Genomic DNA, 457,449 nt, shown 5'->3' on the forward strand with positions numbered 1-457,449 from the left:
CCTGCGTGTGCTGCCGGAGTTCGTCGCGCTGACACTGGCGCTCTCGACCTACACCGCCGCCTTCATCGCTGAGATCGTGCGCGCGGGCGTCCAGTCGGTGCATAAAGGACAGACCGAAGCGGGCGCATCGCTCGGGCTCAGCCGGGGTGCAACGCTGCGACTGATCGTGGTGCCGCAGGCGATGCGCGTGATCCTGCCGCCGCTGACCAACCAGTATCTTAACCTCACCAAGAATTCGTCGCTGGCTGTTGCCATCGGCTATCCCGATCTGGTCTCGGTCTTTGCCGGGACGACCATGAGCCAGACCGGGCAGGCCATCGAGATTATCGCCATCACCATGGCGGTCTATCTCGTGATTTCACTGGTCACTAGCGCCATCATGAGCGCCTATGGCTGGCGGATCTCGCGGAGCATGGGCGCATGAGCGACACCAGCTTCGTTGCAAAAGAACTGGTTACAGAGCGCGCCGCTCCAGTGCGCAGCACGGGTTTCGTCGGCTTTGTGCAGACACGGTTGCTGAATTCACCGACCAATATTCTGCTGACTGTCGTCAGCCTGTTGCTGCTGTGGTTCACCATTGCCCCCACGGTCAAATTCCTGCTGATCGACGCCGTCTGGCAGGGGCAGGACCGCACGGCGTGCCTGCCGGAAAATACTGGCCACGCCGTCGGCGCCTGCTGGCCATTCGTGCAGGCCAAATTCAAGCAGTTTATCTACGGCTTTTATCCTGAGTCGGAACGCTGGCGCGTCAATCTCACTTTCCTGCTCGGCGCGCTATTGCTGTTGCCGCTGCTGATCCCGCGTCTGCCCGCGAAGAGCGTGAATGCCGGACTGTTCTTCCTTGCCTTCCCTGTCGTGGCGTTCTTTCTGCTGTATGGCGGTGGCATCAATGGCTTCGGAATCAGTTGGGCCACGGATTTTCTGTCGACCGTCGCGGTCCACATCACGGATGTCGGTCGCCGGCTCAGGGGCATCGGCCTTCTGTCCGATATTGCTGTCATCGGTTATCCGCTTACGCTGATAGGCGACGGCGTCGTAGCATTCGGCGACGGCCTGCAACTCGTCGCGCTGCCGTTTGAGTGGTTACGCAACGAAGGCGTCACTCATGGCAAACCTGTCTGGTTCGAACTGACGACAACCGCCATCATTGTCTCGCTGCTTAAGTTCTTGTTGAACGGCCACTTCCGCAGCGGCTGGCGTGCGCTGGCCAACAGTATCTCCGTCTTCGCTGGCATCGCCGTCGTCATCGCCCTGCTGCGGCTTGATCGTGGCGGATTGCCGATCGTCGATACGCGGCTCTGGGGCGGATTGCTGGTGACGCTGGTGGTGTCGATCACAGGCATCGTCACGTCGATGCCGGTTGGCATCGCGCTGGCACTTGGCCGACGCTCGACCATTCCGTTGATCCGGCTGTTCTCGATTGCCTTCATCGAATTCTGGCGCGGCGTGCCGCTGATCACCGTATTGTTCTTTGCGACCTATATGCTGCCGCTGTTCCTGCCGGGCAATTTCACTGTTGATGGGCTGGTGCGCGCGCTGATCGGCATAGCGCTATTCGCTGGTGCCTATAATGCCGAGGTGATCCGCGGCGGGTTGCAGGCGATCCCGCGCGGTCAGGCGGAGGCGGCAAGTGCGCTAGGCCTGTCCTGGTGGAAGACCACGCGTCTGGTCGTGATGCCGCAGGCGCTGCGCCATGTTATTCCCGGCCTCGTCAATAGCTTCATCGCGCTTTTGAAGGATACGTCACTGGTGTCGATCGTGGCGCTGTTCGATTTGCTCGGCCAACTCCGCGCGGCGTTCGCAGATCCGAACTGGTCGACGCCGACGACCTTGTTCACCGGTTTTGCCTTTACCGGCATCATGTATTTCGTGATGTGCTTCGGCATCTCGCGCTATTCGCTATTCGTCGAGCACCGGCTCAATGTGCATCGACGGAGTTGAGGTGACATGTCCGTATCCGTGAATCCCATCGTCTCGGTTGCCGGCCTCAACAAATGGTTCGGCGATTTCCACGTGCTGCGCGACATCGATCTTGCGGTCGGCCGCAGCGAGCGCATCGTGATCTGCGGGCCGTCGGGCTCGGGCAAATCGACGCTGATCCGCTGCATCAATGCGCTGGAGGAGTTTCAGGAAGGCCGCATCACGGTCGACGGCATCGAACTCGGTCCCAACCTGCGCCGCGTCGACGATATCAGGCGTGATGTCGGGATGGTGTTCCAGAGCTTCAACCTGTTTCCGCATCTGACGGTGCTTGAGAACTGCACGTTGGCGCCGATCTGGGTACGGCATATGCCGAAGAAGGACGCCGATGCTGCGGCGATGAAGTATCTGGAGCGGGTGCGCATTCCAGACAAGGCCAATGCCTATCCCGGTCAGCTCTCCGGCGGCCAGCAGCAGCGTGTGGCGATCGCCCGGGCGCTGACGATGACGCCGAAGGTGATGCTGTTCGACGAGCCGACATCGGCGCTGGACCCGGAAATGGTCAAGGAAGTGCTCGACACCATGGTCGATCTTGCCGGCGAGGGCATGACCATGCTTGTGGTCACGCACGAGATGGGCTTTGCCAGGGAAGTCGCCAGCCGCGTCGTATTCATGGATGCCGGGCAAATCATCGAGGCGAATACACCGGACAAGTTCTTCGCCAATCCGCAGCATGCGCGGACGAAGCTGTTTCTGAGCCAGATTCTCCGCTGAGGCTTTGCCTCAGACTTTCTCGAACGGCACCGAGATATTGTTCTTCGTCTCCAGCCATGCCGGCACCGGCAGGTTCTTGCTGCGCATGAAGTCGGGATTGAACAGCTTCGACTGATAGCGGCCGCCGGAGTCGCAGAGAAGGGTGACGATGGTCTTGCCTGGGCCCAACTCCTTCGCGAGACGGATCGCCCCGGCGATGTTAATTCCGGTCGAGCCGCCGAGACAGAGGCCTTCGTGCTGGAGCAGGTCGTAGATGACGGCGACGGCTTCCTCGTCAGGGATCAAGAAGGCGGTATCGACCTTCGCGGTCTCGATGACCGGCGTCACGCGGCCAATCCCGATGCCTTCCGTGATGGAATCGCCGGGCGTGGACTTGGCTTCGCCATGCTTGAACCAGTTATACATCGCAAAGCCATTTGGATCGGCGCAGGCCGTAACAATGTTGTTGTTCTTTTCCTTCAGGTAGCGGGTCGTGCCGGCTAGCGTGCCGCCGGTACCGACTGCCGAAATGAAGCCGTCCACCTTGCCGGCAGTCTGCTCCCAGATCTCGGGGCCCGTCGATTCATAATGGGCTTTGGCATTGTCGAGATTGTTCCACTGGTCGGCAAACAGAACGCCGTTCGGTTCGGTCTTGCGCAGCTGATCTGCGAGCCGTCGTCCGACATGTTGATAGTTGTTCGGATTGGCGAACGGCAGCGCGGGCACTTCGATCAGCTCGGCGCCGTTGAGCCGCAGCATATCTTTCTTTTCCTGGCTCTGCGTCTCCGGGATCACGATCAGCGTGCGATAGCCGCGCGCGCTCGCCACCACGGCGAGACCGATACCGGTATTGCCCGCAGTCGACTCGACAATGAGACCGCCGGGCTTCAGATCGCCGCGCTTCTCGGCTTCAAGGATCATCCATTTGCCCGCGCGGTCCTTCACCGACTGGCCGGGATTCATGAATTCGGCCTTGCCGAGAATGGTGCAGCCGGTCAGTTCGGATGCGCGCTTCAGCTTGATCAGAGGCGTGTTGCCGATCGCCTCGACGACGTCTTTGTTGAAGGTCATGGTGCTGAAATTCTTCGCTCGGGTTGTCGATCTCGCGGCGACCCTAGTGGAGGCCGCCGGGCCAGACAAGGGAAGGGTCTGGCCTCAAGATCTGGTGCCGCAGTGCGGAAAGTCCAGAGCGCGGACTATGGGGCTTTTGCGAATACGACCTGGCGAACGTCGATATTCCCCGACAGGAAACCGGCCTCGCAATAGGCCAGGTAGTATTCCCAGAGCCGCCGGAACCGGTCGTCGAAACCGAGCGGCGTCAGGCTTGGCCAGGCCGCGCGGAAACTATCTCTCCAGGTCGCCAGCGTCTTGGCATAATCCAGTCCGAATATGCGTTCCTTGATGACAGGAACGCCGTATCTGGCCCCGAGGGATTTCAGGATTTCCGGCGACGGCAGCATGCCGCCGGGAAAGACGTAGCGCTGAATGAAGTCGACCTCGCGCCGATAGGTCTGGAAGAACTTGTCCTGGATCGTGATGGCCTGGATACCGATCAATCCGCCGGGCAGCAGCCGGTCGCGCAATTGTGAGAAATACTGCGGCCAGAACTGTTCGCCGACGGCCTCGATCATCTCGATCGAAGCGATGCGGTCATACTGTCCACGTTCGTCGCGATAGTCCTGAAACTTGATCTCGACCTTGTCGCCAAGGCCCGCGTCCTGCATCCGCTTACGTGCGAAATCGCGCTGCTCGGTCGAGATGGTGAGACCGGTGACATGCGCGCCGTAGTTTTTCGCGGCATATTCGGCAAAGCCACCCCAGCCGCAGCCGATCTCCAACACCTTCTGGCCGGGCTTCAGATCGATTGCTTCTGCAAGCCGGCGATATTTGTTGTTTTGCGCGGCCGTGAGATCCTGCGTACTGTCTTCGAAAATCGCGGACGAATAGGTCATGCTCGGATCGAGCCACGCAGAATAGAACGCGTTGCCGATGTCGTAGTGCGCGTAGATGTTCTTGCGAGCTTGCCGCTTGGTGTTGCGATTGAACCAGTGACGAACGATCTGGACGAAGCGCATCAGCGGATTGCTGCCGAGCATCACCTGAATGAGATCGTGATTGACGCAGAACAGATACAGGAATTGCGTGAGATCCGGCGTGTCCCATTCGCGGTGTAGATAGGCTTCCGCGATGCCGATATCGCCGCCATTCACAAGACGCGACGCGAACGCATAGCTGGTGATCGTCATCTCCGCGGCAGGACCAGGTTCCATGCCGCCGAGGCGGACACGCCGGCCATCGGGAAGTGTCACGTCGAGCGTGCCGCGGCGCAGACGTGAGCCGAAGCCCAATGCCAGCCGGACGATGCGCGGCAGATCGGGCAGCGCCTTGTCGACATTTTCCGGAGTGAGAACGATCAGATCAGACATGTGCAGATCCAGGGGAGTTCGTGGTTCTGTGCCCGAATTCAAGTCGCATGGAAGGATGTGGCCGCCGCTCTTTTGTCGAACAGGATCGTCTTTGTGCGCTGCGAAATTCGGTCAACGCGCGGACGATTTTGCAGGAGTATAAGCGCGGCCTTGTTTGCTCGCCAAGCGGGTATTTCTTGCATGGTTTGCTTCACGCGGCACGATTGACGTCGAACGGCGGTGGCATCCGGTCCGCATCGTCAAGCCGATCATGATCGACCAACAGCTCTTCACGCGGCAACTGAAGCGATGGCCCATGGGCTTGAGCCGCGCATACATCACATCCCGGCGGGTTTCAAAACGCTGCCGGTGCACAGGGGAACGCAATCCGGGCGTCAGCAACAAATGAACACATGAAATCTTCGTAAGCCTGACCTTCCGGCGCTTCTGTTAGGGACCAAAAAACCCCACAAAATCGGGAGAATCTGTGCAAATCCACTCATTTGCGGGCATCTAGCATTCGTGTCGCTTGCACGTTGCGACACGTAAGAACACTGTCCGCAGGATGATTGGGCCGCTAGAATGCGGGCTCGTTTCATTGACCAAGCATCACCCGGTGAACGTGTCTCAGGCTACATACTCCAACGCCTCGAACCTCGGCGCAAAGCGCGCGCGGCGGAGCCTTGTCCGGATGTCCGTGCGGTGAGTCTCCTGTTTGCGAAAAAGATCGGGCGTTCGGTCGTCGCCTTTGCCGTCGTTGCCAGTTCGGCAGGCTGCATTTTGACCAAGGATCTGCCTGATCCGGCCCTCGATATTCCCGAGGGCTATAAGGCGGCACGGCTGGCCAATCCGAACGGCGCCACGCCGACGCTGGACTGGTGGCGCGGCTTTCGCTCCAGGGAACTGACGCAGCTGATGGAGGAGGCCCAGACGGTCAACCTCGATATCGCTGCGGCAACATCGCGAATCATGCAGGCCGATGCGCAGGCACGAATCACCGGCGCAGCGCTGCTGCCCAGCGTGAGCGGCGGCGGGCAGGAGACTTATTCGCGGACCTCGGGCTCCAGTTCCAGCGGTCTGACCAACGGCGGCCGCGAGGTGGTGACCTATTCGGCCTCGCTCTCGGCCAGCTACGAGATCGATTTCTGGGGCAAGAACCGCGACGCGGCGCTGGCTGCGGAAGAAACCTCGACGGCCAATCGTTTCGACCGCGACGTGGTGGCGCTGACCACGATGGCGGCCGTCGCCAATGCCTATTTCCAGGTGCTGACATCGCAGGACCGCATTCGCACGGCGGAGCGCAACATCGCCAGCGCGCAGCGTATCCTTGATGCGATCAAACAGCGCTTCAGTGCCGGCACCGGCACCGATCTCGATGTCGCGCAGCAGGAAAGCGTGCTGGCCAATCAGCGCGCTGCGGTGCCGCCGCTGCGGACCACGCTGGCGCAGAATGTCAATGCGCTCGCGACGCTAGTGTCCCGCCCCCCTGAAAGCGTGCGCGTGGCCGGCGGGTCGCTGAACAATATCGCAGCCCCGCGCGTCACGCCCGGCCTGCCGTCAGAGCTGTTAACCCAGCGGCCGGATATCCGCCGGCAGGAGGCGCAATTGGCCTCGGCCACGGCCAATGTCGGCAGCGCCCGGGCGCAGTTCTTTCCGAGTATCCAGTTGACCGGCTCGGGCGGTTATCAGAGCGCAGCGCTGGCCTCGCTGTTCCAACCCAATGCCGCCTTCTTCAGCCTCGTCGGCGGCCTGACACAGCCGATCTTCGATGGCGGGCGCATCCAGGGCAATTTCGAGCTGACCCAGGCACGGCAGGACGAGCTGCTTCAGACCTATCGCAAGACGGTCGTGCAGTCCTTTGCCGACGTGGACAACGCGCTGGTCGCGATCCGCCAGACCACAGAGCGGCTGCGGCTGCAGCGCGAGGTGGTCCGGGCGTCAAAGCGGGCCTTCGAACTGTCCGAGCAGCAATTGCGGGCTGGAACCGCTGACATCGTAACTGTGCTAAACACCCAGCTGACGCTGTTCCAGGCGGAAGATGTCCTGTCGCAGGCGCAACTGGCGCGGCTGCAGGCTATCGTCAGCCTCTATCAGGCGCTGGGGGGCGGCTGGGAGCCGAAAATGGAAAGACCGGTCAATGCTCTTTAAGCCGGAGTTGAAAGAGGCCGCGAAAGCGACGGGCGATGGTGTCGCCAAGGTCGCCGGCAAAGCGCGCCGACGCACGGTGTCGATCGCCGTGACGCTGCTGATCCTCGGCGGGCTCGGCTATATCGGCTGGAACGCCTTCCAGCAGCGTCAGACCGCCAACCGCGGCGGTTTCCGACCGGACATGATGACGGTGCCGGTGCTTGCGGCGACGCCGAAGATCCAGGACGTGCCGGTCTATCTCGATGGCGTCGGCTCGGTGAAGGCCTTGAACAATGTCACCGTGCGCGCACAGGTCGACGGCAAACTGATCAAGGTCAATTTCAAGGAAGGTCAGGACGTCAAGGCTGGCGATGTGCTCGGCGAGATCGATCCCGTTCTCTACAAGGCGCTGTACGATCAGGCTGTTGCCAAGAAGGCGCAGGATGAGGCGACGCTGGCCAATGCGCGGCTCGACCTGATCCGCTACCAGCAGCTCGCAACGTCAAACGCCGGCTCCAAGCAGCAGGCCGACACCCAGAAGTCGCTCGTCGCCCAGCAGGAGGCGCTGGTAAATGCCGATCAGGCTGCCATCGACAATGCCGCCGCAACGCTGAGCTACACCAAAATCATCGCGCCGCTCTCTGGCCGGGCCGGCCTGCGTCAGGTCGATCAGGGCAACATCATCCACGCGTCCGATACCACGGGCCTCGTGGTGATCACGCAGCTGCAGCCCATCGCTGTGCTGTTCAGCCTGCCGCAGCAGCAGATCGTCCGCGCCAATGCCGCTGCTGCCAAGGGCACGCTGATGGTCGACGTGTTCGGCAATGATGGCGTCACCGTCATCGACACCGGTACGCTCACCGGCATCGACAATCAGGTCGATACCACCACGGGCACCGTGAAGCTGAAGGCCGAATTCCCGAACCCGAATTATCAGCTCTGGCCCGGTCAGTTCGTCAATGTGCGGCTGAAAGTCGAGACCCTGAAGGATGCGATGGTGGTGCCGACCTCGGCCGTACAACGCGGTCCCGCCGGTACGTTCAGTTACGTGATCGAGGAGGGCGACATCGTGAAGGCGGTGCCGGTCACCGTTACGCAGCAGAACGAGACCACGGCCGTTATCGCCAAGGGCCTGTCGGCGACCCAGCGTGTTGTCACCACGGGCTTTGCCAATCTCGCAGAAGGATCGAAAGTGTCAGTCGGCACCAACGATCAGGAGCCGACCGCCGATCTCGCGCCGCGCAAGCGTGGCGGGGGCAAGGGCAATGATGCCGGCGAGCGTCGCGGCAAGCGTGGCCAGAATTCAGGTGGTGCGGGTGGCCAGGGCAATCCGCAGGCGCCGATTGGCCAGACGCCGCCTCCAGCCGGTCCAAATGCCGCGCCATCGGGAGCGAAGTAGCCATGATGTTCGCACGATCGATCGCTTGAGTTGATGATTTCGATACCAAAGAGCGCACAGTCATGAGCGTCTCGGAACCCTTCATCCGCCGGCCCATCGCGACGTCGCTGCTCGGCATCGCGTTGTTGATCGGTGGCGCGCTTGGCTATTTCGGGCTTCCGGTGTCGGCGCTGCCGCAGGTCGATTTCCCGACCGTGCAGGTCTCGACGCAATTGCCGGGCGCGAGCCCCGAAGTGACAGCGTCGCTGATCACCGCGCCTCTGGAGCGTCAGCTCGGACAGATTCCGTCGCTGTCATCGATGACCTCGACGAGCTCGTTCGGCGTCAGCCAGATATCACTGCAATTCGATCTCAACCGCGATATCGATGGCGCGACCCAGGACGTGCAGGCGGCGATTAATGCCGCCGCCGGTGTGCTGCCGAAGAACCTGCCATACCCGCCGGTCTACGCGAAGGTCAATCCGGCCGACGCGCCGGTGATGACATTGGCGCTGACCTCGGACACCATCTCGCTGCGATCGATGAGCGACCTGTCCGATACATTGCTGGCGCAGCGGCTCAGCCAGATTTCGGGTGTCGGCAAGGTTGCCGTGCTTGGCGGCTTGAAGCCAGCGGTGCGGGTGCAGGCGGATCTGGCGCGGCTCGCTGCCTACGGCATCGCGATGGAAGATCTGCGCGCAGCGATCGCCGGCGCCAATGTGTCGGGTCCCAAGGGCTCGCTCGACGGAGCGCAGCAAGCTTACACCATCGCAGCGAACGACCAGATCGCGGCGGCGGATCAGTATCGGCCGATCATTATCGCTTATCGCAACGGATCCCCTGTCACCATCGGCGACATTGCGCAGATCGTCGACGGGCTGGAAAACGACCGTACTGGCGGTTGGTATCAAGGCACGCCAGCGGTGATCATCGAGATCCAGCGCCAGCCCGGCGCCAATGTTATCGAGGTCGTTCGCCAGATCCGCGAGGAAATTCCGAAGGTTCAGCGGTCCATGCCCGCCGGCGTCAAGCTAACCATTGTCAGCGATCGCACTGTGACGATCCGCGCCTCCGTGCATGACGTGCAATTCACGCTGGTCCTGTCCGTCATCTTGGTGACGCTGGTGGTGCTGCTGTTCCTCCGGTCGCTGCGTGCAACGCTGATTGCCGGCGTAGCGCTGCCGCTGTCGCTGATCACGTCCTTCGGCGTGATGTATTTCGCCGGTTTCAGTCTCGATAATCTCTCGCTGATGGCGCTGACCATCGGCACCGGCTTTGTCGTCGACGATGCCATCGTGATGATCGAAAACATCGTCCGTCACATGGAAGAGGGCGAGAGCCCGATGCAGGCAGCTTTGGCTGGCGCCAGCGAAATCGGCTTTACGGTGATCTCGCTAACGGTGTCGCTGATCGCTGTCTTCATCCCGCTGCTGTTCATGTCCGGCCTTGTAGGCCGCATGTTCCGCGAATTCGCGATGACGCTGACCATTGCCGTGGTGATGTCCGCCGTGGTCTCGCTGACGTTGACGCCGATGATGTGCTCGCGGCTTTTGAAGCACACCAAGGATGAATGGCAGGTGCCCGGTCTCGGCGCCGTCAGCCGCGGTATCGACCGGATGGTGGCGTTTTATCATCGCACGCTGCTGTGGGTGCTGCAGCATCAGCCGGCGACGCTGGTCGTCACGTTCCTGACCATCGTCGCAACGCTGGGTCTCTATGTCATCGCCCCCAAGGGCTTCCTGCCGCTGCAGGACACGGCCTCGATTACTGCGGTGACAGAAGCCGGCGCCGACGTGTCCTTCACGGAAATGCAGAGCCGGCAGGGCGCGGCAGCCGCAGCAATCCAGAGCGATCCGGATGTCACCGGCATCATCTCTGTGATCGGCGGCGGCTCAGTCAATCCGACCACCAATGTCGGCCGGCTGGTGATGACCCTGAAGCCGCGCGGCGAGCGCAAGGACGACATGAACGCCGTGATCGCGCGGCTCAAGGATCGCGTCGCCGCGATCCCTGGCATGACCGTGTATTTCCAGCCCGTCCAGGACATCCAGATCAGTACGCAGAGTAGTCGCTCGCAATATCAATATACGTTGACCGGGACTGATGCGGCCCAGGTGACCGAGTGGTCACAGAAGCTGGTTGCTGAATTGCGCCGCGATCCGATGTTTCGAGACGTATCCTCGGAAGCCCAGACCGGTGGATTGCGAGCCTCGCTCGACATCAACCGGCAGCGTGCCGGTCAGCTCGGCGTCAATCTACAGGGCGTCACCGACACGCTGAATGACGCCTTCGCGCAGCGCCAGATTTCGACCATCTACGGTCAGGCCAATCAGTACCGCGTTGTGCTGGAAGCATTGCCGTCGCAGCAGCGCGATCCCGATGTGCTGTCGAAACTGTATCTGCCCGGTGCGGCAGGCCCGCAGGTGCCGCTGTCTGCCGTAGCCACATTGACGCGTACCACGGCGCCACTGGCGATCTCGCATCAGGCGCAATTCCCCGCCATCTCGCTCAGCTTCAACCTCGGGCCTAACGAGGCGCTTGGGGATGCGGTCGACGAAGTGAAGAAGATCGAGACCCGGATCGGCATGCCGACCAGCATTGTCGGGATGTTCTCCGGCGATGCTGCGGAATTCTCCAAGTCGCTGTCAGGGCAGCCCTGGCTGATCCTCGCGGCGCTGGTGACGATCTATATTGTGCTCGGTGTGCTCTATGAGAGCTACATTCATCCGATCACCATTCTCTCGACGCTGCCGTCCGCCGGTGTCGGTGCGATCCTGGCCCTGATGCTGACCGGGCAGGACCTGTCGGTGATCGGCCTGATCGGCATCATCCTCCTGATGGGCATCGTCAAGAAGAACGCGATCATGATGATCGACTTCGCACTGGATGCCGAGCGGAATCGTGGCATGGCGCCCGAAGCCGCCATCGTGGAAGCTTGCCTGCTGCGATTCAGGCCTATCATGATGACGACGCTGGCGGCGCTGTTCGGCGCATTGCCGCTCGCGATCGAAAGTGGCACCGGCGCAGAGCTGCGCTTCCCGCTCGGTGTCTCGATCATCGGCGGTCTGCTGCTCAGCCAGATCCTGACGCTCTACACCACGCCGGTGATCTATCTGGCGCTGGATCGCATCAACCGCCGGTTCGAGAAGAGTGTGCCGCCCGTTGCGGGTGCAGCCGGAACGGCGGGAGCAGGGGGGCCGCCCTAGTGGCTTCCATCTCCATCTCAGCGCCATTCATCATGCGGCCGGTCGGCACCACGTTGCTGGCGATCGGACTGTTTCTTCTCGGCGTCGTCGCCTATCACTTCCTGCCGGTCGCCGCGACACCCAATGTCGATTTTCCGATGATCCGCGTACAGGCGTCGCGCCCGGGCGCCGATCCGTCGATCATGGCGGCGACCGTCGCAGCGCCCCTAGAACGACGTCTGGGCATCATTGCCGGCCTCGATCAGATCACCTCAACGAGTTCGCTGGGCTCGACCAGTATTCAGTTGCAGTTCGCCATCGGCCGCGATGTCGATCGCGCCGCGCGTGACGTGCAAGCCGCGATCAATGCGTCGATGGCCGATCTGCCAACCGATCTTCCGACACTGCCTACGTTCCGCAAGGCCAACCCGTCCGCCGCGCCTGTCTTCATTCTCGCTTTGACGTCGCCAACCATGTCGGCCTCCGCGATCTACGACGTCGCCGATACCGTGATCGTACAGCGGCTGTCGCAGGTGCCGGGGGTCGGCGAAGTCACTGCCAGCGGCGCCGACCAGCCCGCGGTGCGCATCCAGCTCAATCCGGTCGCGCTGTCGAATGCCGGGATTGCCACCGACGACGTGCGCACCGCCATCGTCAATGCGAATCCACTTGGCCCAGTCGGCATCTTCCAGGGATCGCGGCAGAGCGAGACGATCTCGATGAATCCGCAGATGCGTACGGCGGAAGAGTTTCGCGAGATCATCGTCAAGAGTTCGAACGGCAATTATCTGCGGCTTTCCGATGTCGCCGATGTTCAGGATGCGACGCGCAACAGCCGCTCGGTTGCCTGGTTCAACAAGCAGCCGGCGGTGCTGATCCAGATCACCAAACAGGGCGACGCCAACGTCATCGACACCGTTGATCGCGTGAAAGCGCTGATCCCCGATCTGAAACAATGGATTCCTGCCGGGATCGAGATTTCGGTTCTGACTGATCGTACCGGCACCATTCGCGCCTCGGTCGAGGACATGGAGTGGACGCTGTTTGCCACCGCCGTGCTGGTGATGGCCGTGGTGTTCCTGTTCCTGCGTCGTGGCACCCCCACCATCGCAGCCGGCGTCTCGGTGCCGCTGGCGCTGGCTGGCACCTGCGTCGGCATGTGGCTGGCCGGCTTCTCTATCAACAACCTGTCGCTGATGGCGCTGGCGATCTCCGTCGGCTTTGTGGTCGACGACGCCATCGTCATGATCGAGAACATGTACCGCAATCTCGAAGAGGGTATGGCGCCGATGCAGGCGGCGCTCGCCGGCGCCAGGCAGATCGGCTTCACGGTGCTGTCGATCAGCCTGTCGCTGATCGCCGCCTTCATCCCGCTAATCTTTATGGATGGTCTGGTCGGCCGATTGCTGCGCGAATTCTCTTTGACGCTGACATTCTCGATTGTCGTCTCGACGCTGGTATCGCTGACGGTGACACCAATGATCTGTGCGCAATATATCAAGAGCGGTCTGTCGAGCACCGAGACCCGTTTCGACCGTATCGTCGAAGGCACGCTGTCACGCGTCGTGGCCTTCTATGAACGCACGCTGCATGTGGTGCTGGGTTTTCCACTCCTGACGCTGTTGGTGTTCTTCGCCACCATCGCGCTGACGGTCACACTCTACATCAAGACGCCGAAAGGTTTTTTTCCGAACGACGACAGTGGCTTCGTGATCGGTGCAACGCGCGCATCGGCCGATGTCTCGTTTCAGGCGATGCTCGGATTGCAGCAGCATATGGCTGATCTCGTGCTGAGCGATCCCGGCGTGGCCAGTATCGGTTCGTCGCTTGGCGGCACTGGCGGGCCGGGCGGCGGCGGCGCCAACCGGGGCACCATGTTTATCGCCTTGAAACCACCAGAGGAGCGCAACGGAGCCTCGACTGAAGACGTCATCAATCGGTTGCGTCCGAAGCTCAGCGCGGTTCCGGGTATCCGTCTCTTCATGTTTGCCGCGCAGGATCTGCGCGCCGGCGGACGCCAGAGTGACTCCAACTATCAATACACGCTGACCTCGACCAATCTCGATCTCCTGCAGAAATGGGCACCGCTGGTCGGCAAACGGCTGGAGAGCGTCGAGGGCATCACCGACGTGTCGAGCGACCGCGATCCCGGCGGATTGCAATTGACGCTGACCATCGACCGCAAGATGGCATCGAGCCTCGGCGTCAAGGTGCAGGACATTGACAACGCCTTGAACAACGCGTTCTCGCAACGGCAGATCTCGACGATCTATACCCAGCGGAACCAATACAAGGTGGTGCTCGAAATCGATCCGAAATTCCAGAACGATCCGTCCGATCTCGATCGCATCTATGTTGCGGGCCTGAATGGATCACAGGTGCCGCTGTCGGCGGTTGTGCGCATGTCGCGCACGTTGTCGGCGCTGGCGGTGTTCCACTCGCAGGGGTTCCCGTCGACCACGGTGTCGTTCAACACGCTACCCGGCGTGCAGCTCGATGCCGTGACAGGCAACATCCAGCGCGCGGTCGACGAACTGCATATGCCCGAAGGAATCCGGGGAGGATTCGACGGCAATGCCGGTGACTTCAGCAAGACGACGGGGCGGCAGCCACTACTGATCCTCGGCGCGCTGATCGCGATGTATATCGTGCTGGGCGTGCTCTATGAGAGCCTGGTGCACCCTCTGACCATCATCTCGACGCTGCCCTCGGCGGGACTCGGTGCGTTGTTGGCGTTGCAGATCACCAACACGCCGCTGACCGTGATCGCCTTCGTCGGGATCATTCTCCTCATCGGCATCGTCAAGAAGAACGGAATCATGATGGTCGATTTCGCCATCGAGGCGGAGCGGCATCGCGGACTGTCGCCCGCCGAGGCGATCTTCGAGGCCTGCACCGTGCGCTTCCGCCCGATCCTGATGACCTCGCTGGCGGCGGTATTCGCGGCGATCCCGCTGGTCATCGCGACCGGGCCGGGCACGGAACTGCGCCGCCCGCTGGGCATCACCATCATCGGCGGGTTGTTCGTCTCGCAGGTACTGACGCTTTACACGACGCCGGTGATCTATCTCCTGATCGATCGGCTGCGTAACCGCTCCCGCCCGGCACCGCTGCCGGCCCCGGCCGAATAGCGAAATCCGGGCGTTACGGCGGTTGAAGCCTCGGGCCACGCGGCGTATAGCGGGCAATGTCCAAGAAATCAGATCTGCAAGCCGCTGAGGTCGCTGAAGCGATCCCGGAATGTCCGCATTGCCACAAGCCGATGCCGCTGTGCATCTGCGACAGCATTACGCCCATCGACAACAAGATCGAGCTCCTGATCCTGCAGCATCCGCAGGAGCAGGACAGGGCGCTGGGCACCGCCCGCGTCGCCGCGCTACATTTCAAGGAGGCCACGGTCAAAATCGGCTTGTCCTGGCCGAGCCTCGCCAAGGCGCTGGGCAAGCCGGTCGCCGATCCCGCCCGCTGGGCGATCCTCTACCTTGGCTCGGCCAAGGTCACCGATTACGAGACCGACCGGGATATCCTCGCCATCGACCGCAAGGGTCAGGCTGAGGAAAACCAGCGCGCACTGCTCAAGGACATCCAGGGCATCGTGCTGCTCGACGGCACCTGGAGCCAGGCTAAGGCGCTGTGGTGGCGCAATGCCTGGATGCTGAAATGCCAGCGCGTCATTCTCGGACCGGCCAAACCGTCGCTCTACGGCAAGCTGCGCCGCGAACCGCGCAAGGACGGCCTGTCGACCATCGAAGCCGCGGGGATGCTGCTGGCCAGCCTCGAACGGAAGCCGGAGATCGAGACCACGCTGAACGAGGCTTTCGAGCGGATGCTGGCAAAATATCGCGAAGCCCAGACCGTCATGCCGGAACTGGCGCCAAAGCCCAAACCCAAGCGCGACTGGCGGCGTAAGAAGCACGCCTGATCGCGTTCGGTTTTGATTGATCCCGGCCTATCGGCTGCTGGGCGGCGGACCGACGCCGGCTTCACGCTCGTCACTCGATGATGACGGCCTGACGAGCGACGGAAACGGATTGCGGAACAGTCCGCCGCGAGCTTCTTCCACGACGGGTGCGGGAGGCGGTGCCGGGGCTGCAGCCTGCGGCGGCACCACTGGAACCGGCAGCTTCTCGCACTTCAGGGAGTAGACCAACTGGCCGTCGGCGGTCCGGCCGATCGGTGCGCAGGGATCGGTGCGAACCGGAACGGGCGGTTTGGTCTGGGCCCAGCCTGGCGAAGTCATCAGCAATGTGGCGATCAAGACCCGGATGTTCATCGTGCCCCCTAGGGTTGGCAGGATGCTACGATCAATACTCCAATCGTGCCAAGCGAAGTGTTGCAGCGCACCACTCATAGCAGTCGCGCCCCGATCGCGGGTCTGGCAGGCTAAGTTATTGATTGGATTGATGGAGGCCACGTCGGGAATCGAACCCGAATAAACGGTTTTGCAGACCGGCGCGTAACCATTCCGCCACATGGCCCCATAGCGGGTTAGTTACAGACCGTTCGCCATTTAGGCAATGCCCGGCTGAAATCTTTCATGGGTCCGACATACCGACACAAGATCAGCAGGAGGCCTGCCAGCCATCCGGAAACGGAATCAGCGGCCAAGGGCCGTCATTGTCGTTCGCAGCGGTCGGAATCGGGGCGAAGAACATTTCCTGGCTGCGCAGATCGTCCCGCACATCGGCCTCGATTTCGGCCCGGACTGTCTCCAGCAGATAGTCAAATTCGGCTTCGCTCATCTTTTAGCTCCCTGTCTTGAGAGCAATCTGACGCAAAGCCTTTGTTGGGCTGTTGAATGGATCGTTCAAATTGTACCGATCCACACGTGAGGCCCGTCATGGTTACCGGGGCGTTTACCTCATTGGATCAATGGTGTGGTTCGCGAACGCCGATCACGCATCGCAGACGGTAACATTAAACTGTCTGGGCTGTGGCGGGTGTGTCTGTCTCCAGCAGAGTATCCAGCATTTTGCGGCCCCTGGTGCTGGCCTGCATCAGGGGATCCGCCTTGAAGGTCGACTTCAGGAAGCTCGATACCGCGCGGATGCGCGGCACGAATTGCAGATCGTTATGGACGTTGATCCACAGCTCTCGCGTGGTGGACAGCTTGTCGTGCAGCACTGGGATCAGGTCGGGGCGACGCGCCGTGGCAAAGCTCGGCAGCAGCACGAGCCCTACACCGCCGGCCGCAGCATTCATCTGCGCGCACATGCTGTTGGAATGGAACGAGACCGGCGGGCTCTTGATGATGTCATCGAGCCAGCGCACGGAGTCGAGCTGGATCTGGTCGTCGATATAGGTGACGAAGCTGTGCTTTGTGAGTTCGGATGGGCTCTTCGGCACGCCATGCGCGTCGAGATACTCTTGCGACGCATAGAGCCCGAGCTGAAAGCAGCCGATACGCTCCGAGACCATGCCCTGACCGGTCGGGCGGAAGAAGCTCAGAAACAGATCGGCCTCGCGACGATTCACTGAGACGCTCTGCGGTGACGTCAGCAGTTCAACAGTCAGGTCGGGATGCTGTTTGCGCAATTCGACGAAACGGTAGGCGAGGTAGAGCGAGGCGATGCCTTCCATCGTGGCAAGACGGACCCGGCCAGCCATACGGCTGCCACCGCATTGCACGTCTTCCCGCATGGCGATCACGGCGCTCTCGATCCGCTCGGCATGGCAGAGCAGGCGGTCGCCGGTCTCGTTGACCTTCAGTCCGGACGGCAATCGCTCGAACAGCGCCACACCCAGCGTGCTCTCGAGATGCGCGATGCGGCGACTGATGGTGGATTGATCGACCCGGAGGCGCTTGGCCGCACTGCCAAGGCTGCCGCCGCGCGCCGCGTGAATGAAGACCTTGAGGTCGTCCCAATCGAGCGATTTGAAATTGTCCATCTCAGGAGTAACAGCAAGAGCTGTGCCAGTGCGCGTCGCTGGGACGCCATGTCGCGGTGGAAAAGCCAGTCTGCAAGGCCCTTTGCAGGATTGTCTATACCCCGTGCGATCCGAAGCAACCTAGCCTGACGGGAACAAAGAACGATCCGTCTCTCTCGCTTTGCGGATGCAGCGCTGCCGGACTTTCGGGTTCAGCGAGTGACCATGAATGAGGCTCCTGCGATGATCTCGCAGGCACCGAGAGTTGCGACGGCATGCCGTTCCAGAAGCTCAATTTCGCCGGGGCTAATCCCCATTGCGGCTCACCAGCCAATCGCGGCGGTGATCGAACCAGAAGGGTGTGTCATGCAGTTTGACCGTCGACAGCTTTTGCTCGGAGGAGCCGGCACTGCCGCCGGCCTCATGCTTCCAGGCAGCGCCTTCGCACAATCGCCGGCCACTATCGGTACTTTCCCGGAAGGCGTCACGGCGGATTCGGTTTTCGTCGGTCTGACCATCCCGCTCACCGGCGTCTTTTCGGGTGACGGCGGCGACCTCAAACTCGGCTATGAACTGGCTATCGCGCAGATCAATGCCGGCGGTGATATCGCGCAGAAGTGGGGCCTCAAGGGCAAGGGCGTGCTCGGACGGCAGATCAAGTACAAGGTCTCCGACACCGAAGGTAAACCCAACCTCGACGTGCAGAGCGCCACCCAGTTCATCCAGCGCGACAAGGCGATCATGGTGTCGGGCTCGGTATCGAGCGCCAGCGCCATTGCACTCGAAGAACTCGGGTCGCGCGAGAAGGTGCTGTACATGGTCGGCATCGCCGGCTCCAACGACATCACCGGCAAGAACTGCCAGCGCTATGGCTTCCGCTCCCAGCAGAACGCTTACATGGCCGCGAAGGCGATGGCGCCCGTCGTCGCCAAGGCGCTCGGCAAGAACGTGAAGTCGGCCTTCCTCGTGCCTGACTACACCTATGGCCACACCGTCTATGACAGCTTCGCCAAGTTCTCGGCGGAGCAGGGCTGGAAGCAGGTCGCCAAGGAGGTCGTGCCGCTCGGCACCACCGACTATTCGTCGGCGCTCCTGAACATCGCCAATAGCGGCGCGGATGTCTTCGTCAACATCGCCTTCGGCGGCGATGCGGTTGCCTCGACCAAGCAGGCCGAGCAGTTCGGTGTACTGAAGCGCATGAAGCTCGTGGTGCCGAACCTGTCCTCGTTCCAGGACAAGGAGCTCGGCGCCGAACTGATGCAGGGCGTCTATGGCAGCTGCGATTTCTGGTGGGGCCTGCAGGACACCTATCCGCTCGCCAAGACCTTCGTTGAGAGTTTCGTGGCGCAGAACAAGTACTATCCGCGCTGGGGCGCGCATATCGGCTACATGCAGACCTATCTGTGGGCGATGTCGGTCGAACGCGCCGGTACGTTCAATCCGGTCGATGTGATCAAGGCGATGGAGAGCTCCAAGGCGCAGCCTTACGAGACGACCATCGGCAAGGTCTATTTCCGCGCCGAGGATCACCAGATGGTACGCCCGATCCCGATCCTGCGCGGCAAGAAGCCGTCAGAGATGAAGAACAAGGAAGACTTCTACGAGATCGTCGATATCGCCGACGGCGAAAGCGTAATGAATGCTCCCGACTTCTTCGGCTGCAAGCTCGGCCCCTACACCTAAGGATCACCATGCCAAGCTGGCCCGTCCTCATCTCGCAGGCCTTCAACGGCCTGGCCCTCGGCACATTGTTGGCCCTCGTCAGCAGTGGTTTGACGATCATCCTGGGCACGCTTGGGGTCCTCAATTTCGCTCACGGCGCGCTGTTCGCCGTGGGTGCCTATGCCGCTTTCGTGCTGCTGCAATACACCTCGTCCTTCGTGCTCGCGATCGTCGTCGGCTGCGGTTTCATGCTGGTGCTCGGCTTCCTGCTGGAACGCATCATCATCCGCTATTTCTACGACCGTCCGCATGAGGATCAGATCCTCGTCACCTACGGTGTCGGCATCGTGCTCGTCGAATGCGTGCGTGCAGCCTTCGGCGGCAATGCGCAGCGGGTGCCGGTGCCGTCCTGGGGGCAGGGCGCGACCCAGATGGGCTTCCTGATCTACCCAACCTATCGCCTGCAGCTGATCGCGATCATCGCGGGTCTGCTGCTCAGTCTCTATCTCGTGCTCTATCGCACCTCGATGGGCCTTGTGGTTCGCGCCGGCATCGAGAATCCCGGCATGGTCGGCATCCTCGGCATCAATGTGCGCCGCGCTTTCCTGCTGGTCTTCGCCATCGGCGTTGTCGCCGTCGGTCTCGCCGGCATGCTCTATGCGCCGGTCGTGGCCGTGACGCCGGACATGGGCGCCAATTTCATGGCGCAGTCTTTCGTGGTTATCGTGCTCGGCGGCCTCGGCTCGTTCCCGGGCGCAGTCATCGGCGGCCTGATCGCGGGCGAGATCATCAGCCTGACAAGTGCTTTCAACTCGTCCTATTCGGAAGTGATGCTCTACGCGCTGATGGCGGTGCTGCTGATCATGCGCCCGCAAGGCCTGTTCGGTTCGGAAGGCCGCGCATGATGCGTCCTCGTTCCGGCGGCTTGCGGGGCTGGCTTCCCGAACTCGCGGTGCTGTGCACGCTGATCGTGGCACCCATCGTGTTTCCGCATCTCGGTTTCTCGACCGATCTGCTGACACGTGTGTTGAACTGGGGCCTGATCGGCCTCGGCTTCGATATCCTGTTCGGCCTGACGGGCCTGCTGTCCTTTGGACAGGCCGCATTTTTCGGCGTCGGCGGCTTTGTCAGCGCCTATCTGCTGGTGTCCCACACCATCGATAGCGTCTGGCTGGCGCTGGCGATCGGCACCGTTGCAGCCGGCCTGTTCGGCCTCCTGGTCGGCTGGTTCGCCGTGCGCCGGGTTGGCATCTATTTCACGATGATCACGCTGGCCTTCGGCCAGATGGCCTATTTCATCGAGAATTCCCCGCTGTCGGACTACACCGGCGGCGAGAACGGAATCCCCGGCGTGCCGGTGCCGGTGCTCGGCTTCGGCGCCAATGCGATCCGCATCAGCGCGGGCATGCCGATGTATATCCTATTCGCGGTGATCTTCTTTCTCGGCTACGTGCTGGCGCGCCGCATCGTCGGCTCGCCGGTCGGCGCGATCCTGCTGGCGATCAAGGAGAACACCGGTCGCGTCGCAATGCTCGGCCATAACGTGCCGGCCTACAAGCTGACGGCCTTCGTCATCGCCGCGCTCTATGCGGGCCTTGCCGGCGGTCTGCTCGGTTCGTTCCAGAGCTACATGCCGCCGGATGCGTTCTCGCTGGAGACGTCGGGACAGCTCGTAGTTCAAACCATTGTCGGCGGTGCCGGCACGCTGATCGGTCCGCTGGTCGGCGCGGCCGTCTGGCTGTGGCTGCGCGACAATCTGCAGCTCATTCCGGGCTTTGCGATCCTGTGGAAGCTGGTGCTCGGCATCGCCTTCATCATTCTGGTCATAGGGCTGCGCCGCGGCATCTGCGGCGAGATCGCCCATTGGTGGAACGAACGCCGTAACCTGGCTGCCGCACGGGCGGCCGAGGCTAAAACCGAGGCCATCGAGGCGCATAATATTGATGTCGCCACCAAACCCGTCGCGCCGCCCAAGGAGGTCAGGCTGACCCTTGCCGAGCCCACGACGGGTGACAGCGACATTGCGCTCGAAGCGCGGTCTCTGGCGCGGCATTATGGCGGCCTCAAAGCCGTCGATGGCGTCTCCTTCCAGGTCCGCCGCGGCTCGATCCATGCGGTGATCGGCCCGAATGGCGCCGGCAAGAGCACACTGTTCAAGATGCTGCTTGACGAAGTCAGCCCGTCCTCCGGCGAAGTGTTGCTGTTCGGTGAGAAGGTCACAGGCGTCGGCGTCAGCCGCGCGGCGCAGCTCGGCATCGCCAAGAGCAATCAGCTCAATCAGCTGTTTCCCAATCTGACGGTGCGCAAGAACCTGCGGATCGCGGCACTGGCACGCCGTCGCGGCCCGATGCGCTTCGATCTGTTGCGCAGAGCCGGCAGCATTCCCGACGTCGAGGAGCAGATCGCCTCGATCCTCGGCCTGCTCAATCTGGTCGAACGTGCCGACACGCCGGCACATATCCTGGCTTACGGCGAGAAGCGCCGGCTTGAGATCGGCATGGCGCTGGCGACCAGCCCGAACGTATTGCTGCTCGACGAACCCTTAGCCGGCATGAGCCCGGCAGAACGCATCGCGACCTGCGCCTTCATTCGCGATATCGGGCGCTCGCGAACCGTGGTCATCGTCGAGCACGATCTCGACGCCATCTTCGAACTCGCCGAGCGCATCACCGTGCTCTATGAGGGCCGGCTGCTGGCGGACGGCACCGCCGACGAGATCCGGCGCAATCCGGCCGTGCAAGACGCCTATCTGGGAGGGCTGCACGCGCATGAGCCTGCTTGAAGTCGACAAGATCAATACGCTGTATGGCGATTCCCACGTGCTGTTCGACCTGTCGATCCGGGTCGAGCAGGGCGAGGTGGTCGCGCTGCTCGGCCGTAACGGCGCCGGCAAGACCACGACGCTGCGCTCGATCATGGGCGTGCTGTCACCGCGCAGCGGCCATATCCGTCTCGACGGCAAATCCATCGAGGGCCTGCCGCCATCGGCCATCGCCGGCATGGGCGTCCAACTGGTGCCGGAAGAGCGCGCCATCTTTGGCGGCCTGACGGTCGAGGAAAACCTGCGCATCGCGGCGCTGACGGCGCCGAATGCGTGGTCCTACGATCGAATCTACGACGTGTTTCCGCGCCTCAAGGAGCGCCGCAAATCGGCCGGACGCACACTGTCTGGCGGCGAACAGCAGATGCTGGCGATTGCACGCGCGTTGATCCGTGATGCGCGCATCATCCTGCTGGACGAGCCGTTCGAGGGCCTGGCGCCGCTGATCGTGCGTGATCTCGTCGAGGTCTCACGCAATCTCGCCGCTGAGGGCCGCACCATGATTGTGGTCGAGCAGAACGTTGCGGCTGCATTGAGCTTCGCCAACCGCGTCTACGGGCTCAATAACGGCCACGTGGTGTTCGAAGGCACGCCGGCCGACCTCAATGCCAGTCCCGATCTGATGCGGGACTTCCTCGGCGTCGGGATGTGATTCCCGGGACGTAATCCCGGAGACAATGGCCCCGGGCAACGTGATTCCCTAGATTTCGATCGGCACCGCGAGGCGCCCGATCAGGAGCGCCACCTCATCGAGGTGATCGCTGTCATGCGCCTCGACGGCTTCGGCGAGCCGGGTGACGCATTCGTCATCACTGATAAAGGGCAGGGAGTTGAGGTCGGTCGGAAGCGCGCGGTCGGTGTGCGTGGCTGGCATCGGTCACCTCGTTCGATTCGGAACTTGTTCAACGTCGCAACGGGCAGTCTTGCGGTGCAATAAGACTAAATAGCGACACGGTTGGAAAGATTATTCTTCGCCCGCATGCGACATGGGCCCGGCGAGAACGGGTCAAGCATCAAGAAAATCCCGTAACATGAGGCTTTTTCGGAGTTTTCCCCGATTGGCGGCCTCTATGGGAAGAGGTGCATTTCCTGCTTTCCAAGCGCGGATCGCTTTGTTATACGCTGCGGCCTGCGAACAAGCTTCGCACGTTCCCTGGTAGCTCAGCGGTAGAGCATTCGACTGTTAATCGAATGGTCGCTGGTTCGAATCCAGCCCGGGGAGCCAAACATCCTTCCGCAAAAATGGCTGCCAGAAACCGCGCTCGGGACCGCCTCGATAGCGCGTTGGCTGCTGTGTTTTTACGAACCTTGCATCCCGCTGTGCGCTGCCGTAATTCCTGCAAAAGGAACTTCCAGCCGTTTGCAAGGGATTGCTCATGTCCGACTTTTCGACCGCACGCCAGAAGATGGTTGATGGTCAGGTGCGTCCCAGCGACGTCACCGATTTGCGCATCATCGACGCCATGCTTGCGGTGCCGCGCGAGGAGTTCGTTCCTGCCAGCCAGCGCGCCATGGCCTATCTGGACCTCGACCTCGAAGTCGCCCCGAATCGCTTTCTGATCAAGCCGGTGGTGCTGGCGCGGATGCTGCAGGCCTCCGACGTAAAGGCGACCGACAGGGTTCTGGTGGTTGGTTGCCCCACGGGCTATGCGGCCGCCGTGATCGCCCAGTTTGCCGGGCAGGTCACCAGCGCGGCCGGCATGGCGGCTGATGGCGATGCCGCGAACGGCCCCTATGATCTGATCGTTCTGGCCGGCGCGACGGAAATCGTCCCAACGGGGCTCTACAAGCAGCTGGCGCCCGGCGGGCAACTCGTGGGCGTGTTCGCCCTGACCAAGCCCGCCCGCGCCGTTATCGTGACCCATTCCCACGAGGATTTTGGCTCCCGCCCCCTGTTCGATGCTACCGCACCGGTTCTACCGGGCATGGAAAAGCTCCCGGCATTCGTTTTCTAGGGCTGATGTCCGCCTTATCGGGCATCGGGGCACCGCTAATATCGCCAGCGGTAATTACAAGTGTGGCTTGGATGTCCCATTCGCCAAGTTTTCACTGTCAAGTTTCCACGAGAGGTTCCGTCTCGCCGATGCGCGGAATATGGTGAGTGGAGACTCGCTAACGGACATCATCTGTTCGGTCGCCATAAGTGTGCGCCCGGATCAGTGAACGGCATGAATGGATTACCAAGAATGGGCGGCGTAAAAGCTCTCACCGGTGCTGCAGCTGCGGCCCTTTTGCTGGCATTTGCCGGAGCGTCACCCGTTCTGGCTGACACGATCGAAGCGGCGTTGGTTCGCGCTTATCAGAACAATCCTCAATTGAATGCCCAGCGCGCTTCGGTGCGCGTCACTGACGAGAACGTGCCGCAGGCTTTGTCGGGTTATCGGCCGAGGGTCGCGATCACCGCAAGTGGTGGCTATCAGTACACGGACGCGGTCAACAGCATTGCAGGTACTGCGACCGCAATTCACGGCGTGCAGGTTCCCCGCGCCGTTGGCGCGACCATCACCCAGAATGTGTACAACGGCCAGCAGACTGCAAACCGTACCCGAGCTGCCGAAAGCCAGGTATCGTCCGCACGCGAAGGCCTGCGCGTGCTGGAACAGTCAGTGTTGCTTTCCGCCGCGACTATCTACATGGATTACCTGCGCGACGCGGCCACCGTCGAGGTTCAGCGCAGCAACGTGCGTGTGCTCGAGCAGACGCTGAAGCAGACCCGCGACCGGTTCAATGTCGGCGAAGTCACGCGCACCGACGTGGCGCAGTCCGAGGCGCAGCTCGCCGCCGGCCGTACGCAGTTGCTGAGCGCCGAATCGACGCTGACGACCACGCGCTCGAATTTCCGCCGCATTATCGGCAACGAGCCGGTGGCTTTGCAGGCAGGTTCGCCAGTCGACCGCTTTCTGCCCGCCACGCTACCTGCCGCTATCGAGCTCGGCCTCACTGAAAATCCGAGCGTGACCGCAGCAATGTTCGGGGTCGACATCAGTTTCCTGAACACCAAGGTCAACGAAGGCGCACTGTTTCCAACAGTGACGCTGACGGCCAACATCCAGCAGGGTTGGGAACAGTCGATCTCGCAGCCGCGCGGTCTGACGGCGTCAGGCATCGCCCAGGTGTCGGTCCCGGTTTACCAGGGCGGCGGCGAATATTCGCTGATCCGTCAGTCCAAGGAAACGCTCGCGCAGCAACGCCTCGCTCTCGACCAGACGCGCGATCAGGCGCGCGCGAGCGTCGTGCAGGCCTGGGGTCAGTTGCTGGCGGGTAGGGCGCAGGTCTCGTCCGCACAGGCACAGGTGCAGGCTTCCGAAATTGCGCTGAACGGCGTTCGCGAAGAAGCCAAGGCCGGCCAGCGCACCACGCTCGACGTGTTGAATGCCCAGCAGGCGCTGGTGAACGCGCGCGTCGCGCTTGTCACGGCGCAGCATGATCGTGTGGTGGCATCATACTCGGTGCTCAACGCAGTTGGCCGTCTGTCACCGATGGTGATGAAGCTGAACACCAATGTGTATGACCCCAGCGTGCACTATCATCAGGTGCGCGATAGCTGGGTCGGCGTGCGTACGCCCGACGGACGCTAACGCGCTCGGATATCACCTGATATCGTGTCGAAAGGGCCGCTTGTGCGGCCCTTTGCTTGCAATCAATTTGTCCGATGACGTACCGTTTGCATTGCTGGCTTAGCGATTCGGAATGCCTCTCCTAATTCCTTGGGCATTTCCCGCGCGACAGCTGGTGGTCAGGCCTCGCTTGATCTTGGGGACAAGTCAGGCTTGCGCGCTGAATCGAACGGTCGTCAAAACGACAACCCGCAAATTCAGCCTCGTCTGGTGTAAAATATTGACGAGAGCGTTGATGATGCGGAGTCGGACATGACGCAACCTGCAAAGGTCCAGGAGCCCTCGATGGAGGAGATTCTGGCGTCGATCCGACGTATCATCGCCGACGACGAAGCGAAGCCGGCCGTCGCCGAAGTTGCTCCTCCGCCGCCGCCCAAGCCAGCTCCTGCACCCAAGCCTGCTGCGATGACAGACATCCCGCCGTCGGCGATTCCTGCCGCGCAGGCTGCTGCCGCCAAAGCACCGCCTCCAGCCCCGAAGCCCGCGCCACCGCCGCCGGAGCCTGCTGCCTCCAACAGCCAGGACGACATCGACGCGATGTTGGCCAGCTTGGAAGCCGCGACCACCGAGGAAGAGGTGCGCCCGGCGCAGCCCGACGGTGATGTGTTCGAACTGACCGACGAGATGGTGGTCGCCGACCCCGAGCCGGAACCCGCATTCCAGCATGTCGAGCCGGATGACGACCTCGAATTCGCCGAAGCTGTCGCTGCCAGCAGCCAACGACCCGCACCGCGCTTCGACCCGCCGTCCTATGATCCGCCCCCGGTCGCACCGCAGCAGATCCTGTCACACAGCACCGTGTCGTCCGTGGAGTCGGCCTTCAATGCGCTGGCCAATACGGTCCTGAGCAACAACGCGCGGACCCTTGAGGATCTCGTCAAGGAGATGCTGCGTCCGATGCTGAAGTCCTGGCTGGACGACAACCTGCCGGGCCTCGTCGAGCGCATCGTCAAGGCTGAGATCGAGCGCGTCTCGCGCGGCGGCGGCCGCTAAGCCCGCGAGACAGGCAACGACGGCCTTTCAGGGCCTTCGTTTGGCCCTCCGGGGTGGTTAAACAGCCCTATATGTTGACTTGAGCCGCGCTGGCGGGTTTCTAGCGCCATCGGCTTCCTGCGTTCGCCCCAGGCCCTAAAACCGTGGCCGAAAACCCCTGATTTGATTGAATTGTCATGATCGAAAAGACCTATCAGCCTGCCGATATCGAGACCCGCATCGCCGCTGCCTGGGAAGCCGAAGGCGCGTTCAAGGCCGGCCGCGCGGACCGGGTGGATGCCGAGCCCTATACGATCGTGATCCCGCCGCCGAACGTCACCGGCTCGCTGCATATGGGCCACGCCCTCAACAACACTTTGCAGGACGTGCTCTGTCGTTTCGAGCGCATGCGCGGCCGCGACGTGCTGTGGCAGCCCGGCACTGACCATGCCGGCATCGCGACCCAGATGGTGGTCGAGCGCCAGTTGATGGAACGCCAGGAGCCCGGTCGCCGCGACATGGGCCGCGAGGCATTTCTTGAACGCGTCTGGAAGTGGAAGGCCGAGAGCGGCGGTGTGATCGTCAATCAGTTGAAGCGCCTCGGCGCCTCCTGCGACTGGTCGCGCGAGCGCTTCACCATGGACGAGGGCCTGTCCGAGGCGGTCATCAAGGTGTTCGTGCAGTTGCACCGCGAGGGCCTGATCTACAAGGACAAGCGCCTTGTGAACTGGGATCCGAAGCTGCTGACGGCGATTTCCGATCTCGAAGTGCAGCAGGTCGAGGTCAAGGGTAACCTCTGGCATCTGCGCTATCCGCTCGAAGGCAAGAATTTCGATCCGGAAGATCCGACCTCGTTCATCACCGTTGCCACCACGCGTCCCGAGACGATGCTCGGCGACAGCGGCGTCGCCGTGAATCCGGATGACGAACGCTACACCCATCTGATCGGCAAGAACGTGGTTCTGCCGCTGGTCGGCCGCCTGATCCCGATCGTCGCCGACGAATATTCCGACCCGGAGAAGGGCTCTGGCGCGGTGAAGATTACGCCGGCGCACGACTTCAACGACTTCGAAGTCGGCAACCGCCACGGCCTTGCACGCATCAGCATCCTCGATATCGAAGGCAAGCTCGCACTCGCCGATAACGAGGACTATCTGCACGGCCTGCCGGTCGCAGCGTCGGAGCTGGTCGAAGAATTGCATGGCATGGAGCGCTTCAAGGCGCGCAAGACCATCGTGCAGCGGCTGGAAGATTTCGGCTTCCTGGAGAAGATCGAGCCCAACACGCATATGGTGCCGCATGGCGATCGCTCCGGCGTCGTCATCGAGCCGTACCTCACCGACCAGTGGTATGTCGACGCCAAGACCATGGCGCAGCCGGCGATCGCCGCCGTGCGCACCGGCGCGACCGAGTTCGTGCCGAAGAACTGGGAAAAGACCTATTACGAATGGATGGAGAACATCCAGCCGTGGTGCATCTCGCGCCAGCTGTGGTGGGGCCATCAGATCCCGGCCTGGTACGGTCCGGACGGCAAGGTGTTCGTCGCCGAGACCGAGGAAGAAGCGGTCGGCAACGCGCTCGGCTATTATGTCGAGCAGGAGGTAATCACGGAAGAGCAGGGCCACGATATGGCGCTCGATCCGGCGAAGCGCGAGGGCTTCATCACGCGCGATGAAGACGTGCTCGACACCTGGTTCTCGTCGGCGCTGTGGCCGTTCTCGACGCTGGGCTGGCCGCAGAGCTCAGTTGATGTGGATCGCTACTATCCCACCAATGTGCTCGTCACCGGCTTCGACATCATCTTCTTCTGGGTCGCCCGGATGATGATGATGGGCATGCACTTCAAGAAGGACGTGCCGTTCCCGACCGTCTACATCCACGCCCTCGTCCGCGACGAGAAGGGCGCCAAGATGTCGAAGTCGAAGGGCAACGTCATCGATCCCCTGAACCTGATCGACCAGTACGGCGCCGATGCGCTGCGCTTCACGCTGGCTGCGATGGCCGCACAGGGCCGCGATATCAAGCTCGCGACCCAGCGCGTCGAGGGCTATCGCAATTTCGCGACCAAGCTCTGGAATGCCTGCCGCTTCGCCGAAATGAACGAGTGTGTGCTGCCGGCTGGCTTCGATCCGACCAAAGCCAAGGAAGTGCTCAACCGCTGGATCGCGCATGAGACCGTGAAGGCGACGCGCGAAGTCACCGAGGCCATCGAAGCCTATCGCTTCAACGATGCCGCGGGCGCGACCTATCGCTTCGTCTGGAACGTGTATTGCGACTGGTATCTCGAACTCGCCAAGCCCTTCATGATGGGCGAGGACGGTCCGGCCAAGACCGAAACCCGCGCGATGGTCGCTTGGGCCCGCGATGAGATCCTGAAGCTGCTGCACCCGTTCATGCCGTTCATCACGGAAGAACTCTGGGCCGTCACGGCGCCGCGCGACGGTCTGCTGGCACTCGCGCCGTGGTCACGCAAGGCGAGCGGCCTGACGCGCGAGCAGGAAGCGCTGATCATCGCAACCGCCGCGAGCGATCCGATCGTCGCACCGATCCTGATGGGAGATCCCGAACCGGTCACCGATTTCAAGGATGACGCCGCCGAAGCCGAAATCGGCTGGGTCATCGACCTGGTGACGGAGGTTCGTTCGGTGCGTGCCGAGATGAACATCGTGCCGGCAACATTGACGCCACTGGTGCTGGCCGGCGCTTCTACGGAAACTCAAGCCCGTGCCCAGCGCTGGAGCGATGTCGTCAAGCGCCTCGCTCGTCTCGGCGACATATCCTTCGCCGATGTCGCGCCGCAGGGCGCCGTGCAGCTCCTGATCCGCGGCGAGGTCGCAGCACTGCCGCTGAAGGGCGTGATCGATCTCGGCGCCGAGAAGACGCGTCTCGACAAGGAACTGGTGAAAGCCGAAGCCGACATCAAGCGCGCCGACGCCAAACTCTCCAACGAGAAATTCGTCGCCAACGCCGCGGAAGAGATCGTCGAGGAAGAACGCGAAAAGCGCGAGGCAGCCGAGGCCCGCAAGGCCAAGACGCTGGAAGCGCTGGAGCGGCTCAAGAACGCGGTGTGAGTTTGATCGTAGGATGGGTAGAGCGCAGCGAAACCCATCACCTCCATGTTCGCGATTGATGGGTTTCGCGAAGACGCTCTACCCATCCCACCGCTCACACCTTCGCAAACGGCTTGCTGAGATAACGCGAGCCTCTCACCCCATAACGCCACGGCAATTCCACGGCCTTGGTGATGCCGATGCGGATGCCGGCGACGATGTCCGGCATCTCCGTCCTTGCATGGATCGCGATCGGCGGCTTGTCCAGCGCCAGCCCGTTATGCGCGATGCTGATGCCGAGTGCCTGGCACACCTTGCCCGGTCCCGAACACAGCATGCGGTCATCCTGCAGCCCGCGCCGCAGCTGCATCTCGCCAATCCCGAAGGTCGGCTGCAATGCCCGGATCAGCACCGCGCTGGCCGCCCCCTCGGCCTCACAGACGAAATTCACGCACCAGTGGATGCCGTAGGAGCGGTAGACATAGGCAAAGCCGGGCGGCCCGAACATGATCTGGTTGCGCGGCGTCTGCCCGTTGAAGGAATGGGCCGCGGGCTCGGTGTGATGATAGGCCTCGACCTCGACGATCTCGCCACCGATGCCATCGACCAGGAGCGTCGCGCCGATCAGTTCGGGGGCCACATCGTGCACGCTCCGAGCGAAAAAGCTGCGTTTGAGTGCCTTGCCGAGCTTTTGGGGGATTTGGTGAGGTTTTGGAGCCATTCTGCCTGCTATGTTACGATGCAGGGCCGGGCAAGGCGAGGGCGGGTTGCAGGACAGGGCCCGGCGGATTACCTAAGGCTTCACTCAGAACGGACAGTTCATGGTCGTCGTCCTCGATACCGTTTCCACCACGCAGCTCCGCCCGCGTCACCCTGAAAAAGTGAATCGGCCGGATTCGTTCTCGCCGCCGAAGCCGGACTGGATCCGTGTCCGCGCGCCAACCAGCCGTGGCTATGGCGACACCCGCAAGATCGTCAAGGAAAACGGCCTTGTTACTGTGTGCGAGGAAGCCGGCTGCCCGAATATCGGCGAGTGCTGGCAGAAGAAGCACGCCACCTTCATGATCATGGGTGACACCTGCACCCGCGCCTGTGCGTTCTGCAACGTGAAAACGGGGATGCCCAACGCTCTCGACGGCATGGAGCCCGAGCATGTCGCCGAAGCCGTCCGCAAGCTCGGCCTGCATCACGTGGTCATCACCTCGGTGGACCGCGACGATCTCGCCGATGGCGGCGCCGAGCATTTTGCGCAAACGATTCGTGCCATTCGCGCGGCATGTCCTACGACCACGATTGAAATCCTGACGCCGGACTTCCTGCGCAAGCCGGGCGCCCTCGAAGTCGTCGTCGCAGCGAAGCCCGATGTGTTCAACCACAATCTCGAAACCGTGCCGTCGCGCTATCTGACGGTGCGGCCGGGCGCGCGCTATTTCCATTCGCTGCGGTTGCTACAGCGAGTGAAGGAGATCGATCCCACCATCTTCACCAAGTCCGGCATCATGGTCGGCCTCGGCGAGGAGCGCCACGAGGTGCTGCAGGTGATGGACGACATGCGCTCCGCCGATATCGACTTCCTCACGATCGGCCAGTATCTGCAGCCGACGCGCAAGCATCACGTGGTGTCGCGCTATGTCACCCCCGATGAATTCAGCGGCTATGAGAAAGTCGCCTACACCAAGGGCTTCCTGATGGTGTCGGCGAGCCCGCTGACACGCTCGTCGCATCATGCCGGCGAGGATTTCGCCAAGCTGCAGGCTGCGCGCGCCGCTCTCGCGCGCTGAGAACGCGACAATGCCGAGATTTGCCAACAAGCGCCGCGTGCGCCACAGCGCCTCCCAGATGTTCGATCTGGTTGCCGATGTCGAGCGTTATCCGGAATTCGTGCCGTTGTGCAAGTCGCTGAAGATTCGCCAGCGCACGCCGCAGGAGAATGGCACCGAGGTCATCGTTGCCGACATGACCGTGTCGTTCAAGCTGGTCCAGGAATCCTTCACCAGCCGCGTGACGCTGGATCGGCCGAACCTGAAGATCATGGTCGAATATCTGCGCGGTCCGTTCAGCAATCTCGAAAACCGCTGGACCTTCGAGCCGAAGGCAGATGACGGGGAATGCGACGTAGGCTTCTTCATTGCCTATGAATTCAAGAGCCGCATGCTGGCGATGCTGATGGGAACGATGTTCGACGCGGCATTCCAGCGCTTTGCCGTAGCCTTCGAGAAGCGCGCGGATGAAGTCTATCGTGTGCCGCGCGTCACGGGCGTTCCGTCTACTTCTTAGTCGTCGGCTTTTTTAGCGGCGCGGTCGGCCTGCGTCGTTTGACGGCGGTCCGTCGCGGCGACCTTGCCACCCTTGGCCGAGCGAGACTGGCGGCTTCGCGCTTCTTGGCTGGCGGCTGCGGGCCACGTGCCAATTCCATCAGCATCCGCAGAGCTTCAAGCACGGAACGCTGACGCACCGCGCTGCGGCCAATGGCGCCAAAACGGCATTCCTTGTTGACGATGCGACCGTCACGCGACGCAACGGCAAAATGCACGAGGCCGACCGGTTTGCCCGGCGTGGCACCGCCGGGACCTGCGATGCCTGTGATCGACACTGCGAGGTCAACGTCGGCTTCTTCCAAAGCGCCGACGGCCATCTGGATCGCCGTCTCTTTGCTGACCGCACCAAAGCTGTCGAGCGTCGCAGTCTTGACGCCAAGCATCGCGTGTTTGGCGGCATTGGAATAGGTGACGAAGCCGCGATCGATCACATCGGACGAGCCGGGAATTTCGGTCAGCGCGCCGGCGACAAGACCGCCGGTGCAGGACTCGGCGGTCGCGATCGTCAGCTTGCGGCTGCGGCAGAGATCGAGCAGCGCGCGGGAGAGGGCTCGTGCGTCGCTCGCTGCCATGTCAGTCCATCCAGGGAAGGCGAATGGTAGCAGCCGCAGTCGCGGCGATACCTTCTTCACGGCCGGTGAAGCCGAGACGTTCGCTGGTGGTCGCCTTCACCGCGACGCGTGACAATGCCACACCGGAGATCTCGCTGATCTTCGCGCGCATCGCATCGCGTAGCGGGCCAATCTTGGGCCGTTCGCAGATCAGCGTTACTTCGAGATTGGCGATACGGCCGCCACGTGCGGTGACGCGGTCCACGGCGTATTTCAAGAACTTGTCGGACGCCGCGCCCTTCCATTGCGGATCGGTCGGCGGGAAGTGCGAACCGATATCGCCGTCAGCCAGCGCGCCCAGGATCGCATCGACCAGCGCATGCAAGCCGACGTCGCCATCTGAGTGAGCAAGGAAGCCGCGCGTATGCGGCACACGGACGCCGCAGATCATCAGGTGATCGCCGTCGCCGAAGGCGTGCACGTCATAGCCCGTGCCCATGCGGATATCGCCGAGCGAGGCGGCGAGACGCGCTTCTTCGCGAATGAAATCTTCGGGAGTCGTGAGCTTCATATTTGCAAGATCGCCTTCAAAGGTTGCCACGGTCAATCCCGCCCATTCGGCGAGCGCGGCATCGTCGGTGAAATCATCGCGGCCTTCCTTTGCAGCACGACGATGCGCTTCAAGGATGACATCAAAACGAAATGCCTGTGGCGTTTGCGCGCTGCGCAAGCGTGCACGGTCCGGCGTCGCTTCCACGTGTCCGGCCTCGTTGACCTGTTTGATCGTATCGGTAACGGCGACACCGGGCACGGCAGCGCCAGTGATCTGCGCCGCGGCAATCGCGCGCTCGATCAAAGCAGGGGTTACGAACGGGCGGGCTGCATCGTGAATCAGCACGATGTCCGGCGCGTGATCTGCCAGTGCTTCGAGTCCGGCATGCACCGACGCCTGACGCGTCGCACCGCCATTGGCAGGAACATGATACCTTAAATCGCTGACCGCCTCGTTGAACACAGCGATATCGTCTGGATTGGTGATCGGCTGGACCGCAAAGACCTGGGGATGGTTGCAAAACGGCTCCATAGCCCGCGAAATAACGCTGCGGCCTCCGATCATGCGATATTGCTTCGGTCCACCAGCGCCGGCGCGGAGGCCGCGGCCGGCGGCAACGATAATGGCGGCTGTCTTCAAACCGGCAGGATTAGGTGATTTTGTCATCAGGGTCAGGTGATTAAGGGGTAAGCGGTGATCGCACAGCCCTTAGCACGGCCGCGAGCAAAAACAGTATGATTACATTCTCGTGGCTGCATAAGAGTGCATTGCTGCACTGCACTTGCAAAATGAGTGCATCTGTCTAATGTGTAGGCATGACGGTTGACTGCACAACAAATGTGCGCATTATGCGCCCTATGCCCGCAATGCAGCGGACGAGACAACGACGAGCAGGTCTGTGACCACCCCGGACTCAGTATACAGCAAGCCGTTACAAATCGGTGGCATCGAGATCGCCAACCGGGTCGTTCTGGCGCCGATGTCGGGCATCACCGATGCGCCGTTTCGGCGGCTCACCGCCGAACTCGGGGCCGGCCTCGTCGTGTCAGAAATGACCGCCAGCGACGATCTCGTCAATGGTCGTCCCATGTCGGTATTGCGCTGCGAAGCGACCGGGATCGGTCCGCATGTGGTCCAGCTGGCCGGCTGTGAGACCCACTGGATGGCCGAGGGGGCCCGTGTGGCCGAAGCCGCCGGCGCCGACATCATCGATATCAATATGGGCTGCCCGGCGCGGCATGTGACTGGTGGTCAGTCGGGCTCCGCGCTGATGCGCGACCTCGACCACGCATTGAAGCTGATCGAGGCGACCATCGCTGCCGTGAAAGTACCCGTGACTCTCAAAATGCGTCTGGGCTGGGACGATCGCATGCTGAACGCGCCTGAGCTTGCGCAGCGCGCAGAGCAGGCGGGCGTCCAGCTCATCACCGTGCACGGCCGCACGCGATGCCAGTTCTACAAGGGCGAAGCCGACTGGAGCGCCGTGCGCCCGGTGAAGGACGCGGTGAGCATCCCAGTGATCGTCAATGGTGACATCACCTCCTACGACAAGGCCGTGAGTGCGCTGAAGATGTCCGGCGCCGATGCCGTGATGGTGGGGCGGGGCGCGCAGGGTATGCCGTGGCTGCCCGGCCAGATCGGCCGACGTCTTGAAACCGGCATCGCGGAAGCCGTGCCGTCGCTGCAGCAGCAACTCGCTTATATCTGCGCCCTCTACGACGACGTGGTCCGACACTACGGCCTGCGCATCGGTCTGCGCCACGCGCGCAAACATCTCGGCTGGGCGCTCGATGCGGCCGCGGTTACGAGTTGCGCGCCGACCGAGACCCTGAAGACCTGGCGACAGAAGATCCTTACATCCGAAGATCCCTCCGGTGTGCAGCGATCTCTGAATGACGCTTTCGATGATTTCGCATGGAGTGCTGCCGCATGAACGCCGCAGAGCACCGTCGCCCTGTCCCGACCGACAGTGAGGCCATTCTCAACGCGCTACCTAATCCGGTGATCCTGATCGCGCCCGACGGCAAGATTGTCGACGCCAATATGGCGGCGGAATCCTTTTTCGAGATTTCTACGCAGTTCCTGCGCAGGCAGTCTCTGAAAGAACTGGTGCCATTCGGCAGTCCGCTGCTGGCGCTGATCGATCAGGTTCGCGCCGCGGGTTCGCCGGTTAACGAATACAAGGTGGATCTGGGCACACCGCGCATCGGCGGCGATCGTCAGGTCGATCTGCATGTCGCGCCGCTCACCGAGCGTCCGGGCCATATTGTGGTGATGCTCCAGGAGCGCACCATCGCCGACAAGATGGATCGACAGCTCACCCATCGCAGCGCGGCCCGATCCGTGATCGCGCTGGCGGCCATGCTGGCGCATGAGATCAAGAATCCGCTGTCGGGAATTCGCGGAGCCGCTCAGCTACTTGAGCAGTCGGCATCGTCGGAAGACCGCATGCTGACACGCCTGATCATGGACGAAGCCGATCGCATCGTGACGCTGGTCGATCGCATGGAAGTATTCGGCGACGACCGCCCGGTGGCGCGTGGCCCGGTCAACATTCACTCCGTCCTCGATCACGTGAAGCGCCTCGCGCAGTCCGGCTTCGCCCGCAACATCCGCTTCATCGAGGATTACGACCCGTCGCTGCCGCCGGTGCTGGCCAATCAGGACCAGCTCATTCAGGTGTTCCTGAATCTGGTGAAGAACGCTGCCGAAGCCATCGTCGATCTCGGCTCCGATGGCGAGATCCAGCTCACCACCGCGTTCCGGCCGGGCGTCCGCCTGTCTGTGCCGGGCAAGAAATCGCGCGTCTCGCTGCCGCTGGAGTTTTGCGTCAAGGACAACGGCCCTGGCGTTCCCGAAGATCTGCTGCCCAACCTGTTCGATCCCTTCGTCACCACCAAGCCCACCGGAAGCGGCCTGGGTCTTGCATTGGTTGCGAAGATTGTCGGCGATCACGGTGGGATCATCGAATGTGAATCTCAGCCACGAAAGACGACTTTTCGCGTGCTGTTGCCGATGTTCAACCCCGCCAAGAAATTGGACGACAAGACCCTTGATCCGAGCAGCGCCGATGCCCCCGCGGCACCGACGCACACCTCACAGACGTAAGACGAGGACTAACGATGGCTGCAGGTAGCATTCTGGTTGCGGACGATGATACGGCGATCCGCACCGTCCTCAATCAGGCGCTATCGCGCGCCGGATATGAGGTTCGCCTGACCGGGAACGCAGCCACGTTGTGGCGCTGGGTCAGCCAGGGCGAGGGCGACCTTGTGATCACCGACGTGGTGATGCCTGACGAGAACGCGTTCGATCTGCTGCCGCGTATCAAGAAGATGCGCCCCAATCTGCCGGTTATCGTGATGAGCGCGCAGAACACCTTCATGACCGCGATCCGCGCGTCGGAACGCGGCGCCTATGAGTATCTGCCGAAGCCGTTCGATCTGAAGGAATTGATCGCGATCGTCGGTCGCGCGCTGTCCGAGCCGAAGGAGCGTGTCGCCAGCCACGCCGATGACGGTGAGTTCGACTCGATCCCGCTGGTCGGCCGTTCACCGGCGATGCAGGAAATCTACCGCGTCCTCGCCCGCCTGATGCAGACCGATCTGACAGTGATGATCTCCGGCGAGTCCGGCACCGGCAAGGAACTGGTGGCCCGCGCGCTGCATGACTACGGCAAGCGCCGCAATGGCCCGTTCGTTGCGGTCAACATGGCGGCGATCCCGCGCGATCTTATCGAATCCGAATTGTTCGGCCACGAGCGCGGCGCCTTCACCGGCGCCAATGCCCGCGCCACCGGTCGCTTCGAGCAGGCTGAAGGCGGCACACTGTTCCTAGACGAAATCGGCGATATGCCGATGGAAGCCCAGACCCGTTTGCTGCGCGTGTTGCAGCAGGGCGAATACACGACGGTTGGCGGCCGCACGCCGATCAAGACCGACGTGCGTATCGTCGCCGCCTCCAACAAGGATCTACGCATCCTGATCCAGCAGGGCCTGTTCCGCGAGGATCTGTTTTTCCGCCTCAACGTCGTGCCATTGCGCCTGCCGCCGCTGCGCGAGCGCATCGAGGATCTGCCCGATCTGATCCGCCACTTCTTTGCACTCGCGGAGAAGGACGGCCTGCCGCCGAAGAAGCTCGACGCTTTGGCGCTCGAGCGCATGAAGCAGCATCGCTGGCCGGGCAATGTTCGCGAACTGGAAAACCTCGCGCGCCGTCTGGCAGCACTCTATCCGCAGGACGTCATTACCGGCTCGGTGATCGACGGCGAATTGGCGCCGCCCGCTGTGGCCTCGGGTGGTAGCGCGCCGACCGGCGTGGATAATCTCGGTGGTGCCGTCGAGGTCTATCTGTCCTCGCACTTCTCCGGCTTCCCGAACGGCGTGCCGCCGCCGGGCCTCTATCACCGCATTCTCCGCGAGATCGAGGTACCGCTGCTGACCGCAGCACTGGCCGCGACCCGTGGCAACCAGATCCGCGCTGCGGATCTGCTCGGCCTCAATCGCAATACGCTACGGAAGAAGATTCGCGACCTCGACATTCAGGTCTATCGAACCGGCGGCTGATCCCGGCAGCGGGATCGAGCAATTCCAGGGTTTGAGACGCAAAAACAAACGAAAACGCAGGGTATGCGTTTTCGTTGGCTGGTCTGCGCCGTGGATTTGTCGTAATTGGGCAACATTGTTGTATGATTGCATCAGTGCGGTCCGGGCTGTCTCCGGCAGCCGCACGGCGTCCACGCTCACCACATTGTCGGAATGACCAGCGCAGACACGTCGGCTACAGCCTATGAACCGTCGATGGCGGAGCCGCGCAGGTGGACCCTGCGGCGGCTGTTCGTGCCATTGGCCGTCGGCTTGGCACTCCTATCGTCATGCCTGACCTTCCTCGTCCTGAATGGCCTCACGCCGATCGCGCCGACCCATCAGGTCGTCGTTACCTTCCTGCTGATCAATGCCGCCAGCGTCCTCCTGCTGGTCCTGATCATTGCGCGGGAGATTTGGAAGGTTGTCCAGGCGCGTCGCAGGGGCAGGGCGGCGGCCCGGCTGCATGTCCAGATCGTCAGCCTGTTCTCGGTGATCGCTGTGCTGCCGGCGGTGCTCGTCTCGATCGTCGCCAATGTGACCCTCGACCGCGGCCTCGACCGGCTGTTCTCCGGCCCGACCAAGGCGGTCATCAACAATTCGCTCGTGATTGCCAGCGCCTATCTGCACGAGCACGGCCAATTGATTGGCGGCGATATCCTCGGCATGGCCGACGATCTCGCGCGCATCCAGCCGCTCTTCTATCAGGACCGCGGCACGTTCCGTTCGTTGATGCTGGCAAATGCAACCGCGCGCAATCTGCCGGGCGCCATGTTGATCGACAAGGATCGCAACGTCATCGAACCCGACCAACCCGGCATCAAACAGGAATTCTCACCGCCGCCGGCAGACTTCCTCGTCAATGTCAGCGCGTCCGAGCCGGCCATCGCTGTGATCCCCGAGGGAAATTACGTCGCCGCCGTGATCCGATTGCGAGCGTTCGACAACATGTTCCTCTATGTCGCCCGCAAGCTCGATCCGCGCGTGGTCGCGCAGATGAATCAGAGCCAGGCCGGCGCGGCCGAATATGCCGAACTGGAATCGCGCAGGCTCGGCATTCAGGTCGCCTTCGCGCTGATGTTCACCGTGATCGCACTGACGGTGCTGATGTCCGCTGTGCTGATCGGCCTGAATTTCGCCAACTGGCTAGTGGCGCCGATCCGCCGCCTGATGGGCGCAGCGAACATGGTCTCGACCGGTGATCTTCATGTCCAGGTACCGGTGATCCAGTCCGAGGGCGATCTCGCTCATCTCGGCGAGACGTTCAACAAGATGACGCAGGAGCTGCGCACACAGCGTGACGAACTGGTCAGCGCCAGCGACGTCATCGACAGTCGCCGCCGTTTCATCGAGGCCGTGTTGTCATCGGCCAGCGCCGGCATCATCGGTGTCGACGGCTCGAACATGATCGGCATTCTCAACCGCTCGGCCGAGAAACTGGTCGGACATTCGGAGTCCGAAACGCTGGGCCACCCGCTGCACGAGATCATTCCCGAGCTCGACGAATTGATGCAGACCGCACGCGAGGGATCGCAGCGGCTGGTGCAGGGGCAGGTGACGATCACCCGCGACGGGCAGGAGCGCAATCTGTCGGTGCGCGTCAGTGCAGAACAAACGAGCCAGTCGCGCGACAGCTACATCATCACCCTCGACGACATCACCGAACTCGTCTCGGCTCAGCGCACCTCGGCCTGGGCCGACGTGGCGCGCCGCATCGCGCATGAGATCAAGAATCCGCTGACGCCGATCCAGCTCTCGGCCGAGCGCATCAAGCGCAAATTCGGCAAGGTCATCGTCGACGACAAGGCAATCTTCGAACAGTGCACCGACACCATCGTCCGGCAGGTCGACGACATCAGGCGCATGGTCGACGAATTTTCGCGCTTTGCGCGCATGCCCAAGCCCGTGATCGAGGGTGAGGATGTCGCCGACACTGTGCGTCAGGCCGTATTCCTGATGCGGGTCGGTCACCCCGACCTCGACATCTCCGCCGAGATCAAGGAAGAGCCGATGCGCGCGCGGTTCGACCGCCGGCTGATCTCTCAGGCGCTCACCAATATCATCAAGAATGCGACAGAGGCGATCGAGGCCGTGCCGCCGGAAGAACTCGGCAAAGGTCGTATTGACGTCACAGCGTCGCGCGAGAACGACATGATCTTGATCGACGTGATCGACAACGGCATCGGTCTGCCGACCGTCAACAGGTCGCGATTGCTCGAACCCTATGTCACGACTCGCGAGAAAGGCACTGGCCTCGGCCTCGCGATCGTCGGCAAGGTGCTCGAGGATCATGGTGGAGGCATCGAACTTGGCGACGCATCGAGTGTACGTCCAGGACAGCGCGGTGCCTGGATGCGACTGCGGTTTTCTATCTCCGGTCAGAAGGCTGACGCAGACAAGAGTGAACCGGAATCCCCGCCTGATGACGAACCGAAGATCAAAGCCGCTACCGGCAACTGACAAGAATAAACGTGACCAGGATATTTTGACCCATGGCAAATGACATTCTGATCGTCGACGACGAAGCCGATATTCGCGATCTTGTTGCGGGCATTCTGGACGATGAGGGCTTCACCACCCGCACCGCACGAGACAGCGATTCCGCGCTCGCGGAAATCGCCAATCGCCGCCCCAACATGGTGTTTCTCGACATCTGGCTGCAGGGCAGCAAGCTCGATGGCCTGCAACTGCTCGAGCAGGTCAAACGCGATAATCCCGAATTACCTGTGGTGATGATCTCAGGCCACGGCAATATCGAAACCGCGGTCGCGGCGATCAAGCGCGGCGCCTATGACTTCATCGAAAAGCCGTTCAAGGCTGACCGGCTGATCCTTGTCGCGACGCGCGCGCTCGAAACCTCGCGCCTGAAACGCGAAGTCAAGGAACTGAAGCAACTCGCACCGGTCGCCAATTCGCTGACGGGGCGCTCGGCCGCCATGAACCAGCTGCGCCAGACCATCGATCGCGCGGCGAAGGCCAATAGCCGCATTCTGATCGTCGGCCCGTCGGGCGCCGGCAAGGAGCTCGCCGCGCGCACGCTGCACACGGCCTCTGCCCGCTCCACGGGGCCGTTCGTCGTGATCAACGCTGCAGCGATTACGCCGGAGCGCATGGAAGTCGAACTGTTCGGCATCGAACAGTCCAATGGCGAACAGGCGCGTAAGGCAGGAGCCCTAGAGGAGGCTCATGGTGGCACGCTATTCATCGACGAGATCGGCGATCTGCCCCGCGAGACCCAGAACAAGATCCTACGCGTGCTGGTCGACCAGACTTTCATGCGGGCAGGGGGCACCACCAAGGTCAATGTCGACGTCCGCATTATTTCGTCGACCGCACGCAATCTCGAAGAGGAAATCGCCGAAGGTCGTTTCCGTGAGGATCTCTATCATCGCCTCTCGGTAGTGCCGATCCGCGTGCCGCCGCTGTCCGAGCATCGCGAGGATATCCCGGAGCTGATCGAATATTTCATGGAGCAGATCTCCATCGCGACGGGCCTGCCGAAGCGGCAGATCGGCGAGGACGCCATGGCGGTCCTGCAATCCCACGTTTGGCCCGGCAATATCCGCCAGCTTCGCAACAACGTCGAACGCGTCATGATCCTGGCCGGCGGCGGGCCGGAAGTGATCATCACCGCCGACATGCTACCGCAGGACGTGGGCTCAATGGTGCCGTCGATGCCCACCAGCAACAATGGCGAGCACATCATGGGCCTGCCGCTGCGCGAAGCCCGCGAAGTGTTCGAACGCGATTATCTGATTGCGCAGATCAGCCGTTTTTCGGGTAACATCTCGCGCACCGCTGAATTCGTCGGCATGGAGCGCTCCGCTTTGCACCGCAAGCTCAAAGCGCTCGGCGTCGGCTAAATCACTCACCTCAAGCTTTCAACTCAAGCCTCGGAACGAACATGTCGCGCATCGCCTATGTGAATGGTCAATACGTCAACCTGCGCGATGCCGCCGTGAACGTCGAGGACCGCGGCTATCAGTTCGCTGATGGCATTTACGAGGTCTGCGAGATCATCGGCGGCAAGATGGTCGACTTTCCTCGCCATATTGCGCGCATGCAGCGCTCGTTGCGGGAATTGCGCATCGCCGAGGCCATGCCGCTGACATCACTCAAGGTGGTGATGCAGGAAGTGATCCGCCGCAATCGCATCAATTACGGCATCGTCTATCTGCAGATCAGCCGCGGCGTCGCCCATCGCGATCACGGCTTCCCTTCGCCGGACGTGAAGCCCAGCGTGGTCGTGACGGCGAAATCGCTCAACTTCGCCAAGAACCAGGCGACTGCTGCCAAGGGCGTGAAGGTCATCACCACGGCCGAGAATCGCTGGCCGCGCGTCGACATCAAGACTGTCGGCCTGCTGCCCAACGTGTTGGCGCGCCAGGAAGCGCGCGACAAGGGCGCCTATGAAGCTTGGTATGTCGACGCCGAGGGTTTCGTCACTGAGGGTGCGTCGTGCAACGCCTGGATCGTCACCAAGGACGGCAAGGTGGTGACGCGCACGGCCGCGTCAGGCATTCTCGCAGGCATCACCCGCGCCGTACTGATCGAGGTTCTGGCTTCGATGCAGCTCAAGCTGGAAGAGCGGAACTTCACACCGGCAGAGGCTTATGACGCCGCAGAAGCCTTCGTCTCGTCGGCGAGTCAGATCGTGATGCCGGTCATCAATATCGACGGCAAACCGATCGGTGACGGCAAGCCTGGTGGTATCGCGACGCGCCTGAGGCAGGAATTCCATAAATTCGCAGCGATTTCATAAAATTTGCCGCGCTTTTAGGCACCAATTCCGCGTTCCGGCTTGCCTAAAAAGCGCGCCTGCCGTCTAATCACGTCGTCGCGCTCCCGGAGGGGGATCTCAGGGGAAAGTGCGGCAGCTTGGTAAGGCCCCGGAGAGGGCTGCGCCGGGTTCAAAAAAAGCAACAAAACAGACTGCGGGATTAAGAAAAATGGCGGCAGACCGCGCACAAAATCTACAGGACACCTTCCTCAACCACGTACGCAAGACCAAGACTCCGCTCACGATCTTTCTGGTGAACGGCGTCAAATTGCAGGGCATTGTCACCTGGTTCGATAATTTCTGTCTTCTGCTCCGGCGCGACGGACACTCGCAGCTGGTGTATAAGCATGCGATCTCGACCATCATGCCGGGCGCACCGATTCAGCTTTTTGAGGGTGGCGAGGATCCGGCTTGAGCGAACTCCTGAGAGACGCTTGATTGGAATTTCGTAGCTTCGAAGGCAATGCTGCCGACCGACCCTCGGCCAGCAGCGAATCGACCGGCCGCGTTCTCGTGGTCGGTCCTTACCTGCGCGAACGGCGGGGCGACGCCGACGCGCAAGCCTATTCTCATGTCCGCGATACGGAAGCCCGGCTCGAAGAGGCGGTCGGTCTCGCACGCGCCATCGACCTCACCGTGGTCGAGGCCGTCGCCGCGCCGCTGAGCCAGATCCGCCCGGCCACCTATCTCGGCAAGGGCAAGGTCGAGGAGATCGCTGGCCTGATCGCGGCGAACGAGATCGGCATCGTGGTGATGGACTGCGCGCTGTCGCCGATCCAGCAGCGCAATCTCGAAAAGGAACTGAAGGCCAAGGTGCTCGACCGTACCGGTCTCATCCTTGAAATCTTCGGCCGCCGTGCCAAGACCAAGGAAGGCACGCTGCAGGTTGAGCTCGCGCATCTCAATTATCAGCGCAGCCGTCTCGTCCGCTCATGGACCCATCTGGAGCGCCAGCGCGGCGGCTTTGGCTTTATGGGCGGCCCCGGCGAAACCCAGATCGAGGCGGATCGCCGCATGATCGGCGACCGCATCGCGCGGCTCGAAGCCGATCTGAAGAAGGTCCAGGCGACGCGGCGCCTGCATCGCGCCGGCCGCCAGCGCGTGCCGTATCGCGTTGTTGCGCTGGTCGGTTACACCAATGCCGGCAAGTCGACGCTGTTCAACCGGCTGACGCGCGCCGACGTGCAGGCCGAGGACATGTTGTTCGCGACCCTCGATCCGACGCTGCGCGCGCTGACGCTGCCGCATGGCGGCAAGGCCATGCTGTCGGACACGGTGGGCTTCATCTCCAACCTGCCGACCCAGCTCGTAGCCGCGTTTCGCGCGACGCTGGAAGAGGTACTGGAAGCCGACATCATTCTCCATGTCCGCGACATCTCGCATGAGGATGCGGAAGCGCAGCAAAGCGATGTCGACAACGTGCTGCGCAAGCTCGGCATCGATACCGATGCAACAGCGCGCATTCTCGAAGTTTGGAACAAGATCGACCGTTTCCCTCCGGAGGAGCGCGAGAACCTCGCCAATATCGCGGCGCGGCGGCCGCTGGACAAGCCGTGCTTCATGGTCTCAGCCGAAACCGGCGAGGGCATCGACGATCTGCTCGCTGCCATCGAAACACGGCTCGCCGCCAGCCGCATCACGCTGGATCTGTCGATCGACGCTGCGGACGGTGCTGGCGTGAGCTGGCTGCATCGCAATGCGGAAGTACTGGTGAAAGAATTGCACGGCGGCCATTTCGACATGGTGGTGCGTGTCGATGAGACCAAACGCGATATCGTCATGAGCCGGTTCAGTGCAGTGCTGCATCCGGTCGCGGATCTGAGTGCCTGACGAAACTCCGTTGTTGTTCAGGTGGCAGCTTTAAACGCCATGAACACCGCCATGCCGGCGATGACAGCGATGAGTGTCATCCGCAAAGCTCTCTGACTCATGCGATTCGCCAGCCATGATCCAAGACCGGTACCGATCCACAGCCCAATGATCAGACTTGCAATCGTGAGCCACGGCAGCTCTGTGCCCTGCTGCACATAGAGCAGGGCGGCCGGTAAAGTGACGGGCAGTGCTGTGACGGCAAGGCTAAGGGCCTGGGATTGATGCTGGGACACCTTCAGCAGGCCCGTCATCAAGGCGGTGATCGCAAGCCCGCCGCCGATCCCCAGAAATCCCGACGACCAGCCCGCGACCGCGCCGATGGCAACGAGCGCTGACCCGCGTAACGGCACCTCTTTCGCTTCGTCTGCAGTGCCTTCGAGCTTGGGATGTGACGGCCGACAGATGACGATCACTTCGAGAACCAGCAGATAGCCGACAAAAGTCCATTGCAGCGCGCGAGCAGAAACGGTTGTTGCGAGCAAGGCGCCAACGCACCCGCCCACTGCAAATCCGATGGCCAGCCAGGCAAGCCAGCGCGGCGGCACGTGATGGCCGCTGCGTTGATAGTTGCGGACGCCGGAAAGACTGGTGGGCACGACCTGCACGACGAGAGAAACGCCCTGGGCGACGTGCTGATCTTTGCCAAGCAGGAGCACCAGCAGCGGGACGAGGATTCCGCCACTGGTAATACCGAGCAAGCCGGACGCCATGCCGCCGACACCGCCCGCCAGAAGACCGCCGAGGACGTCCGTCAGTGTCATCGTCGATTGTTCCTTGGCGGTTGCGAGTCATTCAATCCGCGATTTCGTTACCCTTCGCCTCGTTCCACAGCGCATCCATCTGTCCGAGCGACGCCTCCTGTAGCGAGCTTCCCTTCGCCGCGAGCGCCCGTTCGATATAGCCGAAGCGCCGTTCGAATTTCGCATTGGTGCCGCGGAGCGCCAGCTCCGGATCTGCCTTCACGTGCCGCGCGAGATTGACCAGCGCGAACATCAGATCGCCGGTCTCGGCCGCCACTTCGGACTGATCGCCGCGATCGAGTGCGGCTTCGATCTCGTCGGCTTCCTCGCGGATTTTCGCCAGCACCGCGCGTGGGTCATTCCAGTCAAAGCCGACGCTGGAGGCTTTTGTCTGCAGCTCCATGGCCTGGCTCAACGCGGGTTGCCCGGCCTTGACGCTGGCAAGGAACGAGGAGGGCGGCGCGGCCTCAACGCCGCGCCGGGCGGCGCGTTCAGCCTTTTCCTCGGCCTTGATACGCCCCCACGTCCCCTTCACATCCGTCGGTGCGATCTTGCCATCCTTGCCGGGAAACACATGCGGATGCCGGCGGATCATCTTGCGGGTGATCGCCTCCACGACGTCGCCGAACGCGAATGCGTTCTGCTCTTCGGCCATCCGGGCGTGGAACACCACCTGCAGCAAGAGATCTCCGAGTTCGTCGCAGAGGTCGTGGAGATCGTGCCTGACGATGGCATCGGCGACCTCATAGGCCTCCTCGATCGTATAGGGCGCGATACTCGCGAAGTCCTGCTCCAGATCCCATGGGCAGCCGGTCACGGGCGTGCGCAACTGGGCCATGATCTCGATCAGGCCGGCGATATCGCGGGAAGGGGTCATGAGGCACCACGGTTCACAGCAGGAGCCTTTGCTATGCCGCAGGACGGCGGCGTGGCCCAGCGGAAATGCCCGGTTTTGCCTGTCTTTCACACAGCTCTGGGGAGTGCTATCTGCAGCCGATGAGCGACACTTTCCCAGATCAAACCGCGCTGGTGCTGTTCTCCGGCGGCCAGGATTCAGCAACCTGTCTGGCCTGGGCGCTGGCGCGCTTCAAGCGCGTCGAGATGCTCGGCTTCGCTTACGGCCAGCGCCACGCCATCGAACTCGACAGCCGCGACAAGCTGCTGGCGGGCGTGAAGGCCTTGAATGCTGATTGGGCCACGAAACTCGGTGACAGCCACACGCTGGACATCCCCACGCTGAGCGACATTTCCGACACCGCGCTGACGCGTGACGTCGCCATCGAGATGGGGGCCGACGGGCTGCCCAACACCTTCGTGCCCGGCCGCAATCTGGTGTTCCTGACATTCGCCGCAGCGCTGGCCTATCGACGCGGCATCACCCACATCATCGGCGGCATGTGCGAGACGGATTACTCCGGCTATCCCGATTGTCGCGACGACACCATCAAGGCGCTGCAGCAGGCGCTCAATCTCGGCATGGCCAAGAATTTCACGCTGCACACGCCGCTGATGTGGCGCGACAAGGCGGCGACCTGGGCGCTGGCGCATGAGCTTGGCGGGCAGGGCCTCGTCGACCTGATCCGCGAACACTCGCACACCTGCTATCTCGGTGAGCGCGGCGCGTTACACGACTGGGGCTATGGCTGCGGCAAGTGCCCGGCCTGCGAACTACGCGCCAAAGGCTGGCGCGCGTTCGCAGCAACGGCTGTCTAGACGGACAGCGACTCGCGGACCTTGGCCGCTTCGGCAGCGCTGAGGCCTGTCAGCGGCGGACGCACCCGCAGCCAATTGTCATTGTTGTCGCGCTTCGCCAGCAGCACCTTCAGCGAGGGAAGCTGCGCATAGCTGGACACCGCATTGCGCGCCGCGACGATACGCTCCTGCGCAGTCGCAACTTCGGCCGCCTTGGCCGGATCCTTGTAACCATTGAACACCGTGGCGAGCTCGCGGCTCACGAGGTTGGAGGTCGCCGTGATGCAGCCGGCGCCGCCCATCGGCAGCAGCTTCAGCATCAGGGGATCGGCGCCGACCAGCACCGAGAAACCCGGGAAGCGATCGACGATGGCGCTCATATTGGCGAACTCGCCCGCGGAATCCTTGATGCCGACCACGATTTCTGGGAAGCGCTTGCGCAACCGATCGATGACGTCGAGGGAGATCGGCACCGCCGACATCTGCGGGATGTGATAGAGCACCACGCGCAGGCGCGGATCGGCAACGCGCTCGATCACTGCCGTATAGGCATCGACGATGCCATCATCGGACACGCCCTTGTAGTAGAACGGCGGCAGCATCACGACGGCCCCGACGCCACTGGCGACAGCGTGCTTTGTGAGTTCAACCGTTTCCATGATCGACGCAACACCGGTGCCCGGCAGCAGCTTCGACGGCGCGATTCCGGATTTCACCACGGCTTCCAGCAGCGCCATGCGTTCGCGTGATGACAGCGAATTGGCTTCGCCTGTCGTGCCGAGCATGGCGATGCCGGTGCAGCCGTCATCGAGCAGACGCTGGCAGTGGGAGGTGAACAGGCCCTGATCCACCGACAGGTCGGCGTTGAAGGGGGTGGTCGCGGCGCAGTAGACGCCGGTCGGGAAGGGAGCTGTCATCGTTGTGCTCTTTCGGGTGCGTGTTGCAGGAGTTCTTCTAACGAAGCGCTTTTTTTACCTCTCCCCGCAAGCAGGGAGAGGTAAATACGTTACGGCATGATCTGGCCGCCATTCACCTCGATGACCTGACCGGTGATGTAGCTGCTCATGGTCTCGTCGGCGAGGAACTGATAGGCGCCGACGCAATCCTCGGGCGTTCCGATCCGGCCGAGTGGAATGCCCTGGCGGGCGCCTTCGAGCTGCTCCGCGGTCGAATAGCGCTGGTGGAACGGCGTCATGATCACGCCCGGCGCCACCGCATTGGCGCGCACGTTGAACGGAGCCAGTTCCTTCGCCAGCACACGCGTGATGGTCGAGACAAAACCCTTGGCCGAACCATAGAGGCCAGCGCCGCCGCTGCCGCCATTGCGGGCCGCAACCGACGTCGTGTTGATGATCGAGCCTGAACGCTGCGTCTCCATGATCTTCGCTGCCTTGCGGCAGGCGAAAAACACCGAGCCGATATTGAGATCGACCACGTCGTCATACTGTTCGTCGGTGGCATTGGCGATCGAGGTGCGGCCGAACATGGCGCCGGCATTGTTGATCAGCACGTCGATGCGGCCGAGCTTGGCATGGGCTTCGTCGATCACGCGCGCAGCCTCAGCGCGCTCCGACACGTCGCCGCGGAGCAGCTCGGCCGTGCCACCACTCGCGCGGATATTCGCGACCACTTCCTCGGCGCCTTCCGGATTGCCGTTGTAGTGCACGATCAGCCTGGCACCGAGGGCGCCGAATTTCCTCGCCACGGCAGCGCCGATGCCGGAGCTTGCGCCGATGATCACGATAGCCTTGCCGTTCAGTCCGTTGGTCACGCCTGGTCCTTTCCGATTGAGCGAGCGTTCGACCACGATTTCAGCAGCCTGACAAGTTATCAGCATTTGTGCGATGCAGCACGGCATTTGATCGGATCAAGCAATTTCACTGTTATATATCAATACTATACGATCATGAGAGCTCATCCGCACGACATTGACATGTTGACAAGTTTGCCGCCGCCTCTCATGGTCGCCGAAATTTTTGGGCGAGGAAGTGTTTCCATGCGACGGCGCTTCCGGGCGATCGGACCGTCACACGAAACCTCCACCGCCATCCCTGTGAGCTGCGGTTTGACCGATCATGAAGCCGATTGATCCCTCTGAATTGCCTGAAGCGCCGCGTCCGCGCGGTGCCGCTGGTTCGCTCGTCGACAAGGTCTATGGCGAACTCGCGCAGCGCATCGCCAATGGCGACTACGCACCGGACCAGAAGCTGCCTGGCGAGCACGAACTTTCCGACATGTTCGACGTCTCCCGCCCGGTGCTGCGCGAAGCCCTCGGCCGGTTGCGCGAAGACGGCCTGATCATGTCGCGACAGGGCGCAGGCAGTTTCGTCCAGATGCGTGCGCAGCCACAGCCACTCGGCTTCGCGCGGGTGGAGACCATCGCGGACATCCAGCGTTGCTTCGAATTCCGCATCACCATGGAAGCCGATGCCGCGCATTTTGCAGCGCTCCGACGCAGCGACGACAATCTCGGCAAGATGGAAGCCGCGCTCGGCCTGCTGCGCGAGGCGACGAAGAAGCGCAAGCATCGCGAAGACGCCGACTACGCCTTCCATCTCGCTGTCTCCGAGGCGACCAACAATCATTATTTCGCGACCTCGCTGAACGCCCTCAAGGACCACGTCGCTGTCGGCATGAAGCTGCACGGCCTGTCGCTGATGGGCCCGCGGCCCGGCCTTGAACAGGTGTTCGAGGAACACAGCAGTATTTTTGAAGCGATCCGTGATCGCGACGCCGAAGCGGCGCGCACGGCCATGCGTCTCCATCTCGAAAGCTCGCGCGATCGCCTGTTCGAAGGCCGACTGCTCGACCTCTCGTTCCGGTGACGGGGAGAGTGAATTGACTGACCATACCGCATTTCTTGCAATGCTTGCCGGCATCGTCGGCGACCGACACCTGATCGGTCCCGGCGGCGATTTCGAACCTTATGTGGTCGACTGGCGCGGCCGCTATCACGGCAAGGCGCTGGCCGTGGTCAAGCCTGGCTCGACGCAGGAAGTCTCTGATGTCGTGAAGGCCTGTGCGGCTGCCGGCATCGCGATTGTCCCGCAGGGCGGCAACACCGGCATGTGCGGCGCTGCGACTCCGCTCGGCGAGCGCGACATGACCGTGTTGCGTCTTGATCGTCTCAACAAGATCCGCAGCGTCAGCCGCCTCGGCGACTCCATCGCCGTCGATGCCGGCTGCATCCTCGCCGACATCCAAAAGGCTGCCGACGATATCGACCGCCTGTTTCCGCTCAGCCTCGGCGCTGAAGGTTCGTGCCAGATCGGCGGCAATCTTTCCACCAATGCCGGCGGCACCGCCGTGTTGCGCTACGGCACCACACGCGAACTCGCGCTCGGCCTCGAAGTCGTGCTGCCCGATGGCGAGATCCTCGACGGCATGACGGCGCTGCGCAAGGACTCCACGGGCTTTGACACCAAGCAGCTCTTCATCGGCGCCGAAGGTACGCTCGGCATTATCACCGGCGCGGTGCTGAAGCTGTTTCCGAAGCCACGGGCGAGGGCGGTGTCCTTCGCCAAGCTGAACAGCATCGATGCGGTGCTCGACCTGCTCGCACAGGCACGTACCGAACTCGGTGACCGCATCGGCGCCTTCGAAGTGATGTCGCGCGGCCAGATCGAGGTGATCGCCGAGAACCTGCCGCTAGTGAACATCCCGTTCGAGCTGGATACGCCCTGGTATGTGCTGATCGAACTCGTCGACACGCTGGTGTCGGTGGATCTGAATGCAGCGCTCGAAGCGTTGCTCAGTAACGCCTATGAGCGCGAGCTGATCACCGATGCGCTGGTGGCCTCGAGCGAGACGCAGGCTGCGGCGTTCTGGAAGATCCGCCACAGCGTGTCGGAAGGCAGCAAGAAGGCCGGTTACGTCATCTCGCATGACAGCGCCGTGCCCTTGTCGCAGCAGGCAACGTTCGTCACGCAGGTGGAGAAGCGCATCGCTGCCTATCGGCCCGACGCCCGCATCGTGATGCATGGCCATATCGGCGACGGCAACATCCACATCCTCGCCATCATTCCAGGCCTCGAACAGAACCAGAAGGATCAGATCCAGGACACGATCCGCGGCATCAACACCATCGTCGATGAAGAGACCGTTGCGCTCGGCGGCAGCATCAGTGCCGAACACGGCATCGGCATCGCCAATCGCGAGCGGCTTGCGCGCGTCACCAAGCCGACCGAGCTGCGACTGCTGCGTAGCGTCAAGCAGATGCTCGATCCGAACGACATCATGAATCCCGGAAAAGTGCTGCCTGCGCAATAAGCGACGGCTGCATTCATCAGATACCCATTCGAGAAGAGGAACACGCATGAAAATCAAATCCATCCTGATGGCGGCCTGCGTCGCCGTGGGCGCCGTCGGGCAGGCGAGTGCGCAGGACGCAAAATATCCGACCAAGCCGATCACCATCGTCGTGCCCTTCGCCGCCGGCGGCACCGTGGACATCATCGCCCGCATGGTGTCGGAGAACCTGCAAAAGAAACTCGGCGCTACCGTGCTGGTCGAAAATATGGGCGGCGCCGGCGGCAATATCGGCGTCAACCGTGTCGCCAAGGCGCAGCCTGATGGCTACACGATCGGCCTCGCCAGCACCTCGCCGCTGGCGATCGCGCCCTCGCTCTATGGCAGCAAGCTTCAGTTCCAGCCGGAGAAGGATCTGGTGGCCTTCGCCCAAGTGAGCATCGTACCTAACGTGCTGGTGGTGAATCCCGATCGCATCAAGGCCCGCACGGTTCCAGAGTTGATCGAATACATGAAGGCCAATCCAGACAAAGTGACGTTCGGCTCGGCCGGACCGGGCACGTCGCAGCATCTTGCCGGCGAGCTGTTCCAGCAGATGACCGGCACCAAGATGGTTCACGTACCCTACAAGGGCTCGAGCCAGATGGTCACCGACTTGATCTCGGGTCAGATCGACATCGCTTTCGACAATGTCCCGCTGCTGCTGCCGCATGTGGCCGGCGGCAAGCTGGCGATGCTCGCCACGGCAACGCCGAAGCGCGCCGAGTTCGATGCGAATGTCCCGGCCGTCGCCGAATTCCTGCCGGGCTTCGAGGCTGTCGCCTGGCACGGTTTCATCGCACCCGCAGCGACACCGAAGCCGATCGTCGACAAGCTCTCGGCGGAAATCCGCGAATTCATGAGCCTGCCGGAAACCAAGAAAAAGATGGCTGAACTCGGCGCAGTCGCCGTGGCGATCCCGCAGGATGAGTTCACCAAATACATCGCCAGCGAGACCTTGCGCTGGAAGGGTGTGATGGAGAAGGCCAACGTTACGATGAACTAGACGACCGCGCAGGTGGTGACGACGTCACGTTCGTCACCACCCCCAATATCGAGCGTCCACCAAAGGACGCCGACGATCAAAATAGAAAAACACATGGAGGAATGTTCAATGAGACTTCGGTCAATCCTGACGGCTGCCTGCCTGATGCTTGGAACGCTCACGCAAGCGACGGCCCAGGACACGAATTACCCGAGCCGCCCGATCACCAGCATCGTTCCGTTCGCCGCCGGCGGCACGGCCGATATCTTTGCGCGCATGGTGTCGGAACATCTGCAAAAGAAGATGAGCGCGACGGTCATCATCGAGAATGTCGGCGGTGCCGGCAGCATCATCGGCGTCACCCGCGTCGCGCGCGCGGCGCCCGACGGCTACACGGTCGGCCTTGCCAGCACCTCGGCGCTGTCGATCAATCCGACGCTGTATGGCGCAAAACTCTCCTACAATCCCGAAAAGGATCTCGTGCCGATCGCGCAGATCAGCATGGTGCCGAATGTCCTGGTGGTGAACCCGACCAGGATCGCGGCGCGCACGGTGCCGGACCTGATCGCCTATATCAAAGCCAATCCCGACAAGGTGACATTCGGTTCGGCCGGCGTCGGAACAACGCAGCATCTTGCCGGCGAACTGTTCCAGCAAATGACCGGCACCAAGATGGTGCACGTGCCCTACAAGGGCTCGAGCCAGATGGTTACGGACTTGCTGAGCGGCCAGATCGATATCGCCTTCGACAACGTGCCACTGCTGCTGCCGCATGCGGCAGCCGGTAAGCTCGCGATGCTGGCGACGGCCTCGCCGAAGCGCGCCGAGTTCGATCCGAACCTGCCGGCGGTGTCCGAATTCCTGTCGGGTTTTGAGGCCGTCGCCTGGCACGGCTTCATGGCACCGGCCGGAACGCCGAAAGCCATCACCGATAAGCTGTCAGTCTCGATCCGCGAATTCATGCAGTTGCCCGAGACGAAGAAAAAGATGTCCGAACTCGGGGCCGTCGCCGTGGCGGTCCCGCCGGACGAGTTCGCCAAATACATCGCCAGCGAAACGCAGCGCTGGAAGAGTGTGATCGAGAAGGCCAACATCACGATGAACTGAGGCGTGCCGTAGGGTGGGTCAGCTTCGCTCATTCACCCTACGGCTGCGTCTCCTTCACCGATGCCAGATAGCGCGACAACCGATCCGCATCGGGCGTGTGGTGGCTATGGCGGTCGCGAAGTTCGGCCGGGGCGCTCCAGCCGGGCTCGATCCCGGACATGTCAGGCAATTCATGCGCGATGCCCTTGTGGCAATCGATACAGGTGCGCTCGCCGGTGACGAGGAACTTGGCATGGATCGCCGCCGCGCGGGGCGCCTGTTTGGTGAAATCCATTGCGATCGCCGAGTGGCAGTTGCGGCACTCCAGCGAGTCATTGGCCTTCAGGCGCGCCCATTCATGTTTGGCAAGCTCCAGACGCATGTCGAGGAACTTCTCGCGCGTCGAGATCGTGCCGAAAATCTTGCCCCACACTTCCTTCGACGCCTGCATCTTGCGCGCGATCTTGTCGGTCCAGTTATGCGGCACATGGCAATCCGGACAGGTGGCACGCACGCCGGATCGATTGGCGAAATGCGGCGTTCGCTGCAGCTCCTGATACACGTTGTCACGCATCTCATGACAGCCGGTGCAGAATTTCTCGGTATTGGTGACTTCCAGCGCCGTATTGAAACCGCCCCAGAAGATCACGCCACCGAGGAAGCCGCCCAGCGCCAGCACGCCGAGACTGATATGCGTGGCCGGTCGGCTGGCGATGCGCCAGAACCACAGAAACTTGGATATCAACCACTTCATGGCGCTCACCTGCCGGATGCCTTCATGTCGGTGAAGGTGTTCGGCACTAGCGGACGCGCGTCGGTTTGCGGCACGTGGCAGGCCGTGCAGAAATAGCGTCGCGGTGTCACATCGGCGAGCATCTGGCCATCGCGATCCATGAAATGCGTAATGCTGATCATCGGCGCACCGGAGCCTTCGGTATATTCGCGGCGATGGCATTCAAGACAGCGATTGGCCCGCAGCGTGAGCTGATAGTTTTCGATCGAATGCGGAATGACCGGTGGCTGCTCCGGATAGTTCCGCATCACGCGCTTGTCGTCGGTGACGGGCCGCGGGAAGGGCGGCGCAGGAACGTCGCCCATCGGCTGCGCTGCGCCGGTGACGCGCGGCACGATCCGTGGCGTTGTCTGGACAGACTGCGCATAGATCGCACCGGACACCAGCACCATGGTGCCGGCGATGATTGCGGCGATGACCGTCTTCATCGCACTTAAACGGAAACGATCTTGACCGCGCATTTCTTGAAGTCCGCCTGTTTGGAGATCGGGTCGGTTGCATCCAGCGTGACCTTGTTGATCAGCTGGCTGGCATCGAACCACGGCACGAACACCACGCCGCGGGGCATGCGGTTGCGTCCGGTCGTGTCAACGCGCGTGCGGATCTCACCGCGCCGCGACATCAGCCGGATTTCGGCGCCCTGATTGAGGCCGCGGGCCCGTGCGTCTTCCGCATGCATGAAGCAGCGCGCACCGGGAAACGCCTTGTAGAGCTCGGGCACGCGCATGGTCATCGAGCCGGAGTGCCAATGCTCCAGCACGCGGCCGGTCACCAGCCACAGATCGAACTCAGCATCGGGCGACTCGGCCGGCGGCTCGTAGGGCACCGCGATGATGCGCGCGCGTCCGTCCGGATTGCCGTAGAATTCGATCTTCTTGCCCGGCTTCACGTAGGGATCGAGACCTTCGCGGTAGCGCCACTTGGTCTCCTTGCCATTGACCACCGGCCAGCGAAGGCCGCGCACCTCGTGATAGACGTCCCAGGGCGCAAGGTCGTGGCCATGGCCGCGGCCGAACGTGGCATATTCCTCGAACAGCCCCTTCTGCACATAAAAACCGAAGTCCTTGGACTCGTGGTTTTCGTAGTCAGCTGGGATTTCGCCGACGGGGAATTTGTTGACCTCGCCGTTGCGATACAGCACATCGAACAGCGTCTTGCCCTTGTAGTTCGGATTGGCCTCGAGGAGGGCGGCGGGCCACACTTCGTCCGTCGTGAACCGCTTGGAGAACTCCATCAGCTGCCAGAGATCCGAGCGCGCCTGGCCGGGCGCATCGACCAGCTGGCGCCAGACATGGGTGCGTCGTTCGGCATTGCCGTAGGCGCCTTCCTTCTCGACCCACATCGCCGCTGGCAACACACAATCGGCGGACATCGCCGTCACCGTCGGATAGGCATCCGATACGACGATGAAGTTGGCGGGGTTGCGATAGCCCGGATATGTCTCACCCGAACTGTTGGGCGCCGCCTGCACATTGTTGTTCACCTGAACCCAGTAGAAGTTCAGCTTGCCGTCATGCAACATGCGGTCCTGCTCGACGGCGTGATAACCGATCTTGTCGGGCAGGAGGCCATGCGGCACGCGCCAGATTTCTTCAGCGTGCTTGCGGTGCTCCGGGTTGGTTACCACCATGTCGGCGGGGAGGCGGTGCGCGAAGGTGCCGACCTCGCGCGCCGTACCGCAGGCCGATGGCTGCCCCGTCAGCGAGAACGGCGAGTTGCCGGGCTCAGAGATTTTGCCGGTCAGCAGATGGATGTTGTAGACGAGCTGGTTGGCCCAGACGCCGCGGACGTGCTGGTTGAAACCCATGGTCCAGAGCGACATCACCTTGCGCTTCGGATCGGCGTAGAGCTCGGCGAGCTCCAGCAGAAAGCCGGGCTCGACACCGGTCAGCTTCGACACCTTCTCGAGCGAATAGTCCTTCACGAATTCGGCGTAGGCCGCGAAATCGATTGGCGTCGTCGCTGCGGCCGTGGCTGCGCCCTTGGCTTTCTTCTCCAGTGGATGTTCGGGACGCAACCCGTAGCCGATATCCGTCGTGCCCTTCACGAACGTCGTATGGTTGTTGACGAATTCGGTGTTCACGCGACCAGTCGAGATAATGTGGTTGGCGATGAAGTTGAGAATGGCAAGATCAGTGCCCGGCTTGAACACGATCGGGATGTCGGCAAGGTCAGAGCTGCGATGCGTGAAGGTCGAGAGCACCGCGACTTTCACATGCGGATGACCAAGGCGGCGATCGGTGAGGCGCGTCCACAGGATCGGATGCATCTCGGCCATGTTCGAGCCCCACAGCACGAAGGCATCGGCGGCCTCGAAGTCATCGTAGCATCCCATCGGCTCGTCCATGCCGAAGGTGCGCATGAAAGCCACGGCCGCGGACGCCATGCAATGCCGTGCATTGGGATCGAGATTGTTGGAGCGGAAACCCGCGCGCATCAGCTTGGTCGCGGCATAACCTTCGAGGATCGTCCACTGACCCGATCCGAACATGCCGATTGCAGTCGGTCCTTTTTCTTTCAGCGTCGCTTTGGCGCGCTGCGCCATGGTGTCGAATGCTTCGTCCCAGCTCACCGGTGTGAGTTCGCCGTTCTTGTCGAACACGCCGTTCTTCTTGCGGAGGAGGGGCGTGGTCAGGCGGTCGGCGCCGTACATGATCTTGGAGAGGAAGTAGCCCTTGATGCAGTTCAGGCCGCGGTTTACTTCCGCCAGCGTGTCGCCATGGGTGGCGACGACCTTGTTGTCCTTGACGCCGACCATGACGCCACAACCGGTGCCGCAGAACCGGCACGGCGCCTTCGACCATTTGATGGACAGCGACCCAACGCCGCCGGCAATCGACTGAGCGGCCGCCGGAACGTTGATGCCAGCCGCCGCTGCAGCGATGGCTGCTGCCTGAGCCTTGAGTAGATCACGCCGCGAAAGGGGCATTTCGTCGTTCTCCTAGTCGAGACGCTGTTCGAAGACCATGTTGGCCGAGAGCACGCCCGGCCACGATGAGATGTCTGCGAGCATCGCACCTAGTGCGCCGCTGCCTGGCCCTTCGAGGACCGCCACGAGTTTGGAGGCCGTGCGGTGATGTATCTCGACACCGGGAAGGCTCGACAACCGCGCAGATACCGCGTCGATATGGGCCGGAAGCACCGACACGACGGCGCTGGAGATGTGCTCATTGTCGTGCGCGGACGCGCCGGCGGTCGCGCCGGTCAACAGAGCGCGTCTGGTGAGTTTGTCTGTCATGTGAAAGTCCTAGTGAAGCAGAGGCGGGCCGGGCGGGCCGAAAATCATCTGGGTCATCCAGACCAGAAAGCCGTAACCGCCGACCACGCCCACCGCGACGACGGGCCAGATGAGAACGACGATCGTGAGAAAGACGAGCAACTCCGACATGCGGCTGTTGCGTCTTTGAGCCTCTGCAGGCTGAGCAATATTCTGGTCCGTCACCATATGCTCCCCCTTCGGTTTGCGGCCATATGCCTGGAGAAGAGGCGAGATTCGCCTAGAGCGAGGGCAATATGCCTGCTGCAGCGCCCACCTTCTTTGCGCTGGATCAAACAACAAACTCTGCGGAGGATTTATTTGATATCGTTGTTCTGATCGCGATGTCGTCGTGCAGAGCCGCTCGCATCAGAATCTTTGATGACAGTTTTATTTGATTGCGACAGCTGCTCGGCGAAATCGCTCGTTCCGGAAGGCGAGCAATGGATCGTGAGATGTGCAATTCGTTTGGTCAAACGCCGCTTTTTGCAGGCCTGGACGAGGGCGCACGCGGCATCGTCATCGAAGCTGGCAGAAAGTACGTTCTGGATTGCGGTTGTTCGCTCTGGCAACAGGGCGACCTACCGGCGATAATCGCTGTGGTCATCGATGGTCAGCTCAAGAAGACAATGATCGATGCGCATGGCGCGCAGAAAACGCTGCAATTCATGCGACGCGGCGATCTCGCCGGAGCCGCATCGATGTTCGGCAATTTTTCTCGCCCGACAACCCTGCGCGCGACAGTCGCGACCGAACTGCTGTGCTGGTCCGCCGATCGCTTCAGCGGATTGATGCATGTTGTCCCGCAGCTCGCGATAAATGTCCTCGGTATCGTCGGACGGCAAACCGATCATCTGCTGCGCCGTCTTCACGAGGCAACGAGTGAGAATGCCGATCGACGTATCGCACGGATCGTTCTGCGCCTGGTGCGGGAAGGAGATCCGGATGGTGAGTGCGTTCCGATCGAACTGAGGATCTCGCGCCAGGAACTGGCCGAACTCAGCGACACCACGCTGTTCACGGTCAGCCGCACCGTTTCGGCCTGGAACCGGATGCTGATTCTGAAAGCCGGTCGCGGCCGCTTGACGGTCATCGATCCCGCCAGACTCGCGGGCCTGGCGGGCGACGTGCGGGCGCACTGAGGCAATTACGCCGGGTCGAGATATGGCTCGAACGCCTCGACCGACACTTTCAGCGTCGGATCGCCATCGGGTCCCCACAGTTCGGCGCCGTCGAACACGACGGTGTAGAGCCATTGCGGATTTTCGCCCTGGTCGTGGGCCGCAGTGTCGGGATAGACATGCGCGCCGTGAATTCGCTCGATCACGCCGATATGGCCGCGGACATAGCGCGGCAAGCGCGTATGGGTGGTCGGATGGATGTTCTTCATCCGCACGCGATCGCCGATCGCGAATGCGGCAGGCGCCGAAGCAGGGCGCGTGAACGAGCCGCGGGTCAACACGCGCTCGACACTATCAACGGTGAAGCTGCCGCGCTTCAGCGGCTTCGGCGGCACGGATGCGTGGCCGGCCTTGATCTCATCGGCAGCGAGGAAGCCACGCTCGACCAGCATATCCTCAAGGCCGAGAAACCACTTCTTGTAGTAGCTGCTGGAGAGATAGACCTCCGGCGGCAGCGTCTCGCGGTAGAAGCGTGAGGCGTCGATGTTAAAGGCGCCTGCCGCGCCCATGGCACGCACCATGGCCAGCACGCGTGCTTCCCACTCCGCATGAAACATCGGCTCGTTCGGTTCCGGCTCGACCTTGCCGAAACCGTCCATGCCGCCCATGTCGTGGACGCCGTTCATGACGGCGCTCCCGGCGCTGTCACCAGACCTGTGCCGATCATCGAGTCGCGCGTGACCAGTTCGGCCAGTTGTTCTTCGCTCCAGCCCTCGGTGCCGGCAGGTCGCATCGGCAACACGAGAAAACGTGTCTCTGCCGTCGAATCCCAAACGCGGATCTCGGTGTCATTCGGAATCGTGAAGCCGAAGTCTGCCAGCACACCGCGCGGATCCTTGACGGCGCGGGAGCGGTAGGGCGCGGCCTTGTACCAGACCGGGGGCAGGCCGAGCATTTCCCAGGGGTAACAGGAGCACAGCGTGCACACGACCATGTTATGGCGCTCGGGCGTGTTCTCGACCACGACGAGATGATCGCCGGTGCGGCTGACATGGCCAAGCGTGCCGATTGCCGCTGAGCCGTCGGCCAGTAGCGCCGCCTTGAAGGCCGGATCGGTCCAGGCTTTCGCGACCACCAGGGCGCCGTTGTGCGGCCCGATCTTGGTCTCATAGGCCTGGATCATCGCGTCCAGCGCCGCTGGATCGATATAGCCTTTCTCGGTCAGGATGGTCTCGAGTGCACGGACGCGCAGCTCGGTGTCCGACAATTCGGAATGATCGTGATCGTGGTCATGATGGTGTTCGCTCATACCCTCAGGATAAGCGAGGCGCGATTGTTCTGTCGAGGATTTCGGGACTCAGTTAGGTCTACAGCATGGCTGCTCCTCGTTATCGCGCGCTGACGCTGTTCGGCTTCGTTCTGGTCGCGCTGCTGGTGGCTTCGGGCCATGCGGAGGCGGCCAATGGCGCCTATGCGGTCGATGCCGCGGATATCTCGGACCTCGGCTCCTGCAAGGTCGAGAGCTGGTATTCGATGGCCACCAATAGCGACTTTGCGGCGGTGGCCAATCCGTCCTGCGTGGTCGAGATCACGCGTCCGGTCGAACTCAGCGTGCTCACCAATCACAGCCGCTCCGATGGCGAGTTCAGCACCACGCTGGCGCCGAAAGCGAAGATCAATATCGAGCCGACCGGGATCGGCAAATTCGGCGTATCGGCATTGGCCAGCGGCACATTCGACGCCATGACCGGCCAGAACACCGCCGTCTTCGCCGAGATTCCGGCGACCTATCGCTTTTCCGAAACCACACGCATCAATCTCAATGCCGGCTGGCTGTGGGATCGCGTGCTCGATCGCCACTACTTCACCTATGGCGTCGGCTTCGACTGGAAATTCACCGACGTGCTGCAATACACAGTGGAACTGTACGGGCAGGCGGGCCGCGCCGAATTCGCCAGCGTGATCCAGCCGCGCGTCCAGACCGGCGTGCGCTATCGGCCCAACGACATTTTCTCGGTCGATGTGATCTATGGCCGCAACATCACCGGGGAGAATTCCAACTGGATCACTTTGGGCACCACGATCCGGTTTCCGCCGCCCGGAAGCGTGAGCAAACCCGACGCGCATTTGTGATTCACCTGGGGCCGGCAATCGCTGTAAAACCGCGATATCGGCAAATTGCGTGATTTTCTGACAAGCATCTGAAATATCTCGATGTTAACGTCCTACCGTGTTCAAGCCGGCTTGCGGAAATCCAGTGTCAATCTTGCGACGATCTTGCGACTTCCTATCCGTCCTCACCATCGCCGCAGTGCTGGTCACGCCAGCATTGGCAGGCACCAGCCTGCTGACCGACAAGCCAGATCTCAGCAGCTTTTCCCAGGACGACCTGAACCGCGTCACCGACATGCTCGACCGCGAAGTCGGCCAGGGCCATCTCGCCGGCGCGATCATGCTGATCCAGCACCGCGGCAAACCGGTCTATTACGAGGCCTTCGGCGTTCGCGATCCCGCGACCATGGCGCCGATGACGACGGATACGATCTTCCGGCTGTATTCGATGTCGAAGCCTGTGACATCGGTCGCGGCTATGATTTTGGTGGAGCAGGGTAAGCTCAGGCTCGACGATCCCATCGCCAAGTTTATTCCGTCTTTCGCCCATCCGCAGGTCGCGACCGAGCGCACGGATGCCGGCGGGAAATCCTATCTGGACTTTGCGCCGGCCGAGAAACCGATCACCGTGCTCGACCTGATGCGGCAATCGTCCGGCATCAGTTCGGCCTTCACCAATCTCGGGCTGATCACGCAGCTTTATCTCGATGCGGGCCTGTTCGACGGCGATTTCGACAATGCCGATTTCGCGGCGCGGCTTGCGAAACTGCCGCTGGCCTATCAGCCGGCCACGGTGTGGGATTACGGCCATTCGACCGATTTGCTCGGCCGCATCATCGAGATCGCCTCGGGCCAATCGCTGTACGATTTCCAGAAGCAGTATCTGTTCGATCCGCTAGGCATGACCGACACCGGCTATTACGTGCTCGATCCCGCCAAAGCGCCGCGCATTGCGCAGCCGATGCCAACCGACCGCATCATCGGCAACGAGACCATCAGCGATCCCACGGTGAAGCGAAGATGGGAGTCAGGAGGAGGCGGCCTCGTCTCCACCACGGGCGATTACGCGCGCTTCCTGCAGATGCTGATCAATGGCGGCACGCTCGGCGGCGTCCGAATCCTCAAGCCCGAGTCTGTCCAACTGATGCGCCAGAACCAGGTCGCGCCGGCCAGTGATGTGAAGCCCTGGGCCTATTATTATCCCGGTGCCGGCTTCGGCTACGGTCTTGGCTTCGGCGTCCGCACAGGACCCGGCGAGGACGGCGTGCCCGGCTTTATTGGCGAGATGGCCTGGGGCGGCGCCGCCGGAACTTACTTCTGGACCTATCCGGACCAGGACATGGTGATGATCCTGATGGTGCAGACGCCAACCCAGCGCGGCCGTATCCAGCCGATCCTGAAGACGCTGGTCTATGAGGCGATCAGGAAGTAGCGGGAGCGTGGCCGGGGTGCGGCTTTAAGAGAACTGAAACTGGGACCACACGCCAATATCTCGGATTCGCATAAGGTATATTATGGAATATATTATCCCATAGCGATCTCAGAGACTTAGCTCAAATTGTTGCGATATCCCGTTGGCCGCCCAACCATTCGAGCCAGTTTGTAGTCCCACATCATTGCATCTTCAGCCGCCGAAATATCTGACGTGATCGAGGTCCGGGATCAACCCTGACTGCGTCGGTCGCCAGCCAAGCCGCTGTTGTGTCCAGGCGCTGGACGCCGGTGCGTCCATGGCCGCGAAGCCTGCGAACCAGCCGAAGTGATCGGCGGCTTCAGCCGGCGATTTCGAGACGACTGGCAGGTTCAGGTGCCGGCCGATGACCTCGGCAATCTCACGGAATGCGACGCCTTGTTCGGCGCTCGCGTGATACCGAATGTCGGCGGAACCGTGCTCGAGGACGAGCCTGTAGAGCCGGGCGACGTCCAGCCGATGTGCGGCGGGCCAGCGGTTGAGACCGTCGCCGAAGTAGGCCGAGGCGCCCTTCTCCCGCGCGATATTGATCAGCATCGGCACGAAGCCATGGTCGCCATCGCCATGGACCGATGGCGGCAGCCGGACCGACGAACTACGCACGCCGCGTGCCGCCAGACGTTCGGCGACCTGTTCCGATACGCGCGGGCTTGGCGACGCGCTCGACGGGCCCATGTCTTCGGTGGCCACGCGTCCGGGCGCGATGAAGGCCATGCCCGAAGTTACGATCAAGGGCCGCTCGGAGCCCGCCAGCACATCGCCAAGCGTCTCGATGGCACGCGCGTCGATCGCGCAGTTTTCCTTGAATTTCGAGAAGTCGTGGATGAAGGCCGTATGGATCACGCCGTCTGAATTGGCAGCCCCGGACCGCAGGCTGTCCAGATCTTCCAGATCGCCGCGATGGATCTGCGCACCAGCGTCGGCCAGCGCCTTGGCAGATGCATCCGAGCGCGCGAGACCGAGCACCTGATGACCGGCGCCGATCAATTCCTGAACGACCGCAGGTCCGACAAAGCCCGAAGCACCGGTAACGAAGACACGCATGTGATATTCCTCTCGTGAATGCGCGGATGTATCGGCCCTGCGGTACAGTGCGTGAAGCCGTGACGTTATACGGGTATGGCGACTAACAGGCTGAGCATGACGGTCACCGAAACAACTTCCGGCGCTGGCTCCAATCCGCTGGGCGCTTATCTCAGGGATCGCCGCGCCAGGCTGGATCCCGTGGCATTCGGCTTCTCGTCCGAGCGCCGCCGCACGCCGGGCCTGCGGCGCGAGGAAGTCGCGCAGCGCGCCAATGTCAGCGCCACCTGGTACACATGGCTGGAACAAGGACGCGGCGGCGCGCCATCGGCCGATGTGCTCGACCGGATTTCACGCGCACTGGAATTATCGACAGTCGAGCGCGAGCATCTGTTTCTGCTGGCGCAGCACCGGCTGCCGGAAGTCCACTACGAGCCGTCCGATATCGTCACACCGACGCTGCAGCGCGTGCTGGATTCGATGGAGTTCAGCGCCGCCGTCGTGCGCAATGCGACCTGGGATATCGTGGCCTGGAATCGTGCCGCGCTGGCCGTGCTTGGCGACTATCCGAACATCGCGCCCGACGACCGCAACGTCCTGCGTATCCTGTTCTGTCGTCCGAATGTCCGCGCCAAGATGCCGGACTGGGAGAACGATGCACGTTTCGCCGTGGCGGCATTTCGCGCCGACATCACGCGCAGCGGCGCATCAGAACGCGCCCAGACATTGATCGATGAACTGTGCCGGATCAGCCCCGACTTCGCAGCCATGTGGCATGACAACGACGTCAGCAGCTATGGCGAAGGCAAGAAGCATGTGAATCATCCAATCGTAGGACCATTCACGATGAGCTATTCGACATTCTCGGTCGATGGCCAGCCGAATTTGGGCATGGTGGTCTATACGCCGGAGACGGCTGCAGATGCCGAGCGGATGAAGGCGCTGATCGCGGCGAAAAGCCAGGACTAGGTGCGCAGCGACAATCTCGATGTGTTTTCACGAGGTCGGGTTCGCGGGCGCGAAAGGGCGCCCACGCCCCGGAATGACGAGTTTCTTGCTACGGATATTTCGGCAGCAGTCCATGCGCGGCGAAGCCGCCATCGACATTGAGAATGTGGCCGGTGACGAAGCTCGACTTGCTGTCATCCAGCAGGAACATCGCGGCACCAGCGACCTCCTCCGGCTCGGCATAACGCCGCTGCGGCACCACCTGCATCCAGCCTTCCCGCGTTGCCACCGTGTGCATCTCCTGCACCATGGGCGTCTCGAACGGGCCCGGCGCAATGGCGTTCACACGGATCTTCAGCGGCGCCAGTTCGCAGGCCATCACCTGGGTCAGCGTGACGACGCCGCCCTTGGATGCGCCATAGGCCGAGCGCTCGATATTGCCGCGCAGCCCCGACACCGACGCCACATTCACGATGGCGCCGCCGCCATGAGCCTTCATCAGCCGCGCAGCTTCCTTGGCAACGGCAAAGGTGCCGACCAGATTGATGTCGAGGATCTCGCGAAACAGTTTTACCGAGGTCTCGAAGAACGGCACCTGACGGCCGATACCCGCAGAATTCACCAGACCGCGCACCGGGCCGAAACCGGCTTCGCAGTCCTTCAGGCCGGCAATCACGGCGTCTTCATTGGCCACATCCATGACGACGGTTTTGGTCACACCGGCTTTGATGGCGTCGACCTGGGCCTTGGCGGCATCCAGAGCAGGCTGGGTGAGGTCGGCAAGCAGCACTTTCCAGCCCTCACCCACGGCCGCCTTGGCGATCGCCAAACCGATTCCCGATGCGCCGCCGGTGATGATCGCTACGCCGTGATCCCTATTCATATGCTGTCCTTGCGTTTCCTCCACCGGTCCTGGCTGCCGGCGGCTTCAGTCGCGCGATGCTTCCCACAAATTCGCGCGGCGCAAAAGCCGTGCGCGGGCGTCCTCTATTGGGCCTTGGCCTTTGGTCGCACGGCGAAAAGGCTTGACCGGGCAGCCCGGGCATGATGACCAGACGGCAAGGGCCCTTGGGCCTCACAAAGGCAAACAAAGAAGTGGTTGGGAGAAACAAAATGACGATTTCACGCCGGACTCTGCTGAAGGCATCAGCCGCTGCGACCGCATTTGGCGGCGTCAGCATGCCGTTCATCGCGCGCGCGCAGCAGGCGGAATACGTCTACAAATACGCGAATAACCTGCCCGATACGCATCCGATGAACATCCGCGCCCGCGAGATGTCGGCGGCGATCAAGACCGAGACCAACGGCAAGGTCGACCTGCAGGTATTCCCCAACAACCAGCTCGGCTCCGACACCGACATGCTGAGCCAGATCCGCTCCGGCGGCGTCGAGTTCTTCACGCTGTCCGGCCTGATCCTGGCCACTTTGGTGCCAGCCGCATCGATCAACGGCATTGGCTTCGCCTTCCCGAATTACGACACGGTCTGGAAGGCTATGGACGGCGATCTCGGCGCCTATATCCGCAAGGAAATCACCAAGGCCAATCTCGTGGTCATGGACAAGATCTGGGACAACGGTTTTCGCGAAATCACCTCGTCCACGAAGCCGATCAAGAGCCCGGACGACCTGAAGGGCTTCAAGATCCGCGTGCCGGTGTCGCCGCTGTGGACCTCGATGTTCAAGGCGTTCGACAGTGCGCCCGCGTCGATCAATATCAGCGAAGTCTATTCGGCGATGCAGACCAAGGTCGTCGAAGGTCAGGAAAACCCGCTGGCGATCATCTCGACGGCGAAGTTCTACGAAGTGCAGAAGTTCTGCTCGCTGACCAACCACATGTGGGACGGCTACTGGTTCCTGGCCAACCGTCGTGCCTGGGAGAAGCTGCCGGCCGATCTGCGCGACATCGTTGCCAAGAACATCAATGCCGCCGGCATGAAGGAGCGCGAGGACGTTGCCAAGCTCAACGCCAATCTGCGCGGCGAACTGGAATCCAAGGGCCTCGCCTTTAATGAGCTCGAGCCCGGCCCGTTCCGCGACAAGCTGAAGTCGGCCGGCTTCTACAAGGAATGGCAGGGCAAATATGGCGACGAAGCCTGGGCCATCCTTGAGAAATCCGTCGGCAAGCTCGGCTGATCGGACAAACTATGGCCGTGCATGACATCTCCGCCCTTGAAAGCGGGGCGTCCAGCGTGGAGGGGGTGCCCCTCTCCCGCCGCGACGCCATCCTGACCTCCATCGACCGCGCGCTCGGCCATCTGGTCGAGATTCCCGCGGCGCTGCTGGTGGTGGCGGAGGTGATCATCCTGTTCATCGGCGTGGTGGCCCGTTACGGCTTCCACCGTCCGCTGATCTGGTCGGACGAGCTGTCCTCGATCCTGTTCCTGTGGCTGGCGATGCTGGGCTCCGCCGTGGCGTTCCGGCGCGGCGAGCATATGCGGATGACCGCGCTGGTAGCGTCGGCCGGTCCGCGGATGTGGGCCTTTCTCGACGTCGTCGGGACCTCTGCGGCGCTCGCGTTTCTCCTGATGATCGTCGCTCCCTCCTTCGAATACGCCTATGAGGAAAGCTACATCACGACACCGGCGCTGCAGATCGCTAACAGCTTTCGCGCGGCGGCGCTGCCGGTCGGCATCTCGCTGATGATCGTCTTCGCGCTGCTGCGGCTGGTGCGCTACGGCCAGGTTCGCACCGTGCTGACGGCGCTCGGCACCGTCGTGGCGATCATCGGCCTGTTCTGGCTCGCCGAGCCGCTGCTGCGGACCCTCGGCAATCTCAACCTGATCATCTTCTTCGTCGGCGTCGTGGCGCTGTGCGTGTTCGCCGGCGTGCCGATTGCCTTCGGTTTTGGCCTCGCGATCTTCGGCTATATGGCACTGACCACGCGCACGCCGATGATGGTGCTGGTCGGCCGCATGGACGAGGGCATGAGCCATCTCATCCTGCTGTCTGTCCCGCTGTTTGTGTTCCTGGGCTTGCTGATCGAGATGACCGGCATGGCCCGCGCCATGGTCGCGTTCCTTGCCAGCCTGCTCGGCCATGTCCGCGGCGGCCTGCATTACGTGCTGATCGGCGCCATGTACCTCGTCTCCGGCATTTCCGGCTCCAAGGCTGCCGACATGGCCGCCGTGGCGCCGGTGCTATTCCCGGAAATGAAGGCACGCGGCGCCAAGCCGGGCGATCTCGTCGCCCTGCTCTCGGCGACCGGCGCGCAGACCGAGACCATTCCGCCGAGCCTGGTGTTGATCACCATCGGCTCGGTCACCGGCGTCTCGATCTCGGCGCTGTTTACCGGCGGCTTGCTGCCGGGCGTTGTGCTGGCGATCACACTCGGCGCATTGGTGTGGTGGCGCTATCGCGGCGAGGACCTCAGTCACGTCAAACGGGCATCCGGGCGCGACATATTCAAGGCCTTCATCATCTCGGTGCCGGCCATCGCGCTGCCCTTCGTGATCCGCGCTGCCGTGGTCGAAGGCGTGGCGACCGCCACGGAGGTCTCCACCATCGGCATCGTCTATGCCGTGCTCGCGGGCCTGTTGATCTATCGCCAGTTCGACTGGAACCGGCTGAAGCCGATGCTCGTCGATACGGCCTGCCTCTCCGGCGCAATCCTGCTGATCATCGGAACCGCGACCGGCATGGCCTGGGGCCTGACCCAGTCCGGCTTCTCGCGCTCGCTGGCGGCGGCCATGACGGGCCTGCCGGGCGGCGGTGCGACCTTCATCGCGGTCTCCATCGTGGCCTTTGTGATCCTCGGCAGCGTGCTCGAAGGCATCCCCGCCATCGTGCTGTTCGGGCCGCTGCTGTTCCCGATCGCGCGGCTGGTCGGCGTCCACGAGGTCCACTATGCGATGGTCGTCATCCTCGCCATGGGCATCGGACTGTTCGCGCCGCCCTTCGGGGTGGGCTATTATGCCGCCTGCGCCATCGGCCGTGTTGATCCCGCGGAAGGCATCCGGCCGATCCTCGGCTATCTGCTGGCGCTGCTGATCGGCCTGATCATCGTGGCAATCTTCCCATGGATATCGATCGGATTCCTTTAAGATACGTTCTTTCAGAAGGTTACGGTCATCACCTCGCGTAATTTTGGAAGATCATTTCTGTGATAATCTGATAGATGAAATATCTTACATAACCTACTGAACTAAATATAGGAGTCTTAAAAATGATCCCAGATCAGGGCGCCTATAGCGTCGGCCTCGACCAGACTCCGGCCAACTTCGTGCCGCTGTCGCCGCTGAGCTTTCTCAAACGCAGCGCGGCGGTTTATCCAGACCTCACCAGCACGGTCTATGAGGGCTGCCGTTTCACCTGGGCGCAGACCTATGAACGCTGCCGGCGCTTTGCCTCGTTCCTGACGGGGCGCGGCATCGGACGGGGCGACACCGTCGCGGCGATGCTGCCGAACCTGCCGGCGATGAACGAAGCCCACTTCGCAGTCCCCATGGCCGGCGCCGTCCTCAACGCCCTGAACATCCGGCTCGACGCCACGGCCATCGCGTTTCAGCTCGACCATGGCGGCGCCAAGCTTTTGCTGGTCGATCCCGAATTCTCGGGCGTGATCACCGAGGCCCTCGGCCTCATGACCGGACCGAAGCCGTCCGTGATCGATGTCGACGACGCGTCCTTCGCCGGTGGCCAACGGATCGGGGAACTCGAATATGAAGCCGCCCTTGCCGAAGGCAGCCCCGATTTCACCAGCGCCTTCCCGCTCGACGAATGGGACGCCATCGCGCTTGGCTACACCTCGGGGACCACAGGCAATCCGAAGGGCGTCGTGACCCATCACCGCGGTGCCTATCTCAACGCAGTCTCTAATATTCTTGCCGCCGGTCTCGGTCAGCATCCGGTCTATCTCTGGACCCTGCCGATGTTCCACTGCAACGGCTGGTGCTTCCCCTGGACCGTGGCAGCGAGCGCCGGCGTCAATGTCTGCCTGCGCAAGGTCGACCCGACCAAGATCTTCGCGCTGATGCGCGAGCATGGCGTCACCCACATGTCAGGCGCGCCGATCGTCTACAACACGCTGATCAATGCGCCCGATGCGCCGGTTTATTCCGGCGGACCTCTGGTGCAAGGCTCGATCGCCGGCGCGCCGCCGCCGATGGCCGTTTTGTCAGGCGCCGAGAAGATCGGCATCAAGCTGACCCATGTTTACGGCCTGACCGAAGTCTATGGGCCCGCCTCGGTCTGCGCCGAGCAACCCGGCTGGGATGCCCTGCCCGCCGATGAGCGCGCCAACCTGAAGCGCCGCCAGGGCGTGCCCTATCACCTGCAGGAAGCCGTGACGGTGATCGATCCCGAAACGATGCAGGAAGTGCCCCGCGACGGCGAGACCATCGGCGAGGTCATGTTCCGGGGCAATATCGTGATGAAGGGCTATCTGAAGAACGAGAAGGCCACCAAGGAGGCCTTCGAAGGCGGCTGGTTCCACACCGGCGATCTCGGCGTGCTCGACGCCGCCGGCTACGTGACCATCAAGGATCGCTCCAAGGACATCATCATTTCCGGCGGCGAGAACATCTCGTCAGTGGAAGTCGAGGACGTACTCTACAAGCACCCGGCGGTGCTGTTCGCGGCCGTGGTCGCCAAGCCCGATGCGAAATGGGGCGAAGTGCCGTGCGCTTTCGTCGAGCTGAAGGCGAATGCCGCGGCGACAGAAGCCGACATCATCGCGTTCTGCCGTGGGCAGATGCCGGGCTTCAAGACTCCGAAAGCCGTGGTGTTCGGTGTGATCCCGAAGACGTCGACAGGCAAGATCCAGAAGTTCCTGCTGCGGGATCAGGTGAAGTCGACGGGATCGTTCAGCGCATAAACTCGTCGTTCCGGGGCGCGGACGCCGTTAGGCGGTAGCGAACCCGGAACCTCGACATGGGAGTCTCCGTGGAGCCAAGCGACATCGAGATTCCGGGTTCGCTCGCCGCCGGCGAGCGCCCCGGAACGACAGTTTGGCGCTACCAAGAGGTCGCATCCATGACGCAGAACTTCGCCGCAATCATTCTCGGCGGGACCGGCCAAGTCGGTGGTGCAGCCGTCGCGGAGCTGCTGGCAATTCCCGAATGCCGGGAAGTGGTGATGATCACCAGGAAGCCCATTGCCGCGCGATCACGCGTGCGCAACGTCGTGCTCGATACCGGCGCTCCAGACTTTGCCAAGCACACGGCCGTGCTTGCTCGCGACGTCCTGAGCCAGGGTCCCGTCAGCGCCGTGAGTTGTGTGGGTGTCGGTTCCGGATCGATGCGCTGGAGCGAAGAGGAGCTGAAACGCCTTGAACTCGGCGTTGTCGGCGCTTTCGCGCGCGGCTGCCGTGACGCCGGCATCGCCCAGTTCTGCCTGCTGTCAGCAGTAGGAAGCACAGCCCAAAGCCGGTTTCGCTATGTCCGCGTCATGGGTATGAAGGAAGACAATGTGCGCAACGTCGGTTTTACCCGCCTCGCGATCTTCCAGCCCGGCATTATTGCCGGCAACGCGCATACGCCGGCATGGGTGAGTTGGCTTGGACGTCTCGTGCCCGGCCCGTATGGCAATATCGATCAGCGCGAGATCGGTCGCTCAATCGCCGCAGAGATAGCTTTGCATAGTCGAGAGGCCGGCGAAGTGACCTTTGAAAATGCAGCAATGAAAAAACTCGCTGCTCAAATTACTCCACCGTCAGTCTGATCCCGTCATAGGCGGGGACCACGCCCTCCGGCAGTATCGCCTTTACCGCCTCGTAATCCACATCCGCCGTCATATTGGTGATCACCGTCCGCTTCGGCTTGAAGCGGTCGCGCCAGCGCAGCGCATCACTGATGCTGAAATGGCTGGGATGCTGCGTATAGCGCAGCCCATCGACGATCCAGAGATCGAGACCTGCGAGCGCGGGCCAGCTCTCTTCCGGGATGTCGTTGAGATCAGGCGTATAGGCGGTGTTGCCGATCCGGTAGCCCAGCGCCGGGATGTTGCCATGCTGGACCAGGAACGGCGTCAGCGTCAGATCACCGCCCTTCCCCGTGATGGTTCGGCTCTCGCCGGCCTCGATGCTGAGGCGATCGAGGATCGGCGGATAGTCGCTGCCGGGAGGTGACTGAAAGCAGTAGCCGAAGCGCAGCATGATATCCGTTGCCGTCGAGGCGTTCATATAGACCGGGATACGCTTGCGGCGCTTCAGCACCACTGAGCGGAGGTCGTCCATGCCGTGGGTCTGGTCCGCATGCTCATGCGTCAGGAAGACCGCATCGATGTCATCGACATCGGCGTCGATCAATTGCTCGCGCAGGTCCGGCGAGGTGTCGATGACAACGCGCGTGACGCCCTCGGGCCCGATCTGCTCCGCCATCATCGAACAACGACGGCGACGGTTTTTTGGATTGGCGGGATCGCAGGCGCCCCAGCCCAGCGCCGGGCGCGGCACACCCGCCGAGGATCCCGAACCGAGAATGGTGAGGACCAGCGTCATGCCGGCACGCCGGTACCAGGCGCGTTCACGGCAGGCACCTTGCTGAACAGGCGGAAGAAGTTTTCGGTGGTCTGCCGCGACAGTTCTTCGAGCGACACGCCGCGGGTTTCCGCAAGCACCTTCGCCGTCTCGACCACATAAGACGGCTCGTTGCGCTTGCCGCGCCATTTGCCGGGCGCCAGATATGGCGCGTCGGTTTCGACCATGATGCGGTCGGCGGGAAGCTCAGCCGCGAGATCGCGCAGCTCCTGCGATTTCTTGAACGTGATGATGCCCGTGAAGGAGATCGACAGGCCCATGCCGATGGCCTTCATCGCCAGCTCCCGTCCGCCGGTGTAGCAATGCAGCACCGCCTTGAACGCGCCCTTCGCCATCTCGTCTTCGAGAATGGCGCCGCATTGTTCGTCGGCCTCGCGGGTATGGATCACCAGCGGCAATCCGGTCGCGCGTGCGGCGGCGATATGGGCGCGGAAGCCGCGCTCCTGCGCGCCTGATGAGCCGTGTTCGTAGAAGTTATCAAGACCCGCTTCGCCGAGCCCGATGACCTTCGGATGCTTTGTCAATTCGATCAGCTCATCCGCGGAGATACCGTCTTCCTCGTCGGCATTGTGCGGATGGGTGCCGACCGAGCAATAGACATTCGGAAAGCGCTCCGCGATTGCCAGCAACGCCGGCAGGCGGCGCACCCGCGTCGAGATGGTCACGAGCTTGCCGACGCCGGCGGCCTCGGCACGCGCGACGATGCCGTCGAGATCGTCGGCGAAGTCGGGGAAATCCAGATGGCAGTGGCTATCGACAAGCATCTCGCAAACTCAGCTCGCAGCCGGCGGCTCGACATAGCGCGGGAACACGCCGGTCGGCGTCGGCAGTTGCGTGCCAGCCTTGATGCGGGTCGCAATTGCCGTGAAGTCGCGCTCGCTTTCGGGGATGCCGAGCACGTCGAGCAGCTTGGCGCAGGACGCGGGCATCACTGGCTGCGCCAGGATCGCGACCTGCCGCACGACTTCGGCGGTCACGTAGAGCACTGTGGCCTGCTTCTTCGGATCGGTCTTGGCCAGCGCCCACGGCGCCTCGCCCGCGAAATAGCGGTTGGCCTCGGCCACCACGGCCCAGATCGCGTTCAGCGCCTGATGGATCTGCTGCGTCGCCATCGCGGTGCGCGCGAGTTCCAGCATGCCATCGGCCTGCGCCAGGATCGCCTTGTCGTTCTCGCTGTAATCACCGGGCTCAGGCAACACGCCGCCATATTGCTTGGCGATCATCGACAGCGAACGTTGCGCGAGATTGCCGAGATCGTTGGCGAGGTCGGCATTGGTCCGATTGACGATGGCTTCGTGATTGTAGCTGCCGTCCTGCCCGAACGAGACTTCGCGCATGAAGAAATAGCGCATCTGATCGACGCCATATTGCTGGGCCATGCCGATCGGGTCGACCACGTTGCCGACCGACTTCGACATCTTCTCACCACGGTTGAGAAGAAATCCGTGACTGAAGACGCGATGCGGGACGTCGACCCCTGCAGCCATCAGGAATGCAGGCCAGTACACCGCGTGGAAGCGAACGATGTCCTTGCCGATCACATGCAGATTGGCAGGCCAGTAACGCTTGAAGTCGTCGCCATCGACATCCGGATAGCCGGCTGCCGTGATGTAGTTGGTGAGCGCGTCGATCCAGACATACATCACATGACCGGGCGCCCCCGGCACCTTGATGCCCCAGTCGAACGTGGTGCGCGAAATCGACAGATCCTGCAGGCCGCCCTTCACGAAGCTCGTCACTTCGTTCAGCCGCTCGCGCGGCAACACAAAGTCCGGAACGCGCGCATACAGATCGAGCAGCTTGTCCTGGTAGGCGGACAGACGGAAGAAATAGGTTTCCTCTTCGGTCCACTCGACCGGCGAGCCGAGCGGCTCGCGCCGCACGCCATCGTCGCCGAGCGTCGTTTCCGCTTCGTCGAAATAGGCTTCCTGGCGCACCGAGTACCAGCCGGCATATTTGTCGAGATAGATGGCGCCGGCCTTCTCGAGCGCAACCCACAGCGCCTGAACGGAGCGCTCATGGCGCTTCTCGGTGGTGCGAATGTAGTCGTCATAGGAAATGTTGAGCGCAGCATCCATCTCGCGAAAACGCGCAGAATTCCGGTCGGCCAGTTCGAGCGGCGTCAGGCCTTCCTTGACGGCGGTCTGCTGCATCTTGAGACCATGCTCATCCGTTCCGGTCAGGAAACGAACGTCATAACCGTCGAGCCTCTGGAAGCGGGCAATCGTGTCGGTCGCCATGACCGTATAGGCATGACCGATATGCGGCACGCCATTGGGATAGAAGATCGGCGTTGTCAGAAAATACGCCGGTCGGGTTGCATCGGTTGCAGATGTCATGGCTGACTTTACGGACCTTGAATAAGACGATCTTGGTGAAGCGCGGATCGGCTGAAACCAGTCTCGCAGCGATCAGCGCGTTGCTTCCGCGAGCAGTCCAAACACCGAGAAAACCAGCGGTTTTCGCTCGAGATTGTAGGATTCGGTCTCGCGCGCGGCTCGGTTGATCTTTTCCCATACCTCCGCCAGCCGCGCAAGGCGGGGCAGATTGGCGTTGGCATTGGCGTCATCGGCCCGCATGCGCTCGCCGATCCAGCGGTCGACACTGTCGACAAAGGCGCCGAGCGCGACACGGTCACTGGTCCCCAGCGCATCCCCCAGCGCATGCAGCTCGCGCGGATCGACATGGGGCAGCGTGTTCAGGAGCGAGGCGGTGCGCTGGTGCAGTTTCAGCGCACCGCCTCCGAGCAGATTCAGAGCGCGCGATACGCTGCCTTCGGAGGCTTCAGCGACCTCTTTGAGCAAGGGATCGCCGGTTTCGATCTCGGCGGCCTGCGACGTAGCGCGGGTCACATCGGCGACGGACAACGGACGCAGCGCCAGCTTGCGACAGCGCGACTGGATGGTCGGCAACACGCGCGCCTGCGCATGTGTCACCAGCAGGAACAGCGAGCGCAACGGCGGCTCTTCAAGCACCTTCAGCAGCGCGTTCGCGGCATTGGCGTTCAGCTCATCGACGGTGTCGACGATGCAGACGCGCCAGCCGTCAATAGCAGCGGTCGAGCCGAAGAACGACACGGTCTGCCGGGTCTCATCCACGGTGATCACCGTGCGCATCACGCCCTTGTCGTTGAGCGAACGTTCCAGTGTCAACAAACCGCCATGGGATTCGGCGGCGACCTGGCGCACGATCGGATGCATCGGATCGAGACCGAGCGATGTTGCGGATTGCACTTGCGGCGATGTGGGATCGCGATGCGCCAGTACGAAACGCGCCATGCGATAGGCCAAAGTCGCCTTGCCGATGCCCTGCGGACCGCCGATCAGCCAGGCATGCGGAATGCGGCCGCCGCGATAGGCGTTGAGCAGCGTGGCCTCGGCATCCTGATGACCGAACAGCGCGGTCGTCTCGCGCGGATGCGGAACCGAGATCGTTTGCTCGGATGACTTTGCGCTCATGCCGAAGTGACCTCGTGGTTCGACGGCGTCAGAAGGCGTCGGCGCAACACGCCCCAGATATTGTTCGATACGATCTTTGAATCTGCATTGGCGTCGATCAGTACGCAGCGTTGCGGTTCATCGGCTGCGATCTGCCGGAACGCGTCACGCAGCCCCTGATGAAAGGCGATGCCCTCGGCCTCGAATCTATCGGGCACATCATTGCCACGCCGCGCTGCTGCGCGTCGCATGCCGATCGAGACCGGGATATCGAGAATGACGGTGAGATCCGGTTTGAGCCGTCCGATGGTGACGCGCTCCATCGCATTGAGCAGTTCCGGCGAGACATGGCCGAGCCGGCCCTGATAGGCCCGCGTCGAATCCGAGAAGCGATCACACAGCACCCAGATGCCCTGATCCAGCGCCGGCGCAATCACCGCATGGACATGGTCGTCGCGCGCCGCGGCAAACAGCAGCGTCTCGGCTTCGGGGCCGAGCAGTTTGCCCATGCCCGACAGCACCACATGGCGGATGATCTCGGCACCGGGCGAACCGCCGGGCTCGCGGGTGACGATGACGCGCTTGCCTTCGGCCTCCAGCCGGTCGGCCAGAATCTTGATCTGGGTCGATTTGCCGGCGCCCTCGCCGCCCTCGAAACTGACGAAGCGACCGCGCGGCGGCGATGTCGTGGGCGTGTCCGTCATGTCAGAGCTTCTCGGCGCCGGCGCGGAACAGTCCGATCACCAGCTCACCGGCGCCGTCGACGGCGCGCCGCATGGTCGATCCCGTGCCGACGGCGGCCGCCGTATAGAGCGGCGTTTCGACGGCGATATTGGCGCCGCGCCAGACCTTGATCACGCCGACCGGCTGACCGGGCTCGATGGGTGCACGCACGGGGCCTTTATAGACGACGCGAGCGATCAGCTTGTCGGTGCCGTTCTTCTGCACCATCACCTTCACTGGCTCCTTGGCCGAGAGCGCGACCGAGCGGCTCTCGCCGCCAAACACCTTGGCGAAGCCGACCGTCTGGTCGGCTGCGAACAGCGTGCGAGCCTCGAAATTCTTGAAACCCCACTCCAGCAGCTTCTTCGCCTCGGTCGCACGATCGTCCGGATCGTCCAGACCGTTGATCACCACGATCAGCCGCATGCCGTCGCGGATGGCCGAGCCGACCATGCCGTAGCCACCATCCTTGGTGTAGCCGGTCTTGAAACCGTCAGCGCCGTCCAGCGTCGCCAGCAACGGATTGCGGTTCTGCTGACGGATCTTGTTCCAGGTGAATTCGCGCTCGCCGAACAGCTTGTAAAATTCCGGATAGGTGCGAACGATGTGGCGGGCGAGAACGCCGAGCTCGCGCACCGTCATCTTGTTGCCGGGATCCGGCAAACCGTTGGAATTGGCGAAGGTAGATTTCGGCATCCCGAGCGAGCGCGCCCGCGCCGTCATCTTCTCGGCAAAGGCCGCCTCGCCGCCTGCAATGCCCTCCGCCAGGATCATGCAAGAGTCGTTGCCGCTCTGGATGATGGCACCGCGCAGGAGATCAGCGACCGGCACGCGGCTGTTGATCGCAGCGAACATGGTCGACGCGCCTGCCGGCGCGCCGCCCTTGCGCCAGGAATTCTCGCTGACGCGGTATTCGTCCGTGAGCTTGATGTCGCCGCGGGTCAGCGCGTCGAACACCAGTTCGACGGTCATCAGCTTCATCATGCTGGAGGGCGCGCGGAGCTCATCCGCATTCTTCTCGAACAGCACGCTGCCGGAGCCAGCCTCGATCAGGATCGCGGTCGGTGCATCGGTGTCGTAGCCGCCGTCCTCGACGACCTTCTTGGCACCCTGAACGCTCTGGTTTGCAGCCTGCGCTGTTGGGCCGAGGGCGACGCCAAACGTCACCAGGGCAGCCAGCAGCGTTCGCCAGCTCCGCGCGGCGAATTGCGGTCGTTTCAAGGGGATAGAGCCAGATGCCATGTGCTGTCCTGAGTGCTCAGGTCTTAACAGGATCGCCGATGGCAAACAACGCGGCAAGGTGCAACGCGGATCAGGGCGCTATGCTGCGCCCGTCTGGTGTCGGTCGTGAACGACGAACCGGCTTAGTAGAGACCGCGACCGGACAGGATCGCCTGGGCGCCGCGCGCATCGACCGTGCCGTCATCCGGCTCGGCAGGCGCAGCATAAGCGGCGTTGCTCTCATAGGACACCGCACGGTGGTTCTCGCTCATCCGCGGTGCCGATGCCGTGCGCATGCGGCTCGACGCCGACATTTCCGACGTCGAACGGATTGAGGCCACATCGGCCGAGGTATTGCCGAGCGAATACGGGCGGCCCTCCGGCAGAGGAACATCGCGCGAGACAACACGACCACCCTGCATGTCGGGCACGAAAGAGCGCGCCGAGGCGACGCGCACCAGCGATGGCGACGGTGCCGGTTCACCGGTGCGCAGCGTGGCAACGAGCTGGCGATCGTCCGACCCTTCCAGCGGCGCGCGGCCGACATATTCGACGCGAACCTTGGCGGTGCCGTTGCCTTTGAATTCGAGCAGTTCGGCCGCCTTGTTCGAGACGTCGATCAGGCGGTTGCCGTGATACGGGCCGCGATCGTTGACGCGAACGATCAGCGACTTGCCGTTATAGACGTTGGTCACGCGGGCATAGCTCGGGATCGGCAGCGTCGGATGAGCCGCGGTGAGCGAGGCCATGTCGAACACTTCGCCATTGGCTGTCAGACGGCCATGGAACGCGTCGCCATACCAGGAGGCGATGCCTTCAGCGCGGTAATTGATGTTTTCTTCCGGCACATAGAGCTTGCCGGCGACGGTGTAGGGCTTGCCGATACGGTAGGTGCCGCCGCCCTTGGGAACCGGCTCGCCCATCCCGACGACCCGAGGACTGCTCGAAACGCCATATTTCGGATCGAGGCGACTGAAGCTGGTGGTGGAGGAGGAACAATTGGCCAGCGCCAGACAGGCGCTGATGGCCGCTGCTGCCTGAACAGCCTGGCCGAGTCGGTTTGACCCACGAATCCCCATACGCCCCAATACCATTCCAGCGGCCGCCTGCCCATCTCCGGGCATCCCCACGGCCAAAATCCCGATGCGGCCCACTTCCGCATCAAGTGGTGAATATATCGCAGCCGGATCGCGGCGGAAATGGGGAGAGCCCCGGTATGGTAAACAGAGGATGTGGGATTTCAGCCCGCACGCCGGGTGTCGCTCGCGCCGCACACGTCGCGCTAGAAGTTCCTCCTGCGATCGGTGAGATGGCACCGTGATTGTGTTCAACCACTTCAGAACACGCGCATTTTTTCCGGGATCGACGCTTACATATTTACCCCGGATTCAGACGAGCTTCGTAGCGTGCACCACTATGAAAAACCTCATCAAGCGATTTATCGCAGACGAAACCGGCGCCACGGCCATCGAATATGGACTGATTGCTGCCGGCATTGCCCTCGCCATCATTGCCGTCATCAACGGCATGGGCACCAAGCTCAATGGCAAGTTCACATCGATCAACTCGTCACTGAAGTGACGACCTGACGATCCATTATCACTCCCCGCGCCGCCACGGCGCGCGGAGTTCTCCCTCAAGTTACGTCTCGCGCGATCAATCGTACCACTCGCGGCGGATATACGGGCCGTACAGCACGTCCTGACGCCAGCGATAGACCTGCACCAGCAGGCCGCCGACACCGGCAACAACACTCAGCAACAACAAGGTCTCGATCACCACAAAGCCCCCGGCATTCTCGTTGGGCACAGCAATACATGGTGATTTTTAAGATCCCCGCTGCGGTTTGTTTTGAATTTGCGGCCCGCCGCTAACGGAGATTAATTTCCGCAACTCGCTCCCCGTCCGTTTCAACTATTTGTTAGTTGAACGATCGCGCATGATTTGGATTTGATAGCGGAGCGCGCTGACGCGATTCCTGGCGGGACTCTTGCGGCGGGATGTTGGGGATGGAGATGGACGTTTCAAGGACGAATTGCGGCGGGATCACCGGTGCGGGAGAGTACAGGTTTCGCGATGGCCACCTGATCGTGACGCTCTACCAGATCGCGATCTGGGTCGAACATCCCCAAGCGATCTTCACCGCCGTCACGTCGCGCTTCCAGAACAGCATGAAGCTCTATGTGCTCGGGTCATGGCGCCTGCCGAATGCTGCAGCGTCGAGTGAGCAGCCACCTGCTCCCGCTAGTGCGGAAGGAATGTCGCTGCATTGATCACGGTGACGACCGCGAAAGCCATCACCCATAGCGGCCAGACCGGCGCCTGCGCCCGCGGGCGGAACTGTCGGGGAACGCCGAAATTGCGTGCCATTGCCTGCTCCATTGCATCGACCGAACGACACTGAATGTGAGCATGCATTCTGTTAAAATTGCGTCGTGGCTTCGGCTATAATTTGTGCGTCCCCGGCAAGTATAGCCTCGGCGCACGGCGCTTCGTAATAACGCGGAGTGAGCTGGCAGCAAAGCGGGGCACCATCGCATCGTGACGATGGATGCCTACCGACGATCAGACGCACATGCTGCCGGTAAGGTTGATTGGTTAGGTTAAACCGGTAATTGCATTGACCGCACCTGCAGCCTTGCTCAATTGCCGGCATGATCGACGATGACGACAGCTATGAGTTGAATGACCAGGGCATCCGGGTGCTGATCGGGCTGACCGTGGAAGAGACTGCGGAATTCACCCGCCTCGACGGCACCATCGGTCACGGCCGCCCGCCTGGGATCTCGCTCGAACAATGGGCCCATGCCGAAGACCGGCGCTGGCTCGAACTCTATCAGAAACACGAAAATGCGCGGCAGCCGTTCCTGCAAACCGGCAAGACTAGGCACTGAGCGCACGGAAGCGCTATTCTCCGACACCGCAAACTAGAAGCCTAGGCAAATTAAAAGCCGCGCCAACCCGAAGGTTGACGCGGCCATGGCCGTTCTGTTGCAAGGTGGACCTACCCCGAACGGTTACGCCGCGAGGCGCACTTCGTTCATGCGAACGTTATCGTTTGCATTTAGGTTTTGACCCGATAACGGCGGTATCATGCCGAGCACAATTCACAACTTCTTCGCGGCCATCGATCCTGTTTCGCCCCCGCCTGAGCAGCCCGTGCATTTCACCATCCGGCGAAATCGACCTCACCTGGATGAGATCGCGAGCTGCTGAGGTGGAGGCGCCGGGTACTGCCCCCGGGTCTGCCCGCAGTCCATTGAGAGGTTCAGCGCCATCGTCTTGCGACGAACCAGATATAGGCGCGATCTCAGGCGAAATCTAGACTCGGTCCGCCCTGCATTCCGGGCGGAATGCCGCTGGCCGCTAGCCCTTCTTGGCGGAACTCTTTTTGGTAGCGGTCTTTTTGGCGGCGCCCTTAGCCGCCTCTGCCTTGGCTGGCTTTCCTTTAGGTGCCTTGATCTTTGCAGATTTGGCTTCGGCAACCGGCGCTTCGACCGGCGGCGCTTCCGCAGCCTGAGGCCCTGAACCCTGCGTCTCGACCGCCAGAACCTCGACAGCCGGCTCCCCGGCAGGCTTCGCGGCAGCCACCTTCTTCGCCGCAGGCGCAGGCTTGCTCTCCGCGGGCGCGGCGGCCTTGCCGGCCTCCTTGATCAGCCGCTGTGCGGCTTCGAATTTGGCCTCGCGCATCGCACGCAAGGCGTCGGCGCGCGGTGTCGGGTTTGCCATGTTGGTCTCCGTCCTCAGAATCGTCAGGCTTTGCTTAGCACGCCCGGCGCCCGGCACCGACCGGCCCAAGGGAATCCCCGTGCCGATGATTTCAGCCCCGGACAGCCGCCCCGGCGCAATCCTCTCTTTCCCTCGGCAGGCCGCTTTGCTAAGCGCTGTCCCACGACGGAAAGGTGGCCGAGTGGTTTAAGGCAGCGGTCTTGAAAACCGCCGTGCCTGCAAGGGTACCGTGGGTTCGAATCCCACCCTTTCCGCCATTTGCCGCATCATCCTCTGTCGGACGACATGATCGATCAATCCGAGCCAACGACGCCTGCTGAAACACTCGGCGCTCTCAAACCGCCGCGCTGCGCGATGTGCCGGGCGCGAATGACATTGTTGCGGAGCGAGCCGGATCCCGGTGGTGGCGACAAGTGCACCTTCACCTGCCCGAAATGCGAATTCGTGAAGACCAAGGTCGTCGGCGGTCCGCCCGATCTCAGCCGCCACAGGCCGCCCAAAAAAACACGACGGCCCCAGACACGTTAGGCCGCCTGAGGGATTACCGCGGCGGCTGTGTTGCTGCCGGGAGCGGAGCGCCGCCGACCGAGATGGCACCGGCGGGACGATCGGCTGGACGCTTGCGCGGCACCGTGGGTGCCGGGCGCGCGGCCACTGGCGCAGCCGGAGCTGCGGCCATGGGCGCTGGCGCCGCAGCGGCTGGAGCCGGAGCTGCGATAACGCCCCTGCCCTGCAGCGTATCGATCTTGGCGGTTAGTCCAACGACCTGGGTCGTGAGGCCCTGGATCTGATCGGACAGGCGCTTCAACTCTGTCTGCTGCGCCGTCAGCAATTCGGTAGCAGCCTGGATCGAGCTTCCGGTCTGCTGCTGGAACGCTGCGAAATCAGTCGCGCTGACGTTGCCCTCCGCCGCGCTCGCCAACACCGGGGCGCTATCTCTGGGGCCAGTGCTTCCTGTCACTGCCTGTGCCATGTCGGTCAGTGCGTCGTGGTAGTTCAGCCAGAGATATCCACCGCCGCCAGCGAGGATCAACAGCACGACGATAACTCCGAACGGGCCGAACGACCTGCGCTTGCGCAGCGGCACGGGGGGCGGCCCGACATTGATCTCGTTATTGAACGTATCGGCCACTGGAGATCCTCACTTGCGACGTCCGATCCTGCGGCTCGGGGAGCGAGACAACCGGCGCGATTCCTTGAAGCGTATGTAAGCAAAAAATCCACTGAGGTGAACTGCTGCGACTCGGTCATCCCCCATGTCGCCTCATCATGCCCGCGCAGATACGCCTTCAGCGCCCGTTAACCCTGCGCCGGGCTGGCATCGCCTCGCCGGCGCCGCATTGTCATCGCCGTTGCGCCGCGATCGCTCCGCGCAACTGCGTAAAATGTTGCAACGACGCATCACTACAGCTCCGAATGAAAAGCCGACCGCGAATCTCTTTGACTGTGCGGCCCCCCGTGCCGTCTGTAGTTCGCGGGGGAATAAGGACCACCACGATGATTGAGACCGTCACTGCACTCTTCGGATTTCTCAGCGCCGGCATTCTGGCCGCTCACGCCTATGACGGTTACCGCGCCCGCTTCTAAGCGCGCGACGATTTCGCGACACGGCCGCTCAGCCACCTCGCAACTCGGCTAGTTGGTGCGCCTGCAGCCACTGCGCTGCTCTGATCGAGACATTCGGCTTCGATGAAAGCTGTTTACGACGAAACAAGACTGAAACACGATTCTCCAGAACCGCTTTGAACGCGCCCGACGAGGGCAGCGACTGATGGGCAGGGACACAGCAAAGCGCTCGCGCGCCCACCCAATGGAGAAGATCTATGTTTCGCAAAGTAACCCTCGGACTGATCGCTGCAGCCTCGCTCGGTGCAGCCGCCCTCGCCCCCAGCGCTGCATCGGCCCATAGCTGGCATGTCGGTGGCTGGCACGGTGGATGGGGTGGCTACGGTCACCACGCCTTCTATGGCGGGCCCACCTTCTATGTCGGCGGCCTGACCGACGGCTGCCTGCAGCGCCGCGTGGTGGAAACCCGCCGCGGGCCGCGCGTCCGGACCGTCAACGTCTGCGCCTACTGATCGCATCACGTTACGGAAAGCCCGGCCGCCCAACGGCCGGGCTTTTTGCTGCCGTACTCAGGTATTGTTCTGCTTCTGTTGCCCCCCGGTGACAGCCAAGGTCAGCGTTTCCAGCTAAAGCTTGTGTCGAATTCGCTCAATATCTTCAGAGCGATGGAAGGTCCTGGATGCGAACCCTTTGGCTGGCCGCGATCATCGCAGCGTCGGGCGCGGTGAATGCCGCTGCTGCCGACCTGCAGTCGCGCGTCTGGACCAAGACGCCCGCGACGACCGAAGCAGGCTATAGCTGGGGCGGCTGGTATGTCGGCGGCAACGCCGGCGGTTCCTGGGGCCAGAGCAACGTCTCCAACGCTTTCGTCAATGGCACCGCGCCGATCGCAAACCAGCAGGCAATTGCGGCTGCCTCGCCGCGCCTCAATCCCGATGGCTTCACCGGCGGCGGTCAGGTCGGCTACAATCATCAGGTGGACCGCTGGTTGTTTGGCGTCGAGGCCGACGCGAACTATTTCGGCCTGAAGCAGTCGCGCGGTTTCACTGCGCCTTTCCCGGCCGGTGGTTCGTTCACCACCACAAACTCCGTAACGAGTGATTGGCTGGTCACGCTGCGCCCGCGCGTTGGTTACACGGTCGATCGTACGCTTTTCTACGCAACCGGCGGCCTCGCGCTCACCGAGTTGAATTTCGCCTCCTCGCTAACCGACACGACTGGCCAGAACGAAACCGCGTCACTGTCAAAGACCGTGGCAGGCTGGACCATCGGCGCCGGTATCGAACACGCGTTCACCAAAAACTGGTCGGCGAAGGTCGAATATCTCCATACCGATTTCGGCAAGCAATCGGTCTCGGCTCCGACCTTCACCGGACCAGGCGCTGCCACCGGTATCATTGCCCACGATATCGACCTGAAGACCAATACGGTACGCGGCGGACTGAACTATCATTTCGGCGGCCCGTCGGTCGCACGCTACTGATCGCTTAAAGATCTCCAAACAAAAGGCCCTCGCTAGCGAGGGCCTTTTGTTTGGAGATGCGTGCGCCGGTCAGCCGGTCATCGCCAGAACGCGGCTTTCGACCGGATACGGCTCCACGGTGATCGTCCAGCGCAGTGGCCAGCAGGTCAGATCCGGACGAACGGCGTGAACATAGCCGTTGACGAAAACGCTGTCGGCATCGTCGCTGAATCGCTCGTCGATCAACTCGCCATGAAGATGCGCCATCCGGCAACGGCGCATCTGCGCGTACTTCGTCGTTTCGTATTTGGCCAAATCGGGCCTCCCCAACGTCGCAATGTCCCCATCGGGAACTCTGGGCGACTCGCGGTTAACAAAGCCTCAAGCGGATCCGCGACGGTATCGGGCTGGAGTGCGCGTATCAAAAATGCGCAAAGCCCCCGACTTTCATCGATTCGATTCACGGCTGCTTCAAGAATGCAGAACAGTGTGGCGCCAATATTATTGGAGCGTCCCATGTTCATGATCGCGAGCATTCTGACGGTCGCTGCCGGTGTGTTTTACGCAGCGAGTATCAACAACAGCAGATGGGCGATGCAGGTGTGCCACTACGGCGACATATTCTGCATGAACCCGTCATGGCTTGTCATCGCCGCCGTCCTGTCCATCATCTGGGCATTCTTTTTGCGCGTCGATCGACTGTAGTCGTTCGATCAGCAGACGACCTGGTCCGCAACGAGTTCAGCGGGCTTGAGGTGTTGCCGGCGCGGCGCCAAACGCAGCGATTTCGACGTGGCACAATGTGGACAGCCAAAGGTGCGAATTTCACCGCCCTCTTCGTCCGTCTCGATCTTGATCAGATAAACTTGGGTCCTGCAGCCCGAACATTTCAGATGTTCGGTGCGAATGTTATCGTTCAGATGAACTCTGCGGGTGCCGGACATCTGCAGTCTCCGAAAACCGATGACAGCCTGCCCAGACTATCGCGTTTTCACGCATGCCGAGCGCCGAAATAGACAACCTGTAATTGCTTAAAAGAATCTCTGCGCCCTTAAGGAATCGCCGCCGTATTGAGCTACCTTGTTCCGGCAGGATTATCCAGATTGCGGGTTCCACGCGATACGTCTTTTCACGCAGTTTAGAGTATATCTAAATTCTTCGATTGCGGTTCATCTTCACACAACTATAGATGTTGATGGATCGATCTGCTCGACGACCCTGGAATGTCGCAATGCACAAGCGATATCAGCCGCTCAATATCCCCATCGAGATCGTTCGCACCGTGGTGGCGATTGCGGAAACCGGCAGCCTGACCAAGGCCGCCGAACGGCTGGGCCTGAGCCAACCCGCTGTCAGTTCTCAGATCAAGCGCATTCAGACCATGGTGGGAGGCAACCTCTTCACCAAAACGGTCAACGGCACGACGGCTACCCAGCTCGGCAAGCTGGTGCTGCATCAGGCCAGACGGATTCTGGAAGCCAACGACCAGATGTTGCGGATTGGCGGCGTGGCGCATCTTCCGCAACCGATCCGGTTTGGACTGAGCACCCTGTTCGTGCAGGATTTCTTCAGCCATCAGACCTCCCAAAGCCTGGCCGATCTGGTCATTCACACTGACAACTCGGTGGGCATCACCAAAGGCCTGATCGATGGCTATATCGATATCGCCTACATTCTCGAAAATCCGGAAATGAGCAGCGAGATATCGCACCTGATCGTCAACGAGGCCGATGAGGAGTTCGTGTGGGTGCGCGCAAAGGACTTCGTCCTCAGTTCGGGCGCGCCGATCCCCATTCTGACATGGCCGGGCGACGATCTGATGATCCGAACCCTGACGCGCCACGGTCTGTCCTACAAGATCGTATTCAACAGTCCCGACTATCACGCCAAGTTGGCGGCTGTGGAAAGCGGCATCGGCATCACCGCGATCCCGAAGCGGATGATTCCGCCTACACTTGTCTGGGCGCAGGAATATTATCTGCCACACCTGCCGCCCGTCAAAGCGTTGCTGTGTGCGCGCTCGAACCTGGAAACAATGCAGAGCACGGAATTGCTCAACGAGATCTCGTCGCGCTTTTTCAAACCGCCGGCCATGGTGAACCCTGTAGTTCACCCATGACCGTGAGGCCGGCCGCAATCTCCATCGGCAGTCAGCGTGGCACGAGATAGTATTCGTCCCATTCGCTACGCGGCACCTCGGTGCCGAGCTGATAGGCAAAGGATTTGACGTCGAGCCCGTCAGGGCTGGTCTCGCAGACATAGGACAGCCTGTACCACTTGCCCCCGCTGCGGATGGCACCGCCCGGCGCTTTGATCTGGTTGCCTCGAATGACCGGATCGGCAAACGCGTAGGCCACGAACTCGTCCGGCTTGTATCCCTTGTGCTCGCGGCCCACGGAGCCCATCGCACGCGCATCGCAACGCTGCTCCAGACGGGTTTCCGGCGACAGTTTGAGCATCTGATCGGTCCGGGACGACGCTGCATGTAGGGGAGATTGGGCAGCGACGCCGACAAAGGCAACAACTGTGAACATTAGTTTTCTCATTGCCTTAGGCCAATTACCTTATTTAACTTACGAGGATTTTGTGGCGCGAACCTACCATGTTCGCACGTGCAAAAAACCCCGCTCGTGTTACCGGCGGGGTTACAAATTCGCGATCGTCAGCCGATCCGTTTGAATGTCAGCAACTGATGAAATTCCGATGGCGAGAATTGGCGGCCACCGAGACCGGAGATACTGACCCGCCACCCCGCATCGTTGAGCGTCCGGGCCTGCGCGACGGCGACGTCCGGAATGATCCGATGCGTCACCATGCTCTGATCATTGCGCGTCGCGTGGATGGTGAAGATATCGCCCCGCCGTGAAGCCGCAGGGATATCGGATGCTTTAAGATCACTGTCAGAGAACACGGTCGCCAACGCCAGCCTCCATCATCAGTCAAAGCCCGATGTGATTGTGCAGCGCACGTGGTTAACTAATTATTACAGCAGCGCGCGCGCCGTCAGGATTTGAAGACGCCCGTGATCTTGTTCCAGAGCGATGAGCCGTCGTCGTTATCGTGTTTCGACCGGTCCGGCTGCGTAGCACTCACAGGATCCGAAGCCGGGAAACTGTCCTTCAGGCCGGTCTTGAGTTCCTCAGACGTTTTGCGATCAGCACGCGCCGCCTCCTTCACGCCAACAGCGTATTTGTCGTGGGGTGCGGGATCGAATTTCTCAGCCATGATCGTCTCCTTCATCTGATGAACGAAAAACGTCCCCGTGGCCAAGAGGTTCCTCTCTGCGGCGATTAGTCGAGACCGCGCTCGCGGCTGAGGCCGACCATCTCCTGGATGAACAGCGCCTTCTGCTTGTCATCCAGCGTGGCGAATAGCGGCTCCGCGGCATCGGCAACGGCGCGCTGATCGACGGCCCGGTCGTTGAGGAACTGAGCCTCGTTGCGCATCTGCTCGATGATGTCATCCGGCGGATCGCGCTTGGCGCGGGCAATGCGCAGTTTGAGACGCTCCGCGCCGTTATTGCCGAGCGTATGCATGGCGTTGCTAAAACCGGCCCAGTTCTTTTCCTGCTCCGGCGTCAGGTTGAGCGACGTCTTGATACGGCTAGTGTTGGCGTCGCTACTCGCGACGATCTGCTCGGCGGTCAGTTCCGGCTCCGCCGCGGGTTGAGCGCCCTTCTTGCCCTTCTTGGCGGCCTTGGTTTGTTTGGCGCTCGACTGCCCGCCCACGGGACCGCGAACATTGTTCGAGGGCACGCCCAGCACGCCGCCGACAACGCCCACGACGCCGCCGATCGCTCCACCGAGAACGCCCCCGATCGGCCCAGCCGCACGATTGCCGTCTCTTGCGCCTTGCTGCACGCCCTGGACCAGCCCCTGCGCGTGGACCGCTGCGGAATTTCCGAGCAGCAGAACGGCGGCGGCGCACAGCACATGGCGCAGTGGTCGATGCGTGCGCTTGGGCAAATTCATTCTGGTCATCATCGTCTCCTCACCGCAATTTCGCGGCGCAGCAAATCACTTGTGATCATCAGCAACCATAGTGGCTTCAACACGGCCAAGTCCACACGCCACGTCTCCGCCAATGGTAGACCTCATCGAGCCAAGCCTGTTAGATAACGCCCGCGCGGCCCCTGGCGGGTGCGCAACAACGTAGAATGCTTCAAGGGGTGGAAATGGCGACCAACAAGAAGAAACTTCTGATCACCGAGTCGATGTCGACCCAGGGAATGGACCTGTTCAATGCACGCGATGACATCGAAGTGGTCAAGTTCAGCAATCTGATTTCCGCTGCCGACTACATCAAGCTGATTGAGCAACACGCACCGGTGCACGGCACCGCGCTCGGCGCCACGCGGTTCGGCGAGTCCGAACTCGAAGCCTGCAAGGACATGAAGGTGGTGGCGCGCATCGGCGTCGGCTACGACGCGGTCGATGTGCCGGCGCTGTCCAAGCGCAAGGTGCCGCTGATGATTGCTGGCACCGCCAACTCGCCCTCGGTTGCGGAACAGGCGCTGTTCATGATGCTGACGCTCGCCAAGCGCGCAGTCGAACTGCATGCCATGGTCAAGGAAGGCAAATGGGCGTCGCGCTTCGGAGCGCTACCATTCGACCTGTTCGGCAAGACCGTGCTGGTGGTCGGCTTCGGCCGCATTGGCACCCGCACCGCCAAGCGCTGCCAGGCGATGGAAATGAACGTGCTGGTCTATGACCCCTATGTCTCAGCCGATACAATCAAGGCTGCCGGCTGCGAGCCTGTCAGCGATCTCGACGCGGCCCTGCCTCGTGCGGACTTTGTCAGCCTGCATTGCCCGAAGACTCCGGAGACGACCGGCCTGTTCAACGCTGCACGGATCGCCCGCATGAAGCCGTCGGCCTATCTCATCAACACCGCGCGTGGCGGCATCATCGTCGAGGCCGCGCTGCATGACGCGCTGGTCTCGGGCAAGCTCGCCGGCGCCGGCCTCGACGTGTTCGAAGCCGAACCGCCGCCGCTCGGTCACGCGCTGTTCGAACTGCCGAACGTGATCATCGCGCCGCATGTCGCCGGCGTGACGCGTGAAGCACTCGACCGCATGGGCGCGCAAACCGCGCGCAACATGCTCAGCGTGCTCGACGGCGAGCCGATCAAGCAAAATGCCGTCAACGCGGACGTGTTCGGCTGAACCGTCGATTGCTGGCGCGGATGATTGATCCGCGCTAGCACTGCCGCAGTCCTCACCAGAGTACCCCGCGATGGCATTCAAGGAATACGGCGATCACGACGCGCTCGGCCTTGCCGGGCTGGTGCGCAGCAAGCAGGTCAGCCCGCGCGAACTGCTCGATGAGGCGGTGGCGCGCACCGAGCGCGTCAATCCCCGGATCAACGCTGTCGTGGTGCGCCATGAGGACTATGCGCGGCGCCAGATCGACGAGGGGTTGCCCGACGGGCCGTTCACCGGCGTGCCATTCCTGCTGAAAGATCTCGAACTCCTCGACGGCACGCGCACGACCTTCGGGGCCAGTCTCTACAAGGACTTCGTCGCCGATCACACCGGCACCCTCGCCCAGCGCTTCCTCAAGGCCGGCCTGACGATATTCGGCAAGAGCGCGAGCCCCGAATTCGGGCTCATGCCGACGACCGAATGCCGGCTGCATGGACCGACGCGCAATCCCTGGAATACCGATTATGCATCAGGCGGCTCGTCCGGCGGCGCAGCCGCTGCCGTGGCTGCACGGATCCTGCCGGTCGCCCATGCCAGCGACGGCGGAGGTTCGATCCGTATTCCAGCCTCGGCCTGCGGCGTGTTCGGTCTGAAGCCGACCCGCGCTCGCAATCCGACAGGTCCTGACAAGGCCGAAGGCTGGGGCGGCTTTTCCTGCGGCCACGTCGTGAGCATCAGCGTGCGCGACAGCGCCGCGATGCTCGATGCTGTTCACGGGCCTGAACTGACCAGCCCCTATATGGCGCCCGCACCGGAACGTCCCTTCCTCGATGAAGTCAGCCGTGGTCCCGGCAGGCTGCGCATCTTCTTCACCGACAAGTCGCCCTATGGCGATGCAATCGATCCGAAGTCGCCGCTGCCGTCCGCGATGTCGCCAAGTTACTCGAAGCACAGGGGCATCATGTCGAAGAACGCGCGCCGGTGCTGCCGCTCGACCCTGCGCAAGTGATTGCGGCGATCGTGTCGGCCAATACAGCGGTGACCGTGCAGTTCGCGGAGAAGAAGTTCGGCCGCCCGATGACCTCGGATGATTTCGAGAAACTCACACTCGGCAGCGCGCACAATGCCCGCAAGGCAAGCGCAGTCGACTACGTAACAGCACTGCAGAACGCATTCCAGATCTCCCGCAGCGTCACCGAATTCTTTACCGGCTGCGATATCTTCCTGTCGCCGACGCTCTGCACACCGCCGATCAGGATCGGCGAGATCGATACGATGTCGGACGATCTCGGCCATGTGGCGCCTTTGCTGCGCCGCTACATGCCAGGCACCAGTATGGCCAATATGACCGGCCAGCCGTCCATGTCGGTGCCCCTGGCCTGGAGCAGCAAAGGCCTGCCGATCGGTATGATGTTCACGGCGCATTTCGGCGACGAGGCCATGCTGTTCCGTCTAGCTGGGCAACTCGAGCAGATCCGGCCCTGGAAAGACAGGCGTCCGCCGATCTCTGCCTAAAAACAGCCACAGCGATTACCAAAATGAAACCACAGCCGATTACATATCGGCCTATGTGGACGTTGCGTAATTGCGGGGAGGCGCATTTCAATGACCCAGAACGATCCGACCGATCACGCCCTCGCGGCCATTGCGAGCATTCTCGACCGCAAGGAAGCGGAATCGCAAGTGGCCGAACACGGCGACACCGAGCCCGCTTCGATCACCGTCGTCACTGAAACCGTGGTCACCGAGACTGTATCCGTCATGGTCGCCGCCGAGCCCGAAGCGCCGCTCGTCGAACACGAGTCGCCCTCCACGGTTCCAGAGGCCCTCGAGGTCGATGGCTACTCTCGTCTCGGTCCGGGTCCGCTCGATGCCATCCGCTTTCGCTGGACCGCACGCCGCGACGACGATGGCCAGTATTTCGTCGATGAAACCATCGGCAGTTCACGGCCGATTTCGTCAGGCCCGATGCCGCGTGACGAAATCATCGATTTCATCGATGGGCGCGAGCGCGCCGCCCGCGATCGTTTCGAGACGCTGAAGAGCCAGATGACCGTGGGCAGCAACGTCTCGCGCTACAGCGACTACTGACGAAAGCCAGACTTCAGTCGACGCCGCCGTCCAGTGGCGGCGTTGGGGCCTGTCAGGCTGCCTGAAACGGCATATGTCCGGCGCATGATTGAACCACTTCTTCAGTCGGCGCCACACACCAAAGCAATTGCAATTCCCCCTGAGTGACGCGGATCACAGTGTTCAGGCGCATCCGCGGCGCTGTTCAGGGGCAGGATTTCAACCGCCTTGGAGGACACATGAAGCCGCTCTTCGCCCTCGCCGCCATCCTGCTGACCAGCACCGCCGCTCAGGCTGGCGACAGCTACTCATTCGACATCGGTGGCCGCACCATTACCATCGAAGCGCCAAGCGACTGCAATTCGACGGACTGCATCTCGGTGTCCATTCCCGGCGTCTACGAATATGGCACCAAGCGCAGCAAGCGCGAGCGTGACCGCGAGACGCGCGAGCAGGCCCCCAACACTCCGCGATCCGAACAGACGGCCAAGCCTGTGGAGACGCAGAAGCCCGTTGTCGCCCCAAAGGAGGCGGCAGCTCCGGCGACTCCTGTCACGCCATCCGTCGCAGTAGCCCCGCAGCCTGCCCCGGCTCCCGCGCCTGCCGAGAAATCTGCGCCCTCTACGGTCATCGCCAACGCACCGCCCACAGATCCAGTCAACAAGCAGGATGCGCCCACACCGGTTACGCCTGCCGCGGCGGCAACGCCGCTCGGCATCTGGATGACCGAGAAGAAGGAAGGCAAGGTTCGCATCGAACAATGCGGCGCCAATCTGTGCGGCTATTCGATGAATGCCAAAACCGAGGCCAATGGGGAGAAAGTGCTGATCAACATGAAGCCCGGCAACAACAAATGGGCGGGAAAGATCTTCGATCCGAACAGCGGCAGCACCTACGAATCGACCATCGCTCTGAAGGGCAGCGACACGCTGCGTGTTCAGGGCTGTGCCTTCGGCGGCATGTTCTGCGGCGGACAGACCTGGACGCGGGTGAACTGATCCCAGCCGACGCTGCTCATCGATTGAAAGGTCCAACATCCCCTGTAAGCTGATCGTAACGCGGTGCGCCCCTGAACAGTGCGCTTCGCGATACAAACGGGGAGACGTCATGATCCGGATCACCGCCGCCTGGCTTGCGGCCTGCCTGCTGCTTGCCGCGCCCTTGCATGCACAGACGCCGGCCCCTGCGCCCTCACCGTCCCGCCTCGACGATATCATTGCCCGGGGGACGCTCCGCGTTGGATTGACCGGCGACTACATGCCGTTCAGCGCGTTCGATCCTGTCACGACATCGTTCAAGGGCTTCGACGTCGAGATGGCGGAGGCGCTCGGAAAAGCACTCGGCGTCAAGGTCGACTATGTGAAGACCAGCTGGCCAAAACTGTCAGCAGACTTTGCGGCAGACCAGTTCGATGTGGTGATGGGCGGCGTGTCGATCACCCTCGACCGGCAGAAGAAGGGCGTGTTCTCGACCCCGATCATGCGCGAGGGCAAGACGCCGATCGCGCGCTGTGCCGATACAGGGAAATTCGGCACGCTCGCGGAGATAGATCGGCCGGGTATCAAGGTGATCGTGAATCCGGGCGGCACCAATGAGCGCTTTGCACGGACGCATATCAAGTCAGCCGAGATCACCGTCTTCAACGACAATACCCGTATCTTCGACGAGATCGCACAAGGCCGTGCCGACCTGATGATGACCGATGCGTCAGAGACCCGCTATCAGCAGAAGCTGCATCACGGCGTGCTCTGCGCTGTGCACCCGGACACGCCGTTCGATTTTGCCGAGAAGGCCTATTGGCTCCAGCGCGATGTGGCGCTGAAGGCCTTCGTCGATCAGTGGCTGCACATCATGCAGGAAGACGGCAGTTTCCGTGCGACCGTCAACCGCTGGTTCGAGTGACCGGAGGCAATCGGCGCGCCGGCTGCAAAGCCGGCGCACGCGATGTGACAGCCTCTATCCATTACGGAACGCGTAGCCGTATCCATTCAGCGCCGGCGCGCCGCCGAGATGTGCATAGAGCACCTTGGATCCTTCAGGGAAGTAACCCTTCTGCACGAGGTCGATCATCCCCTGCATCGATTTCCCTTCATAGACAGGGTCGGTGATCATGCCCTCGAGGCGCGCGCAGAGACGGATGGCGTCCTTGGTCTCTTCCGACGGCACGCCGTAAACGGGATAGGCGTAGTCCTCGATCAGCACCACATCATCGTCGACGAGGTCTTTGCCTAATTTGACCAGCTTGGCGGTGTTCTGCGCGATCTCAAGTACCTGCGCCTTGGTCTGGACCGGTGTGAAAGATGCGTCGATACCAATGACCCTGCGCTGGCGGTCGTCCTTGGCGAAACCCACCAGCATGCCGGCATGGGTCGAGCCGGTCACGGTGCAGACGACAATGTAGTCGAACGCAAAGCCGAGCTCCTTCTCCTGCGCCCGGACTTCTTCGGCAAAGCCGACATAGCCGAGACCGCCGAATTTGTGCACGGAGGCACCGGCCGGAATGGCGTAGGGTTTGCCGCCCTTGGCCTTCACATCTTCGATCGCCTCTTCCCAGCTATGACGGATGCCGATGTCAAAGCCTTCGTCGACGAGCTGCACATCCGCGCCCATGATCCGGCTGAGCATGATATTGCCGACACGGTCGTAGACGGCATCCTCATGTGGCACCCAGCTCTCCTGCACCAGCCGGCACTTCATGCCGATCTTGGCCGCAACGGCCGCAACCATGCGTGTATGATTGGACTGTACGCCGCCGATCGATACCAGCGTATCGGCATTCGACGCGATGGCATCGGGGATAATGTATTCGAGCTTGCGCAGCTTGTTGCCGCCATAGGCTAGCCCGGAATTGCAGTCCTCGCGCTTGGCGTAGAGTTCGACCTTACCGCCGAGATGGGCCGAGAGCTTCTCCAGCTTCTCGATATAGGTGGGTCCAAAGGTGAGCGGATAGCGTTCGAAGCCTTCGAGCATGTGACACCTGTTGTCGTGAAAACTGGCGGTACAGCTAGCATTTTCGGTGCGGAAGGTGCTTTCAAAGATATGGCTGTATTCTGCTATATATCGTACCATATCCATCTGAACTGGAAGTAAGACGCATTAAATTCCAAAAATTCGGAAGATTCTTTCATGGCAGAAAATCTGGATAAAATCGGACTTCGCATGCTGCATTTGCTGCAGAAAGACGGGCGTCTGAGCAACGCCGATCTGGCGGCCAAGGTGAATGTCAGTCCCGCCACATGTCATCGCCGCACGCAGCAGCTGTTTGACGAGGGCTATATCAGGAATACGCGCGCCATCATTGCGCCCGAGAAGGTCAACCGCGGCGCGCTGGTTATGGTCGGTGTCGTGCTCGATCGCTCGACGCCGGAAAGCTTTGCGGTATTTGAAAAGGCGGTGGCCAAACTGAAATTTGTTCTCGATTGCCACCTGGTCGCCGGCGACTTCGACTATTTCCTAAAAATCCGCGTCGGCGACATGGCCGATTTCAATCGTATCCACGGCACGCAACTCATCGCACTGCCCGGCGTCCGTCAGACCCGGACCTTTTTCGTCATGAAAGAGGTGGTGGACAATGCGCCGCTAGACTTTTGAACCCAGCGCTCGCCCCCGTACCCGGTGATGCCTGGCCGCCCTAGCCGACCGGCTTCGCATATTGTTCGTCGCTGACCTTTTCCATCCAGTCCGCGGTCTTGCCGTCGAGCGCTTCCTGCATGGCGATATGGGTCATGCCGGTGGTCGGCGCCGCGCCGTGCCAGTGTTTCTCGCCCGGTGGAATCCAGACGGTGTCGCCCGGCTTGATCTCAACGACTGACTGACCTTCGGTCTGAAAGCGCCCGACGCCTGCGATGACATAGAGCGTCTGCCCGAACGGATGCGTGTGCCAGGCCGTGCGTGCGCCGGGCTCGAAGCTGACGCGGAATGTCACAAGCCGCGCCGGCGCTTCCGCGACAATGACCGGATCCTGCCAGACCGTGCCTGTGAAGTATTCCTCTGGCGCCCTTTTGGTCGGGCGCGAACCTGCGGGGAAAAGCTTCATGGCACGGTCTCCAATCTCTGGCCCTCATGGTGAAGAGGCGCGCAGCGCCGTCTCGAACCATGAGGGATGAACACTCCCTCGCCCTTCGAGACGCGGCCAAGCGGCCGCTCCTCAGGATGAGGGTATTGAGTTGGTTGATTACTTCTTCGACGCGGCGTAGCGCGCCTTGGTCTCGGCATTCATCGGATACAGGCCGGGTAGCGTGGCGCCGTTATTCACCTCGTTGACGATCCAGGCTTCCATGCGCTCCTGCTCGGCGCCTTCGGCGAGGATGAGATCGAGGAAGGCCTTCGGGATCACGACAGCGCCGTCCTGGTCGGCGACGATGACGTCGTCCGGGAAGATGGCAACGCCGCCGCAGCCGATCGGTTCACCCCAGCCGACAAAGGTCAGGCCGGCAACTGACGGCGGAGCGGCATAGCCGTCGCACCACACCGGCAGATTGGTGCCGAGCACGCCTTCGATATCACGCACCACACCGTCGGTGATCAGCGCAGCGACGCCACGCTTCTGCATGCGGGCGCAGAGGATGTCGCCGAAGATGCCGGCGTCGGTGATGCCCATGGCGTCGACCACGGCGATGCAGCCTTCCGGCATGGCTTCGATGGCGGTGCGGGTCGAGATCGGCGACGACCACGATTCCGGGGTCGCGAGATCCTCGCGCGCCGGCACAAAACGCAGCGTAAAGGCCGGACCGACGAGACGGGGCTGACCGGGGCGCAGCGGCTTGGCGCCGCGCAGCCAGACATTGCGCAGGCCCTTCTTCAGGAGAACGGTGGTGATGGTCGCGGTGGTGACCTTCGACAGGGTGGCAATGGCTTCGGGTGTCAGGGACATACGCAGGGCTCTTCAGGTCAGAGGGTGCAGGACGTTGGACTTACGGCGGCGCATCTTGCGGTGGAATGCCAGCGCGTCAAGGGCTGCCGTCTCAAAGCGCCATGCAATGTGATGAAACCTCTGCGATCAGTACGGCTTATCGCCAACATGCGTATTAATTTATTGAAGATGCACGGCTATTTTCAGATTGCGAATTCCACTCGCTGGTAAAACGCGCTATGCATGGTCGTCCAATACTGACGTTGTGAGGCCATGGTCGCAGCTCTCTCCCCGCCCCGCATCCTCCCCAGTGGCGATGCTGCCATCACCGTCGAATTCAGCCGCACCATCGACGAGGAAGCCAACCGCCGGGTGCTGGCGCTCGACAAACTCGTCGCGTCGGCCGGCCTTGCTGCCGTCACCGAAACCGTGCCGACCTATCGCTCCCTGCTGGTGCATTACGATCCCTTGCAGATCGGCTTCGACGCTTTGGGTGAGAAACTGACCGAACTGGCGCTGCAGCCACTCCCCGAAGCCAAGGCGGCCCGGCGCTGGCGCATCCCCGTCGCCTATGGCGGCGAGAACGGCATCGATCTCGAAGACGTCGCGAAGGCGCTCAACATCACGCCGGACGAAGTCGTCGCACGCCATGTAGGCGGCGACTACAAGGTGGCGATGATCGGCTTCACGCCGGGCTGGTCCTATCTCAGCGGGCTGCCGAGTTCGATGCAGATGTCGCGCCGGCAGAATCCCCGGCTGCTGACACCGCCCGGCACGATCTCCATCGGTGGTATTCAGACCGGCGTGCAATGCCTCGCCGGCCCCAGTGGCTGGCATCTCTTGGGGCGCACCGCCGTGCGCACCTATCAGCTCGGCCGCGATCCAACATTTCTTCTGGAACCTGGCGACGCCATCACTTTCGCCGCTGTCGACGAGAAAACCTTTGCCGAGCAGGACCGCGCGGCCGAAGCCGGCGCATTCGTCGCGGAGCTGATCGCGTCATGAGCAAGCTCATCGTCACCTCCGTAAGCCCCGGCACATCCGTGCAGGATGTCGGCCGCTTCGGCGCACAGCGCTATGGCCTGGTGCCATCGGGCGCCGTCGATCGACTGGCGATGGCCGCCGCCAATGCCCTGCTCGGCAACACGCTGTTCGCCGCCACCATTGAACTCGGCCCGCTCAATTCAGTCTTCACCGCCAAAGGCGGCGCCGTTCGTGTGTCGCTGACCGGCGCGACACGGCCGGCCGATATCGCGGGCACCCCCTTCAACGTCAATACCTCCGTCACGCTGGCCGATGGCGAGAGCCTCAATCTCGGCGTCGCCCGCGCCGGCACCTTCGGCTATCTCGCCATCGAAGGCGGCGTACGCGGCGAGCCGATGTTCGGCAGCCTGGCCGTGAACGCCCGCGCCGGTCTCGGCAGTCCCTATCCGCGCCCGCTGCAGGCCGGTGACGAATTGCTGGTGGCGGCTGCAAGCAGCGCCAACGAGAAGCGCATCGATTTGCCTGCGCCGGCCGAAGGTCCGATCCGCGTGGTGCTTGGACCACAAGACGATGAATTCGGTGACGCCAAAGAATTGTTCCTCAGCAGCGAGTGGAAGATCTCGGCGACCAGCGACCGCATGGGCTATCGCCTCGAAGGCCCCGTCATCAAACATCTGCACGGGCACAACATCGTTTCCGACGGCACCGTGAACGGCTCGATCCAGGTACCCGGCAACGGCCAGCCCATCGTGCTGATGCCTGACCGTGGCACATCAGGCGGCTATCCGAAAATCGCGACCGTGATCTCGACGGATCTCGGCCGGTTCGGCCAGACCCAGCCGGGCCGCGCTTTCCGCTTTAAAGCCATCACCATGGCCGAGGCGCAGGCGGAATATCGCGCCTTCGCCGAACTGCTGCAGAGCCTGCCCGGCCGTGTCCATGATTCCAACATCCTGATGTTGGACATCAAGGCGCTGCTGTCGTCCAATGTCGCTGGTGTCGCCGTCAGTGCAACCGATGACAATACGTGGCAGGCACCGCAAACGGCAGACGCGCAAGACTGATTCCGAATCCTACTCACGAAAGAGCACGACCATGGCGACCATCGATCTGAACTGCGACCTCGGCGAAAGCTTCGGCATGTGGGAGATGGGCAACGACGCCGCGATGATCGACCTCGCGTCCTCCGTGAACATCGCCTGCGGCTATCATGCCGGCGATGCCGATGTGATGCGCAAGACGGTGCAGCTCGCCAAGGCGCGCAACGTCAAGATCGGCGCGCATCCCGGCTATCGCGACCTGCACGGTTTCGGCCGCCGGCCTATCGTCGGTCTCACCGCACTCGAGATCGAGAACCTGATCGCGTACCAGATCGGCGCCTTGCAGGCGATCGCCGCCATGGAAGGCTACAAGGTCACCCATGTGAAAGCTCACGGCGCGATCTCCAACGTCGCTTGCGAGGACGACATGACCGCCCGCGCCATCGCCGCCAGCATCAAGGCGGTCGACCGAAATCTGACCTTCGTGGTGCTGGCGAATTCCAAGCTCGTGACCGCAGGCGAAGCCGCCGGACTCCCGTTGGCACATGAAGTGTTCGCCGACCGCGCCTACGAGGACAACGGCAATCTCGTTTCCCGCAAGAAGCCCGGCGCGGTGCTGCATGATCCGGTGATGGTTGCTGATCGTGTGGTGAAGATGGCACAGACCGGGGAAGTCATCTCGATCACTGGCAAGGTGATCAAGATGAAGATGGACACCGTGTGCATTCACGGCGACACGCCGGGAGCCGTCGAACTTGGCCGCCATGTACGAGATGGGCTGAAGGCGGCGGGGATCGATGTGGCGCCGTTCAAGACGGCGCTTTAGTTCGTAAACAAAACGCCGTCATGCCCGGCGAATGCCGGGTATCCACGCCTTGGCCACAAGCAAAGACGTGGATAGCCGGGACAAGCCCGGCCATGACGACCGAGAGGACAGGGATCATCCCCCCTATCGATCGTTCAACATCCCCTCATGTGGCAGTCCCTCGATCGGGCATTCCTCGACACCGACCGTCGGCCGCGTGAAGGCCTCGACATTCTCGCGCGCCTTGTCGGGATTGTTGACCCAGTTCGCGTAGAAATCGAACGGACAGGCTGCGACCCCCTTGTTGCTTTCGCCGGAATTGATCGTGCCGGTGTAGCCGCGATGCAGCAGCTTGAAGAGATGGTTCTCCGACTGCCCGGTGCGGCGCGCGTCGCGGATCAATGACTTCGACAGTGCCGCATATTGAATGCCGTAATCCTCTTCGCCGCATTCGCCGAGGGTACGGCCATCGAAGCCGATGATTGCCGAATGACCGAAATACGAATAGACGCCGTCGAAGCCTGAGGCATTGGCAACGGCAACATAGGTGTTGTTGGCCCAGGCCATCGCCTTGGCCATCAGCACCTGCTGGTCTTTCGCCGGATACATGTAGCCCTGGCAGCGCACGATCAGTTCCGCGCCCTTCATGGCGCAATCGCGCCAGATTTCGGGATAGTTGCCGTCGTCACAAATGATCAGCGAAATCTTCAGGCCCTTCGGCCCCTCGGAGACATAAGTGCAATTGCCGGGATACCAGCCTTCGATGGGCACCCATGGCATGATCTTGCGATATTTCTGAACGATCTCGCCCTTGTCGTTCATCAGGATCAGCGTGTTGTACGGCGCCTTGTGCGGATGCTGCTCGTGCCGCTCGCCGGTCAACGAGAACACGCCCCAGACCTTGGCCTTGCGGCAGGCTGCCGCGAAAATCTCTGTCTCGTCGCCGGGCACGATCGAGGCGGTCTCGTACATCTCCTTGGAGTCGTACATGATGCCCTGGGTCGAATATTCCGGGAACACCACCAGATCCATGCCGGGCAGACCGATCTTCATGCCGACGATCATGTCGGCGATCTTCTGCGCATTGGCCAACACCTCGGCCTTCGTGTGAAGCCGCGGCATCTTGTAATTCACGACGGCGACGCCGACCGCGTCCTTGCTGGATGAAATATCGCCGTGATGCATCTGCGCAGGTCTCCGTTGCCGGGCGATGGTGGGCCGACGGAGGGAGACCGGGAATACGTGGATTTACGGATGTGCGGGTTGTGGCTCTGGCGACAGCGAGACGTCCTCGATGCAAACACCGTCATGGCCGGACTTGTCCCGGCCATCCGCGCCTTTACTGCTTGCGGCACAGACGTGGATGCCCGGGACAAGCCCGGGCATGACAGAGTTTAAGTAGCAATTGCCGGGTCTGGATCGAGAGTCTACAGGCCCGTACCCTTCCCGATGGCATCGTTGAACGATCGATCCACGATCGCATTGGCATCGAGCTTCTGCTTGATCAGTCCGCTGCGCAGATAGAGATCGATGGTCTTCTGCTCATCCGCGGCGACGCCATCGTCGATCGGTGCGATGCGGATTTTTGCGCGTGTCAGCCAGTTCAGCGGCACCGACGGCGCCACGTTCATCAGCTTGCCCCAGGTCTGCGCGTAAGCATCCGCGTTCTTCAGCGCCCAAGCGCGCGCCGCAGTGAGGCGGCGGAGATAGTCCTCGAGTTCGGCATGCTTGTCGCGGATCGCATTCGGCGTCGCCACGACAAAGCTCAGCCCCGATGTCAGGCCCTCGGCATTCAGCAGGACACGCGACTGGAACAGCACCTCTTCCTGGCTCACATAGGGCTCCCAGGTCGACCACGCATCGACTGAGCCGCGGGTATAAGCGACCTTGGCATCCGACGGAGCGAGGAACACGATCTGCACATCGCTCGCCGTCCAGCCCTTTTGTTCCAGCGCGGCGAGAATGAGCTGATGCCCGATCGAACCGCGGCCGGTGGCGATTTTCTTGCCCTTCAGATCGTCGAAGCTCTTGATCGTCGAGTCCTTCGGTACCAGCACGGCGAGACCGTCGCCGGTCTGCCGGATCGCGCCGATTGCCTTGACCGGCACATTGGCCGCCGCGGCAAACGTAAAGGGCGCATCGCCGACCAGCCCGCTATCGAGCGCGCCGGCACCGAGCGCTTCCAGCAGCGGCGCTGCCGCGGCGAATTCCTTCCACTCGATCTTGTAGGGCACGTCTTTCAGCACGCCGGATGCTTCCATCACGGCGCGTGCATTGCCCTTCTGGTCGCCGACGATCAGCGTGGTCTCGGCGTGGGCGGTGCCGGCGAAAGCCGCGAGGATCAGGCCGGCGGCGAGGATGAGCCGTTTCATGCTGCGACAACTCCCTTGGCGGCGTCGCGCGCCGCAATCAGTTCGCGGGTGCGCGGGATCAGTTCGCGGCCGTAATCGATGGCGTCGATCAGGGGATCGAAGCCGCGGATCAGGAAATGGCTGACGCCGAGATCGTAGTAGTCGGCGAAGACTTCGGCGACCTGCTCGGGCGTGCCGACCAGCGCGGTGGTGTTGCTGTTGGCGCCGGTGAGCGCCGCCATCTCGGTCCACAGCCGCTTGTCGATGCGGGTGCCCTGCTCGGCCAGCGCCAGCAGACGCTTCGCACCGGCGGTGGCGTGGCCATCGGCCGGCTTGCGATAGCCGGTCTTGTCCTGCAGCGCGGTGGCGCGGGCGAGAATGTCGTCGGCCTTGGCCCAGGCTTTCTCCTCGGTATCGGCGATGATCGGGCGCACCGACAGGCTGAAACGCGGCGCCGAACGACCATACTTGGCAGCAGCGGCCCGCACGCGGCCGGTGACGTCGCGCACTTGGGCGTAGGATTCACCCCACAGCGCGAACGTATCGGCATGTTTGCCCGACACGTCGATGGCCGCATCTGACGCGCCGCCGACGAAGACATGGATCGGCACGGTCGGCTTCACCTGTGAAAAGCCACCCTCGACCTGGTAGTATTTGCCGTTGTAATCAAACGGCTTCTCGCTCGTCCATTCCTGCTTGATGATGTCGAGCCACTCGCCGGTGCGGGCATAACGCTCGTCCTTGTCGTCGAGCGTATTGCCGTCCTGCCGTAGCTCCTTGGCATTGCCGCCGGTGATGACATGCAGCGAGACGCGGCCATGGTGGAAATTCTCGATGGTGGCCAGTTGGCGGGCGATAACGGTTGGCGCAGTAAAGCCTGGACGCTGTGCGATCATCACTTTCAGCTTCTCGGTCACGCCGAGCGCATGCTGGGCGACCTGCAGGCCGTCCGGCGAGGTCGAATGGAAGGCGAGCAGCGCGCGGTCGAACCCGGCGAGCTCATGCGCCTTCGCGACGGTTTCGATATAGCTGGGATCGAGCACCGGGCCGGAGCGCACGCGGGTCTCGGATGCGTCATTGTTGGTGATGAAGCCGATGAATTCGACGGACATGGTTGTCTCCACTGCTGCTGTTGTTCAGATGCCGAGCGCGATGCGTCCGGCGGAAATCTTGGTGCTGTCGTCCTGCGGCGTGTGCACGCGGCCACACAGCACGTCGCGATAATGCCGCTCCAGCGGATTGGCGCGGGTCAGTCCGTGATTGCTGGTCAGCGACAGCGCATCCTCGACGGCTGCCACGGCATTGTTGGTGACGGTGAGCTTGAGGATGTTCGCCTCAACCGGCGTCAGCGTAACACCGTCATCGATATCCCGTGCGAAGGTCTCCAGCAGCCGCGCATTCACCGCGAGCTTTGCCTCGATGTTGCCGACGATCTCCTGCGCCCGCGGCAGCGTCGCCAGCGGCGCGCCGAGGCTCGATGGCGTGCGTGTCTTCAGAAAGTCGATCAGCCAGTCGCGCGCCGCCCGCGCCACGCCGTCATAGACCGCACCGACGAGCACGGCCTGGATGGTCGCCTGCGACACATCCGGCGCGCCCCATTCGCTGGGACGGCGCAGATCCACCTCGTTGTCGAGCGGAATGAGCACGTCGTCGAACACGACGTCATGGCTGCCGCTGGCGCGCAGACCGAGATGATCCCAGGTCTCGACGATCTCGGTACCCGGCAGACCCGCCGGCACCAGAAAGACGCCGACCCGCACGTCGGGCTCGTCCGTCTTCGCCCATACAGTGTACCATTTGAGGATCGGCGCACCGGTCGAATAGATCTTGCGGCCGGTAATGCGCCAGCCTTCGGCGGTGCGCTTCGCTGTGGTTTGAGGCAGACCGCCCCGCGATGGCGATCCCTGATCGGGCTCGACGCGCAATGCGTTGATCAGCGCCAGGCCATTCACGGCGTCGCGCGACACGCGCTGCGCCAGATGCGCAGGCCAATTGCCATTCCGCGTGATGACCAGATGGTGGATATAGTGCATCGCCAATACGAGCGCGGTTGCGGCATCGGCCTTGCCGACCGCGTTCACGACGCGCGCAGCCTCGCGCACCCCGGCACCCGCGCCGCCCAAGGCCTTTGGCACCGGCAGCGCCAGAAGGCCCGCCTCGGACAGTTCCTGAAAATTCTCGAATGGAAAACTTGCCGCACGATCATGCAGCGTCGCGCGCTCGGCAAAGCCCGGTGCGAGCAAATTAACCCTATCGATAATGCTGGGAACCGCGTCCATATCGTATTGCTTTCGGCTTCTCTAACCCTAGAGAATGCCGTTCGGCAGGCGTTACAAGCGGTACCCGGAAATAACGACAGCGGGACTGACGGGCCTCAGACCCACAGGTGAAAATTCTCCCCGACGACCTCAGGCGAGAATTTTATTCGCGCGATTTTGAAGCCTGATACAGGAATCTGCAGCCACGCCCCGACTGCCGGCGATATGGCTGGTGAGCTTTTGCGTCACCTCGCGCCGCAACACATTGAACTCCGGAGACGCCACATCGCGCGGGCGTGGAAGATCAACCTCGATCTCGCAATCGATGCGGCCAGGCCCTGCCGACATCACGATGACGCGATCCGCCAACATCACGGCCTCCTCGACCGAATGGGTCACGAAGATCACGGTAAGTCCTGTCGTGCGCCAGATCTCGACGAGTTCCTCCTGCAGCTTGCTGCGGGTCAGCGCATCCAGCGCGCCGAACGGCTCGTCCATCAGCAGCACGTCGGTGTCGTTGCTGAGTACGCGCGCGATCGCAACACGTTGTTTCATGCCGCCGGAGAGCTGGTGCGGATAGCGATCGGCGAAGGCGGTCAGTCCGACCATCGCCATGAACTTGTCGGTGAGTTCGTCCACGACCTTGCTCGCGACACGACGATGCTTCGGCCCGAAGCCGATATTGTCGCGCACGGTCAGCCACGGAAACAGCGCGTAATCCTGAAACACCATGCCGCGATCCGGGCCCGGCTTGTCGACCGGAAAGCCGTACATGGTGACCGAGCCCTCAGTCGCTTTCTCGAAACCGGCGACGATGCGCAGCAAGGTGGACTTGCCGCAGCCGGACGCGCCGAGCAGACAGACGAACTCGCCCTTGCGGATGGTGAGGTTGACACCGCGCAGCGCTTCGACCGGACCGTTGGAGGCCTGATAGATTTTCCTGACGGCGCTGACCTCGAGGATATCAGGCGCAATTGTGGTTGGTCGATCAAGCATGATGCTGCGGGCTCCAGCGGAGGAAGTAGTTGCTGAGCATCAGCAGGATGCGATCCGAGAGAAAGCCGGTGATGCCGATGATGATCATGCCGGTGATCACGAGATCGGTGCGCGACAGTGTGCGGCCATCCATGATGACGGCGCCGAGGCCTTCGGGCACACCGGTCATCTCGCCGACCACGATCAGGATCCATGCGAAACCTGCACCGAGACGAAGGCCGTTGAAAATGCTGGGTAGCGCTGCCGGTAAAACGACGGAGCGGAACTGCTGCGCGCCGCTGCAGCCGAGCATTTCCGCAGCCTCGAACAGCCTGATATCGACGGATCGCACCCCGAACACGGTGTTGAGCAGGATCGGAAAGAACGCGCCGAGAAACACCAGGAAGATAGCCGCGCGCGGACCTAGTCCGAAGAAGATCATCGACAGCGGCAGCCATGCCGTCACCGGGATCGGTCGCAGTAGTGACAGCGTAGGGTCGAGCAGCTTGCGCAACAGCGGCATGCGCCCGATCATCAGGCCGAGCGGAATGCCGATCGCTGCCGCGCAGAGAAAGCCGCCATAGACGCGCTGCACGCTTTTCCAGAAATGGATCGGCAGGCTGGCGCTGTACGCATCGTCATAGATTCCGCCGAAAGCGAAATCCCACATCATGATGGCGACACCGGCCGGCGACGGCACCAGCCGCGTGCCGGTCCAGCGCACCATGACGTCCCAGATCACCAACAGACACACCGGCACAATCAGCGCGAGCGCAACTGTGCGCGCCCGCTGCACACCCTGCCCGCGCTTCCCGGCCGCAGGCACCGGGGTTTCCGCTGCCGGCGCAGGCTGTACCCTGTTGGACGTATCGTCCATCATGCTTTGCAGGCTCACGACGCGCTCACGTGGCCGCTAGCGTCTTCACGAAGCTCGCATCGATGAAGGTCTTGTAGTCCGGCAACTGCCGGATCTGCTTCTTGGCCAGCATCTGGCCGCCGTAATATTCCGCCTGCTTCATGAACTGGTCGTCGATATTCCAGGTCAGCTCCACATTCGGTGCGGCCTTCTCGATCGACGGCTTCTGCTGGCCGAGCTTCTGCATGGCGATGGCGATGAAGGCCTCACGGTCCTTCATGGCATATTCGCTGGCCAGGCGGTGGGTCTTGAGCAGCGCCTTGATGAGCTCAGGATCTTTCTCGATCAGTTCGCGGCGCGTGGCCAGCACCATGTTCAGCGAACCGGTCGGCGTCGTATAGGGATATTCGACGATCTGGCCGACGCCATTGGCGAGGCTGATGCCCGGGCCGGGCTCGGCGCCCACATAGGCGTCGATGTCGCCGCGAGCGAGCGCCGGCGCCATGTCGCTGAACGACAGACGCACGGACTCGACGTCCTTCACCGTCATGCCTTCGGCGGAGAGACGATCGAGGATCACGACTTCCTGGGTCGAGCCCGGCAGGATCGCGACCTTCTTGCCCTTCAGGTCCTTGATCGTATTGATCCCGGAATCCTTCTTGGCGACGACCGCCATGCCACGATTGCAGGCAGACGCGATCACCACGATCGGCTCGCCATTGGCGCCGCCGAGCGTCGCCGCGGCAAAACCGAAGATGCCGAAATCGACAGTGCCGGTCACGACGGCGTTCTTGCCGTCGGTCGGGGTTTCGAACGGGATCACCTCGAACTTGACGCCATCAGGCGCGAATTTCTCGTAGAAATACGGCGTGACGCCGTGAATGAGCTTCAGCGTTCCGATCTTGACCACGCGGTCGGCGGCAAACGCCTTGATGCTGGTCGTGGACAGCGCCGCGGCAATGGCCGTCAGGCGGATGAAATCACGTCGGTTGGTGCTGTACATGTCGTTCCCTTGGGCTGAACCGTGTGCCAGCCCAAAAGGAATGCAATAACCATGCCTCGTATACAGCTATCGGTGGAGCGTGCCCTCGCCCGCAATGGACCATATTCGGGACGAGCTCACCACGTCGCGTCCAGCCCGAGCAGTCCCAGGATCTGCCGTCGCAGCTCGGCCAGATGCGGATCGCCGCGATGGCGCGGATAGGGCCGGTCGACCGTGATATCCGCCGTTACCCGCGCGGGACGATCGCTGAACACGATGACGCGGTTGGCGAGAAACAACGCCTCCTCCACGTCATGGGTCACCAGCAGTGCCGTGAAGCCGTTGCGTTGCCAGAGCGACACCAGCTCGGCCTGCATGGTGATGCGTGTCAGCGAATCCAGTTTGCCGAGCGGCTCGTCGAGCACGAGGATGCGCGGATCGTTCACCAGCGCCCGCGCCAATGCCACGCGCTGCGCCATGCCGCCCGAGAGCTGATGCGGATAGGCTTTCTTGAATGCGCCGAGACCGACGAGATCGATGGCTGCATCGACACGGTGACGCTGTGTCTTCAGTACCCCCTGCGCTTCCAGCCCGAGCGCGACATTGTCCCACACCGTCCGCCACGGAAACAGTGTCGGGTCCTGAAACACGACAACGCGGGATGGATACGGCCCGGTGATGGCCACGCCATCCTCATCCAGCGTGCCGGCACGCGGCGGCTCAAGACCCGCCACCAATCGCAGCAACGTGGACTTGCCGCAACCGGAGGGGCCAAGCAGCGCGACGAACTCGCCGGGCGCAACGCTGATGCTGACGTCGTCGAGCACCGGCAACACGCTGCCATCGATATCGAAGGCATGGCTGACGCCCTTGATGTCGAGCGACGCGCCGGTCGCTGCGGGCTGAAACGGCTTTGCCAGCGCTACCATTTGACGACACCTTTCTGCCAGACCAGCAGGCGGTCGCGCACCTTGAACAGCAGCGTGATGGCGCCCGAGCACAGCAGCGACATCACGATCAGCGCCGCATACATGTTGTTGTAGGACGCCCAGCCCTGCGCCCATTGCAGATAGAAGCCAAGCCCGGCCTTGACGCCGATCATCTCGGCCACAACCAGCACCGCGAAGGACGCACCGAGCCCCATGAACAAACCGACGAACACATGCGGCAGCGCCGCCGGGATTGCGACCTTGGTCACCAGGAAAGACGGCTTGGCACCGAGCGTTCGTGCGACGTCGTAATAGGCGGTGCTGACGCTGGCCACGCCCGACCAGGTCAGCACCGTCACCGGAAAGGCGGTGGCAAGCGCGATCAGGAACGTGCTGGCGCTCCAGGCGGATGGGAACGTGAAGAACGCAATGGGCAGCCAGGCCGTCGCCGGCAACGGTCCGATGAAGCGCAGGATTGGATGCACCCAGTAGCCCGCGAGCCGCGACCAGCCGATGGAGACGCCGGTGAGGAAGCCTACGACCGCGCCGATGAAGTAGCCGCCAAGCTGCAGCTTCACCGAGGCGAAGGCGCTATCGAGCAGTTTCGGCAGGTCGTCGGTATAGACCTCGACGATCGACTGCGGCGGCGGAAAGAACGGCAGCGGCAGCCAGCCGAATTTCGCCGTTGCAAGCTCCCACAGCGTCAGGAACGCTCCCAAGGCAAACAGCCAGGGCGCGCGTCGCTGCACGCCGTCGCCGAATTTGCCGAGTGCTGCCTGCGCCGTGGTCGCAATCGCGATGCCGCCAGCAATCGCGAATGCCGTATAGGCTACAGCCTCGGTGCGTGGCCAGTCGCCGATATCCGGCCATCGCAGGCACGACAGGCCGAAAGCCAGCCAGGCGAGCCCTGCCCCGATCCCCGTGATGCTGAAACGAAGCTTGTTGACGAATTGAAGTCCACCATCGCCAGCAATAAGCGCGGTCTCGCGGTCACCGCCAAGCGATGAGATCTCAGACGCGGAATACGTCGGCATAGATGCGCTCCGCGAATTTGGTGGTGTCGGTTGACGGCTTGAACACGGAAACCGTCTTGAGATCGTCAGCGTAGGATTTCAGCTCGCGCTTCAGCGCATCGCCCACGGGGTGATGATGATGGGTGTGATACTTCACCATACCCAGCAGATCTTCGACGGTGGCATTCTTCGGCGCATAGGGCTGGAACGACTTCGCAGCCTTCTCAGGATTCTGCGATGCGAACATCGCAGAATCGAGCAGCGCCTGCGTCAGACCGCGCGCGACCAGAGGATCGTCACGCAGCAGGCTGCCACGCACGCCGACGATGCAGCAGCTGATATCCTTGTAGGGGCCATCGAGATTGGAGCCGACTTCCTTCAGTTCGCCGTCCTTGAGCCAGAGATAGGCCAGCGGATCGGAGGCGAGCCCGATCTGTGCCTCGCCCTTCTCCACAGCGAGCCGCACCAGATTGCCGGGATATTGCCGCCACTCGACGTCCTTGTCCGGATTGAGTCCGGCCTTGGCGAGCTGGATCGAGAAGAAGTTCTTGTCCGGACCAGCCATATCGCCAACCGCGATCGTCTTGCCCTTGAAATCCGCAACGCTCTTCACCTCCGACTTCGCCGGCGCCAGCGCGCGCAGGCAGCCGCCATGGGTGCCGGCGACGATCTTGACGTCGAAGCCCTGCTCCAGCGGCTTCAGCCAGCGCAGCGCCATACCCAGGCCCGCATCGGATTTCCCGGTGGCAATGGCTTCGAGAAGCTGGTCCGTCGAGCCGCTGTAATTGACCAGCTCGACATCGAGGTTCTGCTTCTGGAAGAAGCCGTGATCGATGGCGACCGGCAGCGGCGCAAGGCAGACCGCGCCGGCATTCCAGGAGAGCTTCAATTTGCGCGGTGCGCCGGTGAGCGCGGGCGCCTCCGATGCGGTCCTGCAGATCGGAAATTCGGAGAAATCGATGGGTGACGCCTGCCGGAACGGAAACGCCTGCGCGCCCCATACGCCGAGTGGCGCGGCCAATGCGGCTGCAGCGCCGCCGCGCAACAGCGACCGGCGATCCATCAGCGGCTTGCGGTTGTGATCATCGTTCGACATCTGGTCTCCTTGCGATCGGCACAGCGTTGCCCATGGCCGCGACGCATGGTGTTGCGGCTCGCGCTGATGCGATGGTCAATGTGTTAAGTGGAAGCTCAGCCGTGAGAGTCCGCCGACTCCCGCCCTGTGATTTCGATGGTACGAGGATGCGCAGCGCGGCGGCTTCGGTCAATAAAATGGAATTTTGAATGTCGCGCAGGATGGAGAGATTATCTCCAATGAGAGCAGCGCCGGGAGAGAACGCAATTTATCGCTGAGGAAGCGTTCTACTGATGACGCAGTTGAAGCAAAACAGTTCTCTCGCTAACGCGCGCTCCCCTCATGGTGAGGAGGCGCGAAGCGCCGTCTCGAACCATGAGATGCCGGCGCTCAGAGTCTGCGGCCATCCTTCGAGACGCCCGCTAACGGCGGGCTCCTCAGGATGAGGGCTAGAGATATCAATATACGTCGAGCTGAAAGCGCCCCTTCTTCTTCAGTTCACTGACGAACATCACCGCTTCATCAGTCGAACGCACGCCATGCTGGGCGGCGATATCGACCAGTGCCCGCTCCACATCCTTGGCCATGCGCTTGGCATCGCCGCAGACATAGACATGAGCGCCTTCGGCGAGCCAGGTCCAGACGTCGCGGCCGACCTCGCGCATGCGATCCTGCACGTAGAACTTCTCGCCCGCGTCGCGCGACCAGGCGAGCGACAACCGTGTGAGGAAGCCTTCGGTCTTCATGCCATTGAGTTCGTCGGCATAGAAGAAATCCGAGGCGCTGCGCTGATGGCCGAAGAACAGCCAGTTCTTGCCCGGCGCCTTGGTGGCCTTGCGGTCGTGCAGGAACGCCCTGAACGGCGCGATGCCGGTGCCCGGCCCGACCATGATGATCGGCGTCTCCGGATTTTCCGGCAGCGCAAAGCCATGCGCCTTCTGGACATAGACCTTGAGCTCGTCGCCGGGCTGGATGCGATCGGCGAGGAAGCTCGAGGCCAGACCATGGCGCTTACGCTTGCCGACCATATAGCGAACGATATCGACGGTGAGCGACAACCGGCCCGGCGTCGCATTGTGCGATGACGAGATCGAGTAGAGCCGCGGCTGCAGCGGTTCCAGCGCTTCGATGAAAGCTTCCGGATGCGGACGCACGCCGGAGAATTTCTGCAGCGCAGCCATCACGTCGAGCGTCGCGGCATCGCCATCTGGGTCCTCGCCCTGTGCAAGTGCGCGTGCCTTGGCGCGCTGCGCCCCGCCGGTGAGATAGGACATCAGCTCGAACAGCGAATCCGGCGCCGGGGCCAGCGAGACGTCGTATTGCAGTACTTCACGCAGCGTCTTGCCGCGCACTTCCGTCATATGCGACGCGCCGAGCAGCGCGATGATCTGGTCGACATGACCGAGATCGTTCGACGCAAAGATGCCGAAACTGTCGCCGACGACGTAATCGAGGCCACAGCCCGATAGATCGAAATCGATATGCCAGGTCTCTTTCTCGGAGCCTTTGCCATTGAGCAGGCGGCGGCCGAGAAACACGGCGGGTGCGGGATTGTCGCGCGAGCGGCCGAGCGTCGACGGATCCGGCGCAGCAACTTCGACCGGCTCCGCAGCAGCAGGCATCGCTGCTGCCGCGGGCGCAGCACCGGCCGGTGCCTTGTCGAGCTCTTCATAGAGCGACTTCAGCATCCGCGCGGTCTCCTTGCCGCCGGGCACGCAGAGATTCAGCCGCGCTTCGGCCTTGGAGGCGATCGCGTCGGAATAATCGTTGCAGTTATAGCCGCACTGGCCGCAGTCCTGCTGCGCCATCGCCGCCATCATCTTGCGACGAACCGGCTTGCCTTCGGCGAGCTTCATGCGATCGGCGATCGGCATGGTCTGATCATGCCACGGCGCACCATCGTCCTCTTCCATGATGGCGGCGCCCTGCTCTGCAGAGAGCGGCGTCGCCGACGCATCGGACAGCAGGCCGGCGAAGAAGCCGTTCAGCCAGGAGCGTTGCGCTTCCGAGAACGGCGCAGACGCAGGAATGATCTCGAGTTTGGGCGGCGGCGTCATCTGATTCATGCGGACACCTGTTCATCAGCAAGCTTACGCAACGATGCCGCGTCGTGACGGCGCGAGAAAGTGAGGAAGGTCTCGTCCGGCGACGCGCGGTGGGCGAGATAGGCTTTCAGCAGCCGCTCGACGACGACAGGCGCGTCCTCGGACTTCACGTTCTGATAGACCTCCTGCCCGACATCGGCTTGCGGGCCGAAGCCACCGCCGGTGAAGATGTGGAAGCCGTCCAGCGTATCGTCGCTGTCATCGACGGGGATACGCGCGCCGATCATGCCGATGTCGCTGATGTAATGCTGCGCGCAGGAATGATGGCAGCCGGTGAGATGGATGTTGATCGGCGTATCGACCTCGACGCGCGTATCGCACCATTCGGCGATGTTCGTTGCCGTGCGTTTGGTATCCGCATTGCCGAATTTGCAACCGGCGCGGCCGGTGCAGGCGATCAGGCCGGCGCGAATCTCGGTGGTCTTGATGGCAAGGCCGAGGGCTTCGATGGCCGCAGTCGCCAGCGCGACATTCGCGTCTTTCACGCCGGGGATGAGCAGGTTCTGCCACACTGTCAGGCGGATATCGCCGTCGCCGAGATCGGCCGCAATCTTCGAAAGCCCCCGCATCTGATCGGTCGTCACCTTGCCCAGCGGCAACACGACGCCGATCCAGTTCAACCCGTCCTGCTTCTGTCGGTGCACTCCGATATGCGCCGTGCGGTCGAAGCTTGGGCGGGGCAGCAACGCGTCCGCCGGAACGCGGGTAAACGGCGCGCCGAGCTTCTCCTCGACGATGGTCAGGAACTTCTCCATGCCCATGCCGTCGATTACGTATTTCAGCCGCGCTTTAAGCCGGTTGGTGCGGTCGCCGAGATCGATGAAAACGCGCACGATGGCGTCGGACACCTTGGTGGAGTCCTCCGGTCTCACGATGATGCCGGTATCGGTGGCGAAATCCTTGTGACCGGTGATGCCGCCGATGCCGAGCTTGAACCAGACACCGGGTGCGACGCCGAAGCCATCTTTCACTTCGACTGCCTGGAAGGCGATGTCGTTGGTGTCCTCCAGCACGGCGATCTTGCCGGCGCCGTCGAAGGCAACGTTGAATTTGCGCGGCAGGCCGGTCAGCGTGCGGTCATTGAGGATGTGATAGTGCCACTCGCGCGCATAGGGCCGCGTGTCCAGCAGTTCCTGCGGGTCGATGCCGGCGGTCGGCGTGCCCGTAACGTTGCGGATGTTGTCGGCCCCGGAGCCGCGTGAGCACAGACCGAGATCCTGGATACCCTCGATCAGTTTCACCGCATTTTTCGGCGGAATCTCGCGCACCTGCAGATTGGCGCGCGTGGTCACATGCGAGAACGGACCGCACAACTCGTCACTGAGATCGGCAAGACCTGCAAGCTGCCAGTGCTTCATGATGCCGTTCGGGATCCGAAGCCGGCACATATAGGAGTCCTGCGTCGGACCCACATAGAAGATGCCGTAATAGCGCCAGCGAAAATTGTCGGCCGGCGATGGCCGCGCATCGATCGCGGCCTGATCGCGCAGCCGCGGATAGGCGTCAAAAGGATGTTCCTCGCGCTTCCATTTCTCCTGCTCGACCAGCTTCTTGCCCGAGGCGATGGTGCGATCCTGCGCCTTGATATGCGGCGCATCCGGTCCGGTCGGCTCCGCATTGGCCTTGGCTGACGCGCCGCCGCCGAGACCCTTGCCGACACGGCTGATCTGCAGCCCTGTCGAAAAGCCTTCAAGGTAGCGCTTCTGTTCGTCAGTAAAGTCGATGGAGAGCGTTTCAATTTTCATGCGGGACGAAGCTCCTGCGGGCCACAGCGTGGCTTCAACGGGGATAAGGATCGCGGACCGCACAGGCTCAGGTCAGCGCGTCGCGCCGGCTTGAATTCTGGAAGCGATCCGATCAGCCTCGTTGCTGCGGAAATCCATCTGAACTGGCCGGCGGGCATCAGCGAACGCCGGTTGACTAGAGACATTCAAGTCTCGTGCCAGATCGTCCTCGGAGGAAAAACGTCAAGAAATCAGGGGATTGAGGTCGAGGTCGGGCGGAACCCGCCCGTTCGGTGCCAGCGTTTGTGCACCGCACGCTCAATAATTAGACGGCGGGAACGTCAATGGCAGCTATCGTTGCGAAGGCCCCGCGCGACGAAGCCATCCAGACTGGGCTCGTGGCCTTTCGGATTGCCGCCTCGGTAAGAGGAAAGCTGGCGAACCAGCTTTCCTTGACCTCATCATGAGATGCAAGAGTGAGCGCGGGCCTAAGCCGTTAGACCGCCTCGAACGCCGCCAGATCAGCGGCTCCGTCGTCCAGCACTTGCGTCTGCCGCAGCATGTCCTCGATGCCATCTATCGCGCGCCCCACATCGACCGTCGACGTGTCGATCCGCAGCTCGACCGTCTCCGGCGCCTGATAGTCGTTGGCGATACCGGTGAAGCCCGGCAGGTCGCCGGCGCGGGCCTTGGCGTAATGCCCCTTGGGATCGCGCTGCTCGCAGATCTCTGCCGGAGTCGCGACATAGATCTCGCGAAATGCGGTATCGACCGCGCTGCGGGCCTCGGCGCGGTCGCCGCGCGAGGGCGACACAGCCGCGACGATGGCGATATGACCGTTGCGGGCGAGATGGCCGGCCATCTCCGCCAGTCGCCGGACATTCTCGCTGCGATCGGCGGCGGAGAAGCCGAGGTCGCGGTTGAGTCCGGCGCGCAGCGTGTCGCCGTCGAGCAGGATCGGCGAACCGCCTTTGGCGAACAGCCGGTGCTCCAGCGCCCGCGCCAGCGTCGACTTGCCGGATCCCGGCAATCCCGTGAACCACACAACTGCGCCTTGATGGCGATAGCGCGCTGAACGTTCCTCAGGCCGCAGTGCCGACTGCACCGGCACGATGTCCGACGACGCCGCGCGTTGGGCAGCATCAAAGGAGAGCACGAGACCGCCACCGGCGATCCGGCCACCGACCTCGATCACGAGACGTCCGGTGCGCGGATTGTCGACATAGCGATCGGCGGCGACCGGTTGCGACAGTGCGATCTCGATTTCACCGACGTGATTGCGGGCGATCTGTTTGGTCTCGACACTGGCCAGTTCGCCGGGATCAATCGCCTTTTCGATCGCGACCACACGGCCGCGCACTTCGCGCACGCCGAGCCGCACCAGGATCGACGATCCCGCTGTCAGCGGCTGATCGTGCAGCCAGAAGATCCGCGCCCGCAGTCGTCGTGTATCCGATGGCACCGCGCCCACATGCGCGATCACGTCGCCGCGCTCGACGAACAGTTCGCGGTCGAGCGTGATACCGACGGATCGCCCTGCCCCGTGCTCGCCTTCCAGCGGCGTCGCCGACCAGCGCTCCACGCTCTTGATCTTTGCTCGTTTGCCGGCGGGCATGATCACCACGTCGTCGCCGACAGCCAGATGCCCGGCCTCGATACGCCCGGCCACGATGCGCCGGTCGTCGAATTTGTAGATCGCCTGTACCGGCAGCCGCAGCGGCAATTCATCAAGCGCGAGTGCCGGCTTCAGCGCATCGAGCGCCCCCACGACGGTCGGCCCGCGATACCAGCCGATACGGTCGGTATGGGTGGCGACGCCATCGCCATCCCGCGCCGAAATCGGAATCACCGCAGCAGGCGTGACGCCGAGTTCGATGAGATGCGCCGAAATTTCGTCGCTGATCGCCTGAAAGCGCTCGGCGCTGAAATCGACGCGGTCCATCTTGTTGACGACAACGGCAACCTGCTTCACGCCCAGGAGATGCAGCAGATAGGCATGGCGCCGGGTCTGATCGCGAACGCCTTCCAGCGCATCGACGATCAGCACGGCGCCATCGGCCTGCGATGCACCGGTGATCATGTTACGCAGAAACTCGGCGTGGCCGGGCGCATCGATCAGAATGACGTCACGCAATTTGGTGCGGAAGCGAATCTGCGTGGTATCGATGGTGATGCCCTGGTCACGCTCGGTCTGCAGCGCATCGAGCAGGAATGACCATTCGAACGGCATGCCGCGCCGGGCGCTCACCGCTTTCAGCATCTCCAGCTTGCCATCCGGCAGGCCGCCGGTCTCGTGCAGCAGGCGACCGACCAGCGTCGACTTGCCATGATCCACATGGCCGACGATGACAATGCGCAGTTGCGGGCGCGTGGTGCCGTTGGGCATTCCGAGCGAAGTCGGATTGACGGGTTTGGTCATGGCATCACCTCTACAGATAGCCGGCGACGCGCAGTCGCTCGAAGGCGTCTTCGGTCTCATGATCGAGTGCGCGGCCGGCGCGCTCGGGAATCGTGGTGCCGTCGAGCTCGACCAGGATTTCGGCAATCGTGCTGGCGGTGGATGCGACGGGATTGGTGATGTCGGCATCGCCCAGCGAGCGGTAGCGCTTGCCGTCTTTGGCCAGATAGAGCGGGATGATCGGGATGTTTTCGCGCGCCGTGTAGGCCCAGATGTCGGCTTCGGTCCAATGCAGGATCGGATGAATGCGCAGATGCGCACCGGGCGGCGGCGAGGCGTTGAACTGGTCCCAGAATTCCGGTGGCTGGTCGCGCACGTCCCATCCGCCCTCGACACCGCGCGGCGAGAACACCCGCTCCTTGGCGCGGGTCGCCTCTTCGTCCCGCCGAATACCAGCGATCAATCCGTCGAAGCCGTGCTTCGCCAACGCGAGTTTGAGGCCTTCGGTCTTGCGCGCTGCGGAGCGCGCCGCTGGCGGCAGTGTCGGATCGACACTATCGATCGACGGGCAATATTCGACGGTGAGGTCGAGTCCCCACTCCTTCGAATAATGATCGCGAAAGGCGTACATCTCCGGAAACTTCTTGCCGGTATCGACATGCAGCGCGGGGAACGGCACGTGGCCGAAGAACGCCTTGCGCGCCAGCCAGATCATGACGTTGGAGTCCTTGCCGAGCGACCACAGCAAGGCCAGCTTCTTCAGCCGGGCGAAGCCCTCGCGCAGGATGTAGATGCTCTGCGCTTCCAGTTGATCGAGGTGGTCCATCGATACCACGTCCGATCGGACGCGTTCGAGATTGGTCGACGTCATACGCCTTCTCCAGGTCCTCAAAACCGCCGTGAGATTCGCCGTTGCTCACGAAGCGGATACGCTCGGAGAAAGTGCATCTCTGGAACTCGATTTATGGGGTCAAAAAATCTAAACTGCGCTTCTCAAATAGAAAGAATATTTTTCTATTAAGTGGCGACAAACAACTGATATATAGAATCTTATTCCAGTCAAGCTGGATGTGTTGAGGAGTTCGAGATGTTGTCGCCCGGAGCCGTCGTAAGTGCTGTCCAATACGATCAAGCGCTGCAATCCGCCTCGCCCGCCGAGGTGATTGCTGCGGCACTTGATGTCGTCGGCCGCGATAGACTCGCGCTGGTATCGTCGTTTGGCACGGAGTCTGCGGCGTTGCTGAAGGTGATGGCCGATGTCGATCCCGCCATCCCCGTGCTGTTTCTCGACACCGGCTGGATGTTCGAGGAGACACTCGCCTATCGCGACCAATTGATCCTGACGCTGGGCCTGCGCGACGTGCGAACGATCCGCCCCGCAGTAGATGCGCTTGCCGCTCACGACAGCGATGGGGATTTGTGGTCGTCCGATCCCGACACCTGCTGCCGGATCCGGAAGGTCGAACCATTGGCGCAGGCACTGGCGCCGTTCAGTGCATGGATCAACGGCCGCAAACGATTTCAGGGCGCATCGCGCGCGGCCATTCCTGTCGTTGAAACCGATGGCGGGAAGCTGAAATTCAATCCATTCGCCAATGTCACGCCGGACGAGATCGGGCTGATCTATGCGTCGGCGAAGCTGCCGCCACATCCGCTCATAGCCTCAGGCTTTGCGTCCGTCGGCTGCATGCCCTGCACGTCCCGCACCGCGCCTGGCGAGGACCCCCGCGCCGGCCGCTGGCGCGGCCGCGCCAAAACGGAATGCGGCATCCACACATCGGCGAACTGACGCCGCCGCTACGACTTCATATGCGCGATCTCGAACGCAGCGAGATGGGCAGCGATGTTGCTCGGATCGAATGGCGGTCCAGCGAAGGCGCCAACCGCGTCGGGCACATCAGTCAGAGCGCTCCCGGTGATACCGAGCGCGGCATCGTAGAGGTCGGGGCGGAACACACCCTGTGCGATCTTCAGCGCCTCGGGGCTGATCGCGGCCTGTCCCCAGCGCACCATCTGGGCATAGAGCCAGGCGGCCTGAACGGGATCAGGACGCCCGGCTCCTTCGCGGCCGACCAGCAGATAGCGCCCGCTCTCGCGCATGGTGCCATCCGGTGAAATCTTCAGCCGGCCATCCAGCGTCCGCAGCAGGACCTCCGGCGAGACGCCGATATATTGGGGCTTGGCGAGAATCGCGGCAATCTCATTGCGGTTCTCCGGCGCCTCAATGAAGGCAGCCGCGCTCACATGCGCCCGCGTGAGCGCCGCCACGATGTCCGGGTTCTTCTCCGCCCAGTTCTGCCTCATCGCCAGCACCTTCTCGGCAGCGCGCAGCAGGATGTCGGAGACGAAATGCAGGATATGGCCGACGCCGAGATCGACCGCGACAGAATTCCAGGGCGCGCCGACACAGAACGCATCGACGTGACCGTTGGCGAGACTGTCGACCATGTAAGGCGGCGGCAGCACCACGAGACGGACGTCCTCATCGGGATCGACGCCGCCGGCGGCCATCCAGAAACGGAGCTGGTAATTATGCGTCGAGAACGGAAACGTCATGCCGAAGGTCAAGGGATCGGCGCCGGCACGGGCGCGCGCGACGACCACGCGGCGCAGCGCCTGCGCGGTGGCCATCGGATCGGTCGGGTCACCGTCGAGTTCCGACATCAGCGCCGCATGCAGCGCCGGCGAGACGGTAATGGCATTGCCGTTGATGCCGAGATTGAACGACGCCACGATCGGCACTTTCACATGCCCGAGCCCGAGGCTGGACGCGATGGCAACGGGCGCCAGCAGATGCGCCGCTTCGAACAGGCCGATATTCAGCTTGTCGCGGACATTCGACCACGACACTTCCCGGACCAGTTCGACATTCAGCCCCTCGGCCTTCGTGAACCCCTTGTCGACCGCGACAATCAGGGCGGCGGCGTCGGCCAGCGGAATGAAGCCGATGCGAAGCGGGTGGTCGATCATTTCAGCAACTCCGCTGCGGTGATGATCGACTGCGCGATCTCGCCGATTTTCTTCTTTTCACGCATCGCCGTGGATCGCAGCAATACGTAAGCCTCTTCTTCATTGAGGCCCTTGAGCTTCATCACGATGCCCTTGGCGCGGTCGATGATCTTGCGCTCCTCCAGCGCCGACTTGGTGCGCTCCAGCTCGTCCTGCAGTTTGGAGAAGGCATTGAAACGGGAGATGCAGAGATCGAGGATCGGTTTGATCCGCTCCTTCTTCAGCCCGTCCACGATGTAAGAGGATACCCCCGCCTCGACCGACGCCCGTGCCGACTCGGCGTCGCTCTGGTCGACGAACATGGCGACTGGCCGGCGCACGGCGCGGGACACCTGGAACATTTGTTCCAGCACGTCGCGGCTGGGGTTTTCGAGGTCGATGACGATGACGTCAGGGTCCAGGGCGTAGATCCGGGCCAGCAGGTTATGCATCTCCCGGATATGCTGGACGTCCACATAGCCAGCCTCCCGCAGCCCTTCCTCAAGGATCGCGGCCCGGATCGGGCTTTCGTCGACAATGACAATTTTGGGCGACTGGTCGGCAGGCATCGGGCACTCACATGGATGCAGCATACCCATAGCACGCCCGCGCACGGCTTAAAGCCTTGTAATTATGGGCAAATGGGACTACCTGCTGCCTCTCAATCAGGCAGATCGAATATGCAACAGGCCGCCGCGCCCAAAATCTCCTTTGTCTCGCTGGGATGCCCGAAGGCCCTGGTGGATTCCGAGCGCATCATCACGCGGCTGCGGGCCGAAGGCTACGAACTCGCCCGCAAGCACGACGGCGCCGACATCGTCATCGTCAACACCTGCGGCTTCCTCGACAGCGCCAAGGCGGAGTCGCTGGGCGCCATCGGCGAAGCCATGGCGCAGAACGGCAAGGTCATCGTCACCGGCTGCATGGGCGCCGAGCCCGAGCAGATCGAGGCCGCCTATCCCAACCTGCTGTCGATCACCGGCCCGCAGCAATATGAGAGCGTGCTCGACGCTGTGCATCGCGCGCTGCCGCCGGTGCACAATCCACATATCGATCTCGTGCCGCCGCAGGGCATCAAGCTGACGCCGCGGCACTACGCCTACTTGAAAATTTCCGAAGGCTGCAACAACCGCTGCACCTTCTGCATCATCCCGAAGCTGCGTGGCGATCTGGTCTCGCGTCCGGCCAACGAGGTGCTGTTAGAGGCTGAGAAGCTGGTGAAGGCCGGCGTCAAGGAATTGCTGGTCGTGTCGCAGGACACCTCGGCTTACGGTGTCGATATCAAATATGCGACGAGCCCGTGGAAGGATCGCGAGGTCCGCGCCAAGTTCTATGATCTCGCCAAGGAGCTCGGCGAACTCGGCGCCTGGGTGCGGCTGCAATATGTTTACCCGTATCCGCATGTCGACGAAGTCATCGGCCTGATGAATGCCGGCAGCAATGTGCTGCCCTATCTCGACATCCCGTTCCAGCACGCGGCCCCGGAAGTATTGAAGGCGATGAAGCGCCCGGCCGCGCAGGACAAGACACTCGCCCGCATCAAGACGTGGCGCGAAATGTGCCCCGATCTCACACTCCGCTCGACCTTCATTGTCGGCTTCCCCGGCGAGACCGAGAGCGATTTCCAGTATCTGCTCGACTGGCTGGAAGAAGCGCAGATCGACCGCGTCGGCGCGTTCAAATACGAGTCCGTGGCAGGCGCGACCTCCAATGCCATCGCCAATGCAGTGCCCGAAGAAATCAAGCAGCAGCGCTGGAACGCACTGATGGAGCGCCAGCAGAAAATCTCGGCGCGCCGCTTGAAGCGCAAGGTCGGCACCCGCCAGCAGATCATCATCGACGAGGTCGGCCCGACTGTATCAAAGGGCCGCTCGAAGGCGGACGCGCCTGACATCGACGGATCGGTCTATATCACCGCACGCCGGCCGCTGAAGGTCGGCGAGATCGTCACGGCGAAGATCGAACGCGCGGACAATTACGATCTGCACGGGACCGTGGCGGGATTCTAAAGCGATACTGTCTCAGCCGTCATTGCGAGGAGCACTTGCGACGAAGCAATCCAGCACTTTCTCGTCGCACTGGATTGCTTCGCTGCGCTCGCAATGACGACGATCGTTTACACCTTCAAAATCACCGCGCCCGTGGTCTTGCGTGCTTCCAGGTCCACATGCGCCTTGGCCGCATCCTTCAGCGCATAAGCGTGATTGATCGGCACATGCAGCTTGCCGTCGATCACAGCCGAGAACAGCGTGTCGGCGCCCTCCAGCAATTCCGAGCGCTTGGCGACATAGTCATTCAGCTTCGGACGCGTCGCGAACAGCGAGCCGTGATTGTTGAGTTCGGCGATGGCGAATGGCGGCACAGGACCCGACGCGTTGCCGAACGACACCCACATGCCGCGTGGCTTCAGGCATGACAGCGACCCCGGATAGGTAGTCTTGCCAACGCCGTCATAGACCACGTCGCAGAGTTCGTTACGGCTGATCTGCTTCACGCGATCGACGAAGTTCTCTTCGTTGTAATAGATGACGTGATCGCAGCCATTGGCCAGCGCCAACTCGCCCTTCTCTTTCGAGCCGACGGTGCCGATCACATGCGCGCCCATGGCCTTGGCCCACTGGCAGGCGAGCAGACCGATGCCGCCCGCTGCGGCGTGGATCAGCACGCGGTGATGCGGCTCGACCTTGAAAGTCTTGTGCAGCAGATACCAGACCGTGAGGCCCTTCAGCATCAGCACGGCTCCCTGCTCGTGGGTGATACGATCGGGCAGCTTCACCAGCCGGTCGGCGGCAAATACGCGCTCGGTGGCATAGCTGCCGAGGGCCGAATAATAGGCGACGCGGTCGCCGGGATGAAAGCCGGTGACGCCCGGACCGACCTCGATCACTTCGCCGGAGGCTTCGTTACCGGCGATGAACGGCAGCTGCGGTGCCTTGTAGAGGCCGCTGCGGAAGTACGTATCGATAAAATTGACACCAATGGCATGCTGGCGGATGCGCACCTCGCCCGCAGCCGGTGCCGGGACTTGCACGTCTTCATAAGTGAGGACTTCGGGTCCACCGATCTCGTGGACGCGGACGGCTTTGGTCATCGTTCAATCTCCCTGAGTGACTTTGGTCTCAAGCGATAACCGACAGTCGCGTGATGTCAACCGGTGCCCGGCTGAGCCCGCTTCCGGCGGTTGCGCTTCGCCAGCACATTGAACAGCTCGACCGCCGCCGAGAACAGGATAGCGAAATAGATGTAACCGCGCGGGATGTGGAATTTGAATCCATCCGCCATCAGCGAGACGCCGATCAGCACCAGGAAGGCCAGCGCCAGCATCTTGGTGGTCGGATATTGCGCTACGAAGCGTGCCACTGGTCCGGACGATACATACATCACCGCACAGGCGATGATGACGGCGGCAACCATGATCTCGATGTCCTGCGCCATGCCGATCGCCGTAATGATGGAGTCGAGCGAGAAAACGAGATCAACGACGATAACCTGCAGGATCACCCACGCAAAGGCGTTCGGTGCCGGCTTCTCGTTGCCGGGTCCCTCGCGCGCCTCGACCTCGGCATGAATCTCGTGCGTTGCCTTGGCGATCAGGAATAGACCGCCACCGATCAGGATCAGATCACGCCAGGAGAATGCGAGGCCTCTCACCGTGATGACGGGTTCGGTCAGGCCGATCAGCCAGACGAGGACACTCAGCAGGATGATGCGGAACACCAGCGCCAGCGCGAGACCGATCTGGCGTGCGCGGGTGGCCTGCGGCTCCGGCAGCCGCGACACCAGCACCGACAGGAAAATCACATTGTCGATACCAAGTACGATTTCAAGCGCGGTCAGCGTCAAGAGCGCGGCCCAGGCTTCAGGGCTGGAAAACAGTTCGATCATGATTTGGAGGGCCTCATGAGGCGGATGACGGCGTCACCGCAGACAATGTAAAAAGCGATCGCGCAGAGAGCGACCGTAACAGGCCAAGCAACAGCGAAGTTCTGTATCAGCGTGATGACGGCCAGCACAGCCCAGATCGCCATCAGTGACAGGTTCAACCGGCGCAGACGCGTCACGCGAACGGGATGCAGCACATGCACCGGCACAAAGGTCAGGACGATAAGCGCTAGCATCGCAAGGCTCGCCATGACGGGCGATGGTTGCAGCAGGAACAGATAGAACGCCGCCCCGTTCCATAGCGCCGGAAAACCGCGAAAGTGGTTGTCGTCGGTCTTCATGCGTTTGTCGGCAAAATATAGTGCGCTGGTGACGACGATCCCGGCACCGAGCAGCACCGCTGTCCACGGCACCAACAGACCGGAGGCCGCGATCGCATAGGCCGGCACGAAGACGTAAGTGAGGAAGTCGACCACGAAATCGAGCGCATCGCCCGACCAATCCGGCAACACGCGGCCGACGTCGAAGTGTCGGGCGATCGGGCCATCGAGCCCGTCAATGATCAGCGCCAAACCGAGCCAGCCGAACATCACAGCCCATTCGCCGCGCACGGCGCTCATCATGGCAATGAGTGCCACGCCGGCACCGAGCGCAGTAAAGATGTGAACCGAGAACGCCGCCGCGCGCGCGGATCGTGACGACGACGGGAGTTGGTCCGGACTCGAAGCGGTCATGTGCCAGGAATTGCTAGCAGGAATCCGCCCGATTTGCACAGGCGCCGATGCGGCACTCGGCCGCCCGACACTGCGGGAACGATTCCGCGGCGCGTAACGGCTTGAAAATACCCGGCCAAAAGCCGATGGTCCGGCCATGACCGAGACCCCTGTTTCCACCTCCATCTATGATGTCGCCGTCGTCGGCGGCGGCCCTGCCGGCCTTGCTGCCGCCCTCGCGCTGGCCGAGACCGGTGCCCGTACCGCCCTCGTCGCCCACCGCGTCCCCTACGGCGACAACCGCACCACCGCGCTGCTGGGCGGCTCCATCGCGTTTCTGGAAAGCCTCGACGTCTGGCGCCGCTGCGCCGACAAGGCGGCCGCGCTGACGACCATGCGGCTGGTGGACGACACGGGCCGGCTGATCCGCGCCCCCGAAGTCAAATTCGTCTGCGGCGAGATCGGCCTCGAGACCTTCGGCTACAATATCGAGAACCGCGAATTGATGATCGCGCTCGAAGCGCGCGCCGCGGAATTGACCAATCTCATTCGCATCGATGACGAGGCCGATACGGTCTCGCCGGACGAGATGCAGGTTCAGGTCCGCACGCGACAAGGCCAGGTCCTGGTGGCGCGGCTGATCGTCGGCGCCGATGGCCGCCAGTCCCTGTGCCGCGAGACAGCGGGCATTTCAGTCAAGCGACGCGCGCTTGACCAGACCGCGCTGACCTTCAACATCGCGCATAGCCGGCCGCACAAGAACATGTCGACGGAGTTTCACACCCCCGCCGGTCCCTGCGTGTTCGTACCCCTGCCCGGCAATCGCTCCAGCGTCGTCTGGGTCAACAAGCCCCGGGATGCCGAGCGCCTGATGGCATTGAGCGACGAGGCGTTGTCGGACGCCGCCGAGAAACAATCGCATTCGATCCTCGGCCGGGTTCAGGTCGAGCCGGGTCGACACACGTTCCCGCTGGCAATCGAGCAGCCCGCACAGCTAGCAAAGAACCGCATCGTACTGGTCGGCGAAGCCGCGCATGTGGTGCCGCCGATCGGTGCGCAGGGTCTCAATCTTGGCCTGCGCGACGCCAGCGATATCGCTGACGTCGTTCGCGATGCCGGCATGAATGGCGCGGATATCGGGGCAGCGCCGGTGCTGGCGCGGTTCGAGCAGATACGCCGCAGCGATATTTCCTCGCGCACCTTTGCCATCGACATGGCCAACCGTTCGCTGCTCAGCGATCTTCTGCCGATGCAGGTGATCCGCGCGGCCGGCATGCATGCGATGGGGTCTATAGGCCCGTTGCGCCGCCTCGCGATGCGCGAGGGCCTGTCGCCATCGTGGCGGAAGAGCTGACGTAACTTGTCTTTCGTATCTTTCGTAGGATGGGTAGAGCGTCTTCGCGAAACCCATCGTTCACACGTGCGATAGGTGATGGGTTTCGCTGCGGCGCTTCGCGCCTCCGCTCTACCCATCCTACAAGCGGGTATCCTACGGAAACGCGATCTGGCCGGTCTTCAGGAAATACATCACCGACGTCAGCGTCAGCACCGACACGAAGGTGCCGAGCAGCACCGCGACCGATGCAGGCTCGATCCAGCTGTCATATTGCCGCGCGATCACGAACACGTTCAGCGCCGGCGGCAAGGAAGCGAGCAGCACGGCCGTCGCGGCCCATACCGGCGGGAACGGCCCGAGCAGCAACATCAGGCCGAACACGATTAGCGGATGGATGAGCAGCTTGATGAAGATCAGGCCAGGCACCTCCCACGGCACGCGCCCCAGCGGCCGCAAGGCAACCGTCACACCGAGCGCGAATAGTGCAACCGGCGCAGCAGAATTCTGCAGGAACAGCAGCATGCCATCGACCGCGACCGGCATCTGGATGTGAAACGCCGCGACGAAGGCGCCGAGATAGGCTGCCACGATCAAGGGATGCAGCACGATATGCTTGATGACGATGCCGATGGTCGGCAGCAGCGGACGCTTGTCGCCTGAGGTCAGCGCCATCATCAGCGGCGCGATCGAGAACAGGAAGATGCTGTCGAAACAGAACACCAGTGCGGTCGGCACCGCCGCCTTGGGGCCGAGCACCGCCAGCGCCAGCCCCGGTCCCATATAGCCGATATTGCCGTAGCCGCCGGCGAGCCCCGCCATCCCGGCCTCGCGCATGGTCAACCGGCCGAGGAATTTACCGGTGCCGACCGACAGAAAGAACGCCGTTGCAGTGGCCAGCGTGGTCCCGATCACGAAGGGCAGATTGTTGAGTTCCTCGAACGGCGTCTTCGCCATGATGCGGAAGAACAGCGCCGGCAGCGACACATAGAGGAGGAAGAAATTCATCCAGGCGAGGCCGGATTCGGGCAGGTTCTTCACCTTGCCGCAGGCGAAGCCGATGAAGATCAGCCCGAAATACGGCAGTGCGAGATTGAGGACGTCCATCATTTGATGCGTGTTTTTCTTGGTTCTTGGCCCGGCGGGCGGGATAGCGGGGAGCGGCTTCCGGCTGTCTTAATTCCGTCGTTTGCCTCTAGCATCGGCCACAATCCTGGTCTATTCGACCAGAATGATTAAAGCGCGGACCGCCAAATTCCAGATTGGACAGATCGTCCGCCACCGGATCTTTTCGTTCCGGGGGGTGGTGTTCGACATCGATCCGGAATTCAACAACACCGAAGAATGGTGGCTGTCGATCCCCGAAGACGTTCGTCCGAACAAGGACCAGCCATTTTACCATCTGCTGGCCGAGAATTCTGAGTCGGAATACGTCGCTTACGTCTCCGAGCAGAACCTGCTCCCGGATGAATCCGGCGAGCCGATCCGGCACTCCCAGGTCGCCGAAATCTTCATCAAGGACAAGTCCGGCAGCTACCGGCCGCGCAATCCGTCGCTGAACTGACGCCGGGCCGTCCGAGCTTCCATTTCCAGGTATCTGTTGCTGCGTTCAGGATCGTGGTAAGTTTATCGCTGGCGAGGAGCAGTTGTATGGCGCCCGGTAAGGCAATCAGCGTCAAACTCGGCGCGCAGCAGGAATCCCTGCAGCGCCATCTGGAGTCCGGCCGTTACGATGACGCCAGTGATGTGGTTCGCGACGCTCTCCGGGCTCTCGATCAACGCGATGCGTTAGTCGACGAAGTTTTACGCGAGGATGTGAAGGCCTCGATAGCCGACAAGCGTCCCAGCACTCCCATCGATGAGGTGTTCAAGCGGGCCCGCGCACGGATCGCCCGGAAGATAAAATCCTCCGAACGTGGCGCATAAGGTCGTTTTTCGCCGACATGCGGAGAAACAGCTGATCGAGCTGGGCGAATATATCGCCTTTCACGCAAGCCCCCAGATCGCCAACGGCTATCTCGATCGCATCTACGAGACCTGCCTAGCGCTGGAGCATTTTCCCGAGCGTGGCAGGCGCCGCGATGACATCCTGAAGGGGTTACGGACGATCGGCTTCGAGCGCCGCGTGACGATCGCATTTCGGGTTTTGAAAACCCGGGTTGAGATCGTCAGCATCGCCTACGGTGGACAGGATTTCGAAAGCGAACTCCGAAGACGCCGATAGGAGAACGCCTCCTCAACCCAACAAAAAAGGCGCTCATTTCTGAGCGCCTTTTCGTTTGTCTGTTGAACCAGCTTACTTCGCGGCCGGATTGGCCGGAGCCGCCGGTGCTGCACCAGCTGCCGGCTGCTGGGCTTCGAGCTTGGCGCGGGCTTCCGCAGCGCGCTTCTGCAGCTCTTCCTGCAGCTTCTTCTGGGTTTCTTCGAATACCTTCGGATCGGTCGGCGGGCCGTCATAGGCCTTGGCGAATTCGGCCAGCGGCAGCGGCAGCGTCAGCGGTGCGCCGTTGGAATTGATCGCCTGCACGATCAGGTTCTGGCCCTTCTTCAGATTGGCCAGCAGCTCCGGGGTGACTTCGTAATCGGACATACAGCCGTTGGCGAAGCAGATCACATAGGGGCTCTGTGCCGGGGCATTGCTGTCCACGATCACGCGGGTGCCGTGCACGAGCTGCATGCCGAGCGGCAGCGTCACGCGCAGGATCTTCTTCGGTTCGCCTTCCGGCTCGATAATGACGGCGGCGATGACGGGCTGGCCCGACTCGATGCGACCGTCCTTGCCGGTGAAGCAGACCTGCTTGGCATTAGCGTCCTGGCCCTTGAGGCAGAACTTGGTCCAGGGCGCATAAATCAGCTGAACCTGCTGATCGGCCGGGGGCGCGCCTGCGGCCGGCGCCTGGGCGGCGGGAGCGGCCGGGGCAGCAGCCTTCGGAGCGGCCTTCGGGGCAGCCTTGGGCGCAGCAGCCTTCGGCGCCGCGGCTGGCGGCGCAGCAGGCGCAGGAGCCTGCGCATGCGCAACCGGAGCGATCAACGTGGCGGTCAAGGCCGTCGCCGCCAGAAGCGCGAAGCCCCGCCCGCGCGGCAGAACCGACGCAGCCAAGAGACGGAAATTCATTTCGGAAAACCCTTTCTGAACGGAGGCGCTCATATCCCGGAGGCGGCGCTGACAGTCACCCGTTGGCGGGTGTCTCGGTGCCAATTAAGGCCGTTACGTGACAGGCCGCGCCGTCCTCGTCAATTGTCCGCTTTCAATACAGCGGCCGACGAAAAGATCAATGGCGCCAGCCCTATTTGATGCATGGCACAGGTTCGGGGCGGGCAGCCATGGTAAAGTTCCTCTGTGAAATCAACCGAATCAAATCGCACAGATGCACAGGGTCTTTCGACCCTGTCTAAGGTGATCGCGGCGCTGGCCTGCTGGACAGCTCTAGCCGCCCCAGTGGCCGATTCCGCACAGGCCGATCCCAGCCACGCGATCGCCATGCACGGCGCCCCGGCCCTGCCACCCGATTTCAGGCAGATGCCCTATGCCAATCCCGACGCGCCGAAAGGCGGCCGCATGGTGCAGGGCGTTCTAGGCACCTTCGACAGCCTCAATCCCTTCATCGTCCGGGGCATCGCGGTGCCGCAGATGCGCGGCTATGTGATCGAAAGCCTGATGGCCCGCGGCCAGGACGAGGCCTTCACGCTTTACGGCCTGCTCGCCGAGAGCGTCGAGACTGATGACGCTAGAAGCTTCGTCACCTTCCGGATCAATCCCCAGGCCCAATTCTCCGACGGCAAGCCCGTCCTCGCTGCAGACGTGTTGTTCTCCTGGCAGCTGCTGCGCGACAAGGGCCGGCCCAATCACCGGCAGTATTATTCGAAAGTCGCCAAGGCCGAGGCGCCGGATGAGCGCACCGTCCGCTTCGACTTCGGCGGCCAGGCGGATCGCGAATTGCCGCTGATCCTCGGCCTGATGCCGGTGCTGCCGAAACACGCCGTCAATCCCGACACCTTCGAGGAAACCTCGATGGCGCCGCCGCTGGGCTCCGGGCCCTATACGGTGACGGGCGTGAAACCCGGCGCGGCGGTGACCCTCACCCGCAATCCCGCTTATTGGGGCCGCGATCTGCCGATCAATCGCGGGCTGTGGAATTTCGACGAGATCCGCCTCGACTACTATCGCGAGGCCAACACCCATTTCGAAGCTTTCAAGCGCGGCCTCTACGACTTCCGCGTCGAGAACGAACCGCTGCGCTGGCACGACGGCTACACATTCCTCGCCGCCACGTCCGGCGAGGTGATCCGCGACAGCATCAAGACCGGCCTGCCGAAGCCGTCGGAATTTCTGGTGTTCAACACGCGGCGGCCGATGTTCACCGATATCCGCGTGCGACAGGCGCTGACGCTGCTGTTCGATTTCGAATGGATCAACCGCACCTATTTCTTCGGCCTCTATGCCCGCTCGGCCGGCTTCTTCGCGGGCTCGGATCTCTCCGCCTATACGCGCGCCGCGGATGATCGCGAACGGACACTGCTGCAGCCCTACGCCTCAAATATAGCCGCCAATATTCTCGATGGCAGCTACCGCCTGCCGGTCAGCGATGGTTCGGGCCGAGACCGTCCCGCGCTACGCACTGCGCTGGCGTTACTGAAGGATGCCGGCTACGTGCTCGATAACAACGTGCTGCGGCGGCAGTCGGACAAAACGCCCCTCGCCTTCGAGATCCTCGTCACCACCCGCGATCAGGAACGCATCGCGCTGGCCTATGCACGCGATCTCAAGCGCGCGGGCATATCAGCCAATATTCGCTCCATCGATGCCGTGCAGTTCGACCAGCGCCGCATCAATTTCGAATTCGACATGATCCAGAATCGCTGGGACCAGTCGCTGTCGCCGGGCAACGAACAGTCGTTCTACTGGGGTTCGGAAGCCGCCGATAATCCCGGCACCCGCAACTATATGGGCGCGAAGAATCCCGCGGTCGACGCCATGATCTCCGCCATGCTGGAGGCCCGCGACCACGGTCCCTTCGTCGATGCCGTCCGCGCCATGGACCGCGCGCTGATCGCAGGTTTCTACGCTATCCCGCTCTACTATGTCGGCGAGCAATGGATTGCGCGATGGAATCGGATAGAACGACCTTCGACCATCGCACTCTCAGGCTATTTGCCGGAGACCTGGTGGGCCAGAACGCTGCCAGCTTCGCCGCCGAACCGGAAGTGACACCGTGACATCACCCACGCCGAACGCCTCGCCCACCCTCGACGGTCTGTTTCGCCGCATTCTCAGCCGGCAGCCGCAGGCGCTGGCGCTGGTCGATCCCGCCGACAAGCTGCGCATCACGGCGACGGAACCGCAGCGGCTGACCTTTGCGGATGCCGACCGCGCGATCTCGGCGCTGACGGCGCATTTCATGGAGGCCGGCCTCCCCGCCAATTCGGTCATCGCCGTCCAATTGCCGAACACCGTGGAATTCGTGCTGACCGTGCTGGCTGCGCATCGCGCCGGCCTCGTCGTCGCGCTGCTGCCGCAGCTCTGGCGCCAGGCCGACCTGACCATGGCACTGAATCGCTGCAGTGCGCGTGCGCTGGTGACGTCGAGCAAGATCGATGGCGTCAGCCATGCCGATCTGATCATGAACGCTGCGGCTGAAGCCTTCTCGATCCGCTATGTCGGCGGCTTCGGCAGCGACCTGCCGGAAGGCATGACCCCGCTCGACGCCGTATTGACGGGCGAATTCGCCGAACCCACACCGGTGGTGCAGGACGCCCGCCGCGCGGCCATCGTCTCCTTCGATGTCACGTCCGATGGCTTCCGCGCAGTGCCGCGCACGCATCTCAACCTGATCTCGGGCGGCCTTGCTGTGTTCCTGGAAAGCGGCATGCCGCAGGGCGCCACGATCATGTCGGCGCTGGTGCCGTCGTCCTTCGCCAGCATCGCCTCGTCGCTGGTGACCTGGCTGCTCTCTGGCGGCGTACTCGCTTTGCATCATCCGTTCGACAATGCGGTGCTGGAACGTAGCATCGCCGCCAATGCCTGCGACGTGCTTGTGGCCCCGGCGCCGCTGGCGCAGCGTCTCGCCGAAGGCGGATTGCTGGATCGGTCTCCCGTGCTGCGTTATGTGCTCGGCCTCTGGCGCGCGCCTGAACAGGTCGCCGCCTCGCCTGCATGGCCGGGCTCCCAGGCATCGTTCACCGACGTCTATCTGTTCGGCGAAGCCGGCCTGTTCGGCGCCATCCGCGCAGACGACGGCTTGCCCGTCGCCATCATGCCCGGCCCGCACGGCGCTCCGCGCGCCCAGCAAGGCTCCTCCATTGCCGGCGACATCATGCTGACGCCCAGGGGCACGCTGGGCCTCCGCGGCCCGATGGTACCGGTGCTGGCCTATACGGCCCAGGCCGACGCCAGCAACGCGTTGATCCCCGCCCAGCCGCTCGATTATGTCGATACCGGCTATATGGCCCGGCTCGACCGCGCGACGGGCGCGATCAACATCACTGCGCCGCCCTCGGGCATCATGGCCGTCGGCGGCTATCGCTTCCTGGCGCAGGACCTCAATGAATGGGCCAAGCGGCTCGGCGAGAACGCGATGCTTACCGCGCTCCCCGATCGGCTCAGCGGCTACCGCCTCGCCGGCCGCGCCAGCAATAACGGCCGCGCCCGCGACGCCCTGACGGAACTCGGCCTCAATCCGCTGATGGTCGAAGCCTTCCGCGACCGTGCCGCAGCCGACTGAGCCAGCAAAAGTGATCTTGAAAATGCGAGCGATCTCATTGACTCTGCATTAAGGACGTCGGGCTAGCCTGCCGCGATCAGTTTCGCGTAGAGGTTCAGCTCAAGCATGTCCGACCAGGCCACGATCGTCGCCGTCTCCAACCAGCAGCCGGCCGCGTTTGCGACAGCCCTGGCGGAGAGCAACATCTTCCCGGTTGTCGATGCGACATGGGCCGAGGCACTGGATGCGGTGGCGCGGGTGCAGCCGGCCGCCGTGGTCGTGTCTGCTTCCGCTGACGACATGCCGACCTTCCAGGCGCTGGCGAAGCGCCTTGGCGCCAAGCAACCTTACGTGCCGCTGATTGCGATCGATCCCGCCACGGACTTGCCGGGCCATGCCATCCCGCTCACGCAAACCGACGGCAATTTCGACCGGCTCAGCGCGCGGCTGCGCAACGCGCTGCGTGTGCGCACGCTGCACGCCACGGTCATGCGACGCCTGACCGCCGAAAACCTGCATCGCATGTCCCTGCAGTCGGACCCGCTCGACGATGCGACGGTGATGCTGATCGGCCGCGGCGGGGGTTATGCCGCGCTGTCGGTTGCGCTCGGCGAACGCGTCGGCGTGGTCGGCGCGCTCAGCATCGAGGCTGCCGCCAAGCATCTCAATGCGCGCGACCTCGACGGCATCGTCATCGGCGAGGGCTTCAGCACGCGCGTCGTTGATGCGTTTCTCACTGTCCTCACCGAGGACGCACGCTTCCGCAATCTGCCCGTTGTCGTCACCGTGCCCGGCCTGACGCCGAGCTACGATCTCGCCAATCTCGAAATGGTCGCCGGAGACGCCGACACCGTCGCGGCCACGGCGCTGCCGCTGCTGCGCCAACACGCCTTCGAGGCGCGTCTCGGCCGCACCTTGAAGTCGATCGAGTCCGACGGGCTGCTCGATCCCGCTACCGGCCTGCTGACGACGGCAGCCTTCGAACGCGATATCGCGACCGCCGTCTATCACACGCAAACCCGCGGCGGCGGATTGTCGATGGCCCGGTTCTCATTCGACAATATCCCGCTGCGTGCGCAGCGCGACGCTGCGCGGATCATCAGCCGGCTGATGCGGCGGATGGATTTCGGCACACTGCAGAGTGACGGCGCCATCGTGGTCGCCTTCGCCGAAACCGACCAGCGCAACGCCCACATGATCGCCAGGCGACTCTCCAGCGTGATGAAGCACACCATGCATGGACCCAAGCGCGATGCGCGCAACGATCCCCACGTCACGGTGATCACAATGGAGCCAACGGATACCGCGAAGTCACTGCTGGCACGCCTGCATGGCGAGGACGCGCAACGCGCAGCGTCTTAGTTCCAGAAATAAAATCAGGAACGAAGTATCGAACATCGCATTGTAGGTGCATCTGCAATGGAGACAACGATAATGAAAAAGCTTGCACTGATCACCGCTTCCCTCGCCCTTCTCGCCACGCCGGTTCTCGCGCAGTCGACAGTCACGACGGGTGCTGCACCCGCCGAGGCAAAGTTCTCGACCGTCTCCAAGGAGGAGATGTTCTCGTCCAAGCTCAAGGGCCTGAACATCACCAATCAAAAGGATGAGACGATCGGCGAGATCAGCGATCTCGCAATCAAGAACAATCAGGTCGACGCGCTGATCCTGTCGGTCGGCGGCTTCCTGGGCATGGGCGAACACTACGTCGCAGTCTCGCCGGCTTCGGTGAAGGTGAGCCTGAACAAGGACAACAAGTGGGTGGCGTCGATGAACACCACCAAGGAAGCGCTGAAGGCCGCTCCGGAATTCAAGTATCCGAAGTAAGCGTCGCGTAGTTCAACAAACGGCCGTCGGCAGCGATGCCGGCGGCCGGTTGTCGTTAAGCCGCCTTCTTGCTCTCCGCGAGCCCCGCCAGCGCGCGCAGGATCTCGGTCGCACCTTCGAGGCGTTCTTCCGGCGTTCCCCAATCCTGCAAGAACACCACCTTCATGTCCGGGCGCACCTTCGCGGCCTGGCCATACTGCTTGATGAAGAATACCAGCCTGTCCGGCTGCGCGAACGAGTTGTCGCGGAACGAGATGACAACGCCCTTCGGACCGGCATCGACCTTCTCGACATTGGCGCGGCGGCAATAAGCCTTGATGGCAGCGATCTTGAACAGATAACGGACCTCGTCCGGCAGCACGCCGAAACGGTCGCGCAGTTCGGCGGCGAAGGCAGCGATCTCGTCATCGGTCTCGAGATCAGCGAGCCGACGATAGAGCGACAGACGGACCGCAAGATCGGCGACGAAGTCGTCGGGGATCATCACCGGCATGCCGAGCGTGATCGTCGGCGACCACCTGTCGGCGATCGGCTCGGAGATGCCTGACTTGAGCGCGAGGATCGCCTCTTCCAGCATCGACTGGTAGAGCTCGAAGCCGACTTCCTTGATATGACCGGACTGCTCTTCGCCGAGCAGATTGCCGGCGCCGCGGATATCCAGATCGTGCGAGGCGAGCTGGAAGCCGGCGCCTAGGTTCTCCAGCGACTGCAGCACTTTCAAACGGCGCTCCGCCTGCCCGGTGATCTTGTGGGTCGACGGCAGCGTGAACAGGGCATAGGCGCGCAGCTTGGAGCGACCGACACGGCCACGCAGCTGATAGAGCTGCGCGAGACCGAACATGTCGGCGCGGTGGATGATCAGCGTGTTGGCGTTGGGAATATCGAGGCCTGATTCCACGATCGTGGTGGACAGCAGGATGTCGTATTTGCCGTCATAGAAGGCCGACATAATGTCCTCGATGACCGTCGGCGCCATCTGGCCATGAGCCACGGCGACCTTCATCTCCGGCACGTGCTTGTCGAGGAAGTCCTTCACCTCGGCGAGGTCGTCGATCCGCGGCACCACATAGAATGCCTGCCCGCCGCGATAGCGCTCACGCAGCAGCGCCTCGCGGATCATCAAGGGATCATGCGGCGCCACGAAAGTGCGCACGGCGAGACGATCGACCGGTGCCGAAGCGATGATCGACAGATCGCGCACGCCGGTGAGTGCGAGTTGCAGCGTGCGCGGGATCGGCGTCGCGGACAGCGTCAGCACATGGACATTGGCGCGGAGCTGCTTCAGCCGCTCCTTATGCGTCACGCCAAAGTGCTGCTCCTCGTCGACCACGACGAGACCGAGGTCCTTGAACTTGATCGACTTGCCGAGCAGCGCATGGGTGCCGACGACGATGTCGATGGAGCCGTCCGCAAGGCCTTTCTTGGTCGCCGTCAGTTCTTTCGGCGCGACCAGCCTTGAGGCCTGCGCGACATTCACCGGAAAGCCCTTGAAGCGCTCCGTGAAGTTCTTGGCGTGCTGGCGCGCCAGCAGCGTGGTCGGCACCACGATGGCGACCTGCTTGCCTTCCATGGCGACGGCGAAGGTGGCGCGCATGGCCACTTCCGTTTTGCCGAAGCCGACATCGCCGCAGATCAGGCGATCCATGGGCTTGCCATGTTCGAGATCGTGCAGCGCGGCGTTGATCGCGGTCTGCTGGTCCTCGGTTTCCTCATAGGGAAAGCGCGCGCAGAACTCGTCATACTGCTCGCGCGGTACGACGATCCGCTCGGTCTCGCGCAGATGCCGTTCGGCCGCGATCTTGATGAGTTCGCCGGCAATTTCCTGGATGCGGTTCTTGAGCTTGGCCTTGCGTGCCTGCCAGCCGGAACCGCCGAGCTTGTCGAGTTCGACATTGGCCGCGTCGGAGCCATAGCGCGACAGCAGTTCGATATTCTCGACCGGCAGAAACAGCTTGGTCTCGTTGGCGTAGCGCAGCTCGAGACAGTCATGCGGCGCGCCGCCGACCTGCAGCGTCTGCAGCCCGACGAAACGGCCGATGCCGTGCTCCACATGGACCACGATGTCGCCGGCCGCGAGGCTCGTCACTTCCGAGATGAAGTTGTCGAGCTTGCGGCTCGCCTTGCGCGGCCGCACCAGACGGTCGCCGAGGATGTCCTGTTCGCTGATGACCGCGATCTGGTCGGTCTCGAAACCGGATTCCATGCCGACCACGGCCAGCATGGTCTCGTTGCGCGGCGTCGCCTGCACCACGCGCCAGGAATTCACCATCTGCTGGTTCAGCAGCTTGTGATCCTTCAACATGCTCGCCATGCGGTCGCGCGAGCCCTCGCTCCACAGCGCGACGACGACCTTCTTGCGCTCTGCTTGCAGCGCCTGAATATGCGCGACCACGCGCTCGAACACATTCACATTGGCGTCGGCGCGTTCCGGCGCGAAGTTGCGGCCTGCCCGTGCGCCCGCGTCGACCACGCCCGGCGTGCCGTCCGGCACGGCGAACGGCGACAACCGCGCCATTGCGAGATCTTCCAGCCGTTTGTGCCACTCGCCGTCGGTCAGATAGAGCCGGTCCGGCGGCAGCGGCTTGTAGATCGCACCGCCGCCCGGCGTGCCCATGACCTCGCGGCGCGCCTCGTAATAATCGCCGATCTGCTTGAAGCGTTCGGTCGCTGCATCTTCGCCCTGCGGCTCGATGGCAACCGGCGTGCCCGGCAGGTAGTCGAACAGCGTGTCCATCCGGTCCTGGAACAGCGGCAGCCAGTGCTCCATGCCGGGATGACGGCGGCCTTCGCTGACCGCTTCATAAAGCTGGTCGTCGCGCTCCGGCGCGCCGAATTGCGCGACATAGCCCATGCGGAAGCGGCGGATGGTTTCGGTGATGAGCTGGAATTCCGACACCGGCACCAGATCCAGCGCGCGCATATCCATCAGCGTGCGTTGCGTCTCGGCATCGAAGGCCCGGATCGATTCCAGACTGTCGCCGAAGAAGTCGAACCGCACGGGCTGGTCGAGGCCCGCCGGAAACAGATCGAGGATGCCGCCGCGCACGGCATATTCGCCGGGCTCCCGCACGGTGCCGGAGCGGGTGTAGCCGTTGTGTTCGAGCCAGGCGACGATGGAGTCCATCGGCACCACATGGCCGGGCGCGACCGACAGCGCCTGCGCCGCGACGATCTCGCGGGCCGGCACGCGCTGGACGACGGCGTTGACCGTCGTCAGCACGATCATCGGCTTGTCGCTGCCGGTGAGGCGCGACAGCCGCGCCAGCGTGGTCATGCGATGCGCGAGAATGCCGCCATGGGGCGAGACCCGGTCGTAAGGCTGGCAGTCCCAGGCCGGGAATTGCAGCACCGGCAAATCCGGCGCGAAGAATTCCAGCGAGCGCGCGAGCTGCTGCATGCGCGGCCCGTCACGGCAGATCACCGTGAGGCTCACCGCCGGCGGCTTCGGCTTGGCCGCAACCGCGCGTGCCAGATCGGCAACGATCAGGCCTTCGGCACCCTCGGCGACATTGGCAAAGGTCAGCGCACGGCCGGGCGCAAGCTGCGCGGCCGGCGAGGCAACGGGGGATTTCATAGAGGCTTGTCCAGATTCCGGAACAGCTTGATGCGCTCGAACAGCGGCGTGCGGTACTGCTCGTCCAATTGGGTATCACCGACAAAGGCCGGATAAAGCTCGGGGTCTTCGAGGCCGATCAGGTCTTCGAGCTGCTTGAGTTCGAGGTCCGCCAGAATGCCGATCTCGGCATCCGCAAAGCGGCCCAGAATGAGATCCATCTCGCGCGTGCCGCGGTGCCAGCAGCGGAACAGCAGCCGCTTGCGGCGGTCATCCAGGCCGTTGCTCGATCGTGTCGTTCCCGTCATCTGTCCATCCCGCCCAAAGCCCGCAAACGCAGAAAGCCCGGACGTGCCGGGCAGGCTCATATAGCCTCCGCTTCCGCCCCTGTCAGCACCTCATAACGCATTGCTTTCGCCTTGAAATGCATCCAAGTCTCGCAAATACCGTAGCTCTTTCGCCGTGCTGGCCACCTGAGTCGTCCTGATGCGCCCTGAAGTGCTCAATCCCCTGTTCGTCCCGGTCACCAGCATGTCCGGCATCGGGCCGAAGCAGGACAAGCTGCTGCGCTTCCTGCTGGACCGCGCCGAGACGCCGCGCATCGTCGATCTCTTGCTGCATCTGCCAGTCAGCGTGATCGACCGCCGCGACAGGCCGAAGATCAACGAGGCCGAGATCGGCGCCATGGTGACCCTCGAAGTCACCGTCGATCGCCATCGCGAACCGCCGCCCGGCCGCTCCCGCGCCCCGCATCTGGTCTATGCCCACGACGACACCGGCACGGTGATCCTGACCTATTTCCGCACTTATCCGGGCCAGATCGAAAAGCTGCTACCGGTCGGCGAGAAGCGCTACGTCTCCGGCACGACGCAGCTGTTCGACGGCATGCTGCAAATCACCCATCCCGACCGCGTCGTCGACGAGGAAGGCTTCGCCAAACTCACGGGCGTCGACGCGGTCTATCCGCTGACCCAGGGCCTCGCCATCACCTCACTGCGCAAGGCCATCGCGCAGGCGCTCACCAAGCTGCCGGCGCTGCCGGAATGGATCAGCCCGGAAGTGATCCGGCGCTGCAAGTTCCCGTCGCTGGCGGAGGCGTTGCAGCGCGTGCATGTCCCGGTCGAGATCACGGATGTCCTTCCGGAAGGGCCGTTCTGGTCGCGTCTCGCTTTCGACGAACTGCTCGCCGGCCAACTGGCACTGGCGCTGGTGCGCGCGCAACTCCGTCGTCCCGCCGGCGATCGCAATGCCGGCGATGGCCACATCCGCCGCAAGATCATCGACGCCCTGCCCTATGCGCTGACGCAATCGCAGCAGCAGGCGACCGCGGCCATTGCCGATGATCTCACCAAGCCGCTACGCATGCTGCGGCTGCTGCAGGGCGACGTCGGCTCGGGCAAGACCGTCGTGGCGCTGCTGGCCGCTGCAGCCGTTGCGGAAGTCGGCAAGCAGGCCGCATTGATGGCCCCCACCGAAATCCTCGCGCGCCAGCACATCAAGACCATCGCGCCGCTGGCCGAACGCGCGGGCCTGCGTGTCGCCATCCTTACCGGCCGCGAGAAAGGCCGGGAACGCAAGGATATCCTCGCGCGGCTTGCCGCCGGCGAAATCGACTTCATCGTCGGCACACATGCGCTTATTCAGGACGATGTGGAGTTCAAGGCGCTCGCATTGGCCGTGGTCGACGAGCAGCACCGTTTCGGCGTCCGTGAACGTCTCACGCTCACCAACAAGGGCAGCGCCGTCGATGTGCTGGTGCTGTCGGCAACGCCGATCCCGCGCACGCTGGTGCTGACTTACTTTGGCGACATGGACATCTCGGAACTGCGCGAGAAGCCTGCAGGCCGCCAGCCGATCGAGACGCGCACCATGTCGGCGAGCCGGCTGCAGGACGTCATCGACGGCATCGGCCGCGCGGTGGACAACGGCAAGCTGATCTACTGGATCGTGCCGCTGGTCGAAGAGTCCGAGATGGACGGCCCGAAACTCACCAATGCGGAAGAGCGCTTCGAGAGCCTGCAGCAGCGGTTCGGCGACAAGGTTGGCATCGTACATGGCCGGATGAAGGGGGCGGAGAAGGACGCGGCGATGGCGCGCTTCGCTGCCGGCGAGACACAGATCCTTGTCGCCACCACGGTGGTCGAAGTCGGCGTCGACGTACCCGCCGCAACGATCATGGTAATCGAGAATGCCGAGCGTTTCGGCCTCGCGCAACTCCATCAGCTCCGCGGCCGCATCGGTCGCGGCTCGGAGGCGTCCACATGCCTCCTGCTCTATCGCGAGCCGCTCGGCGAGATCGCCACCAAGCGCCTCAAGGTGATCAAGGACTCCACTGACGGTTTTCGCATTGCCGAGGAAGACCTCAAGCTGCGCGGCGAAGGCGACGTATTGGGAACGCGTCAGAGCGGCATGCCCGGCTTCCGCATCGCGCGGTCGGAGGTTCATGCACAGCTGATCACGCAGGCGCGCGACGAAGCGCTGCGGATCCTGCAGGACAATCCGAAACTGACAGGCGAGCGCGGCGAGGCGCTGCGGTGCTTGCTGTATCTCTATGAACGCGACGAGGCGATCCCGCTGATCGGTGCCGGATAGCCGCCGGAAATCCCAAAGTGTCCATCGTCATTCCGGGGCGCACGAAGCGGCGCAGCCGCGTAGCGCGAACCCGGAATCCCGGAGTGTTTTGCGCTGACTAGAGACTCCCATGCTCAGATTCCCCGCCACTCCACGTGGAGTGGCTGAGGTTCGCGTCCGGCAAGAGCCACCCGCGCCCCGGAATGACGAGCGAGGGGCGGCAAGACAGCGTCAAACATTTTTTCCTATCTTCCGTTGACAGCATCCCCATCAGGTTTATATTCCCTTCCGTCCTGCCCCACCGAGAGGGGCGATCGCGATCGTCACGTTCGCGGGGTGGGATGCGGTGGACGCCGGAGATGCGGCGTCACGCGGTTTGAGGGTGACGTCTGTCTTCGGGCAGGACGGATCTGCGCCAGCACTGCCACTGGCAAGGAGACGGCCAACCTTCGGATGGAAAGACCCCTGGACAGTGTGACGGACGACCAAGTCAAAACGCGTTCGGCTTACTCGCTTGAGGCTCCCTTCCCATCGCCTTGGGACTTTAATTCGCGATCGGAGCGTTCGTCGAGGCAAAGTGCAAGCAACCGAAAAAACACCGCAGGCGGAACGTCGGGCACTTGCTCGGCGCCTCCGAAAGTCCTGATGCACTCTCAATTGCGGAAGACCGCATTCGCATCAGGCCCAAGGGTGCAACGGGCACCCGGCGTTCCGCACGCCCTCTCACAAGGGGGCGGGAATGCAAGCGACGACGGCGCCCCCGCGCCGCAAACAATGGGGGCGATGACGCATGTCTGAAGAGCAGTGGCTGTTTGACAGTTGAATCTGAACTAGCGTGACGCGCGCACGCTCAAACCAAACGCCGTCATGCCCGGCGCATGCCGGGTATCCACGCCTTGGCGACATCCACAGCACGGCGTGGATGGCCGGAACAAGTCCGGCCATGACGACCGAGAGCGTTACGAGGCATCGATTGATAGGTTTCGCGAAGACGCTCATCCCATCAACAAAGCCGTGGCGCCTCAATCCACCTGTGCTGGCTGCTTCGCTGGCGGAGCGTTCGCGATACCCGCTGCCGTTGCCATCTGCGCCAATGCCGCGATCTTCTTCTGCGAATCTGAACCTGGCTGGACGACGCCTGCCGACATGATCAGCGTCGCGGCATCCTCGGCGGACATGTCGATGTCGATGATCTTGCTCTTCGGCACATAAAAGAAAAAGCCGGTGGTCGGATTCGGCGCGCAGGGCAGGAACACCGAGATGTGCTCCTCCTGCCCCGGCAGGCTCTTCGCTACTTCGGTGCTTGGCGGCTGCGAGATCAGCACGATCGACCACATGCCCGGCGACGGAAACTCGACGAGGCCTACTTTACGGAAACTCGATCCTGAACCCGAGAACAGCGTTTCGAACACCTGCTTCAGCCCGCGATAGATCGCGCGCACCACCGGCATGCGGCCGAGCAGGTTCTCGCCGAGATCGACCAGGGAGCGGCCGATCAGGTTGGCGGTGAGGAAACCCAGCAGGGTCAGCGCCACAAAAGCGACGATCAGGCCGGAACCCGGAATGCCGTAAGGCAGGTATTGTTCGGGCCGATAGGCCTCCGGTACCAGCGGCCGCACGATCGCATCGACCCAGGTGACGAACCACCAGGTCAGGTAAAAGGTAATCGCAACCGGACCGGCGACGATCAGGCCGGTGAGGAAATAGTTGCGGATCCGGGCCATGAAACCGCGCGGCGCCTCGGGCGGCGGGTCGCCAACGGGCGGGGTCAACGGCAAATCGGGGCGTTCCATCAGCGTTTCAAATCCATCTGGCGCGGCGCGCGAAACCGCGCCGTCAGTCCTTATGGGTATCCTAGCAGGATTTCGCCAGTGCGGGGGAAGCCACTTGGCGGCGCCAGGCGGCCAAACCGGCCGCCTGCGACAATCTTGCCGCTTCGCCGGCCTATTCCACCGTGACCGACTTCGCCAGATTGCGGGGCTGGTCGACGTCAGTGCCCATCACCACGGCGGTGTGATAGGCGAGCAACTGCACCGGCACGGCATAGACCAGCGGCGTGAATGCTGCGTCCATGTCCGGCATCACAATGGTCACCATGGAGTCCACGGTGGCCTCCTCGGCGCCCTTGGCATCGGTCATCAGAATGATGTTGCCGCCGCGCGCTGCGACCTCCTGCATGTTCGACACGGTCTTGTCGAACACCCGGTCATAAGGCGCGATCACGACCACCGGCATGGTCTCGTCGATCAGCGCGATCGGACCATGCTTGAGTTCGCCGGCCGCGTAACCCTCAGCGTGGATGTAGGAGATTTCCTTCAGCTTCAGCGCGCCCTCCAGTGCCAGCGGATAACTGGTGCCGCGGCCGAGATAGAGCACGTCCTTCGACTTGGCGATGTCGCGCGCCAGCTTCTCGATCGCAGCTTCGTGCGTCAGCGCGTCGGTCATCAGACGGGGGACCTTGACGAGACCGTGAACCAGTTTGGCTTCGTCGGCGTCGGACAGTTCGCCGCGGGCCTTGCCGGCTGCGATCGCAAGCGTCGCCAGCGCCATCAACTGGCAGGTGAAAGCCTTGGTAGAAGCCACGCCGATTTCCGGACCAGCCAGCGTCGGCATCACGGTCTCGCTCTCGCGCGCGATCGTCGAGGTCGTGACGTTGACGACAGCGAGCGTGTGCATGCCCTGCTCTTTGGCGTAACGCAGCGCTGCCAGCGTATCGGCCGTCTCGCCGGACTGTGAGATGAAGATCGCAAGATCGCCCTTGCGTACCGGGGCTTCGCGATAGCGGAATTCGGAGGCGACATCGACTTCGACCGGCACGCGCGCAAAGCGTTCGAACCAGTATTTAGCGATAAAACCCGCGTAGCTCGCAGTGCCGCAGGCGGTGATCGAAATGCGCTGGATGTCCTTGAAGTCGAACGGCAGCGTCATCGGCAGCGCAACGCGCTCGTTCGCCAGATCGACATAACGCGCCAGCGTGTGACCGACAACTTCCGGCTGCTCGTGAATTTCCTTGGCCATGAAGTGGCGATAGTTGGCCTTGTCGACCATAAAGGCCGACGCGCCGGATTTCAGCACGTCGCGCTTCACGACCTTGCCGGATTCATCGTGGATCTCGCAGCCCTTGCGGGTCAGCACCACCCAGTCACCGTCTTCGAGATAGCTGATGTCGTCGGTGAACGGCGCCAGCGCAATCGCGTCGGAGCCAAGATACATCTCGCCGTCACCATAGCCGACTGCAAGCGGCGAGCCTTTGCGGGCGCCGATCATCAGGTTGTCGTGATCCTTGAACACGAAAGCCAATGCGAACGCGCCTTTCAGGCGCGGCAGCGCCTGCTTCACAGCTTCGACCGGCGATGCGCCCTTCTGCAGATAGAAGCTGACGAGATGCGCAACGACTTCGGTGTCGGTCTCACTCGCGAACTTGGCGCCGCCCTTTTCGAGCTCGAGGCGCAATTCGCGGAAATTCTCGATGATGCCGTTATGCACGACCGCGACGCCTTCGGCGGCGTGCGGATGCGCATTGGCTTCGGTCGGCTTGCCATGCGTCGCCCAGCGGGTGTGACCGATGCCGATATGACCTGCGAGCGGCGACTTGCCGAGCTTGGCTTCGAGATTCTTCAGCTTGCCTTCGGCGCGGCGGCGATCGATATGCGCGCCTTCCAGCGTGGCGACGCCAGCGGAATCGTAGCCGCGATATTCGAGGCGCTTCAGCGAGTCCACGATCTGGTCAGCAACCGGACCGCGTCCCAAAATTCCGACGATGCCGCACATGCGGGGTTATCTCTCCAAGTGGTATCAAATTGCCCAGAAATACTGGAACTCTCTTAGCGAGAATCGCAAATCGACTGTTACTCAATAATTATTGCCTATTGAGACAAGTTACCGCGGTTGTAGGGGCATTTTGCGCGACGCGTTTAACAAACCATCAACGTGTTTGCGGAAGCATCCACGCCTGACCGGAGTAGACGTCCATGTGGGAGGAGCGAGACCCCAGAGCCCCCCGATCGATCGCCGGATCACGGCTGCGACATGTCGAGATGTCGCAGAGCAAACTGGCGCATTGGCCGCCGCCGCAGCGTGATATTGCGGTGAAACCGCATGTCGCCGAGCCCCATACGCCGCAGGAAGAAATTGTTGCCAAGCGCCCGATCCGCCGCGGCTGGCACCTGAAGACCCCGGTGACCTGACGTCATCGCGAACACCGCGCGCTCACTTCGGCTTCTTGTTCGCCGCGTTCTTGTCGCGGAAGCGCTTGCCCCAGCCTTCCTTCATCGACACCTCGTTGCGCTCTACCGCAAGCGCATCGTCCGGCACGTCGCGGGTGATCACTGAGCCCGAACCGATGTAAGCGCCGGCCCCGATCTTCACCGGCGCGACCAGCGACGAATTCGAACCGACAAAGGCACCGGCACCGATGATCGTCTTGCTCTTGTTGAAGCCATCGTAATTGCAGGTGATGGTGCCCGCGCCGATATTGGCGCCGGCGCCGATATGCGTATCGCCGACATAGGTCAGGTGGTTGACCTTCACGCCCGCTTCCAGAATGGCCGCCTTGGCTTCAACGAAGTTGCCGATCCGCGCACCCTCGCCGACCGACGTTCCCGGCCGGATGCGTGCGTAAGGACCGATCGAGGCCTTCTTGCCGATGGCAGCCTGCACGATGTGCGAGAAGGCGTGAATGACAGCGCCGTCAGCGATACTGACGCCGGGCCCGATCACCACATACTGCTCGATGGTGACGTCGTTGCCGAACGTCGTATCGGCCGCGAGATGCACGGTCTCCGGCGCGACGATGGTCACGCCCGCGTCGAGCGCGGCCTTGCGCAGCCTTGCCTGCATGATCGCTTCGGCTTCCGCGAGCTGCGTCTTGGTGTTGATGCCGCGGACTTCATCCTCACTCGTCTCGATCACACTCGCCCGCAAGCCCATGCTGCGCACGATCTCCACGGCATCGGTGAGATAGTATTCGCCCTTGCTGTTGGACGTGCCGATCTGCTCGATGATTGTGAGCGCGGTCTTGCCGGCGAATGCCATCACGCCGGCATTGCAGAGATCCACCTCGCGTTCGGTCGGTGTGGCATCCGCATGTTCACGGATCGCGACGAGCTGATCGCCTTCGACCAGGAGCCGGCCATAACCGGTCGGATCGGCCGCGCGAAAGCCGAGCACGGTCAGCGCGGCACCTGCCTTCAAGGGCGCACGCAGGCGCTCGAACGTCTCGGCTGAAATCAGCGGCGTGTCACCGAAGGCGATCAGCAGATCGTCCGCGCCTTTCGCAATGGCGTCCTTTGCCGCCAGCACGGCATGGGCGGTGCCAAGACGCTCGTGCTGAACGAATGTTGCGGCATCGGGCCGCACCCGCCTGGCTTCATCCGCCACGTCCTGACGATCCGGACCGACAACGACGGCCAGTGCAGAGCCTGCGCCATGAGGCGCCGCCGCGAGCACATGGCCCAGCAGCGACTGGCTGGCGACCTGATGCAGCACTTTCGGCGTCGAGGACCGCATACGCGTTCCCTCGCCGGCCGCGAGCACGATGGTGAGGCTGGTTCTGCCCGTCATCCGAATCCCCGTTGTGGCGGCGCTCATGCGCCGCGGCCGTCTTAAATGGTTTTGGGCCAATCTGGAAACCGGTTTGGCTCGCCGTGTGGCCCGACAACCTCAGGTTCCCGCCGGTTTCCTGATAATGTTGAACTGTGATTCGCAGGGGCGATGGGGCGACGCAGACGTCGAATGGCGGATAAGCACGACAAGTGGGCCGATACTCTCTCAGCCGAGCATAGCGGCTGGCTGACCGGATTTCTGGCTGAGGAAGACAAGGTCGACCGCCGCATGATGTGGCGGCTGGGTTCCTGGGGCGTTGCCGCCGTGGGCGCGGTGGTGGTTGCCATTCTGGCCAGCCAGTCGCAGGTCCAGTTGCGTCGCGATCAGGTCGCCACATCCGATACCTTTGCGCGGCAGTCGCAGCAGATCCAGCTCGTCGCCAAGGAGACCCAGACCGAGGCCCGGCGCCTGACGCTGGCTATCGAGACGCTGAACAGCGACCGTGACCGGCTCTATGCCCGCGTCACCTCCGTCGAACAGGGACTGGATTCAGTCACCGGTTCGATCAAGCGCCAGACCATTCCAACGCCGACAGCCGCCACAACCACGCCAGCACCGCAGCCATCTGCCACCGCATCCGTCGTTGCCCCGCCGGCAGCCACCGAGCCAAAGCCGGTGGCAGAGCTTCCGAGCATTCCGTCGACGCCGGTCATCGGTCCCGTGGCCGCGATCACGCCGCCTGCCGAAACGACACCCGCCAAACCGGCGCAAGCAGCGGCTTCATCGACAATCAATCCACCAGCCTCTGCGCCGCTCGTTGCATGGAAATCGATGACGGCACCGCCCGACGCTGCGGCCGCCAAATTGAGCGAACCGGCGCCGACCATCGAAGCTCCTCCGGCCGCCCCGGAGACAACGGCATCGGTCCAACCGGCCGCGCCCGAGCCCGCCCCCACAGCCGTCGAAGCCGTGGCGACGCCGGTCGCGCGCACGGAGTTCGGCGTTGATATCGGCGGCGCCAATTCGGTGGACGGCCTGCGCGCAATCTGGCGCGGCATGTCCAAGTCACGGGCGCTGAACGGACTGCGCCCAATCATGATGGTGAAGGAACGCCCGACCGGACTCGGCATGCAACTGCGCCTCGTCGCCGGTCCACTCAGTGACGCTGCAGCCGCCGCGAAGATCTGCGCCGTGCTGACCGAGAGCAGCCGGCCCTGTGAGACGTCGATCTTCGACGGTCAGCGCCTTGCTATGAAGGCCGAGACGGCGCCCGCGGAAGTTGCGCCTGCACCAGCCAGACCGGCGCTACGCAGGCGCGCCGCGCCGAAGCCACAGGAACGCACCGAACAAGCGCCGCCGCCCAAGCCCGTTGAAGAAGTTGCGCCGCCGAAGCCGCAATCGTCGCTGACCTCGTTCCTGGGTCTGCGTTAAGGATCAAAAGATCAGATTTTCAATCTCTTGGCGTGCGCGGCTAAAGTGTTATCTAGGTCCGATCTCTCACCGCGACCGCATGCCGGGTTGTTCCGCACCGCGTTTTGAACCATGGTTTCCGCATGAAAAAAGATCCGTTCAAGCTCACCGCCCGTCAGGTGCAATGGCTTCTCATCGTCGGCTTCCTGTCGGTCGGCTACGCCATCTATCTGCGTTATCTGGCCATCGAATTGTCGACGACGGCGCTCGCCTGCGACGCCGGCCTGCAGAGCACCCTGTGCAAGAGCCGGCTGGTGATGACCTATCTGTTCAAGAATTCGGTGTTCGGCATCGCCGCGGTCGTCATTGCGACGCTGAATCTGCTGCGGCCGTCGATCGTGCTGATCACCGTCGCACTGATCGCAGCCGGTTTCGGGATCGTGCTCTACAACGTTGCCCTGTCGGGCATCGCGATCGGCCTGCTTATTCTGGGCTTTGCACGGCCCGCGCCTGCCACAGCGTGATGCCGAACAGCAGATAGATCGCGCAGGTCCACAGCGACTGCCAGTTATCCGGCCCTTCGTTGAAGCCGATATACAGGGCCGACAGCACGAGCACTCCGGCAAACACCGACTCGGCGATCGGCCGCACACCTTCCTGCGGACGGTTGACAGCCATCAGTCCGGCGAACGGCACCACCGCCATGGTAAGCGCCGCGAACGGAAAGTCGCGGTAACGCGGATCGAACACGAAACCGAGCGCGGTCTCGGCGCCGATCAGCGCCGCCACAGCCAGGGTCAGCCCGAGCAGGACGGTCGACCACGAACGGGCCAGGAACCGGCTCGGTCCGACCAGTTGGAGGAAGGTCGGTAGCGAGCGGCCGGACATCGTCGCATAGGCGCACAGCAGCGGCGACGCGACACCGGCAGCCAGCAGCGCGCTCCACTGGATCCAGCGGCCGACGCCATAGCTTTCATAGATCAGCTTGTCTGCGGCAACGCCCAGCAGGATGCCGGCTACCGTGGCCGATACGGCAACGGTCAGCCAGGCCGACAGACGCGGCGACCATGGCCGTCGACGAAGCGTCAACATACCCGTCACGAAAACCAGGAAGCTCAGGCCCATGCCGAGCCCCATCTGCAGCTTCCACGACGGATAATTGGTAATCGGAACGCCCGGTGGATACTTCAATTCGCGCGGCTCATCGTAGATCAGGCCCCAATAGCCGCCGACTGTACCTTCAAGGTCGCGCTTCCACGGCTGGTCATACGCTTCGATCAGATTGACACGGAATCCCTCACGCTTGGCCAGATCGAGGATTTCGGACACGACCCGTGCCTGGTTGGTGCGCGACGGCAACGCGCCGTCGCGCATCCGCCCGGCGCTCGGCCAACCCGTTTCACCGATCAGGATTTCCTTGGATGGAAACGCCACGGCGAGACGTTTGCGGATCGAGTCCACATGGGCGGCGGCGCTCTTCGCGCGAATTGGGAAGTCCTCCCAATAGGGCAGGATGTGGATCGTGACGAAATCGACCGCGTCATAGATCTCGCGATTCTTCAGCCAGAACTCCCAGACATCGGCATAGGTCACGGGAATCTTGCCGACCTGCGCCTTCACCGAGCGGATATTGCCGACGAGATCGGCAGCCGTCATCTCGCCGCGCAACAGCACCTCGTTACCGACGACCACGCTGGTGATCACATTCGGAAAGCGCTTGGTGAGGTCCACGACGCCGGCGATCTGCGCCAGGTTCTTGAGCCGGTTGCTCCCGAGCCACACGCCCTGAATGACCTTCAGTCCGACCTTGCCGGCCAGTTCCGGCACCTGATCAAGGCCGTTATCGATGGAATAGGTCCGCACGCATTTGGTGATCCCGGCCAGTTGCGCCATGTCGGCGGCAATCTGGCTCGCCGGAATAACGGCGGTCGAGTTCAACGGCGTCTGCTCACCACGGAACGGCGCATAGGAGACGCATTCCAATTTGGCGGCGGGATCGATCGGCGCGCGCACCAGCGTGACCGGCGTGGCGAGCCACCACCAAACCGCTGCGATCGTACCAAGGGAAAGGATGAGAAGCGCCAGCGGCGTGCGGGTGGAAATTGGTTCCGTCCTCCAAAGTCGTCCGTCGATTAGCCGGTCATCGCCAATCTGCCAAGTGCATCATGCCGGCAATCACGGACTTGTCGGCCCGACCCGCCACGAAAATCAGACAAACTTCCGGCGTTGCTGGACAAAATCAAAAATGTCCGTCATGGGATTCAGCCGTGGTCGCCGCCGTATTGGGGGCCCATTTGAACGGCATCTGGCGAGGGCGTCAGAACTGCCTGGCAGCCAACTTATCGGGGACTTTATGCGTCGACTGGTGTTCGGGTTCCAATCTGCAGTTCTGCGTTGTCTCGCCGTTCCAGGCCTTGCTCTGCTGCTGGGTGTTGGCTGCGCGTTGGCCCAGAGCGGCCCGGTTCGCGCACAGGATCAGAAGCCTGCGGCAAATGCGCCCGTGACGCCTGCCGACGTTGCCCGTGAAAGCCAGAAGAAGTCTGACGAATTCGTCGAGGCGACCCAGGCGATCAATGGTCCTGCTGGCAATCCCGAATGCGTCTGGCTTGGCCGCCGCGTCGTGGTGCTGATGTGGCGCGACGATCTCGACACCGCGTTCCGTCACCTCGATCTCTACGACCGATTCGGCTGCCCCGGCGGTCATGTGCAGGCGACGTTCCGCTGTCTGGTCAAATTCGGACCGCTAATTGATCCGAAAATTGCGGACAGCCTGAACAGCCGCGTCCACGGCTGCTGGATCAATCCGAATGCGCAGCCGCAGCCTGCCGCGCTGAGCCAACCCGCTGCACCTGCAGGTGGCGGCGCAGCAGCGCCGGCGGCCGCTCCGCAGCCGGACGCCAAACCGCCTGCTGAAGCGCCGAAGTAATGTGGCGCGCTCTGTTCAGGCGGCATTCAGCTGGCGGCGCCTAATCGCATTTGAATAATGGTGCCGCCCTCAAAAGGCCACGGCAGCGTATGAGTTGTTAATTCGTGTGGCGGATATAGTCTCCGTTACCGTTGTACTGGTCGGACCTCGGGGACGGGTCCGCTTCCCGGCCACGCTCGCCCCGTTATGGTTCAGTTGCGATGCGCGCTGTCGTCGCCGTTTTATTGTTCGTGACCGCCGTTCATGCCGCCCTATGGGGCGTATTGCGCGAGAAGCAGGAAGCTCCCGATTTCAAGGGCATGATTCCCAGCCTCTCCTATGCGCCGTTCGAGGGCACGGCGCATCCCGACGTGGACAACATTCCGACCGTCGAGAAGATTCGCGCCGACCTCAAGAAGCTGTCGACCATCACCCGTGCCATCCGTCTGTATTCGTCGACCGGCGGTGTGGAAATGGTACCCGCCATCGCCAACGAGTTCGGCCTCAAGGTCACCGTCGGCGCCTGGATCGACAAGAACGCGGATCGCAACGAGCGTGAAATTGCCTCCGCCGTTGAGCTGGCGAAGAAGAACCCGAACGTCATCGGCATCGTGGTCGGCAACGAAACGCTGTATCGCGATGAACTCAAGCTCGAGGACCTCGTCGAATATATCCGCCGGGTAAAGCGCCAGGTCACGGTTCCCGTCACGACCGGTGAAATCTGGAACATCTGGCGCGACAATCCGCAGCTCGCCTCGTCGGTGGACTTCATCGCCGCGCACATCCTGCCCTATTGGGAAAATTTCACCGACACCCAGGCCGTCGACCAGGCCGTTCATCTCTACGGAGTGCTGCGCGAGACCTTTCCCGGCAAGCGTATTGTGATCGCCGAATTCGGCTGGCCGAGCGAAGGCTACAATCTGCGCAGGGCCGTGCCCGGCCCGTTCAAGCAGGCCGTCGTGCTGCGCAACTTCGTGACCCGCGCCGAAGCGATCGGCATGGACTACAACATCGTCGAAGCCATCGATCAGCCCTGGAAATTCTTCGAAGGCGGCGTCGGCCCCTATTGGGGCGTTCTCAACGCCTCGCGGGAACCGAAATTCCCATGGACCGGTCCGGTCGTGGATCCGGACCACTGGAAGAACGCCAGTATTGCGCTTCTGGTTGGCATCCTGCTGTCGCTGCCGATCCTGCAGATCGTTGGCGCGACAGCGATGCAGGCTCTCGTGCTCTCGACCGCAGCCAATGCCGTTGGCGCCTGGGCAGCAACCATCTTCGCCTATCAGCAGACCCACTATTTCGTCTGGGGATCGGCCTTCGCCCTCTCACTCGGCTGCATCCTGCTGATCCCGCTGCTCCTGATCGCATTGGCGCGCATCGAGGAGATTGCGGCCATCGCCTTCGGCCGGAAGCCATTGCGGCTGCTGACAGCCGAACGCAGCGAAAAGCTGCGTGCCGCTGCAGACGCCGAGCAGAAATACCCGAAGGTCTCGATCCACATTCCGGCCTATCGCGAACAGCCGGACATGCTGAAGCTGACGTTGGATGCGGTTGCCCGGCTCGACTATCCGAATTTCGAATGCGTGGTGATCATCAACAACACGCCGGATCCGGCCTATTGGCAGCCGATCCAGGATCATTGCCGCATGCTCGGCGAGCGTTTCATCTTCATCAATGCGGAGAAGGTCGAGGGCTTCAAGGCCGGCGCCCTGCGCATCGCCATGGACCGCACCGCGGCGGATGCCGAAGTGATCGGCATCATCGACGCCGACTATGTGGTGGAGCCGAATTGGCTGAAGGATCTCGTCCCAGCCTTCAACGATCCGCGTGTCGGCCTCGTGCAGGCGCCGCAGGACCACCGCGACGGCGACCGTTCACTGATGCACTACATCATGAACGGCGAATATGCCGGGTTCTTCGACATCGGCATGGTCCAGCGCAACGAGGCCAATGCGATCATCGTCCATGGCACCATGTGCCTCATTCGTCGCTCCGCGATGGACATGGCGGGCGGCTGGGCCGGCGACACCATCTGCGAGGACTCGGATCTCGGCCTCGCCATCATGCAGCATGGCTGGCTGACGCATTACACGAAGGAACGTTACGGCTACGGCGTGCTGCCGGACACCTATGAGGCGTTCAAGAAACAGCGTCATCGCTGGGCCTATGGCGGCTTCCAGATCATCAAGAAGCACTGGCGCCGTTTCATGCCGGGCGCGAGCCGCATGACCCAGGACCAGAAGCGCGAATTCGGCATGGGCTGGCTGAACTGGCTCGGCGCCGAAAGCCTCGGCGTCGTGGTGGCGATCCTCAACATCATCTGGGTGCCGATCATCGCCTTCGCCGATATCGCCATCCCCGACAAGATCCTGACGCTGCCGATCATCGCGTCATTCGTGGTGTCGCTGGCGCACTTCATCGTCTTGTACCGGCTGCGCGTGAAGATCGGCCTGTGGCAGATGCTGGGCGCGATGATCGCCGCCATGTCGGTGCAGTGGACCGTGTCGCGCGCCGTCGCCGATGGCCTGATCAAGGATCACCTGCCCTTCACCGTGACCTCCAAGGGCGGCAAGTCGACCATGTCGATCGAATTCCAGGCGTTCTGGGAAGCCGTGATCGGAGTGCTTCTGCTGATCAGCTGCGGCGTGCTGGTGTTCTCCAACAACTCCAAGCAGGTCACCGAGATCTACATCTTCGCCGGCGTGCTGGTGCTGCAGAGCCTGCCGTTCCTGTCGGCGGTGATGATTGCCATCCTGGAGAATTCGCGCGCCAATGACTTCCAGTGGTGGCGCAACACGACGGTTCGCACGGCCGAGCTGATCGGCCTTCGCCCGGTGGCGATGCCGCCGATCGACGTGTCCCGTCCCGAGGCCCAGCGCGAAGCAAGCTGAACCGCGCCAATGGGGCGCGGTTCATGTCCATAACATCGAGCCCTGCCCTTGACCCCGGCGGACCCGCCTTTTACACAGCCGGTCACGCGATACGCTGCATTGCGGGCGCCATCGCGGCCGTGGCTGACCGGCCTCACCGCGCCCCGCAAGGGTCGGTTTCCTCCGTTTAGCTTCGTCAATACGGCACTTTAGGGCGGGTAGCTCAGTGGTAGAGCATTCGACTTTTAATCGACTGGTCGAGGGTTCGATCCCCTCCCCGCCCACCATCGCCGCAATGAGCCACGCCGGAACTTCCGGTTTTCACACCATCCTCAGCCTCTGAACACCGGACAATCGAACATGCGGATTACCCTCGTCGGCTCCAAACACTTCGGCGTCACGACCCTCGATATGCTGAAGACCCACAACGTCGAGATCGCGTCCGTGGTGGTTGCAGATGCCGAGGACCGTCTCGCCGCAGCCGCCAAGGTTGCCGGCATCCCGGTGACAGTCCAGGCCAATCCGAAGCTCGTCGTGGCCTCCGAGATCGCCGAGGGCACCGAGCTGATCATCACGGCGCACAGCCACGCCCGCATCGGCAAGGATGCGCTCGCCGCAGCCAGCCTTGGCGGCATTGGCTACCATCCGTCACTGTTGCCCCGTCACCGTGGCATCGCTGCCGTGGAATGGACCATCAAGGAAGGCGATCCGATCGCCGGCGGCACCATCTATCACCTTGCCGATGTCATGGACGGTGGCGCCATCGCCGCGCAGGAATGGTGCTTCGTGAAAAAAGGCGAAACCGCTCGCGAACTTTGGGAGCGCGCGTTGGCGCCGCTGGGCCTCAAGCTGCTCGGCGAGGTCGTGGACTTCGCGACTGTCCACAAGCGTTTGCCCGCAACCTACCAGGACGAGCAATTCGCGACCAATGCGCCAAAACTGGCCTAGAAGCCTCCAAAACTGGTTAAAAAGGCGCCGGAACCCGCCCGAATCAACCAAATCTGTCAATAAAGGGAACCAATTCGCCCGTCGCGGCTTGCATCCCGTGAGTTGTTTTGGGTCTATGCGGCAACGCAGCAAATTTTAGACACATTACCCCCCAATAAGGTGGCCATCACAACATCGAGGATTTGATTCAATGCGTTTTGACCGCATCCGTTCCGCCTTGTCCGTTTCGCTGATTGCCAGCGCAGCGTTGATTTCGGCTCCTTCATTCGCAGCCGACAATGCCTATGACGGGCTCTGGAATGTGACCATCGTTACCAAGACCGGCAGCTGCGAGCCGACAGCTCGCTATCCGTTGACCGTCACCGAAGGCCGCATCACTGCGCCCGGCGCCGACGTCAACGGCAAGGTTGGCCGCGAAGGCACCGTGCGCGTGTCGATCGGACCTGCTTTCGCCAACGGCCAGTTGTCCGGCAACACCGGATCGGGCAAGTGGAACGGCGCCTCGGGCGGCGTCCCCTGCAGCGGTCGGTGGGAAGCTTCGCGTCAGTAATCCCCAACCAGGAATGCTCCCCATGATGCCTACCTCGACCTCTCCGCGTTCGCTCGTTCGGACCGCGGTGCTCTGCGCGGCGCTCGGTCTGACGTCCGCGTCGGCATATGCCCAGTCAGCGCCGTTCGCCGGTATGGCCGGAGTATGGTCGGGTAACGGGACGATCTCGCTCGAGGACGGCTCCAAGGAGCGCATTCGCTGCAAGGCGACCTATGCCGTGAGCGGCGACGGCGCGGGACTGAATCAGTCCCTGCTCTGCGCCAGCGACAGCTACAAGTTCGAGCTGAAGAGCGACGTGAAGGCTAAAGGCGGCGAGCTGTCTGGCAGCTGGGCTGAGACGACCCGCGGCGTGACAGGCTCGCTTGAGGGCCGCGCAACCGCCGGCAAGTTCAATGTTGACGTTTCCTCGCCAGCCTTCAGCGCGAAGCTGATCCTGACGACGACCGGCAACAAGCAGCAGGTCTCGATCACCTCCGAAGGCCAGTTCAGGGGCGCCAGCATTTCGCTCAGCCGCAGCTGATCGTTCCGCATGTTTGGAATTCGAACCCCGGTTGTTTCAAACAACCGGGGTTTTGTTTTGCTTCCATGCCTCTGCCGAAGAGCGTCCGGGACCACCCGCCCGCAACGCAGCCCCACCGGATTCGTCCGTTGCAAAGCCCGGCGATGTCGCCGATAGAGCCAGTTCGTAAGGCTGACACCGCTGCGTGAATCATTGCAGCGCAAGAAACTGGTTCCCAGGGATTATGGATCGCCCCCCGTCGAAGGCCCGCGCCGCGCTGTGGATGTCCGGCTGGCTGCTTCTGATGCTGTTCGTCGCCATCGGCGGTCGCGAGACGCTGCGCGAACTCAATGTCTTCCAGGTGATGGAGATCCGCTCCGTCTTCGGCTTCGTCATGCTGTTGCCGATCCTGTATTTCAACGGCGGCTTTCGCGCCATGAAGACCACGCGGCCGCTGGCGCATGTGTCGCGCAACCTCGTGCATTACGGCGCGCAGCTCGGCTGGTTCTATGCACTCACGCTCATTCCCCTGAGCCAGCTCGTCTCCATCGAGTTCACCATGCCGATCTGGATTGCGATCATGGCGGCGTTCTTTCTCGGCGAGCGCATGACACTCTGGAAGATCGTCGCCATCGTGCTCGGCCTGATCGGCGTGATCGTCATCGTTCGCCCGACCACGGGCGTCGTCAATCCCGGTCAGCTGATTGCGCTAGCCGCCGCATTCGGCTTCGGCATCTCGATCACATTGATCAAGTCACTGACGCGCACGGACAGCGCGCTGAAGATCATCTTCTGGATGATCGTGGTGCAGTCGGTGGCCGGCGTTTTCCCCGCGCTATACTCCTGGCAGTGGCCATCGGCCTATGTCTGGGGCTGGCTTGTCGTGGTCGCCTTCTGCGGGACGTTTTCTCACTTCTGCATGGCGCGCGCGATGCTCTATGCCGATGCGACGGTGGTCGTGCCGATGGACTTTCTGCGCGTACCACTCAGTGCCACCATCGGATGGTTACTATACTCTGAACGGCTCGACATGTTCACACTGCTCGGCGCAGCTCTCATTCTCGCCGGCAACACGCTGAACCTGCTCAGTACCGATCGACCGCCTATCCGTGCGACTGCCTGACGCATCGGGTTCCCCTTTTTCGATTTTATTCTCCGAGTGCGTGTCTCGACATTTTGGCGCACGCCCGCAATTGGTACTTTTCCCAATGTGTCTAGGGTCGAATGACCGGATTCGTGGGGGAGATCGTATCGTGCGCCATTTCGCTTTTGCCCTGTCTGCGCTGTCCATCCTGTTCAGCGCGGATGTAGCGCTTGCCGACAAGCGCGTCGCTTTCGTCGTTGGCAATGGCAGCTACAAGAATGTCGATCCGTTGCCGAACCCGCCGATCGACGCGAAGGCCATGGCCAGCGCGCTACGCAATGTCGGCTTCGACGTCATCGAAGGATCGAACCTGACGCGCGACGGCATGACCGAAAAGCTGCTCGACTTCGGCCGCAAGGCGCAGGGCGCCGATGTCGCGGTGTTCTTCTATGCCGGCCACGGTATCTCGGTGAACAACATCAACTACCTTTTGCCGATCGATGCCAATCTGAAGTCGGAGATGGACGTCAAGCTCGGCGCAGCGATCAATGTCGAGACCACCCTCGACCAGACCATGGGCGATGCCAAGGTGAAGCTGGTATTCCTCGATGCCTGCCGCGACAATCCGTTTGCCGCCAAGATCCGCTCCAGCGGATCTGCCACGCGCAGCGTCGCGGTGTCGTCCGGCCTTGCGGAGATGAAATCCGGCGAAGGCACACTGATCGCATTCGCCACCAGCCCCGGCCAGACCGCCCTCGACGGCAAGAGTGGAAGCAACAGCCCGTTTACCCGCGCGCTGCTCAACAACATCACCACGCCCGGCGCCGAGATCCAGCAGGCGATGACGAAAGTGCGCGCACAGGTGCAGGACGAAACCAACAAAGGCCAGCTGCCCTGGGGCCACACCAATCTGATCGGCGCAGTCTATCTCAATCCGGACGTGCAGGCGCAGGTCGCCGTTGCCGCGGCCAGCCCCACCGCCACCATGCCCGCGGCGGCCACCGCCGGCTCCGATGTCGAGCTTGAGTTCTGGCGCTCGATCAAGGACTCCAACCGGCCGGAGGAACTGAACGCCTACATCTCGATGTACCCGAACGGCCAGTTCAAGCCGCTCGCCCTCGCCCGTATCGCCGCGCTACAGGAAGCCGCCACCGCGCCGCGTACCGCTGCGCCGGGCGTCGACAAGGCCGTGTTTACCGAGGAAGCCAACCAGCTCACCGAGGACAAGATCGGCCTCGACAAGGTCAAGCGGCGCGACGTGCAGCGCCGCCTCAATGGCCTTGGCTTCGACACCCAGGCGACCGGCAGCTTCGATGCCGGGACCCGTGGCGTGATCACGCGGTGGCAGGCGGCACGCGGTTACCCGACGTCGGGCTATCTCAACAAGGTGCAGCATGCCGCACTGCTCACCGAGGTCGTCGCGCTGAAGGAGGAACCGGCACCCGCACCGAAGCCGGTGCGCCGCCAGGTACAACAGCAGACCTATGAGGAAGCGCCCGTGGTCCGGCGCCAGGCTGCGCCCGCCCCCGCCCCGGCCATCGATCCCGCCGGTCCCGGCCGGTTCATCGGCGGCGTGGTTGGCGGCTTCCTCAACCGCTAGGCCCGCTACCTAAAGCGGCAGCTTACTTGCCTGCCGCCTTGCGCAGCGCGTCGTTCATGCGGTCCTGCCAGCCCGGTCCGTCCTGCTGAAAATATTCCAGCACGTCCTGATCGATCCGCAGCGACACCAGTTCGCGCACGCCGGGAACGGCTGCCTTGGCGACCGGTGCCTCGACCGGTTTGGTGGTCGTCTTCTTGAACGCCGCCTCCGCCTCGGTACGGGCATCCTGGAGCGTGCGCGGGCGTCGCGGGGGCTGTGCCATCTCGGTCAGATTCCTTCCAACATTGCCATCGACAGATAGCGCCCGCTGAGCGGCTGCACAATCGCTTCCGCGGTGTCGCTAAAGATGCGGCCACACAAGGGCGCGGTATGGCGGCTACTCGCCTCTGCTGCACGACCGGCAATGTCAGCAAATTTTACAAATGTCATTCATCGTAACAGGCGCATTCTCCGTGACGCACGTGGCATTGCACAAAGGTGACCGCGCTGCGGCGCAAACATGCGCTGACTTAAAAAACTTCAAAGCAACGCATTTGTGTTGCGACACGGTCAAACAAATCGGATTAGGATCGTGTCATGTCCGATGAGACGACGAAGGAGGTCACGATGTCAGCATCAGCTGAAGTCCGTACGACCAAAACGTCCCATCCCGCGCCGCGTGGCAGCGATCTTCCGACCTGCCCCGTTTGTGCCGACTCGATGATTGCTGCCGAGGCGTCGGCCTTTCTCACCGATGACGTCGTCAGCTATCTCTGGACCTGCGATACATGCGGCTATGGTTTTGTGACCAAGCACGCCTTTCGCCGGACGGTCTGCAACTAGCGCTGTTGTGAAAAAACTCTAACTTGGCCATCCAATGACTTTTTTGGCCACGATGCACCGTCTGCGGTGACCATTGCTGGATTTGCTTCGGAAAACTTTGGAAATCAAAGCTAGCCGAGGGCGTCAGGCTTTAAGGCGTGAACTCTCAAGAATTCAGCGAAAACGCAGGCCGCCCGCTCTGTAGGCCCACCCGCTCCCGGCATCGCTCGCGCCAATGATTGGCCAGATGGTCTTCCGTCGGTGTGAGCTGATCGAGGATTCTTTCCGGGCAAAAATCGACGACCGGTCCCTCGCTCTCGGCCACGTCCTTAACGCGGTAGCGGTCGGGACCACCTTCTGGATCATGCCGGATCAAAAGAACCACGGCTTCCACGGCGCCCTCGTTGGCTACTGCAGCGTAGCCGACCGCTGCGAAGTCACCCTCGTTGATCCCGCCCACCTCGAGATCAACCACGTTGCCGTACCCTCGCACGACCCACGCTTCGAGCGCCTCTGCGATGTCTCCGGCAATCCTGATGTCTTGGTAGCTCATGTTGTCCTCCCATTGCTGACACCAACATGCTGGCAAGCCACGCATGCGACAAAGCCGACGGAGTGTGCGGCCCGATATACGCGGAGCACGTTGTAGATCCGCTCAAGCACTGAGCGGCATTTGAATCAAAAGCGCGCAAATTCATTTGGTCGTCCGTTGTTGGGATCGTCGCCCGCGGAGATGCGATGCCTTCGCAACTCCATCCTACGCTCAGGGCTTGAGGCCGCAGCTCGGCTAAGCCAGGGAGGCAACCAACAGTGAATCCGATGCGATTTTCTGACGAGACCCGGCCACCGGGATCGCCCCGACTTGCCTGGCAATAGGGATCGTCGACCGCGCTCGCGTCCGCCCTTATCGGGCACGGCCGCCGTGGCCGGTTCGCTGCTGTGCGCGCGCAAAGTAGTGACGCAGGATCTCCAGAGCCTCGCAGCCACTTTTCATATCGCTTCCCGCGGGCGGATGAACGAAAAGGTAACCTTGGCTTGTCTCAGTTCCATTTGAAACTTGATGGTGTCTAATTAAGCAGAGTAGAGCCCCAACAGTTGACCAAAAGGCGCTGGAGTTTCCGTGAAAGTTTCACTCGCCCGTTTGAATGAGGCCCGAGAGTTGCGAGATATCGCGCTGACGCTGCTCGATCGCCACGGGATGAATGTCATCCTGGTGGACAGGCACAGGCAGATTAAGACCCGTCAGCATCACGTTAACGACCTGAAGATCATGCAAAGCGCGCCAATGGGCGAGCAAATCCTGGACGTCTATCATGGCCGAAAGGTCTTCAGTGTAAACTGGAACGATGTTGATGCGCTCGACGTCGTCGCGTTCAAACCCGGCGAATGGCGTCAGGTGCTGCGCGCGTCCGGCGATCAGTCCTCGAAATTGTCCATCAACGGCGCTCCCCAGCGTGTTGTCAGCGGCGTCATCTCCGTGACGAACGACCAACTGAATTCCCTTCAGCCGGACGAATGGTTGCAACCGCTCCACACCATGACCGATGCAGCCGCAGAAGCTTCCCAACAATCGCGGCCAGGCGACGCATCCTCCGTGAACCATACTGATGCCTATGATGGGCTATCGCATCGCATCCGTCTCGAATTCGATCCCGTCTCGCGGTCATTGCGCGTCGTTAAGCTTGAACGCACTGACGTGTGATTCTGTCACAGACTTGTGCAGGCACCGGCTTCCAGCATCATGCCGGACCGGTACCGATACCAGATTCCGCAAATTCCCATTGATCTACGTTGCTGCCTAGGTTTCGGTCGCCGACCACATGGTGGCGAGTTCAGCAGCCGCGATCCAATAATGGGGATGGTGGACGCGGCGGTTTTGCCGGTTTCTCGCCGCGACAGCAACGCATCGGTACGCGTGGCAATCTAACCCGTTCCCGGCGTATGCGCTCAGCCTTGCACCCTCTGTCCCTCCCCATTAACCTCGTGTTCTCACCAGGCATAAAGTGCCGGTAGGACTTGAGAGCGTTTTTGCACATTTTCATCGACGAAACCGGAACCTTTACGGGTATTGGGCAATCGAACGCTATTTCAGCGATCGGAGCACTTATTGTACCCGACGCGCGCCTGCGAAGTTTGGAGCGTGAGTACCGGAGAGTCAGAAGATACTTTCCGCTGCACGACGGAGAGGTGAAGGGGAAATCGCTAGGCGAGGCCGACATTGTTAAGCTGATGCCAATTCTCCGGCACCACCATGTACTCTTTGAAGTCGTCGCTATCGATCTCGGACTTCACACCGAGGATGGGCTTCGCAAAAATCAAACAGCTCGCGCCGAGGCGATGACTGCCGGCCTCACGACGGAGCATCACCCAAATCTAGTCGAAACTGTGTGGAAAGCTCGTAAAGAGCTAGAAGGGTACAGCCAACAACTTAATATCCAAAGCGCCCTCATTTTCGAGCTAATGAGGACGATCCTGGAACACTCGACGCTTTACTACAGCCAGCGGAGACCTAAAGAGCTTTCAAACTTCCATTGGGTGGTAGATGCGAAAGGCGATAACGAGGTCCCTACTCCGTGGGAGAAATGGTGGTCGATGTTCATTAAGCCCGCACTTCAATCAAAATTTGCGGTTAACCCTTTGGCATCTATTAAGTGCGGCGACTACTCCCACATGGATCGCTTTCATATGCGTGAGATATCCGAATTTCATAGGCGGGTTTTGAACCCGCAGCCTGACGGACCACCTCCCTTAGACCTCGGTAAAGTTCTTTCAGAGAGCCTCCGCTTCTCGTTCCTTCCTGAACCGGGACTGGAGCTCGTCGACATCTTGACCAATGCTACGCGGCGCGCGCTCCGCGGCAACCTTCAAGCCGAAGGATGGAGGGAGATTCCATCCCTCATGGTCAACCGTAGTCCCCAAAACATACACCTCGTGTCACTAGATGACAGTGTTCCTGAAACAGCCCACCTGCCCTACGGAAAGGTGGTGCGAGCATTTGATAGGGGCGCTCGTTCGATGCTCACTGCCAAAAACGACCGAGCCGACTGGTGACATATGCGAATCTAACGCCAGCCCCTCCAAGCCAGCCATGAAGCCGCCGTAACCAGTAAAGGGGTCCATAGCGACATCACGAACAGGTACATGTAGCTTGGCCACTTCCCGTAGGCCTTCACCAGCACCGGGACGTGATCGAGCAGCTCGCCCAGGCCCGGCCTTATCAGGGGTAACTTCCGCATCGCCTTTGATCCCACAGCCCGCTTTGAAAAGGTGCAAATTCTCTTTGCCAAATAGCCAACGCGACAATCCTACCCAATGGATGCTTCCAGAAATGGCAAAGTCATCCAAATCTGATGGATACTTTGCCAGCATCCATTGTCCGACCGGGGACAAAGATCGTCCGAAAATCGCCAATCCCTACCCACACCTATTCGCTCTCTCGTCCGGATTTCCGGAAAACCCTTCCGGCCTAGCGGAAACTTACTCCGGTCTAAAAACCGACGGCGGTTTTATCTCAGACAGAAAACTGCTGGATCTCGCAAGGCACCGACAAATATTCCTATTAGATTCGGGCGGAAATATGAGGCTTATAGTCTTATCAGAAAAATGCCCACAGCGGCCACGGCAATGAGCCAAGCAGCCAGCACAGCAATCGGGGCAATCCTCAGGCGAGACGGATTAGAATTCTGCATGGGCGGAGATTACGGACACGCAGGTTCGTTTGCGCTGCACGCCTCTCAAGGAGCCGACGACCTTCATCACCTTGCCGAAGCCACAGGTGCTGCTCTGGACGTAGACCACGGCGAAAGGGTTCAGGGTGAGCGGCTCACGGGCGAGGATGGGTTGGGCGGACGCCTGCCCTGCCCACAGCAATACGATACCGAGAATGACCGTACGCATACGCAACCCCATCACCCAATAAGCGCTTATAATACGTAAATTGAGATTTAGTTGCTTTGCGAAATCGTCGCACCTATCGGCGGGCAGCACGTTCCGGAAAAGCCGGCGCATGAACTCCTCGCTGTAGACCGCACCTTCTCGGACCGGCGCCCTATGAATGTATCGAGGGCCACAGTGCTCCGGCACGGTTGAAAGCTGTTCTCTCGCACCTTCCGGCAGCACGAATGGTTTCACGTCCTCCCGCTCCTGGAGCTTGGCCCTAGCAAAAGCCCGTTCAACCTCAGTGAGAGGTTTGAACGGGTCGTTCGAGAACGCGAACATTATCGGGCGCCCTTGCCCTCTCACATCCGCTTATCGGCCCGGACGGCCGCCTGGCTGTTGAGGTAGATGCCGACCTTCTTGTAACCGGCCTTCATGCGCTTCCAGCCGGTCACGGCATTTCCTCACTGCTCGCAACATCGCTGCCATTCGTCAGGCAGAGGCAAAGGTTGAAATGCTAAAGCAGTAGCGACCGCGGCTATGTGCAGGTTTCAACGGCAATTCGGCATATAAATAGGCTCTCGTCCTTGTGGCACCCATGTCGTAGGCCGCTGAAATCGCTCGATTTACGAGAATCAATGGCAAAACTCGCCTAACTTCTGAGCAAGTGCCTGATTATGAAACGCGCACTGCACCACGATCGCATTGCGCGATTATTGGCATTGCATGACAGTGGGAATCACTCGATGTGAGTTGGAGACCCACACAATGTCTCGCGATCCGATACCAGAAATTAGATTTGAGTGGGGCCGAGCGAAGGTTCTCGCCAAGGGCTGCGACGCGATACAGGCTATCAAGTGGCCTCTCCGTGCGATCCTCTGCGCGGTTGCTTTTCTCATACTTGCCTTAAGCATCACTGGACACTTTGCGATCCCTGCCCTGGGGCGGACGTTCGCCGGTTTGTTTTAAGCGAAGAGATTTTGGTCTATCGCATAAGCCGCAGCCCACGGCATCCGCCTCATCTTCCTTCAACAGAACGCCCCAGCGAGCCTGCGCCGCTGCCTGCATGTCCGGCTTGTTGGCGTTACCCTTCCTGGTAGCGTGGTCTTTAGTCGAGCGAGATGGATCGCCGACCACGGGAGCCCCTCCAGCTCGCAGGCGAGTACGGCAGCTCCAAGCATGGGTAAGAGAGCTTTGACGCTAGAGAACTGTCCAGAAAACGGCTCCTCAATGCACACCCCGCCGCAATCCGGTCCCGCAAAGCGATTGATGATACTGGCGACACCGACCGTGCGACTGCCGATGTTGCTTTCAAGCCGAATTGTCTGGGCATCAAGATCTCCATCCGTGAATACTCTGGCAACCCCAAGAGTCGTCCCCAGATCCAAGCCGAGAATAAATTTACGGCCCAACGACGGCGGCTTCGCTTGGTTTTCCAACAACGATGAGTGGAAGCTTCCGGCCCTTGGCCGAAACTAACGCGTTGACCTTCTCAGTCAGACTCACAGGGAGTCGTAGAGGGACCGTATGCTCGCCGTAGCGACCGCTGCCAACATGACGGCCAGCGCGGCGGCGAGTTCCGCCTCTTGCCTCTGGTCGTGTGTGTCTGTCCACCATTGAGTGATTCTGCTCTGCATATCTGATCCTGGCAATACGCTCTTGATGATCGGGTGCGCATCCGCTTCGCTACGGCATGCGCGTGCTTTCAATGACGATTGCGGCGGCGACGGCTGTGGCGCTCATTGCGACCGCAGTATTTCTGATGTCCGTTGCGTGGCTCTAGGCAAGAGCAACAAGGGCAAGCCCAGCACCATCAAGAAAATGACGAGGACACCAAGTCCTAGGTTATCGTCGCCCTCTACTTCTCTTCGGGCCGTCGGTTCGACCGTCGGCATTTTTCGGCCTGACAATAAGCCAGCCACTTATCGACGAGCCATTCATCACCATCGTCATGACCCTTCTACGAGGCCGCTTGAAGCGTGCGCGCTTCGAGAGCTTCCATGTATTGAGTAATAGCTCTGTTTGAGAGCAGCAGGCGGCTCCTTACCCCCTGCCGGATCATGGTTTCAACCGAGCGGAGCAGAATGTGCGAGCAGAACTCTGCGTCCTCGATCTCGCCTGCCCGTTCCAGATAATCCCATGCAATCTGAATCGCCTCTTCCATGAGGACAGCGAGGTGAACCAGTCGGCCAAGGTTGTTTCTCATGCCTATTCAAACGGCACAAATTGGATTCGTTCCGCGCAAACGGGGAACACACGATTAAACCGGAGGTTACGAACATATAGATGAAAGGACCGACCATGAGCGCCGAGAAAACAAACCCGCCAAGCGATGACGACCGCGATAAGCAGGACTGGGGTAAGCAATCACAGAGTAACGAGCCCTGGAAACAGAACGCTCAGAATACCACTGACCCGAGCCTGCCTGATACGCCAAAGCCGGACTTGGAGAAGTGGAAAGACACCAACACTCACTGATCAACAAAAAAGCCCGCCGCACCGGAGGACTCCAATGCGACGGGCCGTTTCGAAGCCACGTTGGGGGGCAGCCTCGCTGATGGAATGTGTGGTTATTAGAAACGTTCCGCGACACGACCTTCCGCTTGTTGAGCAGCAGCGATCTTGGCGTCCCGCTCTCTCTTGGCTTCGCGCACACCCTTGAAGGTAATGCCGATCTTGCGGCCCATAACCCTGACCGACGCCGTGTTGCGGTTCAGTGCTGCCGCCACTCGTACAGGAGAAGCTCCTGCCTCTGCCATGGATTTCAATTTGGCGAGTTGGTCCTCGGACCATGCAAGCTTGTTGGTCATCTTTCGCACCTGAAATGAAAGCATAACGCCAACGCTGTCAGCGGGTTCCTAGTAGGGCGGGCGCCTCATCAGCTCAGGCAAGCGCGAGATGCCCTTAGCAATCCGCCGGGCCTCGTCACGTGACAGGGACTCGTTGGCGTATTGGTAGTTACGAGCGTGAAGGTCTTCCCTGTGCAGGACGACGCAGATCATGAAGCCGTTCGCATCCTTCACGCGGAAGCAGTCCCTATCCTCTTCCGCCACCCAAGGCGCCGGAAACCGCCGGAGGTTGTCCATCACATCCTGCGATGGTCTGGTACGCCCCGAAGGGCTTTGCCGCCGGGATAGGTCCGCTGCTTCAGCCGCTCCTCGCCGTTCAGCCGGTCGCGCTCCTGGCAAAGCCCCTCGACCTTGTCCTGCATCCGCTCCAGAAGGGCGACGGCGGACGCGGTACTGATGCCGGCCTTCTGGAGGGATGAGATATCTTTCTGTTGCCGCTTGATCTGCACGCGCACGCGCGCGATCTCGGCCTTAATGTGGTCGAGTGCCATGAGCCAATTCCGGATGATGGCGCATAGAACAAAAAGAGAACAAAAGAGTCAACCGGAATCCAGACGTGAGGGGTCGCACTGCTTGAGCGGTAAAAGTTTTGGTGGCTTGGGTATCCTGCGGGGGTGTAAATTCAGGCCGTCGTCGAGAGATAGTGATGCTGCCCAACACCGACCACATTACCCGCCCGCACTGTGCGAAATGCTCGACGCGTACCTATTTGATGCGAAGATCGCCGATGGCTGAGGGCGTTGAACTCAGGACATTTGAGTGCCCAAACTGCGGGGAGATCATCGAACAGGTAGCAAGGCCACCGTTTGAGACTCCCTCTCCATGGCCGAAGAGCTAGCCCATGTTCTCGAATGTCCGCATCGCGGCGACAATGTTCTTGCCGAGATATGGCTTGGGAATAAACAGCGCGTTGGCCGGTATACTCAGTGGCCGAACCTTGCCGGTCGTTATGATGATGTGGACGGGCGGCCAGCGGTCGCGGACAGCGGCAGCGAGCTTGATACCGTCCATTGAACCCGGCTGTCGATATCGGTGAAGACGAGATGGACGTCCTCGCGCGCTTCGAGGACCGCAATGGCCTCATCAGCAGTGCCGACCTCAATCACCTCGAAGCCCGCGTCCGCCAGCTCCTCGCAGACAACATCCCGGATGAGGACTTCGTCTTCGACTACTAACACTATCGGCATTGGCACTCCCGAAGGTGGGCGAATGACAGGCCACAACTGCCGATTTGAAGCTGTGTAGTCTAAAATCGTTCCGTCATTAATCAGGGGGATTTAGACCTGAATTCCGCCACCCCTTGGCGCGCTCTTCCGCTTCATCTTTTATCTTTTTGCTGGAGCCTTCCGACTTCCCTCCGGACTTTTCGGTGGGGCCTTTTTCGGACTGGCTGTTAAGGGCATCGTCTCGTCTTGTGGACATGACACACCTCGAGTTTTTCAGCCCAAATAATGCGGTTCCCCAGCAGGAGTTCCGCGGGCCAACTAGCCTGCCAGCCTCAGCAGTTCACGTTTGCGTTCAAGGACATGGTGCCCGCAGGCTTGTCGGACGTTGCGCAGACGCGCACGAAAAACGTGAAACCGCACAGCACAATAAACTTGTTATCCTCCGCCGGAACTCGCAACGCGTTGGTCGTATGTGGGAGGACGGCCGTTTCCCAATCTTTGATGCGATGCCTTGAGCAGAGCGCTCGACATCCTCGGTCAGATCGGATTTGCAGGTGACGCGCGCTCCGACCCATTGGCGATGCGTTGGCTGCAAAACAGCTTGTGACCTGAAAGGCTATTAGGTCCGCATCACTGACCATTTAGTGGCGCGACCAACACACCGGCGGACCGAAATGATCGTCCGAGTTGCGCGACACAATTTCGGCTACTTCCGCCAAGCAGATGATATGGCCGAGAAACGGCGAACAATGCGGGTCTATGGGCTGAAGATGCCGACGCGAGTGTAGAACACCGACAGCGTCCTGACTTGAACATGACAGCGTTCGAATGCGCCTTGAGGTGCCACGATGACGTTTGCGTGGAGGGTTCGAATTGCATCACGACGCCATGTGGCGGCGTGTTTGCTCGCGTTCGCTGCATTGATGGCAGAAGCATCTTCCGGGTCCGCGCAGGTTTGCCCAACGCCGCCGACGGCCAACGGAACGCCATGCACTGTGCCGTCTGGCACGACCCTCAATGTCACTCCCGCAGGCGCCGTAGGCCTCAGCGCTTCCAATGCGGGGCAGATAACAGCGAACGGAATCACAGAGAACCTCACTGCCGCGACGACGACAGGTGCCCTCGCCCAATCGGGCAGCCGAATTATCTTTGATGGCAGCACGCTCCGGACCACGGCGACCACGACGGCGACATCGGCCAGTGAAATTGGCCTCCGCGCCACAGGCTCCGGAAGCCGGATCGACGCGACAGGGTCGTCGATCACCATGGGACCGCCGAACGGCACCACCACTGCCAGCAACATGACTGGCGCGATCGCGGAAGCAGGCACCGCCATTACCCTCACCAACACATTCCTGCAGATGCTCGGCGGCGGGAACGGCTTGAACAATCGCGGCATCGTGGCGACCGGACTTGGTAGCACGATCGGCATATCCGGCGGCGGCGTTTCGACAGCGTCTCGCGGTGCTATCGCGGTGATGGCCGAGGGCGGCGGTATTATCAATATCGGAAACGCTGCGGCGATTTCGACGACCGGCGTTCAGAACACCGTCGGTCCGATCGGCAGTCATGGATTGTTTGCAACAGGAAGCGGAAGCCAGATGGTTGGAAGCGACATCTCCATCAGCACGTCGGGCTTATTGGCGAGCGCAGCGCGCGCGGAGAACGGCGGCTCGATTTTCTTGATGGCGACCGCAATCAACACGAGTTCGACGGCTTCGGCGGACACTGATCCATCGTCGGCAGCGCGGGTGCTGTCAGGTGGTTTCATTGAGCTTCGCAACAGCACGATCACAACCACAGGACAACGCGGTAACGGCATCTCGGTGCAGGATCAATCGCATCCGTCTTCGATACGACGATTTCCGTGTCAGGAACCCGAGCGCCTGCCGCTTTGATCTTCAATGGTGGTACGGCCCAGTTCACTAATAGTTCGCTGTTCTCCGCGAACAATACGGGCGTGCTGGTACAGGATGCGGGTTCGACCGCGACGTTCATCGACAGCACCATCAGAAGCACCGCTGCGGTCGGTTACGGCCTCCGTGTCAATGCTGGGGGAAGTGCGGAGATGAGCGGCGGATCGGTCACCACGGAAGGACGCGACGGTCCCGCATTCGCCGCCACGAACGGATCGATCGTCGCAAACAACGTCACCATCGTCACCCGCGGGCCGGACAACGCGATGGGCGCGCTTGCAGACCTTGGCGGCAACATTACCTTGAACGGCGGCTCAGTGACGACGTTTGGCGATTCCGTCAGGCTAAGCGCCTATCCTCATGGACTGGCCGCGCGTAACCCCGGTGGCATCCTCATGGCCAACGGCACCTCAGTTTTAACGCAGGGTCTAGTTGCCATGGGCGCCGTCGCTGACGACGGCGGCACGATGATCCTGAACGGCAATTCCATCCGAACGCTCGGCACCAGTAGCATTGGCCTCTACGCAACCGTCGAGCAGGCGGGTGTGCAATTCCCCGCAACTTTGAACGGATCCGGCATTTCCGTCGAGACTTTCGGAGAGTTGGCGCACGGGGCCGTATCAGTGCAGCATTTCCTGGTCGCGCCGTCCGTCATCACGCTCGACAATTCCTCGATCACGACTCATGGCAATCTCTCTGCGGGCCTGCGGGCAATTACGGCAGGCACGGTCAACGCCAATCGCACGTCCGTCCTCACCGAAGGCCTCGGATCGAACGGTCTCCATGCACGCGACCTCGGATCGTCGGTCAATATCAGTGCCACCTCGGTTCTCACGACGGGCAACGTCGGCAACGGCGGGGTCGCCGAAGGCGGCGGTCTCCTGACGGGCATCAACTCTGCGGTCCGTGCCACAGGTGCCAACGCGATGGGCCTGTATGTCGCCGGCGCACCGGGGCAAGTCTCCAACGCCAACTTCACCGGGAGCAGCATCACCAATATAGACGGCCCGACCATCGGCGTCGGCGGCAACGGCAACGTTTCACTGACGAACTCCTTCGTGTCCGGCAGCGGTCAGTGGCTGCGCGTCGGGACCATCGCCAACTTCTCGCCGCTGAGCGCGCCTGACTCCGGACCGCCCGGCATCACCGATCCGGAAGGCACGGAAATCCCGATCATCTTCCCGCCGCCCGCAGCCCTGCCCGTGGTCCCCGGTCTTGCCAATGTGACGTTGTCCAGAACGACCGTCATCGGGTCCGCCTTCACCGCGCCCGGCAGCGTCTCGAACGTCACGCTGCTCGACAACAGCACCTGGATCATGACCGGCAGTTCCAACGTCACCAATCTGGTCAACGATCCGAGCCTGATCCAGTTCACCCCGCCGACCGGCGACGCCAGTCTGCTGTCGAGCTACAAGACGCTCACGACCGTGAATTACGTCGGCATCAACGGCATCATCGGTCTGAACACCTATCTGGGCAACGATAGCGCGCCATCGGACCGCCTCGTGATCGACGGCGGCACTGCGACAGGCCTGTCACCGCTGCGCATCGCCAACACCATCGGCCGAGGCGATCTTACCCGAGGCAATGGCATCCTTGTGATCGATGCCGTCAATGGCGGCACGACCGCGCCCGGCACCTTCGTCCTTGCGGGTCCTGTCTCGGCCGGACCGTATGATTACACGCTTCACCGCAGCAGCATCGTTGACGCCAGCAACCCCGATGACTGGTATCTGCGCTCCCGCATCAATTGCGCGCTGGAGCCGACGAACCCGGCTTGCGCCCAGCCCACTCCCGATCCGGCGAATTATCGGCCGGAGACGTCGCTATATGCAGTGATCCCATCGATGGCTTTACTCTATGGGCGTTCCCTTCTCGATACGCTGCATGAACGCGTCGGCGAAGAGGAAGACCAGCGCAACCGCCCGAACCCTGAGAACGGCAAAGTCGGCTGGGCGCGCATCATCGGCGTCACCGGGCACCAGAACGGAGACCGGCTCGGCATCTTTGGCAGCGGGCCGCAGTACAGCTATTCGTTCGGCGGACTTCAGGGCGGCATGGACGTCTATCGCCACGACAAACCGGACGGCAGTCGCGACCAGGCTGGTGTCTATTTCGCCATCGGCAACGATCGCGGCCGCGTGACGCATATCAGCGGGGTGCAGGGCAACAGCAACTTCGATGCCTACAGCCTCGGCGGCTACTGGACCCACTTCGGGCCACAAGGCTGGTACACCGACACGATCCTTCAGGGGACGTTCTATGACGTCGATAGCAGCGCCCATCGGGGACTGGCGACGCTTAACACCAGCGGTCAGGGTCTGGCAGCATCGGTCGAGGCCGGGCATCCGTTCCGGTTTGCGGACGGCTATTTCATCGAGCCGCAGGTGCAAATGATCTATCAGAGCATCGCATTCGCAAATGCGAGCGATGGAGCCGCCTCCGTCCGCTTCGACAACGCCGACTCCTTGCTCGGCCGCATCGGCGCCCGCTTCGGCCGCACCTGGTCGATCGATGGCGGGCCGCGCAGCGTAACTGCATGGATTCGGCCCAATCTCTGGAACGAATTCCGAGGCAATCCGATCACCTCATTCTCATCCGAAGCGGGGTTCATCCCCTTTCGTGCCGATCTCGGCGGCCTGTTCGGGGAGATCAACATCGGTGCCAGCGGGCAACTTTCGGCGGACGTCAGCCTTTATGCCAACGCGTCCTACCAGGCCCGTTTCGACGGTGCGGGATCTGCATATGACGGCAAAGTAGGAATGCGCTTTGCTTGGTAAGCGCCTGCCATCATGCGAGATGTATCTCCCAAGACCGTTCTGACGGCGTCTTGCAGTTGCAATTTTCATAGATGCTTTGCGCGTCAATTCAGTGTTTCAGCCGCATTTCTATGACATCGATCGCAAGCAAATCGGTATATCGACGCTCGACTGTTTCGACGTAATCGTCAGCAAAGTGTGCCCCGCTTTCCTGCGACATCGCTTGCCAAGCTGCTTGTTTCTCAGCGCGGCACGACAATATTGCTAAGCGCGAGACAACGAGAGCGCTTTCCGTACTTTTTGCGTATCGGGTTGCTGTGGCGTCGGCACAGGCCCGCCATTTCTTGATCGCAGGTTTCGAGTCTTCCTCTGCTGTCGCGGCAAAAGAGGCAAGGCATAGGATAGCAGCAAGCATCGGTCTGTACATTCGTTTGCTCCTCAGGTTGCCTTCGAGATCAAGGAAAAACCATCTTCCAGTCCTGCTTCATGTCGACGACTGTCCAGCCCTTCGCGGTGCCTTCATTCAGCGCCTTGTCGAGCTTGCCGACCTTCGACTGCCGGTCATACGCGTACTCTCGCTCGGCGTCGGTATGATGCACAATCCCCATGAAACGCGCGCCTTTACCGGCCGCCGTCCATTGCAGCATCTGGAGATCACCATCGGAATTGCCGAATGCAAAGATCGGACGGCGGCCGATGAAGCGGTTGATGCCTACAGGCTTTCCTTGATTGTCGTCTACGAACTCGATTTTGGATGTCTTGCGCAGCGCCGGTTTCCCATCCGCGCCCATCTCGAATTTGACGACGCCACTGGAGCCGATCACCTGTTCGGGCGGAATGCCGTAGACCTTTTCCATCCATGGCCGCATGAACTCGACCCCGCCGCCAGAGACGACGAAGGTCTTGAAGCCGTTTGCCCGAAGGTAGGCCAAAAGCTCCAGCATAGGCTGGTACACAAGCTGCGTGTAGGGACGGCCGAAGCGCGGATGCCGCGCGGTCGAGATCCATTCGACGACCGACTTCGAAAATTCATCCGTAGTCATGCCGCTATGGGCGGCGGCGACGATCTGCAGCATGCCCCTTTGCCCCGAGGCCGCCAGCGCTTTCATATCTCCGTCGAGCAATGCCTTGAAGGGCTGTTGCTTCTTCCATTCCGGATGCTGCGGGGCCATCGCCTTGACACGGTCGACCGCGAAGGCGGCCTGGAAATAAGCGGGCTGTTCGGACCACAGCGTACCGTCATTGTCGAAGGTGGCGATACGCTCGGCGAGGGGCACGAAGTCCGGACCGCCCTCCGTCGTCACCCGCGAGACGAAATCCGTAATGGACTTCTTGACCGCACCATCGTTCCACGACTGCAGCGGATCCGTCGACGGCTGCGCGGCGGCCAGGTCAATGACCGACAACGCGAACAGGAGGGCCAACAGGCGTCGTCTGGTGGGCATCGTCAATTCCCTCCTACCGGCTTCGCCGGCGCTGCGCCTGTCTCGCGCTGCCGCCCGCGCACTTCCTCCAGATCGCGATCGAGGAAGTAATTGAGGAAGGTACGGATCAGCGCGACCGCGGCGATCCGCCCTGTCGCGTTCCAATCGGTCGTGATCGAAGTCTCGACGATGTCAGCGGCAAGCTGGAACGTCAGCCCCGCCACCAGCCAGCGTGCATAGCGCAACCAGACGTCGCGCCGCTCATGCCCGGACGGCGACCCCAGCATCGCACGCATGCCGCTGAAGAAGGCCTCCACCGTGCCCACGACGATGATGACGAGCGCCAGCGCATCAATGAGGACGATGGCGTTCTCGGTCGCATAGATCAGCCACTCTTTCATGCGTCTTCATTCCCGCTTCGGACTGAACGTCGCCCCGACCGGCTTCGAGCGGACGATGTCTATGCCGTCATCGTCCGCTGTCGCTCCACGATTGCTGCGCGCTGTTCAGTTCTTCCGGCCCCCCTCCTGCAACGCCTGCAATGCCTTCTCAATGCTGAGTGATCCGGAAGCTTGGCTTGGCGGGTAATCTTTGAAGGTAGCGAGGAACTGACCCATGATACCCATGGCGGGCATCATGACCCACAGTGCCTTCCCCCACCATTCGCCGTAGGACGTCGACTCGGTCTGGTATCGCTCCCACGGGTCAACGCGCAGGTTGGTTACGAGCGGGACATTGGTAGAGTCTTCCTTGCCCGTGAACAGGTTGCCGACGATGGTCTTGAAGGTGATCTTCCACTCGTTGTAGCGCACGGCCATGAGGTCGGCGTTGTCGCTGAAGTAGAAGAATTCCCGGCGGGGACTTTCCGCTACCTTTCCTTCGAAGAACGGCATGAAATTGTAGCCGTCGAGATGGTTCTTGAAGGTCTTCTCTCCGGCCTTGTAGCCGGTGAGCAGCTTCGCCTTCAGATCCGGATCACCGCCGGCCGCCGCGACGAGGGTCGGCATCCAGTCTTCGGCCGACACGATTTCGTTGATAATGGTGCCCGGCTTGATGACCCCAGGCCACTTGACGAGCATGGGGACCCGGAACCCCCCTTCGTAGACAGTGCCTTTCTCGCCGCGGAACGGATGATTGCCGCCATCGGGCCAACTGAAGATTTCAGCACCATTGTCGCTGGTGAACATCACGATCGTTTCGTCGGCAATGCCGAGTTCGTCCAGCTTGGCGAGCAGCTCGCCTACGACCCAGTCCAACTCGGCCATCGCATCGGCAAACAAGCCATAGCCGGTCTTGCCGTCCCATTGTTTGGACAGATGCGTCCAGGAATGGCACCGCGTGGAGTTGTGCCAGAGGAAGAACGGCTTCTCGGCCTTCACGGAGCGCTCAATGAAGTCGCATGAGCGCTTCACCAGATCGGCGTCGATGTCCTCCATGCTCACCTTTGCGGTGGGGTCCATGCCCGGATGCGGCGGAAGTGGACCGGCGTCGGTGATCTTCTGTTTGCCGACGCGGCCCCAACGCGGATCCTCCGTTGCATCGTCGACGTCTGTAGCAACGGTACTGATAATGTTGCGCGGGCCAAACTTTGTACGGAATTTCTCGTCTTTCGGATAATCCGGGTAGTAGGGTTCTTCCATTGCATTCAAGTGGTAGAGGATACCGTGGAACTCGTCGAAGCCGTGGACCGTAGGCAGATATTCGTTGCGATCGCCCAGATGGTTCTTGCCGATCTGCGCTGTCGCATAGCCGAGGGGTTTAAGGAATTCGGCGATGGTCGGATCCGAGTCCTGCAGGCCCTGTTTCGCCGCCGGCAATCCGACTTTCAATAGTCCCGTCCGGAACGGCGTCTGCCCCGTGATGAATGCCGCGCGTCCCGCAGTGCATGACTGCTGTCCGTAGTAGTCGGTGAAGAGCGCGCCCTCGCGCGCGATACGGTCTAGGTTCGGAGTGCTGCCACCCATCATGCCCCGGTGATAGGCGCTGATGTTCCAGATGCCGACGTCGTCGGCCATGATCATGATGATGTTCGGCTTGCTGCTTTTGGCCATTCGATCAACTCCCATTCCTACATCTGTCGAATTCGAGGTCGCTTCTGGTCTCAAACTGATTGTCGTCTCGACGGGACGCGTCGGCGCTCCACTTTCAACCGAACGGCCCGACCTGGAACATCATGCTGACGATGGCGGCGATGCCGATGAACAGCAGGATTACCGCGGTGATCAGTGTCAGCGACACCGGAAAGCCGCTCTGGGCGTGGATCAACCCGTCGGCAGCCATCATCTTCCGCTCTTCACGCAGTTGGACCATGAACTGCAGGTGATAAATCAATCCGCCGATCAGCATCAGGATGCCGAGCGCCACCAGCGTCACGCCGAAATTGCGCGCGGGAGCGCCGTGCGTGATCACGTTCTGGTCGCGCAGTTTCTCGAACACTTGCGAGATCGTGAAGCCGAACGAGATCAGCGACAGTGACGTCCGGATCACGGACATCAGGGTGCGATCCGCGCTCATGCGCGTCCTTTGAAACGACATCCCGGTCCGACGCGACGACAGTTCGACCGATATCTGGTCGGCGGGGGACTTGGAGGACACGCTTTCGATCATCGAACGTCCTTGTGTTACATAGCCTTGCCCGTGCCCGTTCGCGCGAACCACCAACGAGCAATCAACTCGACGATCCATCGGAAGACGAAATATGGAATGACAGCGAGCATGATCGCCATCATCAACGCTTCCACCGGGTAGAAACGGTCGAGCACTTTGAATTGGTAGATCACGTCCATGCTGATGCCGAGCAGCACGATGCGCGCGACGGATGTTACACCTTCCCGCAGCCGCCCCGTGGAGGCGTTACGGTCCCACCAAGCCGACCAGAAGAACGAGCGGTGGCCGAGCCGTGCATCCCGGATGCCGTCGGGGAGTGCCGCCAGCAGCGCCATCGTCGGCTGCAGATAGAAGCGGAACGTCATCGGTCCGTGGAGGCGCTCGAAGATATCCACCCAGAACCGACGGTGGATTTCCATCGACCACCCGTATCGGTAGGCGCCGAGCAACAGGAGGACGACGGACAGCACGATCGCGGCGGACGTCAGGAGGCGCGCGAACGCTGAAGTAGGAGCAGCCGTCATGTCATGCCCCGCACGACACAGCGAAATCCCAGATGGCTGGTTGATGTGTCCACCTGCTCCGCATGCCGCGCCGCTGGCCGGTAGCGGCGGCAATAGTTCGGCGCGCACAGATGCGACCCGCCCTTGATGACCTTGCGCGGAATCCCGATGTTAGGCTGGGCCGCGTCGTAGCTGCCCTCTTCCCGAGCGCCGCGCGGGTTTTCCGGAATACAGCAGGCCTTGGGCGCATCAGCATCATGCTTTGGCGCATACCAGTCTGTCGTCCATTCCCAAACGTTGCCGATCAGGTCGTGAACGCCATAGCCATTCGGCGGGAATGCCGTCACCGGAGAAGTGCGCTCATATCCGTCCGTGTTCACGTTCTGACGGGGGAACTCACCTTGCCAGGTGTTGGCCATATGGACCCCGTCCGGCGTGAACTCGTCGCCCCATGCGAATTCAGCACCGTCGAGACCGCCGCGCGCCGCGAATTCCCATTCGGCCTCGGTCGGCAGGTCTTTGCCCGCCCACTGCGAATAGGCCAAGGCGTCGGCGAACGACACATGCACGACCGGATGATGATCGAGGACGTTGATGTTGCTCTTCGGTCCGTACGGATGACGCCAATCGGCACCCTTCAAGAACTGCCACCATTGGCTCCAGTCGCGCAGATTGGTCACACTCTGCTGCGGCGCAAACACCAAAGACCCGGCGTACAGCATGTTCGGCAGCGCACCCGGATAGTCTTTCGGGTCCGGCGGAATTTCGGCAAACGTCTTGTAGCCCGTCGCTCTGACAAACGCCTTGAACTGGCGGTTCGTCACAGGCGTGCGGTCGATCCGGAAGCCCTCCACCTTTACTCGGTGAACGGGCGCTTCTTCCGGGTAATGGTCATCGGATCCCATTCGGAATATGCCGCCCGGAATCCGGATCATGTCCGAGACGTCGACCGGCCGTTCAATCTGTTCCGGAGGGGCGTCCGACAGTGTCATGACAGGCTGCTCCCGGCATCTACCGGCAATAGTCCCAGAAACCTTGGGTGCGCGATGGGTCCGTGTAGTACCAGCACATCCCGGGTGCCGGAGGAGTGCCTGCCCAGGCTGCAGCAGTCGCGGCGGTTACGACTCCAATCGCCGCTCCCGCCGCTATCGCGCCTCCCCTGGGCCAGCCGTAGGGACGAGCCCATCGAACCCCGCCGCCGGCATACCCGGGACGCACCACGGCTCCTCGGCGAACAACCGTTCTACTGTGATACACGCCGCCTCTTGGGCCGACCGCCGTTCTCGTACGCACCGCAACGCCTCCGCGCGCCCGCACCTGCGTTACGTCACTGTCATTGCGAATTTGCTGATGGAGGCCGGTGTCTGGGCTGAATGCAGATGCAGGTGCAGCATTCCACACAACGCAGGCGCAAAAAATCGCGACTGCGCACGTTGATCTAGTGGAAAGTTTCGGCAGACGACCGACCCGCCGGATAGAGTCCATCACGAACGAATGCATTTTCGACCCTTTCAAGATGCAGCACACTACACTTCAGGAGAGCTATCTCGGGATATCGCTTTTGTCCGCAATCGGACGCAGTCATCTTCGGATTTGCTCCAGTCTGCGCATATTATCTCGGACGTCAATCATGCAAATAACAGTTCCATTTGGCGGATGCGCTGCTTCTCAAAACGAGTGGGTGAATGCGTGGTCAGTTTTACTCAATTGGACGCGTTCCCATCTGTGATGACTGAAGCGGACCATCGTCCATTGGAAAAGTGTGCCGGTTGAAAGAGCGCAGAAGCTGTGAATACATGGTGCCACTCGATTTGCCATTGAATCGAGCGTTCTATCATACGGTAGGGGTGCCAGATGAGACGTGCGTTCGGTGCTGCGGCTCTTGCGTTTATTGCGCTCTCGTGCGCCCCACGTTCTGCGAGAGCCGCTGAAGGAGCGACAGGCGCCTATTTGCTGGGGACACGGGGGCCTGGCGCCGGCATCACTCCTCCACCAGGCGTGTACTTCCAGGACGACACATACTTCTACAGCGGAAAACTGGGTGGCGGCAGAACCTTGCCCACGGGCGGCCTGCTTGTCGCAAATGTGTCGCAGGAGACTTGGATCAACCTCCCGACAACGATCTGGGTGACGCCCGCCAAGATCTTTGGTGGCGACCTGGCATTCTCGTTGACCACGCCCTTCGGAGAGCCGCGCGTAAACGCAAATCTCTTGGTGAATTCGCCGCGCTTCGGACCGATCGGCGTCAACGCAGTAGATTCCGAACTGGCTCTCAGCGATTTCTTCATCAACTCCTTCGTCGGCTGGCATTCCGGAAATTTCCACTGGCAAGTGGGTGTCGGCGGTGTGATCCCGTCCGGGACTTACGTGCCCGGGCAGCTCTCGAACGCGTCGCTGAACCGCCCGGCCATTGACGTCTTCACGGCGCTGACGTGGCTCGATCCGACACTGGGCTGGGATCTCTCCGCAAGCGCGGGCTTCACGTTCAATCAGCCCAACACGGCTACGGACTACAAGAGCGGCGACGAATTTCATCTTGAATGGGCGGCCACGAAGTACCTGACCAAGGAATTCACACTTGGCCTGGTCGGCTATTATTATCAGCAGTTGACCGCCGATTCCGGAAGCGGCGCTCGCCTCGGGTCATTTGAAGGGCGCGTCGTCGCTCTCGGCGGATCGATCGGCTACACTTTTGAAGTTGGCAAGCTTCCCATTTCAACGCGGCTCAAGGTCTTCCGCGAATTTGCGGTGGAAAATCGGATGGAGGGCACTTCCGGCTTTCTGACAGTGTCCTTACCGATCGCGATGGACGCGAACGTTCGCGCCGGAGCGGTCAAATCGAAATAATGCTAGGCAGCCCAACTTGGGCTGCCTCACGCACATCTTGCGGTGAATTTCAGCGGCAACCAGCGCCCTTTGTGAGGCCGGTTTCTTCAATCACCACGCATGAATGTCCCGGATCTCCTTCTGGATAAGGGACACCGGTCGGGAGCAGGAACGTGACGGAATGAGCACCGTGCAAGCCGGACGGAAATCTGGTCTTCTGTTTGACGATGTACTCACCACCCTTCGCACGCACCAGCGCACCGGACGAGAGTCGAGCGATACATCGGCCATATCGTTAGGCATGATCGCCTGAGGTCCGCGATTGTCCCAATTGATGACCACACCGCTCCAGGTGTTCTCAGTAACGATGCCGACGTCGCCTGCGTCGTTCTTCCAATGGACGCGGGCGCCAATTTTCAGTTTTCTCGATTGATCGTCGGTCATGGCCTTTTCAGTGAACGTCATTCCCGCCTCCTCTTAAACGGCACTACGTCATCATTGGCGAAGGCCGCTCTGGCGCGTGGTGGAATGTAGTAAAGAACGACACGAAGTGTCCCCAAGCGTACCACAGGTCATTCTGCCAGTCGGAGACCGTGCAGCCTGGTGCCGAGCACACGAATAAGGCGCGTTGCCTAATCAGAACTGTTCGCTCACTATAGGAGACCTCAACGCGCGTCCAATAACGGAGTTTAGATGCCTAAAACTGTAACGATTGCAGCAGTCACTCATGATCTCTCGCGAAGGCGGTCCCTCGTCACTCTTGCATGGGACGATACACCTGAGAAAGCAGTGTCGTTGCCAGTCACATTCGGATGCAGCTTGGATGATATCCAAAAAGAAGCAGAGTGCGCCCTGCGGGAACTGTCGGCTGAGACCGCCAGTATAAAAGTCAATCGCCCGAACTAGTCAGACTGTGCCTCGCTTCTGACCGACGAGCGAAGAGCAAAATGGCCGTTAAGTGTATCATCGCCAACATCGTGGCGCCGCAGCCTGAAGTCGCTCGCGCCTTCTGCGGCGAGATGCGGCGCAGCGATCACAGACCAAAGCTCAGGCTATGGTGAGTCAGGATTCTGCCTCGCGTTTCGAACGCGGCCCAACCAGAGGAACAATCCCGTTAGCGATCCAAAAGGCAGAATGATCCATCCGATGGCAGCCGAGAAATCTCGACCATCAAACGTGGCGCTAAGAAAGCCCCACGCGAGCCAGAGCAGCGGCGCGGCGAAAAGGCCGGCAAGCATCTGGAACACGTTAGGATTCACCGGGACTTCCCATGCTCTTGCTCTGCTGACCAAAGAACGAGACCTTTCCGGCCGATTGTAATATTGAAAAAGCCCGACATGTCGATGAGTATTCTTAGGAGAGTTGCATTGCTGATCGCAGCAGCGGTTCTTTTCGCTATTCTCGACGTGATCTTTGCGATCATCTGTATGTTTATCCACTCTAAACTTTGGCTGGGACGGGTCGATATCGAAGCCTACCACACGGCGGCAGTTCTGGTTTGGCCAATGCTGCTGGGGGGATTAGCGTCATGCGCAGGACTCTGTTGGGTGTGGAATCGGTCTGGCGAAGATAGAGCCAGCCCGCTCCGGCAGAGCGATACAGATCCGGCACGATAGATCCGCATCGAGGCGACGCCCGGTCCAAGCAACCAAACGGCGACCGCCCCAATGAGGGCCGGTGACCAAGGTGAAGAATTCAAGATGCCTACTATCGTCGGAGCGCTTATTTTCTTGGTACCGATCGCCCTTCTAGCGGGCTACGGATCGAAGCTTGCAGCGTCACGCTTATCCGCAAGGTGGGTTTGGTTGAAGATCCTTGTTGAGGCGGTTATGCTAGCCGTTTGCTTATTTGCCTTCATCGCAGCGTTGCAATTTTACCAAGGCGGCCATGATGAGCTCGGCTTGTCGATGATATTGGTAACGCTCGCGGGACTCGGGGTTCTCGTATGCGGCAGCGCAATTGTCGGCAACCTCGTAGGAATGCAGCCGCGCCCCTGACCATCCCCGACGGTCGGCTAGCAGTCTTTTGTCTCATGTGTTTCGCCATCTTGATAGCGTACATCATGGTGGAGAAATACTGGGATTGCTCTTAGTCGGTATTAAACGAATAGGCCGCTTGCAGGAAGCCGCCATAGCGCTCGGTGCGGGCCGGCAGGGTCTGACACGGACATGGCGTGCCGAAGAAATTGGTCTTGGCATCCTCCGTGGCCCACATCGCCCAATAGCGCGCGCCTGCACCGACGGATAATGACGGCGTCACATAATATGAGAGGATCGTTTCCAGCTGCACGCCCCTGCCTTCGCCGCTCTCCGGCGAACGGGTATCATATGCGTTGCGCAACACGTGGTCGTCGACGCCCGAAAAGCGAACATAAGGCAGATAGGCCGCATCGCCGGTGAGTTTCAGCCGATCGTTCAGCATGACGACCCCGTTAAGGCCGACTCGCAACGAATGCCACGTATCGTCCTCCGTGATCGCCAGCGTCGATCCAGGGATCGCCGGCACACAAGGTGCCGCGACGGTCGCGTTGGCGATCTGCGTGCAGCCATAGGCCGATTTGTTCTCACGATAATAATTGTAGCCGATGAACGGGCCCACATTGACTCCCGGGCCGCGGATAAACGCATAGCCGACATCGGCCGTAGCATAGGCGATACTGCCCTGCACGGGGTCCGACACCGTGTTCGAATAGGGAACACCGTAGCCGGGCATCCAATCCTCGTCGTTCATCTTGCCGCTTAGCAACTTGCCGCCGCCGATGAAGCCCTTGAGGAAGAAATCGGCCAGGCCATCGACACGACCGAACACTTCGCCGGAGACCGCCGGACTCTCATAAGTGAGTCGCGAGTTCAGGATGTTCTGCTGTGCCGGATCGGTGCCTGCACCGAGATCCTTCTGAAAACGACCCGAAGAATACCAGACGCGTCCGCCGATCTCGATGTCGCCGCGCATGCTCGGATCTTCAACACTTTGCGAGCCGCGCAGATGCATGTTCTCGGCATCGTCCCACCGCGCATCGGTATCGCCGCCGAACTTCATGTTCAGCCCGACTTTGACAGTCTGGATGTTCTGCGAAACGCTGGTGCTGCCTGGTGGCGTCGTCCCATAGAGCGCAAAGGGCGGAAACGGCTGGAAATAGCTGCCGGGCGTCGACATGCCGAAGCTGTTGAAACCGGCATAGTCGTATTCCACCTTCACCGACCAAGCTGGTGCCACCGCCCGTTCGATGCCGACGCCTGCGGTCCAGCCCCATTGGCTGTTCTTTGTGCCGGTCGAGAGGTCGATCGGGTTGGTATTGATATCAATCTGCTGATTGAGCCAGGCGACGCCACCTTTGGCATAGAGCAAGGTGCGTCCGGCCTCGCCAGTCGCCAAGCCAACGCGCCCTGTTACGGTGCCCAGCGCGTTCTGCCGCACGCGGCAATTGGCCGACAGGAAATAGCCGGATGACGCAAGGCACGTATTGGTGCCGTTGGAGCTGACCGCGCTAGTATCGGCCTCGACGCCGAGCACCAGATTCCGGGTCGGCTGAAAATTAAAGCCTACCTGCGCGCCTCCCAAAGCCGTCGGCGTTCTGACATCGCCGCCATAAACGGCCGGGCCATTGCTATCTGTAAATCTGGATTGTCCCAATCCGCCGCCGATATGGACGCCGAGATAAGGTCCGGCCCATGTCCAAACCGCGAGGGGATAAGGCTGACCGTATTCCGGCAAATCCGCAGCGACCGCCTGGCTTGCGCCAAGCAGCAGAGAAGCGACGACAACAGATACTCTGGTCATGTACCCCACTCGAACACCGCATCAAGATTGGGCGCAGCTTCGGCGAGATTCGTTAAATTTCTCCTTTACGATCCGCTAACTATGTTTTTTAGCAAGACGTCAACGATGACAGACCGGCGACGCGCTTTTAAACCCGCGCAGGACCAGACGGGCCCCGTCCGGCGCACTCACGACTAATGAACGAGGAAATCGTGGTTATGAGAATGCTTGTCATCGCAACCGCTGTCTTCGCCGCAACATTGCAGCCGGCTAACGCATGCCGCGATCCGAAAAGAAACACCGACACGCTTCTTACTAGCCTTCCGCCTGATTACGATCGCCACTCCGTGGCAGCCCAGGTAGAGATCGTTGCCGTCAACGCACCTGCGCATAATATTGATACGCAATGGTCTCCTGAAGTGCCGTCCGGGTCGTGACCGCTATTAAGGGGACCAAGGTCGGAGACCAATTTATAGTCTCAACGGGTGGGACATCCTGCGACAGCTTCTTCGATCGCAAAGGTGACTACTCCACTTTGCGCCCCTTCATCGTCGGCGGCTTCGTTGAAACAACGGCTGATCGAGGTGCGGTTTTCCTTGGGAGGTGGTTGACCGACCTAACAACGGGAACGCTGCGGCCTGCCCCTTAATGCTTTACCCCAAAAGACCGGACGCTGCTCGGTTGCGACATAGCCGAAGTGTATTTGCCATTTGTGATGATTTGGGATGACGCCTTCGGATGGTGCGATCCACATACGGATTCCCTCTACAGCCCGACGCACTGGATGGAGCAGCCAGCCCCTCCGCACTCGTGAGCATGTCGTTCAGTGGTCCCGGCTGGAGCCCAAAAACGATAGGGGCCGCGAAAACGCGGCCCCTGATATGATTTACCAGCGGCGCCCGCCGCGCCAGCCCCGGTCCCACCCGCCATAGCGTGGACCGTATCCATACCGTGGACCGTATCCGTATCGGGGCGCATAACCGGGGGTGCGGAAGCAACGTCCGAAGCGGTCGCAAACTAGCCTCACCTGCTCAGTGTTATGTCCGACACCTGCGCCGGTTGCCAGTCCGAGCGGCATCGCCGATGCCGCTCCTGATACTGCCGTGCCTGCTAGAGCGAGCAGCCCGAAAATAGCCAACTTTAACTTCATCTGGTATTTCCTGTATTCAAAAGCCCCAGTCACCACTTACCTGTTCCTTCCTGAACTGGAGCTGAGCGCGCGGATCCCCCCGTCATTTTCCATGGCTTCAGCACTCTGGCGAGAACACCACGCCTCTCGCGGTGACGCCCTCCCCGCCATCGGGTAAAATGGCGGGATGCAGGACCATCTTTTCGATCTTATGACTTTGGGCATCTTTCTCTTCGGCGTAGTGCTGATCCTTCAGACGCACGAGGAGCCAAAGGACGGCTCTTACTGATGGGCGGGATGCGGAACGCCGTTGGTCGACTTAGAATGACTGTGGTGACGATGAGAAACTGGAAAGACGATATTGATCTCGACTGGACGCTTCGCGACATCTACGCCAACCGGCTAAAGATGTCGCCGATTACCGAAGATCAGCTGAGTGAACTCCTTGAGATGGGCCTGGCCGAGGTCGTCGACGATCAGGTGAAGCTCACCGAGAGAGGGTATCGGAAGATTGCTTGAGGTGTTGTCATGGCAAGACGCCCGATTAACAAGACCTGGACACCAGAAGACATTGCTCGATTGATTATTCTTGCAGATGGCGGCGCAACGGTGACGCGGGCCGCTGCCGCCCTCAGACGGCCGGCCACGGCGGTGCAAAACAAGGCACGCGAACTGGGGAAGCCTTTGGTGGGTATTCGAAAGGCCAAGGCGGCAATACGAGCCCATATCGAGGGGTAGCATGCAGGACTTCAAACAGAGGCTGGAAAAGTTGCGTGCGGACGCGGAAGATTGCCTTCTTATCAGCCAGCTTGCCACGAACCCGGTTAAAAGGAACGCATTCGCGCAGCTTGCCGACGAATACCAAAAGATGGCCCACGACCTCGAGGCGCTTATTGCATCTGGAAACGTTCCGGGCGACCTAGCGATATGACCGAGGCGCAATGACCACGTTCATCTTCACGCTCACGCCTGACGCGTCTTCGGCTGCTGTCGAACGCGCCATTGCAGAGTTGGACGCCGCCTTCCCTCAACACGAGTTTCTTGCCGGGGACCCGGACACCGGCGGTTTCGAGAACACCATCCTAGCGTTACATGCCAGCGCCGGCAGCGGTGACCTACCCGGCGAGATCGTACTGCCGAACCTAGCGCAGGTTTCGGAAGTAAAAATGGCTTTCCGGAAGATCGTCGAAGATTTGAAAGGTTGGAAGCCGTCGTAATGTATGAATGAAAAATCCCGCCGAAGCGGGATTCCAAGCAGCGTCTTCTTCGGGCCCATATAGCCTCATCGGGAATTCAGAACGAAAAGATGATGATCGCCTGTCCCGCATGACCTCTTCACGGTGTCGGGATCCGGTTCAATCTTCCTCGGTCCGCTGCCGGTCTTGATGCGCGACCAGCTGAGACCGCCAAATAGCGAACCGCCGCTCAGCTTCATCGGCTTGAGCTGTCGTCTGGGCGTCTCGAAGCAGATGAGATATTTTCCATCCCTCGATGTTTCCATGCCTACTGGTCGATGATCGTCGTAGATCGGTGGCAACGCCACTGAGCCTAATCTTTCGGTTTATGTCGATTTGATTTGAGGCATCCATCGTTCGCCGCTCCGATGTCGGCTTCCAACAACAACGTAAACGCCCGAAGGTTGCATATCTCGATTTTGCTCTACTAAAACTAGTGCCCTCCGCGCCAGCGACAGTTTCCTAGCCCGAAGTTCAACCTCAGCGGACTCGACTTTTGTTCTTCTTATGTTCTAATTGAGGGTATGACGGATAGACCTGCAAGCTGGCGGATGCCGACGCCCAAACAGATGGAAAAGCTGGCCTCCAAGCCAAGCCGCCCACCTGACCCGCCTATTCCGGCGCCCGGCCCTGGAGACGATCTGCCGGATGCGTACTGGGATTCCATCATCCGGGATCCTCGCGGCCAGATCCGCACCGGCGTTCCAGTTCAACAGCGCCGCCTCTCTGAGATTCCCCGGCACGTCCTGCGCGTGTCCTGCCGCCGCTGTGATCGGATCGTGGAGATCCAGACCGTCGATGCGGTGCGCGTCTATGGCGCCCACGCGATCTGGAAAGACGTCGGCATGAAGTTGCTCGACAACGGCTGCAAAGAACGCACAGGACGCCTCGAGGAGGACGGCTGCTGGCCCTCATTCGAGACGACATAGCATTTTCGATTTTGCATTTTGACCGTCACGCTTGGACGCCCCTATGGCTCCGAAATATCGCCCCACGCCCCTGTCAGGCGGCGACCGTAAGGCTCTCAATAAAGAGCTGACGAAGGCGCGCGGCGTGACGCTGATGCTTGCACGTCAATCAGAAGAGCTGCGCGCGAAGGGTGAAGCGCTGATCCGGGACGCCGACAAGCTTTCGTGTGAAAGCTGGAACGAGCGCATGTGGGCGGACGGTGAGCCGATCGACCCGTCACCGATCGTCGACCAGGCTCTCAACGGCGGCTTCCCCTGGCTCGAAATCGAATGCTCAAGGTGTCGGATCAAACGGGACGTCAGCCTGGCTGAACTCCCGCACGTCGGCACGACATGCATCCACGACTTGGCCAGCCGCCTCCGCTGCGAGCGATGTTCGAAAAGCGGCAAGCGCCCGCTGGCGACGTTGCTGCAGTTGGCGCCCAGCCCACGGCATGCTGTGGAGACGCCATGATGCCAGAGCTGACACGGAGACGCATCGACGAGCGCTTTGAGACATGGGAAATCTGGTACGGCGACGTGCAGGTCGGCACCATCGCTCAGCAAGACTGGGATCCGAACCCGGAAAGGTCTGGTATCTGGAAATGGTCTTGCGGCTTCTACCCCCTCAATCGCGATGAATGTTTCAGAGGTGAAGCCCGCGACTTCGAAACGGCCCGCGCCGCCTTTGACGCTGCCTGGAAGGTGTTCCTCCCCAAACGCACCGAGGCTGAATTCGATGCTTCGCGCCGGCAGCAACAGTGGACCGCCAACAAATACGCGCTATGGGATGCCGGTTATCGCAACAAGCTGGGTCGAGGCCCGATCCGGTGCGCATGCGGCGCGATGTTCAACCCGGGCATCTACGAACAGACCATGGTCCATATCAGCCACATCACTGGGCGCGAACCCGGGACATGATCGTGCCTTGATGGCAGCTCGCAAATTGAGTCACAGCAACCTATTTCTTGGGAGGGCGAAGATCGCCTGCACTGAGCCAACCGCGAACGCGGTCGTTGTGCGGTGATGGACTACATGGGCGGCAGAGAAATTTTCGCTCGCCTCCGTCAGGAGGCAGGTCAAAATTCAAGGTGCTTCCGCACTTGATGCAAACAGGTCTAGGCACGGCCGCTCCTATGCCGCGACGATGCGGAGCCGCATAGGATCAGCTGCGGCGTCTTGCGTCCAATGCGAATATTGCGGGATGAAACGACTGATTAGTTCCGCCCTTTGTGGCAATCTGCTCTTAACGGGGAAAGCACCTGCTCCAGCGCCAAAGCCCCGTACGCCTACCGACTGAGCGCAGATATATGCCACCTGCCACTCCGAAAACGTGGTACGTTGACCTATCACCGCTCGACTAGGGACAACTATTCGTGCGGAGAGTCTCGTTGCTCCCGTCTTTTAAGGCGCAGAACGATGCCTGATTATCGCGCCTATATCGTAGGAAAAGACGGACATTTCGAAAGCTTTGAAGTCATCCAGGCCGATTCCGACGAACAAGCCTTGAAGGTTGCAGAGAAGCTCGTCGATGCTCACGACGTCGAACTCTGGCACCTTGCTCGCAAGGTCGCGGTGCTTAAGCACAAATCCTAGTCCTGCATCGAACAAAACATCTCTTCGGCCGTAAATGCGACGTCGGGACGGAGATGTGGCGTGCCGGACGATCGCGGCAAAGAGGAACTCTATCGGCGGCTGGCGCAAGCGCGTCGGCTGATCGTTGAGCCGCTTGACCCGCTTACGGTAGAACGATTAGAGGCCTTAGTATTAGAGCTCGAAAAGCAACTCGACTTGGCAGAACTGAACGACACCGATGCGCCGGGGACCGGTTGACTAGACCGAGCGAGGACGTCCCGGCACTATAATCCCATGTGCAATCTATATTCGATGACGAAAAACCAGGCGGCTATCCGCAACCTGTTCAAAGTCGATCGCGACATAACGGGAAACCTCCCGCCGCTGCCGGGCATCTTCCCCGACCAGATGGCTCCGATCGTGCGCAACAGCGCCGATGGCAGAGAACTGGCGATGCTGCGCTGGGGCATGCCATCGTCGAGTGCTGCGCTGTTCAAAAAGGCGAAGACCCGCGCCGGCAAGTTGGAGGCCAAGGGCAAACCGGTCGATTTCAAGGAGCTGCTGCGCAAAGAGCCCGACAAGGGCACGACCAACATTCGACGACTAAACAGCAAGCATTGGACGCGATGGCTGGGGCTTGAACATCGCTGTATCGTGCCGCTCACGTCCTTTAGCGAATTCGACAAGGCCACTGGCCTCGACATCTGGTTCGCTCTAGACGAAAGCCGCCCCCTCGCCTGCTTCGCCGGCCTCTGGACCAAGTGGACCTCAGTGCGAAAGATCAAGGAAGGCGAAACGATCAACGATCTGTTCGGCTTCCTCACGACAGACGCCAATGCAGAGGTCTATGAAGTCCATCCCAAGGCTATGCCAGTGATCCTGACCACACCCGAAGAGGTCGACGTCTGGATGAACGCGCCATGGGCGGAAGCGAAAGCATTGCAAAGCCCGCTGCCCGATGGGACGCTCAAGATCGTCGCCCGCGGCGTCAAGAAAGATGAAGCACCAAACCCATGAAGACGACGTAGAGCCACGGCGGTCCTAAGCCGACGCCCCCCCCCCCGGAAAGTCGATGGAACTTTCTAATGTTCCAACTATTGTCGCGCGACTGTCAATGGCGACAATTGCGGGGGGGGGACGCAGCGGTGGAAGACCTACTCGTAATCTTGCTCGTTGAAGACGAAGAATTGATCCGCAACGTAGTCGAAGACACATTGGACGATGGCGGATTCAAAGTCGTTCTCGCCGAGTCTGGCGAAGAAGCGGTAAAGCTACTCGACGCCTCCGACCCAAAATACCGCGCGCTCGTCACGGATATAAAACTGGGTGGTCACGGCACCCTGACGGGCTGGGACGTGGCCAGGCACGCAAGATCGATCGATCCTGAATTGGCGGTCGTGTACATGACCGGCGATAGCGCAGCGGAATGGGCCTCCCAAGGGGTGCCGAACAGCGTATTGTTGACCAAGCCCTTTGCGCCCGCACAATTGATAACAGCGGTGGCACAGCTTCTCAACGTTGGCGGCCAGACTCCTACTTAATGGACCAGCCTGAGAGATTTTCATGACCTATGACGACCAGATTGGAGCAGCCATCACAGACCCAGACCTCGACAGGTTGATAAAATTCGCCTACGGCGATACCTGCAGATGCACGACCGTCAAAGGCGAACCAGTTTGCGTCTGCAAGATGTTCGCGGCAGCCTTGCGCTCAAAGGTTGTTCCGCGTTCACTTTTCGAAAACAGGATTGAGGGAGTTGCCTTTCCCTGAGCGAGCTACTTTCTCTTGATAGCAAGCATTTCGGGAATATTATGTAACGCAGAGAAGCTAACCGTCATGGGCTGGCCATGCCGAGGACTCGAACCCCACCCTGTCAGAATTGCGGAGCCGCCTCTCATTGGATTAGGTGCTCGCTCCCCGAAAATGGCCTCGTCGTGCATTCTTACGAGTGCCCAAAGTGCAGCTTCATCCAAACCGCTGTTGAGCCAGATCCCGCGCTCCAAGCTGCGGGTTGGTTAAAGGGCGAGCTGCGACCTCCGGAGAAATTGCCGTGACCAAGCGTCTGCTCGCAAAACCGTGGGATGCTGAAGAGGTCGCCAGGCTGAAAGCGCTCGTCGACAACGGAGCGACTGCTTTGCGAGCCGCGGCAGCACTTGTCCTATGAACTATGACGACGAACTCCGCATGCCCACCCGTCTTAATGGAGATGTCGCAGGCCCTAACGACTATGTGGTGATGTGGCGAGGCATCACCGTCGGCCGCATCCTTCAGCAGCCCGGCACGCCCGTCGGCAAACCGAACTGGTTCTGGGGCGTCAACCTGCCCGGCCAGCCGCAGCCGACCGCACACCGTGGGATTTGCAGCGACATCGAGGAATGCAAACGACGATTCAAAGTAGTCTGGTCCGGCCGCCATCAAGTTGCGCCCACATCGTTGCTGCCGCACGATGAACTGGCGTTCTCATCACCGATAAAAGCCACATCCTATCAATGAATGCGGCGGAACCGGAAGTTACTTTTCACGCTCGAAAATCGCCAATTTCTAGTTACCTTTCGCGGAATGCCCGGTTCATTTGGTCGGTAAACGGCTTCACCAAATACGACGCTGCTGTTCTCTCTTTTGTCGAGATGAACACCTCGGCAGGCATTCCGGGAACGAGCCTCATATCCTTAATCTTCGACATGGCGTCAGTCGTGAGCTGAAGATAGGCCATGTAGTGCTCTTGCCCATTTGACGCGTCCTTCACCGATGCCGGCGATACCATAGCGACGCGCGCTGTAAGCTCAGGCGTGGTTGTACGGTTAAACGAAGTCAACCGCACCCGGGCGCTCTGCCCTTCTCTGACCTGATCAATATCGGTAGGAGAGATCTTCACCTCGAACTTCAGCTCGACACCTTCAGGCACGATGGTGGCAATGCGCGCGGCCGGCGTGATGACCCCTCCAATGGTGAACACGAAGAGCTCATTTACGTATCCGGTGATCGGCGAACGAATCTCGGTACGTGATAGCCGGTCCTCGATGGCGAGCTTGCGTTCGTTCAACTCAGAAATTCGGGCATCAATTAGTCTGAGATCACGCTGCGCCTCGGTGCTGGCGTTTTGATCGACGGCAATAATCTGTACGCGAATTTCGCTAGTCCGGACCTTCGCACGGGCGATGCTAGAGATGATTTCGCCGCGTTCGCCGCGAATCCGCGCCCAATCCCGGTGAACCGAATAGACGCGGGTGTATTCGACGATCTGCTTGGCAAAAAGATCATTCAGCTTGTCCCGCTCGACGCCCACGAGCTTGATCTCTTCCTCCTTAGCTGCCAGACGCGCTTCCATTCCGTTAATTTCTTCGCCGGTTTGAGCAATGCTCAGCTCAAGCTGTTCCTTCTGGCTATCTCGACCAAGCTTGTTGCCTGCAAACAAGCGCCGTTCTCCCAGAATCACAGTATCAACTGAGGTCGAGATTGCTGGAAGTTCGGCAGGGAATTCAATGGACGGCAAGTTATCACGCTCAGCGATCAATCGCGCCTGACGCCCCAGGGACTCGCCAAGCTGCGACCGTACGATCAGGAGTTCGGCCCTAATCTGCACATCATCAAGCGTCGCGAGAATCTGCCCCTGCTTGACGAAATCACCGTGCCGGACGGCGAGAGTCTTTACGATACCTCCATCCCTATGCTGAACTTCTTTTAGGTTCTGGTCGACTTTCGCCACACCCGCCGCGACAACGGCCCCCTCCAGCATTGCCAACGCGGCCCATCCCCCGCAGCCGGCCACCAATAGTAGAACGAGTGTAAGACCTCCCACGACACGCGGCCATATACGGAAGGAACTGCCGCGAACGGGCTTCGGCGCGACAACTTCTGCCTCAAACTGTCTAGCGTCAAAATGTTTCATTATCCGAGGTCCTGCCTGCTTTAGCTTATGGCAACGGTGAACTGGAGCTGGTGATGGCCGGCGACTTCGATGGAGAAAAAGTCGTCTGAATCCGGTCGGTCATGCACATCCACCACGGTAAATTCACCTTCATCCAGATGTTCGAACCGAAAGCGAACCGGTCGGTTATCCTGATTGCCTTGCAAATAGATGTCGTCGAACATATCCGCGATCTGCTGCCCGGCGTCCGTTTCTTGCAAATAGGCGATTTCGTATGTCGCCGCAAAAATGCGATCGCCCACCGTGAAGTCGGTGATCTTGCGGATCAGGAGCGGCTCCTGGTCGTCATCGCTGCGTTGAAACTCAAAACGATCCCTGCCCGAGCCGCCGGTCATGGAAACGGATCCCGAACCGGCAATCAGGCGATCGTCCCCCCCTCCACCAATGATCTTTTCAAACGAATTGATCAGGTCGTGACCAATGTCCTGACCGTCCGCGCGTCCATTCGCAAGGTCGATGGTGACGCTGAGAGTCGCGGTGGCATAAGACAGTGTATCTGAGCCGTCGCCTCCATCGTATTGATCACTCGCAGCATCAGCGGTTGCCGAAACCTGATCATTGCCCTCCCCGGTCTGTACGACGTCCTCGTCCGCACCATCCGCGACGACATCGTCACCAATTCCTCCGATCAATCTGTCGTTGCCCGCCGCCCCATCCATTGATAGCGACCACGCTCCAGCGGTGATTGTGTCACCGCCACTTCCGCCAATCACCGCTTCAAATCGCGCTATCTGGTCGTTTCCGATGTCCGCGCCGCTCGCTGCATTATTTGCGACGTCGACTAAAACTCCGGATGTCGCAGTCGAATAATCCAAAGTGTCGATGCCCGCGCCGCCATCGTAGCTGTCCGCTTCGCCGTCTGCAGCCGCAATTAGATAGTCATCGCCCGTGCCGCCATCAACGGTGTCGCGGCCGACACCATCGAAAAGTGTATCGTTACCGTCACCGCCAGTGAGGAAATCATTGCCGGCACCGGCAATCACAATGTCCGCGCCATCGCCGCCGTCGAGACTATCGTCACCATCTCCACCGTCGAGTGTGTCGTTGCCTCGATCGCCACTAGCAAGATCTTCCCCCGCACCGGCAAGAATGATGTCATTACCTGCGCCACCGAACAGCACATCATTGCCATGTTCACCCATCAAGTTGTCGTCGCCGTCTTCGCCGTAGATCCGGTCGTTTCCTGCCCCGCCAAAGACGATGTCATCGCCAGAACCTGCAAACACAACATCATTTCCCGCACCGGCATAGACGACGTCATTGCCGGCCCCAGCGACGATGTGGTCGTCACCCCCTCCACCGATAATGACATCATTGCCTTCGCGCGCATCTATATTGTCATTGCCGTCGCCAGCGTTGATGGTATCAGCGCATTGCGTACCAAGAAGATTGTCGTCCCCGCTGGTTCCGAGAATCGGTGGCGCTGCCACGACATTAAAATAGGCTACTTGAGGTACAACGACGAACCCGTCAGTGATGAAATAAGTCAACTTGACCGGTCCGAGCATTCCCTGATCATGAACAAAAGACCAATCGCCGTCGGCGCTTTGGCTCACGCTCCCAGAGTTCGCAGACAAGCCGACAACACGAAGACTGTCGCCGTCAGCATCGCTAGCGCCTGCCAGAAGAGCGAGCATTGAAATCAAGAACGCCTGACAACCATATATGTCTTGGAGATATATCGGACCGTTGATGCGCGGCGCCCTGTTCCGCGCCGTCTCTGGATTCACGCCTCCGGGATTTGGAATGTCGATCAGGGGTGGACGCGGTCCTTGCGGCTGAGCGCCCGATCCTCTGCTGTCTCCATCTCCGCCGCCGCCGCCGCCGCCTCCGCCGCCTCCGCCGGTTCGCCCGGTGTCACCCTGCCCCGCTGGCCGGTCATCCTTCGGGCGCTCCGGATCGATCAATGATCCGGAACTTAGGTGCACAACAGGTGGCCGTTCCAGCCCATTCCCATGCGTAACGGAGCTGTTCTGTACGCCCTCTTCCGGTTTAGGCAGGACCGGAGCATCGGATCTCGACGATCCTCGCGTCCGTTCCGTGCCGCCAGTTACGTCCTCTTCTGATTCTGCTTCGCCTTCGACGCGTTGTTCGTTGTCGCGTCCGTCTTCGCTGCTCTCTTTATTAGGCTGTTCGTGCTTTTCGTCCGCGCGCGCTTCGACGCGAATCGGCAGAAAGCTGCGCAGATAGGCTACGCAACTGGCCAAAAATAAAAGAAAGACAATCGGAACAAGACTTCCCTTGTGGTTGTCGCTCTCGACAAAATCATCGCGGCTCTGCTTCGCCGGTCCGGATTCCTGCTTGGTGGCCCTGGCTGTAATCATGCTGGCCTCCTGACCATTGTTTGCTGATCTTCTGTAACCGGCTTGGCAGCTCCCTGCAGACCCGGCGTCATAATGTCGTGCTTATTGCCGAAAGCGACCATCCGGCCGTTCTGTACGATGGCGACGAGGTCCACCGCCACAAGCGCGCTTGGCCGATGCGCGATGACGATCGTGATCCCCCCGCGCTCGCGAATACCCTCGATCGCTCGCGTGAGTGCTTCTTCGCCTTCGCCGTCAAGGTTTGAATTCGGCTCGTCCATGACGACGATGAAGGGGTTGCCATAGAGGGCGCGTGCCAACGCGACGCGCTGTCGTTGACCGGCGGACAAAGCCGCGCCTTGCGGACCCAGTTGGGTCCGATATCCCGACGGCATCTTCACGATCATCTCATGAACGCCAGCCGCTTTCGCGGCGTCGACAACCTTACGAAAGTCGGGCTGCGGCTCGAACCGACAGATGTTCTCTTCGATTGTTGCATCCATCAAGCTAACTTCTTGTGGCAGGTAGCCGATGTGCTGGCCAATCTCGTCCTCGCGCCATTGGCTAAGATCGGCCCCGTCGAGCCTCACACTTCCACGCAGCACCGGCCATATGCCGGTCAGTGCACGCACCATGGTGGTCTTACCGCCCGCACTGGGGCCTATGATTCCAAGCGCCTGTCCCGCCTCGATCTCGAAGTTGATATCGCTCAAAATAATTTGGCCTGATCCCGGGGCAGCAATGGTCGCCTTGTCCACCGTTAGACGCATGCTCGGGGCTGGTAATTGCATTGGCTGGTCCGCGGCAGCAAGAGCGATCACCGTATCGCGTAGCCGCGCATAAGCCATGCGTGCTGCGATAAACGACTTCCAGTTTCCGATCGCGAGATCGACTGGCGCGAGCGCGCGCGAAGAGGCTACCGAACATGCAATGATCGCACCGGCGGACAATTCATTCTTGATTGTTAAATATGCGCCAAGGCCAAGCAGCGCCGATTGCAGGATCATGCGGAAGACCCGAGAGACAGCTGCAAATGTACCTGTGATATCGTTGGCTTTGGTCTGCAATTCCAGATGCTCGCCGTTTGCCTCGTTGAAACGACCCACAGCTCGCCCGGCAAAGCCCATGGCCTTGAGAACGTCGGCATTGCGCGCATTGCAGTCGGCAATCGTGTTTCGCGCGAGCGCCGCCTTGCGTGTTGACACGCTGAGTCGTTTTGTCAGCACTTCGCTGATAACCGTCATAACCGTCAGAAAGAGCGCGCCCGCGATCGTCAACGCACCAAGCAGCGGATGAAGGAAATAGATGAATGCGAGATAGATCGGCATCCAGGGTAGATCGAACAGTGCTGCCGGTCCCTGACTGCCCAGGAAACCACGAACCGTATCGACATCGCGACCCCGCTCAAGAGCCTCCGATGTCGAAAAGCCAAAACGCGGCATATCGATCGCGACCCGGTGCGCGAGTGGCGCAATCTTCTTGTCCATCCGGGCACCGACACGAACAAGCACTTGGGACCGGATGACGTCGAAACAGCCCTGAAACAGATACAGCCCCACAGCCAGACCTGAGAGCACGACCAGCGTCGGTATGCTTCCGCTGGTCAAGGCTCGGTCATAGATCTGCATCATATATAGCGAGCCAGTCAGAGCCAGAACGTTGATCAGCCCCGATACGATGAACAAGAAAATAACGATTCCGCGCAAGCCGCGCGTGAGTTCTGCAAGGCTCCTGCGTTTTGCGGGAGTGAGTTCTTTTGATTTTACCATTGTGATGCCGCCCGGATTTCAAACTCAAGAGGACGAGTTGGGAGCAGTGGATCAACGATCCACCGCTCCCAATCTTGCAGACTAGAGCCCGACGTTGGCCGCCGTCAGCTGCTGATGCCCAGCGATTTCGATCTTGAAATCGGCATCCGTGTTTCCATCGATGTTGCCCTGCACGATTGTGAAGTCACCGTCGTCTCGTGACACGAAGCTAACAGCCAGTTGGCCCGCGGCACTGAATGCCGCACCATTGATCAGCTCGAACGCCTGATCGCCAGTTGCAGTCATATTGGCATCGATGCCGGTGAGGTCGATCCGGTCGCCCGGCTGGAATCCGAGGATGGTGTCGCCGTTAGTGGCCGACGCGGATGTGAATGTGAACGTGTCATTACCTAGACCGCCGTTCATCACGTTGACGGCATTACTCGCAATGATGACATCGTTCCCGGATCCGGTTGTAACGTTCTCAATGCCCCAGATCGTGTCATTACCGGTCTGCGAGCTTGATACGCTTCCATTGGCAGAGGCGGCCGGGCCGGAGCCCATATTGACGGTGATGTTGGCGGTGATCGCCGACATATTGAGGGTATCTATCCCCGTCCCGCCTTCACTATCGTCACCGAAATAGACATCGTCGCCGTCAGCCACCTCCGCCACGATCAGGTCGTCGCCGGCACCGCCGAACACCGTGTCTGCTCCGGCGCCGCCATTGATCAGATCGTTGCCTGCTTCACCCAGGATACGGTCTGCTCCGGATTCGCCGTAGATAATGTCGGCCTGGTTACCCCCGAACACCTGATCGTCGCCGTTGCCGGCGAAGATCACATCCCGGCCGTCGCCGCTGTTGACGAAGTCGGCACCGTCGCCCGCCGAAATCGCATCGGCTCCAGCATTGCCGATCACGACGTCATCACCATCGAATGCAATGATGTTGTCGTCGCTTGCCGTTCCGACTAGCACGTCCATCTGCTGGGTTCCGGTTCGGACTGCGCCGGTTGACGGGACAGCATTCCCGGCTTCCTCGTTGTCTTCGTCATCGCCACCACAATCATCGTCGTGATCGCCGGAACCCACCTGAGGGCCAGCGCCGGCTGCGACGTAGCTGATGCTGTGGGCACCGTTAGTTAGGGTCGTTACGCCGTTCGTGACCGTCTCATCGTAGTCGGCGGCCGTCGTACCTGCAGGCAGTTCGATCACATCCTGCGGACGCAGAGTTCCAATGATGGTGTCGTGGCCCCCATTGGAGCGGAACACGATGCGATGCGCCGAACTCAGGGCGGTGATATCCACGGTGTCGTCGCCGACATTGCCGTCGATGGTGATGGTGCTGAAGTTGAGGCTGGTGTTCGGCAGGTTGAAGTCGCCGATCACCGTGATCGTGTCGCCGCTCGAAGCACCGCCGTTCAGGCCGCCGCCGTCATTGGCGGTGACGTTGGTGGTGTTGATCTGGATTTCCTCGATGTTGTCGAGTTCGGCAATGACCGAGGCATTGTTGGTGCCGTTACGTGTGATCACAATTTCAGTGCCAGCGGCGAGCGAGGAAAGGTTATTTCCCGCCACAGCACCCCATGCCGCTCTTGTATAGATACGGAAGGCTTCGGCAGCGGCAACACCAGTGAGCACGTAGGTGTCCGAGGATGTATCCCGGCCGGCGGTTATCGCGGTCGTGCCACCATCGATGATATCGCGGCCGTCGGCGCTGAGCTGAGTGATCGTGTCGGCGCCTGAACCGCCACGGATCGCATCGTTGGCCGCTCCGCCATTGATGGCATCGTTGCCCCCACCGCCCTCGATGGTGTCGGTACCGCCAAGACCCAGCAGGGTATTGGCATTGCCGTCGCCGGTGATCGTATCGTTACCGGCGCCGCCGGTGACGTTTTCGATGCCCGACACGAACGAGAAGCCCGATGCCGCGCCGTTGTTGAGATCCACCGTGACGGAACCCGCCGACGTATAGATCAGGGTATCGGTGCCACCGGCCAGGTCGGCCGTAACCGATTCAACGCCGGCAATGGTGCCGCCCTCGAACAGGGTAAGCGCCGTGCCGTTGAAGGACACGTCGAGCGTCTCACCACCGCCAGTCCCGGTGATTTCCAGCGCGTCGATATCAGCGCCGCCGTCCACGGTATCGGTGTCATCGCCGAATGTGTAGCGGATGGTATCGTTGCCGGCACCGCCGTTGACGATATCGTTGCCGTCGCCACCGGTCAGGGTGTCGTCGCCGATGCCGCCGTTCAGCGTGTCGGTGCCGTCCTGGCCGAGCAGCGTGTCATTGCCACCGTTGCCGTTCAGGGTGTCGTTGCCGGTTTGGCCGAATATCGTATCGTTGCCGATATTGCCGCTCAGGGTGTCGTTGCCAGCAACGCCGCCATAGATGATGTGATCGTTCGTAAGCGTTATGGCGATCGTATCGTTGGCGTTCGATCCGGTTCTGATCGTGAAGGTCTCGACACGGGTCAACCCGGTGTCGTCCGTCACACGGACATTGAGCGTGTAAGTGGCGTTCGTGCCCATGGTGCCGCCGGTGCGCGCCACCGTGCCGCCGTTGCTCACCGTAAAGCCTGCGCTGCTCCCGGCCAGCAAGGCGTAGGTGAAGGTACCTGCACCATTGGGATCGACTGCGCTCAGGGTTGCAATCGTGCCGTTCCCGGGGAGCGTTGTGTTGCCCGGCGTGACACCGTTCCACTGGATGTCAGTGGGCGGACGCGGCACGTCTATTTCCACGTCGGAGAAGCGCAGGCGCTCCATGTTGCGGAGGACATCGATGCCATCCAGACCGCCGGGTGTGAACCCACCTGCCCCATCTGGAATCAGATGCTCCACCCGGATACTGCCATCCGCATTACCCGTGATCGTGTAGTTTGCCCGGATATCGGAGAAGACGGCGGTGTCGGTATCGCCAACTCCAGTGGCCGAGACGATGTCGCGGACGATCTTGAGCTGGCCGGGATTGACTGTGCCGGACAGAACCGAAGAGACCAGCGTCGTCATCGAGTCATGGTAGCTCAGGACTGTGTTGCCGGTCGGACCATTGGCGTCGAAGCTGGACATGACCGCGATGCGGACCCTCAGCCACTGGTCGCCATCGAGGATGTCGTCGCCGCCACGGCCTTCGATGAGGTCGCTGCCGGCACCGCCGAGGAGGATGTTGCCCCCGACAAAGCTGCCCTGGGCATCGAACGAGGCTGCCCCGGCGCCAACTAGCAGCTGCTGCAGACCCTGGATAAGGGCTATGCCCTCGGCATCCAGGGCACTGCCGCGGAAGCCTTCGGTCGGCACATCCGCGGCGGTGACGTCGGTACCGCGGATCACGTCATCCTTGGTCGAGCCCGAAGCACCTTCCACCTGGGTGAATGTATCCAGTGCCACATTAGCTGGAAGGACCGGGACGCCGGGAAGTATCTGCCGGGCGAGATCGACATCCACGGCGAAGTTCATGTCGCCGTAGATCGTCCAGTCGTAGCCGGACATGCCGTCGAACTTGCCGCGGCCAAGGCTGCCGAACCAGATATCGTCGCCGCCTTCGCCGATGAACTCGTCGAAGCCGCCATCGCCATGGAACACGTCGTGACCCTTGACCGCGTCGGCCTGGAACTGGTCGTCGAAGTTATCGCCGACCGCACCGGTCCAGGCGCCGACTTCGATCCAGTCGTCGCCTTCGCCACCAAGCGTCTGCTCGGTGGTCTTGCTGCCTAGCACGAAGTCGTTGCCGACCCCGCCAAAAGCCTCGTCAAGCATATCGGCACCCAGGACGATGAAGTCCTGCCCCGCGTCGCCGACGATCAAATCGACGCCGGCGCCAGCATTGATCGCATCGTGTCCTGCGCCGGACCGGATAATGTCGTCGCCGAACAGATCGGTGATGATGTCGTCGCCGTCGCCGCCGAAGTAGGAGTCGTTTCCGGCGCCGCCTTCGAGCCGATCATTGCCGCCGTCAGCATAGAGCGTATCGTCGCCTTCGCTGCCGATTAGGATGTCGTTGCCATTGGTGCCACCGAGCAAAACGTGTTCAATGCCGGTATATTTCAGGTAGTTCGAATCCGGGCCAACCGTACCGGGGTTATTACGAATAACCAGCGGGGTAAGAATGCTACCGCCGGTCGGATCGTTACCCAGGTTGTCGGCGGATTCGTCGATCGCTGTGTTCGGATCGTCCAGTAGGATGCCGTCTTGGCCGGCAGTTTCACCGAGGCCGGGATTCCATTGCTTGGTCCGGTCGATTTCCAGAATAAGGCCGGGCGTCGAGAAGACGTCGGAGGGCAAATGGCCCGCGTCCGCGTTGAGGCTGATGATTTTGGCGAAGGTGTTGTTTTCCATTTCCGACAGGAAATGCATGCCATCCAGGCGCTGCAGATAATAGAACCGGTCGCCGTCCTGTAGTTGCTCGAGCTGGACTTCGAACACAAAGTTGAAAGTCGAGCCGAGCATGCCGCCAAACGGCAGGATCTTTTCGGCAAGACCACCAATCCACAGGTCGATGTTGTCGAGTCCGGTGGTCGTGACGCCGCTGGGCAAGCTGGCCCACGCGCCGGTGCCGTTCAAGAAATCCTCCGCGTCAGCCGGGACGCTGATCGTGCGGGCTTCATTCGCCGCAGTCGCCGGGTTATCGAGGATAGACTGTGGCGTGCCAAAGATGATGGCCATCGCCGCAGCGCGCTTACCTTCAATCGTTGCCTCGCCAGTAATCGAGCTGTGCAGGCCATAGGCGGCCATGAAGTTGATGACCGAGGCTTCATTCTTGAGATTGCCGGCAAACTCCACCCAGCTATCGTAGGGCTTGAGTTCTGGCGCGTGCGAACTTGCCTCGAAGAACTCGCGGCGAGCAGCATTTAGCGAAGGAACGCCTGCATCCCGGCCGCGCGCGAGATTGATGGTGGCCAGATCGAGCGGCAGCCCCAGCAGATTGTTGCGCAGGGCACTGGTGACGAACTCGTCGATTTCATTGCCAACCTGGCGCGTCATTCCGCGGATGATATCACCAGCGGCGATGCTGTCGGCGACGGTGTGGCCCGTATCGAACTCGATCGGGTTGAGAAAGCCTTCAATCAGGCTGATCTGATCATTGGTGAACGAAGCATCCAGCCGGTCGATCTGCTCGGTCAGCATGGAGTGGCCGAAGCGGTAAACCACATGGGCGAACTCAGCCACGATGGCCGGGTTAATGTCCGCGTGATACCCGTCCGGAACTACGAAGAAGTCGATATTGGGTTGGATTTTGCGCGCAAAGTCCTCGAACACCGTATGCTGATATTGCATTTCAGTGCCGAACTTGGCTGCCTGGAACAAGCGCTCGCCGTCCCAGGTCAAGGTAGCGGCATAGGCTGCAAGGGCGGCCGGGTTCGTCGGGATGGCATTGACCTGCGCTTGCGTCAGATCGATGTCCAGCCACTCGTTGATAAAGGCCATGTCCTTGCTGGCGAGCACGATTTCCTTGGTGTGCTCGACCAGACGGTTGTGCTCGGAGTGGAAAATGTGATGCACGGCAGTCAGGCCGATATTCTCGTTGACACGGCCGTCACCGGCGATGAAGTGCGCATCAAGCAATTCGTTGTCATAGACCGCCGGGTTGTTGCCGGGGTTCAGCAGGCCGATTTCAATGTCGCCGTCCGCAATGCCATTTGGCACCGCGTCATGGGCAATATCTGCCAGGAATGCCGCATTGATGCGGATTGCGCTGGCGAGGCCGACCGGGGCGGCAAAGGTGCCGGAGATGACGACGTCATCGGCAGTATTGGGAACGCCATCGGCGCCAACGCCGGTGATTATCTGGGCAAACCCGGCGGCATTTGGGATGAAGTTGCCGTAGGCGTCGGTGCGGAGCAGTGGCACAGCGCCAACATCCTGGTCGGTCAGAAGGATGCCAAGCATCTTGGCCTGTTCCTTGACCTCGGCCCAAGTGGCCATGCCGCCCGGCTGAGCGCCTCCGCCTTCGATGAGTTTACCAGTGGCGTGCGGCTTGCCATCCACACCCATCGCGTACTGCCGCAGGAAAACCTGATGCGAAGCGTGCGAGGTATAGGTCTGATTCTGGTCAACGAAGGGCGTTGTGGTGTTGACCGGGCGGGTGTCGTCGGCCGTTCCCATGATGCCGTCGGCACCGGGGCCTACCGTAGCGCGTGTCAGCACCATGAAATTGGTCGGGCTGCCCGCCACATAAAGCGGGTCGTCCGGCTGCAGCGGAACAAACACTGTGCCGCTGCCGCCCTTGTTCACGAGATCAAGGCCGTGATCGAAGAACTGGCCGAACAGGGTGAACCAAGAATTGAATGGAGCCGACAGGCCTGCGTCAGGTGCCACGTTGGTTACTCTGACGTTATCGCCATCCATGACGATTCCGAACGGCTCAAGCGCCGCATCGCGAACGATGCTCGCGGCTTCAAGATTGACAACCGCGACATCGTGCGCGGCAGTCGCCGCTGCCAGCGTATCTATCGCAGTCTGCTCGGCGGGTGTCGGAGGTGTGTCCGGATTGCCATCGCTGAGGGCGTTTGCCGCTGCTTTGGCATTATCCATGACAACGCGCGACTGGTATTCCGCATTGGAGACCGGCTTGTAAACGTCGTAAATGGCCTGCACCAGGGCCACGTTGGCGAGGTCCGCGGCCACGAGACCGCCAACCTGCAAACCCTTGATGATGGCTGCCGGATTGCCCAGGGTCTGGTCGACGATCAAGTTGGAGATTGTGCGCAGACTGGAGTCGAAGACCATCGAACCAGGATTGTTGGAGGGATTGTAGTTGGTCGGCACTGGGGGGCCGAAGCCGGGCGGGATGGTTTGGGCCGGCCGAAACACCGGATCGAGCAATTCTGGGAATGGCAGATCGGCCGCGCCCCAATGTTCCTGGCCCGGCAACAGGTTGTTGTATGAACCGTCGACGGTGCGCAGCCCAAGGCTCAGCGTATAGGCGGGAACCGAGCCAATCTGACCGGCATCCCCTACACCATAGAGCGGGGCAGCGTTCGGATCATCCGGGTTGGCAACATAGGCGGCGTGCTTCTCGGCGATCTTGATCTGCTCTAGAATGAATTCCAGATCGCTCTTGATATAATTGGCCATTATGCTCTCCCTATGTAAGTCGTTTCACCCTTGAGCCCGTCTGCGACTATTCCGTCCGACAAATTTCTATGTCCAAACGGAGTTCACAATGAAGCTGGTGGTCATGGCTGGCCCCTCTGGCGTCAGATCCACGCTAGGGTCGGCCTGTTCAATTGCTTAGGGGACAAGGTCCGAGCAGCACTCGGACTGAAGACCAATCACGATAGGACCTTGGTCTGACGACCTTGTGTCGGTACCGGGAGAACATTCAATGGTCTTGGGTGCAGGAAAACGCGTTTTGGATCCGTGCGTCCGCCCAATGATCTGTATTTAAATTTGTATCGGAGCCGACCATCGGCGAGCTAGCATTGCGGAATAGCTCGCGGTCCGGCGGAAGGATAGATGCGACAGTTTCAATCGTGATGCTTTCGCTTAGTTATCGCTTTCAAAAAAATGCAAAAAATCCGGCTTTATCCGGCACCACCCGTCGATTTCTCATTCTGCCTATCAGGACATCAAATGCGATTTCATTAACTCGATTATTCTCCAAAGCGGAACCTCGAAATGATCTGGCACCGACTCGATATCGGTCACAAATCAAGCCTCTTTCGACAATTCTTCATTGCCGCCACGCTGACGATCGTCATTTCCATGACGATGCTCGCTTACTTCATCTCGCGCCAGCTTGAGACGAGCATGATGGAAACGGCAGCCGAGGAAGGCGCGATTCTAGTCGACGTATTCCTTGGCCCCTCCCTACAAGAGCTGGCAACGTCCTCGACGCTAACTTCCAGCACGGCACTAACACTGGACAATCTGCTTAAGACAACCATCGGTGAGCGCACTAAGGCGCTAAAGGTCTGGTTACGAGATGGTACGTTGGCTTATGCAACCGACAAGCGGCTCATCGGGCAGAAATTTCCATCTGCCGAACGGGATGCGGCGTTTGTCGGTAAGGCTTTTGGCGGATTTGCGGATACGGACGATGCAGAACATCAGACAGAACAGCCATTCGAACGACCGTTGATCGAGATTTACGCACCAATCTATGCGACGGGAAGTCGCGACATCATTGCAGTCGGAGAAGTATACAATAGTGGAGCGCGCTTCACCGCCGAACTACAGACGATGAGGGTGACCACAGCCAGCATTGTCGGCGCCGTTACCGCCCCCATGATGATCATACTGTTTGTGACGGTATGGCGCGCCAATGCCGTTGTTTCGGGTCAGCGGCTCTCGCTTCAAAAAAGAATTGACGAGGCTCAAGCACTTGCAGCGCAGAATGATCAGTTGCGCCGCACTTCCGAAGCCGTACAACTTGCCGCCATGCACTCCAACGAACGCCTGTTAGGAGAAATCGGACAAGATCTTCACGATGGTCCCATTCAACTCGCCAGCGTTTTGGCACTTAAATTGAGCGAACTTGCTGACACAAATCCGAACGCGACACGTGTATTGTTGACGAACGTTATAGACCTCACTTCCAATATCCTCAAAGAACTGCGCGACATCTCAACCGGCCTCGTGTTGCCTGAGCTTGACGGGCTCACCTGCGCCGAGACAGTTCAGCTCGCAGTGTGGCGCCACGAACGAAACACGGCGACCAATGTGACATGCGACATCGATTCATTATCTTTCCGTCCAGAACAGTCACTTCAAGTATGCGTGTTTCGTGTGGTTCAGGAATGTCTGAACAACGCATATGCGCATGGAGACGGCCAGGACCAACATGTGACAGCGTTCCGGGATGCATCGTCTGTGACGATCATTGTGGGCAACAGCGGGATCACCGAATTCAGCACGAAACCTTCGTCTGGCAGAGGCGCGCGGCTCGGGCTGTTGGGCCTTCGCAGGAGAGTGACGGCGCTTGGCGGCAGCTTCTTCGTGGAACCGCAAGATGACCGTATGACAGTGACCGTAACGCTTCCAATATCAAAAATATCGACCCCCGCGCAACCTTAAATAGCAACGTATAATCAGCCAGCGCGGAGCTTAACGCTAAGTTAAATTTGACATTTACAACGCCTCTAAAGCGTGCACAGTTTAGCTCATTGTTCATGCACACTAGCATGCGTATTTGTACATATTAGTCTTGCTTGATTTAAAATTCCTCAGCGATTTGTGGGGCTTGTAATGAGTTTAATGTCCGTCGCTTTGGTGGATGATCATCCATTAATGATTGAGGCGATATCGTCACTGCTTCTGCGGTCCGGTAGATTTGACGTCGTTGCTACAGGCATATGTGCGAATGATGTGGTCGATATTTGCACACGAAACACGCCGCAGGTCATCGTCGTCGACCTGAATATGCCGGGCGATATTTATACTGCAATGTCGGCAGCTATTTGCGCTTCGCCTTCGACAAAGGTTATAGCCTTCACCGCGGCGACGGGTGTCGATTCAGCAATACGTGCACTCGACTCCGGCGCCACCGGCTATGTATTGAAAGGCAGTAGCTCACGCGAGCTCATCGACGCCATCACAGCTGCGCATTCCGGCGAAACCTACATCACACAACATTTTGCCAGCCGCGTCATTGCCGCCTTGCGAGATACATCATTACGGCGTCGGGCTGCCGAAGCCGTGAAACTGAGCATTCGCGAGCAGCAAATCGTTCGCCTCCTCCTTCATGGAAAAACGAACAAGGAAATCGCGCTTACGATCCGCATTAGCGAGAAGACTGTGAAACACTACATGACGCTGCTGATGCAGAAGCTTCACGTTCGAAATCGCCTAGAAGTTGTCATTGCGGCCCAAAAGCTGGATGAGCGAGGCGGGGCAGCTGTTCACTAGTGCGCATGGGGTCGAGACGATAGCCCAAAGTTGTCGACACAAGGCGCTGAAACAGCGACCATAAGCGAGGAGAAATAACACGCGAACCTCGTTGTCGAGCTCGCTAGTCAATCGGCGACTTCTGCTTCGTAACGTCCCCCGGTCCCTCGCCCGGCCGCGACGCGCCGAAAGTCAGGGAGCCGCTTAGCCGTTCTGCACGCTCCCATGTACGTCTTGACCTTCGAGACCAAACCCCTGGTCGGGAAGGAAGCGACAGCCAGCTATTATGCTCGTGCTCAGGAGCGAACGAACTGAGCACTGAGCCGATAATGAAAAGAGGTCGACGACCAGCGGAGAAAATGACGGAGGTTCGCATTGACGCGAGCCGCCCCGGCATAACAAAAAACTTCAAGAAGCCACCAAGTCCTGCTTCCCCCGTGCGCCTCCGCATCAAAAGCGGTCATGGATCGCCAAAGTCATCGCAAGACGTTCCGTGGATCACGTCTGTGACCTACCGCCCGGGTACGTCCGGAAGGGTGGTGGGCAGATTAGACGGCGCCATCTGATTGCGATAGTGCGCGAGGACCTGAAGCCGGATGGCCGACGAAAGACACTGCCCCAGCCGACGTAATTGCGCCAAAGCAGATCTCCGTTCGGGTGCTGCTCGTCGAGTACCGCAGGGCCCCCTGTGACGACACCCGCCCTCAACACAATCGTGTTGAACGAGACTAGTTCGCCCCGAGCGTCGCGTAACCAATCTTGAGCGACACCATTTTAGAACGCGAAAGCTATTGGTTGATTCGCGCAGTCTCGCATCAGCGCTTCTTCTTGTGTCTATTATTCAACCCCAAGGCTGGCTGGGGCTTGCCGGAGCCTTCTTCGCCCCGTTCGTTTGAACGCTCTGCTGAATCGATGGCTTGATCGGGGGCCGCACGTCAAGATCCGTAAAACTGATCAGGTCGTTTTTCCAAAACGGCCTCCACGCTCCTGACCGTTTTCCCGTGACGCCTCCCCGCCATCGGGTCAAATGGCTGGATTCCAGACTGCTTCCGCCACCGATTGAAAATGGGTCGAAGAGCATAGACATTGAGCCAGGCGACTATGAGGTCCTCGTAAACGAATAGCGCACTGGCGGTACCTTCCTTCAGCACGAATCCGCTTTGTCGAGCTCGACCACGTCGGCGAGCCAATTCGTGCTTCGGACGATCCGCTGCGGCGTCACTCAGCCGAACAGCGCCGCTCACAATTCGTCATCGGCATTGAACATCTGACCGATGAGGAACTTGAGGCATCCGGAACAAATGCGAAGCACGGGCCGCAGGCGAGAAGGTCGGAGCGAGTTGCCATCTCATCATTGTTGGCGCGCTTACTTCATTTCCATTAATCTTGCCGCGTTTATTGGCTTGCGATGACGAGCTTGCCGCGCTGCGGCTTAAAGATCCGGAGTCTGTATGAGCGTTGGACTGATCGCGCTGCTCGACGATATTGCCAGCCTTGCGAAAGTGGCTGCAGCTTCGGTCGACGACGTTGCCGGACAGGCCGCTAAGGCCGGCGCGAAAGCGGCGGGCGTGGTGATCGACGATGCCGCGGTTACTCCTCGTTACGTGACGGGCTTCAACGCCGCGCGCGAATTGCCGATCGTCAAGAAGATCGCGGTCGGCTCGCTGCGCAACAAGCTGTTGTTTCTACTGCCGGCGGCACTTTTGATGAGTCTTTTTGCGCCATGGGCCATCACGCCGCTGCTGATGATCGGTGGTGCCTATCTCTGCTTCGAAGGCACCGAGAAGGTGGTCGAAGCGGTCCTCCCCCACCATGCGGCTGACGCCAATCAAGTTCGGACGCCGGCAGCCGAGCCTCAAACCATGGAAGATGACAAGGTCGCCAGCGCGATCAAGACGGACTTCATCCTGTCGGCGGAAATCATGGCCATCACACTGGCGGCGATACCGCCGGGGCCTTTCGTCATTCGCGCAGTGGTGCTCGCTCTGGTGGCGATCGGCATTACGGTGATGGTCTATGGCGGCGTCGCGCTGATCGTGAAGGCTGATGATATCGGCCTAGCCCTGGCAAAGGGCGATACAGCGTCGCCGTGGGGGCGGATCAAGGCCGCTTTCGGACGCGCGCTGGTGCGCGGCATGCCGTACTTCCTGCGCGTGCTCGGCGGCGTCGGAACCGCGGCGATGATCTGGGTCGGCGGCGGCATTATCGTCCACGGCCTTGCCGAATACGGGCTGACGGGCATCGAACACCTGATCGCATCTGCCGCGGCACTGGCAGCACGTGCCCTGCCGGCGATCGCCGGCGCCGCAATCTGGACTGCGACCGCGGCTGGGTCAGGCGTGGTAGGCCTGCTGCTCGGCGCGGCACTGCTACCCGGAGCCCATTACATCATAGCGCCGCTCTGGGCCCGGCTCAGATGACCCCCTTCAGAACGGCAACGTCAGCCAACGCATCCGCACGCGCATTGAATGGTCTATTTACTCATATGAATGCCCGAAGTGTTGGTTCATCCACACAGCGGCTGAGAAAGATAGAAGGCACATCGAGTTGAACAACGGAGGGCTATCACGGACCGAGATCATTCTGATTTTGACGGGGGTGTTGGCTGCTGTTTCGGCAGTCGGGTATTGGAGTTTGAATCTCTCTCGAACAGCTCAGCAACGACAGCAAATGCGGGAGCACTATGAACTGAAGAGAGAGCTCAATCGTAATGATCCCTTAAAATATTTGCCGGACGCTAAATCGCGCTAAACCTACACGCTCTCGCGCAGAGAATGGACAATTGCCTCGCCTGACGTGTTGTTAATTCGGATAGAAATAAGGGCCAAAGTATGGGATTTCGTGCAAACTTAGATATGAAGCTCAGGCCTTGGCCCCACGTCGCATTGGCCGCCCTATTAGGCGCCTTGGGTGGCCCGATCATTCCCGCATTCAGATACGGGTCGCTCGTCGCCAACGTCGCCGCCGCTATTATGGGATCTGCTGTTCTTTCTGTCGTGGCTTGGAGTGTATTGCGACAACGCGGACTGCCTATCAGCGACTGTTCAAGACATGGTCGACGCCCGACAGCGCAAGAAGTCTTCACGGTCAGGCTCCAGATAAATTACGGTCCATGACACTGAGTTCTTGAGGACGTGATGGAAGCGCGCTCAAGTATTCGCGGAAGTGCCTTGTGACGCCTTCGCGACGTTTAGCGCCAGCAAACGACAGAGCGCCCACCCGCCGGGACACGGCGGATGGGCGCAACCCAATCGTCAGACCGCCGCGGCGTGCGTCTGAACAGAGGATTTGGCGTGCAGTTTCTTAACACCGAACGCACGTCGTACGACGACGTAAAACACCGGCGTAAACACCAAGCCAAACAGTGTCACGCCCAGCATTCCGAAGAAGACCGCGATGCCCATCGCCTGCCGCATCTCGGCACCCGGGCCGGACGACGTGACGAGCGGCAGGACGCCCAGAATGAACGCGAAGGATGTCATCAGGATCGGACGGAGGCGAAGCCTCGCGGCTTTCACAACAGCCTTCACCATGCCGTTGCCAGCATCTTCGAGCTGACGGGCGACCTCGACGATCAGGATCGCGTTCTTGGCGGCCAGGCCGACGAGGACGATGAAGCCGATCTGCGTCAGGATGTTGATGTCCCCGCCTAGCATTCGGACGCCAGCCGAACCCGACAGCAGACACATGGGCACAATCAGCAAAATCGAGAGCGGCAGGCTCCAACTTGCGTACTGCGCTGCCAGGACGAGGTACACGAACACGACGGACAGCGGGAAAATCAGGAGACCCATATTGCCTGTCGTTGTCTGCTGGTAGCTCAGGTCAGTCCACTCAAAGCCGATGCCGGACGGCAGGATTTGCTTGGCAAGCTCCTCCATCTTGGCGACACCGTATGCAGCGCCCACACCGGGCAGCGTATCTCCGTTCACTTCCGTCGCCGGATAGAGATTGTACCGCGGCACGCGATCGGCACCGAAGGTATCGACCAGGGTGGCCACGTTGCCGAGCGGCACCATGTCGCCCGCCGCATTCTTGACCTTGATCCGCGTGAGGTCTTCAGCACGCTTCCGGAACGAGAGATCGGCCTGCGCGGTGACGTGATAGGTTCGACCGTACATGTTGAAGTCGTTGATGTAGCTCGAGCCGAAATAGGTCTCGATCGCCGCATTCACGTCCTGGCTTTGGACGCCCAGCATCTCGGCGCGTTCACGATCCAGCTCAACCTTGGTTTGCGGCGTTCCTGCCGAGAACGTCGTGTAGATGCCGACGAGACCGGGGGTGGCGTTTGCAGCGGCGACAAGATCGTTGGTGGCCTTGGCGAGCACGGCTGTGCCGACCCCGGTGCGGTCCTCAAGCCTCAGCGAGAAGCCCCCTGCACTGCCGATGCCCGATACCGGGGGCGGCTGGACGATCAGGATGTTCGCACCGTCGATTGAGGCCACGCGCTTGGTCAGTTCAGCCTGGATCCAGGCTGCAGTCTGACCGTGCTTCATGCGCTCCTCGAAAGGCTTCAGCACGACATAGGCGGCCGCCGAACTTGACGAGATCGTCTGGGTGGCTCCGGAGAATCCAGCGAAGGTCGGCAGATGCGAGACTCCCGGGATCTCGAGCGCGATGCGCCCGACTTCCTTGGCGATCTCGGTCGTGCGCTCGAGCGAAGACCCAGCGGGAAGCTGCGGGATCGCGATGATGTAGCCGCGATCCTGGGCGGGAATGTAACCCTTCGGACTTTCGATCAGTAGATATACGGTCGCAGCGAGCAGCACCGCATAGACGGCAAGCATCACCTTCGAATGGCACACCAGATGGATCACCAGCGAGCCGTACGCCTTCGAAAGCTTTTCGAAGCCGATATTGAACCGGTCTGCAGCCTTCGATCCGAGACGCTGCAGGCGCCCTCCTCCGCCATGTTTCGCATGACGCTTCAGCATCATGGACGCGAGCGCGGGTGACAGGGTGAAGGAGTTGAAGAGCGAGATCACCGTGGCCACCGCGATGGTGATGCCGAACTGACGGAAGAACTGGCCGGACAGTCCCGGCACGAACGCCGTTGGCACGAAGACCGATGCCAGCACCAATGCGATGGCGACCAGCGCACCACCGACCTCGCGCATCGTCAGCAAGGTCGCTTCCCGTGCGGTTTTGCCTTCCGACAGGTGTCGCTCGACGTTTTCGACGACGACGATGGCATCATCGACCACGACGCCGACGGCCAGTACCAAGCCGAACAGGCTGAGATTGTTGATCGAGAACCCGAACGCCGCCATCACTGCCATAGTGCCGACCAACGAGACTGGAATAGCCAGGATCGGGATGATCGATGGGCGCCATCCCTGCAGGAAGATCACGACCACGATGACGACCAACACCATCGCCTCATAGATGGTCTTCACCAGTTCGTGGATGCTGTCCGCGATGAAGCCCGTCGGATTATAGCCGATATCATAGGCAATGCCCTTCGGGAAGTCTTTGGAAAGCTCGGCCATTGTCTTGGCGATCGCGTCCTGCGTCGCCAGCGCGTTCGCGCCCGGTCGCTGCAGCATGGCCAGCGCGACCGCGGGCTTCTCACCGAGGTAGCCGCCGGTGGAATAGGTCAACGCCCCGAGTTCGACCCGCGCGATATCCTTCAGGCGAACGATATGCCCGCCGTCTACAGCCTTGACGATGACGTTGCCGAACTCGGCAGGCTTCTTCATCCGGCCCTCGAAGATCAGGGTCGATTGGAAGGCCTGGTCGGTCACGGGCGGCTCCGCCACGACGCCCCCGGCAACCTGGGTGCTCTGGGCGTTGATCGCCTTGGTGATGTCGGCAGGCGTGATGCCAAACGACGCGGCGCGATCCGGATCGAGCCAGACGCGCATGGAATATTCGCGAACGCCGAAGAGCTGGATGTCACCGACACCGTCAATGCGCTTGAGCACGTCCACGACAGCGCGCAGAGCGTAATTCGAAACGTATAGCTGGTCATAGCTGCCATCGGGTGAATACAAGAACACGCCGCTCAGGATGGTCGGTGAAGACTTCTTCACCGAGATGCCGTTCCGCTGAACCGGCTGAGGCAATCTTGGCACGGCGAGTGCGACGCGGTTCTGAACGAGAACCTGAGCCTTGTCGAGGTTCGTGCCCTGTTTGAAGGTCACCGTCAGGTTCAGGCCGCCGTCGGAAGTGGCCTGGCTGTACATGTACAGCATGTCCTCGACGCCGTTGACCTCCTGCTCGATCGGCGTCGCCATGGTGTCGGCGACGGTCTGCGCGGAGGCGCCGGGATACATGGTCGAGACCACGACCGTCGGCGGGACCACGTCCGGATATTCCGTTACGGGTAGCGTGAAGTATGCAACGCCGCCGATGATGACGGTGACGATGGACAGCACGATCGCGAAGATCGGTTGCCGTACAGAGAGTTCTCCGAGGTTCACAGCACGTCTCCTTTTGATGCGAATTGTTCTGGCTTGATGGCTTCCATGCGCACGGTGACCTTGGCGCCCGCCGTCACGCGCTGCAGTCCTGACACGACGACGCGGTCGGTGGGCTCCAGCCCCCGAATGACTTCGCGCATTCTGCCGAACATGCGGCCGAGTTCGACATTCCGGACGGTCACGCGGTCGTCGCTGCCGACGACGTAAAGCGCCTGCTGCGATGAATCACTGGCAACGGCAGAGGCTGGCACCAGGACGGCTTGATGAGCGGGCTCTGCGGCGAGCGACACACGGACGAACTGACCTGGCGTGAGCACGTGGCCGGGATTTGCGATACGCGCCCGCAGGCGCAGAGTACCGGTCGAAGCGTCGAGGCGGTTCTCTGAGAAATTCAGCTTGCCACTGAAGGTCGGAGTCTTGTCGCCCGGCAACGCCATCACGACTTCGCCTCCTGATGCAAATGCGACTGTCTGGTTGCTTTCCTTGCCCGCGCGGCCGTAGCGAAGGTAGCTCTGCTCGTCGATGTCGAAATAGGCGTCGATGGTGTCGAGAGAGACGATGGTCGTCAGCAGCGTGGCATTGGCATCGCCGCCCGCGACGAGATTGCCCTCGCTGACCAGTTTTCGGCTGATGCGTCCGGCGATTGGCGCACGGACCTGCGTAAAATCAAGGTCGAGCTTCGCACGTGCCAGCGCAGCGGATGCAACGTCTACCGCAGCCTCGGCGCCCTGCTGGTTCTCCGTGCGCTGGTCCAAAACGTTCGTCGCGATCGCCTGCGTGGTGATCAGCGACCTCGCGCGAGCCAATTCCTTATTGGCCAGCGCAAGCTGAGCTTTCGCCTGAGCGAGTTGGCCTTGGGCCTGCTGCGCCGTCGCCTCATACGGGCGCTGGTCGATGACAAACAGGAGGTCGCCCTTCTGGACGTAATCGCCATCCTTGAAGGCGACACGCTCGACGTAGCCGCTCACGCGCGGGCGGACTGCAACCGTGTCCACCGCTTCCAGGCGGCCGGTGAATGTGTCCCAACCGGTCACTTCCTTCACCAGCGGCGTCGAGGCCGAGACGGATGGATCGGCAACCGGTGCTGCTACGTTGGGACTGCACGCGGCGAGCATCATTGCCACGATGCTGACCGTTGCCAGCGATGTCAGGGTGCGTCCGTAGGTCATGTTCGAAGTTCCTAAAAATGGGCGAGCAGCAGGGTTCGGCGCTTTGCAGCGTCGGCTTGTGTTCTGTCGGTTTGGATTGAGAGAGTTTCCGTTCCGGAAGCGACGACCTTCAAGGACAGGCCCGTCGGCTCATTGACCGGTGCCGTTTATGATCAGGGTCCGCGAACGAACTTGGCGGTGCATGCCTTCATGGAAGTTCTCTCTTCTCGACAGTTCTGAACCTAGCCACCGCCATGGAAAGATAAACCGCGCGAAACGCGCCAGAGTGTCTCTCGTTCGGATACAGTCGCATCAGTCAGCCAATCGGACCTGGATTCTTTTGCTCGAACGACTGCACGGCTGCGACCTCAGCCTGCAGCAATTCGAGTTCGGGATCGTGGATGCCGTGCGACCGCAATCCCTCGCATGTCCGGAACAGGTAATCTGCCGAGCTACCTAGTGCGCCAGACGCTGTTGCGAGCCTACGGACCATCTGCTCCTGGCTGAGAAGTCCGTCGTATTGGCTGCTGCCGCGATCGATCGTGAACGCGATCCCGCAGCCAAATTCCTTGCCCTCACGGTCCCGGAGGCCAAGCCAGCGCGGCACATAAGCCCCGGACACCATCTCGCGTTTCCAGAGCATCGCCAGTTCGGCATCGACAGCGGCACCGGTGATCCGGAAGGCGACGCCTTCGCAGTCGCCGCCTTCATCGAGTCCGAGCACGAGACCGGGGTTATCGGCCGAACCGCGACCGGCAGGAGTGGCCAAGCAGAAGGCGCGGTGCCACCCAGTCACCCGCGCAACGCGACGCTCTACGAAATTGACCGATGGATTCCAGATCAGGGAGCCATAACCGAATAGCCAGACGCTTTCCCGCGGCTTGGCAGCCAGCGTCAGGAGTAACGACGCCTCGCGCTCCGCCTGAGACAGGATTCGAAGCGTGGGCGCATCCTTGGCGATTATTGCATCGACGGCACCGGCCTCGATCATCTCCCGGGTGAGGTCTGGCTTCTTCACAGCGATCCCTTTCGTGTCAGGTCTCGATATGAGCGGAGGAAACACCTGAGATAAACGGTGCTCCGGGAGACAGTTTGGCTCCGCAATGGAGACAATTAGCAATTTCTCGAATTCTCTTGTGAATTGAGATAATTGCGGTCGATGGGAACAATTATCGGCCCTCGATCCTAAAAAACGAGCCTTGAATGAACAACCGCGGGATATAATATTGAGAAAACCGATCAATTATATCCATTCAGGTAACAAATGTCAGTCAACGAACTGCCGATCCACGACATCGCGACATTCGTTGCGGTCGCACAGCACGCGAGCTTCACCCGTGCCGCGGAGCAACTCGGCACCAGTAAATCCAACGTCGGCAAAGCGGTGCAGAGGTTGGAGGCGCGTCTCGGCGCCCGGCTCCTGCAGCGGACAACCCGGGCTGTCAGGCTCACCGAGGATGGAGAAATCTATCTTGAGGCGGCACGCAGCGCCCTGGATGGACTTAACGAGGCCGAGACCGCCCTTTCCGCGCGACGTGACGAGCCGGTCGGCCGTGTCCGATTGGATATTCCGATCGGCTTCGGCCGTCTGCTACTTCCAACCTTGCACCGCGTTCGCCTGCAGCATCCGAAGGTCTCCGTCGAACTGAACCTGAGCGATAGACAGTCGGACCCCGTCAAGGACGGCTGGGACATTGTCGTCCGTGCGGGCATGCTTCCTGCCGAAGGCGAGATGACCGTCAGGAAATTGTGCGATGTCAAACTCGCGCTGTACGCTTCGTCCGACTATCTTGACCGGCACGCATTGATCGCGTCGGCCGATAATTTTTCCGATCACGAAGCCATTATCTTCCGCGCCGGCAACGGAAAGACTAGGCCGTGGACGCTGAGCGATGGTACGCGCACCTTCCAGACTGCTCCGCCTGCAAGCGTCATCACCAGTGATGGGCGCGCCTTCATCGATGCAGCGATTGCAGGCATGGGCATCGCGCAAATCTTCGACCGCGTTGCCGCTCCTCACGTCGAATCCGGTGAACTGCAGCACGTGTTGCCCCAAGCAGACGTCGAGGGACCGCCGATACACGCTCTGATCCCTGCGGGTCGGCGCATGCCGCCCAAGACCCGTGTAGTGCTAGATGCGCTGGTTGAGTTCTTTAAAAAGCCGATGCCTTGATCGTCGCCGGGTGGTCGAGGCGAACCTCACCGCATGTTCCCGATCATCCTCATTCTGGGTGAACGATTATCGCTCGCGTGGACGACCAATTCAGCTCGCTATCTGACCTCGATCAATTCTTGAAATTCCAAGTGAAAAGCGGACCGCCGACTCGCATTAGCGGCCCGCTCTCTTTGACGCGAAGGCGTTATGCCGCCTTCGACGCCGAAGCACTTGGATAGTCGGGGCATCCGCGATGATCACCGCCGTGGAGCGATGACCAGTCCGACCGCAACCCCGGCGATCCGCAGTTAAGCGGCCAACTGACTGCGATGCTGGACGGCGATCTCCGCTTCGTCCTTCAGTGCCTTAACGACTGACGGGACAGCATCCATGCGGTCCTTCCAGGCCATCACATGCTGCAGATGCTCGATGTGAGCGCCGGACCGCTTGTGCCAGAAGGTCGCCCACATGTAGGCGTCCGCGACCGTCATCTTGTCGCCGGTCAGGAACGGCCGACCATCCGACAAACGGTCATCCAGGACTTTGTAGGCGCTCACGATCCTTCCACGCATCCAGGCGGTGCCCTCTTCCGTCAGCAGCTTGCGCATCAACGGAATGTGCTTCTGGGCGATCTCGGTCGCGATGAAGACGAGAAGCTGGTCGAACTGGGCGCGTTCGAACGTGCCGCGCGCCGGGATCAGGTTCGCTTCCGGATGCTGATCCGCAAGATAGGACGTGATGACGATGGTTTCGGACAGGAGGTCCTCCTTTTCGTCGTCGAGCGCCAGTACCGGCACGTACTGCATGGGATTGAGTTCGGCGAAGTTGTCGTTGTTCGACGTCGACTTGCCGAAAACATCGAAATGGATGAGTTCCGGCGCGAGCCCGAGTTCGTTGGAAATGATCTGCACTGCCTGCGAACAGGTCTGGTCTGCGATGTAGAGTTTCACTGTCGTGTCCTTTCGAGGAGTTCGTTTGCGACAGTCGAGAAATAGTCCTCCCACCTCCTTCGATAAACGCGCCTTGGCGATCCTCTCTGTCGCTTCGATGGCGACAATCGGAAAGGCCAGTAAATGCTGCGAATCTGCGGAACGTCGCCTGGGGGAGGACAGTGTGTCCATCCGCGGAGCGTTTAACGCCGGGCGCGGTGTCTTTAGTTGAGAATGACCTCAACCATTCAGGAACGTCCGATGTCCCCGACCAGCCAATCTGCCAAACATGGCGGAGCACTTTCAGTACTCTTCGCAGTGTGCCTTGCCGCCCTTACCCTGCCTCTTAGTTTCTCCGGTGGCGCGATCGCAACGCCCGCCATCGGCCGCGATCTTGCGGGTAGCGCGGCGATGGTGACCTGGATCACCAACGCATTCATGCTCACTTTCGGAAGTCTTCTGCTTACTGCAGGTACGCTCGCCGACCGCTTCGGTCGCAGGCGCATCTTCGCCGGTGGCGTCGCGCTTTTCGTCGCTGCCTCGATCGCTTCAATCTTCGCTCCGACCATCCTCGCTATCGACCTGCTTCGCGCCGTGCAGGGCGTCGGTGCTGCCGCCGCTCTCGCAGGCGGTTCAGCCGCCATCGCACAGGAATTCGAAGGCCATGCCAGAACCAAGGCATTCTCCATGCTTGGCACAACGTTCGGCATCGGCCTCGCCTTCGGACCGGTGATCATGGGCTTGCTGATCGAGCGATACGGCTGGCGTTCCATATTCGTCACGACGGCGGTGGTCGGCCTTGTTGCGATCATGCTGGGTGTGCCGCGGATGCGCGAGACGCGTGATCCGGATGCCGCACGGCTCGACTGGCCCGGCGTCATCACTTTCACCGGGGCGCTCTCCCTGTTCACCTTCGCAGTAATCGAGGGCGCGTCCATCGGATGGGGCAATCCGATCATCGTGGGTGCCTTCACAGGCTCAGTCGCCCTGCTCGCTGCGTTTGTGGCTGCTGAAAGCCGCAACGACCGGCCGATGCTCGACCTTTCTCTGTTCAAATATCCGCGCTTCGTGGGCGTGCAGCTTCTACCGATCTCGACCTGTTTCTCCTACGTAGTCCTATTGATACTTCTTCCAATCCGGTTTGTTGGTATCGAGGGCCTGTCGGAGATCGAAGCGGGCCTCATGATGCTGGCATTGTCGGCACCAATGCTTGTCGTGCCGTACGTCGCGGCAGTTATGACGCGCTGGGTATCACCTGGCGTATTATCCGCGATCGGGTTGTTGGTCGCTTCGGTGGGCATGCTTTGGCTCGGCAGCGTCGCCCCCGGCACAGGCGTGTCAACGATCTCCCCACTTCTCGCCAGTCTCGCTGCGGTACCTGCGATGATTGTCATCGGTTTCGGAGCGGCAATTCCATGGGGTTTGATGGACGGCCTGTCCGTATCGGTGGTGCCAAAAGAGCGCTCAGGTATGGCGTCTGGCATCTTCAATACCTCGAAGGTCGCTAACGAGGGCATTTCGCTCGCGATCGTCACCGCAGCACTGGGCGCGATGACTGCGGGGAACATTGAGAGAAAGGTTTCCCTGTTGCCGTCCCAAGTTCAATTGCTACCGGAAATAGCTCAGGGGATCGTAGCAGGTGATCTTTCCCGCGTCGCACGACTAATACCGGAAGTCCCGCACTCGACGCTTGTCCAAGCCTACTTCTCGGCCTTCCAAAGCGTGAGCTATGTCCTGGCGAGCATCACGTTCTTCGCGGCGATTGTCATCTTCGTGTTGCTCGGTCGGACCCGGCCGACTGAGCTCTCATCGGCAGATGAAATCCGCGTTGAAGCTCCGGCGGAATAGCCGATACAGCCTGAGGAGGGTTGGGCTTGTCGGATCGTCCACTTCGGCGAAGTCTTGTAGAACTCGAAGCCAACGGCATATGACGACTTTTTTGGCGTCGTATGCCGTTGGAGGATGCGAGCAATCCGCAACAAGTCTGGTTGTCCAGACGATCAAGGCGTTTCCACGCCGTGTTCGTCGTCCTCGACACTCAGAAGATCACCGATCAGTTCACGCCGTAATTCTGTCATGCCGATTGGCACGAGGAATAACCCGCTTACGGTAGTCGTGGACGACAGATTGACCCACCCACGCTGTCGCATGGACTCGCCTAAACGACTTCTGGAAGCGCCATTGTCTGCTCATGGCGTCGATGCCCTCTGGCGAGGTCAGAGAACGATTGGCAGCCCTCCTTGACCCGCATGACTGGGCGCCACACGACCTTTCGCACTCAAGATGAGGAGATCGGCTGAGGGACCGTAGCCTTGGCTGTTGCAGCTCCCTTTCGCTGCCGCGATAGGAAAAGGAGGGCGAGAAGCGCGGCGATGCTGAGCCCGGATGAAACGATCAAAACACCCCCACCCATGATGCCGATCAACAGGCCGAAGCCGAGTGGCGCCATCGCCTGACAAATTCGGGACGGTGCGCCTAGAAGACCGAGACGATATCCGTAATTCTCAGACCCGAAGACCGATAGGGGAAGAGTGCCGCGCGCGATTGTCAGGATGCCGTTCCCTGCTCCATGCAGCAGTGCGAATGCCGCGGCCGCGCCTCCCCCGAACAAGGCGATGACGCCCGCGCCGATAGGATGCGTGAGGCATGCCAGACTGGTTGAGAACAGGGGGTGGTAGCGGTTCAGTAGCCCTGCCTCGACGATACGCGCAGCCACTTGGGCCGGGCCGATCATCATGCCCGCGAAGACCGCTTGAGCGGGTGTTGCACCGAAACTCTCCACGATCCGCGGAAGATGAGCCGCCATCGCCGACGTTACGGTCCATGCTGCAGCGAACGCGAAAGACAGCAGTACCATCATCCTGTCCATCGGGATGTGCGGCTTTGCAACGGGGCCTTCGCTTCGGACGACAATCTCCGTCTTCGGAAGGAAGAACAGGTTAAGGGCCAATCCGATGACGATATGCGCCGCCGCCCATGCATAGCATGTGCCGCGCCAACCGATCGTATCGACGCCCAGTGAACTCAGTGGCCATCCGATCGTGCTGGCGAAGCCCGCCAGAAGCGTGATGCCGGTGATTGGACGCCTTGCCTGATCGCCGAATATCCGCCCGAGCGCACCGAATGCCGCGTCGTAAAGACCCAACCCCATGCCGATGCCGAGCAAAAGCCAAGCAAGACTCAGCATCAACAACGAAGACGTCAGCCCGAGCAGAGCAAGGCCGCCGGCGAACAGCAGGTTAGATGCACACAGAACCTGGCGACCGCCAACGCGGTCTATCTGACGGCCGACGCGCGGACCAAGCAGTCCGGAGATCACCAATGACGCCGAGAATGCGGCGAAGAACCAATTGGTCGAAATGCCGAGGTCTCGCGAAATCGGATCCGCGAGTATTGCCGGAAGATAGTAGCTGGAGGCCCATGCGAGCGTCTGCGTCGTTCCGAGAGCAAGAATGATGGGAAGTTGACGCTGTGTCATGCCTGCCTGCGCATTCAGATAACCGTTTGATTTGAAGTTTTGGGTTGCGACCACATCAGGGCGAGTGGGCCGAGCACGATGCCTGCCGCTAGAACCCCGAAGGCGGGAAGCCAGGCGGAAGCTGCATACGGTCCACCGAATGCGTCGAGTGTCGCGCCGACGCACCAGGCACCGAGAGCGCTGAAGCCGAATCCGACCGTCGAATGGACGGCCATTGTTGCACCACGGTTCTCGGGATTGGCCGACATCGCCATACCAGCAGTCAGCGCGCCGGAGTCGGCGGGGACGGTGATCGCATAGAGCAATATCAGCGGCACCAGTAGCCAGGGAGAACCGTCCGCGCAAATACCTATCAGGAGCGCAACTGCGGCCGATGCGAACATGAAGGTCGTGAGGGCGCGGCGACGACCGATGCGCAAGGCGACTTCGTTGCCCAAGACGCTGGACGGCATCGCCAATATCGAGAATGCGAAGCTGATGGCGATCGGGGTGAGCAGCGTACCGCCTCCCCCTTGGCCGCAACGAACGTCCAGAAAGCAACGAGCCACGTCCTGATGCCATAGAGCTCGAAGCAATGGGCGCCGTAGCCAAGTATGAAACCCATGGCAGACCTGTTCCGGAAGACGGGTCCGAAATTCAGTAAACGTCCTTTGCTGGGCGTCGGAGCCATCGGCTTCAGAAGCAGACAGATAAACATCATCGCCAACGGACCGGCCGCCGTAACGTAAAACGCCGCCCGCCAGCCGAAGCTTTCAGCCACTAGCTGGGAGACCAGAAAGGAAAGCCCAACGCCGAGCGAGAAGCTCGACGTGTAGAACGTCACAGCGCGGGACGAGTCGCCCGGATCCAGTCTGTCGGTCAGCGCCTTGAGGCCCGGCATGTAGGCACCCGCAAAGCCGATGCCTGCCAACGCCCAAAGCGCGGCACCCGACCACAGCCCCTCCGCGAACAATCCGAACATCAGCGTCGCGAAGGCACTTAACGCCGAACCGGCAATCAGAACGATGCGCGCATCGATCCTGTCCGTCAGCGTAGCCAGGAACGGCACCGCGAGCATGTAGCCCGCGGCATAGCTGCCCGCCAACAATCCGGCGTTCGCCCCGGTCAATCGCCACTCGGGAATCAGGAACTGCGCAAGGATGGAAGGCACTACGACGTGCGGCAGCAAACTTCCGAGTTGCCCCAGGCACATTGCGATGATGGCGGGACGCCCCCGCAAGTTGCCGAGACGGATCACTCCTTGCGATCCACAAACAATGGGCGCGTCCCGCGCGGCAGGCCGTGAACGCGCCCGATAACGATCATGAACATCCGCACCCCGATTTGCCGTCCTGCTTCGCCACGGCATCGGCGACGCAGCAAGCATTGTCTACTGTCGGTGCGGGCCCGCCGCAACACGTGGTGACGTCTGCCGACGAACGTGAACACACACCGGTTTCCGGAAGGACCAGTTCGACCCGTCCAGCGGCGTCATGGTCTCCCGCGATCTGCGCCGCGATCGAACGCACCTGTTCGTAGCCTGTAATCATCAGAAACGTCGGCGCGCGCCCGTAGCTCTTGATGCCGGCAAAATAAAAACCGGGCTCGTCTTGCGCCAACTCGCGTGCGCCGTGAGGACGAACGGTGCCGCAGCTATGTTCGTTCGGATCGATCAGTGGCGCCAAGGCGATCGGACATTCGATTGCGGGGTCGAGTTGGATGCGCAACTCGCGCACAAAAGCCAAGTCGGGACGGAAGCCTGTGGCCACGATGAGCTCGTCAGCGATAATCTTGCGTCCGCAGCACGCCGATCCGGCTGCGATCCGGAGGCGCCCGTTTTCCAAGGTCAAATGGGTCGTCTGGAAGGCTGGCTCGACCTTGATGTCACCTGCCGCGACCAAAGCCGCAAACGCGGCTCCCAACTCTCCACGGGCTGCAAGCTTATCGTTGGCGCCGCCACCAAAAGCCTTGGCGGGGTCGGTACCACGCAAGAGCCAGATAACCTCTGTGCCTGGCTCCTGGGCTTTCAGACGCGCGAGGTCCGTCAGGGTACCGATTGCGGAGTGGCCTGCCCCGAGAACAGCAACCGTTTTGCCAGCATAACGGGGTCGGTCCGCTCCGAGCACGTCGGGCATCGCATACGCGATCTTGCCGGCGGCCTCCTTCTCACCGATGGCAGCGAGACCGTTGGCACCCGCCGGGTTCGGTGAGGCCCACGTTCCGGAAGCGTCGATCACGGCGTCGGCCCGGGCGACCCGCTCTCCCAGCCCTTCCGCATACCCAGTGTTCTGATAGTGGATCTCGAATGGCGCGAGGTCGCGGCCCTTGGTCTTGAGCTTGTCGAAGCCTTGGCGGCTGATATCGGTGACTTTGCTCGATGTCAGAATGTGAGACTTCAAGGGCGTCTTCGTCGCCAAGGGCTCAAGGTACCGCTCAACCAGTTCGGATCCCGTGGGATATTGATCGGGAGCCGGCGAATTCCACCCTGTCGCCTCAAGCAGACGTCCTGCTGCGCGGTCGACGTTGTATTCCCAAGGCGAGAACAATTGCACGTGGCCCCATTGCCGGATCGCATGACCCACCTCAGCGCCTGCTTCGAACACGATAGGCGTCATGCCTCGTTCCAGTACATGGGCGGCAGCGGCAAGCCCAACCGGTCCTGCTCCGATGACCGCGACAGTCTTTGGTTCAGTCATTCATTCCTCCTATAATACCAGAATTATCGAATTAAAGATCTTTGATAGATCAAGCGGCGTCGTTTGCATCCTTGCATTCGACGGCGTCCGCGCAGCACTCGGCAACGAGGAAATCCACCAAGCCGCGCATCACGTCGTAGTTTGCATGACAAACGAGAGTCGTCGCCTCCCGGACTTGAGTGATCAGCCCGGCAGCCACCAGCGTCTTGATGTGATGCGAGAGCGTCGAAGGCGCTACCTTGAGTTTGTCCTGAAGGCGCCCCACCGGCAGGCCGACTTCACCCGCTCTGACCAGAGTACGATAGATCTTCAGCCTGGTCGGATTGCCAAGGGCTTCAAGGCGGGCCGCTGCATCGTCTATTTTCATTTCAAAAGCCTGCGCCTTTCCCGAGCCGTCGTCAACTATTATTCTAGAATTATAGAAATATCGTGAGCGCCTCCACTTCCCGGCGACGTCCCGGGTAGCCCTGCTCTTCGAGCTAGAAAGCCACTACCCGCCGCCTCCTTCGTTTCAATGCCCACGTCATGATTTAAAAACATCGCCTCGCTTCACGAATAGCTGAGGCCGGTTGACAGGCTGCCTATACTTCCATAAATCCCGATATATGAAAAAACTTGAAGCGATCGAAGCGTTAGGCGCCCTGGCGCAGGAAACACGGCTCGAGGCATTTCGTCTCTTGGTGAAGAACGAGCCCGATGGCGTTGCCGCAGGGGAACTGGCCCGAGACATCGGTGTTCCGCAGAATACGATGTCGACACACTTGGCGATCCTCACGCGCGCCGGTCTTGTCACCGGCGAGCGCCACAGTCGTTCGATCATCTACCGCGCCAATCTCGCGACCTTCCAGGCTTTGACCTTGTTCATGATTCAGGACTGCTGCGGCGGCAGTCCTGAGCTCTGTGCTCCGCTCCTCGAAAGCCTGACGCCTTGCTGCCCGCCCAAGTCCAAAAAGAGGAAGGAGACATCCCGTGTCTGACCGGATTTACAACGTATTGTTTCTCTGCACCGGCAACTCCGCCCGCTCGATCCTGGCCGAGTCGATCCTGCGCAAGGACGGCGACGGCCGCTTCCGTTCTTTCTCGGCCGGCAGCGCACCGAAAGGTCAGGTTAATCCGTTCGCACTTCGTGTGCTGGAAAGTCTCGACTACCCGACCGACGGTATGCGGTCGAAAAGCTGGACTGAATTTGCGGCGCCCGACGCGCCAGTAATGGATTTCGTTTTCACAGTCTGTGACAGCGCCGCTGGCGAGTCCTGTCCGATCTGGCCCGGGCAACCGATGACGGCCCATTGGGGCATCGAGGACCCCTCAGACGTAGAGGGGCCTGACCTTACGAAGCACACAGCATTCCTCACCGCCTTTCGGTACCTGAAAAACCGGATTGCAGCCTTCACGGCCCTCCCTATCGACAGCATCGACCAACTCTCTCTGGGGACGAAGCTCCGTGAGATTGGACGCAGTGATGGCGCTACCTCCAACCGTCCGGATGTGGCCTGATCGATGAGCATATTCGAACGCTACCTGACCCTTTGGGTCGCGCTTTGCATCGTGGTCGGCGTTGGGCTGGGCCACGTGATGCCTGGTGCGTTTGGCACCATCGCAGGCGCTGAAGTCGCGAGGGTCAATCTGCCTGTCGCCGTCCTGATCTGGTTGATGATCATCCCAATGCTGCTGAAGATCGATTTCGGCGCGCTGGGCAAGATTACCGAACACATGCGCGGCGTCGGTATCACGCTCTTTATCAATTGGGCGGTCAAACCGTTCTCGATGGCGTTACTGGGAACGTTCTTTATCGGCCATGTCTTCGCACCATTGCTGCCCAGCGATCAGGTTTCATCCTACATCGCCGGTCTCATCTTGCTCGCCGCAGCCCCCTGCACTGCTATGGTGTTCGTATGGTCCAATCTCGTCGGCGGCGAACCTCACTACACGCTGGGCCAGGTCGCCCTCAACGACGTGCTCATGATCTTCCTGTTCGCGCCTCTCGTTGGCCTGCTTCTCGGCGTAGCATCAATTACCGTCCCATGGGACACGCTGTTGTTGTCCGTCGCCCTCTACATCATCGTTCCCGTCATCATCGCACAGGTCTGGCGACGTGCACTTCTGGCGGCCGGTCTTCCAACCTTTGAACGGACCTTGAATCGGCTGCAGCCACTATCGCTCGTTGCCCTGCTGGCAACGCTGGTGTTGTTGTTCGGCTTCCAGGGTGAGCAAATCATCGCGCAGCCGACAGTAATCGCCATTCTCGCGGTGCCTATCCTCGTTCAGGTCTACTTCAATGCCGGTCTTGCCTACTGGCTCAGCCGCCGTTTCGGCGTGGCCTGGTGCGTGGCGGCCCCGGCAGCACTGATCGGTGCCAGCAACTTCTTCGAGCTGGCGGTGGCAGCAGCGATCAGCCTGTTCGGCCTGAATTCCGGAGCTGCGCTGGCGACGGTCGTCGGCGTGCTCGTCGAGGTTCCGGTCATGCTCTCCGTGGTCAAGATCGTCCAGGCGTCCCGGGGCTGGTATGAATCGGGCTCGCATCAACCAACTGCTAAAAGCGTGGAGGCCCGGTCGTGACGGTGATCATTTATCACAACCCCGACTGCGGCACGTCCCGCAATACATTGGCCATGATCCGCCAGAGCGGTGAAGACCCCGAGGTCATTGAGTATCTCAAGACGCCGCCGTCGCGAGATCGGCTGAAGGAATTGGTCGAAGCAATGGGCATCCCCATCCGATCTCTGCTGCGTGAGAAAGGAACGCCATACGGCGAACTCGCCCTGGCCGATCCGAAATGGACCGATGACGAACTGATCGATTTCATGCTGGCCCATCCTATCCTGATCAACCGGCCCATCGTGGTGACCGACAAGGGTGTGAAGCTTTGCCGCCCGTCGGAGGCCGTTCTCGATATTTTGCCGAACCCGCACATCGGCCGCTTCGTCAAGGAAGACGGCGAGATTATCGATGCTGGCTGATCTTCCGAATATCGACCCAGCGGCTTTACGGCTTCCGGACGCGACGCTTCTGCAGCGGGGCCCGGCCATCGAGCATCGGCCGCGCATCCTGCTGCTCTACGGCTCGCTGCGCGAGCGGTCGTTCAGCCGGTTTGCCGTCGAAGAAACCGCCCGCTTACTGAACGCTTTCGGCGCGGAGCCTCGCATCTTCAACCCCACGGGCCTGCCGCTTCCGGACGACGCGCCGGCGACCCATCCGAAAGTTGAGGAATTGCGTGAATCGTCCGCCTGGTCCGAAGGACAGGTGTGGTGCAGTCCGGAACGCCACGGAGCCATGACCGGCATCATGAAGGCGCAGATCGACTGGATCCCTTTGGCACTTGGTGCCGTCCGTCCGACGCAGGGTAAAACGCTGGCAGTGATGCAGGTCAGCGGCGGTTCCCAATCGTTCAATGCCGTGAACCAGCTTCGCGTGTTGGGGCGCTGGATGAGGATGATCACGATCCCCAATCAGTCTTCCGTCGCCAAGGCCTACGAGCAATTTGACGAGGCCGGGCGGATGAAACCGTCGCCCTATTATGATCGCATCGTTGATGTCGCCGAGGAGTTGGTGAAATTCACTCTGCTCACTCGGGGCATCTCGGCGCATCTGACAGACCGCTACAGCGAAAGAAAGGAAGCCGCGATTGAGGTCTCAAGACGGCTGAACCTGGAGAAAGCCGTCTGATGCTTGCCAAGCTTGACGACAGTTGACCCCACCCGTGAGCCATTCAATGTACCTGACACTGCGATTGAAATCAGCCGTGGGCCGAGTCACGGTTCGCCGCCGATAGGGGCAAAGTTTCGAGCCGACACACAGTAAGAAATCTGGAACTTCGGTCTAGGTCGTCTTCAAACAAGCTAAGAAGAGCATTTTCGCCTCACGGACAGTAGGATTCGAAGTGCGGCTGGTGCACATTCCGGAAAACAGGGATGGGGGGCGCCTTTGCATGACCAAGCAGCGATCATTAACCGATAGTGAGATCGCCCTCGTCAAAGCGATGCTACGCAAAGGTTGGCGCAACGACGCGATCCATTACTATTTCAACCGCTCTGACCGTCTGATCAGCTCCGGCCGCATTGCGCAGATCAAGGCCGAGAAATATGGCGCGAGCGTCGAAGAGGCGCTTCCTGAGGAGCTGGACGCATTTCTGGCATCCTGGGGCGACGGGAGCGCTGAAAGACCCCCCGCCCCTTCACCGGTAGATCAGCGCGTCTTGAGAGCTATGTTCGTGCGCGCGGGAGGTGGATGGAAGCTCATCGGAGGTGAAACTGATCGTGCAGAGTGCAAAGCAAGCTTTCGCCTTCGGCCCGAAGACCACTTCTCGAAAATCCTGCGCGCCGTAGCCGGCCTCGCCAATAACAGAGGCGGCTACATCTTGTTGGGCATAACAGACGGAAGCTTCCAGGCCGAAGGGTTACGGGATGCCACTTTTACGAACACCGACGTGGGGTTGATCAATAGAGCCTTGGCAAGTTCTCTCGACCCTGTCCCTCATGTCACCAAGGCGTCACTTGATCTCGGAGGTCGATTGGTCGGCGTGTTGTATGTAGAGAAGCACGCCGATGCCCCCGTTCTTGCCATCAAGAATGTTGGTCAAGATATAAAGGAAGGGGGTATTTACTTCCGATATGTCGGCGAGACCAGGCTCATCAAGCCCGGAGAACTGCGCCAGATCATTGCCGCGCGAGAGCAACGCGCGATTGCAGAGTTCGGCGCGCGCGTCAGACGCGTAGCATCAGGTAAAGACGCGACGATCGACCTCGACAGTGGCGAGGTTTCCGGCGCCAGTGGCAGATTTGTAATAGACAAGTCCCTGCTCGCCTCCATCCAATTCGTTCGAGAAGGAGACTTTACGCAGCAGAAAGGATCACCCGCGCTCAAACTTATCGGCAACGTGGAGCCCGTGTCTGAAGCCGAGAAAGAACGTACACACGTTATCAGGCAGCACGTAACTCCAGATGCCGTGGTGCGCAACTTTCTTTTAAATGAAAAAATCGCTGAGCCGCTTTCATATATCCACTTTCAAGCATTCAATCAAAGACGTTGGATGCCGATTTGGTTCTATATCAATCAAACAACGCAAACAGCGTCGAAGATCGCTGACGATCTTCGATCAAGTGTTGCAACCCATCCCTCTTCACGCGACGCAGTCGTTAGACGTATCGAGGGTAAAGACTTGGCATTTCGTTCAGCTTCTGGAAAGCCTGGAGCGCTCGCGAAACAACTGATAAGAGGCGAAATTTCCGAACCGACCACAATCGAAGAAGACGTCGTCTTTGCTGGTGCGGTTCAGTCTTTGCCGGACACCGTCAAGAAAAAAGACGTCGAAACCATTCGGAAGATCCTTACTGCATGCCTGGACCGGGCCGAAAACGATATGAAGGGCAGCCGCAGGGGGATGATCTATCGTGCCGCTTGTCGCGTCGACGAACTCTTGAATGCGGCGAAGCAAATCGCATCCGAAAGCGCCGCAACGGCAGGGCAAACCGTTGCTGCCAAGTCTTCCGCCTCCACTGCGATGGGAGAACCCTAACGAGGGGTCTGAATCCCCATACACCAAGGAACGTGGACAACGGGATAGTTGCTCGGCATACGATCAATGGATCAAATGCCGCAGAATTTGCAAGACCGTTCTTCAGAAAATTGTGGTCTCTGGCGATCGCCAGAATGCGAAGACTCACGACGTGCTGCCTTCCCTTTTGCCACGATGAGGGAATGCTGTGAACAATTCGACAATCTATGCGATCGGGGACGTTCATGGTTGCTCCGTTCTCCTCGCTCGCTTGGTCGACTTCATCGGCGATCATGCAGAACGTAATCGTCGAATTCCGATGATCTTCTTCCTCGGTGATATTGTGGATCGGGGACACCACCCGCTCGGAGCGATGATCATCGTTCAAGACTGTATCCAACGATGGCCGGGCAGCCGCCTTTTTTGCGGAAATCACGAGCAGATGTTTCTCGAGGTGCTCGATAACCCCGGCGACGAGCATTTGAAAAACAGATTCATACGCAACGGAGGTTATAACACCCTCCGTTCTTTTATAGGATACGACGATCCCCATACCGTGGAAGAGATTGCCGATGTCGCAGTTCGCCACGCGGATCATGTAAGTCTGATGAGGCGAGCGTCGCTGATTGAGATCGTGGGACGATATGCGTTCGTACATGCCGGTATTGATCCGCACGTCGCCATCGGGGAGCAGAGCGAGAAAGATTTGATGTGGATCAGAGAGAAATTTCTCGATTACGTGGGGCCGCTCTCACACATAATCGTCCACGGCCATACGATGCTTGAGCCACCACGACCCGTCGTCACCGAAAACCGTATATCATTGGACACGGGTGCTTATCATTCCGGCGTGCTTTCGATGGCCATCATCGATCCCGAAACGGACGCGGTCGAATTCTACGCGACGAATTGCGATGGTTCTGTCCAGGCGGTTGAACCGCTGCGTTTAGACCGCGGATATGGAGATGCAGTGACCGTTCATGCTCCGCGGGAAAAGTGCCAAGTGTCCGAAAAGTCGGCATGTCACTCTCCGAGCGAGGCTGCCTAAGGCGAGCTTTCGCCTTCAGGATTAAAACTGATGCCCCGGCCCACCATTCCGACGAAATGGAATCGCACTCCCGCGACCTCGAATGTGTGCCTCAGCTTTTCGAGCGTGTCGTCGTAAGGGAGTGTCCTCCCTGCTTCGTACATGGCGATGGAGCGCCGTGATACGCCTGACTTCGCAGACAGCTCATCTTGGCTCCAGTTGAGCCAAGCACGCGCAGCGCGCACCTGCTCTCGAGTAACGAGCGCCCCGTTAACCATAAGCTGCATCAGTTAGTGACGACATCGCGAGCCCGTGATAGGTTAACAATCAGTTAAGAGGCGGTAGTCCGCCGGTCTCCGCTGGATTAGTTAAACGCAGACAAATGAATCCTTTGATAGGATTCGATCGCACTCGAATGTCGCGGCGTCATTCCGTTACCGCGAATCCTTGAAGAGCATTGATCGGCAAATGAGCGTGCTCAAAATGCCGAAGGACTTAATGAGATAACGCCTGGCTTAGCCGGGTCAGCAGTGCCTATCCACTTTCCTTCATCGGCGCTTCCACCACGCGCAAATGCGTACGCGGAATCCTCATCACCTCGCCTCGCTCGCGTGATCCGTCCGCGACGCTCGATCACGTTCGCCTTCCCGTACCCGTAACCACACATCCCGGAGCTTGCGACATGCATTCGGCAATCCCGAACGGCATTTTCACGGCCAAGTTGACGAAACTTCATCCGGCCCATCTTTCGGATCGACCGGCGGACGCCGTTTCGCCGTTGATCTACTGGCGGACGAGACGACCGGATCAAATGTGCCGAAAGGATTCGGCCTCGATACGATTTGCACTGAGTGGAAGCCGGTTGGACGGTGAGAACTGTTGGCTTCGCGCAATCTTAGGCGATGGTGAAGGAGATGAAACGGTCGCAATGCACATTTGCCTCCGCCAGATCAAGAGCCACCCCATAGACGCTCCTGAAGTGGACCTGGCCGTCTCGGCAACGCTCGCCAACGCCCTGCTCGGGAAGCCCACTTCCGCGATCTTCCTCTCCTGGGTCCTACAGCGCCGCGCAAAGATCGACCCGTGCTGCGCTCTTTACAGTGATCTTTGGCTCTTTGCCGACTTCTAGACCCACGGCGCAATACCGCGCCCAACGCATGATCTCACCCCGCAAACGTTCATCAAATCCCTACCGGGAGGCAATCTCATGATCGTCGCCTTGCAGACCCACTGTCCTGTCGTCCAATCATCCCGGAAAGCATCGCTCCCATTTGTCATCGCTCACCCGGCGGGTTTCGAGCGAGACTGGGTCCTGAAATGGTGGAGGACGCACCCTCCTCTCCATTTCTGCGATGCTGACGCGGACATCCTTCGTCGAGCGGTGTCCGGCTCGGTCCGGCGAAGCGAGACGGATTGGCGGAACGGCATTACTGCTGAAATCACGACCGCGATCGGCGTTGCACTCGATCGCATGAAGCGGCGCGAAATCTCTCATCCCGATATCGACGTCGCCCTGTCGGCGGTGCTCGCATTTGCTATCGAAGGAGATGACACGGCGGGGATCATAATAGCATCCGGCTTGCGCCGTCGCGCATACCTCGATCCTTGCTGCCGCAGGCTGAGCAAGCTCTGGCTCAGCATCGAAGGCCTTACTTATTCGTAGAAGACGCCTCCAAGCCCCAGGAGCGCCGACGAACACGTTCGGATCAAACGCATCGCGATCAATTTCGCAACCGATCTAGCTTTGCGGCGCTTCATCGACGTAGAGATCGATAGTGCCATGCTCGGGCCGGACACCAGCGTGTCTTGCTTCCAGGCGTCGCTGTGCGATGTGGCCAACGAGAGCCATGCCATGTTCATCATCAAAGACAACTCCCCTAATGCAAGAATTGGTATCGAAATTGAGCGTCTGAAGTCGCTCATCCGAGCCCTCGAGCTTGCGAGAAACGGAGAGCACCCAGGCCGAAGAGCGCTCGAGCGCGCACCCGTCCTCAGGAACTGGAAACTCGCATCCCGGCCGGAGCCGTGCCTCACCGGCACCGTCACAGGTCATCCGAGCATCAAGGACGGCCGCACCAACAGGACCTCGGGGTTGTGGCTGTATTCGCCTGCCGTCGGATACGCGCGGACCCTCTCCCGCCTCTAGGTGCTCGAGGATCCGGTCGGCGACCCCGGCAATTTCCCGCAATCCTTTTGAAAATCAACCATCCTTGGAGGCTCCATGAAGCGACCGAAATACAATTCCTTGAGACGACGTTACCCTCGCAGGCAGGCACCCCAGACGAACGCAGGCACCCTGATCGCCCGCCGTTTCATCGTTCGCGCTCTTCGGAAAGAAGGGATGCAGCACGTGCTCAAAGGCAGAATGGCGACGGTCGGATTCATTGTCCCGCAATCCGTCGCTACGGCCTGGATCCACAGCGCTGCCATCGATCTGCTGAACGACCTCACTTCCAACAGGCAGACCTACCATCTTCTGTTCGATTCCAAGAAAGGCTCGAACTCGAAAGGGCATGCTCAGTCGGTTAACGCTACGCTCGTCGACAGTCACATCTTGTTCGGCTTCGCTTCTGAGAAACAGCATTTCTCGGACGCATTTCTCGCAGCTGCAGATCGCATCGTTGCGTTGGAGAGCGTCGATCACACCGCGATCCAGACCGCGTTCCGGGCAATCATGGGCGTTTCCGCTCCAACCAGTGTGGTCGAGGCCGCGGCCACCATCCAGGATGGCATGCTGAGCGCCATCGTCAAACGCGGCCGTCGATTGCCGGACGTCGTCCAAATTCTGGGACGGCAAAGGTCGTCCGTCGAAAACGCCGCGCGCATCCAGACGATCGATACTCTGTCCGGATACGGAGAAGCCGCCGACTGGGGACGGGCATTGGTGTCGGATCTCGCCGCGTACAAGGCCGGAAGCATCACCTGGGCTGACGTCGATGGAGGCGCGCTAATGAGCGGACCCAGCGGCACCGGGAAAACCTTCTTCGCGCAATGCCTGGCAGCGACCTGCGGTGTCCCTCTGTACGCCCACTCCCTGGCGCAGTGGCAGGCAAAGGGCCATCTGGGAAGTCTGCTAGCCGCCATGCGCGCCGCTTTCGATCAGGCGATCGCAAATGCTCCGTGCATCCTGTTCCTTGACGAATTCGACGCCTTCGGAAGCCGGGATCGCCTCTCACTCAATCACGAGCAATATTGCTCTGAGGTCATCAACGCACTTCTGGAATGTCTCGACGGCGTCGAGAAGCGCACCGGTGTCGTCGTCATCGGAGCGACGAACTATCCGGAACGGATCGATCACGCCCTCCTGAGACCCGGGAGGCTCGGGCGTCATTTGCAGATTTCTCTCCCGGACACGGCCGCGAGATTGGGAATTCTTCGACACCACCTTGGCGATGCGATCGCGGCAGCGGACCTGACCGGCGTCGCTGCCCGTCTCGAGGGCGCAACAGGTGCCGTTATTGAGCAGATTGTTCGCGACGCCCGCCGTCGAGCCAGAACAAACCATCGGGAGATGGCCCCTTCGGACCTGACCGCGTCTCTGCCTGCGCGCGCAAACCTCTCTGAGGAATCGTTCCTTCGCGCCTGCACTCACGAAGCCGGGCACGCACTTGTCGGCTACGTTCTGCGTGATGAAGCAGGAGCAGTGCCCGTGGAAATCAAGGTATTCCGCGAAATTAGCGAGACCAGGATGGGCCATGGGCACACCATTCACCGAAATACTCCCGGGTTCGACAGAACGCCGAAGACCTACCTGGCTATCATTACAACAATCTTGGGCGGACTCGCTGCGGAGCATGTCCTGATCGGCGAGTTTGGTGACTTCGGGGGAAGTGCACCCGGCTCTGATTTGCATCAGGCGACCATGATCGCGACAGCCATGGTCGCTTCATTCGGAATGGATGGAAGCCTCGTGTACCTGACGTCCAACAGGCACGAAGACCTTTCGCAGCGCCTTAAATGCGATGGAAGACTGCGCAGTCGGGTCGAAGTCATGTTACGGGAATGCTTCAATCAGGCAGAAGCCATTCTCTCGCGTGAGAAGGCCACCCTAAGGCGCATCGTCGAAACGCTGCAGGCTACGTGCGTTATGAATGCAGACGAACTCGCTGAGCACATCGCTCGCTCGTCGTAACTTCAATTGTACGATCGCATTCAGCCGTCAGGGGCGGACGCGTCGAACTGAAAGCTCGACGTCGCATTTGCAGGACCACCGTGTCGCCCAATCAGGTGTCGCTCGCCCTAGTCGATACGGCAGATGTGCCGATGACAGAGCACTGCGCGCATGGGGCCTTCTGCCTTCAATGATGCGCTTTAGATCAAATGACGGCCGCGATTTCCCTGATAGTTCATCGTCTTAATGGCTCCCTGAGACGCGAAGAAAACGTGTGATTGTGGGCGGATCGCGCCGACGCTTCTCGAAGTAGCGCAGAGTTTCCGATAAGTTTGCGGCAAGCGACTTAATCGAACTTAACCATCTTCGATAACCTCTCCCAGCTTTTCGATAAGATCTTTGACAACCAAAAGCAGGATCCAGTAGGTACAGGCGCACCAGACAACGACTTGTTTGGCCACGTTCGCTCTCGCGGACTTGAGTGCCCTGCGATCACCACGGTGATCCGAGAAAGAGGAGGCCGACTTTTATGACTATCGCTCGCGCTTCCCTTTACAGCACTCCCCTCACCTCCACGGCCTTCTCCAAGATATTCGGCTGATCGCACGGCGCTGCGGCGCTGTTCGTTCAATCGCTCCGTTCCAGAAGAACATCTTCTGGACGACATCATCCGACGCCTCCGGGTTCGGTTCAGGAGAACTGCAGTGATCGATTCCATCCCTCACGACCTCATAGCCCGCTGACGTCGCGGCCAAATCCGCGACTTCACGCGTCTTCGATCAACCGCCGAAAATTCGAAATCAGCACTCAAGTCAGCCGGAATCGATTCCCGGAACGCTTGAGGTCCGTCTGGAGGTCACCGTGAACTACTCTGTCCCGCCCGAAGCATCCCGCGCCTCGCGTATTCCCGCTTTGAAATCGCGCGAAATCTGCCGCGGCTTCGCCATCTATCAGAACCGCGTCGTCCATCTCGAAAGCCATCTTGAACTTATGGTCTTCTTTATGCTCGCGCTGCGCCCGCAAACTTTGACGATCGAAGAACAGCCGCCCGCTGTGACCTACTGGGATGGCGCCTCCTTTCGCCATCACACTTTCGACTTTCGCGTGATCAACCGCGACGAAAGCTGGGAATATGTCGGCGTGAAGCCCGCTGCACTCGTGGTCAGCTCCGGCATCAAGACCATTTTCCGGCAGATCGCGGAACAGCTCCCGCCGGGAACTGCCAAGGCGGTGCATTTGGTGACCGATGCCGACTTTAGCTACGCAGACCGCTACAACGCAACGATGGCGTTCGACTTCCTGCGCTTCCCTGTCGCCGAGCATGATGAGGCGATTACGCGGTTGGCGGCGGAGATGATCGGCACCGTGCGCATCGCCGATCTGGTCAAGGCAAGCGGCCTTGGTGCGATGGGCTTCCGCTCGATCATCCGCCTGATCGTTTCCCAAGTGCTTGTTCAGGTGAAGCGCGATGAACGCATCACCTACGACACCTACGTTCGCACGGGCGTCCGTCCGACCGAAGCATCCACGAACTAGGCCTCACCCGCCCCGTCACAAGAACAGGCGTCAGCAGACCATGCTGACGCATCGACCCCCTGCGCCCATTTTTTGGAAGGAAGACTGACATGACGAAGATCCTCATCTCTGAACTCGACCGCATCATCCTCAAGAACAGCGAGCGCCGCGTTGTCCGTCAGGACGACTCTGGCTACGTGCTCGCTCGCCTCGGACAGAACGTCGATCTGCACGAGCACTTCACGCATGACGAAATCGTCAAGCTGATCGACGCTGGCGAAATGAGCATCGAGAAGAACTGGCACCAGGAGTCTCGCGCTCATGCACGTTTGCTCGCTGGCGTGAACGACATCAGCGATCTGCGCGATGACGAAGCGGAGAAACTGATCCGCCGCGAATTCTACGTGACCCAATTCCTGCTCCGCGAAGCTGCCGACAAGTCGGTCAAGCGCACGGACGAGTGCATCAAGCGCGTCATGCGCGAGACTTTCCTGGCCTTGGTTGATCAGGACAACCGGTTCGACAAAAGCAAGAAGAAGGAGAAGAACAAATGCCCCGAACGTTATCCGTCGCCTCGCGCGCTTCGTCGCTGGTTGAAGGCGTACGAAAGCGGGTCCCGGGACGCCTTGTCCCTGCGCACCCGCCATCGCTTCAGCGGTAACCCGATTTCCAGCCTGGACTCCGAAATTCAGAAGTTGGTGACGAAGCACGCCGCGGTCAGCTATTGCCAGTTAAGCCGCCCCTCCGTGAGCCATGTCTATGATTTGCTCAAAGCGGATGTCGCTGAGCTTAACAAGAAGCGCGTGGCAAGCGGACTGCCGGAATTCATCTGTCCGGCCAAGGCGACGCTGCGCCGCAAGATCCTGAAGCTCAACCAGTTCGAGGTCTATGCAAGCCGCCATGGCGTGGCAAGCGCGCGGGCGAAGTTCGTGATGGTCGGTACCGGCCTTGATGTCGTGCGCCCCCTTCAGCACGTGCAGATCGACGAGTTCACGATCCCGCTTCACACGATCGCCAACGACCTCGGCTTGACCGAAGGCATCAGTGATGAGGATCTTAAGAAGCTGAAGGCCGAACGGCTCAAGCTTTGCCTCGTGCTCGACGTTGCTAGCCGCTGCGTTCTCGGATTCCGCATTTCGCGTAGGGCCGACGCGCAGAATGCCATCGCGGCGCTCGCTATGAGCGTCTCGGACAAGAGCGCTATCGCACTTGCGGCTGGCTGTAAATCCGACTGGCCCCAGCGCGGCCCGGGCAGCCTGTATTCCCCCGACGCTGGAGGGCCCTTCATCGATCAGGGCTTCCGGAAGGCGGTGACCGGACTGAAGGCTGTGTACGAAAACGCTCCTGCGGGCATCTCGTATCTCCGTGGACATATCGAGCGCATCTTCGGCTCCATCCACACGGGCCTCATGCCCTTCTTCACCGGCCGCGCGTTCAACAACGTAGTCGATAAGGGCGAGTACCAGGCCCACAAGCGTGCGTCGCTGCTCACCACGCAGTTGCCGCAGATCTTTGTTCGCTGGGTGGTCGATGTCTACCATCACACCCCGCACGAAGGTCTGATGGGCGAAACGCCGTACAATGCCTGGAAGCGCCTCACGGACCAGTACGGTATCGCTCCTTGCCCGAATGTCCATGAACGGCGGGCTATTTTTGGGGTGCCGCTCGAGCGCAAGCTGGAACGACGCGGCATTCGCGTTCAGTGCAACGACTACCAGTCGGATGAGATTCAGGAATTCCGTCGCTTGGCAGGTGACGTGAACCTGAACATCCGCTTCGACCCCGCGGATATCGGACACATCTCCGTCTGGTTCAACGATCGCTGGAATGTGGTGCCTTCTATTCGTGAATCCGTCCGCGGTGTGGACCTGAGCACGTGGCAGGACGCCATCGCAGACCTGCGGGCCAGGCATGCCGCTGGCGCTCGCATCTACGAGCACATTGTTCACGACGCTATTCGGGCCATCTCCGGCATCGCGGAGGATGCGATGCGCCGCACCGCCATCTCGGCCCCCAGGCCGAGCGCTGACGAGATCAACCGCACTGAAGACAACCTGCTGCTCGGATTCGAGATCGTCCGCGACGAACGCTCCCACGAAAAACCGAGTGGCGACATCCTCGGCAACGGGATTCCCGTGACGAGCGACAAGCCCATCATCCTGCCGATTACCTCCATCGGTGGCGAGCCTCGCAGGAAGCGCAAGCTCGAGGATTAACGCGCTCCACAACAGTCACCGCCGCGCATTCAGCGCGGCGGTCAATTTTAGAAATGGAATCCAGATGCCCGACGACGCCTTTCCCGACTTCAACGATGACCCGGTCGCCCGCCTCCACCATGAGGCCACCGCTGCCGCAGGTCAGTTTTTCTCGCTCATGGAGACCATCCGGGCGAAATTCTTGCCCAACGACAGGGATGACCGGCTTTCGCAAGAACTGACGCTACTGATCGGAAAGGCGGTTCAGCGCGAGGATGTCACCGAACCACCTTCGTTCTTCAACCGCGCTCGTGGAAGCGGCCTTGTGCTCATTGGCCCAACGGGCGTGGGCAAGTCGCGCTCCCTGGAACGGTTCTTCGACACCCATCCGGTGCTCAAGGACTATAAGAACCCGATCTCCAAATCTCCGTTGGTCAGCGTAGCAGTACCAAGCCCTTGCACTTCGATGCAGCTCGCGCGAACCCTGCTGCGCGCGACCGGGTACGGCGTCGAGCGCGACCTGCCGACGCACCGGCTGTGGGAGATGGCCTTCGAACGCCTTTATCACATGCGGAAATTCATCGTGCATTTCGATGAGATGCAGCATGTCGTCCACAACATGCCCGACAAAGACTTGCAGCAGATGGCCGACACCCTGAAGAACGCCATGTACAAGCACCGGATCACGGTGATCATTTCGGGCGTCTCCACGTTGGAAGATTTCATCCACCACGATCCTCAGCTCTTCCGGCGCACCACAATCGTTCCGTTCGCAAGTGTCGCCCTCGAGCAGCATGGCGAGTTGCTGGATATGGTCGAGACCTACGCCGAAGAAGCGAAACTGCGCCCTCCGTTCCGGGAGGCTGTCGAAGGTGATGAGACGGCAGCGCCGGAGGGTCGCCGATCCGCTCAGGTCTTCGACGGCTGGAGGGAGACGGCTGAAAAGGAAGCTGACTTCATCGCCCGCCTCTCCCACGCGAGCCTCAACGCTTATGGGTATTCGATCGTCCTGACGCACCTCGCAATCGAGGAGGCTCTTCAGTGCGGCGCCAATTGCCTGAGCGTGGATCACTATGCGACCGCCTTCGCTCGCAAAACGGCCTTCGCTGCGAACCGCAATCCGTTTATCGCGCCGAACTGGCATGGGATCGATTGTTCGAAAATCTTCGAAAAGAAGAACATCGACGTGCCGGACTCTCTCCCGAAACCCAGGAATAAGCGGTCGAAATAATGTTTAGTCCTCTCGCGCTGCGGCTGCCGATCATGCCGGACGAGCCACCGGTTTACTTCCTATCCCGCCTTGCGGCACGCAATTTTATGAAAGCGCGTCCGTTCGCCATGGATATGGGGTTCACCTTCAACGGCGTGGAACGGGGCGATCAGACCGCGATTGATACGCTGGCTGCCGTCAGCGGCGTATCGGTCGCTGATCTGAACGCTTGCGGCTCGCGAACGGTGGGCGATCGCATTATGCTGAAGGGACAGCTTCTCGATTTGAACTCAGTACGCCGGGCGCGCGTCCAGGCCTGCCCGGAGTGTCTGAGACACGACGTCGCAAGCTCGGACCTCCCATCTTCAGTGGCGATGTACGGCCGCGTGCAGTGGATGCTCAATTCCGTGGAAACATGCGAGAAGCACGGTATTGCCTTAGTCACGATTGCGGACAAATTGCCCGAATGTGAATGCCAGGATTGGTCGCCGGCTGCGGCTTCTGGTCTCGATGATATCTCCGCCTTGGTCAAGACCGCCGTTGCTCGCCGCCCATCCAGACTGGAAGGCTATCTGCTTGACCGCCTGAATGAAAAGCCAGCGGAAAGTTGGCTCGATGGACTGCCATTCTATGCGGCTGAGCAGACCGCCCGCCTGTTCGGCACGATGGCTTTATTTCGCGATTCCACCACTCCTTTCAGTCTCTACGATTCTAACAAATACTCAGCCGGAGAAATCGGTTTCGACATTGTGAACGGTGGGCCTAGCGATATTCTTTCATTTCTAACGGATCTCAAACGTGACCAATTGCAGTCGCGGCACGCTGCCGGAAAGAAGACTGCCGGACCAGCGCCGATCTATGGGCGGCTTTATTCCCGGCTGACGCTCATGGACGACCCGGCATATAATCCCGTCCGGGATATTCTCACCGAACATATCATGTCTCACTTCCCCATGGGACCGGGTGATGACATCTTCGGAACACCTGTCACGTCCCGACGCTTCCATTCCATTCTTACGCTGCAGAAGAAATACGATAAGGGCGATCGCACCGTTATCAAGATTCTAACGGATGAAGGGCTGCTGAAAGAGCACGCGGGGAATCTACGCGACATGCTTTTCGACGCGCCCACCACGGAGCGCCTGATGGATCACATGGTTAAAAGCGTCTCTCTCGCGGAGGCTCAGAAACGCATCAACGTAACCGCCAATGTGATGAACACCCTGCGGAAGGACAAGATCATCAGCCGCCAATGCACCGAGAGCGATGCCACACGTGACCGGTATAGCATCGTCGAACTCGATGATTTTGTCAGGCGCTTATTCGTGGATGCGCAGCCTGTGGATTCTGATAGCGCGAATGCTGTGTGTCTCATGGACGCTTCTGCACGCAATCGCTGCACGATTTCCGTGATTGTAAAGTTCATTTTGGACCGCAAGCTGCCTTGGGTCGGGTCCCGGAACGACGTTCGCGGGGTCGCGTCTATTCGAGTGAATCCTGGAGATGTGTCTCAGCTTCTTGCCCGGCAGGTTCCCATTGGCGTTCACGCCTTTGAAGCGGGTACGTACTTGAAAATCGCGCCGCCAGTTATTCGCCGGATCGCTGACCGCGGCCTCATTAAAGGCACCTGCTATGTCGATCCGTTGTCAGGTCGGAAAAAGATGGTACTCTCGACCGACGACATTGAGCGCTTCAACGCCGAGTATGTCACCCTTTTCAATCTGGCTCGTGCGATGCGGCGCCAGCTGTCGCAACTTCGCGCAGAACTAACCGCACAAGGGATTTTGCCAGCGAAGGAGACGATCGGAGTTGGAGCTACATTCTACCGTCGCTCCGATGTGCCCTTCGGCAACTGAACCAACGGCTCTCTCTCAACAGCTCCCTTCGGGGAGCTTTTTTTTCGAATAACTCAGATATGGCGGCCAAACTTTACGTAATCCGCCGGTCATCTGATCAAAGCGTCATCGTCTTAGTATTAATGAAATCAGATACTTACAGAGGAGCGATGGTCAAGTTTGATGGAGCTCCACAGCTGTTCGCGCCGACCCGCGTGAACCGATCTTGGATTGCTCCGCGATCCGAGAAAGCCACCGATTGTGACTATCACATTCACCGTGCCTCTGCTTGCCCGTCGAGGGCTGCCTTCCACGCAAATGGCACAACCAAAACGCCCAGTAAGGCGAACGCTGCCAGTATCGCCCATGCGTCATTGACGCTCCAAACAAAAGCAGCCGCTCGCGCCGAGGCTCAGCATATCATCTCGACCGGCGTCTACGTTGGCGCAGCATCGGCACGCGTCAAGGTCAGCAATCTGCGCAAACGATTTCTGCACCGTCACGCGTGCACCAAGTAACGACCACGCCGCAGTCACACCTTCGCCATTTCTGATGTTCCCAAGCCGTGCTAACCAGCTGTCGGGTCTACAGCGGAGAAGCCGTCTCTCGGGTCGAGGGGATACCCGCACTGGAGTCGGTCATGACCGGTCAAATTCCCTTCTTCGTGCCTAAGCGCACGATCGCTGCAAGTGAGGTCGCGGGCATCGCGGGCTTGCTTTTTGTTACAAAGGATTTCCTCATTTCGGCTGGAGCAGCGCTCGAGACAGCGCGCCGCGGCGAGCTGAGCTATATGGACAATCACAAGTATCTTGAGGCCTTGAGGCAGACGAATGCGGGCGCTTGTCTCGTCTCCCCGCGCTTCAGCGCATCCGTTCCAAAGGAGACCTACTCTTTTGTGACACCTCAGCCGTATTTGATTTACTCAAGGATCCTCGCGTTGCTCTATCCAGGAGCGGCTATCCCGGGGTCACTTTTCGAGACCGACGGCATTTCTCCAAACGCCACGATTCATGCTTCGGCCATCATCGATTGCGGGGTTACCATCGATCCCGGCGCAGTGATCGGTCCCCGGGCCAGGATCGGTGAACGTACTTATATCGGGTCAAACGTCGTGATCGGCCCGGACGTCACCATCGGGAGCCACAGCTCGGTCGGCGCCGGCGCTATCATTGCGCACGCAACTGTCGGCAATCACGTCATTGTCCATCCAGGCGTATCGATCGGGCAGGACGGCTTCGGATTCGTGCCTGACAAAGGCGGACATATAAAAATTCTCCAGGTCGGAGGCGTCATTATTGAGGACTGCGTCGAAATAGGCGCAAACACGACCATCGATCGCGGGTCGACCCGTAACACGTTCATCGGCGAAGGCACGAAGCTCGATAACCTCGTACAAGTCGCCCACAACGTGACGATTGGCAGGCACTGCCTCATCGCCGCGCAAGTGGGAATTGCCGGATCCGCAACTCTCGGGAGCTTTGTTGCAATAGGCGGCCAGACTGGAATTGCTCCTCATCTGACGATCGGCGACGGCGCACAGATAGCCGGTGCAAGCGGCGTCACGCGCGACGTGCCCGCAGGAGAGCGATGGGCAGGATTCCCGGCTCGCCCGAGCCGCAGGTTTTTCCGGCAATACAAGACCATGGAAATGCTTGCGGCCGGTGACCGCGAGACAAACGATTGATGAACCTGCAAACCACCGGACCTGGCTGCCGGCCGAGGCACGGATGATCGACTGGCCGGTGAAGTCCAAACCGGTGAAGGCGACCTAGTTGACCTCCGGTTACCGCGGCGGAATGTCGCCGCGTGCCCAGCCCTCGCGCGTATGCGCCCGAAACTCTTCGAACGTTCCGGCCTCGATGGCTGCGCGGATGCCCTGCATCAGGCTCTGGTAATAGGCGATGTTGATTTCCGACAGCAGCATCGCGCCGAGGGTCTCACCTGATCGCACCAGATGATGCAGATAGGCGCGCGAATAGTCTCGCGCGGCCGGCCAGGTGCTCTCTTCGTCCAGCGGCCGCGGATCGTCCTGATGCCGCGCATTGCGCATATTGATCTGGCCGTGGCGTGTGAAGGCCATGCCGTGGCGGCCGTTACGGGTCGGCATCACGCAGTCGAACATGTCGACGCCGCGCGCCACTGCTTCCAGCATATCATCCGGCGTGCCGACGCCCATCAGATAGCGCGGCCGATCCGAGGGGAGGATCGGAACCACTTCCTCGATCATCGCCAGCATCACGGCCTGCGGCTCGCCGACGGCGAGGCCGCCGATCGCGTATCCATGAAAGCCGATATCGATTAGCCCCTGTGCGCTGGCGCGGCGCAGTTCCGGCACATCGCCCCCCTGCGCGATGCCGAACAGCATGTAACCGTCAGGCGCCGTCTCGAAGGCGCGCTTGCAGCGCTCGGCCCAGCGCAGCGATAGCTGCATGGCGCGGTCGATATCGGCATGTTCCGCTGGCAGCCGCACGCATTCGTCGAGCTGCATCGCGATGTCCGAATTTAGCAGCCGCTGGATCTCGATGGCCCGCTCCGGCGTCAATTCGAACTTCGCGCCATCGATATGCGAGCGGAACGTGACGCCCTGCTCCGTCACCTTGCGCAGCTGCGCCAGCGACATCACCTGGAAGCCGCCGGAGTCGGTCAGCATCGGACCGTTCCAGGTCGTGAATTTCTGCAGGCCGCCGAACGACGCGACGCGTTCGGCGCCGGGACGCAGCATCAGGTGGTAGGTATTGCCGAGCACAATATCGGCACCGGCATCGCGCACGTCGCGCCAGTGCAGGCTCTTCATCGCACCGAGGGTGCCCACCGGCATGAAGGCCGGTGTGCGCACCACGCCATGCGGCGTCGTCAGCTGGCCCCTGCGTGCCGTGCCGTCAGTGCGCAGCAGTTCGAAATGATTGGCGACGGTCATTGATTGCGTGTGTCCCGAAACAGCAGACTGGCGTCGCCGTATGAATAGAAACGATAGCCGGTCGCGATGGCATGGGCATAGGCCTGCTTCATCGTATCCATGCCGGCAAAGGCAGAGACCAGCATGAACAGCGTCGAACGCGGCAGATGGAAATTCGTGAGCATGATATCGACGGCGCGGAAACGATAGCCGGGCGTGATGAAGATCGCAGTCTCGTCAGCGAACGGATGAATAACGCCGTCCTCGGACGTTGCGCTTTCCAGCAAACGCATTGAGGTCGTGCCGACGGCAACAACGCGTCCGCCGGCCGCATGCGCTGCGTTCAGCGCATCCGCCGTTGCGCGCGAGATCGTACCCCACTCCGCATGCATCTTGTGCTCTGCGGTGTCGTCGACCTTCACCGGCAGGAACGTCCCTGCTCCGACATGCAGCGTGATGCGATGCAGGCCGACGCCCCGCGCCTTCAGAGCGGCTTCCAGTGCCGGCGTGAAATGCAATCCCGCCGTCGGTGCGGCGACGGCGCCGTCATTGGCGGCGAACATGGTTTGATAGTCAGCCGTATCACGCTCGTCCGGAGCGCGCTTTCCGGCGATGTAAGGCGGCAGCGGCGGCGCGCCGAGTTCGGCAATCGCCTGATCCAGCGCCGGGCCGTGAAACGAGAAAGAGAAGATGATTTCGCCGGCATCGCCCTTGTGCTCGACTTGCGCGTCGAGATGACCGAGCAGGCAGACACGGCCTTCATTGCCGAAGCGAACCGTGTCGCCTTCGGTCAGCTTCTTGGCGGGCCGCACCAGCGCCTGCCAGCGCGAACCGTCGAGCCGCTTGATCAGCGTGGCGTCAATCTTCGGTTCGGTGTCACGGCCGATGCGGCGGCCGCTGAGCTGCGCCGAGATCACCCTGGTGTCGTTGACGACCAGCTGATCGCCGGGCTTCAGCCAGGTCGGCAGATCCGAGACGACATGATCCTGCACGCCAATACCCGGCTGAACGACAAGTAGCCGCGCGGCGTCGCGCGGGCTGGCAGGCCGCAGCGCGATGTTCTCGGCCGGAAGTTCGAAATCGAAGATATCGGTACGCATGGGTTTGTAGTTATTCCCACTCCGTCATGGCCGGGCTTGTCCCGGCCATCCACGCCTTGGTGTTGATGCCTATAAAACGAGGATGCCCGGGACAACTAGCGAAGTTCGCTTCGCGCTGCCCGGGCATGACGAACGTGAGGGAGGAGCTTAACTTAGGCAGCCGCGTCGGCGGCCATATGCGCCTTGACGATCTTGTCGGGGTTCTGCACCGGCTCGCCGCGCTTGATCTTGTCGACGTTCTCCATGCCTTCGGTGACCTTGCCCCAGACAGTGTACTGCTTGTTGAGGAACGACGCGTCGTCGAAGCAGATGAAGAACTGGCTGTCTCCGGAATCCGGGCTGGCCGCGCGCGCCATCGACAGCGTGCCGCGCACATGCGGCTCGTTATTGAATTCGGCCTTCAGCTTCTTGCCCGAACCGCCGGTGCCGGTGCCCTGCGGACAGCCGGTCTGCGCCATGAAGCCGTCGATGACGCGGTGGAAGACGATACCGTCGTAGAAGCCTTCGCGCACGAGCTCCTTGATACGGGCGACATGGCCCGGTGCCAGATCCGGGCGCATCTCGATGGTGACGGGACCCTGGGTGGTTTCAAGGATCAAAGTATTCTCGGTAACAGCCATGCTCGTCTCTCTACTGGTTTGGGTTGGTTTCGGCGGTCGTCAAACCGCACTCGGAAGGGGCGTCCAGCGACCGCGTCGCCCAGGCCCCCGGTAAATGGCATCGGCGTGCAATGTTGCAATGTCTCCATCACAGCCGTTCGGTAAGCAACGCTGTCGGCCTCGGAGGCATCCGGCGTCTCGAAGGTAATTCGCGGCCTTCCGAGAAGTTCACCGGATCGCTTGAAGCTGAACAGTACCGTGATCTCCATGCCCGGATGGCCGCGCGGCAAGGCGGGCGGATGCCAGCACGCTTTCAGCCTTCCGAACATGCCCTCCAGCGTACTCACGGCGTCAGACTGAGCCGATGCCGGATGCGCCTGAAGGACGCCAGACAGCAATAATGCCGCGAGCAGAGCAATCACCCTGCATCGCGGCATCATGATGCTCACTTGATGTCGGAAGCGACCTGAACCTTGACCATCTTGTCAGGGTCGGTCACGGCGCCGCTGGCCGAACCGGGAGGCGCCTTCTTGAGCTTGTCGACGACGTCCATGCCGGCGACGACGTCGCCAACCACGGTGTATTTGCCGTTCAGCGACGAGCCCTCCGCGAACATGATGAAGAACTGCGAATTGGCCGAATCCGGATCGCCGGCACGTGCCATGCCAACAACGCCGCGCTTGTACGGCACCTGCGAGAATTCGGCCTTCAGGTTCGGATACTTCGATCCGCCGGTGCCGTTGAAGTTCTTGCCATCGCCGGTCTGCGCCATGAAGCCGTCCATCACGCGGTGGAACGGTACGTTGTTGTAGTAGCCTTCGCGGGCGAGCAGCTTGATGCGCTCGGCGTGCTGCGGGGCGATATCGGTGCGCAGCTTGATGATGATCCGGCCCTTGGTCGTGTCGATCACGACCGAATTGGCCTTGTCGAGGCCAGCCGGAAGGGCTGCCGGAGCCTGCGCGAAAGCGGGAGCCGCGAACATCAGCGCGGCAGCAAGTGCGACTATACGGATCATGGAAACTCCGGATCAGAGAAAGCCGGTCAGCCGGCGTTTGATTAAGCGGCGAATTTGGACTTGAGGCTCTTGGCAACCGCGTCCGGGACGAAAGCCGAAACGTCGCCGCCCATGGCGGCGATTTGCCGGACCAGTGTGGCGGTGATCGGGCGGACACTCACCGAGGCCGGAAGAAATACCGTCTGCACATCCGGCGCCATAGTCTCGTTCATGCCGACGATCTGCATCTCGTAATCGAGATCGGTGCCGTCGCGCAGCCCACGGATCATGATGGTCGCACCGATCTGTTGCGCCAGTGTGGTGGTGAGATTGTCATAGGTCGTGCAGTCGAATTCGCAGCCGGCGGCTGAGGCCAGCGGTCCGAACACCTGCTTCACCATCTCCAGCCGCTCGTCCGTCGAGAACAGCGGCTTCTTGCCAGGGTGAACGCCGATCGCGACCACGAGCTTGTCGCACAGGCCAACGGCATGGCGGACCACGTCGAGATGGCCATTGGTGACGGGATCGAATGAACCGGGATAGAGCGCGATACGAGGCATTCCCCCTCCTACCCCGCCCCCGTTCGGGCCGCAAGCCGACTTGGTTCCGTCCGCTACGGCCGAACGGCCGATGTTTATTTTCCGGCCGGGCTCGAACCGGAAGGCAAGTCAGCGCGTCTACTGGGTACGCAGCGACGATGCTGAAAACACTGGGCTTTCCAGCTTCATATGTCGTCACACGCGTTCGGATGAAACACAAACCGGGCCGGATGAAACCACTTTGCCCGGACACGACAACTTCCTGAAACCGGGCCTGATTAATCAGGCAAGCACAGGAAGCGACAAACAAACCGGGCCAAAACGGCCCGAATGACAGGGGACCGTCATGATCAAGGCTCTTTCAGCAGTTGCCGTCGCAGCATTCATTGCAGCCGCCCTCACCGTTCTCCCGGGCTTTGCCCCGAAGGTCGAGGCGTCGGTGCCGGTGGCGCTCGCCAAGGCCGACCGTCTGGATATCCGTGCCGTGGGCCGCGGTTGCTCGGAACAGGCCTGGCCGAATTTCGAGGCCTCCTGCCTGCGCAACGCCGCTACCAAGACCGTCACCATCCGCGAAGCCCGCCTGGTGACCACCGAGCGTCGCTAGGCGGAAAGGAATACCGCGCCCCGGCCAGAGCCGGGGCTGTCCTGATATTCAATCTGGACAACCACGATCCACTCCCCGAACCCGCATGACGCATAGTTCAGTGAAATTCTCGCGATACCTACTTCAACTAATTTCATAGTAATTCGCGACGCAACGTCGCAGACTGCCGGTCAAGCGCAATTGTCAAGCGCGAGTCCCGTGAGGGCTGCCAGTGACCGCCATCCCAGCCGCATCGCCAGGCCACTCTGGCGGACTTCCTCTCACGGCAACGATCGGCGCGCTCGGTGTCGTCTACGGCGACATTGGCACCAGCCCCCTCTACGCACTGAAGGAAGCCGTAAAGGCGGCGGCCCATGGCGGGCCTCTCACGTCCGAAGCAACGCTCGGCGTGGTGTCGCTGATCCTCTGGGCGTTGATCCTGATTATCTCCCTGAAATACGCACTTCTAATTCTGCGCGCCGACAATCGCGGCGAAGGCGGCATCGTCGCCCTGCTGGCACTGCTCCACGCGCGCAACGCAGAGCCGGGCACATGGCGCATACATTTGCTGGTCGTCGGTCTCGTCGGTGCCGCCCTGCTCTATGGTGACGGCGCCATCACGCCGGCGATATCGGTTCTGTCAGCCATTGAAGGCCTGAAGGTCGATGCACCGTCGCTGGCGCCGGCCGTGGTGCCGCTCACCGTCATCATTCTGATCGGGCTGTTTCTGATGCAGAGCAAGGGCACCGGTTTCATCGGCGGCATCTTCGGGCCGGTGATGCTGGGCTGGTTTGCCGTGCTCGCGCTGCTCGGCATCCATGGCATCGTGCAATCGCCCGGCGTGCTCGCTGCTGTCAGTCCGCTCTATGCCTTCGAATTCCTGATCCATCAGGACTTCCACATCAGCTTTGCCATTCTCGGCGCCGCCTTCCTAGCCGTGACCGGCGGTGAAGCAATGTATGCCGATATGGGTCATTTCGGACGGATTCCCATCCGGCTTGCATGGTTTGCCATAGCCCTGCCGGCGCTGGTGCTGAACTATTTCGGCCAGGCGGGACTGCTGATCGCCGACCCTACCGCCATCAACAACCCGTTCTATCAACTGGCGCCGGACTGGCTGCACTACCCGCTGGTGGCCTTTGCGACCGTCGCGACGGTGATCGCATCGCAGGCTATCATTTCCGGTGTGTTCTCGCTGACGCAGCAATCGATCCAGCTCGGCTTCCTGCCGCGGATGCAGATCCGGCACACCACCAGCCACGCCATGGGTCAGATCTATGTGCCGCTGGTGAACTGGCTGCTGGCGGCGGCGACGCTGGCCGCCGTGCTCAGCTTCGGCACATCCGACGCCTTGGCAGGCGCCTATGGCATCGCCGTATCGCTGCTGATGGCGATCACCACGCTGCTCGCGGCATTGGTCGCGCTGCAATGGGGCTATCCGCCGCTTCTCGTCGTGACGGTGAATGGCTTCTTCTTCATCATCGATTGCATCTTCTTCGCCGCCAATTCCACGAAGCTGTTCGAAGGCGGCTGGTTTCCGCTCATCTTGGCGGCTGCTGTGGCGTTCCTGATGCTGACATGGCGCAGCGGTGTCAAACTCGTCGAAAGCGCACGGGCCAAGCTGCGTCAGCCCGAAGAAGACCTGATCGAGACAGCCGTCAGTCGCTGCCATGCGCGGCTGAATGGCACCGCGGCGTTCCTTGCATCCACGCCGAATGGCGTGCCGCTGGCTCTGACGCAATTCGTCAAGCACAACCACGTTCTGCATCAGCGCGTCATTCTGGTGACCGTGCAGATCTCCGAAGTGCCGCGCGTCCCGGATGCCGATCGCGCCGAGATCATCGAAGTGATCGAAGGCATCACGCGCGTCATCCTGCATTATGGCTTCATGCAATATCCGACGATTTCCGATGGACTGAGTCTGGCGTGCGAGCAGGGCAAGCTACCCGGCATCGATCTCGCCGACATCACCTATTATATCGGCCGCGAGACCATCATCCCCAGCGACAAGGTCGCCGGCATGGCGGTGTGGCGCGAAACCGTATTCGCGTTCCTGCAGCGGAACGCCGAACGCTCAGCTGCTTTCTTCGACGTCCCGACCAGACAGGTCGTCGAGTTCGGCACCGAAATCGAGATTTAAGCCGCGCGCGACTTAAGCCTCGGCCGGTCGCGACTGCTCACAGCAGGCCTGGCCGAACGTCGAGGCCTCCTGTCTGCGTTCTAGCGATCCACGCCCGCAAGGCGCGGAGCCTCTGCGAAACACGTGATGAGCATTTCGGTGAGGACTCGCACCTTTCGAGGGGGATGCTGACTTGGCGGGCGGATGACATAGACACCTGCCGGTGGCGACGGATGGCGTGTCATGACCGGAACAAGCGCGCCGGAGGCGACATCGTCATGGGTGATGCCATCGGGGAGCCAAGCGATGCCCAGTCCTGCCAATGCTGCGGCGCGGAGAGCCGTGCCGTTATCAGCTTTGAAGCGCCCTTGCGGGCGCACCGTGATTGTCTTGTCGCCGTCCATGAATTGCCAGGCTTCTGTGCCCTGCATGAGAGCCTGATGCGCGACGAGTTCGTCCGGCGTCTCGGGGGAACCATGCGCTGCGATATAGTCCGGGCTGGCGACCAGTTTTCCATAGATAGGCCCGACGTGTCGCGCGATCAGGTTGGAGTCCGGAAGATAACCAACCCGGATCGCGCAATCGAAACCTTCGGCGATGAGATCAACGAAGCGATCACTGTAGACGCTATGGATGTGGAGCTGCGGGTGCCGTCGCGCCATGTCCGCAAGCACGGGAGCTAAGTGCGTTGGGCCGAAAGTAAGCGGCACCGCGATGCGCAAGCGGCCGCAAAGCTCGCCATCAGGCAGGAGCAACTCCCTGGCCGCGTCGATCTCGGCGCAAGCACGCGCTGCATGGTCGCGAAACGCGACCCCCGCTTCGGTGAGCGCAGCGCCGCGCGTGGTTCGTGCGAGAAGCTGCACGCCAAGTTCCGCTTCAATGCGAGCAAGCTGCCGACTGACGATCGACTTGGAGACGCTGAGCCGACGCGCAGCGGGCGAAACGCCCCCGGCATCGGCAACTTCCACGAATGTCCGCAGCTCTTCGATGTCCATTCAGCGTTCCCCGTTTCGCGACACAGCTTGGCACGGGAGGGCACTACCCCATTACGCCGAGGAACGGCAATACCGCGCCCAGACGGTGCCGCTGTCGTCACACGTCTCCCGGCAAACCAACCTCACCCGTAACGGCAGCAGAGGATGTATTCATGACCTTTCGTAATGGCCTTGCGTCGCTCCTTCGTCCCGAAGACTCGGTCCTCATTCTGATCGACCACCAGCCCTACCAGCTCGCCAACGTGAACAGCCATGAACCGCAGATGGTGATCAACAATACGGCGGGCCTGGCGAAGGCCGCCAAGGCGTTCGGCGTTCCCACCATCCTGACCTCGGTGCTCGCCGAGCGTGGCGGTCTCTTATTCCCTCAGATCACCGACGTGTTCCCCGGCCAGGAGGTGATCGACCGGACCTTTATCAACACCTGGGAAGACCCGAAAGCGGTGGATGCCGTCAAGGCAACGGGCCGCAAGCAATTGATCATCGCGGGCCTGTGGACTGAGATCTGCGTCGCGATGCCGACGATCCAGGCCCTCGGCGAGGGCTGGGACGTAACGGTCGTCACCGATGCCTCGGGCGCCGTTTCGGTCGAGGCCCATCAGGTCGCCATCCAGCGCATGATCGCGGCCGGCGCCAACATGATGACCTGGCTGGCAGTGGCGGCCGAATGGCAGCGCGACTGGGCGCGGGCTGAGAGCGCCGCCAAGCTAACGGAAGTGATGACGCAGCATGCAGGCGGCAGCGGCATTGCGTATCTGTGGGAGCAACAGCTGCTCAATACGCCGGTGCCGAAGAGCGCAGGCGCATAGCGCCGAAAAGCCCCTTTCGACCGAGCAAGCGCGAGGTGTTGGGTTCTCGCTTCGCTCAACCCATCCCGCACATCACATACATAAAAGAAAAACCCGCGGCATGACCGCGGGTTTTTTATCAACGTGCCAGCCGCTGCGGAGAGCCTCAGCCTTCCGCCACCGGCGCACCGTTGCCATTCTCGCCCTCTTCGCCCTCGCCCGCCTCGCCGATATGCTCGACCGACACGACGTGCTCGTCGTCAGCCGTGTTGAACACGATGACGCCCTGGGTCGAACGGCCCGCAATGCGGATACCTTCCACCGGGCAGCGGATGAGCTGGCCCTTGTCGGTGACCAGCATGATCTGGTCGCTGTCCTCGACCGGGAACGAAGCGATCAGTTTGCCATTACGGTTGTTGACCGACATCGCGACGATGCCCTTACCGCCGCGGCCGGTGGTGCGGTACTCGAACGACGAGGTCCGCTTGCCGTAGCCGTTCTCGCTGATGGTCAGCACGAACTGCTCACTGGCCGACATCTCGACATAGCGCTGCTCGCCGAGCTCGATGGCGCCGGTCGCCTCTTCGGTCTCTACAGCCGCTGCCGCTTCGTCCGCGACATCGGCACGCTCCTCGGCGCCGCCGCGACGTACCGCATTGGCACGGCGCAGATAGGCAGCGCGCTCATCGGAATTGGCCTCGAGGTGGCGCAGGATGGTGAGCGAGATCAGCTTGTCGCCGTCCGCCAGAGAGATACCGCGAACGCCCATCGAGCTGCGGCCCTGGAACACGCGAACGTCTGTCACCGGGAAACGGATGCACTGGCCGCCGGCCGCTGTCAGCAGCACGTCGTCATGTTCGGTGGCGATCTGCACATCGACGATCGCTTCGCCCTCATCGAGCTTCATGGCGATGATGCCGGAGCGCCTGACATCGACGAAGTCAGAGAGCTTGTTGCGGCGGACATTGCCGCCGGTGGTCGCGAACATCACGTCGAGATCGTTCCACGTCGCCTCGTCCTCAGGCAGCGGCATGATCGTGGTGATGCGCTCACCCTGCTCCAGCGGCAGGATGTTGATCATCGCCTTGCCGCGGCCGTTTGGCGGCGCGATCGGCAGACGCCAGACCTTTTCCTTATAGACCTGGCCGCGCGACGAGAAGAACAGCACGGGCGTATGGGTCGAGGCGACGAACAGACGCGAGACGAAATCCTCGTCGCGCGTCGCCATGCCGGAGCGGCCCTTGCCGCCGCGGCGCTGCGCCCGATAGGTCGAAAGCGGCACGCGCTTGACGTAGCCATGATGCGACACCGTCACCACCATGTCTTCGCGCTGGATCAGGTCTTCGTCTTCGACCTCGCCCTCTTGCTCCATGATGACGGTCTTGCGCGGCGTCGCGAATTCCGACTTCACCGCACCGAGCTCGTCCTTGATGATGCCCTGAACGCGCGCGCGCGAACGCAGGATCTCCAGATAGTCCGCAATCTCGACGGCGAGCTTGTCCAGCTCGTCGGAGATTTCTTCGCGGCCCAGAGCTGTCAAGCGAGCCAGTCGCAGATCGAGAATGGCCTTGGCCTGTTCGAAGGACAGCCGCGCGGTGCCGTCTTCCTCGAGGCGATGACGCGGATCGTCGATCAGCATCATCATCGTCGCCACGTCCTGCGCGGGCCAATGACGCTCCATCAGGATGTCACGTGCGGTGGCGGGATCCGGCGAAGTACGAATGACACGGATGACCTCGTCGATATTCGCCACTGCAATCGCGAGGCCGACGAGGATATGCGCGCGATCGCGCGCCTTGTTGAGCAGGAACTTGGTACGGCGCGTGACGACCTGTTCGCGGAACGCGACGAAGATCGTCAGCAGATCCTTCAGGTTCATCAGCAACGGACGACCGGTGTCGAGCGCCACCATGTTGGCGCCGAAATTGGTCTGCAGCGGCGTGAACTTGTAAAGCTGGTTGAGCACCACCTCCGGCACCGCGTCCCGCTTCAATTCGACGACGACGCGAAAACCGTCGCGGTCGGATTCGTCGCGTAGATCGGAAATGCCTTCGATCTTCTTGTCGCGCACCAGTTCGGCGATGCGCTCCACCATGGTGGCCTTGTTCACCTGGTAGGGAATTTCCGAGACGATGATCGCTTCGCGATCCTTGCGCGTCGGCTCGATCGAGACCTTGCCGCGCATGACGATGGAACCGCGGCCGGTGTGATAGGCCGTACGAATTCCGGCGCGGCCGAGAATGATGCCGCCGGTCGGGAAATCCGGACCTGGGATGATCTTGTTCAGATCGTCAATGGTCAGTGACGGATCATCGATCAACGCGACGCAGGCGTCGATGACTTCGCCGAGATTGTGCGGCGGGATGTTGGTGGCCATGCCGACGGCAATGCCGCCGCCGCCATTCACCAGCAGATTGGGAAACTTCGCGGGCAACACGCGTGGCTCACGGAACGAGCCGTCATAGTTGTCCTGATAGTCGACCGTGTCCTTGTCGAGATCGTCGAGCAGCGACTGCGCGATCTTGGTCAGGCGCGATTCCGTGTATCGCATCGCGGCGGCCTGATCGCCATCTACCGAACCGAAATTGCCCTGACCGTCGATCAGCGGCACGCGCATCGAGAAGTCCTGCGCCATGCGGACCATGGCGTCATAGACCGACTGATCGCCGTGCGGATGATATTTACCGATGACGTCGCCGACGGTTCGCGCCGACTTGCGATATGGCTTGTTCCATTCGAAGCCGTTCTCGTACATCGCGTAGAGAATGCGCCGATGCACAGGCTTCAAGCCGTCGCGCGCATCCGGCAGCGCACGCGCCACGATCACGCTCATGGCGTAATCGAGATACGAACGCTTCATCTCATCGAGGATGGATACGGGACGAATATCCGAGGGGGCCGGTGGCTCCCCAGGCTTCTGGTCTTCAGTGTCGGACAAGGATGATTTCCGGTCAGGTTTTGCTGGGAATCATATAGCGCATCGCGCGGCTTCAAGCCACCCCGCAGACAACGCCCGCGGCTCTATTTTCTTGCTGATTTTTCAAATGCTTACGGGAGCTGTACAGGGCTTGTGAAGTGGCCCCGAATAAGCCAGCCCGAACCCGCCGCATCTTGCGGAAATCCAGCGGCCGTCTTGCAGCAATCTAGCGACCGAACACCACGGTGTGCATGACCCGGCCGGGCACAAGGGTGAACACGCCGGCGATCACCAGGGCGCCGGCGAAGATCGAAATCATGGTGATGGCATGCGCCCTGACGCGGTGCCGGCGTGCGGCGACCACTCCGACCACCAGCATCACCGGCGCGATGATCGACAGCAGGTGGATCGGGCTCCAGTCTCGCCACAGCCGGTAGCTATGGCCATGGATCCCAAACGAGCTGATCGCAACGGTGGCGAGCAGGATCACCCAGATCCAGCCGACCGTTCTGTGTGGCAGCGTGCCCTTGGGCGCGATCAATTGAACGACACCGAGCACGAATGCGACCATGGCCGCAAAAGCATGCAGCGGGATTGGAGCGGCGGCATCAAGCAGCGGCTGCAGCGACATGGTGGCCCTCGCGTTCAGGAGGTAGCGTCAGCTCACCATCGCAGAAATCTTTCCATTGTAAAGATCATATGTCCGCCACGTTGCCGCAGCTAACCGTCCCCTCAAAAAAGCAAAACGCGCTGCGAGCAATCAGCTCACAGCGCGCGATGCAGAAGTTCAGGACGTCCTGACAGCAGATCAGAACTTTAAAGTGCAGGACAAAACGTCAACTAGGTGTGTTAGATCTTGAAATTGTTTCACAATCCGGCTCCTCGAATAGCTGGTTGTAAACTCAGCCTCTCCTAGAGCCCTTAGCCGTTGCCCTGCGCTAGCCGCTCCGGCGTCTTCTCGCCATATCCGGCGCCGGTCAGATTGCCGACCTCCAGCTCCATCAGGCGCTGGGCGGCAAAGCCGATCATCTCGCGCAGCAAATCGGCGTCGGGGTCTTCTCCACAAGGGCGCGAAGGTTCATGTCGTCGGTCATCGGTGGCTCTCCGAGACAGGGGACCGCGCTAGTCGAGGCGACCCAAAGTATCCATGCCTCGCTCCGGGCGGACCGGGGCTCGACCACGCAATGATTCAAATCGTGAGCGAGCGTCAGATGCTGCCACCAGGCCCCCGTGCGAAATGTTGAGATCCATCAAGTTCATAGTTGCCAGCTAATCCAGTGGTTTGGCTTTTATCGCCTTGGTCACCCAGGGCGGCCTCATTGATATGCTCTCCTAGGACTCGCGTGATGACCTTATCGAAATTGAGGGGGTCGGCACCGTTGACTTGTATCAAGGACCATCCGTCCCGGCGCAAGCACTCGCCGATCTCCCTTGAGATATTGGCCTGCTTCAAGCCCCTGTCCACGCCGAGTTCGAACAGGAGGACTTCGATGAGCGGCTGGTGCGCATGCCGATCCGTAAGACGGCGGCGCAATGTTTCCTGCGGCGCATCGAGCTGGACAAGCAGGTCCGGTCGCGGAAGGAACGCTAGGCAGTCACGAACCACGTCAATGCTTGGAGTTCGCGCCAGCAAAACCAGCGCACACAATGCCTGGATCAGGCCCTCTTCAAAAATGAAGTAACCTTCCGATTCCTGCGCTTTACGCCAAGATTCGCACAGTAGAGCGATGTCGACCTTCATGCGCCACGACCATGTGCGGCTTCGTAGCGGGATTGATGCTAGAAGCCGCGCCGCGACACCGTCCTTCGGCAGGGTCGATAGCAAGACAGGACCGGAGGTGGCAATCTTTCTGCCAATACGCCCAATGCCATGGCGCGTCTCCGGGCCGTCATCCTGGGCCGACGCATATTCAATCAGGCGATAACCGTTCACTGTCTTCAGGTTGATGCCTTCTTGCGCCAGCCCCCGGCAGAGGCCGCGAAGAAGTGTGGTCTTGCCTGCACCAGGCGGCCCAAATAACTCGATGATCATGGTGGAATGCCCAGCGCCTCGGAACAAGCTGTCATTTACCTGCAGGTCAGAGCTTAGCCGGATTACAAACCACACCAACGTTCATTTGAATGACTGTTCGGATCCGCGGACTGTCGCCCGTCGACTAGTCGGATCACGCCTGCCGCTCCGTTCCGGCATCGTGCGAATGCATGAAGACGTCGTCCCGACATCGAGGTTAGCGTCGGCGGACTCGAGGGACATATCCTTATGCTCAACGGTGACACGCCCAGCTATCGCGCGAGCCACCAGTCGGTTGATGTCGTTGCCGACTACGTCAGCACCTTCGAGGTGGGCCATTGCGCGGCATTGTGGCGGGACGTCGAACAGCCCTTGCTCGAAAGCATTCTGCGCCGGCTCGGAGGGCCACAGCGAACAAGCCTCGACTTCGCTTGCGGAACCGGACGCATTGCGAAGGTCGCCGCTCGGTTGTTCGGCTCGGTTGTCGGGGTCGATGTGTCAGAAGCGATGCTTTCGGCAGCTTCGGTGCCAGACAACGTGACGCTGCTATGCGTCGACGTCACCAAGGTTCCTCTCGAACAGACATTTGACGTTGCCACCGCATTTCGGTTCTTCTTGAATGCAGAAGACACGCTTAGGCGCGACGCATTGCGGGCGATCTATCGGCATCTTCGCAACGACGGCGTATTGGTGTGCAATATCCAGCTCAATGCAACGTCACCCATCGGGTCGTTCAGTCGTGTCCTGAACTGGGCATATCCGAGCAGACCTCGAAACACCCTGACTTTGTATCAATTTTCAAGCCTGCTGTCGGATGAGGGATTTGAGGTCGTGGAGAGCACGTATTACGGCTATCTCCCGCGACCGGGCCGGTTGTTTCCACATCTCTGCGAGGCGCTGATCGAGCCATTCGAAAAGGCGTGCCGGAGGCTCAAGGTGCCGGGATTATTGGCGGAGAGTTTTATTGTCGCGGCGCGAAAGCGGGAACGCCTGTTTCCTCAGGTGCAGGACCCTCGGCGAATCGTGCAGGCACCAACAACCTCTTGAGGTTCGGGAGCATGATCATCGAGTTCTTTGGCCCGGCAGCCGCAGGAAAGACCACCTTCGCCCACGCGCTGTGCAAGCGGCTCAACGAGCGCGGCCATCATGCGAATGTTGTGCTCAGCTAGCCCAAGGGTCCGGCAGCCCGCTCTCCCTGTCCAAGAGAAGCCCAAACCTCTCGCCGCCCTCCATTACAACGGGCTTTACGCGAATCGGCTGGCAATGCGTTGATTTATCAAACGAAAGCCCCCCTTGTTTACACAAGCGAGGCCCACAGAATCTGATTCGAGTCTCGTCGGCAATCCGGAAGCTGAAAAACGCTAAGTCATTGAAGAAGCGACGAAAGCGTTTTTTAGTTTACACACAGCTCCAACCAACAGTCAGAACGGGATGTCGTCATCCATGTCGCTGCCACGGCCACCACCGCCACCTGCCGGCGCGGCCACGCGGCGCTGCGGCGGAGCGCTCGACTGGCCGCCGCCGAAGCTGTCGCCCATGTCATCGCCGCCGTAACCGCCGCCACCACCCGCGCCGCCGCCCTTGCCGTCGAGCATGGTCAGCGTCGAATTGAAGCCCTGCAGCACGATCTCGGTGGAGTATTTCTCGACACCCTGCGGATCGGTCCATTTGCGGGTCTGCAGCGCGCCTTCGATATAAACCTTGGCGCCCTTCTTCAGATACTGCTCGGCGACCTTGGCGAGACCTTCGCTGAAGATCACGACGCGATGCCACTCGGTCTTTTCCTTGCGCTCGCCGGTGCCCTTGTCGCGCCAGGTATCCGAGGTCGCGACGGTCAGGTTGACGACCGGGTTGCCGTTCTGCATCCGGCGGACTTCTGGATCCTTGCCGAGATTGCCGACCAAAATCACCTTGTTGACGCTACCCGCCATGCCACTCTCCTACGCTCGAACCTGAATTTGCTGATTGGGCGCCGGCGCAGGCCCTGGCCCGCGCGCAAACGCCGCTGATGATGCGACCCTATACGGTCCGCGCTCCCGCGCAGGCCCCCGCGACCGGGTTATCCACGATCTCTTATATGATCGTCGTCCCATATAGCATGTTCCATTTTTGTTCTCAAGAACACCCCTTGGCGAATTGTTGGGCGACGACGAAGTGCCGAGTCGTCGCTGTCGCGTCTGAGTCGAGCAATAGTGGAACCCGAAGGGAACCGCGCCCCGCCAAAATTCATATACCTTTCATTAACTTAGAAACGGCCAAACATCGAAGACGAGTGTGCTATTTGGGTGACGGACTTTTTGGCAGACTTGCGTATATTTCGATCACTGAATTGCATTTGGCGCTTGCGCCGGGACACGAGGCTTCGCCGACGCGAAGCAATTTTGGGGAGAATTCACATGAAGAAGTTTCTTTTGGGCACCGTTGCCTTGATCGCTCTGGGCGCTTCGGTTCCGGCAATGGCTGCTGACTTGGCCGCTCGTCCCTATACCAAGGCTCCGGCTTATGTTCCCGCCCCGATCTACAACTGGACCGGTTTCTACATCGGCGGTCACGTCGGCGGCGCGTTCAACGGTTCGAACGGCTTCGGCGGCACCTCCGACAATTCGGACGGCCGTTTCCTCGGCGGTGTGCAGATCGGCTATGACTACCAGTTCGCTCCGAACTGGGTGTTCGGCATCGAAGGTCAGTACAGCTGGGTTGGTTCGAACAACACCAACGTCGCTTTCGTTCCGGCTGGCGTCACCTACAACCTGAACCAGAAGGGCCTCGCCTCGGTCACCGGTCGCATCGGTTACACCTGGGGTCCGGCACTGCTCTACGTGAAGGGCGGCTACGCTTACTCCGACTACAGCGAATCGCTGGTCACGACCGTTGGCGCCGTTCCGGTGGCTTTCGCAGCTGGCACCAAGCATGACGGTTACACCGTCGGCGCCGGCCTCGAATACCTGTTCACCCAGAACTGGTCGGGCAAGGTTGAGTACCAGTACTACGACTTCGGCAAGACCACTTTCGCTGCTCCGTCGCCCGTTGGCATCGTCGGCCTGTCGTCCCGCAACGACGAGCACACCGTCAAGGCTGGCCTGAACTACCGCTTCAACTGGGGTGGCCCGGTCGTCGCGAAGTACTGAGCTTCGCGCCTGATTTCAGGCTCGTGACTACGGAAAGGCCGGCGGAAACGCCGGCCTTTTTCGTTTGGCTGGAAGCCCGGATTCCGGAGAGATTAAGAGCTAACCCATCGCCTGCGGTCGAATACTACCCACGACTGTAGCGCGCGAATTTTCACGCAACTATTGCGTTTGTTTTTCTCCGTTGCAAGGAAGGCACAGCCTGATCGCCTGAATCGCGCTAGAGTTGAAACACTCACACGGGGAGCATGCCATGAAGAAAATTCTGCTCGCATCCGCCGCCCTCGCTGTTCTCGGCTCGGCAACGTCCGCTTCTGCGGCCGATCTCGCGGTACGGCCCTACACCAAGGCGCCTCCGATGATCGCCGTCGTCTATGACTGGACCGGTTTCTATATCGGCGGCAACGGTGGTTGGGGAACGAGCCGCAAATGCTGGGACACGACCCAGGTTCTCGGTGCCGCACTGGCCTTCAGCGAGGGATGCCATGACGCAAGCGGCGGCACGGCTGGCGGTCAGATCGGCTATCGCTGGCAGAGCGCTGCTTGGGTGTTCGGTCTGGAAGCACAGGGCAACTGGGCAGACTTCAAGGGCTCGAATGTCAGCCAGCTCGTACTCGGTACGACCGGCAACCGGTCCAAGATCGAAGCCTTCGGCCTGTTCACCGGCCAGATCGGTTACGCCTGGAACAACACCCTTCTTTACGTGAAGGGCGGCGCTGCCGTGACGAGCGACAAGTATCAGGGCTACACCGTGGGAACCAATGTCGTATTCGATAACGCCAAGGAAACCCGCTGGGGCGGTACGGTTGGCGTTGGCCTGGAATATGGCTTCACGCCAAACTGGTCCTTCGCGGTCGAATACGACCATCTGTTCATGGAGACCAGCAGCAACAGCTTCACCGCTGTGACACTTCCTGTGACCTCGCGTATCGATCGCATCAGCCAGGACGTCGACGTCGTCACCGCCCGCATCAACTACAAGTGGGGCGGCCCTGTCATCGCCAAGTATTGAGAACTGCGACCGCCTTCCCTCATTCCGACAAACTTAGCCCGGCCTCGCGCCGGGCTTTTTGCTGGCGCCTCGCTCAGACCTGACGCGCTCCCGATTGGCAGTTCACTGGCATGAGCCCGATACCGGAAGACGTGTCCTGCGCAGGCCGTTCGATTTGCAGCCTTGCCTCGCAACCCCTCCGCCAACAAACCGTTGATCGTTGCTGCGGAGCACTGGAAATCCGTCCTCGTTCTTCCTATGTTCCGATGACAATCAATCGGCGTTGATCCCGGCCCGGCCGGCGGTGCGCGCCCGGATGAGCGCGCCTCGCGCGCTGGGGAATTGCCTGTTATGGACGAGATCATCAAGGCGAAGCGGCAGCAGGCCGCCGCGAACATGCGCAGCATCACCATCCGCGGCGCCCGCGAGCACAATCTCAAGAATGTCGACCTGACGATCCCGCGCGACAAGCTGGTGGTGTTCACCGGCCTGTCCGGCTCCGGCAAATCGTCCCTCGCCTTCGACACGATCTATGCCGAAGGCCAGCGCCGCTACGTGGAGTCGCTGTCGGCTTACGCCCGGCAATTCCTCGAGATGATGCAGAAGCCGGATGTCGACCAGATCGACGGCCTGTCGCCGGCCATCTCCATCGAGCAGAAGACCACCTCGAAAAATCCGCGCTCGACCGTCGGCACCGTCACCGAGATCTACGACTACATGCGCCTGCTGTGGGCGCGCGTCGGCATTCCCTATTCGCCGGCGACCGGCCTGCCGATCGAGAGCCAGACCGTGTCGATGATGGTCGACCGCGTGCTGGCGCTGCCGGAAGGCACGCGGTTGTATCTGCTGGCGCCGGTAGTGCGCGGCCGCAAGGGCGAGTATCGCAAGGAGCTGGCCGAATATCTCAAAAAGGGTTTTCAGCGCGTCAAGATCGACGGCACCTTCCATGAACTCGCCGAAGCGCCCGTACTCGACAAGAAGTTTCCGCATGACATCGACGTCGTCGTCGATCGCATCGTTGTCAGGCCGGATATCGGCCAGCGCCTCGCGGAAAGTTTCGAGACCGCGCTGAAGCTCGCCGAAGGTCTTGCGGTCATCGAATATGCCGATGCGCCTGCCGCTCCCGCGGAAGACAAGAAGTCCGACAAGAAGGTGGCGAAGATTCACGACAAGACAGGTGCCGAGCGCATCCTGTTTTCCGAGAAGTTCGCCTGTCCGGTCTCCGGCTTCACCATTCCGGAAATCGAGCCCAGACTGTTTTCGTTCAACAACCCCTATGGCGCCTGTCCGAAATGCGGTGGCCTCGGTGTCGAGCAGACCATCGATGCCGATCTCGTCATTCCCGACAAGGAACTGACGCTGCGCAAGGGCGCCATCGCGCCATGGGCGAAGTCGTCATCGCCTTATTACGTGCAGACGCTGACGGCGCTCGGCAAGTTCTACAAGTTCACCCTCGACACCAAGTGGAAGGACCTGCCGAAGAAGACGCAGAACGCCATCCTGCACGGCTCCGGCGATGACGAGATCAAGTTCTCCTATGAAGATGGCGTGCGCTCCTACGACACCAAGAAGCCGTTCGAGGGCGTCGTCACCAATATCGACCGCCGCTTCCGCGAGACCGAAAGCGAATGGGCGCGCGAAGAACTCGGCAAGTATTTTTCCGACGTGCCCTGCGATGCCTGCGAGGGTTATCGCCTGAAGCCCGAAGCGCTCAGTGTGAAGATCGGCGGCAAGCATATCGGCAACATCTCGGAAATGTCGGTGCGCAAGGCTGGCGACTGGTTCGAGTCCGTGCCGGATCTGCTCAACAAGCAGCAGAACGAGATCGCCGTCCGCATCCTCAAGGAAATCCGCGAGCGCCTCTCCTTCCTGCTCGATGTCGGCCTCAACTATCTCACGCTCGCCCGTTCCTCCGGCACGCTGTCCGGCGGCGAGAGCCAACGTATTCGCCTGGCGTCCCAGATCGGCTCGGGCCTCACCGGCGTGCTCTATGTGCTCGACGAGCCGTCGATCGGCCTGCATCAGCGCGACAATGCACGCCTGCTGGATACGCTGCGGCGGCTGCGCGATCTCGGCAATACCGTGATCGTGGTCGAGCATGACGAGGACGCGGTGATCGCGGCCGACTACGTGGTCGATGTCGGCCCCGGCGCGGGCACCCATGGCGGCAATATCGTCGCCCAGGGCACGCCCCAGGAGGTGATGAAGAATCCGAAGTCGCTGACCGGCAAATATCTCACCGGCGAAATGTCGGTGCCGGTGCCGGAGCGCCGGCCGCCGAACCATCGCCGCACCATCAAGGTCATCAATGCGCGTGGCAACAATCTCAAGAACGTCTCGGCGGAAGTGCCGCTCGGCCTGTTCACCGCCGTCACCGGCGTCTCCGGTGGCGGCAAGTCGACGCTGCTGATCGACACGCTCTACAAGGCGATCGCGCGAAAGCTCAACGGCGCCAGCGAAGGCGCCGCGCCGCATGACCGCATCGAGGGCCTGGAGCATATCGACAAGATCATCGAGATCGACCAGTCGCCGATCGGCCGCACGCCGCGTTCCAATCCCGCGACCTATACCGGCGCCTTCACGCCGATCCGCGAATGGTTTGCCGGCCTGCCGGAATCCAAGGCACGCGGCTACGAGGCCGGCCGGTTCTCGTTCAACGTCAAGGGCGGCCGCTGCGAGGCCTGCCAGGGCGACGGCGTCATCAAGATCGAGATGCACTTCCTGCCCGACGTCTATGTCACCTGCGACACCTGCAAGGGCAAGCGCTACAACCGCGAGACGCTCGAAGTTCTGTTCAAGGGCAAGTCGATCGCCGACGTACTCGACATGACCGTCGAGGAAGCCGCCGACTTCTTCAAGGCGGTGCCGCGCGTGCGCGAGACCTTCAAGACGCTGCACCGCGTCGGGCTGGATTACATCCATGTCGGCCAGCAGGCGACGACGCTATCCGGCGGCGAAGCGCAGCGCGTGAAGCTCGCCAAGGAGCTGAGCAAGCGTGCGACCGGTCGCACGCTCTACATTCTCGACGAGCCGACGACCGGACTCCACTTCCACGACGTCGCCAAGCTGCTCGAAGTGCTGCATGAGCTGGTGGCGCAGGGAAATACGGTGGTGGTGATCGAGCACAATCTCGAAGTCATCAAGACCGCCGACTGGGTCATCGACCTCGGCCCCGAAGGCGGCGACGGCGGCGGCGAAATCGTTGCCTGGGGCCCGCCGGAAGATATCGTCAAGGCACCGCGCAGCTATACGGGCAAGTTTTTGAAGCCGGTGCTGGAAAAGGCGGGGAAGCCGAAGAAACGGAAGCAGGCGAGCGAGGCCGCGGAGTGACGACTTAGTTCTGAAATGGCTCGATCGGAATCAATGATGGTAGACTAACTAGGTAGCAAAAATGACGGTGGTAGCGATTTGGTTTGAACCTTCCGATAGCGCTATATGGTCCGTTGCCGATACGCGGATTAGCACCACCGGTGAAACAGGTGGTCAGAACATTCGAACTGACAGCGGCGCGAAATTATTCTCGCTTCCAATCGCTTGCCGCAGAATGAGCTCAACTGCATCCTTTAATCCGTCACCCCACTTTGCCACATCACTAGGCTACTCATTCGCCGGCGACGTACTCCCGGCCACGATGACCTTTGCTACTGCCAGCACTTTTTTGCAGAATCTAGTGACTACCGGCTCAGCAAATCCACCAATGCTTAAAGATGTTGCCGAATTAGTGCGGCGTCTATCAGAGCGATTTTCCAAAGAGAGTTTGGCCGGCTCAAATGGTAAATATGGTCTATTCGAATCTGCAGTTTTCGGATGGTGCCCTCATCGTGATCGTTTTGCGATTTATCACCTATCACCAAAGCTAACGTCTTCTTCTTTTCTAGTTGAAATCACGGAAATTCTTCCGGCTGATGAATTCAGCGTAACAATTCTTGGAAGCGGAAAGAAAAGACTGCTCGAAAAAATTGAAAACATTCGAACGCACGGAGATAAATTTCTAAGGACTGCTCGAATCCCGAAATCAGCGGCTGAAGCGATAATCGAAGAAGATCAGGGTGACGTAGGTGGAAGTCTCTCCATCGGGATAGCAAATCGCTGGCGATATGATTTGTATTCTTGGGTGCATCCAGTCGAACCTGGAAGGCCGCAAGCGGTTATGAGCTTCAACGGAATAGACCTACAAAATGAAATAAATCATGTAGGACATTACCTCATTGGATTGAACGGCATCGCTTAGTAAAAAAGCTCTTGTTTCGACCGCACTGAATTCAAAATCCTTTCCGTATGCAACCGACAGCAAGCGTAACCCGGATGAGCGGAGCGATATCCGGGACGTGTGATTAATCCCATTTCCCGCATACGCTCATGGCGGGCTGCTACCCGACCCTGCCCTCACCTCAGCCCCGTCCCGTGACACCTCTGGCACTTCACCACCTTCTCGCCCTTCTTCAGCAGGCCCTTGCCTTCGCAATTCTTGCACTTCTGCTTCTTCTTGGTGTTGGGGCCTTTCTGGTTCGGTCTATCGTCTGCCATGAGGGCCTCCTGCGGGTGATATGAAATGGCAATGACGGACTTAGCACGCTTGCGTGCGGCTCGTGCATCGTTTCGCCGCGCGGATGCGGGTTGAAAACCGGGCCTGATGGGATCATCCTTCAGACGGGTCGCATATCGGCCACGACTCAGACGAGAACCAGCCCGTGACCGCCACTGCCAAACATCCAGCCGAGACCGAGACCCCGGCCACCTCCCCGCCCGCCAGCCATGCCCTATAAGCTCGCCATCTTCGATTTCGACGGGACCCTGTCCGACAGCTTTTCGTGGTTCCTCAGCGTCATCAATTCCGTCGCCGACAAGCACAAGTTTCAGCGCGTCGAACGCGACCGCATCGACGAGCTGCGGAGCGTCGGCGCCGGTGAGCTGATCCGGCTGCTCGGTGTCGCCAAATGGCGGATCCCGTTGATTGCGCGCGACATGCGCAAGCGCAAGGCGCAGCAGATCGACCGCATTTCGCTGTTCCCAGGCGTCGACCGCATGTTCTGTGAATTGAAGGCGCGTGGCATGACGATTGCGATCGTCAGCTCCGATAGCGAGGACAATGTCCGACACGTGCTCGGCGATCTCGATCAGCACGTCGCCTATTTCGCCTGCGGCGCCGGCCTGTTCGGCAAGACGGCGAAATTCCAGCGCATCCTTGAGCTCACCGGCATCTCTGTCGATGACACGATCAGCATCGGCGACGAGATCCGCGATATCGACGCTGCACGCGAGGCCGGGATCGATTTCGGCGCGGTGACGTGGGGCTATACCAGCGGAGCGGCCCTGAAAGCGCGCACGCCGAATTATGTGTTTTCCCGGATCGACGAAGTCATCGCGACGCTGGCTGTGCCAGGACGCTAACGGCCGGCCACAGACAGACGAAACCCGCCGGCCTCACGACATGACCGGCGGGCCTGATCGCTTGTTGTCACTGCCCGTGCTGGGCCATTTCCCCATCGCTCAAATCCCAGTCTTGCCACAACTGCAGTGCTGCCAGCAGCACCACGAGACCGCCGAGGCAGGTATGGATGAATCTGAGCATGCCGTCGCCGGAATAACCAAAGAAAAGTGGCGAGGCGATCAGCCACAGACCGAGAATGATCGCGGCCACCTCCTCCCAGCGTTGCAGCGCGACATACTCAAGCTGTGCAAGGCCAAATACCAGGACGCCAACCGCCACCGTGTTAATGATTATGGCGCTGGGGGTCCCCCCGGTATATTGATGACCGTTCTGCGTAGGAAACCAGGGCGAGAGCGCAATCAGAACGCCAAGCGCCATGCCAAACCAGTCTTCCCACGTGCGATGCGTACCGAGAAACCGAGAGTCTGACATCGTGACCTCCTCCAAAAGAGGCATACGTCAGCGGCCGTTGGCATGACACTCCAACTGTCAAACGACCGATCCGGCCGCTTTGGGGCGTATGTCTACAATTGACGTAGGAACCCGCTTTGCCTTTGCAAGGCCACGCCAAAGCCATTTTTCACAGCGCGCAGAACGGCAAAGAGCCCCGCGCGACGACACGGATTTCCCCTATCAGATGAAGCATGCGGCGGCTGCATTGCACCCGTTTGGAAATGACTGTTACCTTCTCCCGGACACCTGTGGATGGACTGAGAATGAGCAACGCGGTTTATAACAATACTTCGCTTCACCGTTTCGAACTTGCCGTCGACGGCCATATCGCTTTTTCCGAATATACCCGGACGTCCGATACCATCACCTTCGTCCACACCGTCGTGCCGCAGGAATTGGGCGGCAGAGGTATCGGCTCACAGCTTGCCCGCGGCGCGCTCGATGCCGTCCGCGCACAGGGATTGAAGGTCGTGGCGCAGTGCCCCTTCATCGCGGCATATATCGCGAAACATGCGGACTATCAGGATTTGCTGAAAGACGCGGCATGACCGGCGTTCGCGACAACAAGGCGCTCAATCGCTTCGAACTGGATGTCGGCGACTCCGTCGCCTTTGCGAATTATCACCGTGCTGGCGATCGCGTCATCATCACGCATACCGAAACGCCGCCTGCCCTGCGCGGCCGCGGCATCGCGTCAGAACTGGTCAAGGGCGCGCTGGCGTTGATCCGTGCGGATGGGCTGAAGGTCGTGGCGGGTTGTTCGTTCGTGGTGGATTATCTGCGCCAGCATGCGGACTATGCGGACCTGGTCGGCTAGCCACACACACGTCTTTCCGGGGCGCGAGCGCGACTTGGCGATCGCGAACCCGGAATCTGGAAATGTTTTGAGTTCTCATTGCATCGGGATTCCGGGTCTGCGCTTTAGTCGGCTCTGCCGACTTGCGCGCATCCCGGAATGACAAGTGTGTGGCAAAACCTCAAACGACCTTGATCGACATGTCCGGCAAGCCCTGGATCTTGCAAAGCAGCACGTCGCCTTTCACGACCGGGCCGACATTCTCTGGTGTGCCGGAATAGATGATGTCGCCGGCCTTCAGCTCGAAGGCGTCCGAGAGTTTCGATATCTGCTCGGCGACGCTCCAGATCATCTTGTCGAGGTCGGATGTCTGCTTCACGGTGCCATTCACGGCGAGCGAGATCGGACCCTTGGTCATGTGGCCGGTCTTGCTGGCCGGATGGATCGGGCCGATGACTGCGGCGTGGTCAAAACTCTTGCCGATCTCCCATGGCTTCTTCTCGTCGCCCATGGCGCGTTGCAGATCGCGGCGCGTCATGTCGAGTCCGACAGCATAGCCATAGACATGGTCGAGCGCCTTATCGACGGGGATATTGGTGCCGCCGGATTTCAGCGCGGCGACGAGTTCGACCTCGTAATGATAGTTCTTGGTGAGCGACGGATACGGGTGATCGGCGACCTCGCCGATCTTGACGTTCTGGATCGCGTCGGTCGGCTTCTGGAAGAAGAACGGCGGCTCGCGCGTCGGATCCGATCCCATCTCGCGGGAATGCGCTGCGTAGTTGCGGCCGATACAATAGATGCGGCGCACCGGAAACGCGTCGGTCTCGCCGACGATGGGAATCGTCACCGTCGCGACCGAGAATATGCCCTTGGGACCGGCCTGCGCCTGCGCGGCCTCGCCCGCCAATGCGCTGCCAGCCAGGGCAACGGCACCGGTGGTCAGAATCGTTCTGCGGTTGATGGGGTCCATGGCGTTTCTCCTCATATGTTTTGTTGTTTTCTGGTCTTGTATTTATGCGTGCTGGTATACCACAGCAAAAAGGCCCGCGCGAGCGCGGGCCTTCAACTCCGTCCCAAACGGAAAGTTTAGTGCTTGATGTCGGCCGGCAGCTTGCCACCATTGGCGGCGAGCTTGGTCATCATCTGCTTGTGCAGCCAGATGTTCATGCTGGCGGAATCGCTGGTGTCGCCGGTGTAACCGAGCTCCTTGGCGAGATCCTTGCGGGCCGACAGGCTGGAGTCGATGTCGAGCGCCTTCATCAGGTCGACGATCGAGGTCTTCCATTCCAGCTTCTCGCCCTTGGCCGCCACGGCCTTGTCGAGGATCGCAGCAACGTCAACACTGTCCATCGGCGCGGCGCCTGCGGGAGCCGAACCGCCGGCGGCCGGCGCGGCATCAGGGGATGCTGCACTGGCGCTGGTGCCGAAAATCGCGCCCATGATCTTTCCGAAAATGCTCATATGTCGCTCCCAATAGCTTTCGTGACAGATTGAAGAATTCGTGCCGTGTTTGGTTCCGGCAGCACCAGCCGGTTCATACTTGTATCCGCCCACCACTCGCTTGCCAATGCGACGCGATAGACTGCGGGGAAGAGTCGTTCCAAGCCGACTGCCCAAACCAACCGTCCAAGCCAGTTGGCAAAGTCATCGACAGACCGTTTGACGTCGGTAGCAAGGTCCGACTGAATTGAGGCGAAAGCCCGGCCGCTGCATTGCAGCGCTGTGAATGTCGGACGACATTTTCACCGAAGCGTGAGCCACGGCGCTAGATGCTGACCACGCCGCAAGACTGGCCGCTCATCATCGTCAATGGCGCAGCGACGAGTAACGTGGACCGCTGATCTCGCCCAATGACGGCCTCTCGCAGAATTGCGTGAGAGGCCGTCATGCTGTTCTGATATCACTGCGCAAGCCTTGTTTTGGCCGCGGTTCACCGGAAGGCTTATCGCGCAATATCGTCGCGACATTATTCACGATCGAATGAGAGCCTTGAGACCATGCGCGCCCTGCTTTGTACGTTTCTGCTTGGTACAGTCCTGATCTCGCCAGCGCCGGCCGTTGCTGCGCCCTCCTGCGGCACAGGCAGTTTCGATGGTTGGCTCGCCGCCTTCAAGACGGAAGCCGTCGGTAAGGGCATTTCGCAGAAGACCGTCGATGCGGCACTGACCGGCGTCACCCTCGACAACAGCGTGCTATCGCGCGATCGCGGCCAGCAGGTCTTCAAGCAAAGCTTCGAGGAATTTTCCGGGCGCATGGTGCCACCAAGGCTGCGTCGCGGCAGCGACATGCTGAAGCGTTACGGCTCGGTGCTCGGACGCATCGAACAGCAATATGGCGTGCCCGGTCCGGTGCTGGTGGCGATCTGGGGGTTAGAGACCGACTATGGCGTGAACGTCGGCAAATTCCCTACCATCCGCGCCATCGCGTCGCTCGCATATGATTGTCGACGCGCCGAGATGTTTCGCGGTGAATTGCTCGATGCCCTGCGCATCGTCGACCGCGGCGACCTCGCGCCTGCAGAGATGCATGGCGCCTGGGCCGGCGAAATCGGTCAGACGCAATTCATGCCATCGTCCTACCTGAAATTCGCTGTCGACTTCGACGGCAATGGCCATCGCGACCTGCTGCGCAGCGCGCCCGACGTGCTGGCCTCAACGGCAAACTATCTCGCCAGTTATGGCTGGAAGCGCGATCAGGATTTTGCGCCGGGGACTGCGAACTTCGCGGTCATTCAGCAGTGGAACAAGAGCGAGGTCTATTCGAAGACCATCGCCACTTTCGCCAGTCAGCTCGCCAAAGAACCGTAGACTCGCATGAGATGATGGAAGGGCCGTCCGCTCCTCAGCAAGCGGCCCCTCCCGTGATGTCCTACTTCGTCATGCCAACATGCATGGCCCTGGTCAGATGGACAGCACACACGCCCATCTTGTTGTCGAGCAACGCGGTCTGCGCATCCGTCATTTCCTTGAACGCAACCCACTTCGCATCGCCGTCCGGCATCGCTTCAACGGCGGTTTCGGTTTTCAGCAGGTTGCTGCCGCTGCAGCCTTCCATACGCGCAGCCGAAGCCGGCACCGCAGCGAACACAACAGCAGCCATGGCGGCCGCTCCCAGTAATCTTGTGATCATCTTATTTGTCCTTCGCAACAGAACCGACGCCATTGCCGGATTCTGTAGAAGGAATTGATACGTCCCGCTGCGATCCAGGAAATAACAGCCGCAGTGAATTGAATGTGAGCCGGTTGTGATCGCCACCAAGAACACTCAACTTTTTGGCGCTTCAGACATCACGAGCAACAAACTTACACAAATGTAATTCGCGCGATTTCACTGACGTCGCGGCATCGGCCTTTTGATGTGCTTCCGGAGGCCAGCAGCAACCGCGTTTCGCGCAGGACCTCGAGTTGCATATGTATTTGCCTTCACGCATGCAGTTTAGAGAAAAGTTGCCCCGCAAGCCTCACGTAAGGATGATTTATTGTTCACTCCTAATACTCGTATGCGAATCACGCATAGCGACGCCAGACAGGAACTTACGAGGAACCGCCGAGTGGGCTGGCTGATTGAGGTCAGAAAGGCTTTATCGCGCCGGTTCAGCCGGCGGCATCCGGCTGAGCTTTGGAACACCTCCAAACGCATGATTTAACTGACTAATTAACAGCTATAATCATCGCTAAAGGTGCCTCAATACGCACTATGCCCGCAAAATCACCTCCGAGCGCCGAGAGGTTAATCATTCCTTGCGCGAGCTATGCAGTCTTTGACTAGCTGCATCGCAACATCTCGACTGCTGCACTGCGATATTGTCACCTATATTCACTTCAACAGCGAAGCACCTCGCAAGAGATGAATCGCTTAACGAAGGAGAACTCAAATGCTGCTTTCATTCATCCGCATGATCCAGGCGTTCCGCGACTATCAGCGCAACGTTGCCGAACTCTCCCAGCTCAGCGATCGCGAGCTTTCCGACATCGGTCTCGACCGTTCGGACATTCCGCGTGTTGCTTCTGGCGCCTATAACGGTTGATCCGTCAGGACGTTCTATCCTGTCCTGCCTGACGTTTCACGGATTGCGCCCGCCTCGCGCGGGCGCAATCGTGGTTCCCTGAAGACACCGTCTTCGGAGCCAGACGCCTTCGAACCAAAGCGGCTTCAAAGCTTTGGCTAACCGGCCGAATTTCCGCGAAGCGAATTCCACTTCGCGCCGAAACGCGCTACATGCGGGGCCATGACAACAGCCCCAAACCTAGACGACTGCGTCCATGTGATCGGCGCGGGCCTCGCCGGCTCGGAAGCCGCCTGGCAGGTCGCCAATGCCGGCATTCCCGTGATCTTGCACGAGATGCGGCCGCACCAGATGACCGACGCCCATCGCACCGATGGCCTCGCCGAGCTGGTCTGCTCCAATTCCTTCCGTTCTGACGACGCGCTCAACAACGCTGTCGGCCTGCTGCACGCCGAAATGCGCAAGCTGGGCTCGCTGATCATGCGCTGCGCCGATGCCAACCAGGTGCCCGCCGGTGGTGCACTGGCAGTGGATCGCGACGGCTTCTCCGATGCCGTGACCAAGGCACTCAACGACCACCCGCTCATCACCATCGACCGCGCCGAAGTCGCCGGCCTGCCGCCTTCCGACTGGCGCAATGTCATCGTCGCGACAGGGCCATTGACCTCAGCAGCGCTCGCGGACGGCATCCGTGGGCTGACCGACGAGAACGCGCTGGCCTTCTTCGATGCCATCGCACCGATCGTGCACAAAGACTCGATCGACATGGAGATCGCCTGGTTCCAGTCGCGCTACGACAAGGTGGGGCCCGGCGGCACCGGCGCCGACTACATCAACTGCCCGATGACCCATGAGCAATATGATGCCTTCATTGATGCGCTGCTGGCGGGCGAAAAGACCGACTTCAAGGAATGGGAAACCAACACGCCCTATTTCGACGGCTGCCTGCCCATTGAAGTGATGGCCGAGCGCGGCCGCGAGACGCTGCGTCACGGCCCGATGAAGCCTGTGGGTCTGACCAACCCACGCGATCCCCTGGTGAAGCCCTATGCCATCGTGCAGCTGCGCCAGGACAACAAGCTCGGCACGCTCTACAACATCGTCGGCTTCCAGACGAAGCTGAAATACGGCCCGCAGCAGCAGGCGCTCCGCATGATCCCCGGCCTGCAGAATGCCGAATTCGCACGGCTTGGCGGCCTGCATCGCAACACCTTCCTGAATTCGCCAAAGCTGCTCGACGAGCAACTCCGCCTGAAGGCGCAACCGCGCCTGCGTTTCGCCGGCCAGATGACCGGCTGCGAAGGCTATGTGGAGTCCGCCAGCGTCGGCCTGATCGCCGGCCTCTATGCCGCGGCCGATGCCAAGCGCCAGTCGCTGGCGCCCCCGCCCGTGACGACGGCTCTGGGCTCGTTGCTCGGCCACATCACCGGCGGCCATATCGAAACCATCGATGCAGGACCGCGCTCGTTCCAGCCGATGAACATCAATTTCGGCCTGTTCCCGCCGCTGGCTCAGGCGCCTACCAAGAAGCCCGACGGCTCGCGGCTGCGCGGCAATGAGAAGACCGTTGCCAAGAAGCAAGCGATGAGCGTGCGGGCGCTGGCCGACATGGATGACTGGATTGCCGCCAGCCTGCCCGTTGCAGCCGCGGCATGACGCCGGCGATTTGAATTTCAGGATTGTTCGATGAGTTTGCCGCCACAGGACGCCGCTGCGCTGTCCAAGACCTGGACCGAAGGCGTGTTGCTGAAACGCGACGTGTTCTCGACCGTCGAGCGCGGCCGCTATCGCACGTCATCGGGCGAAGTCGATGCGGTGCTGCGCCGGCTCGACCAGGTGCCGTGGTGGTCATATCTGCTGGCGCTGCATCTGTTCACGCGGGAACGCCGCGCACTGACGCTGGCGCGCGATCTGCGCGTCGGGCCTGAATTGCTCTGGGCCGGCGACCGCGCGCTGGTGCGCGGCTTCATCGACGGCGTCGCACTGCATCTCGCCAAGCCGCATCACGATGCGCGCTATTTCAAATCCGCGAAGCTGGCGCTGCGCAAGCTGCATCGCATGGGCGTGTGCCATAACGATCTCGCCAAGGAACAGAACTGGCTGCGCGGCAGCGATGGCCTCGCCTACGTCACCGACTTCCAGCTCGCGGTCTGTTTCAAGTCTCGCAGCCAGCTGTTTCGTATCGCCGCCTATGAAGATCTGCGTCACCTCCTGAAGCACAAGCGCACTTACGCGCCAGAACTGCTGACGCCGAAGGAAAAGGCGATCCTGGCGAAGAAGTCGCTGCCGGCGCGGATCTGGCTGATGACCGGCAAGAAGGTCTATCGCGCCATCACACGCGGCATCTTCAACTTCACCGACCGCGAGGGCGGCGGCAAGCGTCTGGTCAACGACGCGCCCCCTCTGCTCGAGATCATCAAACAGAACCCGGCAGTGCGCGACGCGTCGATCGTCGCCTTTGCCGACCGGCGCACCGGCGTCGGCCTCTATGCATTCGTGGAAGCCGATGATGTCGCGCTGGAAGTGAAGCTGCAGGGTGAACTGGCTGCCACAAAGGGGGCGAAGCCGCCTGAGCATCTGCAGGTCGTCGCAGCCTTGCCCCGCGACGCGTCAGGCCGCATTCGCACCGAAGTGCTGCAGCTCGTCGCCATGAACCAGGTCGATCTGCTGGAGCCATTGATGACCAGCGACGCCGACCGCGCATTCCTGAAGGGCATCCTGGAGTCGCGGAAGAACCTGCGCGACCGTTTCAACTTCGAGACGACAGACCAGAAGCTGACGTCACACTGAGCGCGAGGCGCGCCAGAGCGTCCACAGGGTCCGCAGCCGCGATCTGACATGGAGCTCGAACGGATCGTGATCCGCTCGGGCCATTTGCGCCAGATCGTGCTTCACCAGCGCCATGGGCAGGAACGCCGCGCGCGCCGCCGGTACTACATCCGCAAGCATTCCCTGCGCTGTCGCGAGTTGCTCCTGCGCACCTGATATCAGCCGATCCAGCGTTTCGCGGATACCGAGCGTCATCTTGCCGGCAAACATCTGATCGGCGCTGCTGCCGTTCTGCAGGAGCATGTCCTGCGGAACGAACAATTGCCGCCGCATCGTGTCGTAGGGCAAACGCGCGATGATCCGCGCGACACCTTGGGCAAGTCCGACATGCTCGGCGACATGAGCGCTGGCCTCGGACCCGTCGCCGAGGATCTTTGCCGATGAGAACAGCAAAGTCCCGAGCGTATCGCGAAAGTGGCTCTCGAGCAGCGCGAGATCCGGCATCGGGTCGTTGTAGAGATCGAAGATGTGCACATCGATCAGCTTGGACAGCATGTCGATGGAAAGATCATGCGCGCGGATCGCTAGCAGTAATTCGGCAGCAACGGGGTTCTGTTCGACATCGCCATGACCTGCGCCGGCCAGCATATCGGTCCACCATTGCAACCGGATCTCGCCAGGCAATGGCTGTTTCACGAGCTCGCGGACGCGGGTAATTTCCGTATTGAACGCATAGAGCGCCAGCAGCGAACGGCGCTTGTCGGCAGGCACGAACAAGGTCGCCGCGTAGCGGTCAAAGTCATGGCTGCGCACCAACTCCGCGCAGAAAGCCGCGGAGCTCTGATCAGCACCACTCATGGCACCGCGATCAGCGCAGCGGCAACGCGGCGGCGCTCGCCCAACATGACATTATAGGTGCGGATCGCCGGGCCGGTTTGCATCGCGTCGATCACCACGTGAAGATTGCGCAAGGCGTTGCGAAGATCGTTCGGGACGATCCAGACCTCGTTGCCAGTGCCGATGATCAGCGTGTCGATGCCCGCTGCGCCTTCGAACACACGCCGCAGCGAATGGCGGTCGATGTCACTGGCCTTGGTCACCGACCACGCCCACACCGCATCGGGCAGGCAGAGCAGCGAGCCCTGATGCGACATGGTGTCGAAGTGGAAGCCGCCCTTGCCGTAGGCTTCGATGGCGGCCGAGCGCGGAAGGTGCGGCGCTTCGGGATCGACCGGCATCTCAGGGCTTCGGCTTCGCGGCCGGCTTGTCGGCGTCTTCGCGGTGTTCGCCGACGCCGAGATAGATCAGCAGCGGCGCAGCGATGAAGATCGAGGTGTAGGTGCCGACCAGCACGACGCCGAAGATCATGACGGCGGTGAAGGAGTGGATCGCCTGGCCGCCAAACGCGTAGAGCGCCAGCAGCGCCAGCGTCACGGTGACGTGGGTGATGATCGAACGCGACAGCGTCGAATTGATCGACTCGTTCAGCAGCTCCGGCATCGGCATCTTCTTGTAGCGACGCAGAATCTCGCGAATACGATCGTAGATGACCACGGTGTCATTCAGCGAATAACCGAGAATGGTCAGCAGCGCCGCAATACTGGTGAGATCGAAGTCGACCTGCGTGATCGACATGAAGCCGATCGTCAGCACGATATCGTGGACGTTGGCGATCATGGCGCCCAAGGCGAACTGCCATTCGAAGCGGAACCAGAGATAGATCAGGATGCCCATGATCGCGACGATCAGGCCGAGCATGCCGTAAGCCAGCAATTCGCCGGAGACGCGCGGACCCACCACTTCGACGCGGCGATATTCGACGCTGTCACCGAGGGCTGCACGAACCTTCTGAACGGCGGCCTGCTGCGCGGCATCGCCACCCGGCTGTTCGGCCAGACGGATCAGCACGTCGGCCGCGCCGCCGAACTGCTGCAGCTGCACGTCGCCGAGTTGCAGGGCGGCGAGCGTCGAGCGCATCGCGCTGATATCGGCCGTACCGGATTTGGCCTGGACTTCGAGCAGCGTGCCACCCTTGAAGTCGATGCCGAAATTCAGCCCGTGCGTGAAGAACAGCACGATGGCGAGGATCGACAGCAGCGCCGAAATCGGGAACGAGATGCGGCGGAAGCGCGTGAAATCGAACTTCGTATCGTCGGGGACGATGCGGAGCGACGGCAACAGATCGAAGATCGCCACGATCGACAGAATGACGATCAGCGCGCCCAGGCCTGCCAGAACCATTTGTGTCGTTGTCAAAGTCTGCTCCGTAAACTCAAATCGGCACGCTGGTCGGCCGCTTCCACCTGACCCAGCCGGCGACGATCAGACGGGTCACGGTGAAGGCCGTGAAAACCGTTGTGATGATGCCAATGCCAAAGGTCACGGCGAAGCCGCGGACCGGTCCGGTGCCGATGTAAAACAGCACCGCAGCGGCGATGAAGGTCGTGATGTTGGAATCCAGAATGGTCGCCAGCGCGCGCTTGAAGCCAGCATCGATCGCCGAAATGGCGGTGCGGCCGGCGCGCAATTCCTCGCGGATGCGCTCATAGATGAGCACGTTCGAGTCCACGGCGATGCCGACCGTTAGCACGATGCCAGCGATGCCGGGCAGCGTCAGCGTGGCGTTGAGCAGCGACAGGATACCGAAAATCATCAGAACGTTGATGGTCACCGCGATATTGGCGAACAGGCCGAACAGGCGGTAGGTCAGCAGCATGAAGACGATGACGAGGATCGACCCGACATAGGCCGCAAGCTCGCCCTTGGCGATCGAGTCGGCGCCGAGGCCGGGGCCAACGGTACGCTCCTCGATGATGCTGAGCGGCGCAGGCAGCGCGCCAGCACGCAGCAGGATCGCGAGATCATTGGCGCCCTGCACCGTGAAGCTGCCAGAGATCTGGCCGGAGCCGCCGGTGATCGGCTCGCGAATGACCGGGGCGGAGACCACTTCGTTATCGAGCACAATGGCGAAGGGCAGATTGACGTTCTTCACCGTGGCATCGGCAAACTTGCGCGCGCCGGACGTGTTGAAACGGAAGGAGACGATCGGCTCGTTGGTGCGCTGATCGAAGCCCGGCTGCGCATCGGTCAGGTCAGCGCCCGAGACCAGCACTTCCTTCTTCACGAGATACGGCGTCTTCGGAGATTGCGAGCTCATCAAGAGTTCGGAGTCCGGCGGCACCCTGCCTTGTGCCTGCTCGGCCGGGAGCGAGGTGTCGACCATGCGGAAGTCGAGCTTCGCCGTCTTGCCAAGCAGTTCCTTGAGACGGGTCGGATCCTGCAGACCCGGCACCTGCACCAGGATGCGGTCGAGACCCTGACGCTGGATCAGCGGTTCGACGGTGCCAAGTTCGTTGACGCGGCGCTCGACGATCTGAATCGACTGTTCGACCGACTGGCGGATGCGGTCATTGATCGCTGCCGGCGGCACCGAAAGGCGGATCAGGCCGTTGCCGGCATCCGACACTTCGAGGCTGCGCTGGCCGCTCTGCCCCATCAGGCCGCCGAGCGGCTGCGACAGTTCACGCAGCTTGGTGAGCGCGGTCTGATACTCGGTGTCCTTGGTGATACGGACTTCGACATTGTCGCCGCGAACGCCAAGGCCGGTATAGACGATCTTGGCGTCACGCAGTGTGCGGCGGACGTCGTCGCGCACCTGATCGAGCTTGTCCTTCTTGACCGAATTGGCATCGACTTCGAGCAGGATGTGCGAGCCGCCCTGCAAGTCGAGGCCCAGCACCAGATGGCGCTGCGCCCATTTCGGCCAGGTTTTCACGGTAGCTTCGGGGAAGAAATTCGGAACCGCGCACAGGCAGACCACGAGCGCCGTCAGAATGACCGCCAGCGCCTTCCACCGCGTGAAATACAACATCGAGATGATCCGTCAGATTCTTGAAATGGCGACGCGCAAACGCATCAGCTCGCGGCCGCGTCGTCCTTGGCATCAGCCTTGTCCGCCTTCTCCTTGGCGGGCTCACCCTTGGTGCGCACGCCTGAGATCATCGTGCGGAGCTGACGTACGCGAACGCCTTCAGCGAGTTCGAACTCGACCTGCTCGTCATCGACCACCTTGGTGACCTTGCCGACGAGACCGCCCGAGGTGACGATGGTGTCGCCGCGGCGGATGTTCTTCACCATCTCGGCGTGGTCCTTCACCTTCTTCTGCTGCGGACGCAGGATCAGGAAGTACATGATCACGAAGATCAGAGCGAAAGGCAGCAGCGACATCAGCATGCTGTTGGTGTCGCCGCCGGCTGCAGCCTGGGCAAACGCAGGGGTAATGAACATCGGGAAGTCCTCGTAAACGCTGGGGAATAAACCGGCGACGCGTCGGCGTTCGGCCGGTTTGGGTAAATTCGCGCGGACTATAGCGGCCGGCGTCCCAATTGCAACGCCGGTAAACCCTCTGATTTGTCTGCGATTTGTACCGCTTGCGGATGTGTTCCGGGCTCGATATGGGTGCGCGCCGAGGAAAGTCAAAAATGTCAAAAAAGCCCAATAAAACAAGCCGCCGCCCTGCCAAAAAGGCCCCTGCGACCCGCACGTCCAAGACCGTCCGCACGACCGCGGCAAAACGTCCGCGACCAGCCGCCGCCCCCCAGATCGATGAGCGGATCGCGCTCGCCCTTGAGACCATTGCCGCCGGCATGGCTGCCGCGGCGCCGAAGTTGTCCAACGCTGATTCTCTGGGCTGCGCCGAAGCCTTTATCTGGCATCCCGACGGCCGCCTTGCGCCGGTGCCGAAGGTCTCGAGGGTCGATATCGGCCTGCTGCAGGGCATCAACCAGCAGGTCGACACCCTGATCGAGAACACCCGACGCTTCGCCAACGGCCTGCCGGCCAACAACGCGCTGCTCTGGGGCGCGCGCGGCATGGGCAAGTCATCGCTGGTCAAGGCCGCGCATGCCTCGGTCAATGCCAGCAAGTCCGTCGCTGGTCGTCTCAAGCTGGTCGAGATTCATCGCGAGGACATCGAGAGCCTGCCGGCGCTGATGGAACAGATCCGCGCCTCGGATTTCTATTTCATCGTGTTCTGCGATGATCTTTCTTTCGACGGCAACGATGCGTCCTACAAATCGCTGAAAGCCGTATTGGAAGGCGGCATCGAAGGCCGGCCGGACAACGTGATCCTCTATGCGACCTCGAACCGCCGCCATCTTCTGGCGCGCGAGATGATCGAGAACGAACGCTCGACCGCGATCAATCCCGGCGAAGCGGTCGAAGAGAAGGTGTCGCTGTCGGATCGTTTCGGCCTCTGGCTCGGCTTCCACAAATGCAGCCAGGACGAATATCTCGACATGGTGCGCGGCTATTGCAGCCACTATGGCCTCAAGACCGACGCCGCCGAACTGGAACGCGACGCGCTGGAATGGTCGACCACCCGCGGCTCGCGATCAGGTCGCGTGGCTTGGCAGTTCGTACAAGAACTCGCAGGACGCCTGGGCGTGAAGCTGCCCACAAAGTAAAGGCAAATGCCGCCCCGTCATGACAACGGGGCGGCATTCGACTCGCCCTAGGCGAGACTTCGCAACTCACGTGCCGCCGCGACCATATTCACGAGCGCAGGCCGCACCTCCTCCCATTTGCGGGTTTTCAGTCCACAATCGGGATTGATCCAGAGCTGGGAGTCCGCCAGCCGCTGCCGCGCAAGCTTGAGCAGATCGACCATATCGCGCGTTTCAGGCACCCGCGGCGAGTGGATGTCATAGACCCCGGGACCTATCTCGTTTGGATACTTGTAGGTCCTGAACGCATCGAGCAGTTCCATCTTCGACCGTGACGTTTCGATGGAGATCACGTCGGCGTCCATGGCACCGATAGCGTCGATGATGTCGTTGAACTCCGAGTAGCACATATGCGTATGGATCTGCGTGTCGTCACGCACACCCGACGAACAGATACGGAAGCTCTCCACGGCCCAATCGAGATAGGATTTCCATTCCGATTTGCGCAGCGGAAGCCCTTCGCGGAGTGCCGCTTCGTCGATCTGGATCATACCGGCCCCAGCCTTTTCCAGATCGAGCACCTCATCGCGTATCGCGAGCGCGATCTGGCGACACGCAACTTCGCGGGGAATGTCGTCACGCACGAATGACCAGTTCAGAATCGTGACGGGCCCTGTCAGCATCGCCTTCATCGGCCGCTCGGTGAGCGACTGCGAGTACTGCCACCATTCGACTGTCATGGGATGCGGCCGGGACACGTCGCCGAACAGCACAGGTGGCCGCACGCAGCGGGAACCGTAGGACTGCACCCAGCCGTATTTGGTGAAGGCGAAGCCGGCGAGCTGTTCGCCAAAATACTGCACCATGTCGTTGCGCTCGAACTCGCCATGCACCAGCACGTCGAGACCGATATTCTCCTGCCAGCGCACCGCCCTCGCCGTCTGGTTCTGCAGGAACGTCTTGTAGGCAGCATCGCTGAGCGTGCCCCTGACATGGGCCCCGCGAGCGTTTCTCACTTCCGCGGTCTGCGGAAACGAGCCGATGGTCGTTGTCGGAAATGCCGGCAGTTTGAAGCGTCGGTGCTGTTCGGCAGCGCGCGTGGCAAAGTCACTGCCCCGACGACGCATGGTCGCGTCAACAGAGGCTACGCGTTTGGCGACCGCAAGATCGTGGATCTTCGACGACGCCAGTCGCGCAGCCGCCGCCGCATCCGACGCAGCGAGCTTTGCGGCGACATCCGCGCGACTACCAGCCAAGGCGGATCCGAGCGCCGCCAGTTCCTCCATTTTCTGGACTGAAAAGGCCAGCCAGCTTCTGACGTCCGGATCGAGCTCGGTCTCAAGGCCGAGATCAATCGGCACATGCAGCAGTGAGCAGGACGGCGCCAGCTCAACGCGATCCCGCCCCAGGAGATCGACCATGGGTTCCAACCCATCGAGCAGACTGGACAGATCGGACCGCCATATATTACGTCCATCGATCACGCCGAGCGAGAGGACCATGTCTTTGGGCGCCTTCGCAGCGACTTCATCGAACTGGTCCTGCGCGCGGACCAGATCGAGATGAAGCCCGGCGACGGGAAGCGACAGGGCCAGATCGAGGTTGTCGCCAAGTTCGCCAAAATAAGTGTTCAGCATGATCCTGAGTTGCGGGACCGCTTCTGCAAAGGCGGCGTAAGTCCGCTGCAGCGCCTGCTGGGCCGGTGCGTCGAGATCGAGCACCAGACACGGCTCGTCCAGTTGTACCCATTCGGCGCCTCTGTCGGCCAATTCCCCGAGCACCTCGACGTAAACAGGCAGCAATCTGTCGAGCAGCGTCACCGGATCGAATGACGCATCCGCACTCTTGGCCAGTTTCAGATAGGTCACAGGCCCAACCAGCACAGGTCGTGTCTGATAGCCCAGCGATCTCGCCTCTTCGTACTCCTTGATCGGCTTGCGCGATGCGAGACTAAACGTCTGATCCGGCGTCACCTCCGGGACCATGAAATGGTAGTTGGTATCAAACCACTTGGTCATCTCCTGCGCTGGCACGCCGTGGGACGCATCATGAGACCCATGCGTACAGGCCTCGTCATGCGCGGTGCCTTGTGATCCACGTGCCATGGCAAAATAGGTCGCGAAGGAAACGTCTCCGCCCTTCCAGCCATAGACCTTCGGAATGGCGCCTACCATGACGCTGGTATCGAGTACCTGATCGTAGAACGAGAAGTCGTTCGACGGCATGACCGTGATCCCAAGCGACTTCTGACGTGCCCAGTTTGCGGCACGCAGCCCGACGCCGACATCGATCAGCGCATTCTCGTCGATTGCACCGGACCAATAGCTTTCCAGCGCCATCTTGAGCTCACGCCGCGGACCGATCCGTGGCGTTCCCAATGTAGCAACAGGAAGCGAGGACGTAGATTTGGCAGAAGACTTGGAAGAAGTAGACTTTGACACAGTAGACATGGCTTAACCCCAATGATTGGGGGCAAAAGGCCAAAGTGACACGTCTGGATTCCACGACGGCAGTCGCGGAATCGCAACCGCACCACCGGGACACCCCGCCCGAGGACGTTTATGTTGTCGAGGCAGGTCTCCTGGCTTGCGGGTCAATGCTGCCGTCCGGCCTTCCCAAAACCTTTGCGGGTCTCAGTGACTTTAATGGACAGCGGCTCACCGCTTACAGTTGCGGGGGCAGCTCCGGCCTTGGCTTAACGCCTCACCGGCTTCCCTCTTAGCTTCGGGCAAACCTTCCCGAAGAACCACGACATGTCCACATATGGGCAACATCGCGCGGCAGTCAACCGAGCTTGCGCGCGCAAGCTGCCCACTCGCAGCAGCGCGTTGAAGACTCCGGAGCTGGAGTGGGCCGTAGCCCCGAGATCAAACGCATCAAGCCCGGCACGAGGCCGGGCTTGCTTAAATGCGAACTACACTTCGTGGACTGCGCTTACGCCCCGTTGAGGAACTGCAGCGGATCGACCGGCGACGAGCCCTTGCGGATCTCGAAGTGAAGCTGCGGCGAAGTAACCTCACCGGACTGGCCGGACTTGCCGATCACCTGACCGCGCTTGATGGTCTCGCCACGCTTCACCATCAGCTCACTCGCATGGGCATATGCGGTGACGTAGCCGTTGGAGTGACGAACGAGGACCAGATTGCCGTAACCCTTCAGCTCGTTGCCGGAATAGGCAACGACGCCATCTTCGGCAGCCTTGATCGGCGTGCCTTCCGGCACGGCGACGTTGATGCCGTCGTTGGACTTGCCATTGGTCTTGGCGCCGTAGCCTGTGACCACGCGGCCGCGCACCGGCCAACGGAACGTCGGCAAAGCGCCGGTTGCGTCAGCGGCTTTAGTCGGCGATTCCGGCGTGGTTTCTTCAGGCGTCGTCGTGGCACTTGCCAGGCGGGCCTTCTGTGCGGGTTCGGCAGACGCAACACGGGCCACGGCAGCGGACGTGACCGCGCCAGCCGGAGCGGCCGTCACGGCTGCGACGGGCGCAGCGAGCGGCGCGGCTACAGGAGCTGCGTTGGCCGTACGCGCACCGGGTACCGTGATCTTGGAGCCGAGCTTCAATTGGGCAGTCGGCGCCAGACCATTGGCGCGCGCGAGTTCGGCGACCGACACGTTGTTCCGACGCGAGATGCTCATCAGCGTATCGCCGCGATTGACGAAATGCGTGGTCGATGTGCCGACGGCAGGTTTGCTCGGAGCAGCAGCAACGGCCGGAGTTGCCGCGGCGCCCTGACGCGGAATGATCAGCGACTGGCCGGGCGACAGCGCGCGCGGCCCCTTGTAGCCATTGGCCTGCAGGATCGCAGCCGACGAGACGTTGTAGCGTTTCGCCAGACCATCGAGCGTATCGCTGGTGCCGACGATGATCGAGGTGCCGCCATCACGGGCAAGGCCGTTGGTCGCTGCAACCGAGCGCGGTGCCGTGGAGCCGGTGGTTTCGATCGGCGCACGTGCGGGCGGCGGCGTATACATACCGTTGCCGCCCCCGCTGACGGGAGCAGCCGATGCAACCGGACGGGCTGTCGGATAGGACTGCGGCGCCGAGATCGGCGGCGGCAAAGGCTGGGATTGATACTGCGGCTGCGGATTATAGGCCGGACGCTGATACTGCGGCAGTTCCTGGCGCTCGACCGGCGCACGTGGTGCCCGCTGCGGCACAGAGCCGGTGGTTTCGCCCTGCCAGCCAAAGCCACGGGACTGCCCCGAGTCAAAACTTGGATTCTGAGATAGGCGTGTCTGCATGTCGGCGCTGCAGCCGGCAAAACCGATAGACATCAGCGCCAGCACCGCGACCTGCGGAGCGCGACGCGAGTAAAGCAACTCGACAACGCTGGACATTGGTTACTCACTCATACGCAACAAACAACTGAATTGAGTAAACACCGTCTCCGTTACCAAGCCTTTAACCTTGCGACCAACACGTGACAGTCGTTCACGAACTTTTTTCAGAGTTCGCGCGCGATGCCCGGCAGCGCTGGCACAAAACGCACGTCCACCAGCTCCTTTCGCTCCAATCCATCCCCGGTTTTGCGGATCCGGACCAGGGTCTGGACGCCATTGTGAGGACCAACCGGCGCAATCAGAATACCGTCCTCCTCAAGTCGGTCGGTCAGCGCCGCGGGCACCTCCTCCACAGCGGCGGTCACGACGATCCGGTCAAACGATCCCAAATTGGCAGCCGGGTTGAGGCCGTCGCCGAGCATGACCTCGATATTGTGGAGGCCGAGTGCCTCCAACCGGGTCCGGGCGGCATCGGCCAGCGTGCGATAACGCTCAATGCTGAGCACGTCCCGGACGAGCTTTGACAGGATCGCGGCCTGGTAGCCCGATCCCGTGCCGACCTCGAGCACACGGTGACCAGCATTCAATTGCAGTTGTTCGGTCATATAGGCCACCACGAAGGGCTGGCTGATGGTCTGACCGCAGGCAATGGCCAAGGCCGTATCCCGCCAGGCATGGGCGCGATCGTTCGGCTCGACGAAGCAATCACGCGGAATATCCTCCATTGCGCGCAGCACCAGCCGATCGCTGATCCCACGGCGCCGCAGACCAAGCTGAAAGGTCATCTGTTCAGGCGGCTGTCCGACGGTAATCATGGAAATGCCTCACGCAGCACAGGTTAGAAACACTCTCGATCTAGCAAAGATAGATTGATGTATTTCTGCGATCGGAACCGGGATAGCCTAACGACAACTTTTATTGTTCCGCGCGCGGAACCAGCAACATACCAGCCTGTTATGGGCGGGGCGCTGAAATCCTGATCTTGCTCTATCTGGTACCGAACACGCGACATGCGTCTTTGGGTCACGAAAATGGCAATGCGTCGAGATTGCGTTCAACCCGGGAATTTGCGATTTTGTTCAGAGGATTGGGGCAAGGAAACCGGCCATGACTGCAACGAACCCGCCGGGCGGCTCCGTCTTCCTGGTCGAAGACGAGGTCATGATCCGCATGATGGTCGCCGATATGCTCGAGGAACTCGGCTATAGCGTAGCCGCCGAAGCCGGTGACATCAACGAAGCGATCAAGCTGGCTGGGTCTGCCAAGTTCGACATTGCGATCCTCGACGTCAACGTCAACGGCAAGGTGATTTCGCCGGTCGCGGAAGTGATCGCATCGCGCAACCGCCCGTTCATCTTCGCGACTGGCTACGGCGCGCAAGGCCTGCCGGAAGAATTTCGTGACCGCCCGACGCTGCAGAAGCCGTTCCAGATGGAAACGCTGGCGCAGGTGCTGTCAACGACGCTCAAGGGCGTCGCGGTCTAGGCGAGCCCACTCGCCTATTTCCAACTCTCAGCCAAGCGCCTTGGTCAGCGCTTCGGAGAATACATCATCCGTGCGATCGAGACGCAGCGGCGTGACCGAGACATAGCGCGCAGCAAGCGCTGCGAGATCGGTACCCTCCAGCGGGGCTTCCGCGGCGACGATGCGCTCGAAACCGATCCAGAAATACGGATTGTTGCGGCCATCGCGCCGCTCATCGACGCGCAGAAAGCCCTGATTGCGCTTGCCCTGCCGGGTGACAACGACACCTTTCACCTCGTCGGCCGCGCAGGCCGGGAAGTTGACGTTGATGACGGTGTTCTTCGGCACGCTCGCCTTGATGACCTTACGCAGCACGTCAGGTCCGAATTTCAGCGCGGTCTCCCATTGCGGATTGTGACGCGTTTCCATCGAGAATTCCTGGCTCAACGCCACCGACGGGATGCCGAGAATGGTGCCCTCGAGCGCTCCAGCAATGGTACCGGAATAGACCACGTCCTCGGCGACGTTCCGGCCCTTGTTGACGCCGGACAATACGAGATCCGGCTGCTTGTCTTTCAGGATATGACGCGCGCCCATGATGACGCAGTCGGTCGGCGTGCCGCGCACGGCATAATGCCGGGGGCCGACTTCGCGCAGCCGCAACGGATCGTTCAGCGACAATGAATGCGACACACCGGACTGATCGAGCTCGGGCGCCACCACCCAGACATCATCGGACAATTCCTTGGCGATCTGCTCGATGATCTTCAGGCCGGGGGCGTGAATGCCGTCGTCATTGGTGCAGAGAATGCGCATTCGTGAGGTGCCTTTTCGATCGGGAGGGCCGCTGGCCGGCATCGGTTTTTGCCAGCATGTGCCCGCTTTTGCCACCCCCATTTTGGGCGCTGCTCGTGCGCTACCGGGGCTGTCTCGAAGGCGATTTTTCCCGCGAGCCGGAACATTTCGGCGTCGCCGCGATTTCTTATCTAGGTAGGTGAGTGCCAATTGCGTCTGAAGCATGCGCGCTCGACCCGGATGGCCTTGGTCGCAGCGCCCCACAGGGCGACGGAGATGGCGAAACAGCTCGAACGGGTGTTGATCATCGCATTGCCGGCAATGGCGGTTGTCGCCCTGACGGGGTGGCTGCTGCTTCCCAGATTGGCCGAGACCAAGCCCGATCTCACCCTCAATACGGCGGTAGTGGCAACTATGCCCGACGAGTTGAGTGAGGAGGACTTTGCCAAACCCACGTCTTCACAACTCGTCAGCGTCCCCGACGCCGCGGAGCTCACCCGTCTCAGCCTCTCCCGCCAATCGTTTCGCCGCGGCGGTCTCGGTTCCAGGGCGCTGATGACCTTCACCGTGCGCAACGCCAACGACTATCCGGTCAAGGACCTCGAAATCGCCTGTGCCTTCCGCAGCCGGGATGGACGTTATGTGACGGAGCGTCGCCGCGTCATCGCGGAGACCGTCAGCACGAAAAGCCGCAAGGCGTTTCCGATGACGCATATGGGCTTTGTCAACATAAAAGCCGAAAAAGCCAAATGCGCGCTGGTCACAGCCAGCCGCGCCTGAGCGGCTGGCGCGCGACGACGCCTAGCCGGCCTGGACGACTTTAAGCCCGCCCATATAAGGCTGCAGCACATCCGGCACGGCAATCGAGCCATCTTCCTGCTGATAGTTTTCCATCACGGCGATCAGCGCGCGACCGACGGCGGTGCCCGAACCATTCAGAGTGTGCACGAAGCGCGGTTTGCCATCCGGCCCGCGCGAGCGCGCATCCATGCGACGCGCCTGGAAATCGCCGCAGACCGAACAGGACGAAATCTCGCGGTAAGCACCGCCGTCGCCCTGGCCCGGCATCCAGACCTCGATGTCGTAGGTCTTCTGCGCAGCAAAACCCATGTCGCCAGTACACAGCGTCATCACGCGGTAATGCAGGCCAAGCCGGCGCAGCACTTCCTCGGCGCAGGACAGCATGCGCTCATGCTCGTTCTTGCTTTCCTCAGGCGTGGTGATCGAGACCAGTTCGACCTTAGTGAACTGATGCTGGCGGATCATGCCCCGCGTATCACGGCCGGCAGCACCAGCCTCGGCACGGAAGCACGGTGTCAGCGCCGTCATGCGCAGCGGCAGTTCTTTTTCGTCGAGGATGGATTCACGGACGAGGTTGGTGAGCGGGACTTCAGCAGTCGGGATCAGCCAGTAACCTTGCCCTTCGCTACCGATCGCTCCGGCAGCGAACTGATCGTCGCGAAACTTCGGCAGCTGCGCGGTGCCAAACATCGCATCATCGCGCACCAAGAGCGGTGGATTCACTTCCGTGTAGCCATGCTCATTCGTATGCAGATCGAGCATGAACTGCCCGATGGCACGCTCGAGACGGGCGAGCCCCTTTTTCAATACGACGAAGCGCGCCCCCGACAGTTTCGCAGCGGCTTCGAAATCCATGAAGCCCATGGCTTCGCCGATATCGTAATGAGCTTTCGGCGTGAACGCGTAGTTGCGCCTGGCGCCGAAGTGATGACGCTCAATATTGCCGTGTTCGTCGACACCCTCAGGCACTTCGTCGAGTGGCAGATTCGGGATTTCGGCAAGCGCGACCTTAAGCTTATCCTCGGCGTCCTTTACCGCGGCTTCCATCGCCGGCATCGTCGTCTTGAGTTCGGTGACCTCAGCCATCAGCGCATTGGCGCGCACCTCGTCCTTGGTCTTCTTGGCCTCGCCGATTTCCTTCGAGGCCGCGTTGCGACGAGCCTGCGCCTGCTCGGACGCAAGGATCGCGGTCCGACGTGCTTCATCGATCGCCAGCAGCGATACCGACAGCGGCGCCAATCCCCGCCGCTTCAGCGCAGCGTCGAAAGCTTCGGGATTGTCGCGGATCGATTTGATGTCGTGCATGGCGGGATTCCTGAGCGAAAGCGGCTCTGAGTACCCCGAATAGCTGACATTTGGAACATGAAATGGGCCAGCGGCCCGTTAATGCATGCGCTGGAGAGCCGCCAATATACCGATGCCAACCGCGACGATGCCGCCAAGACGTAACGTCATCTGCAGTGAAGATTTCTCGATAGCGGCCTGCAAATCATTCCGTGTGGCAAGCAATCTAGACTCCAGGTCCAACTTCACTCCAAGCAAGTCAGATTTCGTCACTAGCTCGGTCATGATGAAATCCCGTGCCGCTTCAGCGTGTGCCTCGGCCTGCTTATCCGCGATCCCCGCTTCGCGGAGACGCTTCGAATAGCCGAGTGTATCAAATGCAAAGGCCACAATCACCTCCCCAGCCCAAGACCAAACACAACCCAAAGTAGATTGCCGAGGTTGTGATTGCAAGGAGGCGACGCCCCTACTCCGCCGGCGTCACGTCCGTGCCGGTCCCCGCCGCAGCCTTGGCAGCAGCGGCCTTGGCGGCGTTCTTCTCGACCATGCTGACCGCGATAATCGAACCTTCGTAGAGGATCAGCAGCGGGATCGCGAGGGAGGCCTGGCTGATCACATCGGGCGGCGTCAGCACGGCCGCGATAACGAAAGCGATGACGATGAAGTAGCGGCGCTTTTCGCGCAGCTGCTTCGAGGTGAGGATGCCGATGCGGCCAAGCAGTGTCAGGATGACGGGGAGCTGGAAGGCGATTCCGAAGGCGAAGATCAGCGACATCATCAGTGAGAGATATTCGCCTACCTTGGGCAGCAGCGCGATCTGCGCGGTATCGGAGCTTCCGGTCTGCTGCATGCCCAGCGAGAACCGGATCAGCATCGGCAGCACGAGGAAATAGACCAGCAGCGAGCCCAGCGCGAAGAAGAACGGCGTCGCGATCAGGTAAGGCAGAAACGCGCCCTTCTCGTGCTTGTAGAGGCCGGGCGCCACGAACATGTAGATCTGCGCGGCAATTACCGGAAACGAGATGAAGCCGGCGCCAAACATCGCCAACTTGAGTTGGGTCAGAAAGTACTCCAGCAACGCGGTGTAGATGAACTTCGAATTCTCTGGGCCGGCGACCCAGACGAACGGCCAGACCAGGACGTTGTAGATCTGCTTGGCGAAGAAGAAGCAGAAGATGAAGGCCACGGCAAATGCGAGCAGCGCTTTGATCAGCCGCGACCGCAGCTCGATCAGGTGATCCATCAAGGGAGCCTTGGAGGCTTCGATATCTTCGGCACTCATGACGCTTTGGCGTCCTTCAGAACATCGGGACTGGCCGCGTCGGGGGCTGCTGCGCCATCATGGGCGGCAGCGGGAGTTTCGACCGGCGACGGCTGCACTTCCCGGGTAATGGCCAGGGGTTCGTTCACTGCAGCAGTTTCCTGCGCATGCGTCTCGGCCTCAACGAAGGTCTCGGGTGTCGGCGGCTCGGGCGTGGTGGGCACGGCCGGAGGCGTGTCGAGATTGTCAGCCTTGTCGATGGCCATGGCGTCACTGACGTCCTTGGTCAGCGAGGTCATGATGTTGTTGGTGGTGAAGCCGGAAGCGACATCCTTCACGTCGTCGAAGGCCTTTTTGACGTCGGCCATTTCGGCTTCGCGCATCGCCTCGTTGAACTGGCCCTGGAATTCTGAGGCCATCTTGCGGGCCTTGCCCATCCACTGCCCGACCATGCGCAGCACGCCGGGCAATTCCTTCGGGCCGATGGCAATCAGCGCGACGACCGCGATGACGACCAGTTCACTCCACCCGATGTCGAACATGAAAAAATCCGCTCACGCGGGGCTGGATGTGCCCGCGTCTCCTTCAATGGCCGCCGCGATCCCCAAGGACAATCCCTTCGGAACCTCAGACAACCTTGCTGCCGACGTCCGTACGGTTGGCGGTCGGCGCCGGCGGGGTCTGGTCGATGGTGCGAACCGGCTCGGTCGGCTTGTCTGCCGGCTTGTCGTCGTCCGCCATGCCCTTCTTGAAGGCTTTGATGCCCTGCGCAACGTCGCCCATCAGGTCGGAAATCTTGCCGCGCCCGAACAACAGCAGGACCACTCCGATCACGACGATCCAGTGCCAAATGCTGAGTGAACCCATCCTGCTAACCCTCCAAACACGCGGCCAGTCGCCCGGCCTGATCTGACCGGAACGTAGGCTGCGGGGGTGTCAAAAACAAGGACTTAACCCTCGTGGAATCGCGGATGTCGCGGCGCAATGCCGCGAGCGTTAATGCCGCGATCAGTGCTTGCGGTCGTTGTCCCGGTCGGTTGCGTCCGGCTCAGCGTCATCCGGCTCATCTTCGTCCTGATCGTCCTCGTCGAGCTCGTCGTCTTCCGCGTCGTCGGAATCGTCGTCGAGTTCGGCCGTTTCGGGCTCAGCGGTCTCGTCTTCATCCGACTCGGGCTCTGCGACTTCAGCCGCTTCGGCCTCGCCTTGCTCGGGCTCGATCACGTCGAGATCGCGCGCTTCAAGTTCCGCGACCTCGGCCGCTTCGCTCTCTGGCTCCACGACATCTGTCGTTTCAGTGAATTCGGCCTTGGCCTCGGCAAATGCCTGGGCCTCACCAGCATATCCGACAGTCCCGGCTTCGGGTTCCTTGAGCTGCAGTTCGGGGAATTCCGGATCGGGTGCCGACAGCGCCAGTTCCAGTTCGCCGCCCTCCAGCGGATCCTCGTCCTCGCGGAGCGTTGGATCGTCGGACGGATTGGGCACGCTGAAGCCGGACGGCAGCCGCGAATCCAAGAGGCCAGTGCCCTTGAGTTCCTCAAGACCCGGCAGATCGCCGAGCGCCTCCAGGCTGAACTGCGACAGGAAGCTCTCGGTGGTGCCGAAAGTCAGCGGACGGCCCGGCGTCTTGCGACGGCCGCGCGGCTTGATCCAGCCGGTTTCCAGCAGCACGTCGAGCGTGCCCTTGGAGGTGATGACGCCGCGAATGTCTTCGATTTCGGCGCGGGTCACCGGCTGGTGATAGGCAACGATGGCGAGCACTTCGATCGCCGCACGCGACAGCTTGCGGGTTTCGGTGGTCTCGCGGGTCATCAGCCAGGACAGATCACCGGCGGTGCGGAACGTCCATTTGTTGGCGACACGGACCAGATTGACGCCACGCATGGCGTAATCGGCCTGCAACTGCGCCAGTGCCGCCTTGATATCGACGCCATCCGGCATGCGCTTGGCCAGCGCGGATTGGTCGAGAGGCTCGGTGGATGCGAACAACAGCGCTTCGAGCAGGCGCAATTCTTCTGGGCGCGCCTCCGACTGGACCTCGGATTGTCCCTCGGACTGCACGATCTGATCCTCGACATCGTCGATGCGTTTCTCGGCGAGGCTTGCCATGTCTGGATCTCCTTCTTCCACTTACTCGGCCGGAACTTCCGGCTCCACCTGCACAGGCTGGACGATGTGCTTGCGGAAATACAAAGGCGCGAATGCTTCTTTCTGGCTGAGGTCGAGCGTGCCCTCACGGACCAGTTCAAGCGCAGCTGCAAAACTCGAGGCCATCACCGTCGCGCGCTGCGCGGGGTCGGCGACATAGGCCAGCAGATATTCGTCGAGGCGGCTCCAGTCCTCGGCCATGCCGACCAACCGTTCCAGCGAGGCGCGCGCTTCGCTCAGCGACCAGACGGTGCGCTTAGCGAGATGGACGCGCGTCAGCACGCGAGCCTGGCGCTGGGTCGCATAGGCCGACAGCAGATCGTAAAGCGTGGCCGTGAAGCGCGGATGCTTCACCTCGGCGATCGACTCGGGAACGCCGCGCGGAAAGATGTCGCGGTTGAGCTGCGGCCGGGTCATCAGCCTGTTCGAGGCTTCGCGGATGGCCTCAAGGCGGCGCAGCCGGTTGGCCAGCGCGGTCGCCATATCCTCGGCGCTCGGGCCTTCGCCCGGCACGGTCGTATCCGGTAGCAGCAGGCGCGACTTCAGGAATGCCAGCCACGCCGCCATCACCAGATAGTCGGCCGCCAGTTCCAGACGGATCTTCCGCGCGGCTTCGATGAACAGCAGATACTGGTCAGCCAGCGCGAGGATCGAAATCTTGTGCAGGTCGACCTTCTGTTGCCGCGCGAGCGCGAGCAGCAGGTCGAGCGGGCCTTCGTAACCTTCGACGTCGACGACCAGCGACGGCTCGTCGTCGGGAACGACCTCGGCCGGCAGTCCGGTCTCAAACGACAAAATCTCAGCGCTCATGCACTTGCTCCTGCTCGAGCGATCAAGGCGTCCAGTTCCGCGCGTCCGGCGGCGCGGTCGAACGCCTGCGGCTGGCGGCGGGCGGCGACCGCCGCCCTGGCACGCTCGAGCGCCTTCCCGGCCAGAACCGGGGTCTCGCTCACGACGTCGCGCATCTCGTCCAGTTTGCCGTTGCAATGCAGGACCATGTCGCACCCGGCGCTGACGATCGCGCGCGTACGTTCCGCGATCGATCCCGCCAGAGCATTCATGGACACGTCATCACTCATCAACAAACCCTGGAACCCGATACTGCCGCGAATCACCTGTTCGATGATTGTCGCAGAAGTCGTGGCCGGTTGGGTGGCGTCTAGCGCGCTAAACACAACATGTGCAGTCATCGCCATCGGCAGATCTGCCAGCGGACGAAATGCTTCGAAATCAGAAGCTTCGAGCTCACTCTTCGTGTTGTCTACGATCGGCAATTTGAAATGGGTATCGGCGGTGGCCCGGCCATGGCCGGGAATGTGTTTGAGCACAGGTAGAATGCCACCCTGCGACAGCCCTTCGGTCACCGCGCGGGCGATGGTCGCGACCTTGCCTGGCGTGGTGCCGTAGGCGCGATTGCCGATCACGGCATCAGCGCCCTCCACTGGGACGTCCGCCAACGGCAGGCAGTCCACGGTGATGCCGAGGTCCACAAGGTCACTCGCAATGAGCCGTGAACTGAGCCAGGCAGCCCTGAGGCCTGCTTCCGGGTCCGCGTCATAGAGCGTGCCGAACACAGCACCGGGCGGATAGACCGGCCAGTGCGGCGGTCCCAGACGCTGCACACGCCCGCCTTCTTGGTCGATCAGGACCGGCGCATCGAGATCACCGGTCGCGCCGCGTAAATCTTCTACAAGTCGAGCGACTTGGGCGGGATTATCAATATTACGCTTGAAGAGAATGAAGCCCCACGGCCGTTCTGCGCGCAAAAATGCGCGCTCTTCAGCGGTCAGCTCCAGCCCAGATACACCGGTGATGAATGCGCGTGTGCTCATGGGGCCGATTAGCCCCCATCAACGCCCAGGGTCAAGGAAACGGCCGTTAATTCCTTTGGACGACGCACTGTCCGCCGGCAGATTTCAGGTTCCCGCAGACCTGCGAGGCTTCTTCCTGCGAGCCGAACGGTCCGACCATGGCCCGATAATAGGTCCCCTTGTCGCCAAGGTCGGCCTTCTTGATCAACGGCGCACGCGATCCCAGCACCGAGGGGAACTTGGTCTGCAGGGCGCGGAACGACGCCTGCGCATCACCCTCCGACCGCTGGGACGATACCTGGACCACATAGCCGCCGCCGGAGGCGACCGGGGCCGCCTGCTGGGTCGGGTTGGTCGAGGCCATACGTGAGGGCGCCGGTGGAGCGGCTGCAGCCGGAGGCGCAGCCTGCGGCGACAGTGACATCGGGGCATTGGCTGATGCGTTGGCATTGGTCGCGCGCGGTGCCGCAGCGGGCGCGGCTGCAGGAACCGCTGCCGGAGCGGCGATGCGGGCCGGCGCCTGACGCGCGGCCGGTGTGGCTCCGGCGTCGGACTGGTCACCCTTGACGGCAAAAGTACGGATCTTGCGAGGCTCATCGCCCTGCATCGCGCCATTGCCCACCATCGGCTTGTTGGATGGCGAGACGCTGGCTGTCGATGGCGGGTTGGCGTTCTGGTTCAGCGGCGGGAATACCACGCGCGGACCAGCCTTGGTGGCATCCTGCACGTTGACGGGCTGCTCTTCGCGCGACACCAACCGCTCGGGGGCTGCGCCGCCGAGACGATCTTGAATCGGCTTGCCGTCGGCCGCGGCTGTCGCCGACGGCGGGACGATCTTGTTCGGACCGGGCTCGGCCTTGATCACCGGCGGTTCGCCGGTGCGCGCCGATCCCATAAATGTACGATAGGCGAAGGCAGCACCGGTACCCACTACGGCCAGCGCCAGCACGATGGCGACGGTCGCCATGCCACCGCGGCGCTTCGGCGCCTCTTCCTGCTCGGCATAACCGTCCTGATAGGCGTAGGGATCATCCTGATACTGATCGTCCTGCGGATGCTGGGCCTGTGCGCCATCGGCGTGGCCATACAGCGCATCGTCATAACGATTGGGATCATGCGGCGCGTGAGCCTGGTCGTACTGGCCCTGATAGTCCTGCGCCTGATGATCCGTATGCGCGGCAAATGCCGGCGCCTGATGATAATCGGCCTCCGGCTGCAGATGCTGCGGCTCCTGATGCTGAGCGCCGTAACGCTGCACCGGATGAAGATTCTCGAATTCCTGCTGCTGCGGCTCATGGGCTACCGCACGCTGCATCCACGGCGGCGGGCCGGGCTGCGCGGGTTCTTCCTCATATTCCGGCTCGTCCTGATAGGCCGGTTCAGCCTGGCGCGGCGCGGGCGCCGGGCGGCTGTTGCTCGCAAACGGGTCGGTCTGCCCGATCAGCCGCGCGAGCTCGGCGAGCGGATCGCCCTCGCCCTTCGTCCGCGATTGAGCGTCGCGGCCATAATCGTCATCCGCTGGGAAAGGTCGGTTCTGGTATCGATTAGCCATTGTGATGTCGCATCCCCTTCGGGAAAGCCGCCAACCCGCTTTTCAAACGAAACAGCTGCTATCAAGAACCACCCACAGATCCCCATGTGAGCGGCCGTCCCCTGTCTACCGCATCTCGTCCGGTGCGGTGACGCCGAGAACGGCGAGGCCCGAAGCCAAGACTGAGACGACGCTCTGGACGAGTGCCAATCGCGCTTTGGTAAGTTCTGCATCATTAGTGATAATGAAGCGTAAATGAGGCATATCCCGTCCGCGCGTCCAGAGCGCATGAAATTCGCTGGCGAGATCATACAGATAGAAAGCGATGCGGTGCGGCTCGTGCGCTGTGGCCGCAGATTCTATCATCCGTGGGTACAATGCTAACTGCCGCATCAGGCCCAACTCGGCGATATCGTCGAGCCGCTCCATCACCGCGTCTTTCAGATAGGCAATGCGCGCCTCGGTTTCCAGAGGCAGGTCGGCCAGCATCTCCCGCGCATTGCGGAAGATCGAATGGCCACGGGCATGGCCGTACTGGACATAGAAAACCGGATTGTCCTTGGACTGCTCGATCACCTTGGCGAGGTCAAAATCCAGCACCGCGTCGTTCTTCCGGAACAGCATCATGAAGCGCACGGCGTCGGAGCCGACCTCGTCGACCACTTCGCGCAGGGTGACGAAATCGCCGGAGCGCTTCGACATCTTCACCGGCTCGCCATTGCGCAACAGCTTCACAAGCTGCACGATCTTGACGTCGAGTTCGGCCTTCCCTGCCGTTACCGCCTTGATCGCCGCCTGCACACGCTTGATGTAGCCGCCGTGATCGGCGCCCCAGACGTCGACCATGTTGAGGAAGCCGCGGTCGAACTTGGTCTTGTGATAGGCGATATCGGACGCAAAATACGTGTAGCCGCCGTCCGACTTCAGCAGCGGGCGATCGACGTCGTCACCATAGGCGGTGGCGCGGAACAGGGTTTGCTCGCGGTCTTCGTAGTCGTCGATCGGTTTCCCCTTCGGCGGCGGCAGCCGGCCGATATAGACGTCACCCTTGCCGCGCAGGAATTCGATCGTTGCGCCGACCATGTCGGTACCGCCATCGATCAGCGAACGCTCGGAGAAGAACACTTCGTGGGAGATGTTCAGTGCGGCGAGATCGCCCTTGATCATCTCCATCATCATGGAAATGGCCTTGGCGCGCGTGATCGGCAGCCACTTGTCCTCGGGCATCTGGTTCAGCGCAGCACCGTACTCAGCCACGAGCGCCTGCCCCACCGGCACCAGATAGTCGCCGGGATACAAGCCTTCCGGAATATCGCCGATGGCTTCGCCGAGCGCCTCGCGGTAACGCAAATGCGCGGAGCGCGCGAGTACGTCGACCTGCGCACCGGCGTCGTTGATGTAGTATTCGCGGGTAACGTCATAACCGGCGCAATCGAGCAGACTCGCCAGCGCATCGCCGAATACGGCGCCGCGGCAATGCCCAACATGCATCGGTCCCGTCGGATTGGCCGAGACGTATTCGACATTCACCTTCTCACCGGCTCCGACCGCGCTCCGGCCATACGAGGCACCGTCGCGCAACACCGCGCGCAGCGCATCGGCCCAGGCAGACGACTTCAGCGTGAGATTGATGAAGCCGGGTCCGGCGACATCCACCGACGTCACCAGATCGTCATCGCGCAGCTTCGCAGCGATAGCGTCAGCCAGATCACGCGGCTTGGCTTTCGCCTCTTTCGCCAGCACCATCGCGGCATTGCTCGCCATGTCGCCATGGGATGCATCCTTGGTCGGCTCGACGACGACGCGCGACAGATCGATGCCTGCGGGCAGCACGCCTTCGCCGACGAGGGCGTTGCAGATCGCATGAACACGCGCGAGCACGTTGGCGAACAGATGCGGGGTCGGAACAGTCGAGGCCATGGCGATACGGGAACCAGCTTGCGCCGGAGGATTCCGGCAGGATTGCATCAGGATGGAATAGCGGTTTCGGGGGCGTTCCGCCAATTCTTTGACGGCCGATCCGCCAAGTGGGCAAGGATCGAAATCTGCAGCTCCGAAAGGCACTTAGAGGCTTTCGCCTAACGCAATTCGGGGGTCGAGTCAAAGAGCCGGATATGTTCGGTGATGGCAAAACGGTCGGTCATCCCGGCAATGAAATTGCCGATCCGGCGCGCCTGTTCGCCCTCCGATTCCGGCTCGGCGCCTTCAGGGGGCAGCCATTCGGGCGGTAGATCCTCGGGCGCGCGCTGATAGCGTGCGAACAGGTCGGTAACCAGACATTCCGCCTCGACCATCACCCGCATGACACGCTCATGGCGATACATGTGCTGCCAGAGGAAGGCCTTGATCCCAGCCTCGGCTTCTGCCGCGTCAGCACGAAACGCGACGAGCTTGCGCCCGCAGCGGCGAATGTCCTCCGCGGACTTCGGCAGCACCGCGCCGAGTCGTTGCTCCGTCTCACCGACGACTGCGCCAATCAGATAGGAAATCAACTCGCGCACCAGTTCGGCGCCGCGGCGGCTCTCGTCGAGACCGGGATAGCGCCCATCGATCTCTGTGATCATGCCTTGCGTCAGCGGCATCGCTTTGAGGTCATCGACGGTGAACAGCCCTGCGCGCAGTCCGTCATCGATGTCATGAGCGTTGTAAGCGATATCATCGGCAATCGCCGCGACCTGAGCTTCCAGCGAAGCGAAGCTCGACAGCTCCAGATCAAAGGTGCGGTCATATTCGCTGATCCCGAACGGCACGCCATGGGTGGCATAACGTCCCACAGGGGCGCCTAACGCGTCCGTCAGCGGCCCGTTGTGCTTAACGATGCCTTCGAGGGTTTCCCAGGTCAGATTGAGGCCATCGAATTCCGGATAGCGATGCTCAAGTGACGTGACGAGGCGCAAGGTCTGTGCGTTGTGATCGAAGCCGCCATGGGCCTCGAGACAGGCATCCAGCGCCCGCTCGCCGGCATGGCCGAACGGCGGATGGCCGATGTCATGGGCCAGCGCCAGGGTCTCGGTCAGGTCTTCGTCGAGGCCCAGTTGCCGGGCTACGGCGCGGGCGATCTGCGCCACTTCCAACGTGTGGGTGAGACGGGTGCGGTAATGATCGCCTTCGTGGAACACAAAGACCTGGGTCTTGTGCTTGAGGCGCCGAAACGCGGTCGAATGGATGACCCGGTCGCAATCCCGGCGAAACGCGCTGCGGGTCCGGCTCGGAGCCTCGGAAAACAGCCGTCCGCGGCTGCGATCAGGGTCGCAGGCATAGGGTGCGCGGGGAGCAGCCATTCCGACCGACACGGCGTGTTTATCCTTGATCCAATTGATTCCTGAGCCTGCCGCACTTAACTATGGGGAGCGGCAGATTCAAATGGTTCGAATCCTGCCCGGAGAGCCAGATATGACCGACACTGCAGTCACCGAGGCCCCCCTCACCGTCAGCGCGCGTGCTGCGCGCCGGATCGGCGAGATCCTCAAGACCGAAGGCGACGGCGCCATGCTCCGCGTGTCGGTCGAAGGCGGCGGCTGCTCCGGCTTCCAGTACAAGTTCGACGTCGAGCGCGCCAAGGCGGACGACGACATCCTGATCGAACGTGACAGCGCCGTGGTGCTGGTCGACCCCTCCTCAGCACCGTTCCTGGCCGGCTCCGAACTCGACTTCGTCGATGACCTGATCGGCGCCTCGTTCCGCGTCGTCAATCCGAACGCGACGGCGTCCTGCGGCTGCGGGACCAGCTTCTCGATCTGACCTCTATTCGGCTCTTTTAGATCGGTCTATTTCTCGGCGAACAGCGCCCGCGCATTGCCGTGCGCGATCTGTTTAGCGACCGCCGGCGGCAGTTGCGCCAGCCATGCGCGATAGCCATCCATGATATCGCCATAGCTCGCCCAGCGTTCCGGCACCCAGGTGTCGGAGCCCAGCAGGAAGCGATCGGGGTAGCGCTCGAACAGCACGCGCCATTGCGGCGTCAGTTTGCCTGATCCGTCCACGATGCCGCTGCGGTAAGACAATTCACCCCACAGTTTCGGGTATTTTACCAGCATCGCTGCGACACGGTCCGGCGCGAGGCTGAAGCCGGTATGTGCCCAGATAATCTGCGCACGCGGATTGTGCCGCATCAGAATCTCGACCGCTTCGTCGTCGGCATGGGCGTGCAAATAGAGATTGTTGGCGACGGCAAAGTCGACGGTCTTCTTGACCATCTCGGTATCGGCCGCCTTGCCGGTCAGATGGAATTCGCCGACACCGCGATAGTAGCCGCGCTTGAACTCCTCCTGCACGAGATCGAAGATTACGGGATCGTTGAACCAGCTGCCGATATCGGCGCGCACGCGATACGGCCGGATGAACGGCACGACCTGCAGATCGCCTGCCTTGCCACTGGCCTTACCGTCCATCAGCACATGGGTGCCGGTGTTCGGGCGGCTGGTGGCGAGAATCCCGGTGACGCGGTTCTTCCTGAAAACCTCCAGCACTTCGTCGGGCTGGTAATACGGCTTCGGCTCCCAGTTATAATGCATATGGGCGTCGAAGATTTCGATCCGATCGTCGGCACGTACCGGCACGACAACAAGTGCGGCCAGCAAAGCGGCCGCAGTAAGCGTTCTCACCAGCATCGAAGACACCCTATTCCGCCGCCACGACGCGCGGACGATCGTCGTGATCTTCTTCGTCGAGCTGCGGCTGCAGCTTGCGCTTCAGCTTGCGGTCGATGCGGTCGAGATAGATGTAGATGACCGGCGTGATGAACAGCGTCAGCAATTGCGAGACACACAGACCGCCGACCACCGCGACGCCAAGTGGCTGACGCAATTCGGCGCCGGCACCGGCACCGAGCGCGATCGGCAGCGTGCCGAAGATGGCCGCAAAGGTGGTCATCATGATGGGGCGGAAACGCAGCAGCGCGGCTTCGCGGATCGCGTGTTCGGCCGAGAGGCCGACGCGGCGACGCTCGAGCGCGAAGTCCACCATCATGATGGCGTTCTTCTTGACGATGCCGACCAGCATCACAATGCCGATCATGGCGATGACGGACATTTCCATCTTGAACAGCATCAAGGTCAGGATCGCGCCGATGCCCGCCGACGGGAGGCCGGAGATGATCGTGATCGGATGGATGAAGCTCTCATAGAGGATGCCGAGGATCACGAAGGCCGCGAACACGGCGGCGAGGATCAGTACGCCCTGCCCGCGCAACGAATCCTGGAACACCTGCGCCGTGCCAGAGAAGCCCGTGGCGATGGTCACCGGCAGTTTGGAATCCGCCTCGATTTGCGTGATCTGGTCGACCGCATAACCCAGCGAATAGCCGGGCACCAGATTGAACGAGATCGTCACAGCCGGCTGCTGACCCTGATGGTTGATCTGCAGCGGCCCGACCGTTGGCACCAGACGCGCGACCGCACTCAGCGGAATGGTCTGGTTGTTCGATGTCTTCATATAGAGCTTGGAGAGATCGCTCGGATCGATCCGGAACTGCGGCTGCGCTTCCAGGATGATCTGATAATCGTTGGTCGGCATGTAGATCGTGCCGACCTGACGCGAGCCGAACGCATTATAGAGCTGGTTACGAACCTGATCGACGGTGACGCCGTAGACCGCCGCCTTTTCGCGGTCGATATCGACGGTCATTTGCGGGTTCTTGATGTAGAGGTCGGTGGTCACATCGAGCAGGCCCGGCACCTTGGCGATGCGGTCGCGCATCTCCGGCGACACGCGATACAGCGTGTCGGTGTCGCTGCCCTGAAGCACGTATTGATACTGGCTCTTCGACGGCCGGCCGCCGATGTTCAGATTCTGGATGCTCTGGAAGAAGGCCTGCAAGCCAGGAACGGCCAACGACTTCTGGCGCAGCCGCGTCATCACCACCTGTGCGGGATCACGATCCTGGCGCGGTTTCAGCGCAACGAACAGACGACCGTAATTCGCCGTCGCATTCGGACCGCCGGAGCCCACGGTGCTGTTGATGTATTCGACGGCAGGATCGGATTTCAGCAGATCAGCAAGCGCCTGCTGCCGCGCACTCATCGCTTCGAAGGACGTATCGGTTGCGGCTTCGGTCGTACCGGTCAGGAACCCGGTATCCTCCTGCGGGAAGAAGCCCTTTGGTACGATGTTGTAGAGATAAACGGTGCCGCCGAGGGTCGCGAGTGTCACCACCAGCATGATGCCCTTGTGTGCCAGTACGCGATCGAGCGCCCATTCGTAACCGCGCAGCCAGGCCGCAAATATGCGCTCGAAACCGCGCAGGATGAAATTTTCCTTGTGCTCGGGATTGTGCGCCTTGAGCACGCGCGCGCAGAGCATAGGCGTCAGCGTCAGCGACACGAAACCGGAGACGATGATCGCCACCGCGATCGTCACCGCGAATTCACGGAACACGCGGCCGACAATGCCGCCCATCAGCAGCACGGGAATGAACACCGCGATCAGCGAGAAGGTGATCGAGACGATGGTGAAACCGATTTCGCGCGCGCCCTTCAGGGCCGCATCGAACGGCTTCATGCCGAGTTCGATGTGCCGGACGATATTCTCCAGCATGACGATGGCGTCGTCGACCACGAAGCCCACGGAAAGGGTCAACGCCAGCAGCGTCATGTTGTTGATGGAGTAGTCCAGCATATACATCGCGGCGCATGTGCCGAAGATCGAGATCGGCACCGCCAGTGCGGGGATCAAGGTCGCGGAGGCTGAGCGCAGGAACAGGAAGATCACGAAGATCACCAGCACCACGGCGATCAGCAATGTCTCCTCGACGTCGGCGACGGCTTCGCGGACCGAGATCGAGCGGTCCATCATCATATTGACTTCGACCGATGGCGGCAATTGCGCACGCAGCGACGGCAACTTGGCGCGGACGCCGTCGACCACAGCGACCGTGTTGGCGTCGGGTTGCTTCTGGATCGCCAGCACGATGGCGCGCTCGCCATTCAACCATGTCGCGACCTTGTCGTTTTCGACGGCGTCATAGATCTTGGCGACTTCGTTCAGCTTGACCGGCGAGCCATTGCGCCAGGCGACAACGACCTGGCCATAGTCGGCGGCCTTGGACATCTGTCCGGATGCCTGCAACGAGATGTCCTGCTTCGGTCCGTTCAGAGTTCCGACCGGCGTCGAAGAGTTCGCGCGTGACACCGCCGTGCGGATATCTTCAAGCGACAACCCACGAGCCGCCGCAGCTTCGGGATCGGCCTGCACGCGAATGGCGAATTTCTGCGTACCATAGATCAGCACCTGCGCCACGCCGGGGATCTGCGACAGCGCCTGTCCGATGGTGATATCGCCGAATTCATTGACGGCCGAGAGCGGCAGCGTCGATGAACTCAGCGCAATGAACAGCACCGGAAAGTCGCCGGGATTCACCTTGCGGAAGCTCGGCGGGATCGTCATTTCGATCGGCAACCGGCGCTGTGCGATCGTCAGCGCGGTCTGCACGTCCAGCGCCGCCGCATCGATATTGCGGTTAAGATCGAACTGAATGATGATCTGGGTCGTTCCCTGCGACGAGCTCGACGACATCGAAGAGATACCAGCGATGGTCGAGAGCTGACGCTCGATGATGCCGGCGACCGAGGCCGCCATCGTGTCGGCGCTGGCGCCTGGCAGGGTCGCCGTTACCGCGATGGTCGGAAAGTCCACTTTCGGAAGCGCCGACACCGGCAGCAGCCGGAAACCGAAAATGCCAAACGCGATGATCGTCGCCGTGATGAGCGTGGTCATCACAGGGCGACGGATGCAGAGCTCCGAGAGGGTCATGTTTTATGCCCCGGCCTTGCGGGCCCGGGCTTCGACCCGTGTGCCTTGTGTCAGCAAGAGCTGGCCGTCGACGACGACGTCCTCATCCCCTTTTAAACCCGACGAGATCACCGAAATCCCCTGGAAGGTCCGATCGACTTCGACAGGCTGAACACGGGCCACGCCGTCCTTCACCATGAAGACGAAGTTCCCGGTCTGGCTGCGCTGCACGGCTACGGTGGGCACAACAACGCCGTCCTCGGTGCGCACGATCAACTTGGTCTGTACCAAAATGCCCGGCCACAGGGTTTCGTTCGGATTGCTCATGATGCCGCGCACAGTGACCATGCCGGTGGTGGAATCCACAGTGTTTTCCACCATCGCCACCTTGCCAGTTTCAGAACGGCCGCTGTTCGGGATGGTCGCAATCACCGAGGTCGATCCCGCCGCCATCGCTTCGCGCAGATCGCCAAGCACGCGCTGCGGAATGGCGAAGGAGACATAGACCGGAGCCATCTGATTGATGGTGGCGAGCGGCGCCGTATCAGCCGGGCGCACGAAATTGCCGACCTTCACATTGGCTGCACTGATCCGGCCGGAGAACGGCGCGCGAATGATGGTGTAGCTCTTCTGGACCTTGAGATTATCGAGCGCCGACTGATCGGCCCGGATGGTTCCGGCCAGGATGTCGGATTGGGTCTTGGCATTATCGACGCTCACTTGGGTGGTCGCGCCCTTCCCGATCAGATCGGTAAAGCGCCGCACGTCGCGTTCCGCACCGGCCAGTTGGGCCTGATCGCGGGCCAGCGTGCCTTCGGCCTGCTCGATCTGGGCATCAATCTGCCGCGAATCGAGGGTGAACAGCAGATCGCCTTCCTTGACCTTGGCGCCGTCTTCAAAATGCACCGAGGTGATGGTGGTTTCCACCCGCGACTTGAGCGCGACACTCGAAATCGGCGTTACTGTACCGATCGAATCGACATCGACCGGAACCGGTTTGCGTTCCGCCTTGGCAATCTCGACCGCAACGATCCGCGCGCGCTGCGGGGCCTGTGCATTGGTGTTGCCACCGGTCCACGAGGAGCGCGTCGTGTAGGCCGCAACCGCGGCAGCGCCGACGAGAACGAGTAGAGCGATCGATGTGCGTTTCTTCATATGGTCCATGTCACCTGGTACAGAAGATCGGGTCGCCCCCGTTTCCCGCCCATGGCAGCTTTAAAGACAGCGTCTGTGCGCTTTAGGCTTAAAGCTTATCATGTTGGCGGGGATGATGGTATGCCACGTTGACGTATTTTTGCCATTGTTGTTACCGGAATCCCATCAGATGAGAATTGCCACCTGGAATGTGAATTCTGTCCGCCAGCGGCTGGACCATCTGGTGACATGGCTGCGTGACTGTTCCCCGGACATCGTCTGCCTGCAGGAGATCAAATGCCTCGATGAGGCGTTTCCGCGCGAGCCCATCGAGGCGCTCGGCTACAATGTTGTCACCCACGGCCAGAAGACCTTCAACGGTGTTGCCCTGCTCTCGAAATATCCGCTGGAGGAAGCCACGCCCCGGCTGGCGGGCGACGACGAGGATCTTCATGCCCGCTTCATCGAAGGCGTGGTGTCGCTGAAATCCGGGGTGGTCCGGGTGGCCTGCCTGTATCTGCCGAACGGCAATCCAGTCGACACCGAGAAGTATCCCTACAAGCTGAAATGGATGTCCCGGCTACAGGAGTTCACCCGACTACGGCTAAAGACCGAGGAGCCGTTGATTCTCGCCGGCGACTTCAACGTCATCCCGGCGGCAGCAGACGCCTATAATCCGGCGGCCTGGATCAACGACGCGCTGTTCAAGCCGGAGACCCGCGCGAGCTTCCAGACCCTGCTCGGCTTGGGCATGACCGACGCCCTGCGCGCCGTCACCGATGAGCCCGGCCAGTACACGTTCTGGGACTATCAGGCCGGCGCCTGGCAGAAGAACTGGGGCATCCGCATCGATCATCTGCTGCTGTCACCACAGGCCAGCGACAAGCTCATCGATGTCGGAATCGACAAGTATGTGCGCGCCTGGGAGAAGCCGAGCGATCACGTGCCGGTGTGGGTCGACCTGGATCTGGAGGCGGCGTAAAGGCCCGTCGCCAAGCGCTCCCCAAACACAAACCGTCATCGCCCGGCTTGACCGGGCGATCCAGCAAACGCCCGGGGCAATGTTCCGAGGCGGCGCCTGACGCGAGCACTCGTTGATAATAATGAAGGCTGGCGATTACTGGGTCACCCGGTCAAGCCGGGTGACGACAGTCGAGTGTGAGGTAATCGCGCTCGGAAACGGTCGCTTAGTCCGGGACAACCTCAGTCCCGTTTGCCGGACACCCAGTGTTCAAGCATCTGCAGCGCCATCGCACGGTCGTCTTCGGAGGCCTTGGCGATGGCCTTGTTGTAGCTGTCGCGGATCCAGGTGTCGTCCGGGCCGGCATTGTCACGGGCCAGCGTCAGCCACATCAGGCCGCGCGCCATCTGCCGTGGCAGCGATTCACCGTTGAACAGCATCTGGCCGAGCAACGCCTGCGCCTGGTGCTGGCCCTTCTGCGCAGCAAGGCCCAGCCAGCGGGCGCCATACTTGGTGTCGCGCGGGGTGCCGATGCCCTTCAGATACAGCCGGGCCAGATCGTACTGCGCATCGGCATTGCCGAAATAGGATGCGGCGTAGGAGAACATCTCACGTGCGCGTTCAGTGTCGGCCTTGATCTTCGAATTCGGGATACCGTCGAGGTAGTAGCGACCGAGCGCCACGAAGGCGTTGGCGACGATGGTCGCCTGCGGCGCGGACGGCGAGTCCTCCGCATGGGCATTGGCGATACGGCTGAAATATTCGAAGGCGCGCAGATCGTCCTGTGCCACACCGTTACCGTCGGCATACATCCGGCCGAGCTTCCACTGGGCAATCGGATGACCGCCTTCGGCGGCATACTGAAGAGCGGTCAGCGAGGTATCGGGCTTGGCGGACTTCTTCAAGACCGGCGCAGCACCGGGAATGGTCGTTACAACCGGCAGGGCTGCGTCGCTGCTGCCAACGGGCGCACCATCAAAGGCAAACGCCGGCGCGGCCACCGACGCGGCACCCAAAGCAAACGCTACAAAAATGGTACGCTCAACTATCCGCATAACAGTATTTCTCGTGGGCCCGGCCGGCTTGGGTCACGGCGCAACCAATGGCCGATCCAACCTGCTGGGCATATGTCCACAGCGTCCCTGACATATGGTTAGTCGCGCGACGCTTCCGTTTGGTCGGGTGCGCGGCCAATTCTTTGTCGGTCAATTTTACGTTAAGGCAGCCCTCACCGGTTTCACGCCCGATGGTGCTGCCGCCCATCGATCCGAAGGTGTCAGGAGCCAGAGTCCCCTTCGATCCAACAAGGTCACCAATAACGGCGATCAGCTTGTCGGCAGAACGAATGACGTCCTGATGGGAATTCCGCGTCACGGGCTTCATTTTCTCCGCGATCGTCTGCCCCGTCGCAGTGAGGCACGCTCCCTGCGACCGGCTGTGATCGAGCAATGTCGTCTTCAGCAACAGTATGTTTGCAATTTCCAATATGTCTTTGGCGACATAACGGCTCACCCGCTTCAAATCGGTGCCATATGGTGTCTTTTTGAAGATTTCGACGGTGCGAGATTCTTGCGCGCGCAGCACTGGGCCAGCGATGAACCGTTCGCGCCGCAGCGTCGCTAGACTCGTCGCGCAGGGGAGCGCGCCACGCGACGCCTGCTCCCGGCCCTCCGTCATAAGACGGCTAGGCAAACGCGACTTGATGTTCGTCTTGGCGTCCATCGCGAACCTGGTTTCTCAGGCCGCTTCGGCGATCCGGGACAATCCCACTGACATCCCGCCGATCAACAAAGCGCTCCAGCCTTCTGGCTGGTGAGAAATGATTTCACGAAGGCGTGTGGCCAAATAGCGGCGGTTACAATACCCACAGCACGACAGGGTTAAATCTTGGGGGACTGTGGCAACCAAGCAACATTTGTGGCGCACCGGCAACCCTTTTGAGCGAGGCTAAAATCGCTGCCGCGTTACCGGAAAGTCAGCGCAAGGCCGACTTTTCCATCCGTTGCCGATCTCAACGTCCGGCGGGCGCGGAGGTGGCACCACCGTAGACCAGCCCGGGATAAACACCGCGGACGAGCACGGGATCACGGCCCCAGCCCGGGTAATAGGCGAAGGCATCGCGTGAGTCGCCATAGGTTGTGACGGCCTGCGGTTGAGCATGCCGGTGTGCAGAGCGCTGCTCTGACGCAGTGGCGGCACCGGACATTATCAGAGCAATGAGGGCCGAAGCCGCGGCAGTGGTGATCGTTGTTTTCATGAAAAGCTCCCTGAATTTAGCGTCACTCGGAAATGACAGCACTTTGCGCCTTGGACGCATTCGCATCTGACCTTGACGGCAGATAACGTCGGGAGACCGGAACGTAAGCCCGCCGCAACTTCACGATGCGGCGATCAAAATTATCGATCGGAAATGCTTCCGACTACGTATTCAGCACGCGCCCATAGGCGTCGAGCACGGCTTCCTTCATCGTCTCCGAGATGGTCGGATGTGGGAAGATGGTGTGGAAGAGTTCCTCTTCCGTGGTCTCCAGGTTCATGGCGACCACGAAGCCCTGGATCATCTCGACGACCTCAGCGCCGACCATATGGGCGCCGAGCAGCTGGCCAGTCTTCTTGTCGAAGATCACCTTCACCATGCCCTGGTCCTCGCCCTGGGCGATGGCCTTGCCATTGGCAACGAGGGGGAAGCGGCCGACGCGGATGTCCTTGCCGGCTTCCTTGGCCTTGGCTTCGGTGAGACCGACCGAGGCCACCTGCGGATGGCAATAGGTGCAGCCCGGGATCAGCGACTTGTCCATTGCATGCGGGTTCATCCCCTTGATCGCCTCGACGCAGATCACGCCCTCATGCTCGGCCTTATGGGCCAGCATCGGCGGACCGGCGACGTCGCCGATGGCATAGATGCCGGGCACATTGGTCTTGCCGTATTTGTCGATCACGATACAGCCGCGCTCGGTCTTCACGCCGAGCTTCTCGAGGCCAAAGCCTTCGATATTGCCGACCACACCGACCGCCGAGATGACGCGATCGACGGTGAGTTGCTGGGTAGCCCCCTTGCCATCTTCGATGGTCACGGTGACCGAATCCGACTTCTTGTCGAGCTTGGTCACCTTCGCGCCGGACATGATCTTGATGCCCTGCTTCTCGAACTGCTTGCGGGCGAAGCCGGCGATCTCGGCGTCTTCGACTGGCAGGATCTGCGGCAGCACCTCGACCACAGTCACGTCGGCGCCCATGGTCTTGTAGAACGACGCGAATTCGATGCCGATGGCGCCGGAGCCGACCACCAGCAGCGACTTCGGCATCTTGTCGGGGTTCATGGCCTCGAAATAAGTCCAGACAAGCTTCTTGTCGGACTCGAGACCCGGCAGCACGCGCGGCCGGGCGCCGGTGGCGACGATGATATGCTTGGCAGTATAGCTGCCTGCCCCGAGCGCGCCCTTGGGTGCTGCGGCTTCCGTCTTCTTGACAGTGAATTTGCCCGGCGCATCCAGGGTCGCCTCACCCCAGATGATCGAGATCTTGTTCTTGTTCATCAGATATTCGACGCCGCCGCTGAGGCGCTTCACGACGCCGCGCGAGCGCGCGATCACGGCCTTGATGTCGAACGTCACGTTGTCCGCCGACAGGCCATAATCCTTGGCATGCTGCATGTAGTGATAGATTTCCGCCGAGCGCAGCAGCGCCTTGGTCGGGATACAGCCCCAGTTATTGCAGATGCCGCCGAGATAGGCCTTCTCGACGATCGCTGTCTTGAAGCCGAGCTGCGCGGCGCGGATCGCCGTCACGTAACCGCCGGGACCGGAACCGATCACGACGACGTCAAAAGATGTATCGGCCATTGTGGCTCCCGTTCAACTCAAACACGCGTTGCCGCGCCTGCGGCGATTCAAGATATTGCTTCCCGTTCGGCCTCGCGCAAACGCAGGTAACGCCGCAGCATTAGCCATTGCACGATGACGACGACCCAGTACGAGACCGACATCTGTACTGCATCGATGAGGTCGCCCGCATTTGGCGACCGTCCCGAATTTGCATCCGACGCCATCCCGAGCGCGATCACAAACACCGCCACCAGTACCAACACCAACATCGCGAGCTTCAACGCGCGTTCGCGATGCTTGCCAGGTGCCGCGATACCAAAACCAATCATTGCGAGCAGCACGTATCCGGGTACGAACAACAGCCGGTAGGCTTCGCCCATACCGCAACCGGCTTTGTCGCTGTAACAAGGCATGATCGACGAGGCCGCTGACGTAACCGCCACTCCGCAAATCAGCGAGACGAAACCCGCCAGCAAGACCATGCCGAACAACTTCATCGACTTGTCCCGTGACGCCGCGTCACACCACCATCATCACTGGATTTTCGATCAGCTTCTTGAACGCCGTGATCAGTTCCGCGCCGAGCGCGCCGTCGATGGCGCGGTGGTCGCAGGACAGGGTCACGCTCATGATGGTTGCAGCGACGATCTGGCCGTTGCGCACCACGGCCCGTTCCTCGCCCGTGCCAACCGCAAGGATCGACGACTGCGGCGGATTGATCACCGCGGTGAAATCCTTAATGCCGAACATGCCGAGATTGGACACCGATGACGCACCGCCCTGGTATTCGTTGGGCTTGAGCTTCTTGGCCTTGGCGCGCGCGGCCAATTCCTTCATCTCGTTGGAGATTGCCGAAATCGACTTGATCTCGGCCTGGCGGATGATCGGCGTGATCAGGCCAAACGGCAGGGCCACTGCGACGCCGATGTCGGAATGCTTATGACGGAGCATCGCTGCTTCCGTCCACGACACGTTCGCTTCCGGAATCTTCTGCAGCGCGATGGCCATCGCCTTGATGACGAAATCGTTGACCGAGAGCTTGTAGAGCGGCTTGCCGTCCTTGTCCTTGCCGGCGGCAGCGTTGATCTCCTCGCGCGCGGCGGAGAGCTTGCCGAGATCGCAATCGACGGTGAGATAGAAGGTCGGCATCGAGTTGGTCGCAGCGGTGAGACGCTGCGCAATCGTGCGGCGCATCGAGTCATGCGGCACGCTCTCGTAACCACCCTGCTCGTACAGCCCGAGAATCTGTTGATCGGACATTGCAGGCGCACCGATCGCTCCAGTTGCACCTGCGGGAGCGCCGGCAGCCGCGGCTGATGCCTTCAGGCCGCCACCAGACTTCGCCTTCTCGACGTCTGCGGCCACAACGCGACCATGCGGACCCGATCCGTTGATACGACCGAGTTCGATGCCGGCGTCCTTGGCGAGACGACGCGCCAGCGGCGACGAGAACACGCGCGCGCCATTGCTTTGTGCCGCGGTCGGCTGCGGAGCCGGCGCGGCGGCCGGAGCCGGTGCTTTCGCTGCCGAAGCAGCAGCCGGCGCAGGTGCAGCGGCGGCAGGCTTGGGTGCGGGAGCCGCGGCAGCGGGTGCAGGCTTCGGCTTGTCGGCCCCTGCCCCCGAACCTGCAGCCTTTACGTCCTCGCCGTCGGCGGCGAGCACCGCGATCACCGCGTTCACAGCAACATCCTGCGTACCTTCCGCCACCAGTATCTTGGCGATGGTGCCTTCGTCGACGGCTTCGACTTCCATCGTCGCCTTGTCGGTCTCGATCTCCGCGATCACGTCGCCGGACTTGACCTTGTCGCCCTCTTTCTTGAGCCACTTGGCAAGGTTGCCCTTTTCCATGGTGGGCGACAGCGCAGGCATCAGAATGTTGATTGGCATTGTCAGTGACCTTGTTGCGACCGCGGCGTGGTGTTGCCCATGTCAGTCGGACGCGCGATTTCAGCTTCGAACATTTCGACGATGCGGTTCAGCGCCTCGTCCTCGGAATAATTGGCCTCACGCGCATACGCGCGTGCGGCATGGCGCGCGATGTCGACCAGCAGGAGCCCCCACATGTCGGGCTCCTCGAAGGCACGCATGAAGGCGATGGACAGCCCGCCATCTAGCACGAATGCGCGCAACACCTCGGTGGCGTCCTCGCGGTCCATGACATCCGGCGGCAATGGCTGTTCCTTCGGACCTGCCATGGTTCACCGATAGCAAACGGCTTTGGCCGCAGCCACGACGTCAGCCACCGACGGCAGCGCCAGCTTTTCAAGATTGGCGGCGTAAGGCATCGGCACGTCCTTGCCCGACACACGCGCGACCGGCGCATCGAGATAGTCGAACGCATGCTCCATGATGCGTGCGGCGATTTCAGCGCCCACACCCGACTGTTGCCAGCCTTCTTCCACCGTCACGGCACGCGATGTTTTCTTCACGGACTCGATGATGGTATCGGTGTCGAGCGGACGCAGCGTGCGCAGGTCGATGACCTCGGCCTCGATGCCTTCCTTGGCGAGTTCTTCAGCAGCCTTCAGGGCATAGGTCATGCCGTTCGACCACGAGATCAGCGTCACATCCTTGCCGACACGTGCGACCTTGGCCTTGCCAATCGGCACGATGTAGTCGTCGAGCTTCGGCACCTCGCCGGAATGCCCGTAAAGCATTTCGTTTTCGAGGAAGATCACCGGGTTCGGATCGCGGATTGCGGATTTGAGCAGGCCCTTGTAGTCGGCGGCGCTATAGGGTGCGACGACCTTGAGGCCCGGGATCTGCGAATACCAAGCCGAGTAGTCCTGGCTGTGCTGGGCACCAACGCGCGCCGCGGCGCCGTTCGGGCCGCGGAAGACGATCTGACAGGTCATCTGGCCGCCGGACATGTAGAGGGTCTTAGCAGCGGAGTTGATGATCTGGTCGATCGCCTGCATGGCGAAGTTGAAGGTCATGAATTCGACGATCGGCTTCAGGCCGGACATCGCCGCACCGACGCCGACACCGGCAAAGCCGTGCTCGGTGATTGGCGTATCGATCACGCGGCGGGCGCCGAATTCCTGCAGCAGGTTCTGGGTCACCTTGTAGGCGCCCTGATATTCGGCGACTTCCTCGCCCATGATGAAGACGTCTTCATCCCTGCGCATTTCCTCGGCCATCGCGTCGCGCAGCGCTTCGCGGATGGTCATGGTCACCATCTCGGTGCCTTCAGGAATTTCGGGATCGGGCTGGATCGAAGCCGTCGGAGCTGCTGGCGCTGTAGCCTCTTCCTGCGGAGCCGGAGCGGATTTGGCTTCCGCGGCAGGCGGCGCGGATTCTGCGGCCTTCTCCTGCTTCGCGGGGGCCGGTGCGCTCGCCGCGGCAGATGCGTCTTCGCCATCGGCGAGGATGGTCGCGATCGGCGTGTTGACCGCGACGTCGTTGGTCCCTTCCGGGATCAGGATCTTGCCGAGCGTCCCTTCATCGGTCGCTTCGACTTCCATCGTCGCCTTGTCTGTCTCGATTTCGGCAATCACATCGCCGGACTTGATCGTGTCGCCTTCCTTCTTGAGCCATTTGGAGAGGTTGCCTTTCTCCATGGTCGGGGACAGCGCGGGCATCAGAACTTGAATGGCCATTATAACTCCAGATCGGTCTTTAAGCCGCGCGCTTAGCGGTACACATCGGTGTAAAGTTCGGATGCATCGGGCTCAGGGTCCTGCTGCGCGAAATCCGCCGATGCGTTGACGATGTCACGCACCTCGGCGTCGATCGCCTTGAGGTCCTGCTCGGTCACGTCAGCGGCCAGCAGACGGTTGCGCACCTGCTCGATCGGGTCTTGATCGTGGCGAACTTTGTCTACTTCCTCGCGGGTCCGGTACTTGGCCGGATCGGACATCGAGTGGCCGCGATAGCGATAGGTCTGCATTTCCAGAATGAACGGACCCTTGCCGGCGCGGCACCAGGCGACCGCACGGTCACCGGCGGCCTTCACGGCGCGGACGTCCATGCCGTCGACCTGCTCGCCCGGAATGTTGAAGGAGATGCCGCGCTTGGAGAAGTCGGTCTGAGCCGAGGAGCGCGTCACCGAGGTGCCCATGGCGTAGCGGTTGTTCTCGATGATGTAGATCACCGGGAGCTTCCACAGCTCCGCCATGTTAAAGCTCTCATAGACTTGGCCCTGGTTCGACGCGCCGTCGCCGAAGTAAGCGAGGCTGACGAGATCATTGCCGCGATAACGGTTGGCAAAAGCGAGACCCGTTCCGAGCGACACCTGCGCACCGACGATGCCATGGCCGCCATAGAAATTCTTCTCGCGGCTGAACATGTGCATGGAGCCACCCTTGCCCTTGGAGTAACCGCCCTTGCGCCCCGTGAGCTCGGCCATGACGCCCTTGGCGTCCATGCCACAGGCCAGCATGTGACCGTGGTCGCGATAGCCGGTGATGACCTGATCGCCATCCTTCAATGCCATCTGCATGCCGACGACGATGGCTTCCTGACCGATATAGAGATGGCAGAAACCGCCGATCGCGCCCATGCCATAGAGCTGGCCGGCCTTCTCCTCGAAACGCCGGATCAGCAGCATGTCGCGAAGCGCGTGCATCTCCTGATCGCGGGTGAAATCTGGCGGCGATGACGGGGTTGCGCCATTGCTCGTTGCCTGCCCTGCGGGAGCGACGCTTTTCTTCGGTGCGGCCATGAAAATTCCGGATGCGAGAGTGAATGGCCCTTCCTACTCCAAGTGCTTGCGGCTTGAAAGGGATTGCGTCGCGCGGAATGCCACACGGTTGTTTCGCACTGCAGCGAAGGCGTGAAACTTTCGAAATCGAATTGGATCGGTTTTGTAATTTGAGGAATGAAAGCGCGTGTCGTGGTCACGTTGCCGTCACGATGAGCAGGCGCGAGCGATCCATAGCTTTGATGCAAAGCTGTGTTGCTTCATGCGAGGACGCCTCGCCGCCGAAGAGAGAATCTTAGTTTGGCTTGATGACCTTCACGAGGTCGCGCGGATGCGCGTAGTCGAGCTGGTAGCGCGCGCGCTCGTCGAGCATGTCGGGATCGAGTCCACCAGATCGCAGGAGCGCCACGCGCTGCTCGGCCTTGGTGCGTTCCTTCTTCAACTGCACCAGTTCGGAGGTCAGCGCGACGATCTCCTGGTCGAGCTCCTGACGTGCGTTGAGGCCGTATTTACCGGTATAGGCATTGACCCCGAAATAGCTGATCATCATCGCCGCCAGTGCATAGAGCACGAGCCCGGTGAGGATCGATTTGAGGCGGGTATGCTTGACCATTCCCGAAAATGCGACGGCCCGGTTAAGGCGAACCTAACAACCGGGCCGCAACCTGAATTTGCGCGGCTTATTTCTTCAGCTTGTCGACCCAGGCGGCGAAGGCGTCGATATAGGCCTGCAGCACCGGCCGGATCGATTCCTTGACGATCTCGCCCTGTTCGCTGAACGCGTCGCCGACGGCATTCAGATAGATTTCAGGCTGTTGCATGATGGGACCGACAATCCCCGGCAGGGTTTGGCGCAAGCTAAGGGCAGCACCCAGGCCACCGATCGGACCGGGCGAGCTAACCACGATGCCGGTGGGCTTACCGAGGAACGAGCTCTTGCCATAGGGCCGCGAACCGACGTCGATGGCGTTTTTCAGAACACCCGAAACTGAGCGGTTATATTCCGGAGAGACGAACAGTACCGCATCCGAGGCCTGGATCGCTTCGCGGAACTTGACCCAGTCGGCCGGCGGCGCGGCTTCCAGGTCCTGATTGAAGAATGACAGCTCGTTTAGCGTGATGACGTTCAGCTTCAGCGACGGCGGCGCCAGCTGGGCGAGTGCATTCGCAACCTTGAGCGAGAATGACTGTTTGCGGAGGCTGCCGACAATGACGGCAACGCTGTAGGTGGCCATGAGATATCCCCTGAATAACTGCTTCCAAAAAGCGCGGAGCGCATCTGGAACCTGTCACCTATCCCGGCAAAAGATGCAAGTGCATGGATTGTATTTGACGGCCGTAATCGTGCCGAACCGGTACGTCCGCCTCGCCCGCCCAAACACATCTTCGTTATGCTGATATCGCTCAAATGGATGACGCCCGGAGCGCCGCTGTGATCGAACCTTCGGAGAGTGCTGCGCGACAAACCACGTAAGACAAACCACGCACGCCAGTCCCGACTGATCTGCGATGTCTGGCCAGGCTGCTCGAATTCGACCGTCGCAATTGCGGGGCTTCCGATGCGCAACCTTGGTCTTGTGGCTTCCGTAGTCTTCGCCTTGAGCTTGCTCAGTCAGTCGGCCTTAGCCGCCGACAAGCGCGTCGCACTGGTGATCGGCAATTCGGCCTACCAGAACGTCGTCAAGCTCGCCAATCCCGCCAACGATGCTGCAGCGATGACCGAGACCTTGAAGACCGCGAATTTCGACATTGTCGAAGCCCGACGGGATCTGAAGGCGACCGAGATGCGCCGGGCCCTGCGCGATTTCGCGGACAAGGCGCGCGATGCGGACGTTGCTCTGGTCTATTTCGCCGGCCACGGCATCGAGGTCGATGGCACCAATTACCTGATTCCGGTCGACGCACTGCTGGAACGCGACACCGATGTCTATGACGAGGCGTTCTCGCTGGAGCGCATCCTGGTGACCATTGAGCCCGCGAAGAAGCTGCGGCTGGTGATCCTCGATGCCTGCCGCGACAACCCCTTCATCAAGAATATGAAGCGCACCACGGCATCCCGGGCGATCGCCCGCGGCCTCGCCAAGGTGGAGCCGACCAGCCCCAACACGCTGATCGCCTATTCGGCCAAGGCCGGCTCGACGGCGCTGGACGGCGACAGCAAGAACAGCCCCTTCACGGCCGCGCTGGTCCGCCACATCGCGACGCCTGGCCTCGACCTCCGCAAGGCCTTCGGCTTCATCCGTGACGACGTCATGAAGAACACCAGCAACCGCCAGGAACCGTATGTCTACGGTTCGCTCGGCGGCGACGACGTGCCGCTGGTCCCGGTGGCTGCCGTCGCCACGTCGCCCGCCGTCAGTGTCCAGGCCGAAACCCGCCGCGACTACGAGCTGGCTTTGCAGCTTGCGACCAGAGACGGCTGGAACGCGTTCCTGACCCAGCACCCCGACGGCTTCTATGCGTCGCTGGCCAAATCCCAACTCGCGAAGCTCGCAGCCGAGGACGCCCATACCGCTGCTGCGGAGAAAGCCCGCCTCGCCGTTGAAGAGAAAGCCCGTCTGGCTGCCGAAGGCGCCAGGAAGGCCGAACAGACCAAGGCAGCGGCCGATGCCAAGACCGCCGAGGATGCCCGGATCGCTGCCGAGAAACTCAAGACCGCCGAGCAGGAACGCGCCGCCGCCGGCGAGCGCGCCCGCGCGGCAGCGGAAGCCAGGGTCGATGCCGGCAAGCTGGACACGCCTGCCGCCGGACCGCAGTTGGCGACACTCCCCGCCCCCACGGCCGATGTGTCCCGAACACCCGCGCCAGCCGATCTACCCCGTCAGGTCCAGGTCGAGCTTCAGCGGGTGGGCTGCCTGCAGGGATCAGTCGACAACTCATGGACTGTGGCTTCCCGCAAGTCGCTTGAGCGCTTCAATCGCTACGCCTCGACCAAGTTCGATGCCAAGGCGGCCAGCACCGATGCGCTCGAGGCGATCAAGGCCAAATCTGCACGGGTCTGCCCGCTGGTCTGTGCGCATGGTTCAGAGGCGGACGGCGACCGCTGCGTGAAAATCGTATGCCGCGCCGGCACGTTCCTGAATGACGACAATGAATGTGAGAAGAAGCGCAACCGCAACGAGGCCAAACGCAACGCGCCGCGCCGCGAGCGCGATGAGCTTGATCGCCCGCAAATTCAGGCCCGCTCGCCGCGCGCACAGCCGTCCAGCCAGATCGTCTGCGACAATGCCGGCTGCCGTCCGGTGCGTCCCGGCTGCCGCTTGGTGTCGCGCGACATGCGCATCGGCCTCACCAATGTCGAGGTGTGCAACTGACGACGTGCTTGCCTGACAGGATCGCAAGCGACATTCTGACGATCCAAGTTTGCAAGCCGGAGCCATCATCGTGACCATCGAATTTCTCATCACCTCGCTGATCGTGGTGGCGTCGCCGGGCACTGGCGCCCTTTACACACTGGCAACCGGATTTTCGCGCGGAGGCCGCAGCAGCGTCGTCGCCGCGTTCGGTTGCACGCTCGGCATCGTTCCGCATATGGCCGCCGCGATCCTTGGTCTCGCAGCACTGCTGCACACCAGCGCCGTGGCGTTTCAGGTGTTCAAATATGTCGGCGTCGCCTACCTGCTCTATATGGCCTGGAAAACGCTGCAGGAGCATGGCACGCTGAAGGTCGAGACTGACGACAGCGCGCAGTCCGCGCTGCAGGTCACGACCACAGCGATCTTGATCAACATCCTCAATCCGAAACTGTCGATCTTCTTCCTCGCCTTCCTGCCCCAGTTCATCAGTGCTGACGAAGCGCATCCGCTGTCGCAGATGCTGCTGCTGAGCGCGGTATTCATGCTGATGACTTTCGTGGTGTTTGCGCTCTACGGCCTGTTCGCTGCGTCGATCCGCAACCACGTCATCACACGGCCACGGGTGCTGACCTGGATGCGACGCACTTTTGCCGGCGCATTTGCCGCGCTCGGTGCCAAGCTGGCTTTCGCGGATCGCTGACGCCCCTACTCCAGCCGTTCGACATTGCGCAGCGTCGGAAACAGCCGCATCCAGAGCAGCGCGATGGCAACAGTACCGAGGCCGCCAATCAGCGCGGCAGGCACAGTGCCGAACAGCGCCGCGGTGACGCCGCTCTCGAACTGGCCGAGCTGGTTCGAGGTATTGATGAATAGGTAGTTCACCGCGCCGACCCGGCCACGCATGTCGTCCGGGGTTGCGAGCTGCACCAGCGAGAAACGGATCACCACGCTGACCGTATCGGCCGCGCCGAGTACCGCGAGCGCGGCGACCGACAACCACAGCCATTGCGACACCGCGAACACCGCTGTCGCGAGGCCGAAGATGATGACGGCCTGGAACATCCGCATGCCGACCCGGCGATTGATCGACCAGCGCGTCAGCACGATGGTCGTCAGCAGCGCGCCGACTGCCGGCGCCGCGCGCATGAGGCCGAGGCCCCACGGACCGGTCTGCAAGATATCACGCGCATAGATCGGGAGAAGCGCAGTGGCGCCGCCGAGCAGCACCGCAAACAGATCGAGAGAGATGGTGCCAAGGATCGCCGGATTGCTGCGCACGAAGCCGACGCCGGCAAACAAAGTCCGCAGCGACGGCGGATCCTTCACCGCCACCTCGCGCGCCAGTTTGATGGCGCTGTTGAGCGCGCCGCCGATCAGCCAAAATGCCGCCATCAGCACATAGGGCGTCGACGGCGACAGCGCGTACGCGATGCCGCCGAGCGCGGGGCCGCAAATCATCGCCACCTGAAACACGCCGGTGGAAAGCGCCGTCGCTTTTTGCAGGCGACCTTCCGGTACGACGCCGGGCAGCAGCGCCGAGCCGGCCGGCGCCTCGAAGGCCGTCGCCGCGCCGATCACCACCAGCGCCACGAAAATCTGCGGCACCGTAATCCAACCGGCATAGGTGCCCCAGGCGAGCAGGATCGCTGTCAGCCCCTGCAGCGTCTGGCAGATCTGCACCACGCGGCGGCGGTCGTAGCGGTCGGCGATATGGCCGGCGACGAAGACCAGCGCCAGCATCGGCACGAATTGCGCGAGGCCGACCATGCCGAGCTGGAACGCGCTGCCGGTCAGATCATAGATCTGCCAACCGACCGCGACAGCGGCAATCTGCGACGCGAAGCGCGAGAAGCTGCGCGACACCATGTAATACAGATACGGCGGATGGCGCAGCAAAAGCCGTGCGCCATCCGTGACCACGCCGGCAGACTGATCGGCAAGTGTCATCCCGGCATGTTCGGATTGATCAGATACTTCTCGCCGGTGGCGCGCTTCGCATAGACCCGGAGATTGTCGAGCTGCAACACGCCTTCGAGCGAAATCACCTTGGTGTAGTGGCTGGCGAAGGTAGTCTTGAGTTCGGCGACCACGCGGGCGCGGAGCCTGGCGGCATCGGCGGCGCCGATCTTCTGCAGGAACGGAAACAGCAGCCAGCCGCCCATGCCCCAGGCCATCCCGGCGGGGACGAATTCGATCGGGCGCAGATCCAGCCGGCCATAGACGTAGACCTGTTTGTGGGTCGTCGAGCCATAACGGCTATAGACCTTCATCGCCTTGACGGCGGCGACTTCCATCGCCTGCAGTATCTGGCCCTGCAGCTTGCCGCCGCCGGTCGCGTCGAAGGCCAGCGTGGCATTGGTGGCAATCAATGCGGCCGTCAGGTCTTCTATGAAGGTCGGCGACGTCGAGTTGCAGACATATTTCGCGCCGATTCCGCGCAGCAGTTTCTCCTGCTCGTCGCTGCGAACGATGTTGACGAGATCGATGCCGTCCTTCTGGCAGATCTTGTTGAGCATCTGGCCGAGATTGGACGCGGCGGCCGTATGCACCAGCGCCGTGTGCCCTTCCCGCTTCATGGTCTCGACCATGCCGAGCGAGGTCAGCGGATTGACGAAGCAGGATGCGCCCTCGGTGGCCGTCGTGCCCTCGGGCAGCGGCAGGCATTCCTTGGCCTTGATGACGCGATACTGCGCATACATCGCGCCGCCGATCAGCGCGACGGTCTTGCCGAGCAGCGCCTGCGCGGCCTCGGACGATCCGGCCTTCACCACCGTGCCGGCGCCTTCATTGCCGACCGCCATCGACTCGTCGAGACGGCCGCCCATCGCCTTCATGTTGGCCTGCGGGACGGTCGCGGTAACCACCGAGGACGCGCCAGAGCCTGAAATTTTCGCACTCGCCGGATCGGCCGCGCCGAGCAGGAGACCGAGATCCGACGGGTTGATCGGCGCAGCCTCGATGCGCACGACGACCTCGCCGGGACCCGGCGCCGGGATCGCCACCTGCTGCAGCGAGATTTCCAGTTCTCCGCTGCTTTTGATGAGCGAGCGCAGTTCAAGTCCGGATGTGATGTCAGTCATGGTCGTTTCCCCTCAATCTGTCCGGCGGTCTGGTGCCGCGTCAGTAGATGCCCGGAATGATGCGCTTGGTTTCACGCATATAGGCCCGGTAGTCGTCGCCGAATGCCTCGATCAGCATCCGCTCTTCATAGTCGATGCGGGTGAAGAACAGGATCGCGATCGCGACCAGCCCGCCCAGCGCGGCCATAGCATTCGGCAGCAGGAATGCCTGCGCCAATGCCCACAACCAGAACGAGGCATACATCGGATGGCGGATGCTGCGATAGACGCCGGCACGCACGATCTGGTGAGCCTCGCGGATTTCCAGGCTGGCCGACCACTGCCGGCCGAGATCCTTGTGCGACCGGCGAAACAGCCAGAGCGACAGCACATAGAGTGCAGCGCCAACCACGACCGCCGCATAATTCAGCTGATAGTTCAGCGCGGCCGGCCAGCCGGTCACCAGCCAGATCAGCGGCACCACGAATAGGCCGATGGTGGCGATCGCCAGCAGGATGCGTTCACGGCTCCAGCCGACCGCACGCAGCGTCGCCGTGCGACGGGCTTTGCGCGCATAGGGGTAGCGAATGATGAACCAGGCGATCAGACCGATCGCCCAGACATATGTTCCAAGAAGTGACGCGGTCATTGTCGTCCGATCAGGCCATCATGCGGCATTCACGGATGCCCCGGCTTGCGATTGAGAAGATGTGATCTTGGACAGTGGCATGTCTAGCAGCGCGCCATCCGCACCGAAGCGTTTGAGGCCGCCTTCGCCCGCGGTGATCTCGTCAAACGGCAGAGGACCGCAGATCACCATGCAATAGTCGTAGGGCGCGCGGCACTGGTTGCCCATCACCATCTGATAGTGAATGCGCATGAAGTTGAAGCGATAGCGCTTGAACTGTTCCATGCCCATCATGGCATGCATCTGGACGCGCCGGATGTTCGGCCTGCCCTCGTCGCGATCGCGACTGCGGCGTTTCAAGGTCACCGGATCGAAGCGGTAGAAACTGATGACGTCGTCGCGGGCGTGATATTCGGTCCAGCGGATCGCCGGCGTGTCGGCGACGAGACGCGTTGCTGCGCGTACGCTCTTGCCGGCGGGATGCAGCGAGAATTTCGGGATGGTCGCGCTCACCGTCATCACGCAGATGGTCGGGCCATGTTTTGTCAGATCCGGGTCGAGCGCGAGTGCGCGGGCCACCACCTCCATCACCAATGCCGCACCAAGGCAATGCCCGACGATGACGATCTCGTCGACATCGGCCTTCTGCGCGCGCGCCGCGATTACCCTGGCGAATTCATCGACGCGCGCCGTCATCTTTGGCCGCTGGCCATGGACATATTGCCGCGAGAAGATCCAGTCGTCGAACACATGATTGATCGGCTTGCGCCAGCCGTAATGGTGCAACAGCGCCGTGAAGACGGCAGCAGCAACAATTGCGCCAGCGATCCATGCGGCGGCGGCATTCATGCCAAGCAGCCAGGTCAGCCCATAGCCCACCGCTGCGCCAGATGCAGCAAAGCCCGCGATCCACAGATAGGAGAACAGGAAGAAGCCGGCATATTTCCAGCTCGCGAAGAAGAAGCGGAACAGGGTTCCCGTCACCAGCCAGTCGCCCAGCGTAACAAAGGCGGCGCCCAATCGCGACAGCATGCTTCGGGTGTGATCCTGCAGGATCAGGTCATCCCAGCGCAGCATCTCGTAGGTGGTTTCCGTCTTCCAGTTCGGCCCGGAGGTCTCGGCCCGCCAGGAGGCGCTCACTTCCGTAGCGTCAAGCACGCCAGAGGCTTTCGCAGACACGCTCCACGTCTTCTCGAAACTCGACAGCGAACGGCGGAACCGCTCGAGCTGCGTGTCCGGCAGAATCGGGTCGTAGCCGCCAATGTGAAAGACATGTCGCCGCGCGATCATCGTCCGTTCGCTCCCGAGTGCATCACGCACCGTTCTGATCCGGTGCATAGCAAATTCGCCTGCGCCGACAAACCTGCCCGTGCTCAAAACGGAAGCGTCAGGCAGGATTTTGTCGCCCTCAGGTCACACAGCCGCTCTTTCGCAACCCCCTTCATCACAATTCCGGGAATCGAGGCAGGACTGTGATTGACGGCAGGGTCTTATGTCTGAACATGTCGCGGGTTTTTTCGAAGAAAGAAAGCACTATGTCGATTGCTCTCAAGGGCTTCAAACGGCCGTCGTGGACCTCTCCAGCGGCCGTTTTGCTGATTCTGTCGTCGCTCTTTGTGGCCTCACTCGCGAGTTCCGGGGATGCCGATGCGGCGCCCGGCCGTCGCCCCGGCCATGTCTATCTCTATCGTGGCCTCATGAACGTGTTCTCGCTCGGCATGGATCAGATCGCCTACAAGCTCGAAGCCGCCGGCGTCGCCTCCTCGGTCAGCAATCACACGCTGTGGAGCGGCCAGGCAGACGACATGATTGCCCGGTACAAGGCCGGTAACCGCGAACCGATCATCCTGATGGGCCATTCGGCCGGTGCCGACGTGACCATCTCGATTGCCCGCAAGCTCGCGCAGTACAACATCCCGGTGGCGCTGATCGTGAACTTCGATCCGGTGGCGCCCGATGCCGTCCCCAACAATGTGAAGCAGATCGTGAACTATTACGTACCTGCCGGCTGGGGGCGCGCGGTGTCTGCGGATCCCCGCTTCAAGGGCAAGCTTGCCAACGTCAACGAGAACGCCACCACCAACCACTTCTCGATCGACAAGGACGACAGCCTGCAGCGTCAGGCCATTGCCCGTGTCATGGCCGTGACCGGCGGCGGTATTCGCCGCAAGCCGGCGGCGCCGAAGCCTGCGCAGGTCTCGGCTGCTCCGCAATAATACGCGGCAAATATCGAAACGAATTCAGCCGAGGTGATCGTCACCTCGGCTGAATTGTTTTGGCCGTCCGGAATCCTCAGACGATCAGCACATCATGATGCGATGGAGGCGTCGCCGGCACGAGCGCGGCATCGTGTGTGCCGAGAGCGTCGTCCGGTGCCGGCGCGGCCGCGACGGGATGGCTGGACGCCGTCAGGACCTGAGCAAGAGCGACTTCCGCAGCGCCCTCGCCCTGCGCAATATTCTGCGCTTCCGTATGCCCGGACGTCGTGTGGCCGGACGTCTGACTGAAAGCAAAGTTCTCACTGCCAGTGCTGCTCGCGAGTGCTTGTCCGAGCGTATCGACGGCAATACTGGCATTCGCGAATTTCAGAAACTCCGTATTGGTGAGATAGTCGGTGCCGTCGCGACCGGCGATTCCGTCGGTGACGATCGTCTGAGCGCCACTGCGGCTGATGCTGTAGTCGGCCACATTGCCGGAGAATACCGCGGTGTCGGTGCCGTTGCCGCCATTGATGATGTCGTTGCCGATCCCGCCAGCAATGTAGTCATCGCCATCTCCACCGCGGACGACATCGTTGTCGCTTGAGGCACCGAAGAACCAATCCTGATGCTTGGTCGTGTCGAATTGGATGCTGCGGACATAGAGATCGAACGAGCCGGGTGAACTGGCATTGGTGCCGTCGGCCGGCACCAGATCGACGCCATTGATGGCAATGTCCTTGAAATGCAGCGCGCGCCCGGGCTCGGAATTTGCGAGATTGATCGCGACACTGGAGATGCTGGCGGGATTGTCGAAAGTGATCGTGTAGGTCTGGTAGCCCGACGGATCGCTCGCGGGCGTGAATTCAAGCACGCCCGAAACCGGCTGGCCATTGACCAGAACCTGCGCCTGCGCGCCGATGCCGTTCACCACCGAACCATAGCCCGTCAGGCTGATGGTGGTTGTTGCGAGCTTTCCCGCAGTATCGGGCCCGGCGACAATCGTGTCATTCCCGGCGCCGCCATAGATCTCGTCGTGTCCGAGCCCACCGAAGATGACGTCGTTGCCGCCTCCGAGATCGATGGTATCGCCGATCGACGAGCCCGTGACGGTGATACCCGGCGTTACCCCTGTCCCATGGAAATATTGCGCCACCACATCCTGCGCCGGCTTGTCCATGACCGAATAGCCGGTCTCGGAATAGAAGTTGTTGAGGTCCCACTGCCAGAACTCGGCGCCTTTCAGCCAGCTGCCGCCATGCGCGCTCCAGACTTGAAAGAAGGCATTATAGGCATCGGCCTGTTCGGCGAGATCCGCAGGCGCCTTGGATGATCCACCGCCCGGATTGATAGCCGTACCGTCGATGCTGCGATAACCGACCTCAGTCATCAGCACCGGCTTGCCGTAATCCATCGACAGCGAATGAAAGAAATCGACGGGCGACTGATAGCCGAAGGCCTTGGCGTAATACGGATTGTACGGCACCTCGTTCCACGCGTGCACGAGATCGTCCACCGTCGGCGTCGTGCTGGCCGTCAAGGGTGGATAGGCGTTGATGCCGATCGTATCGACCTGGTCCCAGAAGCTGACCTTGGATGCTTCGTCGGTTGCCGCCGCGTAAGTGACTTCGCCATGATAGACGCCGCGCACGGCCGAGATGATATCAACCCAGTAGCTGCGATAGGCATCGCCCGAAAGGCTGCTCATCTCATTGCCGATGGCGAAACTGGCGACATCGCCCTGCTCTGCAATTTCAGCCAGGTGAACGATCTCGGCCTTGTAGGACGCGAAGAAGGCATCGACGTCCGACGGCGCCAGACTGTGCGAGATCGTGCCGTCGAGACCTGTAATGCCCGGCTTGAAGACAACATCCAGCCCGGCGGCATGGGCCTTCTGAAAACCGGCCAGCAGGCTTGCGTCGCTTTCGGTCTTGGCCGGCACGGCGAGCACGTCATTGCCCGTACGGCTGTCGGTCCATATCCGCGTCGTCAGCGCGATCGAATTCGATCCCAGTGACGCCATGGCCTGAAACGCCTGATCGGCTGACGCACTGGAGAACTCTCCGTTCCACTCCGACAGTGCACCGAAACCTTGGACCTTAAAGATGTTGGGCATTCGCGCTCTCCGTCGGCATTGCCTGGAGAAGGCTGAACCCACAACGTGATACCTTCGCGACCGCAATGGGGTATCATGATGACGTCTACAAATTGAACCTCGTTGTAGGCTTACACGGTCAGGGTCCTTCAATGAAAAACGCCGCCCGCTATTTCAGCGAACGGCGTTGATCGCGTAGTTTCTTGCTCGGCCGAAAGCCGCGCTTGCGCTTTACGCGAGAGCTTTCAGTGCGGCCTTGCCGGCATATTTAGCCTGGGTGCCGAGCTGCTGCTCGATGCGCAGCAACTGGTTGTATTTGGCGGTACGATCCGCGCGTGCCAGCGAGCCGGTCTTGATCTGTCCGCAATTGGTGGCGACGGCGAGATCGGCAATCGTGGAATCTTCAGTCTCACCCGAACGGTGCGACATCACCGCGGTATAGCCAGCCTTGTAGGCCATCTCGACGGCGCTCAACGTTTCGGTCAGCGAGCCGATCTGGTTGACCTTGATCAGGATCGAATTGGCGCGGCCATTCTTGATGCCGTCGGCAAGACGCGTGACATTGGTGACGAACAGATCATCGCCGACCAGCTGGCACTTCGAACCGATCAGGTCGGTGAGCTGCTTCCAGCCGTCCATATCGTCTTCCGACATGCCGTCCTCGATGGAGACGATCGGATAGTTGGCGACGAGCTGGGCGAGATACTTGGCCTGCTCGGAGATGTTGCGGGTCTTGTTCTCGCCGCCATAGACGTAAGCGCCGTCCTTGAAGAATTCGGTGGCGGCGCAATCCATCGCCAGCATCACGTCCTTGCCGGCGCTGTAGCCAGCCTTGGTGATGGCGGCCATCACAAAGTCCAGCGCCGCTTCGGCCGAACCGATATTGGGTGCGAAGCCGCCTTCGTCACCGACATTGGTGTTGTGGCCGGCCTTCTTCAGCTCGCCCTTCAGCGTGTGGAAGATCTCGGCGCCGCAGCGCAGGCCTTCGGCGAAGGTCGACGCGCCCACCGGCATGATCATGAATTCCTGGAAGTCGATCGGATTGTCGGCATGCATGCCGCCATTGATGATGTTCATCATCGGCACCGGCAGCGTGCGGGCCGAGGTCCCGCCGACATAGCGATACAGCGGCATATCGAAGGATTCCGCAGCCGCTTTGGCGGCGGCCAGCGAGACGCCGAGGATCGCATTGGCGCCGAGGCGCGACTTGTTCGGGGTGCCGTCGAGCTCGATCATGATCTCGTCGAGCTGGACCTGGTTCTCCACGTCCATGCCGCCGATGGCGTCGAAGATCTCGCCATTGACGGCATCGACCGCTTTCTGCACGCCCTTGCCGAGATAGCGGGACTTGTCGCCGTCGCGCAGCTCGACCGCCTCATGGGCGCCGGTGGAGGCACCCGACGGAACCGCGGCGCGGCCCATCGACCCGTCTTCGAGGACGACGTCGACTTCAACCGTGGGATTGCCGCGGCTATCGAGAATTTCGCGGCCGATGATGTCGACGATGGCGGTCATGAATGCCCTCTTTGTGCTGGGGGTGGGTCGTTGGCGCCGCTTCTACAGCAAGCCTCCCGGCGGGAAAACCCCGCCTGACGTGACGACTGGCCCGGGATTGGCTATGAACCGCCATAACGGAGATATTTATGTCAAAAACACCCCGCAAATCCCCGAAATTGCCTGACGACTTGCAGCTCGGCCGCGCCGTGGAATGGCCGACCTCCCCGGAGCAGGCCAAACTCGACCGGGTGCCGAACCCGCAGAAGGACACCAATTACGTGGTGCGCTTCACGGCGCCGGAATTCACCTCGCTGTGCCCGATCACCGGCCAGCCGGATTTCGCCCATCTGATGATCGACTATGTGCCCGGCCAATGGCTGGTCGAGTCGAAGTCGCTCAAGTTGTACCTGGCCTCATTCCGCAATCACGGCGCCTTCCATGAGGATTGCACCGTGGAGATCGGCAAGCGCGTCGCCTCCGCCATCAAGCCGAAATGGCTGCGTATCGGCGGCTACTGGTATCCGCGCGGCGGCATCCCCATCGACGTGTTCTGGCAGACCGGAACGCTGCCCAAGGGCGTCTGGGTCCCCGAGCAAGGCGTCGCTCCGTATCGCGGGCGGGGATGAGCGGGGCGGGCGTTTCAGCTCACCCCAATCCAGCGACGGGCTGTTGCGATCGAGCTGCCTGCACGATCAATGGTAGCCTACAGCCGGATGCATCCCAAGCCCACCGGCCGTTCTCCACTCGGCCTCGCGTCATGCAGTGCGTCGCGGTCGCACCTCTTCGCAATCACTCTGCCCTCAAGAAATACTCCGTTGGTGTTTTTCCGCCACGACCGCTCGCATATCTTTCATGCGGCGAGTCTGACATTCTCTGATTGTCGGCAATCTGCATCTCATCGTCGCCGCGCGTCCCGACGACCAGATAAATATGATCTGCTCCGGGAGGCGTCGGATCGAGGTCGAAGGTAACGCCAACATCGCCGGCTCTTTGATTTCCAACTGAGATTTTCGACCAACCGCGTTGCGCAAGCTTGCGTGCCAGACTCCCGGCGCCCAGTGTCATCGCGATATCGATTCCGGACTGACGAAGCAATGCACTCAAATGCGCGGCACAGCCGTTGTGAGGATACTCTCTCAGATTCCTCGCGGCCTCTAACCTTGCGGCCTTCAGCCCCTCTGCCGTACTTCCTTGTCGTATCAATTGCGGTATGCGCACCGCATCTGATACTATCTCCGTAAAGCTAGCAACAAGACTGCGCGATTCTTCGCGCAGCACACCCGATGCATCGGCGTTCAGGGTTTCGAAATCTGTCCCGCCTTCCCGCGCGGTAGCCGGGCGCTCCACTACACCGTGCTGCAAACGAATTTCTCCGGTATCAACGAGAACACGGAGAATGACCATCGCACCACACTGCCCGCTAACAGCGTCGGCAGACCACTTTCCGTCGGCTACATACTTTCCGCGTGAGTACTGATTGCTGAAACTCCACAGGTATGGCGATTTGACTTCCGGATGATGACTTCGATAGCCCCAACCATTGAAGCTCTCCAGAAGATAGGCAATGCGCTCGATGGACCAGTCCGCGTTGCCTGTGATCCCGTCATAGTTCAAAGCATCGACTGCGCTATCCACCCAATCAAACGGCGGCGAGCCATTTCTCGGTCGTCCAGCGGGGACGTGAACAGTGCGCGCATCAAGCGGGTCACCGTTGTGCAGGTGTCCGCGAAAATTGAGGCTTGCCTCGAGGCTATGAATGACAGCGACCACATACCAAGGAACTCGGCTGAGGTCCTCAACCTGACGGTAACGCTCCTTATTCGCCACGATCCGGCGCGCGATAGCGGCCGCCGATCCCAATCGCTCTTTGCGAATGGCCATCTCGGCCCACAGCGTAGAGTATTCCTCACAAACGTCCTCGAAGCGGATCGCTCGACGCGCGGTCAAAATTGGCGTGCTCAACGACAGCGTATCGTAGTCGATCGTTGTGAAAACGAAATGCTCGGCAAACTCAGCTGAAAGCCGATGTTCTTCGGCATCGAGATCGACGATCTCTAGGTAAGCACTGTCTTCCGCTAAGGCTTGTGCGGCATTATCTACACGCGCACGTCTTCCTCCACCAGTCGGCCCCATCACCACCATTCTGACCCTCCTGCTTTGGAAATCACTAAATTATCTTAGATTGTTTTTCTTATATACACGTCTTTTAATTGATACGCCCCCATAGCGCGCAGCATCCTCGAAAGAGGTAACGAGATGCTACAAACTCCGCGTTCTCGGCTATCTTTGAAAGATCACTGCAGCATTTCTACCGGCCGCGCAGCACACAAGGCCTGCTCCGTATCAAATGGCTCAGTGCCTGAAGCAAATAAAGCGTCGCGCCGTATCGCAGGCGGGGCTAAGCTTTCGCATCGGCCGGTTTTGTCGGCTTAAGCAGCTTCGCGGCCGCAAATCCAAGCGCGAAGACAATGGCGGCTGACGTCAACAGTGTCGGCATCTTGCCGGCATGGGCGAGGCCGAAGCCATAGGCGATCGGGCCGACGGACTGGCCCATGAAGAAGCAGAAGGCGTGCAGCGACATGGCGCTGGCGCGGGCTTCCTGTGACAGCTCAGTGGAGAATATCTGCAACGAGCCGTGCAGCATGTAGAAGCCCCAGCCCATCAGCAGCAGGCTCAGCGCCTGGATCTGCCAATTGGGGCTGAAGGCAGTGGCGGCGAGCTGGATCGCGATCACGATGCCGCCATAGATCATCATGCCGTTGATGCCGAGCCGCGCCAGCATGCGCGACACGGTCGCCGTGTAGAACAGGCCGCCGACGGCAAAGCAGGCGATCACGAGGCCGGCGATCGAGAGGCTTGTGACGCCGCGGTCGAACAGGAATGACGAGATATAGGGAAACAGGCCGAGGATGCAGCAGCCTTCGATGAACACCGCGCTGTAGACGATCAGCGTGTTCGGGTTGCGGAAAATGACCTTGTAGCCTTGGGCAAGCTTGCCGAAGTCGGCTTTCACAGTCGGCTTGATGATCGCAGCGCCCTTGAAGCCGTACGCCACAGCGACGGAAGCGACGATCGCAAGACCGCCGAGGATGACCAGCACGCCGCGCCAGCCGAAGAAATCACCGATCACGCCGGACGCCGTCGAGCCTAGCAGATTGCCGGTCATGGCGCCGGCCATCACGCGGCTCAGCGCGACCTGACGCAGCTTCGGCCCGACCAGATCGCTGGTCAGGCTGAGCGTCACCGGAAACACCCCGCCTGCCCCGATGCCGGCCAGCACGCGCGTCGCCAGCAGCAGCGGATAGTCGGTGGTGATCGCGCCGAGAATATTGGCGATGCCGAGCAGAACCAGACAGACGATCATCAGGCGCGGCTTGCCGAACAGGTCGGCGGCAGCACCGAGCGCCGGCTGCACAATGGCGAAGGTAAAGGCCAGTGCGGATGCCAGACCGGCGGCAATTGCCACCGTGATGGACAAATCGTCGGCGACATGCGGCAGCACCGGGTCCAGCGCGCGCATGGACAGCGCGGCGGCGAAGGACGCCAGTGCGATGATGTTGAGGACCGGAGGCATCAGTACGCTGCCAGCGCCGCGAACCGGGATTGCATGTTACGCTTTCGCCGCCGTCTCTTTGGCCAGCGCATCGAACGCCATCAGGTTCTTCACCAGCGCTTCGAAGTCACGCAACGGCACCATGTTCGGTCCGTCGGACGGCGCGTTGTCCGGATCGGGATGGGTCTCGATAAAGACACCGGCCACACCGACCGCAACAGCCGCACGCGCCAGCACCGGCACGAATTCGCGCTCGCCACCCGACGACGTGCCCTTGCCGCCCGGCTGCTGCACCGAATGGGTGGCGTCGAAGATCACCGGCGCGCCGGTGGTCCGCGCCAGGATCGGCAGCGCCCGCATGTCGGACACCAGCGTATTGTAACCGAACGACGCGCCGCGCTCGGTGACCAGCACCTTGTCATTGCCCGTCGAGGTCAGCTTGCTGACGACATTGGCCATGTCCCAGGGCGCGAGAAACTGGCCCTTCTTCACATTGACCACCTTGCCGGTCGCGGCCGCGGCCAGGAGCAGATCGGTCTGCCGGCACAGGAAGGCCGGGATCTGCAGCACGTCCACCGCCTCGGCGGCACGGGCACATTGATCGTTCTCGTGTACGTCTGTCAGTACCGGCAAACCGAGCGTCTCGCGGATCTCGGCAAAGATGGGCAGCGCATCGTCGAGGCCGATGCCGCGCGCCGCGGAGGCGCTGGTGCGGTTGGCCTTGTCGAACGAGGTCTTGAAGACGAGACCGATCTTGAGCCGGTTCGCGATCTCCTTCAGCGCATGGGCCACTTCGAGCGCATGCGCGCGGCTTTCCAGCTGGCATGGCCCGGCGATCACCGAAATCGGCAGAGCATTGCCGAAGCGGACGGTGCCGAGTGCGACAACGGGTGCGGCTGTGGAGGATGCGGTCAAAATGGTCTCCTTATTCTGGCGACCATGACCGCAGGACCGGGCGGGATGCAAGCCGGATCAGGCCCATCCCGCCGGTCGGAATATCAGGGTTGCGGCGGAAGCCGCCTCCAACCCGACCACGGCGGCCTCAGCACCGGGCGAACCGGCCTGCCCCCGGGACCAGGCTTACTTCAGCGCCGAGAAGGCCGTCGGCGCCAGCAGCTGGCTGACGATATTGCCGACGATCTGGCCGTCCTCTTCGGACTTGGCGCGCGCCGACATCCATTCCGGGTCGGACATGAAGGCGGTCCACACCTTCTCGCGCTCGGCGAGCGATTCCCATTTGAGGATGTAGGTCAGTTCCTGATTGGATTCGCCGATCACCGTGGTGAAGAAACCGGACTGCCGGATGCCGTGCTTCTCCCAGAGCTTCAATGTGATAGATTCAAATCGCTTGATCAGCGCCGGCAAACGTCCCGGCAAACAGCGATAGACGCGTAATTCATAGATCATCGGCTTTGGTTCCTTCCCTTTTTGTCAGCCTTTAAAGACTCTAACGCATGGCTTGTTGCGGCATCGTCCCTTGCCTGCGCAACGTCAGGCTTACATCATGCCGCCTGTGACGCAACCGACTTGGATCCACGATGCAAAAGCCCCTTTTGTCGCTAATCGCCCTGATGGCACTGACCGTGTCTGCCGCCGCTCAACAGCCCGGCAAGATCACGTCGGGCGCCACCGGCGTGATGGTCGATGGCAAGCCGGCGGCACGTGTCGGTGACACCACCACCGACGGCAAGATCATCGAGGGGGCGAAGGGCGTCTACATCAACGGCAAGCCTGCAGCCGTCGTCGGCGGCAGCACCGAATGTGGCGGCAAGACCATCTCGGGCAGCACTGGCGTGTTCATCAACGGCAAGCCGATGGCCCGAGCCGGCGACAGCACGTCGGGCTGCAAGTAAGATCTGCCGGAGATGTCTTTGTCATCCCGGGCGCAATGGGCCGCCGGCGTTGCCGCTCGGCTTGCTATCGCCATCGCCAGTGGCCTCATCCTGTTGCCGGCTTTCACCCCCGTCGCCCAAGCCCAGAACAGCCGCGCACCCAGCGAGCGTGAACTCACGGCAAAGATCCAGGATGCGTTCAACGCGCTGCGCACAGGCAACGACGGCAGCGGCCGCGACCGGCTGAAAAATGCGCTCCGCGAGGTCACGCAGAGCAACTATCACAGCCTCACAATCACGGCCTATCTCAATGCCGCCAGTTCGTTCGAGCGGCGGCGCGACAACGCGACCGCGTCGGATCTTTTTGCCGAAGCGGCCAAGACCCGTGCCGCGCGCGACGGCGGCCGCGATGCGGTTACATTCTGGTTCGAATATGCGCGCTTCCTCGAACGCAGCAATCAATACGATCTCGGCATCCCCGTGGCGACCGAAGCTCGCAAGCGCATGCGCGCGGAATACGGCCCGAACTCAGCGCAGGACATTGCCGGGGGCGACATCCTCGCGACGCTACTGACCAATAACGGCGCGGTCGCATCCGGCCTCAACCTGTCCGAAGAGACTTACCTCAACGCGCGAAAGGCACTCGGCGACCGCGAACCGCTGACCTGGCGCACCGAGAATAACTATGCCGAAGCGCTGCGCATGGTCGGGCATCCCGATGTCGCCGCCGCGATCGACGAGCCGCTGCTCCGCAAGCGCATCGCGCATTACGGTTATGGCAGCATCCAGGCGCTGGTGAGCGCCAGCAATCTCGCGCTCAACCATCTGGCCATGGGCAACGAAGCCGAAACACTACGCACGCTCGACTTGCAAAAGCGCTGCGCGACCGAACTCGCCGATCCCCGCTCTGAACATGTCCAGCAGGCCAATGTCTGGATCGCCTATTCCAAAGCCTATTTCCATCCCGACCAGGAGATGAGCCGCCCTGATCTGGAAGCCATGGCCAAGGTCAAGGACTGGAACGGCGCACCGGATCTCCTGCGCATCAAGGCGGCGCAACTCGCCGCCGATCAGTATGAGATGCGTGGCGACACCGACCGCGCGCTGGCGCTGCGGATCGATGCCTATCACCGTTCGCAGACGACCATTGCGCGTCAGCATCCGATCACGTTCGACGCCTTGCTCGGTGTCGCGATGACTCGAATGAAGCGCGGCGACAGGGACACGCTGGCAACCTTCAAGGACGTCGAGCAGCAGGCGTTCCGCTGGATGCTGCGTGAGGTCGGCACTGCCGGCAACCGTTACGTCGCCGAGACCATGCGCAAACTGGCCGATGATATCCTGTATGAGTTCGGCCGCTTCGCATTAGTCGAACCAGCCGCGGCCATCGCCTATGCCGACGCAGTGTCGCGCTGGAAGACGATGGAAGACGGCAAACGCACACTGCTGCGCCTGACGGCCGACCGGCTGCCTGACGACGCCACTAAGGCACTGGCACAGACCGTACTGCGACTGTCCGGCCAGCAGCAGGAATTGCTGTCATCAGGCAAGATCGATGACGACGCGCGCGACGTGCTCAGACAGTTACAGGACGCGCGGCAGGCGCTTGCGTCGAAAATGGGTGACAAGGCGCCGATCGATCTCAAGCTCCCTTCAATAGAAAGCAAGCTCGAACGCAACGACGCGCTGGTCGACTTCTTCGTTAGCGGCCGCCGCAACCGCGTTAATCCGATCGCGCCAAAACCGGAGATGCGGTTGCAGGCCGTGATCCGCCGCCACGACACCGCGCCAGCACTGGTCGATCTCGGCCCGCTCGACAGCTTCCTCGCAGTCGATGCCACGGCGCCGGATCACGCAAGGCTCTTCCGTCGCCTCCATGACACGCTACTTGGACCGCTGAAGCCGCAGCTCGCCGACGTGAAACGACTGTTTCTTGTCCCCGATGCCGAACTCTACAGCCTGCCCTTCGCGATGCTGCAGGACGCGGGCGGCCGCTATCTCGACGAGATTTACGACACCCGGATCATGACGCGCGCCGACGCGCTGTTCTTTGCGAACAACGACAACAGGCTTGCATCGGGCGACAAGGCGCTGTTAGTCGGCGGGCTCGACTATGCCGGCGCCGCCAATGAGCTACCCTCGACGAAGACCGAAGTTGATGCGGTCAGCGCCGATCTGAAGAAGCGCAACCTTGTCGTTACCATCCTCTCGGGCAGCGACAGCGGCGAAGCGACGATCCGCGCCGACGCCAAAGGCGCGTCCCTGATCCATCTCGCCACCCACGGCTTCTACAAGACCGCCTCCAACCGCACCGACGCGCTCTGGCGCAGCGGCCTCGTTGCCTCGCGCCCCAATCTCAGCCGCCCGCCGCAGCGCGACGACAATGACGGCGTACTTTATGCGCACGAGTTGATGAACTGGGATTTGTCGTCGGCCAACCTTGTCGTGCTGTCCGCCTGCCAGACGGCGCTAGGCGATCCCAGCCGGATTGGCAGCGTGCGCGGCTTGCCCACCGCCCTTGCCATCGCCGGCGCCCGGCGTTCGCTGCTGACATTGTGGGAGGTCGCAGACGAAGGCACCGCCAACTTCATGGCGCGGTTCTATCAGGTGCTGGCCGACGAGAAACTCGATTACGCCAGCGCCCTCCGGAAGGTCCGCATCGAAGCGATCCAGGGCAAGATCACGGCCGCCAAAGACCCGTCGGTCTGGGCGGCGTTTGTATTCTTCGAGAGCTGAAACCTGTGGCTGAGCCGTAGGGTGAAGCGTAATCCGCCCTACGCGATCCCATCCGAACTACGCTTGCCTGAAGCCAGTCAGGAAGGAATCGAGGCAGTCCTGGATTGCATCGATGCCGTATCCGCCCTCCTGAACGATGAGCGTCGGCAGACCCAGCGATTGCATCTTGGTGCCGACGCTCCCGAAGTCCTTTGCGTCAAGCTTCAGGATGCCGATCGGATCATCGCGATGGGCATCAAAGCCGAGCGCCACGACAAGGGCATCGGCGCCAAATGCGCGAACGCGTTCGATCGCCGTGTCGAGCGCTGCATTCATCTCAGCACCACCGGCACCGGGCGGTAAGGGTAGATTGAGATCGAAGCCCTCGCCGGCACCATGGCCGGTCTCGCTTGCATAGCCCGTATAGAACGGCACGAAATTCGTAGGGTCGCCGTGGATCGAGATCGTCAGCACATCTGGACGATTATAGAAAATCTGCTGCGTGCCATCGCCGTGATGAACATCGACATCGATGATCGCCACCTTTCCAAAGCGACTACGCAATCGCTGCGCGGCAATCGCGCTGTTATTCAGGTAGCAGAAGCCTGTGCCGCGATCGGCGCGCGCGTGATGGCCCGACGGCCGGCACAGCGCATAGGCAGCGCGGTCCCCGCCGACGATAGCGTCTGCGCCAGTGACCGCTGTTTCCGACGAGCGCAGGATGGAACGCCAGCTCTCGGGGCCCATCGGCACCGACAGATCGCCGAGATACCAGCCCACCTGAGCGATAAATCCGGTTGCCGGGCAATCCCGCCGTGCAGCCTCTTCCGGGCGTCCGCTCCAATACGGGAAATATTGCGGCCACACTTCCGGTCCGTGGTCAGGCAGTTGCGCCCAATTATCCCACGCGGTTTCCAAGAAGCGTACGTAAGCCGGCGTATGCACCGTCAGCGCGGGCGCAGTGCCGTACTCCGCCGGCTTTTCAGGCGTGATCTCGTGCCGCGCCAAAGCGCCGATCAGTCGTTCGGTGCGAACCGGCGAATCCTTGATGGGCACGAAGCGGCCGTAACGCATGAATTGCTGCGGCGAATGAATTGCCTGATCCGGGTGATAGAAAGCGCGCATGGATCATCCCTCTGTCCGTTCGGCCGGTCAGAAGACCGACGCCTCAGGGATCATTCGCATGATTGGTTTCTGCCGATCAATCGGCAGTCTGCGCAGCCCTTATGAGCGCAGCGACATGGGCAACTCGGTCGTAGGGCGGATTGATGAAGCGTGATCCGCCATCCTTCCGTCCCACACACACCGACGGCGGATTACAGCTTCGCCAAATCCGCTCCTCCAGTCTCACACCAGCCGGCTCTGCGCCGCCGCGGCCTTGATGAAGGACGCAAACAGCGGGTGCGGTTCGAACGGGCGCGACTTCAGCTCGGGATGATACTGCACACCGATGAACCACGGATGGTTCTCGTATTCGACGATTTCGGGCAGCACGCCGTCCGGCGACAGGCCGGAGAACTTCAACCCATGCTTTTCAAGACGGTCTTTATAGGCCGTGTTGACCTCGTAGCGATGGCGATGGCGCTCGGAGATTTCGGTGGCGCCGCCATAGACGTCCGAGACCTTACTGCCCTTGGTCAGCGTCGCCGGATAGGCGCCGAGACGCATGGTGCCGCCGAGATCGCCGGCATTATGGCGCTTCTCGAGTTCGTTGCCGCGCAGCCATTCGGTCATCAGGCCGACGACCGGCTCCTTGGTCTCGCCGAACTCCGTGGAGTTGGCGTCCTTGATGCCGCCAAGGTTTCGCGCGGCTTCGATCACCGCCATCTGCATGCCGAAGCAGATGCCGAAATACGGCACGTTGCGCTCCCTGGCGAACTGCGCTGCGCGGATCTTGCCTTCGGCGCCGCGCTGGCCGAAGCCGCCGGGCACGAGGATGCCGTTGACGTGTTCGAGGAACGGCGCCGGATCTTCGTTCTCGAAGACTTCGCTTTCGATCCAGTCGAGATTGACCTTCACCTTGTTGGCGATGCCGCCATGGGACAGCGCTTCGGTCAGCGACTTATAGGCGTCCTTCATGCCGGTATATTTGCCGACAATCGCGATGGTCACCGCGCCTTCCGGATGGCGGATACGCTCGTTGATGGTGTTCCAGGTCTTCAGCTCGGGCAGCGCCTTCGGCGTCATGCCGAATGCGGCCAGGACTTCGTCGTCGAGCCCGGCGACGTGATAGGCCTCGGGCACCGCATAGATGTTGTCGACGTCGCGGGCCTCGATCACGGCGCTTTCGCGGACGTTACAGAACAGCCCCAATTTACGGCGCTCTTCCTTGGGAATATCTCGATCGCAGCGGCACAGCAGGATGTCCGGCTGGATACCGATCGAGCGCAGCTCCTTGACGGAGTGCTGGGTCGGCTTGGTCTTCAACTCGCCGGCGCTCGGAATGTAAGGCAGCAGCGTCAGGTGCACGAACACGGTGTCGCCGCGCGGCAGGTCATTGCGCAACTGGCGGATAGCTTCGAAGAACGGCAGGCCTTCGATGTCGCCGACGGTGCCGCCGATCTCGACCAGCACGAAGTCGTAGCCGTCATTGTCCGACAGAACGAAGTCCTTGATGGCGTTGGTGACGTGCGGGATCACCTGGATGGTGGCGCCGAGATAATCGCCGCGACGTTCCTTGGTGAGGATGTCCTGATAGATTCGCCCGGTGGTGATGTTGTCCTGCTTGGTGGCAGGCCGTCCGGTGAAACGCTCATAATGGCCGAGATCGAGATCGGTCTCGGCGCCGTCATCGGTCACGAACACTTCGCCGTGCTGATACGGCGACATCGTTCCGGGATCGAGGTTGAGATAGGGGTCGAGCTTGCGAAGCCGGACCTTGTAGCCACGGGCCTGCAACAGCGCGCCTAACGCCGCTGAAGCCAGACCTTTACCGAGCGAGGAAACCACGCCGCCGGTGATGAAAATGTACCGCGCCATGGGACTTAACCTTTAAGGCTCCGAAACCGATTCGCCAAAACGAATCGCAGCCGCCCGCCGAGAATCAGTGAGGCTGTGGGTGACTTGAAAAACGAAATGATTGCAACCCCTTGATGGGATCTGCTGATGCAGGACGGTAGTCCCAGTCCTGCATGGCGCCTCTGCTTTATTGCGAGCGTGGCGGTGCCGGGGCTGCAGGAGCCTGCTGCTCGTCGGATTTCTTCAGCGTATCCAGGAGACCGCCCGAGGTCGGCGGAGCCAGCGGCGAGCCCGACTGCGAGACCGGCGCAGTGTTGCCTGGCAGGATCGAGGTCGGCTTGCGCTCATAGGTCGCGAGCCAGGACAGGAACAGGCTGGTCAGGAAAAAGCCGACCGCCAGAACGCCGGTGGTGCGGGTCAGCAAGTTCGCCGTGCCGCGGCTCGACATGAAGCCGCCGCCTCCACCGCCGCCAGCGCCCAGGCCGCCGCCTTCGGACTTCTGCAGCAGCACCGTCCCGATCAGGGCCGCGACGATCATGAGGTGGATAACGATAATGACGCTTTGCATCGTGTCCTTCCATCGCAAGCACGCAGCGCCGATCGCCGGCTGCAGTCATGTCTTGCGGGGTTTGAATCCAGCGGTGTCTACACGATCGACCGGGGGATTGTCACCCCCGTGCCGACCGGTCTGGACCGCAAATTCCAGCATTCCGCGGGAGTTAGGGACAGCCCGCCGCGATCGCAAGGAAATCGGTCGCCTTCAGGCTAGCGCCGCCCACCAGTGCACCGTTCACGTGAGGAACCGCCATCAACTCCTTGGCGTTGGATGGCTTGACCGAACCGCCATAGAGGATGCGGATCGAGGCACCCTCGTTCTTAAAGCGTTCAGTCAAACGATCTCGGATAAACTTATGAACTTGCTCGACATCTTGAACTGTCGGCGTCAGTCCGGTGCCGATCGCCCAGACCGGTTCATAGGCCACGATCAGGTTGCCTGAGGTGGCATCGTCCGGCAGCGAGCCCTGGAGCTGGGTGCCGCAGACATCGAGCGTCTTGCCGGCATCACGTTCGGCCTGGGTCTCGCCTATGCAGACGATCGCCGTGAGCCCGGCGCGCCAGACGGCCAGCGCCTTTTCGCGAACCACGGCATCGGTCTCGCCGTGATCGGCGCGACGTTCGGAATGTCCAACAATAACAGCGGTCGCGCCGGCATCAGCCAGCATTTCGGGCGCGATATCGCCGGTATGCGCGCCTGAGACGTTCTTGTGACAATCCTGCGCCCCGACTGAAACGACGTGGCGGCCCTCCTGCCCGAAGCTCGATGCCTTCGACGCGAAACTCGCCAGCAGCGTGACCGGGGGACAGACCAGCAGGTCGACCTTGTCCAGCACATCCGGCGCGCCGCGCAGCATCGCTTCGAACTCGGTCATCGACGCCTTGAGGCCGTTCATTTTCCAGTTGCCGGCGATCAGCGGCCGAACGGCATCAGTCATGAGGATATCCTGTCATTTGGAAGAGGTTATCTGAGCTAACAGAGGCGATCCGTCAGCTCAAGCCGACGTGGTGCCGCGCAACCCACGTTCGCGCTTGATCTCGTCGGCAGTAAGGTCGGGTGCCGAGGGATCGAACTTGCTCCAGCCCGTTGCGGCCAGGTCGCTGCGGCGCTGGGCGATATCGACCGAGGATGGATGCAGCAGCGCCTCCAGCCTGTCCCTGTCGGCCGCCTCCACCTTGGCACTGACGAGGCTACCTCCGCGGCGGATGCTCTCGGCATAGACCTCGGCATCGTTCACGGCGACGCCGGCTTCGGCCAGCATCCCGATCACGCTACCGGCGGCGCCCGCGGCCACGGCGCCCGCTGCGGCCGCTGCCAGCCATCCGGCAGCCACGACCGGTCCGAGTCCGGGAATCGCCAGCAGTCCGAGGCCAGCCAATAGTCCGCCGACCCCGCCAAAACCGGCACCGATCGCGGCGCCCTTGCCGGCGCCCGCGGCATAATCGGGCGCGTACCATTTGTCGGCATTGTTGGCGATGATGCTGATGTCGTCCTCGGGCACACCGGCTTCACGAAGGTTGATAACGGCCTTCTGCGCGTCGGCGTAGTCGTCGAACAGCCGGGAGATCGTCACCTTGCTCATCGCGCTATCCCCACGGTCATTCCGGCTTCGCCGAGACGTTGCCCTTGTAGTCGACGCTGACATGGACCTTCTTGGATCCGCTCATCGCAGTGCCGCGCCAGATCCCCTGGCTGTCGTTCACGAGCGGCGACACGTCGGCATAACCTTGTGACTCCAACGACTTGCGAGCCTGACCTTCGGTGAAACTATTGGCGCCGGGAAGTGGCGGCGTTTCTGTTTTCGGCTGCGAATTCGTCGACTTCGTCACCGTGGGATTCTGCATCGCCGGATTTGGCTGCGCGCCTGCCGGCGTCAGCGCCATCCAGATACCGCAGGCGGCAACTCCCGATCGCCAACCGATGCGCATGATCTCTCCCGGCAGGCCTGAACGCCCGCTCAACAAAGCGGCAGCGGGGCGGAAAGTTCCATAGGCCGCTAATGCCTCGCGGTAGCGCCGGAAACCGCTTCAATCCGCCCCGCCCCAGCCGGTTGCGACCCGGCTTTTGCCACTTTATGATGCGCCTCCTATTTGGCGACGCCCTCCGGCCCCATGGGCTGCTGGTGCGAGCCGATTCCCCTCCTGACAGATAAGAAGACCCTATGCTTCGAGGAATGCGCAAAGCCTCATCCAACTGGATTGGCAAGACGATTATGGCCGTCGTGATGGGCGTGCTGATTGTCAGCTTCGGCATCTGGGGCATCGCCGACGCGTTCAAGGGCTATGGGCAATCCAAGCTCGCCACCATCGGCTCAACCGAGATCACGACTGAGCAGTTCCGCCAGCTCTATAACGACAAGCTGCAGCAGATTGGCCGCCAGTTCGGCCGCCCGCTGACCTCGGATCAGGCCCGTGCTTTCGGGCTCGACCGCCAGGTTCTGCAGCAGGTCGTCGCCGAAGCCGCCCTCGACGAGGACGCGCGTCGCAAGGGCCTCGGTGTCGGCGACGCCGAGGTGATGCGGCAGATCATTGCGGATCCGAACTTCCAGAGCCCGACCGGCGGCTTCGATGCGCCGCGCTTCCAGCAGCTGATCCGCTCGCTGGGCTTCACCGAACAGCGCTACATCGCCGAACAGCGCAAGGTCTCTCTGCGCCGCCAGATCGCCGGCACCGTCACGTCAGGCGTCGAACCGCCGAAGACGATGATCGAGGCGCTGAGCCGCTACCAGAACGAGACCCGCACCATCGACTACGTGAAGCTCGATGCTGCGCAGGCCGGGACCATTGAGGCGCCCTCTCCCGAAGCCCTCGCCGCCTATTTCGACGAGCGCAAGACCCAGTTCCGCGCCCCCGAATATCGCAAAATTGCCTTCCTCGCTTTGACGCCCGACGAGATGGCCAAGTGGTCGACGGTGTCGGATGACGACGCCAGGAAAGTGTTCGAAGAGCGCAAGGACAAGCTCTCCACGCCGGAGCAGCGCCAGATCTCGCAGATCGTCTTCCCGAACGCGGCGGACGCTGAAGCCGGCCGCGCCAGACTGAACGATACGTTCAAGTTCGAGGACCTCGCCAGGGAACGCGGCTTGTCCGCCTCCGACATAGATCTCGGCATGGTTGCCAAAGCGGGCATTATCGATCCCTCCGTCGCCAATGCTGCCTTCTCGCTGGCACCGGATGGCATCAGCCAGCCGATCACCGGACGGTTCGGCGTGACGCTGGTCAAGGTCGGCAAGGTTCAGGCCGGCACGACGCCGAGCTATGACAGCGTTGCCGCCAACCTGAAGCGCGATATTGCCATCGAGCGCGCCCGTGCTGTCGTGTCCGACATGCATAACAAGATCGAGGACGAACGCGGTGGCGGCGCCAATGTCGTCGATACCGCCAAGAAGCTCGGCCTCACCGCCGTCACCATCGAGGCGGTCGATCGCTCCGGTCGCACCCCCGACGGCCAGCCCGTTGCCGGCCTGCCCACGGGTGTGGACGTCGTGACCCAGGCCTTCAACAGCGATGTCGGCGTCGACAACGACGCATTGCAGGCCGGCGGCGGTTACATCTGGTACGACGTGCTCGGCGTCACGCCCGCACGCGACCGCACGCTCGACGAAGTGAAGGCCCAGGTCGAGGCACGTTGGCGCGAAGAGCAGATCACCACCCGCCTGCGCGACAAGGCTGTCGACATGGCGAAGAAGCTCGAAAGCGGCGCCAAGCTCGCCGACGAAGCCGCGGCAGCCGGACTCAAGGTCGTGACCTCCGCGCCATTCAAGCGCGACGCGAGCGACCCTGCCCTGTCGGCCGGCGTGATCCAGTCCGTATTCCGCGGCGTCAAGGATTCGGCCGGACAGGCGCAGGGTGCCACGCCGTCGGAATGGATCGTCTACCGGATCACCGATGTCACCGCGCCTGCGGTTGATATGGCCTCCGAAGATGCCAAGAAGCTCAAGGAGACGCTGCAGCGCGGGCTGACCGACGAACAGGTCGCGCAATATGTCACCAGGCTCGAGACGCAGATCGGCACCAAGATCAACGCGGAAGCCGTTGCGATCGCCACTGGTGCCGCGAACAGCAACACCAATTAGGAAACCCACGTCGTCATTGCGGGCGCAGCGAAGCCATCCAGAAGCAACAAGCAAAGGCTGGATGGCTTCGTCGCAGATGTCGCCTGCAATGAGATGTGCATCACTCTGAAAGCATCCGATGGACAATCTCAGGGCAATCATTGCCAAGGTCGCGACCGGTGCCTCCCTCTCGCGTGAGGAAGCCTCGGCCGCCTTCGACAGCATGATGTCGGGCGAAGCCACGCCTTCGCAGATGGGCGGCCTGCTGATGGCGCTGCGCGTGCGCGGCGAGACCGTGGACGAGATCACCGGCGCGGTTGAGGTGATGCGCGCCAAGATGCTGCGGGTCGACGCACCGGCCGGCGCTGTCGATGTGGTCGGCACCGGCGGCGACGGCTCCGGCTCCGTGAACGTCTCGACCTGCGCCTCGTTCATCGTCGCCGGCTGCGGTGTGCCGGTGGCCAAGCATGGCAATCGTGCGCTGTCGTCGCGCTCCGGCGCGGCGGACGTGCTAGCGGCCCTCGGCGTCAGGATCGATCTCACGCCCGACGACGTCAGCCGCTGCCTTAGAGAGACAGGCATCGGCTTCATGTTTGCGCCGGCGCATCATCCCGCGATGAAGAATGTCGGCCCGACCCGCGTCGAACTTGCCACCCGCACGATTTTCAATCTGCTGGGACCGCTTTCCAATCCGGCGGGAGTCACCCGGCAGATGGTCGGCGTGTTCTCGCGGCAATGGGTGCTGCCGCTGGCACAGGTGCTGAAGAATCTCGGCTCCGAATCCGCCTGGGTGGTGCACGGCTCCGACGGCCTCGATGAGATCACCCTCACCGGCCCGACCTTTGTGGCAGCGCTGGAGAACGGCAATATCCGCAGCTTCGAGATTTCGCCCGAGGACGCGGGCCTGCCGCGCACCGGTCCGGATTCCCTGAAGGGCGGCGACGCCCAGGAGAACGCCGCTTCACTGCAGGCCGTGCTCGATGGCAAGCCGAGCGCCTTCCGTGACGTCGCGCTGCTCAATGCAGCCGCGGCCCTGATCGTGGCCGGCAAGGTCAAGGACGTGAAGGAAGGCGTGGCACTCGGTCAGAAGTCGCTCGACAGCGGCGCGGCGCTGGAGAAGCTGAAGCGACTGGTCGCCGTCTCCAACGCCAACCTGTGAGACGACGATGTCCGACATCCTGACCAAGATCGAAGCTTACAAGCGCGAAGAAATCGCGGCGGCGAAACGCGCCCATCCCATCGCTTCCATCGAAGCGCTGGCCAAGGCTGCGCCGGCGCCGCGCGGCTTCATGACCGCGATCCACAAAAAGCTCGACAAGAACGAGTTCGCGCTGATCGCCGAAATCAAGAAGGCCTCGCCGTCCAAAGGGCTCATTCGCGAGGACTTCGATCCGCCGACGCTGGCCAAGGCCTATGAAGCCGGCGGCGCCGCATGCCTCTCGGTTCTGACCGATACGCCGTCATTCCAGGGCCATCTCGACTTCATGGTCGCGGCGCGCGCCGCGACCAAACTGCCGGTGCTGCGCAAGGACTTCATGTTCGACACCTATCAGGTGGTCGAGGCCCGCGCCCATGGCGCCGATTGCATCCTGATCATCATGGCTGCACTCGACGATGCGCAGGCGCGTGACATCGAAGACGCCGCCATCGACCAGGGCATGGATGTGCTGATCGAAATCCACGACCAGCCGGAGCTGGAACGCGCGCTGAACCTGCGCTCGCCGATGATCGGCATCAACAACCGCAATCTGCGCACCTTCGAGACCACGCTGACCGCCAGCGAGACGCTGGCGCCGATGATCCCCCGGGATCGTCTGAAGGTCGGCGAAAGCGGCATCTTCACGCCGGACGACCTCGCACGCCTTGAGCGTGTCGGCATCTCCACCTTCCTGGTCGGGGAAAGCCTGATGCGGCAGGCGGACGTGACGGCCGCGACGCAAACGCTGCTCAAGCGCGCGAACGGAACGCATTGATCATGGCCGGCAAGACGAAAAAATCGAAGCAGGCCCCGGCCCTCACCCACATCGATTCCTCGGGCGAGGCCCGCATGGTCGATGTGTCGGAGAAACCGGCGACCGAACGCATCGCGGTGGCCGAAGGTCTGGTGATCATGAGCAAGGCGACGCTCGAGATGATCGTCTCCGGCAATGCTAAGAAGGGCGATGTGCTCGGCACGGCGCGTATCGCCGGCATTATGGCGGCAAAGCGCACATCGGATCTGATCCCGCTGTGCCATCCGCTGGCGTTATCCAAAGTCACACTGGACATCACGCCCGACAAGAAACTGCCGGGCTGCCGCGTACGTGCATCAGTCAAGGTCACGGGCCCCACGGGCGTCGAGATGGAAGCGCTGACGGCCGTCTCCGTCGCATGCCTGACAATCTACGACATGATCAAGGCCGTCGAGCGCGGTGTCCGCATCGAGGGCATCCACCTCGTCGAGAAAAAGGGCGGCAAGTCCGGGCACTATCTGGTCACGGACAACGCCGCGAATTGAATACTCCGCGGTCGCCCGGCGTCAGCCGCAGACATACACGCGCCGCCATCGCCAACCGTGATAAGTCCGCACCCGTATAACGTCATAGCAGTTGTCGTAATACGGATAGCCCGCATAGGCGTAGGACGAACCGAATCCGATCACAAACGGGGCGAAATTCCGGAAGTGACGATTATGGTGGCCGAAGTGATGGAAGCCTCGATTGGACATTCCGGCGAAGCGTGCTCCACCGGGCATGGCGGCGAAACGAGTTGCACCGACCCCGCCGCCGCGCAGGCCGCCCATGGCCATACCGCCGCCGCGGAAGCCACCTCCGTGGAAGGCACCTCCGTGAAAACCGCCACCACCGTGGAAACCACCCCCGTGCCCGCCACCACCGCCGTGGCCGCCCCCGCCGCGCGCCGAAGCATCCATCGGCACGGACGTCATGCCGATGGCCGCAATTGTGGCAAGTCCGATCAACATTTTCCTGAGCATGGCACACTCCCGTCGCAGGTGTGGGCCCCCATCCTCAGAACACCGGTTGCCGCAAATTATTCCCGATGATCGCCAGCGACATCGAACAAGTGGCCGTCACTTGATCATTGGACAACCACCCTCGGCCATCGACCACAATGCTGCGACAGCACGCTTCGACAAAATCGCGAACTGTTCGAGATCGCGCAGGCGCTTATCGAACTGCTGTCGCCGCGCAACCATCTTTGCGGCCAGCACGACGCGCAATTTCTCATGAAGGTCCCCAGAGCGCGTCATCACTGCGAAATCGCGATCCTGCGCCGTCATCGATCTTGTTTACGAACAATAACCGGGACCGCGCGCGACATGGGGGGTGTTTGGCGGCGGTCCCGGGCCAGATCAAGCGACCAACCGGACGGATGAGACATCCGGGCTGGTGCTCGTGGCGGGATCAGCACTACCAAGCAGGACGAGGCCAAGTGTGAATGCGCACTACTTAGTTACGCGCGCGCGTTGTAAGTTTTGCGGTAACCTGAATAGGGGCGGATTTCAGCGATCGCTGTCATCACGGTGCTCGCGCAGGAGACGCTGCCGGCTGCGCTGCGGCTTCATCTCACTGACGATCCACGGCCCGATCTGCGCATCGAGATGACGCTCATATCGTTTGACCAGCAACCACGCAGCAGGTGGCAGCAGCAAGGCCATCAATCCAACCATAATCGACATTCCAAATCCTTTAAATCAAAGGGTTTCGATATCACTAGGTACGTGGAACAGCCTTTTAGGTTTGAAATAGCCCGCATGTATTTTCTGCGGAGCAGCAAGTTACCTACCGATCCGCCAATTCCCGCAACTGGCCCCACATCGATACCGGGAACGACTGATGTTGCCGGTATCGATGCGCGACAGGCTACTTGATCATCGGACAACCACCCTCGGCCATCGGCCGGAACGCCTTTTCGGCAGGGATGGTCGAGAGCAGCTTGTAATAGTCATAAGGCCCCTTCGACTCTGCCGGCTTCTTGATCTCGAACAGGTAGATCGGGTGGATGACGCGGCCATCGGCACGGATCGTGACCTCACCGAACAGCTTGTCCTTGCCCTTGAAGGTCTTCATCTGCGGTACGACGACACTGGCATCGTCGCTGCCCTTGGCGGCCACGGCATTGAGATAGGCCAGCGTGGAGGCATAGACGCCCGCCTGATTGGCGCTCGGCATCTTGCCGTTCATGCCCGGCCGCGCCGCAAAGCGTTTGCCAAAGGCGCGGGTGTCATCATCCATGTCCCAGTAGAAGGATTCCGTCAGCAACAGGCCCTGCGCGGTCTTCAGGCCCATGCCGTGAACGTCATTGATGAAGATCAGGAATGCGACCAGCTTCTGCGGGCCATCCTGCATGCCAAACTCACCAGCTTGCTTGACCGCATTGATAGCATCCGCGCCGGCATTAGCCAGGCCGATCACCTTGGCCTTGGAGCTCTGCGCCTGCAGCAATAGCGAGGCGAAATCGGAGGTGCCGAGCGGGTGCTTCGATGACCCCAGCACCTTGCCGCCGTTCTTCGTGATGTAATTGGTGGCTTCGGCCTCGATGCCCTGCCCCAGCGCGTAATTCACCGTGAGAAAGTACCAGTCGTCACCGCCCCGCTGCATCATCGCCGCTGCGGTGGTGTTGCCGGTGGCCCATGCGTCATTGACCCACTGGATGGTGTTCGGCGAACAGTCCTTACCCGTGAGGTCCGACGTCGCGGTGGATGAGGCCAGGAACGTCATTCTGGTGTTGCGGGCGATATTGTTGATGGCGAGACCGACCGACGAATTCGGCACGTCGACGATGGCATCGACCTTTTCGACATCGAGCCATTTGCGCGCGATGGCTGAGCCGACATCCGCCTTGTTCTGATGGTCGGCATAGACGATCTCGACTTTGATATTCTTGCCGCCGCCGTTGAAATCCTCGGCCGCCATCCGCGCGGCTTCCACCGAGCCCATGCCGTTGGTATCCTGGAACACGCCGGAAATGTCGTTAAGCACGCCGACCCGCACCACATCGTCGGACACCTGCGCCTGGACTGCCGTCGCCATCACGCAGGATGCCGCAGCAGCCAAAACTGTCTTCAAGCCCTTCATTGTCGTCTCTCCCCTCTACCTTGATTGCGCGGGTCCGGACGTTGCCGGTCGCGGTCTTGCTTGCGAGTTACACCTGTCGCTCCGGCAGCCGGAGCACGAGGCCATCGAGCGCCTCGGTGATCTTGATCTGGCACGACAGCCGGCTGTTCGGCAGCCGCTCGCTGGCGACACCCTCCAGCAACTCATCCTCGTCGGCACCGACTGTGCCAACTTTGCCCAGCCAGCTGTCGTCGACATAGACGTGGCAGGTGGCGCAGACCGCGCCTCCGCCGCATTCGCCCGTGATGCCGTCGATGCCATGCAGCAGCGCCGTATACATGGCGCTATCGCCGTCATTGGCGCTGACTGTCTCGGCACGGTCGTCGTGATGAATGAACGTAATGCTCGGCATGGAATCCTCAGGCAGGCGTGAAGGTGACCGGCAGGCTTTCGAGCCCGCGCAGCGTGTTGTTGTAGCGGCGCTTGACGTCGCCGGTGATCTCGATCGATGCGACCTTGCGCGCCAGTGCGGAGAGCATGACCTCGCCCTCAAGCCGCGCCACGAGCTGGCCGACGCACATGTGGATGCCGGAGCCGAAGCCGACATGACCCGATGTCTTGCGGGCGATATCGTAGCGTTCGGGATCGGCCCAGCGGCGCGGATCGCGGTTGGCAGCGGCCAGGAACATCAGCACCTTCTCGCCCTCACCGACATGGCAACCGCTGATCTCGACGTCGCGCGTCGTGGTGCGGAAGAAGGTCTGCACCGGACTTTCGTAACGCACGGCCTCCTCGAAGGCGTTGCGCGCCAGCGACAGGTCGCTGCGCAGCCGCGCGAATTCTTGCGGGTAGCGCGCCAGGCAATAAACGGCAGCGCCGATACCGTTCACCGTCGTGTCCAGCCCTGCCGACAGCAATGAGCGCACCAGCAGCGGCGCCTCGTCGGCGGTGATGTCGCCGGTGTCGACCCGCGCATGGATGCAGGCGCCGAAACCGCCGGGCGCGAGATTGTCGCGCTGGCATTGCGCGGCGACATAGGCCTGATGAGGCGCTGAGCGTTCGATGGCGTCCTGGCGCAGCTGGTTCGGCGGACCGAAGGCATTGAAGACAAGACCGGCATAAGGCAGCAGGTTTTCGCGGCCTTCCTTCTGCAGTCCCATCGCATCGGGGAACACCGAGAGTGGATAGGCTTCGGCAAGATCCGCGACCGCGTCGAAACTACGCCGCTCCAGCAGTTCGTCGACCTTGGCATCGGCCGCCGCGGCAAAGCCATCGCGCAGCTGCTTCATCACCGCGGGCGACAGGACCTTGTTGAGTACCGCGCGCGTGCGCGTATGTGCCGGCGGGTCGGCTTCGAGAATGAGGCTCGGCGGGCGCCACGGTTTCTCCCTGGCGAAGTCGCTAAGACCCACGCCGCGGCTCGAGCAGAACGTTGCGGGATCGTTCAGGACTGCATGAACTTCGGCATAGCGCGCGACCGCGTAGACGTTCCATTTGTCGAGATACACCACGGGCCCGGCTTCACGCAGCACCTCGTGGGTGGGGTGAGGATCGGCGAAGAAGTCCATGGCGAAGGGATCGACGTCGAGGTGGACGACGGGCTGAGACGATAAGTCGTTCGGCAGGGCTCCGCCGAAGGACAGCACCGGCGGGGTGTGGGGCGATGCCATCGTGACCGTGGCAACCATGTGAATCTCCCATATTTTCTTGTTGGCAATTGCGGCTGCGTGTCTCTATTCCTCAGGACCACGTGATCTCGCCGATTTCGACGACGTCACGCTGGCAGGCAGGATCGTGGTGCATGAGCAAGAATGGATCGGGAAAAACGGTTCGAAAGCCCGCCAAGGCGAAAGTGACCAAGGTCAATGTCAGGACTGTCGCCGCGAGAGCGCCCGCTTCGAAAGGAGGGCAGTTGCTCGATCTCGAGCGCTATGTGCCGGCCTTCATCACCTTCATTGCGAACAAGCTGTCGCGCAACGCGACCGCGCTCTATCAGAAGCGCTTTGGCGTGAATGTCACCGAGTGGCGCATCATGTCGCTGCTGGCCATCGAGCCCGGCATTCCCGCCTCGCGCATCTGCCACGTCATCGGCTTCGACAAGGGACCGGTCAGCCGCACGCTTGCCATGCTGGAAGAGCGCGGCCTGGTCGCCATCAACGCCGACCCGGACGACGCACGCACCCATTCGATTACGCTGACCACGAAGGGTCGCACGACCCATGACGCCGTCATCGTGACCGCGCTGGAACGCGAGCGAAAGCTGCTGTCCTGTCTGGATGAAAGCGAACGCGAAGTGCTGATCGACTTGCTGCGACGCATTCACGGCAATCTCGGCGCGGTAACCGGCTAGACCACCACGCGTTACTCGCGCGTCATCAATCGCTGTCCCGCACAAGCGGTCCACCATCGTTTCTCTCCCTGCAGGGCCCGGCAATTGACTGCTCTAAGTAGCGCCCTCTTTGGAAAGGCTCTCACGAATTAGTTGCCTAGGCAACAGAAATATCGGGACGGTTTGTCACGCGGAGGCAAGGATTTTCTGCCATCATCCGCTAACCTGCGCCGCACATGTTCAATCGTTGAGCCAAAAGATACAGATGACGATGTCGCTTACGCCAAATTCCGCAGACGCCCTGCTGTTTGATCTCGGCCGCGTCGTGCTGGATATCGATTTCACGCGCGTGCTGAAGGTCTGGTCGGACTACGCGCAGTGTACACCGGACGACATCGTGAGCCGGTTTGCGCGCGGCGACGTCTATATGCGACACGAGCGCGGCGAGATTTCCGACGACGCATTCTTTGCGCATCTGCACGACACGCTCGGTATCGATCTGACGCCGGCACAATTTCTCGAAGGCTGGAATGCGATCTTCGTCGGGGAGATGCCAGGCATCGCCGAACTCCTCGCGCATGCCTCAAAGCGCTGGCCGCTCTACGCGTTCTCAAACACCAATGTCGCGCATGTCACGCATTTCTCGGAACACCATGCCGATCTGCTCAGTCACTTCCGCACGGTGTTTCTGTCGTCCTCGATCGGGCTTCGCAAGCCCGATGCAAAATCCTATGAGCACGTCATCGCGGAAATCGGCATCCCCGCCGACCGCATCGTGTTCTTCGACGATCTACTCGATAATATCGATGCTGCCCGTGCTTGCGGATTGCAGGCCGTCCACGTCACCTCGCCGACATCGGTCGCCGAGGCGCTCAAGGCACTCGGGCTTTAGGTCCGCGAGATGCGCTGGAAGGCGATGCTGGTGAGGACGCCGAGCAGTGCCCAAAACAGCAGGCTGGTCAGGACCGCCGCAACGACGAAACTGTGCGACAGCGTTTCCGGGACATCCGTATGACCAGCGGGCGCCTGTGGCGCGCCGATCAGATGCGGCAGGATGATCAGGCCAAGGCCGAGAATGGCGGCCCATGACGCCTTGCGGAACACCAGCAGGCCGAGCCCCGCCGCAGTGGCGCAGGCAGTGCCGATCCACCAGGTCTGGCGCAGGGTGAGGTCGGCGACAGGCATTCCCGGTAATTCCGGCGGCAGGCCGAGGCCGGGCGCCGCCGTAAAGACAACGAAACCGCCAAGGCCCCAGAACAGCCCTTCCCGCCAACCCACGGCCCGGCCGCGCAGCGCGAAGATGCCGGCCAGCAGCAACGCGAAGCCGATAGCCGTCAGGATATTGGCGCCGGTGGTGAAGGCATTGCGCTGCAAGCCCTCGGCGGGCTCCCATTCGGCCTCATGACTATGGGCGGCGGCGCCATGGTCGTGCGTATGGGCGGGCTGCGCGGCAGCCGTCGGCGCAACAGCAGCCGGCGCTTCCGCCTTGCGCTCATAAACTTCGCTTTTCTGGATCAGGGGAATGGTCCCGACCATCTGGGCGCCGGTGATGGCAGCGCCAGTGATCACGCCAGCCAGCGCTGCCGAGAAAACGATCGACCTGAAGATGGACATGTCTCAGTGGCAGGGGAATGCGTTGGCGTGGCGCGTGTCATGGGCCGCATTGTGGACGGCGCTGATATGCGAGAAGCCGACCACGCCGACGATGAACAGACCGAGCGCCATGGCCAGAACGGCCTGCACGACGACGTTGACGTCAGTGGTGACGGCGGAGATCTGGGCGGTCTGGGTCTGTTGCATCGGAATCCTCGCAAAATAGACGGTCAATTTAGCCGAGTTGCACCGGTGGCGCGACCGTTAATTTTGCATCGCGCGGGCGAGATCCCGGCTGGTCAGATGAAAGTTCGCATCTGCCGCCACCGGCGCACGCACCAGCTTGGCGCCAGCCGCCGCCTGGAACACCGCTCTGTGGTCTTGAAAATAGGCTGCGCAGTCCTCCGGCGACGGGTAGCGCCGGAGCAGCGTCCGGAACGCATGACGGTGCACCATGCATAGCCCGCGATGGCCGGACGGCCGGAACGCCAGCGCATCCACATCCGCCCGCCAGATGGGCGCTTCATCGGCGGTTGCGGCGTGGTTGTCGGTCATGATCGCCGATGTCTACCGTGTTTCCCTGCCCTGCCAAAGCGCCGGTGGTTTTGCGTCCGCTCCCGCTCTCCGCTATGACGGGCGCCCACACTGCCGGAGATCCCCGCGATGGCCCTGATGCCGGTTACCGATGCCATGGCCGCGATTCTCGCGGGCGCCGATGCGCTGCCTGAGGAGATGGTGCCGCTGGAAGACGCGTTCCACCGCGTGCTCGCCCGCGACATCGCTTCGCTGCGCACCCAGCCACCGGAGCCCATGTCAGCGATGGACGGTTATGCTGTGCGCGCCGCCGATGCGACGTTGGGCGCCAAGCTCCGCGTCATCGGCGAGATCGCCGCAGGCAAGCCATTCGACCGCCCGCTGCAGACCGGCGAAGCCCTGCGAATCTTCACCGGCGGCGTTTTGCCCGCTGGCGCCGACGCCGTGGTAATCCAGGAAGATACTACGCGCGATAGCGATATCGTCGGGATCAACGAGGCCGCGATTTCCGGCAAGCATATCCGCCCGGCCGGCGTCGATTTCAATGAAGGCGATGTACTACTGCGCGCCGGCACCCGCCTCACCGACCGCGATCTGGCGCTTGCCGCCGGCATGAACCATCCGTCACTGCCCGTGCGGCGACGGCCGGTCGTTGCCGTGCTCGCCACCGGCGACGAACTGGTCATGCCCGGCGCGGTCCCCGGCCCCGGCCAGATCGTGCTCTCCAATGGCTTCGCGCTGCGTGCGTTGGCCCGTGCCGAAGGCGCCGAGGTGATCGATCTCGGTATCGCTGTCGACACGCTGGAGGCGACCACATCGGCCATTCAGCGCGCGATCGATCTGAAGGCGGACGTGCTGATCACCACCGGCGGCGCGTCGGTCGGCGACCACGACCTCGTGCAGCAATCCCTGATCAATGCCGGCGTCGAGATGGCGTTCTGGCGCATCGCGATGCGGCCCGGCAAGCCGATGATGCACGGACGCCGCCAGGGCATGCGCGTGATCGGCCTGCCCGGCAATCCCGTCTCGTCCTATGTCTGCGGCTTCCTGTTCATGGTGCCGCTGCTGCGCGCGCTATCCGGCCGAATCGAGGTCGCTCACGCGCTCGAACCCGCGGTGCTTGGCCGCGACCTCGCCGCCAACGACCAGCGCGAGGATTACCTGCGCACGCGTCTGGAAACGCGCGCCGACGGCACCGTGGTGGCGACGCCGGTGATGAAACAGGACTCGTCGCTGCTAGGAAATCTGGCTGTTGCCGAAGGACTTCTGATCCGCAAGCCATTCGCTCCCGCCGCCGCCGCTGGCGATTCCTGCGCGATCATGCGACTGCCTGTTTAAAGGCCGAGATGCGCGATGGAATGCCGGGCCACCGGAACTTCCGCCGCGCGGCATGTTCTCTGAGCTTTTTTCTGACTGAGATACCTTAACGCGGCTTCAGTCACTGAATTGTCACGTAACGCAGCGAGACATCGCTGCGAAACAAGATCGGTGCACAAATGGACTATTTCAAACGCTTCAATTTCCTGTTTGCGATGCCAACATTCGACGCCGACGATCTCGAGGGCATTCGGCTCAATCAGATCGTCGATGAGATCGAGCGTTCCGGCTTCGAGGTCGTCAAGGCGCGCAAGCTCGAAGACGCCACGATCGCGGTCCAGACCGACGCGGCCATCGGCTGCATGGTGGTCGACTGGGGCAAGAAGGGCCTCGAAGGCAAGACCGCGGCGCTGATCAACCTGATGCGCAAACGGGGCCTCGACTTTCCGATCATCCTGCTGATCCGTCGCAAGCGGTTTGAAGACGTCCCGGTCGAGGTGCTCGATTTCATCGACGGCTATGTCTTCCTGTCGGAGGAAACACCGCCGTTCATCGCCAAGAATCTCATCAGCCGGTTGAAGCAATATGCCGAGACGCTGAAGACGCCGTTCTTCGGCGCTTTGGTCGACTATGCCGAGGAAGGCAACCAGCTCTGGACCTGCCCGGGCCACAATGGCGGCGTGTTCTACAGCCGCAGCCCGATCGGCCGCGTGTTCATGGAGCATCTCGGCGAAGCCGTGTTTCGCGACGACCTCGACAATTCGGTGCTCGATCTCGGCGATCTGCTGACTCATGAGGGCCCTGCGCTGCAGGCGCAGAAGGAAGCCGCGCAGATTTTTGGCGCGGAGAAAACCTATTTCGTGCTCAACGGCACCTCGACCTCCAACAAGGTCGCGCTATCGGCCCTGGTCACCGATGGCGACCTCGTGCTGTTCGATCGCAACAACCACAAAGCGGCCCTGCACGGCGCATTGATGATTTCAGGCGGTGTGCCGATCTATGTGCCAACGACGCGCAATCCCTGGGGCCTGATCGGCCCGATGAACTGGGATGCGCTCGACGAGGACGCGCTGCGCGAGCGCATCCGTATCAATCCGCTGGTCACGGATCCCGAGGCCTGGAAGCGTCCACGCCCGTTCCGCGTCGCCGTGGTCGAACAGTGCACCTATGACGGCACCATCTACAGCGCCGAGATGATCATCGCGCGCATCGGCCATCTCTGCGATTATATCCTGTTCGACGAGGCCTGGGCGGGCTTCATGAAATTCCACCCGCTCTATGCCGGCCGCTTCGCCATGGGGCTCAAGGAGCTTGGTCCGGATTCTCCGGGTATCATCGCGACGCAGTCGACCCATAAGCAGCTTGCGAGCTTCTCTCAGGCGTCGCAGATCCACATGAAGGATCGCCACATCCGCGGCCAGAAGCGCCGCGTCGAGCATCGGCGCTTCAACGAAAGCTTCATGCAGCACGCCTCGACCTCGCCGTTCTATCCGCTGTTCGCATCATTGGATGTCGGCGCGCAGATGATGAAGGGCCGCTCCGGCGAAGTGTTGTGGGACGACACGATCCGGCTTGGCATCGAACTGCGCAAGAAGATGCGCGCCGTGCGCCGCGAATTCGAGGAGAAGGAAACCCGCGCCGAGCGTCGCTGGTTCTTCGAACCCTTCGTGCCCGAGCGCGTCGCGATTCCCGACGCAGCCAGCGAAGGCGCTGTTCACAATGTGCCCTGGGAAAGCATCGGCACAGACCAGCTGGCCACCAATCCGGCTTATTGGCAGCTCGCGCCTGACGCCGCCTGGCATGGCTTCCCCGGCATGGAAGCCGGTTTCACCATGACCGATCCCAACAAGCTGACGGTAGTGACACCCGGCTTCGACCGCACCACCGGCGGCTATGCGGAACACGGCATCCCCGCGCCCGTGGTGGCGCAGTTCCTGCGCGAAAATCGCATCGTGCCGGAGAAGAACGACCTTAACTCGCTGCTCTTCCTGCTGACGCCCGGCGTGGAGGCCAGCAAGGCCGGCACGCTGATATCGGGCCTCGTCGCCTTCAAGAAGTTTCATGACGACAACGCGCTGCTGGAAGACGTCATCCCCGAATTCGCCAGGCGCAGGCCGGCGCGTTATGCGGGCATACGCCTGCGGGATCTGTGCGGCGACATGCACCGGTTCTTCCGCGAGGCCAATGTGAGCGAACTTCAGACCAGGCAATTCTCCGCCGACCATCTGCCGGAGATTGCCATGTCACCCCATGATGCCGCGCGCTGTCTGGTGCGCAACGACGTCGATTACCTCCCGATCGATGAGATTTTCGGGCGCGTCGCGACGACGCCGTTCGTGGTCTACCCGCCCGGCATCGCCACGATCGTCCCCGGAGAACGGCTCACCGAACGGTCAAAGCCGATGATCGATTATCTCAGGATGTTCGAGACCTGCTTCAACACGTTCCCGGGCTTCGACGTCGAAATCCAGGGCATCTACCGCAAGGTCGACGCCAATGGCCGGATCCGGCTTTACACTTACGTGGTCTCCGAATAGGGAGCACGTAAGGAGCCAGATTTGCCAACGGAACTCGAACAGCCGGTCGTCATCCGACCATCACGCGACACCGACGTCGATGCCATGCTGGCGATCTATCGCCGGCACATCCGGCAAGGCGTCGAGGAAGGCGTCAGCGACGCCGACACGCCGCAGCCCGACGATCTCAGAGACCGGCGCAAGAACCTGCGCAGCAAACGGTTCCCGCACCTCGTCGCCACGCAAGGCGGCGAGGTCGTGGGCTACGCCTATGTGGTGTTGTTCCGCAAGCGACCGGCCTACCGCTACACGGTCAAGCATTCGATCTATATCCACCACGGGCATGTCGGTCGAGGCATCGGCCGGCTGCTGATGCGCGAACTTATCGACGTGTGCGCGGCGGCCGGCTTCCGGCAGATCATCGGCTATATCGATGCCGACAACACGGCCTCGCTCGGCTTGCATGAGAGCTTTGGCTTTGCCCGCGTCGGCTTGCTGCCCGGCGTCGCCTATCGCTCCGGCCGCTGGGCCGACACGATCATGGTTCAGCGCTCGCTGGCGACCGGCTCCACGACTCCGCCGCCGCCCATTGGGCGCATGACGTCCGCGTAGCCCAGGCGACCGCGGAAGCATTTTCCATGTCCGTCGAGGATCGACGACTGGTGAGGAACAGCCTCCTCAAACCTCCCTCAACGTGCATTCTGTTGACGGCAAATTAAGCATTGCAGAACACATATGGAACATATAGTGTTCGTTCATGATTTGTTTCGAGATTCTGTGGCTTTGAGTAGTTTGAGAGTGCCCGAACTCGCGCAACCGATCTTTGAACGATCGTCTCAGGATTGAGGCTCACCGTTCGAAGGCCCTTTGAAACGCACGCGGCGGCCGACACCGTCAACTGAGGATGGCTTCAGATGCTCACGCGCAAACAATACGAACTCCTGCGATTCATCGATCAACGGCTGAAGGAAGCCGGCGTCCCGCCGTCCTTCGACGAGATGAAGGATGCGCTCGACCTGCGCTCGAAGTCCGGCATCCATCGTCTGATCACCGCGCTGGAAGAACGCGGCTTCATACGCCGTCTGCCCAATCGCGCCCGTGCCATCGAAGTCATCAAGCTGCCAGAGCTCGGCGCGCCGGTCACCGGCGGTACCGGCCGCCGCGGCTTCACGCCCAGCGTCATCGAAGGCACGCTTGGCAAGGTGCGTTCGGCCGCCAGCATCGCCAGCAACAGCGGCGATGATGACAATGGCCGCACAGTTGCCATCCCGGTGATGGGCCGGATCGCGGCAGGTACGCCGATCGAGGCACTGCAGACGCGCAGCCACACCATCAGCATGCCCGCAGACATGCTCGGTTCCGGCGAACATTACGCGCTCGAAGTGCGCGGCGATTCCATGCAGGACGCCGGCATTCTCGACGGCGACACCGTGCTGATCCAGCGCAACGAGAGCGCCGACACCGGCGACATCGTGGTGGCCCTGATCGACGACGAGGAAGCCACGTTGAAGCGCTTCCGCCGCCGCGGCGCGTCGATCGCGCTGGAGCCTGCGAATGACGCCTACGAGGTCCGCATCCTGCCGCCCAACCGGGTGCGCATTCAGGGCAAGCTGATCGGCCTGTATCGCCGCTACTGAGATTTGCGCCTCGGCGGATTACTGATCTTCGGGTTGAAGATCGGCTTCCGCCGGCGTCGCATCCACCGGCCGATTTTGTGGCGTACGACTGTTCGGGATCAGATCGTGCTGGGGCTCATCAGGAATGGCGCGCGACCACGGACGGTCCAGGCCACGCGGTCGCACGGCATCGATGGTAAAGCCGTTCGCGGTTCGCTGCAGGCTCACCGCACCATTTCGTTGCAAGCGATCCTGATCGATCACCAGCGCCCTGCAATCCCTCGGCGATTGTCGCGCCGTGACGATGAGCGCCGCTTTCTCGCAATCATCTGTGAAAGCATCCGGCTGTAGAACCAGCGCCACCAAAGCGCCATCGGCCAGCGCCGCGATGCACCCGTCGCGGTCGCAGGACACGCCGTGGCCGACTGAGGCATCGGTCGGCAGGCGTGCATCCGCATCGCCGGCAAGCCACTCTTTCAGCAAAAATGTATCCTTGGCGCTGCGCATCACGTGGAGATGCCCGTCCCTGCCCCGTACCGCGACGCTGCGACCATCACCCGAGATCAGCACATCCGGCTGCTTCACCAGCAATGCCCATACAATCGAGAGCACCAGCACGCCAGCCCCCGCGAAGCGCAACGGCGTGCGCAGCAATCCGAGCACGATGATGCCGATACTGGCTGATATCAGCGGTCCAGTGCCGAAGGCCGGCATCCGGCCGATGGCACCGGGCAAGGCTGCGACCCATTGCGTGACCACGATCATCCACTGGATGCCGACATCCATTAGCCGCCAGAACACACCGTCAAAGCCAAACGGCATGGCCACCAAACCAAGAATACCCGCCGGCATCACCAGCGCTGAGACCACCGGCATCGCCAGGAGATTGGCGACAACGCCATAGGGCGTGACGCGGTGGAAATGAAACGCGGCATAGGGCGTGGTGGCGAGGCCCGCGACCAGCGAGGCCAGCACGAGCATCGCGATCTCGCGTCCGCCCCATAGCGCCACGCGCGCCGTCGCGGAATGATCGGGCGAGGCAAACAGCGCGGGCATGCCGATCTGTACCAATGCGACCAGCCCCAGCGTCGCCGCGAATGACATCTGAAAACTCGGATGCACCAACGCTTCCGGCGCAACGATCAGCACAACCATTGCTGCCACCGCCAGGGTGCGGAACGTCACCGCCCGGCGATCGACCATGACTGCAATCAGCACGACGGCCGTCATGAAAAACGATCTCTGCGTCGCGACTTCAGCACCTGACAACAGCAGATAGAACAGTGCTGCGAATAACGCAGTAGCCGCTGCGACTTTCTTGATCGGGAACGTCACCGTCAGCACGGGGATCAGTGCCAGCAGCGCGCGGATCGCAAAGAACACCACGCCGGCGACAACGGCCATGTGATAGCCAGAAATCGACAATACATGACCGAGGCCGGAGATGAACATCGCATCATTGACGTCAGCCGAAATCGCATCGCGGCGGCCCGTGAGCAGCGCCGTGGCAATGGCGCGGCTATCGCCCGAGAGCACGGTGCGGATCCGCGCGTCGATGGCGTCGCGTAGCCCCTGCATGGTCGCCGAATAGCGTAGCGCCACACTCGGCTGTATCGGCGGATCGACTGCCTTGATGCCGCCCATCACAAAACCGGACGCGCCGATCCCTTGAAAATACAGATCCCGTCCGAAGTCGTAGCTCCCCGGCCGGAGCGGCGGCAGCGGCGGCTGCAGCCTTGCCTTCAATTCGACGAAGCTGCCGACGGCAGGCGCCATGCCCTTCTTCACCGACAGCCGCACACGGGTGAGCTTCGGCGCGGCGCGCGGGCTGTCCATCGTGGCAACGCGCAGCACGAAGCGATCCGTGCGCTCCCGTTCCTCGTGCGTTTCAACGAAGCCGGTCAGCGCGACGGAATAGAGCGGCTTCGCCAGAACCTCATGAGCCACGCGCGCGGTTTTCATTGCAGCCATCGCAAAGCCGGCCGCGATTACCGCAATGAGCAAGATCAAGGGAAACCATCGCTGCCGCCGCAGCAAAAACGCAGCCACGCAAAGAAGGCCTGCCGTCGCAGCGGCAACCCAGGCCACCGGCTCATGCTCAGCGGCAAAATACAGCGCGATGCCGGTCCCGAAAGCGATCGGCACCCAAGGCAGCAAGCGACCGGGACCAGCTTCGGCCCACACCCACGTCCAGAGCGTCTCGAAGCCCGATGTCGACGACGTCGGTGACGGGAGAGCGACGCCTGCCGTGGCCGGCGGCGGCCATGTGGTCGCCGTGCCGGATCGGCCCCGCCGCTGTTGCTGATCCCCACCCCGCGCCATCGAACGCCCGCACGCCAAGCTTGTCCTTCCGAATGCTATCGGAAGGGCAAGCGGCGGCTAGCGGAACGGATGCAGAATACGAAAACTAATCCCTGGGGTTGCTCAAGCGAGCTTGGCGTAGCTGTCGCGCAGACCGACGGTACGGTTGAAGACCAGCTTGCCCGGCGCTGAATCCTTGTCGCGACAGAAATAACCCTGGCGCTCGAACTGCACGACATCGCTTGTGTTGTCGCTCGCCAGCGCCGGCTCAAGCATGGCGCCGGTCAGCTTCTCCAGCGAGTCCGGATTGAGCTGCGATGCGAACTCGGTCGCATTGGGCTGCGGATCGGCGAACAGCTGATTGTAGACGCGCACTTCCGCCTGCACGGCATCTGCAGCGCTCACCCAATGGATGGTCGCCTTGACCTTGCGGCCGTCCGGCGCATTGCCGCCCCGGGTTTCCGGATCATAGGTGCAGCGCAGTTCGACCACCTCGCCGGCAGCGTTCTTGATCACGTCCTTGCAGGTGATGAAATAGCCGTAACGCAAGCGGACCTCGCGGCCCGGCGCCATGCGGAAGAACTTCTTCGGCGGCTCTTCCATGAAGTCGTCATGCTCGATGTAGAGCTCGCGGCCGAATGAAATCTGCCGGTTGCCGAGCGACGCATCATCGGGATGGTTGATGGCTTCGAGCTGCTCGGTCTGTCCTTCCGGGTAGTTCTCGATCACCACCTTCAGCGGCTTCAGCACCGCCATGCGGCGCTGCGCCGTGCGATTCAGTGTCTCGCGCACGGCGAAATCGAACATCGAGATATCGACGGTCGAGTTGGCCTTGGCGACACCGATGCGCTTGACGAATTCGCGCAGTGCTTCGGCAGGAATGCCGCGGCGCTGTAGGCCGGCCAGCGTCGGCATCCGTGGATCGTCCCAGCCGGTGACATGGCCGCCGCGGACAAGCTCGGTCAGCACGCGCTTCGACAGCAGCGTGTAGGTCATGTTGAGGCGCGCGAATTCATACTGATGCGGCCGCGATGGCACCGGCAGATTTTCCAGGCACCAGTCGTAAAGCGGCCGGTGATCCTCGAATTCGAGCGTGCAGATCGAATGCGTCACGTGTTCGATGGCATCCGACTGACCGTGCGCGAAGTCGTAGCTCGGATAGATGCTCCAGGCGGTGCCCGTGCGCGGATGATGCGCATGCAGGATGCGATAGATCACGGGATCGCGCAGGTTGATGTTGCCCGACGACATGTCGATCTTGGCGCGCAGCACGCGGGCGCCGTTCGGGAATTCGCCGGCGCGCATCCGCGCGAACAGATCGAGGTTCTCATCAACCGAACGGTCGCGGAACGGGCTGTTCTGGCCGGGCTCCGTCAGGGTGCCACGCTTAAAGCGGATTTCTTCCTGCGACTGGTCATCGACATAGGCCTTGCCGGCGCGGATCAGATGTACCGCCCAGTCATAGAGCTGCTCGAAATAGTCCGAGGCGTAATGCAGGTTGCCCTCGCCCCAGTCGAAGCCGAGCCAGCGGACGTCGCGCTGGATGGCGTCGATATATTCCTGCTCTTCCTTGGTCGGATTGGTGTCGTCGAAACGCAGGTTGCAGTGGCCGCCGAATTCCTCGGCAACGCCGAAATTCAGGCAGATCGACTTGGCATGGCCGAGATGCAGGTAGCCGTTGGGCTCCGGCGGAAAGCGCGTCACCACGCTCTTGTGTTTGCCGGATTGCAGGTCCGCCGCAACGATGTCGCGGATGAAGTCACGGCCTACGTCGGATACCGATTCGTCTGTCATTTGCTGCCTTTCAAGCTGCGCCCTATGTGCCAAATCCGGAAGGCCGCGCCAAGGCCGGATCAGGGGCCGGGTCCCGCGAAAGGGCCTTTTCCGATGCGGTTCCGGCCCCAAATCCGCGTTTATTCGCCGTGAGACAGCGCCCTGTCGTTGTGATAAACGCCCGCCAACACTCACACCGAACTCGATCGAACCCGCTGATATGACCGCTCCCGTCGTTACCCGTTTCGCCCCCTCGCCGACCGGCTTCCTCCATATCGGCGGTGGACGCACCGCGCTGTTCAACTGGCTCTATGCCAAAAAGACCGGCGGCAAGATGCTGCTGCGGATCGAGGATACGGACCGCGAGCGTTCAACGGATGCCGCGATCGACGCCATTATCGACGGGTTGAAGTGGCTGGGCATCGAATGGGATGGCGACACCGTCTTCCAGTTTGCCCGTGCCGGCCGGCACCGCGAAGTCGCCGAACAGCTGCTGGCCGAGGGCAAGGCGTATTACTGCTATGCCTCGGCCGAGGAGCTGCAGCAGATGCGCGAGACCGCCCGCGCCGAGGGCAAGTCCAAGCTCTATAACGGGCTGTGGCGCGACCGTGATCCGTCGGATCCGCGCCCCGACGTCAAACCGACGATCCGCCTGAAGGCGCCGCTCACCGGCGAGACCGTGATCGAGGATCAGGTACAGGGCCGCGTGGTCTGGCAGAACGAGAATCTCGACGACCTCGTGCTGCTGCGTGGCGACGGCAATCCGACCTACATGCTCGCCGTGGTGGTCGATGACCATGACATGGGCGTGACCCATGTCATCCGCGGCGACGACCACCTGATCAACGCCGCCCGCCAGAAGCAGATCTACGACGCGCTCGGCTGGACCGTGCCCAGCATGTCGCATATTCCGCTGATCCACGGACCCGATGGTTCGAAACTCTCGAAGCGCCACGGTGCGCTCGGCGTCGAGGCCTATCGCGCGCTGGGTTATGTGCCGGCCGCCCTGCGGAATTACCTGGTGCGGCTCGGCTGGAGCCATGGCGATCAGGAAATCTTCTCGACCCAGGAGATGATCGACGCCTTCGACCTGTCGGGGATCGGCCGTTCCGCCGCGCGCTTCGATTTCGCCAAGCTCGAAAATCTCAACGGTCACTACATCCGTCACACCGACGATCAATCCCTCGTGACCATGTTCGAGGACGTGCTGAATTACGTGCCCGGCGGCGCCGAACTGAAGGCGAAGCTCAACGACACCACGCGCGCCCAGCTGTTGCGCGCCATGCCCGGCCTGAAGGAACGCGCCAAGACGCTGATCGAACTGATCGACGGCGCCAATTTCATCTTTGCCGATCGCCCACTGGCGATGGAGCCGAAGGCGCAGGCCGCGCTGACGCCGGAAACCCGTGTGCTGATCGGCAAGTTGCGCACGGCACTAGAAGCCGTCACCGACTGGACCGCAGCAAATGCCGAAGCTGCTACCCGCGCCTTTGCCGAGGAAGCTGGCATCAAGCTTGGCGGGGTCGCGCAACCGCTTCGCGTGGCGCTGACCGGCAAGACCACATCGCCCGGCATTTTCGATGTTCTGGCGGTATTGGGACGGCAGGAATGCCTGGACCGGCTCGCCGATCAGGCATCTATTTAGCATAGCTGTAGGCTGCTTTTGCCCGCCTTGCAGCGCACACAGCAATACGCTACGCATTCTGGCGAATGCTCTGGAATTCCCGGCTAGCCTCCCCATTTCTCCTGAAATGTCGGTGGCTTGCCGGCCCCTCAACGATCTCATCGGGGACCACGCGATGGACGCAAAAACCAATACCAAATCCGCAACGCTGACAGTCGACGGCAAGAGCTTCGAACTGCCGATCCACAGCGGGACCGTCGGCCCTGATGTCATCGACATCGGCAAGCTCTACGCCCAGTCCGGGATGTTCACCTACGATCCCGGCTTCACCTCGACGGGCAGCTGCCAGTCCAAGATCACCTATATCGATGGCGATGCCGGTATCCTCGAGTACCGCGGCTACCCCATCGAGCAGCTCGCCGAGAAGGGGGACTTCCTCGAGACCTGCTATCTGCTGCTGTACGGGGAACTCCCGACCAAGGCGCAGAAGGCAAAGTTCGACGCATTGGTCACGAACCACACCATGGTTCACGACCAGATGAGCCGCTTTTTCCAGGGCTTCCGCCGCGACGCGCATCCGATGGCCGTGATGGTCGCGTCGGTTGGTGCCCTCGCCGCTTTCTACCACGACTCAACTGATATCAACGATCCGAAGCAGCGCGACATCGCGTCGATCCGCATGATCGCCAAGATCCCGACGCTCGCGGCGATGGCCTACAAGTACACGATCGGTCAGCCCTTCGTGTATCCGACCAACTCGCTCGACTTCGCAGCGAACTTCATGAAGATGTGCTTCGCCGTGCCGTGCGAGGAGTACAAGGTCAATCCGGTGCTCGCCAAGGCGCTGGACAAGATCTTCACGCTGCACGCTGACCACGAGCAGAACGCATCGACCTCAACGGTCCGCATCGCCGGCTCGTCGGGCGCCAATCCGTTCGCCTGCATCGCCGCCGGCATCGCCTGCCTGTGGGGACCGGCGCATGGCGGCGCCAACGAAGCCGCATTGCAGATGCTCGCCGAGATCGGCACCGTCGACAAGATTCCGGAATTCATCGCCAAGGTGAAGGACAAGAACTCCAGCGTCCGCCTGATGGGCTTCGGTCACCGCGTCTACAAGAACTACGATCCGCGTGCCAAGCTGATGCAGCAGGCATGCCACGAAGTTCTCAAGGAAACCGGTCACGGTGGCGACGAGATGCTCGCCGTTGCCATGGAGCTCGAGAAGATCGCGCTGTCGGACCAGTACTTCATCGACCGCAAGCTATATCCGAATGTCGATTTCTATTCGGGCATCACGCTGAAGGCGATGGGCTTCCCGACCTCGATGTTCACCGTGCTGTTCGCCGTTGCCCGCACCGTCGGCTGGATCAGCCAGTGGAGCGAGATGATCGGCGATCCGCAGCAGAAAATCGGACGTCCGCGCCAGCTCTACACGGGTGCTGCCCGCCGCGACTACGTGGATATCGCCAAGCGCGCCTAAGACCTTGTTTCGCAGAGTGCGAAAATCAAAACGGCGGATCGCAAGATCCGCCGTTTTCTTGTTCAAGCTACCCCTGATCCTCGCGCATCGTCGCGAGCACGACGTCGGCAGCGGCGTCACTCGGCGACATCCGTCCAACGCCCATGATGCCATCCAGTCGTGCCAAGGCTTCGATCTGACGCTGCCGCATCGGTGTATGTGCCAGCACCTCCTGCAACGACGCCGCGAGCTTTTCCGGCGTACAGTCTTGCTGGATGAACTCCGGAATGACGTTTTCGCCGATCACCAGATTGGCGAGGATGACCGACGACGATGTGATGCGGCGGCGGATGATCCAAGCCTCGACGCTGCCGGCCTTGTAGGCGGTGACCATCGGCACGCCCGACAATGCAAGCTCCAACGTCACCGTCCCCGACTTGGCAAAGGCCGCATGCGCGATGCGGAACGCGGCGCGCTTCTCTGTTTCGCCCACGACGATCCGCGGCTGTACCGGCCACGCCTTGAGCGCTTCGGCGATGACCTCGACGAGATGCGGCATGGTCGGCAGGATCAGTTCGAATTGCGTGCCCTGCTTTTGCAGCAGATCGAGCGTCGCGCCGAACGTTGCCATGTGATGACGGATCTCGCTGCGACGGCTACCCGGCAGCACCAGCAACACCGGCGGCTTCGTTTCACGACGCGCCTGCTCTTCCGCATTGGGACGCAGCGCATCGATCTGCTCGATCAGGGGATGACCGACATAGGTGCATGGCGGTCCGCCGAGCCGCTGATGGGCCTCCGGCTCGAACGGCAGCAGCGCCAGCACATGGTCGACATAAGCGCGCATCGCCTTCGCGCGCCCCGGCCGCCACGCCCACACCGTTGGCGACACATAGTTGACGACGGGAATGGAGGGATCGCGCTGGCGCACACGCTTGGCGACGCGATGGGTGAAGTCCGGGCTGTCGATGATGACCAGCACGTCGGGTCTGGCCCGCAAGACGTCCTCGGTCGCGCGCGTGATGAGCTTCAGGATCGACGGTAATTTCCGGACGACCGCGGCCAGGCCGATGATAGAAAGCTCTTCGATAGGAAACAGTGACTGCAGACCTTCACGTGCCATCGACGAACCGCCGACGCCTTCGAAGCGTACATCGTCGCCGAGCCGCTGGCGCAACACCTTCATCAGCGCGGAGCCGAGACGGTCGCCGGATTCTTCTGTGGCGATGAGATAGATCGTCTTCGTCACGTCGGAAGTCCCGTCACGAAAAGACCTGCGGCATCGGCGGCGACAATCATCTGCTGCGGTTCGGCGACGATCGTATTGCCTGCGACGATGGCGACGCCGGCGAGCTTCGCGGCCGCAGCCCGCTCGATGGTCCGCGGCCCCAATGTCGGCAGATCGAAACGCAGATCCTGACCGCTCTTCGGCGCCTTCACCAGCACACCTCGTCCTGCCTTGGCGCGAATACGTCCCTGCTCACGCAAGAGCGCCACGCGTGCCAGCAATCCATCGGTGCCTTCGATATCTTCGATTCCCACCACATGGCCGTCGATCACCACGGTCGCCTGGCCGATATCGAACGGGCTCAAGGCGCGCAGGACGTCGCGCCCACGCGCGATATCGGCTTCAGCATCTTGATCCGGTACGGCACGCGTCACGCTGCCTTCCGGCATCAGCACATCGGACGCGACGTCCTTGATCCCCAGCAGACGAAAACCTTCATGCTCGAACAGGCGGCTGATACTCGTCAGCAAATGATCGTCACCGCCGCGAAACGCGCGAAACACTTTCGGCATTACGCGAAGCGTTGCCCAGTCCAGCCTGATCTCGGAGATTGCCGGCCGCACCAGCGTGCCGATGAACGTGAGATCCCGGCAATTTTCGCTGCGCATCAGCTTCAGCAAACGGCCAAACTGGCCGATGGGAATCCAGTGGTGCTGAAATCGCGCCACCAGCGCCGGATCGCAGAAGCCCTTCAGCGCGAACACGACAGGCTTGATGCCACGTGCCTGCAGCGAGTCCGCGACCGCGAAGGGCAGCGAGCCGCCGCCGGCGATGATGCCGAACGGCGAGCCTATCGGCGGATGTAATTGCGGGTGCTGTATTTGAGCCTGGTCAGTCATGCTTCGCCCCGCGATACCCGAATTCAGGAACTGCTCTTGCTATCCTCGGGCAGGCACAGCGCGCGGTGCTTGGCGCCGGCGATGAATGTCAGGATTTCTGCAATCGCCGGATCGTCATTCGCCAAGGGCTGCACGCGCTCGAGCCGCTCGGCAAAGACGCCGGGGCCATGGAACAGCTTTTGATAGAACGAGCGCACGGCGGCGACGCGCTCCTTGGTGAACTTGCGGCGCTTCATGCCGATGATGTTGAGGCCTTCCAGCGCCGCATACTGACCATTCACAAGCCCGAACGGGATGATGTCACCGCGCACGCCGCAGATGCCGCCGACCATGACCTGGGAGCCAATGCGGGTGAACTGGTGCACGGCCGACAGCCCGCCCATGAAAACGAAATCGCCGATCTCGCAATGACCGCCAAGCGTCGCCGAGGTCGCGAAGATCACGTCGTTGCCGACGTGACAGTCATGGCCGACATGGGCGCAGTTCATGAAGTAGCCGCGATCGCCCACCGACGTAATGCCGCCACCGGCGACAGTGCCCGCATTCATGGTCACGGACTCGCGGATGGTACAGCCATTGCCGATGGTCAGCCTGGTCAGTTCTCCCTTGTAGCTGAGCGACTGCGGGGGCGTGCCTAATGACGCGAACGGATAGATTGTGCAGTTCTCGCCGATGCTCGTCTGCGCCGTCACGTTGACATGCGACAGCAGCTTTGTGCCTGCACCGATCGTGACATGCGGTCCGATAATGCAGAAGGGTCCGATTTCGGCGCCCTCGCCAATGACAGCACCATCCTCGATCCGCGCCGTCGGGTCGATCTTGCTCATCGAAACAGTCCAATCCCAGCCATCAAGCTGCCTACAAATATCTAGGTTTTTCCGTTGGTTAACGTGGGTTCCCGAGCCTGTCCAGTGACGTCTGATTGCGATCTGTTACGACACGTCTCATACCATGACTTACAAACGCATGATGCCATCGAGGTCTTCGATGGCATCATGCGCGTTCAGGTAGGTGCCAATCAGTCTGTCAGCATTGCACCGACATCGGCCTCGGCGACGACCTTGCCATTTACCTTGGCGTCGCCATGGAACCACCACATCGCCTTTTTCCGGCCGATCAGGTGCAGATGATATTCGATCGTATCGCCAGGCATCACCGGCTTGCGAAACTTGCACTTGTCGATGGTGAGGAAATACACCGCACGCGGCTTCTCGGTGCCTTCGACGGACGAGATGCCGATCACGCCCGCTGTCTGAGCCATGCCTTCGATCATCAACACGCCGGGATAGACCGGGCGATCAGGAAAATGCCCGAGGAATGCCGGCTCGTTGATCGTGACGTTCTTGATACCAATGCCGCTGAAGTCCTTGCGGATGTTGACGACACGATCGATCAGAAGAAACGGATAGCGATGCGGAAGGGTCTTGAGGATGGTGTTGATGTCGACCGTCTCGATGATGATCGGCGATGCGCCATCGCTTGGTAAATCCTGGCTCATTCCCGCCCCTCGTCTTTCGTATCCTGCGTCGTCGCATCCGTTCCCGGCATGCTCTCGCGGGCGAGTTTCTCAACCGCGAGGATCTCGCGGAACCATTGCTTGGTCGGCCGGGCAAAGATGCCACCCCACCGCGCGCGCGGCGGAATGCTGTCTTTCACTCCGGCCATTGCCGCGACCTGCGCGCCATCGCCAATCGTAATGTGATTGTTGAGGCCCACCATGGCGCCCAGCGCGACGTTGTCGCCGATGGTCAGGCTGCCTGCAAGGCCACATTTCGCAGCGATCACACAGTGCCGTCCAATTGTCACATTGTGGCCGATCTGGACCTGATTGTCGATTTTGGTCCCCTCGCCAATCACGGTATCGCGCAGGCTGCCGCGGTCGATGGTGGTGCCGGCACCGATCTCGACGTCGTTCTGGATCAGGACACGGCCGGTCTGCGGGACCTTGATGTGCTCGTCCCGGCCGAACACGAAGCCAAAGCCGTCCTGGCCGAACTTGCAGCCGGGATGAACGAGTACGTTGTTGCCGATCAGTGTGAACTGCAGCGTGCTGCCAGCGCCGATATTGCAGTCGCGTCCGATCTTGACCCCGGCGGCGATCACCGCGCCAGAACCGATGATGGTGCCGGAACCGATCTCCACATCCGGGCCGATCACGGCCAGCGGATCCACCGTAACGTCATCTTCGAGCTGAGCAGTGGGATGGATGACGGCGGATGCGGCGATGCCAGTAATGTCAAAGCCGGAGACCGGACGCAGCGTATCCGCGTGCAGCTCGCGCGCCAATTCCACGAAGGCTGCGAACGGCCGCTTGGCGCGCAGCACCGTTACGTGAGCCGGAATATCGCCCTTGAAGCTCTCGCTCACCAGGCAGGCACCGGCCTTGGTGTGGGTTAGCTGGTCGATGTAGCGGAGATTTTCGAAGAAGGTCAGGTGATGGGGGCCAGCCTCATCGAGCGAGGCTACGCCAGTCACGATCTGGTCGGCCCGCGTCGGGTCGACCAGTCGCGCCTTCGTTGACGCGGCTATTTCAGCCAGCGTCAACGACGGCGATTGCTTGAAGAACGTCGGCAGAACCATTCCACCCGTCGCGGTCCGGCCGGAGATCAAACTCAGAACGAAGTTCCGCCGCCGAACTTGAACTGCTGCACGCGATCATAGGCGCCCTTGGTGATCGGCACTGCGTAATCGAAGCGCAGCGGACCAAACGGCGACTGCCAGATCAGGCCCACACCGACCGACGACCGCACGACATTGCCGTCGTCATAGGTCATGCCAGCGCAGTTACCGACCGAAGTCCGGCTAGCAGCCACACAACCGGCAGCGTTGACTTCGCCAGTCTGAGCCCAGCTCGTCGGTCCCTGATAATCCCAGAGGCCGCCAGCATCGGCATAGACCGCACCCTTGATGCCAACTTCCTTCGGCAGGAACCAGAACGGCATCTGCAATTCAGCCGAAGCGCCCCAATACTTCGTGCCGCCGAGTGCGTCACCGTAGGATCCCAGCGCAACGTAGCTGATGTCACGCGGACCGATACCGTTCTGCGCGAAACCACGCACCAGGTTCGGACCCATCTGGAAGTGATCCAGCATGCGGATGTCTTCGCCGACCTTGTTCAGCATGCCACCCTGGACACGCAGCAAACCAACGATGTCGGCCACAAGCGGGGTGTAATACTTCGCATCGACGGTGGTCTTCAGGTAAGTCACGTCGCCGCCGACGCCAGCGTAGTCCTGCTTGAACTCCAGGAACAGACCGTCGGTCGGGTTCTTGTTGTTGTCGAGGGTGTTGTAGTTCAGCGTGTAGCCGAGCGCCGAGGTCAGCGTCTTGCCGCTGGCCAGTTCGCGGCGAACCGGCAGCGACGACTCGCCATCTGCATAACAGCCCCAGTTGCCGGAACCTGTTTCGGCGAAGCCAAGGCCAAACAACGAATTCAGATAGCCAGGCGTGTTGGTTGCAGTCGGGCTGCCCGGAAGATTGTTACAATTCGCGAGCGTGCTCGGCAGCGAAATCTGCTGCTGATAGATCGAGTAGCGCAGCTGCAGCGCGAGATCTTCACGCAGCTGGAAGCCGAGACGCGGGCTAAAGCCTAGCGTCTTGGTGTTGTACGAAATGTAGCTGTTGGACAGCTGCTCGCGCTGATAGAAATCGAGGCCAAGGGCCACGCGGTAGTCGAGCAGGTAAGGCTCGACGAAGGACAGCGAGTAGCCACGGGCATACTGGCCATACTGGACCGACGCCTTGGCAAACAGGCCACGACCGAGGAAGTTACGTTCCGAGACGCTGACTTCGCCGAGTGCACCGTCGGTGGTCGAGTAACCACCCGAGACCGAGAAGTCGCCGGTGGATTTTTCTTCCAGATCGACAACCAGGATCACGCGATCGCTGGATGAACCAGGCTCGGTCGTCACCTTCACGCTCTTGAAGAAGTCGAGGTTCTTCAGGCGGCGCTCGGCACGATCGACCAGCGCACGATTATAGGCGTCGCCTTCTGCGAGATCGAATTCGCGACGGATGACATAGTCACGGGTACGCGTGTTGCCGCGCACATTGATGCGCTCGATATAGACGCGCGGGCCCTCTTCCACCGTGAAGCCGATGGTGACGGTGTGAGATTCGAAATTGCGATCGCCACGCGGACGCACGACGGCAAAGGCGTAGCCGCGGCGGGACATTTCGATCTGCATTTCCTCGACCGACTTCTCCAGCGCTTCCGCGTTGTAAAGCGAGCCGACGCCAACGCGCGAGAAGCTGCGCAGCGAGTTCGGATCGAACTGCGGAATGGTGGACGAGAAGTCGACCGACGACACGCGGTACTGCTGGCCTTCTTCGATCTTGAAGGTGACCAGGAAGCCCTTCTGGTTCGGGTCGTATTCGGTGAGCGCGGCAACGACCTGAACGTCGGCGAAGCCGTTCTTTAGGTAATAGCGGCGGATCAGGTCGCGATCGGCTTCGATGCGGTCCGGATCATAGATGTCGCCCGAAGCCAGGAAGCTCAGGAGGTTCGATTCACGGGTCTTGATGACGTCCTTGAGGCGGTAGGACGAGTAATAGTTGTTGCCGATGAACTGGATCGACTTCACGCCGGTCTTCGCGCCTTCGTTGATCGTGAAGATCAGGTCGACGCGGTTGTTCGGCTGCTCGATGAATTCCGGAACGACGCTGACGTCATAACGGCCAGAGCGACGATAGATTTCGGAGATGCGCTGCGCGTCTGCCTGCACCATCGGGCGCGACAGCGTCCCGCGCGGCTTCGACTGCACTTCGGCGTTCAGCTGGTCGTCCTTGACCTTCTTGTTACCTTCGAAGGCGACGCGGCCAATGACCGGGTTTTCGACGACGCTGACGACCAGACGGCCACCGGCCTGATTGATCTTCACATCCTGGAACAGGCCGGTCTCGATGAGCGACTTGAGGCCGTCATCAATGGTGCCCTGATCCAATCGGCCGCTCGGGCCGGGACGGAAATAGGAGCGGATGGTCTCCACATCCACGCGACGATTGCCTTCAACAACAATCGAAGCGGCGGTCTGAGCCACGGCAGTCGAAGAAACGAGCGCAGCAGTCGCTGTAACGGCGACCGGCATGGCGACCAAGATCGAAGCAGCAAGAAGGCCGCCTCGGAAACCCCGCAAACCAAAAATCATGCGCAAAGCGCCCTTATCATTCCATCGCCAGCCCGCACCCCTACGGTCTGACAGAATCCCTTTAGTGGCCCAGCTTGTAGCCAATTTTACCTGACTGGCAAACGACCTTTCGCGCTGCAATTCTAATTTCATTCCAAGACGTTGCCCATCGGCCACGTTACCCCCAGCCTCGATCATGACGAAGCCAGGTGAAGAATGTCATTATAGGTCGCAAATACCATCAACATCAGCACTAAACCGAGGCCAATGCGGAAGCCCATCTCTTGTGCGCGCTCCGACAGCGGACGCCCGCGAACGGCTTCGACGACATAGAACAAAAGATGACCGCCATCGAGAAGCGGCACTGGAAACAGGTTGAGAAGGCCGATCGAGATCGACAGAACCGCCGCCAGGTGAATCAGGGCGGTCAGGCCGATTGTCGCCACCTGCCCCGAGATCTGGGCGATTCGCATCGGACCACCGATCTGGTCGGCCGCCTCGCGTCCGGTGAACACACCGCCGATATAGGCAATGGTGCGGTCCACGACGAACCAGGTTTCCTTGACGCCCAGCACGAAAGCGGTCGCCGGATTGACCCGCTCGGTGGTCGCTTCGCCAACCGCTGTCGCGCGGGTAATGCCGAGGACGCCGAGACGATGGACGTTGCCGAAGCTGTCTTTGACTTCGCGAAGTTCTGGCGTGCCCTTCAGCTCAACCGTGGCTTCGCCGCGCTTGACGCTGAAGGCCAGCTGCTCGCCGGCCTTGGTGCCGACGATGCGCTGCATGTCGGAGAAACTGCCAATGACCTTGCCATCGATGGCCTTGATGATGTCGCCCGACTGGAACCCGGCCTTCTCGGCCGCGCTGCCAGCCTGAATGCTGTCGACCTTGGCGGTCGTGCTCGGCTTGCCAAAGAATGTGAACAGACAGGTGAAAATGACGATCGCGAGGATGAAATTGGCGATCGGACCAGCAGCCACGATGGCCGCACGCTGGCCAACCCGCTTGTGGTGGAAGCTGCCCTTGCGCTCATCCGCCGTCATGCCTTCCAGCGCGGTGCTTGAGGGGGTCGAGGCTTCGCTCTCGTCGCCGAAGAACTTCACGTAGCCGCCAAGCGGAATCGCGGAAATCTTCCAGCGCGTGCCATGGCGATCGTTAAAGCCGGCGAGTTCAGGACCGAAGCCGAGCGAGAACGTCAGGACCTTAACGCCGTTCCAGCGTGCGACCAGGAAGTGGCCGAGTTCGTGGAAGAACACCACGATCGTCAGGACAAACAGAAAGGGGATGATATAGCCGATAAAGCCGTGGCTCAACGTATTGAAACTATGTTGGAAAAACTCAAGCATCCCGATCCCCTAACGCGAGGCCAAAGGCCCCGTCCCCAATGCTCTAGGATGCCTTTGCGGCAATTTGAGGCAAGAGGGTGGCAGCCATTTTTCTCGCTTTATGGTCAACAGCGATGGCGTCATCCGCCGATGACAACGGCGCCAGATTCCCTGCCCGCACCCATTCATTCATGGTGGCTTCGACCAGCCGTGCAATGGCGCCAAAGCGGATCTTCTGGGCGGTGAAGGCAGCCACGGCGATCTCGTTGGCCGCGTTGTAGACGGTGGTCGCGCCGCTGCCGGTGCGCAGCGCGTCATAGGCCAGCTTCAGGCCAGGGAAGCGCGCGTAATCCGGTGCCTCGAAGGTCAGCGACCCGATCTTGGCAAGGTCGAGCGGCGGCGCCCGGCCCGGGATGCGGTCCGGCCAACCCAGGCAATGTGCGATCGGCGTGCGCATGTCGGGCGAACCGAGCTGCGCCATGACAGAATAATCGCGGAACTCCACCATGCCGTGAATGATCGACTGCGGATGTACCAATACATCGATCTCGTCCGGCGCCAGCGCGAACAGATAGGACGCCTCGATCACTTCGAGGCCCTTGTTCATCATTGATGCGGAATCGATGGTAATCTTCTGCCCCATCGACCAGTTCGGATGTTTCAGCGCCTGCGCCAGCGTTGCCTGCTCGATATCGGCGGCAGCCCAGGTGCGGAACGGTCCGCCCGAGGCGGTGATGATGACGCGGGTCAGTTCCTCGCGGCTGCCGGAGGCCAGCGCCTGGAACAGCGCATTGTGCTCACTGTCCGCCGGCAGGATGCAGGCGCCCGCCTTGGCGGCGCGATCCATGAAGAAATCGCCGGCGCAAACGAGGCATTCCTTGTTGGCCAGTGCAACCGTTGCACCGCGATCAACGGCGGCGAGCGCAGGCTTCAAGCCGGCGGCGCCCGACACGGCGGCCATCAGCCAGTCGGCCGGCCGCTCGGCGGCCTCGACGATGGCGCTATCCCCTGCCCCGCTGGCGATGCCGGTGCCGGCGAGTGCCGCGCGGAGTTCGTCCAACTTGGATTCATCAGCGACGGCCACAAAGCGCGCGTTGAATTCCTTGGCCAGCTTGACCACGCCTTCGACGTTGCCGTTAGCCGTCAAAGCCTCCACCTGGTACCGCTCGGGCGAGGCTCGTAGCAAATCCATGGTGCTGTCGCCGATCGAACCGGTCGCACCGAGGACAGTGATGCTGCGCAGACTGGACGCGGCGGGCTTGTTATTTCGCAGGGGAACAGCGCTCATCAAATCACCAAACCATAAGACCGCGGCCGACGCCATCTGCGCCGCCGCGTAAAAGACCGATCACCGCGGCAGCAACCACCGCGAATACATAGCCGTCGAGGCGATCCAGCAGACCGCCATGGCCAGGAATGATCTGGCCGGAATCCTTGACGCCGAATTTGCGCTTCACTGCGGACTCGAAGAGATCACCAAGTTGCGACAGCACCGTCAGCACGGTTGCGATCATGAGCAGCGGCAGCAGGCTGCCCAAACCATTCATGGCAAAACCGGCAGCCACAGCGAGGCTGAGAACAAAACCGCCGATAGCGCCGGCCCATGTCTTCTTCGGACTGACGCGCGGCCACAGTTTCGGGCCGCCGATGCCGCGCCCGGCGAAATAGCCGCCGATATCGGTCATCCAGACCACCAACAGAATGAACATCAGGGCCGAGAAGCCCCAGACGGGATCGAGGCGCACGACAATGGACGCCGCAAACGCAGCCAAGGCATAGACGACGCCGAGCCCGATCCAGCCGACATGATTGCCGACAATGGCCCGCCATTCCAGGAAGAGACCAACCGACACCAGCGTCACGAGGCCGAACCACAGCCAGCCACCGGTATAGGCGGCGAGAATCGCGACGGGGATCAGTACCAGCGCGGCCAGGATGCGCATCAAGAGATTGCGCAGCCCCCGGTCATCCGCCCGCTTCGGCGTGCTGTCGTCCTGGGTCACGCCGGTCACGAACCGGTTTTCGCGGCGAGACCGCCGAAACGCCGCTCGCGGCGGGCATATTCGGCAATGGCGCTTTCCAGCGCGGCCTTGTCGAAATCCGGCCAGTGGATCGGCACGAATACGAACTCGCTATAGGCAGCCTGCCACATCAGGAAGTTCGATAGCCGCTGTTCACCCGACGTGCGGATGATCAGGTCCGGGTCCGGAATATCAGGCGCGTCGAGATACTGGCCGAGCGTATCGACATTGATGCTTTCGGGCGTCCGCTTGCCCTCGGCAACCTCGCGCGCAAGGCGCTGCGCTGCCGTGGCGATCTCGTGCCGCGAGCCGTAGTTGAAGGCGACCACGAGATTGAGCTGGGTGTTGCCCCGCGTCAGGTCCTCGGCCTCTTTCAGCAATGACGCGATATCGGAATCGAGACCCTGGCGCTCTCCGATCACGCGTACGCGCACGCCGTCACGATGCAGCGTGGCAAGATCGTTGCGGATGAAGCGACGCAGTAGGCCAAATAGATCGCTGATCTCGGATGCGGGCCGCGACCAGTTCTCGGAGCTGAACGAGAAGATCGTCAAATATTGGATGCCGAGTTCGTTGGATGCCCGCACCACACGGCGAAGTGCCTCGACGCCGCGGCGATGGCCCTCGGCGCGCGGAAGCCCCCGCGCTGCAGCCCAGCGCCCATTGCCGTCCATGATGATCGCGACATGCAAAGGCCTGGATCGGTCCGATCCATCATCTGCGGGCGCGGCGGCATTCGACATCGATTAAAATCCCCAGCCTATGGTCCGGCACATATGTGACCAATTTGCGGACCATACGCTTTTCAACAGCTTAAAAGCGGCTTCTGACGCTTAAACCGTCATGATTTCCTTTTCCTTAGCCGCCAGCAACTGATCGATTTCAGCGATTATGCTGTCCGTGACCTTCTGCACTTCGGTATCGTGGCGCTTCTGGTCGTCCTCGGAAATCTCGTGAGCCTTCTCGAGCTTCTTGATGATGTCGAGACCGTCGCGGCGGACGTGGCGCACGGCGACCTTGGCTGCCTCGGCATATTTATGCGCGACCTTCACGAGTTCCTTGCGGCGCTCGGTGTTCAATTCGGGAATGCGTAGCCGCAGAATCTGGCCTTCGGTTGCCGGGCTAAGGCCGAGATTGGAATCGACGATCGCCTTTTCCACCGCCTTGACCATCGACTTGTCCCAAACCTGCACCGACAGCAGGCGCGGCTCGGGAACGCTGACGGTCGCAACCTGGTTCAGCGGCATGTGGCTGCCATAGGCTTCCACCTGGACCGGCTCCAGCATCGAGGCTGCCGCACGTCCGGTGCGCAAGCCGCCAAGCTCATGCTTCAGCGACTGGGTCGAGCCCTGCATACGGCGCTTGAGGTCGTTGATGTCGAATGGGGCCATGGTGGCCATGCAGCTCTCCCTTGTATCCTGCTGGTGCGAAGCGGGTATGGCGCTCCGAACCCGTCTAAAATCAGCCCGCGACGATGGTGCCGCGGCCAGTACCAGTCAAAATGGCGCCGATCGAACCCGGTTCGGCGATCGAGAACACAATGATAGGCAGCGAGGTCTCGCGGGCAAGCGCGAAAGCCGTCGCATCCATGACTTTGTAGTTCCCCTCCACCGCCTGCGAATGGCTGAGACGCTCGAAGCGCGTCGCGTTAGGATCCTTCTTTGGATCGGCGCTGTACACGCCGTCCACATTGGTCGCCTTCAGCACGGCCGATGCGCCGATCTCGGCAGCGCGCAACACTGCGGTCGTGTCGGTGGTGAAGAACGGATTGCCGGTACCGCCGGCCAGCAGCACGATCCGGCCCTCGGACAGGTATTTGTGTGCGGCAGCACGTGTGAAGAGTTCGCAGACCTGCGGCATCACCATCGCCGACAGCGTGCGGGCCGGCACGGCGTGGCGCTCGATCGCAGCTTCCAGTGCCAGGCAGTTCATAACGGTAGCGAGCATGCCCATGCTATCGCCGGTCGGGCGCGACACACCACGCGAGGAGACTTCGACGCCGCGGAAAATATTGCCGCCACCGACGACGACCGCGACTTCGACACCAAGTTTCTGGGCTGCAATGAGATCGACGGCGATGCGGTCGATGGTCGGCTGATCGATACCGAATGACTGGCCTCCGGCGAAAGACTCACCCGAGACCTTGATCACGACGCGACGATAGAGCGGCTCACCCATGATGCGATCGCTTCCTTTCGAGGCGGCAGCTCCCGGCGTAGATCGCCGGGAGGTATTCCAATTCGTCTTACTTCTGGCCGCTGGCGGCGGCAACTTCGGCAGCGAAGTCCGAAGTCTGCTTTTCGATGCCTTCGCCGAGCGCGTAGCGCACAAAGCCAGCGAGCTTGATCGGCGCGCCAACCTTGCCTTCGGCTTCCTTGACGGCCTGCGCCACCGACTTACCGGTGTCGTGGATGAAGGCCTGATCCAGCAGGCAGACTTCCTTGTAATAGGTCTTCAGGCCGTTCTCGACGATCTTCTCAATCATCGCATCCGGCTTGCCCTGCTGGCGATACTTGTCCGCCATCACTTCCTTCTCGCGAGCAACGACGGCCGGATCGAGGCCGGCGGAGTCCAGCGCCTGCGGATTGGCAGCAGCGACATGCATCGCGATCTGTTTGCCGAGGGTGGCGAGCTCGTCAGCCTTGCCGGTGGATTCCAGCGCGACGATGATGCCCATCTTGCCGAGACCTTCGATCACGGCGTTATGCACGTAGCTCGACACGACGCCGGCCGAGACTTCCAGCGTCGCGGCGCGGCGCAGGGTCATGTTTTCGCCGATGGTGGCGATGGCCTCGGTGATCGCGGTCTCGACAGTGACGTCGCCAACCTTGTGCGCCTTGATGGCCTCAACATCGGAGCCGACCTTGAGCGCGACCTGGGCGATCATCTTGACCAGGCCCTGGAACTGATCGTTGCGCGCGACGAAGTCGGTCTCGGAATTGACTTCGACCACGACGCCCTTGTTGCCGGCAGTGAGAACGCCGATCAGGCCTTCGGCCGCGACGCGGTCAGCCTTCTTGGCGGCCTTGGACAGGCCCTTCGCGCGCAGCCAGTCGATTGACGCCTGCATGTCGCCGTCATTGGCAGCCAGTGCGTTCTTGCAATCCATCATGCCGACGCCGGTGGTTTCGCGGAGGTCCTTGACCATCGCTGCAGTAATCGTTGCCATCGTTGAACCCTTTGCCTGTCAGGGCGCCTGCGAGCCAGCCGGTGCTGGTCAATCGCGTTACGCCGCAGGAACTATCATCGAGAGAAGTGTAGAGATGGAAAGTGCGGCCGGGATGACGGCCGCACAATAGTTTCTTGGCTGTCGCATCGGCATGATTTTGTCCGGAACCGGGACACCGGTTCCGGGATCACGCCTGCGCGTTACTCAGCTTCCGCCGTCAGACCCTTGGCCTGGGCGACCCAGCCGTCGGCACGGGCCGGAAGACCAACTTCTTCGCCAATCTTGTGGGCGGTGTCGTGATCGAGTTCGGCCAGCTGCCAGTAGTGGAAGATGCCGAGGTCGTTGAACTTCTTCTCGATCGCACCGGATACGCCGGTGAGCTTCTTGAGATCGTCGGCGGTGCCGCGCGGACCGGCCAGGCCCTGGAAGCCTGCTTCCGGAGCCGGGATGGCCTCAGCCACCGGGGCAGCCGACGCACCGATATCGAAGCCCGAGTCGCCCTGGGCACGCGAGATGCCGTCGATGACAGCGCGTGCGATCAGATCGCAATACAGCGACAGCGCACGGCCGGCGTCGTCGTTGCCCGGGACCACATAGGTGATGCCCTTCGGATCCGAGTTGGTGTCGACGATCGCCGCGACAGGGATACCCAGACGCTGGGCTTCCTGGATCGCGATGTCTTCCTTGTTGGTGTCGATCACGAAGATCAGGTCGGGCAGACCGCCCATGTCCTTGATGCCGCCCAGCGAGCGATCGAGCTTGTCGCGCTCGCGCTGCAGCGTCAGACGCTCCTTCTTGGTGTAGGCCGACGCGTCGCCGGAGTTCAGCACTTCGTCGAGGTGACGCAGACGCTTGATCGAACCGGAGATGGTCTTCCAGTTGGTCAGGGTGCCACCGAGCCAGCGCGAATTGACGAAGTACATCGCCGAGCGCTTCGCAGCTTCGGCAACGACGTCCTGCGCCTGGCGCTTGGTGCCGACGAACAGGATGCGGCCGCCCTTGGCGACGGTGTCGCTCACAGCCTTCAGCGCGGTGTGCAGCAACGGCACGGTCTGCGCGAGGTCGATGATGTGGATGTTGTTGCGTGCGCCGAAGATGTAATTCGCCATCTTCGGATTCCAGCGATGCGACTGGTGGCCAAAGTGGACGCCAGCTTCGAGCAGTTGACGCATAGAAAATTCGGGTAGTGCCATAGTATCAATTCTCCGGTTGTTTCCTCCGGAAGCGTGTGAGCAAACGAGCGTTCGGGCAGAGGATCTGCCGTGCAGCCCGGATGCCACCGGACGGCGATTAAGCCATGCTTCCGTGTGAGATGGGCCGGCTTATAGCCGGATTCCCGGGATAAGCAAGGAAATCCGGCGGCTTCGGCCGGTTTACCGCGCGGGTTGCCAGCTCAAAGCGTTTCGACCATTTCCACCCCGGAAACCGCCTTGATGGCGCCGGCGATCTGCGGGGACACCTGGAACCGGCCTTCGAGCTTGAATTCGACCTCAGTTTGCAGGTCGAGGCGAAGGATCAGCGAGACGTCGCCTCCGCCGGCGGCATTGCTCGGCTGCGGTTGGAGGCGTTTTACCAGCGAATCCAGTGCCTTGGTGTCCTTCATGGTCACCCTGAGCCCCTTCTGGGTCTTGGCAGCGGCGGCATCCAGAGGTTCCGCGTGGAGAACCCGGGCCCGAACGTCCTCGCCCTGGAGTTCGGCACCGAGTTGCAGCAGCACCGCGGTACCCGGTTCCAGCACGTCGCGGTATTGGGCAAGCCCTTCGGAGAACAGCACCGCCTCGAAATGGCCGGTCGGGTCGGACAGACCCATGATGCCCATCTTGTTGCCGGTTTTGGTCCGCCGCTCCATGCGGGACACGACGGTAGCCGCGACCCTGCCCGCCGTAGCGCCGGTTTTGACGGCTCGGCAGAACTCGGCCCAGCTCTGCACTCGCAGCCGCTTCAGGGCGGTGGCGTAATCGTCAAGCGGATGGCCGGACAGGAAGAAGCCAATAGCGTCGTATTCCTTGCGCAGCTTCTCCGCCGCTAGCCAGTTGTCGATCTGCGGTAGCATGATGGTCGGCGCATCGGCCGCGCCGCCAAACATGTTTCCCTGACCGATTGTCGTATCCACGTGGGCGCTCTGGCAGGCGGCCAAAATAGCATCCGCGCCGCCATGCACGCGGGCACGATGTGGATCGAGCGTATCGAAGGCGCCGGCCGCAGCGAGCGTTTCGATGATGCGCTTGTTGACGGCGCGTGGGCTCACGCGCGACGCAAAGTCGGCAAGCGACGTGAACAAACCATTCTTGTTGCGCTCGGCGACGATCAGCTCGACGGCGCCAGCGCCGACGCCTTTCAACGCGGCCAGCGCATAATAGATCGTGTTGTCGCTGACCTCGAAGGTGACGCCCGAACGATTGATGTTCGGCGCCTCGACCTTGATACTGAGCCGCTGCGCCTCGGCGCGAAATTCCGACAGCTTGTCGGTGTTGCCCATGTCGAGCGTCATCGACGCCGCAATGAACTCCACCGGATAATGCGCCTTCATATAGGCGGTGTGATACGACACCAGCGCATAGGCCGCCGCGTGGCTCTTGTTGAAGCCATAGTCGGCGAATTTTGCCAGCAGATCGAAGATCGTATCGGCCTGCCCCTTCGGCACGCCGTTCTTGACAGAGCCTGCAACGAAGATCTCGCGCTGCTTTTCCATTTCGGCGCGGATCTTCTTGCCCATTGCCCGGCGCAGCAGGTCGGCGTCACCGAGCGAATAGCCGGCCATGACCTGCGCGATCTGCATCACCTGTTCCTGATAGATGATGACGCCGAAGGTTTCCTTCAGGATCGGCTCGATGATCGGATGCAGATATTCCGGCTCTTCATCGCCATGCTTGCGCGCGCAATAGGTCGGGATGTTCGCCATCGGGCCCGGACGATACAACGCGACCAGCGCGATGATGTCCTCGAAACGGTCGGGCCGCATGTCCACAAGCGCGCGCCGCATACCCTGGCTTTCCACCTGGAATACGCCGACCACTTCACCGCGCGCCAGCATTTCGTAGCTCTTGGCGTCGGTAATCGGCGTGGTCGCAAGATTGACGTCAATATTGCGCTGCTTGAGCAGCTTCACGGCGACGTCGAGCACCGTCAGCGTCTTCAGGCCGAGGAAGTCGAACTTCACGAGACCTGCGGGCTCGACCCATTTCATGTTGAACTGGGTGACCGGCATGTCCGACTTCGGATCGCGATACATCGGCACGAGCTGCGACAGCGGCCGGTCGCCAATCACGATGCCTGCGGCGTGGGTCGAAGCGTGGCGCGTCAGGCCCTCGAGACGCTGCGCAATATCGAAAGCCTTGGCGACGATCGGATCCTCGTCGCGGAGCGCCTGCAGTTTCGGCTCGCCCTCGATCGCGGCTGCAAGTGTCACTGGCGCGGCCGGATTTTGCGGCACCAGCTTGGTCAGCTTGTCGACTTGGCCATAGGGCATCTGCAGCACACGGCCGACGTCGCGCAACACGCCGCGCGCCTGCAGCGTACCGAAGGTGATGATCTGCGCGACCTGATCGCGGCCGTAGCGCTGCTGCACATAGGAGATCACCTCGCCGCGACGATCCTGGCAGAAGTCGATGTCGAAGTCCGGCATCGAGACGCGTTCCGGATTGAGGAAGCGTTCGAACAGAAGATTGAACTGCAAGGGATCGAGATCGGTGATGGTCAACACCCAGGCGACCAGCGAGCCCGCGCCCGAACCGCGGCCCGGCCCCACCGGAATGCCCTGTGCCTTCGCCCATTTGATGAAGTCAGACACGATCAGGAAGTAACCCGCATAGTTCATGCGGGAGATGACGTTAAGTTCGAAGTCGAGCCGAGCGTGGTATTCCTCCTCGCTCTTGCCCTGTGACACGCCGTGGATCTCGAGACGCTTGCGCAGGCCCTCCTCGGCCTGACGGCGCAACTCGTCGGATTCCTCCTGGGCCGCACCTTCGGCGTTGCTGCCGGCGCCGACCGTGAAGCGCGGCAGGATCGGCTTGCGCGTCTTTGGCCGGAACGAGCAGCGCTCGGCGATTTCGACGGTTGACGCCAATGCCTCGGGGATGTCGGCAAACAGAACTGCCATTTCGGCGCGGGTCTTGAAGCGATGATCGGTGGTAAGCTGCTCGCGGTCCGTCTCGGCAATGATCCTGCCACCGGCGATGCATAGCAGCGCATCATGGGCCTCATAGTCATCCGCGGCGGCAAAATACGGCTCGTTCGTTGCCACCAACGGCAGGCCCTTGGCGTAAGCCAAGTCTATCAAACCGGCTTCGGCGCGGCGCTCCTTCTCGGCGCCATGACGCTGCAGTTCGATATAGAGTCGATCGCCGAATAGCGACGCGAGCCGGTCGCAACGCGCAGCGGCAAGCGCGGATTGATCGGCGAGCAGCGCCTGATTGATCGGACCGTCCGGACCGCCACTCAACGCGATCAGGTCTTCCGTTTCCTCCAGCAGCCAGTCCAGCTTGATGTGGGGCGCATGATTGACCGGGGTTTCCAGAAACGCGCGCGAGTTGAGTTTCATCAGGCTCTGATAGCCGCGCTCCTTGGCAGCCAGCAGCACAATGCGCGGCATCACGGCGTTCAGCGCATTTCGGGCGTTCGGATCCTGGTCACCGAAATCGATGGCGACCTCGCAGCCGGTGATCGGCTGGATGCCGTAGCCCACCAGCTTCTCGGAGAATTCCAGCGCGCCAAACATGTTGTCGCTGTCGGTCAGCGCCAGCGCTGGCTGATGGTCGGCCTTGGCCAGCTCCGCCAGTTTCTGGATCTTGATCGAGCCCTTCAGCAGCGAATAGGCCGAATGCACGTGCAGATGGACAAATCCGGCATTCGACGCGGCGGCGGGCTTCTGACTCATGGCGTGGGGCGTTCCGGACTTTGCAGCGCCCGATCTGGGCAGTCATCGACACTGGGGATCGCGGCAGCCTGTTCAGGCCGACTCGCTACCCCATGGTGATGCCTGCCCCCGGCCAAGTCCATGTGAAACCCGCTCGGGCCCGGAAGCGTCCCCGCATTCCCTAGGGAATGCTTGTCATTCCCCGGGAGCGTTCCCGTATCCACCGGAGAGTGCTTCCCCGGTGTTCCGGCGCCAGCTTCGCAGCCAGCGTCCGGGAGCAGGATCACAGCTGGGGGATCAGTTGCGCCCAAACCGCAATCATGCCGACGAACAGAACGATCGATGCCAGTGCAGCGGCTTCTTCAACAAAGGTCTTCAACATGGTGGCCTCCGTGATATCTGGAACATATGAAGAACATTGTTCTCATTCTGTTCCTGAGTCAAGCAGCCGATCCGGGCGCGTCGCGCCTCATATTCCGAATGGTTAAGATGGCGAGCCGGCACGCTTTGCGCCCAGCGAGCCAATTCCCTCCTCGCCGGGAATCACTTGCGCCGTATCGCGTCGCCTGTGCCAAACAAGCCCTGTTACGGCATGTTTCCGGCGCCAGATGCGGAGCGGAATCCGGCTTTGTGAGTTGACGAATACCTCTCGGACCGGCTTTGTGCCGGTCAGAGATCACATGCAGCCGGCCATCTGAGTCGGCAGGAGAATTCGATGCGCGCAGCCCTGCTTGCTCTGGTCGCCCTCGGCGCCCTCTCGGCCCTCACCGTCTCGCCCGCCGCAGCACAGCGCACCGATCCCGGCCCGTTCTCGTTCAATACGCCGAGCGGTTATCCGTTCTGCATGCGCTCGCTCTATGACGACGACGACTGCAGCTACCGCACCTATGCGCAGTGCGCCGCGACGGCATCGGGCATCGGCCTGACCTGCTTCGCCAATCCAGCGCTGGCCTATGCGCAGACCTACGCGCCGCAGCAGCCGCGCGTAAAGCGCAAGCGTAAGAACAGCTACTGAGCGATGGCGCCGTCCGCGGCGCCTCGCTTTTTCTCTCTCAACTGAAACGAGTGGCGGGGTCAGTCGAGTTCGACGACCTTGCCGTTTTCCAGCGACACCCGCCGATCCATACGGCCAGCCAGTTCCATGTTGTGGGTCGCTATCAACATCGCCACCTTGGTCGCCTTCACCAGCTGCATCAGCGCCTTGAAGACATGATCCGCGGTGTGCGGATCGAGATTGCCCGTCGGCTCATCCGCAAATAGCACGCGCGGCGCATTGGCTACCGCGCGGGCAATAGCAACGCGCTGCTGCTCGCCGCCCGACAACTCCGCCGGGCGATGGGTGATGCGTTCGGCCAGACCCAGATAGGCCAGGATTTCCTTGGCGCGGGCAACCGTCTCGGAGCGCTTCAGGCCGCGGATCATCTGCGGCAGCATGACGTTTTCCAGCGCGGTGAATTCCGGCAGCAACCGATGTGACTGGTAGACGAACCCGATATCGGTGCGGCGGATCTGGGTGCGCTCGGTGTCCGACAGGCCCGAGGTCGCGGTGCCGCCAACATAGACCTCGCCGTCATCCGGGCTCTCGAGCAGGCCGGCAATATGCAGCAGCGTCGACTTGCCCGAGCCGGACGGCGCCACCAGCGCGACCGACTGCCCCGCCCACAATGCCAGCTTGGCATTGTCGAGAATGGTCAGAACGCTTTCGCCCTGAGTGTATTGCCGCTTGATGTCGTGGAGATAGACCACCGGTACATCATCTGCCCCTTGCGCCATATCAGTCACTCACTCGTATCTTAGCGCATCGACGGGATCGAGGCGCGCGGCGCGCCACGACGGGTAGAGGGTAGCCAGGAACGACAGCGTCAGCGCCATGATCACGACCGCGCTGGTCTCACCCACGTCGACCTCGGCCGGCAGCTTGGACAGGAAATACAGTTCCGGCGAGAACAGCTCAGTGGATGTCATCCACGAGATGAATTGCCGGATCGTCTCGATGTTGAAGCAGACCAGTAGTCCAACGAAGAAGCCGACCAGCGTCCCGACCACGCCGATCGCAGCACCCGTGATCAGGAACACCCGCATGATCGAGCCTTGAGAGGCGCCCATGGTGCGCAGGATCGCGATGTCGCTGCCCTTGTCCTTCACCAGCATGATCAGGCCGGAGACGATGTTCAGCGCCGCCACCAGTACGATCAGCGTCAGGATCAGGAACATGACGTTGCGCTCGACCTGCAGCGCATTGAAGAAGGTCGAGTTGCGCTGCCGCCAATCGACGATGAAGATCGGCCGCCCGGCCGCCTCGGTCACGAGTTTGCGATACTCGTCGATCCTGTCGGGATTGTTGGTGTAGACCTCGATCGAGGTCACGTCAGAGGGGCGATTGAAGTAAGTCTGCGCCTCGGCCAATGGCATGAACACGAAGGTCGAGTCATATTCCGACATGCCGATCTCGAAGACAGCAGCAACCTTGTAGGGCTTGATGCGCGGCGTCGTGCCCATCGGGGTCACCGCCCCCTTCGGCGAGATCAACGTGATCATGTCGCCGGCATGGATCGAGAGCTGATCTGCCAGCCGCCGACCGATCGCCACACCCTGCCCGTCATCGAAGCCTTCGAGCGTGCCCTGCTTGATGTTCTTGGCGATCGACGTGAGGTTATTGAGATCGCCAGAGCGAATACCGCGGATAAAGATGCCGGCCGCACCGAACGCGGATGATCCCAATCCCTGGCCATCCACGACCGGCGCCGCGAGACGAATGCCATTCACGCCGCTGATGCGGTCGGCGACATCCTTCCAGTCGGTCAGAGGACTTTCCAGCGGCTGCACCAGCAGATGCCCGTTGAGACCCAGGATCTTGTCGAGCAGCTCCTTGCGGAAGCCGTTCATCACGGCCATCACGATGATCAGCGTGGCAACGCCGAGCATGATGCCGAGGAACGAGAAGCCGGCAATGACGGAGATGAATCCTTCTTTACGGCGCGCGCGGAGATAGCGTCCGGACAGCAGCCATTCGAAGGCGGCGAAGGGTGGGGTTCGAACTGGCTCGCTCATGGCATCATCCATCGCCCGACTCCCATACGAATCGGGCTTATTCTAGCCGCATCGTGAGTGATGCGGCGACCACACAGTGGATAAGTCGTCAGGACGTCAGCTTTGCGACGACCTCAGCGGCACTGATATTCTCACGCGAACCGTCATCGCGCCGCTTCAGCTCGACCTTGCCTTCGGCCAGCCCCTTCGGGCCAACGAGGATCTGCCAGGGCACACCGATCAGGTCAGCGGTGGCAAACTTGCCGCCGGCGCGCTGGTCGGTGTCGTCATAGAGCACATCGACGCCCTTGGCCGAGAGCTCCTTGTAGAGCGCCTCGCAGGCCGCATCCGTATCGGGCGAGCCCTGCTTCAGGTTGAGGATCGCAGCACGGAACGGCGCCACTTCCTCGGGCCACTTGATGCCGTTCTCGTCGTGGCAGGCCTCGATGATCGCGCCCAGGAGCCGCGATACGCCGACGCCGTAGGAGCCGCCATGGATCGCCGTCTCCGCGCCATCGGCGCCCGCAACGGTTGCTTTCATGGCGTCGGAGTATTTGGTGCCGAAATAGAAGATCTGGCCGACTTCGATACCGCGGGTGTTGAGCCGCCGCTCGGCCGGCACTTCGCTTTCGAACCGCGCAGCGTCGTGGACGTCTTCGGTCGCCGCATAGATCGAGGTCCACTGATTGATGATGCCCGTGAGATCGCCGCTATAATCGACATCGGCCGGCGGGATCGGCAGATCGAGCACGTTCTTGTCGCAGAACACGCCGGACTCGCCGGTCTCAGCGAGCACGATGAATTCGTGGGAGTGATCGCCGCCGATCGGGCCGGTCTCGGCGCGCATCGGGATCGCCTTGAGGCCCATGCGCGCGAAGGTGCGCAGATAAGCGACGAACATCTGATTGTAGGAATGTTTCGCCGCGGCTTCGTCGATGTCGAACGAATAGCCATCCTTCATCAGGAATTCGCGGCCGCGCATCACGCCGAAACGCGGACGCTGCTCGTCGCGGAACTTCCACTGGATGTGGTACAGGTTCAGCGGCAGGCTCTTGTAGGACTTCACATAGCCGCGGAAGATCTCGGTGATCATTTCCTCGTTGGTCGGCCCGTAGAGAAGCTCCCGCTTGTGGCGGTCGACGATGCGCAGCATCTCCGGCCCATAGGCGTCGTAGCGCCCACTTTCGCGCCAGAGATCGGCGAGCTGCAATGTCGGCATCAGGAGCTCGATGGCGCCCGCCCGGTTCTGCTCCTCGCGGACGATCGCCTCGATTTTCTTCAGCACCCGCAGGCCCAGCGGCAACCAGGCATAGATGCCGGCGGCCTCCTGCCGGATCATGCCCGCGCGCAGCATCAGCCGGTGCGAGACGATCTCGGCTTCCTTCGGCGTTTCCTTGAGAATGGGCAGAAAATAGCGCGACAATCGCATGGTTAGGCCTGGGAATCGGAGGGACACGGGAGAACGCGAGTGAAACCGGATCGGCCGCCAAAATACAAGGGCGACGGGTCGGACGCCGGGCAGTCTAGGACATGGAGCTGGCAATCGGGGCTTAATTCCGTTCGCCTGGCGAATTGCTTCGCAGGCTGTCAAATATCTCCATTTCCGATGTCGGCCACAGCGACCCCAGCGTGACCGGAAATCGCGTAAAAGGTCGCGATTCTACCCTTGGCCTAAATTTTGAACACACATTGCCGAAATTGGTGACAAACAAAAAAAGTTAAGCTACGACTCACAGCTCAGGCGGTTCGTAAGGACAGAGTCTGGTGGTCCAAGTCTCGGGAGGAGCCCTGACGCGCTCAAGCAGCGTCAACCCGCTAAGCAAGGATAAAATCCAAAGTTTGGGGTAATAGGGTCGACACAATTTTCCGAGCAGGGCTGCGGCCCTGCTCTTTTTTTTCGGCAGATTCCCGACAACGATAGCGACGCTTCATATCGTCCGAGACGCAAAAAAGGCCGGCATCCATGCCGGCCTTTTTTCGGAGATGCAAAGCGCCGCGTATTACAGCGCACCACCCTTCGGCTTGATGCCCGACAGCCACGAACAGACCAGGCCCTGTACCGCGCCGACGATCCCGAATGTAAGAATCTGACGCAGCGGAATCGACACCGACGTCCAGATCAACATCATCCCGATACTCACGACATAGCCAGTCAACGCTGAGGTCAGCACCTTCGGCCACAGCTGCATCTTGTCTTCGAGGAACCAGTCCTCAAGCCACATCACCAGCGACGGGATCAGCCCGAACCAGTAGGCAAAGGGCAATCCCATGATAAAGCCGGGAAAGCCACCGATGATCCTGCCGCTGGCAATTTCGCGCAGCTCGAAAACCGCAAAGCCGACAGCCGGCCCAAGCAACAGAAAAAGCAGAAAGCGCTTCATGCGTCAGCTCCGTATCGACACCTGAAAGGACAGACTCCGCACGTTAAAGATTGCTCTCAGATCGGCACGCCCATCAGCTTCGAGAGCCGCTCGATGTTGAAGTAGTCCATGCGATACGCATACATGCCGGCCGCGAACAGCGCCGCGGAAATCACCGTGGTCCAGATCAGCTTGCGCCCCATCCGGGCCAGCACAGGCGCACCGGGATCGGTGCCGTCGGTGCCCTCGCCGTCCTCATGCTGGCTGCGCACGCCGAATGGCAGCGTCAGGAACAGCGTGATCCACCAGATGACGAAATAGACCGCGAGCGACGTCGAGATCGTATAGGCCATCGCGTCCTCAGGACTGTTCGATTTCGGAAGCTTGTTCGATCTCTACCAGCGCGCCCGAGAAATCCTTGGGATGCAGGAACAGCACAGGCTTGCCGTGGGCGCCGATCTTCGGCTGGCCGTCGCCAAGCACGCGCGCCCCTTCCTTGATCAGGTTGTCGCGTGCCGCGATGATATCCGGCACTTCGTAGCAGATGTGATGGATGCCGCCGTCAGGGTTGCGCTCGACGAATTTGGCGATCGGGGAATCCGCACCGAGCGGCTGGATGAATTCGATCTTGGTATTCGGCAGTGTCGCGAACACCGTGATCACGCCATGCTCCGGCAGCGGCACGGTCGCGGAAATCTCGGCACCGAAGGCGGTGCCGTAGATCTTCGCAGCTTTCTCCGCATCGGCGACGGCAATCGCCACATGATTGAGCCGGCCCAGCATGGTGTCCTCCGTCGTCTTTGTTTCTTTGCTTTTAGTCTTCGACCTGCAGGATGTGAACGTAGCACATCGTCTTCTTGCCCCATTGATCGGCGAGTGACGAGCGGACGGCGCGTCGCACCGACTCCGCCATCGCATCGGGATCGCGCTTGCGCGCCTTGGGCAGGTTCTCGACGATGTTGACGACGATGTCGAACACGACATCCTCCATCACCTCGCCCTTGAGGTTCTTTTCGGGAATGCCGATCAGGTCGACCGCAGGGTCATCGACCAGTTCGCCCTTCATGGTCACGGCCAGTGCCACGAACGCACAGCCGGCAAAGGACAGCCGGCGCCGCTCGCTTACGGCACGAGACTTGGAATCCTCGAGAATGAGGCCGTCCTTGAACATGCGGCCCGACGGCAGTTCGTCGATGACGGCAGCATCGCCGGGCGCAAGGCGCACCAGGTCGCCGTTCTTGACGATCATGGTCCGCGGCACGCCGCAGGCGCGCGCCAGCTTGGCATGCTCGTGCAGATGCAGCGCCTCGCCATGGACGGGGATCAACAATTGCGGCCGCACCCAGGAAATCATGTCGCGTAATTCGTCGCGGCGCGGATGGCCCGACACATGCACCAACGCATCGCGATCGGTGATCACCTCGATGCCCTGCGTGACAAGACCGTTGATGATGGTGCCGACCGCCTTCTCGTTGCCTGGAATGGTCCGCGACGAGAAGATCACCGTATCGCCCTTGTTGAGGGTCACCATCGGATGATCGTCGCTGGCGATACGTGCCAGCGCCGCGCGCGCTTCACCCTGGCTGCCCGTGCACAGCGCCACCACCTTGTCCGGCGGGAAATGGCCGTAATAGTCGGCGTTACGGAAAGCCGGCAGTCCATCGAGATAGCCGCATTCGCGGGCCACCTGCACGACGCGCTCCATAGCGCGGCCGACCAGCACCACTTCGCGGCCCGCGGCCTGCGCCGCTTCGGCAACGGCCCGCAACCGCGCCACGTTCGATGCGAAGGTCGTGACGGCGACGCGGCCCTTGGCAGCCTTCACCAGTTTGGTGAGCGTCGCGGCAACCTCCGTTTCGGACGGTGAGCGGCCATCGCGCACCGCATTCGTGGAGTCGCCGATGATGGCCAGTACGCCGGCATCACCGAGTTCGCGCAGCCGCTTTTCGTCGGTTGGCAGGCCGATGATCGGTGTCGGATCGATCTTCCAGTCACCGGTATGCAGCACGGTGCCGAGCGGCGTGTGCAGCGCGATCGCATGGGATTCCGGAATCGAATGCGCGACCGGAATGAACTCGATATCGAACGGGCCGAGATTGATGCGGCCGCCCGACGGCACCACGGTGACGGGGATCTTCGGCGGGTTGCGCTCGCTGGCGCATTTGGCTTCGAACAATGCGGCGCTGAACTGCGTCGCATAGATTGGGCATTTCAACTTGGGCCACAGATCAATGATGGCGCCGAAATGGTCCTCATGGGCGTGGGTGAGCACGAGACCGACGAGATTCTTCTTTTCCTTTTCCAGGAAGCGCACGTCGGGCATCACCAGATCGATGCCGGGCAGATGCTCCTCGTCACCGAAATAGACGCCGAGGTCGATCGCCAGCCACTTCCCGGCCAGGCCATAGATCGACAGGTTCATGCCAATCTGGCCGACGCCTCCCAGCGGTGCGAAGGTCAATTCGTTGGGTCGCGTCATTTGCGTACTGTCCTTGTCGACGCGGCCGATCCGAAATGAACGTCGCCGGCGGTAATAGGGATTCGCCGGCGATCCGCTGTCGCGACAATCATACAACCGGCCTCATCAATGGTGTCGAAAATTCCCGAAATCGTCTGTACCCCGTTGTCCACGGACACCGGCTGACCGATCCCTGCTGCACGCTCCAGCCACTGTCGCCGGATCTCGGCAAACCCGCGGCCGGAATCCCAGATGCCGCGCATCTCCTGCCAGGTGTCCGAAAGCGCCGCAAACAGGTCTTCGGCGCTGGCGCTGACGCCCATCGCATGCAGGCAAGCAACCGGATAAGGCATATTGTCGGGGGCCGCCACCACATTGGTGCCGATGCCGACGACAACAGCAAGCTGGCCGTTCGGCGCTGCCTCCGCCTCCAGATTCATTCCGACAAGCTTGTGCCCGCCCGCCAGAACGTCGTTCGGCCATTTCAGCCGATAGTCATTCGCGGCCGACTGCGGCGCCCGCATCGCGGCTTCGACGCTGATCTGTCGGAGCGCCTTCTCAACGGCAACGCCGGCGGCGAAGCCCAATGTCGCCGCAACTGAGGGCGTCACATCAAGAACTTCGAGAACCGAACTGGCGAGGTTCCCGCGGGGAGCGACCCACGGCCGATGCCGTCGCCCACGTCCCGCGGTCTGTTCCGTTGTGACAAACCACATCGGACCGCGCTCGCCTGCGCGCGCGCGGTCCATGGCTTCAGTATTGGTCGAACCGGTTGAGTCGAATGCGGCGAGCTTCGTGCCCGCCGCGAGGGCTCGGGGACCGAGCGAAAATGCCATCTAGAACAGCGACTTCGCTGCGAATGCCGCCGCGCTGACCAGAGGCGCCGGATAGACGAAGAACAGCACGTTGAAGAGACCCGCCACTGCCAGCACCGTGCGCAGTTCAACGCGCATCGGATCGAGCTTCCCGACCGGCTCGTCGAAATACATCAGCTTCACGATGGACAGGTAGTAGAACGCACCCACCACGCTGGCCAACACACCGACCACGGCCAGTACGAACAGGCCCGACTTGATGGCCGCCATGAAGACGTAGAACTTGCCGAAGAAGCCGGCCAGCGGCGGCACGCCTGCCAGCGAGAACAGGAACATCGCGAAGAAGAAGGCGATGATCGGATTGGTGCGCGACAGGCCGGCGAAATCCTTGATCGTCTCAACGGGCTGGCCATTGCGCTTCATGGTCAGGATGATGGCGAAGGTGCCGAGGGTCATCGCGACATAGATCGCGATATAGACCAGCACACCCTGCGCACCCTCCTGCGTGCCGGCGGCAAGGCCGACCAGCGCGAAGCCCATATGGCCGATCGACGAATAGGCCATCAGGCGCTTGATGTTGGTCTGGCCGATGGCGGCGAACGAGCCCAGCACCATCGAGGCCAGCGACACGAACACCACGACCTGCTGCCATTGCACCACGATGCCCGGGAACGCGGTCAGCGTGACGCGGGTGAACACAGCGAGTGCTGCAACCTTCGGGGCCGAGGCGAAGAAGGCCGTGACGGGCGTCGGTGCGCCTTCGTAGACATCGGGCGTCCACATGTGGAACGGCACGGCCGAAACCTTGAAACAGAGGCCGGCGAGCAGAAACACCAGGCCGAACACCAGGCCGATATTGCCGGTCTTGGCTTCGGCGGCGATGCCGGCGAAGGACACCGTGCCGGTGAAACCGTAGATCATAGAAGCGCCGTAGAGCAGCATGCCGGACGACAGCGCACCCAGCACGAAATACTTGAGGCCGGCTTCGGTCGACTTTGCATTGTCGCGGTTGGAGGCTGCGACGACATAGAGCGCAAGGCTCATCAGTTCGAGGCCGAGATACAGCATGATCAGGTCGCCGGCCGAGATCAGCACCATCATGCCGAGCGTCGAGAGCAGCACCAGGATGGCGTATTCGAAAATGCGACGGGACTGGTCCGCGAGGAATTCACGGGACAGGATCAGCGTCACGGCCGACGCGATAATCGCCAGCACCTTCAGGAAGCGCGCATAATCGTCGACGATGAAGCTGCCGCCGAAGGTGACATGCTTGCCCGCGGGCAGCATGATTTCAGCCGCGCCGACCACCACCAGCAGACAGACGGCGAGCGTGGTGACGAGACCCGTGACCTTCGGTCCGTTGAAGGCACCGATCATCAGCAGCACCATGGCGCCAACCGCGAGCATCAGCTCCGGCAGTACGGGCAGCAGGGAATATCCGGCGGTCGTAATCGTCATTGCGCGTTATCCTGATCTGCTGCGGTCATTGCAGCAGCGCGGCTGCCTTCACGGCAGACGTTGCAGCAGCGTAATTGTTAACGAGGAGCTGGATCGAAGCCGCCGACATGTCGAGCACCGGCTTCGGATAGACTCCGAACAGAATGGTGAGAATGACCAGCGGCACCAGCACCAGGCCTTCCCGGAACGTGATGTCCTTGATGCCCTGTAGCGCCGGCTTGGTCAGTTCACCGAACACGACCTTGCGGTACAGCCACAGTGCATAGGCCGCCGACAGGATCACGCCGATGCTGGCGAATGTCGCCGTCGGGATCGAGACCTTGAAGGTGCCGATCAGCGTCAGGAATTCACCGACGAAGCCGGAGGTGCCGGGCAGACCGACATTGGCCATGGTGAAGACCATGAACAGCGCCGCATAGATCGGCATCCGGTTGACGAGGCCGCCATAGGCCGCGATCTCGCGGGTATGCAGGCGGTCGTAGACGACGCCGACGCAGAGGAACAGCGCGCCCGACACGATGCCGTGCGACACCATCTGGAACACCGCGCCGGAGACGCCCTGCGTCGTGCCGGCGAAGATACCCATAGTGACGTAGCCCATATGCGCGACCGACGAGTAGGCGATCAGCTTCTTGATGTCTTCCTGCATCAGCGCGACCAGCGACGTGTAGACGATCGCGATCACGGAGAGCGTCCAGACCATCGGCGCGAAATAGAGAGAGGCATCCGGGAACATCGGCAGCGAGAAGCGCAGGAAGCCGTAACCGCCCATCTTCAACATGATCGCGGCCAGCACGACTGAACCTGCCGTCGGCGCTTCCACGTGTGCGTCAGGCAGCCAGGTATGCACTGGCCACATCGGCATCTTGACCGCGAAGGACGCGAAGAATGCCAACCACGCCCATGTCTGCAAGCTGCGCGGCACGGCCGTGTGCATCAGCGTCGGGATGTCCGTGGTGCCCGCATTCCAGTACAGCGCCATGATGGCCAGCAGCATCAGCACCGAGCCAAGGAACGTGTAGAGGAAGAACTTGAACGAGGCGTAGACCCGGCGCGGGCCGCCCCAGATGCCGATGATCAGGAACATCGGGATCAGGCCGCCTTCGAAGAACAGATAGAACAGCACCAGATCCAGCGCCGAGAAGGTGCCGATCATCAGCGTTTCCAGGAACAGGAACGCGATCATGTATTCGCGGACACGCTTGGTGACCGACTTCCAGCTGCACAGGATGCAGAACGGCATCAGGGCCGTGGTCAGGATCACGAAGGGCAGCGAAATGCCGTCCACGCCCATGTGGTAGTTGATGGTCGCGGCCAGCCACGGCGCCTTTTCGACAAACTGGAAGTCGCCGTTCGACGGGTCGAAGCGCATCACCAGGATCAGCGAGACCGCAAAAGTGATCAGCGTGGTCCAGAGCGCGATCCAGCGCGCATTGCCCTGCGCAGCCTCATCATCGCCGCGGCTGAGATAGATCAGGATCGCGCCGACGATCGGCAGGAAGGTGACGACCGAAAGGACCGGCCATGTCATGACGGACGCCATTGTTACTGGCCCCCCAGGCCGAAGATAAACCAGGTGATCAACCCGGCGACGCCGATCAGCATCGCGAAGGCATAGTGATAGAGGTAGCCGGTCTGCAGCTTGACCACGCCGCGCGTGATATTGAGCACGCGGGCCGAGACACCATCAGGCCCGAGGCCGTCGATGATCATGCCGTCGCCCTTCTTCCAGAGGAAGTGGCCGATCCACTTGGCCGGACGAACGAAGATAATCTCGTAGAGCTCGTCGAAGTACCACTTGTTGAGCAGGAACTTGTAGAGCAGCGGATGCTGGTTCGCGAGTTCGACAGGCAAATACGGCTTGCGAACATAGAACAGATACGAAATCAGGAAACCGAGCACCATCATCACGGTCGGCACATAGGGCACCCAGCCCGGGATGTGATGCATCTCCTCGATGATGTGCGGGTTCATCTTCAGCGATTCCCGGAAGAACTCGCCGACGTGATGACCAGCAAAGAGCTCCTTGAACGGGAAGCCTGCGGCGAACGATCCGATGCCCAGCACGGCCAGCGGGACCAGCATCCACAGCGGCGCTTCATGTGCTGCATCGTAATGCTTCTTGTCGTGCGGCTCGCCATGGAACGTCTTGAACACCAGACGCCATGAATAGAACGAGGTCAGCAGCGCCGCGACCACGGTCATCAGGAAGCCGTAGAAGGCGAACTGGGTGTGCGAGGCGTAAGCCGCTTCGATGATCGCGTCCTTCGAGAAGTAGCCGGCCGTGAACGGAAATCCGGTCAGCGCCAGCGTACCGATGGTCATCATCGCATAGGTGAACGGGATCTTGTTCCACAGGCCACCCATCTTGCGGATGTCCTGTTCGTGATGCATCGCATAGATCACCGAGCCCGAGCCCAGGAACAGCAGCGCCTTGAAGAAGGCGTGCGTGAACAGGTGGAACATGGCGACGGAGTAAGCCCCCGTCCCCAGCGCCACGAACATGTAACCGAGCTGCGAACAGGTCGAGTAAGCGACGATGCGCTTGATGTCGTTCTGCACCAGACCGATGGTCGCGGCGAAGAATGCCGTGGTCGCGCCGACCAGCATCACGACGGCCTGCGCGTTCGGCGCAAGTTCAAACAGCGGTGACATGCGCGCCACCATGAACACACCCGCGGTGACCATGGTCGCCGCGTGGATCAGCGCCGACACAGGCGTCGGGCCTTCCATCGCGTCCGGCAACCAGGTGTGCAGCAGGAACTGGGCCGACTTGCCCATCGCGCCGACGAATAGCAGCAGACAGGTCAGTGTCAGTGCATCGGCGTGCCAGCCGAAGAAGTTGATCGTCTTGCCGGTCAGGCCAGGCGCGCTGGCAAAGATGGTGTCGAGATCGGTCGAGCCGACCAGCATGAACAGCGCGAAGATACCGAGCAGGAAGCCGAAGTCGCCGACGCGGTTGACCACGAAGGCCTTGATCGCCGCCGCATTGGCCGAGGGCTTCTTGAACCAGAAACCGATCAGCAGGTAGCTGGCCAGACCCACGCCTTCCCAGCCGAAGAACAGCTGCAGCAGGTTATCCGCGGTCACCAGCATCAGCATCATGAAAGTGAACAGCGACAGATACGCCATGAAGCGCGGCCGGTTCGGATCATCTTCCATATAGCCGAGCGAATAGATGTGCACGAGCGACGACACCGTGGTGACGACGACCAGCATCACGGCGGTCAGCGTATCGACGCGCAGCGTCCAGGACAGCTGCAGATCGCCTGAATTGATCCAGTTCAGCAGCACGACGCGGGCATCGTGATGCATGAAGGCGACATCGACGAAGGTCATCCAGGACAGCACCGCCGACACCACCAGAAGACCGGCGGTGATCAGCTCGGCTGCACGCGAGCCGAGCGCGGCCGGCTCGGCAACGTGGTGATGGTCGTCGTGATCATCGTGACCATGATCGTCATGCCCATGCGCAGCATGTGCGCTGGCATCGCCGTGACCGTGGTCGTCATGCGCATGGTCCATCTCGTCGCCGCTCGGGTTACGCCCATGCGCACCCAGAATGGCGATGAAGCCTGCGATCAGCGCGCCGATCAGCGGCAGGAATACAAGAGCCTGGATCATAACTGGCTCAGCCCTTCATCAGATTGACGTCTTCAACCGCGATCGAGCCGCGGTTGCGGAAATAGACCACCAGCACGGCGAGACCGATCGCTGCTTCCGCAGCGGCCACGGTCAGCACAAGCAGCGCAAACACCTGCCCGACGATGTCGCCGAGGAAAGTCGAGAACGCCACCATGTTGATGTTGACGGCGAGCAGGATCAGCTCGATCGACATCAGGATGACGATGATGTTCTTGCGGTTCAGGAAGATGCCGAGAATGCCCAGCGTGAACAGGATCGCTGCGACCGCCAGATAGTGTCCGAGACCGATCGTCATTTGACCCAGCTCCCCGCGTCAGCGTCCTGCAGGCCCTGCCCGGTCGCGACCTTGCGCACTTCCATCGCCAGTTCCGGATTGCGCGCGTTCTGAACATTGATGTCCTGGCGCCGCACTTTGACCTTGTGACGCAGCGTCAGCACGATCGCGCCGATCATCGCCACCAGCAGCACCATGCCGGCCAGCTGGAAGTAATGGATGTACTTCGTATAGAGCACGAGGCCGAGCGCCTCGGTATTGCTCACATTCGTCGGGATGGCCGCCGTGATCGACTTGGTGACGTTCGGGTTCATTACCCAACCACCTGCGACCAGCAGCAATTCGGCGAGGAAGATCGCGCCGATCACGAGACCAAACGGCAGATACTGAATGAAGCCTTCGCGCAGCTGCGTGAAGTCCACGTCGAGCATCATGATGACGAACAGGAACAGCACCGCGACGGCGCCGACATAGACGACGATCAGCAGCATCGCCAGGAATTCGGCGCCCATCAGCACGAACAGGCCCGAGGCGTTGACGAAGGCCAGGATCAGGAACAGCACGGAATGCACGGGATTGCGCGAGGCAATCACCATGACCGCGGAAGCCACGCAGATGCTGGCGAACAGATAGAAGAACAGTGCGGGAAGGATCATCTGGTCACCTTACCGGTACGGCGCGTCGAGTTCGATTGACTTCGCAATCTCGCGCTCCCAGCGGTCGCCGTTGGCGAGCAATTTCGCCTTGTCATAATAGAGTTCCTCACGCGTCTCGGTGGCGAACTCGAAGTTCGGTCCCTCGACGATCGCATCCACCGGACAGGCCTCCTGGCACAGTCCGCAATAGATGCATTTCACCATGTCGATGTCGTAGCGCACGGTGCGGCGCGTCCCATCGTTGCGGCGCGGACCGGCTTCGATGGTGATCGCCTGTGCCGGACACACCGCTTCACAGAGCTTGCAGGCGATACAGCGCTCTTCGCCGTTCGGATAGCGGCGCAGCGCATGCTCACCGCGGAAACGCGGCGAGATCGGCCCCTTCTCGAACGGATAATTCAGCGTCGGCTTCGGCTTGAAGAAATACCGCATGGCGAGGACGAACGCCGAAACGAACTCCGCCAGCAGAAGCGAGTGAGCTGTTGCCCTGATATTCATAGTGACCTCATTTCGGAGCAAGGCCCCCGAATTGCAGCACGGCAGCGACGATGATGACGTACGCCAACGACAGCGGCAGAAAGACCTTCCAGCCCAGACGCATCAGCTGGTCGTAGCGGTAGCGCGGCACGATCGCCTTCGCCATCGCAATCAGGAAGAACATGAACATCACCTTGATGGCGAACCAGATGATGCCTGGCACCCAGGTGAACGGCGCGAACGGGATCGGCGACAGCCAACCGCCGAGAAACAGGATCGTTGCCAGTGCGCACATGGTGACGATGGCGACGTATTCGCCGAGCATGAACAGCAGATACGGGGTCGAGCCGTATTCGGTCATGAAGCCCGCGACCAGTTCCGATTCCGCTTCGACGAGATCGAAGGGCGGACGGTTGGTTTCAGCCAGCGCCGAGACGTAAAAGATCACGAACATCGGGAACAGCGGGATCCAGTACCAGCCGAGAATGCCCCACTTCGAATCCTGCGCGGCGACGATGGCCGTCAGGTTCAGCGAGCCGACGCAGAGCAAGACGGTGATGATGACGAAGCCGATCGAAACTTCGTAGGACACCATCTGCGCCGCGGCGCGCAGCGCCGACAGGAACGGATATTTCGAATTCGACGACCAGCCGGCCATGATGATGCCGTAGACCGACAGCGACGAAATCGCGAAGATATAGAGCACGCCGACATTGATGTCGGAAATAACCCAGCCGAGATCCATCGGGATCACCGCCCAGGCCGCCAGCGCGAGCACGCAGGACACCAGCGGCGCCAGCAGGAACACGCCCTTGTTGGAGCTGGAAGGAACCACCGGCTCCTTCAACACGAATTTCAGCAAGTCCGCGAAGGATTGCAGCAGGCCGAATGGCCCGACCACGTTGGGGCCACGGCGGATCTGTACCGCCGCCCAGATCTTGCGGTCAGCCAGCAGGATGTAGGCAATCGCAATCAAGAGCACCACGAGCACAAGGAGGCTCTGCGCGACCATGATGATCAGCGGCCACAGGGTGCTAGTCCAGAATTCAGCCATCGGTTTACTCCGCCGCCGTCAGCATCTGGCCGGAGGCCAGGCGGGAGCATTCCGCCATGATGGCTGACGCACGCGCGATCGGGTTGGTCAGGTAGAAGTCCTCAACTGAGGCCTTGAACGGTGTCTTGTCGACGGTGCCGCCCTTGCCCGCAAGGGTCTTGATCGCACCGGCATCGCCGGCCTCGATCTGATCGATGCGCATCAGGTGCGGGGCAGCTTTGAAGATCGCTTGCCGCAAGGCAGCCAGCGAGTCGTAAGGCAGCTTGTGGCCGAGCACGTCGGACAATGCGCGGATCACCGCCCAGTCCTCGCGGGCATCGCCCGGCGGGAAACCGGCGCGTTCCGCCATCTGCACGCGGCCTTCAGTGTTGACGAAGATGCCGGACTTTTCGGTATAGGCCGCACCCGGCAGGATCACGTCGGCGCGATGCGCACCGCGGTCACCATGGGTGCCGATGTAGACGACGAAAGTGCCGTCAGCGACTTTCACGTCGTCGGCGCCGAGCGAGAACAGCACGTCGAGCGAACCGGCCGACGTCATCTGCGCGAGGCTCAGGCTGCCCGAGGTCGGCGCGAAGCCGATATCGAGCGCGCCGACCGTCGAGGCCGCCGTCTGCAGCACCGCAAAACCGTTCCAGCCGTCCTTGATAACACCGAAGTCCGAAGCGAGCTTGGCAGCCGCCGCCAGTACCGCAGCGCCATCGGCACGTGCGGCCACGCCGGCGCCAACCAGCACGATCGGGTGCTTGGCGTTCTTCAGCACATCGGCGAAAGCGTTCTTGCCGGCGGCGAGTTCGGCCAGCGAGTCCGTGCCGGCGCCGAGATAGTCGTAGCGATAGGTCAGATCGGCCTTCTCGCCGATCACGCCGACCTTCAATGCACCGGTGCGCCATGCCTTGCGGATGCGCGCGTTGAGAACGGCGGCTTCCTTGCGCGGATTGGCGCCCACGATCAGCAGCGCGTCGGCCTGCTCGATGCCGGCGATGGTCGGGTTGAAAATGTAGGACGCGCGGCCAGTGGCCGCATCGAAAGCGCCCGCGCTCTGGGTCGCCAGATTGGCCGACCCCATGCTTGCGAGCAGTTGCTTCAGTGCGAACATTTCCTCGACGGCGGCGAGATCGCCAGCGATGGCGCCGATCTTCTTGGTGCCGGCAACCTTCGCAGCGATGGCACTGAACGCTTCAGCCCAGGTCGCAGCGCGCAGCTTGCCGTTGTCGCGGATATAAGGACGATCGAGGCGCTGCGTGCGCAGGCCGTCGACGATGTGGCGCGTCTTGTCGGAAATCCATTCCTCGTTCACCGCCTCGTTGACCCGCGGCAAGATGCGCATCACTTCGCGGCCACGGGTATCGACGCGGATCGCCGAACCGACGGCATCCATGACATCGATGGACTGGGTCTTGCCGAGCTCCCAAGGACGCGCGGCGAAAGCGTAAGGCTTCGAGGTCAGCGCACCGACCGGGCAGATATCGACCAGGTTGCCCTGCAGTTCCGAGGTCAGCGCCGTTTCGAGGAACGAGGTGATTTCCATGTCCTCGCCGCGACCCGTGGCGCCCATTTCCGGCACGCCGCAGATCTCGGCGGCAAATCGGACGCAGCGCGTGCACTGGATGCAGCGGTTCATCGAGGTCTTGACCAGTGCGCCGAGATACTTGTCCTCGACGGCGCGCTTGTTTTCGGCAAAGCGCGACGTGTCGACGCCATAGCCCATCGCCTGATCCTGCAGATCGCACTCGCCGCCCTGATCGCAGATCGGGCAATCCAGCGGGTGGTTGATCAGCAGGAATTCCATCACGCCTTCGCGTGCCTTCTTGACCATCGGCGAACGGGTCGAGATCTCCGGCGGTTCTCCCTTGGGACCAGGCCGGCAATCGCGCACGCCCCAGGCGCAGCTCGCGACCGGCTTCGGTCCGCCCTTCACTTCCACCAGACACATGCGGCAGTTACCGGCGATCGACAGGCGCTCGTGGTAGCAGAAGCGCGGGATTTCGGCGCCGGCGGCTTCACACGCCTGCAGCAGCGTGTATTCCGCGGGGACCTCGATCTCTTTGCCGTCGATGATCAGTTTCGTCATAGCCATGCGCCCTACTCCGCCGCGACCAGATGCGCGGGATCGAGGATGCCCTGATCGTCGAGCGTCGCCTTGCGGCTGAACTCTTCGATGCGGCGTTCGATCTCCGGGCGGAAGGCGCGGATCAGGCCCTGCACCGGCCACGCGGCGGCATCGCCGAGTGCGCAGATGGTGTGGCCTTCAACCTGCTTGGTGACTTCGAGCAGCATGTCGATCTCGCGCTTGTGAGCGCGGCCTTCGACCATGCGACTCAGAACGCGCCACATCCAGCCGGTGCCTTCACGGCACGGCGTGCACTGGCCGCAGCTCTCATGCTTGAAGAAGTAGCTGATGCGGGCAATCGCTGCGACGACATCGGTGAACTTGTCCATGACGATGACGCCGGCGGTGCCGAATGACGACTTCACCGCGCGTGTGCCGTCGAAATCCATGATGAGTTCTTCGCAATCCGCAGCCGGGATCAACGGGCACGATGCACCGCCCGGAATGATCGCAAGCAGATTGTCCCAACCGCCGCGAATGCCGCCGCCGTGTTTCTCGATCAGTTCACGGAACGGAATGCTCATCGCGTCCTCGACGACGCAGGGCGTGTTGACGTGGCCGGAGATGCCGTAAAGCTTGGTGCCGACATTGTTCGGACGGCCGATCGAGGCGAACCATGCCGCGCCGCGGCGCAGGATGTCCGGCGCAACAGCGATCGACTCGACGTTGTTCACCGTGGTCGGGCAGCCGTAGAGACCGACGTTGGCCGGGAATGGCGGCTTCAGGCGCGGCTGGCCCTTCTTGCCTTCAAGGCTTTCGAGCAGTGCAGTCTCTTCGCCGCAGATATAGGCGCCGGCACCGTGCGCGACATAGAGGTCGAACGGGAAGCCGTGGATGTTGTTCTTGCCGATCAAATTGGCCTCATAGGCCTGATCGATCGCCGCCTGCAGGTGCTCGCGCTCGCGGATGAATTCACCGCGCACATAGATGTAACCGACATGGGCGCCCATCGCGCAGCCGGCGATCAGGCAGCCTTCGACCAGCGTATGCGGATCGTGCCGCATGATCTCGCGATCCTTGCAGGTGCCGGGCTCGGACTCGTCGGCATTGACGACGAGATAGCTCGGGCGGCCGTCAGCATTGTCCTTCGGCATAAAGGACCACTTCATGCCCGTCGGGAAACCTGCACCGCCACGGCCACGGAGGCCCGACGCCTTCATCTCGTTGACGATCCAGTCGCGGCCCTTGTCGATGATGGCCTTCGTGCCATCCCAGCCGCCGCGACGGCGTGCGCCGGCGAGGCCCCAGTCGTCGAGGCCGTAGAGATTGCGGAAGATGCGGTCGTTGTCGTCGAGCATGGCTTCCTCGATCAGCGATTGGATTGCTTGTAGGCGAGCATCGCGGCGCAACCGCCGAACACAACGGCCCACAACAGACTGGATTCAAGCGTGGCGTTCAAAAAGAAGCGCTGCAGCGAGAAAATGAACGCAGCTGCGACCATCGTATGCAGTGCGATGTAGAGCCACTTGTTCATTGCCGCGTCCCCCGACAGCGTTGCAAATTTCATCGACAGCACGCGCGTCATTTCTTCGGCTCCTTGGGAGTCTTCGGCTCCTTAGAAGCGCCACCCTTCGGCGGATTGGTCTTGGTCGCGTCGGCCGCCGGCGGCTTCGGCGCCGGGCGCTCCTGCACATTGGCCGACTCGGTCTGCTTCTTCGGCTCGGCATCGGCGAGCGCGGGTTCCTTCGGCATATCCAGAACCTTCGTGTAAGTGGCGGCGCCACCGCTCGTCATCACGCGCGCGCCGCCTTCGGGCGCAGCAAACTGACGGCCGATCTGCGAACCCGGCTTCGGCGGCGTGCCGGCAGCGAAACCGTCGATCAGCTTGTTCATGCTCTCTTTGGTGAGGTCTTCGTAAGTGTCGCTCCAGATCATCGCCATCGGGGCGTTGACGCAGGCGCCGAGGCACTCGACCTCCTCCCAGCTGAAGTCGCCATCTGCGGACAGATGGAACGGGTCGTGATGGATGCGATGCTGACAGACGTCGATCAGATCGCCGGCGCCGCGCAGCATGCAAGGCGTGGTACCGCAGACCTGAATGTGAGCCTTCTTGCCGACCGGCTGCAGCTGGAACTGGGTATAGAAGGTCGCGACTTCGAGCACGCGGATATAGGGCATTTCCAGCATGTCGGCGACGACGCGGATAGCTGCTTCCGACACCCAGCCGGCCTGCTGCTCCTGTGCGCGCCACAGGATCGCGATCACAGCCGATGCCTGACGGCCGGGCGGATAATGCGTGATCTGCTCTTTCGCCCACGCCAGATTCTCGGGCGTGAATTCAAACGAAGCGGGCTGAACTTCTTTCGGAGCCAAACGGCGGACGGACATGTCTAGTCTCTCAATGAGTGCGGCGCGCCGCGCTCGCATTCAGGCTGTTGATGCGGTCGAGCCAGAACGCACTCGATGTGCCAAACACGTTGTAGCCAACATGTGTGGACACCTTGATGCGATCGAGGATCGACAACTCGGTCACGGTTTCGAAACGGTTGGTGGCGGGATCATGCACGATCAGCTTGAGCGGCGTTTGATCCAGAATAAAGCGTGAGACGGTGTGATGCGGGTCATTGCCGTGCTCTTCGCACATGATGACCGAGTCGCCCTGCAGCAATCGCGCGCCGCCCTTGATAGCCTCGATCTCGACGCCTTCGACGTCGAGCTTGATCAGATATTTGCCGGACATCGACACCTTGCCGTCGTCGAGCAGATTGTCGAGCGAGATCACCGGCACTTCCTCGCCGCCGGCATTGGGATCGCCGGCGATGCTGAAGGCTTCGTGCTTGGTGCCCGACAGATGCGCCACGCCGCGCTGCGAGCCAATCGCGCATTTGATGACGTCGAACCGGTCACCATTGATCCTGGCGTTAGTGGCTAGTTTGGCGAAATTGTCGAACGACGGCTCGATCGCGATCGCCTTGTGCGAGCCGAACGGTCCGCTCGACACCAGCACCGACCAGTATCCGTAATTCGCGCCGCAATCGAGCAGCGTGTAATCGACATCGATCGAGTTCCGGAACAACACCTCAAGCTCGTCTTCATAGGAGAAGGTGCGGTTGAGCAACTTGCTCCAGTAGCCATCGCCGAACGGGAACGCGAACAGCGCATCCGCATTCAGCTTCACCACGAGATCGCGCGCCGGCAGCACCGTCCTGCGCATCAGATTGGCGCACATGTTGTAGCCGCGATGCGAGAACGAAGATGAGATCTTCGAGCCAACCACCAGCGCACAGGCCATCGCACGTTCCCAGAGATTCACGCTCTGGAGAACGCCGGACGCCCGGTCAAACTGTATGGGAGGCGTCAGCGTCACCGATCGACCTCTCCGAACACGATGTCGAGCGAACCGAGAATGGCGGAGACGTCGGCGAGCAGATGGCCGCGGCACATGAAATCCATGGCCTGCAGATGAGCAAAGCCCGGCGCGCGGATCTTGCACTTGTACGGCTTGTTGCTGCCGTCGGAGACGAGATAGACGCCGAACTCGCCCTTCGGCGCTTCGACGGCGGCGTAGACTTCGCCTTCCGGAACGCGGAAGCCCTCAGTGTAGAGCTTGAAGTGATGGATCAGCGATTCCATCGAACGCTTCATCTCGCCGCGGCGCGGCGGGAAAATCTTGTTGTCTTCGACAGCAACGGCGCCCTGCCCGTCCGGCGCGCGCATCTTGGCGATGCACTGCTTCATGATCTTCGTCGACTGCCGCATCTCTTCGACGCGGATACAGTAACGATCGTAGCAGTCACCGTTCTTGCCAATCGGAACGTCGAAGTCCATTTCGGCGTAACATTCATAAGGCTGCGACTTGCGCAGATCCCAAGCAGCGCCAGAGCCACGCACCATCACGCCGGAGAAGCCCCACTTCCAGGCGTCTTCTAGCGACACCACGCCGATATCGACGTTACGCTGTTTGAAAATACGATTGCCGGTGAGCAGCGTTTCGAGATCGTCGAGCACCTGCGGGAAGGCATCGCACCAGGCATCGATATCGTTGATCAGCTTGGGCGGCAGGTCCTGATGTACGCCGCCGATGCGGAAGAACGCGGCATGCATGCGCGAGCCCGAGGCGCGCTCATAGAACACCATCAGTTTTTCGCGCTCTTCGAAGCCCCACAGCGGCGGGGTCAGCGCGCCGACGTCCATCGCCTGCGTGGTGATGTTGAGAAGATGCGACAGGATGCGGCCGATTTCGGAATACAGCACGCGGATCAACTGGCCGCGGCGCGGCACGGTGACGCCGAGCAGCTTTTCGGCGGCCAGACAGAATGCGTGTTCCTGGTTCATCGGCGCGACGTAATCGAGCCGGTCGAAATACGGGATCGCCTGCAGATAGGTCTTCTGCTCGATCAGCTTCTCGGTGCCGCGGTGAAGCAGGCCGATATGCGGATCGACGCGCTCGACGACTTCACCGTCGAGTTCCAGCACAAGGCGGAGCACGCCGTGCGCGGCCGGATGCTGCGGTCCGAAGTTGATCGTGAAATTGCGAACGTTGGGTTGTTCGGTCATGGCTTGACCTCTGCCTTCTCGTCACCGGGCAGCACGGGATAATCCGCGCCTTCCCAGGGCGAGAGGAAATCGAATTTGCGGAATTCCTGGTTGAGCCGGACCGGCTCATACACCACCCGCTTCTCCTGGTCGTCGTAGCGAACCTCGACGAAACCGGTGAGCGGGAAGTCCTTGCGCAGCGGATGGCCGTCGAAACCGTAATCGGTCAGCAGACGGCGCATGTCGGGATGGCCGACAAAGATCACGCCATAGAGGTCATAGGCTTCGCGCTCGAACCAGTCAGCGCCGGGAAACACCGAAATGATCGACGGCACCTGAGTTGTTTCGGATGCCAGACCTTTCAGACGAATGCGGGTGTTCAGCGTCGGCGACATCAGATGATAGACGACGTCGAAGCGCTTCTCGCGGCCGGGGTAATCGACAGCCGTCGCATCGGTGAAGTTGACGAAGCGGCAGCGCGGATCGTCACGCAGGAACTGCGCGACCTCGGCGATCTTCGATGTTTCCACCGCAATCGTCAGCTGGCCGAACGCCACCTCATGCGCGAGTGCGGCACCCGGCAGGGCGCCGACAATCGTCTGACCCAGTGTGTCGAGCCTCACATCGTCCATGACAAAGCCTTAAGCGTTCGCGAGTCTTAGCGTTCAATCGTGCCGGTGCGGCGGATCTTCTTCTGCAGCAGCAGCACGCCGTAGAGAAGCGCTTCTGCGGTGGGCGGGCAGCCCGGGACATAAATGTCGATCGGCACGATACGGTCGCAGCCCCGAACCACCGAATACGAGTAGTGATAGTAGCCGCCGCCATTGGCGCAGGAGCCCATCGAGATGACGTAACGCGGCTCCGGCATCTGGTCATAGACCTTGCGCAGTGCCGGGGCCATCTTGTTGGTCAGCGTGCCGGCGACGATCATCACGTCAGACTGACGCGGCGACGCGCGCGGTGCGAAGCCGAAGCGCTCGACGTCGTAACGCGGCATCGACACCTGCATCATCTCGACCGCGCAGCAGGCGAGACCGAAGGTCATCCACATCAGCGAGCCGGTGCGCGCCCATGTGATCAGGTCGTCGGTCGCGGCAACGAAGAAGCCCTTGTCGGACAGCTCGGCATTGACCTCGAGAAAATACGGATCGTTCGCGCCGACCGGCTTGCCGGTGGACGGATCGATGATGCCTTTCGGCGCCTGCGCGATCGCGGGAGCCGAGGCTATGACTGGGCTCAATCCCATTCGAGCGCGCCTTTCTTCCATTCGTAGGCGAAACCGATGGTGAGCACGCCGAGAAACACGATCATCGACCAGAAGCCGGTTGCGCCAAGCTTGCCGAAGGCCACTGCCCACGGAAACAGAAAGGCGACTTCCAGATCGAAGATGATGAAGAGAATCGCCACCAGATAGAACCGCACATCGAACTTCATGCGCGCATCGTCAAAAGCGTTGAATCCGCATTCATAGGCGGACAGCTTTTCCGGATCTGGCTGCTGGTAGGCGACGAGAAATGGCGCGATCAGCAAGGCCAGACCGATGACGGATGCGATGCCGATAAAGACCACAAGTGGGAGATAATTATGCAAGATGCCGTTCATCGGCGAGCCTTACTCCTGCGGCCCTGACTTTGCCACAGATTCGAACATTGGAATGGTTCTGAGGCTTAGCGCAGCGCAACAAGCCATGCAAGACAAGGGATGTTGACAGTTTCATGCCCTGCCATGCGCGGCGCGACGATTGAAACGCAACCTTGCCGATGCATCGCCGGCTGCGACAAACCTCCCGCAGATTCTCAAAAATCCGGCATGACTTCTCAATCGCCGGGACCGTCAAACCTCGCCCGTCGGCGGGTCAGACTTGGCGCTCCTTCCCGGCAACAACATGCCGTCCAGTTCGGCGCGTTTCCGCACCAGCAGCAACTCCGCGGCGGCGTTGTCCATGCCCGCCTGTCGCAACAGGCGGATCGCCGCGCCGAGCTCGGCGATCTGCGCCCGCAATGTGATGATCCTGAGTTGCGGCGGCTCGCTCACGCCAGACATGCCAGCCCCTCACGCTCCGCAATGAGCACCAGCAGGTCGGCCTGCATCCGCCGCAGGCGCATGGAGGCATTGGCACAGTCCAGCCCAGCATTGGTCAGCAGCCGGATATCCGACTGCACCCCTTTCATCTGGTAGCGCAGCCGGGCGATTCTGAAATTCAGGTTGGCGAGCTTGGTCATTTGCGATATAGAACAAAAAGAGAACAAATTGACAAGCCATTGTTTCGACCCAGATCGGATTTTTGGAGGTTCCCATGACCCTTGCTTTGAAGGCCCTGGCTTTGAAGACCCCGGCTTTGAACACCCGCGGTGAGATCGTCGTCCCCGCGATTGCCGCATCGGTATCGTCGTATGAGAGCCTGCCGGATCGCCTCTCCGGGCCGATGACTCGCGGCCAGGCGCTGACGCTGAAATCGCTGGCGATCGAGGCCTATCAGCCCAAACAATTCGAAAAGAACCTGACGCGCGCTGAAGCCGCGCGGCGAATCGAGGCGCTGAAGCAGGAAATCGCGCTCGCAGATTCGTTCTGAGCGCTGGCACGTCAAATGCCGCGCGTGACGTCTGCAACTCTATAATTCTCTTGAGGAAACTTGTGGGGACGACCGCGGATGGACCTGAATCCCGCCATTCCCGATGGAATGGCGCGAGAGACGGGACTCGAACCCGCGACCTCTGCCGTGACAGGGCAGCGCTCTAACCAACTGAGCTACTCCCGCGTGGATCGTCTGCAATCCCGCAGTGGGGCTGGACATAAAGGGACGTCCTTTTGAAGTCAAGGACGTTGCAGAACCATTCCCGGGGACATCACAAGAAGGCGTCGTTGCAGGCTTTGCGAGAAGGCCGTTTTAAGGCCGGAAATGCAAATAAGCCCCTGTTTGCAGGCAAAACAGCGGGGCGGCATCGCTCCGAATCGTTTAAGCCCTGCTGCGTCACAGGTTTAAGACAGACCACCAACGAGAAGGGCCAGATTCATGGCAAAAGCTGCAACCACCACCGCCGCGAAAGCGGCCACTCCTCCCACCATCACGCTGAAGCATCTCGCCGCGGCCCTGGCTGAAGATCACGAGCTGTCGAAGAAGAAGGCCGAAGAAATCCTCGGTGACATGGTGGAGCGCATCACCAACCACCTCAAGAATGGCGAGCGTATCCGTATCGTCGGCCTTGGCATCCTTCAGGTCCGCAAGCGCGCCGCCCGCATGGGTCGCAACCCGGCGACCGGCGAGCAGATCGAGATCGCAGCCAGCAAGAAGGTCGCGTTCCGGCCGGCCAAGGAACTCAAGGAAGCCGTCTGATCGACCGCTTGAACTGATCTCATTCCGGGCCGCGTCCTCGTGACGGCCCGGAATGAAACTTCTAAGCTGTGAGGACTTCTGCAATCAGATGGTGCCCTTTGACAGCAACTCCCCTCTTCGATTTCGCCCATGACGTGACTGCGTGCTTCCTGCGCTATGTGGTGATCGACACCCAGTCCGACCCCGCCTCCCCCACCTGCCCATCAACCGAAAAGCAGAAGGATCTCGGCCGCGTACTCGCGCAGGAACTGCGGGACCTGGGGCTCAGGGACGCGCATCTCGACGAGCATGGCTATGTCTATGCGACGATCCCCGCGACATCGGACAAGAAAGTGCCGGTGATATGCTTCTGCTCGCATATGGACACCTCGCCCGACTGCAGCGGCAAGGACGTCAAACCGCAGATCGTCAGGAACTATCGGGGCGGCGATATCATGCTGCCGATGGACACAACGCAGGTCATCCGCGTCGCCGACAATCCGGCGCTGAAGGACCAGATCGGCCATGACATCATCACCACCGACGGCACCACTTTGCTGGGCGCCGACAACAAGGCCGGCCTTGCCGAGATCATGGATGCGGCACGTTTCCTGGTTGCCAATCCACAGATCAGGCACGGCACCATCAAGATCCTCTTCACGCCCGATGAAGAGATCGGCCGCGGCGTCGACAAGGTCGACCTGACAAAGCTGGGCGCCGACTTCGCCTACACCATGGATGGCGAGACCGCCGGCTATGTCGAAGACGAGACTTTCTCGGCCGACGGTGCCGTCATCACCATCGAAGGCGTCAGCGCGCATCCCGGCTTTGCCAAGGGCAAGATGGAGCACGCCATCAAGATCGCCGCCGCAATCGTCGAGCGACTGCCGAAAGACACCTGTTCGCCTGAGACCACCGACGGCAAGCAAGGCTTCCTGCATCCGATCGGCATTTCTGGCGCGCTTGAAAAAGCGACGCTCAGTCTGATCGTGCGTGACTTCACAGATGACGGCCTTGCCGAGAAGGAAACGCTGCTGCAATCCATCGTCGACGACGTGATGACGGCCTATCCGCATTCGACGGCGACACTCGAAATCAAGCAGCAATACCGCAACATGAAGCAGGTGATCGACCGCTATCCGCAGATGGTCGAATACGCCGTGGAAGCGATCCAGCGCGCCGGGCTCAAACCCGTCCGCAGCAGCATCCGCGGCGGCACCGACGGATCGCGGCTGTCCTTCATGGGCCTGCCCTGCCCCAATATCTTCGCCGGCGAACACGCCTTCCATGGCCGTACCGAATGGGTCAGCGTTCAGGACATGGAAAAAGCCGTGCAGACCATCGTGCATCTCGCGATGATCTGGGAAGAAAAAGCATGATGATGGCGTGTCTCTGTCCCGCCGGTTCGTCGTCACTGATCGTGCGCTAAACCATGCGCGCTCCGCTCGACGTTGCAATCATCGGCGCGGGCGTCGCGGGACTTGCGGCCGCAACGCTGCTGACGCGTGCCGGTCATCGCGTGGTCGTTCATGAGCGCTTCGAGACGTCGCGGCCACTCGGTTCGGGCCTGATGCTGCAGCCGACCGGTCTGGCGGCTCTGGACCGGCTCGGACTTCGCGGTTCGATCGAGGCGCTGGGCGCGCGTATCGGGCGCCTGCACGGCATCACCGAACGCGGTGGCACGATCTTCGATCTGCTCTATGCCGACCTTACGCCGGAATTCTACGCAATCGGCATTCACCGTGCCGCGCTGCACGGTGAATTGTGGGCCGCCTTCGCGCGATCGGGCGCGACGCTGGAAACCGGCAGGCTTATCGTCGATATCGAGGCGCGCGCCGACGGGCGCTCGTCGCTGCAAGACGAAAATGGCCGCAGCCGACTGGGCTTCGATCTTGTCATCGACGCATCAGGGGCGCGGTCGCGTTTCCGTCCGCTGGTGTCGCAAGCGGCCGCGCAGGATTTCAGCTACGGCGCTGTATGGGCTGCAGTCCCCGATATCGGCATCGCTGACGGCCAACTGGCGCAGCGTTACGTCGCGGCACGGATCATGATCGGCTATCTGCCGGTCGGCCGCGCGTTGCCCGGCGGGCCGCCGCTGGCGGCATTGTTCTGGAGCCTAAAACCCGGAGATTATCCGCAATGGCGCGATGGTTTCGAACCATGGCGCGAACAGATCGTAAAACTGTGGCCTGCGCTTGCGCCGGTCGTTGCCGGCTTAACCAGTCCAGATGACCTCACGCTGGCGACTTATGTGCACTACACGGCACGAAAGCCGTTCAAGGGCGCGCTGGCCCTGATCGGCGATTCAGCGCACGCGACTTCGCCGCAACTCGGCCAGGGCGCCAACAACGGATTGCTCGACGCACTGGCGCTGGCCGATGCGCTTGCGTCTTGCACCGATGTGCCGTCGGCACTCGCGCGTTACGCACAGGTTCGACGCGCACATGTCCGCTTCTATCAGCTGGCGAGCCGAGTGATGACGCCGTTCTTTCAGTCGGATTCCGGCGCGCTGGCTTTGATGCGTGACCTCACCTTTGATCGCGCCGCGAAGTTACCTTATCTACGCCGGCACATGCTGCACACACTTGCGGGTCTCAAGACCGGTATTTTAACGCACCGCTTACCCAGTGATCTGGCCGGCGATTCCGCTGTCGGCTTCGACCAGGCTGCCAATGCAGCCATTTGAACGCAGCGTGTTGCTGGTCGGAGCCACAGGCGCTTTCGGCGAGCGGCTTGCGGCAGGTCTCATCCGGTCCGGCATCGCCGTGATCGCGGTCGCGCGCAACACCGCGCGGTTGGAAAAACTCGCTCAGCAGCTCGGCACGCAAATATCTATCGAGACCTGCGAGCGCAGCCGCATCGACACGCCGTTCTTGAATGCCCTTCGCAGCCGCTATCCCGGTGTCTATGCCATCGCAGACTCGTCCGGCCCGTTTCAGGCCAGCGACGATCGCTTGCCTCGCGCGGCCATCGGTGCCGGCCTTCACTATGTCGACCTTGCCGATGCCCGCGATTTCGTAGGCCATATCGGCAACCTCGATCAGGATGCCCGCTCGGAGGGGGTTGCCGTCTTGTCAGGCGCAAGTTCGACGCCCGCACTGTCGCATGCGGCCCTCGACAGGTTGTTGGCCGACGCGCGCGCGGTCATCTCGATCGACGTTAGCATTGCGCCGGGCAACCGGGCTCCACGCGGGCTGAGCGTGGTCAAGGCCATCCTCTCCACGGTAGGCCAACCGGTCCGCGTGTTTCGCAGCGGTCGCTGGAGTGAATATGCCGGCTGGAGCCTTGGCAAAAAAGTGACGTTGCCTGGCATTGGCAGTCGTCCTGTCGCATTATGCGAAACGCCTGATCTCGATCTCCTCGTCTCGCGCTATCATCCCAAGGCAGATGCCATCTTTCGCGCCGGTCTTGAACTCGGTCTATTGCACTACGGCGTTGCCGCGCTCGGACTGTTCGTCCGTCTCGGCCTCATCAAGACGCTCACCCCGCTGGCGCGGCCGTTGCGAGCCATCGCCGATCTCTTCAAGCCCTTCGGCTCCGACCGCGGCGGCATGCGGATCGATGCACTCCTCATCAACGACAAAGGCGATCTTACACGTCGGGTCTGGACGCTATCGGCAAATGCAGGCGTCGGCCCCTATATTCCGACGCTGCCGGCGCTCGCGGCGCTGAAGATGCTCGCTGATAACAGTCTATCGTGGCGCGGCGCTGCGGCATGTGCCGGCATCATTCCGTACGACGTCATTGCTGCTGAGTTTGCCCATCACGGCATCACGGCAGAGCAATCCGAGACGGCGGCGCCACCGCCTCTAATGAAACGACTGCTCGGCGCCGACTATGACACTTTGCCTGCCGCCATCCGCGATAGCCACGACGTGAGTGGCGTTCTCGTGCTCGAAGGCCGTGCCGATGCGACCAGTCCTGATGGGATCATCACTGCTATGTTTTCACGTGTATTTCGCTTTCCGCGCGGCGGCACGAACATGCCGCTGCGCGTAGAAATGCGCAGCGAGAACGACGGGTCGGAAACCTGGACCCGGATCTATCCCGATGTGACGATGCGCTCGAACTTGCGCAACGTCGATCCGTTCACGCATTGTCTGGACGAGGTGTTCGGGCCAGTCGCCATCAGACTGGAATGGAAAGCGACGGATTCGGATCTGACGCTGCACATCGTCGGTGCACGACTTCTCGGACTTCCCTTGCCGTCCATCCTGCAACCCCGCTCCAGCGCCCGCGAAAGCGTGGACAACAACGGCCGTTTCCATTTCGATGTGGATATCGCGATGCCATTGGTTGGCTCGATCGTCAGATACAAAGGGTATTTGACCCCCGCTGCGCTAAGCTAGGCAGCCTTTCCGGTAACTGGGAACCACTAAACATAACTATCATGAGGCCGCCCAAGCCGCATCATTCGTGACGGAACGGTGTATAGTTGTGGTGTCAATCGAATGGCGAATTGCGCGCCGTGACGGCCGCGATATCCTCCCCAGTACATACTACAAATTATAATAAGAATTATTTCCCAAAAACATAGCTCCATTTCAGCTGATATGCAGGCGCGCCATGGGGTCATTCAAAGGCAAGCATTTTCAGACCGCGTTGTCGGCCATCGAAAGCATTGCCAATGCCGCCTCCATGTCTGCGGTTGGCGATGTCGTGGCCGCTACGGCCAAATCGTTCGGCTACAACCACATCTGCTTTCTGGCCTCGACCGGCGTCAACCAACCGTTCGAAGATCGCGTGCTGCTGAAAGTATGGCCCAAGCCATGGGCCGAACAATATAGCGCGTCCAATTTCTATGCCTCGGATCCCGTTGCGCCGCGGATCCGCCGGCAACCCGAGCTGTTCACCTGGTCCGACATCCGGCTCGATGAGGTCAGCCCGATATCACGGACGATCATGGAGATCGCGTCTGTCGATTACGGATTGAAGTTCGGCCTCTGCGCACCCGTGCACGGCATGAACGGCTATCAGGCCGGCTTGTCACTCGCAGGCTACGAAGTCGAAAATACCGAAGACGCGCACGGCGCTATCGAGCTCGTCACCATGTATGCGTTCAACCGCTTTGCAACGCTTCGCTCTCACCAGCGTGCGAAGTTGATCGCCCTCACCTTGCGGGAGCGCGAGGTCGTCAGCTGGGTCGCTGCCGGAAAGACCGCTTGGGACACGAGCGTCATTCTCGGTATCTCCGAGGATACGGTGAACAAGACTGTCACCGCCGCCATGCACAAGTTGAATGCGCATACGCGCGCGCAGGCCGTGGCCGAAGCGATCACACAAGGACTGATCGCTTTCTGAATTGTCAATCCCCTGCCCACGGAATATCGCGACCAAACTCATCATGAGACCCCTCCACGCAGACGAGCGTGGAGAGCTTTTTATGATCGAGGTCATTCACAGCGGTAATGCTGGGCAGTTCGGCGATCTCCTGGACAAGCAGTTTCGGTTACGGCACGAGGTCTTTGTCGGCGAGCGCGGCTGGACCGCCTTCGATGTCGATGGCGAGCACGAGAAAGACCAGTATGACGATGATGCCGCCGTCTATCTGGTCGCGGCCGACGACGCAGGCACTGTCGCAGGCGGCTTCCGGCTCTATCCAACCGTCTTGCCTCACATGCTCAGCGAGAATTTTGCGCAGCTTGTCGATGGCGCGCTGATCCAGCGCCGCGATGTGTTCGAGCTGACACGCTTTGCCATGCGCAAATCCGAACGCCGCAGCCATCACTATTTCGAACTGCTGCTCGCGATTCAGGAATATGGCCTGATGGAAGGCCTGTCCGGTTTCACCTCGGTCATCAATCCCTTGCGCATCCCGATTCTTCAGGGCTTCGGACTGGAGATCGAGCCGCTGGGATTGCCAGCCATGATCGATGGCGAGGCCACCATCGCCGTGCTGTTTCATGTCAGCGAAAAGTGTCTCGCCCGCGTCAGCAAGAGTGTCGCCATCAAAGACAGCGTCTTTGCACTGCCTCAGACATCCCGGCGGATCGCCTGATGCCGATGTCCCCCAATCAGTTCCAGGTCATTCAGGGCGGCAAGGACAGCGACGAGCTGATCGTCACGATGCTGCAAGCTTTGCGGTTGGCAAACGCATGCGGGTCCGAGACGACCTATGATCTGCTGCGCATGGCGCTGTTGAACGAAGGCGTTCAACTCGCCAAGGTGCTGGCGGCGCGCTAGGCGAAACACCTGAGGGCGAGATCGGAATATCCACGCGGGAACGTCTTGCCGCGACGGAGTGCTGGCGTTAAAGAGAGGCCGTGAGGGTGATTGCCCGAGGGCGGCTAGCTCAGCTGGTTAGAGCATCTCGTTTACACCGAGAGGGTCGGGAGTTCGAATCTCTCGCCGCCTACCACCTCCCCTGGCCCTCTATGGATCGTTCGATCCCTTTGGCCGCGCTGGCAGTTCCGCAAGATCATAAACCCAGGGCGCGGCTGACCGGCACCAAATCTGGCGTCGTGGCGGCAGCTCGGCGCGCTGGCGGATACTGCCCCAGCGAATACCCCACTCGTTATCCTCAGCCTCCTCGCCACTGGCGAATATCGGCGAGCCGCAGTCCCCGCAAAAGTGCTGCAGCCGGTTGAGACCGTTGTCGCCGCGTTTGACATAGATCTTCGGCGCACCGCCCGTCATCTCGATCGTGTCGGCCGGCGTCAGTACCGTGACGCGATAGGGCGAACCCGTCAGCATCTGGCAATCCGTGCAGTGACAGATCGACACCCGCTGCGGATCGATCGTCGCGCGATAGCTGATGAAGCCGCAGTGGCATTGGCCGTCGATCTGCATCGTCCCGTCTCCCGAACATCTCAAGCAACTGCGATCTTGCCATAAAAAAAAACGGCGCCCCGAAGGGCGCCGCTGATTGTTGTCGAGGATATCAGCCTTAGTGGGCCGTCAGACCGCTGCCGGCCTCTTCCGCGCCGTCGGCCTTCACCGGCAGCTTGGTATCCTCTTCCCAGACGATCGCCTTCGGCGCTCGCACCAGGGCGTTGGCGATCACCTCGTCCATCCGGGCGACCGGGATGATGTTCAGCCCGCCCTTGATGGCGTCGGAGATCTCGGTGAGATCCTTGGCATTGTCCTCGGGGATCAGCACCGTCTTGATGCCGCCGCGGGCCGCTGCCAACAGCTTCTCCTTCAGACCACCGATCGGCAGGATCCTGCCGCGCAGCGTGATCTCGCCGGTCATGGCGACATCGTGACGGATCGGAATGCCCGTGAGCACGGACACGATCGTCGTCGCCATCGCCACGCCTGCGGACGGACCGTCCTTCGGCGTTGCACCTTCGGGCACGTGGACGTGGATGTCGCGCCGCTCGAACAGCGGCGGCTCGATCCCGAAGTTGATCGCGCGCGAGCGGACATAGGACGCCGCTGCCGAGATCGATTCCTTCATCACGTCACGCAGGTTGCCGGTGACGGTCATGCGGCCCTTGCCGGGCATCATGACGCCTTCAATGGTGAGCAATTCACCCCCGACATCCGTCCATGCCAGACCGGTGACGACACCGACCTGATCGTCGCTCTCGATCTCGCCGTAGCGATACTTGGACACACCCAGGAACTCTTCGAGATTCTTCTCGGTGACCTTCACCACCTTCTTCTTCGAGAGCATCAGCTCCTTCACGGCCTTGCGGGCCAGTGTGGAGAGCTCGCGCTCCAGATTACGCACGCCCGCTTCGCGGGTGTAGCGGCGGATCATCAAGAGCAAGGCGTCGTCGTCGATCGACCATTCCTTGGCATCCAGACCGTGCTTCGAGAGCGCGATCGGAATGAGATGCTTGCGGGCGATCTCGACCTTCTCGTTCTCCGTGTAGCCGGCGATCCGGATGATCTCCATACGATCCATCAGCGGGCCCGGAATATTCAGGGTGTTTGCCGTGGTGATGAACATCACGTTCGACAGATCGTAGTCGACCTCCAGGTAATGATCAGCAAAGGTGCCGTTCTGCTCGGGGTCGAGGACCTCAAGCAGAGCCGACGACGGATCGCCGCGGAAATCGGCGCCCATCTTGTCGATCTCGTCCAGCAGGAAGAGCGGATTCGTCGTCTTGGCCTTGCGCATCGACTGAATGATCTTGCCGGGCATCGAACCGATATAGGTCCGGCGATGCCCGCGGATCTCCGCCTCGTCGCGCACGCCGCCGAGCGACACGCGCACGAACTCACGTCCGGTCGCCTTGGCGATCGACTTGCCGAGCGAGGTCTTGCCGACGCCGGGAGGACCGACGAGGCACAGGATCGGCCCGCTCAGCTTGTTGGCGCGCGTCTGCACCGCGAGATACTCGACGATGCGGTCCTTGACCTTCTCCAGTCCGTAGTGATCGTCGTCCAGCACGGCCTGCGCCGCGGCGAGGTCCTTCTTGACCTTGGACTTCTTGCCCCACGGAATCGACAGCAGCCAGTCGAGATAGTTGCGCACGACGGTCGCTTCCGCGGACATCGGCGACATCTGGCGCAGCTTCTTCAGCTCATGCTGTGCCTTCTCGCGGGCTTCCTTCGACAGCTTGGTCTTGGCGATCTTCTCTTCGATGTCGGCCAGCTCGTCGCGACCTTCGTCGTCGCCGAGCTCCTTCTGGATCGCCTTCATCTGCTCGTTGAGATAGTACTCGCGCTGGGTCTTCTCCATCTGGCGCTTGACGCGCGAGCGGATGCGCTTCTCGACCTGCAGCACCGAGATCTCGCTCTCCATCAGGCCGAGCACCTTCTCCAGGCGCGCGGTGACGGACAGCGTTTCCAGGATGCCCTGGCGATCTGCGATCTTGACGGCGAGATGCGACGCGACAGTATCGCCGAGCTTGGCGAAGTCAGTGATCGCCTGCACGACACCGACGACTTCGGCGGAGATCTTCTTGTTGAGCTTCACATAGCTCTCGAAATCCGAGACCACCGAACGCGACAGAGCTTCCGCCTCGACGCTCTTCGCATCGGTATCGGCCAGCGCGACAGCCGTCGCTTCGTAATATTCGGTGCGATCGGAATACTTCTCGACCTTGGCGCGCTCGAGCCCTTCCACCAGCACCTTCACGGTGCCGTCGGGAAGCTTCAAAAGCTGCAGCACGCTGGCGAGCGTACCGATCTCGTAAATCGAGTCCGGCGATGGATCATCGTCCGACGCATTCTTCTGCGTGGCGAGCATGATGAGCGCATCATTCTTCATCACCTCTTCGAGCGCGCGGATCGATTTCTCGCGGCCAACGAAGAGAGGCACGATCATGTGCGGGAAGACGACAATGTCGCGCAGCGGCAACACCGGATAGGAGTGGCTTTCGCCGTGAACAATGGTTGGCCGGGGTTTGGAGGCAGTCATGGCCCATTCCTTTTGCTGTGCCCCCTTGCAAGCAGTCCGCCCGATGGCGCAACCGCACAAGGTGCCGATTTTCCGTCTTTGCTCGGCCGTCTCAGGCTCTACGTGTCCGGATCGTTATGGCGAATCTTGAGGGAGATTTTGTGTTCGCCGAGAGCATTAGGTGGCTATGGGCCGGGGGGGTGTCAAGTCACGGAAATACCCATGAACAAGGGCGGTTTACAGAGCGTAGCAGCAATAAAATAGGCGGCTGCCGATCACCGGCAGCCGCCTATTGAACTTAAGTCGATGGGCCCGAAAGCTGCCCGATCAGGCGCTTGCGCTGCTCTCCGCCGTCCGGTCCGAACGGTCGGCGTAGATGTAGAGCGGGCGAGCCGTCCCATCCACAACCTCCTTGGAGATGACGACTTCCTCGACACCTTCCAGACCGGGCAGATCGAACATGGTTTCGAGCAGGATGCTCTCCAGGATCGACCGCAGACCACGTGCACCTGTCTTGCGTTCGATAGCCCGGCGGGCCACCGCACCCAGCGCCTCGTCGGCGAAGGTCAGCTCGATGTTCTCCATCTCGAACAGGCGCTGGTACTGCTTGACCAGCGCGTTCTTCGGCTCGATCAGAATCTTCTTCAGCGAGGTCTCGTCGAGATCCTCGAGCGTCGCGACCACAGGCAGACGGCCGACGAATTCGGGGATCAGGCCGTACTTCAGCAGATCTTCCGGCTCGACGTGGCGGAAGATCTCACCGGTGCGGCGATCTTCGGGTGCCAGAACCTGCGCTGCGAAGCCGATCGAGGTGGTCCGTCCGCGCGACGAGATGATCTTCTCGAGGCCCGAGAACGCACCGCCGCAGATGAACAGGATGTTCGTCGTATCCACTTGCAGGAATTCCTGCTGCGGATGCTTGCGGCCGCCCTGCGGAGGCACGGAGGCAACGGTGCCTTCCATGATCTTCAACAGTGCCTGCTGCACGCCCTCACCCGACACGTCGCGGGTGATCGACGGATTGTCCGACTTGCGCGAGATCTTGTCGATTTCGTCGATATAGACGATGCCGCGTTGCGCACGCTCGACATTGTAGTCGGCCGCCTGCAGCAGCTTGAGGATGATGTTCTCGACGTCCTCACCGACATAACCGGCTTCGGTCAGCGTCGTCGCATCGGCCATCGTGAACGGCACATCCAGAATGCGAGCGAGCGTCTGCGCGAGCAGCGTCTTGCCCGAACCGGTCGGACCGATCAGCAGGATGTTCGACTTCGCGAGTTCGACGTCGTTGTGCTTGGTCTGGTGGTTGAGGCGCTTGTAGTGGTTATGCACCGCGACCGAGAGAACCTTCTTCGCATGGAACTGACCGATGACGTAGTCATCGAGCACCTTGCAGATTTCCTTCGGCGTCGGAATGCCGTCGCGCGACTTGACCAGCGAAGACTTGTTCTCCTCGCGGATGATGTCCATGCAGAGTTCAACGCATTCGTCGCAGATGAAGACGGTAGGACCCGCGATCAGTTTGCGAACTTCGTGCTGGCTCTTGCCGCAGAACGAACAATACAGCGTGTTCTTGGAGTCGCTGGTACCGACCTTACTCATTCCTATCTCCGTCCGCCGTTCGATCTTTGTCTGCCGGTCGCCCAGTTACGGGACATATCCCGTAGATAGAGCAAAATCCGTACCAAAAAAGACCTCGTTCCAGAATGCCGCTCGAATCACGGCTCACTCGAATCCCCGCGATACTAACCGATCCGCATCAGCGAACCATGCTGACAGCCGATGATCAAGAATTCGCTAATCGGCTCCATCGCCTGGAGCGTGACAATAGCGTGATTTGCGGCATTTGCGCGGGAGAACCCCGAAAATTGGGGAACGTTGCGTGAATGACACCACCCGACCAGCACGAAAGCGGAACTCTCGCGTCTGCTGGCGTCGGCACATAGTACCAATTCGGGAATAACTTGATCGATATGGCTTGCTTGGGACAGGCGGCGCGCGGGCGCCGTCTGTCTCGGTCTCGATATGTTCGCCGAAACGGCGTCGTTTAGGCCGGCTTCGCCGGGGTCGATTCTTCAGCGCGCTTGTCAATGACCTTGTCGATCAGCCCGAAATCCTTCGCCTGATCCGCGGTCATGAAGTTATCGCGCTCGAGCGCGTTGTGAATGTCCTCGTAAGCACGTCCCGTGTGCTTCACATAGATCTCGTTGAGCCGGCGCTTCAGGCTCTCGACTTCCTTGGCATGGATCAGGATGTCGGTGGCCTGGCCCTGGAAGCCGCCTGACGGCTGATGAACCATGATGCGGGCGTTCGGCAGCGCAAAGCGCATGTCCTTTGCGCCAGCCGTCAGCAACAGTGAGCCCATCGACGCGGCCTGACCGACGCACAGCGTCGACACCGGCGGACGGATGAACTGCATCGTGTCGTAGATCGCCAGACCCGACGTCACCACGCCACCGGGCGAGTTGATGTACATCGAGATTTCCTTCTTCGGATTCTCGGCTTCGAGAAACAGAAGCTGGGCAACGGTCAGCGTCGACATGCCATCTTCGACCGGACCGGTCACGAAGATGATGCGCTCCTTCAGAAGGCGCGAAAAGATATCGTAAGCCCGTTCACCGCGGTTGGTCTGTTCGACCACCATCGGGACGAGGTTCATGTAGGTTTCTACCGGATCGCGCATTGATCACCCGAAAGGTTGGAGGAGACACACGTCCATCGGCAAGACTGGAACCGGTTACGGTTTGCCGGGAGAGGACGAACGTCCCGTGATGCAGGAACAACAAACAGAGCCCACAGATATGGACCAATCGAGCAGCAACAAGACCACCGGTCCACATGCCGCCCTGAACCTCAGTTCAAGCCGATTCGGACGGCCACCGCAAAGCGCTGGAGCCCTTTTGGAACCTGTTTCGAGCGGTATCCTTAACGTCAAAACGCCGGCTGGCGGACCCGGCCGGCGTTTCTTTTAACGTCTTCTAAGAAGCTGCGGCTCAGGCCGCGGTCTTCTCGTCCTCGTCCTTGTAAAGGTCGTCCTTGGACACCTTCTTCTCAGTCACATTGGCCAGTTCGAGGATGAAGTCGACGACCTTGTCCTCGTAGATCGGTGCACGAAGCTGGGCCAGCGCGTTGGGATTGCTGCGGTAAAAGTCCCACACTTCCTTCTCGCGGCCCGGCATCGAACGGGCGCGCTCAATCACGGCACGGCTGACCTCGTCATCGCTGACGGTGATCTTGTTCTTCTCGCCGATCTCCGAGAGCACGAGACCGAGACGAACGCGGCGATCGGCGATCTTGCGGTACTCTTCCTGAGCGGCTTCTTCGGTGGTGTCCTCATCGGCGAAGGTCTTGCCCGACGACGCCATCTCCTGCTGGATCGAATTCCACATCAGCTTGAACTCTTCGTCGACCAGCGACGGAGGCGCATCGAATTTGTGGGTCTCGTCGAGACGGTCGAGCAGCAGGCGCTTGACGCGCTGGCGGGTCGCACCGGCGAATTCGGCAACGAGACGCTCGCGTGCGGCTTCCTTCAGCTTGTCGAGGGACTCGAGGCCGAGGGTCTTGGCGAACTCGTCGTCGATCACGGTGTCGACGGGCGATTCCACCTTGGCCGCAGTGGTCTCGAACTCGGCGGCCTTACCGGCCAGCGTCTCGCTCGCATAGTTGACCGGGAACGACACCTTGAGGGTGCGGGTCTCGCCGGCGGCGATGCCGATCAGCTGGTCCTCGAAGCCCGGGATGAAGGTGTTGGAGCCGATCGCAACCGGGATCTCCTCGCCGGTACCGCCCTCGAAGGCGACGCCGTCGATGGTGCCCTTGAAATTGACCGTAACGCGGTCGCCTGACTCGGCCTTGCCAGCCTTCTCGGTGAACGAACGGTTCTGGTCGGCGACGCGCTTGATGGCTTCATCGACGTCCGCATCGGTCACTTCGGCCACCGGCTTTTCGACGGTGAAGCTCTTGAAGTCGGCGAGCGCGATCGGCGGCACGACTTCGATGGCGACGGTGTAATTGAGGTCCGACTTGCCCGACAGGATGTCTTCGACTTCCTTCTGCTCGGTCGGCATCGTGATCTTCGGCTCGGAGGCGAGCTTGAAGCCACGCTCGGTGAAGATCTGCGTGTTGGTGTCGCGGATCAATTCATCGACGGTCTCGGCGGCAACCGAGCGACCATAGAGACGCTTCAGGTGACCGACGGGAACCTTGCCCGGGCGGAAGCCGTTGAGCTTGACCTTGCCCTTCATGTCATCGAGGCGCGCATCGACCTTGGCTTCGATGTCGGCAGCCGGCACGTTGACCGAGAACTCGCGCTTCAATCCCTCGGAGAGGGTTTCATTCACCTGCATGGCGTCAATCTTCTTCCCGCTTGGTCCGGCCCAATGGCCCGGACATTGTAAATCTGTGCGGCATCAGGCCAGAGCCTGCGCCGGTGGTGCGAACTGTCTCTGCAAGGCCAACCTTGCGGAAACACGTCCGAAAATCGTCATGGTCAAACGCTATGTGCGCTTGGTGCGGGCGGAGGGACTCGAACCCCCACAACTTTCGTCACTGGAACCTAAATCCAGCGCGTCTACCAATTCCGCCACGCCCGCGAAAAACATCATGTCCGGCCGCGATGTCGCGAGCGGCGGGCTTATAACATGGGGACCGTGGTTCGCAGCAAAAAAATGGTCACATAGCGGCTTACTTGCCGCAGCCCCGGCAACTGGACTTTGGCGCGGCAAAATGGTCGGGATTTGGGCATGACGAACCGCTTTCTCCCCCTCACGCGCCGGACCCTGCTTGCAGGCACAGGGAGCACGTTGATCGCCCCGATTCTGCCCCGGGTCAGCCTCGCGCAAGCCGTCGCCGCGCTGGAGCTACAGGCCAAGGCTGATCCCTTCCCGGTGAAGCCCGGTGCCTCCACCGAGGCCTGGACGCTCCATTCGGCCCAGAAGGGGCCGCTGCGCTTCAACCGCGGCGACGAGATCACGGTTCAACTCGCCAATCAGCTGCCGGTCCCTATCGTCTTGAACTGCCGAGGCATTAACGGCTCGTCCGGGATCGGGCCGCTGCTCGACCGCAAGCCGGTCGCCGCCGGGGCCAAGGACGCGTTCAAGCTGCAGATGCGCAGCGCCGGAACGTCGTATCTGGACATGCGCCTACTCGGCGACGGTCAGGCGCTGCCGTCCCAGGTTCGCAGCCTGGTCATCCAGGAGAGCGATCCGGTCGAGGTGGACCGCGACGAGGTGCTGCTGATCGAGGACTTCCGCCTCAGGCCGGACGGCAGTCTGCTCGCCCCCGCCAGTGATCCGAAAGACGCCGCCGCGCTGTTCCTGATCAACCGGAAATCCACGCTGGAGCTGTCGGCACGCGTCAATGAACGGCTCAGACTCCGTCTCATCAATGGCTGCCAACGCAATGTGGTTGCTCTGAAATTCGACGATCACGAGGTCCGTGTGATGGCCATCGACGGTCAGCCCTCGGAGCCATTCCCTGCCCGCAACAATCAGGTGGTGCTGGCGCCCGGAACCCGGGTCGACGTCTTCCTCGACGCCGTCAGGCCGGCGGGATCGACCTCGGCGATCCTGCTCCATGACGGCAAGACAGCCCGGCCGATCGGCCAGATCCAAATGTCCAACGATCCGCCGCTACGGGCCACGCCCCTGCCGGCCGCCGCGCCGCTGCCCTCCAACGGTTTGCCAGCTCAGCTCGATCTCAAGGGCGCGCTGCGCGTCGATATGGCCCTGAGCGCCGTCAGTCCCGAATGGGTGAAGCCGGTCGATCTGTCCGCCAGCACGCCGCCGGCATTCCGAACCAAGCCCGGCCGCACCATAGTGCTTGCGCTGACCAACCGGGCCACCAGCCCGATGGTGTTCCAGATCCACGGCCATCACGTCCGCCTGCTCGACAGGCTCGATGATGGCTGGAAGCCGTTCTGGCTCGACACCCTGGCGCTCGACGCCGGTCAGACCCAGCGCATCGCCTTTGCCGCCAACAATGTCGGGCGCTGGCTGATGGAGGCCTTCGTCGCCGACTGGGCCGCGCCGCGGCAGGTCCGCTGGTACGGCGTCGACTAGGCCTTCTCAGTACTGGATACCGAGCTGGTCGTAGAGCCGACGGAACACCGCCGGCAGCACCTCGGTCAGATCCTCGGCGATCAGCCCCGGCCCAGCTTCGCTGCCGGCCTCGCCATGCATCCAGACGCCGATACAGGCGGCCTCATAGGCCGGAACGCCTTGCGCCAGCAGCGCGCCGATAATCCCGGCCAGCACGTCGCCGGAACCGGCAGTCGCCAGCCATGGCGGCGCATTGGCCGATATGGCGGCCCGGCCGTCAGGCGATGCCACGACCGTATCCGGCCCCTTCAACAGCACGATAGCACCTGACTCTTGCGCCGCCAGACGAACCCGCTCCAATTTAGATAACGCTGGATGTTCCACGTCCACCTTACTGAAGATGCGTGAAAATTCACCTTCGTGAGGCGTCAACACGACACCGGATTCCGGGCTGGCCTTGATCAGACCGAACAGCTGTTCGGGCGCCCCCGCGAAGCTGGTCAGCGCATCGGCGTCGAGCACCACATGTCGCTTCGTGGCCAGGATGGCCTCCACGAACATGCGCGTCCGCTCGCCAACACCGGCGCCCGGCCCGATCACGCAGGCTGACACCTTGCCGCCGATCAGCGCGGCGAACTCTGCCGACGTATCCACCGGCCGCACCATCACCGCAGTCAGCGCGGCGGCATTGACCGCCAGCGCATCGCGCGGCGACGCCACCGTCACCAATCCCGCCCCGCCGCGCAGCGCCGCGCGGGCGGACAGCCGGGCAGCGCCCGTGGCGGCGATGTCGCCGGAGACAACCACGGCATGGCCGCGCGAGAATTTGTGGCTGTTGATTTTCGGCACCGGAAACGCGTCGGCCCACAGGTCCGGATTGTTCTCGAAGGTCTGCGGCCGGATTTCCGCCAGCACATCCTCATCGATGCCGATGTCGATCACCCGCAGCCGGCCACAATGCACCCGGCCCGGCACCAGCAGATGGCCCGGCTTGGGCCTGAAGAACGTCACGGTCTCGGTCGCCCTGATAGCGCCACCCATCACGGCCCCTGAATCGCCGTTGATACCGCTCGGCAGGTCGACAGCCAGCACGGGCACGCCGGCCGCATTGATGGCGTCGATCATGATCAGCGGATCGCCCTTGACCGGACGATTGAGCCCGGCGCCGAACAACGCATCGATGATCAAAGCCGGCTGCCCGATCAAGGAGGGATCACAGGGCAGCACCTCACCCTTCCATCCCTTGGCAGCCAGCGCCGCATCGCCCTTCAGCGTTGCCCGGTCGCAGAGCAGGATCACCGAAACGTCACGCCCCTGCGCCGCGAGCTCGGCCGCCGCGACGAAGCCATCACCGCCATTGTTGCCACGACCGGCAACGACCAGGATCGCCCCCTCCTCGGCCAGTTCGCCCGCCACATCCGCGACCGCCCGTCCGGCGGCGCGCATGAGTTTGAAGCCTGGCGTGCCCGCCGCAATCGTGAGTTGATCAGCGCGCGCCATCTCGTCGGTCGTTAGAATATCCATCTCGCTTCTCATTACGCCTTTTTGGAAGGCACTCGCGTCACACGCGAACGCAGCAGAGTAAAACTGCACATCACGCGATCACTTTGATCACTATGTAGGCAAAAGTAATCGAATACTCTTGATGCGAACCTCGTCAGGTGCGATGTAATAACCTGATAATGCTTCAAAAATAGCCGAGGAGCGAACTTGGCACGGACCCTGCTTTTAGGGAAGCCAGCTTCGGGTCCGTCGCGCTCACCGGCAAATGTTGAAAGACACCTGTTCGAGAGACAGGGGTGGCCGACCGTCTACCGCATCGGGCGAGATTTCGTCTGTGCGGCGTGGCGGCAGCGTAATAACGCCCGAAATTGGGTATCGAACAGTGTGCGCACAACGCGCAATGGTCAAAGCTACTTGAGGCAAATAACTTGCGGCCTGATTGGAAGTGCCGGGGAGACGTTCAGTGAAAAAGATCGAAGCCATCATCAAGCCCTTCAAGCTGGACGAGGTGAAAGAGGCTCTTCAGGAAGTCGGGTTGCAAGGCATTACCGTCACGGAAGCCAAGGGCTTCGGCCGTCAGAAGGGCCATGCCGAACTTTATCGCGGCGCTGAATACATCGTCGACTTTCTACCCAAGGTGAAGATCGAGATCGTGATTGGCGACGACCTCGTCGAAAAGGCGATCGATGCCATCCGTCGCGCCGCACAAACCGGCCGCATTGGTGACGGCAAGATCTTTGTGTCGAACATCGAGGAAGCCGTGCGCATCCGTACCGGCGAGTCCGGACTCGACGCGATCTGACGGACTGGACGCTCTCCAAGCCGGGTGCTATCCGACATTCAACGCTTCAAGGCGTCACCAAAAAGGCTGCTTCGGCAGCCTTCTGTTGTTGACGGTTTGTCTTGTTGAAAACATGCCGTTGTGACCTGATCGTCACGACAGATTGTTACGTCCCGGAAATCGGCCCGCAAAAAAGGTAGGGAGCCCCATGACGACCGCCAAAGAAGTCCTGCAGTCCATCAAGGACAATGACGTCAAGTACGTCGACCTGCGTTTCACCGATCCCCGCGGCAAGTGGCAGCACGTGACCTTCGACGTCTCGATGGTCGATGAAGAAATGTTTGCCGAAGGCACCATGTTCGACGGTTCCTCGATCGCCGGCTGGAAGGCGATCAACGAGTCCGACATGATGCTGATGCTGGATCCGGCAACGGCGACGATCGATCCGTTCTTCGCAGAGACCACCATGGTCATCACCTGCGACATTCTCGAGCCCTCCACCGGCGAGCCCTATAACCGCGACCCGCGCGGCATCGCCAAGAAGGCCGAAGCCATGGTCAAGTCCATGGGCATCGGCGACACCGTGTTCGTCGGTCCGGAAGCCGAATTCTTCGTGTTCGACGACGTCCGCTTCTCGAGCGACCCCTACAACACCGGCTTCAAGCTCGACTCGTCCGAATTGCCGACCAACTCCGGCACCGAATATGAAGGCGGCAATCTCGGCCACCGCATCCGCACCAAGGGCGGCTACTTCCCCGTCCCGCCGCAGGACTCGGTGCAGGACATGCGCTCGGAAATGCTCGGCGCGATGGCGCGCATGGGCGTCAAGGTCGAGAAGCATCACCACGAAGTGGCGTCCGCCCAGCACGAACTCGGTATGAAGTTCGACACGCTGACCTACATGGCCGACCAGATGCAGATCTATAAGTATTGCATCCATCAGGTCGCGCACATCTACGGCAAGACCGCCACCTTCATGCCGAAGCCCGTCTTCGGCGACAACGGCTCGGGCATGCATGTGCACCAGTCGATCTGGAAGGACGGCAAGCCAACCTTCGCCGGCAACAAGTACGCCGATCTCTCCGAGACCTGCCTCCACTACATCGGCGGCATCATCAAGCACGCCAAGGCGATCAACGCCTTCACCAATCCGTCGACCAACTCCTACAAGCGTCTGGTCCCCGGCTACGAAGCCCCGGTGCTGCTCGCCTACTCCGCGCGCAACCGCTCGGCCTCCTGCCGCATCCCCTACACCACCAACCCGAAGGCCAAGCGCGTCGAAGTCCGCTTCCCGGATCCGATGGCCAATCCGTATCTCGCTTTCGCCGCGATGCTGATGGCCGGTCTCGACGGCATCAAGAACAAGATCGATCCGGGTCCGGCCATGGACAAGGACCTCTATGATCTGCCGAAGGAAGAGCTGAAGTCGATCCCGACGGTGTGCGGTTCGCTCCGTGAAGCCCTCGAGAACCTCGACAAGGATCGCGGCTTCCTCAAGAACGGTGGCGTGTTCGATGACGACTTCATCGACAGCTACATCGAACTGAAGATGACCGAAGTGATGCGTTACGAAATGACGCCGCACCCGGTCGAATTCGACATGTACTACTCGCTGTAACTCCCTCCGGGATTACATCGAAACGATCAGGGCGCTCCGGAAACGGGGCGCTTTTTTCGTTGCGCCTCTCCTAGCGGCTATTTCCGGGCGAGCGCCATCGCCGGTTCAGGCGCGTTCGGGAAGCCTATCGCCGCAAGCGCCCTGGCTGCCTCCCCTTCGCTGGTCACCCACGGCAGCTTCGCGGTGACACCGCGCGTGACGGGTTCGCCGAGACCCCCGCCGAAATCGATCGGCCACAGACCATTCGGCACCGCCTCGACCGTAACGCCGCGCAGCCGCGTGCCAGCGCCGAGGGGCGACAGATCATCCGGCTGCAGCCGCCGCGCCGTCGATGCATCCCGGGGGTCTGTGAAACTGGCCAGCACCGGCATCAATTCGCCAGTGACCGGAACGGCGCCGGTCTGGCTGCTGACGTCGCGAAAGGCGATCTTGCGCCCCGCCGCCTGATAGGCGCGCATCGCCACGAAATTGGCGCCGTCGAAATCCGCACTGCCCTTGTCGTCATGCAACATGAGCGCGGCAAGGCTCCTGCCGCCGCCGAGATCGACGACCACCGCATCGCCCCGTGACGTCACCTTGCCGGCAGGTTGGTAGCCCCGATAGGGATGCACGGAGACGACATTCGAGGCCGACTTCACGCCGTCCGGCGTCTCGACCTCCATGGTCAGCCGATATTTGTGCGCGGGCCGGTTGATCCGGATCTGATCCCCGATCACCAGAGCTGCGAGCAATCCAACCGGACCAACCCATTTCAGCATGTTCATTATTATTGGCCTCCCCCATCGGCCATGCACGATCGCGACGGAGACGTCAAAGCGGCGATATGTCTTGATCCCCGATGCAATTGACGGAACAGTGAAAGTCCAATCAATGCGAAGGATCCACCGTGCCCGCAGAAGCCAATGTCCAGACGCGCGATCTGGCGCGCAGCGACCTGACCTGGGCGATCACGGCGGGCGGCATCGCCACGGTGTCCTTCGCGATCCTCATAGGCTTCGCCTGGTACTTCTCGGGAACGCTATTCCTGATCTTCGCAGGCATCCTGCTCGGCGTGGCGCTCAATGCGCTGACGGAATTATCCGGGCGCTTCATGGGCGGCCCGCATCCAATGCGGCTCGTCATGATCTGCATTGTGCTCGCCGCGATGCTGGTGGGCGTGATGTATCTGGGCGGGTCGACCATCGCCAATCAGGCCAAGACGCTGTCCGGCACCCTCAAGTCACAGGTCGTCAACGTAAAGACCTATCTTGAGCAGCACGGCGTCGACACCAGCTATTTCGATTTCAACAGCATCACGTCGGATACGCCCGCCGAGCCCGGCACGTCGCCCGCCACCTCAACGCCGAAGTCGGGTAGTGGCCTGCCGAGCGCCGGCACCATCGCATCATCAGGCGGCGCCATTGTCAGCCAGACACTGAAGATCCTGCTCGGCACCGTCGGCGCGGTCGGCAACTTCTTCATCGTGCTGTTTCTGGGTCTGTCCTTTGCCGCACAGCCCAGCGTCTATCGCAAAGGGCTGTTGCATCTCACGCCGGCGAAGCATCGCGCGCCGATGACGGTCATCGTCGATCGCATCAGCGACACGCTGCAGCGCTGGCTGATCGCGCAGATGCTCACCATGGTGGTGGTCGGCGCCATTACCTGGATCGGGCTGAAGCTGATCGGGATTCCCAGCGCCTTCATTCTCGGCGTTCAGGCCGGCCTGCTCGCCTTCATTCCCACCGTTGGCGCCCTGCTCGGCGGATTGATCGTCGTGCTCGCCAGCCTCGCCTCGGGCTGGGTCGCCGCCGCGTCGGCCTTTGCGCTGTTCATGGGCGTGCATGCGCTGGAGAGCTACATCCTGACCCCGATCCTGCAGCGGCAGGCGCTGGACATTCCGCCTGCCACGCTGTTCGCGTTCCAGATCCTGCTCGGCGTCGTCTTCGGCGTCTGGGGTCTCGCACTGGCATTGCCGGTGCTGGCGATCGTCAAGGTCGTCATCGACTTCATGCGCGAAGGGGACGAAGCCTCTGCGCAGGATAAGGCGATGGCGGCGTAAGGCGGACTACGCGGAGTTTATCATCGGGCGCGTTTCGCGCGACCCGTTGGCTAATCCGCCTTACCTACTGATCGAACTCAGGTGGTCAGCACAGTCTCGGTGTGCTCGACATAAGGCGGCGTTTCGAAATATGGGCCCACCAGCGCGCGCCATTCGGCGAAATCGGGCGAACCACGGAAATCGACGGTGTGGTTTTCGAGGGTTTCCCACCTGGCGACGAGACGGTAGCGCGAGGGCATCTCGACCGACTTGTGCAGCTCAAAACCCTTGCCGCCCTTGGCGCGGAGGAACAGCGGCTTCGCCTTGGCGACGGCCGCCTCGAAATCCTTCTCGGTGCCCGGCTTGACGTCGATCTGTGCGATTTCAGTGATCATGGTTTCCCGACCCTTTGTTTTGCGGTCGGTGTCTTTACCGCAAAGTCGGGGTTCGGTGAAGGAGCCGCCGAAAAGTGATCAGGCGAACAGCAGAACCGTGCCGACGACCATGACGCAGCAGCCGATGAAAGCGACGACCGGCAGTTTGCTGTGCTGCGCGCCGTAGCGCCCCTGCGCACGACGCTCGGTGATCAGCGCAGTCTCGTATTCGTCCGAGCTCGAAAACATGCAGGCAAAGCCGGCACGGGCCGAAGCGGCAGCCGCTTCGAGCGACATCAAAGCAGTATTGGAAGTCGAGTCAGGCGAGGTCATCATGCGATGACCATAGGGATCGAATGGTAAACGGATCCTTTATCGCGCGCCGCTTGCCGTCATCGTGACCGCAGCCCGCACGACGCTCGGCTTCGCCGCCTGCCCGATCGCCGCAGCGCGGCGCCCCTGCTCCAGCGACAGCGGCTCTTCTTCCGCGGCCTGCACGCGGTTACGTCCGCTGCGCTTGGCCTGGTACAGCGCAGTGTCCGCGGCAGCCAGCAGGACGTCGAGTTCAGTGCCGGCCGGTCCGCCGGCCACACCGATACTCACGGTGGTCGCGACCGGTGCCTCGTCGACCTGGATGCCGCAGGTCGCAAACGCCTCGCGCACACGCTCGGCAGCCTGCATCGCCTCGTCCAGGCTGCAGGGCAACATCGCCGCAAACTCCTCGCCGCCGATGCGGCCCGACAGGTCGGTGATCCGCAGCGTATGCGTGATGACCGTGGCGAATAGTTTCAGCACCTCGTCGCCGGCGGGATGGCCGAAGCGATCGTTGATCGACTTGAAGTGATCGATGTCGAAGATCATGACCGTGACCGGGCGGCCGGCCTTCGCTTCGCGCTCAATCATCCGCGCCGTCGCCTCGGAGAAGCCGCGGCGGTTGAACAGGCCGGTGAGCGGATCGCAGGACGCGGCGACCTTGTGCGCCGTGACCGCACGCTCGGACACCAGCATGAAGATCAGGAACACCGTGCCGACCGCATAAAGCACGAGTTCGACGGCAAAGGCCGTGACCCAGATGCTGTTGCCGAAATTGCTGTGATCGCCATGCAGCAGATCGCCGAGCAGGATCGGCAGCATCAGGACGAAACCATGCAGCATCGGCACCAAAATGGTCGGCCACCGCCGTTGCACCGCCTTGCGACGCTCGTTCCACAATTCATGCGCCGTCAGCATCGCATAAAGCGCCACGATGCCAGCGCCGATGGTCATGCGCAGCGACGCAGCCTCAGCCGGCAGGGTGAAGATCACCGCGATCCAGGCAATGGCACCGAGAAACAGGCCGGCCCAGCTCGGGCTGCGGCCGTGGAACACGCGCGCAGCGTTCCACACCATGCCGCAGGCCACGAAGCCCACGGCATTGAATGCCAGCGACAGCACGTCACCCAGGAGCGACGCGGCAAGTGTCCACAATGCGACCGATACGGCGCCGAGCAGGTAAGCCAGCCCCCACCAGTTGAGGGCCGCGATCTTTTCCTGTCGTCCGAAGAACAGCAGCATCCCGCCCAACATCGCCGCAACCAGAGTTGCCACCAAATAGAGCGTGGAAGAATCGAGCGACATATTTGAGCACCGGCAATTGTTGCGAGATTTCCGAACCATCATGATTCGGAGTGGCCTCTTCGCCATCATCGAACATACGAGTGTACCGATTGGAAATCCGTTTGCGCGCCTGCACAAGTTTTCACGAAAAACTGCATCAATCTGTCGGTATCCGGAATGTCCCGGAACGCAAAAAGGGCGCCCGAAGGCGCCCTTTTCAAAATTGTATTCACCGCATTTGCAGCAAATCTTATCGAAGCAGAAATTAGCGCTTCGAGAACTGGAAGGACTTGCGGGCTTTCGCCTTACCGTACTTCTTGCGCTCGACGACGCGCGAGTCGCGGGTCAGGAAGCCGCCCTTCTTGAGGACGCCGCGCAGATCCGGCTCGAAGCAGGTCAGAGCCTTGGAGATGCCGTGACGCACGGCACCAGCCTGGCCCGACAGACCGCCACCGGCAACGGTGCAGATCACGTCGTACTGGCCAGCGCGGGCTGCAGCGACCAGCGGCTGCTGGATGAGCATGCGCAGCACCGGACGAGCGAAGTACACTTCGACTTCACGGGTGTTGACGACAACCTTGCCGGCGCCCGGCTTGATCCAGACACGAGCGACAGCGTCCTTACGCTTGCCGGTCGCATAGGCACGGCCCTGCTTGTCGACCTTCTTGACGTACTTCGGGGCATCCGGAGCGGACACCTTCAGCGACGCCAGCTGATCGAGAGACTGCATGGTATCCGACATTATGCGGCCCTCTTGTTCTTGCGGTTCAAAGCGCCGACATCGAATGCTTCCGGCTGCTGGGCCTCGTGCGGGTGCTCTGCACCGGCATAAACACGCAGATTGCCGAACTGGACGCGACCGAGCGGACCGCGCGGGATCATGCGCTCAACAGCCTTCTCGACAACGCGCTCCGGGAAACGACCTTCGAGGATCGACTTCGCAGTACGTTCCTTGATGCCGCCGATGAAGCCGGTGTGGTGATAGTAGACCTTGTCTTCACGCTTGCGGCCGGTGAAAACCACCTTGTCCGCGTTGACGATGATGACATGGTCGCCGCAATCAACATGCGGGGTGTAAGTCGGGAGATGCTTGCCGCGCAGCCGCATTGCGACCAACGTGGCCAGCCGGCCCACCACGAGACCAGTGGCGTCGATGACGATCCACTTCTTCGTGATCTCGGCGGGCTTTGCCGAAAACGTCTTCATTGTGAATATCCATGAAAAGGGGATATCGGCGGTGATCCGCCGAACTGAGGCGTTTCTAGATAGACAACCGGATTCCGTCAATGCCAAATATGGCAGAATTCGCCTATTAAATCATGGCGTTATAATTATGGTTCTATAATACCCTTCAAATTACCCAACGTTCGGAATGGAATAGGTCGACGTCACATGGGCGATCGGATCGGCGGAAGTGCCTGATAACAGGGTCACTTCCCCCACCGCGAGGCGTTTTCCGAGCTTCAGCAGCTTGGCGGCTGCCAGCACATCCTGCCCCGGCAGGCCCTTGCGCAGGAAATTGATGTTCAGGCTGGTGGTCACTGCGAGGCCCACAGGGCCGATCGCCGACAACAGCACGACGTACATGGCAAAATCGGCCAGGGCCATCAGTGTCGGACCCGATACCGTGCCGCCCGGCCGCAGCATGCGTTCGCCATAGGTCTGGCGCAGCAGGCAAGTGGTACCATCAGCGCTTTCAATCGCGATATCGCCGGCGCCAAAGGCCTGCGGGAACTCGCGCTTCAGAAACGCCTCGAGTTCAGCCACGCTCATTTTCGCAGTCGTCATGTCTCCACCCTGCTCTCGCTTGTGCCGTCCTGTTACAATATGGTGACGGTCCTGCCCAGCGATGGAATCTCAAGTCATGGTTCAACCAGCACGCGCGGAAACAGCGCGGCCATCCATTCTTCTGCGTGAAACGGTCGGCAGCATCGGCGTGTTGACGCTGAATCGTCCGGCCGCCCGCAACAGCCTCTCCGAAGGACTGATCGGCGAGCTGCACGCCGCCCTCGATGACATGGCCGGCGACAAGACTGTGCGCGCCGTGGTGATCGCCGCCAGTGGCTCGGTCTTCTCCGCCGGACACGACCTGAAAGAACTCACCGCGCGCCGCACTGATGCCGATCGCGGCCGCGCCTATTTTGCGCATATGATGACGATCTGCAGCGCCATGATGCAGGCCATCGTGCGGCTGCCGAAGCCGGTGATCGCCGCCGTGCAAGGCGTTGCTACTGCTGCAGGCTGCCAACTCGTGGCGAGCTGCGATCTCGCGATCGCCTCCGAACACGCAAAATTCGCGACGCCCGGCGTCGATATCGGCCTGTTCTGTTCGACGCCCATGGTGGCGCTGTCGCGCAACGTGCCGCGCAAGCAGGCGATGGAAATGCTGCTCACCGGCGAGCCCATCTCCGCCGACCGCGCCCGCGAGATCGGCCTGATCAACCGCGTGGTGCCCGCCGGCACCGAACGCGATGCGGCGATCGCGCTGGCAGAACAAGTTGCGCGCAAGTCGGCGCATACGGTGAAGATCGGCAAGGAAGCGTTCTATCGCCAGGCCGAGATGAGCCTCGCGGATGCCTATCGCTTCGCCGCTGAAGTGATGACCGAGAATATGATGGCCCGCGATGCCGAGGAAGGCATCGGCGCGTTCATCGCAAAGCGCGAGCCGAAGTGGGAAGACCGGTAATTGAAATGAACCACGACAGCTACAACGACGCCTATATCCGCGAGATCCTCAACACCGTCAAAACCGTCGCGATGGTTGGCGCCTCCCCGCAAAACGTGCGGCCGAGCTATTTCGTATTCAAGTATCTCGCCGAACGCGGCTACGACATGATCCCGATCAATCCCGGCCAGGTCGGCAAGAGCCTACTGGGCAAGCCGTTCGTCGCCTCGCTGCAGGAGATCGGTCGCCCGGTCGACATGATCGACATCTTCCGCAGCGCCGAGCATGTCATGCCGATCGTCGACATCATACTGACGCTCGATCCGCTGCCCAAGGTGGTCTGGATGCAGCTTGGCGTGCGCCATGATGAGGCCGCCGCCAAACTTGAATCCGCAGGCATCAAGGTGGTGATGAACCGCTGCCCCAAGATCGAATATGGCCGACTGTCGTCGGAGATCCAGTGGATGGGTGTCAATTCGCGCACGCTCAGCTCCAAGCGCGCGCCGATCCCCACCCAGGGCATGCGGCTGTCGCTGAATCGCAGCAGCCTTGGCGGTGGTAGCACCGCTGCGGCCGATCGCGTTGCGCAGCAAAATAACAAGGACAAGAACGACACCGCCTGACGGTGCGTTTCGCGATTTTATTTCCTTTGAAATGACACAGCGCAGCACGACTGTTGCGAAGTCAGGGCAAAATGCCGCCTCGCCTTGACGGCAGCGCTGCGCCCGATCAGGTTGGCGCCAACAAACCGCTATTCGACAGGGAGTGATGATGAACGATCGTATTCCAGGCTTCGGCACCCTCGCCGTCCATGCCGGCGCGCAGCCCGACCCGACCACCGGCGCGCGCGCGACGCCGATCTATCAGACCACTTCGTTCGTCTTCAACGACGCGGATCACGCCGCCTCGTTGTTCGGCCTGCAATCCTTCGGCAACATCTATACGCGCATCACCAATCCGACCACGGCTGTCCTCGAGGAACGCGTCGCAGCACTGGAAGGCGGCACGGCCGCCCTCGCCGTCGCGTCCGGCCATGCCGCGCAGCTCGTGGTGTTTCAGCAGCTGCTGCAGCCCGGCGACGAATTCATCGCCTCGCGCAAGCTCTATGGCGGTTCGATCAACCAGTTCAGCCACGCCTTCAAGAGCTTTGGCTGGAACGTGGTGTGGGCCGATCCCGATGACGTCCCCTCGTTCGAGCGCGCGGTGACTGACAAGACCAAAGCGATCTTCATCGAGTCCATAGCCAATCCTGCCGGCTCGATCACCGACATCGAGGCGGTTGCTGCCGTCGCCCGCAAGGCCGGCGTTCCGTTGATCGTCGACAACACACTGGCGACCCCCTATTTGATCAAGCCGATCGACCACGGCGCCGACATCGTCGTGCATTCGCTGACCAAGTTTCTCGGCGGCCACGGCAATTCGCTCGGCGGCATCATCGTGGATGCGGGCACCTTCGACTGGTCGAAAGGCAACAAATATCCGGTGCTGTCAGAGCCGCGCCCGGAATATCATGGCATCAAGCTGCAGGAGACCTTCGGTAACTTCGCGTTCGCCATCGCCTGCCGCGTACTCGGCCTGCGCGATCTCGGCCCCGCACTGTCGCCGTTCAACGCATTCCTGATCCAGACCGGCATCGAGACGCTGCCGCTGCGCATGCAGCGCCACAGTGACAATGCCAAGGCGGTCGCCGAATGGCTGTCGGCACATCCGAAAGTGGCGGCGGTGAATTATTCGGGATTGTCGGATAACCGCTATCACACCCTCGCGCGCAAATATGCGCCGAAGGGCGCGGGCGCCGTGTTCACCTTCAGTCTGAAGGGCGGCTACGACGCCGGCGTCAGCCTGGTGTCGAACCTGAAACTGTTCTCGCATCTTGCCAATGTCGGCGACACCCGCTCGCTGGTGATCCACCCGGCCTCGACCACGCACAGCCAGCTCGACGACGAAGCCAAGACGCGCTCCGGCGCCGGGCCCGACGTTGTCAGGCTGTCTGTCGGCATCGAGGACAAGGAAGATCTGATCGCGGATCTCGAGCAGGCGCTGAACGCGTAAGCCGTACTGCGATGCGCGCTCACGCTTTGGCGCGCATCGCTTTCGCTTCGCGGATCAAACGCGCATTGCGCTGGAACACCGAATAGGTCGCCAGCGCAAACAGCACCACCAGCAACTGGATCGACAGTGCTTCCAGCGTCGGATTGAATCCGATTGCCGTGAGGAACGTCGAGCCCGGCGCGTCGGTAACCGGGATCATCGCCTGTTCCTGGAATTCCTGGATGGCTTCGCCGATGAACTTGATGCCCATCACGAACAGGAAGGCCGAGGTGATGATGAACAGCGGCCGCAGCGGGATGCGCTGGGCAATCATGTTGATGAAGTAGAACAGCACGACCAGACCGGCGGTCGCCGCCGCCAGACCACCGAACAGCCCGACGCTCCAGCCGCCTTCGGTGGTCGCGAGCGTGTTGATGAACAGCACCGTCTCGGCACCCTCACGAAACACCGCGAGAAATGCCAGCATCGCGACGGCGAGACCGGTATCCTGCGCGAGCGCCTGATCCGCTTTCGCCGCCAGATAATCCTGCCAGCCGCGCGGATCCTGCTTCACCATCAGCCAGCCGCTGACATAGAGCATCAGGCCTGCCGCAAACAGGATGACGATGGCTTCAAAGACATCGCTGTGATCGCCGGAATTGAACACCGCAAAGGCCCAGGCCGCGATCAGGCTGGCGAAGATCGCCGCCAACGCGCCCAGATAGAGCGCGGTCACGCGATGGCCGCCGCCGGATTTCCTGAGATAGCCGGCCAGCGCCGCGATCACGAGCATGGCCTCAAGGCCCTCGCGCAGCAGAATGACGGCAGCCTGAATGAATGCGGAGGACATGACCCAATCCCGTGTGGTGGTGCGTCGTATCTATTGCGCACTGCGCGTGAGCGAAAGCCGCACAGCCACACGACTGCGTCAACTCCGTTACAATCGTTCTAGTCGGTAACGCGCAACAGCTAGGCGGCCTTGCCGACCGCGAGGTCGAGCTGACGCTCCGTCAATGCCGCCCCGCGCGGCTTCATCCGCTCCACCTGCAGGATCGCCAGCGTCAGAACCACGATCGCCACCGCCTGATGCGTCAGCGCCAGATCGATCGGCACCTGATGCAGCAGCGTGAGAATGCCGAGTGCTGCCTGCACCGCGATCGATGCTGCCAGCCACAGCGCGCCATTGACGACGGCGTTCCCTGCCCGCGCGCGGATCGCATCGATCACATGCCAGATCGCGAGTGCGAACAACACATAGGCGGTCATGCGATGCTGGAACTGAACCGTCAGCGTGTTGTCGAACATGTTGCGCCACCACGGGTCCTCGAAGAACAGCCGCGACGCAGACGGGATCAGCGCGCCGTCGATCTCCGGCCAGGTGTTGAAGACGCGACCGGCGCGCAGACCCGCAACCAGCGCACCGAAATAGATCTGCAGGAAGGTCAGCCCCAACAATACCCAGCTCGTCACGCGCAAGCGACTTGCCGCCAGCACCGGCGCACGGTCGCCGAGCCGTCGCAGCGTCCAGACGATGGCGGCGAAGATGATCAGTGCCAGCATCAGATGCGCCGCGAGACGATATTGCGAGACTTCCACGCGCTTGGTCAGGCCCGAGGCCACCATCCACCAGCCCACCGCGCCCTGCAGGCCACCGAGCCCGAAGATCACCCACAGTCGCTTCTTCAGTTCCGAGGTCAGGATACCGCGCCACAGGAACCAGAGGAACGGCAACAGGAACACCATGCCGATGACGCGGCCGAGCAGACGATGGCTCCATTCCCACCAGAAGATGGTCTTGAACTCGTGGAGCGTCATGCCGGAATTGAGCTCGCGATATTGCGGTATCTGCTTGTAGGCCTCGAAGGCCGCGATCCAGTGCGATTCATCCAGCGGTGGGATCGCGCCCGTCACCGGCTTCCACTCCACGATCGACAGACCGGATTCGGTCAGCCGTGTCGCGCCGCCGACCAGCACCATCGCCACGATCATTGCGGCGACGGCAATCAGCCACCAGCGCACCGGGCGTAATTCCTTGTGGCGGGTTTGGGACAAAGCGGTCATCGCGGGGTCTCGGAACAGGCTTGAAAATCAGCGCCAAAAATCAGCACTTTGAATGAAATTTCGAGCCCCTTATAGTCCGCGCGCGAAGGCCTGCAAAGTTGGGCACTTTGCCTACCCCGATCTCAGGCCGACTTTGGACCGCACATTTCTGTCATGACCATCCGCACCCGCAAATTCTTCGGAACCATCTTTCTGCTGATCCTCGTGGTGGTGTGGTCGCTGCTCGGCATGACCATCGCGCAGACCCCCTGGCTGGCCAATAACGGCTGGCTGCAGGGAGCCTTCTATGTCATCGCCGGCCTCGGCTGGGTGCTCCCGGCGATGCCGATCATCAGCTGGATGGGCAAGGCCGATCCTGTGGATCCCGAGGTCGGCTAGCGCTGCGCGCCCGCACCAAGCATCACGCCGGATACCATCACCCGCAAGGCACGCAACGATTGTCGGCGGCCGTCCCAGGCCAGCCGCGGCAGCGCATGTAGATCCGATCCACCATTGGCCTCGATGACACCGGGGAGCGATGTCACGGCACTGGCAAAGCCGGCCTGCGTCACCATCGCGACGTGACGCTTGTCGAACGAGGCTTTATCGCCGAACGGATAGGCAAAATGCCGTGGCTCATAGGGCAGCGCAGCCTGTGCCACGGCCCGCCCCATGGCGATCTCGCGCAACGCCGTGCTGTCGCCGAGATTGGCGAGCGCCGGATAGTTGACCGTGCTGCTGCCGATGGTCGCCCGCGGATTCCCCGCAAACGTGGCCACATCGTCCCAATGCGTCGCAGCATGATGTGACAGGGTCGCACTATCGACCGAATAGCGTTTGCAGAGATCGTCCGCCGCAACGGCCAGTTCGTGCGGCGGCAACGTCCGCAGCCAGCTATCGAGATAGTAATAGGCGCGATATTTGTCGGCGGTCGTGGCGGTTTCGAAATGCCGCTGCCGGTGATCGATGATCAGGCTGATGCGGTCATGCGTTGCAATCGCCTGCTCCAGCGCCAGCCACCACATGGCACCGAGCCCGTCGGCAAAGGCGCTCGGCAGATAGAGCGTGAACGGCACCTCATGCGCCGCCAGTAGCGGATAGGCGAAATCGACGAAGTCGCGGGTGCCGCCATCGAAGGTCAGCGCAACGAAGCGCCGTCCCGCACGCGGCGCGCTGGCGCGGCGACACACCTCGTCCATGCCGACGATATCGACGGGCCAGCGCTTCAGCGCGCGGATCGTGCGATCGAGAAACCACGGTGTGATCTCGTGGGCTTTCAGCGGCTGGAATGCATCCTGCCGGGGCGGTCGCACGCGTTCGAATTTGAGGATGATACCGGCACCACCCCGGCTGCGTTCCAGCAGACGGTGCATGCCGCTGAGATAAGTCAGCTCGAAGCCGAGCGCCAACAGCCAACCGGTCTTGTATGACACCGCAGATTCCCCCAAGCGGCGTCATGCCTCTCGCCAGTCGGCTATTGTCATTACTGTTTGTTGACATTTCTTTGCAAAGGTCGCCCCAAACCTAAAAATCTAAACAAAATCTGAAACAGGCTCGCGATGACCATGGCTGCTGTGATGGAAACACCTGTGGCGATGGCAACTGCGAGCCGCATCGCGCGCGTCGATGTGATCAGCGATTTCAGCGCCGCCGAAGCCGTCTGGCGCAGCCTTGAGACGTCCGAACAGCTTTCCACGCCCTATCAGCGCTTCGACTTCCAGTCGGCCTGGCAGACCCATATCGGCGTCCAGGAAGGCTTGAAGCCCTTCATCATCATCGCCTATGACGCCGCACATCAGCCGCTGATGTTGTTGCCGCTCGCCGTCAGCCGCGAAAACGGCATGCGCGTCGCCGGCTATCTCGGCGGCAAGCACGTCACCTTCAACATGCCGCTGTTCCGCCGCGACTTCGCGGCGCAGGCGACAAAGGCCGATATCGACGCGCTGCTGCACGGCATCCAGCAGCACAGCGAAACCGTCGACGTCCTCGCGCTGGTCCGTCAGCCCAAAAGCTGGATCGGCATCGCCAATCCCCTCGCGCTGCTGCCGAGCCAGGCCTCGACCAATGACTGCCCGGTGCTGAAGATGGTGCCCGGCGAAGCGGCGACCGATCGGATCAGCAATTCGTTCCGCAAGCGCCTCAAGACCAAGGAAGGCAAGTATCGAAATCTTGCCGGCTATCGCTACATGCACGCGAAGACGGAGGCCGAGGTCACACGCGTGCTCGACGCCTTCTTCGCCATCAAGCCGCTGCGCATGGCCGAACAGAACCTGCCCAACGTCTTCGCCGAGCCCGGCGTCGAAGCCTTCATCCGCCAGGCCTGCACGACGCCGCGCTCGGATGGCTACACCATCGATATCCACGCGCTCGCATGCGACGAGGAAGTGATCGCGATGTTCGCCGGTGTCGCCGACGACAGCCGCTTCTCGATGATGTTCAACACCTACACCATGTCGGAGAATGCGAAATACAGCCCCGGCCTGATCCTGATGCGCACCATCATCGACGCCTATGCCGAGCGCGGCGTGACCTCGCTGGATCTCGGCATCGGCGGCGACGACTACAAGCGGATGTTCTGCAAGGATGATGAGCCGATCTTCGACAGTTTCGTGCCGCTCACCACGCGCGGCAAGCTCGGCGCCATGGGCCTGTCGTCCTTCGCCCATGCCAAGCGGATCGTGAAGCAGACACCAGCCCTGCTGCAGATGGCGCAAATGCTGCGCCACGCATTTCAGCGCTGACCTTCAAGAACGCAGTTCGCAATGAAAACTCCGTCATGCCCGGGCTTCTCCCGAGCATGCACGTCTTAGTCGTTGCGTTGAGGCGAAGGCGTGGATGGCCGGGTCAAGCCCGACCATGATGAGGGTTCGTCGACTACGCCGCAAACACGCGGCCGCCCGGTCCGACCGGGTCGTTGGCCGGCGGCGCTGAGCGCAACATTTTCACATCGGCGAAGCCCACGGCCTTGAGCTGTTCGGCCATCAGCTGGCGCGCATCCATGCTCATGGTCACTTCCGGCACCACCACGGCACGGGCCTGATCGGTCAGAAGTCCCGCCGGCAGATCGGCGGCCGTGCCGGCATCCAGCAGCACGTGATCATAGACGCGCAACAGCGCATCGAGCGCCATGGTCAGGCGCGGCGACTGCAACAGCGAGCGATCGGCGCCGGCGCGGCCGGCCGCCACCATATGCAGGCCCGACATCCGGTCCTTGGTGATGACCTGGCCGAACGAGGCCTCGCCCAGCATCAGCTCCGCCAGTCCGGGCGCGCGCGGATCGTTCGACACGGCTTCCAGCGTCGGCGACGACGAGGCCAGATCGACCAGCACCACTTTCGCGTCGCGCGACAGGATGCGCGACAGTGTCAGCGCGGTCAGTGTGATATTGTCGTTGTGGCCGGTGCCGAGGATCGTGATCTTGCGCGCCGATTTCCCGGCAGCGCGAAACTCCTGGGCAAGCTGTTCGATTTCGCTGACACCGGCAGCCAGTTCAGGATGGGTGTCGCGCACCACGGGCTGCGCCACAGCGACGGGAGCCGGCTCAGGTACGATGCCCGGCGCAACGACAGTTTCCGGCTCGCGCACGGCAGCAGGCACCTGATCCACGAACGGCTTGAACGCCGGCTCGGTGACGCGGGCCTGCGCGACCGGCACCATCGGCGCAGCGCCGCGCGGCGCGGTCATGCGCAGCAGCTCGCTGGTGACGATGCCGCCCGCCGTGAGCATCAGCGTCGCCAGCGTCGCGATCAGCACGATCGGGAGCTTCTTCGGATAGGCCGGCGTATTGGACACGATGGCGCGGGAGATGATGCGACCATCGGTCGGTGCCGCTTCGATATTCTCACGGGTGGACGCTTCGCGGTATTTCGCCAGATAGGATTCGAGCAGATCGCGCTGCGCCCTCGCCTCACGCTCCAGCGCCCGTAACTGCACATCCTGGCCGTTGCTGGACGTTGCCTGACGCTTCAGCTGTTCGAGATTGTTGGTGAGGCCATCGACGCGGCCGCTGGCAATGCGCGCATCGTTCTCGAAGATGCGCGACAGTTTCGCGGCTTCGTCGCGCAATTGCTTGTCGAGATCGCCGAGCTGGGCCCGCAGCTCCTTGATGCGCGGATGCGCGTCCAGCAGCGTCGAGGACTGTTCGGCGAGCTGCGCACGCAGCGTCACGCGCTGCTCGGAGAGGCGGCGGATCAGGTCGGAATTCAGCACTTCCGAGAATTCGATCGGCTTGCCGGTCTGCAGCATGTCCTTGATGAGCCGCGCCTTCGATTCGGCGTCGGACTTCAGCGAGCGCGCATTGTTGAGCTGGCTGTTGATCTCGCCGAGCTGCTGGTTCGAGAGCGACGTATTGTTGGTGCCGATGAACAGGCTCGACTTGGAGCGGAACTCCTCCGCGCGCGCTTCCGCCTCGACGACCTTCTTGCGCAGGTCATCGATCTCACCGGACAGCCATTGCCCGGCCGACCTTGCCTGATTCTGCCGCGCATTCTGCTGCATCACCAGATAACCGTCGGCGATGGAATTGGCGACGCGCGCGGCGAGTTCGGGATCGCGCGACTGGAATTCGACGACCATGACGCGCGACTTGTCAACCGCATAGGCCGTCAACCGCTCGTAATAGGCATCGAGCACGCGCTCTTCAGGCGTCATCGAGAACGGATCGCGGCCAATGCCCATCAGGCCGAGCAGCGACCGCCATGGCTGCGCGCCCTGCAACACCGGATCGAACTCCGGGCGCTCCGCGAGCTTGTTCTTCTTGATGATCTCCCGGGCGAGATCGCGCGACAGCAACAATTGCACCTGGCTGGTCACGGCTTCCGCGTCGAGAGAGGTGCGCTCTTCGTTGCGCTCGCCGCTTGGCCGCAGGAAAACGTTTTCACGCCCGTCGATCAAAATGCGTGCTTCCGACTTGAAGCGCGGCGTGATCATGTTGACGATGACGAGGGAGCCGACAAGCGCCAGCAGCGTCGGGACGAGAATCCACGTCCTGCGGCGGACGAGCGCCTGCCACAGCGCGCGCAGATCGAGGTCGCCGAGATCGGGCGCCGGCGCAGCGATCACACGCTCTGCTTTCTTCTCCGCATTTTTGCGAGAAACCGGGTTTGGCATGGTTGGCGCCTTGATGGCCCGTTCGACCGACGCATCGCCCTTGCCTGCACGCCAGAATGCCAAACGCATCGCTTACCCCACCCAAACGCCACTGCGTCTACTCAACGGAATCAATTAAAGACGATTAAGGTTGCCGCGCGGTTAATTGGCAGGCTGATACCGGGACGTTGCAGCGGAAGCCTGAATCCACACGGTTTTTTAACGACGAAGGCTCTTATTGGATTCAATTGCTTCAGGGATTTTCCGATGTGCGTTCCAGCTCCCGGCGACGCCCTCCTCGTCAGCGAATGCCGATTCTGATCATGAGCGCACCTTCGGACAAGCCGCTTCGCATCCTGCACGCTGTCCGCGCGCCGGTCGGCGGCATCTTTCGCCACATCATCGATGTCGCCAACGGCCAGGCCGATCGCGGCCATGAAGTCGGCATCGTCGCCGACAGTCTGACCGGCGGTGACCGCGCCCGCGATGCACTGGCCGAGATCGCACCGCGCCTGAAACTGGGCACCTATCGCCTGCCGATCCACCGCGAGCCACATCCGGGCGACGTTCTGGTCTGGATGCAGTTCATGCGCCTCGTCAGCCGGCTGAAGCCCGACGTGCTGCATGGCCACGGCGCCAAGGCCGGCGCCTTCGTGCGCCTGAAGGCAAAGTCGAACAGCGTCATCCGCATCTACACGCCGCATGGCGGTTCGCTGCATTATCCGCAAAATACGGCGAAGGGCGCCTTCTACAGCCGCCTCGAACGCGCGCTGATGAACCGCACCGAACTGTTCCTGTTCGAGAGCGCCTTCGCCCGCGACACCTATCAGCGCATGATCGGCACACCGTCAGGCCTCGTGAAATGCGTGTTCAACGGCGTAACATCTGGCGAATTCGACCCCGTCGAGCCCGCCGATGACGCCACCGATATCTGCTATGTCGGCGAGTTCCGCCGTATCAAGGGCGCGGATCTGCTGGTCGATGCGGTGGCGCGTTTGCGCGCCGACGGCCAGCCCGTCACCTTGACGCTGGGCGGCGACGGCGAAGAGACCAACGCATTGAAGGCTCAGATAACGCGCCTCGGTCTCACCGACGCCGTCCGCTTCATCGGCCATGTCAAACCGCGTTACGGCTTTTCGAAAGGACGCCTGCTGGTGGTTCCATCGCGCGGCGACTCGATGCCCTATGTCGTGATCGAGGCCGCCGCTGCGGGCATTCCGATGATCGCCGCCAATGTGGGCGGCATTCCGGAAATCTTCGGATCGCACACCTCCGCTCTGTTCCAATCGAACAATGTCGACGCCATGGCCACCGCGATCAAAACTGCTCTCGATGACATCGCCGCTGCGCGCGCACGTGCACAATTGCTCCGTGAGCGCATCGCGGAACATTTCTCGCAGGACGCGATGGTCGAGGGCGTCATCGAAGGCTATCGCAGCGCATTTGCGAAACGTTAACTCTCCTTAACCTGTAACCAAATCTTCCGATTTGTCCGGTAATTCTCACGAAAAGCGGTAGGCTTGACGTGCGACATCGCATGCCAGCGCAACAACGGACATTTCACCTTGGACCCGATCAACGCACGCTCAATGATCGACGCGGCCGCGACGGACGCGCCCGGCGAACGCCGGTTCGAACGTCGCCGCCGACTGACGCCCGCCGCGCTCGCCGTCGCCGATCAGAAGGTGCGCGCCGCCTACTCGCCGGTCGTCATCACGGGCGTCGTGCGCGTCGTGGATTTCCTGATGCTCAGCATCATCGGCATCGCGCTCAACCTGCTCTATGTTGCGCCAGAAGCTGGCTTCAGATGGGAATACTTCGCCGCGATCGTCGCGATGGCGGCTGCTGCCGTGGTGTGTTTCCAGTCTGCCGACATCTATCAGGTGCAGGTCTTCCGCGGCCACATCAAGCAGCTCACGCGCATGATGTCGGCATGGGCCTTCGTGTTCCTGCTGTTCATCGGCGTCTCGTTCTTCGCCAAGGTCGGCGGCGCGGTGTCGCGTGTCTGGCTGTCCTCGTTCTTCTTCGTCGGTCTCGTCGCCCTGATTGCGGAACGCGCGGTCGTGCGTGCGCTGATCAAACGCTGGGCGCATCAGGGGCGGCTCGATCGCCGCACCATCATCGTCGGCGCCGATTCCAATGGCGAGACGCTGATCAGAGACCTCAATGCGCAAGAGGATTCCGACATCCAGATCCTCGGCGTGTTCGACGACCGCAACGACAAGCGCTCGATGGACACGATCTCGGGCGCGCCGAAGCTCGGCAAGGTCGATGACATCATCGAATTCGCACGGCGTACCCGCGTCGATCTCGTGCTGTTCGCGCTGCCGATCTCGGCCGAGACGCGCATTCTGGAAATGCTAAAGAAACTGTGGGTGCTGCCGGTGGATATCCGCCTCTCGGCGCATACCAACAAGCTGCGCTTCCGCCCGCGCTCCTATTCCTATTTGGGCAAGGTGCCGACCCTCGACGTGTTCGAGGCGCCGATCACCGACTGGGATCTGGTGATGAAATGGCTGTTCGACCATATCGTCGGCGGCCTGATCCTGATCGCCGCACTGCCCTTCATGGCGATTGTGGCCATCGCCATCAAGCTCGACAGCCCCGGCCCGGTGCTGTTCCGGCAGAAGCGCTTCGGCTTCAACAACGAGCGCATCGACGTCTTCAAGTTCCGCTCGCTGTATCACGACCAGGCCGACCCGCTGGCCAAGACCGTGGTCACCAAGGGCGACAAGCGCGTCACCCGCGTTGGCCGGTTCATTCGCAAATCCTCGATCGACGAATTGCCGCAGCTGTTCAACGTGGTGTTCAAGAACAACCTGTCGCTGGTCGGCCCCCGCCCCCACGCTGTTCAGCAGAGGGTGCAGAGCCAGCTGCTGGACGAGGCCGTCGACGGTTATTTCGCTCGCCACCGCGTCAAGCCCGGCATCACCGGCTGGGCGCAGGTCAATGGCTGGCGCGGCGAAGTCGACAGCGAGGAGAAACTGCAGAAGCGCGTCGAGTTCGATCTCTACTACATCGAGAACTGGTCAGTGCTGTTCGACGTCTACATCATGCTGAAAACGCCGGTTTCAATGCTGACGAAGAACGAGAACGCGTATTGAGGCAGGCCTCAGCCTCTGCCTTACACCACTCGTCAACCCTGCCTGCATAGAGTGATGCCGCCATGAGCACTCACGCGACTGCCGATCACTACATCGCCTCGCCTGCGGCGCCTCCCGCCGTGGTGACGCTGCAGCGCGCGCTGCTGTGGGCGATGGGTTTTGGCGGCGCCATCGTGTTTATCGAGCCCAGCCCCTTCGAGATCGCCACCCTCACGGCGATGGTCGTATTCTTCGCGTCGGGCCTGCGCATGCGGCTGGTGTTCATGCCGCTGCTGATCCTGCTGTTCCTGGTCAATCTCGGCTACACGATCTGCGCCGCCTATCTGCTCGACAAGGCACCGATCGTGAATTGGATCCTGACTTCCTGGTACATGGCCATCATGGCGATCTTCGTCGCGCTGGTGATGTCCGAGGACACGCTGGCGCGCATCGATCTGCTGCGCCGCGGCCTGATCGTCGGCGCACTGGTGGCGTCGCTGGCCGGCATCCTGGGCTATCTGCACCTGATCCCCGGCGCGGAGATGTTCACGCTTTACGGCCGCGCCGCCGGCACGTTCAAGGATCCGAACGTGCTCGGCGCCTTCCTGGTGCTGCCGGCGCTGTTCTGCCTGCAGAGCGTCGTCAGCGACGGTTTCGGTCGCTCGCTCCGCAGCGCCATCGCGCTCGGCATCATCGCGCTCGCGGTCCTGCTGGCCTTCTCCCGCGCCGCCTGGGGCCTGCTGGCGATCACCTCGGCCTTCATGCTGCTGCTGATGGTGCTGACCAGCCAGTCCAACAAACAGCGCTCGCGCATCATCATCATGGCGCTGGCCGCCGTCGCCGTCGTGGCGCTGGTGATCGTGATCCTGCTGCAGTTCGACTTCATCGCCGACATGTTCAAGCAGCGCGCCTCGTTCGATCAGAAATATGACGAAGGCCGCTTCGGTCGTTTCGGCCGGCATGTGCTTGGCGCGCAGATGGCACTCGATCTGCCATTCGGCATCGGCCCGCTGCAATTCACGCGCTTCTTTCCGGAAGACACCCACAACTCCTATCTCAACGCCTTCATGTCCGGAGGCTGGATTTCTGGCGTGTGCTATCCCGCGCTGGTGTTCATCACCGCCTTGCTCGGCTTCCGTTACATCTTCGTCCGCGTGCCATGGCAGCGCGCTTATCTCGCCGTGTTCGCAGCCTATCTCGGGACAGTCGGTGAAGCCTTCATCATCGACACCGACCACTGGCGCCATTTCTGGATGATGCTCGGAATTATGTGGGGCATGTTCGTCGCCACGCAGCAATATATGGCCACGGCGCAATTGCGTGTGGCCTCCGCGCAGCCAGGCAGCGTCTGACAAGCTCATAAACGAAAACAGCCCCGCTTGCGCGAGGCTGCTTCGTTAAGACGACCGATTGCTGTTAGCGAACGATCACAGTCTTGGTGCGCGAACCGCGGCGATCCCAGCCGTGATGGCGGTGCCCGTAGTCGCGGCGCACATAGGCGCGGCTCTGGCGATAGCCATGGCCGCGATGATAGCCACGATCCTGATGGTGATAACCACCGCCGCCGATCTGCACATTGATGCCCTGCGCAGACGCGGGGCCTGCAGGTGCTGCGACATAGAGAACGGCCGCAGCCGCCAGCAAAGCCAGTTTCTTGATCATGACAATTTATTCCTTCCTTTAAAAGTATCGCGGGACAAGCCATTACCGCCCGGAAGGTTCCGCACGAAATGAAGCACATCGACAAAGGACCCGCGCATGTTCGAGCCGTGCCAGATTCTCTTGTGATTTGCGATGGACATCCATCATCAAAGGGAACACGCGAGGAACTGAGCCGTTCTCCTCGCATGACACAGCAAGCAAAGAACCGCGCCTTCGACAAACAGCCGAAGCCCGATCAGAAAATTCCGCCAGCCGGCCCGCACGACAAGCCGGAACTGACCGACGAGAACAAGACGCCCGGCAGCGGCGTCTTGCCTGACAAGGATCACAAGGAAGTCGAAGGCCCGACGGGATGACCGCGATCGGTCATCATGTCGTCACGCATCACCGTTAGACATTTATTAACCTTCTCGACTCACTGTGGAGTCAAGGAAGCGCAGACCGGATGTACGTCTGCGTTTGATGGCTCGGAGTTCGCTCCGGGCCATTATCTTTTCTGGACCCCACCATGAGCTGCGAGATGATCGACGCTGCACGCGCATCTCGCTTTCGGTTGCAACGCGTAAAGCGGAGCGCTGCTCGCTGATCACGCGATATTATTCGTTCCCCCATCGCGGCAAAATTTGTGGTCGATATGCCATGAATTGGAACTGAACCTTCAAAACACCGACACGTTGACTTCTCGATACGAAGGAGAAGCAGCATGAAGAAGACAGCACTTATTCTTGCCACCGTCGCTGCCGTCGGCGCGGCGTCGATCGCATCGAAACCGGCAGAGGCCCGTGGCGGCCGCGGCGCGGCGATCGGACTCGGCATTGCAGCCGGCGCATTGGCGGCAGGTGCCTATGGCGCTTACGGCCCCGGTTACGGATATGGTTATGGCCCGCGCCATTACGGCCCGCGTTATGCCTATGGTCCGCGCTACGGTTACGGCGACGGCTACTATGGCGGTCCCCGCTACTATCGCAGCTACAGCTACTACTAAACGCGGCTGATTGAATTGACGAAGGCCCGGAGCATATGCTCCGGGCCTTTTTCGTCACCATCATCCAGCATTCGCGCGCATCGCTGCTGCGTTGCCGCAAGGGCTTCAGTTACGCAGTGGGCTAGATACCAAACAGCCAAACAGCCGTGATGGTCGCAACCACCGCTAACCCGCTGATGGTCCAGCCACCGTAGTAGCCGATATCATCGTCATGCCGGACCTCCGACGGACCATCTGCGGTATGCCAGTGACTTGCCATGCGAGCCTCCTGTTTTCAGGATAATCGGTTCGATGGCGAAGGGTTCCATTGGCGCAAAAACGACACATCCGGCGCCGCTCCCTGCCGCTATTCCAAACGCGACACCGGCATCTGTGGCCAAAGGGTCACGACGGCAAGGATTCATTAAGGAGTGCGGCCGGGGCAATTGACGGAACCCGGAGCCGGGAGAAGTCTAATGTTTTCAGCGTAGAGTAGATATTATGTTAGAGATTATTGTCCTCGGCTTCCTTGTCTGTGCAGCGGCTTATGTCGGGCTTCTCTGGTTCGCCGGACGGAAAGACGATGTGATTCACGGTGATTTCGTCGAACCGAAATCGTAAGGCCGGCGTCGCGCGCGCTTGATCGAGGCCACCCTATCCAGGCGGCACCGCTCGGGTGCGAGACTACTAATATCTTGAAATGATTTGGAAAAATGGTCGGAGCGAGAGGATTCGAACCTCCGACCCCTAGTCTCCCAGACATATCAGCTAAGCCCTCCCCGCCCCTCAAGCGCCCTCATGCGCTTCGTTGGACAGGAAAATGTCGCCGCGCATTAGGCTTGGTTTTGCCCCAGCCATCTACGCTTGTCATTGCCGTGCTTCCCCGGTGCTTCCCGAGGCGCAAATGACAGCTCAGACCATAACCAAGACCCTAGTGGACGGGCTCGAAACCAGGGGCGCCGAATATACCGTCTGGGACGCCAAGCTTACCGGCTTCGGCGTCCGTGTGCGCCCAACTGGCGCCAAAACTTTCCTGATTGTCTATCGCGCCGGGACCGGGCGAACCGCACCGTTCCGGCGGTACACGATCGGCGCCGTTGGCAAGATCGCCCCGGACGCCGCGCGCGTCCAAGCCAAGGCCCTCCTCGGTTCGATCGCCAACGGTGCAGATCCAGCATCAGAAAAGCGCGCCAAGCGTCCAAAGACCGAAGATGTGTCATTCGACAGGCTCTGCGAGCTCTATTTGGACGAGTACGCGAAGCCCAATAAGTCATCTTGGAAGAACGACGAGGGCTACCTGAAGCGGCCACGCGCCGCGTTGGGCCGTTCGCCGGCGAACACCGTAACCGACGACGATATCGCCGACGTACTCGATGAAATCGCTGATGAGGCCCCTGTAAGCGCCAATCGCACCCAGTCGGTGCTCCACAAAATGTTCGAATGGGCTCGACAGCCAGGGCGCAAGTACGTTTCGGCCAATCCGATAAGGGGCCTGGAGCGCCGCGGCGGCAAGGAGACGTCCCGGAAGCGCGTCCTCTCAGACGAAGAAATCCGAACGCTTTGGTGGGGGCTCGAAAACCCAGATGTGCCGTGCGATCGGCAAGTCGGTCTGGCTCTAAAGCTGGTTCTGACCACAATGGTCCGCCCGTACCAGGCAGCCGGAGCCCTTCGAGCAGAGCTCCATGGTCTCCGAACTGCCGCGCCGGAATATCATATGCCGCCGCACCGGGTGAAAGGCCGGCGGGAAGTAGTCGTGTCGCTATCTCCGCTCGCGCTAGAGGTGATCGGCCTGACGAACAGCGAGAATCAAATACCGGTCTTTCCTTCCAAATATGGCGAGGAGCCGCAACCGATCCAACGATCGGCACTTTCTCAAGCCCTCAATGACAAACCATCGGAGGGGCGGACCGGCGTTCGAACATTCTTAGGAATGGAGCACTTCACGCCGCATGATTTGCGGCGGACTGCCGCCACCATTGCTCGGCGTGGCGGAGCTCTCCGCACCGACGTGAAGGCAATGCTCGATCACGTCGATGGAGACGTCACTGCGGTTTACGACAAATACGACATGCTCGCAGAGAAGCGGACCGTCGCAAATATCCTGGCCGCCGAGCTGCGCAAGATTATTGGTAGTAAGCCTGACGTCGACGAGGTTGAAACTTTTTGTGATCCCATCGGTAAGCATGTTACTTCCGAAAATGTGGCTGTAGCCAGCTAACCACGCAGGCTTTGTGCGATTCAGTCATCGCATTTGCAAGGGCATAAGGCCGATGATGGTCCATCTTGCCTTCTAGCGAACCTGCGCTATCATTAGCTGGTACAAAGCTAAGTTTGATGGCGCGACGGGCAGCGCCGAGTTTCTCTCATTCCTTGGATAGCCGGCTTGTACATTAATCGGCCCCTGATCCAAGGGATTATCATGCCGCAATTCCTCGATACCAAAGAAGCCGCCAAGCACGTTCGCCTCTCGACAGCGACGCTTGAACGCCTGCGCGTGACCGGAGGCGGGCCCGCGTTTATCAAGCCCGTCCCGAACCGCGTTGTCTACGATATCATCGACTTGGACGCCTGGATGCGAGGCCGGCGCCAGCATTCCACATCGGAAAACCAAGCGGCTTGATCGCGCGCTCTTTCGCGCGCCGCTTCTCGACGTCTCTCATTCGAGCACGTTGCTTCGTCAGCCGCGTGCAGGCTCCCAGACGGAAAAATGTTGGAGGACGCGCAGCTGCAGCTCTTTCGTAGAACCTGCATGCTTATTCGCATCAAAAAAAAAACAGCCCCGAAAGGCTGCAGGCCCAACGAGGCTGAAAGTTTATGTTCCGATGAGTGATAGTAGCACCAATTCCGTGACCAAGCCAGTCGATACCGATGTTGTCCTTGAACACTTGCGCCGGCTTGATGATACGGGGATGCATCAACTGGCTGCTATCGACGCAGATGCAAGGAGCAAAGCATTTGTCTCCTTTACTTTAGACGAAGGAGATCGAGCCAGAGCGTTCCTTCGCAAATATGGCGAAACCCACAACATCTACTATTCAGCGAACGAGGTCCGGCACGACCTTGGTGACGCTCGCGCCAAGAAAGAGGACATCCTGAACATCAGGATGATCGGGGCCGATCTAGACCCGCCGAAGGGCATTATGCTGACTCCCGATGTGCTGGCGGCAGAGCACGCGAAATTGGACGCGATCCGGGAGAAGGTCGAAAAGGAAGATGAAGCTTTCTACTCATTTGCCGTTAGCTCGGGTGCGGGAATTCAACTCGGCTGGTATCTAAAGGAAAAGGTGCCGGCGGACAGTTCCACCGATGAGGCCGAAAATCTCACGCGCGGCATACTGCGACGTTTGGGTGCACCGGAGTCGACCGCCGACATTACGCGGCTCTTGCGAGCGCCGGGCACGTACAATTTTCCCGGCGCCGCGAAGCGCAAACAGGGGCGAACGAGTATCGTTCCCGCTAAACTACTCGGATACATCGACGACAGTACAACGACCCTAGAAGAACTGGCAAAATGGGCGCCACCGGTGCCCCCATCGCGTTCCACCGTTAGCGTCGGGAAACAAGACCTCGATCTGTCGATCGATATGACGGCCGTCGACGACGCCACAGCTACCGGTGACGTCCCGGAAAAACTGCGGGCGAAGTTGGATCGCCAAATCGCATCTGACGAAAAGCTGAATCGACTGTGGCACGGCGATAAGTCCGCGCTTGGGGGCTCTGACACGAGCGGGTCCGCCTTCGGCTTTGCACTGGCAGTGCTCCTTCGCCGAACTGGAAATTTCACTCCAACAGAGTACGGGCAACTTCTAGGCATCTGGGAGCACAGCTCAGAGAACATCGACGAGCGCCAGATTGCGCGTGCCTGGGTGCACAGCAACGCCGCCGCGGCCACCGAAGAATTCGAAGAATGCTTTTCCCTTCCACTGAGGTGGGTCGAGTCGTTTGAAGCATCAACAATTCCGAAGCGCCGCTTCATTATCGGTCGCTTCGCCGCCCGGCACTATCTTTCAGCGCTCATATCGCCGCCGGGCGTTGGCAAAACAACATTCCTTCTGATGCTGGCAGTGGCCGTTGTCACCGGCCGCTCCGACATCACGGGCTTCAAGATCCACGAGCGCACCCGCGTGCTCCTTTGGAACCAAGAGGATGAGCACGACGAGCTAAATCGCCGGCTGCTTGCCGTGATGACCGCGTTCGACGTGAACTGGAAGGATCTGGACATCGACGGCAAGCGTGGCTTGATCCTGGGCTCCGGCGTCGATCAGCCGTTCATGATCGCGAAGCGGGACAATGACAGGATCAAGGCGTCACCCGACGCCGCCTATATCGAGGGCCTGATCAAGGACAATGAAATCGGCCTGGCGATTTTCGATCCTTTTGTCGAGCTTCACCCAGCCAACGAGAACGACAACGTGGAGATTGCGACCGTCGCGCGCATGTTCCGCGCCATCGCCGTGCGCGGAGAATGCGCCGTTGTCCTGGCGCATCACACCCGCAAACCGCCGAACGCTGCGAACCGGGAATCCTACGCCGGCGATATGGATGCCGGCCGCGGCGCCGGCTCGCTCAACGGCGTCGCCCGCATGGTTGCGACTCTTTACACGTTGGATTCCGTCACGGCCAAAAAATACGGCCTCTCCGACGCGGAGCACAGGCACTACGTCCGATTTGACGACGGCAAAGCCAATATGTCGCTGATCTCTGACGCGCCAACATTCTTCAAACGCGAGGGCGTCATGATCGGTGGGTTTGGCGGGGAGGAGGTCGGCGTCTTACGGCCGGTGACCCTCGGCCGCGTGAAGACGCCGGCCCAGGCAAAAGCGGACGACGACGCGACGATCAAGGAGTCGGTGCGGGCCATGCTGCGCGTCTCGGACGGGCATACAATGCCCCTACTCGAGATCGTCCAAACCTTACTTGGAAACAACACCATCGACCTGATGTCGGAGGACACGCTCCGGAAGCGCCTCGATAAGATTTTCGCCGATCCTCTCGAGTACTCGAGCGGCGACATAATCGATCGGGCTACGCGCAGCGTGAAGGGCAAAAATGGTCGTTCTGCCTTCCTCACCCTGAACGTTGCGGAAAAATCGAAATGACTTCCGCAATATTTCCTCCAGCAACGAGTTTATCATGAAGATCAACAGCTTAAGCCGTTGGACCCGACATTGCGGAAAAATTTTCCGAACTACACTTTCCGCGATCGGTCGAAAGCCCAATTTTCCCAATGAGATGGCTATTGCGGAAAAACCTACCCCTACGGGGGGCGTTGCGCTTTCCGCAAAGCGCCCGCCCGAGGTCCCGCAAGGCGGCGCGAATGCGTGTGCCTGGGCGGACAGCAGGCCTACAGTTCACAGCAGCGGGCCGCGCCAATGAGCAAACCGAGCAACCCGCCGCGTTGGTTCAAAGTCGGCGAGCAAGAGTACAGAGTGACAGGCGTCGAAGGTTATTGGCGCGAGGACCGATATATCGAACTGCACGCCATCGAGGCCGTCTGTGCGCACCCGGGGTGCAGCCGTGTCTTCCGCGCCGCCGCCACCAAGACAGCAATCAAAAAACGCTCAGTCAGACGCCGCTGCTCGTGGCACAGGGCGCCCGGCAGCCCGGTTGGTGATCAGCAGAAGAAGAAAGCTAAGCCGGCGCTTCGGAAGACGCCAGAGAGGCTTCTGCCACGTCGCAAGCGCGATCTGGGGCCGCGGGTACCAAAACCGCCTGAGCGGCCTTCCTACCTCGATTGAAGGGGCCACCGAGTGAAAAACAAAGCCTTCTGGCGCATGATAGCCGAGATGCCGCCGATCGACTGGGAGCTTCTCGCAGCAGAGCGCCGCGGCTACCGGCACACGCCAGCCACCATCAAACGATTCACGGCGATCAAGAAACGCAATCTGGCGATTAAGCGCAAAGCAAGGGCGAAGGATAAGCCCCCTCGTCCGCCCGTCCGGCAACGGCTGCGTATCAACTCTGTTGAGGTGCTGCTGGGGTCAATGGAAACAGGTGCCTGGTACGGGCGGACAGATATACAGCACTTGTCAGGCCTGAAGCGCGGCACCGTCGCTACAGCCATCCTGAGGGCCGAGAGCTTGGGACTGCTCGCGCGGACCAGAAATCCAGTATGGGAGCGCCAGGGCGGCGCCGAATGCGAATTCCTGTATCAGAAAACATCGGATGCCGGATCAACTGCCGAACAGACGTCTGATTGTGCCCCCAACGAGCTAAAGCGGGAAAAGTGAAGCACAGGATCTCGGAACACTGAATAAGGCCAGCGCCACGCCAAACTAAGTCACAACCAACGCCCTTCACTGTTAAACGATCGCCGCTCTTAAGTTAAAACGCGACAAATGCGACATCTACCCCGAGATGCGCTTGCTGCGCTGCTAGTTGCGCGGCAATCTGCTAGCCGTCGAAGCTGGGGGATCAGAATATGCATCGAGGTCAATTCTACACCGTCTTTACGATCGGCTTTGCGACGGCAGTCGGCCTGTTTGGCATCGTCGCTGCTATCGCCTGTTGGTACTGGCCCGAGCCGGCCGCCTGGGCATCCATGGCGATCGGCGAACCAGGCCGCCCGGCCACATGGCTCACGCCATCGATCTTCTCGGCGATCGTGGCGGCTTCTGGCGTATTCGCCGGCTATTGGATGGTACAGACGCAACAAGCGATCGTGCGATGGTCAGGTGATCGAGAGATCGCCAGGCTGAACGCGCAATACCGCGTACTCGCGCAGCAGGTAGGCACCGAAAGAGCTGACGAGATAATGAAGGACCAAGCCATCGCCATGCTCAGTGGCGAGGCGGGCCACTTCAATTTGTTCGGCAAAAACGAGATGGTTCATGCGATGCGCGCCGGCGGAGTTCTGCCGCGGCTATAGTCCCCCCTAAATCGACACAGCCGGCGCTGAATAAGCGTTTCTAGTGTTTAAGTCCTCGGAACAGAGAAGAAACATATCAGCAACGGTCCACGCATCGCCGTCGATGTGAGTTGTCCGCTCAGTGAGCGCGGGTATGCGACATCCGCGACCTGCCCAAGCGCTGGAGATCGCGCGAATCACTTCCTGCGCGATTTTGAGATGCGAGTGGAGAGGGTTGTAACTACACAAACCAGACAACTGCGATGCGAAGGCTCATTTCCATCGTTTTTGAGAGTGTCATCGGTTAGCGATATCATTCACAATACCCGACAAAATGGCCCTCTTGACCGACATCCTGCGCTTTGATCCGTTTCCCCGATCAAAGCGAAGGAGCGGACCATGCGCGATGACCGAAGAATGTCTCCAGATCAAATTTTCTCGGACTACGGTATTTCGCCATATCTCCTCGCTCTCTGGACCAAACGCGGCTTGCTGTCGCCGACGCGGGTCAATGCCCGTGGCGAGCACCGCTACGATCGTCGCGCGGTCGAGGCGGTCAGGGAGAGCGAAGGATTTCCACGCGCCACTTTGCTTCCGCCGAATCCGAAGCTGGCGCGCTTTAAGCCTACGATTCCGCGGCAGCCGCTAGTTAAGACCAACGAGCGAAGCCACCGGGTTGCAAAGGTCCGCGGCTTGGGTCCTCTCTCATTGCCAAAGGATGTCGTCGCCGCTCAGAAGGACGCCGCGAATAACGACCCTCTCATCGAGAAGCTGCTCGACGCGGCCCTCTTCGACCTCATTGGTGTCGGTCGCGACGCGATGTCTGCAGAGCTTCACCGGCGCCCGGAAAGAGCCATCGCGACGTTCTTCGGCATCTCAGTCCGACGTCTCCAGGAAATTTTCACCCTGTACCGCGTGCGCCAGCCAGCGGAGGGCTATTGGTCGACAAGGGCGGAAAACGGAGCCCGCGTCTTACCGGCAGGCGGTGTGCCGTTTGCCGGAGTTTTTGCGCCGGGCGATGTGGTGTCATGCGATGTGGAGTGACAGCCTCCTTTCATCCACCGAGGCGCTCCGTAATCTCGACGTGCACCACGAGCATTTCAAGGCGCTGACAGAACTCGGAATCATCTCCGCAGTGGCCTGGGGGGCGGACGGCGAGCCGCGCTTTAGCAAAAATCAGACCTACAAACTCAGGACGCAGCGCCAGCGACTTCGCGCCATCATTGGCGATAATTTTGGGAAGCGACGCCAGGCGCGGCGATATACCTCTGACGTGGGCCCGATGCCGTACTACCCTTATGATGGACCAGGCCAAGCCGCTTGGGCGCGCCGGCGCCTTGAACTAGAGCCACGGCTTTGGCGATCCCGTGAAGCCCGGCGCGAGATTGACGCGGTCATGCGCGTTTACGAGCGGTCCGCGCGGCAGGAGTTTAAAGATAGCCGCTACTTCGATCCGGACGCGCGGGTCCGCGCTGCGGCGAAAATTTCACGCGAGCAACTCTACGACCTCATCTGGTCCAAACCTATGGACCCGGCGGCAACGGAAGTCGGTATGACGGAGACACCACTTCGGCATCTTTGCTATGAATGCTGCATCCCAACGCCGCCGCGCGGGCACTTCAATTTCCAGGACACCGTCGACCGTGCGCCACGGACGCCATTGCCGGCATTTCCGAAGAGGCAGCTCAAATGACGGTCCGAGCATGCCCCCTTGATCTCGCCCTCTGGTTGGGCTTGGATCAGCGCCGGTCTGGGGAGATCCATAATATGCGCGTTTTCTATATCGTGGCGCTTGGCGCCGCGCTCTCGGGTTGCGTCACCAACAACGAGACGGTTCAGTTCAAAAGCTCTAATCCTAACCAGCAAACGATGATGCGCGACGGGCAATCTGCTCTCGTCTCACGTCAGAAGAGTTCCGTCGTTTTGGTTCGGCCGGCAGCACGCCAGCTCCAGGCAAATGGCCGGCCCGTCTTCGTGGTCGGGATCAACAATCTCGGCCGCGCCCCAATCGAATTCCGAGTCGCGCAAGTCGAAGCAAATCAGCATGTCGGCGCATCTGATTTCCAGATGCAGGTCGTCACCTTCGAAATGCTGCAGCAGGAAGAAAAGAACCGCCAAGTCGCCGCGGCGATCCTCACTGGCATGGCCGGTGCCGCGAACGCCTATAGCGCCTCGCGCGCTGGCCACGGCTCCTATACGACGCCCAGCGGGCGGACAGGCACATTCTACAGCCCAACGGCTGCCGCGATCGCACAGGGCAACGCCGCCGCTCAAAATGAAGCCATGGTCGCTTCGACGATTGAGCAGGGGCAGCGCAACATGGCGCAGCTCGAGCAAGCGGTCATAAAGGATAACACCTTGCTGCCTGGCGAATGGTATGGCGGGCAGCTCCATCTGGCCCCTCCGACGGATCAGGCCGGCGGCCAGAAGTCATATACCATCATCATAACGGTCGGATCAGATCGCCACGTGGTGGAAGTCGCGCAAGGTCCCGCGGGCGCATAAGAACGGAGGCATTCGTGAGACTCTGCATCGCAGCCGTAGCGCTTGGGCTGGCCTTCGCGCCGATCGATGCCGCTCGTAAACGGGAGTGCAGGTGAATCGTGATCAAACTCTTCCTCGCCCTTGCGTTGTCAATCTGGTCGATCGGCGTCCGGGCGGAAACTGTGGACGTGAAGTATCGAGGTGCCGTCGATCTCACGCCGTTCCGCTGCACCGACACTCCCCGCAGCAGTTTCGTCGAGCGGGTGTGCTACGATAAGCCAAATCAGTACATGATTATTCGGCTCAAGAGCACCTACTATCACTATTGCGAAATGCCCGAGCCGACCTTCAACGCGCTACTGGCAGCGAGCTCGATGGGCCAGTACTTCAACGCGAACATCAAAGGGACAGGCAGAGACGGTCCATTCGATTGCCGCACCCACAAGGTGCCGAGCTACTGACCGGCATCAGACGCGACGAAAGGCAATAGCGCGAGCAACAGATCTCGGACGGGTCCTTATCGCACCGCCATCATTCCCACTGTGCACTATCCATTCGCCGTTCGATGCCTGCCCCGTAATGATGCCAACGTGATGCGGCCATACGACGACCACCCCGATGCCTGGGCCTCCGGCGTTCATACCCGTTCGAGCCCACTCTCGAGCTAGCGCAAGACGCCGATCAGATTGACCAAGATACTTGCTAAGATACGTTCCGCACCACGCTCGGGCTCTATGTTGATTTCCCTTTCGGGCTTCAGCTGAAGTAGCAACAAAAATAATGGCGCAAGCCAACAATGCGACTCTCGACATACTCAACTCCATAGAAATGGACGACTACTGACAAAGCCGTCTGCAAACCTACGGTGCGAACTTCAGTTCCTTCGTTCTTGATTCAATTGATCCGAACGGTGCCCAGGGAAAGACGCGTGGTAACCAGACACATTTAATATCGAATTTGAATGCGCATTCGTGCACTGACCTCACCGGTGCCAAAAAGGGCGACGAGTCGAAGCTTGATTGGCCAATGGTTTCGGACGGCATTCGCGCTGATGGAAAAGGAGGGATCACGCCAGCGATCTGATTCCGACGAAGGCTGCGACTGCTATTGCTGCCCAGAACGCACTCCCAATGATCGTCTCAGTCCGTTCAGATCGACTTCGCAGCCCGACGAGTTTGAGCACATTTCGGCCCGTCGCCCGGATGATGACGTCTAGAATGATGTGGATTAGGATCCCTACGACTTGATCCATTCGACGGTCGGCCCTCTCGTGACGCTACCGTCAGAATAGATGCCGCCGTGGTATCTGCAAAGTAGCTATCGCGTTGACAATAAGGACCAGGCATATCTTATATTCGGGCGGTCTGCCGCCACTGCGGGCGATGGGTCAAAACTGAAATCGGAAGCGCCAAAATCATAAACTGTGAAGTCCGCCATTCGAAGCCAGGCGATGCTTCCGCCATCAGCAAAGTCATTGTCAGCGCGCTGAGAGAGACGAATAGTCGCGACTATACCCGCCATCGGGCTTCACTTACACGCTGGATGTGCCCGTTGCTTCGATGAACAAATAGAGCCTTGGAGGTCCTGGTCGGACTCTACTGCGTTGTAGGCCGCGCCGTATGATCGCGATCTTCGCTCGCTTGCCTTAATTATTGTATGACGCTAGTAATTTGTCATCGCTCTGGACCCGGTGAAACCCCGGGTGGCTCTTCCGGCCGCCGATCCGCCGGACCACGCACGCCGGCCCGACAGTCGTCCATCGCATCCCGCGGTGCACTGTTTGGCGCCACTGCGGAAACTATCCATGAAATCCTCGTCCTTTCCCCGCTACCACTCCGAGTGGGTTGGCGGCGCCATGAGCATTCGCCGCGACGTTCTCGCCGGCATGGTCGGCACCTTTGCTTTGATCCCCGAAGTCATCGCATTCTCCTTCGTCGCCGGCGTCGATCCGGAAGTCGGACTATTTGCGTCCTTCGTTATCGGTATCGTCATCGCCTTCGCCGGGGGGCGCCCGGCGATGATCTCCGGTGCCGCAGGATCGGTGGCGCTTGTCGCCGCGGCGTTGGTGGGCAGCCATGGCTTAAAGTACCTGCTGGCAGCCACGCTGCTCGCCGGGCTGCTTCAGATCGTGTTCGGCCTGCTCAAACTCGACGTGTTAATGCGCTTCGTGTCGCGCTCAGTGCGCACCGGCTTCGTCAATGCTCTGGCGATCCTGATTTTCTCGGCGCAGGTGCCGCAGATGCTCGGCGTCACCTGGCACACCTATGCGATGATCGGGCTCGGCCTCGCCATCATCTATCTGGTGCCACGCCTGACCACCGCCATTCCCTCGCCGCTGATCTGCATCGTTGTGCTGACGGTGGTTGCCGTCGCCTTCCCGATGC

The 457,449-nt window shown here is 61.4% G+C and carries 426 protein-coding genes, 7 tRNA genes, 1 other RNA gene, 3 pseudogenes, 1 riboswitch and 1 other annotated feature (2 of these 439 cut by a window edge); of the genes and pseudogenes, 197 read left to right on the forward strand and 240 right to left on the reverse strand.

Going from position 1 to position 457,449, the window contains the following annotated elements; translation table 11 throughout:
• The 3 genes in view from AB7951_RS13275 to AB7951_RS13285 are tightly spaced (at most 6 nt apart) and all read left to right on the forward strand, a layout consistent with a single transcriptional unit that may run on beyond the window.
• Positions 1-424, forward strand: partial view of an ABC transporter permease subunit gene (locus tag AB7951_RS13275; protein ID WP_120289653.1) — the end only. It extends 788 nt beyond the left edge of the window; 424 of the gene's 1,212 nt are visible here — the last part of the coding sequence; the start codon falls outside the window, past its left edge; the stop codon is at positions 422-424.
• Positions 421-1,941: an amino acid ABC transporter permease gene (locus AB7951_RS13280; RefSeq protein WP_120289655.1), complete on the forward strand. Its 1,521-nt coding sequence runs from the start codon at positions 421-423 to the stop codon at positions 1,939-1,941. The genes AB7951_RS13275 and AB7951_RS13280 overlap by 4 nt, the downstream gene beginning before the upstream one ends.
• 6 nt (positions 1,942-1,947) lie before the next feature.
• A complete protein-coding gene (locus AB7951_RS13285; RefSeq protein ID WP_120289657.1) occupies positions 1,948-2,694 on the forward strand; it encodes an amino acid ABC transporter ATP-binding protein in 747 nt (248 codons plus the stop codon).
• A 9-nt stretch (positions 2,695-2,703) separates the two neighbouring features.
• Here AB7951_RS13285 and AB7951_RS13290 read toward each other — a convergent pair whose 3' ends face one another.
• A complete protein-coding gene (locus AB7951_RS13290; RefSeq protein ID WP_120289659.1) occupies positions 2,704-3,744 on the reverse strand; it encodes a cysteine synthase A in 1,041 nt (346 codons plus the stop codon).
• 125 nt (positions 3,745-3,869) lie between these two features.
• Entirely contained in the window at positions 3,870-5,099 is a 1,230-nt protein-coding gene (locus tag AB7951_RS13295; RefSeq protein WP_120289661.1) for an SAM-dependent methyltransferase, read from the reverse strand.
• 690 nt (positions 5,100-5,789) lie between these two features.
• Between AB7951_RS13295 and AB7951_RS13300 the strand changes: the two genes are divergently transcribed.
• From AB7951_RS13300 to AB7951_RS13320, 5 genes are all read left to right on the forward strand, one after another.
• On the forward strand, positions 5,790-7,226 hold the full coding sequence (locus tag AB7951_RS13300) for an efflux transporter outer membrane subunit (RefSeq protein ID WP_439062658.1): 1,437 nt from the start codon (positions 5,790-5,792) through the stop codon (positions 7,224-7,226).
• Positions 7,216-8,604 (forward strand): efflux RND transporter periplasmic adaptor subunit, encoded by a 1,389-nt coding sequence (locus AB7951_RS13305; RefSeq protein WP_120289665.1) that lies wholly within the window; start codon positions 7,216-7,218, stop codon positions 8,602-8,604. The genes AB7951_RS13300 and AB7951_RS13305 overlap by 11 nt, the downstream gene beginning before the upstream one ends.
• Positions 8,605-8,666: 62 nt before the next feature.
• The gene (locus AB7951_RS13310) at positions 8,667-11,789 is read left to right on the forward strand and encodes an efflux RND transporter permease subunit (RefSeq protein WP_441255830.1); all 3,123 of its coding nucleotides are present in this window, start codon (positions 8,667-8,669) and stop codon (positions 11,787-11,789) included.
• A 32-nt stretch (positions 11,790-11,821) separates the two neighbouring features.
• Positions 11,822-14,899 (forward strand): efflux RND transporter permease subunit, encoded by a 3,078-nt coding sequence (locus AB7951_RS13315; RefSeq protein ID WP_439062657.1) that lies wholly within the window; start codon positions 11,822-11,824, stop codon positions 14,897-14,899.
• Between the two features lie 56 nt (positions 14,900-14,955).
• Positions 14,956-15,690 (forward strand): tRNA-uridine aminocarboxypropyltransferase, encoded by a 735-nt coding sequence (locus AB7951_RS13320; protein WP_439061604.1) that lies wholly within the window; start codon positions 14,956-14,958, stop codon positions 15,688-15,690.
• A gap of 27 nt (positions 15,691-15,717) precedes the next feature.
• Here AB7951_RS13320 and AB7951_RS13325 read toward each other — a convergent pair whose 3' ends face one another.
• The 4 genes from AB7951_RS13325 to AB7951_RS13340 all read right to left on the reverse strand — a co-directional run bounded on the left by AB7951_RS13325 (position 15,718) and on the right by AB7951_RS13340 (position 17,657).
• Positions 15,718-16,041: a hypothetical protein gene (locus AB7951_RS13325; protein WP_115028814.1), complete on the reverse strand. Its 324-nt coding sequence runs from the start codon at positions 16,039-16,041 to the stop codon at positions 15,718-15,720.
• A 131-nt stretch (positions 16,042-16,172) separates the two neighbouring features.
• Positions 16,173-16,246: transfer RNA gene (locus AB7951_RS13330), tRNA-Cys, on the reverse strand.
• An 84-nt stretch (positions 16,247-16,330) separates the two neighbouring features.
• Positions 16,331-16,510, reverse strand: a complete 180-nt coding sequence (locus AB7951_RS13335; protein ID WP_068736432.1) for a hypothetical protein — start codon at positions 16,508-16,510, stop codon at positions 16,331-16,333.
• Positions 16,511-16,685: 175 nt separating this feature from the next.
• Positions 16,686-17,657 (reverse strand): LysR family transcriptional regulator, encoded by a 972-nt coding sequence (locus AB7951_RS13340; RefSeq protein WP_439061603.1) that lies wholly within the window; start codon positions 17,655-17,657, stop codon positions 16,686-16,688.
• Between the two features lie 345 nt (positions 17,658-18,002).
• Here AB7951_RS13340 and AB7951_RS13345 point away from each other — a divergent pair, with 345 nt between their 5' ends.
• From AB7951_RS13345 to AB7951_RS13360, 4 genes are read left to right on the forward strand one after another with little or no spacing between them, the layout of a single operon-like run.
• Positions 18,003-19,319 (forward strand): ABC transporter substrate-binding protein, encoded by a 1,317-nt coding sequence (locus AB7951_RS13345; RefSeq protein WP_093759099.1) that lies wholly within the window; start codon positions 18,003-18,005, stop codon positions 19,317-19,319.
• 8 nt (positions 19,320-19,327) lie between these two features.
• Complete coding sequence (locus tag AB7951_RS13350; RefSeq protein WP_175368999.1) at positions 19,328-20,203, forward strand: branched-chain amino acid ABC transporter permease; 876 nt, start codon at positions 19,328-19,330, stop codon at positions 20,201-20,203.
• On the forward strand, positions 20,200-22,080 hold the full coding sequence (locus AB7951_RS13355) for a branched-chain amino acid ABC transporter ATP-binding protein/permease (RefSeq protein WP_439061602.1): 1,881 nt from the start codon (positions 20,200-20,202) through the stop codon (positions 22,078-22,080). The genes AB7951_RS13350 and AB7951_RS13355 overlap by 4 nt, the downstream gene beginning before the upstream one ends.
• The gene (locus AB7951_RS13360; protein WP_093758551.1) at positions 22,067-22,771 is read left to right on the forward strand and encodes an ABC transporter ATP-binding protein; all 705 of its coding nucleotides are present in this window, start codon (positions 22,067-22,069) and stop codon (positions 22,769-22,771) included. Before AB7951_RS13355 ends, AB7951_RS13360 begins: the two co-directional genes overlap by 14 nt.
• Before the next feature lie 48 nt (positions 22,772-22,819).
• Here AB7951_RS13360 and AB7951_RS13365 read toward each other — a convergent pair whose 3' ends face one another.
• Complete coding sequence (locus tag AB7951_RS13365) at positions 22,820-22,993, reverse strand: hypothetical protein (RefSeq protein ID WP_170849674.1); 174 nt, start codon at positions 22,991-22,993, stop codon at positions 22,820-22,822.
• Between the two features lie 276 nt (positions 22,994-23,269).
• On the opposite strand from AB7951_RS13365, the gene AB7951_RS13370 reads away from it, so the two are divergent.
• The 5 genes from AB7951_RS13370 to AB7951_RS13390 all read left to right on the forward strand — a co-directional run bounded on the left by AB7951_RS13370 (position 23,270) and on the right by AB7951_RS13390 (position 29,779).
• Positions 23,270-23,344: transfer RNA gene (locus AB7951_RS13370), tRNA-Asn, on the forward strand.
• Between the two features lie 151 nt (positions 23,345-23,495).
• A complete protein-coding gene (locus AB7951_RS13375) occupies positions 23,496-24,074 on the forward strand; it encodes a protein-L-isoaspartate O-methyltransferase family protein (RefSeq protein ID WP_439061601.1) in 579 nt (192 codons plus the stop codon).
• A gap of 231 nt (positions 24,075-24,305) precedes the next feature.
• Positions 24,306-25,697, forward strand: coding sequence for a TolC family outer membrane protein (locus tag AB7951_RS13380; RefSeq protein WP_175369002.1), 1,392 nt, complete (start codon positions 24,306-24,308; stop codon positions 25,695-25,697).
• A gap of 291 nt (positions 25,698-25,988) precedes the next feature.
• Positions 25,989-26,729: a PopZ family protein gene (locus AB7951_RS13385; RefSeq protein WP_439061600.1), complete on the forward strand. Its 741-nt coding sequence runs from the start codon at positions 25,989-25,991 to the stop codon at positions 26,727-26,729.
• A 176-nt stretch (positions 26,730-26,905) separates the two neighbouring features.
• Positions 26,906-29,779, forward strand: a complete 2,874-nt coding sequence (locus tag AB7951_RS13390) for a valine--tRNA ligase (RefSeq protein WP_439061599.1) — start codon at positions 26,906-26,908, stop codon at positions 29,777-29,779.
• A gap of 94 nt (positions 29,780-29,873) precedes the next feature.
• Here AB7951_RS13390 and AB7951_RS13395 read toward each other — a convergent pair whose 3' ends face one another.
• Positions 29,874-30,479 carry a DNA-3-methyladenine glycosylase gene (locus AB7951_RS13395; protein WP_120289683.1) on the reverse strand — a complete coding sequence of 202 codons (606 nt, stop codon included), beginning with the start codon at positions 30,477-30,479 and terminating at the stop codon, positions 29,874-29,876.
• 100 nt (positions 30,480-30,579) lie between these two features.
• Between AB7951_RS13395 and lipA the strand changes: the two genes are divergently transcribed.
• Entirely contained in the window at positions 30,580-31,539 is a 960-nt protein-coding gene (gene lipA / locus AB7951_RS13400) for a lipoyl synthase (protein ID WP_120289685.1), read from the forward strand.
• 10 nt (positions 31,540-31,549) lie between these two features.
• Positions 31,550-32,035, forward strand: a complete 486-nt coding sequence (locus tag AB7951_RS13405; RefSeq protein WP_120289687.1) for a type II toxin-antitoxin system RatA family toxin — start codon at positions 31,550-31,552, stop codon at positions 32,033-32,035.
• Here AB7951_RS13405 and AB7951_RS13410 read toward each other — a convergent pair.
• Together AB7951_RS13410 and AB7951_RS13415 are read right to left on the reverse strand one after the other, a co-directional pair.
• Positions 32,025-32,648: a CinA family protein gene (locus AB7951_RS13410; RefSeq protein ID WP_093758557.1), complete on the reverse strand. Its 624-nt coding sequence runs from the start codon at positions 32,646-32,648 to the stop codon at positions 32,025-32,027. The genes AB7951_RS13405 and AB7951_RS13410 overlap by 11 nt on opposite strands.
• 1 nt (position 32,649) lies before the next feature.
• On the reverse strand, positions 32,650-33,846 hold the full coding sequence (locus AB7951_RS13415) for a bifunctional 2-C-methyl-D-erythritol 4-phosphate cytidylyltransferase/2-C-methyl-D-erythritol 2,4-cyclodiphosphate synthase (protein ID WP_120289689.1): 1,197 nt from the start codon (positions 33,844-33,846) through the stop codon (positions 32,650-32,652).
• A 232-nt stretch (positions 33,847-34,078) separates the two neighbouring features.
• Here AB7951_RS13415 and dusB point away from each other — a divergent pair, with 232 nt between their 5' ends.
• The 8 genes from dusB to hflX all read left to right on the forward strand — a co-directional run bounded on the left by dusB (position 34,079) and on the right by hflX (position 44,373).
• On the forward strand, positions 34,079-35,113 hold the full coding sequence (gene dusB / locus AB7951_RS13420) for a tRNA dihydrouridine synthase DusB (protein WP_439061598.1): 1,035 nt from the start codon (positions 34,079-34,081) through the stop codon (positions 35,111-35,113).
• Positions 35,110-36,288: a two-component system sensor histidine kinase NtrB gene (locus tag AB7951_RS13425; RefSeq protein ID WP_231080673.1), complete on the forward strand. Its 1,179-nt coding sequence runs from the start codon at positions 35,110-35,112 to the stop codon at positions 36,286-36,288. Before dusB ends, AB7951_RS13425 begins: the two co-directional genes overlap by 4 nt.
• Positions 36,289-36,302: 14 nt before the next feature.
• The gene (gene ntrC / locus AB7951_RS13430; protein ID WP_068731842.1) at positions 36,303-37,745 is read left to right on the forward strand and encodes a nitrogen regulation protein NR(I); all 1,443 of its coding nucleotides are present in this window, start codon (positions 36,303-36,305) and stop codon (positions 37,743-37,745) included.
• Between the two features lie 192 nt (positions 37,746-37,937).
• Complete coding sequence (locus tag AB7951_RS13435) at positions 37,938-40,223, forward strand: sensor histidine kinase NtrY-like (RefSeq protein WP_120289691.1); 2,286 nt, start codon at positions 37,938-37,940, stop codon at positions 40,221-40,223.
• 32 nt (positions 40,224-40,255) lie between these two features.
• The gene (ntrX, locus tag AB7951_RS13440; protein WP_089264305.1) at positions 40,256-41,626 is read left to right on the forward strand and encodes a nitrogen assimilation response regulator NtrX; all 1,371 of its coding nucleotides are present in this window, start codon (positions 40,256-40,258) and stop codon (positions 41,624-41,626) included.
• Between the two features lie 41 nt (positions 41,627-41,667).
• Entirely contained in the window at positions 41,668-42,525 is an 858-nt protein-coding gene (locus AB7951_RS13445) for a D-amino-acid transaminase (protein WP_120289693.1), read from the forward strand.
• A 187-nt stretch (positions 42,526-42,712) separates the two neighbouring features.
• Positions 42,713-42,958 (forward strand): RNA chaperone Hfq, encoded by a 246-nt coding sequence (gene hfq, locus AB7951_RS13450; RefSeq protein WP_068731834.1) that lies wholly within the window; start codon positions 42,713-42,715, stop codon positions 42,956-42,958.
• Between the two features lie 23 nt (positions 42,959-42,981).
• Complete coding sequence (gene hflX / locus AB7951_RS13455) at positions 42,982-44,373, forward strand: GTPase HflX (RefSeq protein ID WP_120289695.1); 1,392 nt, start codon at positions 42,982-42,984, stop codon at positions 44,371-44,373.
• A gap of 17 nt (positions 44,374-44,390) precedes the next feature.
• On the opposite strand, the gene AB7951_RS13460 is transcribed toward hflX, so the two are convergent.
• Together AB7951_RS13460 and mazG are read right to left on the reverse strand one after the other, a co-directional pair.
• Positions 44,391-45,176 carry a sulfite exporter TauE/SafE family protein gene (locus AB7951_RS13460; protein WP_309949025.1) on the reverse strand — a complete coding sequence of 262 codons (786 nt, stop codon included), beginning with the start codon at positions 45,174-45,176 and terminating at the stop codon, positions 44,391-44,393.
• A gap of 31 nt (positions 45,177-45,207) precedes the next feature.
• Positions 45,208-46,032 carry a nucleoside triphosphate pyrophosphohydrolase gene (gene mazG / locus AB7951_RS13465; protein ID WP_120289699.1) on the reverse strand — a complete coding sequence of 275 codons (825 nt, stop codon included), beginning with the start codon at positions 46,030-46,032 and terminating at the stop codon, positions 45,208-45,210.
• 119 nt (positions 46,033-46,151) lie between these two features.
• On the opposite strand from mazG, the gene queC reads away from it, so the two are divergent.
• Complete coding sequence (gene queC / locus AB7951_RS13470; protein WP_089264310.1) at positions 46,152-46,868, forward strand: 7-cyano-7-deazaguanine synthase QueC; 717 nt, start codon at positions 46,152-46,154, stop codon at positions 46,866-46,868.
• Here the strand turns inward: queC and AB7951_RS13475 are convergent.
• Positions 46,865-47,764: a dihydrodipicolinate synthase family protein gene (locus tag AB7951_RS13475; RefSeq protein ID WP_093758564.1), complete on the reverse strand. Its 900-nt coding sequence runs from the start codon at positions 47,762-47,764 to the stop codon at positions 46,865-46,867. The two genes, queC and AB7951_RS13475, sit on opposite strands and share 4 nt — an antisense overlap.
• Before the next feature lie 89 nt (positions 47,765-47,853).
• Entirely contained in the window at positions 47,854-48,618 is a 765-nt protein-coding gene (locus tag AB7951_RS13480; RefSeq protein WP_439061597.1) for an SDR family oxidoreductase, read from the reverse strand.
• 304 nt (positions 48,619-48,922) lie between these two features.
• Here AB7951_RS13480 and AB7951_RS13485 point away from each other — a divergent pair, with 304 nt between their 5' ends.
• The 4 genes from AB7951_RS13485 (at position 48,923) to AB7951_RS13500 (ending at position 53,226) form a co-directional block, all read left to right on the forward strand.
• Positions 48,923-49,672, forward strand: a complete 750-nt coding sequence (locus tag AB7951_RS13485) for a FadR/GntR family transcriptional regulator (protein WP_120289701.1) — start codon at positions 48,923-48,925, stop codon at positions 49,670-49,672.
• Positions 49,673-49,685: 13 nt separating this feature from the next.
• On the forward strand, positions 49,686-51,116 hold the full coding sequence (locus tag AB7951_RS13490) for an FAD-binding oxidoreductase (protein WP_439061596.1): 1,431 nt from the start codon (positions 49,686-49,688) through the stop codon (positions 51,114-51,116).
• Positions 51,117-51,162: 46 nt separating this feature from the next.
• Positions 51,163-52,140, forward strand: a complete 978-nt coding sequence (locus AB7951_RS13495) for a Bug family tripartite tricarboxylate transporter substrate binding protein (protein WP_120289705.1) — start codon at positions 51,163-51,165, stop codon at positions 52,138-52,140.
• 108 nt (positions 52,141-52,248) lie between these two features.
• Positions 52,249-53,226 (forward strand): tripartite tricarboxylate transporter substrate binding protein, encoded by a 978-nt coding sequence (locus tag AB7951_RS13500; RefSeq protein WP_439061595.1) that lies wholly within the window; start codon positions 52,249-52,251, stop codon positions 53,224-53,226.
• Positions 53,227-53,263: 37 nt separating this feature from the next.
• On the opposite strand, the gene AB7951_RS13505 is transcribed toward AB7951_RS13500, so the two are convergent.
• Genes AB7951_RS13505 through AB7951_RS13525 form a run of 5 tightly spaced genes read right to left on the reverse strand, consistent with a single transcriptional unit; the run spans position 53,264 to position 57,440 of the window.
• Positions 53,264-53,959 carry a NapC/NirT family cytochrome c gene (locus AB7951_RS13505; protein ID WP_089264317.1) on the reverse strand — a complete coding sequence of 232 codons (696 nt, stop codon included), beginning with the start codon at positions 53,957-53,959 and terminating at the stop codon, positions 53,264-53,266.
• Positions 53,960-53,964: 5 nt separating this feature from the next.
• Positions 53,965-54,459: a nitrate reductase cytochrome c-type subunit gene (locus AB7951_RS13510; protein ID WP_120289709.1), complete on the reverse strand. Its 495-nt coding sequence runs from the start codon at positions 54,457-54,459 to the stop codon at positions 53,965-53,967.
• The gene (gene napA / locus AB7951_RS13515) at positions 54,432-56,927 is read right to left on the reverse strand and encodes a periplasmic nitrate reductase subunit alpha (RefSeq protein WP_120289711.1); all 2,496 of its coding nucleotides are present in this window, start codon (positions 56,925-56,927) and stop codon (positions 54,432-54,434) included. The genes AB7951_RS13510 and napA overlap by 28 nt, the downstream gene beginning before the upstream one ends.
• A gap of 12 nt (positions 56,928-56,939) precedes the next feature.
• Positions 56,940-57,236, reverse strand: coding sequence for a chaperone NapD (locus AB7951_RS13520; protein ID WP_120289713.1), 297 nt, complete (start codon positions 57,234-57,236; stop codon positions 56,940-56,942).
• A gap of 9 nt (positions 57,237-57,245) precedes the next feature.
• Positions 57,246-57,440, reverse strand: coding sequence for a nitrate reductase (locus AB7951_RS13525; protein ID WP_420878700.1), 195 nt, complete (start codon positions 57,438-57,440; stop codon positions 57,246-57,248).
• Positions 57,441-57,697: 257 nt separating this feature from the next.
• Here AB7951_RS13525 and AB7951_RS13530 point away from each other — a divergent pair, with 257 nt between their 5' ends.
• Positions 57,698-58,396: a Crp/Fnr family transcriptional regulator gene (locus AB7951_RS13530; RefSeq protein ID WP_120289717.1), complete on the forward strand. Its 699-nt coding sequence runs from the start codon at positions 57,698-57,700 to the stop codon at positions 58,394-58,396.
• Between the two features lie 5 nt (positions 58,397-58,401).
• Here the strand turns inward: AB7951_RS13530 and nthB are convergent, their stop codons facing one another.
• Positions 58,402-59,061, reverse strand: a complete 660-nt coding sequence (gene nthB, locus AB7951_RS13535) for a nitrile hydratase subunit beta (protein ID WP_120289719.1) — start codon at positions 59,059-59,061, stop codon at positions 58,402-58,404.
• A complete protein-coding gene (gene nthA / locus AB7951_RS13540; protein ID WP_120289721.1) occupies positions 59,058-59,684 on the reverse strand; it encodes a nitrile hydratase subunit alpha in 627 nt (208 codons plus the stop codon). Before nthA ends, nthB begins: the two co-directional genes overlap by 4 nt.
• 65 nt (positions 59,685-59,749) lie before the next feature.
• On the opposite strand from nthA, the gene AB7951_RS13545 reads away from it, so the two are divergent.
• Together AB7951_RS13545 and AB7951_RS13550 are read left to right on the forward strand one after the other, a co-directional pair.
• Positions 59,750-60,508 (forward strand): hypothetical protein, encoded by a 759-nt coding sequence (locus tag AB7951_RS13545; RefSeq protein ID WP_120289723.1) that lies wholly within the window; start codon positions 59,750-59,752, stop codon positions 60,506-60,508.
• A gap of 124 nt (positions 60,509-60,632) precedes the next feature.
• Positions 60,633-61,919, forward strand: a complete 1,287-nt coding sequence (locus AB7951_RS13550; RefSeq protein ID WP_439061594.1) for a serine hydrolase domain-containing protein — start codon at positions 60,633-60,635, stop codon at positions 61,917-61,919.
• Between the two features lie 192 nt (positions 61,920-62,111).
• On the opposite strand, the gene AB7951_RS13555 is transcribed toward AB7951_RS13550, so the two are convergent.
• A complete protein-coding gene (locus AB7951_RS13555) occupies positions 62,112-63,002 on the reverse strand; it encodes an SDR family oxidoreductase (protein ID WP_120289725.1) in 891 nt (296 codons plus the stop codon).
• Positions 63,003-63,098: 96 nt separating this feature from the next.
• On the opposite strand from AB7951_RS13555, the gene AB7951_RS13560 reads away from it, so the two are divergent.
• Positions 63,099-63,950 carry an MmyB family transcriptional regulator gene (locus AB7951_RS13560; protein ID WP_120289727.1) on the forward strand — a complete coding sequence of 284 codons (852 nt, stop codon included), beginning with the start codon at positions 63,099-63,101 and terminating at the stop codon, positions 63,948-63,950.
• A gap of 88 nt (positions 63,951-64,038) precedes the next feature.
• Here the strand turns inward: AB7951_RS13560 and AB7951_RS13565 are convergent, their stop codons facing one another.
• Positions 64,039-64,812, reverse strand: coding sequence for an SDR family NAD(P)-dependent oxidoreductase (locus tag AB7951_RS13565; RefSeq protein WP_231080687.1), 774 nt, complete (start codon positions 64,810-64,812; stop codon positions 64,039-64,041).
• A 230-nt stretch (positions 64,813-65,042) separates the two neighbouring features.
• On the opposite strand from AB7951_RS13565, the gene AB7951_RS13570 reads away from it, so the two are divergent.
• The 4 genes from AB7951_RS13570 to AB7951_RS13585 all read left to right on the forward strand — a co-directional run bounded on the left by AB7951_RS13570 (position 65,043) and on the right by AB7951_RS13585 (position 70,586).
• The gene (locus AB7951_RS13570) at positions 65,043-66,062 is read left to right on the forward strand and encodes a TRAP transporter substrate-binding protein (RefSeq protein ID WP_120289731.1); all 1,020 of its coding nucleotides are present in this window, start codon (positions 65,043-65,045) and stop codon (positions 66,060-66,062) included.
• Positions 66,063-66,073: 11 nt separating this feature from the next.
• Positions 66,074-67,969 carry a TRAP transporter large permease gene (locus AB7951_RS13575; protein WP_120289733.1) on the forward strand — a complete coding sequence of 632 codons (1,896 nt, stop codon included), beginning with the start codon at positions 66,074-66,076 and terminating at the stop codon, positions 67,967-67,969.
• A gap of 122 nt (positions 67,970-68,091) precedes the next feature.
• On the forward strand, positions 68,092-69,741 hold the full coding sequence (locus AB7951_RS13580) for an acyl-CoA synthetase (RefSeq protein ID WP_120289735.1): 1,650 nt from the start codon (positions 68,092-68,094) through the stop codon (positions 69,739-69,741).
• Positions 69,742-69,797: 56 nt separating this feature from the next.
• Positions 69,798-70,586 (forward strand): hypothetical protein, encoded by a 789-nt coding sequence (locus AB7951_RS13585; RefSeq protein WP_439061592.1) that lies wholly within the window; start codon positions 69,798-69,800, stop codon positions 70,584-70,586.
• Here AB7951_RS13585 and AB7951_RS13590 read toward each other — a convergent pair.
• The 7 genes from AB7951_RS13590 to AB7951_RS13620 all read right to left on the reverse strand — a co-directional run bounded on the left by AB7951_RS13590 (position 70,567) and on the right by AB7951_RS13620 (position 77,863).
• Complete coding sequence (locus AB7951_RS13590) at positions 70,567-71,364, reverse strand: MBL fold metallo-hydrolase (protein ID WP_120289737.1); 798 nt, start codon at positions 71,362-71,364, stop codon at positions 70,567-70,569. The two genes, AB7951_RS13585 and AB7951_RS13590, sit on opposite strands and share 20 nt — an antisense overlap.
• On the reverse strand, positions 71,361-72,167 hold the full coding sequence (locus AB7951_RS13595) for a TatD family hydrolase (protein WP_120289739.1): 807 nt from the start codon (positions 72,165-72,167) through the stop codon (positions 71,361-71,363). Before AB7951_RS13595 ends, AB7951_RS13590 begins: the two co-directional genes overlap by 4 nt.
• A 9-nt stretch (positions 72,168-72,176) precedes the next feature.
• Positions 72,177-73,742, reverse strand: coding sequence for a methionine--tRNA ligase (gene metG, locus AB7951_RS13600; RefSeq protein WP_120289741.1), 1,566 nt, complete (start codon positions 73,740-73,742; stop codon positions 72,177-72,179).
• Positions 73,743-73,814: 72 nt separating this feature from the next.
• Positions 73,815-74,861, reverse strand: a complete 1,047-nt coding sequence (locus AB7951_RS13605; RefSeq protein ID WP_439061591.1) for a DNA polymerase III subunit delta' — start codon at positions 74,859-74,861, stop codon at positions 73,815-73,817.
• Positions 74,858-75,544, reverse strand: a complete 687-nt coding sequence (gene tmk / locus AB7951_RS13610) for a dTMP kinase (protein ID WP_120289745.1) — start codon at positions 75,542-75,544, stop codon at positions 74,858-74,860. Before tmk ends, AB7951_RS13605 begins: the two co-directional genes overlap by 4 nt.
• Before the next feature lies 1 nt (position 75,545).
• Complete coding sequence (locus AB7951_RS13615; protein ID WP_120289747.1) at positions 75,546-76,805, reverse strand: D-alanyl-D-alanine carboxypeptidase family protein; 1,260 nt, start codon at positions 76,803-76,805, stop codon at positions 75,546-75,548.
• Positions 76,806-76,927: 122 nt separating this feature from the next.
• A complete protein-coding gene (locus AB7951_RS13620; protein ID WP_092143009.1) occupies positions 76,928-77,863 on the reverse strand; it encodes a septal ring lytic transglycosylase RlpA family protein in 936 nt (311 codons plus the stop codon).
• A 337-nt stretch (positions 77,864-78,200) separates the two neighbouring features.
• Here AB7951_RS13620 and AB7951_RS13625 point away from each other — a divergent pair, with 337 nt between their 5' ends.
• Positions 78,201-78,365: a Flp family type IVb pilin gene (locus AB7951_RS13625; protein WP_089264337.1), complete on the forward strand. Its 165-nt coding sequence runs from the start codon at positions 78,201-78,203 to the stop codon at positions 78,363-78,365.
• A 75-nt stretch (positions 78,366-78,440) separates the two neighbouring features.
• Here the strand turns inward: AB7951_RS13625 and AB7951_RS13630 are convergent, their stop codons facing one another.
• Complete coding sequence (locus tag AB7951_RS13630) at positions 78,441-78,593, reverse strand: hypothetical protein (RefSeq protein ID WP_158596799.1); 153 nt, start codon at positions 78,591-78,593, stop codon at positions 78,441-78,443.
• A gap of 206 nt (positions 78,594-78,799) precedes the next feature.
• Here AB7951_RS13630 and AB7951_RS13635 point away from each other — a divergent pair, with 206 nt between their 5' ends.
• Complete coding sequence (locus AB7951_RS13635; protein WP_147421639.1) at positions 78,800-79,057, forward strand: hypothetical protein; 258 nt, start codon at positions 78,800-78,802, stop codon at positions 79,055-79,057.
• Here the strand turns inward: AB7951_RS13635 and AB7951_RS13640 are convergent.
• A complete protein-coding gene (locus AB7951_RS13640) occupies positions 79,029-79,154 on the reverse strand; it encodes a hypothetical protein (RefSeq protein WP_286144218.1) in 126 nt (41 codons plus the stop codon). The genes AB7951_RS13635 and AB7951_RS13640 overlap by 29 nt on opposite strands.
• 284 nt (positions 79,155-79,438) lie before the next feature.
• Between AB7951_RS13640 and AB7951_RS13645 the strand changes: the two genes are divergently transcribed.
• Entirely contained in the window at positions 79,439-79,678 is a 240-nt protein-coding gene (locus tag AB7951_RS13645) for a hypothetical protein (protein WP_120289751.1), read from the forward strand.
• 81 nt (positions 79,679-79,759) lie between these two features.
• On the opposite strand, the gene ssrA is transcribed toward AB7951_RS13645, so the two are convergent.
• Both ssrA and AB7951_RS13655 read right to left on the reverse strand, forming a co-directional pair.
• Positions 79,760-80,112: a transfer-messenger RNA gene (gene ssrA, locus AB7951_RS13650) on the reverse strand.
• Between the two features lie 38 nt (positions 80,113-80,150).
• The gene (locus AB7951_RS13655) at positions 80,151-80,513 is read right to left on the reverse strand and encodes a hypothetical protein (RefSeq protein ID WP_120289753.1); all 363 of its coding nucleotides are present in this window, start codon (positions 80,511-80,513) and stop codon (positions 80,151-80,153) included.
• Between the two features lie 167 nt (positions 80,514-80,680).
• Between AB7951_RS13655 and AB7951_RS13660 the strand changes: the two genes are divergently transcribed.
• Positions 80,681-80,770: transfer RNA gene (locus tag AB7951_RS13660), tRNA-Ser, on the forward strand.
• 284 nt (positions 80,771-81,054) lie between these two features.
• On the opposite strand, the gene AB7951_RS13665 is transcribed toward AB7951_RS13660, so the two are convergent.
• Positions 81,055-81,645: a hypothetical protein gene (locus AB7951_RS13665; protein WP_120289757.1), complete on the reverse strand. Its 591-nt coding sequence runs from the start codon at positions 81,643-81,645 to the stop codon at positions 81,055-81,057.
• Positions 81,646-82,336: 691 nt separating this feature from the next.
• Here AB7951_RS13665 and AB7951_RS13670 point away from each other — a divergent pair.
• Both AB7951_RS13670 and AB7951_RS13675 read left to right on the forward strand, forming a co-directional pair.
• The gene (locus AB7951_RS13670; protein ID WP_068731748.1) at positions 82,337-82,591 is read left to right on the forward strand and encodes a hypothetical protein; all 255 of its coding nucleotides are present in this window, start codon (positions 82,337-82,339) and stop codon (positions 82,589-82,591) included.
• Between the two features lie 167 nt (positions 82,592-82,758).
• Positions 82,759-83,562, forward strand: coding sequence for an outer membrane protein (locus AB7951_RS13675; RefSeq protein ID WP_120289759.1), 804 nt, complete (start codon positions 82,759-82,761; stop codon positions 83,560-83,562).
• 69 nt (positions 83,563-83,631) lie between these two features.
• On the opposite strand, the gene AB7951_RS13680 is transcribed toward AB7951_RS13675, so the two are convergent.
• Positions 83,632-83,856 carry a hypothetical protein gene (locus tag AB7951_RS13680; RefSeq protein ID WP_068731744.1) on the reverse strand — a complete coding sequence of 75 codons (225 nt, stop codon included), beginning with the start codon at positions 83,854-83,856 and terminating at the stop codon, positions 83,632-83,634.
• 201 nt (positions 83,857-84,057) lie between these two features.
• Here AB7951_RS13680 and AB7951_RS13685 point away from each other — a divergent pair, with 201 nt between their 5' ends.
• Positions 84,058-84,246: a hypothetical protein gene (locus AB7951_RS13685; RefSeq protein WP_092142869.1), complete on the forward strand. Its 189-nt coding sequence runs from the start codon at positions 84,058-84,060 to the stop codon at positions 84,244-84,246.
• A gap of 8 nt (positions 84,247-84,254) precedes the next feature.
• Here AB7951_RS13685 and AB7951_RS13690 read toward each other — a convergent pair whose 3' ends face one another.
• Positions 84,255-84,485, reverse strand: a complete 231-nt coding sequence (locus AB7951_RS13690; protein ID WP_120289761.1) for a hypothetical protein — start codon at positions 84,483-84,485, stop codon at positions 84,255-84,257.
• A 338-nt stretch (positions 84,486-84,823) separates the two neighbouring features.
• Here AB7951_RS13690 and AB7951_RS13695 point away from each other — a divergent pair, with 338 nt between their 5' ends.
• On the forward strand, positions 84,824-85,660 hold the full coding sequence (locus tag AB7951_RS13695) for a LysR family transcriptional regulator (RefSeq protein WP_439061589.1): 837 nt from the start codon (positions 84,824-84,826) through the stop codon (positions 85,658-85,660).
• Positions 85,661-85,691: 31 nt separating this feature from the next.
• Here the strand turns inward: AB7951_RS13695 and AB7951_RS13700 are convergent, their stop codons facing one another.
• The 4 genes from AB7951_RS13700 to AB7951_RS13715 all read right to left on the reverse strand — a co-directional run bounded on the left by AB7951_RS13700 (position 85,692) and on the right by AB7951_RS13715 (position 87,521).
• Complete coding sequence (locus tag AB7951_RS13700; RefSeq protein WP_441255831.1) at positions 85,692-86,075, reverse strand: DUF930 domain-containing protein; 384 nt, start codon at positions 86,073-86,075, stop codon at positions 85,692-85,694.
• Positions 86,076-86,203: 128 nt separating this feature from the next.
• On the reverse strand, positions 86,204-86,461 hold the full coding sequence (locus AB7951_RS13705; protein WP_441255832.1) for a hypothetical protein: 258 nt from the start codon (positions 86,459-86,461) through the stop codon (positions 86,204-86,206).
• A gap of 83 nt (positions 86,462-86,544) precedes the next feature.
• Positions 86,545-86,766: a hypothetical protein gene (locus tag AB7951_RS13710; RefSeq protein ID WP_120290333.1), complete on the reverse strand. Its 222-nt coding sequence runs from the start codon at positions 86,764-86,766 to the stop codon at positions 86,545-86,547.
• A gap of 65 nt (positions 86,767-86,831) precedes the next feature.
• On the reverse strand, positions 86,832-87,521 hold the full coding sequence (locus AB7951_RS13715; protein ID WP_420878703.1) for a Spy/CpxP family protein refolding chaperone: 690 nt from the start codon (positions 87,519-87,521) through the stop codon (positions 86,832-86,834).
• A gap of 194 nt (positions 87,522-87,715) precedes the next feature.
• On the opposite strand from AB7951_RS13715, the gene AB7951_RS13720 reads away from it, so the two are divergent.
• The 6 genes and pseudogenes from AB7951_RS13720 (at position 87,716) to AB7951_RS13745 (ending at position 92,656) form a co-directional block, all read left to right on the forward strand.
• Positions 87,716-88,705 carry a hydroxyacid dehydrogenase gene (locus AB7951_RS13720; RefSeq protein ID WP_089264355.1) on the forward strand — a complete coding sequence of 330 codons (990 nt, stop codon included), beginning with the start codon at positions 87,716-87,718 and terminating at the stop codon, positions 88,703-88,705.
• A 70-nt stretch (positions 88,706-88,775) separates the two neighbouring features.
• Positions 88,776-89,693 (forward strand): amidase family protein, encoded by a 918-nt coding sequence (locus tag AB7951_RS13725; protein WP_441255833.1) that lies wholly within the window; start codon positions 88,776-88,778, stop codon positions 89,691-89,693.
• A pseudogene (locus AB7951_RS13730) lies at positions 89,648-90,199 on the forward strand (amidase family protein); the annotation flags it as partial. The gene AB7951_RS13725 and the pseudogene AB7951_RS13730, both read left to right, overlap by 46 nt.
• A gap of 90 nt (positions 90,200-90,289) precedes the next feature.
• Positions 90,290-90,775: a hypothetical protein gene (locus AB7951_RS13735; protein ID WP_120289773.1), complete on the forward strand. Its 486-nt coding sequence runs from the start codon at positions 90,290-90,292 to the stop codon at positions 90,773-90,775.
• A 218-nt stretch (positions 90,776-90,993) separates the two neighbouring features.
• The gene (locus AB7951_RS13740) at positions 90,994-91,752 is read left to right on the forward strand and encodes a DUF2147 domain-containing protein (RefSeq protein ID WP_120289775.1); all 759 of its coding nucleotides are present in this window, start codon (positions 90,994-90,996) and stop codon (positions 91,750-91,752) included.
• Between the two features lie 109 nt (positions 91,753-91,861).
• On the forward strand, positions 91,862-92,656 hold the full coding sequence (locus tag AB7951_RS13745; protein ID WP_120289777.1) for a transporter substrate-binding domain-containing protein: 795 nt from the start codon (positions 91,862-91,864) through the stop codon (positions 92,654-92,656).
• Between the two features lie 54 nt (positions 92,657-92,710).
• On the opposite strand, the gene AB7951_RS13750 is transcribed toward AB7951_RS13745, so the two are convergent.
• Positions 92,711-93,724, reverse strand: coding sequence for a 1-aminocyclopropane-1-carboxylate deaminase (locus AB7951_RS13750; RefSeq protein WP_120289779.1), 1,014 nt, complete (start codon positions 93,722-93,724; stop codon positions 92,711-92,713).
• A 156-nt stretch (positions 93,725-93,880) separates the two neighbouring features.
• Here AB7951_RS13750 and AB7951_RS13755 point away from each other — a divergent pair, with 156 nt between their 5' ends.
• Complete coding sequence (locus AB7951_RS13755; RefSeq protein WP_089264361.1) at positions 93,881-94,345, forward strand: Lrp/AsnC family transcriptional regulator; 465 nt, start codon at positions 93,881-93,883, stop codon at positions 94,343-94,345.
• Between the two features lie 40 nt (positions 94,346-94,385).
• Here AB7951_RS13755 and AB7951_RS13760 read toward each other — a convergent pair whose 3' ends face one another.
• Together AB7951_RS13760 and AB7951_RS13765 are read right to left on the reverse strand one after the other, a co-directional pair.
• A complete protein-coding gene (locus AB7951_RS13760) occupies positions 94,386-94,790 on the reverse strand; it encodes a (R)-mandelonitrile lyase (RefSeq protein ID WP_120289781.1) in 405 nt (134 codons plus the stop codon).
• Positions 94,791-94,928: 138 nt separating this feature from the next.
• Positions 94,929-95,627, reverse strand: a complete 699-nt coding sequence (locus AB7951_RS13765; protein WP_089264363.1) for a ribonuclease activity regulator RraA — start codon at positions 95,625-95,627, stop codon at positions 94,929-94,931.
• Between the two features lie 252 nt (positions 95,628-95,879).
• Here AB7951_RS13765 and pxpB point away from each other — a divergent pair, with 252 nt between their 5' ends.
• Genes pxpB through AB7951_RS13780 form a run of 3 tightly spaced genes read left to right on the forward strand, consistent with a single transcriptional unit; the run spans position 95,880 to position 98,456 of the window.
• Positions 95,880-96,611, forward strand: a complete 732-nt coding sequence (pxpB, locus tag AB7951_RS13770; protein ID WP_089264364.1) for a 5-oxoprolinase subunit PxpB — start codon at positions 95,880-95,882, stop codon at positions 96,609-96,611.
• Positions 96,608-97,654, forward strand: coding sequence for a biotin-dependent carboxyltransferase family protein (locus AB7951_RS13775; protein WP_120289783.1), 1,047 nt, complete (start codon positions 96,608-96,610; stop codon positions 97,652-97,654). Before pxpB ends, AB7951_RS13775 begins: the two co-directional genes overlap by 4 nt.
• A 31-nt stretch (positions 97,655-97,685) precedes the next feature.
• A complete protein-coding gene (locus AB7951_RS13780; protein WP_120289785.1) occupies positions 97,686-98,456 on the forward strand; it encodes a 5-oxoprolinase subunit PxpA in 771 nt (256 codons plus the stop codon).
• Positions 98,457-98,579: 123 nt separating this feature from the next.
• Here the strand turns inward: AB7951_RS13780 and AB7951_RS13785 are convergent, their stop codons facing one another.
• The 14 genes from AB7951_RS13785 to cysD all read right to left on the reverse strand — a co-directional run bounded on the left by AB7951_RS13785 (position 98,580) and on the right by cysD (position 115,972).
• On the reverse strand, positions 98,580-99,620 hold the full coding sequence (locus AB7951_RS13785; RefSeq protein WP_120289787.1) for an aliphatic amidase: 1,041 nt from the start codon (positions 99,618-99,620) through the stop codon (positions 98,580-98,582).
• A 242-nt stretch (positions 99,621-99,862) separates the two neighbouring features.
• Entirely contained in the window at positions 99,863-100,807 is a 945-nt protein-coding gene (locus AB7951_RS13790) for an ABC transporter substrate-binding protein (protein ID WP_120289789.1), read from the reverse strand.
• Positions 100,804-101,898 carry an LLM class flavin-dependent oxidoreductase gene (locus AB7951_RS13795; protein WP_120289791.1) on the reverse strand — a complete coding sequence of 365 codons (1,095 nt, stop codon included), beginning with the start codon at positions 101,896-101,898 and terminating at the stop codon, positions 100,804-100,806. Before AB7951_RS13795 ends, AB7951_RS13790 begins: the two co-directional genes overlap by 4 nt.
• Positions 101,899-101,922: 24 nt before the next feature.
• Positions 101,923-103,065, reverse strand: a complete 1,143-nt coding sequence (locus AB7951_RS13800; protein WP_120289793.1) for an acyl-CoA dehydrogenase family protein — start codon at positions 103,063-103,065, stop codon at positions 101,923-101,925.
• Positions 103,066-103,194: 129 nt separating this feature from the next.
• Positions 103,195-104,040, reverse strand: coding sequence for an ABC transporter ATP-binding protein (locus AB7951_RS13805; protein WP_120289795.1), 846 nt, complete (start codon positions 104,038-104,040; stop codon positions 103,195-103,197).
• The gene (locus AB7951_RS13810; protein WP_439062656.1) at positions 104,033-104,896 is read right to left on the reverse strand and encodes an ABC transporter permease; all 864 of its coding nucleotides are present in this window, start codon (positions 104,894-104,896) and stop codon (positions 104,033-104,035) included. The genes AB7951_RS13805 and AB7951_RS13810 overlap by 8 nt, the downstream gene beginning before the upstream one ends.
• A 25-nt stretch (positions 104,897-104,921) precedes the next feature.
• Positions 104,922-105,878, reverse strand: a complete 957-nt coding sequence (locus tag AB7951_RS13815; RefSeq protein ID WP_092142802.1) for an ABC transporter substrate-binding protein — start codon at positions 105,876-105,878, stop codon at positions 104,922-104,924.
• A 116-nt stretch (positions 105,879-105,994) separates the two neighbouring features.
• The gene (locus tag AB7951_RS13820; protein ID WP_120289797.1) at positions 105,995-106,786 is read right to left on the reverse strand and encodes an ABC transporter ATP-binding protein; all 792 of its coding nucleotides are present in this window, start codon (positions 106,784-106,786) and stop codon (positions 105,995-105,997) included.
• Positions 106,780-107,820, reverse strand: a complete 1,041-nt coding sequence (locus AB7951_RS13825) for an ABC transporter permease subunit (RefSeq protein ID WP_120289799.1) — start codon at positions 107,818-107,820, stop codon at positions 106,780-106,782. Before AB7951_RS13825 ends, AB7951_RS13820 begins: the two co-directional genes overlap by 7 nt.
• Positions 107,798-108,895 carry an ABC transporter substrate-binding protein gene (locus AB7951_RS13830; RefSeq protein ID WP_120289801.1) on the reverse strand — a complete coding sequence of 366 codons (1,098 nt, stop codon included), beginning with the start codon at positions 108,893-108,895 and terminating at the stop codon, positions 107,798-107,800. The genes AB7951_RS13825 and AB7951_RS13830 overlap by 23 nt, the downstream gene beginning before the upstream one ends.
• 437 nt (positions 108,896-109,332) lie before the next feature.
• A complete protein-coding gene (locus tag AB7951_RS13835; RefSeq protein ID WP_120289803.1) occupies positions 109,333-110,940 on the reverse strand; it encodes a sulfite reductase subunit alpha in 1,608 nt (535 codons plus the stop codon).
• Positions 110,937-112,724: a NirA family protein gene (locus AB7951_RS13840; protein WP_120289805.1), complete on the reverse strand. Its 1,788-nt coding sequence runs from the start codon at positions 112,722-112,724 to the stop codon at positions 110,937-110,939. The genes AB7951_RS13835 and AB7951_RS13840 overlap by 4 nt, the downstream gene beginning before the upstream one ends.
• Positions 112,725-113,199: 475 nt before the next feature.
• Positions 113,200-115,122 (reverse strand): adenylyl-sulfate kinase, encoded by a 1,923-nt coding sequence (cysC, locus tag AB7951_RS13845; protein ID WP_120289807.1) that lies wholly within the window; start codon positions 115,120-115,122, stop codon positions 113,200-113,202.
• Between the two features lie 10 nt (positions 115,123-115,132).
• Complete coding sequence (cysD, locus tag AB7951_RS13850) at positions 115,133-115,972, reverse strand: sulfate adenylyltransferase subunit CysD (RefSeq protein ID WP_068731681.1); 840 nt, start codon at positions 115,970-115,972, stop codon at positions 115,133-115,135.
• Between the two features lie 216 nt (positions 115,973-116,188).
• Here cysD and AB7951_RS13855 point away from each other — a divergent pair, with 216 nt between their 5' ends.
• Positions 116,189-116,890 (forward strand): phosphoadenylyl-sulfate reductase, encoded by a 702-nt coding sequence (locus AB7951_RS13855; RefSeq protein ID WP_120289810.1) that lies wholly within the window; start codon positions 116,189-116,191, stop codon positions 116,888-116,890.
• An 8-nt stretch (positions 116,891-116,898) separates the two neighbouring features.
• On the opposite strand, the gene AB7951_RS13860 is transcribed toward AB7951_RS13855, so the two are convergent.
• Together AB7951_RS13860 and AB7951_RS13865 are read right to left on the reverse strand one after the other, a co-directional pair.
• Positions 116,899-118,068: a CmpA/NrtA family ABC transporter substrate-binding protein gene (locus AB7951_RS13860; RefSeq protein ID WP_120290337.1), complete on the reverse strand. Its 1,170-nt coding sequence runs from the start codon at positions 118,066-118,068 to the stop codon at positions 116,899-116,901.
• A complete protein-coding gene (locus AB7951_RS13865) occupies positions 118,068-118,658 on the reverse strand; it encodes an ANTAR domain-containing response regulator (RefSeq protein ID WP_089264382.1) in 591 nt (196 codons plus the stop codon). Before AB7951_RS13865 ends, AB7951_RS13860 begins: the two co-directional genes overlap by 1 nt.
• A 111-nt stretch (positions 118,659-118,769) precedes the next feature.
• On the opposite strand from AB7951_RS13865, the gene rimO reads away from it, so the two are divergent.
• Positions 118,770-120,098 carry a 30S ribosomal protein S12 methylthiotransferase RimO gene (gene rimO, locus AB7951_RS13870; protein WP_120289812.1) on the forward strand — a complete coding sequence of 443 codons (1,329 nt, stop codon included), beginning with the start codon at positions 118,770-118,772 and terminating at the stop codon, positions 120,096-120,098.
• Positions 120,099-120,205: 107 nt separating this feature from the next.
• On the opposite strand, the gene AB7951_RS13875 is transcribed toward rimO, so the two are convergent.
• Genes AB7951_RS13875 through pcsA form a run of 3 tightly spaced genes read right to left on the reverse strand, consistent with a single transcriptional unit; the run spans position 120,206 to position 122,705 of the window.
• Entirely contained in the window at positions 120,206-121,180 is a 975-nt protein-coding gene (locus tag AB7951_RS13875) for a quinone oxidoreductase family protein (protein WP_068731670.1), read from the reverse strand.
• Between the two features lie 56 nt (positions 121,181-121,236).
• Positions 121,237-121,974: a TerC family protein gene (locus tag AB7951_RS13880; protein ID WP_089264384.1), complete on the reverse strand. Its 738-nt coding sequence runs from the start codon at positions 121,972-121,974 to the stop codon at positions 121,237-121,239.
• The gene (gene pcsA, locus AB7951_RS13885) at positions 121,971-122,705 is read right to left on the reverse strand and encodes a phosphatidylcholine synthase (protein WP_120289814.1); all 735 of its coding nucleotides are present in this window, start codon (positions 122,703-122,705) and stop codon (positions 121,971-121,973) included. The genes AB7951_RS13880 and pcsA overlap by 4 nt, the downstream gene beginning before the upstream one ends.
• Before the next feature lie 136 nt (positions 122,706-122,841).
• On the opposite strand from pcsA, the gene AB7951_RS13890 reads away from it, so the two are divergent.
• Complete coding sequence (locus AB7951_RS13890) at positions 122,842-124,038, forward strand: UbiH/UbiF family hydroxylase (protein WP_120289816.1); 1,197 nt, start codon at positions 122,842-122,844, stop codon at positions 124,036-124,038.
• A 135-nt stretch (positions 124,039-124,173) separates the two neighbouring features.
• On the opposite strand, the gene AB7951_RS13895 is transcribed toward AB7951_RS13890, so the two are convergent.
• A complete protein-coding gene (locus tag AB7951_RS13895) occupies positions 124,174-125,127 on the reverse strand; it encodes an AEC family transporter (RefSeq protein WP_120289818.1) in 954 nt (317 codons plus the stop codon).
• A gap of 121 nt (positions 125,128-125,248) precedes the next feature.
• Here AB7951_RS13895 and hspQ point away from each other — a divergent pair, with 121 nt between their 5' ends.
• The 3 genes from hspQ to AB7951_RS13910 all read left to right on the forward strand — a co-directional run bounded on the left by hspQ (position 125,249) and on the right by AB7951_RS13910 (position 126,241).
• Positions 125,249-125,581: a heat shock protein HspQ gene (hspQ, locus tag AB7951_RS13900; RefSeq protein WP_089264388.1), complete on the forward strand. Its 333-nt coding sequence runs from the start codon at positions 125,249-125,251 to the stop codon at positions 125,579-125,581.
• An 86-nt stretch (positions 125,582-125,667) separates the two neighbouring features.
• Entirely contained in the window at positions 125,668-125,943 is a 276-nt protein-coding gene (locus AB7951_RS13905; protein ID WP_120289820.1) for a type II toxin-antitoxin system ParD family antitoxin, read from the forward strand.
• Positions 125,933-126,241, forward strand: coding sequence for a type II toxin-antitoxin system RelE/ParE family toxin (locus tag AB7951_RS13910; RefSeq protein WP_120289822.1), 309 nt, complete (start codon positions 125,933-125,935; stop codon positions 126,239-126,241). Before AB7951_RS13905 ends, AB7951_RS13910 begins: the two co-directional genes overlap by 11 nt.
• A gap of 72 nt (positions 126,242-126,313) precedes the next feature.
• On the opposite strand, the gene AB7951_RS13915 is transcribed toward AB7951_RS13910, so the two are convergent.
• Entirely contained in the window at positions 126,314-127,132 is an 819-nt protein-coding gene (locus AB7951_RS13915) for an invasion associated locus B family protein (RefSeq protein ID WP_068731658.1), read from the reverse strand.
• A gap of 366 nt (positions 127,133-127,498) precedes the next feature.
• Between AB7951_RS13915 and AB7951_RS13920 the strand changes: the two genes are divergently transcribed.
• The 4 genes from AB7951_RS13920 to AB7951_RS13935 all read left to right on the forward strand — a co-directional run bounded on the left by AB7951_RS13920 (position 127,499) and on the right by AB7951_RS13935 (position 132,545).
• Positions 127,499-129,226, forward strand: a complete 1,728-nt coding sequence (locus AB7951_RS13920; RefSeq protein WP_120289824.1) for an extracellular solute-binding protein — start codon at positions 127,499-127,501, stop codon at positions 129,224-129,226.
• A 4-nt stretch (positions 129,227-129,230) separates the two neighbouring features.
• Complete coding sequence (locus AB7951_RS13925) at positions 129,231-130,739, forward strand: class I adenylate-forming enzyme family protein (RefSeq protein ID WP_120289826.1); 1,509 nt, start codon at positions 129,231-129,233, stop codon at positions 130,737-130,739.
• A gap of 105 nt (positions 130,740-130,844) precedes the next feature.
• On the forward strand, positions 130,845-132,080 hold the full coding sequence (locus AB7951_RS13930; RefSeq protein ID WP_120289828.1) for a GGDEF domain-containing protein: 1,236 nt from the start codon (positions 130,845-130,847) through the stop codon (positions 132,078-132,080).
• A 72-nt stretch (positions 132,081-132,152) separates the two neighbouring features.
• Positions 132,153-132,545: a PRC-barrel domain-containing protein gene (locus AB7951_RS13935; protein ID WP_093758623.1), complete on the forward strand. Its 393-nt coding sequence runs from the start codon at positions 132,153-132,155 to the stop codon at positions 132,543-132,545.
• Positions 132,546-132,600: 55 nt separating this feature from the next.
• On the opposite strand, the gene mfd is transcribed toward AB7951_RS13935, so the two are convergent.
• Positions 132,601-136,119, reverse strand: coding sequence for a transcription-repair coupling factor (gene mfd, locus AB7951_RS13940; RefSeq protein ID WP_120289830.1), 3,519 nt, complete (start codon positions 136,117-136,119; stop codon positions 132,601-132,603).
• Positions 136,116-136,406, reverse strand: a complete 291-nt coding sequence (locus AB7951_RS13945) for an FAD assembly factor SdhE (RefSeq protein WP_089264393.1) — start codon at positions 136,404-136,406, stop codon at positions 136,116-136,118. Before AB7951_RS13945 ends, mfd begins: the two co-directional genes overlap by 4 nt.
• A gap of 178 nt (positions 136,407-136,584) precedes the next feature.
• Between AB7951_RS13945 and recG the strand changes: the two genes are divergently transcribed.
• Positions 136,585-138,690, forward strand: a complete 2,106-nt coding sequence (gene recG, locus AB7951_RS13950; protein WP_120289832.1) for an ATP-dependent DNA helicase RecG — start codon at positions 136,585-136,587, stop codon at positions 138,688-138,690.
• A 1,001-nt stretch (positions 138,691-139,691) separates the two neighbouring features.
• On the opposite strand, the gene AB7951_RS13955 is transcribed toward recG, so the two are convergent.
• Together AB7951_RS13955 and glmS are read right to left on the reverse strand one after the other, a co-directional pair.
• Positions 139,692-140,465, reverse strand: a complete 774-nt coding sequence (locus AB7951_RS13955) for a DUF502 domain-containing protein (RefSeq protein WP_374725664.1) — start codon at positions 140,463-140,465, stop codon at positions 139,692-139,694.
• A 148-nt stretch (positions 140,466-140,613) separates the two neighbouring features.
• The gene (glmS, locus tag AB7951_RS13960) at positions 140,614-142,440 is read right to left on the reverse strand and encodes a glutamine--fructose-6-phosphate transaminase (isomerizing) (RefSeq protein WP_120289834.1); all 1,827 of its coding nucleotides are present in this window, start codon (positions 142,438-142,440) and stop codon (positions 140,614-140,616) included.
• 266 nt (positions 142,441-142,706) lie between these two features.
• Here glmS and AB7951_RS13965 point away from each other — a divergent pair, with 266 nt between their 5' ends.
• Positions 142,707-142,856: a hypothetical protein gene (locus tag AB7951_RS13965; RefSeq protein WP_158550328.1), complete on the forward strand. Its 150-nt coding sequence runs from the start codon at positions 142,707-142,709 to the stop codon at positions 142,854-142,856.
• Between the two features lie 22 nt (positions 142,857-142,878).
• On the opposite strand, the gene glmU is transcribed toward AB7951_RS13965, so the two are convergent.
• Complete coding sequence (gene glmU / locus AB7951_RS13970; RefSeq protein WP_120289836.1) at positions 142,879-144,231, reverse strand: bifunctional UDP-N-acetylglucosamine diphosphorylase/glucosamine-1-phosphate N-acetyltransferase GlmU; 1,353 nt, start codon at positions 144,229-144,231, stop codon at positions 142,879-142,881.
• A 171-nt stretch (positions 144,232-144,402) separates the two neighbouring features.
• Between glmU and AB7951_RS13975 the strand changes: the two genes are divergently transcribed.
• Positions 144,403-145,644, forward strand: coding sequence for a hypothetical protein (locus AB7951_RS13975; RefSeq protein ID WP_120289838.1), 1,242 nt, complete (start codon positions 144,403-144,405; stop codon positions 145,642-145,644).
• 122 nt (positions 145,645-145,766) lie between these two features.
• Entirely contained in the window at positions 145,767-146,147 is a 381-nt protein-coding gene (locus AB7951_RS13980) for a hypothetical protein (protein ID WP_120289840.1), read from the forward strand.
• Here the strand turns inward: AB7951_RS13980 and AB7951_RS13985 are convergent.
• Positions 146,107-147,774: a beta-(1-6) glucans synthase gene (locus tag AB7951_RS13985; RefSeq protein WP_120289843.1), complete on the reverse strand. Its 1,668-nt coding sequence runs from the start codon at positions 147,772-147,774 to the stop codon at positions 146,107-146,109. The genes AB7951_RS13980 and AB7951_RS13985 overlap by 41 nt on opposite strands.
• Positions 147,775-147,976: 202 nt before the next feature.
• Here AB7951_RS13985 and AB7951_RS13990 point away from each other — a divergent pair, with 202 nt between their 5' ends.
• The 8 genes from AB7951_RS13990 (at position 147,977) to AB7951_RS14025 (ending at position 156,079) form a co-directional block, all read left to right on the forward strand.
• Entirely contained in the window at positions 147,977-148,549 is a 573-nt protein-coding gene (locus tag AB7951_RS13990) for a beta-1-3, beta-1-6-glucan biosynthesis protein (RefSeq protein WP_120289845.1), read from the forward strand.
• 200 nt (positions 148,550-148,749) lie between these two features.
• Positions 148,750-151,419 (forward strand): glycosyltransferase, encoded by a 2,670-nt coding sequence (locus tag AB7951_RS13995; protein WP_120289847.1) that lies wholly within the window; start codon positions 148,750-148,752, stop codon positions 151,417-151,419.
• 191 nt (positions 151,420-151,610) lie between these two features.
• Positions 151,611-151,685, forward strand: a tRNA-Lys gene (locus AB7951_RS14000).
• A gap of 73 nt (positions 151,686-151,758) precedes the next feature.
• Positions 151,759-152,346: a formyltransferase family protein gene (locus AB7951_RS14005; protein WP_120289849.1), complete on the forward strand. Its 588-nt coding sequence runs from the start codon at positions 151,759-151,761 to the stop codon at positions 152,344-152,346.
• A gap of 190 nt (positions 152,347-152,536) precedes the next feature.
• Positions 152,537-152,896, forward strand: a complete 360-nt coding sequence (locus AB7951_RS14010) for a hypothetical protein (protein ID WP_068730757.1) — start codon at positions 152,537-152,539, stop codon at positions 152,894-152,896.
• Positions 152,897-152,918: 22 nt separating this feature from the next.
• On the forward strand, positions 152,919-153,416 hold the full coding sequence (locus AB7951_RS14015; RefSeq protein WP_120289851.1) for a hypothetical protein: 498 nt from the start codon (positions 152,919-152,921) through the stop codon (positions 153,414-153,416).
• 223 nt (positions 153,417-153,639) lie between these two features.
• On the forward strand, positions 153,640-154,518 hold the full coding sequence (locus AB7951_RS14020; protein ID WP_120289853.1) for a DMT family transporter: 879 nt from the start codon (positions 153,640-153,642) through the stop codon (positions 154,516-154,518).
• Positions 154,519-154,648: 130 nt separating this feature from the next.
• On the forward strand, positions 154,649-156,079 hold the full coding sequence (locus AB7951_RS14025) for a caspase family protein (protein ID WP_439061585.1): 1,431 nt from the start codon (positions 154,649-154,651) through the stop codon (positions 156,077-156,079).
• Between the two features lie 22 nt (positions 156,080-156,101).
• Here AB7951_RS14025 and AB7951_RS14030 read toward each other — a convergent pair whose 3' ends face one another.
• Complete coding sequence (locus tag AB7951_RS14030; protein WP_068730761.1) at positions 156,102-156,341, reverse strand: BrnA antitoxin family protein; 240 nt, start codon at positions 156,339-156,341, stop codon at positions 156,102-156,104.
• A gap of 344 nt (positions 156,342-156,685) precedes the next feature.
• On the opposite strand from AB7951_RS14030, the gene AB7951_RS14035 reads away from it, so the two are divergent.
• Positions 156,686-156,901 carry a hypothetical protein gene (locus tag AB7951_RS14035; RefSeq protein WP_068730943.1) on the forward strand — a complete coding sequence of 72 codons (216 nt, stop codon included), beginning with the start codon at positions 156,686-156,688 and terminating at the stop codon, positions 156,899-156,901.
• Between the two features lie 145 nt (positions 156,902-157,046).
• Here AB7951_RS14035 and AB7951_RS14040 read toward each other — a convergent pair whose 3' ends face one another.
• Positions 157,047-157,433 carry a hypothetical protein gene (locus tag AB7951_RS14040; protein ID WP_439071674.1) on the reverse strand — a complete coding sequence of 129 codons (387 nt, stop codon included), beginning with the start codon at positions 157,431-157,433 and terminating at the stop codon, positions 157,047-157,049.
• Positions 157,434-158,000: 567 nt separating this feature from the next.
• On the opposite strand from AB7951_RS14040, the gene AB7951_RS14045 reads away from it, so the two are divergent.
• Positions 158,001-158,582, forward strand: coding sequence for a hypothetical protein (locus AB7951_RS14045; RefSeq protein ID WP_441255834.1), 582 nt, complete (start codon positions 158,001-158,003; stop codon positions 158,580-158,582).
• A 326-nt stretch (positions 158,583-158,908) separates the two neighbouring features.
• Complete coding sequence (locus tag AB7951_RS14050) at positions 158,909-159,931, forward strand: hypothetical protein (RefSeq protein ID WP_439071672.1); 1,023 nt, start codon at positions 158,909-158,911, stop codon at positions 159,929-159,931.
• 624 nt (positions 159,932-160,555) lie between these two features.
• Here AB7951_RS14050 and AB7951_RS14055 read toward each other — a convergent pair.
• Both AB7951_RS14055 and AB7951_RS14060 read right to left on the reverse strand, forming a co-directional pair.
• Complete coding sequence (locus AB7951_RS14055) at positions 160,556-161,098, reverse strand: hypothetical protein (RefSeq protein ID WP_441255835.1); 543 nt, start codon at positions 161,096-161,098, stop codon at positions 160,556-160,558.
• Positions 161,099-162,716: 1,618 nt separating this feature from the next.
• Positions 162,717-162,962, reverse strand: a complete 246-nt coding sequence (locus tag AB7951_RS14060) for a hypothetical protein (RefSeq protein WP_441255836.1) — start codon at positions 162,960-162,962, stop codon at positions 162,717-162,719.
• Between the two features lie 95 nt (positions 162,963-163,057).
• On the opposite strand from AB7951_RS14060, the gene AB7951_RS14065 reads away from it, so the two are divergent.
• Positions 163,058-163,234: a hypothetical protein gene (locus tag AB7951_RS14065; protein ID WP_439071669.1), complete on the forward strand. Its 177-nt coding sequence runs from the start codon at positions 163,058-163,060 to the stop codon at positions 163,232-163,234.
• A 95-nt stretch (positions 163,235-163,329) separates the two neighbouring features.
• Here the strand turns inward: AB7951_RS14065 and AB7951_RS14070 are convergent, their stop codons facing one another.
• The 3 genes from AB7951_RS14070 to AB7951_RS14080 all read right to left on the reverse strand — a co-directional run bounded on the left by AB7951_RS14070 (position 163,330) and on the right by AB7951_RS14080 (position 164,616).
• Positions 163,330-163,566 carry a hypothetical protein gene (locus tag AB7951_RS14070; protein WP_439071668.1) on the reverse strand — a complete coding sequence of 79 codons (237 nt, stop codon included), beginning with the start codon at positions 163,564-163,566 and terminating at the stop codon, positions 163,330-163,332.
• Between the two features lie 275 nt (positions 163,567-163,841).
• Positions 163,842-164,096, reverse strand: coding sequence for a hypothetical protein (locus AB7951_RS14075; protein WP_439071667.1), 255 nt, complete (start codon positions 164,094-164,096; stop codon positions 163,842-163,844).
• Between the two features lie 343 nt (positions 164,097-164,439).
• Positions 164,440-164,616: a hypothetical protein gene (locus AB7951_RS14080; protein WP_441255837.1), complete on the reverse strand. Its 177-nt coding sequence runs from the start codon at positions 164,614-164,616 to the stop codon at positions 164,440-164,442.
• Between AB7951_RS14080 and AB7951_RS14085 the strand changes: the two genes are divergently transcribed.
• The 3 genes from AB7951_RS14085 (at position 164,616) to AB7951_RS14095 (ending at position 169,467) form a co-directional block, all read left to right on the forward strand.
• Positions 164,616-164,780, forward strand: a complete 165-nt coding sequence (locus AB7951_RS14085) for a hypothetical protein (RefSeq protein WP_441255838.1) — start codon at positions 164,616-164,618, stop codon at positions 164,778-164,780. The two genes, AB7951_RS14080 and AB7951_RS14085, sit on opposite strands and share 1 nt — an antisense overlap.
• Positions 164,781-165,766: 986 nt before the next feature.
• Entirely contained in the window at positions 165,767-166,669 is a 903-nt protein-coding gene (locus tag AB7951_RS14090) for a hypothetical protein (protein WP_441255839.1), read from the forward strand.
• Positions 166,639-169,467 (forward strand): autotransporter outer membrane beta-barrel domain-containing protein, encoded by a 2,829-nt coding sequence (locus AB7951_RS14095; RefSeq protein ID WP_441255840.1) that lies wholly within the window; start codon positions 166,639-166,641, stop codon positions 169,465-169,467. The genes AB7951_RS14090 and AB7951_RS14095 overlap by 31 nt, the downstream gene beginning before the upstream one ends.
• A gap of 88 nt (positions 169,468-169,555) precedes the next feature.
• Here AB7951_RS14095 and AB7951_RS14100 read toward each other — a convergent pair whose 3' ends face one another.
• The 7 genes from AB7951_RS14100 to AB7951_RS14130 form a co-directional block, all read right to left on the reverse strand.
• On the reverse strand, positions 169,556-169,873 hold the full coding sequence (locus AB7951_RS14100; protein ID WP_441227943.1) for a hypothetical protein: 318 nt from the start codon (positions 169,871-169,873) through the stop codon (positions 169,556-169,558).
• Between the two features lie 28 nt (positions 169,874-169,901).
• Positions 169,902-170,891, reverse strand: a complete 990-nt coding sequence (locus tag AB7951_RS14105) for a haloacid dehalogenase-like hydrolase (protein WP_441256115.1) — start codon at positions 170,889-170,891, stop codon at positions 169,902-169,904.
• Positions 170,892-170,893: 2 nt separating this feature from the next.
• Positions 170,894-171,271, reverse strand: a complete 378-nt coding sequence (locus AB7951_RS14110; RefSeq protein ID WP_439058297.1) for a DUF1622 domain-containing protein — start codon at positions 171,269-171,271, stop codon at positions 170,894-170,896.
• A 105-nt stretch (positions 171,272-171,376) separates the two neighbouring features.
• Positions 171,377-172,921, reverse strand: coding sequence for a sulfatase-like hydrolase/transferase (locus tag AB7951_RS14115; protein WP_441255841.1), 1,545 nt, complete (start codon positions 172,919-172,921; stop codon positions 171,377-171,379).
• Positions 172,922-173,015: 94 nt separating this feature from the next.
• Positions 173,016-173,477, reverse strand: a complete 462-nt coding sequence (locus AB7951_RS14120; RefSeq protein WP_439058295.1) for a YidH family protein — start codon at positions 173,475-173,477, stop codon at positions 173,016-173,018.
• 14 nt (positions 173,478-173,491) lie between these two features.
• Positions 173,492-174,001, reverse strand: coding sequence for a hypothetical protein (locus AB7951_RS14125; RefSeq protein WP_439071661.1), 510 nt, complete (start codon positions 173,999-174,001; stop codon positions 173,492-173,494).
• Positions 173,998-174,972 (reverse strand): SUMF1/EgtB/PvdO family nonheme iron enzyme, encoded by a 975-nt coding sequence (locus AB7951_RS14130; RefSeq protein WP_441255842.1) that lies wholly within the window; start codon positions 174,970-174,972, stop codon positions 173,998-174,000. Before AB7951_RS14130 ends, AB7951_RS14125 begins: the two co-directional genes overlap by 4 nt.
• A gap of 862 nt (positions 174,973-175,834) precedes the next feature.
• On the opposite strand from AB7951_RS14130, the gene AB7951_RS14135 reads away from it, so the two are divergent.
• Positions 175,835-176,827 carry a SphA family protein gene (locus AB7951_RS14135; RefSeq protein WP_439071659.1) on the forward strand — a complete coding sequence of 331 codons (993 nt, stop codon included), beginning with the start codon at positions 175,835-175,837 and terminating at the stop codon, positions 176,825-176,827.
• A 90-nt stretch (positions 176,828-176,917) separates the two neighbouring features.
• Here the strand turns inward: AB7951_RS14135 and AB7951_RS14140 are convergent, their stop codons facing one another.
• Entirely contained in the window at positions 176,918-177,271 is a 354-nt protein-coding gene (locus AB7951_RS14140; RefSeq protein ID WP_441255843.1) for a hypothetical protein, read from the reverse strand.
• Between the two features lie 1,623 nt (positions 177,272-178,894).
• Positions 178,895-180,586, reverse strand: a complete 1,692-nt coding sequence (locus tag AB7951_RS14145) for an outer membrane beta-barrel protein (RefSeq protein ID WP_441255844.1) — start codon at positions 180,584-180,586, stop codon at positions 178,895-178,897.
• 1,432 nt (positions 180,587-182,018) lie between these two features.
• Here AB7951_RS14145 and AB7951_RS14150 point away from each other — a divergent pair.
• The 13 genes from AB7951_RS14150 (at position 182,019) to AB7951_RS14210 (ending at position 187,944) form a co-directional block, all read left to right on the forward strand.
• Complete coding sequence (locus tag AB7951_RS14150; protein ID WP_439071655.1) at positions 182,019-182,213, forward strand: hypothetical protein; 195 nt, start codon at positions 182,019-182,021, stop codon at positions 182,211-182,213.
• A 9-nt stretch (positions 182,214-182,222) separates the two neighbouring features.
• The gene (locus AB7951_RS14155; RefSeq protein WP_441255845.1) at positions 182,223-182,432 is read left to right on the forward strand and encodes a hypothetical protein; all 210 of its coding nucleotides are present in this window, start codon (positions 182,223-182,225) and stop codon (positions 182,430-182,432) included.
• 1 nt (position 182,433) lies between these two features.
• Complete coding sequence (locus AB7951_RS14160; RefSeq protein ID WP_439088744.1) at positions 182,434-182,625, forward strand: hypothetical protein; 192 nt, start codon at positions 182,434-182,436, stop codon at positions 182,623-182,625.
• Between the two features lie 10 nt (positions 182,626-182,635).
• Complete coding sequence (locus AB7951_RS14165; RefSeq protein WP_439088745.1) at positions 182,636-182,911, forward strand: hypothetical protein; 276 nt, start codon at positions 182,636-182,638, stop codon at positions 182,909-182,911.
• Positions 182,912-183,480: 569 nt separating this feature from the next.
• On the forward strand, positions 183,481-183,858 hold the full coding sequence (locus AB7951_RS14170; protein ID WP_439088746.1) for a hypothetical protein: 378 nt from the start codon (positions 183,481-183,483) through the stop codon (positions 183,856-183,858).
• 43 nt (positions 183,859-183,901) lie between these two features.
• On the forward strand, positions 183,902-184,351 hold the full coding sequence (locus tag AB7951_RS14175) for a hypothetical protein (protein ID WP_439088747.1): 450 nt from the start codon (positions 183,902-183,904) through the stop codon (positions 184,349-184,351).
• Positions 184,348-184,797: a hypothetical protein gene (locus tag AB7951_RS14180; RefSeq protein ID WP_439088748.1), complete on the forward strand. Its 450-nt coding sequence runs from the start codon at positions 184,348-184,350 to the stop codon at positions 184,795-184,797. The genes AB7951_RS14175 and AB7951_RS14180 overlap by 4 nt, the downstream gene beginning before the upstream one ends.
• 498 nt (positions 184,798-185,295) lie before the next feature.
• Positions 185,296-185,472 (forward strand): hypothetical protein, encoded by a 177-nt coding sequence (locus tag AB7951_RS14185; protein ID WP_439088749.1) that lies wholly within the window; start codon positions 185,296-185,298, stop codon positions 185,470-185,472.
• Positions 185,473-185,532: 60 nt separating this feature from the next.
• Positions 185,533-185,709: a hypothetical protein gene (locus tag AB7951_RS14190; RefSeq protein ID WP_439088750.1), complete on the forward strand. Its 177-nt coding sequence runs from the start codon at positions 185,533-185,535 to the stop codon at positions 185,707-185,709.
• 36 nt (positions 185,710-185,745) lie between these two features.
• Positions 185,746-186,468 (forward strand): SOS response-associated peptidase family protein, encoded by a 723-nt coding sequence (locus tag AB7951_RS14195; RefSeq protein WP_441255846.1) that lies wholly within the window; start codon positions 185,746-185,748, stop codon positions 186,466-186,468.
• Positions 186,469-186,596: 128 nt separating this feature from the next.
• The gene (locus tag AB7951_RS14200) at positions 186,597-186,992 is read left to right on the forward strand and encodes a response regulator (RefSeq protein WP_441255847.1); all 396 of its coding nucleotides are present in this window, start codon (positions 186,597-186,599) and stop codon (positions 186,990-186,992) included.
• A gap of 22 nt (positions 186,993-187,014) precedes the next feature.
• Positions 187,015-187,221: a hypothetical protein gene (locus AB7951_RS14205; RefSeq protein WP_439088753.1), complete on the forward strand. Its 207-nt coding sequence runs from the start codon at positions 187,015-187,017 to the stop codon at positions 187,219-187,221.
• Between the two features lie 390 nt (positions 187,222-187,611).
• On the forward strand, positions 187,612-187,944 hold the full coding sequence (locus tag AB7951_RS14210) for a hypothetical protein (RefSeq protein WP_441255848.1): 333 nt from the start codon (positions 187,612-187,614) through the stop codon (positions 187,942-187,944).
• Positions 187,945-187,996: 52 nt separating this feature from the next.
• Here the strand turns inward: AB7951_RS14210 and AB7951_RS14215 are convergent, their stop codons facing one another.
• The 4 genes from AB7951_RS14215 to AB7951_RS14230 all read right to left on the reverse strand — a co-directional run bounded on the left by AB7951_RS14215 (position 187,997) and on the right by AB7951_RS14230 (position 199,661).
• Entirely contained in the window at positions 187,997-189,340 is a 1,344-nt protein-coding gene (locus AB7951_RS14215) for an HlyD family type I secretion periplasmic adaptor subunit (protein ID WP_441255849.1), read from the reverse strand.
• Positions 189,341-189,360: 20 nt separating this feature from the next.
• Entirely contained in the window at positions 189,361-191,703 is a 2,343-nt protein-coding gene (locus AB7951_RS14220; RefSeq protein ID WP_441255850.1) for a cadherin-like domain-containing protein, read from the reverse strand.
• Positions 191,700-193,451 carry a type I secretion system permease/ATPase gene (locus AB7951_RS14225; protein ID WP_439088636.1) on the reverse strand — a complete coding sequence of 584 codons (1,752 nt, stop codon included), beginning with the start codon at positions 193,449-193,451 and terminating at the stop codon, positions 191,700-191,702. Before AB7951_RS14225 ends, AB7951_RS14220 begins: the two co-directional genes overlap by 4 nt.
• Positions 193,452-193,532: 81 nt before the next feature.
• Positions 193,533-199,661, reverse strand: a complete 6,129-nt coding sequence (locus AB7951_RS14230) for a peroxidase family protein (protein WP_441255851.1) — start codon at positions 199,659-199,661, stop codon at positions 193,533-193,535.
• 12 nt (positions 199,662-199,673) lie between these two features.
• Here AB7951_RS14230 and AB7951_RS14235 point away from each other — a divergent pair, with 12 nt between their 5' ends.
• From AB7951_RS14235 to AB7951_RS14250, 4 genes are all read left to right on the forward strand, one after another.
• Positions 199,674-200,315: a hypothetical protein gene (locus AB7951_RS14235; protein WP_441255852.1), complete on the forward strand. Its 642-nt coding sequence runs from the start codon at positions 199,674-199,676 to the stop codon at positions 200,313-200,315.
• A gap of 732 nt (positions 200,316-201,047) precedes the next feature.
• Positions 201,048-202,445 (forward strand): sensor histidine kinase, encoded by a 1,398-nt coding sequence (locus AB7951_RS14240; protein ID WP_441255853.1) that lies wholly within the window; start codon positions 201,048-201,050, stop codon positions 202,443-202,445.
• Between the two features lie 171 nt (positions 202,446-202,616).
• Complete coding sequence (locus AB7951_RS14245; protein WP_439088639.1) at positions 202,617-203,276, forward strand: response regulator; 660 nt, start codon at positions 202,617-202,619, stop codon at positions 203,274-203,276.
• A gap of 1,430 nt (positions 203,277-204,706) precedes the next feature.
• Entirely contained in the window at positions 204,707-205,675 is a 969-nt protein-coding gene (locus AB7951_RS14250) for a DUF808 domain-containing protein (protein WP_439088640.1), read from the forward strand.
• An 834-nt stretch (positions 205,676-206,509) separates the two neighbouring features.
• Here AB7951_RS14250 and AB7951_RS14255 read toward each other — a convergent pair.
• The 3 genes from AB7951_RS14255 to AB7951_RS14265 form a co-directional block, all read right to left on the reverse strand.
• A complete protein-coding gene (locus tag AB7951_RS14255) occupies positions 206,510-209,677 on the reverse strand; it encodes a multidrug efflux RND transporter permease subunit (RefSeq protein WP_441255854.1) in 3,168 nt (1,055 codons plus the stop codon).
• The gene (locus AB7951_RS14260; RefSeq protein WP_439088642.1) at positions 209,674-210,846 is read right to left on the reverse strand and encodes an efflux RND transporter periplasmic adaptor subunit; all 1,173 of its coding nucleotides are present in this window, start codon (positions 210,844-210,846) and stop codon (positions 209,674-209,676) included. Before AB7951_RS14260 ends, AB7951_RS14255 begins: the two co-directional genes overlap by 4 nt.
• 295 nt (positions 210,847-211,141) lie before the next feature.
• On the reverse strand, positions 211,142-211,843 hold the full coding sequence (locus AB7951_RS14265; protein WP_439088643.1) for a gamma-glutamylcyclotransferase: 702 nt from the start codon (positions 211,841-211,843) through the stop codon (positions 211,142-211,144).
• Positions 211,844-212,089: 246 nt separating this feature from the next.
• Here AB7951_RS14265 and AB7951_RS14270 point away from each other — a divergent pair, with 246 nt between their 5' ends.
• Positions 212,090-212,998, forward strand: a complete 909-nt coding sequence (locus AB7951_RS14270) for a LysR family transcriptional regulator (protein ID WP_439088644.1) — start codon at positions 212,090-212,092, stop codon at positions 212,996-212,998.
• Positions 212,999-213,288: 290 nt separating this feature from the next.
• Here AB7951_RS14270 and AB7951_RS14275 read toward each other — a convergent pair whose 3' ends face one another.
• On the reverse strand, positions 213,289-213,930 hold the full coding sequence (locus AB7951_RS14275; RefSeq protein WP_441255855.1) for a glutathione S-transferase N-terminal domain-containing protein: 642 nt from the start codon (positions 213,928-213,930) through the stop codon (positions 213,289-213,291).
• A 240-nt stretch (positions 213,931-214,170) separates the two neighbouring features.
• Between AB7951_RS14275 and AB7951_RS14280 the strand changes: the two genes are divergently transcribed.
• Complete coding sequence (locus tag AB7951_RS14280; protein ID WP_441255856.1) at positions 214,171-215,757, forward strand: MFS transporter; 1,587 nt, start codon at positions 214,171-214,173, stop codon at positions 215,755-215,757.
• Between the two features lie 430 nt (positions 215,758-216,187).
• Here the strand turns inward: AB7951_RS14280 and AB7951_RS14285 are convergent, their stop codons facing one another.
• The 4 genes and pseudogenes from AB7951_RS14285 to AB7951_RS14300 form a co-directional block, all read right to left on the reverse strand.
• Complete coding sequence (locus tag AB7951_RS14285) at positions 216,188-217,387, reverse strand: MFS transporter (protein WP_441256116.1); 1,200 nt, start codon at positions 217,385-217,387, stop codon at positions 216,188-216,190.
• 14 nt (positions 217,388-217,401) lie between these two features.
• Positions 217,402-218,579 (reverse strand): annotated as a pseudogene (locus AB7951_RS14290) (MFS transporter).
• A gap of 109 nt (positions 218,580-218,688) precedes the next feature.
• Positions 218,689-220,062 carry an NAD(P)-binding domain-containing protein gene (locus AB7951_RS14295; protein ID WP_439088648.1) on the reverse strand — a complete coding sequence of 458 codons (1,374 nt, stop codon included), beginning with the start codon at positions 220,060-220,062 and terminating at the stop codon, positions 218,689-218,691.
• 49 nt (positions 220,063-220,111) lie between these two features.
• A complete protein-coding gene (locus AB7951_RS14300) occupies positions 220,112-220,429 on the reverse strand; it encodes a metalloregulator ArsR/SmtB family transcription factor (RefSeq protein WP_441255857.1) in 318 nt (105 codons plus the stop codon).
• Positions 220,430-220,667: 238 nt separating this feature from the next.
• On the opposite strand from AB7951_RS14300, the gene AB7951_RS14305 reads away from it, so the two are divergent.
• The 7 genes from AB7951_RS14305 (at position 220,668) to AB7951_RS14335 (ending at position 226,604) form a co-directional block, all read left to right on the forward strand.
• On the forward strand, positions 220,668-221,039 hold the full coding sequence (locus AB7951_RS14305; protein WP_441255858.1) for a metalloregulator ArsR/SmtB family transcription factor: 372 nt from the start codon (positions 220,668-220,670) through the stop codon (positions 221,037-221,039).
• On the forward strand, positions 221,032-221,559 hold the full coding sequence (locus AB7951_RS14310) for an arsenate reductase ArsC (protein WP_441229542.1): 528 nt from the start codon (positions 221,032-221,034) through the stop codon (positions 221,557-221,559). The genes AB7951_RS14305 and AB7951_RS14310 overlap by 8 nt, the downstream gene beginning before the upstream one ends.
• A gap of 3 nt (positions 221,560-221,562) precedes the next feature.
• A complete protein-coding gene (gene arsB / locus AB7951_RS14315) occupies positions 221,563-222,621 on the forward strand; it encodes an ACR3 family arsenite efflux transporter (RefSeq protein ID WP_441255859.1) in 1,059 nt (352 codons plus the stop codon).
• Positions 222,618-223,022 (forward strand): arsenate reductase (glutaredoxin), encoded by a 405-nt coding sequence (gene arsC / locus AB7951_RS14320; RefSeq protein ID WP_441255860.1) that lies wholly within the window; start codon positions 222,618-222,620, stop codon positions 223,020-223,022. The genes arsB and arsC overlap by 4 nt, the downstream gene beginning before the upstream one ends.
• On the forward strand, positions 223,012-223,728 hold the full coding sequence (arsH, locus tag AB7951_RS14325; protein WP_441255861.1) for an arsenical resistance protein ArsH: 717 nt from the start codon (positions 223,012-223,014) through the stop codon (positions 223,726-223,728). The genes arsC and arsH overlap by 11 nt, the downstream gene beginning before the upstream one ends.
• A gap of 262 nt (positions 223,729-223,990) precedes the next feature.
• Complete coding sequence (locus AB7951_RS14330; protein ID WP_441255862.1) at positions 223,991-225,577, forward strand: RNA-binding domain-containing protein; 1,587 nt, start codon at positions 223,991-223,993, stop codon at positions 225,575-225,577.
• 187 nt (positions 225,578-225,764) lie between these two features.
• On the forward strand, positions 225,765-226,604 hold the full coding sequence (locus AB7951_RS14335; protein ID WP_441255863.1) for a metallophosphoesterase: 840 nt from the start codon (positions 225,765-225,767) through the stop codon (positions 226,602-226,604).
• On the opposite strand, the gene AB7951_RS14340 is transcribed toward AB7951_RS14335, so the two are convergent.
• Positions 226,601-226,870 (reverse strand): helix-turn-helix domain-containing protein, encoded by a 270-nt coding sequence (locus AB7951_RS14340; protein ID WP_441255864.1) that lies wholly within the window; start codon positions 226,868-226,870, stop codon positions 226,601-226,603. The two genes, AB7951_RS14335 and AB7951_RS14340, sit on opposite strands and share 4 nt — an antisense overlap.
• Positions 226,871-227,265: 395 nt before the next feature.
• On the opposite strand from AB7951_RS14340, the gene AB7951_RS14345 reads away from it, so the two are divergent.
• The 10 genes from AB7951_RS14345 to lpxD (AB7951_RS14390) all read left to right on the forward strand — a co-directional run bounded on the left by AB7951_RS14345 (position 227,266) and on the right by lpxD (AB7951_RS14390) (position 239,133).
• Positions 227,266-227,712 (forward strand): hypothetical protein, encoded by a 447-nt coding sequence (locus AB7951_RS14345; RefSeq protein WP_441255865.1) that lies wholly within the window; start codon positions 227,266-227,268, stop codon positions 227,710-227,712.
• Between the two features lie 78 nt (positions 227,713-227,790).
• Positions 227,791-228,246, forward strand: a complete 456-nt coding sequence (locus AB7951_RS14350) for a hypothetical protein (protein ID WP_441255866.1) — start codon at positions 227,791-227,793, stop codon at positions 228,244-228,246.
• Positions 228,247-228,327: 81 nt separating this feature from the next.
• Positions 228,328-228,729 (forward strand): hypothetical protein, encoded by a 402-nt coding sequence (locus tag AB7951_RS14355; RefSeq protein ID WP_441255867.1) that lies wholly within the window; start codon positions 228,328-228,330, stop codon positions 228,727-228,729.
• Between the two features lie 75 nt (positions 228,730-228,804).
• Entirely contained in the window at positions 228,805-230,715 is a 1,911-nt protein-coding gene (locus AB7951_RS14360; protein ID WP_441255868.1) for an AAA family ATPase, read from the forward strand.
• An 891-nt stretch (positions 230,716-231,606) separates the two neighbouring features.
• Positions 231,607-232,230, forward strand: a complete 624-nt coding sequence (locus AB7951_RS14365; RefSeq protein WP_441255869.1) for a hypothetical protein — start codon at positions 231,607-231,609, stop codon at positions 232,228-232,230.
• Positions 232,231-232,319: 89 nt separating this feature from the next.
• Entirely contained in the window at positions 232,320-234,425 is a 2,106-nt protein-coding gene (locus tag AB7951_RS14370; protein WP_441255870.1) for a Mu transposase C-terminal domain-containing protein, read from the forward strand.
• Between the two features lie 64 nt (positions 234,426-234,489).
• Complete coding sequence (locus AB7951_RS14375) at positions 234,490-235,635, forward strand: TniB family NTP-binding protein (RefSeq protein WP_441255871.1); 1,146 nt, start codon at positions 234,490-234,492, stop codon at positions 235,633-235,635.
• Entirely contained in the window at positions 235,635-237,470 is a 1,836-nt protein-coding gene (locus AB7951_RS14380) for a TniQ family protein (protein ID WP_441255872.1), read from the forward strand. Before AB7951_RS14375 ends, AB7951_RS14380 begins: the two co-directional genes overlap by 1 nt.
• Positions 237,471-237,529: 59 nt before the next feature.
• The gene (locus tag AB7951_RS14385) at positions 237,530-237,967 is read left to right on the forward strand and encodes a hypothetical protein (RefSeq protein WP_441255873.1); all 438 of its coding nucleotides are present in this window, start codon (positions 237,530-237,532) and stop codon (positions 237,965-237,967) included.
• A gap of 122 nt (positions 237,968-238,089) precedes the next feature.
• The gene (gene lpxD / locus AB7951_RS14390; RefSeq protein WP_120290339.1) at positions 238,090-239,133 is read left to right on the forward strand and encodes a UDP-3-O-(3-hydroxymyristoyl)glucosamine N-acyltransferase; all 1,044 of its coding nucleotides are present in this window, start codon (positions 238,090-238,092) and stop codon (positions 239,131-239,133) included.
• A gap of 99 nt (positions 239,134-239,232) precedes the next feature.
• On the opposite strand, the gene tgt is transcribed toward lpxD (AB7951_RS14390), so the two are convergent.
• The 6 genes from tgt to coaD form a co-directional block, all read right to left on the reverse strand.
• A complete protein-coding gene (gene tgt, locus AB7951_RS14395) occupies positions 239,233-240,366 on the reverse strand; it encodes a tRNA guanosine(34) transglycosylase Tgt (protein WP_120289859.1) in 1,134 nt (377 codons plus the stop codon).
• Positions 240,363-241,445: a tRNA preQ1(34) S-adenosylmethionine ribosyltransferase-isomerase QueA gene (gene queA, locus AB7951_RS14400; RefSeq protein ID WP_120289861.1), complete on the reverse strand. Its 1,083-nt coding sequence runs from the start codon at positions 241,443-241,445 to the stop codon at positions 240,363-240,365. The genes tgt and queA overlap by 4 nt, the downstream gene beginning before the upstream one ends.
• Before the next feature lie 152 nt (positions 241,446-241,597).
• Positions 241,598-242,065: a peptidylprolyl isomerase gene (locus AB7951_RS14405; protein WP_089264447.1), complete on the reverse strand. Its 468-nt coding sequence runs from the start codon at positions 242,063-242,065 to the stop codon at positions 241,598-241,600.
• Entirely contained in the window at positions 242,041-242,484 is a 444-nt protein-coding gene (locus AB7951_RS14410; protein ID WP_120290341.1) for a hypothetical protein, read from the reverse strand. Before AB7951_RS14410 ends, AB7951_RS14405 begins: the two co-directional genes overlap by 25 nt.
• Positions 242,485-242,489: 5 nt before the next feature.
• Positions 242,490-243,059: a peptidylprolyl isomerase gene (locus AB7951_RS14415; protein WP_089264448.1), complete on the reverse strand. Its 570-nt coding sequence runs from the start codon at positions 243,057-243,059 to the stop codon at positions 242,490-242,492.
• Between the two features lie 41 nt (positions 243,060-243,100).
• Positions 243,101-243,598 carry a pantetheine-phosphate adenylyltransferase gene (gene coaD, locus AB7951_RS14420; RefSeq protein ID WP_089264449.1) on the reverse strand — a complete coding sequence of 166 codons (498 nt, stop codon included), beginning with the start codon at positions 243,596-243,598 and terminating at the stop codon, positions 243,101-243,103.
• A 325-nt stretch (positions 243,599-243,923) separates the two neighbouring features.
• On the opposite strand from coaD, the gene AB7951_RS14425 reads away from it, so the two are divergent.
• Positions 243,924-244,181, forward strand: a complete 258-nt coding sequence (locus AB7951_RS14425) for a hypothetical protein (RefSeq protein ID WP_068730768.1) — start codon at positions 243,924-243,926, stop codon at positions 244,179-244,181.
• Between the two features lie 211 nt (positions 244,182-244,392).
• The gene (locus AB7951_RS14430) at positions 244,393-246,300 is read left to right on the forward strand and encodes a KUP/HAK/KT family potassium transporter (protein ID WP_120289863.1); all 1,908 of its coding nucleotides are present in this window, start codon (positions 244,393-244,395) and stop codon (positions 246,298-246,300) included.
• A gap of 80 nt (positions 246,301-246,380) precedes the next feature.
• Here AB7951_RS14430 and AB7951_RS14435 read toward each other — a convergent pair whose 3' ends face one another.
• The gene (locus tag AB7951_RS14435) at positions 246,381-247,274 is read right to left on the reverse strand and encodes a LysR family transcriptional regulator (RefSeq protein ID WP_120289865.1); all 894 of its coding nucleotides are present in this window, start codon (positions 247,272-247,274) and stop codon (positions 246,381-246,383) included.
• A 152-nt stretch (positions 247,275-247,426) separates the two neighbouring features.
• Between AB7951_RS14435 and AB7951_RS14440 the strand changes: the two genes are divergently transcribed.
• Positions 247,427-248,083, forward strand: coding sequence for a hydrolase (locus tag AB7951_RS14440; protein WP_120289867.1), 657 nt, complete (start codon positions 247,427-247,429; stop codon positions 248,081-248,083).
• 145 nt (positions 248,084-248,228) lie between these two features.
• Here AB7951_RS14440 and gyrA read toward each other — a convergent pair whose 3' ends face one another.
• The 4 genes and pseudogenes from gyrA to AB7951_RS14460 all read right to left on the reverse strand — a co-directional run bounded on the left by gyrA (position 248,229) and on the right by AB7951_RS14460 (position 253,011).
• The gene (gyrA, locus tag AB7951_RS14445) at positions 248,229-251,000 is read right to left on the reverse strand and encodes a DNA gyrase subunit A (RefSeq protein ID WP_120289869.1); all 2,772 of its coding nucleotides are present in this window, start codon (positions 250,998-251,000) and stop codon (positions 248,229-248,231) included.
• Positions 251,001-251,205: 205 nt separating this feature from the next.
• On the reverse strand, positions 251,206-251,610 hold the full coding sequence (locus AB7951_RS14450; protein WP_120289871.1) for a DUF2306 domain-containing protein: 405 nt from the start codon (positions 251,608-251,610) through the stop codon (positions 251,206-251,208).
• 293 nt (positions 251,611-251,903) lie between these two features.
• Positions 251,904-252,073: pseudogene (locus AB7951_RS14455) on the reverse strand (IS256 family transposase); the annotation flags it as partial.
• A 113-nt stretch (positions 252,074-252,186) separates the two neighbouring features.
• Positions 252,187-253,011, reverse strand: coding sequence for a sulfate adenylyltransferase (locus tag AB7951_RS14460; protein WP_244628505.1), 825 nt, complete (start codon positions 253,009-253,011; stop codon positions 252,187-252,189).
• A gap of 228 nt (positions 253,012-253,239) precedes the next feature.
• Here AB7951_RS14460 and AB7951_RS14465 point away from each other — a divergent pair, with 228 nt between their 5' ends.
• Positions 253,240-254,037: a class I SAM-dependent methyltransferase gene (locus AB7951_RS14465; RefSeq protein WP_120289873.1), complete on the forward strand. Its 798-nt coding sequence runs from the start codon at positions 253,240-253,242 to the stop codon at positions 254,035-254,037.
• A 374-nt stretch (positions 254,038-254,411) separates the two neighbouring features.
• On the opposite strand, the gene AB7951_RS14470 is transcribed toward AB7951_RS14465, so the two are convergent.
• Positions 254,412-254,921 carry a single-stranded DNA-binding protein gene (locus tag AB7951_RS14470; protein WP_092142634.1) on the reverse strand — a complete coding sequence of 170 codons (510 nt, stop codon included), beginning with the start codon at positions 254,919-254,921 and terminating at the stop codon, positions 254,412-254,414.
• 465 nt (positions 254,922-255,386) lie between these two features.
• On the opposite strand from AB7951_RS14470, the gene AB7951_RS14475 reads away from it, so the two are divergent.
• The 4 genes from AB7951_RS14475 (at position 255,387) to AB7951_RS14490 (ending at position 261,337) form a co-directional block, all read left to right on the forward strand.
• Positions 255,387-256,118, forward strand: coding sequence for an outer membrane protein (locus tag AB7951_RS14475; RefSeq protein ID WP_120289875.1), 732 nt, complete (start codon positions 255,387-255,389; stop codon positions 256,116-256,118).
• Positions 256,119-256,368: 250 nt separating this feature from the next.
• The gene (locus AB7951_RS14480) at positions 256,369-257,127 is read left to right on the forward strand and encodes an outer membrane beta-barrel protein (RefSeq protein WP_120289877.1); all 759 of its coding nucleotides are present in this window, start codon (positions 256,369-256,371) and stop codon (positions 257,125-257,127) included.
• 330 nt (positions 257,128-257,457) lie between these two features.
• Positions 257,458-260,436, forward strand: a complete 2,979-nt coding sequence (gene uvrA / locus AB7951_RS14485; protein ID WP_120289879.1) for an excinuclease ABC subunit UvrA — start codon at positions 257,458-257,460, stop codon at positions 260,434-260,436.
• A gap of 61 nt (positions 260,437-260,497) precedes the next feature.
• A complete protein-coding gene (locus AB7951_RS14490) occupies positions 260,498-261,337 on the forward strand; it encodes a hypothetical protein (protein WP_147421640.1) in 840 nt (279 codons plus the stop codon).
• Between the two features lie 155 nt (positions 261,338-261,492).
• On the opposite strand, the gene AB7951_RS14495 is transcribed toward AB7951_RS14490, so the two are convergent.
• Positions 261,493-261,633 carry a hypothetical protein gene (locus AB7951_RS14495; protein WP_165826921.1) on the reverse strand — a complete coding sequence of 47 codons (141 nt, stop codon included), beginning with the start codon at positions 261,631-261,633 and terminating at the stop codon, positions 261,493-261,495.
• A 228-nt stretch (positions 261,634-261,861) separates the two neighbouring features.
• Between AB7951_RS14495 and AB7951_RS14500 the strand changes: the two genes are divergently transcribed.
• Positions 261,862-262,497 (forward strand): HAD-IA family hydrolase, encoded by a 636-nt coding sequence (locus AB7951_RS14500; RefSeq protein WP_089264461.1) that lies wholly within the window; start codon positions 261,862-261,864, stop codon positions 262,495-262,497.
• A 67-nt stretch (positions 262,498-262,564) separates the two neighbouring features.
• Here AB7951_RS14500 and AB7951_RS14505 read toward each other — a convergent pair whose 3' ends face one another.
• Positions 262,565-262,969, reverse strand: coding sequence for an SPW repeat domain-containing protein (locus AB7951_RS14505; protein ID WP_089264717.1), 405 nt, complete (start codon positions 262,967-262,969; stop codon positions 262,565-262,567).
• Between the two features lie 284 nt (positions 262,970-263,253).
• On the opposite strand from AB7951_RS14505, the gene AB7951_RS14510 reads away from it, so the two are divergent.
• Complete coding sequence (locus tag AB7951_RS14510; RefSeq protein ID WP_120289883.1) at positions 263,254-263,538, forward strand: GNAT family N-acetyltransferase; 285 nt, start codon at positions 263,254-263,256, stop codon at positions 263,536-263,538.
• Positions 263,535-263,807 carry a GNAT family N-acetyltransferase gene (locus AB7951_RS14515; RefSeq protein ID WP_120289885.1) on the forward strand — a complete coding sequence of 91 codons (273 nt, stop codon included), beginning with the start codon at positions 263,535-263,537 and terminating at the stop codon, positions 263,805-263,807. The genes AB7951_RS14510 and AB7951_RS14515 overlap by 4 nt, the downstream gene beginning before the upstream one ends.
• A 160-nt stretch (positions 263,808-263,967) precedes the next feature.
• Here the strand turns inward: AB7951_RS14515 and AB7951_RS14520 are convergent, their stop codons facing one another.
• Together AB7951_RS14520 and AB7951_RS14525 are read right to left on the reverse strand one after the other, a co-directional pair.
• On the reverse strand, positions 263,968-264,759 hold the full coding sequence (locus AB7951_RS14520; RefSeq protein WP_120289887.1) for a fumarylacetoacetate hydrolase family protein: 792 nt from the start codon (positions 264,757-264,759) through the stop codon (positions 263,968-263,970).
• Between the two features lie 116 nt (positions 264,760-264,875).
• Complete coding sequence (locus AB7951_RS14525) at positions 264,876-265,250, reverse strand: DUF3597 domain-containing protein (protein ID WP_089264465.1); 375 nt, start codon at positions 265,248-265,250, stop codon at positions 264,876-264,878.
• Positions 265,251-265,786: 536 nt separating this feature from the next.
• On the opposite strand from AB7951_RS14525, the gene AB7951_RS14530 reads away from it, so the two are divergent.
• Positions 265,787-266,596 (forward strand): lytic murein transglycosylase, encoded by an 810-nt coding sequence (locus AB7951_RS14530; protein ID WP_120289889.1) that lies wholly within the window; start codon positions 265,787-265,789, stop codon positions 266,594-266,596.
• Positions 266,597-266,657: 61 nt separating this feature from the next.
• Here AB7951_RS14530 and AB7951_RS14535 read toward each other — a convergent pair whose 3' ends face one another.
• On the reverse strand, positions 266,658-267,044 hold the full coding sequence (locus AB7951_RS14535; RefSeq protein WP_439061515.1) for a hypothetical protein: 387 nt from the start codon (positions 267,042-267,044) through the stop codon (positions 266,658-266,660).
• A gap of 619 nt (positions 267,045-267,663) precedes the next feature.
• Between AB7951_RS14535 and AB7951_RS14540 the strand changes: the two genes are divergently transcribed.
• The 3 genes from AB7951_RS14540 to AB7951_RS14550 all read left to right on the forward strand — a co-directional run bounded on the left by AB7951_RS14540 (position 267,664) and on the right by AB7951_RS14550 (position 270,585).
• Positions 267,664-267,816, forward strand: coding sequence for a DUF1127 domain-containing protein (locus tag AB7951_RS14540; RefSeq protein WP_081421766.1), 153 nt, complete (start codon positions 267,664-267,666; stop codon positions 267,814-267,816).
• 201 nt (positions 267,817-268,017) lie between these two features.
• Complete coding sequence (gene trmFO / locus AB7951_RS14545) at positions 268,018-269,451, forward strand: methylenetetrahydrofolate--tRNA-(uracil(54)-C(5))-methyltransferase (FADH(2)-oxidizing) TrmFO (RefSeq protein ID WP_120289894.1); 1,434 nt, start codon at positions 268,018-268,020, stop codon at positions 269,449-269,451.
• Positions 269,452-269,481: 30 nt separating this feature from the next.
• Positions 269,482-270,585 (forward strand): serine/threonine protein kinase, encoded by a 1,104-nt coding sequence (locus AB7951_RS14550; protein ID WP_120289896.1) that lies wholly within the window; start codon positions 269,482-269,484, stop codon positions 270,583-270,585.
• Here the strand turns inward: AB7951_RS14550 and AB7951_RS14555 are convergent.
• Genes AB7951_RS14555 through yajC form a run of 5 tightly spaced genes read right to left on the reverse strand, consistent with a single transcriptional unit; the run spans position 270,577 to position 274,851 of the window.
• Positions 270,577-271,422 (reverse strand): phytoene/squalene synthase family protein, encoded by an 846-nt coding sequence (locus AB7951_RS14555; protein WP_120289898.1) that lies wholly within the window; start codon positions 271,420-271,422, stop codon positions 270,577-270,579. The genes AB7951_RS14550 and AB7951_RS14555 overlap by 9 nt on opposite strands.
• A complete protein-coding gene (locus AB7951_RS14560; protein WP_089264470.1) occupies positions 271,419-271,802 on the reverse strand; it encodes an Mth938-like domain-containing protein in 384 nt (127 codons plus the stop codon). The genes AB7951_RS14555 and AB7951_RS14560 overlap by 4 nt, the downstream gene beginning before the upstream one ends.
• A gap of 1 nt (position 271,803) precedes the next feature.
• A complete protein-coding gene (secF, locus tag AB7951_RS14565; protein ID WP_170849718.1) occupies positions 271,804-272,805 on the reverse strand; it encodes a protein translocase subunit SecF in 1,002 nt (333 codons plus the stop codon).
• 31 nt (positions 272,806-272,836) lie between these two features.
• Positions 272,837-274,435 carry a protein translocase subunit SecD gene (gene secD, locus AB7951_RS14570; protein ID WP_093758696.1) on the reverse strand — a complete coding sequence of 533 codons (1,599 nt, stop codon included), beginning with the start codon at positions 274,433-274,435 and terminating at the stop codon, positions 272,837-272,839.
• A gap of 44 nt (positions 274,436-274,479) precedes the next feature.
• Positions 274,480-274,851 carry a preprotein translocase subunit YajC gene (gene yajC, locus AB7951_RS14575; protein ID WP_093758697.1) on the reverse strand — a complete coding sequence of 124 codons (372 nt, stop codon included), beginning with the start codon at positions 274,849-274,851 and terminating at the stop codon, positions 274,480-274,482.
• Positions 274,852-275,045: 194 nt separating this feature from the next.
• On the opposite strand from yajC, the gene AB7951_RS14580 reads away from it, so the two are divergent.
• Positions 275,046-276,029 carry an ATP-binding protein gene (locus tag AB7951_RS14580; RefSeq protein WP_120290343.1) on the forward strand — a complete coding sequence of 328 codons (984 nt, stop codon included), beginning with the start codon at positions 275,046-275,048 and terminating at the stop codon, positions 276,027-276,029.
• Between the two features lie 47 nt (positions 276,030-276,076).
• On the opposite strand, the gene metE is transcribed toward AB7951_RS14580, so the two are convergent.
• The 3 genes from metE to AB7951_RS14595 all read right to left on the reverse strand — a co-directional run bounded on the left by metE (position 276,077) and on the right by AB7951_RS14595 (position 281,104).
• Positions 276,077-278,458: a 5-methyltetrahydropteroyltriglutamate--homocysteine S-methyltransferase gene (metE, locus tag AB7951_RS14585; protein WP_120289900.1), complete on the reverse strand. Its 2,382-nt coding sequence runs from the start codon at positions 278,456-278,458 to the stop codon at positions 276,077-276,079.
• A gap of 104 nt (positions 278,459-278,562) precedes the next feature.
• Positions 278,563-278,774, reverse strand: a riboswitch (cobalamin riboswitch).
• Between the two features lie 168 nt (positions 278,775-278,942).
• Positions 278,943-280,346 (reverse strand): peptidoglycan DD-metalloendopeptidase family protein, encoded by a 1,404-nt coding sequence (locus tag AB7951_RS14590; protein ID WP_439061513.1) that lies wholly within the window; start codon positions 280,344-280,346, stop codon positions 278,943-278,945.
• A 107-nt stretch (positions 280,347-280,453) separates the two neighbouring features.
• Positions 280,454-281,104 (reverse strand): protein-L-isoaspartate(D-aspartate) O-methyltransferase, encoded by a 651-nt coding sequence (locus AB7951_RS14595; RefSeq protein WP_439061512.1) that lies wholly within the window; start codon positions 281,102-281,104, stop codon positions 280,454-280,456.
• 292 nt (positions 281,105-281,396) lie between these two features.
• Here AB7951_RS14595 and AB7951_RS14600 point away from each other — a divergent pair, with 292 nt between their 5' ends.
• Entirely contained in the window at positions 281,397-281,774 is a 378-nt protein-coding gene (locus AB7951_RS14600; RefSeq protein WP_120289904.1) for a response regulator, read from the forward strand.
• 27 nt (positions 281,775-281,801) lie between these two features.
• Here AB7951_RS14600 and surE read toward each other — a convergent pair whose 3' ends face one another.
• On the reverse strand, positions 281,802-282,569 hold the full coding sequence (surE, locus tag AB7951_RS14605; RefSeq protein WP_089264478.1) for a 5'/3'-nucleotidase SurE: 768 nt from the start codon (positions 282,567-282,569) through the stop codon (positions 281,802-281,804).
• Between the two features lie 255 nt (positions 282,570-282,824).
• Between surE and AB7951_RS14610 the strand changes: the two genes are divergently transcribed.
• Positions 282,825-283,328: a hypothetical protein gene (locus AB7951_RS14610; RefSeq protein WP_147421641.1), complete on the forward strand. Its 504-nt coding sequence runs from the start codon at positions 282,825-282,827 to the stop codon at positions 283,326-283,328.
• Between the two features lie 21 nt (positions 283,329-283,349).
• Here AB7951_RS14610 and serS read toward each other — a convergent pair whose 3' ends face one another.
• The 11 genes from serS to AB7951_RS14665 form a co-directional block, all read right to left on the reverse strand.
• On the reverse strand, positions 283,350-284,654 hold the full coding sequence (serS, locus tag AB7951_RS14615) for a serine--tRNA ligase (protein WP_120289908.1): 1,305 nt from the start codon (positions 284,652-284,654) through the stop codon (positions 283,350-283,352).
• A 78-nt stretch (positions 284,655-284,732) separates the two neighbouring features.
• Positions 284,733-285,023, reverse strand: coding sequence for a hypothetical protein (locus AB7951_RS14620; protein ID WP_089264720.1), 291 nt, complete (start codon positions 285,021-285,023; stop codon positions 284,733-284,735).
• 76 nt (positions 285,024-285,099) lie between these two features.
• On the reverse strand, positions 285,100-285,915 hold the full coding sequence (tatC, locus tag AB7951_RS14625; protein WP_089264481.1) for a twin-arginine translocase subunit TatC: 816 nt from the start codon (positions 285,913-285,915) through the stop codon (positions 285,100-285,102).
• Positions 285,912-286,436: a Sec-independent protein translocase protein TatB gene (gene tatB, locus AB7951_RS14630; RefSeq protein ID WP_120289910.1), complete on the reverse strand. Its 525-nt coding sequence runs from the start codon at positions 286,434-286,436 to the stop codon at positions 285,912-285,914. Before tatB ends, tatC begins: the two co-directional genes overlap by 4 nt.
• An 85-nt stretch (positions 286,437-286,521) precedes the next feature.
• A complete protein-coding gene (locus AB7951_RS14635) occupies positions 286,522-286,761 on the reverse strand; it encodes a twin-arginine translocase TatA/TatE family subunit (RefSeq protein WP_068730798.1) in 240 nt (79 codons plus the stop codon).
• A gap of 141 nt (positions 286,762-286,902) precedes the next feature.
• Positions 286,903-288,000, reverse strand: coding sequence for an SMC-Scp complex subunit ScpB (scpB, locus tag AB7951_RS14640; RefSeq protein WP_120289912.1), 1,098 nt, complete (start codon positions 287,998-288,000; stop codon positions 286,903-286,905).
• A gap of 21 nt (positions 288,001-288,021) precedes the next feature.
• Complete coding sequence (locus AB7951_RS14645) at positions 288,022-288,849, reverse strand: segregation and condensation protein A (RefSeq protein ID WP_120289914.1); 828 nt, start codon at positions 288,847-288,849, stop codon at positions 288,022-288,024.
• Positions 288,846-289,871 carry a beta-N-acetylhexosaminidase gene (gene nagZ, locus AB7951_RS14650; protein WP_120289916.1) on the reverse strand — a complete coding sequence of 342 codons (1,026 nt, stop codon included), beginning with the start codon at positions 289,869-289,871 and terminating at the stop codon, positions 288,846-288,848. The genes AB7951_RS14645 and nagZ overlap by 4 nt, the downstream gene beginning before the upstream one ends.
• A gap of 46 nt (positions 289,872-289,917) precedes the next feature.
• Positions 289,918-291,402 carry an SPOR domain-containing protein gene (locus AB7951_RS14655; protein ID WP_120289918.1) on the reverse strand — a complete coding sequence of 495 codons (1,485 nt, stop codon included), beginning with the start codon at positions 291,400-291,402 and terminating at the stop codon, positions 289,918-289,920.
• A 105-nt stretch (positions 291,403-291,507) separates the two neighbouring features.
• Entirely contained in the window at positions 291,508-293,301 is a 1,794-nt protein-coding gene (gene argS, locus AB7951_RS14660; protein ID WP_120289920.1) for an arginine--tRNA ligase, read from the reverse strand.
• A gap of 158 nt (positions 293,302-293,459) precedes the next feature.
• The gene (locus AB7951_RS14665) at positions 293,460-294,674 is read right to left on the reverse strand and encodes a deoxyguanosinetriphosphate triphosphohydrolase (RefSeq protein WP_120289922.1); all 1,215 of its coding nucleotides are present in this window, start codon (positions 294,672-294,674) and stop codon (positions 293,460-293,462) included.
• 100 nt (positions 294,675-294,774) lie between these two features.
• Between AB7951_RS14665 and erpA the strand changes: the two genes are divergently transcribed.
• Positions 294,775-295,122, forward strand: coding sequence for an iron-sulfur cluster insertion protein ErpA (gene erpA, locus AB7951_RS14670; protein WP_120289924.1), 348 nt, complete (start codon positions 294,775-294,777; stop codon positions 295,120-295,122).
• A gap of 26 nt (positions 295,123-295,148) precedes the next feature.
• Here erpA and AB7951_RS14675 read toward each other — a convergent pair whose 3' ends face one another.
• The 3 genes from AB7951_RS14675 to AB7951_RS14685 are packed head-to-tail and all read right to left on the reverse strand — an operon-like array spanning position 295,149 to position 300,264.
• On the reverse strand, positions 295,149-295,991 hold the full coding sequence (locus AB7951_RS14675) for an amidohydrolase family protein (RefSeq protein ID WP_120290347.1): 843 nt from the start codon (positions 295,989-295,991) through the stop codon (positions 295,149-295,151).
• A 10-nt stretch (positions 295,992-296,001) separates the two neighbouring features.
• Positions 296,002-299,130 carry an efflux RND transporter permease subunit gene (locus AB7951_RS14680; protein ID WP_092142516.1) on the reverse strand — a complete coding sequence of 1,043 codons (3,129 nt, stop codon included), beginning with the start codon at positions 299,128-299,130 and terminating at the stop codon, positions 296,002-296,004.
• Positions 299,131-299,133: 3 nt separating this feature from the next.
• Positions 299,134-300,264 carry an efflux RND transporter periplasmic adaptor subunit gene (locus AB7951_RS14685; RefSeq protein ID WP_089264722.1) on the reverse strand — a complete coding sequence of 377 codons (1,131 nt, stop codon included), beginning with the start codon at positions 300,262-300,264 and terminating at the stop codon, positions 299,134-299,136.
• Positions 300,265-300,433: 169 nt separating this feature from the next.
• Between AB7951_RS14685 and xth the strand changes: the two genes are divergently transcribed.
• Entirely contained in the window at positions 300,434-301,225 is a 792-nt protein-coding gene (gene xth / locus AB7951_RS14690; RefSeq protein ID WP_120289926.1) for an exodeoxyribonuclease III, read from the forward strand.
• 221 nt (positions 301,226-301,446) lie between these two features.
• Here xth and AB7951_RS14695 read toward each other — a convergent pair whose 3' ends face one another.
• The 11 genes from AB7951_RS14695 to AB7951_RS14745 form a co-directional block, all read right to left on the reverse strand.
• Complete coding sequence (locus AB7951_RS14695) at positions 301,447-302,259, reverse strand: tetratricopeptide repeat protein (protein WP_093758718.1); 813 nt, start codon at positions 302,257-302,259, stop codon at positions 301,447-301,449.
• Positions 302,246-302,926, reverse strand: a complete 681-nt coding sequence (locus AB7951_RS14700; RefSeq protein ID WP_120289928.1) for a dihydroxy-acid dehydratase — start codon at positions 302,924-302,926, stop codon at positions 302,246-302,248. The genes AB7951_RS14695 and AB7951_RS14700 overlap by 14 nt, the downstream gene beginning before the upstream one ends.
• Positions 302,927-303,215: 289 nt before the next feature.
• A complete protein-coding gene (locus AB7951_RS14705) occupies positions 303,216-303,461 on the reverse strand; it encodes a hypothetical protein (RefSeq protein ID WP_120289930.1) in 246 nt (81 codons plus the stop codon).
• A 163-nt stretch (positions 303,462-303,624) separates the two neighbouring features.
• Entirely contained in the window at positions 303,625-305,046 is a 1,422-nt protein-coding gene (lpdA, locus tag AB7951_RS14710) for a dihydrolipoyl dehydrogenase (RefSeq protein WP_120289932.1), read from the reverse strand.
• Positions 305,047-305,093: 47 nt separating this feature from the next.
• Positions 305,094-305,525: a hypothetical protein gene (locus tag AB7951_RS14715; protein ID WP_120289934.1), complete on the reverse strand. Its 432-nt coding sequence runs from the start codon at positions 305,523-305,525 to the stop codon at positions 305,094-305,096.
• A 22-nt stretch (positions 305,526-305,547) separates the two neighbouring features.
• Positions 305,548-306,915 (reverse strand): pyruvate dehydrogenase complex dihydrolipoamide acetyltransferase, encoded by a 1,368-nt coding sequence (locus tag AB7951_RS14720; RefSeq protein ID WP_439061511.1) that lies wholly within the window; start codon positions 306,913-306,915, stop codon positions 305,548-305,550.
• A 2-nt stretch (positions 306,916-306,917) separates the two neighbouring features.
• Complete coding sequence (locus AB7951_RS14725; RefSeq protein WP_068730814.1) at positions 306,918-307,223, reverse strand: DUF5076 domain-containing protein; 306 nt, start codon at positions 307,221-307,223, stop codon at positions 306,918-306,920.
• Positions 307,224-307,226: 3 nt separating this feature from the next.
• Positions 307,227-308,627, reverse strand: coding sequence for a pyruvate dehydrogenase complex E1 component subunit beta (locus AB7951_RS14730; protein ID WP_439061510.1), 1,401 nt, complete (start codon positions 308,625-308,627; stop codon positions 307,227-307,229).
• Positions 308,628-308,659: 32 nt separating this feature from the next.
• Positions 308,660-309,691: a pyruvate dehydrogenase (acetyl-transferring) E1 component subunit alpha gene (gene pdhA, locus AB7951_RS14735; RefSeq protein WP_068730816.1), complete on the reverse strand. Its 1,032-nt coding sequence runs from the start codon at positions 309,689-309,691 to the stop codon at positions 308,660-308,662.
• 274 nt (positions 309,692-309,965) lie between these two features.
• Positions 309,966-310,283 carry an FtsB family cell division protein gene (locus tag AB7951_RS14740; protein ID WP_068730817.1) on the reverse strand — a complete coding sequence of 106 codons (318 nt, stop codon included), beginning with the start codon at positions 310,281-310,283 and terminating at the stop codon, positions 309,966-309,968.
• A 67-nt stretch (positions 310,284-310,350) separates the two neighbouring features.
• Positions 310,351-310,905: an NADPH-dependent FMN reductase gene (locus AB7951_RS14745; RefSeq protein ID WP_089264500.1), complete on the reverse strand. Its 555-nt coding sequence runs from the start codon at positions 310,903-310,905 to the stop codon at positions 310,351-310,353.
• A gap of 324 nt (positions 310,906-311,229) precedes the next feature.
• Between AB7951_RS14745 and AB7951_RS14750 the strand changes: the two genes are divergently transcribed.
• Entirely contained in the window at positions 311,230-312,984 is a 1,755-nt protein-coding gene (locus AB7951_RS14750; protein ID WP_089264501.1) for a caspase family protein, read from the forward strand.
• A 70-nt stretch (positions 312,985-313,054) separates the two neighbouring features.
• A complete protein-coding gene (locus AB7951_RS14755) occupies positions 313,055-313,666 on the forward strand; it encodes a LysE family translocator (protein ID WP_199712066.1) in 612 nt (203 codons plus the stop codon).
• 5 nt (positions 313,667-313,671) lie between these two features.
• Here the strand turns inward: AB7951_RS14755 and AB7951_RS14760 are convergent, their stop codons facing one another.
• From AB7951_RS14760 to AB7951_RS14775, 4 genes are read right to left on the reverse strand one after another with little or no spacing between them, the layout of a single operon-like run.
• Entirely contained in the window at positions 313,672-314,913 is a 1,242-nt protein-coding gene (locus AB7951_RS14760) for an MFS transporter (RefSeq protein WP_120289940.1), read from the reverse strand.
• Positions 314,910-316,046 carry a zinc-binding dehydrogenase gene (locus AB7951_RS14765; protein ID WP_120289942.1) on the reverse strand — a complete coding sequence of 379 codons (1,137 nt, stop codon included), beginning with the start codon at positions 316,044-316,046 and terminating at the stop codon, positions 314,910-314,912. The genes AB7951_RS14760 and AB7951_RS14765 overlap by 4 nt, the downstream gene beginning before the upstream one ends.
• 40 nt (positions 316,047-316,086) lie before the next feature.
• Positions 316,087-316,674 (reverse strand): protein-S-isoprenylcysteine O-methyltransferase, encoded by a 588-nt coding sequence (locus tag AB7951_RS14770; RefSeq protein ID WP_089264504.1) that lies wholly within the window; start codon positions 316,672-316,674, stop codon positions 316,087-316,089.
• Positions 316,675-316,692: 18 nt separating this feature from the next.
• The gene (locus tag AB7951_RS14775) at positions 316,693-317,973 is read right to left on the reverse strand and encodes a hypothetical protein (protein ID WP_231080784.1); all 1,281 of its coding nucleotides are present in this window, start codon (positions 317,971-317,973) and stop codon (positions 316,693-316,695) included.
• A gap of 215 nt (positions 317,974-318,188) precedes the next feature.
• Here AB7951_RS14775 and AB7951_RS14780 point away from each other — a divergent pair, with 215 nt between their 5' ends.
• The gene (locus tag AB7951_RS14780; RefSeq protein ID WP_089264505.1) at positions 318,189-318,869 is read left to right on the forward strand and encodes a hypothetical protein; all 681 of its coding nucleotides are present in this window, start codon (positions 318,189-318,191) and stop codon (positions 318,867-318,869) included.
• A 76-nt stretch (positions 318,870-318,945) separates the two neighbouring features.
• On the opposite strand, the gene AB7951_RS14785 is transcribed toward AB7951_RS14780, so the two are convergent.
• Positions 318,946-320,967, reverse strand: coding sequence for a glycoside hydrolase family 113 (locus tag AB7951_RS14785; RefSeq protein ID WP_120289944.1), 2,022 nt, complete (start codon positions 320,965-320,967; stop codon positions 318,946-318,948).
• Between the two features lie 210 nt (positions 320,968-321,177).
• The gene (eno, locus tag AB7951_RS14790; protein ID WP_120289946.1) at positions 321,178-322,461 is read right to left on the reverse strand and encodes a phosphopyruvate hydratase; all 1,284 of its coding nucleotides are present in this window, start codon (positions 322,459-322,461) and stop codon (positions 321,178-321,180) included.
• Positions 322,462-322,589: 128 nt separating this feature from the next.
• Here eno and queF point away from each other — a divergent pair, with 128 nt between their 5' ends.
• Positions 322,590-323,069: a preQ(1) synthase gene (gene queF, locus AB7951_RS14795; protein WP_089264508.1), complete on the forward strand. Its 480-nt coding sequence runs from the start codon at positions 322,590-322,592 to the stop codon at positions 323,067-323,069.
• Between the two features lie 163 nt (positions 323,070-323,232).
• On the opposite strand, the gene AB7951_RS14800 is transcribed toward queF, so the two are convergent.
• The 4 genes from AB7951_RS14800 to AB7951_RS14815 all read right to left on the reverse strand — a co-directional run bounded on the left by AB7951_RS14800 (position 323,233) and on the right by AB7951_RS14815 (position 327,403).
• Complete coding sequence (locus tag AB7951_RS14800; RefSeq protein WP_120289948.1) at positions 323,233-324,585, reverse strand: hypothetical protein; 1,353 nt, start codon at positions 324,583-324,585, stop codon at positions 323,233-323,235.
• Between the two features lie 256 nt (positions 324,586-324,841).
• A complete protein-coding gene (locus AB7951_RS14805; RefSeq protein ID WP_120289950.1) occupies positions 324,842-326,017 on the reverse strand; it encodes an MFS transporter in 1,176 nt (391 codons plus the stop codon).
• 36 nt (positions 326,018-326,053) lie between these two features.
• Positions 326,054-326,911 (reverse strand): 3-deoxy-8-phosphooctulonate synthase, encoded by an 858-nt coding sequence (kdsA, locus tag AB7951_RS14810; protein WP_120289952.1) that lies wholly within the window; start codon positions 326,909-326,911, stop codon positions 326,054-326,056.
• A gap of 165 nt (positions 326,912-327,076) precedes the next feature.
• Complete coding sequence (locus tag AB7951_RS14815) at positions 327,077-327,403, reverse strand: NIPSNAP family protein (protein WP_120289954.1); 327 nt, start codon at positions 327,401-327,403, stop codon at positions 327,077-327,079.
• A 131-nt stretch (positions 327,404-327,534) separates the two neighbouring features.
• Between AB7951_RS14815 and AB7951_RS14820 the strand changes: the two genes are divergently transcribed.
• Entirely contained in the window at positions 327,535-327,849 is a 315-nt protein-coding gene (locus tag AB7951_RS14820; RefSeq protein WP_120289956.1) for a PAAR domain-containing protein, read from the forward strand.
• Positions 327,850-327,861: 12 nt separating this feature from the next.
• Complete coding sequence (locus tag AB7951_RS14825; RefSeq protein WP_120289959.1) at positions 327,862-330,564, forward strand: CHAT domain-containing protein; 2,703 nt, start codon at positions 327,862-327,864, stop codon at positions 330,562-330,564.
• Positions 330,565-330,621: 57 nt separating this feature from the next.
• On the opposite strand, the gene AB7951_RS14830 is transcribed toward AB7951_RS14825, so the two are convergent.
• Positions 330,622-331,668 (reverse strand): histone deacetylase family protein, encoded by a 1,047-nt coding sequence (locus AB7951_RS14830; RefSeq protein ID WP_120289961.1) that lies wholly within the window; start codon positions 331,666-331,668, stop codon positions 330,622-330,624.
• Between AB7951_RS14830 and AB7951_RS14835 the strand changes: the two genes are divergently transcribed.
• The gene (locus AB7951_RS14835) at positions 331,667-331,822 is read left to right on the forward strand and encodes a hypothetical protein (RefSeq protein ID WP_158596801.1); all 156 of its coding nucleotides are present in this window, start codon (positions 331,667-331,669) and stop codon (positions 331,820-331,822) included. The two genes, AB7951_RS14830 and AB7951_RS14835, sit on opposite strands and share 2 nt — an antisense overlap.
• Positions 331,823-331,890: 68 nt before the next feature.
• On the opposite strand, the gene AB7951_RS14840 is transcribed toward AB7951_RS14835, so the two are convergent.
• The 5 genes from AB7951_RS14840 to AB7951_RS14860 form a co-directional block, all read right to left on the reverse strand.
• A complete protein-coding gene (locus tag AB7951_RS14840; RefSeq protein ID WP_068730833.1) occupies positions 331,891-333,522 on the reverse strand; it encodes a CTP synthase in 1,632 nt (543 codons plus the stop codon).
• 166 nt (positions 333,523-333,688) lie between these two features.
• The gene (secG, locus tag AB7951_RS14845; RefSeq protein ID WP_441255874.1) at positions 333,689-334,069 is read right to left on the reverse strand and encodes a preprotein translocase subunit SecG; all 381 of its coding nucleotides are present in this window, start codon (positions 334,067-334,069) and stop codon (positions 333,689-333,691) included.
• Between the two features lie 151 nt (positions 334,070-334,220).
• Positions 334,221-334,994, reverse strand: coding sequence for a triose-phosphate isomerase (gene tpiA, locus AB7951_RS14850; RefSeq protein WP_120289965.1), 774 nt, complete (start codon positions 334,992-334,994; stop codon positions 334,221-334,223).
• A 57-nt stretch (positions 334,995-335,051) separates the two neighbouring features.
• A complete protein-coding gene (locus AB7951_RS14855) occupies positions 335,052-335,639 on the reverse strand; it encodes a general stress protein (protein ID WP_120289967.1) in 588 nt (195 codons plus the stop codon).
• A gap of 16 nt (positions 335,640-335,655) precedes the next feature.
• Positions 335,656-335,985, reverse strand: coding sequence for a hypothetical protein (locus tag AB7951_RS14860; RefSeq protein WP_120289969.1), 330 nt, complete (start codon positions 335,983-335,985; stop codon positions 335,656-335,658).
• A 233-nt stretch (positions 335,986-336,218) separates the two neighbouring features.
• On the opposite strand from AB7951_RS14860, the gene AB7951_RS14865 reads away from it, so the two are divergent.
• The 4 genes from AB7951_RS14865 to moaC all read left to right on the forward strand — a co-directional run bounded on the left by AB7951_RS14865 (position 336,219) and on the right by moaC (position 340,608).
• Complete coding sequence (locus AB7951_RS14865; RefSeq protein ID WP_120289971.1) at positions 336,219-338,132, forward strand: peptidylprolyl isomerase; 1,914 nt, start codon at positions 336,219-336,221, stop codon at positions 338,130-338,132.
• Positions 338,133-338,250: 118 nt separating this feature from the next.
• Complete coding sequence (trpD, locus tag AB7951_RS14870; RefSeq protein ID WP_120289973.1) at positions 338,251-339,270, forward strand: anthranilate phosphoribosyltransferase; 1,020 nt, start codon at positions 338,251-338,253, stop codon at positions 339,268-339,270.
• Between the two features lie 7 nt (positions 339,271-339,277).
• Positions 339,278-340,084, forward strand: coding sequence for an indole-3-glycerol phosphate synthase TrpC (gene trpC / locus AB7951_RS14875; RefSeq protein WP_089264521.1), 807 nt, complete (start codon positions 339,278-339,280; stop codon positions 340,082-340,084).
• 2 nt (positions 340,085-340,086) lie between these two features.
• Positions 340,087-340,608 (forward strand): cyclic pyranopterin monophosphate synthase MoaC, encoded by a 522-nt coding sequence (gene moaC, locus AB7951_RS14880; RefSeq protein WP_120289975.1) that lies wholly within the window; start codon positions 340,087-340,089, stop codon positions 340,606-340,608.
• Between the two features lie 21 nt (positions 340,609-340,629).
• Here moaC and AB7951_RS14885 read toward each other — a convergent pair whose 3' ends face one another.
• The 6 genes from AB7951_RS14885 to AB7951_RS14910 all read right to left on the reverse strand — a co-directional run bounded on the left by AB7951_RS14885 (position 340,630) and on the right by AB7951_RS14910 (position 344,736).
• Complete coding sequence (locus AB7951_RS14885) at positions 340,630-341,085, reverse strand: hypothetical protein (RefSeq protein WP_147421642.1); 456 nt, start codon at positions 341,083-341,085, stop codon at positions 340,630-340,632.
• Between the two features lie 96 nt (positions 341,086-341,181).
• Entirely contained in the window at positions 341,182-341,361 is a 180-nt protein-coding gene (locus tag AB7951_RS14890; protein ID WP_147421643.1) for a hypothetical protein, read from the reverse strand.
• A 252-nt stretch (positions 341,362-341,613) separates the two neighbouring features.
• Positions 341,614-341,790 carry a hypothetical protein gene (locus AB7951_RS14895; RefSeq protein WP_158596802.1) on the reverse strand — a complete coding sequence of 59 codons (177 nt, stop codon included), beginning with the start codon at positions 341,788-341,790 and terminating at the stop codon, positions 341,614-341,616.
• A 184-nt stretch (positions 341,791-341,974) separates the two neighbouring features.
• A complete protein-coding gene (locus AB7951_RS14900; RefSeq protein WP_093758746.1) occupies positions 341,975-343,189 on the reverse strand; it encodes an ABC transporter substrate-binding protein in 1,215 nt (404 codons plus the stop codon).
• Between the two features lie 67 nt (positions 343,190-343,256).
• Positions 343,257-343,580, reverse strand: a complete 324-nt coding sequence (locus tag AB7951_RS14905; protein ID WP_092142387.1) for a 2Fe-2S iron-sulfur cluster-binding protein — start codon at positions 343,578-343,580, stop codon at positions 343,257-343,259.
• A gap of 7 nt (positions 343,581-343,587) precedes the next feature.
• Complete coding sequence (locus AB7951_RS14910) at positions 343,588-344,736, reverse strand: cytochrome P450 (protein ID WP_439062646.1); 1,149 nt, start codon at positions 344,734-344,736, stop codon at positions 343,588-343,590.
• A 233-nt stretch (positions 344,737-344,969) separates the two neighbouring features.
• Between AB7951_RS14910 and AB7951_RS14915 the strand changes: the two genes are divergently transcribed.
• On the forward strand, positions 344,970-345,518 hold the full coding sequence (locus AB7951_RS14915) for a MarR family winged helix-turn-helix transcriptional regulator (RefSeq protein ID WP_089264527.1): 549 nt from the start codon (positions 344,970-344,972) through the stop codon (positions 345,516-345,518).
• A gap of 244 nt (positions 345,519-345,762) precedes the next feature.
• Complete coding sequence (locus AB7951_RS14920; protein ID WP_120289982.1) at positions 345,763-346,389, forward strand: HAD-IA family hydrolase; 627 nt, start codon at positions 345,763-345,765, stop codon at positions 346,387-346,389.
• Here AB7951_RS14920 and AB7951_RS14925 read toward each other — a convergent pair.
• Genes AB7951_RS14925 through AB7951_RS14935 form a run of 3 tightly spaced genes read right to left on the reverse strand, consistent with a single transcriptional unit; the run spans position 346,386 to position 347,645 of the window.
• Complete coding sequence (locus tag AB7951_RS14925) at positions 346,386-347,111, reverse strand: CbtA family protein (protein WP_120289983.1); 726 nt, start codon at positions 347,109-347,111, stop codon at positions 346,386-346,388. The genes AB7951_RS14920 and AB7951_RS14925 overlap by 4 nt on opposite strands.
• A gap of 3 nt (positions 347,112-347,114) precedes the next feature.
• Positions 347,115-347,297 carry a CbtB domain-containing protein gene (locus AB7951_RS14930; RefSeq protein WP_089264725.1) on the reverse strand — a complete coding sequence of 61 codons (183 nt, stop codon included), beginning with the start codon at positions 347,295-347,297 and terminating at the stop codon, positions 347,115-347,117.
• Positions 347,298-347,354: 57 nt separating this feature from the next.
• Positions 347,355-347,645 carry a hypothetical protein gene (locus AB7951_RS14935; RefSeq protein WP_120289985.1) on the reverse strand — a complete coding sequence of 97 codons (291 nt, stop codon included), beginning with the start codon at positions 347,643-347,645 and terminating at the stop codon, positions 347,355-347,357.
• A 108-nt stretch (positions 347,646-347,753) separates the two neighbouring features.
• Here AB7951_RS14935 and AB7951_RS14940 point away from each other — a divergent pair, with 108 nt between their 5' ends.
• The 4 genes from AB7951_RS14940 (at position 347,754) to lexA (ending at position 353,094) form a co-directional block, all read left to right on the forward strand.
• Complete coding sequence (locus tag AB7951_RS14940) at positions 347,754-348,962, forward strand: molybdopterin molybdotransferase MoeA (RefSeq protein ID WP_120289987.1); 1,209 nt, start codon at positions 347,754-347,756, stop codon at positions 348,960-348,962.
• 158 nt (positions 348,963-349,120) lie between these two features.
• Positions 349,121-351,478: an Orn/Lys/Arg decarboxylase N-terminal domain-containing protein gene (locus AB7951_RS14945; RefSeq protein ID WP_120289989.1), complete on the forward strand. Its 2,358-nt coding sequence runs from the start codon at positions 349,121-349,123 to the stop codon at positions 351,476-351,478.
• Positions 351,479-351,499: 21 nt separating this feature from the next.
• On the forward strand, positions 351,500-352,069 hold the full coding sequence (locus AB7951_RS14950) for a GNAT family N-acetyltransferase (RefSeq protein WP_276509735.1): 570 nt from the start codon (positions 351,500-351,502) through the stop codon (positions 352,067-352,069).
• Positions 352,070-352,371: 302 nt separating this feature from the next.
• Positions 352,372-353,094, forward strand: a complete 723-nt coding sequence (gene lexA / locus AB7951_RS14955; protein ID WP_068730850.1) for a transcriptional repressor LexA — start codon at positions 352,372-352,374, stop codon at positions 353,092-353,094.
• Positions 353,095-353,112: 18 nt separating this feature from the next.
• On the opposite strand, the gene AB7951_RS14960 is transcribed toward lexA, so the two are convergent.
• Positions 353,113-355,395 (reverse strand): ComEC/Rec2 family competence protein, encoded by a 2,283-nt coding sequence (locus tag AB7951_RS14960; protein WP_120289991.1) that lies wholly within the window; start codon positions 355,393-355,395, stop codon positions 353,113-353,115.
• A 102-nt stretch (positions 355,396-355,497) separates the two neighbouring features.
• Entirely contained in the window at positions 355,498-357,168 is a 1,671-nt protein-coding gene (locus tag AB7951_RS14965; protein ID WP_120289993.1) for a glutamine--tRNA ligase/YqeY domain fusion protein, read from the reverse strand.
• Positions 357,169-357,367: 199 nt separating this feature from the next.
• Between AB7951_RS14965 and gltX the strand changes: the two genes are divergently transcribed.
• Both gltX and gltA read left to right on the forward strand, forming a co-directional pair.
• Positions 357,368-358,792, forward strand: coding sequence for a glutamate--tRNA ligase (gene gltX / locus AB7951_RS14970; RefSeq protein WP_093758757.1), 1,425 nt, complete (start codon positions 357,368-357,370; stop codon positions 358,790-358,792).
• Between the two features lie 154 nt (positions 358,793-358,946).
• Positions 358,947-360,251, forward strand: a complete 1,305-nt coding sequence (gene gltA, locus AB7951_RS14975; protein WP_089264726.1) for a citrate synthase — start codon at positions 358,947-358,949, stop codon at positions 360,249-360,251.
• Positions 360,252-360,318: 67 nt separating this feature from the next.
• On the opposite strand, the gene lpxB is transcribed toward gltA, so the two are convergent.
• The 15 genes from lpxB to dnaE form a co-directional block, all read right to left on the reverse strand.
• Positions 360,319-361,479, reverse strand: coding sequence for a lipid-A-disaccharide synthase (gene lpxB / locus AB7951_RS14980; protein ID WP_120289995.1), 1,161 nt, complete (start codon positions 361,477-361,479; stop codon positions 360,319-360,321).
• Positions 361,476-362,357 (reverse strand): LpxI family protein, encoded by an 882-nt coding sequence (locus AB7951_RS14985; RefSeq protein WP_120289997.1) that lies wholly within the window; start codon positions 362,355-362,357, stop codon positions 361,476-361,478. Before AB7951_RS14985 ends, lpxB begins: the two co-directional genes overlap by 4 nt.
• Positions 362,358-362,380: 23 nt before the next feature.
• Positions 362,381-363,184, reverse strand: a complete 804-nt coding sequence (gene lpxA, locus AB7951_RS14990) for an acyl-ACP--UDP-N-acetylglucosamine O-acyltransferase (RefSeq protein ID WP_120289999.1) — start codon at positions 363,182-363,184, stop codon at positions 362,381-362,383.
• Positions 363,185-363,375: 191 nt separating this feature from the next.
• Positions 363,376-363,855 (reverse strand): 3-hydroxyacyl-ACP dehydratase FabZ, encoded by a 480-nt coding sequence (gene fabZ, locus AB7951_RS14995; protein ID WP_068730861.1) that lies wholly within the window; start codon positions 363,853-363,855, stop codon positions 363,376-363,378.
• On the reverse strand, positions 363,852-364,937 hold the full coding sequence (lpxD, locus tag AB7951_RS15000; RefSeq protein WP_120290001.1) for a UDP-3-O-(3-hydroxymyristoyl)glucosamine N-acyltransferase: 1,086 nt from the start codon (positions 364,935-364,937) through the stop codon (positions 363,852-363,854). Before lpxD (AB7951_RS15000) ends, fabZ begins: the two co-directional genes overlap by 4 nt.
• Positions 364,938-364,969: 32 nt before the next feature.
• Positions 364,970-367,504, reverse strand: a complete 2,535-nt coding sequence (gene bamA / locus AB7951_RS15005) for an outer membrane protein assembly factor BamA (RefSeq protein ID WP_120290003.1) — start codon at positions 367,502-367,504, stop codon at positions 364,970-364,972.
• Between the two features lie 173 nt (positions 367,505-367,677).
• Positions 367,678-368,829, reverse strand: coding sequence for an RIP metalloprotease RseP (gene rseP / locus AB7951_RS15010; RefSeq protein WP_120290005.1), 1,152 nt, complete (start codon positions 368,827-368,829; stop codon positions 367,678-367,680).
• Between the two features lie 43 nt (positions 368,830-368,872).
• Complete coding sequence (gene dxr, locus AB7951_RS15015) at positions 368,873-370,096, reverse strand: 1-deoxy-D-xylulose-5-phosphate reductoisomerase (RefSeq protein WP_120290007.1); 1,224 nt, start codon at positions 370,094-370,096, stop codon at positions 368,873-368,875.
• 4 nt (positions 370,097-370,100) lie between these two features.
• Positions 370,101-370,811 carry a phosphatidate cytidylyltransferase gene (locus AB7951_RS15020; protein WP_439062645.1) on the reverse strand — a complete coding sequence of 237 codons (711 nt, stop codon included), beginning with the start codon at positions 370,809-370,811 and terminating at the stop codon, positions 370,101-370,103.
• 5 nt (positions 370,812-370,816) lie between these two features.
• Positions 370,817-371,572: an isoprenyl transferase gene (locus tag AB7951_RS15025; RefSeq protein WP_120290009.1), complete on the reverse strand. Its 756-nt coding sequence runs from the start codon at positions 371,570-371,572 to the stop codon at positions 370,817-370,819.
• Between the two features lie 90 nt (positions 371,573-371,662).
• Complete coding sequence (gene frr, locus AB7951_RS15030; RefSeq protein WP_374725665.1) at positions 371,663-372,220, reverse strand: ribosome recycling factor; 558 nt, start codon at positions 372,218-372,220, stop codon at positions 371,663-371,665.
• A gap of 70 nt (positions 372,221-372,290) precedes the next feature.
• The gene (pyrH, locus tag AB7951_RS15035; protein ID WP_068730867.1) at positions 372,291-373,007 is read right to left on the reverse strand and encodes a UMP kinase; all 717 of its coding nucleotides are present in this window, start codon (positions 373,005-373,007) and stop codon (positions 372,291-372,293) included.
• 67 nt (positions 373,008-373,074) lie between these two features.
• Positions 373,075-373,998, reverse strand: coding sequence for a translation elongation factor Ts (tsf, locus tag AB7951_RS15040; protein ID WP_093758766.1), 924 nt, complete (start codon positions 373,996-373,998; stop codon positions 373,075-373,077).
• Between the two features lie 200 nt (positions 373,999-374,198).
• Entirely contained in the window at positions 374,199-375,191 is a 993-nt protein-coding gene (locus AB7951_RS15045; protein ID WP_068730869.1) for a 30S ribosomal protein S2, read from the reverse strand.
• Positions 375,192-375,391: 200 nt separating this feature from the next.
• The gene (gene dnaE / locus AB7951_RS15050) at positions 375,392-378,874 is read right to left on the reverse strand and encodes a DNA polymerase III subunit alpha (protein ID WP_120290011.1); all 3,483 of its coding nucleotides are present in this window, start codon (positions 378,872-378,874) and stop codon (positions 375,392-375,394) included.
• A 694-nt stretch (positions 378,875-379,568) separates the two neighbouring features.
• Between dnaE and AB7951_RS15055 the strand changes: the two genes are divergently transcribed.
• Positions 379,569-379,868, forward strand: coding sequence for a DUF3551 domain-containing protein (locus AB7951_RS15055; RefSeq protein ID WP_120290013.1), 300 nt, complete (start codon positions 379,569-379,571; stop codon positions 379,866-379,868).
• Between the two features lie 59 nt (positions 379,869-379,927).
• Here the strand turns inward: AB7951_RS15055 and AB7951_RS15060 are convergent, their stop codons facing one another.
• The 26 genes from AB7951_RS15060 to AB7951_RS15185 all read right to left on the reverse strand — a co-directional run bounded on the left by AB7951_RS15060 (position 379,928) and on the right by AB7951_RS15185 (position 403,891).
• Entirely contained in the window at positions 379,928-380,626 is a 699-nt protein-coding gene (locus AB7951_RS15060; RefSeq protein WP_068730961.1) for an ABC transporter ATP-binding protein, read from the reverse strand.
• A 9-nt stretch (positions 380,627-380,635) separates the two neighbouring features.
• On the reverse strand, positions 380,636-381,916 hold the full coding sequence (locus tag AB7951_RS15065) for a lipoprotein-releasing ABC transporter permease subunit (RefSeq protein WP_068730873.1): 1,281 nt from the start codon (positions 381,914-381,916) through the stop codon (positions 380,636-380,638).
• Between the two features lie 76 nt (positions 381,917-381,992).
• Positions 381,993-383,312: a proline--tRNA ligase gene (gene proS / locus AB7951_RS15070; protein WP_120290015.1), complete on the reverse strand. Its 1,320-nt coding sequence runs from the start codon at positions 383,310-383,312 to the stop codon at positions 381,993-381,995.
• Positions 383,313-383,883: 571 nt separating this feature from the next.
• On the reverse strand, positions 383,884-384,264 hold the full coding sequence (locus AB7951_RS15075; RefSeq protein WP_089264551.1) for a hypothetical protein: 381 nt from the start codon (positions 384,262-384,264) through the stop codon (positions 383,884-383,886).
• Positions 384,265-384,320: 56 nt separating this feature from the next.
• Complete coding sequence (locus AB7951_RS15080) at positions 384,321-384,596, reverse strand: DUF1467 family protein (RefSeq protein ID WP_120290017.1); 276 nt, start codon at positions 384,594-384,596, stop codon at positions 384,321-384,323.
• A 7-nt stretch (positions 384,597-384,603) separates the two neighbouring features.
• The gene (mce, locus tag AB7951_RS15085; RefSeq protein WP_068730877.1) at positions 384,604-385,026 is read right to left on the reverse strand and encodes a methylmalonyl-CoA epimerase; all 423 of its coding nucleotides are present in this window, start codon (positions 385,024-385,026) and stop codon (positions 384,604-384,606) included.
• Positions 385,027-385,057: 31 nt separating this feature from the next.
• Entirely contained in the window at positions 385,058-386,722 is a 1,665-nt protein-coding gene (locus AB7951_RS15090) for a ribonuclease J (protein ID WP_089264553.1), read from the reverse strand.
• Positions 386,719-387,537 (reverse strand): biotin--[acetyl-CoA-carboxylase] ligase, encoded by an 819-nt coding sequence (locus AB7951_RS15095; RefSeq protein WP_120290019.1) that lies wholly within the window; start codon positions 387,535-387,537, stop codon positions 386,719-386,721. Before AB7951_RS15095 ends, AB7951_RS15090 begins: the two co-directional genes overlap by 4 nt.
• Positions 387,538-388,974: an NADH-quinone oxidoreductase subunit NuoN gene (gene nuoN / locus AB7951_RS15100; protein ID WP_120290021.1), complete on the reverse strand. Its 1,437-nt coding sequence runs from the start codon at positions 388,972-388,974 to the stop codon at positions 387,538-387,540.
• A gap of 25 nt (positions 388,975-388,999) precedes the next feature.
• Positions 389,000-390,505, reverse strand: coding sequence for an NADH-quinone oxidoreductase subunit M (locus AB7951_RS15105; protein ID WP_414716891.1), 1,506 nt, complete (start codon positions 390,503-390,505; stop codon positions 389,000-389,002).
• Positions 390,506-390,519: 14 nt separating this feature from the next.
• Positions 390,520-392,598, reverse strand: a complete 2,079-nt coding sequence (gene nuoL / locus AB7951_RS15110; protein WP_120290023.1) for an NADH-quinone oxidoreductase subunit L — start codon at positions 392,596-392,598, stop codon at positions 390,520-390,522.
• Between the two features lie 7 nt (positions 392,599-392,605).
• On the reverse strand, positions 392,606-392,914 hold the full coding sequence (gene nuoK / locus AB7951_RS15115) for an NADH-quinone oxidoreductase subunit NuoK (protein WP_068730883.1): 309 nt from the start codon (positions 392,912-392,914) through the stop codon (positions 392,606-392,608).
• The gene (locus AB7951_RS15120) at positions 392,911-393,549 is read right to left on the reverse strand and encodes an NADH-quinone oxidoreductase subunit J (protein ID WP_068730884.1); all 639 of its coding nucleotides are present in this window, start codon (positions 393,547-393,549) and stop codon (positions 392,911-392,913) included. Before AB7951_RS15120 ends, nuoK begins: the two co-directional genes overlap by 4 nt.
• 9 nt (positions 393,550-393,558) lie before the next feature.
• Positions 393,559-394,047 (reverse strand): NADH-quinone oxidoreductase subunit NuoI, encoded by a 489-nt coding sequence (gene nuoI / locus AB7951_RS15125; RefSeq protein ID WP_089264557.1) that lies wholly within the window; start codon positions 394,045-394,047, stop codon positions 393,559-393,561.
• 7 nt (positions 394,048-394,054) lie between these two features.
• Positions 394,055-395,080, reverse strand: a complete 1,026-nt coding sequence (nuoH, locus tag AB7951_RS15130; RefSeq protein WP_089264558.1) for an NADH-quinone oxidoreductase subunit NuoH — start codon at positions 395,078-395,080, stop codon at positions 394,055-394,057.
• A gap of 4 nt (positions 395,081-395,084) precedes the next feature.
• Positions 395,085-397,154, reverse strand: a complete 2,070-nt coding sequence (gene nuoG, locus AB7951_RS15135) for an NADH-quinone oxidoreductase subunit NuoG (protein ID WP_120290025.1) — start codon at positions 397,152-397,154, stop codon at positions 395,085-395,087.
• An 11-nt stretch (positions 397,155-397,165) separates the two neighbouring features.
• Positions 397,166-398,491 carry an NADH-quinone oxidoreductase subunit NuoF gene (nuoF, locus tag AB7951_RS15140; RefSeq protein ID WP_441255875.1) on the reverse strand — a complete coding sequence of 442 codons (1,326 nt, stop codon included), beginning with the start codon at positions 398,489-398,491 and terminating at the stop codon, positions 397,166-397,168.
• An 11-nt stretch (positions 398,492-398,502) separates the two neighbouring features.
• Entirely contained in the window at positions 398,503-398,718 is a 216-nt protein-coding gene (locus AB7951_RS15145; RefSeq protein WP_089264560.1) for a hypothetical protein, read from the reverse strand.
• Entirely contained in the window at positions 398,715-399,521 is an 807-nt protein-coding gene (gene nuoE / locus AB7951_RS15150) for an NADH-quinone oxidoreductase subunit NuoE (RefSeq protein WP_120290027.1), read from the reverse strand. The genes AB7951_RS15145 and nuoE overlap by 4 nt, the downstream gene beginning before the upstream one ends.
• Positions 399,522-399,531: 10 nt before the next feature.
• On the reverse strand, positions 399,532-400,500 hold the full coding sequence (locus AB7951_RS15155) for an FkbM family methyltransferase (RefSeq protein ID WP_244528270.1): 969 nt from the start codon (positions 400,498-400,500) through the stop codon (positions 399,532-399,534).
• Positions 400,497-401,690 carry an NADH-quinone oxidoreductase subunit D gene (locus tag AB7951_RS15160; RefSeq protein WP_089264562.1) on the reverse strand — a complete coding sequence of 398 codons (1,194 nt, stop codon included), beginning with the start codon at positions 401,688-401,690 and terminating at the stop codon, positions 400,497-400,499. Before AB7951_RS15160 ends, AB7951_RS15155 begins: the two co-directional genes overlap by 4 nt.
• Positions 401,687-402,301, reverse strand: a complete 615-nt coding sequence (locus tag AB7951_RS15165; protein WP_120290029.1) for an NADH-quinone oxidoreductase subunit C — start codon at positions 402,299-402,301, stop codon at positions 401,687-401,689. Before AB7951_RS15165 ends, AB7951_RS15160 begins: the two co-directional genes overlap by 4 nt.
• Before the next feature lie 26 nt (positions 402,302-402,327).
• Positions 402,328-402,915 carry a NuoB/complex I 20 kDa subunit family protein gene (locus AB7951_RS15170; RefSeq protein ID WP_089264564.1) on the reverse strand — a complete coding sequence of 196 codons (588 nt, stop codon included), beginning with the start codon at positions 402,913-402,915 and terminating at the stop codon, positions 402,328-402,330.
• On the reverse strand, positions 402,906-403,271 hold the full coding sequence (locus tag AB7951_RS15175; RefSeq protein WP_068730894.1) for an NADH-quinone oxidoreductase subunit A: 366 nt from the start codon (positions 403,269-403,271) through the stop codon (positions 402,906-402,908). The genes AB7951_RS15170 and AB7951_RS15175 overlap by 10 nt, the downstream gene beginning before the upstream one ends.
• A gap of 231 nt (positions 403,272-403,502) precedes the next feature.
• Positions 403,503-403,712, reverse strand: coding sequence for a hypothetical protein (locus AB7951_RS15180; RefSeq protein ID WP_120290031.1), 210 nt, complete (start codon positions 403,710-403,712; stop codon positions 403,503-403,505).
• Positions 403,700-403,891 (reverse strand): hypothetical protein, encoded by a 192-nt coding sequence (locus AB7951_RS15185; protein WP_120290033.1) that lies wholly within the window; start codon positions 403,889-403,891, stop codon positions 403,700-403,702. Before AB7951_RS15185 ends, AB7951_RS15180 begins: the two co-directional genes overlap by 13 nt.
• Positions 403,892-403,965: 74 nt before the next feature.
• Here AB7951_RS15185 and AB7951_RS15190 point away from each other — a divergent pair, with 74 nt between their 5' ends.
• Positions 403,966-404,241 carry a DUF3072 domain-containing protein gene (locus AB7951_RS15190; RefSeq protein WP_439061507.1) on the forward strand — a complete coding sequence of 92 codons (276 nt, stop codon included), beginning with the start codon at positions 403,966-403,968 and terminating at the stop codon, positions 404,239-404,241.
• Between the two features lie 109 nt (positions 404,242-404,350).
• Here AB7951_RS15190 and AB7951_RS15195 read toward each other — a convergent pair.
• A tRNA-Asp gene (locus tag AB7951_RS15195) sits at positions 404,351-404,427 on the reverse strand.
• A gap of 255 nt (positions 404,428-404,682) precedes the next feature.
• On the opposite strand from AB7951_RS15195, the gene AB7951_RS15200 reads away from it, so the two are divergent.
• The 8 genes from AB7951_RS15200 to AB7951_RS15235 all read left to right on the forward strand — a co-directional run bounded on the left by AB7951_RS15200 (position 404,683) and on the right by AB7951_RS15235 (position 411,340).
• Entirely contained in the window at positions 404,683-405,003 is a 321-nt protein-coding gene (locus tag AB7951_RS15200) for an HU family DNA-binding protein (protein ID WP_068730898.1), read from the forward strand.
• Positions 405,004-405,101: 98 nt separating this feature from the next.
• The gene (gene pepT / locus AB7951_RS15205) at positions 405,102-406,361 is read left to right on the forward strand and encodes a peptidase T (protein ID WP_120290035.1); all 1,260 of its coding nucleotides are present in this window, start codon (positions 405,102-405,104) and stop codon (positions 406,359-406,361) included.
• Positions 406,362-406,414: 53 nt separating this feature from the next.
• Positions 406,415-407,668 carry an FAD-dependent oxidoreductase gene (locus tag AB7951_RS15210; RefSeq protein ID WP_120290037.1) on the forward strand — a complete coding sequence of 418 codons (1,254 nt, stop codon included), beginning with the start codon at positions 406,415-406,417 and terminating at the stop codon, positions 407,666-407,668.
• Positions 407,655-409,331 carry an SDR family oxidoreductase gene (locus AB7951_RS15215; protein ID WP_120290039.1) on the forward strand — a complete coding sequence of 559 codons (1,677 nt, stop codon included), beginning with the start codon at positions 407,655-407,657 and terminating at the stop codon, positions 409,329-409,331. Before AB7951_RS15210 ends, AB7951_RS15215 begins: the two co-directional genes overlap by 14 nt.
• 217 nt (positions 409,332-409,548) lie before the next feature.
• Positions 409,549-410,283 (forward strand): helix-turn-helix transcriptional regulator, encoded by a 735-nt coding sequence (locus tag AB7951_RS15220; protein WP_089264570.1) that lies wholly within the window; start codon positions 409,549-409,551, stop codon positions 410,281-410,283.
• Positions 410,284-410,365: 82 nt separating this feature from the next.
• Complete coding sequence (locus AB7951_RS15225) at positions 410,366-410,980, forward strand: acyl-homoserine-lactone synthase (protein WP_158596803.1); 615 nt, start codon at positions 410,366-410,368, stop codon at positions 410,978-410,980.
• Positions 410,980-411,165 carry a hypothetical protein gene (locus AB7951_RS15230; protein ID WP_089264572.1) on the forward strand — a complete coding sequence of 62 codons (186 nt, stop codon included), beginning with the start codon at positions 410,980-410,982 and terminating at the stop codon, positions 411,163-411,165. The genes AB7951_RS15225 and AB7951_RS15230 overlap by 1 nt, the downstream gene beginning before the upstream one ends.
• A 98-nt stretch (positions 411,166-411,263) precedes the next feature.
• Positions 411,264-411,340: transfer RNA gene (locus AB7951_RS15235), tRNA-Val, on the forward strand.
• Between the two features lie 14 nt (positions 411,341-411,354).
• Here AB7951_RS15235 and AB7951_RS15240 read toward each other — a convergent pair.
• The 6 genes from AB7951_RS15240 to AB7951_RS15265 all read right to left on the reverse strand — a co-directional run bounded on the left by AB7951_RS15240 (position 411,355) and on the right by AB7951_RS15265 (position 418,866).
• On the reverse strand, positions 411,355-411,771 hold the full coding sequence (locus AB7951_RS15240; RefSeq protein ID WP_120290043.1) for a GFA family protein: 417 nt from the start codon (positions 411,769-411,771) through the stop codon (positions 411,355-411,357).
• 97 nt (positions 411,772-411,868) lie between these two features.
• A complete protein-coding gene (gene lon, locus AB7951_RS15245) occupies positions 411,869-414,295 on the reverse strand; it encodes an endopeptidase La (protein WP_120290045.1) in 2,427 nt (808 codons plus the stop codon).
• Positions 414,296-414,601: 306 nt separating this feature from the next.
• Entirely contained in the window at positions 414,602-415,876 is a 1,275-nt protein-coding gene (gene clpX, locus AB7951_RS15250) for an ATP-dependent Clp protease ATP-binding subunit ClpX (RefSeq protein ID WP_089264575.1), read from the reverse strand.
• A 445-nt stretch (positions 415,877-416,321) separates the two neighbouring features.
• A complete protein-coding gene (locus AB7951_RS15255) occupies positions 416,322-416,957 on the reverse strand; it encodes an ATP-dependent Clp protease proteolytic subunit (protein WP_089264576.1) in 636 nt (211 codons plus the stop codon).
• 310 nt (positions 416,958-417,267) lie between these two features.
• Positions 417,268-418,620, reverse strand: a complete 1,353-nt coding sequence (gene tig, locus AB7951_RS15260; RefSeq protein WP_120290047.1) for a trigger factor — start codon at positions 418,618-418,620, stop codon at positions 417,268-417,270.
• A 161-nt stretch (positions 418,621-418,781) separates the two neighbouring features.
• Positions 418,782-418,866 (reverse strand) — tRNA-Leu (locus tag AB7951_RS15265).
• Between the two features lie 150 nt (positions 418,867-419,016).
• Between AB7951_RS15265 and AB7951_RS15270 the strand changes: the two genes are divergently transcribed.
• The gene (locus tag AB7951_RS15270) at positions 419,017-420,333 is read left to right on the forward strand and encodes a multicopper oxidase domain-containing protein (RefSeq protein WP_120290049.1); all 1,317 of its coding nucleotides are present in this window, start codon (positions 419,017-419,019) and stop codon (positions 420,331-420,333) included.
• A gap of 6 nt (positions 420,334-420,339) precedes the next feature.
• Here the strand turns inward: AB7951_RS15270 and AB7951_RS15275 are convergent, their stop codons facing one another.
• Entirely contained in the window at positions 420,340-421,836 is a 1,497-nt protein-coding gene (locus AB7951_RS15275) for an NAD(P)H-hydrate dehydratase (RefSeq protein ID WP_120290051.1), read from the reverse strand.
• Between the two features lie 442 nt (positions 421,837-422,278).
• On the opposite strand from AB7951_RS15275, the gene AB7951_RS15280 reads away from it, so the two are divergent.
• Together AB7951_RS15280 and glnA are read left to right on the forward strand one after the other, a co-directional pair.
• A complete protein-coding gene (locus AB7951_RS15280) occupies positions 422,279-422,617 on the forward strand; it encodes a P-II family nitrogen regulator (protein ID WP_068730910.1) in 339 nt (112 codons plus the stop codon).
• A 187-nt stretch (positions 422,618-422,804) separates the two neighbouring features.
• Positions 422,805-424,214 (forward strand): type I glutamate--ammonia ligase, encoded by a 1,410-nt coding sequence (gene glnA / locus AB7951_RS15285; RefSeq protein WP_068730911.1) that lies wholly within the window; start codon positions 422,805-422,807, stop codon positions 424,212-424,214.
• A 77-nt stretch (positions 424,215-424,291) separates the two neighbouring features.
• Here the strand turns inward: glnA and AB7951_RS15290 are convergent, their stop codons facing one another.
• Positions 424,292-424,978, reverse strand: a complete 687-nt coding sequence (locus AB7951_RS15290) for a hypothetical protein (protein WP_120290053.1) — start codon at positions 424,976-424,978, stop codon at positions 424,292-424,294.
• 122 nt (positions 424,979-425,100) lie between these two features.
• On the opposite strand from AB7951_RS15290, the gene AB7951_RS15295 reads away from it, so the two are divergent.
• Positions 425,101-426,252, forward strand: a complete 1,152-nt coding sequence (locus tag AB7951_RS15295) for an AI-2E family transporter (protein ID WP_439061506.1) — start codon at positions 425,101-425,103, stop codon at positions 426,250-426,252.
• Between the two features lie 77 nt (positions 426,253-426,329).
• Here the strand turns inward: AB7951_RS15295 and AB7951_RS15300 are convergent, their stop codons facing one another.
• The 6 genes from AB7951_RS15300 to AB7951_RS15325 all read right to left on the reverse strand — a co-directional run bounded on the left by AB7951_RS15300 (position 426,330) and on the right by AB7951_RS15325 (position 429,989).
• Positions 426,330-426,626 carry an antibiotic biosynthesis monooxygenase family protein gene (locus AB7951_RS15300; RefSeq protein ID WP_120290056.1) on the reverse strand — a complete coding sequence of 99 codons (297 nt, stop codon included), beginning with the start codon at positions 426,624-426,626 and terminating at the stop codon, positions 426,330-426,332.
• Positions 426,627-426,704: 78 nt separating this feature from the next.
• The gene (locus AB7951_RS15305; RefSeq protein ID WP_120290058.1) at positions 426,705-426,941 is read right to left on the reverse strand and encodes a hypothetical protein; all 237 of its coding nucleotides are present in this window, start codon (positions 426,939-426,941) and stop codon (positions 426,705-426,707) included.
• Positions 426,942-426,977: 36 nt separating this feature from the next.
• Positions 426,978-428,222 (reverse strand): GGDEF domain-containing protein, encoded by a 1,245-nt coding sequence (locus tag AB7951_RS15310; protein WP_093758791.1) that lies wholly within the window; start codon positions 428,220-428,222, stop codon positions 426,978-426,980.
• A 244-nt stretch (positions 428,223-428,466) separates the two neighbouring features.
• Positions 428,467-428,943, reverse strand: a complete 477-nt coding sequence (rpsI, locus tag AB7951_RS15315; RefSeq protein ID WP_089264585.1) for a 30S ribosomal protein S9 — start codon at positions 428,941-428,943, stop codon at positions 428,467-428,469.
• Positions 428,943-429,407, reverse strand: a complete 465-nt coding sequence (gene rplM / locus AB7951_RS15320) for a 50S ribosomal protein L13 (protein ID WP_068730918.1) — start codon at positions 429,405-429,407, stop codon at positions 428,943-428,945. The genes rpsI and rplM overlap by 1 nt, the downstream gene beginning before the upstream one ends.
• Positions 429,408-429,557: 150 nt before the next feature.
• Entirely contained in the window at positions 429,558-429,989 is a 432-nt protein-coding gene (locus AB7951_RS15325) for a PaaI family thioesterase (RefSeq protein ID WP_093758792.1), read from the reverse strand.
• A 76-nt stretch (positions 429,990-430,065) separates the two neighbouring features.
• On the opposite strand from AB7951_RS15325, the gene AB7951_RS15330 reads away from it, so the two are divergent.
• From AB7951_RS15330 to AB7951_RS15340, 3 genes are all read left to right on the forward strand, one after another.
• A complete protein-coding gene (locus tag AB7951_RS15330) occupies positions 430,066-430,887 on the forward strand; it encodes an enoyl-CoA hydratase (protein WP_439061505.1) in 822 nt (273 codons plus the stop codon).
• 5 nt (positions 430,888-430,892) lie between these two features.
• Positions 430,893-431,489, forward strand: coding sequence for a CoA-binding protein (locus AB7951_RS15335; protein ID WP_120290062.1), 597 nt, complete (start codon positions 430,893-430,895; stop codon positions 431,487-431,489).
• 148 nt (positions 431,490-431,637) lie between these two features.
• Entirely contained in the window at positions 431,638-432,918 is a 1,281-nt protein-coding gene (locus AB7951_RS15340; RefSeq protein ID WP_068730964.1) for an O-acetylhomoserine aminocarboxypropyltransferase, read from the forward strand.
• Positions 432,919-432,937: 19 nt separating this feature from the next.
• Here AB7951_RS15340 and AB7951_RS15345 read toward each other — a convergent pair whose 3' ends face one another.
• Together AB7951_RS15345 and AB7951_RS15350 are read right to left on the reverse strand one after the other, a co-directional pair.
• Complete coding sequence (locus AB7951_RS15345; RefSeq protein WP_439061504.1) at positions 432,938-433,747, reverse strand: FTR1 family iron permease; 810 nt, start codon at positions 433,745-433,747, stop codon at positions 432,938-432,940.
• A gap of 119 nt (positions 433,748-433,866) precedes the next feature.
• Positions 433,867-434,958, reverse strand: coding sequence for a COX15/CtaA family protein (locus AB7951_RS15350; RefSeq protein ID WP_439061503.1), 1,092 nt, complete (start codon positions 434,956-434,958; stop codon positions 433,867-433,869).
• Positions 434,959-435,111: 153 nt separating this feature from the next.
• On the opposite strand from AB7951_RS15350, the gene AB7951_RS15355 reads away from it, so the two are divergent.
• Complete coding sequence (locus AB7951_RS15355; protein WP_439061502.1) at positions 435,112-435,336, forward strand: DUF2842 domain-containing protein; 225 nt, start codon at positions 435,112-435,114, stop codon at positions 435,334-435,336.
• Here the strand turns inward: AB7951_RS15355 and AB7951_RS15360 are convergent.
• Complete coding sequence (locus AB7951_RS15360; RefSeq protein WP_439061501.1) at positions 435,333-436,370, reverse strand: polysaccharide deacetylase family protein; 1,038 nt, start codon at positions 436,368-436,370, stop codon at positions 435,333-435,335. The two genes, AB7951_RS15355 and AB7951_RS15360, sit on opposite strands and share 4 nt — an antisense overlap.
• Positions 436,371-436,496: 126 nt before the next feature.
• Between AB7951_RS15360 and AB7951_RS15365 the strand changes: the two genes are divergently transcribed.
• Entirely contained in the window at positions 436,497-437,678 is a 1,182-nt protein-coding gene (locus AB7951_RS15365; protein ID WP_439066425.1) for a GNAT family N-acetyltransferase, read from the forward strand.
• Between the two features lie 133 nt (positions 437,679-437,811).
• On the opposite strand, the gene AB7951_RS15370 is transcribed toward AB7951_RS15365, so the two are convergent.
• The gene (locus tag AB7951_RS15370; RefSeq protein ID WP_439061499.1) at positions 437,812-440,115 is read right to left on the reverse strand and encodes a GumC family protein; all 2,304 of its coding nucleotides are present in this window, start codon (positions 440,113-440,115) and stop codon (positions 437,812-437,814) included.
• Between the two features lie 233 nt (positions 440,116-440,348).
• Here AB7951_RS15370 and AB7951_RS15375 point away from each other — a divergent pair, with 233 nt between their 5' ends.
• The 3 genes from AB7951_RS15375 (at position 440,349) to AB7951_RS15385 (ending at position 444,460) form a co-directional block, all read left to right on the forward strand.
• Entirely contained in the window at positions 440,349-441,482 is a 1,134-nt protein-coding gene (locus AB7951_RS15375; protein ID WP_439061498.1) for a glycosyltransferase family 4 protein, read from the forward strand.
• A 108-nt stretch (positions 441,483-441,590) separates the two neighbouring features.
• Positions 441,591-443,129 carry an undecaprenyl-phosphate glucose phosphotransferase gene (locus AB7951_RS15380; RefSeq protein WP_199712068.1) on the forward strand — a complete coding sequence of 513 codons (1,539 nt, stop codon included), beginning with the start codon at positions 441,591-441,593 and terminating at the stop codon, positions 443,127-443,129.
• A 62-nt stretch (positions 443,130-443,191) separates the two neighbouring features.
• A complete protein-coding gene (locus AB7951_RS15385; RefSeq protein WP_120290076.1) occupies positions 443,192-444,460 on the forward strand; it encodes an O-antigen ligase domain-containing protein in 1,269 nt (422 codons plus the stop codon).
• Between the two features lie 64 nt (positions 444,461-444,524).
• Here AB7951_RS15385 and AB7951_RS15390 read toward each other — a convergent pair whose 3' ends face one another.
• Positions 444,525-444,770, reverse strand: a complete 246-nt coding sequence (locus AB7951_RS15390; RefSeq protein WP_089264595.1) for a hypothetical protein — start codon at positions 444,768-444,770, stop codon at positions 444,525-444,527.
• A 185-nt stretch (positions 444,771-444,955) separates the two neighbouring features.
• Here AB7951_RS15390 and AB7951_RS15395 point away from each other — a divergent pair, with 185 nt between their 5' ends.
• Both AB7951_RS15395 and AB7951_RS15400 read left to right on the forward strand, forming a co-directional pair.
• Positions 444,956-445,126 (forward strand): hypothetical protein, encoded by a 171-nt coding sequence (locus AB7951_RS15395; RefSeq protein WP_170849687.1) that lies wholly within the window; start codon positions 444,956-444,958, stop codon positions 445,124-445,126.
• Between the two features lie 347 nt (positions 445,127-445,473).
• Positions 445,474-445,755 (forward strand): hypothetical protein, encoded by a 282-nt coding sequence (locus AB7951_RS15400; protein WP_120290078.1) that lies wholly within the window; start codon positions 445,474-445,476, stop codon positions 445,753-445,755.
• Between the two features lie 121 nt (positions 445,756-445,876).
• On the opposite strand, the gene AB7951_RS15405 is transcribed toward AB7951_RS15400, so the two are convergent.
• A complete protein-coding gene (locus AB7951_RS15405) occupies positions 445,877-446,014 on the reverse strand; it encodes a hypothetical protein (protein ID WP_158596804.1) in 138 nt (45 codons plus the stop codon).
• 624 nt (positions 446,015-446,638) lie between these two features.
• On the opposite strand from AB7951_RS15405, the gene AB7951_RS15410 reads away from it, so the two are divergent.
• The 10 genes from AB7951_RS15410 to AB7951_RS15455 form a co-directional block, all read left to right on the forward strand.
• Positions 446,639-447,952 (forward strand): integrase arm-type DNA-binding domain-containing protein, encoded by a 1,314-nt coding sequence (locus AB7951_RS15410; RefSeq protein ID WP_441255876.1) that lies wholly within the window; start codon positions 446,639-446,641, stop codon positions 447,950-447,952.
• 201 nt (positions 447,953-448,153) lie between these two features.
• Positions 448,154-448,354: a helix-turn-helix domain-containing protein gene (locus AB7951_RS15415; protein ID WP_441255877.1), complete on the forward strand. Its 201-nt coding sequence runs from the start codon at positions 448,154-448,156 to the stop codon at positions 448,352-448,354.
• 226 nt (positions 448,355-448,580) lie between these two features.
• Positions 448,581-450,833 (forward strand): AAA family ATPase, encoded by a 2,253-nt coding sequence (locus tag AB7951_RS15420; protein WP_441255878.1) that lies wholly within the window; start codon positions 448,581-448,583, stop codon positions 450,831-450,833.
• A gap of 651 nt (positions 450,834-451,484) precedes the next feature.
• Positions 451,485-451,964 (forward strand): hypothetical protein, encoded by a 480-nt coding sequence (locus tag AB7951_RS15425; RefSeq protein WP_441255879.1) that lies wholly within the window; start codon positions 451,485-451,487, stop codon positions 451,962-451,964.
• A gap of 191 nt (positions 451,965-452,155) precedes the next feature.
• Entirely contained in the window at positions 452,156-452,602 is a 447-nt protein-coding gene (locus tag AB7951_RS15430; RefSeq protein WP_441255880.1) for a hypothetical protein, read from the forward strand.
• A 378-nt stretch (positions 452,603-452,980) separates the two neighbouring features.
• Complete coding sequence (locus AB7951_RS15435; RefSeq protein ID WP_441255881.1) at positions 452,981-453,625, forward strand: MerR family transcriptional regulator; 645 nt, start codon at positions 452,981-452,983, stop codon at positions 453,623-453,625.
• Complete coding sequence (locus tag AB7951_RS15440; RefSeq protein ID WP_441255882.1) at positions 453,615-454,274, forward strand: hypothetical protein; 660 nt, start codon at positions 453,615-453,617, stop codon at positions 454,272-454,274. The genes AB7951_RS15435 and AB7951_RS15440 overlap by 11 nt, the downstream gene beginning before the upstream one ends.
• Entirely contained in the window at positions 454,271-455,086 is an 816-nt protein-coding gene (locus tag AB7951_RS15445) for a hypothetical protein (protein ID WP_441255883.1), read from the forward strand. The genes AB7951_RS15440 and AB7951_RS15445 overlap by 4 nt, the downstream gene beginning before the upstream one ends.
• A gap of 98 nt (positions 455,087-455,184) precedes the next feature.
• On the forward strand, positions 455,185-455,526 hold the full coding sequence (locus tag AB7951_RS15450; RefSeq protein ID WP_441255884.1) for a KTSC domain-containing protein: 342 nt from the start codon (positions 455,185-455,187) through the stop codon (positions 455,524-455,526).
• 1,219 nt (positions 455,527-456,745) lie between these two features.
• Positions 456,746-456,801, forward strand: a sequence feature (sul1 is cis-regulatory element that is thought to sense ions involved in sulfur or methionine metabolism; They are found in Alphaproteobacteria).
• A gap of 68 nt (positions 456,802-456,869) precedes the next feature.
• Positions 456,870-457,449: the start of a SulP family inorganic anion transporter gene (locus tag AB7951_RS15455; protein WP_441255885.1), read on the forward strand. Its footprint extends 911 nt past the window's final position; 580 of the gene's 1,491 nt are visible here — the first part of the coding sequence; it begins with the start codon at positions 456,870-456,872; the stop codon falls past the right edge of the window.

Origin of the sequence: Tardiphaga sp. 285_C5_N1_2 (genome assembly GCF_052076065.1) — a bacterium.
GTDB lineage: Bacteria > Pseudomonadota > Alphaproteobacteria > Rhizobiales > Xanthobacteraceae > Tardiphaga > Tardiphaga robiniae.

What these genes read in the sequence shown, in the direction of transcription:
- AB7951_RS14070 (WP_439071668.1), bottom strand. Translation starts at nt 163,566, where the DNA reads ATGACCAACAAGCTTGCATGGTCCGAGGACCAACTCGCCAAATTGAAA.
- AB7951_RS14655 (WP_120289918.1), bottom strand. Translation starts at nt 291,402, where the DNA reads ATGGCTAATCGATACCAGAACCGACCTTTCCCAGCGGATGACGATTAT.
- AB7951_RS13720 (WP_089264355.1), top strand. Translation starts at nt 87,716, where the DNA reads ATGGCGACCAACAAGAAGAAACTTCTGATCACCGAGTCGATGTCGACC.
- dxr (WP_120290007.1), bottom strand. Translation starts at nt 370,096, where the DNA reads ATGAGCGCTGTTCCCCTGCGAAATAACAAGCCCGCCGCGTCCAGTCTG.
- AB7951_RS13810 (WP_439062656.1), bottom strand. Translation starts at nt 104,896, where the DNA reads ATGGACGATACGTCCAACAGGGTACAGCCTGCGCCGGCAGCGGAAACC.
- AB7951_RS13825 (WP_120289799.1), bottom strand. Translation starts at nt 107,820, where the DNA reads ATGCCGACGTATTCCGCGTCTGAGATCTCATCGCTTGGCGGTGACCGC.
- AB7951_RS13485 (WP_120289701.1), top strand. Translation starts at nt 48,923, where the DNA reads ATGAAGCCGATTGATCCCTCTGAATTGCCTGAAGCGCCGCGTCCGCGC.
- AB7951_RS14425 (WP_068730768.1), top strand. Translation starts at nt 243,924, where the DNA reads ATGATCAAGGCTCTTTCAGCAGTTGCCGTCGCAGCATTCATTGCAGCC.
- AB7951_RS13675 (WP_120289759.1), top strand. Translation starts at nt 82,759, where the DNA reads ATGCGAACCCTTTGGCTGGCCGCGATCATCGCAGCGTCGGGCGCGGTG.
- AB7951_RS13505 (WP_089264317.1), bottom strand. Translation starts at nt 53,959, where the DNA reads ATGAAGTGGTTGATATCCAAGTTTCTGTGGTTCTGGCGCATCGCCAGC.
- AB7951_RS14720 (WP_439061511.1), bottom strand. Translation starts at nt 306,915, where the DNA reads ATGCCAATCAACATTCTGATGCCTGCGCTGTCGCCCACCATGGAAAAG.
- AB7951_RS13560 (WP_120289727.1), top strand. Translation starts at nt 63,099, where the DNA reads ATGACGGTCACCGAAACAACTTCCGGCGCTGGCTCCAATCCGCTGGGC.
- AB7951_RS14960 (WP_120289991.1), bottom strand. Translation starts at nt 355,395, where the DNA reads ATGGCGCGGGGTGGGGATCAGCAACAGCGGCGGGGCCGATCCGGCACG.
- gltX (WP_093758757.1), top strand. Translation starts at nt 357,368, where the DNA reads ATGACCGCTCCCGTCGTTACCCGTTTCGCCCCCTCGCCGACCGGCTTC.
- AB7951_RS14250 (WP_439088640.1), top strand. Translation starts at nt 204,707, where the DNA reads ATGAGCGTTGGACTGATCGCGCTGCTCGACGATATTGCCAGCCTTGCG.
- AB7951_RS15160 (WP_089264562.1), bottom strand. Translation starts at nt 401,690, where the DNA reads ATGACCGAACAACCCAACGTTCGCAATTTCACGATCAACTTCGGACCG.
- AB7951_RS13345 (WP_093759099.1), top strand. Translation starts at nt 18,003, where the DNA reads ATGCAGTTTGACCGTCGACAGCTTTTGCTCGGAGGAGCCGGCACTGCC.
- AB7951_RS14340 (WP_441255864.1), bottom strand. Translation starts at nt 226,870, where the DNA reads ATGCAGCTTATGGTTAACGGGGCGCTCGTTACTCGAGAGCAGGTGCGC.
- pcsA (WP_120289814.1), bottom strand. Translation starts at nt 122,705, where the DNA reads ATGACCGCTTCGAGTCCGGACCAACTCCCGTCGTCGTCACGATCCGCG.
- AB7951_RS14370 (WP_441255870.1), top strand. Translation starts at nt 232,320, where the DNA reads ATGACGAAGATCCTCATCTCTGAACTCGACCGCATCATCCTCAAGAAC.
- AB7951_RS13935 (WP_093758623.1), top strand. Translation starts at nt 132,153, where the DNA reads ATGAAAAAGCTTGCACTGATCACCGCTTCCCTCGCCCTTCTCGCCACG.
- AB7951_RS14240 (WP_441255853.1), top strand. Translation starts at nt 201,048, where the DNA reads ATGATCTGGCACCGACTCGATATCGGTCACAAATCAAGCCTCTTTCGA.
- AB7951_RS14680 (WP_092142516.1), bottom strand. Translation starts at nt 299,130, where the DNA reads ATGACCCTCTCGGAGCTCTGCATCCGTCGCCCTGTGATGACCACGCTC.
- AB7951_RS13975 (WP_120289838.1), top strand. Translation starts at nt 144,403, where the DNA reads ATGGCGGATAAGCACGACAAGTGGGCCGATACTCTCTCAGCCGAGCAT.
- AB7951_RS13655 (WP_120289753.1), bottom strand. Translation starts at nt 80,513, where the DNA reads ATGGCAAACCCGACACCGCGCGCCGACGCCTTGCGTGCGATGCGCGAG.
- AB7951_RS14865 (WP_120289971.1), top strand. Translation starts at nt 336,219, where the DNA reads ATGCTTCGAGGAATGCGCAAAGCCTCATCCAACTGGATTGGCAAGACG.
- AB7951_RS15365 (WP_439066425.1), top strand. Translation starts at nt 436,497, where the DNA reads ATGACCATGGCTGCTGTGATGGAAACACCTGTGGCGATGGCAACTGCG.
- AB7951_RS15090 (WP_089264553.1), bottom strand. Translation starts at nt 386,722, where the DNA reads ATGACGCGACCCAACGAATTGACCTTCGCACCGCTGGGAGGCGTCGGC.
- lon (WP_120290045.1), bottom strand. Translation starts at nt 414,295, where the DNA reads ATGACTGCCTCCAAACCCCGGCCAACCATTGTTCACGGCGAAAGCCAC.
- AB7951_RS14440 (WP_120289867.1), top strand. Translation starts at nt 247,427, where the DNA reads ATGACCTTTCGTAATGGCCTTGCGTCGCTCCTTCGTCCCGAAGACTCG.
- AB7951_RS13570 (WP_120289731.1), top strand. Translation starts at nt 65,043, where the DNA reads ATGACGATTTCACGCCGGACTCTGCTGAAGGCATCAGCCGCTGCGACC.
- AB7951_RS13425 (WP_231080673.1), top strand. Translation starts at nt 35,110, where the DNA reads ATGAACGCCGCAGAGCACCGTCGCCCTGTCCCGACCGACAGTGAGGCC.
- AB7951_RS14225 (WP_439088636.1), bottom strand. Translation starts at nt 193,451, where the DNA reads ATGGTAAAATCAAAAGAACTCACTCCCGCAAAACGCAGGAGCCTTGCA.
- AB7951_RS14520 (WP_120289887.1), bottom strand. Translation starts at nt 264,759, where the DNA reads ATGGACCCCATCAACCGCAGAACGATTCTGACCACCGGTGCCGTTGCC.
- AB7951_RS14410 (WP_120290341.1), bottom strand. Translation starts at nt 242,484, where the DNA reads ATGATGCCGCGATGCAGGGTGATTGCTCTGCTCGCGGCATTATTGCTG.
- tsf (WP_093758766.1), bottom strand. Translation starts at nt 373,998, where the DNA reads ATGGCAACGATTACTGCAGCGATGGTCAAGGACCTCCGCGAAACCACC.
- AB7951_RS15355 (WP_439061502.1), top strand. Translation starts at nt 435,112, where the DNA reads ATGACCATCCGCACCCGCAAATTCTTCGGAACCATCTTTCTGCTGATC.
- AB7951_RS15055 (WP_120290013.1), top strand. Translation starts at nt 379,569, where the DNA reads ATGCGCGCAGCCCTGCTTGCTCTGGTCGCCCTCGGCGCCCTCTCGGCC.
- AB7951_RS14985 (WP_120289997.1), bottom strand. Translation starts at nt 362,357, where the DNA reads ATGACTGACCAGGCTCAAATACAGCACCCGCAATTACATCCGCCGATA.
- ntrC (WP_068731842.1), top strand. Translation starts at nt 36,303, where the DNA reads ATGGCTGCAGGTAGCATTCTGGTTGCGGACGATGATACGGCGATCCGC.
- cysC (WP_120289807.1), bottom strand. Translation starts at nt 115,122, where the DNA reads ATGACCAAACCCGTCAATCCGACTTCGCTCGGAATGCCCAACGGCACC.
- AB7951_RS14830 (WP_120289961.1), bottom strand. Translation starts at nt 331,668, where the DNA reads ATGCGCGCTTTCTATCACCCGGATCAGGCAATTCATTCGCCGCAGCAA.
- AB7951_RS14685 (WP_089264722.1), bottom strand. Translation starts at nt 300,264, where the DNA reads ATGAAGAAACGCACATCGATCGCTCTACTCGTTCTCGTCGGCGCTGCC.
- AB7951_RS15230 (WP_089264572.1), top strand. Translation starts at nt 410,980, where the DNA reads ATGCCGATGTCCCCCAATCAGTTCCAGGTCATTCAGGGCGGCAAGGAC.
- AB7951_RS15395 (WP_170849687.1), top strand. Translation starts at nt 444,956, where the DNA reads ATGACACAGCAAGCAAAGAACCGCGCCTTCGACAAACAGCCGAAGCCC.
- arsB (WP_441255859.1), top strand. Translation starts at nt 221,563, where the DNA reads ATGAGCATATTCGAACGCTACCTGACCCTTTGGGTCGCGCTTTGCATC.
- xth (WP_120289926.1), top strand. Translation starts at nt 300,434, where the DNA reads ATGAGAATTGCCACCTGGAATGTGAATTCTGTCCGCCAGCGGCTGGAC.
- AB7951_RS15270 (WP_120290049.1), top strand. Translation starts at nt 419,017, where the DNA reads ATGACGAACCGCTTTCTCCCCCTCACGCGCCGGACCCTGCTTGCAGGC.
- trpC (WP_089264521.1), top strand. Translation starts at nt 339,278, where the DNA reads ATGTCCGACATCCTGACCAAGATCGAAGCTTACAAGCGCGAAGAAATC.
- AB7951_RS15175 (WP_068730894.1), bottom strand. Translation starts at nt 403,271, where the DNA reads ATGAACGGCATCTTGCATAATTATCTCCCACTTGTGGTCTTTATCGGC.
- AB7951_RS14730 (WP_439061510.1), bottom strand. Translation starts at nt 308,627, where the DNA reads ATGGCCATTCAAGTTCTGATGCCCGCGCTGTCCCCGACCATGGAGAAA.
- AB7951_RS15255 (WP_089264576.1), bottom strand. Translation starts at nt 416,957, where the DNA reads ATGCGCGATCCGGTAGAAACCTACATGAACCTCGTCCCGATGGTGGTC.
- AB7951_RS13905 (WP_120289820.1), top strand. Translation starts at nt 125,668, where the DNA reads ATGGCGCCCGGTAAGGCAATCAGCGTCAAACTCGGCGCGCAGCAGGAA.
- AB7951_RS14055 (WP_441255835.1), bottom strand. Translation starts at nt 161,098, where the DNA reads ATGTTCGCGTTCTCGAACGACCCGTTCAAACCTCTCACTGAGGTTGAA.
- glnA (WP_068730911.1), top strand. Translation starts at nt 422,805, where the DNA reads ATGACGACCGCCAAAGAAGTCCTGCAGTCCATCAAGGACAATGACGTC.
- AB7951_RS15435 (WP_441255881.1), top strand. Translation starts at nt 452,981, where the DNA reads ATGCGCGATGACCGAAGAATGTCTCCAGATCAAATTTTCTCGGACTAC.
- AB7951_RS13740 (WP_120289775.1), top strand. Translation starts at nt 90,994, where the DNA reads ATGAAGCCGCTCTTCGCCCTCGCCGCCATCCTGCTGACCAGCACCGCC.
- AB7951_RS14220 (WP_441255850.1), bottom strand. Translation starts at nt 191,703, where the DNA reads ATGATTACAGCCAGGGCCACCAAGCAGGAATCCGGACCGGCGAAGCAG.
- AB7951_RS15310 (WP_093758791.1), bottom strand. Translation starts at nt 428,222, where the DNA reads ATGTCGCTCGATTCTTCCACGCTCTATTTGGTGGCAACTCTGGTTGCG.
- AB7951_RS14750 (WP_089264501.1), top strand. Translation starts at nt 311,230, where the DNA reads ATGCGCAACCTTGGTCTTGTGGCTTCCGTAGTCTTCGCCTTGAGCTTG.
- AB7951_RS14075 (WP_439071667.1), bottom strand. Translation starts at nt 164,096, where the DNA reads ATGGCACTCGACCACATTAAGGCCGAGATCGCGCGCGTGCGCGTGCAG.
- AB7951_RS13565 (WP_231080687.1), bottom strand. Translation starts at nt 64,812, where the DNA reads ATGAATAGGGATCACGGCGTAGCGATCATCACCGGCGGCGCATCGGGA.
- AB7951_RS13670 (WP_068731748.1), top strand. Translation starts at nt 82,337, where the DNA reads ATGTTTCGCAAAGTAACCCTCGGACTGATCGCTGCAGCCTCGCTCGGT.
- dnaE (WP_120290011.1), bottom strand. Translation starts at nt 378,874, where the DNA reads ATGAGTCAGAAGCCCGCCGCCGCGTCGAATGCCGGATTTGTCCATCTG.
- AB7951_RS14080 (WP_441255837.1), bottom strand. Translation starts at nt 164,616, where the DNA reads ATGGACGGTATCAAGCTCGCTGCCGCTGTCCGCGACCGCTGGCCGCCC.
- AB7951_RS14170 (WP_439088746.1), top strand. Translation starts at nt 183,481, where the DNA reads ATGCCGACGCCCAAACAGATGGAAAAGCTGGCCTCCAAGCCAAGCCGC.
- AB7951_RS13855 (WP_120289810.1), top strand. Translation starts at nt 116,189, where the DNA reads ATGTTGTCGCCCGGAGCCGTCGTAAGTGCTGTCCAATACGATCAAGCG.
- AB7951_RS13580 (WP_120289735.1), top strand. Translation starts at nt 68,092, where the DNA reads ATGATCCCAGATCAGGGCGCCTATAGCGTCGGCCTCGACCAGACTCCG.
- AB7951_RS14185 (WP_439088749.1), top strand. Translation starts at nt 185,296, where the DNA reads ATGCCTGATTATCGCGCCTATATCGTAGGAAAAGACGGACATTTCGAA.
- AB7951_RS13755 (WP_089264361.1), top strand. Translation starts at nt 93,881, where the DNA reads ATGGCAGAAAATCTGGATAAAATCGGACTTCGCATGCTGCATTTGCTG.
- nuoH (WP_089264558.1), bottom strand. Translation starts at nt 395,080, where the DNA reads ATGGCTGAATTCTGGACTAGCACCCTGTGGCCGCTGATCATCATGGTC.
- AB7951_RS14210 (WP_441255848.1), top strand. Translation starts at nt 187,612, where the DNA reads ATGAACTATGACGACGAACTCCGCATGCCCACCCGTCTTAATGGAGAT.
- AB7951_RS15120 (WP_068730884.1), bottom strand. Translation starts at nt 393,549, where the DNA reads ATGATCCTTCCCGCACTGTTCTTCTATCTGTTCGCCAGCATCTGCGTG.
- AB7951_RS14005 (WP_120289849.1), top strand. Translation starts at nt 151,759, where the DNA reads ATGCGGATTACCCTCGTCGGCTCCAAACACTTCGGCGTCACGACCCTC.
- queA (WP_120289861.1), bottom strand. Translation starts at nt 241,445, where the DNA reads ATGCGTACCGATATCTTCGATTTCGAACTTCCGGCCGAGAACATCGCG.
- AB7951_RS13375 (WP_439061601.1), top strand. Translation starts at nt 23,496, where the DNA reads ATGTCCGACTTTTCGACCGCACGCCAGAAGATGGTTGATGGTCAGGTG.
- AB7951_RS14175 (WP_439088747.1), top strand. Translation starts at nt 183,902, where the DNA reads ATGGCTCCGAAATATCGCCCCACGCCCCTGTCAGGCGGCGACCGTAAG.
- AB7951_RS14460 (WP_244628505.1), bottom strand. Translation starts at nt 253,011, where the DNA reads ATGATCATCGAGTTATTTGGGCCGCCTGGTGCAGGCAAGACCACACTT.
- AB7951_RS14480 (WP_120289877.1), top strand. Translation starts at nt 256,369, where the DNA reads ATGAAGAAAATTCTGCTCGCATCCGCCGCCCTCGCTGTTCTCGGCTCG.
- AB7951_RS14040 (WP_439071674.1), bottom strand. Translation starts at nt 157,433, where the DNA reads ATGAGCTACCAAGACATCAGGATTGCCGGAGACATCGCAGAGGCGCTC.
- gltA (WP_089264726.1), top strand. Translation starts at nt 358,947, where the DNA reads ATGGACGCAAAAACCAATACCAAATCCGCAACGCTGACAGTCGACGGC.
- AB7951_RS15335 (WP_120290062.1), top strand. Translation starts at nt 430,893, where the DNA reads ATGAACCACGACAGCTACAACGACGCCTATATCCGCGAGATCCTCAAC.
- nuoG (WP_120290025.1), bottom strand. Translation starts at nt 397,154, where the DNA reads ATGACGAAACTGATCATCGACGGCAAAGAGATCGAGGTCCCCGCGGAA.
- AB7951_RS13725 (WP_441255833.1), top strand. Translation starts at nt 88,776, where the DNA reads ATGGCATTCAAGGAATACGGCGATCACGACGCGCTCGGCCTTGCCGGG.
- AB7951_RS13475 (WP_093758564.1), bottom strand. Translation starts at nt 47,764, where the DNA reads ATGACAGCTCCCTTCCCGACCGGCGTCTACTGCGCCGCGACCACCCCC.
- secG (WP_441255874.1), bottom strand. Translation starts at nt 334,069, where the DNA reads ATGCAAAGCGTCATTATCGTTATCCACCTCATGATCGTCGCGGCCCTG.
- bamA (WP_120290003.1), bottom strand. Translation starts at nt 367,504, where the DNA reads ATGATTTTTGGTTTGCGGGGTTTCCGAGGCGGCCTTCTTGCTGCTTCG.
- uvrA (WP_120289879.1), top strand. Translation starts at nt 257,458, where the DNA reads ATGGACGAGATCATCAAGGCGAAGCGGCAGCAGGCCGCCGCGAACATG.
- glmU (WP_120289836.1), bottom strand. Translation starts at nt 144,231, where the DNA reads ATGACGGGCAGAACCAGCCTCACCATCGTGCTCGCGGCCGGCGAGGGA.
- AB7951_RS14490 (WP_147421640.1), top strand. Translation starts at nt 260,498, where the DNA reads ATGACGGTGGTAGCGATTTGGTTTGAACCTTCCGATAGCGCTATATGG.
- AB7951_RS15145 (WP_089264560.1), bottom strand. Translation starts at nt 398,718, where the DNA reads ATGACGCGCGTGCTGTCGATGAAATTTGCAACGCTGTCGGGGGACGCG.
- AB7951_RS13460 (WP_309949025.1), bottom strand. Translation starts at nt 45,176, where the DNA reads ATGACACTGACGGACGTCCTCGGCGGTCTTCTGGCGGGCGGTGTCGGC.
- AB7951_RS13365 (WP_170849674.1), bottom strand. Translation starts at nt 22,993, where the DNA reads ATGCCAGCCACGCACACCGACCGCGCGCTTCCGACCGACCTCAACTCC.
- rpsI (WP_089264585.1), bottom strand. Translation starts at nt 428,943, where the DNA reads ATGTCGGATACCATGCAGTCTCTCGATCAGCTGGCGTCGCTGAAGGTG.
- coaD (WP_089264449.1), bottom strand. Translation starts at nt 243,598, where the DNA reads ATGCCTCGTATCGCGCTCTATCCCGGTTCATTCGATCCCGTCACCAAT.
- AB7951_RS15305 (WP_120290058.1), bottom strand. Translation starts at nt 426,941, where the DNA reads ATGATGACCTCGCCTGACTCGACTTCCAATACTGCTTTGATGTCGCTC.
- AB7951_RS14555 (WP_120289898.1), bottom strand. Translation starts at nt 271,422, where the DNA reads ATGAGTGGTGCTGATCAGAGCTCCGCGGCTTTCTGCGCGGAGTTGGTG.
- AB7951_RS14475 (WP_120289875.1), top strand. Translation starts at nt 255,387, where the DNA reads ATGAAGAAGTTTCTTTTGGGCACCGTTGCCTTGATCGCTCTGGGCGCT.
- AB7951_RS13815 (WP_092142802.1), bottom strand. Translation starts at nt 105,878, where the DNA reads ATGTACAGCACCAACCGACGTGATTTCATCCGCCTGACGGCCATTGCC.
- AB7951_RS15410 (WP_441255876.1), top strand. Translation starts at nt 446,639, where the DNA reads ATGACAGCTCAGACCATAACCAAGACCCTAGTGGACGGGCTCGAAACC.
- AB7951_RS14215 (WP_441255849.1), bottom strand. Translation starts at nt 189,340, where the DNA reads ATGAAACATTTTGACGCTAGACAGTTTGAGGCAGAAGTTGTCGCGCCG.
- AB7951_RS14150 (WP_439071655.1), top strand. Translation starts at nt 182,019, where the DNA reads ATGACTGTGGTGACGATGAGAAACTGGAAAGACGATATTGATCTCGAC.
- AB7951_RS13325 (WP_115028814.1), bottom strand. Translation starts at nt 16,041, where the DNA reads ATGAACATCCGGGTCTTGATCGCCACATTGCTGATGACTTCGCCAGGC.
- AB7951_RS14840 (WP_068730833.1), bottom strand. Translation starts at nt 333,522, where the DNA reads ATGGCGCGGTACATTTTCATCACCGGCGGCGTGGTTTCCTCGCTCGGT.
- AB7951_RS15290 (WP_120290053.1), bottom strand. Translation starts at nt 424,978, where the DNA reads ATGAACATGCTGAAATGGGTTGGTCCGGTTGGATTGCTCGCAGCTCTG.
- AB7951_RS15445 (WP_441255883.1), top strand. Translation starts at nt 454,271, where the DNA reads ATGACGGTCCGAGCATGCCCCCTTGATCTCGCCCTCTGGTTGGGCTTG.
- AB7951_RS13920 (WP_120289824.1), top strand. Translation starts at nt 127,499, where the DNA reads ATGCACGGCGCCCCGGCCCTGCCACCCGATTTCAGGCAGATGCCCTAT.
- AB7951_RS14030 (WP_068730761.1), bottom strand. Translation starts at nt 156,341, where the DNA reads ATGGCACAGCCCCCGCGACGCCCGCGCACGCTCCAGGATGCCCGTACC.
- napA (WP_120289711.1), bottom strand. Translation starts at nt 56,927, where the DNA reads ATGCCCCTTTCGCGGCGTGATCTACTCAAGGCTCAGGCAGCAGCCATC.
- AB7951_RS13700 (WP_441255831.1), bottom strand. Translation starts at nt 86,075, where the DNA reads ATGTTCACAGTTGTTGCCTTTGTCGGCGTCGCTGCCCAATCTCCCCTA.
- AB7951_RS13790 (WP_120289789.1), bottom strand. Translation starts at nt 100,807, where the DNA reads ATGAAACGGCTCATCCTCGCCGCCGGCCTGATCCTCGCGGCTTTCGCC.
- AB7951_RS14705 (WP_120289930.1), bottom strand. Translation starts at nt 303,461, where the DNA reads ATGAAAACAACGATCACCACTGCCGCGGCTTCGGCCCTCATTGCTCTG.
- AB7951_RS13315 (WP_439062657.1), top strand. Translation starts at nt 11,822, where the DNA reads ATGCGGCCGGTCGGCACCACGTTGCTGGCGATCGGACTGTTTCTTCTC.
- surE (WP_089264478.1), bottom strand. Translation starts at nt 282,569, where the DNA reads ATGCGCATTCTCTGCACCAATGACGACGGCATTCACGCCCCCGGCCTG.
- AB7951_RS14295 (WP_439088648.1), bottom strand. Translation starts at nt 220,062, where the DNA reads ATGACTGAACCAAAGACTGTCGCGGTCATCGGAGCAGGACCGGTTGGG.
- recG (WP_120289832.1), top strand. Translation starts at nt 136,585, where the DNA reads ATGCGCCCTGAAGTGCTCAATCCCCTGTTCGTCCCGGTCACCAGCATG.
- AB7951_RS13760 (WP_120289781.1), bottom strand. Translation starts at nt 94,790, where the DNA reads ATGAAGCTTTTCCCCGCAGGTTCGCGCCCGACCAAAAGGGCGCCAGAG.
- fabZ (WP_068730861.1), bottom strand. Translation starts at nt 363,855, where the DNA reads ATGAGCCAGGATTTACCAAGCGATGGCGCATCGCCGATCATCATCGAG.
- tig (WP_120290047.1), bottom strand. Translation starts at nt 418,620, where the DNA reads ATGCAGGTGAATGAAACCCTCTCCGAGGGATTGAAGCGCGAGTTCTCG.
- rimO (WP_120289812.1), top strand. Translation starts at nt 118,770, where the DNA reads ATGCAACAGGCCGCCGCGCCCAAAATCTCCTTTGTCTCGCTGGGATGC.
- AB7951_RS14860 (WP_120289969.1), bottom strand. Translation starts at nt 335,985, where the DNA reads ATGCGCATCGGTTGGCGATCGGGAGTTGCCGCCTGCGGTATCTGGATG.
- AB7951_RS15385 (WP_120290076.1), top strand. Translation starts at nt 443,192, where the DNA reads ATGAGCACTCACGCGACTGCCGATCACTACATCGCCTCGCCTGCGGCG.
- secF (WP_170849718.1), bottom strand. Translation starts at nt 272,805, where the DNA reads ATGGTTCTGGCAGGCCTGGGCGCGCTGATCGTCATTCTGTCGATCGTG.
- tpiA (WP_120289965.1), bottom strand. Translation starts at nt 334,994, where the DNA reads ATGACTGATGCCGTTCGGCCGCTGATCGCCGGCAACTGGAAAATGAAC.
- AB7951_RS15390 (WP_089264595.1), bottom strand. Translation starts at nt 444,770, where the DNA reads ATGATCAAGAAACTGGCTTTGCTGGCGGCTGCGGCCGTTCTCTATGTC.
- frr (WP_374725665.1), bottom strand. Translation starts at nt 372,220, where the DNA reads ATGGCCCCATTCGACATCAACGACCTCAAGCGCCGTATGCAGGGCTCG.
- AB7951_RS15300 (WP_120290056.1), bottom strand. Translation starts at nt 426,626, where the DNA reads ATGATCACTGAAATCGCACAGATCGACGTCAAGCCGGGCACCGAGAAG.
- AB7951_RS14895 (WP_158596802.1), bottom strand. Translation starts at nt 341,790, where the DNA reads ATGTCGATTATGGTTGGATTGATGGCCTTGCTGCTGCCACCTGCTGCG.
- AB7951_RS13875 (WP_068731670.1), bottom strand. Translation starts at nt 121,180, where the DNA reads ATGACCAAAGCCGTCCGCGTCCACGAGATCGGTGGACCCGAAGTCCTC.
- AB7951_RS13930 (WP_120289828.1), top strand. Translation starts at nt 130,845, where the DNA reads ATGTCCGACCAGGCCACGATCGTCGCCGTCTCCAACCAGCAGCCGGCC.
- AB7951_RS14805 (WP_120289950.1), bottom strand. Translation starts at nt 326,017, where the DNA reads ATGCCTCCGGTCCTCAACATCATCGCACTGGCGTCCTTCGCCGCCGCG.
- AB7951_RS14465 (WP_120289873.1), top strand. Translation starts at nt 253,240, where the DNA reads ATGCTCAACGGTGACACGCCCAGCTATCGCGCGAGCCACCAGTCGGTT.
- AB7951_RS14745 (WP_089264500.1), bottom strand. Translation starts at nt 310,905, where the DNA reads ATGGCCACCTACAGCGTTGCCGTCATTGTCGGCAGCCTCCGCAAACAG.
- AB7951_RS14725 (WP_068730814.1), bottom strand. Translation starts at nt 307,223, where the DNA reads ATGGCAGGTCCGAAGGAACAGCCATTGCCGCCGGATGTCATGGACCGC.
- AB7951_RS14935 (WP_120289985.1), bottom strand. Translation starts at nt 347,645, where the DNA reads ATGACCGACAACCACGCCGCAACCGCCGATGAAGCGCCCATCTGGCGG.
- AB7951_RS15430 (WP_441255880.1), top strand. Translation starts at nt 452,156, where the DNA reads ATGCATCGAGGTCAATTCTACACCGTCTTTACGATCGGCTTTGCGACG.
- proS (WP_120290015.1), bottom strand. Translation starts at nt 383,312, where the DNA reads ATGCGATTGTCGCGCTATTTTCTGCCCATTCTCAAGGAAACGCCGAAG.
- AB7951_RS14450 (WP_120289871.1), bottom strand. Translation starts at nt 251,610, where the DNA reads ATGTCGCTGCAGCCGCTGCTTGATGCCGCCGCTCCAATCCCGCTGCAT.
- AB7951_RS13530 (WP_120289717.1), top strand. Translation starts at nt 57,698, where the DNA reads ATGGATCGTGAGATGTGCAATTCGTTTGGTCAAACGCCGCTTTTTGCA.
- queC (WP_089264310.1), top strand. Translation starts at nt 46,152, where the DNA reads ATGAGCGACACTTTCCCAGATCAAACCGCGCTGGTGCTGTTCTCCGGC.
- AB7951_RS14300 (WP_441255857.1), bottom strand. Translation starts at nt 220,429, where the DNA reads ATGAAAATAGACGATGCAGCGGCCCGCCTTGAAGCCCTTGGCAATCCG.
- rplM (WP_068730918.1), bottom strand. Translation starts at nt 429,407, where the DNA reads ATGAAGACGTTTTCGGCAAAGCCCGCCGAGATCACGAAGAAGTGGATC.
- AB7951_RS15275 (WP_120290051.1), bottom strand. Translation starts at nt 421,836, where the DNA reads ATGGATATTCTAACGACCGACGAGATGGCGCGCGCTGATCAACTCACG.
- AB7951_RS14700 (WP_120289928.1), bottom strand. Translation starts at nt 302,926, where the DNA reads ATGGACGCCAAGACGAACATCAAGTCGCGTTTGCCTAGCCGTCTTATG.
- AB7951_RS13915 (WP_068731658.1), bottom strand. Translation starts at nt 127,132, where the DNA reads ATGAATTTCCGTCTCTTGGCTGCGTCGGTTCTGCCGCGCGGGCGGGGC.
- AB7951_RS14110 (WP_439058297.1), bottom strand. Translation starts at nt 171,271, where the DNA reads ATGAAAGAGTGGCTGATCTATGCGACCGAGAACGCCATCGTCCTCATT.
- AB7951_RS14015 (WP_120289851.1), top strand. Translation starts at nt 152,919, where the DNA reads ATGATGCCTACCTCGACCTCTCCGCGTTCGCTCGTTCGGACCGCGGTG.
- serS (WP_120289908.1), bottom strand. Translation starts at nt 284,654, where the DNA reads ATGCACGACATCAAATCGATCCGCGACAATCCCGAAGCTTTCGACGCT.
- AB7951_RS13500 (WP_439061595.1), top strand. Translation starts at nt 52,249, where the DNA reads ATGAGACTTCGGTCAATCCTGACGGCTGCCTGCCTGATGCTTGGAACG.
- AB7951_RS15405 (WP_158596804.1), bottom strand. Translation starts at nt 446,014, where the DNA reads ATGGCAAGTCACTGGCATACCGCAGATGGTCCGTCGGAGGTCCGGCAT.
- AB7951_RS13295 (WP_120289661.1), bottom strand. Translation starts at nt 5,099, where the DNA reads ATGTCTGATCTGATCGTTCTCACTCCGGAAAATGTCGACAAGGCGCTG.
- AB7951_RS14065 (WP_439071669.1), top strand. Translation starts at nt 163,058, where the DNA reads ATGAGCGCCGAGAAAACAAACCCGCCAAGCGATGACGACCGCGATAAG.
- AB7951_RS15075 (WP_089264551.1), bottom strand. Translation starts at nt 384,264, where the DNA reads ATGAAGCGCTTTCTGCTTTTTCTGTTGCTTGGGCCGGCTGTCGGCTTT.
- mfd (WP_120289830.1), bottom strand. Translation starts at nt 136,119, where the DNA reads ATGAAATCCCCCGTTGCCTCGCCGGCCGCGCAGCTTGCGCCCGGCCGT.
- AB7951_RS14510 (WP_120289883.1), top strand. Translation starts at nt 263,254, where the DNA reads ATGAGCAACGCGGTTTATAACAATACTTCGCTTCACCGTTTCGAACTT.
- trmFO (WP_120289894.1), top strand. Translation starts at nt 268,018, where the DNA reads ATGACAACAGCCCCAAACCTAGACGACTGCGTCCATGTGATCGGCGCG.
- AB7951_RS14835 (WP_158596801.1), top strand. Translation starts at nt 331,667, where the DNA reads ATGGATCATCCCTCTGTCCGTTCGGCCGGTCAGAAGACCGACGCCTCA.
- AB7951_RS14940 (WP_120289987.1), top strand. Translation starts at nt 347,754, where the DNA reads ATGGCCCTGATGCCGGTTACCGATGCCATGGCCGCGATTCTCGCGGGC.
- AB7951_RS14900 (WP_093758746.1), bottom strand. Translation starts at nt 343,189, where the DNA reads ATGAAGGGCTTGAAGACAGTTTTGGCTGCTGCGGCATCCTGCGTGATG.
- AB7951_RS13495 (WP_120289705.1), top strand. Translation starts at nt 51,163, where the DNA reads ATGAAAATCAAATCCATCCTGATGGCGGCCTGCGTCGCCGTGGGCGCC.
- AB7951_RS14020 (WP_120289853.1), top strand. Translation starts at nt 153,640, where the DNA reads ATGGATCGCCCCCCGTCGAAGGCCCGCGCCGCGCTGTGGATGTCCGGC.
- AB7951_RS15225 (WP_158596803.1), top strand. Translation starts at nt 410,366, where the DNA reads ATGATCGAGGTCATTCACAGCGGTAATGCTGGGCAGTTCGGCGATCTC.
- AB7951_RS14820 (WP_120289956.1), top strand. Translation starts at nt 327,535, where the DNA reads ATGCAAAAGCCCCTTTTGTCGCTAATCGCCCTGATGGCACTGACCGTG.
- AB7951_RS14785 (WP_120289944.1), bottom strand. Translation starts at nt 320,967, where the DNA reads ATGCCCAACATCTTTAAGGTCCAAGGTTTCGGTGCACTGTCGGAGTGG.
- AB7951_RS13625 (WP_089264337.1), top strand. Translation starts at nt 78,201, where the DNA reads ATGAAAAACCTCATCAAGCGATTTATCGCAGACGAAACCGGCGCCACG.
- AB7951_RS13945 (WP_089264393.1), bottom strand. Translation starts at nt 136,406, where the DNA reads ATGACGGGAACGACACGATCGAGCAACGGCCTGGATGACCGCCGCAAG.
- rseP (WP_120290005.1), bottom strand. Translation starts at nt 368,829, where the DNA reads ATGCTTGAGTTTTTCCAACATAGTTTCAATACGTTGAGCCACGGCTTT.
- AB7951_RS13385 (WP_439061600.1), top strand. Translation starts at nt 25,989, where the DNA reads ATGACGCAACCTGCAAAGGTCCAGGAGCCCTCGATGGAGGAGATTCTG.
- AB7951_RS13280 (WP_120289655.1), top strand. Translation starts at nt 421, where the DNA reads ATGAGCGACACCAGCTTCGTTGCAAAAGAACTGGTTACAGAGCGCGCC.
- AB7951_RS13445 (WP_120289693.1), top strand. Translation starts at nt 41,668, where the DNA reads ATGTCGCGCATCGCCTATGTGAATGGTCAATACGTCAACCTGCGCGAT.
- AB7951_RS15210 (WP_120290037.1), top strand. Translation starts at nt 406,415, where the DNA reads ATGCGCGCTCCGCTCGACGTTGCAATCATCGGCGCGGGCGTCGCGGGA.
- AB7951_RS14905 (WP_092142387.1), bottom strand. Translation starts at nt 343,580, where the DNA reads ATGCCGAGCATTACGTTCATTCATCACGACGACCGTGCCGAGACAGTC.
- AB7951_RS13640 (WP_286144218.1), bottom strand. Translation starts at nt 79,154, where the DNA reads ATGGCACGCAATTTCGGCGTTCCCCGACAGTTCCGCCCGCGGGCGCAG.
- lexA (WP_068730850.1), top strand. Translation starts at nt 352,372, where the DNA reads ATGCTCACGCGCAAACAATACGAACTCCTGCGATTCATCGATCAACGG.
- ntrX (WP_089264305.1), top strand. Translation starts at nt 40,256, where the DNA reads ATGGCAAATGACATTCTGATCGTCGACGACGAAGCCGATATTCGCGAT.
- AB7951_RS14885 (WP_147421642.1), bottom strand. Translation starts at nt 341,085, where the DNA reads ATGCTCAGGAAAATGTTGATCGGACTTGCCACAATTGCGGCCATCGGC.
- eno (WP_120289946.1), bottom strand. Translation starts at nt 322,461, where the DNA reads ATGACCGCCATCGTCGACATCATCGGCCGCGAAATTCTCGATAGCCGC.
- AB7951_RS15165 (WP_120290029.1), bottom strand. Translation starts at nt 402,301, where the DNA reads ATGGACGATGTGAGGCTCGACACACTGGGTCAGACGATTGTCGGCGCC.
- AB7951_RS13555 (WP_120289725.1), bottom strand. Translation starts at nt 63,002, where the DNA reads ATGCGTGTCTTCGTTACCGGTGCTTCGGGCTTTGTCGGACCTGCGGTC.
- AB7951_RS14135 (WP_439071659.1), top strand. Translation starts at nt 175,835, where the DNA reads ATGAGACGTGCGTTCGGTGCTGCGGCTCTTGCGTTTATTGCGCTCTCG.
- AB7951_RS15185 (WP_120290033.1), bottom strand. Translation starts at nt 403,891, where the DNA reads ATGACCAAGCTCGCCAACCTGAATTTCAGAATCGCCCGGCTGCGCTAC.
- tgt (WP_120289859.1), bottom strand. Translation starts at nt 240,366, where the DNA reads ATGACCGTCGCCAATCATTTCGAACTGCTGCGCACTGACGGCACGGCA.
- moaC (WP_120289975.1), top strand. Translation starts at nt 340,087, where the DNA reads ATGGCCGGCAAGACGAAAAAATCGAAGCAGGCCCCGGCCCTCACCCAC.
- AB7951_RS13360 (WP_093758551.1), top strand. Translation starts at nt 22,067, where the DNA reads ATGAGCCTGCTTGAAGTCGACAAGATCAATACGCTGTATGGCGATTCC.
- AB7951_RS13310 (WP_441255830.1), top strand. Translation starts at nt 8,667, where the DNA reads ATGAGCGTCTCGGAACCCTTCATCCGCCGGCCCATCGCGACGTCGCTG.
- AB7951_RS14645 (WP_120289914.1), bottom strand. Translation starts at nt 288,849, where the DNA reads ATGAGCGCTGAGATTTTGTCGTTTGAGACCGGACTGCCGGCCGAGGTC.
- AB7951_RS14100 (WP_441227943.1), bottom strand. Translation starts at nt 169,873, where the DNA reads ATGTACAGACCGATGCTTGCTGCTATCCTATGCCTTGCCTCTTTTGCC.
- AB7951_RS14515 (WP_120289885.1), top strand. Translation starts at nt 263,535, where the DNA reads ATGACCGGCGTTCGCGACAACAAGGCGCTCAATCGCTTCGAACTGGAT.
- AB7951_RS14305 (WP_441255858.1), top strand. Translation starts at nt 220,668, where the DNA reads ATGAAAAAACTTGAAGCGATCGAAGCGTTAGGCGCCCTGGCGCAGGAA.
- AB7951_RS13805 (WP_120289795.1), bottom strand. Translation starts at nt 104,040, where the DNA reads ATGCTTGATCGACCAACCACAATTGCGCCTGATATCCTCGAGGTCAGC.
- AB7951_RS14405 (WP_089264447.1), bottom strand. Translation starts at nt 242,065, where the DNA reads ATGGCTGTTACCGAGAATACTTTGATCCTTGAAACCACCCAGGGTCCC.
- AB7951_RS13380 (WP_175369002.1), top strand. Translation starts at nt 24,306, where the DNA reads ATGGGCGGCGTAAAAGCTCTCACCGGTGCTGCAGCTGCGGCCCTTTTG.
- AB7951_RS14780 (WP_089264505.1), top strand. Translation starts at nt 318,189, where the DNA reads ATGTCGATTGCTCTCAAGGGCTTCAAACGGCCGTCGTGGACCTCTCCA.
- AB7951_RS13355 (WP_439061602.1), top strand. Translation starts at nt 20,200, where the DNA reads ATGATGCGTCCTCGTTCCGGCGGCTTGCGGGGCTGGCTTCCCGAACTC.
- lpdA (WP_120289932.1), bottom strand. Translation starts at nt 305,046, where the DNA reads ATGGCCGATACATCTTTTGACGTCGTCGTGATCGGTTCCGGTCCCGGC.
- AB7951_RS13835 (WP_120289803.1), bottom strand. Translation starts at nt 110,940, where the DNA reads ATGAATCAGATGACGCCGCCGCCCAAACTCGAGATCATTCCTGCGTCT.
- AB7951_RS14550 (WP_120289896.1), top strand. Translation starts at nt 269,482, where the DNA reads ATGAGTTTGCCGCCACAGGACGCCGCTGCGCTGTCCAAGACCTGGACC.
- AB7951_RS14925 (WP_120289983.1), bottom strand. Translation starts at nt 347,111, where the DNA reads ATGTCCATCTTCAGGTCGATCGTTTTCTCGGCAGCGCTGGCTGGCGTG.
- AB7951_RS13340 (WP_439061603.1), bottom strand. Translation starts at nt 17,657, where the DNA reads ATGGACAATTTCAAATCGCTCGATTGGGACGACCTCAAGGTCTTCATT.
- AB7951_RS13990 (WP_120289845.1), top strand. Translation starts at nt 147,977, where the DNA reads ATGCGTCGACTGGTGTTCGGGTTCCAATCTGCAGTTCTGCGTTGTCTC.
- AB7951_RS14590 (WP_439061513.1), bottom strand. Translation starts at nt 280,346, where the DNA reads ATGTCCAGCGTTGTCGAGTTGCTTTACTCGCGTCGCGCTCCGCAGGTC.
- AB7951_RS15350 (WP_439061503.1), bottom strand. Translation starts at nt 434,958, where the DNA reads ATGACCGCTTTGTCCCAAACCCGCCACAAGGAATTACGCCCGGTGCGC.
- AB7951_RS14435 (WP_120289865.1), bottom strand. Translation starts at nt 247,274, where the DNA reads ATGGACATCGAAGAGCTGCGGACATTCGTGGAAGTTGCCGATGCCGGG.
- AB7951_RS14115 (WP_441255841.1), bottom strand. Translation starts at nt 172,921, where the DNA reads ATGGCCAAAAGCAGCAAGCCGAACATCATCATGATCATGGCCGACGAC.
- AB7951_RS13890 (WP_120289816.1), top strand. Translation starts at nt 122,842, where the DNA reads ATGACCGAGACCCCTGTTTCCACCTCCATCTATGATGTCGCCGTCGTC.
- AB7951_RS15060 (WP_068730961.1), bottom strand. Translation starts at nt 380,626, where the DNA reads ATGGCGCAAGGGGCAGATGATGTACCGGTGGTCTATCTCCACGACATC.
- AB7951_RS14155 (WP_441255845.1), top strand. Translation starts at nt 182,223, where the DNA reads ATGGCAAGACGCCCGATTAACAAGACCTGGACACCAGAAGACATTGCT.
- AB7951_RS13615 (WP_120289747.1), bottom strand. Translation starts at nt 76,805, where the DNA reads ATGGCATCTGGCTCTATCCCCTTGAAACGACCGCAATTCGCCGCGCGG.
- AB7951_RS13405 (WP_120289687.1), top strand. Translation starts at nt 31,550, where the DNA reads ATGCCGAGATTTGCCAACAAGCGCCGCGTGCGCCACAGCGCCTCCCAG.
- AB7951_RS13765 (WP_089264363.1), bottom strand. Translation starts at nt 95,627, where the DNA reads ATGTCCCTGACACCCGAAGCCATTGCCACCCTGTCGAAGGTCACCACC.
- AB7951_RS15440 (WP_441255882.1), top strand. Translation starts at nt 453,615, where the DNA reads ATGTGGAGTGACAGCCTCCTTTCATCCACCGAGGCGCTCCGTAATCTC.
- AB7951_RS13750 (WP_120289779.1), bottom strand. Translation starts at nt 93,724, where the DNA reads ATGCTCGAAGGCTTCGAACGCTATCCGCTCACCTTTGGACCCACCTAT.
- AB7951_RS14595 (WP_439061512.1), bottom strand. Translation starts at nt 281,104, where the DNA reads ATGATTACCGTCGGACAGCCGCCTGAACAGATGACCTTTCAGCTTGGT.
- AB7951_RS14800 (WP_120289948.1), bottom strand. Translation starts at nt 324,585, where the DNA reads ATGGTGGTGATGGGGCCGACTGGTGGAGGAAGACGTGCGCGTGTAGAT.
- AB7951_RS14105 (WP_441256115.1), bottom strand. Translation starts at nt 170,891, where the DNA reads ATGCCCACCAGACGACGCCTGTTGGCCCTCCTGTTCGCGTTGTCGGTC.
- AB7951_RS14125 (WP_439071661.1), bottom strand. Translation starts at nt 174,001, where the DNA reads ATGACGGCTGCTCCTACTTCAGCGTTCGCGCGCCTCCTGACGTCCGCC.
- AB7951_RS13410 (WP_093758557.1), bottom strand. Translation starts at nt 32,648, where the DNA reads ATGGCAGCGAGCGACGCACGAGCCCTCTCCCGCGCGCTGCTCGATCTC.
- AB7951_RS14770 (WP_089264504.1), bottom strand. Translation starts at nt 316,674, where the DNA reads ATGACCGCGTCACTTCTTGGAACATATGTCTGGGCGATCGGTCTGATC.
- tmk (WP_120289745.1), bottom strand. Translation starts at nt 75,544, where the DNA reads ATGACGGACACGCCCACGACATCGCCGCCGCGCGGTCGCTTCGTCAGT.
- AB7951_RS15170 (WP_089264564.1), bottom strand. Translation starts at nt 402,915, where the DNA reads ATGGGATTGAGCCCAGTCATAGCCTCGGCTCCCGCGATCGCGCAGGCG.
- queF (WP_089264508.1), top strand. Translation starts at nt 322,590, where the DNA reads ATGTCAAAAACACCCCGCAAATCCCCGAAATTGCCTGACGACTTGCAG.
- AB7951_RS14495 (WP_165826921.1), bottom strand. Translation starts at nt 261,633, where the DNA reads ATGGCAGACGATAGACCGAACCAGAAAGGCCCCAACACCAAGAAGAAG.
- AB7951_RS13305 (WP_120289665.1), top strand. Translation starts at nt 7,216, where the DNA reads ATGCTCTTTAAGCCGGAGTTGAAAGAGGCCGCGAAAGCGACGGGCGAT.
- AB7951_RS14635 (WP_068730798.1), bottom strand. Translation starts at nt 286,761, where the DNA reads ATGGGTTCACTCAGCATTTGGCACTGGATCGTCGTGATCGGAGTGGTC.
- AB7951_RS15415 (WP_441255877.1), top strand. Translation starts at nt 448,154, where the DNA reads ATGCCGCAATTCCTCGATACCAAAGAAGCCGCCAAGCACGTTCGCCTC.
- AB7951_RS14815 (WP_120289954.1), bottom strand. Translation starts at nt 327,403, where the DNA reads ATGATCTATGAATTACGCGTCTATCGCTGTTTGCCGGGACGTTTGCCG.
- lpxD (WP_120290339.1), top strand. Translation starts at nt 238,090, where the DNA reads ATGACCGGTCAAATTCCCTTCTTCGTGCCTAAGCGCACGATCGCTGCA.
- AB7951_RS14280 (WP_441255856.1), top strand. Translation starts at nt 214,171, where the DNA reads ATGTCCCCGACCAGCCAATCTGCCAAACATGGCGGAGCACTTTCAGTA.
- AB7951_RS13415 (WP_120289689.1), bottom strand. Translation starts at nt 33,846, where the DNA reads ATGACAAAATCACCTAATCCTGCCGGTTTGAAGACAGCCGCCATTATC.
- AB7951_RS14855 (WP_120289967.1), bottom strand. Translation starts at nt 335,639, where the DNA reads ATGAGCAAGGTGACGATCTCCCGGCTGTTCGACGACTACGCCGACGCG.
- AB7951_RS15180 (WP_120290031.1), bottom strand. Translation starts at nt 403,712, where the DNA reads ATGTCTGGCGTGAGCGAGCCGCCGCAACTCAGGATCATCACATTGCGG.
- nuoE (WP_120290027.1), bottom strand. Translation starts at nt 399,521, where the DNA reads ATGTCCGTCCGCCGTTTGGCTCCGAAAGAAGTTCAGCCCGCTTCGTTT.
- AB7951_RS14160 (WP_439088744.1), top strand. Translation starts at nt 182,434, where the DNA reads ATGCAGGACTTCAAACAGAGGCTGGAAAAGTTGCGTGCGGACGCGGAA.
- AB7951_RS13290 (WP_120289659.1), bottom strand. Translation starts at nt 3,744, where the DNA reads ATGACCTTCAACAAAGACGTCGTCGAGGCGATCGGCAACACGCCTCTG.
- AB7951_RS13895 (WP_120289818.1), bottom strand. Translation starts at nt 125,127, where the DNA reads ATGATGGACGTCCTCAATCTCGCACTGCCGTATTTCGGGCTGATCTTC.
- AB7951_RS13785 (WP_120289787.1), bottom strand. Translation starts at nt 99,620, where the DNA reads ATGCATCACGGCGATATTTCATCCAGCAAGGACGCGGTCGGCGTCGCC.
- AB7951_RS13795 (WP_120289791.1), bottom strand. Translation starts at nt 101,898, where the DNA reads ATGTCCGTCGAATTCATCGGCTTCATCACCAACAATGACGCATCCGAG.
- AB7951_RS15045 (WP_068730869.1), bottom strand. Translation starts at nt 375,191, where the DNA reads ATGGCACTACCCGAATTTTCTATGCGTCAACTGCTCGAAGCTGGCGTC.
- yajC (WP_093758697.1), bottom strand. Translation starts at nt 274,851, where the DNA reads ATGTTCATTACCCCTGCGTTTGCCCAGGCTGCAGCCGGCGGCGACACC.
- AB7951_RS14920 (WP_120289982.1), top strand. Translation starts at nt 345,763, where the DNA reads ATGACGATGTCGCTTACGCCAAATTCCGCAGACGCCCTGCTGTTTGAT.
- AB7951_RS14675 (WP_120290347.1), bottom strand. Translation starts at nt 295,991, where the DNA reads ATGCTGGTGAGAACGCTTACTGCGGCCGCTTTGCTGGCCGCACTTGTT.
- AB7951_RS13545 (WP_120289723.1), top strand. Translation starts at nt 59,750, where the DNA reads ATGGCTGCTCCTCGTTATCGCGCGCTGACGCTGTTCGGCTTCGTTCTG.
- AB7951_RS13590 (WP_120289737.1), bottom strand. Translation starts at nt 71,364, where the DNA reads ATGACGCTGGTCCTCACCATTCTCGGTTCGGGATCCTCGGCGGGTGTG.
- AB7951_RS13635 (WP_147421639.1), top strand. Translation starts at nt 78,800, where the DNA reads ATGGACGTTTCAAGGACGAATTGCGGCGGGATCACCGGTGCGGGAGAG.
- AB7951_RS13320 (WP_439061604.1), top strand. Translation starts at nt 14,956, where the DNA reads ATGTCCAAGAAATCAGATCTGCAAGCCGCTGAGGTCGCTGAAGCGATC.
- AB7951_RS13735 (WP_120289773.1), top strand. Translation starts at nt 90,290, where the DNA reads ATGACCCAGAACGATCCGACCGATCACGCCCTCGCGGCCATTGCGAGC.
- AB7951_RS14610 (WP_147421641.1), top strand. Translation starts at nt 282,825, where the DNA reads ATGGCGAAACAGCTCGAACGGGTGTTGATCATCGCATTGCCGGCAATG.
- AB7951_RS13285 (WP_120289657.1), top strand. Translation starts at nt 1,948, where the DNA reads ATGTCCGTATCCGTGAATCCCATCGTCTCGGTTGCCGGCCTCAACAAA.
- lpxA (WP_120289999.1), bottom strand. Translation starts at nt 363,184, where the DNA reads ATGAGCAAGATCGACCCGACGGCGCGGATCGAGGATGGTGCTGTCATT.
- AB7951_RS13965 (WP_158550328.1), top strand. Translation starts at nt 142,707, where the DNA reads ATGTCGCAGAGCAAACTGGCGCATTGGCCGCCGCCGCAGCGTGATATT.
- AB7951_RS13350 (WP_175368999.1), top strand. Translation starts at nt 19,328, where the DNA reads ATGCCAAGCTGGCCCGTCCTCATCTCGCAGGCCTTCAACGGCCTGGCC.
- AB7951_RS14560 (WP_089264470.1), bottom strand. Translation starts at nt 271,802, where the DNA reads ATGCCGGTCGATCCCGAAGCGCCGCACCTTCCGCGCTCGGCCGCCATC.
- trpD (WP_120289973.1), top strand. Translation starts at nt 338,251, where the DNA reads ATGGACAATCTCAGGGCAATCATTGCCAAGGTCGCGACCGGTGCCTCC.
- nuoF (WP_441255875.1), bottom strand. Translation starts at nt 398,491, where the DNA reads ATGCTCGACGACAACGACCGCATCTTCCGCAATCTCTACGGCCTCGAC.
- AB7951_RS14060 (WP_441255836.1), bottom strand. Translation starts at nt 162,962, where the DNA reads ATGAGAAACAACCTTGGCCGACTGGTTCACCTCGCTGTCCTCATGGAA.
- AB7951_RS14145 (WP_441255844.1), bottom strand. Translation starts at nt 180,586, where the DNA reads ATGACCAGAGTATCTGTTGTCGTCGCTTCTCTGCTGCTTGGCGCAAGC.
- AB7951_RS15325 (WP_093758792.1), bottom strand. Translation starts at nt 429,989, where the DNA reads ATGACGACTGCGAAAATGAGCGTGGCTGAACTCGAGGCGTTTCTGAAG.
- AB7951_RS13800 (WP_120289793.1), bottom strand. Translation starts at nt 103,065, where the DNA reads ATGGACGCGGTTCCCAGCATTATCGATAGGGTTAATTTGCTCGCACCG.
- AB7951_RS14415 (WP_089264448.1), bottom strand. Translation starts at nt 243,059, where the DNA reads ATGATCCGTATAGTCGCACTTGCTGCCGCGCTGATGTTCGCGGCTCCC.
- AB7951_RS13820 (WP_120289797.1), bottom strand. Translation starts at nt 106,786, where the DNA reads ATGGTAGCGCTGGCAAAGCCGTTTCAGCCCGCAGCGACCGGCGCGTCG.
- AB7951_RS14505 (WP_089264717.1), bottom strand. Translation starts at nt 262,969, where the DNA reads ATGTCAGACTCTCGGTTTCTCGGTACGCATCGCACGTGGGAAGACTGG.
- nagZ (WP_120289916.1), bottom strand. Translation starts at nt 289,871, where the DNA reads ATGAGCACACGCGCATTCATCACCGGTGTATCTGGGCTGGAGCTGACC.
- AB7951_RS15345 (WP_439061504.1), bottom strand. Translation starts at nt 433,747, where the DNA reads ATGTCCTCCGCATTCATTCAGGCTGCCGTCATTCTGCTGCGCGAGGGC.
- AB7951_RS14765 (WP_120289942.1), bottom strand. Translation starts at nt 316,046, where the DNA reads ATGACTGACATCACATCCGGACTTGAACTGCGCTCGCTCATCAAAAGC.
- AB7951_RS14500 (WP_089264461.1), top strand. Translation starts at nt 261,862, where the DNA reads ATGCCCTATAAGCTCGCCATCTTCGATTTCGACGGGACCCTGTCCGAC.
- AB7951_RS14825 (WP_120289959.1), top strand. Translation starts at nt 327,862, where the DNA reads ATGTCTTTGTCATCCCGGGCGCAATGGGCCGCCGGCGTTGCCGCTCGG.
- AB7951_RS14285 (WP_441256116.1), bottom strand. Translation starts at nt 217,387, where the DNA reads ATGACACAGCGTCAACTTCCCATCATTCTTGCTCTCGGAACGACGCAG.
- erpA (WP_120289924.1), top strand. Translation starts at nt 294,775, where the DNA reads ATGACCGACACTGCAGTCACCGAGGCCCCCCTCACCGTCAGCGCGCGT.
- AB7951_RS14195 (WP_441255846.1), top strand. Translation starts at nt 185,746, where the DNA reads ATGTGCAATCTATATTCGATGACGAAAAACCAGGCGGCTATCCGCAAC.
- nuoL (WP_120290023.1), bottom strand. Translation starts at nt 392,598, where the DNA reads ATGATCCAGGCTCTTGTATTCCTGCCGCTGATCGGCGCGCTGATCGCA.
- lipA (WP_120289685.1), top strand. Translation starts at nt 30,580, where the DNA reads ATGGTCGTCGTCCTCGATACCGTTTCCACCACGCAGCTCCGCCCGCGT.
- cysD (WP_068731681.1), bottom strand. Translation starts at nt 115,972, where the DNA reads ATGACGTCGACCAATCTCGAACGCGTCCGATCGGACGTGGTATCGATG.
- AB7951_RS13715 (WP_420878703.1), bottom strand. Translation starts at nt 87,521, where the DNA reads ATGACCAGAATGAATTTGCCCAAGCGCACGCATCGACCACTGCGCCAT.
- AB7951_RS14205 (WP_439088753.1), top strand. Translation starts at nt 187,015, where the DNA reads ATGACCTATGACGACCAGATTGGAGCAGCCATCACAGACCCAGACCTC.
- AB7951_RS15095 (WP_120290019.1), bottom strand. Translation starts at nt 387,537, where the DNA reads ATGGCATTTTCGCTCGGTCCCCGAGCCCTCGCGGCGGGCACGAAGCTC.
- metE (WP_120289900.1), bottom strand. Translation starts at nt 278,458, where the DNA reads ATGTCTACTGTGTCAAAGTCTACTTCTTCCAAGTCTTCTGCCAAATCT.
- AB7951_RS15080 (WP_120290017.1), bottom strand. Translation starts at nt 384,596, where the DNA reads ATGGCCTATACGATCTCGACGTCGCTCGCGGTCTATTTCGTCATCTGG.
- AB7951_RS15025 (WP_120290009.1), bottom strand. Translation starts at nt 371,572, where the DNA reads ATGTCGAATGCCGCCGCGCCCGCAGATGATGGATCGGACCGATCCAGG.
- AB7951_RS14715 (WP_120289934.1), bottom strand. Translation starts at nt 305,525, where the DNA reads ATGAAGTTGTTCGGCATGGTCTTGCTGGCGGGTTTCGTCTCGCTGATT.
- AB7951_RS14525 (WP_089264465.1), bottom strand. Translation starts at nt 265,250, where the DNA reads ATGAGCATTTTCGGAAAGATCATGGGCGCGATTTTCGGCACCAGCGCC.
- AB7951_RS13780 (WP_120289785.1), top strand. Translation starts at nt 97,686, where the DNA reads ATGGCGACCATCGATCTGAACTGCGACCTCGGCGAAAGCTTCGGCATG.
- scpB (WP_120289912.1), bottom strand. Translation starts at nt 288,000, where the DNA reads ATGGCAAGCCTCGCCGAGAAACGCATCGACGATGTCGAGGATCAGATC.
- AB7951_RS14180 (WP_439088748.1), top strand. Translation starts at nt 184,348, where the DNA reads ATGATGCCAGAGCTGACACGGAGACGCATCGACGAGCGCTTTGAGACA.
- hfq (WP_068731834.1), top strand. Translation starts at nt 42,713, where the DNA reads ATGGCGGCAGACCGCGCACAAAATCTACAGGACACCTTCCTCAACCAC.
- AB7951_RS13335 (WP_068736432.1), bottom strand. Translation starts at nt 16,510, where the DNA reads ATGAGCGAAGCCGAATTTGACTATCTGCTGGAGACAGTCCGGGCCGAA.
- AB7951_RS15370 (WP_439061499.1), bottom strand. Translation starts at nt 440,115, where the DNA reads ATGCGTTTGGCATTCTGGCGTGCAGGCAAGGGCGATGCGTCGGTCGAA.
- AB7951_RS14130 (WP_441255842.1), bottom strand. Translation starts at nt 174,972, where the DNA reads ATGACACTGTCGGACGCCCCTCCGGAACAGATTGAACGGCCGGTCGAC.
- AB7951_RS13435 (WP_120289691.1), top strand. Translation starts at nt 37,938, where the DNA reads ATGACCAGCGCAGACACGTCGGCTACAGCCTATGAACCGTCGATGGCG.
- tatB (WP_120289910.1), bottom strand. Translation starts at nt 286,436, where the DNA reads ATGTTCGACATCGGGTGGAGTGAACTGGTCGTCATCGCGGTCGTCGCG.
- AB7951_RS14270 (WP_439088644.1), top strand. Translation starts at nt 212,090, where the DNA reads ATGTCAGTCAACGAACTGCCGATCCACGACATCGCGACATTCGTTGCG.
- secD (WP_093758696.1), bottom strand. Translation starts at nt 274,435, where the DNA reads ATGTTGTATTTCACGCGGTGGAAGGCGCTGGCGGTCATTCTGACGGCG.
- pyrH (WP_068730867.1), bottom strand. Translation starts at nt 373,007, where the DNA reads ATGGGTGAGCCGCTCTATCGTCGCGTCGTGATCAAGGTCTCGGGTGAG.
- AB7951_RS13520 (WP_120289713.1), bottom strand. Translation starts at nt 57,236, where the DNA reads ATGACAGACAAACTCACCAGACGCGCTCTGTTGACCGGCGCGACCGCC.
- AB7951_RS14695 (WP_093758718.1), bottom strand. Translation starts at nt 302,259, where the DNA reads ATGCGGATAGTTGAGCGTACCATTTTTGTAGCGTTTGCTTTGGGTGCC.
- AB7951_RS13995 (WP_120289847.1), top strand. Translation starts at nt 148,750, where the DNA reads ATGCGCGCTGTCGTCGCCGTTTTATTGTTCGTGACCGCCGTTCATGCC.
- mce (WP_068730877.1), bottom strand. Translation starts at nt 385,026, where the DNA reads ATGCTGGGCCGGCTCAATCATGTGGCGATTGCCGTCGCCGATGCGGAG.
- AB7951_RS14245 (WP_439088639.1), top strand. Translation starts at nt 202,617, where the DNA reads ATGAGTTTAATGTCCGTCGCTTTGGTGGATGATCATCCATTAATGATT.
- AB7951_RS13980 (WP_120289840.1), top strand. Translation starts at nt 145,767, where the DNA reads ATGAAAAAAGATCCGTTCAAGCTCACCGCCCGTCAGGTGCAATGGCTT.
- AB7951_RS14580 (WP_120290343.1), top strand. Translation starts at nt 275,046, where the DNA reads ATGTCAAAAAAGCCCAATAAAACAAGCCGCCGCCCTGCCAAAAAGGCC.
- AB7951_RS13830 (WP_120289801.1), bottom strand. Translation starts at nt 108,895, where the DNA reads ATGTCGAACGATGATCACAACCGCAAGCCGCTGATGGATCGCCGGTCG.
- AB7951_RS15065 (WP_068730873.1), bottom strand. Translation starts at nt 381,916, where the DNA reads ATGGATGATGCCATGAGCGAGCCAGTTCGAACCCCACCCTTCGCCGCC.
- AB7951_RS15190 (WP_439061507.1), top strand. Translation starts at nt 403,966, where the DNA reads ATGACCCTTGCTTTGAAGGCCCTGGCTTTGAAGACCCCGGCTTTGAAC.
- AB7951_RS14915 (WP_089264527.1), top strand. Translation starts at nt 344,970, where the DNA reads ATGAGCAAGAATGGATCGGGAAAAACGGTTCGAAAGCCCGCCAAGGCG.
- AB7951_RS13605 (WP_439061591.1), bottom strand. Translation starts at nt 74,861, where the DNA reads ATGAGCGCAAAGTCATCCGAGCAAACGATCTCGGTTCCGCATCCGCGC.
- AB7951_RS15220 (WP_089264570.1), top strand. Translation starts at nt 409,549, where the DNA reads ATGGGGTCATTCAAAGGCAAGCATTTTCAGACCGCGTTGTCGGCCATC.
- AB7951_RS14470 (WP_092142634.1), bottom strand. Translation starts at nt 254,921, where the DNA reads ATGGCGGGTAGCGTCAACAAGGTGATTTTGGTCGGCAATCTCGGCAAG.
- AB7951_RS13395 (WP_120289683.1), bottom strand. Translation starts at nt 30,479, where the DNA reads ATGGCTCCAAAACCTCACCAAATCCCCCAAAAGCTCGGCAAGGCACTC.
- AB7951_RS13645 (WP_120289751.1), top strand. Translation starts at nt 79,439, where the DNA reads ATGATCGACGATGACGACAGCTATGAGTTGAATGACCAGGGCATCCGG.
- AB7951_RS14345 (WP_441255865.1), top strand. Translation starts at nt 227,266, where the DNA reads ATGCATTCGGCAATCCCGAACGGCATTTTCACGGCCAAGTTGACGAAA.
- AB7951_RS15330 (WP_439061505.1), top strand. Translation starts at nt 430,066, where the DNA reads ATGGTTCAACCAGCACGCGCGGAAACAGCGCGGCCATCCATTCTTCTG.
- AB7951_RS14530 (WP_120289889.1), top strand. Translation starts at nt 265,787, where the DNA reads ATGCGCGCCCTGCTTTGTACGTTTCTGCTTGGTACAGTCCTGATCTCG.
- AB7951_RS14010 (WP_068730757.1), top strand. Translation starts at nt 152,537, where the DNA reads ATGCGTTTTGACCGCATCCGTTCCGCCTTGTCCGTTTCGCTGATTGCC.
- AB7951_RS13840 (WP_120289805.1), bottom strand. Translation starts at nt 112,724, where the DNA reads ATGAAAATTGAAACGCTCTCCATCGACTTTACTGACGAACAGAAGCGC.
- AB7951_RS13575 (WP_120289733.1), top strand. Translation starts at nt 66,074, where the DNA reads ATGGCCGTGCATGACATCTCCGCCCTTGAAAGCGGGGCGTCCAGCGTG.
- AB7951_RS14350 (WP_441255866.1), top strand. Translation starts at nt 227,791, where the DNA reads ATGATCGTCGCCTTGCAGACCCACTGTCCTGTCGTCCAATCATCCCGG.
- AB7951_RS13775 (WP_120289783.1), top strand. Translation starts at nt 96,608, where the DNA reads ATGAGCAAGCTCATCGTCACCTCCGTAAGCCCCGGCACATCCGTGCAG.
- AB7951_RS14260 (WP_439088642.1), bottom strand. Translation starts at nt 210,846, where the DNA reads ATGACCTACGGACGCACCCTGACATCGCTGGCAACGGTCAGCATCGTG.
- AB7951_RS14965 (WP_120289993.1), bottom strand. Translation starts at nt 357,168, where the DNA reads ATGACAGACGAATCGGTATCCGACGTAGGCCGTGACTTCATCCGCGAC.
- AB7951_RS13510 (WP_120289709.1), bottom strand. Translation starts at nt 54,459, where the DNA reads ATGCGCGGTCAAGATCGTTTCCGTTTAAGTGCGATGAAGACGGTCATC.
- AB7951_RS15375 (WP_439061498.1), top strand. Translation starts at nt 440,349, where the DNA reads ATGAGCGCACCTTCGGACAAGCCGCTTCGCATCCTGCACGCTGTCCGC.
- AB7951_RS14380 (WP_441255872.1), top strand. Translation starts at nt 235,635, where the DNA reads ATGTTTAGTCCTCTCGCGCTGCGGCTGCCGATCATGCCGGACGAGCCA.
- AB7951_RS14385 (WP_441255873.1), top strand. Translation starts at nt 237,530, where the DNA reads ATGGCGGCCAAACTTTACGTAATCCGCCGGTCATCTGATCAAAGCGTC.
- metG (WP_120289741.1), bottom strand. Translation starts at nt 73,742, where the DNA reads ATGACATCTGCAACCGATGCAACCCGACCGGCGTATTTTCTGACAACG.
- nuoI (WP_089264557.1), bottom strand. Translation starts at nt 394,047, where the DNA reads ATGAATATCAGGGCAACAGCTCACTCGCTTCTGCTGGCGGAGTTCGTT.
- AB7951_RS14120 (WP_439058295.1), bottom strand. Translation starts at nt 173,477, where the DNA reads ATGATCGAAAGCGTGTCCTCCAAGTCCCCCGCCGACCAGATATCGGTC.
- AB7951_RS13865 (WP_089264382.1), bottom strand. Translation starts at nt 118,658, where the DNA reads ATGCCTGCCGACCAGTCGCCCAAAATTGTCATTGTCGACGAAAGCCCG.
- AB7951_RS13595 (WP_120289739.1), bottom strand. Translation starts at nt 72,167, where the DNA reads ATGCTTGTCGATAGCCACTGCCATCTGGATTTCCCCGACTTCGCCGAC.
- AB7951_RS13585 (WP_439061592.1), top strand. Translation starts at nt 69,798, where the DNA reads ATGGGAGTCTCCGTGGAGCCAAGCGACATCGAGATTCCGGGTTCGCTC.
- mazG (WP_120289699.1), bottom strand. Translation starts at nt 46,032, where the DNA reads ATGACCCCTTCCCGCGATATCGCCGGCCTGATCGAGATCATGGCCCAG.
- glmS (WP_120289834.1), bottom strand. Translation starts at nt 142,440, where the DNA reads ATGTGCGGCATCGTCGGAATTTTGGGACGCGGTCCGGTTGCTGACCAG.
- AB7951_RS14375 (WP_441255871.1), top strand. Translation starts at nt 234,490, where the DNA reads ATGCCCGACGACGCCTTTCCCGACTTCAACGATGACCCGGTCGCCCGC.
- nthA (WP_120289721.1), bottom strand. Translation starts at nt 59,684, where the DNA reads ATGAGCGAACACCATCATGACCACGATCACGATCATTCCGAATTGTCG.
- AB7951_RS14330 (WP_441255862.1), top strand. Translation starts at nt 223,991, where the DNA reads ATGACCAAGCAGCGATCATTAACCGATAGTGAGATCGCCCTCGTCAAA.
- AB7951_RS14740 (WP_068730817.1), bottom strand. Translation starts at nt 310,283, where the DNA reads ATGGTCAAGCATACCCGCCTCAAATCGATCCTCACCGGGCTCGTGCTC.
- AB7951_RS14945 (WP_120289989.1), top strand. Translation starts at nt 349,121, where the DNA reads ATGGACTATTTCAAACGCTTCAATTTCCTGTTTGCGATGCCAACATTC.
- nuoK (WP_068730883.1), bottom strand. Translation starts at nt 392,914, where the DNA reads ATGACGATCGGTCTCGGACACTATCTGGCGGTCGCAGCGATCCTGTTC.
- AB7951_RS15240 (WP_120290043.1), bottom strand. Translation starts at nt 411,771, where the DNA reads ATGCAGATCGACGGCCAATGCCACTGCGGCTTCATCAGCTATCGCGCG.
- AB7951_RS15105 (WP_414716891.1), bottom strand. Translation starts at nt 390,505, where the DNA reads ATGACATGGCCGGTCCTTTCGGTCGTCACCTTCCTGCCGATCGTCGGC.
- lpxD (WP_120290001.1), bottom strand. Translation starts at nt 364,937, where the DNA reads ATGGTTCTGCCGACGTTCTTCAAGCAATCGCCGTCGTTGACGCTGGCT.
- AB7951_RS14930 (WP_089264725.1), bottom strand. Translation starts at nt 347,297, where the DNA reads ATGCAACAGACCCAGACCGCCCAGATCTCCGCCGTCACCACTGACGTC.
- pdhA (WP_068730816.1), bottom strand. Translation starts at nt 309,691, where the DNA reads ATGGCCGCACCGAAGAAAAGCGTCGCTCCCGCAGGGCAGGCAACGAGC.
- AB7951_RS15340 (WP_068730964.1), top strand. Translation starts at nt 431,638, where the DNA reads ATGAACGATCGTATTCCAGGCTTCGGCACCCTCGCCGTCCATGCCGGC.
- AB7951_RS15215 (WP_120290039.1), top strand. Translation starts at nt 407,655, where the DNA reads ATGCAGCCATTTGAACGCAGCGTGTTGCTGGTCGGAGCCACAGGCGCT.
- AB7951_RS13745 (WP_120289777.1), top strand. Translation starts at nt 91,862, where the DNA reads ATGATCCGGATCACCGCCGCCTGGCTTGCGGCCTGCCTGCTGCTTGCC.
- AB7951_RS13390 (WP_439061599.1), top strand. Translation starts at nt 26,906, where the DNA reads ATGATCGAAAAGACCTATCAGCCTGCCGATATCGAGACCCGCATCGCC.
- pxpB (WP_089264364.1), top strand. Translation starts at nt 95,880, where the DNA reads ATGGTCGCAGCTCTCTCCCCGCCCCGCATCCTCCCCAGTGGCGATGCT.
- AB7951_RS13880 (WP_089264384.1), bottom strand. Translation starts at nt 121,974, where the DNA reads ATGATCGAACTGTTTTCCAGCCCTGAAGCCTGGGCCGCGCTCTTGACG.
- AB7951_RS14910 (WP_439062646.1), bottom strand. Translation starts at nt 344,736, where the DNA reads ATGGACTTCTTCGCCGATCCTCACCCCACCCACGAGGTGCTGCGTGAA.
- AB7951_RS14760 (WP_120289940.1), bottom strand. Translation starts at nt 314,913, where the DNA reads ATGACACTTGCCGATCAGTCTGCCGGCGTGGTCACGGATGGCGCACGG.
- nuoN (WP_120290021.1), bottom strand. Translation starts at nt 388,974, where the DNA reads ATGACGATTACGACCGCCGGATATTCCCTGCTGCCCGTACTGCCGGAG.
- AB7951_RS13690 (WP_120289761.1), bottom strand. Translation starts at nt 84,485, where the DNA reads ATGTCCGGCACCCGCAGAGTTCATCTGAACGATAACATTCGCACCGAA.
- arsH (WP_441255861.1), top strand. Translation starts at nt 223,012, where the DNA reads ATGCTGGCTGATCTTCCGAATATCGACCCAGCGGCTTTACGGCTTCCG.
- AB7951_RS14890 (WP_147421643.1), bottom strand. Translation starts at nt 341,361, where the DNA reads ATGACGCGCTCTGGGGACCTTCATGAGAAATTGCGCGTCGTGCTGGCC.
- nthB (WP_120289719.1), bottom strand. Translation starts at nt 59,061, where the DNA reads ATGAACGGCGTCCACGACATGGGCGGCATGGACGGTTTCGGCAAGGTC.
- AB7951_RS14165 (WP_439088745.1), top strand. Translation starts at nt 182,636, where the DNA reads ATGACCACGTTCATCTTCACGCTCACGCCTGACGCGTCTTCGGCTGCT.
- clpX (WP_089264575.1), bottom strand. Translation starts at nt 415,876, where the DNA reads ATGAGTAAGGTCGGTACCAGCGACTCCAAGAACACGCTGTATTGTTCG.
- AB7951_RS15400 (WP_120290078.1), top strand. Translation starts at nt 445,474, where the DNA reads ATGAAGAAGACAGCACTTATTCTTGCCACCGTCGCTGCCGTCGGCGCG.
- argS (WP_120289920.1), bottom strand. Translation starts at nt 293,301, where the DNA reads ATGGCCTCGACTGTTCCGACCCCGCATCTGTTCGCCAACGTGCTCGCG.
- AB7951_RS14140 (WP_441255843.1), bottom strand. Translation starts at nt 177,271, where the DNA reads ATGACGTTCACTGAAAAGGCCATGACCGACGATCAATCGAGAAAACTG.
- AB7951_RS13710 (WP_120290333.1), bottom strand. Translation starts at nt 86,766, where the DNA reads ATGGCTGAGAAATTCGATCCCGCACCCCACGACAAATACGCTGTTGGC.
- AB7951_RS14360 (WP_441255868.1), top strand. Translation starts at nt 228,805, where the DNA reads ATGAAGCGACCGAAATACAATTCCTTGAGACGACGTTACCCTCGCAGG.
- AB7951_RS14540 (WP_081421766.1), top strand. Translation starts at nt 267,664, where the DNA reads ATGCTGCTTTCATTCATCCGCATGATCCAGGCGTTCCGCGACTATCAG.
- AB7951_RS13620 (WP_092143009.1), bottom strand. Translation starts at nt 77,863, where the DNA reads ATGGGGATTCGTGGGTCAAACCGACTCGGCCAGGCTGTTCAGGCAGCA.
- AB7951_RS15200 (WP_068730898.1), top strand. Translation starts at nt 404,683, where the DNA reads ATGGCAAAAGCTGCAACCACCACCGCCGCGAAAGCGGCCACTCCTCCC.
- tatC (WP_089264481.1), bottom strand. Translation starts at nt 285,915, where the DNA reads ATGAGTGCCGAAGATATCGAAGCCTCCAAGGCTCCCTTGATGGATCAC.
- hspQ (WP_089264388.1), top strand. Translation starts at nt 125,249, where the DNA reads ATGATTAAAGCGCGGACCGCCAAATTCCAGATTGGACAGATCGTCCGC.
- AB7951_RS14600 (WP_120289904.1), top strand. Translation starts at nt 281,397, where the DNA reads ATGACTGCAACGAACCCGCCGGGCGGCTCCGTCTTCCTGGTCGAAGAC.
- AB7951_RS13685 (WP_092142869.1), top strand. Translation starts at nt 84,058, where the DNA reads ATGTTCATGATCGCGAGCATTCTGACGGTCGCTGCCGGTGTGTTTTAC.
- AB7951_RS14035 (WP_068730943.1), top strand. Translation starts at nt 156,686, where the DNA reads ATGTCAGCATCAGCTGAAGTCCGTACGACCAAAACGTCCCATCCCGCG.